This window comes from Pseudomonas sp. MNR3A (assembly GCF_009650575.1).
GTDB lineage: Bacteria > Pseudomonadota > Gammaproteobacteria > Pseudomonadales > Pseudomonadaceae > Aquipseudomonas > Aquipseudomonas machongensis.
Map to the genome: position 1 here is coordinate 1 of NZ_VZZS01000009.1, position 390,047 is coordinate 390,047.

354 protein-coding genes, 3 tRNA genes, 1 other RNA gene and 3 pseudogenes are annotated in these 390,047 nt (G+C 63.3%); 138 read left to right on the top strand and 223 right to left on the bottom strand.

Going from position 1 to position 390,047, the window contains the following annotated elements:
* Positions 1 to 15 precede the first annotated feature (15 nt).
* The 3 genes from F6X62_RS07120 to F6X62_RS07130 all read left to right on the top strand — a co-directional run bounded on the left by F6X62_RS07120 (position 16) and on the right by F6X62_RS07130 (position 4,265).
* Positions 16 to 92 (top strand) — tRNA-Met (locus F6X62_RS07120).
* A gap of 238 nt (positions 93 to 330) precedes the next feature.
* Positions 331 to 2,973, top strand: a complete 2,643-nt coding sequence (mprF, locus tag F6X62_RS07125; protein WP_153773098.1) for a bifunctional lysylphosphatidylglycerol flippase/synthetase MprF — start codon at positions 331 to 333, stop codon at positions 2,971 to 2,973.
* Positions 2,973 to 4,265 carry a virulence factor family protein gene (locus F6X62_RS07130; protein ID WP_153773099.1) on the top strand — a complete coding sequence of 431 codons (1,293 nt, stop codon included), beginning with the start codon at positions 2,973 to 2,975 and terminating at the stop codon, positions 4,263 to 4,265. Before mprF ends, F6X62_RS07130 begins: the two co-directional genes overlap by 1 nt.
* A 37-nt stretch (positions 4,266 to 4,302) precedes the next feature.
* Here the strand turns inward: F6X62_RS07130 and F6X62_RS07135 are convergent, their stop codons facing one another.
* Complete coding sequence (locus tag F6X62_RS07135; protein ID WP_153773100.1) at positions 4,303 to 6,201, bottom strand: potassium transporter Kup; 1,899 nt, start codon at positions 6,199 to 6,201, stop codon at positions 4,303 to 4,305.
* 268 nt (positions 6,202 to 6,469) lie between these two features.
* Between F6X62_RS07135 and rimO the strand changes: the two genes are divergently transcribed.
* The 5 genes from rimO (at position 6,470) to tsaA (ending at position 10,405) form a co-directional block, all read left to right on the top strand.
* Positions 6,470 to 7,801, top strand: a complete 1,332-nt coding sequence (rimO, locus tag F6X62_RS07140) for a 30S ribosomal protein S12 methylthiotransferase RimO (protein WP_054891015.1) — start codon at positions 6,470 to 6,472, stop codon at positions 7,799 to 7,801.
* Between the two features lie 109 nt (positions 7,802 to 7,910).
* On the top strand, positions 7,911 to 8,369 hold the full coding sequence (locus tag F6X62_RS07145) for a GNAT family N-acetyltransferase (protein ID WP_063545886.1): 459 nt from the start codon (positions 7,911 to 7,913) through the stop codon (positions 8,367 to 8,369).
* Positions 8,370 to 8,480: 111 nt separating this feature from the next.
* The gene (locus tag F6X62_RS07150) at positions 8,481 to 9,191 is read left to right on the top strand and encodes an rRNA pseudouridine synthase (protein ID WP_153773101.1); all 711 of its coding nucleotides are present in this window, start codon (positions 8,481 to 8,483) and stop codon (positions 9,189 to 9,191) included.
* 49 nt (positions 9,192 to 9,240) lie between these two features.
* Positions 9,241 to 9,702 carry a DUF1456 family protein gene (locus F6X62_RS07155; protein WP_054891018.1) on the top strand — a complete coding sequence of 154 codons (462 nt, stop codon included), beginning with the start codon at positions 9,241 to 9,243 and terminating at the stop codon, positions 9,700 to 9,702.
* Positions 9,703 to 9,709: 7 nt separating this feature from the next.
* On the top strand, positions 9,710 to 10,405 hold the full coding sequence (gene tsaA / locus F6X62_RS07160; RefSeq protein WP_153773102.1) for a tRNA (N6-threonylcarbamoyladenosine(37)-N6)-methyltransferase TrmO: 696 nt from the start codon (positions 9,710 to 9,712) through the stop codon (positions 10,403 to 10,405).
* A gap of 66 nt (positions 10,406 to 10,471) precedes the next feature.
* Here the strand turns inward: tsaA and fpr are convergent, their stop codons facing one another.
* Positions 10,472 to 11,251: a ferredoxin-NADP reductase gene (gene fpr / locus F6X62_RS07165; protein ID WP_054891020.1), complete on the bottom strand. Its 780-nt coding sequence runs from the start codon at positions 11,249 to 11,251 to the stop codon at positions 10,472 to 10,474.
* Positions 11,252 to 11,372: 121 nt separating this feature from the next.
* Here fpr and finR point away from each other — a divergent pair, with 121 nt between their 5' ends.
* On the top strand, positions 11,373 to 12,299 hold the full coding sequence (finR, locus tag F6X62_RS07170; protein WP_054891021.1) for a LysR family transcriptional regulator FinR: 927 nt from the start codon (positions 11,373 to 11,375) through the stop codon (positions 12,297 to 12,299).
* Between the two features lie 3 nt (positions 12,300 to 12,302).
* On the opposite strand, the gene F6X62_RS07175 is transcribed toward finR, so the two are convergent.
* The 3 genes from F6X62_RS07175 to F6X62_RS07185 all read right to left on the bottom strand — a co-directional run bounded on the left by F6X62_RS07175 (position 12,303) and on the right by F6X62_RS07185 (position 14,357).
* Positions 12,303 to 12,668, bottom strand: coding sequence for a diacylglycerol kinase (locus F6X62_RS07175; RefSeq protein ID WP_054891022.1), 366 nt, complete (start codon positions 12,666 to 12,668; stop codon positions 12,303 to 12,305).
* Positions 12,669 to 12,740: 72 nt separating this feature from the next.
* Positions 12,741 to 13,391 (bottom strand): response regulator transcription factor ErdR, encoded by a 651-nt coding sequence (erdR, locus tag F6X62_RS07180; protein ID WP_054891023.1) that lies wholly within the window; start codon positions 13,389 to 13,391, stop codon positions 12,741 to 12,743.
* Between the two features lie 255 nt (positions 13,392 to 13,646).
* Positions 13,647 to 14,357, bottom strand: a complete 711-nt coding sequence (locus F6X62_RS07185; protein ID WP_065862255.1) for a tRNA-uridine aminocarboxypropyltransferase — start codon at positions 14,355 to 14,357, stop codon at positions 13,647 to 13,649.
* 222 nt (positions 14,358 to 14,579) lie between these two features.
* Here F6X62_RS07185 and F6X62_RS07190 point away from each other — a divergent pair, with 222 nt between their 5' ends.
* Positions 14,580 to 15,002 (top strand): quorum-sensing-regulated virulence factor family protein, encoded by a 423-nt coding sequence (locus F6X62_RS07190; RefSeq protein WP_054891025.1) that lies wholly within the window; start codon positions 14,580 to 14,582, stop codon positions 15,000 to 15,002.
* Position 15,003: 1 nt separating this feature from the next.
* On the opposite strand, the gene F6X62_RS07195 is transcribed toward F6X62_RS07190, so the two are convergent.
* Complete coding sequence (locus F6X62_RS07195; protein ID WP_112899004.1) at positions 15,004 to 15,207, bottom strand: hypothetical protein; 204 nt, start codon at positions 15,205 to 15,207, stop codon at positions 15,004 to 15,006.
* 357 nt (positions 15,208 to 15,564) lie between these two features.
* Here F6X62_RS07195 and F6X62_RS07200 point away from each other — a divergent pair, with 357 nt between their 5' ends.
* A complete protein-coding gene (locus tag F6X62_RS07200; RefSeq protein WP_153773103.1) occupies positions 15,565 to 16,683 on the top strand; it encodes an LOG family protein in 1,119 nt (372 codons plus the stop codon).
* Between the two features lie 59 nt (positions 16,684 to 16,742).
* On the opposite strand, the gene recX is transcribed toward F6X62_RS07200, so the two are convergent.
* The 24 genes and pseudogenes from recX to F6X62_RS07325 form a co-directional block, all read right to left on the bottom strand.
* On the bottom strand, positions 16,743 to 17,213 hold the full coding sequence (gene recX / locus F6X62_RS07205) for a recombination regulator RecX (protein ID WP_153773104.1): 471 nt from the start codon (positions 17,211 to 17,213) through the stop codon (positions 16,743 to 16,745).
* Positions 17,214 to 17,232: 19 nt separating this feature from the next.
* Positions 17,233 to 18,300 (bottom strand): recombinase RecA, encoded by a 1,068-nt coding sequence (recA, locus tag F6X62_RS07210; protein ID WP_054891029.1) that lies wholly within the window; start codon positions 18,298 to 18,300, stop codon positions 17,233 to 17,235.
* A gap of 104 nt (positions 18,301 to 18,404) precedes the next feature.
* Positions 18,405 to 18,887: a CinA family protein gene (locus F6X62_RS07215; protein WP_153773105.1), complete on the bottom strand. Its 483-nt coding sequence runs from the start codon at positions 18,885 to 18,887 to the stop codon at positions 18,405 to 18,407.
* A 59-nt stretch (positions 18,888 to 18,946) separates the two neighbouring features.
* Positions 18,947 to 19,447, bottom strand: a complete 501-nt coding sequence (locus F6X62_RS07220) for a lysis system i-spanin subunit Rz (protein WP_371926250.1) — start codon at positions 19,445 to 19,447, stop codon at positions 18,947 to 18,949.
* On the bottom strand, positions 19,441 to 19,989 hold the full coding sequence (locus F6X62_RS07225; RefSeq protein WP_153773106.1) for a glycoside hydrolase family 19 protein: 549 nt from the start codon (positions 19,987 to 19,989) through the stop codon (positions 19,441 to 19,443). The genes F6X62_RS07220 and F6X62_RS07225 overlap by 7 nt, the downstream gene beginning before the upstream one ends.
* A gap of 69 nt (positions 19,990 to 20,058) precedes the next feature.
* Positions 20,059 to 20,415 carry a hypothetical protein gene (locus F6X62_RS07230; RefSeq protein WP_063545894.1) on the bottom strand — a complete coding sequence of 119 codons (357 nt, stop codon included), beginning with the start codon at positions 20,413 to 20,415 and terminating at the stop codon, positions 20,059 to 20,061.
* Between the two features lie 52 nt (positions 20,416 to 20,467).
* Positions 20,468 to 20,611, bottom strand: a pseudogene (locus F6X62_RS25370) (Com family DNA-binding transcriptional regulator); the annotation flags it as partial.
* 30 nt (positions 20,612 to 20,641) lie between these two features.
* Positions 20,642 to 21,676 carry a phage late control D family protein gene (locus F6X62_RS07240; protein ID WP_153773108.1) on the bottom strand — a complete coding sequence of 345 codons (1,035 nt, stop codon included), beginning with the start codon at positions 21,674 to 21,676 and terminating at the stop codon, positions 20,642 to 20,644.
* Positions 21,677 to 21,716: 40 nt separating this feature from the next.
* Positions 21,717 to 21,923 carry a tail protein X gene (locus tag F6X62_RS07245; RefSeq protein WP_063545897.1) on the bottom strand — a complete coding sequence of 69 codons (207 nt, stop codon included), beginning with the start codon at positions 21,921 to 21,923 and terminating at the stop codon, positions 21,717 to 21,719.
* Positions 21,898 to 22,743: a phage tail protein gene (locus tag F6X62_RS07250; RefSeq protein WP_153773109.1), complete on the bottom strand. Its 846-nt coding sequence runs from the start codon at positions 22,741 to 22,743 to the stop codon at positions 21,898 to 21,900. The genes F6X62_RS07245 and F6X62_RS07250 overlap by 26 nt, the downstream gene beginning before the upstream one ends.
* Positions 22,744 to 22,758: 15 nt before the next feature.
* Positions 22,759 to 24,789, bottom strand: coding sequence for a hypothetical protein (locus F6X62_RS07255; protein WP_153773110.1), 2,031 nt, complete (start codon positions 24,787 to 24,789; stop codon positions 22,759 to 22,761).
* Between the two features lie 124 nt (positions 24,790 to 24,913).
* Positions 24,914 to 25,216 carry a phage tail assembly protein gene (locus F6X62_RS07260; protein ID WP_054891038.1) on the bottom strand — a complete coding sequence of 101 codons (303 nt, stop codon included), beginning with the start codon at positions 25,214 to 25,216 and terminating at the stop codon, positions 24,914 to 24,916.
* 11 nt (positions 25,217 to 25,227) lie between these two features.
* Complete coding sequence (locus F6X62_RS07265; protein ID WP_151925092.1) at positions 25,228 to 25,737, bottom strand: phage major tail tube protein; 510 nt, start codon at positions 25,735 to 25,737, stop codon at positions 25,228 to 25,230.
* A 13-nt stretch (positions 25,738 to 25,750) separates the two neighbouring features.
* On the bottom strand, positions 25,751 to 26,917 hold the full coding sequence (locus F6X62_RS07270; protein WP_063545901.1) for a phage tail sheath family protein: 1,167 nt from the start codon (positions 26,915 to 26,917) through the stop codon (positions 25,751 to 25,753).
* Between the two features lie 126 nt (positions 26,918 to 27,043).
* On the bottom strand, positions 27,044 to 27,481 hold the full coding sequence (locus F6X62_RS07275; RefSeq protein ID WP_153773111.1) for a phage tail assembly chaperone: 438 nt from the start codon (positions 27,479 to 27,481) through the stop codon (positions 27,044 to 27,046).
* Between the two features lie 11 nt (positions 27,482 to 27,492).
* Entirely contained in the window at positions 27,493 to 30,213 is a 2,721-nt protein-coding gene (locus tag F6X62_RS25270; protein WP_256673983.1) for a phage tail protein, read from the bottom strand.
* Entirely contained in the window at positions 30,206 to 30,817 is a 612-nt protein-coding gene (locus tag F6X62_RS07290) for a phage tail protein I (RefSeq protein ID WP_153773112.1), read from the bottom strand. The genes F6X62_RS25270 and F6X62_RS07290 overlap by 8 nt, the downstream gene beginning before the upstream one ends.
* Before the next feature lies 1 nt (position 30,818).
* Positions 30,819 to 31,700: a baseplate J/gp47 family protein gene (locus F6X62_RS07295; RefSeq protein WP_153773113.1), complete on the bottom strand. Its 882-nt coding sequence runs from the start codon at positions 31,698 to 31,700 to the stop codon at positions 30,819 to 30,821.
* The gene (locus tag F6X62_RS07300; RefSeq protein ID WP_153773114.1) at positions 31,697 to 32,023 is read right to left on the bottom strand and encodes a GPW/gp25 family protein; all 327 of its coding nucleotides are present in this window, start codon (positions 32,021 to 32,023) and stop codon (positions 31,697 to 31,699) included. Before F6X62_RS07300 ends, F6X62_RS07295 begins: the two co-directional genes overlap by 4 nt.
* Positions 32,024 to 32,110: 87 nt before the next feature.
* Entirely contained in the window at positions 32,111 to 32,671 is a 561-nt protein-coding gene (locus tag F6X62_RS07305) for a phage baseplate assembly protein V (RefSeq protein ID WP_112899014.1), read from the bottom strand.
* Positions 32,668 to 33,165, bottom strand: coding sequence for a hypothetical protein (locus F6X62_RS07310; RefSeq protein WP_153773115.1), 498 nt, complete (start codon positions 33,163 to 33,165; stop codon positions 32,668 to 32,670). The genes F6X62_RS07305 and F6X62_RS07310 overlap by 4 nt, the downstream gene beginning before the upstream one ends.
* An 11-nt stretch (positions 33,166 to 33,176) precedes the next feature.
* Positions 33,177 to 33,500: a phage holin family protein gene (locus F6X62_RS07315; RefSeq protein ID WP_054891048.1), complete on the bottom strand. Its 324-nt coding sequence runs from the start codon at positions 33,498 to 33,500 to the stop codon at positions 33,177 to 33,179.
* Between the two features lie 540 nt (positions 33,501 to 34,040).
* Positions 34,041 to 34,775, bottom strand: a complete 735-nt coding sequence (locus F6X62_RS07320) for an XRE family transcriptional regulator (RefSeq protein WP_054891094.1) — start codon at positions 34,773 to 34,775, stop codon at positions 34,041 to 34,043.
* 64 nt (positions 34,776 to 34,839) lie between these two features.
* The gene (locus F6X62_RS07325; protein WP_153773116.1) at positions 34,840 to 35,280 is read right to left on the bottom strand and encodes a hypothetical protein; all 441 of its coding nucleotides are present in this window, start codon (positions 35,278 to 35,280) and stop codon (positions 34,840 to 34,842) included.
* Positions 35,281 to 35,427: 147 nt separating this feature from the next.
* Here F6X62_RS07325 and mutS point away from each other — a divergent pair, with 147 nt between their 5' ends.
* Both mutS and fdxA read left to right on the top strand, forming a co-directional pair.
* Complete coding sequence (gene mutS / locus F6X62_RS07330) at positions 35,428 to 37,998, top strand: DNA mismatch repair protein MutS (protein WP_153773117.1); 2,571 nt, start codon at positions 35,428 to 35,430, stop codon at positions 37,996 to 37,998.
* Positions 37,999 to 38,134: 136 nt separating this feature from the next.
* Positions 38,135 to 38,458, top strand: coding sequence for a ferredoxin FdxA (gene fdxA, locus F6X62_RS07335; protein WP_054891051.1), 324 nt, complete (start codon positions 38,135 to 38,137; stop codon positions 38,456 to 38,458).
* A 503-nt stretch (positions 38,459 to 38,961) separates the two neighbouring features.
* Here the strand turns inward: fdxA and rpoS are convergent.
* The 8 genes from rpoS to F6X62_RS07375 all read right to left on the bottom strand — a co-directional run bounded on the left by rpoS (position 38,962) and on the right by F6X62_RS07375 (position 46,121).
* Positions 38,962 to 39,969 carry an RNA polymerase sigma factor RpoS gene (gene rpoS, locus F6X62_RS07340; protein ID WP_054891052.1) on the bottom strand — a complete coding sequence of 336 codons (1,008 nt, stop codon included), beginning with the start codon at positions 39,967 to 39,969 and terminating at the stop codon, positions 38,962 to 38,964.
* 109 nt (positions 39,970 to 40,078) lie between these two features.
* Complete coding sequence (locus F6X62_RS07345) at positions 40,079 to 40,939, bottom strand: peptidoglycan DD-metalloendopeptidase family protein (protein WP_153773118.1); 861 nt, start codon at positions 40,937 to 40,939, stop codon at positions 40,079 to 40,081.
* Between the two features lie 188 nt (positions 40,940 to 41,127).
* A complete protein-coding gene (locus tag F6X62_RS07350; protein WP_162714454.1) occupies positions 41,128 to 41,766 on the bottom strand; it encodes a protein-L-isoaspartate(D-aspartate) O-methyltransferase in 639 nt (212 codons plus the stop codon).
* A 41-nt stretch (positions 41,767 to 41,807) separates the two neighbouring features.
* On the bottom strand, positions 41,808 to 42,557 hold the full coding sequence (gene surE / locus F6X62_RS07355; RefSeq protein WP_054891055.1) for a 5'/3'-nucleotidase SurE: 750 nt from the start codon (positions 42,555 to 42,557) through the stop codon (positions 41,808 to 41,810).
* On the bottom strand, positions 42,545 to 43,603 hold the full coding sequence (gene truD / locus F6X62_RS07360; protein ID WP_153773119.1) for a tRNA pseudouridine(13) synthase TruD: 1,059 nt from the start codon (positions 43,601 to 43,603) through the stop codon (positions 42,545 to 42,547). The genes surE and truD overlap by 13 nt, the downstream gene beginning before the upstream one ends.
* Entirely contained in the window at positions 43,600 to 44,073 is a 474-nt protein-coding gene (gene ispF / locus F6X62_RS07365; protein ID WP_054891057.1) for a 2-C-methyl-D-erythritol 2,4-cyclodiphosphate synthase, read from the bottom strand. Before ispF ends, truD begins: the two co-directional genes overlap by 4 nt.
* A 72-nt stretch (positions 44,074 to 44,145) precedes the next feature.
* Entirely contained in the window at positions 44,146 to 45,000 is an 855-nt protein-coding gene (gene fghA, locus F6X62_RS07370) for an S-formylglutathione hydrolase (protein ID WP_153773120.1), read from the bottom strand.
* A gap of 8 nt (positions 45,001 to 45,008) precedes the next feature.
* On the bottom strand, positions 45,009 to 46,121 hold the full coding sequence (locus tag F6X62_RS07375; protein WP_153773121.1) for an S-(hydroxymethyl)glutathione dehydrogenase/class III alcohol dehydrogenase: 1,113 nt from the start codon (positions 46,119 to 46,121) through the stop codon (positions 45,009 to 45,011).
* Between the two features lie 106 nt (positions 46,122 to 46,227).
* Here F6X62_RS07375 and F6X62_RS07380 point away from each other — a divergent pair, with 106 nt between their 5' ends.
* Complete coding sequence (locus F6X62_RS07380; RefSeq protein ID WP_054891059.1) at positions 46,228 to 47,124, top strand: LysR substrate-binding domain-containing protein; 897 nt, start codon at positions 46,228 to 46,230, stop codon at positions 47,122 to 47,124.
* Positions 47,125 to 47,155: 31 nt separating this feature from the next.
* On the opposite strand, the gene ispD is transcribed toward F6X62_RS07380, so the two are convergent.
* The 23 genes from ispD to rpsB form a co-directional block, all read right to left on the bottom strand.
* Positions 47,156 to 47,863 carry a 2-C-methyl-D-erythritol 4-phosphate cytidylyltransferase gene (gene ispD, locus F6X62_RS07385; RefSeq protein ID WP_153773122.1) on the bottom strand — a complete coding sequence of 236 codons (708 nt, stop codon included), beginning with the start codon at positions 47,861 to 47,863 and terminating at the stop codon, positions 47,156 to 47,158.
* Positions 47,860 to 48,141 carry a cell division protein FtsB gene (gene ftsB, locus F6X62_RS07390; protein WP_054891061.1) on the bottom strand — a complete coding sequence of 94 codons (282 nt, stop codon included), beginning with the start codon at positions 48,139 to 48,141 and terminating at the stop codon, positions 47,860 to 47,862. Before ftsB ends, ispD begins: the two co-directional genes overlap by 4 nt.
* A gap of 156 nt (positions 48,142 to 48,297) precedes the next feature.
* Positions 48,298 to 49,587 carry a phosphopyruvate hydratase gene (eno, locus tag F6X62_RS07395; RefSeq protein ID WP_054891062.1) on the bottom strand — a complete coding sequence of 430 codons (1,290 nt, stop codon included), beginning with the start codon at positions 49,585 to 49,587 and terminating at the stop codon, positions 48,298 to 48,300.
* A gap of 153 nt (positions 49,588 to 49,740) precedes the next feature.
* Entirely contained in the window at positions 49,741 to 50,586 is an 846-nt protein-coding gene (kdsA, locus tag F6X62_RS07400) for a 3-deoxy-8-phosphooctulonate synthase (protein ID WP_054891063.1), read from the bottom strand.
* Positions 50,587 to 50,589: 3 nt separating this feature from the next.
* Complete coding sequence (locus F6X62_RS07405; protein WP_054891064.1) at positions 50,590 to 52,218, bottom strand: CTP synthase; 1,629 nt, start codon at positions 52,216 to 52,218, stop codon at positions 50,590 to 50,592.
* A 269-nt stretch (positions 52,219 to 52,487) separates the two neighbouring features.
* Entirely contained in the window at positions 52,488 to 53,783 is a 1,296-nt protein-coding gene (tilS, locus tag F6X62_RS07410; RefSeq protein ID WP_153773123.1) for a tRNA lysidine(34) synthetase TilS, read from the bottom strand.
* A gap of 105 nt (positions 53,784 to 53,888) precedes the next feature.
* The gene (accA, locus tag F6X62_RS07415) at positions 53,889 to 54,836 is read right to left on the bottom strand and encodes an acetyl-CoA carboxylase carboxyl transferase subunit alpha (protein WP_054891066.1); all 948 of its coding nucleotides are present in this window, start codon (positions 54,834 to 54,836) and stop codon (positions 53,889 to 53,891) included.
* Positions 54,837 to 54,941: 105 nt separating this feature from the next.
* On the bottom strand, positions 54,942 to 58,466 hold the full coding sequence (gene dnaE, locus F6X62_RS07420) for a DNA polymerase III subunit alpha (protein ID WP_153773124.1): 3,525 nt from the start codon (positions 58,464 to 58,466) through the stop codon (positions 54,942 to 54,944).
* Positions 58,467 to 58,556: 90 nt separating this feature from the next.
* The gene (rnhB, locus tag F6X62_RS07425; RefSeq protein ID WP_054891068.1) at positions 58,557 to 59,180 is read right to left on the bottom strand and encodes a ribonuclease HII; all 624 of its coding nucleotides are present in this window, start codon (positions 59,178 to 59,180) and stop codon (positions 58,557 to 58,559) included.
* Position 59,181: 1 nt separating this feature from the next.
* Positions 59,182 to 60,309, bottom strand: a complete 1,128-nt coding sequence (gene lpxB, locus F6X62_RS07430) for a lipid-A-disaccharide synthase (protein ID WP_153773257.1) — start codon at positions 60,307 to 60,309, stop codon at positions 59,182 to 59,184.
* 1 nt (position 60,310) lies between these two features.
* Entirely contained in the window at positions 60,311 to 61,087 is a 777-nt protein-coding gene (gene lpxA / locus F6X62_RS07435; protein ID WP_054891070.1) for an acyl-ACP--UDP-N-acetylglucosamine O-acyltransferase, read from the bottom strand.
* A complete protein-coding gene (gene fabZ / locus F6X62_RS07440; RefSeq protein WP_054891071.1) occupies positions 61,084 to 61,524 on the bottom strand; it encodes a 3-hydroxyacyl-ACP dehydratase FabZ in 441 nt (146 codons plus the stop codon). Before fabZ ends, lpxA begins: the two co-directional genes overlap by 4 nt.
* Before the next feature lie 113 nt (positions 61,525 to 61,637).
* Complete coding sequence (gene lpxD / locus F6X62_RS07445; RefSeq protein ID WP_153773125.1) at positions 61,638 to 62,693, bottom strand: UDP-3-O-(3-hydroxymyristoyl)glucosamine N-acyltransferase; 1,056 nt, start codon at positions 62,691 to 62,693, stop codon at positions 61,638 to 61,640.
* Between the two features lies 1 nt (position 62,694).
* Positions 62,695 to 63,198 (bottom strand): OmpH family outer membrane protein, encoded by a 504-nt coding sequence (locus tag F6X62_RS07450; protein WP_054891073.1) that lies wholly within the window; start codon positions 63,196 to 63,198, stop codon positions 62,695 to 62,697.
* 44 nt (positions 63,199 to 63,242) lie between these two features.
* On the bottom strand, positions 63,243 to 65,591 hold the full coding sequence (gene bamA / locus F6X62_RS07455; RefSeq protein WP_054891074.1) for an outer membrane protein assembly factor BamA: 2,349 nt from the start codon (positions 65,589 to 65,591) through the stop codon (positions 63,243 to 63,245).
* Between the two features lie 76 nt (positions 65,592 to 65,667).
* On the bottom strand, positions 65,668 to 67,020 hold the full coding sequence (rseP, locus tag F6X62_RS07460; protein WP_153773126.1) for an RIP metalloprotease RseP: 1,353 nt from the start codon (positions 67,018 to 67,020) through the stop codon (positions 65,668 to 65,670).
* Between the two features lie 46 nt (positions 67,021 to 67,066).
* Complete coding sequence (ispC, locus tag F6X62_RS07465) at positions 67,067 to 68,257, bottom strand: 1-deoxy-D-xylulose-5-phosphate reductoisomerase (protein ID WP_054891076.1); 1,191 nt, start codon at positions 68,255 to 68,257, stop codon at positions 67,067 to 67,069.
* Positions 68,254 to 69,069 (bottom strand): phosphatidate cytidylyltransferase, encoded by an 816-nt coding sequence (locus F6X62_RS07470; protein ID WP_054891077.1) that lies wholly within the window; start codon positions 69,067 to 69,069, stop codon positions 68,254 to 68,256. Before F6X62_RS07470 ends, ispC begins: the two co-directional genes overlap by 4 nt.
* Positions 69,069 to 69,824 (bottom strand): polyprenyl diphosphate synthase, encoded by a 756-nt coding sequence (gene uppS, locus F6X62_RS07475; protein WP_054891078.1) that lies wholly within the window; start codon positions 69,822 to 69,824, stop codon positions 69,069 to 69,071. The genes F6X62_RS07470 and uppS overlap by 1 nt, the downstream gene beginning before the upstream one ends.
* Positions 69,825 to 69,839: 15 nt before the next feature.
* Positions 69,840 to 70,397, bottom strand: coding sequence for a ribosome recycling factor (gene frr, locus F6X62_RS07480; protein ID WP_153773127.1), 558 nt, complete (start codon positions 70,395 to 70,397; stop codon positions 69,840 to 69,842).
* Positions 70,394 to 71,137 (bottom strand): UMP kinase, encoded by a 744-nt coding sequence (gene pyrH, locus F6X62_RS07485; protein WP_023381972.1) that lies wholly within the window; start codon positions 71,135 to 71,137, stop codon positions 70,394 to 70,396. Before pyrH ends, frr begins: the two co-directional genes overlap by 4 nt.
* 180 nt (positions 71,138 to 71,317) lie before the next feature.
* Complete coding sequence (gene tsf, locus F6X62_RS07490) at positions 71,318 to 72,181, bottom strand: translation elongation factor Ts (protein ID WP_063545921.1); 864 nt, start codon at positions 72,179 to 72,181, stop codon at positions 71,318 to 71,320.
* A gap of 186 nt (positions 72,182 to 72,367) precedes the next feature.
* Positions 72,368 to 73,105 (bottom strand): 30S ribosomal protein S2, encoded by a 738-nt coding sequence (gene rpsB / locus F6X62_RS07495; RefSeq protein WP_054891081.1) that lies wholly within the window; start codon positions 73,103 to 73,105, stop codon positions 72,368 to 72,370.
* A 344-nt stretch (positions 73,106 to 73,449) separates the two neighbouring features.
* Between rpsB and map the strand changes: the two genes are divergently transcribed.
* The 3 genes from map to dapC are packed head-to-tail and all read left to right on the top strand — an operon-like array spanning position 73,450 to position 78,172.
* Complete coding sequence (gene map, locus F6X62_RS07500) at positions 73,450 to 74,232, top strand: type I methionyl aminopeptidase (protein WP_054891082.1); 783 nt, start codon at positions 73,450 to 73,452, stop codon at positions 74,230 to 74,232.
* A 22-nt stretch (positions 74,233 to 74,254) separates the two neighbouring features.
* Positions 74,255 to 76,954 (top strand): [protein-PII] uridylyltransferase, encoded by a 2,700-nt coding sequence (locus tag F6X62_RS07505; protein WP_153773128.1) that lies wholly within the window; start codon positions 74,255 to 74,257, stop codon positions 76,952 to 76,954.
* Positions 76,955 to 76,975: 21 nt separating this feature from the next.
* Positions 76,976 to 78,172 (top strand): succinyldiaminopimelate transaminase, encoded by a 1,197-nt coding sequence (gene dapC, locus F6X62_RS07510; protein WP_153773129.1) that lies wholly within the window; start codon positions 76,976 to 76,978, stop codon positions 78,170 to 78,172.
* A gap of 43 nt (positions 78,173 to 78,215) precedes the next feature.
* Here dapC and F6X62_RS07515 read toward each other — a convergent pair whose 3' ends face one another.
* Positions 78,216 to 79,862 (bottom strand): Na+/H+ antiporter, encoded by a 1,647-nt coding sequence (locus tag F6X62_RS07515; protein ID WP_054891085.1) that lies wholly within the window; start codon positions 79,860 to 79,862, stop codon positions 78,216 to 78,218.
* 281 nt (positions 79,863 to 80,143) lie between these two features.
* Here F6X62_RS07515 and F6X62_RS07520 point away from each other — a divergent pair, with 281 nt between their 5' ends.
* From F6X62_RS07520 to F6X62_RS07535, 4 genes are all read left to right on the top strand, one after another.
* Positions 80,144 to 80,491, top strand: coding sequence for an ArsC family reductase (locus tag F6X62_RS07520; RefSeq protein WP_054891086.1), 348 nt, complete (start codon positions 80,144 to 80,146; stop codon positions 80,489 to 80,491).
* A 36-nt stretch (positions 80,492 to 80,527) separates the two neighbouring features.
* A complete protein-coding gene (gene dapD / locus F6X62_RS07525; RefSeq protein WP_153773130.1) occupies positions 80,528 to 81,562 on the top strand; it encodes a 2,3,4,5-tetrahydropyridine-2,6-dicarboxylate N-succinyltransferase in 1,035 nt (344 codons plus the stop codon).
* Positions 81,563 to 81,683: 121 nt separating this feature from the next.
* Positions 81,684 to 82,889, top strand: coding sequence for a cysteine desulfurase (locus tag F6X62_RS07530; protein WP_153773131.1), 1,206 nt, complete (start codon positions 81,684 to 81,686; stop codon positions 82,887 to 82,889).
* Positions 82,886 to 83,296, top strand: coding sequence for a SufE family protein (locus F6X62_RS07535; protein ID WP_153773132.1), 411 nt, complete (start codon positions 82,886 to 82,888; stop codon positions 83,294 to 83,296). Before F6X62_RS07530 ends, F6X62_RS07535 begins: the two co-directional genes overlap by 4 nt.
* Positions 83,297 to 83,359: 63 nt before the next feature.
* On the opposite strand, the gene tcdA is transcribed toward F6X62_RS07535, so the two are convergent.
* Entirely contained in the window at positions 83,360 to 84,169 is an 810-nt protein-coding gene (gene tcdA, locus F6X62_RS07540) for a tRNA cyclic N6-threonylcarbamoyladenosine(37) synthase TcdA (RefSeq protein WP_065862293.1), read from the bottom strand.
* A gap of 217 nt (positions 84,170 to 84,386) precedes the next feature.
* Here tcdA and F6X62_RS07545 point away from each other — a divergent pair, with 217 nt between their 5' ends.
* The 4 genes from F6X62_RS07545 to F6X62_RS07560 all read left to right on the top strand — a co-directional run bounded on the left by F6X62_RS07545 (position 84,387) and on the right by F6X62_RS07560 (position 89,539).
* Entirely contained in the window at positions 84,387 to 86,978 is a 2,592-nt protein-coding gene (locus tag F6X62_RS07545) for a glycosyltransferase (protein ID WP_153773133.1), read from the top strand.
* 200 nt (positions 86,979 to 87,178) lie between these two features.
* Positions 87,179 to 88,330, top strand: a complete 1,152-nt coding sequence (dapE, locus tag F6X62_RS07550) for a succinyl-diaminopimelate desuccinylase (RefSeq protein ID WP_153773134.1) — start codon at positions 87,179 to 87,181, stop codon at positions 88,328 to 88,330.
* Positions 88,330 to 89,142 carry a putative RNA methyltransferase gene (locus F6X62_RS07555; protein WP_065862296.1) on the top strand — a complete coding sequence of 271 codons (813 nt, stop codon included), beginning with the start codon at positions 88,330 to 88,332 and terminating at the stop codon, positions 89,140 to 89,142. Before dapE ends, F6X62_RS07555 begins: the two co-directional genes overlap by 1 nt.
* A gap of 19 nt (positions 89,143 to 89,161) precedes the next feature.
* Positions 89,162 to 89,539 carry a hypothetical protein gene (locus F6X62_RS07560; protein WP_054894467.1) on the top strand — a complete coding sequence of 126 codons (378 nt, stop codon included), beginning with the start codon at positions 89,162 to 89,164 and terminating at the stop codon, positions 89,537 to 89,539.
* A gap of 64 nt (positions 89,540 to 89,603) precedes the next feature.
* Here F6X62_RS07560 and F6X62_RS07565 read toward each other — a convergent pair whose 3' ends face one another.
* A complete protein-coding gene (locus tag F6X62_RS07565) occupies positions 89,604 to 89,813 on the bottom strand; it encodes a cold-shock protein (RefSeq protein ID WP_065862298.1) in 210 nt (69 codons plus the stop codon).
* 231 nt (positions 89,814 to 90,044) lie between these two features.
* On the opposite strand from F6X62_RS07565, the gene plsB reads away from it, so the two are divergent.
* From plsB to F6X62_RS07595, 6 genes are all read left to right on the top strand, one after another.
* A complete protein-coding gene (plsB, locus tag F6X62_RS07570; RefSeq protein WP_153773135.1) occupies positions 90,045 to 92,531 on the top strand; it encodes a glycerol-3-phosphate 1-O-acyltransferase PlsB in 2,487 nt (828 codons plus the stop codon).
* A gap of 194 nt (positions 92,532 to 92,725) precedes the next feature.
* Positions 92,726 to 93,124 carry a YbaY family lipoprotein gene (locus tag F6X62_RS07575; protein ID WP_054894469.1) on the top strand — a complete coding sequence of 133 codons (399 nt, stop codon included), beginning with the start codon at positions 92,726 to 92,728 and terminating at the stop codon, positions 93,122 to 93,124.
* 33 nt (positions 93,125 to 93,157) lie between these two features.
* On the top strand, positions 93,158 to 93,844 hold the full coding sequence (locus F6X62_RS07580) for a DUF4197 domain-containing protein (protein WP_054894470.1): 687 nt from the start codon (positions 93,158 to 93,160) through the stop codon (positions 93,842 to 93,844).
* Positions 93,845 to 94,296: 452 nt separating this feature from the next.
* Positions 94,297 to 95,178, top strand: a complete 882-nt coding sequence (locus F6X62_RS07585) for an alpha/beta fold hydrolase (protein WP_153773136.1) — start codon at positions 94,297 to 94,299, stop codon at positions 95,176 to 95,178.
* A gap of 111 nt (positions 95,179 to 95,289) precedes the next feature.
* Positions 95,290 to 95,363 (top strand) — tRNA-Gly (locus F6X62_RS07590).
* Positions 95,364 to 95,566: 203 nt separating this feature from the next.
* A complete protein-coding gene (locus F6X62_RS07595; protein WP_153773137.1) occupies positions 95,567 to 97,267 on the top strand; it encodes a SulP family inorganic anion transporter in 1,701 nt (566 codons plus the stop codon).
* Here F6X62_RS07595 and F6X62_RS07600 read toward each other — a convergent pair whose 3' ends face one another.
* Positions 97,268 to 98,338: a glycerophosphodiester phosphodiesterase family protein gene (locus F6X62_RS07600; RefSeq protein WP_153773138.1), complete on the bottom strand. Its 1,071-nt coding sequence runs from the start codon at positions 98,336 to 98,338 to the stop codon at positions 97,268 to 97,270. It lies immediately after the preceding gene.
* Between the two features lie 128 nt (positions 98,339 to 98,466).
* Between F6X62_RS07600 and F6X62_RS07605 the strand changes: the two genes are divergently transcribed.
* The 4 genes from F6X62_RS07605 (at position 98,467) to F6X62_RS07620 (ending at position 103,719) form a co-directional block, all read left to right on the top strand.
* Complete coding sequence (locus tag F6X62_RS07605) at positions 98,467 to 99,486, top strand: DUF4917 family protein (protein WP_153773139.1); 1,020 nt, start codon at positions 98,467 to 98,469, stop codon at positions 99,484 to 99,486.
* An 87-nt stretch (positions 99,487 to 99,573) separates the two neighbouring features.
* Positions 99,574 to 100,101, top strand: coding sequence for an RNA polymerase sigma factor (locus tag F6X62_RS07610; protein WP_063545935.1), 528 nt, complete (start codon positions 99,574 to 99,576; stop codon positions 100,099 to 100,101).
* The gene (locus F6X62_RS07615) at positions 100,098 to 101,051 is read left to right on the top strand and encodes a FecR domain-containing protein (protein ID WP_153773140.1); all 954 of its coding nucleotides are present in this window, start codon (positions 100,098 to 100,100) and stop codon (positions 101,049 to 101,051) included. Before F6X62_RS07610 ends, F6X62_RS07615 begins: the two co-directional genes overlap by 4 nt.
* A gap of 115 nt (positions 101,052 to 101,166) precedes the next feature.
* On the top strand, positions 101,167 to 103,719 hold the full coding sequence (locus tag F6X62_RS07620; RefSeq protein ID WP_153773141.1) for a TonB-dependent receptor: 2,553 nt from the start codon (positions 101,167 to 101,169) through the stop codon (positions 103,717 to 103,719).
* A gap of 107 nt (positions 103,720 to 103,826) precedes the next feature.
* Here F6X62_RS07620 and F6X62_RS07625 read toward each other — a convergent pair whose 3' ends face one another.
* The gene (locus tag F6X62_RS07625) at positions 103,827 to 105,035 is read right to left on the bottom strand and encodes an SAM-dependent methyltransferase (RefSeq protein WP_153773142.1); all 1,209 of its coding nucleotides are present in this window, start codon (positions 105,033 to 105,035) and stop codon (positions 103,827 to 103,829) included.
* A gap of 103 nt (positions 105,036 to 105,138) precedes the next feature.
* Positions 105,139 to 105,756: a TPM domain-containing protein gene (locus tag F6X62_RS25185; protein WP_178117531.1), complete on the bottom strand. Its 618-nt coding sequence runs from the start codon at positions 105,754 to 105,756 to the stop codon at positions 105,139 to 105,141.
* 201 nt (positions 105,757 to 105,957) lie between these two features.
* Here F6X62_RS25185 and bglX point away from each other — a divergent pair, with 201 nt between their 5' ends.
* The 4 genes from bglX to F6X62_RS07650 all read left to right on the top strand — a co-directional run bounded on the left by bglX (position 105,958) and on the right by F6X62_RS07650 (position 113,053).
* Positions 105,958 to 108,249, top strand: coding sequence for a beta-glucosidase BglX (gene bglX, locus F6X62_RS07635; RefSeq protein ID WP_153773143.1), 2,292 nt, complete (start codon positions 105,958 to 105,960; stop codon positions 108,247 to 108,249).
* Between the two features lie 116 nt (positions 108,250 to 108,365).
* The gene (locus F6X62_RS07640) at positions 108,366 to 110,123 is read left to right on the top strand and encodes an ATP-binding protein (RefSeq protein WP_112899039.1); all 1,758 of its coding nucleotides are present in this window, start codon (positions 108,366 to 108,368) and stop codon (positions 110,121 to 110,123) included.
* Positions 110,117 to 111,454 carry a sigma-54 dependent transcriptional regulator gene (locus tag F6X62_RS07645; protein ID WP_153773144.1) on the top strand — a complete coding sequence of 446 codons (1,338 nt, stop codon included), beginning with the start codon at positions 110,117 to 110,119 and terminating at the stop codon, positions 111,452 to 111,454. Before F6X62_RS07640 ends, F6X62_RS07645 begins: the two co-directional genes overlap by 7 nt.
* A gap of 279 nt (positions 111,455 to 111,733) precedes the next feature.
* On the top strand, positions 111,734 to 113,053 hold the full coding sequence (locus tag F6X62_RS07650) for an MFS transporter (protein ID WP_153773145.1): 1,320 nt from the start codon (positions 111,734 to 111,736) through the stop codon (positions 113,051 to 113,053).
* A gap of 117 nt (positions 113,054 to 113,170) precedes the next feature.
* On the opposite strand, the gene F6X62_RS07655 is transcribed toward F6X62_RS07650, so the two are convergent.
* Complete coding sequence (locus tag F6X62_RS07655; protein WP_153773146.1) at positions 113,171 to 113,923, bottom strand: hypothetical protein; 753 nt, start codon at positions 113,921 to 113,923, stop codon at positions 113,171 to 113,173.
* A 355-nt stretch (positions 113,924 to 114,278) separates the two neighbouring features.
* On the opposite strand from F6X62_RS07655, the pseudogene F6X62_RS07660 reads away from it, so the two are divergent.
* Both F6X62_RS07660 and F6X62_RS07665 read left to right on the top strand, forming a co-directional pair.
* Positions 114,279 to 114,641, top strand: a pseudogene (locus F6X62_RS07660) (heme utilization protein); the annotation flags it as partial.
* Between the two features lie 238 nt (positions 114,642 to 114,879).
* Positions 114,880 to 115,485, top strand: a complete 606-nt coding sequence (locus tag F6X62_RS07665; RefSeq protein WP_063545944.1) for a flavin reductase family protein — start codon at positions 114,880 to 114,882, stop codon at positions 115,483 to 115,485.
* On the opposite strand, the gene F6X62_RS07670 is transcribed toward F6X62_RS07665, so the two are convergent.
* The gene (locus tag F6X62_RS07670) at positions 115,486 to 115,719 is read right to left on the bottom strand and encodes a hypothetical protein (RefSeq protein ID WP_065862393.1); all 234 of its coding nucleotides are present in this window, start codon (positions 115,717 to 115,719) and stop codon (positions 115,486 to 115,488) included.
* A gap of 111 nt (positions 115,720 to 115,830) precedes the next feature.
* Entirely contained in the window at positions 115,831 to 116,124 is a 294-nt protein-coding gene (locus F6X62_RS07675) for a putative quinol monooxygenase (protein ID WP_054894488.1), read from the bottom strand.
* A gap of 202 nt (positions 116,125 to 116,326) precedes the next feature.
* Here F6X62_RS07675 and F6X62_RS07680 point away from each other — a divergent pair, with 202 nt between their 5' ends.
* Positions 116,327 to 117,250 carry an AraC family transcriptional regulator gene (locus F6X62_RS07680; RefSeq protein WP_065862394.1) on the top strand — a complete coding sequence of 308 codons (924 nt, stop codon included), beginning with the start codon at positions 116,327 to 116,329 and terminating at the stop codon, positions 117,248 to 117,250.
* Between the two features lie 21 nt (positions 117,251 to 117,271).
* On the opposite strand, the gene F6X62_RS07685 is transcribed toward F6X62_RS07680, so the two are convergent.
* Complete coding sequence (locus tag F6X62_RS07685) at positions 117,272 to 118,906, bottom strand: 5-guanidino-2-oxopentanoate decarboxylase (protein ID WP_153773148.1); 1,635 nt, start codon at positions 118,904 to 118,906, stop codon at positions 117,272 to 117,274.
* 112 nt (positions 118,907 to 119,018) lie between these two features.
* Between F6X62_RS07685 and F6X62_RS07690 the strand changes: the two genes are divergently transcribed.
* Positions 119,019 to 119,894, top strand: a complete 876-nt coding sequence (locus F6X62_RS07690; protein WP_065862396.1) for a LysR substrate-binding domain-containing protein — start codon at positions 119,019 to 119,021, stop codon at positions 119,892 to 119,894.
* Positions 119,895 to 119,968: 74 nt separating this feature from the next.
* Here F6X62_RS07690 and F6X62_RS07695 read toward each other — a convergent pair whose 3' ends face one another.
* Entirely contained in the window at positions 119,969 to 120,583 is a 615-nt protein-coding gene (locus F6X62_RS07695; protein WP_153773149.1) for an NAD(P)-dependent oxidoreductase, read from the bottom strand.
* A 29-nt stretch (positions 120,584 to 120,612) separates the two neighbouring features.
* Positions 120,613 to 121,488: an MBL fold metallo-hydrolase gene (locus F6X62_RS07700; protein WP_153773150.1), complete on the bottom strand. Its 876-nt coding sequence runs from the start codon at positions 121,486 to 121,488 to the stop codon at positions 120,613 to 120,615.
* Positions 121,489 to 121,592: 104 nt separating this feature from the next.
* Here F6X62_RS07700 and F6X62_RS07705 point away from each other — a divergent pair, with 104 nt between their 5' ends.
* Both F6X62_RS07705 and F6X62_RS25190 read left to right on the top strand, forming a co-directional pair.
* A complete protein-coding gene (locus tag F6X62_RS07705; protein ID WP_153773151.1) occupies positions 121,593 to 122,501 on the top strand; it encodes a LysR family transcriptional regulator in 909 nt (302 codons plus the stop codon).
* 126 nt (positions 122,502 to 122,627) lie between these two features.
* Positions 122,628 to 122,801: a hypothetical protein gene (locus F6X62_RS25190; protein WP_172964814.1), complete on the top strand. Its 174-nt coding sequence runs from the start codon at positions 122,628 to 122,630 to the stop codon at positions 122,799 to 122,801.
* 18 nt (positions 122,802 to 122,819) lie between these two features.
* On the opposite strand, the gene F6X62_RS07710 is transcribed toward F6X62_RS25190, so the two are convergent.
* Positions 122,820 to 123,689, bottom strand: a complete 870-nt coding sequence (locus F6X62_RS07710) for an oxaloacetate decarboxylase (RefSeq protein WP_054894495.1) — start codon at positions 123,687 to 123,689, stop codon at positions 122,820 to 122,822.
* Positions 123,690 to 124,066: 377 nt separating this feature from the next.
* Between F6X62_RS07710 and F6X62_RS07715 the strand changes: the two genes are divergently transcribed.
* A complete protein-coding gene (locus F6X62_RS07715; protein WP_153773152.1) occupies positions 124,067 to 125,518 on the top strand; it encodes an MDR family MFS transporter in 1,452 nt (483 codons plus the stop codon).
* A gap of 82 nt (positions 125,519 to 125,600) precedes the next feature.
* Here the strand turns inward: F6X62_RS07715 and F6X62_RS07720 are convergent, their stop codons facing one another.
* Positions 125,601 to 126,233, bottom strand: coding sequence for a TetR family transcriptional regulator (locus F6X62_RS07720; RefSeq protein ID WP_065862401.1), 633 nt, complete (start codon positions 126,231 to 126,233; stop codon positions 125,601 to 125,603).
* Between the two features lie 254 nt (positions 126,234 to 126,487).
* On the opposite strand from F6X62_RS07720, the gene F6X62_RS07725 reads away from it, so the two are divergent.
* The 5 genes from F6X62_RS07725 (at position 126,488) to F6X62_RS07745 (ending at position 134,867) form a co-directional block, all read left to right on the top strand.
* Positions 126,488 to 127,642, top strand: coding sequence for an efflux RND transporter periplasmic adaptor subunit (locus F6X62_RS07725; protein WP_054894498.1), 1,155 nt, complete (start codon positions 126,488 to 126,490; stop codon positions 127,640 to 127,642).
* 3 nt (positions 127,643 to 127,645) lie between these two features.
* Complete coding sequence (gene ttgB / locus F6X62_RS07730) at positions 127,646 to 130,798, top strand: multidrug efflux RND transporter permease subunit TtgB (RefSeq protein ID WP_054894499.1); 3,153 nt, start codon at positions 127,646 to 127,648, stop codon at positions 130,796 to 130,798.
* Positions 130,795 to 132,249 (top strand): AdeC/AdeK/OprM family multidrug efflux complex outer membrane factor, encoded by a 1,455-nt coding sequence (locus tag F6X62_RS07735; protein ID WP_063545955.1) that lies wholly within the window; start codon positions 130,795 to 130,797, stop codon positions 132,247 to 132,249. Before ttgB ends, F6X62_RS07735 begins: the two co-directional genes overlap by 4 nt.
* A 291-nt stretch (positions 132,250 to 132,540) precedes the next feature.
* Positions 132,541 to 133,746, top strand: coding sequence for an OprD family porin (locus F6X62_RS07740; protein WP_371926266.1), 1,206 nt, complete (start codon positions 132,541 to 132,543; stop codon positions 133,744 to 133,746).
* Between the two features lie 137 nt (positions 133,747 to 133,883).
* The gene (locus tag F6X62_RS07745) at positions 133,884 to 134,867 is read left to right on the top strand and encodes a LysR family transcriptional regulator (RefSeq protein WP_112899049.1); all 984 of its coding nucleotides are present in this window, start codon (positions 133,884 to 133,886) and stop codon (positions 134,865 to 134,867) included.
* Here F6X62_RS07745 and F6X62_RS07750 read toward each other — a convergent pair.
* On the bottom strand, positions 134,767 to 135,462 hold the full coding sequence (locus F6X62_RS07750; protein WP_054894503.1) for a Crp/Fnr family transcriptional regulator: 696 nt from the start codon (positions 135,460 to 135,462) through the stop codon (positions 134,767 to 134,769). The two genes, F6X62_RS07745 and F6X62_RS07750, sit on opposite strands and share 101 nt — an antisense overlap.
* A gap of 92 nt (positions 135,463 to 135,554) precedes the next feature.
* On the opposite strand from F6X62_RS07750, the gene F6X62_RS07755 reads away from it, so the two are divergent.
* The gene (locus F6X62_RS07755) at positions 135,555 to 136,079 is read left to right on the top strand and encodes a DUF962 domain-containing protein (protein WP_153773154.1); all 525 of its coding nucleotides are present in this window, start codon (positions 135,555 to 135,557) and stop codon (positions 136,077 to 136,079) included.
* Positions 136,080 to 136,205: 126 nt separating this feature from the next.
* Here the strand turns inward: F6X62_RS07755 and pcaC are convergent, their stop codons facing one another.
* From pcaC to pcaR, 9 genes are all read right to left on the bottom strand, one after another.
* Positions 136,206 to 136,598, bottom strand: a complete 393-nt coding sequence (gene pcaC / locus F6X62_RS07760) for a 4-carboxymuconolactone decarboxylase (RefSeq protein WP_112899050.1) — start codon at positions 136,596 to 136,598, stop codon at positions 136,206 to 136,208.
* A 10-nt stretch (positions 136,599 to 136,608) separates the two neighbouring features.
* Complete coding sequence (gene pcaD / locus F6X62_RS07765; RefSeq protein WP_153773155.1) at positions 136,609 to 137,400, bottom strand: 3-oxoadipate enol-lactonase; 792 nt, start codon at positions 137,398 to 137,400, stop codon at positions 136,609 to 136,611.
* 11 nt (positions 137,401 to 137,411) lie between these two features.
* Positions 137,412 to 138,764, bottom strand: coding sequence for a 3-carboxy-cis,cis-muconate cycloisomerase (locus F6X62_RS07770; RefSeq protein ID WP_065864245.1), 1,353 nt, complete (start codon positions 138,762 to 138,764; stop codon positions 137,412 to 137,414).
* Between the two features lie 9 nt (positions 138,765 to 138,773).
* Entirely contained in the window at positions 138,774 to 140,063 is a 1,290-nt protein-coding gene (locus F6X62_RS07775) for an MFS family transporter (RefSeq protein WP_054893781.1), read from the bottom strand.
* Between the two features lie 185 nt (positions 140,064 to 140,248).
* Positions 140,249 to 141,454, bottom strand: coding sequence for a 3-oxoadipyl-CoA thiolase (gene pcaF, locus F6X62_RS07780; protein ID WP_178117532.1), 1,206 nt, complete (start codon positions 141,452 to 141,454; stop codon positions 140,249 to 140,251).
* Positions 141,451 to 142,230 carry a CoA-transferase subunit beta gene (locus F6X62_RS07785; protein ID WP_054893783.1) on the bottom strand — a complete coding sequence of 260 codons (780 nt, stop codon included), beginning with the start codon at positions 142,228 to 142,230 and terminating at the stop codon, positions 141,451 to 141,453. The genes pcaF and F6X62_RS07785 overlap by 4 nt, the downstream gene beginning before the upstream one ends.
* Positions 142,227 to 143,075: a CoA transferase subunit A gene (locus F6X62_RS07790; protein WP_054893784.1), complete on the bottom strand. Its 849-nt coding sequence runs from the start codon at positions 143,073 to 143,075 to the stop codon at positions 142,227 to 142,229. Before F6X62_RS07790 ends, F6X62_RS07785 begins: the two co-directional genes overlap by 4 nt.
* 327 nt (positions 143,076 to 143,402) lie before the next feature.
* Complete coding sequence (locus F6X62_RS07795; RefSeq protein ID WP_063545964.1) at positions 143,403 to 144,749, bottom strand: MFS transporter; 1,347 nt, start codon at positions 144,747 to 144,749, stop codon at positions 143,403 to 143,405.
* Positions 144,750 to 145,052: 303 nt separating this feature from the next.
* Positions 145,053 to 145,922, bottom strand: coding sequence for a pca regulon transcriptional regulator PcaR (pcaR, locus tag F6X62_RS07800; protein ID WP_153773157.1), 870 nt, complete (start codon positions 145,920 to 145,922; stop codon positions 145,053 to 145,055).
* A 414-nt stretch (positions 145,923 to 146,336) separates the two neighbouring features.
* Between pcaR and F6X62_RS07805 the strand changes: the two genes are divergently transcribed.
* Both F6X62_RS07805 and F6X62_RS07810 read left to right on the top strand, forming a co-directional pair.
* The gene (locus F6X62_RS07805; RefSeq protein WP_081255307.1) at positions 146,337 to 146,537 is read left to right on the top strand and encodes a hypothetical protein; all 201 of its coding nucleotides are present in this window, start codon (positions 146,337 to 146,339) and stop codon (positions 146,535 to 146,537) included.
* A 315-nt stretch (positions 146,538 to 146,852) separates the two neighbouring features.
* Positions 146,853 to 148,325, top strand: coding sequence for an inorganic phosphate transporter (locus F6X62_RS07810; protein ID WP_153773158.1), 1,473 nt, complete (start codon positions 146,853 to 146,855; stop codon positions 148,323 to 148,325).
* A gap of 58 nt (positions 148,326 to 148,383) precedes the next feature.
* Here the strand turns inward: F6X62_RS07810 and F6X62_RS07815 are convergent, their stop codons facing one another.
* Complete coding sequence (locus tag F6X62_RS07815) at positions 148,384 to 149,859, bottom strand: helicase HerA-like domain-containing protein (RefSeq protein WP_153773159.1); 1,476 nt, start codon at positions 149,857 to 149,859, stop codon at positions 148,384 to 148,386.
* 168 nt (positions 149,860 to 150,027) lie between these two features.
* On the opposite strand from F6X62_RS07815, the gene F6X62_RS07820 reads away from it, so the two are divergent.
* From F6X62_RS07820 to F6X62_RS07835, 4 genes are all read left to right on the top strand, one after another.
* A complete protein-coding gene (locus F6X62_RS07820) occupies positions 150,028 to 151,911 on the top strand; it encodes a methyl-accepting chemotaxis protein (protein WP_153773160.1) in 1,884 nt (627 codons plus the stop codon).
* 192 nt (positions 151,912 to 152,103) lie between these two features.
* Entirely contained in the window at positions 152,104 to 153,225 is a 1,122-nt protein-coding gene (locus F6X62_RS07825; protein ID WP_125931518.1) for a glycosyltransferase family 1 protein, read from the top strand.
* Entirely contained in the window at positions 153,218 to 153,982 is a 765-nt protein-coding gene (locus tag F6X62_RS07830; protein ID WP_153773161.1) for a DUF2334 domain-containing protein, read from the top strand. The genes F6X62_RS07825 and F6X62_RS07830 overlap by 8 nt, the downstream gene beginning before the upstream one ends.
* The gene (locus tag F6X62_RS07835; RefSeq protein ID WP_153773162.1) at positions 153,979 to 154,971 is read left to right on the top strand and encodes a lysylphosphatidylglycerol synthase transmembrane domain-containing protein; all 993 of its coding nucleotides are present in this window, start codon (positions 153,979 to 153,981) and stop codon (positions 154,969 to 154,971) included. Before F6X62_RS07830 ends, F6X62_RS07835 begins: the two co-directional genes overlap by 4 nt.
* Here the strand turns inward: F6X62_RS07835 and F6X62_RS25375 are convergent.
* Together F6X62_RS25375 and purU are read right to left on the bottom strand one after the other, a co-directional pair.
* Positions 154,877 to 155,110: a hypothetical protein gene (locus F6X62_RS25375; RefSeq protein ID WP_232233497.1), complete on the bottom strand. Its 234-nt coding sequence runs from the start codon at positions 155,108 to 155,110 to the stop codon at positions 154,877 to 154,879. The genes F6X62_RS07835 and F6X62_RS25375 overlap by 95 nt on opposite strands.
* A 15-nt stretch (positions 155,111 to 155,125) precedes the next feature.
* Complete coding sequence (gene purU, locus F6X62_RS07840; RefSeq protein WP_054893794.1) at positions 155,126 to 155,977, bottom strand: formyltetrahydrofolate deformylase; 852 nt, start codon at positions 155,975 to 155,977, stop codon at positions 155,126 to 155,128.
* A 293-nt stretch (positions 155,978 to 156,270) separates the two neighbouring features.
* On the opposite strand from purU, the gene mvaT reads away from it, so the two are divergent.
* Complete coding sequence (gene mvaT, locus F6X62_RS07845; RefSeq protein WP_063545971.1) at positions 156,271 to 156,648, top strand: histone-like nucleoid-structuring protein MvaT; 378 nt, start codon at positions 156,271 to 156,273, stop codon at positions 156,646 to 156,648.
* A gap of 56 nt (positions 156,649 to 156,704) precedes the next feature.
* Here the strand turns inward: mvaT and sbcB are convergent, their stop codons facing one another.
* The 3 genes from sbcB to F6X62_RS07860 all read right to left on the bottom strand — a co-directional run bounded on the left by sbcB (position 156,705) and on the right by F6X62_RS07860 (position 159,048).
* Complete coding sequence (sbcB, locus tag F6X62_RS07850; RefSeq protein WP_153773163.1) at positions 156,705 to 158,141, bottom strand: exodeoxyribonuclease I; 1,437 nt, start codon at positions 158,139 to 158,141, stop codon at positions 156,705 to 156,707.
* 49 nt (positions 158,142 to 158,190) lie between these two features.
* The gene (locus tag F6X62_RS07855; protein ID WP_054893797.1) at positions 158,191 to 158,550 is read right to left on the bottom strand and encodes a PilZ domain-containing protein; all 360 of its coding nucleotides are present in this window, start codon (positions 158,548 to 158,550) and stop codon (positions 158,191 to 158,193) included.
* 114 nt (positions 158,551 to 158,664) lie between these two features.
* Entirely contained in the window at positions 158,665 to 159,048 is a 384-nt protein-coding gene (locus F6X62_RS07860) for a hypothetical protein (RefSeq protein ID WP_054893798.1), read from the bottom strand.
* A gap of 238 nt (positions 159,049 to 159,286) precedes the next feature.
* Between F6X62_RS07860 and pyk the strand changes: the two genes are divergently transcribed.
* On the top strand, positions 159,287 to 160,741 hold the full coding sequence (gene pyk, locus F6X62_RS07865; protein WP_054893799.1) for a pyruvate kinase: 1,455 nt from the start codon (positions 159,287 to 159,289) through the stop codon (positions 160,739 to 160,741).
* 101 nt (positions 160,742 to 160,842) lie between these two features.
* On the opposite strand, the gene F6X62_RS07870 is transcribed toward pyk, so the two are convergent.
* Positions 160,843 to 161,763: an iron-sulfur-binding ferredoxin reductase gene (locus tag F6X62_RS07870; RefSeq protein ID WP_153773164.1), complete on the bottom strand. Its 921-nt coding sequence runs from the start codon at positions 161,761 to 161,763 to the stop codon at positions 160,843 to 160,845.
* Between the two features lie 241 nt (positions 161,764 to 162,004).
* On the opposite strand from F6X62_RS07870, the gene F6X62_RS07875 reads away from it, so the two are divergent.
* Complete coding sequence (locus tag F6X62_RS07875) at positions 162,005 to 163,528, top strand: fumarate hydratase (protein ID WP_054893801.1); 1,524 nt, start codon at positions 162,005 to 162,007, stop codon at positions 163,526 to 163,528.
* Positions 163,529 to 163,636: 108 nt separating this feature from the next.
* Here F6X62_RS07875 and F6X62_RS07880 read toward each other — a convergent pair whose 3' ends face one another.
* The 7 genes from F6X62_RS07880 to F6X62_RS07910 all read right to left on the bottom strand — a co-directional run bounded on the left by F6X62_RS07880 (position 163,637) and on the right by F6X62_RS07910 (position 169,125).
* Positions 163,637 to 164,227 carry a GNAT family N-acetyltransferase gene (locus F6X62_RS07880; RefSeq protein WP_054893802.1) on the bottom strand — a complete coding sequence of 197 codons (591 nt, stop codon included), beginning with the start codon at positions 164,225 to 164,227 and terminating at the stop codon, positions 163,637 to 163,639.
* Between the two features lie 142 nt (positions 164,228 to 164,369).
* On the bottom strand, positions 164,370 to 164,948 hold the full coding sequence (locus tag F6X62_RS07885; RefSeq protein ID WP_054893803.1) for a DJ-1/PfpI family protein: 579 nt from the start codon (positions 164,946 to 164,948) through the stop codon (positions 164,370 to 164,372).
* 79 nt (positions 164,949 to 165,027) lie between these two features.
* Positions 165,028 to 166,185, bottom strand: coding sequence for a phosphatidylserine/phosphatidylglycerophosphate/cardiolipin synthase family protein (locus F6X62_RS07890; RefSeq protein WP_153773165.1), 1,158 nt, complete (start codon positions 166,183 to 166,185; stop codon positions 165,028 to 165,030).
* 1 nt (position 166,186) lies between these two features.
* A complete protein-coding gene (locus F6X62_RS07895; protein ID WP_065864225.1) occupies positions 166,187 to 166,768 on the bottom strand; it encodes a YceI family protein in 582 nt (193 codons plus the stop codon).
* A gap of 45 nt (positions 166,769 to 166,813) precedes the next feature.
* The gene (locus F6X62_RS07900) at positions 166,814 to 167,110 is read right to left on the bottom strand and encodes an amidase (protein WP_153773166.1); all 297 of its coding nucleotides are present in this window, start codon (positions 167,108 to 167,110) and stop codon (positions 166,814 to 166,816) included.
* Entirely contained in the window at positions 167,107 to 168,186 is a 1,080-nt protein-coding gene (locus tag F6X62_RS07905) for a serine hydrolase (protein WP_153773258.1), read from the bottom strand. Before F6X62_RS07905 ends, F6X62_RS07900 begins: the two co-directional genes overlap by 4 nt.
* A gap of 51 nt (positions 168,187 to 168,237) precedes the next feature.
* Entirely contained in the window at positions 168,238 to 169,125 is an 888-nt protein-coding gene (locus F6X62_RS07910; protein ID WP_153773167.1) for an acyl-CoA dehydrogenase, read from the bottom strand.
* A 136-nt stretch (positions 169,126 to 169,261) separates the two neighbouring features.
* Here F6X62_RS07910 and olsB point away from each other — a divergent pair, with 136 nt between their 5' ends.
* Together olsB and F6X62_RS07920 are read left to right on the top strand one after the other, a co-directional pair.
* Entirely contained in the window at positions 169,262 to 170,017 is a 756-nt protein-coding gene (olsB, locus tag F6X62_RS07915) for an L-ornithine N(alpha)-acyltransferase (protein WP_063545976.1), read from the top strand.
* Entirely contained in the window at positions 170,017 to 170,808 is a 792-nt protein-coding gene (locus tag F6X62_RS07920; RefSeq protein ID WP_153773168.1) for a 1-acyl-sn-glycerol-3-phosphate acyltransferase, read from the top strand. The genes olsB and F6X62_RS07920 overlap by 1 nt, the downstream gene beginning before the upstream one ends.
* A 133-nt stretch (positions 170,809 to 170,941) precedes the next feature.
* Here F6X62_RS07920 and F6X62_RS07925 read toward each other — a convergent pair whose 3' ends face one another.
* Positions 170,942 to 171,514 (bottom strand): ACP phosphodiesterase, encoded by a 573-nt coding sequence (locus F6X62_RS07925; RefSeq protein ID WP_153773169.1) that lies wholly within the window; start codon positions 171,512 to 171,514, stop codon positions 170,942 to 170,944.
* Between the two features lie 152 nt (positions 171,515 to 171,666).
* Here F6X62_RS07925 and F6X62_RS07930 point away from each other — a divergent pair, with 152 nt between their 5' ends.
* From F6X62_RS07930 to F6X62_RS07940, 3 genes are read left to right on the top strand one after another with little or no spacing between them, the layout of a single operon-like run.
* Entirely contained in the window at positions 171,667 to 171,969 is a 303-nt protein-coding gene (locus F6X62_RS07930) for a helix-turn-helix transcriptional regulator (RefSeq protein ID WP_054893811.1), read from the top strand.
* A gap of 13 nt (positions 171,970 to 171,982) precedes the next feature.
* Entirely contained in the window at positions 171,983 to 173,155 is a 1,173-nt protein-coding gene (locus F6X62_RS07935) for an MFS transporter (RefSeq protein ID WP_054893812.1), read from the top strand.
* A gap of 19 nt (positions 173,156 to 173,174) precedes the next feature.
* The gene (locus tag F6X62_RS07940) at positions 173,175 to 174,224 is read left to right on the top strand and encodes an alkene reductase (RefSeq protein WP_054893813.1); all 1,050 of its coding nucleotides are present in this window, start codon (positions 173,175 to 173,177) and stop codon (positions 174,222 to 174,224) included.
* A gap of 73 nt (positions 174,225 to 174,297) precedes the next feature.
* Here F6X62_RS07940 and F6X62_RS07945 read toward each other — a convergent pair whose 3' ends face one another.
* The 3 genes from F6X62_RS07945 to F6X62_RS07955 all read right to left on the bottom strand — a co-directional run bounded on the left by F6X62_RS07945 (position 174,298) and on the right by F6X62_RS07955 (position 177,138).
* Positions 174,298 to 175,116, bottom strand: a complete 819-nt coding sequence (locus F6X62_RS07945; protein ID WP_153773170.1) for an ATPase — start codon at positions 175,114 to 175,116, stop codon at positions 174,298 to 174,300.
* Between the two features lie 86 nt (positions 175,117 to 175,202).
* A complete protein-coding gene (locus tag F6X62_RS07950; RefSeq protein ID WP_153773171.1) occupies positions 175,203 to 176,198 on the bottom strand; it encodes an NAD(P)-dependent oxidoreductase in 996 nt (331 codons plus the stop codon).
* A 49-nt stretch (positions 176,199 to 176,247) separates the two neighbouring features.
* Positions 176,248 to 177,138 carry a LysR family transcriptional regulator ArgP gene (locus F6X62_RS07955; protein ID WP_063545988.1) on the bottom strand — a complete coding sequence of 297 codons (891 nt, stop codon included), beginning with the start codon at positions 177,136 to 177,138 and terminating at the stop codon, positions 176,248 to 176,250.
* Positions 177,139 to 177,264: 126 nt separating this feature from the next.
* Between F6X62_RS07955 and F6X62_RS07960 the strand changes: the two genes are divergently transcribed.
* From F6X62_RS07960 to F6X62_RS08000, 9 genes are all read left to right on the top strand, one after another.
* Positions 177,265 to 177,864: a LysE/ArgO family amino acid transporter gene (locus tag F6X62_RS07960; protein ID WP_153773172.1), complete on the top strand. Its 600-nt coding sequence runs from the start codon at positions 177,265 to 177,267 to the stop codon at positions 177,862 to 177,864.
* Between the two features lie 191 nt (positions 177,865 to 178,055).
* Positions 178,056 to 178,652: a superoxide dismutase gene (locus F6X62_RS07965; RefSeq protein WP_054893818.1), complete on the top strand. Its 597-nt coding sequence runs from the start codon at positions 178,056 to 178,058 to the stop codon at positions 178,650 to 178,652.
* Between the two features lie 307 nt (positions 178,653 to 178,959).
* Positions 178,960 to 181,011: a bifunctional diguanylate cyclase/phosphodiesterase gene (locus F6X62_RS07970; RefSeq protein ID WP_063545989.1), complete on the top strand. Its 2,052-nt coding sequence runs from the start codon at positions 178,960 to 178,962 to the stop codon at positions 181,009 to 181,011.
* A gap of 160 nt (positions 181,012 to 181,171) precedes the next feature.
* Positions 181,172 to 182,503, top strand: coding sequence for an imelysin family protein (locus F6X62_RS07975; protein ID WP_153773173.1), 1,332 nt, complete (start codon positions 181,172 to 181,174; stop codon positions 182,501 to 182,503).
* 238 nt (positions 182,504 to 182,741) lie between these two features.
* Positions 182,742 to 184,169 carry a di-heme oxidoredictase family protein gene (locus F6X62_RS07980; RefSeq protein WP_153773174.1) on the top strand — a complete coding sequence of 476 codons (1,428 nt, stop codon included), beginning with the start codon at positions 182,742 to 182,744 and terminating at the stop codon, positions 184,167 to 184,169.
* Positions 184,170 to 184,187: 18 nt separating this feature from the next.
* A complete protein-coding gene (locus F6X62_RS07985; protein ID WP_054893822.1) occupies positions 184,188 to 185,252 on the top strand; it encodes an imelysin family protein in 1,065 nt (354 codons plus the stop codon).
* A gap of 2 nt (positions 185,253 to 185,254) precedes the next feature.
* Positions 185,255 to 186,352 carry a DUF1513 domain-containing protein gene (locus tag F6X62_RS07990; protein WP_153773175.1) on the top strand — a complete coding sequence of 366 codons (1,098 nt, stop codon included), beginning with the start codon at positions 185,255 to 185,257 and terminating at the stop codon, positions 186,350 to 186,352.
* Between the two features lie 218 nt (positions 186,353 to 186,570).
* A complete protein-coding gene (locus tag F6X62_RS07995; protein WP_153773176.1) occupies positions 186,571 to 187,701 on the top strand; it encodes an efflux RND transporter periplasmic adaptor subunit in 1,131 nt (376 codons plus the stop codon).
* A gap of 13 nt (positions 187,702 to 187,714) precedes the next feature.
* Positions 187,715 to 190,798, top strand: a complete 3,084-nt coding sequence (locus F6X62_RS08000; RefSeq protein WP_153773177.1) for a multidrug efflux RND transporter permease subunit — start codon at positions 187,715 to 187,717, stop codon at positions 190,796 to 190,798.
* A gap of 46 nt (positions 190,799 to 190,844) precedes the next feature.
* On the opposite strand, the gene F6X62_RS08005 is transcribed toward F6X62_RS08000, so the two are convergent.
* The 5 genes from F6X62_RS08005 to colR form a co-directional block, all read right to left on the bottom strand.
* Positions 190,845 to 191,081 carry a hypothetical protein gene (locus F6X62_RS08005; RefSeq protein WP_151925149.1) on the bottom strand — a complete coding sequence of 79 codons (237 nt, stop codon included), beginning with the start codon at positions 191,079 to 191,081 and terminating at the stop codon, positions 190,845 to 190,847.
* Complete coding sequence (locus F6X62_RS08010) at positions 191,081 to 191,779, bottom strand: lipopolysaccharide kinase InaA family protein (protein ID WP_054893827.1); 699 nt, start codon at positions 191,777 to 191,779, stop codon at positions 191,081 to 191,083. Before F6X62_RS08010 ends, F6X62_RS08005 begins: the two co-directional genes overlap by 1 nt.
* 7 nt (positions 191,780 to 191,786) lie before the next feature.
* Positions 191,787 to 192,467 (bottom strand): class I SAM-dependent methyltransferase, encoded by a 681-nt coding sequence (locus F6X62_RS08015; protein WP_112899077.1) that lies wholly within the window; start codon positions 192,465 to 192,467, stop codon positions 191,787 to 191,789.
* A 151-nt stretch (positions 192,468 to 192,618) separates the two neighbouring features.
* Complete coding sequence (locus F6X62_RS08020) at positions 192,619 to 193,938, bottom strand: HAMP domain-containing sensor histidine kinase (RefSeq protein ID WP_112899078.1); 1,320 nt, start codon at positions 193,936 to 193,938, stop codon at positions 192,619 to 192,621.
* Complete coding sequence (colR, locus tag F6X62_RS08025) at positions 193,928 to 194,611, bottom strand: two-component system response regulator ColR (RefSeq protein WP_054893830.1); 684 nt, start codon at positions 194,609 to 194,611, stop codon at positions 193,928 to 193,930. The genes F6X62_RS08020 and colR overlap by 11 nt, the downstream gene beginning before the upstream one ends.
* Positions 194,612 to 194,800: 189 nt before the next feature.
* Here colR and F6X62_RS08030 point away from each other — a divergent pair, with 189 nt between their 5' ends.
* Entirely contained in the window at positions 194,801 to 195,526 is a 726-nt protein-coding gene (locus tag F6X62_RS08030; RefSeq protein WP_054893831.1) for a phosphatase PAP2 family protein, read from the top strand.
* Between the two features lie 81 nt (positions 195,527 to 195,607).
* On the opposite strand, the gene groL is transcribed toward F6X62_RS08030, so the two are convergent.
* The 5 genes from groL to F6X62_RS08055 form a co-directional block, all read right to left on the bottom strand.
* Positions 195,608 to 197,251 carry a chaperonin GroEL gene (gene groL, locus F6X62_RS08035; RefSeq protein WP_054893832.1) on the bottom strand — a complete coding sequence of 548 codons (1,644 nt, stop codon included), beginning with the start codon at positions 197,249 to 197,251 and terminating at the stop codon, positions 195,608 to 195,610.
* A gap of 45 nt (positions 197,252 to 197,296) precedes the next feature.
* Positions 197,297 to 197,590 (bottom strand): co-chaperone GroES, encoded by a 294-nt coding sequence (locus F6X62_RS08040; protein ID WP_029614823.1) that lies wholly within the window; start codon positions 197,588 to 197,590, stop codon positions 197,297 to 197,299.
* Between the two features lie 260 nt (positions 197,591 to 197,850).
* A complete protein-coding gene (locus tag F6X62_RS08045) occupies positions 197,851 to 198,312 on the bottom strand; it encodes an FxsA family protein (protein WP_153773178.1) in 462 nt (153 codons plus the stop codon).
* Positions 198,313 to 198,377: 65 nt separating this feature from the next.
* The gene (locus F6X62_RS08050; protein WP_153773179.1) at positions 198,378 to 199,109 is read right to left on the bottom strand and encodes a HugZ family protein; all 732 of its coding nucleotides are present in this window, start codon (positions 199,107 to 199,109) and stop codon (positions 198,378 to 198,380) included.
* Positions 199,110 to 199,205: 96 nt separating this feature from the next.
* Positions 199,206 to 200,213 (bottom strand): DUF481 domain-containing protein, encoded by a 1,008-nt coding sequence (locus F6X62_RS08055; protein ID WP_065864193.1) that lies wholly within the window; start codon positions 200,211 to 200,213, stop codon positions 199,206 to 199,208.
* Between the two features lie 153 nt (positions 200,214 to 200,366).
* Here F6X62_RS08055 and F6X62_RS08060 point away from each other — a divergent pair, with 153 nt between their 5' ends.
* Both F6X62_RS08060 and F6X62_RS08065 read left to right on the top strand, forming a co-directional pair.
* A complete protein-coding gene (locus F6X62_RS08060) occupies positions 200,367 to 200,720 on the top strand; it encodes an MGMT family protein (protein WP_153773180.1) in 354 nt (117 codons plus the stop codon).
* A 43-nt stretch (positions 200,721 to 200,763) separates the two neighbouring features.
* Entirely contained in the window at positions 200,764 to 202,311 is a 1,548-nt protein-coding gene (locus F6X62_RS08065) for an AmpG family muropeptide MFS transporter (RefSeq protein ID WP_054893837.1), read from the top strand.
* Positions 202,312 to 202,369: 58 nt separating this feature from the next.
* On the opposite strand, the gene F6X62_RS08070 is transcribed toward F6X62_RS08065, so the two are convergent.
* From F6X62_RS08070 to F6X62_RS08080, 3 genes are all read right to left on the bottom strand, one after another.
* Entirely contained in the window at positions 202,370 to 203,614 is a 1,245-nt protein-coding gene (locus tag F6X62_RS08070; RefSeq protein ID WP_063546000.1) for an MFS transporter, read from the bottom strand.
* Positions 203,615 to 203,739: 125 nt separating this feature from the next.
* Positions 203,740 to 204,582, bottom strand: a complete 843-nt coding sequence (locus tag F6X62_RS08075; RefSeq protein ID WP_054894024.1) for a mechanosensitive ion channel family protein — start codon at positions 204,580 to 204,582, stop codon at positions 203,740 to 203,742.
* A gap of 113 nt (positions 204,583 to 204,695) precedes the next feature.
* Positions 204,696 to 205,181: a YajQ family cyclic di-GMP-binding protein gene (locus F6X62_RS08080; protein WP_054894023.1), complete on the bottom strand. Its 486-nt coding sequence runs from the start codon at positions 205,179 to 205,181 to the stop codon at positions 204,696 to 204,698.
* Between the two features lie 101 nt (positions 205,182 to 205,282).
* Between F6X62_RS08080 and F6X62_RS08085 the strand changes: the two genes are divergently transcribed.
* Genes F6X62_RS08085 through F6X62_RS08095 form a run of 3 tightly spaced genes read left to right on the top strand, consistent with a single transcriptional unit; the run spans position 205,283 to position 208,835 of the window.
* A complete protein-coding gene (locus tag F6X62_RS08085; protein ID WP_153773181.1) occupies positions 205,283 to 206,200 on the top strand; it encodes a putative 2-dehydropantoate 2-reductase in 918 nt (305 codons plus the stop codon).
* 36 nt (positions 206,201 to 206,236) lie between these two features.
* The gene (locus F6X62_RS08090; protein ID WP_153773182.1) at positions 206,237 to 208,267 is read left to right on the top strand and encodes an ATP-binding protein; all 2,031 of its coding nucleotides are present in this window, start codon (positions 206,237 to 206,239) and stop codon (positions 208,265 to 208,267) included.
* A gap of 1 nt (position 208,268) precedes the next feature.
* Positions 208,269 to 208,835, top strand: a complete 567-nt coding sequence (locus F6X62_RS08095) for a cob(I)yrinic acid a,c-diamide adenosyltransferase (protein WP_054894020.1) — start codon at positions 208,269 to 208,271, stop codon at positions 208,833 to 208,835.
* 35 nt (positions 208,836 to 208,870) lie between these two features.
* Here F6X62_RS08095 and F6X62_RS08100 read toward each other — a convergent pair whose 3' ends face one another.
* The 4 genes from F6X62_RS08100 to secA form a co-directional block, all read right to left on the bottom strand.
* Positions 208,871 to 209,815, bottom strand: a complete 945-nt coding sequence (locus F6X62_RS08100) for a Nudix family hydrolase (protein ID WP_153773183.1) — start codon at positions 209,813 to 209,815, stop codon at positions 208,871 to 208,873.
* A complete protein-coding gene (locus tag F6X62_RS08105; RefSeq protein WP_153773184.1) occupies positions 209,812 to 210,444 on the bottom strand; it encodes a glutathione S-transferase family protein in 633 nt (210 codons plus the stop codon). Before F6X62_RS08105 ends, F6X62_RS08100 begins: the two co-directional genes overlap by 4 nt.
* 106 nt (positions 210,445 to 210,550) lie before the next feature.
* Complete coding sequence (gene argJ, locus F6X62_RS08110; RefSeq protein ID WP_054894017.1) at positions 210,551 to 211,768, bottom strand: bifunctional glutamate N-acetyltransferase/amino-acid acetyltransferase ArgJ; 1,218 nt, start codon at positions 211,766 to 211,768, stop codon at positions 210,551 to 210,553.
* Between the two features lie 161 nt (positions 211,769 to 211,929).
* Complete coding sequence (gene secA, locus F6X62_RS08115; protein ID WP_054894016.1) at positions 211,930 to 214,665, bottom strand: preprotein translocase subunit SecA; 2,736 nt, start codon at positions 214,663 to 214,665, stop codon at positions 211,930 to 211,932.
* A 350-nt stretch (positions 214,666 to 215,015) separates the two neighbouring features.
* On the opposite strand from secA, the gene F6X62_RS08120 reads away from it, so the two are divergent.
* Positions 215,016 to 215,471, top strand: coding sequence for a DUF721 domain-containing protein (locus tag F6X62_RS08120; RefSeq protein ID WP_153773185.1), 456 nt, complete (start codon positions 215,016 to 215,018; stop codon positions 215,469 to 215,471).
* A 106-nt stretch (positions 215,472 to 215,577) separates the two neighbouring features.
* Here the strand turns inward: F6X62_RS08120 and lpxC are convergent, their stop codons facing one another.
* The 18 genes from lpxC to rsmI all read right to left on the bottom strand — a co-directional run bounded on the left by lpxC (position 215,578) and on the right by rsmI (position 234,993).
* Positions 215,578 to 216,489, bottom strand: coding sequence for a UDP-3-O-acyl-N-acetylglucosamine deacetylase (gene lpxC, locus F6X62_RS08125; protein ID WP_054894014.1), 912 nt, complete (start codon positions 216,487 to 216,489; stop codon positions 215,578 to 215,580).
* Positions 216,490 to 216,601: 112 nt separating this feature from the next.
* Entirely contained in the window at positions 216,602 to 217,798 is a 1,197-nt protein-coding gene (gene ftsZ / locus F6X62_RS08130) for a cell division protein FtsZ (protein WP_054894013.1), read from the bottom strand.
* Between the two features lie 55 nt (positions 217,799 to 217,853).
* Positions 217,854 to 219,110 carry a cell division protein FtsA gene (ftsA, locus tag F6X62_RS08135; RefSeq protein ID WP_054894012.1) on the bottom strand — a complete coding sequence of 419 codons (1,257 nt, stop codon included), beginning with the start codon at positions 219,108 to 219,110 and terminating at the stop codon, positions 217,854 to 217,856.
* 14 nt (positions 219,111 to 219,124) lie between these two features.
* Entirely contained in the window at positions 219,125 to 219,994 is an 870-nt protein-coding gene (locus tag F6X62_RS08140; RefSeq protein WP_054894011.1) for a cell division protein FtsQ/DivIB, read from the bottom strand.
* A 5-nt stretch (positions 219,995 to 219,999) separates the two neighbouring features.
* Complete coding sequence (locus F6X62_RS08145) at positions 220,000 to 220,956, bottom strand: D-alanine--D-alanine ligase (protein WP_153773186.1); 957 nt, start codon at positions 220,954 to 220,956, stop codon at positions 220,000 to 220,002.
* Positions 220,953 to 222,407: a UDP-N-acetylmuramate--L-alanine ligase gene (murC, locus tag F6X62_RS08150; protein ID WP_054894009.1), complete on the bottom strand. Its 1,455-nt coding sequence runs from the start codon at positions 222,405 to 222,407 to the stop codon at positions 220,953 to 220,955. Before murC ends, F6X62_RS08145 begins: the two co-directional genes overlap by 4 nt.
* Positions 222,400 to 223,479 (bottom strand): undecaprenyldiphospho-muramoylpentapeptide beta-N-acetylglucosaminyltransferase, encoded by a 1,080-nt coding sequence (gene murG / locus F6X62_RS08155; protein WP_112899083.1) that lies wholly within the window; start codon positions 223,477 to 223,479, stop codon positions 222,400 to 222,402. Before murG ends, murC begins: the two co-directional genes overlap by 8 nt.
* Positions 223,469 to 224,683 (bottom strand): putative lipid II flippase FtsW, encoded by a 1,215-nt coding sequence (ftsW, locus tag F6X62_RS08160; RefSeq protein WP_054894007.1) that lies wholly within the window; start codon positions 224,681 to 224,683, stop codon positions 223,469 to 223,471. Before ftsW ends, murG begins: the two co-directional genes overlap by 11 nt.
* Entirely contained in the window at positions 224,680 to 226,026 is a 1,347-nt protein-coding gene (gene murD / locus F6X62_RS08165; RefSeq protein WP_153773187.1) for a UDP-N-acetylmuramoyl-L-alanine--D-glutamate ligase, read from the bottom strand. Before murD ends, ftsW begins: the two co-directional genes overlap by 4 nt.
* A 6-nt stretch (positions 226,027 to 226,032) precedes the next feature.
* Positions 226,033 to 227,115 (bottom strand): phospho-N-acetylmuramoyl-pentapeptide-transferase, encoded by a 1,083-nt coding sequence (gene mraY / locus F6X62_RS08170; RefSeq protein WP_054894005.1) that lies wholly within the window; start codon positions 227,113 to 227,115, stop codon positions 226,033 to 226,035.
* Positions 227,115 to 228,482: a UDP-N-acetylmuramoyl-tripeptide--D-alanyl-D-alanine ligase gene (gene murF, locus F6X62_RS08175; RefSeq protein ID WP_153773188.1), complete on the bottom strand. Its 1,368-nt coding sequence runs from the start codon at positions 228,480 to 228,482 to the stop codon at positions 227,115 to 227,117. The genes mraY and murF overlap by 1 nt, the downstream gene beginning before the upstream one ends.
* Positions 228,475 to 229,962, bottom strand: coding sequence for a UDP-N-acetylmuramoyl-L-alanyl-D-glutamate--2,6-diaminopimelate ligase (locus tag F6X62_RS08180; RefSeq protein WP_153773189.1), 1,488 nt, complete (start codon positions 229,960 to 229,962; stop codon positions 228,475 to 228,477). The genes murF and F6X62_RS08180 overlap by 8 nt, the downstream gene beginning before the upstream one ends.
* Positions 229,962 to 231,692 carry a penicillin-binding protein 2 gene (locus F6X62_RS08185; protein ID WP_162714455.1) on the bottom strand — a complete coding sequence of 577 codons (1,731 nt, stop codon included), beginning with the start codon at positions 231,690 to 231,692 and terminating at the stop codon, positions 229,962 to 229,964. Before F6X62_RS08185 ends, F6X62_RS08180 begins: the two co-directional genes overlap by 1 nt.
* Positions 231,692 to 231,985, bottom strand: a complete 294-nt coding sequence (gene ftsL, locus F6X62_RS08190) for a cell division protein FtsL (RefSeq protein WP_063546012.1) — start codon at positions 231,983 to 231,985, stop codon at positions 231,692 to 231,694. Before ftsL ends, F6X62_RS08185 begins: the two co-directional genes overlap by 1 nt.
* Entirely contained in the window at positions 231,982 to 232,929 is a 948-nt protein-coding gene (gene rsmH, locus F6X62_RS08195) for a 16S rRNA (cytosine(1402)-N(4))-methyltransferase RsmH (RefSeq protein WP_153773190.1), read from the bottom strand. Before rsmH ends, ftsL begins: the two co-directional genes overlap by 4 nt.
* Positions 232,926 to 233,381 carry a division/cell wall cluster transcriptional repressor MraZ gene (mraZ, locus tag F6X62_RS08200; protein ID WP_153773191.1) on the bottom strand — a complete coding sequence of 152 codons (456 nt, stop codon included), beginning with the start codon at positions 233,379 to 233,381 and terminating at the stop codon, positions 232,926 to 232,928. The genes rsmH and mraZ overlap by 4 nt, the downstream gene beginning before the upstream one ends.
* Before the next feature lie 309 nt (positions 233,382 to 233,690).
* Positions 233,691 to 234,050: RNase P RNA component class A (gene rnpB, locus F6X62_RS08205), an RNA gene on the bottom strand.
* Positions 234,051 to 234,117: 67 nt separating this feature from the next.
* Positions 234,118 to 234,993 (bottom strand): 16S rRNA (cytidine(1402)-2'-O)-methyltransferase, encoded by an 876-nt coding sequence (rsmI, locus tag F6X62_RS08210; protein ID WP_153773192.1) that lies wholly within the window; start codon positions 234,991 to 234,993, stop codon positions 234,118 to 234,120.
* A gap of 187 nt (positions 234,994 to 235,180) precedes the next feature.
* Here rsmI and F6X62_RS08215 point away from each other — a divergent pair, with 187 nt between their 5' ends.
* From F6X62_RS08215 to F6X62_RS08235, 5 genes are all read left to right on the top strand, one after another.
* On the top strand, positions 235,181 to 236,998 hold the full coding sequence (locus tag F6X62_RS08215) for a penicillin-binding protein activator (protein ID WP_153773193.1): 1,818 nt from the start codon (positions 235,181 to 235,183) through the stop codon (positions 236,996 to 236,998).
* Positions 236,998 to 237,369, top strand: a complete 372-nt coding sequence (locus F6X62_RS08220) for a YraN family protein (protein WP_054893998.1) — start codon at positions 236,998 to 237,000, stop codon at positions 237,367 to 237,369. Before F6X62_RS08215 ends, F6X62_RS08220 begins: the two co-directional genes overlap by 1 nt.
* Positions 237,370 to 237,457: 88 nt before the next feature.
* Positions 237,458 to 238,051: a phosphoheptose isomerase gene (locus F6X62_RS08225; RefSeq protein WP_054893997.1), complete on the top strand. Its 594-nt coding sequence runs from the start codon at positions 237,458 to 237,460 to the stop codon at positions 238,049 to 238,051.
* Entirely contained in the window at positions 238,048 to 238,626 is a 579-nt protein-coding gene (locus tag F6X62_RS08230; protein WP_063546017.1) for a BON domain-containing protein, read from the top strand. The genes F6X62_RS08225 and F6X62_RS08230 overlap by 4 nt, the downstream gene beginning before the upstream one ends.
* Positions 238,627 to 238,706: 80 nt before the next feature.
* On the top strand, positions 238,707 to 238,925 hold the full coding sequence (locus tag F6X62_RS08235) for a YgdI/YgdR family lipoprotein (RefSeq protein WP_063546018.1): 219 nt from the start codon (positions 238,707 to 238,709) through the stop codon (positions 238,923 to 238,925).
* A 46-nt stretch (positions 238,926 to 238,971) separates the two neighbouring features.
* Here F6X62_RS08235 and F6X62_RS08240 read toward each other — a convergent pair whose 3' ends face one another.
* The 7 genes from F6X62_RS08240 to rplM form a co-directional block, all read right to left on the bottom strand.
* A complete protein-coding gene (locus tag F6X62_RS08240; protein ID WP_153773194.1) occupies positions 238,972 to 239,403 on the bottom strand; it encodes a ClpXP protease specificity-enhancing factor in 432 nt (143 codons plus the stop codon).
* A gap of 10 nt (positions 239,404 to 239,413) precedes the next feature.
* Complete coding sequence (locus F6X62_RS08245; RefSeq protein WP_153773195.1) at positions 239,414 to 240,037, bottom strand: glutathione S-transferase N-terminal domain-containing protein; 624 nt, start codon at positions 240,035 to 240,037, stop codon at positions 239,414 to 239,416.
* Between the two features lie 121 nt (positions 240,038 to 240,158).
* On the bottom strand, positions 240,159 to 240,938 hold the full coding sequence (locus F6X62_RS08250; protein WP_054893992.1) for a cytochrome c1: 780 nt from the start codon (positions 240,936 to 240,938) through the stop codon (positions 240,159 to 240,161).
* On the bottom strand, positions 240,938 to 242,149 hold the full coding sequence (locus tag F6X62_RS08255; protein ID WP_054893991.1) for a cytochrome bc complex cytochrome b subunit: 1,212 nt from the start codon (positions 242,147 to 242,149) through the stop codon (positions 240,938 to 240,940). Before F6X62_RS08255 ends, F6X62_RS08250 begins: the two co-directional genes overlap by 1 nt.
* Positions 242,149 to 242,742, bottom strand: coding sequence for a ubiquinol-cytochrome c reductase iron-sulfur subunit (petA, locus tag F6X62_RS08260; RefSeq protein WP_054893990.1), 594 nt, complete (start codon positions 242,740 to 242,742; stop codon positions 242,149 to 242,151). Before petA ends, F6X62_RS08255 begins: the two co-directional genes overlap by 1 nt.
* A gap of 262 nt (positions 242,743 to 243,004) precedes the next feature.
* Positions 243,005 to 243,397 (bottom strand): 30S ribosomal protein S9, encoded by a 393-nt coding sequence (rpsI, locus tag F6X62_RS08265; protein WP_054893989.1) that lies wholly within the window; start codon positions 243,395 to 243,397, stop codon positions 243,005 to 243,007.
* A 14-nt stretch (positions 243,398 to 243,411) separates the two neighbouring features.
* A complete protein-coding gene (gene rplM / locus F6X62_RS08270) occupies positions 243,412 to 243,840 on the bottom strand; it encodes a 50S ribosomal protein L13 (protein WP_054893988.1) in 429 nt (142 codons plus the stop codon).
* 257 nt (positions 243,841 to 244,097) lie between these two features.
* On the opposite strand from rplM, the gene F6X62_RS08275 reads away from it, so the two are divergent.
* Positions 244,098 to 245,138, top strand: a complete 1,041-nt coding sequence (locus tag F6X62_RS08275; protein ID WP_112899090.1) for an NADP(H)-dependent aldo-keto reductase — start codon at positions 244,098 to 244,100, stop codon at positions 245,136 to 245,138.
* Between the two features lie 237 nt (positions 245,139 to 245,375).
* Positions 245,376 to 246,272, top strand: a complete 897-nt coding sequence (locus F6X62_RS08280; protein WP_172964850.1) for a GlxA family transcriptional regulator — start codon at positions 245,376 to 245,378, stop codon at positions 246,270 to 246,272.
* Positions 246,273 to 246,333: 61 nt separating this feature from the next.
* Here the strand turns inward: F6X62_RS08280 and zapE are convergent, their stop codons facing one another.
* The 3 genes from zapE to F6X62_RS08295 all read right to left on the bottom strand — a co-directional run bounded on the left by zapE (position 246,334) and on the right by F6X62_RS08295 (position 249,523).
* The gene (zapE, locus tag F6X62_RS08285) at positions 246,334 to 247,428 is read right to left on the bottom strand and encodes a cell division protein ZapE (protein WP_054893986.1); all 1,095 of its coding nucleotides are present in this window, start codon (positions 247,426 to 247,428) and stop codon (positions 246,334 to 246,336) included.
* Positions 247,429 to 247,512: 84 nt separating this feature from the next.
* On the bottom strand, positions 247,513 to 248,862 hold the full coding sequence (locus F6X62_RS08290) for a tryptophan--tRNA ligase (protein WP_153773196.1): 1,350 nt from the start codon (positions 248,860 to 248,862) through the stop codon (positions 247,513 to 247,515).
* 25 nt (positions 248,863 to 248,887) lie between these two features.
* Positions 248,888 to 249,523, bottom strand: coding sequence for an alpha/beta hydrolase (locus F6X62_RS08295; RefSeq protein ID WP_153773197.1), 636 nt, complete (start codon positions 249,521 to 249,523; stop codon positions 248,888 to 248,890).
* A 135-nt stretch (positions 249,524 to 249,658) separates the two neighbouring features.
* Here F6X62_RS08295 and F6X62_RS08300 point away from each other — a divergent pair, with 135 nt between their 5' ends.
* Complete coding sequence (locus F6X62_RS08300; protein ID WP_054893983.1) at positions 249,659 to 250,096, top strand: YhcB family protein; 438 nt, start codon at positions 249,659 to 249,661, stop codon at positions 250,094 to 250,096.
* 61 nt (positions 250,097 to 250,157) lie between these two features.
* Here the strand turns inward: F6X62_RS08300 and F6X62_RS08305 are convergent, their stop codons facing one another.
* Positions 250,158 to 251,363 (bottom strand): methionine gamma-lyase, encoded by a 1,206-nt coding sequence (locus tag F6X62_RS08305; RefSeq protein WP_153773198.1) that lies wholly within the window; start codon positions 251,361 to 251,363, stop codon positions 250,158 to 250,160.
* A 127-nt stretch (positions 251,364 to 251,490) separates the two neighbouring features.
* Here F6X62_RS08305 and F6X62_RS08310 point away from each other — a divergent pair, with 127 nt between their 5' ends.
* The 3 genes from F6X62_RS08310 (at position 251,491) to F6X62_RS08320 (ending at position 252,700) form a co-directional block, all read left to right on the top strand.
* Positions 251,491 to 251,970 carry an Lrp/AsnC family transcriptional regulator gene (locus F6X62_RS08310; RefSeq protein WP_153773199.1) on the top strand — a complete coding sequence of 160 codons (480 nt, stop codon included), beginning with the start codon at positions 251,491 to 251,493 and terminating at the stop codon, positions 251,968 to 251,970.
* A gap of 167 nt (positions 251,971 to 252,137) precedes the next feature.
* On the top strand, positions 252,138 to 252,458 hold the full coding sequence (locus F6X62_RS08315) for an S-type pyocin (RefSeq protein WP_153773200.1): 321 nt from the start codon (positions 252,138 to 252,140) through the stop codon (positions 252,456 to 252,458).
* Positions 252,455 to 252,700 (top strand): bacteriocin immunity protein, encoded by a 246-nt coding sequence (locus tag F6X62_RS08320; protein ID WP_153773201.1) that lies wholly within the window; start codon positions 252,455 to 252,457, stop codon positions 252,698 to 252,700. The genes F6X62_RS08315 and F6X62_RS08320 overlap by 4 nt, the downstream gene beginning before the upstream one ends.
* A gap of 61 nt (positions 252,701 to 252,761) precedes the next feature.
* Here the strand turns inward: F6X62_RS08320 and cysN are convergent, their stop codons facing one another.
* The 3 genes from cysN to F6X62_RS08335 form a co-directional block, all read right to left on the bottom strand.
* Positions 252,762 to 254,663, bottom strand: a complete 1,902-nt coding sequence (cysN, locus tag F6X62_RS08325; protein WP_054893978.1) for a sulfate adenylyltransferase subunit CysN — start codon at positions 254,661 to 254,663, stop codon at positions 252,762 to 252,764.
* A 15-nt stretch (positions 254,664 to 254,678) separates the two neighbouring features.
* Entirely contained in the window at positions 254,679 to 255,596 is a 918-nt protein-coding gene (gene cysD, locus F6X62_RS08330) for a sulfate adenylyltransferase subunit CysD (protein WP_009408193.1), read from the bottom strand.
* 145 nt (positions 255,597 to 255,741) lie between these two features.
* Positions 255,742 to 256,500: a Nif3-like dinuclear metal center hexameric protein gene (locus F6X62_RS08335; RefSeq protein WP_112899096.1), complete on the bottom strand. Its 759-nt coding sequence runs from the start codon at positions 256,498 to 256,500 to the stop codon at positions 255,742 to 255,744.
* A gap of 200 nt (positions 256,501 to 256,700) precedes the next feature.
* Between F6X62_RS08335 and algW the strand changes: the two genes are divergently transcribed.
* Positions 256,701 to 257,861 (top strand): Do family serine endopeptidase AlgW, encoded by a 1,161-nt coding sequence (algW, locus tag F6X62_RS08340; protein ID WP_063546025.1) that lies wholly within the window; start codon positions 256,701 to 256,703, stop codon positions 257,859 to 257,861.
* A gap of 35 nt (positions 257,862 to 257,896) precedes the next feature.
* Here algW and F6X62_RS08345 read toward each other — a convergent pair whose 3' ends face one another.
* The 4 genes from F6X62_RS08345 to F6X62_RS08360 all read right to left on the bottom strand — a co-directional run bounded on the left by F6X62_RS08345 (position 257,897) and on the right by F6X62_RS08360 (position 262,054).
* Positions 257,897 to 258,661, bottom strand: coding sequence for an amino acid ABC transporter ATP-binding protein (locus F6X62_RS08345; RefSeq protein ID WP_054893975.1), 765 nt, complete (start codon positions 258,659 to 258,661; stop codon positions 257,897 to 257,899).
* A gap of 10 nt (positions 258,662 to 258,671) precedes the next feature.
* Positions 258,672 to 259,769, bottom strand: coding sequence for an amino acid ABC transporter permease (locus F6X62_RS08350; protein ID WP_063546026.1), 1,098 nt, complete (start codon positions 259,767 to 259,769; stop codon positions 258,672 to 258,674).
* A gap of 10 nt (positions 259,770 to 259,779) precedes the next feature.
* Positions 259,780 to 260,958 carry an amino acid ABC transporter permease gene (locus F6X62_RS08355; RefSeq protein ID WP_153773202.1) on the bottom strand — a complete coding sequence of 393 codons (1,179 nt, stop codon included), beginning with the start codon at positions 260,956 to 260,958 and terminating at the stop codon, positions 259,780 to 259,782.
* Positions 260,959 to 261,025: 67 nt separating this feature from the next.
* On the bottom strand, positions 261,026 to 262,054 hold the full coding sequence (locus tag F6X62_RS08360) for an amino acid ABC transporter substrate-binding protein (RefSeq protein WP_065864159.1): 1,029 nt from the start codon (positions 262,052 to 262,054) through the stop codon (positions 261,026 to 261,028).
* A 336-nt stretch (positions 262,055 to 262,390) separates the two neighbouring features.
* Between F6X62_RS08360 and F6X62_RS08365 the strand changes: the two genes are divergently transcribed.
* Both F6X62_RS08365 and rhlB read left to right on the top strand, forming a co-directional pair.
* Complete coding sequence (locus tag F6X62_RS08365; RefSeq protein WP_153773203.1) at positions 262,391 to 263,047, top strand: alpha/beta hydrolase; 657 nt, start codon at positions 262,391 to 262,393, stop codon at positions 263,045 to 263,047.
* 114 nt (positions 263,048 to 263,161) lie between these two features.
* Complete coding sequence (gene rhlB / locus F6X62_RS08370; RefSeq protein WP_125931478.1) at positions 263,162 to 264,619, top strand: ATP-dependent RNA helicase RhlB; 1,458 nt, start codon at positions 263,162 to 263,164, stop codon at positions 264,617 to 264,619.
* A 143-nt stretch (positions 264,620 to 264,762) separates the two neighbouring features.
* On the opposite strand, the gene moaE is transcribed toward rhlB, so the two are convergent.
* The 5 genes from moaE to F6X62_RS08395 all read right to left on the bottom strand — a co-directional run bounded on the left by moaE (position 264,763) and on the right by F6X62_RS08395 (position 268,893).
* Positions 264,763 to 265,209: a molybdopterin synthase catalytic subunit MoaE gene (gene moaE, locus F6X62_RS08375; RefSeq protein ID WP_153773204.1), complete on the bottom strand. Its 447-nt coding sequence runs from the start codon at positions 265,207 to 265,209 to the stop codon at positions 264,763 to 264,765.
* Positions 265,210 to 265,211: 2 nt separating this feature from the next.
* Complete coding sequence (locus F6X62_RS08380) at positions 265,212 to 265,457, bottom strand: MoaD/ThiS family protein (RefSeq protein WP_153773205.1); 246 nt, start codon at positions 265,455 to 265,457, stop codon at positions 265,212 to 265,214.
* On the bottom strand, positions 265,457 to 265,927 hold the full coding sequence (gene moaC / locus F6X62_RS08385) for a cyclic pyranopterin monophosphate synthase MoaC (RefSeq protein ID WP_054894923.1): 471 nt from the start codon (positions 265,925 to 265,927) through the stop codon (positions 265,457 to 265,459). The genes F6X62_RS08380 and moaC overlap by 1 nt, the downstream gene beginning before the upstream one ends.
* Before the next feature lie 150 nt (positions 265,928 to 266,077).
* The gene (locus F6X62_RS08390) at positions 266,078 to 267,472 is read right to left on the bottom strand and encodes a PhoH family protein (RefSeq protein WP_153773206.1); all 1,395 of its coding nucleotides are present in this window, start codon (positions 267,470 to 267,472) and stop codon (positions 266,078 to 266,080) included.
* 293 nt (positions 267,473 to 267,765) lie between these two features.
* A complete protein-coding gene (locus F6X62_RS08395; RefSeq protein WP_153773207.1) occupies positions 267,766 to 268,893 on the bottom strand; it encodes a polysaccharide deacetylase family protein in 1,128 nt (375 codons plus the stop codon).
* A gap of 134 nt (positions 268,894 to 269,027) precedes the next feature.
* Between F6X62_RS08395 and yaaA the strand changes: the two genes are divergently transcribed.
* The 15 genes from yaaA to F6X62_RS08470 all read left to right on the top strand — a co-directional run bounded on the left by yaaA (position 269,028) and on the right by F6X62_RS08470 (position 288,294).
* Positions 269,028 to 269,807, top strand: a complete 780-nt coding sequence (gene yaaA / locus F6X62_RS08400; RefSeq protein WP_063546032.1) for a peroxide stress protein YaaA — start codon at positions 269,028 to 269,030, stop codon at positions 269,805 to 269,807.
* A gap of 766 nt (positions 269,808 to 270,573) precedes the next feature.
* Positions 270,574 to 271,890 carry a nucleotide sugar dehydrogenase gene (locus F6X62_RS08405; protein WP_065864153.1) on the top strand — a complete coding sequence of 439 codons (1,317 nt, stop codon included), beginning with the start codon at positions 270,574 to 270,576 and terminating at the stop codon, positions 271,888 to 271,890.
* A gap of 62 nt (positions 271,891 to 271,952) precedes the next feature.
* Positions 271,953 to 273,434 carry a glycosyltransferase family 2 protein gene (locus F6X62_RS08410; RefSeq protein ID WP_172964813.1) on the top strand — a complete coding sequence of 494 codons (1,482 nt, stop codon included), beginning with the start codon at positions 271,953 to 271,955 and terminating at the stop codon, positions 273,432 to 273,434.
* A 36-nt stretch (positions 273,435 to 273,470) separates the two neighbouring features.
* Complete coding sequence (locus tag F6X62_RS08415) at positions 273,471 to 274,637, top strand: alginate biosynthesis protein Alg44 (protein ID WP_054894917.1); 1,167 nt, start codon at positions 273,471 to 273,473, stop codon at positions 274,635 to 274,637.
* A gap of 13 nt (positions 274,638 to 274,650) precedes the next feature.
* Positions 274,651 to 276,162, top strand: a complete 1,512-nt coding sequence (gene algK, locus F6X62_RS08420; protein WP_256674014.1) for an alginate biosynthesis TPR repeat lipoprotein AlgK — start codon at positions 274,651 to 274,653, stop codon at positions 276,160 to 276,162.
* Positions 276,159 to 277,637: an alginate export family protein gene (locus F6X62_RS08425; RefSeq protein WP_153773208.1), complete on the top strand. Its 1,479-nt coding sequence runs from the start codon at positions 276,159 to 276,161 to the stop codon at positions 277,635 to 277,637. Before algK ends, F6X62_RS08425 begins: the two co-directional genes overlap by 4 nt.
* 18 nt (positions 277,638 to 277,655) lie before the next feature.
* On the top strand, positions 277,656 to 279,215 hold the full coding sequence (gene algG / locus F6X62_RS08430) for a mannuronan 5-epimerase AlgG (protein ID WP_054894914.1): 1,560 nt from the start codon (positions 277,656 to 277,658) through the stop codon (positions 279,213 to 279,215).
* 13 nt (positions 279,216 to 279,228) lie between these two features.
* Positions 279,229 to 280,674 (top strand): alginate O-acetyltransferase, encoded by a 1,446-nt coding sequence (locus F6X62_RS08435; RefSeq protein WP_065864150.1) that lies wholly within the window; start codon positions 279,229 to 279,231, stop codon positions 280,672 to 280,674.
* A gap of 7 nt (positions 280,675 to 280,681) precedes the next feature.
* On the top strand, positions 280,682 to 281,785 hold the full coding sequence (locus F6X62_RS08440) for a mannuronate-specific alginate lyase (RefSeq protein ID WP_153773209.1): 1,104 nt from the start codon (positions 280,682 to 280,684) through the stop codon (positions 281,783 to 281,785).
* 176 nt (positions 281,786 to 281,961) lie between these two features.
* Entirely contained in the window at positions 281,962 to 283,422 is a 1,461-nt protein-coding gene (locus F6X62_RS08445) for an MBOAT family protein (protein WP_063546038.1), read from the top strand.
* Positions 283,423 to 283,432: 10 nt separating this feature from the next.
* Entirely contained in the window at positions 283,433 to 284,590 is a 1,158-nt protein-coding gene (locus F6X62_RS08450; RefSeq protein ID WP_063546039.1) for an alginate O-acetyltransferase, read from the top strand.
* Between the two features lie 17 nt (positions 284,591 to 284,607).
* Positions 284,608 to 285,255 carry an alginate O-acetyltransferase AlgF gene (locus F6X62_RS08455; RefSeq protein WP_054894909.1) on the top strand — a complete coding sequence of 216 codons (648 nt, stop codon included), beginning with the start codon at positions 284,608 to 284,610 and terminating at the stop codon, positions 285,253 to 285,255.
* Positions 285,256 to 285,290: 35 nt separating this feature from the next.
* Positions 285,291 to 286,745: a mannose-1-phosphate guanylyltransferase/mannose-6-phosphate isomerase gene (locus tag F6X62_RS08460; RefSeq protein ID WP_054894908.1), complete on the top strand. Its 1,455-nt coding sequence runs from the start codon at positions 285,291 to 285,293 to the stop codon at positions 286,743 to 286,745.
* A 132-nt stretch (positions 286,746 to 286,877) separates the two neighbouring features.
* Positions 286,878 to 287,342, top strand: a complete 465-nt coding sequence (locus F6X62_RS08465) for a multidrug transporter (RefSeq protein WP_153773210.1) — start codon at positions 286,878 to 286,880, stop codon at positions 287,340 to 287,342.
* Positions 287,343 to 287,481: 139 nt separating this feature from the next.
* On the top strand, positions 287,482 to 288,294 hold the full coding sequence (locus F6X62_RS08470; RefSeq protein WP_153773211.1) for an SDR family oxidoreductase: 813 nt from the start codon (positions 287,482 to 287,484) through the stop codon (positions 288,292 to 288,294).
* A 104-nt stretch (positions 288,295 to 288,398) separates the two neighbouring features.
* Here F6X62_RS08470 and F6X62_RS08475 read toward each other — a convergent pair whose 3' ends face one another.
* The 4 genes from F6X62_RS08475 to F6X62_RS08490 all read right to left on the bottom strand — a co-directional run bounded on the left by F6X62_RS08475 (position 288,399) and on the right by F6X62_RS08490 (position 293,498).
* Complete coding sequence (locus F6X62_RS08475) at positions 288,399 to 289,847, bottom strand: efflux transporter outer membrane subunit (protein WP_153773212.1); 1,449 nt, start codon at positions 289,845 to 289,847, stop codon at positions 288,399 to 288,401.
* Complete coding sequence (locus F6X62_RS08480) at positions 289,844 to 290,905, bottom strand: HlyD family secretion protein (RefSeq protein WP_063546044.1); 1,062 nt, start codon at positions 290,903 to 290,905, stop codon at positions 289,844 to 289,846. The genes F6X62_RS08475 and F6X62_RS08480 overlap by 4 nt, the downstream gene beginning before the upstream one ends.
* 23 nt (positions 290,906 to 290,928) lie before the next feature.
* Entirely contained in the window at positions 290,929 to 292,470 is a 1,542-nt protein-coding gene (locus F6X62_RS08485; protein WP_054894903.1) for an MFS transporter, read from the bottom strand.
* A 122-nt stretch (positions 292,471 to 292,592) separates the two neighbouring features.
* A complete protein-coding gene (locus tag F6X62_RS08490; protein WP_153773213.1) occupies positions 292,593 to 293,498 on the bottom strand; it encodes a LysR family transcriptional regulator in 906 nt (301 codons plus the stop codon).
* Positions 293,499 to 293,772: 274 nt separating this feature from the next.
* Here F6X62_RS08490 and F6X62_RS08495 point away from each other — a divergent pair, with 274 nt between their 5' ends.
* Positions 293,773 to 294,219 carry a universal stress protein gene (locus tag F6X62_RS08495; protein WP_153773214.1) on the top strand — a complete coding sequence of 149 codons (447 nt, stop codon included), beginning with the start codon at positions 293,773 to 293,775 and terminating at the stop codon, positions 294,217 to 294,219.
* A 3-nt stretch (positions 294,220 to 294,222) separates the two neighbouring features.
* On the opposite strand, the gene F6X62_RS08500 is transcribed toward F6X62_RS08495, so the two are convergent.
* Genes F6X62_RS08500 through F6X62_RS08515 form a run of 4 tightly spaced genes read right to left on the bottom strand, consistent with a single transcriptional unit; the run spans position 294,223 to position 298,954 of the window.
* Positions 294,223 to 295,083, bottom strand: coding sequence for an HlyD family secretion protein (locus F6X62_RS08500; RefSeq protein WP_153773215.1), 861 nt, complete (start codon positions 295,081 to 295,083; stop codon positions 294,223 to 294,225).
* 10 nt (positions 295,084 to 295,093) lie between these two features.
* Entirely contained in the window at positions 295,094 to 295,294 is a 201-nt protein-coding gene (locus tag F6X62_RS08505; protein WP_153773216.1) for a DUF1656 domain-containing protein, read from the bottom strand.
* On the bottom strand, positions 295,284 to 297,440 hold the full coding sequence (locus F6X62_RS08510; protein WP_153773260.1) for an FUSC family protein: 2,157 nt from the start codon (positions 297,438 to 297,440) through the stop codon (positions 295,284 to 295,286). The genes F6X62_RS08505 and F6X62_RS08510 overlap by 11 nt, the downstream gene beginning before the upstream one ends.
* The gene (locus F6X62_RS08515; RefSeq protein WP_153773217.1) at positions 297,440 to 298,954 is read right to left on the bottom strand and encodes an efflux transporter outer membrane subunit; all 1,515 of its coding nucleotides are present in this window, start codon (positions 298,952 to 298,954) and stop codon (positions 297,440 to 297,442) included. Before F6X62_RS08515 ends, F6X62_RS08510 begins: the two co-directional genes overlap by 1 nt.
* A gap of 180 nt (positions 298,955 to 299,134) precedes the next feature.
* On the opposite strand from F6X62_RS08515, the gene F6X62_RS08520 reads away from it, so the two are divergent.
* Positions 299,135 to 300,082 carry a LysR family transcriptional regulator gene (locus F6X62_RS08520; protein ID WP_054894897.1) on the top strand — a complete coding sequence of 316 codons (948 nt, stop codon included), beginning with the start codon at positions 299,135 to 299,137 and terminating at the stop codon, positions 300,080 to 300,082.
* A gap of 114 nt (positions 300,083 to 300,196) precedes the next feature.
* Complete coding sequence (locus F6X62_RS08525; RefSeq protein WP_054894896.1) at positions 300,197 to 301,171, top strand: D-glycerate dehydrogenase; 975 nt, start codon at positions 300,197 to 300,199, stop codon at positions 301,169 to 301,171.
* 134 nt (positions 301,172 to 301,305) lie between these two features.
* Here F6X62_RS08525 and F6X62_RS08530 read toward each other — a convergent pair whose 3' ends face one another.
* The 4 genes from F6X62_RS08530 to F6X62_RS08545 form a co-directional block, all read right to left on the bottom strand.
* Entirely contained in the window at positions 301,306 to 302,244 is a 939-nt protein-coding gene (locus F6X62_RS08530; protein WP_153773218.1) for a glycosyltransferase family 2 protein, read from the bottom strand.
* On the bottom strand, positions 302,241 to 302,627 hold the full coding sequence (locus tag F6X62_RS08535) for a GtrA family protein (RefSeq protein ID WP_306109877.1): 387 nt from the start codon (positions 302,625 to 302,627) through the stop codon (positions 302,241 to 302,243). The genes F6X62_RS08530 and F6X62_RS08535 overlap by 4 nt, the downstream gene beginning before the upstream one ends.
* Positions 302,624 to 304,135 carry a glucosyltransferase domain-containing protein gene (locus tag F6X62_RS08540; RefSeq protein ID WP_153773219.1) on the bottom strand — a complete coding sequence of 504 codons (1,512 nt, stop codon included), beginning with the start codon at positions 304,133 to 304,135 and terminating at the stop codon, positions 302,624 to 302,626. Before F6X62_RS08540 ends, F6X62_RS08535 begins: the two co-directional genes overlap by 4 nt.
* An 84-nt stretch (positions 304,136 to 304,219) precedes the next feature.
* Positions 304,220 to 305,125 carry a DMT family transporter gene (locus F6X62_RS08545; RefSeq protein WP_153773220.1) on the bottom strand — a complete coding sequence of 302 codons (906 nt, stop codon included), beginning with the start codon at positions 305,123 to 305,125 and terminating at the stop codon, positions 304,220 to 304,222.
* Between the two features lie 258 nt (positions 305,126 to 305,383).
* Here F6X62_RS08545 and F6X62_RS08550 point away from each other — a divergent pair, with 258 nt between their 5' ends.
* A complete protein-coding gene (locus F6X62_RS08550; RefSeq protein ID WP_153773221.1) occupies positions 305,384 to 306,256 on the top strand; it encodes a helix-turn-helix domain-containing protein in 873 nt (290 codons plus the stop codon).
* Positions 306,257 to 306,298: 42 nt separating this feature from the next.
* Here the strand turns inward: F6X62_RS08550 and F6X62_RS08555 are convergent, their stop codons facing one another.
* On the bottom strand, positions 306,299 to 308,692 hold the full coding sequence (locus F6X62_RS08555) for a TonB-dependent receptor (protein WP_153773222.1): 2,394 nt from the start codon (positions 308,690 to 308,692) through the stop codon (positions 306,299 to 306,301).
* 205 nt (positions 308,693 to 308,897) lie between these two features.
* A complete protein-coding gene (locus tag F6X62_RS08560; RefSeq protein WP_153773223.1) occupies positions 308,898 to 310,487 on the bottom strand; it encodes a peptide chain release factor 3 in 1,590 nt (529 codons plus the stop codon).
* 340 nt (positions 310,488 to 310,827) lie between these two features.
* Between F6X62_RS08560 and F6X62_RS08565 the strand changes: the two genes are divergently transcribed.
* The 3 genes from F6X62_RS08565 (at position 310,828) to F6X62_RS08575 (ending at position 313,005) form a co-directional block, all read left to right on the top strand.
* The gene (locus F6X62_RS08565) at positions 310,828 to 311,385 is read left to right on the top strand and encodes a hypothetical protein (protein ID WP_218572548.1); all 558 of its coding nucleotides are present in this window, start codon (positions 310,828 to 310,830) and stop codon (positions 311,383 to 311,385) included.
* A gap of 120 nt (positions 311,386 to 311,505) precedes the next feature.
* Positions 311,506 to 312,348 carry an abortive infection family protein gene (locus F6X62_RS08570; protein WP_153773224.1) on the top strand — a complete coding sequence of 281 codons (843 nt, stop codon included), beginning with the start codon at positions 311,506 to 311,508 and terminating at the stop codon, positions 312,346 to 312,348.
* 72 nt (positions 312,349 to 312,420) lie between these two features.
* Positions 312,421 to 313,005 (top strand): hypothetical protein, encoded by a 585-nt coding sequence (locus F6X62_RS08575; RefSeq protein WP_153773225.1) that lies wholly within the window; start codon positions 312,421 to 312,423, stop codon positions 313,003 to 313,005.
* Between the two features lie 382 nt (positions 313,006 to 313,387).
* Here F6X62_RS08575 and F6X62_RS25380 read toward each other — a convergent pair whose 3' ends face one another.
* From F6X62_RS25380 to F6X62_RS08590, 3 genes are read right to left on the bottom strand one after another with little or no spacing between them, the layout of a single operon-like run.
* A complete protein-coding gene (locus tag F6X62_RS25380; RefSeq protein WP_371926269.1) occupies positions 313,388 to 314,608 on the bottom strand; it encodes a relaxase/mobilization nuclease domain-containing protein in 1,221 nt (406 codons plus the stop codon).
* Positions 314,511 to 314,873: a helix-turn-helix domain-containing protein gene (locus tag F6X62_RS08585; protein WP_306109878.1), complete on the bottom strand. Its 363-nt coding sequence runs from the start codon at positions 314,871 to 314,873 to the stop codon at positions 314,511 to 314,513. Before F6X62_RS08585 ends, F6X62_RS25380 begins: the two co-directional genes overlap by 98 nt.
* Positions 314,839 to 315,168, bottom strand: a complete 330-nt coding sequence (locus F6X62_RS08590; protein ID WP_153773226.1) for a type II toxin-antitoxin system RelE/ParE family toxin — start codon at positions 315,166 to 315,168, stop codon at positions 314,839 to 314,841. Before F6X62_RS08590 ends, F6X62_RS08585 begins: the two co-directional genes overlap by 35 nt.
* 286 nt (positions 315,169 to 315,454) lie before the next feature.
* On the opposite strand from F6X62_RS08590, the pseudogene F6X62_RS08595 reads away from it, so the two are divergent.
* The 7 genes and pseudogenes from F6X62_RS08595 to F6X62_RS08625 all read left to right on the top strand — a co-directional run bounded on the left by F6X62_RS08595 (position 315,455) and on the right by F6X62_RS08625 (position 323,111).
* Positions 315,455 to 315,971 (top strand): annotated as a pseudogene (locus F6X62_RS08595) (RNA polymerase sigma factor).
* A complete protein-coding gene (locus F6X62_RS08600; RefSeq protein WP_153773227.1) occupies positions 315,968 to 316,807 on the top strand; it encodes a FecR family protein in 840 nt (279 codons plus the stop codon). Before F6X62_RS08595 ends, F6X62_RS08600 begins: the two are co-directional and overlap by 4 nt.
* A gap of 121 nt (positions 316,808 to 316,928) precedes the next feature.
* Complete coding sequence (locus F6X62_RS08605; protein ID WP_153773228.1) at positions 316,929 to 319,274, top strand: TonB-dependent receptor; 2,346 nt, start codon at positions 316,929 to 316,931, stop codon at positions 319,272 to 319,274.
* A gap of 394 nt (positions 319,275 to 319,668) precedes the next feature.
* A complete protein-coding gene (locus tag F6X62_RS08610) occupies positions 319,669 to 320,382 on the top strand; it encodes an ABC transporter permease (protein WP_153773229.1) in 714 nt (237 codons plus the stop codon).
* A 13-nt stretch (positions 320,383 to 320,395) separates the two neighbouring features.
* Entirely contained in the window at positions 320,396 to 321,307 is a 912-nt protein-coding gene (locus F6X62_RS08615; protein ID WP_153773230.1) for a glycine betaine ABC transporter substrate-binding protein, read from the top strand.
* Positions 321,304 to 321,957, top strand: coding sequence for an ABC transporter permease (locus F6X62_RS08620; protein WP_054892569.1), 654 nt, complete (start codon positions 321,304 to 321,306; stop codon positions 321,955 to 321,957). The genes F6X62_RS08615 and F6X62_RS08620 overlap by 4 nt, the downstream gene beginning before the upstream one ends.
* A complete protein-coding gene (locus F6X62_RS08625) occupies positions 321,954 to 323,111 on the top strand; it encodes a betaine/proline/choline family ABC transporter ATP-binding protein (protein ID WP_112899114.1) in 1,158 nt (385 codons plus the stop codon). Before F6X62_RS08620 ends, F6X62_RS08625 begins: the two co-directional genes overlap by 4 nt.
* Positions 323,112 to 323,277: 166 nt before the next feature.
* On the opposite strand, the gene F6X62_RS08630 is transcribed toward F6X62_RS08625, so the two are convergent.
* The 3 genes from F6X62_RS08630 to F6X62_RS08640 all read right to left on the bottom strand — a co-directional run bounded on the left by F6X62_RS08630 (position 323,278) and on the right by F6X62_RS08640 (position 327,284).
* A complete protein-coding gene (locus F6X62_RS08630; RefSeq protein ID WP_153773231.1) occupies positions 323,278 to 325,707 on the bottom strand; it encodes a TonB-dependent receptor in 2,430 nt (809 codons plus the stop codon).
* A gap of 108 nt (positions 325,708 to 325,815) precedes the next feature.
* Positions 325,816 to 326,778: a FecR family protein gene (locus tag F6X62_RS08635; RefSeq protein WP_153773232.1), complete on the bottom strand. Its 963-nt coding sequence runs from the start codon at positions 326,776 to 326,778 to the stop codon at positions 325,816 to 325,818.
* 17 nt (positions 326,779 to 326,795) lie between these two features.
* Positions 326,796 to 327,284: a sigma-70 family RNA polymerase sigma factor gene (locus F6X62_RS08640; protein WP_063546058.1), complete on the bottom strand. Its 489-nt coding sequence runs from the start codon at positions 327,282 to 327,284 to the stop codon at positions 326,796 to 326,798.
* 605 nt (positions 327,285 to 327,889) lie between these two features.
* On the opposite strand from F6X62_RS08640, the gene F6X62_RS08645 reads away from it, so the two are divergent.
* The gene (locus F6X62_RS08645) at positions 327,890 to 329,053 is read left to right on the top strand and encodes a type III PLP-dependent enzyme (RefSeq protein WP_054892564.1); all 1,164 of its coding nucleotides are present in this window, start codon (positions 327,890 to 327,892) and stop codon (positions 329,051 to 329,053) included.
* A 157-nt stretch (positions 329,054 to 329,210) separates the two neighbouring features.
* Here the strand turns inward: F6X62_RS08645 and F6X62_RS08650 are convergent, their stop codons facing one another.
* Both F6X62_RS08650 and F6X62_RS08655 read right to left on the bottom strand, forming a co-directional pair.
* Positions 329,211 to 329,960: a tetratricopeptide repeat protein gene (locus tag F6X62_RS08650; protein WP_153773233.1), complete on the bottom strand. Its 750-nt coding sequence runs from the start codon at positions 329,958 to 329,960 to the stop codon at positions 329,211 to 329,213.
* A gap of 2 nt (positions 329,961 to 329,962) precedes the next feature.
* Complete coding sequence (locus F6X62_RS08655) at positions 329,963 to 330,643, bottom strand: Fe2+-dependent dioxygenase (RefSeq protein WP_153773234.1); 681 nt, start codon at positions 330,641 to 330,643, stop codon at positions 329,963 to 329,965.
* Positions 330,644 to 330,889: 246 nt separating this feature from the next.
* On the opposite strand from F6X62_RS08655, the gene F6X62_RS08660 reads away from it, so the two are divergent.
* Together F6X62_RS08660 and F6X62_RS08665 are read left to right on the top strand one after the other, a co-directional pair.
* Positions 330,890 to 333,178, top strand: a complete 2,289-nt coding sequence (locus F6X62_RS08660; protein WP_153773235.1) for a TonB-dependent siderophore receptor — start codon at positions 330,890 to 330,892, stop codon at positions 333,176 to 333,178.
* 240 nt (positions 333,179 to 333,418) lie between these two features.
* Positions 333,419 to 335,974, top strand: coding sequence for a sulfite reductase flavoprotein subunit alpha (locus F6X62_RS08665; RefSeq protein ID WP_153773264.1), 2,556 nt, complete (start codon positions 333,419 to 333,421; stop codon positions 335,972 to 335,974).
* Between the two features lie 112 nt (positions 335,975 to 336,086).
* Here F6X62_RS08665 and F6X62_RS08670 read toward each other — a convergent pair whose 3' ends face one another.
* The 21 genes from F6X62_RS08670 to trmJ form a co-directional block, all read right to left on the bottom strand.
* Positions 336,087 to 336,878 (bottom strand): amidohydrolase, encoded by a 792-nt coding sequence (locus F6X62_RS08670; protein ID WP_054892560.1) that lies wholly within the window; start codon positions 336,876 to 336,878, stop codon positions 336,087 to 336,089.
* Complete coding sequence (locus F6X62_RS08675) at positions 336,866 to 338,014, bottom strand: pyridoxal phosphate-dependent aminotransferase (RefSeq protein WP_151925204.1); 1,149 nt, start codon at positions 338,012 to 338,014, stop codon at positions 336,866 to 336,868. Before F6X62_RS08675 ends, F6X62_RS08670 begins: the two co-directional genes overlap by 13 nt.
* 194 nt (positions 338,015 to 338,208) lie before the next feature.
* The gene (gene der / locus F6X62_RS08680; RefSeq protein WP_054892576.1) at positions 338,209 to 339,672 is read right to left on the bottom strand and encodes a ribosome biogenesis GTPase Der; all 1,464 of its coding nucleotides are present in this window, start codon (positions 339,670 to 339,672) and stop codon (positions 338,209 to 338,211) included.
* Positions 339,673 to 339,789: 117 nt separating this feature from the next.
* The gene (gene bamB / locus F6X62_RS08685) at positions 339,790 to 340,932 is read right to left on the bottom strand and encodes an outer membrane protein assembly factor BamB (protein ID WP_054892575.1); all 1,143 of its coding nucleotides are present in this window, start codon (positions 340,930 to 340,932) and stop codon (positions 339,790 to 339,792) included.
* A gap of 1 nt (position 340,933) precedes the next feature.
* Entirely contained in the window at positions 340,934 to 341,575 is a 642-nt protein-coding gene (locus F6X62_RS08690) for a tetratricopeptide repeat protein (RefSeq protein WP_153773236.1), read from the bottom strand.
* Between the two features lie 39 nt (positions 341,576 to 341,614).
* Positions 341,615 to 342,901, bottom strand: coding sequence for a histidine--tRNA ligase (hisS, locus tag F6X62_RS08695; RefSeq protein ID WP_054892557.1), 1,287 nt, complete (start codon positions 342,899 to 342,901; stop codon positions 341,615 to 341,617).
* A gap of 24 nt (positions 342,902 to 342,925) precedes the next feature.
* Positions 342,926 to 344,035, bottom strand: coding sequence for a flavodoxin-dependent (E)-4-hydroxy-3-methylbut-2-enyl-diphosphate synthase (gene ispG, locus F6X62_RS08700; protein ID WP_054892556.1), 1,110 nt, complete (start codon positions 344,033 to 344,035; stop codon positions 342,926 to 342,928).
* 3 nt (positions 344,036 to 344,038) lie between these two features.
* Positions 344,039 to 345,046 (bottom strand): RodZ family helix-turn-helix domain-containing protein, encoded by a 1,008-nt coding sequence (locus tag F6X62_RS08705; RefSeq protein ID WP_153773237.1) that lies wholly within the window; start codon positions 345,044 to 345,046, stop codon positions 344,039 to 344,041.
* Positions 345,043 to 345,804 carry a type IV pilus biogenesis/stability protein PilW gene (pilW, locus tag F6X62_RS08710; protein ID WP_153773238.1) on the bottom strand — a complete coding sequence of 254 codons (762 nt, stop codon included), beginning with the start codon at positions 345,802 to 345,804 and terminating at the stop codon, positions 345,043 to 345,045. The genes F6X62_RS08705 and pilW overlap by 4 nt, the downstream gene beginning before the upstream one ends.
* A 12-nt stretch (positions 345,805 to 345,816) precedes the next feature.
* The gene (rlmN, locus tag F6X62_RS08715) at positions 345,817 to 346,965 is read right to left on the bottom strand and encodes a 23S rRNA (adenine(2503)-C(2))-methyltransferase RlmN (protein WP_054892553.1); all 1,149 of its coding nucleotides are present in this window, start codon (positions 346,963 to 346,965) and stop codon (positions 345,817 to 345,819) included.
* A gap of 28 nt (positions 346,966 to 346,993) precedes the next feature.
* Positions 346,994 to 347,419 (bottom strand): nucleoside-diphosphate kinase, encoded by a 426-nt coding sequence (gene ndk, locus F6X62_RS08720; protein ID WP_011532343.1) that lies wholly within the window; start codon positions 347,417 to 347,419, stop codon positions 346,994 to 346,996.
* Positions 347,420 to 347,506: 87 nt separating this feature from the next.
* Positions 347,507 to 347,707 carry a Fe-S cluster assembly protein IscX gene (iscX, locus tag F6X62_RS08725; RefSeq protein ID WP_027920277.1) on the bottom strand — a complete coding sequence of 67 codons (201 nt, stop codon included), beginning with the start codon at positions 347,705 to 347,707 and terminating at the stop codon, positions 347,507 to 347,509.
* A 10-nt stretch (positions 347,708 to 347,717) separates the two neighbouring features.
* Entirely contained in the window at positions 347,718 to 348,059 is a 342-nt protein-coding gene (fdx, locus tag F6X62_RS08730) for an ISC system 2Fe-2S type ferredoxin (protein WP_063546067.1), read from the bottom strand.
* A gap of 3 nt (positions 348,060 to 348,062) precedes the next feature.
* A complete protein-coding gene (gene hscA, locus F6X62_RS08735) occupies positions 348,063 to 349,925 on the bottom strand; it encodes a Fe-S protein assembly chaperone HscA (protein ID WP_054892552.1) in 1,863 nt (620 codons plus the stop codon).
* A gap of 43 nt (positions 349,926 to 349,968) precedes the next feature.
* A complete protein-coding gene (gene hscB, locus F6X62_RS08740) occupies positions 349,969 to 350,490 on the bottom strand; it encodes a co-chaperone HscB (RefSeq protein WP_153773239.1) in 522 nt (173 codons plus the stop codon).
* Between the two features lie 8 nt (positions 350,491 to 350,498).
* Positions 350,499 to 350,822: an iron-sulfur cluster assembly protein IscA gene (gene iscA / locus F6X62_RS08745; RefSeq protein ID WP_003248536.1), complete on the bottom strand. Its 324-nt coding sequence runs from the start codon at positions 350,820 to 350,822 to the stop codon at positions 350,499 to 350,501.
* A 24-nt stretch (positions 350,823 to 350,846) separates the two neighbouring features.
* Entirely contained in the window at positions 350,847 to 351,233 is a 387-nt protein-coding gene (iscU, locus tag F6X62_RS08750; protein WP_003443374.1) for a Fe-S cluster assembly scaffold IscU, read from the bottom strand.
* A 46-nt stretch (positions 351,234 to 351,279) separates the two neighbouring features.
* A complete protein-coding gene (locus F6X62_RS08755; RefSeq protein ID WP_054925565.1) occupies positions 351,280 to 352,494 on the bottom strand; it encodes an IscS subfamily cysteine desulfurase in 1,215 nt (404 codons plus the stop codon).
* Between the two features lie 41 nt (positions 352,495 to 352,535).
* A complete protein-coding gene (iscR, locus tag F6X62_RS08760) occupies positions 352,536 to 353,027 on the bottom strand; it encodes a Fe-S cluster assembly transcriptional regulator IscR (RefSeq protein WP_054892549.1) in 492 nt (163 codons plus the stop codon).
* 167 nt (positions 353,028 to 353,194) lie between these two features.
* The gene (gene cysE, locus F6X62_RS08765; protein ID WP_054892548.1) at positions 353,195 to 353,980 is read right to left on the bottom strand and encodes a serine O-acetyltransferase; all 786 of its coding nucleotides are present in this window, start codon (positions 353,978 to 353,980) and stop codon (positions 353,195 to 353,197) included.
* Between the two features lie 5 nt (positions 353,981 to 353,985).
* Entirely contained in the window at positions 353,986 to 354,744 is a 759-nt protein-coding gene (trmJ, locus tag F6X62_RS08770; RefSeq protein WP_153773240.1) for a tRNA (cytosine(32)/uridine(32)-2'-O)-methyltransferase TrmJ, read from the bottom strand.
* A gap of 151 nt (positions 354,745 to 354,895) precedes the next feature.
* Here trmJ and suhB point away from each other — a divergent pair, with 151 nt between their 5' ends.
* Complete coding sequence (gene suhB / locus F6X62_RS08775) at positions 354,896 to 355,714, top strand: inositol-phosphate phosphatase (RefSeq protein WP_054892546.1); 819 nt, start codon at positions 354,896 to 354,898, stop codon at positions 355,712 to 355,714.
* Between the two features lie 97 nt (positions 355,715 to 355,811).
* Here the strand turns inward: suhB and F6X62_RS08780 are convergent, their stop codons facing one another.
* From F6X62_RS08780 to queA, 6 genes are all read right to left on the bottom strand, one after another.
* Positions 355,812 to 356,360: a glycine zipper 2TM domain-containing protein gene (locus tag F6X62_RS08780; protein WP_054892545.1), complete on the bottom strand. Its 549-nt coding sequence runs from the start codon at positions 356,358 to 356,360 to the stop codon at positions 355,812 to 355,814.
* A gap of 121 nt (positions 356,361 to 356,481) precedes the next feature.
* Positions 356,482 to 357,390, bottom strand: a complete 909-nt coding sequence (gene secF / locus F6X62_RS08785; RefSeq protein ID WP_054892544.1) for a protein translocase subunit SecF — start codon at positions 357,388 to 357,390, stop codon at positions 356,482 to 356,484.
* Positions 357,391 to 357,400: 10 nt separating this feature from the next.
* The gene (gene secD / locus F6X62_RS08790) at positions 357,401 to 359,263 is read right to left on the bottom strand and encodes a protein translocase subunit SecD (protein ID WP_054925563.1); all 1,863 of its coding nucleotides are present in this window, start codon (positions 359,261 to 359,263) and stop codon (positions 357,401 to 357,403) included.
* 65 nt (positions 359,264 to 359,328) lie between these two features.
* A complete protein-coding gene (gene yajC, locus F6X62_RS08795) occupies positions 359,329 to 359,664 on the bottom strand; it encodes a preprotein translocase subunit YajC (RefSeq protein ID WP_054892542.1) in 336 nt (111 codons plus the stop codon).
* Between the two features lie 41 nt (positions 359,665 to 359,705).
* Positions 359,706 to 360,821, bottom strand: coding sequence for a tRNA guanosine(34) transglycosylase Tgt (gene tgt, locus F6X62_RS08800; protein ID WP_162144435.1), 1,116 nt, complete (start codon positions 360,819 to 360,821; stop codon positions 359,706 to 359,708).
* A gap of 14 nt (positions 360,822 to 360,835) precedes the next feature.
* Positions 360,836 to 361,885: a tRNA preQ1(34) S-adenosylmethionine ribosyltransferase-isomerase QueA gene (gene queA, locus F6X62_RS08805; protein WP_063546071.1), complete on the bottom strand. Its 1,050-nt coding sequence runs from the start codon at positions 361,883 to 361,885 to the stop codon at positions 360,836 to 360,838.
* Between the two features lie 108 nt (positions 361,886 to 361,993).
* Here queA and F6X62_RS08810 point away from each other — a divergent pair.
* The 3 genes from F6X62_RS08810 (at position 361,994) to F6X62_RS08820 (ending at position 362,891) form a co-directional block, all read left to right on the top strand.
* A tRNA-Leu gene (locus F6X62_RS08810) sits at positions 361,994 to 362,078 on the top strand.
* A 157-nt stretch (positions 362,079 to 362,235) separates the two neighbouring features.
* On the top strand, positions 362,236 to 362,592 hold the full coding sequence (locus F6X62_RS08815; RefSeq protein ID WP_153773241.1) for a type II toxin-antitoxin system RelE/ParE family toxin: 357 nt from the start codon (positions 362,236 to 362,238) through the stop codon (positions 362,590 to 362,592).
* Positions 362,589 to 362,891: an XRE family transcriptional regulator gene (locus F6X62_RS08820; RefSeq protein WP_153773242.1), complete on the top strand. Its 303-nt coding sequence runs from the start codon at positions 362,589 to 362,591 to the stop codon at positions 362,889 to 362,891. Before F6X62_RS08815 ends, F6X62_RS08820 begins: the two co-directional genes overlap by 4 nt.
* Positions 362,892 to 363,017: 126 nt before the next feature.
* Here the strand turns inward: F6X62_RS08820 and F6X62_RS08825 are convergent, their stop codons facing one another.
* Positions 363,018 to 363,638: a LysE family translocator gene (locus tag F6X62_RS08825; protein ID WP_153773243.1), complete on the bottom strand. Its 621-nt coding sequence runs from the start codon at positions 363,636 to 363,638 to the stop codon at positions 363,018 to 363,020.
* A 371-nt stretch (positions 363,639 to 364,009) separates the two neighbouring features.
* Here F6X62_RS08825 and F6X62_RS08830 point away from each other — a divergent pair, with 371 nt between their 5' ends.
* Both F6X62_RS08830 and F6X62_RS08835 read left to right on the top strand, forming a co-directional pair.
* A complete protein-coding gene (locus F6X62_RS08830; protein ID WP_153773244.1) occupies positions 364,010 to 364,243 on the top strand; it encodes a hypothetical protein in 234 nt (77 codons plus the stop codon).
* Between the two features lie 13 nt (positions 364,244 to 364,256).
* Positions 364,257 to 364,514: a DUF3077 domain-containing protein gene (locus tag F6X62_RS08835; RefSeq protein WP_054892538.1), complete on the top strand. Its 258-nt coding sequence runs from the start codon at positions 364,257 to 364,259 to the stop codon at positions 364,512 to 364,514.
* Positions 364,515 to 364,577: 63 nt separating this feature from the next.
* On the opposite strand, the gene F6X62_RS08840 is transcribed toward F6X62_RS08835, so the two are convergent.
* The 3 genes from F6X62_RS08840 to F6X62_RS25610 all read right to left on the bottom strand — a co-directional run bounded on the left by F6X62_RS08840 (position 364,578) and on the right by F6X62_RS25610 (position 368,228).
* A complete protein-coding gene (locus F6X62_RS08840; protein WP_153773245.1) occupies positions 364,578 to 366,296 on the bottom strand; it encodes a type II toxin-antitoxin system HipA family toxin in 1,719 nt (572 codons plus the stop codon).
* A gap of 533 nt (positions 366,297 to 366,829) precedes the next feature.
* Positions 366,830 to 367,885, bottom strand: coding sequence for a diguanylate cyclase (locus tag F6X62_RS08845; RefSeq protein ID WP_153773246.1), 1,056 nt, complete (start codon positions 367,883 to 367,885; stop codon positions 366,830 to 366,832).
* Positions 367,886 to 368,033: 148 nt separating this feature from the next.
* Positions 368,034 to 368,228, bottom strand: coding sequence for a hypothetical protein (locus tag F6X62_RS25610; protein ID WP_332261749.1), 195 nt, complete (start codon positions 368,226 to 368,228; stop codon positions 368,034 to 368,036).
* Between the two features lie 204 nt (positions 368,229 to 368,432).
* Here F6X62_RS25610 and F6X62_RS08850 point away from each other — a divergent pair, with 204 nt between their 5' ends.
* The gene (locus F6X62_RS08850) at positions 368,433 to 369,323 is read left to right on the top strand and encodes a bestrophin family protein (protein WP_054892532.1); all 891 of its coding nucleotides are present in this window, start codon (positions 368,433 to 368,435) and stop codon (positions 369,321 to 369,323) included.
* Between the two features lie 15 nt (positions 369,324 to 369,338).
* On the opposite strand, the gene phnE is transcribed toward F6X62_RS08850, so the two are convergent.
* From phnE to F6X62_RS08870, 4 genes are read right to left on the bottom strand one after another with little or no spacing between them, the layout of a single operon-like run.
* Positions 369,339 to 370,106 (bottom strand): phosphonate ABC transporter, permease protein PhnE, encoded by a 768-nt coding sequence (gene phnE, locus F6X62_RS08855; RefSeq protein WP_153773247.1) that lies wholly within the window; start codon positions 370,104 to 370,106, stop codon positions 369,339 to 369,341.
* Positions 370,103 to 370,930 (bottom strand): ABC transporter permease, encoded by an 828-nt coding sequence (locus F6X62_RS08860; protein ID WP_153773248.1) that lies wholly within the window; start codon positions 370,928 to 370,930, stop codon positions 370,103 to 370,105. Before F6X62_RS08860 ends, phnE begins: the two co-directional genes overlap by 4 nt.
* Positions 370,924 to 371,718 carry a phosphonate ABC transporter ATP-binding protein gene (locus F6X62_RS08865; protein WP_153773249.1) on the bottom strand — a complete coding sequence of 265 codons (795 nt, stop codon included), beginning with the start codon at positions 371,716 to 371,718 and terminating at the stop codon, positions 370,924 to 370,926. Before F6X62_RS08865 ends, F6X62_RS08860 begins: the two co-directional genes overlap by 7 nt.
* A complete protein-coding gene (locus F6X62_RS08870) occupies positions 371,715 to 372,569 on the bottom strand; it encodes a putative selenate ABC transporter substrate-binding protein (RefSeq protein ID WP_153773250.1) in 855 nt (284 codons plus the stop codon). Before F6X62_RS08870 ends, F6X62_RS08865 begins: the two co-directional genes overlap by 4 nt.
* A 124-nt stretch (positions 372,570 to 372,693) precedes the next feature.
* Here F6X62_RS08870 and selD point away from each other — a divergent pair, with 124 nt between their 5' ends.
* Positions 372,694 to 373,728, top strand: a complete 1,035-nt coding sequence (gene selD, locus F6X62_RS08875) for a selenide, water dikinase SelD (RefSeq protein WP_153773251.1) — start codon at positions 372,694 to 372,696, stop codon at positions 373,726 to 373,728.
* Complete coding sequence (gene mnmH / locus F6X62_RS08880) at positions 373,728 to 374,831, top strand: tRNA 2-selenouridine(34) synthase MnmH (protein ID WP_153773252.1); 1,104 nt, start codon at positions 373,728 to 373,730, stop codon at positions 374,829 to 374,831. The genes selD and mnmH overlap by 1 nt, the downstream gene beginning before the upstream one ends.
* 157 nt (positions 374,832 to 374,988) lie before the next feature.
* On the opposite strand, the gene F6X62_RS08885 is transcribed toward mnmH, so the two are convergent.
* Positions 374,989 to 375,378 carry a lysozyme inhibitor LprI family protein gene (locus tag F6X62_RS08885; protein ID WP_054892525.1) on the bottom strand — a complete coding sequence of 130 codons (390 nt, stop codon included), beginning with the start codon at positions 375,376 to 375,378 and terminating at the stop codon, positions 374,989 to 374,991.
* 87 nt (positions 375,379 to 375,465) lie between these two features.
* Positions 375,466 to 376,383: a LysR family transcriptional regulator gene (locus F6X62_RS08890; protein WP_112899144.1), complete on the bottom strand. Its 918-nt coding sequence runs from the start codon at positions 376,381 to 376,383 to the stop codon at positions 375,466 to 375,468.
* A 91-nt stretch (positions 376,384 to 376,474) separates the two neighbouring features.
* Between F6X62_RS08890 and F6X62_RS08895 the strand changes: the two genes are divergently transcribed.
* On the top strand, positions 376,475 to 376,954 hold the full coding sequence (locus F6X62_RS08895) for a DMT family transporter (protein ID WP_151924415.1): 480 nt from the start codon (positions 376,475 to 376,477) through the stop codon (positions 376,952 to 376,954).
* 10 nt (positions 376,955 to 376,964) lie between these two features.
* Here the strand turns inward: F6X62_RS08895 and F6X62_RS08900 are convergent, their stop codons facing one another.
* From F6X62_RS08900 to F6X62_RS08910, 3 genes are all read right to left on the bottom strand, one after another.
* Positions 376,965 to 377,504: a hypothetical protein gene (locus F6X62_RS08900; protein WP_054892522.1), complete on the bottom strand. Its 540-nt coding sequence runs from the start codon at positions 377,502 to 377,504 to the stop codon at positions 376,965 to 376,967.
* Positions 377,505 to 377,554: 50 nt separating this feature from the next.
* Positions 377,555 to 378,118 carry a GNAT family N-acetyltransferase gene (locus F6X62_RS08905; RefSeq protein WP_153773253.1) on the bottom strand — a complete coding sequence of 188 codons (564 nt, stop codon included), beginning with the start codon at positions 378,116 to 378,118 and terminating at the stop codon, positions 377,555 to 377,557.
* A 175-nt stretch (positions 378,119 to 378,293) separates the two neighbouring features.
* Positions 378,294 to 390,047 (bottom strand): autotransporter-associated beta strand repeat-containing protein (locus F6X62_RS08910; RefSeq protein WP_153773254.1); only part of this gene is annotated, 11,754 nt, incomplete at its 5' end.

Consider the following 390,047-nt stretch of genomic DNA (forward strand, 5'->3'; position numbering starts at 1 on the left):
AATGCGCACCACTGACGCGGGATGGAGCAGCCTGGTAGCTCGTCGGGCTCATAACCCGAAGGTCGTCGGTTCAAATCCGGCTCCCGCAACCATATTCGTCAGAACAGGCCCCGCCTATCCCAGGATAGTGCGGGGCTTGTTGCGTTTGCCCTTTAAAAAATCCTGTCGTACGCGCTTTGCCCTTTGTCTGGCACCTCAATGAACTAACTTTAACTAACCTGAAACGGATAAACCTACTCCACCCGGAGTACTATCTGGACACGTTTTCCAAAGGGACTTTCACTTGGCCGCACGTCTCCTCCCCCTCGCGCTCGCCGCACGAGGTATTTCATGACCTCCCGCTCTCCAGACTCCCAGGCCCCGATCACCGCAGCCCTGCCTGCGGCAGCACAGCGTCTGCCGTGGCTCGAACGCCTCAGCAAATACCGCCAGCCCATCGGCCTGGGGATAACCCTGCTGTTGTTTGCCATGGCGCTGATCGCCTGCCGCCACCTGCTGAGCGAGCTGGACATCTATGCCTTGCATGACGCCATGCTCAGCGTGCCCAAGCAGGCGCTGCTCGGTGCTTTGCTGGCCACGGTGGCAGGTTTCGTGACCCTGCTGGGATACGAGTGGTCCGCGGCCCGCTATGCAGGTGTCAAGCTTCCACCCCGCACGCTTGTGCTGGGTGGTTTCAGTGCGTTCGCCATCGGCAATGCCATCGGCCTGTCGATGCTTTCCGGTGGTTCGGTGCGCTATCGCCTTTATGCGCGCAAGGGGCTGGGGGCTGCAGAAGTCGCGCGGATGACCGTGTTCGCCAGCCTCTCGCTGGGCTGCGCACTGCCTCCGCTGGCAGCAGTGGCCACCTTGAGCGACCTCACCGCGGCCTCCACCGCATTGCGCATGTCCCCGACACTGCTGGGCAGCATCGCCGTTGCGGTATTACTGGCCTGCGCCGTCCTGGCCATGGGGCTCTATCGCCGCCGCGCCGCCGAGCAACCTCTGGCCGACAATCTGCTGGTGCAGGTCGGACGTCGCACCCTGCGCCTGCCCGGTGCACGCCTGACCGCCCTGCAACTGCTCATCACCGCGCTGGACGTCGCAGCCGCCGCCACGGTGCTCTACCTGCTGTTGCCCGAAGCCCCGCCATTCGGCGCTTTCGTGCTGGTCTACCTGCTGGCCCTCGCCGCTGGCGTACTCAGCCACGTGCCCGGCGGTGTCGGCGTGTTCGAAGCGATCCTGCTCGCCGCCTTCGCCAACGAGCTTGGCGCGGCGCCCCTGGCCGCGGCACTGCTGCTGTATCGCCTGATCTACGTGGTGCTGCCGTTGCTGGTGGCCTGCGTTCTGCTACTGGTAAACGAAGCCCGCCGCCTGCTGTTCGCCCAACAGGCGATCAAGGCTGCATCCGGGCTCGCCGCTCCCGTGCTGGCGATCCTGGTGTTTCTGTCCGGCGTGGTGCTGTTGTTCTCCGGCGTTACCCCAGAGATCGATAGCCGCCTGGAGCACATGGGCTTTCTCATCCCGCATCGACTGATCGACGCCTCGCACTTCGGCGCAAGCCTGATCGGCGTCCTCTGCCTGTTGCTGGCACAGGGCCTGCGTCGCCGCCTGTCGGCGGCCTGGCTGTTGACCACGGTGTTGCTGCTGACCGGCGCACTGTTGTCGCTGCTCAAGGGCTTCGACTGGGAAGAGGCGTCGATGATGATCTTCACCACCGCCCTGCTCGCCCTGTTCCGGCGCTCGTTCTATCGCCCCAGCCGCCTGCTGGAGCTGCCGTTCTCGCCGATCTACCTGGTAGCCAGCGCTTGCGTGGTCGGTGCCTCGGTATGGCTGCTGCTGTTCGCCTATCAGGACGTCCCCTACAGCCACAAACTGTGGTGGCAATTCACCCTCGACGCCGATGCTCCGCGCGGCCTGCGCGCTGCACTTGGCAGTGCAGTACTGCTGGTGATCGTCGCCCTGACCTGGCTGCTGCGCACCGCGCGCCCGGTGATTCACCTGCCGAGCGAAGACGAACTGCAGCGCGCCAACCGCATTCTGCTGGCGTCCGATCAGCCCGACGGTGGCCTGGCCCTGACCGGTGACAAGGCGCTGCTGTTCCACCCCAACGACAACGCCTTCCTCATGTATGCCCGTCGCGGCCGCAGCCTGGTCGCCTTGTACGACCCGATCGGCCCGGCCCAGGAGCGTGCCGAAATGATCTGGCAGTTCCGCGACCTCTGCGACCTGCACCACGCCCGCCCGGTGTTCTACCAGGTGCGTGCGGAAAATCTGCCGTTCTACATGGACATCGGCCTGACCGCGATCAAGCTTGGCGAAGAGGCACGGGTCGACCTGCGCCGCTTCGACCTCGAAGCCAAGGGCAAGGAGATGAAGGACCTGCGCTACACCTGGAACCGTGGCGGCCGCGACGGCCTGACCCTGGAAGTCCACGAACCCGGGCATGCGCCCCTGCAGGAGCTCAGGGAAATCTCCGACGCCTGGCTGGCTGGCAAGAACGTGCGCGAGAAAGGCTTCTCGCTGGGCCGCTTCAGCCCGGAGTACCTGCAACATTTCCGAATTGCACTGATCCGCTTCCAGGGCCGTCCGGTGGCCTTCGCCAACCTGCTGGAAACCCACAGCAACGAGTTGGCCAGCCTGGACCTGATGCGCGCGCATCCCGAGGCACCGAAGCTGACCATGGAATTCATGATGCTTGGCCTCATCCTGCATTACAAAAGCCACGACTACGCCCGCTTCAGCCTGGGCATGGTCCCGCTTTCCGGCCTGCAACCGCGTCGCGGCGCACCGCTGACCCAACGCTTGGGTTCGATGGTGTTCCAGCGCGGCGAGCAGCTCTACAACTTCCAGGGCCTGCGGCGCTTCAAGGACAAGTTCCAGCCGGACTGGGAACCCCGTTACATGGCTGTGCCAGCCGGGCTGGACCCCCTGGTTGCACTGGCTGATACCGCCGCCCTGATTGCTGGCGGCCTGACTGGATTGGTGAAACGCTGATGACCCGACGTTACTGGTTGTACCTGCTGATCCCCCTGCTGCTCGCCGTGCTGGCTGGCGGTGGGGCCTTCTGGCTATGGACCCGCCCTGCCCCCGAAGCCCGTATCGAGCACTTCACCCTGGACGATGGCAGTAATCTGACCCGGGTCACTCCCGGCGTGCGCACCAAGACCCTGGTCGCGGTTGGCGTACCCCATGACCAGGCACTGACCGACAAGCAACTGCTGGATCTCAGCCAGGCCGGTGAAGCGCAACTGGTGCAGGTGATCCTGCCGACCGGCGACTGCAGCAAGCAGCAAGTGGCATTGGACCAGGCCATGGGCAAGCTCTCCGGCAAGCCGACCCTGGTTGCCGGCATCGGGCCAGGCGCCTCGCAGGCCTGGCGCTGGCTGGCCGGGCAGAACGACGACAAGGCCCGAGCCATCTCGGTCGACTTCAACCTCGAACAACCAGACTGCAAGCTTGAGCTGCCTAAAACCGCTGCCCACGGTCACTGGAACGTGGCCTGGAACGATAACCCCGACGACGCCAGCGCTGCCTTCGTGCGCGACCAGGCCAACGCCGAGACCAGCATCAGCGACTATGACATTCACCTGCCGCAGGTACTCAAGGCCCAGCTGACCCAGGCCCTGGTGGGGCGCGATGGCAACGCCCTGGCCATTCCCGTGGTGGAAGTGCCGGCCGGCCAGACCACCGATACCGTCACCCTGTTCCTCTCCGGTGACGGCGGCTGGCGCGACCTGGACCGCGACGTGGCGGGCGAGATGGCCAAGCTCGGCTACCCGGTGGTCGGCATCGATACCCTGCGCTACTACTGGCAGCACAAGACGCCTGAACAGAGCGCTGCCGATCTGTCGGAACTGATGCAGCACTATCGGCAGAAATGGGGTACCAAGCGCTTCGTGCTGACCGGCTATTCGTTCGGTGCCGATGTACTGCCGGCGATCTACAATCGCCTGCCGGAGGCCGACCAGAAGCGCATCGACGCGGTGATCCTGCTGGCCTTCGCCCGCAGTGGCAGCTTCGAGATCGAAGTGGAGGGCTGGCTGGGCAAGGAAGGCCAGGAGGCCCCGACCGGACCAGAGATGGCCAAGCTGCCTGCCGCCAAGGTGGTGTGCATCTATGGTGTGGAAGAAACCGACGAGAGCGGCTGCACCGACAAGACGGCCGTGGGCGAGCGCATGAAGCTGCCAGGCGGTCATCACTTCGACGAGAACTACCCGGCGCTGGCCAAGCGCCTGATCGGCGAGATCGAGACCCGCCAGGGCAAGTCGAACGTCGCCGAGCAGTAAAACGACAAGGGCCGCATCGCGGCCCTTGTCGTTTCAATCAGATCTCGACCTGGGTTCCCAGCTCGATCACCCGGTTCAGCGGCAGGTTGAAGAAGCGCAAGTTGCCGTTGGCATTCTTCAGCAGGAACGCGAACAGGTTCCCGCGCCAGCGCGACATGCCTTCCAGGCGCGAGGCGATCACCGTCTCGCGGCTGAGGAAGTAGGTGGTGCGCATGGGGCTGAAATCCAGCTCTTCCAGATGGCACAGGCGCAGTGCCGCCGGTACGTCCGGTTCATCCATGAAGCCAAAGTGCAGCAATACGCGGAAGAACCCGTCGCCATAGGCCTCGACCTCGAAGCGCTCAGACTCCGGTACCCGCGGCCGATCCTCGCTGACCACCGTCAACAGTACGACCTGGCTGTGCAGCACCTGGTTGTGCAGCATGTTGTGCAACAACGCATGGGGCACCGCATCGGCACGCGCCGTGAGGAACACCGCCGTTCCCTCGACGCGATGCGGTGGCTGCACACGAATGCTGCTGATGAATACCGGCAACGGCAGGCCACCCTCATCGATACGCTCGACGAGAATCTGCTTGCCACGCTTCCAGGTGCTCATCAGCACGAACAGCACGATCCCCGCCAGTACCGGGAAAGCACCACCCTGCACGATCTTCGGCACGTTGGCGGCGAAGAACAGCCCATCCACCAACAGGAACCCCACCAGCAGCGGCACTGCCAGCACCGGTGGCCATTTCCACAGCAGCAGCATCACCGCAGAAACCAGGATAGTCGTCATGAGCATGGTGCCGGTCACCGCGACCCCGTAGGCCGCAGCCAGGGCGCCGGAAGACTCGAAGCCGATCACCAGCAGCACCACGCCGACCATCAGGGTCCAGTTCACGGCGCCAATGTAGATCTGCCCCTGCTCGTCACTGGAGGTGTGCTGGATCTGCATGCGCGGCACGTAGCCCAGCTGAATGGCCTGGCGGGTCAGGGAGAAGGCGCCGGAAATCACCGCCTGGGAGGCAATCACCGTAGCCATCGTCGCCAGCCCGACCAGCGGCAGCAGCGCCCAGCTTGGCGCCAGCAGGTAGAAGGGGTTGCGCGCCGCCTCGGGGTTTTGCAGCAGCATCGCGCCCTGGCCGAAGTAGTTGAGCACCAGCGCTGGCAGCACCAGGGCAAACCAGGCACGGGCGATCGGCTTGCGCCCGAAGTGGCCCATGTCGGCGTACAGCGCCTCGGCACCGGTCAGTGCCAGCACCACCGCACCGAGAATCGCCACGCCCATCCCTGGATGGACGATGAAGAAGTTCAACGCCCACCCGGGATTGAACGCCTTGAGCACTTCCGGGCTTTGCTGGATGCCATGCACGCCGAGCGCAGCCAGCACGAGGAACCAGGCAACCATGATCGGCCCAAAGGCCTTGCCGATCTTCTCGGTACCATGCTTCTGTACCAGGAACAGTGCCACCAGCACCACCAGCGAGATCGGCACCACCCAGTGGTCGATGCCGTCGAACGCCAGCCCCATGCCCTCGACCGCCGACAACACCGAGACTGCCGGGGTGATCATGCTGTCGCCATAGAACAGCGAGGCACCGACCAGCCCGCAGCCGACCATCAGCATGCGCAGCCGCGGATGCGCGGCCGTGGCACGCCGCGCCAGTGCAGTGAGCGCCATGGTGCCGCCCTCGCCCTGGTTGTCGGCACGCAGGATGAACATCACGTACTTGAACGACACGACCCACAGCAGCGACCAGAGAATCAGCGACAGGATGCCCAGCACCCCGTCGTGGTCGACCTGTACGCCATAAGCGCCGGTAAAGACTTCCTTGAGGGTATACAACGGGCTGGTACCGATATCGCCATAGACCACCCCAACAGCTGCCACCAGCAGGCCCAAAGGGCGTGCCGCCCCATGCCCACCCTCGGCGTGACTGCTTGCCTGAACCATCGACCACTCCCGCAGACGGCCCCTCGGGGCCGGTAGTATTCGCACCGGACGCCATGCTCGCAGCGCCCGGACCGCTGTCGTCATCCGGCTATCATTGCTACCCGGACACAACGGCGCGAAGCATAGCGCAGCGCTCGTCGCTTTTCTGCTGGTCAAGCGACCTTGCGCTCGCTAGAATTGCGCACTTTTTGATCAGAGGCGCCAAAAACGCCCGCCCGGATCGCGCCGCCACTGGCAGGCGCGACCTGTTTCAATACCGAGGTTAGTCATGTCCACCACTCCCGCCACGCCGAAGGTCGGCTTTGTCTCCCTGGGCTGCCCCAAGGCCCTGGTCGACTCCGAGCGCATCCTCACCCAACTGCGCATGGAAGGCTATGAAGTCGTTCCGACCTACGAAGACGCCGACGTGGTGGTGGTCAACACCTGCGGCTTCATCGACAGCGCCAAGGCCGAGTCGCTGGAAGTGATCGGCGAAGCGATCAAGGAAAACGGCAAGGTCATCGTCACCGGCTGCATGGGTGTCGAGGAAGGCACCATTCGCGACGTGCACCCCAGCGTGCTGTCGGTCACCGGCCCACAGCAATACGAGCAGGTGGTCAATGCCGTACACGAGGTGGTGCCACCGCGCCAGGACCACAACCCGCTGATCGACCTGGTGCCGCCGCAGGGTGTCAAGCTGACCCCGCGCCACTACGCCTACCTGAAGATTTCCGAAGGCTGTAACCACAGCTGCAGCTTCTGCATCATCCCGTCGATGCGCGGCAAGCTGGTCAGCCGCCCGGTCGGCGAAGTGCTGAGCGAGGCCGAGCGCCTGGTGAAGGCTGGCGTCAAGGAGATCCTGGTGATTTCCCAGGACACCAGCGCCTATGGCGTCGACGTCAAGTACAAGACCGACTTCTGGAACGGTCGCCCGGTCAAGACCCGCATGCTCGAGCTGTGCGAAGCGCTGAGCAGCCTGGGCGCCTGGGTGCGCCTGCACTATGTCTACCCCTACCCCAACGTCGATGACGTGATCCCGCTGATGGCCGCCGGCAAGATCCTGCCGTACCTGGACATCCCGTTCCAGCACGCCAGCCCCAAGGTGCTCAAGGCCATGAAACGCCCGGCCTTCGAGGACCGTACCCTAGCGCGCATCAAGAACTGGCGCGAGCAGTGCCCGGAGCTGGTGATCCGCTCGACCTTCATCGTCGGCTTCCCCGGCGAAACCGAAGAGGACTTCCAGTACCTGCTCGACTGGCTGACCGAAGCCCAGCTCGACCGCGTCGGCTGCTTCCAGTATTCGCCGGTCGAAGGCGCCCCAGCCAACGACCTGGGCCTGGAAGAAGTCCCGGATGAGATCAAGCAGGATCGCTGGGACCGTTTCATGGCCCACCAGCAGGCGATCAGCACTGCACGCCTGCAACTGCGTATCGGCAAGGAGATCGAGGTACTGATCGACGAGGTCGAGGAACAGGGCTCGGTAGGTCGCAGCTTCTTCGACGCACCGGAAATCGACGGTAGCGTGTTCATCGACGGTGACCACGGCTTCAAGCCGGGCGACAAGGTCCGTTGCCGTATTGTCGATGCCGACGAATACGACATGTGGGCCGAGCCCATCTGATCGTCACGCCCTTTCGCGCATAACACCGCGAAAGGGCCTGCCAGACAGAAAAAATCCGCACACCTGTGCTGCAGCATCTATGTTTTCCTCACTACCCGAGGAATACAGAATGTCCTTGCACCTGACGCTACATACCCCCCACTACAGCGACTACCCCGAACTGGTCCGTATCTGGGAAGCATCGGTGCGCGCCACTCATGACTTTCTCCCCGACGCCTACATCGTGCTGCTGCGCGACCATGTACTGCGCCGCTATCTGGACGCCGTGATGCTGGTCTGCTGCCGGGACACTCGACGCAGGATCCTCGGCTTCACCGGCGTCGCCAATGGCCGTGTCGACATGCTCTTCGTCGCCCCTGAGCACCGCGGCCAAGGCGTTGGCAAGCGCCTGCTGCACCACGCCATTTCCGAGCTCAACGCCGATCGCCTGGACGTCAACGAACAGAACCCCCAGGCGCTGGGTTTCTACCTGCATGAGGGCTTCGAGATAGCGGGCCGCTCGGAAACCGATGGCTTGGGTCAGCCGTATCCGCTGCTGCATATGCGACTGATCCGCCCACAGGGCTAGCAACTGCGCCGCCACCGCTGTGCAAATGGCCGAAATGGCACAGATTCCCAGCCGCAGCACGGCTCGGACGGGTACAATGGACACCTTTCCCTGCCCTGCGAATGTCTGCTCATGTCCGAACCCGTCCGCCTGTCCAAACGCCTCATCGAACAGCTCGGCTGCTCCCGCCGCGAGGCCGAACTGTACATCGAGGGCGGCTGGGTCACGGTCGATGGAGTCGTGGTCGAGCAACCGCAGTTCAAGGTTGAAACTCAGCGTGTCGAACTGCTCCCGGGTGCCCGTGCCGAAACACTGGAGCCGGTTACCCTGCTGCTCAACCAGCCCAAGGGCCAGGACAGTGAAGCTGCCCGCGCCAGCATGAACCTGGCAAGCCTCAGCGAAGCCCACCGCGAAGGCGTGCGCCCCCTGCACGGGCACTTCGCCAGATTGACTTGCCTCGCCCCGCTCGAACGCGGCGCCAGCGGCCTGCAGGTATTCACCCAGGACTGGCGGGTGACCCGCAAGATCGACGCCGACCTGCGTCGCCTGGAGCAGGAATACATCATCGAGGTACGCGGTGAAACCACACCGCAGGCGCTCGAGCGCCTGGCCCGTGGTGCCATGCGCAATGACCGGGAACTGCCGCGGGCCAAGGCCAGCTGGCAGAACGAAACCCACCTGCGCCTGGTGTTGAAAAACCCGCAGCCTGGGCAGATTTCCGAACTGTGCGCCTACCTTCGCCTGGAAATGCTCGGTATGCGTCGCATTCGCCTGGGTGGTGTGTCGATGGGCAAGCTGCCCCTGGGTCAGTGGCGCTACCTGGCCGCCAGCGAACGTTTCTAAGCGATACCGCCGCGCCGCCAGGTGCGGCCCTGAAAAGGATTCGAGTCACATGAACCACAACGATGTCCTGCGCAGCCTGCGCTACATGCTCAAGGTGAACGACGCCAAGATGGCCGAAATCATCGCCCTGTCCGGCCTTGAAGTGAACCCGGTGGTGCTTGCCGGCTACATCAAGAAGGAAGACGAAGCCGGCTACGTGCGCTGCCCGGAACGCGTCATGGCCCATTTTCTCGATGGCCTGGTGATCCACCGCCGTGGCAAGGACGACAGCCGTGCGCCCCAGCCCGTCGAGCTGCCGGTGACCAACAACACCGTGCTTAAGAAACTGCGGGTGGCGTTCGAGCTGAAGGAAGATGACCTGCACGCGATTCTCAAGTCGGTCAATTTCGCGGTGTCCAAGCCCGAACTCAGCGCGCTGTTTCGCAAGGTCGGGCATGACAACTACCGGCCCTGCCAGGACCAGTTGCTGCGCAACTTCCTCAAGGGCCTGACCCTTCGCGTACGTGGCTGAGCCGATCATGCAGCACAGCGTCACACCGGTGGGCATTGTCCGTTCCTGCTTCAAGGAGAAGTTCGCCATCCCCCGCCAGCCGCGCCTGGCGCCTGCCGCACGTGGCGTGCTGGAGCTGCTGCCGCCGTTCGACCAGGGTGACGCGGTACAGGGCCTGGAGCAGGTCAGCCACGTGTGGCTGCTGTTCCTGTTCCATCAAGCACTGGAAGAAAAGCCCCGGCTGAAGGTGCGCCCACCGCGCCTGGGCGGCAACAAGAGCATGGGCGTGTTCGCCACGCGCGCCACCCACCGCCCCAATGGTATTGGTCAGTCGGTGGTGCGCCTCGAGGGCGTGGAGCCGGGGCGTCTGCTGTTGTCCGGCATCGACCTGCTGGACGGTACGCCAGTGCTGGATATCAAACCCTACGTGCCCTACGCCGACAGCATCGACAATGCCGTCAACCAGATGGCCAGCGATGCGCCACTGCCGATCAACGTGCAGTGGAGCGATAGTGCCCTGCACCAGGCCCTCGAGCATGCTCTGCGCCTGGCAGAACCACTGGTGGAGCTCATCGAGCAGTGCCTGGCCCAGGACCCGCGCCCGGCCTACCAGGTGCCGCCTGCGCAACGCGTCTACGGGGTAAAGTTCTGGGATGTGCAGGTGCGCTGGCATTATCCGCAGCCGGAAGTGATCCGGGTGCTGGAGGTCGCACGCGAAGCCTGAATTCACATTCTCCAGGCATAAAAAAACGCAGACCCTGGTCTGCGTTTTTTTATGCCGCAATTCGCCTTACTTCTCGACGAATGCGCGCTCGATCAGGTAATCACCTGGCTCGCGCATACGCGCCGAGATCTTCAGGCCAAAGCTGTCGAGCACTTCGCTGGTCTCGTCGAGCATGCTCGGGCTGCCGCAGATCATCGCACGGTCGTCCTGCGGGTTGATCGGAGGCAGGCCGATGTCGCTGAACAGCTTGCCGCTGCGCATCAGGTCGGTCAGACGGCCCTGGTTCTCGAACGGCTCGCGGGTCACGGTCGGGTAGTAGATCAGCTTCTCACGCACCGCTTCACCGAAGAATTCATTCTGTGGCAAGTGCTCGGTGATGAACTCGCGGTAGGCGACTTCGTTCACGTAGCGCACGCCATGCACCAGGATGACCTTTTCGAAACGCTCGTAGGTTTCCGGGTCCTGGATCACGCTCATGAACGGTGCCAGGCCGGTGCCGGTGCTCAGCAGGTACAGGTGCTTGCCCGGGTTCAGGTCGTCCAGCACCAGGGTGCCGGTCGGTTTCTTGCTGATGATGATCTCGTCGCCTTCCTTCAGGTGCTGCAGCTGGGAGGTCAGCGGACCGTCCGGCACCTTGATGCTGAAGAACTCCAGATGCTCTTCCCAGTTCGGCGAAGCGATCGAATAGGCACGCATGAGCGGACGGCCGCTTTCCTGCTGCAGGCCGATCATCACGAACTGACCGTTCTCGAAGCGCAGGCCCGGGTCGCGGGTGCACTTGAAGCTGAACAGAGTGTCGTTCCAGTGATGCACACTGAGGACACGTTCGTGGTTCATGTTGCTCATCTAGTGGGGCTCCTGAAGAAAAACGCGGCGCGCGCAAGACGCGCAGTTGCGCGATAGTTTAGGGGCAGCGAGAATATCTGTTAACTGAATTATCAAGATATGACTTATCGGTTATATAGATATGCGATTCACTCTCCGCCAGCTTCAAGTCTTCGTCGCCGTCGCCCAGCATCAAAGCGTATCGCGAGCGGCCAATGTACTGGCCCTGTCGCAGTCGGCGGCCAGTACCTCCATCACCGAACTGGAGCGCCAGTCCAGCTGCCAGCTGTTCGATCGCGCCGGCAAGCGCCTGAGCCTCAACGCCCTGGGCCATCAGTTGCTGCCCCAAGCAGTAGCCCTGCTCGACCAGGCCAAGGAAATCGAAGACCTGCTCAATGGCAAGTCCGGCTTCGGCTCACTCGCCGTCGGCGCCACCCTGACCATCGGCAACTACCTGGCAACGCTGCTGATCGGCAGCTTCATGCAGGTGCACCCGGAAAGCCAGGTCAAGCTGCACGTGCAGAATACAGCGCACATTGTGCAACAGGTGGCGCACTACGAAATTGACCTGGGTCTTATCGAGGGTGACTGCAACCACCCTGACCTGGAGGTGCAACCCTGGGTCGAGGACGAACTGGTGGTGTTTTGCGCTCCGCAACATCCGCTGGCCAAGGTCGGCCGCGCCAATATCGAGGCCTTGTCCCAGGAGGCGTGGATCTTGCGCGAACAAGGCTCAGGCACCCGCCTGACCTTTGACCAGGCCATGCGCCACCACCGCGCCAATCTGAACATCCGCCTGGAGCTTGAACATACGGAAGCGATCAAGCGCGCCGTGGAGTCGGGTCTGGGGATCGGCTGCATTTCACGCCTCGCGCTGCGCGACGCTTTCAGGCGCGGCAGCCTGGTGGCAGTGGAAACCCCGGAGCTGGATCTGCTGCGCCAGTTCTACTTCATCTGGCACAAGCAGAAGTACCAGACCTCAGCCATGCGTGAGTTTCTCGAGCTGTGCCGCAGCTTCACTGCGGGGGTACAGCGCAGCGACGAGATCGTGCTGCCGACTATCGCCTGAGCGTCAGCCGAGCAGAATTACGCCCCAGACCAGCGCCACCATGCTCATTGCCACCAACTGCGCAGCACTGCCCATGTCCTTGGCGTTCTTCGACAAGGGGTGACGGTCCAGCGAAATGCGGTCGATGGCAGCCTCGACCGCCGAGTTGAGCAGCTCGACGATCAGCCCCAGCAGACACACCGCGATCAGGATCGCACGCTCGCCGCGACTGACCGGCAACCAGAAGGCAGTCGGGATCAGCAGCACATTGAGCAGCACCAGTTGGCGAAAGGCAGCCTCGCCCTTGAAGGCGGCGCGCAGGCCGTCGAGCGAATAGCCGGCGGCATTGAAGATGCGTTTCAGGCCGGTCTGGCCCTTGAATGGCGACATGTGAGTCAATTCACCTGAAAAAGACCTGCAGGCTAGTCCAGCCTGGGTCAAAAAAGCGTGAAGCCGGAAGGCTCAGTTGGCTGAAACCGATTCAAGTTGTTGCAGCAGCAAGGCGGCCTGGGTCCGGGTGCGCACGCCCAGCTTGCGGAAGATCGCGGTGACGTGGGCCTTGATGGTCGCCTCCGAAACGCTCAGCTCGTAGGCGATCTGCTTGTTCAACAAACCTTCGCAGACCATGGTCAGCACCCGGAACTGCTGCGGCGTCAGGCTTGCGAGCCCTTCGCTGGCGGCTTTGGCCTCGGCCGACACATCAACCTTTTCGAACGCCTGCGGCGGCCACCACACTTCGCCGTCGAGCACCTTGCGCACGGCGTCCTGGATGGTTTCCAGCGGGCTGGACTTGGGAATGAAACCGCTGGCCCCGAACTCACGGGACTTGACCACCACGGCCGCCTCTTCCTGCGCCGACACCATCACCACCGGAATCTGCGGGTATTGCCCACGGAGCAGGACCAGCCCGGAGAAGCCATAGGCACCTGGCATGTTCAAGTCGAGCAGGACCAGGTCCCAGTCGGATTTCTCGGTCAGGCGGGTTTCCAGTTCGGCGATGCTTGCCACCTCCACCAGACGTACGTCCTGCCCGAGGCCAAGGGTCACGGCCTGGCGCAAGGCACTACGGAACAGCGGATGGTCATCGGCAATCAGGATTTCATATGTAGCCATCGATCCAGGGGTCCTGTTCTGTGCCAGGCGCTGCGGGGTATGGGGCCTGTGCCTGGCGGGCAACTCAAGGCGCGGGCGACGGCGCCGCCAGCGGCAAGGGCACGAGGCAGACCAGGGGTGGCGGCTGCGTCGTGGCCGAATCGGCGCCAAGGATGCCGAGCACCGTCCGGGTGGTCAAGCCAATTGCCCGGCGGCCTCGCCCCCCTGGCGACCTGCTCGACAGTATGAACCAATCCGGCTCGCTTGCCCCTTGGACTATAGGAAGGTATGCAAGCGTTGATGCGGCTCATCCTGATCGTCCAGTGCCAGGTGTCGCTTGCCGCTCAAGTAGTGCAGGCTGAACACGTCAAGGTAGGCATCCAGCGCCTGGGAGGCACGGTTGTCGCCGGCCAGGTCCAGACACATGGCCGCCACTTCCGCGGTGCAGAAATGATCGTCACGCTTGGAGCGGCGCAGGCGGTAGCGCGACATCTGCTCGGCCTCCAGGCTCAGCACCGGGAAGCGATCCAGGTACGGGCTCTTGCGAAACATCTTGCGCGCTTCGGTCCAGGTGGCGTCGAGCAGGATGAACAGCGGCCGCTTGCCGGGCTCGCACACCACTTCGTTGACCACCCGCTCCTGTGCGACGAACTCACCAGGGAAGACGATATAGGGCTGCCACTGGGGTTGTTCGAGCAGCGCCAGCAAGCGCGCATCGACATCCGTGCGCTGCCAGCCGAAGGCCCAGGTGTCTTCGATCAGGTCGGCGATCAGCCAGCCGGTGTTGGTCGGCTTCAATGGCTCGGTGTCGTGCATCACCAGACACATGCCGGCCTGGGCGTCGACCCGAGGCTTCCAGGCGCACAGGCAATGGCTGGCGATAACCCGGCAGTCCGGGCAGCGATCGGCTCGCGAACCGCGGGCGACGAAGGGTTTGTTGCTGCGCGCCAGACGCTCGGCGCGCAGACGCGCTACCGCATGGCTCATGGCTGCAAGCCTGGCGACGGGAATAGGATGGACACTGCGACGACTCGGCGGGAAACAAAGGTGCAAGTCTACCAGAGCGGGCGCAGGTTTGCCGTGCAGGCCACTGCCAGGCTCCCTTATAATCGAGCCTTTGGCGGCGGCTGCGCCTTGAGCGCGACCTGTTCATGGAACGCCGCCTGCCGGCGCGGGTCAAAGCGCCAGTCACCGAACCAGGAGAGATTCATGCTGCGTCTTATCGTCCCGACCCTGAGCCTGATGCTCGCCCTGCCGCTTGCCGCCAACGCAGCGTCCAAGCAGGACTACGAGCTGAACCAGATGCTGCAGAAGGTTGCCAAGGAGAGCAGCGTCGGCACGCCACGCGCCGTCAACGAAGACATCCTCGATCAGGGCTACACCGTCGAGAAGGGCAAGGCGCTGGTCAACCACCTGAGCGTGCGTGAAGAACATGCCCAGCGCATGCTGGAAAACCCGGCGCTGGTGCGCAGCCAGCTGGGCGACAGCGTCTGCCGCAACACCGGCTACCGCCAACTGATGACCAAGGGCGCGGTGATGGTCTACCGCTTCACCGTCTACAAGACCAACCAGCCGGTCATGGACCAGGCGTTCGACGCTGCCAGCTGCACCGCTGGCAACAAGAAGAAGTGATTCAGGCGACCTGATCGTCGCTGGCGCGCCGCTGCTCCTCATCGGCGCGCAGATCCGCCAGCAGGGCCTGAAGGTAACGTGATTGCCTGTCGGCGCCTTGCAACCTGCGCAGGCACTCGCCCTCCAGGCTCAAGTGATGGTCCTGGGCCGCACGCCTGAGCAGTTCATACAACTGCAGGTCCACCTCGATGACCAACCGATGCATGCTTCTTCCTCCCTGCATCGCCCTCTGCCCCTCAGTTAAACAAAGCTCGGCAAGGATTGGATCCGATCAGACGAACGGTTGACATTCAGCGAACCGGCACGATCGCGCGCCAGCGTCTAGATTGAAAGCAAACGACAGGCATTTTCGGCAAGCACAGGAGATTGCCGACGCCACGACGTTGCCGGATCCGCAACGAAAACAGACAAGATGGACACATGCCACTGCATCACGGCCTTGAAGGCCTACTGCAATGCTCGGGATGCACACTCGAGCCACAGCAGCCAGCGACACACGCAGTGTCGTGGCCGGTACTCACCATCGACCGGTCAGAGGTTTTGCTGCAGAAGGAGACGTTGAATGCCTTACCTACCGAATGAACTGCTGTCCAAGCACTTCAGCGACCAGGGAATCGACCTGGGCAGGATTGACGAACAACTGCAACTGGTGGCACCGAACAGCCCCAACCTGCCCCTCTACCGCGACATGATGTTGACCGTACTGCGCATGGCCAGCGACGACGCCAACCGCTGGAACGCCAAGATCACCTTGCAGGCCCTGCGCGAACTGGATCACGCCTTCCGTACTCTCGAACGCTACAAGGGCCGACGCAAAGTCACGGTGTTCGGCTCGGCGCGCACACCCCAAGAACACCCGATGTATGCCCTGGCCCGGGAACTGGGCGCCACACTGGCACGCTCCGAGCTGATGGTCATCACCGGTGCCGGCGGCGGCATCATGGCCGCAGCCCACGAAGGCGCCGGTGCCGAGAACAGCCTGGGTTTCAATATCACCCTGCCTTTCGAGCAACATGCCAATGCCACGGTGGACGGCACCGACAAGCTGCTGCCCTTCCACTTCTTCTTTATCCGCAAGCTGTTCTTCGTCAAGGAAGCCGACGGACTGGTCCTTTGCCCGGGTGGCTTCGGCACCCTTGATGAAGCGCTGGAAGTGCTGACCCTGATCCAGACCGGTAAAAGCCCACTGGTACCGGTGGTACTGCTGGACTCGCCTGGCGGCAGCTTCTGGCAGGATGCCCTGAACTTCATCAGCCGTCAGTTGGAAGAGAACCGCTATATCCTGCCCAGCGACCTGAAGCTGGTACGCCTGGTGCACAGTGCCGACGAGGCCGTTGAAGAGATCAAACAGTTCTATAGCAACTACCACTCGAGCCGCTGGCTGAAGAACCAGTTCGTGATCCGCATGCTGCACCCCTTGAGCGAGGCTGCGTTATGCGATATCCAGGAGGGTTTTGCCGACCTGCGCCTGAGCGGCAAGTATCATCAACAGCCCGACAGTAGCGCAGAACATGAAGTCGGCGACTTCAACCACCTGACCCGCCTGACCTTCGCCTTCAGCGGCCGTGATCAGGGGCGCCTTCGTGAACTGGTGGACTTCATCAACCTGCCGGAAAACTGGGCAAAACCTCAGCCCATGCACACGACCCAGCATGCGCGAGAAGCGCTGAAAGTCAGTTGAACGAAAAAGGCCAGTACGGCTGACCAGGTAGATATCTGCCTGGTCAGCCGTACTGGCCGTCAATCATCGAGGTCGCGCCCGCTGAGCAGCCGGCCGATCATGTCCATGGAAAAACCACGGTAGGCGAGAAAGCGCGTTTGCTGCGCGCGACTGCGGGGATCCTGAGGACGTTGCCCGGCGAACTTGCGCTGCCAGACGTCCCGTAGGCGGGCCGACCAGTCCACACCGCTCTCGCGCAGTGCCTGATCGATATCGCTACGGTTCAGCCCTCGCTGACTCAGGTCCTCACGAATACGTGCGGGGCCATAGCCGGAGTTGGAGCGATAGGAAATGAAGCTTTCCAGGTAGCGCGCCTCGCTGAGCAGCCCTTCCTCCGCAAGCCGATCGAGCGCAGGCTCGATCAGCTCATCGGTGGCACCGCGCTGACGCAACTTGCGCGTCAGCTCGACACGACCGTGCTCGCGGCGCGCGAGCAGGTCCATGGCTGTCCGCCGAACGGCGACGGGGGTGTCGAGTACGACGGACGACATGCGCGATCAACCAGCGATATCAATAACCGGCTTCAGCATCAGCCATATCGTCGGCATCAGCTTCAGCGGCGGCGGCCTTGCCAGCAGCGGCGACAGCGCCGGAGGTCAGCAGCTTCTCACGAATCTGCTTCTCGATTTCCGAACCGATGGCCGGGTTCTCTTGCAAGTACTTGGCAGCGTTGGCCTTGCCTTGGCCGATCTTGTTGCCCTGATAGCTGTACCAGGCGCCGGATTTCTCGACCAGGCCTTGAGAGACGCCCAAGTCGATGATCTCGCCGTTACGGTAGATACCCTTGCCGTAGAGAATCTGGAACTCGGCCTGACGGAAAGGTGGCGAAACCTTGTTCTTGACGATCTTGACGCGGGTTTCGCTGCCCACCACTTCGTCGCCTTCCTTCACAGCGCCAGTACGACGGATGTCCAAACGGACCGAGGCGTAGAACTTCAGGGCGTTACCGCCGGTGGTGGTTTCCGGGCTACCGAACATCACGCCAATCTTCATACGGATCTGGTTGATGAAGATGACCAGGCAGTTGGCGTTCTTGATGTTACCGGTGATCTTGCGCAGCGCCTGGGACATCAGGCGGGCCTGCAGGCCGACGTGCATGTCACCCATTTCGCCTTCGATCTCAGCCTTGGGTACCAGGGCCGCCACGGAGTCGACGATGATCACGTCGACAGCGTTGGAACGCACCAGCATATCGGTGATTTCCAGGGCCTGTTCGCCGGTGTCTGGCTGCGAGACCAGCAGGTCATCGACGTTGACGCCGAGCTTGCCAGCGTACTCAGGGTCGAGAGCATGCTCGGCGTCGACGAAGGCGCAGGTGGCGCCGTTCTTCTGGGCCTCGGCGATGACCGACAGGGTCAGCGTGGTCTTGCCCGAGGATTCCGGGCCGTAGATCTCGACGATACGGCCCTTTGGCAGACCGCCGATGCCGAGGGCGATGTCCAGGCCCAGCGAGCCGGTGGAGATGGCCGGGATGGCCTGGCGTTCGTGATCGCCCATGCGCATGACTGCGCCCTTGCCGAATTGGCGTTCGATCTGACCCAGGGCCGCAGCCAAGGCGCGCTTCTTGTTGTCGTCCATTGAAATCCTCACGTGTTCGACTTGGCCCTGATGGCCGGAATACCTGTATAAGTAGCCAGTATTATTCCACAGGGATTCGTTTCCGCAAACCCCCGTCGAGCGATTTACTCGGCACCAAGCTGTAACAAGCCGTCTAACGCAGCGATCACCGTCTGTCGGCGCACCGCCTCGCGATCGCCCTCGAAGTGGCGACGCTCGCTGCTCACGTCGGCTCCATCGCCCCACGCCAGCCACACGGTGCCTACCGGTTTGGCCGGCGAGCCGCCATCCGGCCCGGCGACACCGCTGACCGCTACGGCAAACCGCGCGCCGCTGGCGGCCTGGGCACCACGGACCATGGCCTCGACAACCTCCTGGCTGACGGCGCCAACCTGGGTGAACAGTGCCTCGGGGACGCCAAGCTGGCGGGTCTTCTGGGCGTTGGAATAGGTGACGTAACCCGCCTCGAACCAGGCCGAACTGCCGGGAATACGGGTGATCGCTTCGGCGATGCCACCACCAGTGCAGGACTCGGCGGTGCTCACCTGCGCATTGAAGCGGCGCAGGTGTTCGCCCAGGCGGGTAGAAAGTACGGTGATCGGGTCCATGGCAGGCTCCTTGCGTGACTGCGCACTACCCTACCACCCTCATCCCCCCAGGCAAGGATTCACGGCGCCAGCGCGCGGATGTAGGCCTGACAGGCGCGCAGGGCGATCAGCCCCCGGTCGCCGTCGTCGGTGATGGCGATAATTCGTCGAGCATGCGCCGGGTCAAGTCGGGCGCGTACGGCGCCATGATCCACGCCGCTGGCGCCGGTGGCGGCAGGCATTGTGGAACAGGTGGCGTCGCGCTCGACCAGGACCGACAGGCGCAGATCGGCAGTAGCAAGGCGATCACGCAGCCGAGCCTGATTCTGTTGCGCATCGGTAAGCTCCTGGAAATGAATCGACTCGCTGTCGTGCAGCCGTCGCTCGAGCGCCTGGCGCTGCTCGCGCTCACTACGCAGCTGTTCGTTGAGCACCTCGGCCTGCTCCACCCGCTGGCGCGCCTGCAACTCGTCCGACTCGGCGAGCAGACGCTCGTAGCGCCAGGCCTGAACCTGCCAGGCCAACGCGGCGGACAACAGTACCGAGGCAACGTACGCAGCAAACTGCAGGCGGCTCAGCACAATACCTCCCGAGCCCTGGCCCAGAGCTTGAGGCGCTCATCCAGGCCATTGAGCCCACCATTGATATGTCGGGTGATGCGGTTGAACTCACCACGATCGGCCAGGGCATTGAGCCCGCGCGACTGCCAGAACCAGGCCGCCGACTCGCAGGCCCAGCGTGGCTGCTCGAGTAGCTGGGGTTGCGCCAGCAACCGCTCATCACCAAACAGCGCACGGCTGCAGGCCTGGTAGTTGTTGCGCCCGGTGACCTGGATCAGGCCGCGACCGCAATACAGCTGGCCATCACCGTCGGCCTCGGGCGTGTTGCCCAGGCGCAGGGCCAGTGGGCCGGTGTCGTAACGTGAAAGATAGCGATCGCTGCCCAGCTCCTTCACATAGCGTAACTGGTCGGACTCATGACCGACCTGGGCGAGAAAGGCGGCGATGCGCTTGGGATGGTCGATTTCCCAACGGGCCATGGCCTCGTTGAGAGGTGTGAGAAACGTGCCGACACGCTGGCCAGCCAGAGGGTAGATCTGAATGAGTTGCCGCTCGGTGAGCATGCAGCACCTCCTTGGCGCAAGAAAAAAGCCCAGGCAATGCCTGGGCTCGGGAACATCGACGCGTTGCTATCAGATGCCCAGCGACGCCATCTCCAACGGCGAGCGATAGGTCGCTGCGGCCTGGGCGATGCAGGCACGGGCCTGCAGGTTGGCGTCCTTGAGATTCTGGATCTCATCGGCGATCCGCTTGGCGCCCTTGACCAGCCACATCCGCGAATACACCGCGGCCGCGACGCCACCCACGACGATGACCAATGCCGAGAAGAAATCGGCCAATCGTTGCGAGCAGATGCTGATCTGCTCGACCGTGATGCGCACCACTTCCACCACCTCCTCGTTGTAGTCGAGGTTAGCGGCCACGCTGGCACCCCAGATGCTGGTGACCAGTGCCTTGCAGTCCTGAATTTCCTGTGCGGTAAGCGACATGATTACATTCTCCATTGCTATCAGTTTGATCGGCGGACGATTCCGCCAGGTGATCGCTCGCAGGCGATGGCTCGAAGCGCGTGGCTTTCACATGATTCAGCGTGCGGCACCGGCCGCACTTGATCTGGAGCTCGGAAGCGGGGGTGATGCGGGCCAGCAGCTTCCTGCACTGGCCGCAGCGAAACTCGACGAACATGGGCACGTCCTCTGCTGAGTGGGTAGACCGTCACGCCTTGAGTGAAGCGACCTTGCCCGGTGCGCTGCCCTTGTTCCCGGCCTTGCCCGCCTTGCCACCGTTGCACTGCACGGTGGTGCGCCAGCCAGAGCCGGTGAACACCTGCTCGACCGAGTCGATCAGGTACTGGCCGTCGAGCCCGTCGACAAAACCACTGACCTCTATGCTGCGCTCGACGAACAGGTCGGTGCGCCCAGGCATGTCCAGGCGCACGCTGGCAGTCTCGCGATTGAAGCTGGCCAGGCGTGCGCGGGCAGCCTGTTCGGCGGCGGCGCGATTGGGGTACAGGTGGCGGTCGGTATGAACAGGACGCTGGCTGCCCGAGCTTTCGGCGTTGCCCAGTTCGACCACCTTGAGTTCGCCGCTGGCACTGTCCTGGTGACGGGTGCGCACGGCCTTGCGAGTGGCCTTGTCGTCCAGGCGAAATTGCCACTGGCTGACGTCGCTGCGCCGCAGCGTCACCAGCCCCAGCGTCTTGCCGCTGGCGCTCTGCCCGCCTTGGCGCGGCAGCACCAGCAGCTGGCCGTTGGCGAGCTTGGCGGTGCAGTCGTACTGGCGGGCCAGACGGGTGATGAAGTTGAAGTCCGACTCGCTGTACTGGTCGATACGCGGCACGTTCAGGGCGACCGGGCAGATCGCCTGCCAACCGTTGCGCGCACCGATCTCGGCGATGATGCGTTGCAGCGGAACATTCTCCCAACTGCTGCTGCGGATGGTTCTGCCACTGCCGCACAGGTCGCTGGCCTTGCCGCGGATCACCAGGGTGTCCGGCGGCCCGGACAGCTCGACCTCATCGACGGTGAAGCGCCCCAGCAGCGTCAGCGGCTGCCCGGCGTAGCCGAGGTGCACCTCCAGCACCGCGCCGCGAGGCGGCAGGGCCAGGGCACCGTCGCGGGCATCGATGCGCAGCTCGAACGTATCCGACTCCATGCCGGGTTTGTCGGTGGTGCGCAGCAGTAGCAGGCGGTCGTTGATCAGGGCGGTGATGTCCTTGCCATCGGCCTTGATGCTGAAGACGGGTTGCATGACTCATGCCTCCGTTGTCGGTGTGGATACGGGCCTGCGCTCAGTCCCAGAGCTGCACGCTGCTGACCGTGGCAGTGGGCAGGTCCGGTAGCAGGATCATCACGCCGGCGCGCAGGGGCTGGTCTTCGTCGGCCAGCCCCTGATTGGCCTCCAGCACGGCTTCGACCGTGCGGTTGAGGTGGCCGTAATAGTGTTGACAGAGGGTGTCGAGCAGATCGCCGTCAGACGTTTTGCAGGTCTTCGCCATAGTGGGTGAACTCCAGTGAAAAACCCTGTTTGCGTGGAATGCCCCCGGCCAGCAGGTTGCTCTGGTCTTCGTCGATGCTGGTCAGGCACCAGTTGCCGAGCACCTCGCCGTACCCTGTGGTCAGGCTCAGGGGCAGCAACTGGCGACCGATGCTGCGCAGGGTCTGCAGTTGGTCCAGACCGCCCTTGAAGGAGGGAAAGATCGCACCACGGATGCTGATCGTCTCCTCGCCCTGGCCGACGGCCTGCTGCGCGCTGTCGCGGCTCAGGCGTTCCTGAGCGGCCCAGCGAAAGCGGGTCTGGCGACGCAACTGGTCGAACGCGGCGGTATCGAGGTTGAAGTAGTACGGTGTGGCATTGGCCTTCAGCGGTTGCAGCACCAGCAGGTGCGGGAATGGCTTGATCGCTTCGGCGGTCGGCGTTGTCAGCGGTGCGAAGCCGAAGGTGACGAGCACCCCGCTTGCCACCGCGCGGGCATCGCCCACCACCTTGCGGATCGCCGCGCCAGCCTTGCTCAGGTGTTCGGAGAACGCATCGACACGCTCCTGCACCTTGCGCACCTCGTCGACGCTCTTGTCGTAGCGGGCAATCACTTTGTTGACACGCCCTTGTGCCGAGTCGATGGCACGCAGGGTACGTTGCAGGCGCTGGCCGATGGCCGGACCGATCCAAGGCAATGCTTCGAGTTCAGCCGCGGCTTCCTTGACGTGGTCCACGGCCTGGTTCATCGGGTCGAGCATGGCGCCGGCACGCCGACGCCCCTCCTCGCCCGCCTTGACCAGTGCATGCAGTGCGGCCTGCAACTGCTCCAGGTAGGTCATGAATGTCCCTCCGGTTCAAAATTGTCGTAGAGGGTCTGCCAGACGCGCTTCATCAGCTCTTTGCCGTTCTTCCAATACCCGGCGCACAGCCAGTTCCAGGTCGGTGGCGAGTTGGTCGTGTGCAACAGCGGCGCCTTGCAGCGTGATGGGGATGTTGGTGGTGAAGTTGAAGGGCTGGCCTGCCCCGCCGGTAATGACCGGTTGGGCCGGGTCTTGCGGCGGAGCATCTGGCAGGACGCTGGCTTGCGGCGGCACCGACAACTGCGCGGCTGGTACCTGCACCTCTACTGCGGGCTTGTCCATTAGAGCTGAACGTCCAGACGCTGAGGCCTGCACCGCAACCTTCGGCAACCCCAGTACAGCAGCCGGCCTTGACGGCTTCTGAGGCGATCGAGGGAGCTCGACCTTTACGGCAGCGGGCGCAACGCTGGCGCCATGACTTTCGAATCTGGGAGAAGGCACGATACCGGGGACCAACGAAAGACCAGGAATCGCCGGAGGCCATGCACGAGGCTCAGCGATGGCGCCTGCAACCCGTTGCTTGGCCGCCGCACTTGGCGACCTCCCCTCATCCACAGGAGGCCTCAACAGATCCCTGACGAGAGCCTTGTCCATGCCGGCAGTGTCAGCAGTCGAACCCGGCTTCGGCATAGTCAACATCGAAGGCCGCCGTTGCGATGAACCGCTTGCGGCGGTTGCAAACTGCGCCATAAGTCCCGGCAGTCGAAGAGGAGACGGCGGTCCCGACGACCTGGCACGCTCCGGGTTCTGCTGCTGTGCAGTACCGCTTACCTTGGCCGACAACCCGCGCCGTACCGGCTGTGCTGTGGAGGCAGGCTCCGGGTACTGGGTGGCCAAATATTTGCCAACCGCCGACCCAACCTGATCGCCCACAAAGTTGCCAACCGACATCCCTATCGTGGTACCGATCGGACCAAGCAACGATCCGGCGGCACCCAGGGCGCCACCAAGGATCAGACCCCCTGCCGCGCCGCCATAACCGCTCCACTTTTCTTCACGGGTTTGCGCCGTGCCATAGGTATAGGCCGCCTTTGCACCCGCCTCGATGAACATTGAAGCAAGGGGTATTTTCAATGCCTTGAGGTTCTCTGCGACGCCCTTGGCGGTCCCAGCAACAGCACCTGGGTTGGTGTAACGCCGCTTGAGTACCTCCCAGCTGGCATAACCCCCGCCCACCACCGCAGCAGTCGTAAGCGCGTCCTTGACTGAGCCAGACAGCGTCGAATAAGGATCCGCGTCAGGTTTCGACTGAGTCGATACCGGCGTTGATGGCGGTTTGTCCTTGGCTGTCTCCGATGCAGGGTTCGTGACCCGCTCGCCAGCCCAGGCGCCCAGCTTGTCGCCGGCCATACCGAAGGCAACGCCGCCCACCTCCGAGACCATCGTGCCCCAGCGCGGCACCGCCGCTCCCAAGGCCTTGCCGCCTAAGGTGCCGACTGCCGACCCAACCGCACTGAGATAGCCCACTGCCTGCTCCTTCGCCGTGGTGGCGGTGGAAGCGGTGTGGAAGAGCTTCAACCCCAAATCCAACTTGGTTGCAGAGGCAGCCTCCTTGGCCGCAGCCCCTGCTCGAGTACGGGCAGTGGCTCGGCTCGGCGTGGGATCAGCAGAGGCTGACGAAACTGCTTCGCCCTCCCCCGACACCACCCCTTGGCGGGCTTCAGGTGCATCGGCGTTGATCCGGGGAGTTGAATCTGCGCGCGGCCGAGGCTGGGGGTACGCATGTACGATCTGAGCGGGCAACTCGAACGGGGGTGAGTTGGATGCGCGCCATCCCTGTTCAGCCAAGGGTAACGGCTGGTGCTCCAGTGCCGGAGTGAGTCCTTGCCAGTTCGACAGCTGTGGCACGACCGATGGATACGGGCCTGGTCGCCAGATATCCAGCGGTGATGAAAACGATTGCAGCGCCTTGCCGTAAGGCGCCCAATGATCGGTAAACCTGGCGCGATAGTCATCGAGCGCGCCAGGGAAAGCCGAGCCAGATGCGACGGCTTCCCCCAGGGCAATCCCTGATTTGTTCGCCATCCGTTAATCCTCTCAATCCGAAAGCCACCAGACCATGTCGCTGAACGACATGGTCATGATTTCGCTCGCGGAAAAGTTCAGCTCCTTGGCCAGCCGCCTTGCGGCGGCCTTCTGCCGGGTCGGGTCAAACCTCGTCGTCCTGCACCAGGCGAAAATACCCGGCCTGCAAGCGGCCGTAGTCCTTCAGGGTGAGGCCTTCGAGGTCCTTGATGCCGACTTCGGCCAGCGAGGCGAACAAGTTCAGCTCGCGCTGCTCGTCGTCGCTGGCGCCGCCGGCCTGGGCGTTGCGCATGTCACGCACCGTCGGGGCCCGCAACGTCAGGCTGTCGACCTGAACGCCATTGGCCTCGCTCGGACGCGACAAACGCACCGTGACGCGGTCGGCTGCAAGGTTCAGCCACTGGGGCTGGCGGTTTTCCTGAGCCATGAACACCTCCCTTACAGGCCCAGCGCAGTACGCTGCGCCGCCAGTTGGTCGACACCGTCGATCACCCGCTTCATGCCCAGGGCATCGATCTCGTAGACCAGGCGACCATCAACCTCCAGCTTGTAGTAGCTGAGCGCGACGCTGTGCTTGATCTCGGCCTTGTCACCGGATTTCCAGTCGCCCATGTCGATTTCCTTGAGCGAGCCGCGCAGGGTGACGACGACCGGATTGATCTGGCCCTTGAGGCCTTTGAAGGCGCCGCGGAACGTGCCGTTGAAGGCCGTGCCATCGGCCAGGCCGAAGAACTTCAGCGACTCGCGGCGCACGCCGGTGGTGGTGAAGGCCGCTTCCTGTTTCTCCATGCCCAGGTCCATCTCGACCGGCATGTCCATGCCACCGGGACGGTGTTCTTCCATTTTCAGGGTCAGTTTGGGCAGGGTCAGGCTGGGTACATCGCCCTGGAAGCTCACACCGTCGACGAACAGGTTCAGGTTGGCCAGGGTTTCGGGAATCATTGCCATGTAGATGCGCTCCTTAAGCGGCGGAATCGAGGACTTCGGTCAGCCACTGGTTGGTGACTTCGACGCGGAAATTGGGGTTTTCGGCAGGCGGTACGTCGGTGAAGCGGATGTTCCAGTACACCTTGCCCTGCTCCAGTTGGCTGGCGGTGTTCAGCTCCGGATCGGCGAAGACCTCGAAGTTGATGATCGCGCCCTGGTTCTTCAGGTCGCGCATGAAGGCCTGCAAGCCCTCGGTGACGTCCTTGACGTAGGTGGCGGTGATGGAGCGGTCGACGGCCCACTTGTGGCCGTAGAGGATCGCGTCCATGACGATGTCCATGGTCCGCACGCGGGTGACGAAGGCCCACTTCGGATCGCTGGACAGGGTGCGGTTGCCCCACAGTCGGAAGCCGTCATCGCGGATGATGGTGGCGATGTTGGCGTTGTTCAGCAGGTTGGCGCGGCAGCTGTCGTCGCCATCGAGGAACTCCACAGGGCGGCTGGTGCCGGTGATGCCGACGAACTCCTTGTTCGATGGCGAGGCCCAGAAACCGTACTCGCGGTCGGTGAAGGCGAACAGGCCGGCGACCCAGGCCGAACCTGGCGCATCGACGGTGGCCTCGGCGACGGTGTCGAAGTAGCGCACGCCCGGATCGACCAGGAAGGCGCGCTTGGCACCGAAGTTCTTGGCGTAGGCGAGCGCGGCTTCATCGGTGGTGCCAGGGCCGTCGATGATGGCGATGCCGCGCAGCTTGTCGGCCAGTGCCACCAGCGCGGTGCCTACCGCCTGGGTGGCGCTGTGCTTGGGCGCGACCAGCAGGCGCGGCTGGGCGTTGAAACGGCTCTTGCCGTCGAGCAGCGCCTGCAGGCCAGTGCGCTTGCCGTCGGCGAGCACGTTGCCGATGATCGCTGCGGTCTGCTCGGCCGCCTCTTCGAGCTTGGCCACGCCGCAAGCGACGATGACCGCCTTGGCGCGACTGTAGATGGCGCGGCAGGCCTTGGTGATCGCCGCATCGGCGCCGAAGGCAGCCACGGCTTCACGCTCGCTGGTGATGAGGACCAGGTCGTTGGCCTTGGCCGTGACGCCAGCACCTTCGGTGAAGGTGTCGACCAGGCCGATGATCGACGACGACGGCAGTGCGATGTTGCGGGCGCCGGTGTCTACGTTGGTTACGGTGACGCCGTGGAAGAATCCACTCATGTAGGGTTACTCCAGGTTTGCGGATTAAATGAAAAGGCCCCGCGGGTGCGGGGCCTTGGGGTATCTGGTTCGAGGTGGACATTCCCCGTGCAAGGGGAAGCTACGAATCCCGATGATTTTTGCGAATCAGCTTGCTGCGGATTCGGACTCGACGAACGAAGGTGTCAGCGGACGCAGGGAGTCATCGGGGAAGCCTTCAGACTCAGGCCACTCTCTCAACGCCTGCCGGTAGCGCAGAAGCTCAGCGAACTGAGAAGGCGTCAGTGTTGGGGCGAGGTTCAACTCCTGCTGCTCGACATGCCTGGCCACAAGCCATTGACTCGTTTGCAGTTGCAGGTTTCGCCATAGACGCTCGGCATTCGAAGACTGCTCAAGCGTGGGCGCGGGAGGGTCGACGAGAACGGGTAGGCCGTGCTGGTCATGGGCACGGAGCTTGTCTGGCGGAGGATTGCAAATTATCGCCCGAAACATGTCTTCGGAAATCGTTACGGCATCCATTGGGATGTCAGCGTGGATACCTTCCAAATAGGTAGTGCCTGTGGTTTTGCTGTAGTAGCGCTTCATGCAGTATTGCCTCAGTAACCAATAGCAAAATAGGGGCAGGCGGAAAGTGTGGGGTTGCCCCAGCCCACCGAACCCTTGGTGTAGGAGCCAATGTTCAGCACGTTCATTCCCGTGTTACTGAGCCCTCGGAACTGCCAGAAGGTACGCGTGCTACCACCAGGCTGGGTATTGTCATAGGCGCCTACCCAAAAACAGCGATTTGGAAAAGCCAACGGAAAGCTGACATCCGCGTTTTCGGTGGTGTTAACGCTTGAACCGTACTGGAGGATCAAACCTCCGAGCCATGTGGGCAGCATCAAGTAGCCGTTGGCGCCGAACTGCATGGAAAAGCCCCAGCGCATTTTCCGGGGGGACACTGCGGCGTTGTCTACAACGCCAGCATTGGCCTCGGCCTGCGATGCGACACGCAAGGTGCCGGAGGTGGTTTCACTTCCTTCTCTCGCTAGCGCAGCCAACGCGGCGACGTCGATCTGCCCTTGATTGATCGGCGCATTCCATGCCTTGATGCACCACATCACCGCAAGGTTACGAGGACGGGTTTCTGCTGCTGTCCTTGCCACTTTGGAGGCATCGAAGCGAGCCACATCACTGGCAGCGGCAGAGTTTGGATCACGGGTGATGGTATTTGCTGGCGACGACTCGGCGTAGGAGCCGGTAAATACGCCTGAGGTACCTCCCAGCACGCCAAGCCCGGTGCCTGTACCACCACGCAGGCCAAGCGATCCAACAAGGTTCTGCAAGGCATCGTCCTGATAGGAACCCATTCCCCTGCCAGCATCCACACCACGGCCATGGTCCCAGCCACGCAGAAACTCACCGCGGTAGTCCGGAAGGCGGAAGTAACCGGCCGGATCACCAACCTTGTTGTAGGCTGCGCCCAGATAGGCGGCAAGATCCGGATAACCGGCACTGCTTTGTAAACTTCCGTCCAGCTCCAGATACCCCGCAGGTGGCGTGGCTATCGGGAATGGCACGATGGCACCGACCGGCATCGCGGATCGCAACTTGGCCAACTCTTCAACAAGCGCCGCTACGTCAATCTGCCCTTGGTTGACCGGCGCATTCCAGGCCTTGATGCACCAAATGACAGCCAGATTTCGAGGTCGTGTTTCAGCTCCGCCAGTGCTGCCAGAAATCAAACCGGCAATCGATCCATTCAGCGAACCTGGGGTTGTTTCCTTGTAGGCTTTCGCCGTGGAGGAGGCGCTGCTGCCGTACCCTTTGCCGAATATTGTGGTTACAGGGCCGGTGGCGCCCGAAACGCCGCTGGCACCAGACCCGGCCCCGACGTTATCAATAAAGCCAACGTCTTTGTGCTCGTGAGACTTGAACGACTCGTCCTGGAAGCTGCCAAGGCCACGCCCGACATCTACCCCCCGCCCATGGTCCCAACCCCGCAAGAACTCACCCCGAGAATCCGGCAACCGGAAGAATCCGCTCTGCTCGTTCCCTTTGTTGAACGCACCGCCCAAATAAGCAGCAAGATCCGGATAGACCGCGGCGCTCTGGGTACTGCCATCGACTTCAAGGAAGCCTGCAGGCACCGTACCGCGTGGAAATGGCAGCATGGTGCCAACCGGCAATGCCGAAGCTGTCTTCAACAGTGCCTGGATCTCGGCCTTGGTGTAGGTGTTGGCAGACTGGAACGCGCTGAATGCGAGAATTTCCACCGACTCCCCGAGCGTGCAGGGCGCCATGAAGGTGATGCGCTGCCCGTCGGACAAGTAATCAGTGACCTCGCGTCCGTTGCGCAGGACGATGGTACTTCCAACGGTGTGTGCGACCTCGAATACCGTCTGCCCGACCGAGGCCTCGAAGGAGTATCGCTCGAACGCCTTGCCCGCGCCGACGCCACCGCCGAGCTGGAAGTACGTACCGTCATGGTTCAGGTCGTACAAGGCGCCAGCGCGAATATCGCCCCCTACCAGGTCGACCAGCCCACCTGTGCCGGCCTTCTTGACGGGCACGGCGGCGAGTCCGTTGACGCGCACAGTAACCGCTCCCGTGTTGGTCGCTGTGGCCTTGAACTGGAAGCGCTGACCTGCGGCATAAGCTGTCAGCACGGTCTCGCGGCTCTTCAGTTCGAGCACCAGGGCATCAGCGGTGCCCTTGGCGTCGCCCAGCCAGGCCAACGGGCCTGAATCCTTCGCAGCGTCGGCCCGACGCAGGTACTGGGGATGCGGGTCAGCGGCTTCCACATGGGCCTTGAGTTGATTGCGTGCATACAGCTCGGCGGCTTCGCGCGCCTTGTCCACATAGTCCCGGGTGGCCAGTACGATGCTCGGATCAATCTTCAGATTAACGTTGGCGACGTTACCGAACACCACGTGCATGCGAATGGTCTGGGTTCGTCCCGACCCCTGCGCCAGCAGGGGCTTGTAGCTCGGTGCAGGTTTGGCGATGGCGATCAGGTTGCCACTGGCATCCTCCAGCGCCAGCTCGCGAATCCACCAGCCGCCAATCTCGGGTGGCAACACCAGCTCTGCCACCAGCACACCCGGATCGGCAGGTGATGGATAGAGCGCATTGAGTTGCGCCCGATAGACTTGGCGTACCAGAGCGGTCTGGGTCGGCTTGGGTGTCGGATCGGGGGTTTGCGAGGGCTCACCGCCGGCATCGCCGATGAGCATGTGGGTGATGTTCCAGGGCAGACCCAGCGCAGCCGTGTTGGCCTGCTGGGCGATACCGATGTTGGTCAGGAACCCACCGAATTGAGTGGTCGAGTTAGCCATTTAGGTAGATGTCCAATAAGTCCAGGGTGTGGTCGTTCACCAGGTTGAAAGCGCCCAGACGCACTTCGATATCCGCAGCCTCCCAGGGATAAACCTCCAGCAGTTCGCCCTCGTTCAAGGCGACGGCCTGATAGGCGGGGATGAAGGTCTCCAGACTGATATCCAGTCCGATCAGGTGTCGACTGATCGGCTTTGCGTCCTCGATCAGCCGAGTCAGCTCCTGGTAGGTCTGTTCGTCGATGCCGCTGTCCTCTACGCCCACCTTCAGCGCAAAGGTCCCCGGCACCCCGGCAGGCTGGGCCTGCCACCACTCCTGCACCTCGATGAGGTAACCGAACGGCTCGACCACCCGCCTGAGGGCGCCGAGGGTGCCCTTGTGGGCATGGACGAAGAATGCCGAGCGGATCACCGAACGCTTGACGGTGTCGCTCCAGCTGTCGTCCCAGCGATCCACCGACCAGGCCCAGGCCAGCTGGTAGAGCAGGTGCGCGGGGCAGGTGTCGGGGTTGTAGAGCTGGCGCAGGGTGACCTTGAGGTCTTCGTCGCCAGCCGTTTCGATGGCCCGCTCCAGCGGGGTGCGGTTGAGCGGCAGAAGGCTTCGCATGTCAGCCTCCGCGCTTGAGGTCGAAGCCTGTGCACCAGGCAGCCTGGGCCTTGCTCGGGCGGATGTCGGTCCAGTCGATCAACTCGACCCGGCTGACGCCGTCGATGTGCAACTGGGCGTCGATGCCAGAGCGGGCGACCTCGACCCCCAGGCGACGCCGCGGGTTGATCCAGGCCTGCAGACGACGCCGACACTCGCTGAGGATGGCCTCGTACTCGGGGCCGTTGTCGGCCATGTGCAGCACGGCGTCGATCCGGTATGGCAGCACCTGGGCGCTGCGCACATTGACCCGGTCGGCAACCGGGCGGATGTCCTCGTCGTTGAGGTAGGCGTTGACTTCGTCGAGCAGCGCCTGGGGCGCGACACCGTCGTCATCGATGCTCAGTACCGTGACATCGACCACCGCCGGCGACGGGCTTTCGGCGGTCGCGTCGGCGACCCGTCCCGAGGCGTTGCGGGCGTGGAGGATGTAACTGTTGCGCGGGCCGGCGGTGGTCAGGCCTTCATAGACCAGTTGCACACGTTCGCGCAGGGCGTCGTCGGATTCAAGAATCGCCTCGGTGGGTGGAACGGTGGTGGGGTCGGCGGCCTGGATCACCAGGCGCTGCAACGAAACGTTGGCCGCCAGTTGGTCAAGGTCGCGGCCCTGGGCATAGGCGAGCAGCAAGGCCTTCGCAGCATCATTGATGCGTGCCCGGTTGAGCAGTTTTCGGTAGGCGCCGACCTCGAGCAGCTTGGTGACCGGATCGCTTTCCAGATGTGCCGTCCAGCCATCGCCCATATGTGCACGAAAGGTTTCAAGGTCAGCCTCGTACAGCGCCTCGAAATCAAGGTCCTCGAGCAGTTGCGGGGCGGGCAGTTTCGACAGGTCTACCTGGCTCATACGCTCACCTCCACCAGGGCGTCATCGCCCAGGTAACGACCGCTCAGGGCCAGGCTGACCTGGCCGTCGAGCACGGCCACGACCTTGACTCGCTCCAGTTGCAGGCGCGGCTCCCAGCGCCCAAGGGCGCGGGCGACCTCAGCCTGTACCGCGCTCTTCCAGCCTTCGTTGACCGGCAGGTCGACATAGCGGCGCAACCGGCTGCCGTAGTCCGGGCGCATTCGGCGACTGCCCAGAGGGGTGGTGAGAATGTCCTCGATGGACTGGCGCAGGTGAGCGATCCCGGCCAGTGGCAAGCCGGTGCGACGGTCCAGGCCGATCATGGCGCGCCTCCCGGAAAAGCCCGGGCGCGTTGATGGGTATCCATTGCGTTCTCCTGGCATGAAAAAGCCCGCGATGGCGGGCTGGGTTCAGTGTTTGTGGTTGGGCGTGTTGCCGGCGGTATCGATGATCCGCCCGCCGCCGTTGATGTCGCCGCTGACAGTCAGCGGGCCGTTGACCGTGACCTTGCCGGTCAGGGTGATGCTCGAGGCCTCAAGGGTGATCGCGCCGTCACTGACCACCAGGGTGCTGGCACCGACCTTGATGCGTGCGTTGCCGCTGGGCAGTTCGATGTCATAACGCCGGGCCTGCCAGTCGTAGGTCAGCGAACCGCCGTCATCGAAGCGCCAGACCTCGGCGTGCTCGCGATTGTCTGGCGGGAAGCCGGCATTGCCATACAGCCCGGCAAAAAAAGTACCTTGCGCCGGTTCACCGCTGGGGCTGAGCAACACGCCCTGCTCACCCAGGCTCGGCGCCCGCCAGTGCCGAGCCTTGCCCGCCGCCTGGGCATGCCAGCGCACCCAGGCGCTGGTCCAGCCGCCACCATCGGACACCCGGACCCGGGCAGCGGCCAAATCCACCGCCACCACGCGGCAGGGAATCACCAGGGTGGCGAGCATGCGGTCATGCGTGGCGCTGACGTAGCTCATGCCAGGTCCTCCGGGGCGATGTACAGGCTTTCATTGCCGGGCCCCGTTTCTGGACTGAAGCCCAGCCGGAGGCTGCCCGGCGGCTGGTCGGGCCAGTGCCATTGCAGTTCGCCCAGCAGCACCGGCTGGTCCCAGCGCACGCGCCAGCCAGCACCGGCGAAGAACGCCCGTACATTGCGGCTCGGCTCGACGAAGTCCAGCCCCCATAGCTGCTGGCGCAACAGGTCCATCAGTTGCGCGGCCAGCACACTGCCCTGCAGGCGTGCCTCGGGGTTGGCGGCATCGGGGGTGATGTCCGCCTCGAAGGTGGTGACCAGCACCGAGCGTCCATCCCTGGGCGCAGCATCGGCAGTCATGCGCACGATGCCATGGCGCAACGCAGGCAATGCCGGGGCATTTCCTACTTCCGTATAGGCATCGACCGATGCCAGCTCCGGAATCGCCTCTCGAATCGTTGCGGTCAAGGCCGCATGCAAGGTGGCCAGTTCGCTCATGTGACGCACTCCTATCGTTCGTCCTTCAAACCAAGGCGCCTGGCTGCCCAGCGTTCATAGAGGCCGATGGCGACATCGGCCCCCGCCATCGCGGTCAGGCACCCGAAGGCGCTGGCGCTCCAGATCGACATGCCGCTGGCATACAGCAGCATCACCGTCGACACCCCGCAGACCATGCAAGCCCCCGAGCGCAGCGCCAGCCGCCGCAGCAGCGACCAGCCTCGGGCACCGGCCTTGTCGGCCCGCCACATCTCGCCGGAAAGCCCTCCCAGCAATGCCAGGACGATCACCAGCCAGAGCGGCATCTCCAGCAACGCCTGTTGCTCGTTCGTCACTGTCCTGTCTCCTGTGTCATGGCCACCGGCGAGTGCCGGTGGATCCCTTGCCGTATAACGCGGCATTCCAAAAGGCCCGTCCGTGCAGGCCCTTCAGTAATGCGTTGTCGAACCGCCGGTCACATCTGGTGACACCGACCGTTCCGCTTCAAATTAGTGACTCCGACCGCGGCCACCTGCCCGCCGGATAACTGATCGTGGTGCTTTACGCTGCACACCCGGGCCAGTTGCCAACCCTCTGAACAGTCAAGGCCTGTTCATCGCTGCCTGTGTAACAACCGGTTGCTGTCCGGCTTGAGATACAGGCTATGCACTTATGCATATGCAGTCAATGCATTTTTGAAAATATTTATGCATGAGGAGTTGCTTAAATGCATGAAGGCCTTATCGGGTATGGCCTGTAGGGCTTTTCAGAGAGCCTAAAAATTTTGTAGGTCGGGTAGGGTTTGTGGTGACGGGGGATGAAAGGCGGGAGGCGGGGATATTTCGTATGCATGAAAAAACCCGCCGAAGCGGGTTTTTATCCAGCGGATTTGCGGGTCAGCGTGCGTACATGCCCCACCAGAAGACATGCCCGAGCAGGCTGATCTGCTCTTCCTGCATCTGCTGGAAACTGTAGTCTTCGTCGGGATGTTCATCGCGGTTGAAGCTGCGCAGGCGTATGCCGGTGGGCAGGCGATAGACCTGCTTCACCCGCAGCTGGCCATTGTGGTTGATAGCGTAGAGATCGCCATCGATGATATCGCCAATGGCACATTTGCCGGTGTTGACGCCGACCGTCGCACCATCGCGCAGCACTGGCAGCATGCTGTTGCCGCGCACCGTGACGCACTTGGCCTGGTCGAACTGCACACCATTGTGGCGCAGGCTGCGCTTGCCGAAACGCAGGCGCGCGCGCTCGCTTTCCTCGATGACGAATCTTCCTGATCCTGCTGCCAATTCGACCTCTCGAAGAAATGGAACGGACACCTCGTCATCCTCGACGGGGGTTTCGTCGTCCCACAGGCTGATGTCGCTCAGGTCCACATGACCATGCATGGGCTGCGCCTCGCGGGACTCACCCAGCTCTATGCGGCCACGCAACTGATCGGTGCTCACGCCGAAGTAATCGGCGATCCTGGAGACATGCTTGTCTGACGGATCGACAATTTTCTCGCTGAGAATCCGAGACAGGGTGGATTGCGGTACGCCCGTGCGCCGGTGCAGCTCCGTCGGGGACAGGCCGTGGCGATCGAGCAGTTCTCTGAGTACAGTGGCTACGTTGCGCTTTTGCATAAAATGCATATTGCTGCAGATCGATGGGAAATGCAAATGCATACAGCGCGCCCTGAACACGCGATCATTCTGGGATCCCCGTCACCGCATGCACCGCCCGCATCGCGCAAGGCGGACGCGCGCCCTGGGGTTCGATCTGCTCGCACTTGCGCAGCAACGGCAATGCGTCGCTGAACTTGATTGCAGCGACAGTCTCGGCATGCTGCTGAGACAGGAAACAGTGCTCGAAGCGATAGGCCGCATACACATCGGCCTGCACCGGCTCATTGTCATAGACTTCGCTCACGATCTCGCGCAGCAACTGGCGGGTCGGCTCGTCCAGCTTGGCCGGTATCCCCTGCAGCAACTGCTCCCGCGGTGTCCCGTCAGCCCGTGCCTGGACGACATGCCGCGAAGCCTCTATCGACGCCTGCATACCCTGCGGGAAAGGGCACTGTGCAGCCGCCATGACCGGTAACGGCAGGCTCAAGCCTGCGACCATCAGATAAAACGCCACCCTTGGCATGGAATTCCTCGCGCTGTATTCGGGCCTGTCCGGAAAATCGACAAATCATAGCGGTGCCCTGCCCTTTGTGTCCTGCAGCAGGCGAAAAAAGCCTGTACCATTGCGGGTTTCGAAATTGCCACCAGACCACCTGTTTCAAGGCCCTGAATGTCTGATCTCTCCGCACACACCCCGATGATGCAACAGTACTGGAAGCTGAAGAACCAGCATCCAGACCAGCTGATGTTCTACCGCATGGGCGACTTTTACGAAATCTTCTACGAAGATGCGAAGAAAGCCGCGAAACTGCTGGACATCACCCTGACCGCACGCGGTCAGTCGGCGGGCCAGTCGATCCCCATGTGCGGGATTCCGTTCCACTCGCTGGAAGGCTACCTGGCCAAACTGGTCAAGCTCGGCGAATCGGTGGTGATCTGCGAGCAGATCGGCGACCCGGCCACCAGCAAGGGCCCGGTTGAGCGCCAGGTGGTGCGTATCATCACGCCGGGTACGGTCAGCGACGAGGCGCTGCTCGATGAGCGCCGCGACAACCTGATCGCCGCCCTGCTGGGTGACGAACGCTTGTTCGGCCTCGCTGTGCTGGACATCACCAGCGGCAGCTTCACCGTGCAGGAGATCAAGGGCTGGGAAAACCTGCTTGCCGAACTCGAGCGCATCAACCCGGTGGAGCTGTTGATTCCCGACGACTGGCCCCAGGGCCTGCCGGCAGAGAAGCGCCCGGGAGCGCGCCGTCGGGCTCCGTGGGACTTCGATCGTGACTCGGCGCGCAAGAGTCTGTGCCAGCAGTTCGCAACTCAGGACCTCAAGGGCTTCGGCTGCGACAAGCTGACTCTGGCCATCGGCGCCGCCGGCTGCCTGCTGACCTACGCCAAGGAAACCCAGCGCACCAGCCTGCCGCACCTGCGCAGCCTGCGCCATGAGCGCATGGATGACACGGTGATTCTCGACGGCGCCAGCCGCCGCAACCTCGAGCTGGACATCAACCTGGCAGGTGGCCGCGACAACACGCTGCAGTCGGTCATCGACCGCTGCCAGACGGCCATGGCCAGCCGCCTGCTGAGCCGCTGGCTGAACCGCCCGCTGCGCGACCTGAAGGTGCTGCAGGCACGCCAGGATTCGATTCGCTGCTTCCTCGACGGCTACCGCTTCGAGAAGCTGCAGCCGCAACTCAAGGAAATCGGTGATATCGAGCGGATTCTCGCCCGTATCGGCCTGCGCAACGCCCGCCCACGTGATCTGGCACGCCTGCGCGACGCCCTTGGCGCCCTGCCCGAACTGCAGAACGCCATGGCCGAGCTCGAAGCCCCCCACCTGGCCCGCCTGGCGGCGATCACCGGCACCTACCCGGAGCTGGCCAGCCTGCTGGAGCGGGCGATCATCGACAACCCGCCTGCGGTGATCCGCGACGGCGGCGTACTCAAGACCGGCTACGACAGCGAACTCGACGAACTGCTGGCCATGAGCGAGAACGCCGGTCAGTTCCTGATCGACCTCGAAGCCCGAGAGAAAGCCCGCACCGGGCTTGCCAATCTCAAGGTCGGCTACAACCGTGTGCATGGCTATTTCATCGAGCTGCCCACCAAACAAGCCGAACAAGCGCCGGGCGACTATATCCGCCGCCAGACGCTCAAGGGCGCCGAGCGCTTCATCACACCTGAGCTCAAGGCGTTCGAAGACAAGGCGTTGTCGGCCAAGAGCCGCGCCCTGGCCCGCGAGAAGATGCTCTACGATGCACTGCTCGAGACCTTGATCAGCCACCTCGCACCGTTGCAGGACAGCGCTGCGGCGCTGGCCGAGCTGGACGTGCTGAGCAACCTCGCCGAGCGCGCACTGACCCTGGACCTGAACTGCCCGGCCTTTGTCGACGAGCCGTGCCTGCGCATCGAGCAGGGGCGTCATCCAGTGGTCGAGCAGGTACTGACCACGCCGTTCGTGGCCAACGACCTGGGCCTGGACAACAACACCCGCATGCTGATCATCACCGGCCCGAACATGGGTGGTAAATCCACCTACATGCGCCAGACCGCATTGATCGTGCTGATGGCGCATATCGGCAGCTTCGTGCCGGCAGCGCGCTGCGAGCTGTCGCTGGTGGACCGCATCTTCACCCGCATCGGTTCCAGCGACGACCTGGCCGGCGGCCGCTCGACCTTCATGGTAGAGATGAGCGAGACCGCCAACATCCTGCACAATGCCACCGACCGCAGCCTAGTACTGATGGACGAGGTCGGCCGCGGAACCAGTACCTTCGACGGCCTGTCGCTGGCCTGGGCCGCTGCCGAACGTCTGGCGCAGTTGCGCGCCTACACCCTGTTCGCCACCCACTACTTCGAGCTGACCGTACTGCCGGACAGCGAGCCGCTGGTGGCCAACGTGCACCTGAACGCCACCGAGCACAACGAGCGTATCGTGTTCCTGCACCATGTGCTGCCAGGCCCCGCCAGCCAGAGCTATGGCCTGGCAGTGGCGCAACTGGCGGGCGTGCCTTCGCAAGTCATCCTGCGCGCCCGTGAACACCTTCGCCGTCTGGAAACCGCCAGCCTGCCCCACGAGGCGCCGGTGACCAAGGCCAAGGGCGAACCGCACGTGCCACACCAGAGCGACCTGTTCGCCAGCCTGCCACACCCGGCCATCGAGAAGCTGGGCAAGCTGGCACTGGACGACATGACGCCTCGCCAAGCTATCGAAATGCTATATCAACTGAAAAACCTGTTATAACGGCCAGCCGCGCAAGCTGGTAGAATCCGCCGCGGTTTGCCGGAGCTGCAGGCTATTAGCCTGGCCTGCAGCCAACGTGAACCGCGCTGCCCTGGAAGGAAGGGCACGCTGCCGTCGCCTGAGGAGAAAATTAGAAATGACCTTCGTCGTCACCGACAACTGCATCAAATGCAAGTACACCGACTGCGTGGAAGTCTGTCCGGTGGACTGCTTCTACGAAGGCCCGAATTTCCTGGTCATTCACCCGGACGAGTGCATCGACTGTGCGCTGTGCGAGCCTGAGTGCCCGGCACAGGCCATTTTCTCGGAGGACGAAGTGCCTGCCGGGATGGAGAACTTCCTCGAGCTCAACGCCGAGCTGGCTGAGATATGGCCGAACATCACCGAGCGTAAGGATCCCCTGCCGGACGCTGAAGAATGGGATGGCAAGCCAGGCAAGATCGCTGATCTGGAGCGCTGATCGCTGCAGTGACAAAAAAAGGCCCGCAAGGGCCTTTTTTGTGCCTGGCATTCGAGCTCATGCAAGCCCGAGCGAGGAGAAATCGCAGGCAAAAAAAAGGGGCGGTTTGACCCGCCCACATTTTTTCCGTAGTCCCTGCTTGTCCCATTCATCATCCTGATGAATCGCATCCTGCGATGTCCTTGGCAATCATCCTTGAAAGCCTGTGCCAGTCCGTCGGCACACTTCAGATACTAGCGATTTCCCCAGCGCGAGCAACCCGCGCACCTAACAAGATGCTACAGCTGACACATTTGCAAACACCGAAAAAATTCATTATTTTCAGATAGTTAAGAAAATATCGTTGCTGAAAAAGGCAATTATTTACTCTTGTTGGTAGCGAAGGCTTACACCACGAGTAAGCGATCTCTTACACGCCAAGCAACAGCGCTAGTAGGTTGAACAATTTCCCAGACAAAAAAATGCCCCGAGGTCATCGGGGCATTCTGTTTGCGCGCAGCAGCTTATTGGAACAGCGACTCGCTGGACAGGCCGTTCTTTTCCAGGATCTCACGCAGACGCTTGAGCCCCTCCACCTGGATCTGCCGTACACGCTCACGGGTGAGGCCAATCTCCAGGCCAACATCCTCGAGCGTACTGCTTTCATGGCCACGCAGGCCGAAGCGGCGAATCACCACCTCCCGCTGCTTGTCGGTCAGCTCACCCAGCCACTGGTCGATGCTCTGCGACAGGTCGTCGTCCTGCAGCAATTCACACGGATCGGTGGGGCGGTCATCGGTAAGGGTGTCGAGTAGCGTCTTGTCCGAATCCGGGCCCAAGGACACGTCGACCGAGGAGACACGCTCATTGAGCCCAAGCATGCGCTTGACCTCAGCCACTGGTTTCTCCAGCAGCCCGGCAATTTCTTCGGGGGACGGCTCATGGTCGAGCTTCTGGGTGAGCTCGCGCGCAGCGCGCAGGTAGACGTTGAGCTCCTTGACCACGTGGATCGGCAGGCGAATGGTGCGGGTCTGGTTCATGATCGCCCGTTCGATGGTCTGGCGGATCCACCAGGTCGCGTAGGTCGAGAAACGGAAGCCGCGCTCCGGATCGAACTTCTCCACGGCGCGGATCAGCCCCAGGTTGCCCTCCTCGATCAAGTCGAGCAGCGACAGGCCACGATTGACGTAGCGGCGGGCGATCTTCACGACCAAACGCAGGTTGCTCTCGATCATGCGTTTGCGGCCGGCCGGGTCGCCCTTCTGAGACAGGCGCGCGAAGTGCACCTCCTCTTCCGGGGAGAGCAGTGGCGAGAAACCGATTTCGTTGAGGTACAGCTGCGTGGCGTCGAGCGCACGGCTGTAATCGATGTACTTGTGCTGCTTGAGCGATGAGCCCGTTTTGGCCCTGGTCCGAACCGAAGGTACAGCAGGTTCGTCTGACACCACATCCGTTTCCAAAACGATACCTGTCTCCATCAGGAGGAGGTCATCGTCGATGTCAAACTCCGGCACTTCTTTGCTGAGAGCCATTGTTATAGTCCTTTGCTGAGTTCGAACCTCAGACTCTAGCGTCGCCTGATTCCCTGGCAGCGCTAAAGCCTGTCCCCTTTACGTCTTCAGGAACAGGCTGGTGCAACAATCAACGGCGTGGCAGGAACTGGAGTGGGTCGACGGGTTTGCCCTGGCGGCGAATCTCGAAATGCAGCTTCACCCGATCAGTGCCCGTAGACCCCATTTCTGCGATCGTCTGCCCTGCCTTGACCTGCTGCCCCTCCCGAACCATGAGCCTGCGGTTGTGGCCGTAGGCACTGACGTAGGTATCATTGTGCTTGATGATGATGAGTTCGCCGTAGCCCCGCAAGCCACTCCCGGCGTAAACCACCGCACCATCAGATGCAGCAAAAACAGGCTGTCCCAAATCTCCGGCGATATCAATGCCTTTATTCAAACTACCGTTTGAAGCGAATTTTCCAATCAGTACGCCGTTCGCCGGCCAAGTCCAGCCCCCCACCGCACGCTCTGCGGCCGGCACCTGGGTGACGGTCGGAGCGGTCGTGGCAGGGGAAGCTGTTGCCGGCTTGTCGCTATTTGTTACTGGCGGGGTCTGCGTACCAACCGGACGGCGAATGACCGTGGTCCTGCTCGACGACGAGGGGCCGGACGATACGACGGTGGTGGAGCCTCCAGCGCCGCTGCTGAAACGAATCGGCTGGCCAGGACGGATGGTGTAGGGCGCCGAGATGCCATTGCGCGCGGCCAGCTCCTTGTAGTCCCAGCCGTAGCGGAAGGCGATAGAGAACAGGGTATCGCCAGGTTTGACCACATACTGCCCCGAGGTCACGGTCGGACGCTTGGGTGCCGCGTTGTTGCGATCGACCACCCGAGCGCCACTGGAGCCGGTGCTGGAGCATCCCGCCAGCAAGGTTCCCATGGCCAGCGCAATCACCAGAAGCTTGAAACCCGACCGATCCTTGCGCTGCCGAATGATTGTGTGACCCACCCGCGCTCCCCTCATGGTGCCGAAATCTGGATATGACGATATGCAATATTGTTTCAATTATAACCGAGCCCGACCCGCTTGGGTGGCCCGTACGGGCGCTGTCATTCTGGCGGGGTTTGCCTCACCCCGCCAGATAGACAAGCCCGCGGCGCAAGAATTCGTTACAACCGCACATATTCCGTCGGCCGTCAGGCCAGTGGTCCGTTGAGCAGCGGCACGAAGCGTACGGCGCCCAGCACCCGGCGCGAGAAGCCCTGTTCCTCACGAACGATCAGCAACAGTTGCTGTGCTTCGCCCGCCGCCCCCACCGGAATCACCATACGTCCGCCGGGTGCCAACTGATCGAGCAAGGCCTGGGGGACTTCCGGCGCCACCGCGGTGACGATGATGGCGTTGTAAGGCGCCAGCGCCGGCCAGCCTTCGCAACCGTCGCCCCAACGAAACACCACGTTACGCAGGTTCAGCTCGACCAGACGCTCCTTGGCACGATCCTGCAGCACCTTGATCCGCTCGACCGAAAACACACGCTCGACCAACTGCGCCAGGATGGCGGTCTGGTAACCAGAACCGGTGCCGATCTCCAGCACCTTGTCCAGCGGGCCGGCCTCCAGCAGCAGTTCGCTCATGTGCGCAACCATGAATGGCTGGGAAATCGTCTGGTTATGGCCGATCGGCAGCGCAGTATCTTCATACGCCCGATGGGCCAAGGCTTCATCGACGAACAGGTGGCGAGGGGTGCGGCGAATGGTCTCGAGCACCTTGGTGTTCGACACGCCCTCTTCATACAAGCGTTGGATCAGGCGCTCCCGGGTACGCTGGGAGGTCATGCCAATGCCGCCACGGCGCTGAAGATCATCCTGTTCGCGCATCAAAGCAGCCCCTCCAGCCAGCCATCGAGGCGCTCGAAGGCATCGTTGAAGGTGCGATCCAGTTGCAGCGGCGTGATCGATACATAGCCTTGCATCACTGCATGGAAGTCAGTCCCCGGGCCGCCGTCCTCGGCGTCACCGGCCACGGCGATCCAGTACCCTTCCTTGCCGCGCGGATTGACGACCTTGGTCGGTGCGGCCGCACGTGCCCTGTGCCCCAGACGGGTGAGGCGTATACCGCGGATATGCTCCAGCGGGAGGTTGGGGATGTTGACGTTGAGCACGGTGCGCGCCGGCAGTTCCAGACGCGACTGCGCCTCGACAAGGCGCCGGGCGATATGGGCGGCGGTCGGCAGGTTGTCCGGCAGGCGCGACAGCAGCGAGAACGCCAGCGAAGTGCCGCCGAGAAAGCGGCCCTCCAATGCAGCGGCAACCGTGCCGGAGTACAGCACGTCGTCGCCCAGGTTGGCGCCCAGGTTGATTCCGGAGACGACCATGTCGGGCGTTTCCGGCAACAGGCCGTTGAGCCCCAGGTGCACGCAATCGGTGGGCGTGCCGTTGAGGCTGATGAAACCGTTGGCCAACACCTGTGGGTGCAGTGGCCGGTCGAGCGTCAGCGAACTGCTGGCGCCGCTTTTGTCTTGATCCGGGGCGATCACCACGCACTCGGCGTAGTCCTGCAGCGCACCGTGAAGCGCAGCGAGGCCGGGGGCGGTAACACCGTCGTCGTTGGAAATCAGAATACGCATGGGCTTTCCGTCTGCCCTGCCGGCACCAGATCCACAAGTTCGCGCACCACCACGGTGGCGAAGCATCCGGCCGGAAGGACGAATTCCAGTTGCAGGATATCAGGCTCGGGATAATGCCACGTCAGCCGCCCAATAGGGAGCCGCAGGATGCGCCGTTCGTGATCCAGTCCTGCCCTGCCCAGCCATTTGCAGAGTGCCGGATGGCGCTCACCGACCGCCGTTTCCAGCGCCGCGGTCCCGCCCGCGCTTGACGGAAGACCCGCGCCCCACAGGGGTCCGGTGGGATGAAGGTCGAGAATTGCCAGCCGAGGATCGGAGCATTCCTGCTCGCCAGCCGGAAAAAAGCTACGGCTATCCGTGAAGGCCAGAAGATCGCCAACCTGCGCCTGGTTCCAGCTTCCGTGCGCCACTCGCGCCGCCAGAACCTGATTGAACAGGTAGCTGCGTCCCGCAGACAGCAGCCGCGAACGCACGTTGCGCTGCTCCGGCAGCGCCTCTCGAGACGCCCAGTCGAGTGCATCGTGGACGTTTCCGCCGGCATGACCGAAGCGCTGGGTACCGAAATAGTTCGGTACGCCTTGCACCTTGAGCTGTTCCAGACGTGCATCCAGCGCCTGGTGATCGGCGCTCAGTGCCGTCAGTCGCAGAGTGAAACCATTGGCCGAGTGCGCGCCGCGCTGCAGTTTGCGCTGGTGACGCACCTGTTTGAGCACGCGCAGGCTGTCGTCTTCGGCACGGGACAGGTCAGGATCGGCCTTGCCCGGCAGATGCAGACTGAACCACTGCCGGGTCAACGCCTGACGGTCCTTCAGGCCGGCATAACTGATGGCACGAACCGGCACACCGGCCGCGCGCGCCAGGCGTCGGGCCGCTTCCTCGGTGTTCAGGTCGCGCTTCTCGACCCACAGCCACAGGTGCTCGCCTTGACCGGACAGTGGGATGTCGAGCACTTCATCGACCTGAAAATCATCGGCGACCGCCTTGAGCACGGCGCGGCCAAGGGCCTCGCCGCTGGCGCGCGGGCCCAGCAGTTCCAGTTCGGTCATGCTGGCAGCAACAGGGCGACCGCATGCACGGCGATGCCCTCCTCACGGCCAGTAAAGCCGAGCTTTTCCTCGGTGGTCGCCTTGACGTTGACCTGGTCGAGCTCGACCTGCAGGTCTTCGGCGATGAAGCGGCGCATGGTGTCGATGTGCGGCGCCATCTTCGGCGCCTGGGCGACGATGGTGGCGTCGACGTTGCCCACCTTCCAGCCCTTGGCCTGCACGACGGCCACCACATGACGCAGCAGCACGCGGCTGTCAGCGCCCTTGAACTGCGGGTCGGTGTCGGGAAAATGCTTGCCGATGTCACCCAGCGCAGCAGCGCCAAGCAAGGCATCGCTCAGGGCGTGCAGCAGCACATCACCATCGGAATGGGCCAGCAGGCCGTATTTGTGGGGAATACGCACCCCGCCCAAGGTAATGAAATCACCGTCAGCAAAACGGTGCACATCGTAGCCGTGGCCAATACGCATAGAAAAACGCCCTGATTGAGTCAGGGCGTGATTCTACCTGCTTTGGCCGCTATTGGGGCCGCTGCTGCATCACTACACCCGCCCAAGTGCGACGGCGTGATGACGCAGGTGCTCATCAATGAAGCTGGCGATGAAGTAGTAGCTATGGTCATACCCCGGCTGCAGCCTCAGGGTCAGTTCATGCCCTCCTTTGCGCGCCGCCTGCTCCAACGCTGCTGGCTTGAGCTGCTTGTCGAGGAAGTCATCGCGATCGCCCTGGTCGACCAACAGCGGTGGGCACTGGCCAGCCGGGGTGTCGGCCAGCAGCACGCTGGCATCCCATTCACGCCAGCGCGCGCGGTCATCACCCAGGTAGCGGGAAAAGGCTTTCTCGCCCCACGGGCAATCCATCGGGTTGCTGATCGGCGAGAACGCCGACACCGATCGGTAGCGCCCCGGGTTGCGCAGGGCACAGACCAGCGCCCCATGCCCGCCCATCGAATGACCACTGATACTGCGCTGATCGGACGCAGGGAAATGCGCCTCGATCAACGCCGGCAGCTCCTGCACCACGTAATCGTGCATGCGGTAATGCTGGGCCCAGGGCTGCTGGGTGGCATTGAGGTAGAAGCCGGCGCCGAGCCCGAAATCCCAGGCTCCCTCCGGATCGCCGGGCACCTGCTCGCCACGCGGGCTGGTGTCGGGCGCAACGATGATCAGGCCTAGCTCGGCAGCCAGGCGCTGGGCGCCGGCCTTCTGCATGAAATTCTCGTCGGTGCAGGTAAGGCCACTGAGCCAGTACAGCACCGGCAGTTTCTCGCCCTGCTCGGCCTGCGGTGGCAGGTAGACGGCGAACACCATGTCGCAGCCCAGCACCTTGGAGTGATGCTTGTAGCGCTTGTGCCAGCCGCCGAAGCTCTTCTGGCAGGAGATGTTGTCCAGGCTCATGGCTGACCTCAGAAGTGGATCACGCTACGGATGCTTTTGCCTTCATGCATCAGGTCGAAGGCCTTGTTGATGTCCTCCAGCCCCATGGTGTGGGTGATGAAGGTGTCCAGCGGAATCTCGCCCTTCTCGGACATTTCCACGTAGCTTGGCAACTCGCTGCGGCCACGCACGCCGCCGAATGCCGAACCACGCCATACCCGGCCGGTAACCAACTGGAATGGACGGGTGGCGATTTCCTGGCCAGCGCCGGCCACCCCGATGATCACCGACTCGCCCCAGCCCTTGTGGCAGCACTCGAGCGCCGCACGCATCAGTTGGACATTGCCGATGCATTCGAAGGAGAAGTCCACGCCGCCATCGGTGAGGTCTACGATCACTTCCTGGATCGGACGATCGTACTCCTTCGGATTGATGCAGTCGGTGGCGCCCAGCTGGCGGGCGATCTCGAACTTGGCCGGGTTGATGTCGATGGCGATGATGCGCGAGGCCTTGGCCTTCACCGCACCGATCACCGCCGACAGGCCAATGCCGCCCAGGCCGAAAATGGCCACGGTGTCACCCGGCTTGACCTTGGCGGTGTTGAGTACCGCACCGATACCGGTGGTCACGCCGCAACCGAGCAGGCAGACCTTCTCCAGCGGCGCTTCCTTCTGGATCTTGGCCACGGAGATCTCCGGCAGAACGGTGTACTCGGAGAAGGTCGAGGTGCCCATGTAGTGGAACAACTGCTGCCCTTTGTAGCTGAAGCGTGTGGTGCCATCAGGCATCAGGCCCTTGCCCTGGGTGGCGCGGATGGCCTGGCACAGGTTGGTCTTGCCCGACAGGCAGAATTTGCACTTGCCGCATTCCGGGGTGTACAGCGGGATCACGTGGTCACCAACAGCCAGCGAAGTGACGCCCTCACCCACCGCTTCGACGATCGCGCCGCCCTCGTGCCCGAGGATCGACGGGAAGATACCTTCCGGGTCCGCGCCGGAGAGTGTGTAGGCATCGGTATGGCAGACACCGCTGGCGACCACGCGCAGCAGCACCTCGCCCGCCTTGGGCATGGCCACGTCCACTTCGACGATTTCCAGGGGTTTCTTGGCCTCGAAGGCAACAGCGGCGCGGGACTTGATCATGAAGGGCTCCAAGCTAGGTATCGGTTCAGGTCATCAGTGTAATTCATGCTTTTTTGATGAATAATCCGGGCAAATGCAAAACATTATTGCCACACAGGGATAATCAATGAGCAGTCGCTGGGAAGGAATCGACGAGTTCGTCGCGGTCGCCGAGTCGGGCCAGTTCACCGCGGCCGCCGAACGACTGGGGGTTTCCTCATCGCATATCAGCCGACAGATCGCTCGCTTGGAGGAACGCCTGCAAACTCGGCTGCTGTACCGCAGCACCCGGCGCGTGACCCTGAGTGAGGCCGGGCAGACCTTCCTGCAACACTGCCAGCGTTTGCAGGATGGCCGCGAAGAAGCGCTGCGCGCGATGGGGGACCTGGCCAGCGAACCCAAAGGTCTGCTGCGCATGACCTGCGCGGTGGCCTACGGCGAGCGTTTCATCGTGCCACTGGTGACTCGTTTCATGGCGCTGTATCCCCAGTTGCGCGTCGAGGTGGAGCTGAGCAACCGCACCCTGGACCTGCTGCACGAGGGCATGGACCTGGCTATTCGCCTGGGACGCCTACAGGATTCACGCCTGGTGGCCACGCGCCTCGCACCGCGGCGCATGTACCTGTGTGCATCGCCAGCGTATCTGGAGCGTTACGGCCGACCGCACAGCCTGTCGGAACTGGCGCGGCACAATTGCTTGGTGGGCAGTTCGGATCTGTGGGTGCTGCAGCAGGATGGCCGTGAAATCAGCCAACGGGTTCAAGGCAACTGGCGCTGCAACAGCGGCCAGGCGGTACTCGACGCGGCGCTGCAGGGAATGGGGTTGTGTCAGTTACCGGATTACTACGTGCTCGAGCATCTGCATGCCGGGGCACTGGTGTCACTGCTGGAGGCGCACCAGCCGCCGAACACCGCGGTGTGGGCGCTGTATCCGCAACAGCGGCACCTGTCACCCAAGGTACGGCGGTTGGTCGACTATCTGAAGGACGGGTTGGCAGGATTGCCGGAGTATCAGCCAGGCTGAGCCCGCAAAGAAGCGGGCACAGGCTAAAGCCTCAGCGCCGCCCAGCCCAGCGCTGACGCAACCACTCCAAATCTTCGGGCCGGGTCACCTTGATGTTGTCACTACGCCCTTCGATCAATCGCGGCGCATGCCCGGCCCACTCAATGGCGGAGGATTCATCGGTCACTGCCACATCCGCCACCAGGCACTCGGCCAGTGCCCGGTGCAGCATGCCAAGCCGGAACATCTGCGGCGTGTAGGCCTGCCATACGGTGGTGCGGTCCACCGTGGCGCTGACCCGGCCAGTCGCGTCGGCACGCTTGAGAGTATCGCGCGCAGGCACCGCCAGCAGCCCGCCCACCGGATCGTCGCCCAGCTCCGACAGCAGCTTGTCCAGATCGCTGCGCGCCAGGTTCGGCCGCGCAGCATCGTGCACCAGCACCCAGTCATCGTCGGCCGCCCCGTGGGCATGCAGCAGCAGCAAGGCATTCAATACCGAATCGGCACGCTCGCGCCCGCCCGCTGCGCGCTGGATGCGAGGATCATTCGCACAGCGCAAACCAGGCCAGTAAGGATCTTCTTCGGCAACGCTGACCACCACCCCCTTGAGCGTGGGATGGTCGAGAAAACAGTCGAGGCTATGCTCGAGGATGGTCTGCCGGCCCAGTTGCAGATACTGCTTGGGGCGGTCGGCAGCCATGCGGGCACCAATGCCCGCGGCAGGAATCACGGCCCAGAAGGCCGGCAGTTCATGGATCATTTCTGTGGCAACTGGTAGAGGGTTTCGCCCTCCTTGACCATCCCCAGTTCATGACGAGCCCGTTCTTCCACGGTCTCCATACCTTTCTTCAACTCCAGCACTTCAGCGTCGAGCACGCGATTGCGTTCCAGCAGCCGTTCGTTTTCGGCATGCTGGTCGGCGATCTGCTGTTGCAGCTCGGCCACTTGCGCCAGGCTGCCATTACCGACCCAGAGGCGATATTGCAGGCCTCCGAGCAACAACAGCAGGACGAGGAACAACCAATAGGGACTGCGCATGAAGATATCCAGGGTAAAAGGCCGCCGCAGCGAGCTTCCGATAGCACGAAGCCTGGCCGAGGCCAGGCTTCGTCGACAGAAACCCGTTTGAAGGCGCTGAACGCTCAGTGAGAACGCTCAGACAGCCCCGGCTGCTGCCTTTTTACCATCTCTTGCTCAGCCGCGAAACTCGGCACGGCCACGGTAGACGGCCTTGGCGCCCAGTTGCTCTTCGATACGCAGCAATTGGTTGTACTTCGAGACGCGGTCGGAGCGGCACAGCGAACCGGTCTTGATCTGGCCTGCAGCAGTACCGACAGCCAGGTCGGCGATGGTCGAGTCTTCGGTTTCACCGGAACGGTGCGAGATCACCGCGGTGTAGCCAGCGGCCTTGGCCATCTGGATGGCTTCCAGGGTTTCGGTCAGCGAGCCGATCTGGTTGAACTTGATCAGGATCGAGTTACCGATGCCCTTCTCGATGCCTTCTTTCAGGATCTTGGTGTTGGTCACGAACAGGTCATCGCCGACCAGTTGCACCTTGGCACCGATCTTGTCGGTCAGGATCTTCCAGCCAGCCCAGTCGGACTCGTCCAGGCCGTCTTCGATCGAGATGATCGGGAAGCGCTCGGTCAGGCCTTTCAGGTAGTCGGCGAAACCTTCGGCGTCGAACGACTTGCCTTCACCAGACAGGTTGTACTTGCCGTCTTCGTAGAACTCCGAAGCGGCGCAGTCCAGGGCCAGGGTGACGTCGGTGCCCAGCTTGTAGCCGGCCTTCTCGACTGCTTCGGCGATGGCCGCCAGGGCGTCTTCGTTGGAGGCCAGGTTCGGGGCGAAGCCGCCTTCGTCACCCACGGCAGTGTTCAGGCCACGGGCCTTGAGGACAGCCTTGAGGTGGTGGAAGATCTCGGTGCCCATGCGCAGGCCGTCGGAGAAGGTCTTGGCGCCGACCGGCTGAACCATGAACTCCTGGATGTCGACGTTGTTGTCGGCGTGCTCGCCGCCGTTGATGATGTTCATCATCGGCACCGGCATCGAGTACTGGCCAGGGGTACCGTTGAGGTTGGCGATGTGTGCGTACAGCGGCAGGTCCTGGTCCTGTGCAGCAGCCTTGGCAGCGGCCAGGGACACGGCGAGGATGGCGTTGGCGCCCAGCTTGGCCTTGTTCTCGGTACCGTCCAGTTCGATCATGGCGCGGTCGAGTGCTTTCTGGTCGGAAGGATCCTTGCCCAGCAGCAGGTCACGGATCGGACCATTGATGTTGCCGACAGCCTTCAGCACGCCCTTGCCCAGGTAACGGCTCTTGTCGCCATCACGCAGCTCCAGCGCTTCGCGCGAGCCAGTGGAAGCACCAGACGGCGCGCAAGCGCTGCCGATGATGCCGTTGTCGAGCAGCACATCGGCTTCCACGGTGGGGTTGCCACGCGAATCGAGAACTTCACGACCTTTGATGTCGACGATCTTTGCCATTGTTGTAAGCACTCCAGAATTGACGAAAACAACGCAGCTTTGGGAATTCTTGCCGTTCACCAGGCGACATGGCACGGGCAGGCCTGGCGAAGGGAGCCCCTGACCGGCAGGCCAGGGGGTGGAACGGGCGGTACTTTACCCGAGAAACGAGCTTTACGCGGTCTCTACCGTCGGAAAACTTTTCACCAGGTCGTCCAGTTGCTTGAGCTGCGCCAGGAATGGCTCCAGCTTGTCCAGGCGCAGGGCGCATGGACCATCACACTTGGCGTTGTCCGGATCCGGGTGGGCCTCAAGGAACAGGCCGGCCAGGCCCTGGCTCATGCCCGCCTTGGCCAGGTCGGTGACCTGGGCACGGCGACCGCCGGCGGAGTCGGCACGACCACCCGGCGTCTGCAGCGAGTGGGTGACATCGAAGAACACCGGGTACTCGAACTGCTTCATGATGCCGAAGCCGAGCATGTCGACCACCAGGTTGTTGTAGCCGAAGCTCGAACCGCGCTCGCAGAGGATGAGCTGGTCGTTACCGGCCTCGACGCACTTGGCGAGGATGTGCTTCATCTCGTGCGGTGCGAGGAACTGGGCCTTCTTGATGTTGATCACCGCGCCGGTCTTGGCCATGGCCACTACCAGGTCGGTCTGGCGCGAGAGAAACGCCGGCAGTTGGATGATGTCGCAGACCTTGGCCACCGGTTCGCACTGGTAGGGTTCGTGCACATCGGTGATCACCGGCACGTTGAAGGTGCGCTTGATCTCCTCGAAGATCTTCAGCCCCTCTTCCATGCCCGGACCACGGTACGAGGCCACCGACGAACGGTTGGCCTTGTCGAAGCTGGCCTTGAACACGTACGGGATGCCGAGCTTTTCGGTCACCCGCACGTACTCTTCGCAGACCTTCAGGGCCAGATCACGGGACTCCAGGACGTTCATGCCGCCGAACAGGACGAACGGCTTGTCGTTGGCGATCTCGATGTTGCCGACGCGAATGATCTTCTGGGTCATGGATCAGGCCTTGTTCTTCTGTGCCAGGGCTGCCTTGACGAAACCGCTGAACAGCGGGTGACCGTCACGAGGCGTGGAGGTGAACTCCGGGTGGAACTGGCAGGCGACGAACCATGGGTGATCCTTCGACTCGACCACTTCGACCAGCGCGCCATCTTCGGAACGACCGGAAACCACCAGGCCGGCGTCGATCAGTTGCGGCAGCAGGTTGTTGTTCACTTCGTAGCGGTGACGGTGACGCTCGGTGATCACGTCGCTGCCATAGCAGTCGTGGACCTTGGAACCGGCGATCAGCTGGCAATCCTGCGCGCCCAGGCGCATGGTGCCACCCAGGTCAGAGGCTTCGGTACGGGTTTCGACGGCGCCGGTGGCATCGGCCCACTCGGTGATCAGGCCGACGACCGGGTGCGCGCCGTTGCGATCGAACTCGGTGGAGTTGGCGTCTTTCCAGCCCACCACGTTACGGGCGAACTCGATGACCGCGACCTGCATGCCCAGGCAGATGCCCAGGTACGGAACCTTGTTCTCACGGGCGAACTGCACGGCCTTGATCTTGCCTTCCACGCCACGCAGACCGAAGCCGCCCGGTACCAGGATGGCGTCGGCGCCTTCGAGCAGGCCGGTACCCTGGTTCTCGATGTCTTCGGAATCGATGTAACGCAGGTTGACCTTGGTGCGGTTGGTGATGCCGGCGTGGCTCATCGCTTCGATCAGCGACTTGTACGCATCCAGCAGCTCCATGTACTTGCCGACCATGGCGATGGTGACTTCATGCTCGGGATTGAGCTTGGCGTCGACGACCTTGTCCCACTCGGACAGGTCGGCGCCATTGCACTGCAGGCCGAAGCGCTCGACGACGAAGTCGTCCAGGCCCTGTGCGTGCAGCACGCCCGGGATCTTGTAGATGGTGTCGACGTCTTCCAGCGAAATCACCGCACGCTCTTCGACGTTGGTGAACAGGGCGATCTTGCGGCGCGAAGAGGCATCGACCGGGTGGTCGGAGCGGCAGATCAGCACGTCAGGCTGCAGGCCGATGGAGCGCAGCTCCTTGACCGAGTGCTGAGTAGGCTTGGTCTTGGTTTCGCCGGCGGTGGCGATGTACGGCACCAGCGTCAGGTGCATCAGCATGGCGCGCTTGGAGCCCACTTCGACACGCAACTGACGGATGGCTTCGAGGAATGGCTGCGACTCGATGTCGCCCACGGTGCCGCCGATCTCGACCAGGGCCACGTCGGCATCGCCGGCGCCCTTGATGATGCGACGCTTGATTTCGTCGGTGATGTGCGGGATGACCTGGATGGTCGCGCCCAGGTAGTCACCACGGCGTTCCTTGCGCAGCACGTGCTCGTAGATGCGGCCGGTGGTGAAGTTGTTGTTCTGGGTCATCGTGGTGCGGATGAACCGCTCGTAGTGGCCCAGGTCGAGGTCGGTCTCGGCACCGTCGTGGGTGACGAACACTTCACCGTGCTGGAACGGGCTCATGGTGCCCGGATCGACGTTGATGTACGGGTCCAGCTTGAGCATGGTGACCTTGAGCCCCCGCGCTTCCAGGATGGCCGCCAGGGAAGCCGAGGCAATGCCTTTCCCCAATGAAGAAACAACACCGCCCGTGACGAATATGTAGCGCGTCATGAAAAACCCTAGAAGTCTGCGTTAAGGCGGCCAGCGCCGCCGGAGAAAGCGAAGGAAGGCCGAAGCCCCCGATCACCTGCGTCAATCACAGTGCATCTCGAACAACTGCCGCGTCTGTACAGACCGGGGGTATCCCCAGTGTGGAGCTCGCTCGTCATTTTAAGAATCAGCCCAGCAAAAAACTGCTTGGTAATCGGCAACTCCTGTGTTTTCGCGGAACCCACAGAAGCTGTATCAAGAAGGGAGGGTAGTCTACCGGAATGTACCCTTCAGCTCAAACCTTGCACGTTCGTCGGCGGCTGCCACTGCAGTTGCCAGTCGGTCTGCCCCAGCTCCGGCAGGTTGGCCACCGCCAGCAGGCGCTCGCCCTGCCAAAGCAGTGGCAGGCGATGACGCACGAAGTGCGGCACGCGGTGCTCGTTGAGCAGGCGCTTCAGGTCGCGGTGGCCGCGCCCTGGAATATCGAGGACTTCGCCGCCCTGGCGATAGGTGACATGCAGGCCAGGCCCAGGAATGACACCCACCAGCCGCAAGCTGCCATTGCCAGGTAACGAGAGCGGCTGGCTCGGATCCGGCCAAGGCGCCCCGCCCTGCGGCGCTTGCAGCCAATCACCGCTCAACCACCACAGCCGTCCATGGCTGCGCTGCAGCTCGCCATCGGTCAAGCGCCAGAGCGGCTGGGCATCGGCTGCCGCATCACGCAGGTTGTCCCAGCCGGCCCAATGGCGGCTATCAGGTAGACGTGTACGACTGCTCAGCCAGTACTGCAAGGCGTTACGCTGGCGCGCCGGCGAGAGCGCCGCCAGCACTCCCATGTCCAGCGAGTCCAGGCATTGCCAGGGCGCCACTGCTCCGGCGCTTGCGGCAGCGATGTCGGAGGCGGCGAGTTCGTCCAGCAGCGCCAGGGCCTCGCCCAAGTGCGCGGAACTGCGTGCCAGGCTCTGGCTCGCTTGCGGCCAGCGCTGGCGTAGCAGCGGGAACACTTCGGCGCGCAGGAAATTGCGGGCGAAGCGGGTATCGGTGTTGGACGGGTCTTCGATCCATCTCAGCCCCGCTGCCTGGGCATACCGCTGCAACTGACCCCGCGCCAGATCAAGCAACGGCCTGACCAACTGCCCCTGTCCCAGCGGACGGGAAGCAGGCATCGCCGCCAGGCCGCGCAGGCCGGCACCACGCAACAGGCGAAACAGCAGGGTCTCTGCCTGGTCTTCGCGGTGCTGGCCGGTGAACAGCACTTCGTCGGGGCCCAGAAGCGCTGTGAACGCGTCGTATCGCGCGGTGCGGGCGGCTTGCTCGAGGCTGGCGACAGGCTCGACCTGGACATGGATCACGCGCAGTTCGATACCCAGCGCATCACAGACCTGCTGACAATGTGCAGGCCAAGCGTCGGCGGCCGCTTGCAGACCGTGATGAATATGCACGGCACGCAATGGCGGTGCTTCATGATCGCGAGCGTAATCGAAGAGCAGGTTTAGCAGGACGGTGGAGTCGAGGCCGCCGGAGAAGGCGACGTGCCAGGCGGGGGCTTTGAGCCAGGGGGAGAGGGATTGGGTGAGGTCGAGCATGGTTGCCTCACTGAGGACCGCATCGCGGGGCAAGCCCGCTCCCACAGAAGACGCACGAGTGGGAGGCGGCTTGCCTGCGAATGGGGCGCCAGGCGCCCCTGCCAATCAGAGACCGTAGCTCATCAGGCGATCGTAGCGACGCTTGAGCAGGGTATCGTTGTCGAGCTTGCCCAGCATGTCGAGCTGCTCGAGCAGGTCGGCACGGATGCTGGCCGACATCTTGGCCGGATCGCGATGAGCGCCGCCCAGTGGCTCGCCAATCACCTTGTCGACGATGTTCAGGCTCTTCAAGCGCTCAGCGGTGATGCCCATTGCTTCGGCAGCGTCCGGCGCCTTGTCGGAGGTCTTCCACAGGATCGAGGCGCAACCTTCCGGCGAGATCACCGAGTAGGTGGAGTATTGCAGCATGTTCAGCTGGTCGCACACGCCAATAGCCAGTGCGCCGCCCGAACCGCCTTCACCGATCACGGTGGCGATGATCGGAGTTTTCAGGCGCGCCATGACGCGCAGGTTCCAGGCGATGGCCTCGCTCTGGTTGCGCTCTTCGGCGTCGATACCCGGATAGGCACCTGGGGTGTCGATGAAGGTCAGGATCGGCATCTTGAAGCGCTCGGCCATCTCCATCAGGCGGCAGGCCTTGCGGTAGCCTTCAGGACGCGGCATGCCGAAGTTGCGGCGGACCTTCTCGCGCACCTCGCGGCCCTTCTGGTGACCGATGACCATCACCGGCTTGCCGTCCAGGCGCGCGGTACCGCCAACGATCGCGGCGTCGTCGGAGAAGTGACGGTCGCCGTGCAGCTCTTCGAACTCGGTGAAGATGTGATCGATGTAGTCCAGGGTGTACGGACGACGCGGGTGGCGTGCCAGGCGGGCAATCTGCCAGCTGGTCAGGTTGCCGAAGATGCTTTCGGTCAGGGTGCTGCTCTTGTCTTGCAGACGGGCAATTTCATCGCTGATGTTCAGCGAGTTGTCGTTACCGACCAGGCGCAGCTCTTCGATCTTGGCTTGCAGGTCGGCAATCGGCTGTTCGAAATCGAGAAAATTCGGGTTCATAGGCATCCGTCTTGGGTCTACGGCCAGGCGGCCGGCCGGTTGATCCGTTTGGCGCCATACCTTACGGGATCTGGCGCATTCAGGTCGAGATTAAAATTCGTCGTTTCAACGGTATTGCAGGAAGACGTTCTCACGTCCGAACTGGTCACGCAGCGCCTGAATCAGGCCATCGGCGGGGTCGATCGACCACTCGTCGCCGAACTGCAGCATGGCCTTGGCATCGCTGCCGGTGTACTCGAGCGTGATCGGGCAACCGCCGCGATGACGGGTGATCAGCTCGCCCAGCCAGGCCAGGCGATCGCCCTTGAGCGCTTCGTGGGCGATCTTCAGGCGCAGGCTTTCGGCCAGTTTGGTGCGGGCATCCTCCATGGTCATCACCTGCTTGACGCGCAGGCGCAGGCCGCCGGAGAAGTCGTCGTTGCTGACCTCGCCTTCGACCACCACCATGGCGTCAGTCTGCAGCAGCGCCTGGGCCGCCATGAAGGCATCGGCGAACAACGAAGCCTCGATGCGACCGGAGCGGTCGTCGAGGGTGACGAAGCCCATCTTGTCACCCTTCTTGTTCTTCATCACCCGTAGGGCAATGATCATCCCCGCGATGGTCTGGGTCTCGCGCGAAGGCTTGAGGTCGACGATGCGCTGACGAGCGAAACGGCGGATCTCGGTTTCGTACTCATCGATCGGATGACCGGTGAGATACAACCCGAGGGTGTCCTTTTCGCCTTTCAGCCGCTCCTTGAGCGTGAGCTCGCGGACCTTGCGGTGGTTGGCATAGACATCGGAGTCTTCCTCGACGAACAGCCCACCGAACAGGTCGATATGCCCGCTGTCAGCGGTGCGGGCGGTCTGCTCGGCCGACTTGATCGCCTCCTCGAGCGCCGACAGCAGCACCGCGCGGTTGCGGTCGATGTTGGCCTGATAGGCCTTGATCTCGTCATGGAAGTGCGGGCCCAGGCGATCGAGCGCACCGCTGCGAATCAGCGCATCGAGGGTACGCTTGTTGATGCGCTTGAGGTCGACGCGCTCGCAGAAGTCGAACAGGTCCTTGAACGGTCCACCTTCGGCGCGTGCCTCGACGATCGCCTCCACCGGGCCTTCACCCACCCCCTTGATCGCACCCAGGCCGTAGACGATACGACCGTCGTTGTTGACGGTGAACTTGAAGTCGGAGAAGTTCACGTCCGGCGCGTCGAGGCGCAACTTCATGCTGCGCACTTCCTCGACCAGCACCACCACCTTGTCGGTGTTGTGCATATCCGCCGACAACACCGCAGCCATGAACGGCGCCGGGTAGTGGGTCTTGAGCCAAGCGGTCTGGTACGACACCAGGCCATAGGCCGCGGAGTGAGACTTGTTGAAGCCGTAACCTGCGAATTTCTCTACCAGATCAAAGATGTTACCGGCCAGGTCCGCGTCGATGTTGTTGGCCACGCAGCCTTCGATGAAACCGCCGCGTTGCTTGGCCATTTCCTCGGGCTTCTTCTTGCCCATCGCCCGGCGGAGCATGTCGGCGCCACCCAGGGTGTAGCCGGCCATCACCTGGGCGATCTGCATCACCTGTTCCTGGTACAGGATGATGCCGTAGGTGGGGGCCAGTACCGGCTTGAGGCCTTCATACTGGTAATCGGAGTGCGGGTAGGCCAGCTCCGCGCGGCCGTGCTTGCGGTTGATGAAGTCATCCACCATGCCCGACTGCAGCGGACCGGGGCGGAACAAGGCCACCAGTGCGATGAGGTCTTCCAGGCAGTCGGGCTTGAGCTTCTTGATCAGCTCTTTCATGCCGCGCGATTCAAGCTGGAACACCGCCGTGGTTTCGGCCTTCTGCAACAGCTCGTAGGTCTTGCGGTCGTCCAGCGGGATGAAGTCGATGTTGACGTCGGGCAGGTTTTTCTTTTTCTGCTCGCGGTTGATGATCTCCATCGCCCACTTGATGATCGTCAGTGTCCGCAGGCCGAGGAAGTCGAACTTCACCAGGCCGGCAGCCTCGACGTCGTCCTTGTCGAACTGGGTCACCAGGCCGCCGCCCTCTTCGTCACAGGCGATCGGCGAGAAATCGGTGAGTTTGGTCGGCGCGATCACCACGCCACCGGCGTGCTTGCCGGTACCGCGAGTGACCCCCTCGAGCTTGAGGGCCATGTCCCAGATCTCGCGAGCGTCTTCGTCGCCCTTGAGGAAGTCGCGCAGGATCTCTTCCTGCTCGTAGGCCTTCTCCAGGGTCATGCCCACTTCGAACGGGATCATCTTCGACAGGCGATCGGCCAGGCCGTAGGACTTGCCCTGCACACGCGCCACGTCACGCACCACCGCCTTCGCGGCCATGGTGCCGAAGGTGATGATCTGGCTCACCGCATTGCGCCCGTAGGCCTCGGCCACGTAGTCGATCACCCGGTCGCGACCATCCATGCAGAAGTCGACGTCGAAGTCGGGCATGGAAATACGTTCAGGGTTGAGGAAGCGCTCGAACAGCAGGTCGTAGGCCAGCGGGTCGAGGTCGGTGATCTTCAGTACGTAGGCCACCAGCGAGCCAGCACCCGAACCCCGCCCCGGGCCCACCGGCACGTCGTTGTTCTTGGCCCACTTGATGAAGTCCATAACGATCAGGAAGTAACCGGGGAAGCCCATCTGGATGATGATATCCAGCTCGAACTTCAGGCGGTCCAAGTAGACCTGGCGCTTCTCTTCGTAATTGGGGGTGGTCTCTTTCGGCCAGAGCACGGCCAGACGCTCTTCCAGGCCCTCGTAGGAGACGTGGCGCAGGTAGTCGTCGATGCCCATGCCGTTGGGCGTCGGAAAGTCGGGGAGGAAGTACTTGCCCAACTGCACCGTGATGTTGCAGCGCTTGGCGATCTCGACGGTGTTGGCGATGGCGTCCGGCAGGTCGCTGAACAGCTCGGCCATCTCCTCGGGCGACTTGAGGTACTGCTGGTCGCTGTAGGCGCGTGGGCGCCGCGGGTCGTCCAGGGTCCAGCCCTCGCCGATGCAGACGCGGGTCTCGTGGGCATCGAAGTCGGACTGTTTGATGAAGCGCACATCGTTGGTCGCCACCAGCGGCGCGCCGACCTTGTCGGCGAGGGCAACGGCAGCATGCAGGTATTCTTCGTCGCCCGCCCGGTTGGTGCGCTGCACTTCCACATAGAAGCGCTCCGGCAGCATCTGCATCCAGTCGCGCAACAGGGCCTCGGCCTCGTCGGTACGACCGGAGAGCAGCGCCATGCCGATATCGCCCTCACGCGCCGCGGACAGGCCGATCAAGCCCTCGCTGGCGGGCGCGATCCATTCGCGCTGGATGATCACCAGGCCGTTGCGCTGGCCGTCGGTCCAGCCCTTGGAGATCAGCTCGGTCAGGTTGCGATAGCCCTGGGGATTCATCGCCAGGAAGCAGATGCGCGACAGCGGTGCCTCCGGATCGGCACCGGCCAGCCACAGGTCGGCGCCGCAGATCGGTTTGATCCCTGCGCCCATGGCGGTCTTGTAGAACTTCACCAGCGAGCACATGTTGCTCTGGTCGGTGATCGCCACCGCCGGCATGTTCATTCCAGCCAGGGCCTTGGCCAGCGGCTTGATCCGCACCAGGCCGTCGACGAGGGAGAACTCGGAGTGCACGCGGAGGTGAACGAAGGAGACCGACATTGAAGATCCTGTGGCAATGCTGAACGACAAGGGCGGGATTGTAGCGTAATTAGCCAGAATGTTTTGGGGCCGCATAGCGGCCCCGACAGATCAGATCAGCGTACTGGAAAGCCCTTCACGGACCTCCCACGCAGCCCTCACTGGTGCGAACGAACGCCGATGGATGGGCGTAGGCCCCAGTCGCGCCAGGGCTTCGAGGTGCAACGGTGTCGGGTAGCCCTTGTGCCCGCCGATGCCGTAGCCCGGATAGATCAGCTCGAAGGCGCTCATCTCGCGGTCACGCGTGACCTTCGCCAGGATCGAAGCGGCAGCGATGGCCGGCACCTGGGAATCGCCCTTGACCACCGGCGCTGCTGGCACCGACAGTTTCGGGCAGCGGTTGCCATCGATCAACGCCAGTTTCGGCGTGACGCTCAACCCTTCCACCGCACGCTGCATCGCCAGCATGGTGGCCTGCAGGATATTCAGCTGGTCGATCTCGACGACCGTGGCACGAGCGACACAGAAGGCCAGGGCCTTTTCGCAGATTTCGTCGAACAGCAGCTCGCGACGCGCCTCGGTAAGCTTCTTCGAGTCGTTCAGACCCAGGATCGGCCGCTGCGGATCAAGGATCACCGCTGCAGTGACCACGTCACCGCACAGTGGGCCACGCCCGACTTCGTCGACACCCGCGACCAGGTCTTCGACCAGGTTGAAATCAAGTCCCATCTGCATGTCATCGATCCTTCAACAATGCCAGCACCGCGTCGGCAGCCTGGTTCGAGGCGTCGCGGCGCAGGGTGCGGTGAATCTGATCGAAGCTATCGGTCTGCTCGCTACCGCCCACCACCAAGGGCGCGAGCGTGGTTGCCAGCGCTTCGGGCGTTGCGGCGTCCTGCAGCAACTCGGGGACCAGCAAACGCCGGGCCAGCAGGTTGGGCAGCGACACGTAGGGGCTCTTGACCATGCGCTTGAGAATCCAGAAGGTCAGCGGCGCAAGACGATAGGCGACAACCATCGGGCGCTTGTACAACAACGCTTCGAGAGTTGCGGTGCCCGAAGCGATCAGCACCGCGTCGCAGGCGGCCAGTGCCTGGTGCGACTGACCGTCGAGCAGGGTCAACGGCAGTTCGCGCCCCTGCAGCATCTGCTCGAGCTGCGCACGACGCGCCGGACTGGCACAGGGTGAAACGAAACGCACACCGGGCACCAACGCCTGCAAGCGCTTGGCAGTATCGAGGAACAACTCGCCAAGGCGCCCCACTTCGCCGCCGCGACTGCCCGGCATCAAGGCTACCAGCGGTCCATCGCCCAATCCCAGCGAAGCACGTGCCCCAGCACGATCGGCCTCCAGCGGGATAGTGTCAGCCAACGGGTGGCCGACGAAGCGTACCGGTACACCCTTTTCTTCGTAGAATTTCGCTTCGAAGGGCAACAGCGTCAGCATCAGGTCGCAGCCTTCGCGGATCTTCAGCACCCGCTTCTGCCGCCAGGCCCAGACCGACGGGCTGACGTAATGCACGGTCTTGATCCCGGCCTGACGCAACTTCAATTCGATGTTGAGGGTGAAATCCGGGGCGTCGATGCCGATGAACACGTCGGGCTTCTCGGCGATCAGTGTCTGGATCAGGTCCTTGCGCCGCTTGAGCAGTTCACGCAGGCGCCCAAGCACCTCGACCAGCCCCATCACCGCCAGGCGCTCCATGGGGAAGTACGACTGCATGCCCTCGGCTTCCATCAACGGACCACCGACGCCAATGAAGCGGACATCGGGATGGCGCGCCTTGAGCGCGCGCATCAGGCCGGAACCGAGGATATCGCCGCTGGCCTCACCGGCGACCAGCGCTACGCAAAGCGACGCCATGTCAGCGGGTGATGCCACGGGCAGAATTGAGGATCGACTGGCGGAACAATTCGACCTCCGGGTGCTGCCCGGCCAGTTCGTCCAGTTCCTTGATCGCCTCTTCCACGGTCAACCCCTGGCGATAGACGATCTTGTAGGCACGGCGCAAGTCATGAATGACCTCATCGCTGAAACCGCGACGGCGCATACCTTCAAAGTTCATGCTGCGCGCCTCGGCCGGACTGCCGAACACCGTGACGAACGCCGGAACATCTTTGCCGATCGCCGTGCCCATGCCAGAGAACGCGTGAGCGCCGATATGGCAGTACTGGTGCACCAGGGTATAGCCGGACAGGATCGCCCAGTCGCCCACATGCACATGACCGGCCAGCGCAGTATTGTTGACCAGGATGCAATGGTTGCCGATCACGCTGTCATGACCGATATGGGCATAGGCCATGATCAGGTTGTGATCGCCAAGCGTGGTTTCCGAACGGTCCTGCACAGTGCCGCGGTGAATGGTGACACCTTCGCGGATCACGTTGTGATCGCCGATCACCAGGCGCGTCGGCTCACCCTTGTACTTGAGGTCAGGTGTGTCTTCGCCGATGGAACTGAACTGATAAATGCGGTTGTGCCTGCCAATCCGGGTAGGCCCCTTGAGCACTACATGCGGACCGATGACGGTGCCCTCCCCGATTTCGACATCGGGGCCTACGATCGACCAAGGGCCGACCTCGACGCCGTCAGCCAGCCTGGCCGACGGATCGATGATCGCCCGCGGATCAATCGAACTCATAGGGAGCGTTCCGCGCAGGTGATCTCGGCCGAGCAGACGGCCTTGCCGTCGACCAGAGCACGGCACTCGAACTTCCAGATCATGCTCTTGCGGCTGAGGAACTTGGCCTCCAGCACGAGCTGGTCACCCGGCAGCACTGGCTGGCGGAAACGCAGCTTGTCGGAGCCGACGAAGTAGTAAAGAGTGCCATCGGCAGGCTTCGCATCGAGCATCTTGAAGCCGAGAATCCCGGCCGCCTGGGCCATCGCCTCGATGATCAGCACGCCCGGCATGATAGGGTGCGCCGGGAAATGGCCATTGAAGAACGGCTCGTTGATGCTGACATTCTTGTAGGCACGAATGCTCTGGGCCTCGAAGTCCAGCTCCGTGACCCGGTCCACCAGCAGGAACGGGTAACGGTGAGGCAGGTATTCGCGAATCTCGTTGATGTCCATCATTTCGGGGGGAAGCCTGTAATAAGAATAGGGAGCGCAGGTGCTGACCACACGCTCCTTTTGCAGTCCAAAGAGGAGCCAGCTAGCGACTGTTCACTCTTGCTCAGGAAATGGTATCAGCCTTCTGATGCCGGCTGGCCACCTGAGGTCACGGTCTCGACGCGTTTTTCCAGTTGCTGCAGACGCTTGGACATCTCGTCGAGCTGACGTATACGTGCTGCGCTCTTGCGCCAATCGGCCAACGGCTGCATGGCAGTACCGGAAGAATAGCCGCCCGGCTCGGTGATCGAGCGGGTGACCATGGTCATGCCGGAGACGAAGACGTTGTCGCAAACATCAATATGACCGACCATGCCGACGCCACCCGCGATCATGCAGTGCTTGCCGATGCGCGTGCTGCCGGAAATCCCGACGCAAGCCGCCATCGCGGTATGGTCGCCGATCTGCACGTTGTGGGCGATCTGAATCTGGTTGTCGAGCTTGACGCCATTGCCGATTCGCGTGTCCGAGAGCGCGCCACGGTCCACAGCCGTGTTGACACCGATTTCCACATCGTCACCGAGCGTCACGCCGCCGATCTGGGCAATCTTCTGCCACACACCTTTCTCGTTGGCGAAACCGAAGCCTTCACCACCGATCACCGCACCCGACTGAATGACGACACGCTTGCCGATCGTGACATCGTGGTACAGCGTCACACGCGGGGCAAGCCAGCCACCTTCACCGATGATGCAGCGGGCACCGACAAAGCAATGCGCGCCAACGGTCACGTTCGCACCGATGCACGCACCGCTTTCGATGACCGCGAACGGCCCGATGCTGGCGCTGGCATCCACCTGGGCGTCGTCGGCTACCACGGCGCTGGGATGAACTCCCGCCACAGCCTTGGGCTTTGGATCGAACAGGTGAGAAATACGGGCGTAGGCCAGGTAGGGATCGGGAACGATCAGCGCATTGCCGGTGAAGCCTTCGGCATCCTCGGCCTTGATCAGTACCGCTGCCGCCTGGCTGTCATCCAGGAATTTGCGGTACTGACGATTGGCGAGGAAGCTCAACTGCCCCGGACCGGCTTCCTGCAAGGTGGCCAGTCCGGTGATTTCAAGCGACTCGGGGCCACTGAGCGTGGCCCCGAGGGTCTCGGCCAACTGACCGAGCGTCATGGTTACGGTCATATCAACGCGCTTGGTTCATGCGCTCGATGACCTGGCGGGTGATGTCATACTGAGGCTTGACATCGATTACCGCACCACGCTCGAGCACCAGGTCGAAACCACCTTTCTTGATGACTTCCTCGACGGCACCGTCGAGCTTGGGCTTGAGCTGCTTGAGCATATCGCGGTCAGCAACGGCCTTGGCTTCGTTCAGTTCCTTGGACTGGAACTGGAAGTCACGGGCTTTTTGCTTGAACTCGAGCTCCAGGCGCTCACGCTCCTGCTGCTGCATCTTGTCGCCACCCTTGATCAGTCGATCCTGGATGCCCTTGGCGCTGCTTTCGAGAGTTTTCAGCTGGTTCAGTTGAGGACCGAACTTCTTCTCGGCATCGACAGCGTACTTTTTGGCGGCGTCGGATTCGAGCAGCGCCATCTGGTAGTTCAGAACGGCAATCTTCATTTCGGCGAAAGCCGGGGTGGCGACCAGCGCCGCGGCCACTACGGCCAGTTGAGTCAACTTACGCACGATGCACTCCTGGATAAACCGTTGTCGTTAAGCAAGGGCCAAGCTTAGAAAGTCTGGCCCAGAGAGAATTGGAACACCTGGGTGTCGGCGTCGTCCGGTTTCTTGATCGGCATCGCCAGGCTGAAGCTCAACGGGCCCAGCGCGGTAATCCAGGTCACGCCCAGGCCGACGGAGCTGGCCATGTCGGAGAAACCGACCTTCGCGCAGTCAGGCTTGGAGCCGCAGTTGGTGTCGAACACGTTACCCACATCCCAGAAGACCGAGGTACGCAGCGAACGCTGGTCCTTGACGAACGGCAGCGGGAACAACAGCTCGACACCGCCCTGTACGAGAACGTTACCACCGAACGGCAGCGGGTCCTGGTCCGGGTCACGAATGGTACCCGGATTGGTGCCCTGGCTCGGCGTACTGCGTGGGCCGAGGCTGCTGTCCTTGAAGCCGCGCACAGAGTTGAAGCCACCCGCATAATAGTTCTCGTAGAACGGCAGGCCCGAGGTGCCGCCGAAACCATCACCATAGCCCAGCTCAGTGTGCAGGCGCAGGGTGTAGTCGTTGCTCAGTGGCTTGAACAGCTGGCCGCGGTAGTCGAGCTTGTAGAACGACAGGTCGCTGCCCGGTACGGTGGTTTCCAGGGTCAGGCTTTGCGAGTGACCACGGGTTGCCAGCACGCCCTTGTTCAGGGTCGATTCGGACCAGCCGATCGACGCCTTGAAGTTCAGGAAGTTGTCGCCTTCCTGGTCGAGGAACTTGAAGATCTCGTCGACGGTGTAGCGACCGGTCTTGATCTTGTCCTGCTGGACGGTCAGGCCGTAGGTCAGGCGCGAGGTCTCGCTGATCGGGTAGCCCAGGCTGACGCCGGCACCGAGGCTGTCTACCGCATAGCTCGCCACGTCGACGTCGAGGTCGTCGTAGTTGGTGCTGCGGTAGAAGGCGTTGTAGCCCAGGCTCACGCCGTCGGCAGTGAAGTAGGGGTCAACGAAGCCGAAGTTGTATCGGGTCTGGTATTCGCTTCGGGTCAGGCCGATGGACACCTTGTTACCGGTACCCAGGAAGTTGCTCTGGCTGATCGAACCACCCAGGATCAGGCCCGCACTCTGGGCGAAGCCGACGCTGGCGGTGATCGAACCGGAAGCCTGCTCCTCGACCGCATAGTTGACGTCGACCTGGTCGTCGGTGCCTGGCACCGGCGGCGTCTCGACGTTGACTTCCTTGAAAAAGCCCAGGCGCTCGAGGCGGGTCTTGGACTGGTCGATGAGATAAGTGGATGCCCACCCACCTTCCATCTGACGCATCTCGCGACGCAGCACCTCGTCTTCGGTCTTGGTGTTGCCGCGATAGTTGATGCGGTTGACGTAGGCACGCTTGCCCGGATCGACGACGAACATGATGTCGACGGTGTGATCCTGGTCGTTCGGTTGCGGCACGCCGTTGACGTTGGCGAAGGTGTAGCCTTCGTTACCCAGTCGACGGGTGATCAGGTCGGAGGTGGTAGTCATCACCTTGCGCGAGAAGACCTGGCCAGGTTGTACCAGCAGCAGCGACTTGACCTGATCTTCCGGCACTTTCAGGTCACCGGAAAGCTTCACGTCACGGACGGTGTACTTCTCGCCCTCGTTGACGTTGACGGTGATGTAGACGTGCTTCTTGTCCGGGGTGATCGATACCTGGGTGGACGCGATGTCCATGTTGATGTAGCCACGGTCCAGGTAGTAGGAACGCAGACGCTCCAGGTCACCGGAGAGCTTTTCACGGGCGTACTTGTCGTCGTTCTTGAAGAACGACAGCCAGTTGGTGGTTTTCAGTTCGAAGAGCTGGGAGAGGTCTTCATCGCTGAACACGGTGTTGCCCACCACGTTGATGTGCTGGATCGCCGCGACGGTACCTTCGTTGATCTTGATCTTCAGGCCGACACGGTTGCGTGGCTGCGGCACGACCTCGGCATCGACCTCGGCCGAATAGCGGCCCTGGGCCACGTACTGGCGCTGCAGTTCGTTACGCACGCCCTCGAGCGTGGCACGCTGGAAGATCTCGCCCTCGGCCAGGCCGGACTGCTTCAGGCCTTTCATCAGGTCTTCGGTACTGATCGCCTTGTTGCCCTCGATCTCGATGCTCGACACCGATGGGCGCTCGACCACGTTGATGATCAGGACATTGCCGTCGCGATCCAGCTGGATGTCCTGGAAGAAACCGGTCTTGAACAGCGAGCGAGTCGACTCCACCAGGCGGCGGTCATCGACCTGGTCGCCTACGTTCAACGGCAACGCGCCGAACACGCTGCCGGCGGAAACCCGCTGCAGGCCGTTGACACGAATATCAGAGATGGTGAAGGACTCGGCGTGAACTTCAGCGATCATCAGTGCGGAGAGGACCGCAGTTAGCAGCAGACGTTTCATGAAGTCCTTTTATTCCAACTGGCAATAAACAACCCGCCACCGCAGCACGGCGGCAGGTTCGCAATAGAGCGAAGCGTTAAAGTCGACCCAGATCGTTGATCAGGGCGAGCAACATCACCCCAATGACCAAACTGATACCGATCTGGACCCCCCAACCTTGCACCCGATCAGAGAGCGGACGACCGCGCGCCCACTCGATCAGGTAGAACAGCAAATGCCCCCCATCCAGTACCGGGATGGGCAGCAGGTTCAGAACCCCCAGGCTTATGCTCAGGTAGGCCAGGAAATTCAGGAAATCCCCAACGCCCGACTGGGCTGAAGCGCCCGCCACTTTAGCAATGGTTATCGGTCCGCTCAAGTTTTTTACCGAGAGCTCCCCGAACAGCATTTTCTTCAGCGATTCAAGGGTCAGGACGCTCATGTTCCAAGTACGCGAGAGCCCCTCACCGACTGCTTCCAGCGGCCCATAGCTGACCTCTCGGAGCATGTTCGCAGGCCACTCGGCGCCTTTCACCCCAGCGCCCAGATAGCCTCCGGAGGCCTGCCCTTCCCCTTTGCGGGCCAGCGTCACAGGCAACTCCAGCTGTGCGCCATCACGCTCGATACGCAACTGCACCTTCGCGTCGGGGCGAGCCCTGACAGCGTCTACCACCTGCTGCCAGTCGCCCAGTGCAACGCCATCGAGCGCCAGGAGTTTATCGCCGCTCTTCAGCCCGGCTGCAGCGGCCGGTCCCTTGGGGTCGATTTCGGCGAGCACCGGGCTCACCGCCGGCCGCCAGGGACGCAGCCCCAGGGACTGGATCGGGTCGGGCTCATCGGCGCCCTTGAGCCATTGGTTCAGGCGGATCTCGTGCTGGCGCTCCAGCGTGCCGCCATCATCGCGCACACCTACCCGCAGGCTGCCGCTCTCGCCGAGGCGGCGCACCAGCTGCAGATTGACTGCAGACCAGCCACTGGTCGGCTTGCCATCGATAGAAACAATTTCCTGGCCTGCCACAAGACCTGCAGATGCCGCCAGGCTGCCAGACTCGACCGCTCCGATGACCGGACGCACCTGCTGACTGCCAAGCATGGCGACCACCCAGAAGAACAGGATGGCGAGGAGGAAATTGGCAATAGGGCCTGCGGCAACGATAGCGATGCGCTGCCCAACCGATTTGCGATTGAAGGATTGATCGACAAGCGCCGGCGGTACCTCGCCTTCGCGCTCGTCGAGCATCTTGACGTAGCCGCCCAGCGGAATCGCCGCGACGACGAACTCGGTGCCATGGCGATCGTGCCAGCGCACCAGCGGCGTGCCGAACCCCACAGAGAAGCGCAGGACTTTCACCCCGCACTTGCGTGCCACCCAGAAGTGGCCGAATTCGTGAAACGTGACCAATACACCCAGAGCCACCAGGGTGCCGATAATCATGTAGAGCGCAGTCATATCCATCTCCGAATGACGTTCAGCCAAGCCTGGGGCCGATGGGAAATCAGCGGCCGTGGCGCCTCAACCACTCCCGGGACAGCTCCCGGGCCCGCTGGTCGGCGGCGAACACCGAATCCAGCGAAGGCAACGGCACTACCGGCTCCTGCTCGAGCACCTGTTCGATCATACCCGCGATTTCCGGGAAGCGGATACGCCGCTGGAGAAATGCCTCGACCGCCACCTCGTTGGCGGCATTGAGCACCGCCGGCGCGCTATTGCCCGCTTCCGCAGCTTCTCGCGCCAGGCGCAGGCAGGGGAACCGCTGCTCGTCGGGCGCCTGGAAATCCAGACGGGCGACCGCGAACAGGTCCAGCGGCGCAACCCCGGAATCGATCCGCTCAGGCCATGCCAGGGCATTGGCGATCGGCGTGCGCATGTCCGGGTTGCCCAACTGCGCCAACACCGAACCATCCACATAGTCGACCAGCGAATGGATCACGCTTTGCGGATGCACCACCACCTCGACCTTGGCTGGCGCAGCATCAAACAGCCAGCAGGCCTCGATCAGCTCGAGCCCTTTGTTCATCATGCTTGCCGAGTCGACCGAAATCTTGCGCCCCATCGACCAGTTCGGATGAGCGCAGGCCTGCTCCGGCGTGACATCCATCAACGCCTTCGCCGAGGTTTCACGGAAGGGCCCGCCAGACGCCGTCAGCAGGATACGACGTACCCCCACTTGCGCCAGGCCGCGAGCATAGTCGCCGGGCAAGCACTGGAAGATGGCATTGTGCTCGCTGTCGATCGGCAGCAGCACTGCACCACTGGTGCGCACCGCCTCCATGAACAGCGCGCCGGACATCACCAGCGCCTCCTTGTTGGCCAGCAGCACCTTCTTGCCGGCCTGCACCGCCGCCAAGGTCGGACGCAGACCGGCAGCGCCGACGATGGCAGCCATCACGGTGTCCACTTCGCTGGCAGACGCAACCTGGCAGAGCCCTGCTTCGCCTTCCAGCACCTCGGTGGTGCTGCCCGCCGCCGCCAGCCCTTCACGCAGGCGGGCGACCGAATCGACGTCCGGCACCACCGCATACGCCGGCCGATGACGCAGGCACAGGGCCAGCAATTCATCCAGACGCGAATAGCCGCTCAGGGCAAACACCTGGTAGCGCTCGGGGTGGCGGGCGATCACATCCAGCGTGCTCAGGCCGATCGACCCGGTCGCACCGAGTACGGTAATCCGCTGCGGATGACTCACATCACACCCCATTCGGCCGCCCAGAGCAGCACGGCGAACATCGGGATCGCCGCGGTCAGGCTGTCAATGCGATCAAGCACGCCGCCGTGGCCGGGCAGCAGGTTACTGCTGTCCTTGATGCCTTCACGACGCTTGAACATGCTTTCGGTCAGGTCGCCAACCACCGACGACATGACCACGATCACCGCGCCGACCAGGCCAAGCAGCAACTGCCCCAGCCCCCAGTCGCGCACGAGCCCGACCACCAAGGTGATCAACAGGCTCACGGCCATGCCGCCATACACGCCCTCCCAGCTCTTGCCGGGGCTGACGTGCGGCGCCAGCTTGCGCTTGCCAAAGGCACGGCCAGAGAAATATGCACCGATGTCGGCAGCCCAGACCAGTACCATCACCGCCAGGATCAAGCCATTGCCCAACGGCCAGTGCTTGAGCAGCAACAAACCTTGCCAGGCGGGCAACAACACCAGCAGACCGATCAGCAGACGGCAAGCGGCACTGCTCCACAACTCAGCGCTGCGTGGGTAGGTGAGCACCAGCCAGGTGGCCAATCCCCACCAGATCACCGACGCCCCCAGCACCCAGGGTGCAAGGTCCGGCATGAGGTAGAGCACCATCAGCGCTCCAGCGACCACGGCGGCATAGGCGATGCGCAATGGCTGGGCCATCAACCCGGCCAGACGCGCCCACTCCCAGGCACCAAGGGTCACCACGAAACCGATGAACAGGGCGAAATCCGCTCCGTTGAGCAGGAAGAAACCGCCCAGCGCGATCGGCAACAGGATCAGCGCAGTAATGATGCGTTGTTTAAGCATTAAGCACGAGCTCCAGCCTCGACCTGCTCGCTGGTCTTACCGAAGCGGCGCTGGCGCGAAGCGAAATCGGCCAGTGCACTACGCATGGCCTCGTGTTTGAAGTCCGGCCAGTACAGGTCGGAGAAATACAACTCGGCGTAGGCCAACTGCCACAACAGGAAGTTGCTGATGCGGTGTTCGCCACCGGTGCGGATGCACAGGTCGGGCAACGGCAGGTCACCCGTGGCAAGGCAGGTCTGCAGCAGACCGGGCGTGATGTCGTCCGGGCGCAGATGGCCGGCCTGGACTTCGCGCGCCAGGCGCTGGGCGGCCTGGGCGATATCCCACTGACCGCCGTAATTGGCAGCGATCTGCAGGATGAAGCGATCGTTGCCGGCAGTCAGCGCCTCGGCCTCTCGCATCGCCGCCTGCAGCTCCGGATGGAAGCGCGAACGGTCACCGATGATGCGCAGGCAGATGTTGTTGTCGTTCAGGCGCTTGGCCTCGCGGCGCAAGGCCGAGAAGAACAGCTCCATCAACGCACCCACCTCATCGGCCGGACGCTGCCAGTTCTCGCTGGAGAAGGCGAAGAGCGTGAGCACTTCGACCTTGGCCTCGGCGCAGACCTCGATCACCGCACGCACCGCATCGACGCCGGCCTTGTGCCCGGCAACGCCAGGCAGCAGGCGCTTTTTCGCCCAGCGGTTGTTGCCGTCCATGATGATAGCGACGTGACGCGGCACCGACGAGGGTGCCGCCTGCTTGGTCTTTTCCATGAAAAAGTCCTGGCCTCAGACGGCCATCAGGTCCTTTTCCTTGGCTTTGAACGCAGCATCGACTTCCGCCACGAACTTGTCGGTCAGCTTCTGGATCTCGTCAGCTGCACGACGTTCTTCGTCTTCGCTGATTTCCTTGTCCTTGGTCAGCTTCTTCAGATCAGCCAATGCATCGCGACGCACGTTGCGCACGGCAACCTTGGCGTCCTCGGCAACGCCGCTGGCCTGCTTGGTGTAGCCCTTGCGGGTTTCCTCGGTCAGGGCCGGCATCGGCACGCGAATGGTGGTACCGGCGCTCGATGGGTTCAGGCCCAGGTCGGAGATCAGGATGGCCTTCTCGATCGCGGCGCTGAGGTTCTTGTCGTGGGCGACGATCTTCAGGGTACGGGCATCCTCGACGGTGATCGCGGCCACCTGGTTCAGCGGCATCTCGCTACCCCAGGCAGGGACCTTGACGCCGTCCAGGATGCTTGGGTGGGCGCGACCGGTGCGGATCGCTGCCAGGTTGCGGGCCAGCGCCTCGAGGGACTTGCCCATGCGCTCCTGCGCGTCTTTCTTGATGTCGTTGATCATGCTTCGCCTTCCTCGATCAAAGTACCTTCAGCGCCACCCACCACGATGTTCAGCAGGGCGCCAGGCTTGTTCATGTTGAATACCCGCAATGGCATCTTGTGGTCGCGGCACAGGCAGATTGCGGTCAGGTCCATGACACCGAGCTTGCGATCCAGCACCTCGTCGTAGGTGAGGTGGTCGAACTTCTCGGCATGCGGATCCTTGAATGGGTCGGCAGTGTACACACCATCGACCTTGGTCGCCTTCAGCACCACGTCGGCATCGATTTCGATGGCACGCAGGCAGGCTGCGGAGTCGGTGGTGAAGAACGGATTGCCGGTACCGGCGGAGAAAATTACCACATCCCCGGAGTTGAGGTGGCGAATAGCTTTGCGACGATCGTAATGATCGGTGACGCCAACCATGGAGATGGCGGACATGACCAGTGCCGGGATGTTCGAGCGCTCCAGCGCATCGCGCATGGCCAGTGCGTTCATCACGGTGGCCAGCATGCCCATATGGTCGCCCGTGACGCGGTCCATGCCGGCTGCACTGAGCGCGGCGCCGCGGAACAGGTTACCACCACCGATCACCAGGCCGACCTGGACACCGATACCGACCAGCTGGCCGACTTCCAGGGCCATGCGGTCCAGCACCTTCGGGTCGATCCCGAAGTCTTCCGAGCCCATCAGGGCCTCGCCGCTAAGTTTGAGCAAAATGCGTTTATAGCGAGGTTGGCGACCACTCACCTGCTGAGCCATTGCGAGTCTCTCCTGCGGCGTACTTTTAGAAAATTCCGTGCGGGCTGTGTGCAGCCTGCTAACTGTAGCGTGGCACTGCTTCAGTGCCAGCGCACAGGGCCAGATAAACCCTTGCGCGCTTTGACAAAGAGGCTGCGCGCGTGAGCGGGCAGCCTCTTTGGGGCGACAGACGAGTCCGTCTTACTGCTTGGCGGCAGCGACCTGGGCGGCAACTTCGGCAGCGAAGTCGTCAACAGGTTTCTCGATGCCTTCGCCAACCTTGAAGTAGGTGAAGGAGACGATTTCAGCACCGGCTTTCTTGGCCAGATCGCCGACCTTGACTTCCGGGTTCATGACGAAGGCCTGCTCTTTCAGCGAGGCTTCTGCCTTGAACTTGGTGATACGGCCGTTGATCATGTTCTCGACGATGTTTTCCGGCTTACCAGCGATCTTGTCGGCGTTCAGCTGCAGGAAGACACCCTTCTCGCGCTCGATGGCCTCGGCGGAGATTTCCGACGAATCCAGGAACTCAGGGTTCGAAGCTGCAACGTGCATGGCGATGTTCTTGGCCAGCTCTACGTCACCGCCTTTCAGAACGACGGCAGCGCCGATCTTGTTGCCGTGCAGGTAGGCACCGACCACGTCGCCTTCGACGCGAGCCAGACGACGGATGTTGACGTTCTCGCCGCACTTGGCGACCAGGGCTTCACGAGCAGCTTCACGCGAGGCGATCAGCGGAGCGGCATCGGTCAGCTTCTGGGCGAAGGCTTCTTCCAGGCTTTCGGCGACGAAGTTCTTGAAGTCGTCTTGCAGGGCCAGGAAGTCGGTCTGCGAGTTCACTTCCAGCAGAACGGCGACCTTACCGTCGGTCTTGACGGCGATAGCGCCTTCAGCGGCAACGTTGCCAGCCTTCTTGGCGGCCTTGATGGCGCCCGAGGCACGCATGTCGTCAATGGCTTTCTCGATGTCGCCGCCGGCCTTTTCCAGGGCCTTTTTGCAATCCATCATGCCTTCGCCGGTACGCTCGCGCAGTTCTTTGACCAGCGCTGCAGTAATTGCTGCCATTTCAAAATCCTCTTGGAAAGTTTTTCAACCATTCCACCCGTTCATCACGGGCGTTCAATTCTGGAAATCCACTGTCTTCACACCAGCGTCACACATGATGCGGCGTGCTTGCTGACAAGAGGATTTCAGGTGGCAAAAAGGGGGCCAAGCCCCCTTTTCGCGTGCCAAGTAGACGCCAGGCGTCAATTACTCAGCAGCTGGTGCCGCCGCTTCTTCAGCGTAGACTTCGGTACCGCCGGCAACGTTGTTGCGACCGCGGATGACGGCGTCAGCCATCGAAGTCATGTACAGCTCGATGGCGCGGATTGCGTCGTCGTTGCCTGGGATCACGAAGTCAACGCCTTCCGGGCTGCTGTTGGTATCAACAACGCCGATGACCGGGATGCCCAGCTTGTTGGCTTCGGTGATTGCAATGCGCTCGTGATCGACGTCGATGACGAACAGAGCATCAGGCAGACCGCCCATGTCCTTGATACCACCCAGGCTGCGATCCAGTTTTTCCAGGTCGCGCGAGCGCATCAGGGCTTCTTTCTTGGTCAGCTTGGCGAAGGTGCCATCTTCGGCCTGGGTTTCCAGGTCGCGCAGACGCTTGATCGAAGCACGGATGGTCTTGTAGTTGGTCAGCATGCCGCCCAACCAGCGGTGATCAACGTATGGCGAACCGCAACGAGCAGCTTGCTCGGCGACCAGTTTGCCAGCGGAACGCTTGGTGCCGACGAACAGGATCTTGTTCTTGCCCTGGGCCAGGCGCTCTACGAACGACAGAGCGTCGTTGAACATCGGCAGGGTTTTTTCCAGGTTGATGATGTGGATCTTGTTGCGCGCGCCGAAAATGTACTTGCCCATTTTCGGGTTCCAGTAACGGGTCTGGTGGCCGAAGTGCACACCGGCCTTCAGCATATCGCGCATGTTGACTTGGGACATGATAGTTCCTTGATAAGTCGGGTTGGGCCTCCACGTATCCCAATGACCAACCCATGGATCCTAAGATCCCGGGCACCCAGGCCATCGTGTCGACACGTGTGTGGGTTTGAGCTGACGGGGACCTCCCCGAAAGCGGCGCATTTTATACCACAGACAGAAGACGAACGGAACCCGCAAGGTGTTTCATCCGTCAGCGGCTTTTGCAGCGGTTCGACAATCGCGCCAGAATGCCTTCCATAGACCACCGGATCCGCGGTTTTCTCCCCACAGAACGCCGCCCTGCTCTGTTAGAATCCGGCCTTTCCCGTTTGTTGCGCGCCGCCCGGCGCCGTAGAGAGCCTGTAATGACCGTCACCATCAAGACCGCAGAAGACATCGAGAAGATGCGCATCGCCGGCCGCCTGGCCGCCGAAGTCCTCGAAATGATCGAAGAGCACGTCAAGCCTGGCGTGACCACCGAGGAACTCGACCGCCTGTGCCACGACTACATCGTCAACGTCCAGCAGGCGATCCCGGCACCGCTCAACTACAAGGGCTTCCCCAAGTCGATCTGCACCTCGATCAACCATGTGGTCTGCCACGGCATTCCCAACGAGAAGCCGCTCAAGGATGGCGACACCATCAACATCGACGTGACCGTGATCAAGGATGGCTACCACGGCGACACCAGCCGCATGTTCCATGTCGGCACCGTCGCGCCCTGGGCCGAACGCCTGTCCAAAGTCACGCAAGAGTGCCTGTACAAGGCCATCGAGCTCATCAAGCCTGGCTGCCGCCTGGGCGACATTGGCGAAGTGATCCAGAAACACGCTGAAAAGAACGGCTTCTCGGTGGTTCGCGAGTTCTGCGGCCATGGCATCGGCAAGGTCTTCCATGAAGAACCGCAGATCCTGCACTACGGCAAGGCCGGCACCGGCATGGAGCTGAAAGAAGGCATGACCTTCACCATCGAGCCCATGATCAACCAGGGCAAGGCCGACACCAAGGTGTTGGGCGATGGCTGGACCGCCATCACCAAGGATCGCAAGCTCTCGGCACAGTGGGAACATACGCTGGTGGTCACCGCCACGGGTTATGAAATCTTCACCCTGCGCAAAGACGACACCATTCCCCGTACCTCGGCGTAATTCAACTCAGGAAGGCGACTCGATGCCCCAGGTGGATCCAGAGCTGTTCGACCGTGGCCAGTTCCAGGCGGAACTGGCGCTCAAGGCAAGCCCCATCCCCGCCTTCAAGAAGGCTCTGCGCCAGGCAGCAGACGTCTTCGACAGACGCTTTCGCGAGGGTGTCGAGATCCGCAGCCTGATCGAGGACCGCGCCTGGTTCGTCGACAATATCCTGCAGCAGGCCTGGAACCAGTTCGACTGGGGCAATCCGGACGGCATTGCCCTGGTCGCGGTCGGCGGTTATGGCCGCGGCGAGCTGCACCCCTGGTCGGACATCGACCTGCTGATCCTGCTCGACCAGGCGGAACACGAGCAGTATCGCGACGCCATCGAGCGCTTCCTGACACTGCTGTGGGACATCGGCCTGGAGGTCGGTCAAAGCGTGCGCACGGTCGAGGAATGCGCCGAACAGGCGCGCGCCGACCTGACAGTGATCACCAACCTGATGGAAAGCCGCACCGTCGCCGGCCCCGAGACGCTGCGCGAGCGCATGCTGGAAGTCACCAGCACTGCGCACATGTGGCCGAGCAAGGAGTTCTTCCTGGCCAAGCGCGCCGAGCTCAAGGCACGGCACCACAAGTACAACGACACCGAGTACAACCTGGAGCCCAACGTCAAAGGTTCGCCAGGCGGCCTGCGCGACATCCAGACCGTACTCTGGGTTGCCCGCCGCCAGTACGGCACCCTCAACCTGCACGCGCTGGCGGGCGAAGGTTTTCTGCTGGAAAGCGAGAACGACCTGCTGGCCTCCTCGCAGGCCTTCCTCTGGCGCGTGCGCTACGCCCTGCACATGCTTGCCGGACGCGCCGAAGACCGCTTGCTGTTCGATCACCAGCGCAGTATCGCGGCGCTGCTCGGCTACAGCGATGAGAACCCCAAGCGCGCCATCGAGCAGTTCATGCAGCAGTACTACCGGGTGGTGATGAGCATCAGCCAGTTGTGCGACCTGATCATCCAGCACTTCGAGGAAGTGATCCTCGCTGACGACAACGGCAGCACCCAACCGCTGAACACGCGCTTTCGCCTGCATGATGGCTATATAGAGGCGGTCAATCCGAATGTCTTCAAGCGCACCCCGTTCGCCATGCTGGAGATCTTCGTGCTGATGGCCCAGCATCCGGAGATCAAGGGCGTACGCGCCGATACCGTGCGCCTTCTGCGCGAACATCGGCACCTGATCGACGACAAATTCCGCAACGATATCCGCAATACCAGCCTGTTCATCGAGCTGTTCAAGTGCGAGATCGGCATCCACCGCAACCTGCGGCGCATGAACCGCTATGGCATCCTCGGTCGCTACCTGCCGGAATTCGGCCTGATCGTCGGACAGATGCAGCATGACCTGTTCCACATCTATACGGTCGATGCGCACACGCTCAACCTCATCAAGCACCTGCGCAAACTGCAGTACACCCCGGTGTCGGAGAAATTCCCGCTGGCCAGCAAGCTCATGGGACGCCTGCCCAAGCCTGAGCTGATCTATCTCGCCGGCCTCTATCACGACATCGGCAAGGGTCGCCAGGGCGATCACTCCGAGCTCGGCGCGGTGGACGCGCAAGCCTTCTGCGAACGCCACCAGTTGCCGGCCTGGGACTCGCGCCTGATTGCCTGGCTGGTGCAGAGCCACCTGGTGATGTCCACCACGGCCCAGCGAAAGGACCTCTCCGACCCGCAGGTGATCAACGATTTCGCCCTGTTCGTCGGCGACGAAACCCGCCTGGACTACCTCTACGTGCTGACCGTGGCCGACATCAACGCCACCAACCCCAGCCTGTGGAACTCCTGGCGCGCCAGCCTGCTGCGCCAGCTCTACACCGAAACCAAGCGCGCGCTGCGCCGGGGCCTCGAAAACCCGCTGGACCGTGAAGAACAGATCCGCCAGACCCAGAGCGCGGCGCTGGACATTCTCGTGCGCGAAGGCACCGACCCGGACGATGTAGAGCAACTCTGGTCGCAGCTGGGCGACGACTATTTCCTCAAGCACACCGCAGCGGACGTGGCCTGGCACAGCGATGCAATACTTCAGCAGCCGGCCGATGGCGGTCCGCTGGTGCTGATCAAGGAAACCACCCAGCGCGAGTTCGAAGGCGGCACGCAGATCTTCATCTACGCGCCCGACCAGCACGATTTCTTCGCCGTGACCGTGGCGGCGATGTCGCAGCTCAACCTGAACATCCATGACGCCCGCATCATTACCTCCAGCAGCCAGTTCACCCTCGACACCTACATCGTGCTCGACAACGACGGCGGCTCGATCGGTGACAACCCGCAGCGGGTCAAGCAGATACGCGAAGGGCTGACCGAGGCACTGCGCAATCCCGAGGATTACCCGACCATCATCCAGCGACGCGTGCCGCGCCAGCTCAAGCACTTCAACTTCGCGCCGCAGGTGACCATCCTCAACGACGCCCAGCGCCCGGTGACCATCCTCGAGATCACGGCCCCCGACCGGCCCGGCCTGCTGGCGCGCCTGGGACGGATCTTCCTGGAGTTCGACCTGTCGCTGCAGAACGCCAAGATCGCCACCCTCGGCGAGCGCGTGGAAGACGTGTTCTTCATCACCGATGCCGACAACCAGCCGCTCTCCGACCCGCAACTGTGCAGCCGCCTGCAGGAAGCCATCGTCGAACAGTTGCAGGCCGGCCAGTCCAGCGATACCAGCCCCACCCGCGTGACCTTCTGACGATTACGAGACCTTGCGCCGATGAACCATGCCTTGACCCAGCTTCAGCCCTACCCCTTCGAAAAGCTCCGCGCCCTGCTCGGCAGCGTGAAGCCTGCCGCGGACAAACGCGCCATTGCCCTGTCGATCGGTGAGCCGAAGCACGAATCCCCGGCGTTCGTCGCCAAGGCCCTGGCCGACAACCTCGACAAATTGGCGGTCTACCCCAGCACACTCGGCCTGCCGGCCCTGCGCCAGGCCATCGGTCAGTGGTGCGAGCGCCGCTTCGGCGTCCCCGCCTGCTGGCTCGATGCCGACCAGCACATCCTGCCGGTCAACGGCACCCGCGAAGCGCTGTTCGCCTTCACTCAAACAGTGGTCAACCGCGCCGATGACGGCCTGGTCGTCAGCCCCAACCCGTTCTACCAGATCTACGAGGGCGCGGCGCTGCTGGCCGGCGCTACCCCGCACTACCTGCCATGCCTGGAAAGCAACGGTTTCAATCCGGACTTCGACGCGGTACCTGCCGAGATCTGGAAACGTTGCCAGATCCTGTTCCTGTGCTCCCCAGGCAACCCCACTGGCGCGCTGGTGCCGATGGACACCCTGAAGAAACTGATCGCCCTGGCCGACGAGCACGATTTCGTGATCGCCGCCGACGAGTGCTACAGCGAGCTGTACTTCGACGAAGACGCCCCGCCGCCTGGCCTGCTGAGCGCCTGCGCCGAACTCGGCCGCAGCGATTTTGCGCGCTGCGTGGTGTTCCACAGCCTGTCCAAGCGCTCCAACCTGCCGGGCCTGCGTTCGGGCTTCGTCGCGGGCGACGCCAAGATCATCAAGCCATTCCTGCTGTACCGCACCTACCACGGTTGCGCCATGCCGGTGCAGACGCAACTGGCCAGCGTGGCCGCCTGGCAGGACGAGGCCCATGTGCGGGCGAACCGCGATCAGTACCGCGCCAAATATGACGCCGTGCTCGAGATCCTGCAGCCAGTGATGGATGTACAGCGCCCGGATGGCAGCTTCTACCTGTGGGCCAAGGTGCCGGGTAGCGACGCCGACTTTACCCGCGACCTGTTCGAGGCCGAGCACGTGACCGTGGTGCCTGGCTCGTACCTGTCGCGTGAAGTGGATGGCGTCAATCCAGGAGCAGGACGCGTGCGCATGGCGCTGGTTGCGCCGCTGGCCGAGTGCATCGAGGCGGCCGAAAGGATTCGCGGGTTCCTGCAACGTCGTTGATCGGATCGTTCGCGGGTAAACCGGCGAACGCTCCAGGGCGACGCTACCTGACCTGCCCCAGGTTCGCCTCGCTCATGTCCAACTCCCCCAGCACCTGGCGCACGACTTCATCCCCCACAAGGTGCTGGCGGTGCAGGCTGTAGAGCTCCAACCGCTGCGCGCGCAACGCGCGCAGGCGCAGGCGGCGCTCCAGAAGATCCATCTGCTCGGCCAATGCACGCGCTTCGGCGCTGTCGTTGTAGCTGTCCAGCTCGTCCCGGTACTCTGCCATCAGGCGCGCCTTCAGCTCGGTCGCCAGCGTCGCCTGGGCGGCATCCTGCGGGGCATTGGCATCGACGACCTCCTCGGCCTCCAAGGCATGGATGGCCGCTTCTGCAGTACGCCTCCAGGCTTCCTGCACCTCCTGGTGCAGGCGCTCGTCCGGGCTCTTGGTCACCCCGCGCAACAGGATCGGCAGGGCGATGCAGGCACTGATCAGCGACAGCAGGATCACCCCGGCGGCAATGAAGATCAGCAGATCACGCTCCGGGAACGCCTGGCCGGCCCCGATCAGCAAGGGTACCGACATCACACCCGCCAAGGTCACAGCCCCACGCACACCCCCCAGGGTCAACAGCCAGCACGAACGTGCGCTGGGCATCAGCACCAACGCCGACTTACCGCGCCAGCGGCGCACCACGCCGATAGCGCGCCACACGCTCTGTACCCAGACGAACCGCAGCAGCACCAACGCCACGAAGATCGCCACCACATCGAGGCAACGCCAGGCCAGGGTCGGCCACAACGACGTTTCGTGGCTGACAACTGCCTTGATGATGTCGGGTAATTGCAAGCCCAGCAGCAGGAAGATCAGACCATTGAAGGCGAACTCCAGCAGCGACCAGACGCTGCGGTTGAGCAGGCGCGTGCTGGTCTGGCGCGGCAACAGGTCGAGCCAGCTCTGCATCATCCCTGCCGCCACCGCAGAGAGAATGCCCGAGACACCTAGTCGTTCGGCCAGTACGTAGGCGGCAAACGGCAACAGCAGCATGAACACCACATGTGTCGCCGGATCGTCCCAGCCCCGGGCGATCATCCAGGCACGCAGGCGCCCCACCAGCCAGCTGAGGCCCACGCCAACCGCAAGCCCGCCGATGGCTACCAGCACGAACGTCAGGCTGGCATCGGTCAACGAAAATACCCCGGTAATGGCAGCTGCCAACGCGAACTTGAACGTCACCAGGCCCGAAGCATCGTTCATCAGTGCTTCGCCCTGGAGCATATGCATCAAGGGGGTTGGCAGGCGATCCTGGGTAATCGCCGAAACCGCCACCGCATCAGTGGGCGAGAGCACCGCGGCCAGGGCGAACGCTACCGGCAGTGGAATGCTTGGCAGGATCCAGTGAATGAAGTACCCCGCTCCCACCACGGTGAACAGCACCAACCCCACGGCCAAGGCCACCACCGGGCCACGAATGCGCCAGAGCTCACGCTTGGGGATGCGCCAGCCATCGGCGAACAGCAGCGGTGGCAGGAACAGAAACAGGAACAGCTCGGGATCGAGGGCCACATGCAGCCCAAGCGTGGGCCAGGCCAGCAGCGCGCCGGCCGCGATCTGCACCAGCGGCAAGGGCAGCGGCACCATGCGTCCGACCAGCTTGGAAAGGCTCACCAGCATCAGCAGGATAAGAACGGTATAGGCTGACTGCATTGGCAAGACTTCCTGTATGAAAGCAGACACGAAAAAAAGGCCAGACTTCGCCCTTGAAACAATATGTTAGCGGCGGGCGGTGATAATGCACCGCTGAACCATGGTCGAACGCTACCCGGGAATATGTAACACAATGCTACCTGAGAGGTCGTGATACAGATCGATCGCCCAGCCGGACAGCAAGCCGTGGCGCCAGGCCCATCGATACCGCATAATCGCCCCACCCATTCTTCAAGGAGTATCGGGGACGCCAGGTCCGGCCCGGCAGCCCCAGGCATTCAATGGCTTACACTCTCTACGGCATCAAAGCCTGCGACACCATGAAAAAGGCCCGCACCTGGCTTGAAGAACAGGCCATCGGTTACGCGTTCCACGACTACAAGACCCAAGGCATCGACCGTGACAGCCTCGAGCGCTGGTGCGACGAGCACGGCTGGGAAGTCGTGCTGAACCGCGCCGGCACCACCTTCCGCAAGCTCGACGAGGCCAGCAAGGCCGACCTGAACCAGGCAAAGGCCATCGAGCTGATGCTGGCTCAACCGTCGATGATCAAGCGCCCGGTGCTCGATCTGGGTGACCGCACCCTGGTGGGCTTCAAGCCCGACCTGTACGCCGCGGCACTGGCCTGATTCCGCTCCACACCCTATTTCGCACGAGGTAATTGCATGTCCACCACTCTGTTCAGCCTGGCCTTCGGTGTCGGCACCCAGAACCGCCAGGGCACCTGGCTGGAAGTCTTCTACGCTCAGCCCCTGCTCAACCCGTCCACCGAGCTGGTCGCGGCCGTCGCTCCGATCCTCGGTTACGAAGGCGGCAACCAGGCGATCGCCTTCAGCCCGGCCCAGGCCGCCCAGCTCGCCGACGCGGTCAAGGGCGTGGATGCCGTCCAGCACGCATTGCTGACCCGCCTGGCCGAAAGCCACAAGCCGCTGGTCGCCACCCTGCTCGCCGAAGACGGCGCGCTGACCTCAACCCCCGAGGCCTACCTCAAGCTGCACCTGTTGTCGCACCGTCTGGTCAAGCCGCACGGCGTTTCCCTGGCCGGCATCTTCCCGCTGCTGCCGAACGTGGCCTGGACCAACCAGGGTGCCATCGACCTGGCCGAACTGGCCGAGCAGCAACTGGAAGCACGCCTGAAGGGCGAACTGCTGGAAGTGTTCTCGGTGGACAAGTTCCCGAAGATGACCGACTACGTGGTCCCGAGCGGCGTGCGTATCGCCGACACCGCCCGCGTGCGCCTGGGCGCCTATATCGGCGAGGGCACCACCATCATGCACGAAGGCTTCGTCAACTTTAACGCTGGCACCGAAGGCCCGGGCATGATCGAAGGCCGTGTCTCGGCAGGCGTGTTCGTCGGCAAGGGCTCGGACCTGGGCGGTGGTTGCTCGACCATGGGCACCCTGTCCGGTGGCGGCAACATCGTCATCAAGGTTGGCGAAGGCTGCCTGATCGGCGCCAACGCTGGTATCGGTATCCCGCTGGGCGACCGCAACACTGTCGAAGCCGGCCTGTACATCACCGCTGGCACCAAGGTGAACCTGCTCGACGAGCACAATGAGCTGGTCAAGGTGGTCAAGGCCCGTGACCTGGCCGGCCAGACCGACCTGCTGTTCCGTCGCAACTCGCTCAACGGCGCAGTCGAGTGCAAGACCCACAAGTCGGCCATCGAGCTGAACGAGGCGCTGCACGCACACAACTGAGAACCTTGCAGGCCTCTGTAGAAGCGGGCTTGCCCGCGATCAGCGGACTCTCGGCGTCTGAGATGTTAAGATCGGGTCTGGCACCACGCCAGACCCGATTTTCATTCCAGGCCCCGCAATCATGTTCCAGCCCTCCCCCTGGCGTGCCGACTTTCCCGCCATCACCGCCCTGCAACGGCAGCACCAGACCTACCTGGACAGTGCCGCCACAACGCAGAAACCCCAGGCCTTGCTTGACGCCCTGAGCCACTACTACAGCCATGGTGCAGCCAATGTGCATCGCGCCCAGCACCTGCCTGGCGCGCTGGCGACCCAGGCATTCGAGACCAGTCGCGACAAGGTTGCCACCTGGCTCAACGCCAGTGACTCCCGGCAGGTCATCTTCACCCACGGCGCCACCTCGGCGCTCAACCTGCTGGCCTACGGTCTGGAGCATGGCTTCGAAGCCGGCGACGAAATCGCCGTCAGCGCGCTGGAGCACCACGCCAACCTGCTGCCCTGGCAACAATTGGCGCGGCGCCGCAATCTGCGCCTGGTAGTGCTGCCGCTGGACGAACATGGCCGGATCGACCTCGACCAGGCCCTGCAACTGATCGGGCCGCGCACACGCCTGGTGGCGCTGAGCCAACTGTCCAACGTGCTCGGCACCTGGCAGCCATTGCCTGCGCTGCTCGCTCATGCCCGCGCCCAAGGCGCTCTGAGCGTGGTCGATGGCGCCCAGGGCGTGGTTCATGGCCGCCACGACGTGCAGCAGCTGGGCTGCGATTTCTACGTATTTTCCAGCCACAAGCTATATGGCCCGGATGGGGTTGGCGCGCTCTATGGCCGCACGGAGGCCCTGGCACGGCTGCGCCACTGGCAGTTCGGCGGCGAGATGGTGCAACTGGCCGACTACCATGAGGCAAGCTTTCGTCCCGCGCCACTGGGCTTCGAGGCGGGCACGCCGCCGATCGCCAGTGTCATCGGCCTGGGCGCGACCCTCGATTACCTTGCCAGCCTCGATCCTGCGGCCGTGGCAGCCCACGAAGCCAGCCTGCACCAGCACCTGGTGCGCGGCCTGGCCGACCGCGAAGGCGTGCGCATGCTCGGCACCCCACAGAGCGCACTGGCCAGTTTCGTCATCGATGGCGTGCACAACGCCGATATCGCCCACCTGCTGACCGAACAAGGGATCGCAGTGCGCGCCGGCCACCATTGCGCGATGCCATTGCTCAAGGGACTGGGGCTGGAAGGCGCGATCCGCGTTTCGCTGGGGCTGTACAACGACAGCGACGACCTGCAGCGCTTCTTCGATGCGCTCGACCAGGGCCTGGAGCTGCTGCGGTGAGCCTGCCTGCCGACGCCCAGCAGGCACTGGACACCTTCACCCAGGCAAAAGGCTGGGAACAGCGCGCACGGCTGTTGATGCAGATAGGCGATCGCCTGGAGCCACTGCACGAGTCTGACAAGACCGACGCCAACCGCGTGCATGGCTGCGAAAGCCTGGTCTGGTTGGTGGCTGGCCAGGTCGACGGACAGTGGCGCTTCAAGGCCACCAGTGATGCCCGGCTGCTGCGCGGTCTACTGGCGCTGCTGCTGGTGCGGGTACAGGGGCTGGACAGCGAAGCGTTGGCCGCGTTGGACCTGCGTGCGTGGTTCACACAACTGGGGCTGGAGCGGCAGCTCTCGCCTTCACGCAGCAATGGGCTGCATGCGGTGTTGTTGCGGATGACGGAGTTGGTGTCCAGCCCCTGAGTCGGCGGCACCTGCTTCGCCGGTCCCCCCCCTGCTGCGGCACCCGCGAAGAAGCCCCCGCGCTTATTGCGCCTTCACCCGCTCCGAGGGCCGCCGCGCCCCCGCCACCAGCTTCTCCACCGCCTTGCTCACGGCCACCATGCCGAAGGTCGCGGTGACCATCATCACCGCGCCGAAGCCCCCCGAGCAATCCAGGCGCACGCCTTCCCCCACGAAGCTCTTCTGCAGGCAAACACTGCCATCGCCCTTGGGGTAGCGCAGTTGCTCGCTGGAGAACACACAGGGCACCCCGTAATTACGGCTGACATTGCGCGAGAAGTTGTAGTCCCGGCGCAAGGTGGAACGTACCCGCGACGCCAGTGGGTCGTTGAAGGTCTTGTTGAGGTCGCCAATCTGGATCTGGGTCGGATCGATCTGTCCGCCCGCACCACCTGTGGTGACAATCGCAATCTTGCGTCGGCGGCACCAGGCGATCAGCGCAGCCTTGGCCTGCACGCTGTCGATGCAGTCGATCACGCAATCCAGCGACTCGGTGATGTATTCGAGCATGGTGTCACGGGTGACGAAGTCAGCGACCGCATGCACGGTGCAGGCCGGGTTGATCGCACGCAGGCGCTCGGCCATGACCTCGACCTTCGAGCGCCCCACCTGCCCCTCCAGTGCATGAGCCTGGCGATTGGTGTTGCTGACGCAGACATCGTCCAGATCGAACAGGCTGATTTCACCCACGCCGCTGCGCGCCAGGGCTTCCGCCGCCCAGGAACCCACACCGCCGATGCCGACGACTGCCACGTGGGCCTGACGCAGACGTTGCAGGCCGTCATCGCCGTACAGCCGGGCGACACCGGCAAAGCGTGGATCTTCTGTGCTCATGTTCATACCCCGAAAAAACCGGCGCGCATTATATGCCATGCGGACACGCCGGTGCGGGCTTGTCGACATGAGGGGTGTCTTGGCGCGGCGCGCGTTCATTAGGAAACAGCCTACCAATCCTGCTTTAATGTCTTATCAAACAAGCAGATCTGGACGACAACAGAGCGGGATCCACGACGCGAGCTTCCCGCTCCCTGCCTCGGAAACTGAATCACCTATGTCATCACGCAAATTCGGTCTCAACCTGGTAGTGGTGCTGGCCATTGCCGCGCTGTTCACCGGCTTCTGGGCGCTGGTCAACCGCCCGGTGTCGGCCCCTGCCTGGCCAGAGCAGATCTCCGGCTTCTCCTACTCGCCCTTCCGTCTCGGTGAAAGCCCGCAAAAGGGCCAGTATCCCAGCGAAGACGAGATGCGCCAGGATCTGGAGCAACTCAGCAAGCTCACCGACAGCATCCGTATCTACACCGTCGAAGGCACCCAGGCGGAAATTCCGCACCTGGCCGAGGAGTTGGGCCTGCGTGTGACCCTGGGCATCTGGATCAGTACGGACCTGGAGCGCAACGAGCGCGAGATCGAAAAAGCCATCGGTCTGGCCAATAGCTCGCGCAGCGTGGTGCGAGTAGTGGTGGGCAACGAGGCGCTGTTCCGCGAGGAGATCACTCCAGAGGCGCTGATCAAGTACCTGGACCGTGTGCGGGCTGCGGTCAAGGTGCCGGTGACCACCAGTGAGCAATGGCACATCTGGAAAGAGCACCCGGAACTGGCCAAGCACGTCGACCTGATCGCCGCGCACATCCTGCCTTACTGGGAGTTCGTGCCGGTGGGCGACTCGATCCAGTTCGTGCTCGACCGCGCCCGCGACCTCAAGCGCCAGTTCCCGCGCAAACCCTTGCTGCTGTCGGAAGTGGGCTGGCCGAGCAATGGCCGCATGCGCGGCGGTGCCGATGCGACCCAGGCTGACCAGGCAATCTACCTGCGCACCCTGGTCAACACCTTGAACCGCCGCGGCTTCAACTACTTCGTGATCGAAGCCTACGACCAACCCTGGAAAGCCAGCGACGAAGGCTCGGTGGGCGCCTACTGGGGCGTGTTCAACGCCGAACGCCAGCAGAAATTCAACTTCGAAGGGCCGGTGGTTGCCATTCCACAATGGCGAGCCCTGGCCGTGGCTTCGGTGGTGCTGGCGATGATCGCCCTGACCGTGCTGCTGATCGACGGCTCGGCCCTGCGCCAACGCGGACGCACCTTCCTGACCTTCATCACCTTCCTCTGCGGGTCGGTGCTGGTGTGGATCGCCTACGACTACAGCCAGCAGTACAGCACCTGGTTCAGCCTGACCGTAGGCTTGCTTCTGGCCCTCGGCGCCATCGGCGTGTTCATCGTCTTGCTCACCGAGGCCCACGAGCTGGCCGAGGCCGTATGGATTCACAAGCGACGACGCGAGTTCCTGCCGGTGCAGGGCGACGCTGCGTACCGGCCCAAGGTCTCGGTGCACGTGCCGTGCTACAACGAGCCACCGGAGATGGTGAAACAGACCCTCGACGCCCTCGCCGCCCTGGACTATCCAGACTACGAAGTATTGGTGATCGACAACAACACCAAGGACCCGGCCGTGTGGGAGCCGCTCAAGGCCCACTGCGAGAAACTCGGCGAGCGCTTTCGCTTCTTCCACGTGGCACCGCTGGCCGGCTTCAAGGGCGGCGCACTGAATTACCTGATCCCGCACACCGCCAAGGACGCCGAGGTGATCGCGGTGATCGACTCGGACTACTGCGTCGACCGCAACTGGCTCAAGCACATGGTGCCGCACTTCGCCGACCCGAAGATCGCCGTGGTGCAGTCGCCGCAGGACTACCGCGACCAGCACGAGAGCGCCTTCAAGAAGCTCTGCTACAGCGAGTACAAGGGCTTCTTCCACATCGGCATGGTCACCCGCAACGACCGTGACGCGATCATCCAGCATGGCACCATGACCATGACCCGCCGCAGCGTGCTCGAAGAGCTGGGCTGGGCCGAATGGTGCATTTGCGAGGATGCCGAGCTGGGCCTGCGAGTGTTCGAGAAGGGGCTGTCGGCTGCCTACGCCCACAACAGCTATGGCAAGGGCCTGATGCCCGACACCTTCATCGACTTCAAGAAACAGCGCTTCCGCTGGGCCTATGGTGCGATCCAAATCATCAAGCACCACGCCAGCGCTCTTCTGCGCGGTAAAAACAGCGAGCTGACCCGTGGCCAGCGCTACCATTTCCTGGCCGGCTGGCTGCCATGGATCGCCGACGGCATGAACATTTTCTTCACCGTCGGCGCATTGTTGTGGTCGGCGGCAATGATCATCGTGCCGCATCGCGTCGATCCACCGCTGATGATCTTTGCCATCCCGCCGCTGGCGCTGTTCTTCTTCAAGGTCGGCAAGATCGTCTTCCTCTACCGCCGTGCGGTGGGGGTCAACATGAAGGATGCCTTCGCCGCCGCCCTGGCGGGCCTGGCGTTGTCGCACACTATCGCCAAGGCGGTGCTGTACGGCTTCTTCACCAGCAGCATGCCGTTCTTCCGCACCCCGAAGAACGCCGACAGCCATGGCGTGCTGGTGGCGATCTCCGAGGCACGCGAAGAACTGTTCATCATGTTGCTGTTGTGGAGCGCAGCGGCTGGGATCTACCTGGTGCAAGGGCTGCCCAGTTCCGACATGCGTTTCTGGGTAGCGATGCTGCTGGTGCAGTCGCTGCCATATCTGGCGGCATTGGTGATGGCGTTGCTGTCGTCGCTGCCCAAGCCTGGAGAAAAGGCCGCCGAACCGCAGCAGGCCTGATGTAGCGGGGGCTGCTTGGCAGCCCATTCGCGGGCAAGCCCGCTCCTGCAGGTACCGCACCGGTGCTGTGGACCGTGCATGGGCTGGCAGGGGCGAACCACTGCTGCGACTTGCTGGCGAATGGGCCGTGAAGCCTGAAATCATTTGATATAAGATAACGCCCCCAAGATTTCCCGCCTTGCCTTGCCCCGGAGTCCCCCATGACGGCCCCAGCCGAGCTCTCGCCCACCCTTCAACTGGCCTGCGACCTGATCCGTCGCCCCTCGGTGACGCCGGTCGATGCCGACTGCCAGACCCAGATGATGAACCGCCTGGGTGCCGTCGGCTTCCAGCTCGAGCCGATGCGCTTCGAGGACGTCGACAACTTCTGGGCCACCCATGGCAACCAGGACGGCCCGGTGCTGTGCTTCGCCGGTCACACCGACGTGGTGCCCACCGGCCCCGTGCAGCAATGGCAGCATGAGCCTTTCGACGCGCTGATCGACGCCGACGGCATGCTCTGCGGCCGCGGTGCTGCCGACATGAAAGGCAGCCTGGCCTCGATGGTGATCGCCAGTGAGCGCTTCGTGAACGATTACCCCAATCACCGCGGCAAGGTGGCCTTCCTCATCACCAGCGACGAGGAAGGCCCGGCGCATCACGGCACCAAGGCCGTGGTCGAGTTGCTCAAGGCCCGCAACGAGCGCCTGGACTGGTGCATCGTCGGCGAGCCGTCGAGCACCACCCTGCTCGGGGACGTGGTCAAGAACGGCCGTCGCGGCTCGCTCGGCGCCAAGCTGACCGTGCGCGGCAAGCAGGGTCACGTGGCCTACCCGCACCTGGCCCGCAACCCGATCCACCTGGCCGCACCGGCCCTGGCAGAACTTGCCGCCGAGCACTGGGACGAGGGCAATGCCTTCTTCCCGCCGACCAGCTTCCAGATCTCCAACCTCAACTCCGGCACCGGCGCCACCAACGTGGTCCCGGGCGACCTGATCGCGCTGTTCAACTTCCGCTTCTCCACCGAGTCGACCGTCGAAGGCCTGCAGCAGCGGGTCGCGACGATTCTCGACAAGCACCAGTTGGACTGGTCGATCGACTGGGCGCTGTCGGGCCTGCCGTTCCTCACCGAACCGGGTGAGCTGCTCGATGCGGTGTCATCGAGCATCAAGGCCGTCACCGGTCGCGCCACCCAGCCGTCCACCAGCGGCGGCACCTCCGATGGCCGCTTCATCGCCACCATGGGCACCCAGGTGGTCGAACTGGGTCCGGTCAACGCCACCATCCACCAGGTGGACGAGCGCATCCTGGCCAGCGACCTGGACCTGCTGACCGAAATCTACTACCAAACCCTGGTGCGGTTGCTCGCCTGATGCTTGCCTGCCCCCTCTGCCAGGCGCCCCTGGCGCAGCTCGACAACGGCGTGGCCTGCCCTGCCGGCCACCGCTTCGACCGCGCCCGCCAAGGCTACCTGAACCTGCTGCCAGTACAGCACAAGAACAGCCGCGACCCGGGCGACAATCAAGCGATGGTCGAGGCTCGCCGCGACTTCCTCGACGCCGGTCACTACGCTCCGGTAGCCGCGCGCCTGGCGCAACTGGCCGCCGAGCGCCAGCCTGCAACGTGGCTCGACATCGGCTGCGGCGAGGGCTATTACACCGCGCAGATCGCCCAGGCGCTGCCAACGGCAGACGGCTATGCGCTGGACATCTCCCGCGAGGCAGTCAAGCGCGCCTGCCGCCGCGCGCCACAGTTGACCTGGATGGTCGCCAGCATGGCTCGAGTGCCGATGGCGGACGCCAGCTGCAACTTCATCGCCAGTGTCTTCAGCCCGCTGGACTGGGCCGAAGCCAAGCGCCTGCTCGCCCCAGGTGGCGGCCTGATGCGGGTCGGACCGACCAGCGGCCACCTGATGGAGTTGCGCCAGATGCTCTACGATGAAGTGCGCCCCTACGCCGACGACAAGCACCTGGCCTTGGTCCCGGACGGCATGCAGCACGCCCACGGCGAGGTGCTCGAGTTCACCCTGACACTGGGCGAAGGCAAGGCCCGCGCGGACCTGCTGGCGATGACCCCGCACGGCTGGCGCGCCAGCGCCGAGAAACGTGCCAGCGTGATCGAGCAGCCTGAGCCGTTCGACGTCACGGTTTCCATGCGTTATGACTATTTCGTGCGCCAAGACTGAGCACACCCGGAGCCCTGAAATGCGCCAACCCGATATCGAGATCTACCTCAAGGACGCCGACGTCGATCACAAGCAGATCGCCGACTGGCTGACCCAGGCCTTGGGCCCATGCAGCGAATGGAAACAGAAAGGCCAGACCTTCAAGTGCACAGCCGGTAACATTCCGGTCACCTGGTTACCCAAGGCTGTAGGGAAATGGAACAGCCTGTACCTGGAAAGCGATCAGACGCCGTGGGCCGATGATGTCGCTTGCGCCCGCGCCGCCTTCGCTGCGCTCAATGTCGAAGTGCGCTGCGCGCCGGGCAGTTGGGTCGAGGAAGATGGTGAAGAGGATGCCGATCGCTGGATCCGCATCAGCGCCGACGGTGAAGAGGAAATCACCTGGCGCACCAGCTGAAAAAGCTCGCATCAGGCTGCAAGTTCCACGGACAACCTGCAGCTTGAAGCGTGCCGACTACTTGTCAGAGACCGACCACGTCCTCTGCCTGCAGGCCTTTCTGGCCCTGCACCAGGGAGTATTCGACCTGCTGTCCCTCGACCAGGGTACGATGCCCCTCACCGCGGATCGCACGATAGTGGACGAACACATCCGCTCCCCCGTCGCGCTGAATGAAGCCAAAACCCTTGGCATCGTTGAACCACTTCACATTCCCAGTCTCACGAGACGACATCTGAAACACTCCGGATTTTTATTTTGAAGATCGCCTTGCAGGCACAGGGTCTCCTCCCTGTGCCGACACTGCTTGAGGAAATTTCCTGCAAGGTGCGGACCGAGTATATGACAGAGAACAAAAAAATTTGATGACTGGCCCGTGGATGGCCGATTTTTGCTGAACTTATGCAGATACAGCAGCCTAACTTGCTGGTATATCACCTGATACATTTTCCAGGGCAGACACCCCATGACCCGTTCCCCCCTGCGCCGCCTGATCTTCGGCGCCCTGCGTCGCGTGCTCTATCTGTGGGTGCGATCCGAAACCATCAATCAGTCTTCGCTGACGCTCAAGCTCGACCGCAGCCGCCCGGTGTTCTATGCCTTGCCCTCGCCGTCGCTCACTGACCTGGCGGTGGTCGACCGCGAATGCACCAAAGCGGGGCTGCCACGCCCCGTGTTGCCCGTTGCCGTTGGGCCGCTGCACGAACCTGCGGCGTTCTTCTACCTCACCCCAGACCCGGACTGGCTAGGCCGCCAGGACAAACGCGGCGCGCCCCCCACCCTGGAGCGCCTGATCGCGGCCATTGGCGAGCATGCCGAAGAGGATGCGCAAATCATTCCGGTCAGCGTGTTCTGGGGGCAGACCCCGGCCAGCGAATCCAGCCCGTGGAAACTGTTGTTCGCCGACAGCTGGGCAGTCACCGGCCGTCTGCGCCGGCTGCTCAGTGTGTTGATCCTCGGCCGCAAGACCCGCGTGCAGTTCTCCGCGCCGATCCACCTGCGTGAACTGGTGCAGCACAACAAGGGCCAGGAGCGTACCGTGCGCATGGCCCAGCGCCTGCTGCGCGTGCATTTTCGCAACCTCAAGACCGCAGTGATCGGGCCGGACATCTCGCACCGACGCAACCTGGTCAAAGGCCTGGTCCATGACCCGCTGGTACGCCAGGCGATCAGCGATGAAGCCGAGCGCGAGAAGATCCCTTACGCCAAGGCCGAGGCCAAGGCGTTGCACTACGGCAACGAGATCGCCTCTGACTACACCTACACCGCGATCCGTTTCCTGGAAGTGGTGCTGAGCTGGTTCTGGAACAAGATCTACGACGGCATCAAGGTCAACCACATCGAACAGGTGCAAGGCATCGCACCGGGCCACGAAGTGATCTACGTGCCGTGCCATCGCAGCCACATCGACTACCTGCTGCTGTCGTACCTGTTGTTCCGCAATGGCCTGACGCCGCCGCACATCGCCGCCGGCATCAACCTCAACATGCCGGTGATCGGCGGCCTGTTGCGCCGCGGTGGTGCGTTCTTCATGCGCCGGACGTTCAAGGGTAACCCGTTGTACACCGCAGTGTTCAACGAGTACCTGCACACCTTGTTCACCAAGGGTTTCCCGGTGGAGTACTTCGTCGAGGGCGGACGCTCGCGCACCGGGCGCATGCTGCAGCCACGCCCGGGCATGCTGGCGATCACCCTGCGCAGCTTCCTGCGTTCCTCGCGCACGCCGATCGTCTTCGTGCCGGTCTATATCGGCTATGAACGCGTACTCGAAGGCCGCACCTACCTGGGAGAGCTGCGTGGTGCGAGCAAGAAGAAAGAGTCGATTTTCGACATCTTCAAGGTCATCGGCGCCCTCAAGCAACGCTTCGGCCAGGTCTATGTCAACTTCGGCGAACCGATCCGCCTGGGCGCGTTCCTGGACCAGCAGCAACCTGGCTGGCGCGAGCAAGACCTTGCCCCGCAGTTCCGCCCGGCTTGGCTCAACGACACCACTACACGCCTGGGCCAGACGGTGGCCCAACACCTGAACGGTGCGGCAGCCATCAACCCGGTCAACCTGGTAGCCCTCGCGCTGCTCTCGACCAGCCGCCTGGCGCTCGACGAGCGCGCCCTGATTCGTGTGCTCGACCTCTACCTGGCCCTGCTGCGCCAGGTGCCCTACTCAAGCCACGTGACCCTGCCCGAAGGCGACGGCAAGGCGCTGATCGAACATGTCAGGGGCATGGAGTTGCTGGCCGAACAGAAGGACGCCCTGGGGCGTATCCTCTACCTGGACGAAGCCAATGCGGTGCTGATGACCTATTACCGCAACAACGTCCTGCACATCTTCGCCCTGCCGGCGCTGCTCGCCAGTTTCTTCCTCAGCAGCTCGCGGATGAGTCGCGAACTGGTGGGGCAATATGTACAGGCGCTTTACCCGTACCTGCAGGCCGAATTGTTCCTGCGCTGGACACCGGAGCAACTCGACGAGGCCATCGACCAATGGCTGAGCGCACTGGTCGAGCAAGGCCTGCTGCGCTTCGAGAACGGCGTGTACCTGCGTCCGGCGCCCAGCTCGCGCCAGTTCGTGCTGCTCACCCTGTTGGCCCGCGCCATCACCCAGACGCTACAGCGTTTCTACATGGCCACTTCGCTGCTGCTCAACAGTGGCCAGCACAGCCTGAACGCCGAAGAACTGGAAGACCTGTGCGTGATGATGGCCCAGCGCCTGTCGATCCTGCATGGGCTCAATGCCCCGGAGTTCTTCGACAAGACCCTGTTCCGCCACTTCATCCAGACCCTGGTGCGTGAAGGCGTGCTGCTGCCCGATGGCAATGGCAAGCTTGGCTACCACGACAAACTCGCCGAGCTGGCCGAAGGCGTCGCCAAGCGCGTGCTGTCGGCGGAGCTGCGCTTGTCGATCCGGCAGGTGGCGCTGCATAGGGACGACACCGGAGAACAGGCTATCGCCTGATCCAGGGTTGGCCTTTTCGCAGGCAAGCCCACCCCTGCAAGATTTTGTAGGAGCGGGCTTGCCAGCGAAAAGACCAACGCGGCAAATGTTCCGGGCATGGCGCTGAGCACCGGACAGATTTCCTTCCCCACCCGCCATTGCGCTAAAGTCCCAGTGGTCGGCCACAAGCCCACGCCAAGGACTGCGGAGATTCCATGAAAAAACTTCTCACGCTGTGCTGTGCCACCCTGCTCACAGCCTGCTCCAGCCATACCCCGTCCCACCAGGCCAGCCTGGAAGGCGAAGTCTTCTACCTGCAGCGCATTGCCCTGCCGCCTGCCGCTACGCTCAGCGTGAGCCTGCAGGATGTCTCGCTGATGGACGCCCCGGCCGTCACCCTGGCCAGCCAGTCAGGTCCGGTCAAAGGCAACGTGCCACTGCCGTTCCAGCTCAGCTACGACCCGGCCAAGGTCCAACCGGGTCATCGCTACGCCGTCAGCGCGCGTATCGAGCTCGATGGCAAGTTGCTGTTCATCAACACCGAACACCACGGCGTCCGACTCGACGGCAGCGACCCGCAACCTGTGCGGATCAAAGTCGATCAGGTGCGCTGATCCCGCTTCATTTCTGCCCATAAGGAAGTCTCCATGATTCGCTCCTCCTTGCGCTTCACCACCCTGTGCGCCGGCTTGCTGTTGTCGGCCAGCGCCCTGGCCCTGTCGCTTGGCGACCTGTCCCAGAGCGACGCCTCCGGCGGCCTCAAGGACGCCCTGACTCAGGGCGCGCAGATTGCCGTCAAGCAGTTGAGCACCCCAGGGGGCTTCAACAATAACCCTGACGTACGCATCGAACTGCCCGGCAACCTGGGCAAGGCCGCCAAAGCGATGAAGATGTTTGGCAAGGGCGATCAGGTCGATGCCCTGGAAAACAGCATGAACAAGGCTGCTGAGGCTGCCGTGCCACAAGCCCAGGCGATTCTCGTGGATGCGGTGAAAAAGATGACCGTCACCGATGCCAAGGGCATCCTCAGCGGTGGTGAGGATTCGGCCACCCAGTACCTGAACAAGAGCAGCCGCGAGCAGATTCGCGCCAAGTTCCTGCCGATCGTCAAGCAGGCTACCGACAAGGTCGGTCTGGCCCAGCAGTACAACAGCTTCGCCGGCCAGGCCAAGGGGCTGGGCCTGATCAAGGACGACGCCAATATCGAGAACTATGTGACCGAAAAGGCCCTGGATGGGCTGTTCGAAATGATTGCCAAGCAAGAACAGAGCATCCGCCAGAACCCGGCACAGGCCGCGACCAGCCTGGCCAAGAAAGTGTTCGGCGCACTCTGATTCGCCCAACGTCACTGCCTGAACATGCATCGCGGGCAAACGCCCGCGATGCCACCCCAGCCCACGCCCATGGGCGCCGCCAGAACGACCATCCGGCGGTTTTGCGCAAAAGATCCCCCAGGCGGCACTTGCACGATCCGCGCACGGCTGCTTGAATCCAATTCGTCAGTCTTCATGTGACTCATCGGTCACTCATGGAGTCCAAGACGCCTTTTGCTGGCCACCCAGGGTCTCGATGCCTTGGGGCACGGCAGATCGCCCGCCTACAACAATACCCGTCGACCCGCGCAACCGGGATCGGCACTGGGCCCCCGGTTTCACTTCAAGGCGAATGCCTACCTGTCATATGGAACGTGCACCCTAGGGTTCTGCGCAGCCTTCTCGAGCGATCGATACGACTGAGCAGGCCACTAGATGACGCGAGTGCCCTTTTTGCGCCAGGAGTCGATGACATGAGGCCAGAAATCGCTGTACTTGATATCCAAGGTCAGTACCGGGTTTACACGGAGTTCTATCGCGCGGAAACGGCAGAGAAGTCGATCGTCCTGATCAACGGCTCGCTGGCCACCACGGCATCTTTTGCCCAGACGGTGCGCAATCTGTATCCGCAATTCAACGTGGTGCTGTACGACCAGCCCTATGCCGGCAAGTCCAAGCCACACAACCGCCAGGAACGTCTGCTCACGAAAGAGACCGAGGCGCATATCCTGCTGGAGCTGATCGAGCACTTCCGTGCCGATCACGTGATGTCGTTCTCCTGGGGCGGCGCGTGCACCCTGCTGGCACTGGCGCACCAGCCACGCCTGGTGAAGAAGGCGATCGTCAGTTCGTTCTCGCCGGTGATCAACGATCCGATGCGCGACTACCTCGAGCGCGGCTGCCAGTACCTGTCGGCCTGCGATCGCTATCAGGTCGGCAACCTGGTCAACGACACCATCGGCAAACACCTGCCATCGCTGTTCAAGCGCTTCAACTACCGCCACGTAAGCAGCCTGGACAGCCACGAGTACGCACAGATGCACTTTCACATCAACCAGGTGCTGGATCATGATCTGGAGCGGGCATTGAAGGGCGCGCGCAACATCGATATTCCGGTGCTGTTCATCAACGGCGAACGTGACGAGTACACCACCGTCGAGGATGCCCGGCAGTTCAGCCGCCATGTGGGCAAGAGCCAGTTCAGCGTGATTCGCGATGCCGGCCACTTCCTCGACATGGAACACAAGACCGCCTGCGAGGATACCCGCAATGCCATGCTGGGTTTCCTCAAGCCAGCACGCGAGCCGCGCCAACGTTACACCTACGTGCAGGGGCAGCATGCGTTGGCCATCTGAGCGGCCCGGCGACCTGTGGCCGTTACCCGCCGGTTCAGGTCGTCGACAGGCTTTTTTACAACCCTGGGCTTCTCATGAGGCTTGGGTTCTGGTAAAAAGTCGCGCTGCGAAGCGGGTATAGTTTAGTGGCAAAACGAAAGCTTCCCAAGCTTTAGTTGAGGGTTCGATTCCCTCTACCCGCTCCAGATTCCTCGCCTGAAACCCCTGGTTTCAGCGCCCGTAAAAAGAGCCGTCGGCTCTTTTTTCGTTTCTGCATCTTCCATTGATCTGGCCCATGGCCGCCCCCTTGCCGATCCGCTTGAATGCGCGGCCGGATTTCGCTTGCAAGCGAGACGGCTTCGGGTGCATATCGCCTACTCTACCCAGAGACATTTCCAAGGGACTGCCCATGTTTCTCTCCCGCTGGTTGCCCGGCCTGGCCAACCTCCTGCACTACCGTCGCGAGTGGTTCCACGCCGACCTGCAGGCGGGCCTGTCGGTGGCCGCGATCCAGATCCCGATCGCCATCGCCTACGCGCAGATTGTTGGCCTGCCGCCGCAGTACGGCCTGTATGCCTGCGTACTGCCGATGATGGTCTACGCCCTGATCGGCAGCTCGCGGCAATTGATGGTCGGCCCCGATGCCGCCACTTGCGCAATGATCGCCGGGGCTGTGGCGCCCTTGGCAATGGGCGATCCGCAGCGCATCGCCGAATTGTCGGTGATCGTCACGGTACTGGTCGGGGTGATGCTGATCGCGGCGGGCCTGGCCCGCGCCGGGTTCATCGCCAGCTTCTTTTCGCGGCCGATCCTGATCGGCTACCTCAACGGTATCGGCCTGAGCCTGATTGCCGGACAACTGTCGAAAGTGGTCGGGTTCCGCATCGAGGGCGATGGCTTCGTGCTGAGTCTGATCAATTTCCTCGAGCGCCTGGGTGAGATCCACTGGCTGACCCTGGTCATCGGCCTCGGTGGCCTGGCCCTGCTGATCTGGCTGCCCAGGCGCTATCCGAGGTTGCCTGCGGCACTGGTGACTGTGGCAGTGTTCACCGTGCTCGCAGCCCTGTTCGGTCTCGACCGATTCGGCGTAGCGATCCTGGGCCCAGTGCCTGCGGGCATCCCGGAGCTGGCCTGGCCCCAGAGCAACCTGGCCGAAACCAAGAGCCTGCTGCGCGACGCGCTGGGTATCGCCACGGTCAGCTTCTGCAGCGCCATGCTCACCGCGCGCAGTTTCGCCGCGCGGCATGGCTACGCGATCAATGCCAACCACGAGTTCGTCGCCCTGGGTGTGAGCAACCTGGCCGCAGGCATCTCCCAGGGCTTCGCCATCAGCGGCGCGGACTCGCGCACCGCGGTCAACGACATGGTCGGTGGCAAGAGCCAGTTGGTGGGCATCATTGCCGCGCTGGTGATCGCGCTGATCCTGCTGTTCTTCACCGCTCCCATGGCCTGGATCCCCCAGGCCGCACTGGGCGCCGTGCTGTTGATGGCCGGTTGGGGTCTGATTGACGTGAAGTCCCTGGGCAAGATCCGGCGCCTGAGCCGCTTCGAGTTCTGGCTGTGCCTGCTGACGACCATCGGCGTGCTTGGCCTGGGCGTGCTGCCAGGCATCGTCTTCGCCGTGACCCTGGCCATCCTGCGTCTGCTCTACACCATCTACCAACCCACCGATGCCGTGCTCGGCTGGGTACCGGGTATCGAAGGCCAGGTCGACGTACGCCAGCACCAGGACGCGCGCACGGTACCTGGCCTGGTGGTGTACCGCTTCGATGACGCGATCCTGTTCTTCAACGCCGACTACTTCAAGATGCGCCTGCTCGAAGCCCTGCAGCGCGAGCCCGAGCCCAAGGCTGTGCTGTTCGATGCCGAGGCCGTGACCAGCATCGACGTCAGCGGCATCGCCGCCCTGCGCGAAGTGCGCGACACCTTGCAAGCGCAAGGCGTGCACTTCGCCATCGCCCGCGCCCGCGGCACCTTCCTGCGCATGCTGGTGCGTTCGGGGATGGCGCGGGAGATGGAAGACAAGCTGCTGTTCGGCTCGGTCCGCGCCGGTATCCGCGCCTATCGGGTGTGGCGTAACAGGGAGCGCAGCACAGCGCAAAAAGCCTGATCAGTAACCCAGCTTCTTCAACAACTGCGCCTCGTCCGGCACCTCCGGGCGCCCGTAGAAACGCAGCAACTCTGCGGCCCGGTTGGTGAAGATGCCATCCACCCCCGCCTTCATCGCCTTGTCGAAGTCCACGCGCTCATCGAGGGTGTAGACATGCACCAGCAAGCCGCGCTCATGGCTGGCCTGGTTCATCCATGGCTTGATCAGATCGGCATAGCTCTGCTCGCCCAGGTTGCTGCGCACCGCCGAGGGCCCCGTACCGATGGCGCCACCGGCCTTGGCCGCATCCAGCCAACGGAGGAATTCCTCACGGTCCTTCGGTTCCTGGCGGGCATAGAACGCGGCCTTGTCCTGTTCAGCGGAATCGGCAAAATCCTTGCCCGACTTCGGCTCGATGCTGTCCTTGCCGATCCACAGCAGCAGGATCTTCGGCACCTGTGGCATCTGCTGGTGCAGCAGCGCCAGGCTGTTGCGATCGAACGTCTGCAGGATCACCCGGCCCGGCTTGTCGAGCCAGCCGCGAGCCTCGAGTTTTTCCTTGAGCTGCTTCTCGATGCCCGGAAATTGCTTGGGCACCTTGGTCTCGATGTACAGCCCCGGATGGCGCTCGGGGTTGCCTTCGGCGATATCGATCACTTCGTCCAGCGTCAGGATCTGCAGCTTGCCGAACGACTCACGGGCACGATCCGGGTAGGCCTTGTTGAACCAACTGCCGGCATCGAGCGACTTCAACTCGGCGAGGGTGAAATCGCTGACCGGGCTCTTCGCCCGCTCGGGGAAGCGCTCGGCCACATCGCTGGTACGCGCCAGCACATCGTCATGCACCACCACCAGCACGTTGTCACGGGTGCGCTGCAGGTCGAGCTCCAGGTAGTCGGCGCCCAGTTCACGGGCCAGCAGATAGGCCGCTCGCGTCGATTCGGGGGCATCGAAGGAGGCGCCGCGGTGGGCGATCACCGCCGGATGTGGAACATGCTGGGCCTTGGCCAGGGAGGGGCCATCGCTGGCGCCAGCGTTCATCGCGCAAAGGAGCAGGGCCAGGCCAATTGCCGGAAGAGCAGGTATACGCATTCATCGATCCTCTTGGGCTGCGCGTTCAGAACGGAAGCTGCGCAGCTGATTCCTTGGAGACGCAAGCCTCTCACAGCTTGGATGACATGCTAAAGTCCCCGCGTTCACCCTTGCCCCACGGATGCGCGATGCCCTCTCTCGATTCCCAGCTGGCCAACTGGCCCGATCTCAACGCCCGCCACTCCTGCACCGCCCTGCTGGTGGGCAACGGCGCCAGTCGGGTGCTGTGGAAGCCGTTCGGCTACTTCTCGCTGTTCGAACAGGCGCAGCGCGCGGGACGCAAGAGCGGCCTGGCGATCAGCGACCAGGCGCTGTTCAAGGCCTTGGGCACCGAGCTGTTCGAACCGGTGCTGAGCACCCTGAACACCACGGTACGGGCCAACGCGGCCCTGGCGATCAACTCCACCGCGCCGCTGAACCGCTACTACTCGATCAAGGAAGCGTTGATCCACGCCACCCGCACGGTGCATCCGCCGCACACGCTGTTGTCGAGCGCCACCCTGGCGTCGATCAACGCCGCACTGCGCCAGTACCGCAGCGTCTACACCAGCAACTACGACCTGATCCTGCCCTGGGCCATCGAACATGCGCCACAAGGTTTCGCGCAGCTGTTCGATGACGAAGGTTTCTTCGATGTACGCCGCACCGCCAGCACCGGCACCCGGGTCATGCACCTGCACGGTGGCATGCACCTGCTCAAGCTGCCCGACGGCAGCACGCGCCAGCGCAGCGCTGTCGGCAGCGAACTGCTCGACGGCTTCGCCGTGAACATCCCTGGCGAGGTGCCGCTGTTCGTCAATGAAGACCGCAGCGAGCAGAAGCTGCGGGCGATCCGCAACTCGGACTATCTGGCCTGGAGCCTCGCGCAGTTGGCCACCGAACACGACGGTCTATGCCTGTTCGGCCACCACCTGGACAGCAGCGACGAACACCTGCTGCAAGCCATTCACCAAGCCCGCCCCAAGCACTTGAGCATCGCCATCCGGCCTCTGAACGAAGCCTCGATCATCAACCAGAAGCAGCACTTTTCCAAGCGCTTCGCCGATCTTGCTGGCGTTTCCCTGCACTTCTTCGACGCCACCAGCCACCCGCTCGGCGCCGCGGAACTGGCACTGCCGGTGCCGTTGGCGCAAGCGCGACGTCACTGACAATTCATCCGCGGCGATCTGGTAAATGTAAATAATTCTCGATAAGATCCGCACCCTTTCCTTCCCAGGCCAGCCCGGAAAGCGTGCATGCAGCGCCTCAAGCCCGACCCAGCCACCCAGGACACCTGCCGCGGCTTCTATGCCGAGATCCTGCATTTCCTGCGCAAGCGCATGGACAATGCCAGTGACGCCGCCGACATGACCCAGGATGTCTTCACCCAATGGCTGGGCTACCGCGACCGGGCCAAGGTCGAGCAACCCCGCGCCTTTCTGTTCCAGGTGGCGCGCAACTTGCTGAGCGATCACTGGCGTCGGCAGAAGGTGCGCCATGCCGTGCTCGACGACCAGGCCCAGGACGAAACAGCGGCCGACAACGACCCGCTCGACCACGCCCAGCACGCGCAACGCCTGGATCAATTGCGTGAAGTGCTCGGCGAACTCTCGCCGCGGCGACGAGAAGCCCTTATGCTGCACCGCTTCGAAGGCCTGACCCAGGCACAGATCGCTGAACGCATGGACATTTCCGTAAGCATGGTCGAGAAGCACATCGCCGCCGCCCTGCTGCAATGCAAGCAACGGCTGGACAGTGACAATGGCAGGGAGCAGCCGCAATGAGCCTTATCGACGACATCGACCAGCGTCCGATCGACGCCCAGGCGGCCAGTTGGTTCACGCGCAACCGCAATACCCCGTCGCGTGATGAACGCAAGGCTTTCGCCCTGTGGATCCAGCACCCGGAGCATGCGCGCGCCTATCGCCAGTTCGAACAGCTGTGGGACGACCTGGCGGCGCTCAAGCAGGCCAGCCAGCCTGTCGCCCTGCCCATACGCCAGGCACCGCGCTGGCGTCCGGCTCTGGCGGTGGCCGCGGCGCTGCTGTGCGCGGTGCTGGCCAGCAACCTGGGCAGCACCGCTGCACCGATGCATCAGAACCTGGCGGCCAGCAACAGCATGCGCACCCTGCGCCTGCCCGATGGCAGCCAGTTGTTCGTCAACGCCCAGACCCGCCTGCGCCTGGACTTCACCGCCGAACAACGATTGATCAGCCTCGAACACGGCCAGCTGTACATCGAGGTGGCACCCGACAAGGAGCGCCCGCTGTTCGTCGATGCCGGCAGTGCCCGCGTGCGCGTGGTCGGCACCGGCTTCGACCTGCGCCGCGGCGACCGCGAGCTGGCCCTGAGCGTGGCCCACGGCCAGGTCGTCTTCGAGACCTCGGGCGAACATCAGCCTGCGCTGCTGCTCGGTGCCGGACAACGCGTCACCTACGACCCGGCGCGCGGCACGCTGGTGCGCCAGGAGCTCGGAGAGCAGCCGGTGGCCGATTGGCGCGATGGCCACGTGAGCTTTCGCAACCGTGAGCTGGCGAGCCTGATCGACGAACTGAGCCTGTACCGCCAGCAACCGGTGCTGCTCGCCGATCCGAGCCTGGGCCGCTACAAGGTGTCGGGCAATCTCGATGTGCACGATCCGGATGCACTGCTCACCGCCCTGCCCGCGTTGCTCCCGGTAAAAACCACCCTGCTCGGCGACGGCCGCCTGCGCATCGAGCACCGGCCGAAATAAATTTGAGAATTTTAATCATTCGCAGGTGAGGGTTTTTCCCAACACCGCGTCTTCCTCCCCGCCTGCCGCGTGAACGGCGGGCTTTTTTCCGGCCATTTGCCGTTTGGGGGAATCCATGTTGCCTGCGTTGCGTCCGTTGAAAACCTTGCCCACTCGTCCCACCCTGCTCGCCCTGTGCCTGGCCATCAGCCTGGCCGCCGAAGCCGCGCCGCAGCAGTTCGACCTGCCCGCCCAACCGCTGGCGCGCTCGCTGAGCCAACTGGCGCAGCAGGCCAAGGTCCAGCTGCTGTTCGACGAAGCCCTGCTGCACAACGCCCAGGCCCCGGCCCTGCAAGGTGCCTTCGAGGCGCAGGATGCGATCGCCCGCCTGCTTGCCGGCAGCCGCTTCAGCATGGTGCGCATGGGCAACACCTACGTGGTGCGGCTCAACGAAGAGCAACCGCAGGCCGACAACAGCATCCAGCTCGGCGCCATGAGCATCGTCGGCGACGGCCAGCAGATCGGACCGCAGAACGTCGGACGCTCGACCCTCAACCAGGAACAGATCGACCGCTACCAGCCCAGCAATATCCCCAGCGTGCTCGCCACTCTGCCAGGCGTGAACATGGGCGGCTCGGCCAAGCCGGGCGGGCAGACCATCAACATCTGGGGCCTGGGCGACGCCGAAGACGTGCCGATGACCGTCGACGGCGCCACCAAGAGCGGCTTCGAACGCTACCAGCAAGGCACGGTGTTCATCGAGCCGGAGCTGATCAAGCACATCGAGGTGGAAAAAGGCCCGCACTCGGTCAAGACCGGCAATGGCGGTTTCGGCGGCAGCGTCAACATGACCACCAAGGACGCCGGCGACCTGCTCCAGGAAGGGCGCAACAGCGGCGCGATGGTCAAGTACGGCTACGCCAGCAACGACCACCAGCAGGTGTACAGCTCGGCGCTGTTCGGTCGCACCGAGGATGGCCGCTTCGATGGCTTGGCCTACCTGACCAAGCGCGACGGCGGCGACATGAAGCTGGCCAGCAACATCCCCGACCCGGACGGCCGCTACCCGATCAACCCGACGCGCCTGCCCAACAGCGCCCTGGACCTGGACGGCGCACTGTTCAAGGGCAACGTGCACTTCAACGAAGAGCACAGCCTGGGCTTCTCCTGGTCACAGTCGCAGAGCGAACGCTGGGCACCGTTCTCGTCCACGGCCTACCCCACGCCGCCCACCGCCGCCGACATCAAGAAGTACGGCTACGAAGCGGCGCTCAAACGCTTCCTGGCCAACCGCACCACCACCGACACCACCTGGTCGACCACCTACACCTACCAGCCGATCGACAACCGCTGGGTCGACCTGGAAGTGAAGTACTCCGACTCCGACACCAAGCAGACCGACGAGCGCCTGGCCACGGCGTTTTTCCAGCCTGCCACCGGCGGGCGCAAGATGGACACCGAGTACCGCGACCGTATGCTCGCCGTGACCAACACCAGCCTGTTCGAGACCGGCGTGCTGGAGCACGCACTGACGGCGGGCGTGCAAGTGCGCCGCCACGACCGCGACACGCAGATGTGGATGCCGGGCGGCATCTACGACACGCCGCGCTACAACTACGGCCACTACCAGCCGTACTTCATGCCCAGCGGCAAGGTACGGAGCCAGGGCTACTACCTGCAGGACGCCGTCACCCTGGGTGATGTGACCATCACCCCGTCGCTGCGCTACGACCAGGTGACCAACGAGGGCAAGCCCAACAATGCCCCGCTGTACAACAACCCGGCCGCGGGCCACGACTACAGCGACAAGACCTACAGCGGCTGGTCGCCACGTCTGTCGGTGTTCTGGAAGGTCACGCCCAACACCGCCCTGTTCGCCGACTACAGCAAGACCTGGCGGGCGCCGGTGCTGGACGAGCAGTACGAAGTCCAGGGCAGCGGTAGCCGCACCGCCACCAGCCGCAACCTGGACCCGGAGCGCATCACCGCCCTGCGCGTGGGCAGCGTGTTCGACTTCGACAACCTCCTGCTGGCCAACGACAGCGCCCAGGTGCGCACCACGCTGTTTCGCAACCACATCGAGGACGAGATCTTCAAGGCCACCGGCATCGGCTGCCCACAGCAACTGGTCACCGGTGGCAGCATCGCCAACACCTGTGGCGGCGGGCTGATCTCCAACTACCGCAACATTGGCGATGTGGTGATCAAGGGCTTCGAGGTCGAGAGCTTCTACGATTCGACCTACCTGTTCGGCTCGGCGTCGTTCTCCTGGATCACCGGCCGTCACCAGGGCGCCTACACCAACCCCTGGGGCCCGGATGTGTGGGCCAAGGATATTCCCGCGCCGAAATGGATCACCACGCTGGGGGTGAAGATTCCGGCCTGGGATGCGCGGATCGGCTGGACCGCGCAGTTCGTGCGCAAGACCGACCGCCTGCCAAGCGACAAATACTACGAGGGGCCGGCCAGCGTACTGGGTGACCGTTACTACGATCAGTTCGCCAACAGCAGCTACCAGATCCACGGCCTGTTCGCCAACTGGAAGCCGCAGCAGGCCTACCTGAAAGGTACCGAGGTCAACCTGACGGTGGACAACCTGTTCAACGAGTCGGCCCGACCAGAGCTGTCGGGGGAGAATGCGCTGATGCAAGGGCGCAATGCCAAGATCAGCGTGACGCGGTTCTTCTGATTGTCGCCAGTCGCGGTGGGGGCGAGCTTGTCGGGGCGCCGAACCACCGCGAACATTGGCGGTGTGCTGTTCGCGGGTAAACCCGCTCCCACAGGGCCTGGCAGTACTCAGCCGGCAATGAGCCCATCGGCCCGCAACAGGCTCTCCAGGCAATGCTCCTGTACCCCATAGAACGCCTTGAGCTGGGCGATCTTCTCCAGCAGTGCGCTGTTATCCCCCGCCTGTCTGCGCTTGACCGCCAGGATCATCTTGTTCTTGTTGGTGTGCTCCAACGAAATGAACTCGAACACCTTGGTCTCGTAGCCACAAGCTTCCAGATACAACGCGCGCAGGCTGTCGGTGAGCATCTCGGCCTGCTGGCCCAGGTGCAGCCCGTACTGCAGCATGGGCTGCAACAGCCCTGGGCTGTGCAGTTGCGGACGGATCTGCTTGTGGCAGCACGGTGAGCACATGATGATCGACGCGCCGCAGCGGATCCCGGTATGGATGGCGTAGTCGGTGGCGGTATCGCAGGCGTGCAGCGCGATCATCACCTCGATGGCATCGGGCACCACGCTACGCACATCGCCGCACTGGAACTCCAGGCCAGAATGCTCCAGCCGCGCCGCGGCAGCGTTGCACAGCTCGACCATGTCGGGGCGCAATTCCACGCCGGTCACTTGCGCTTCGCGAGCCAGGGTGTTGCGCAGGTAGTCATGCATGGCGAAGGTCAGGTAGCCCTTGCCCGAACCGAAGTCGGCGACTCGCAGCACCTGGTCGGCAGTCAGCGGCGCACTGCCCAGGGCATGCGCGAAGACCTCGATGAACTTGTTGATCTGCTTCCACTTGCGCGACATCGACGGAATCAGCGCACCTTGAGTGTCGGTCACGCCCAGATCGCGCAGAAATGGCCGCGACAGTTCCAGATAGCGTTTCTTCTCACGATCGTGCCCCCCCGCCGCAGCCTCGCGCGGCACCTGGGTGCCGTGGCGTTGCAACAGCGGCTTGCCCTTCTTGCTGAACCCCAGTTGCACCTCGCCTTCGGCGGTGAACAGATGGGCATTGCGAAAGCTCTCCGGCAACAACTCGGCGACAAGGGCCTGGGCCTGATCCAGCGGCAGGTTGCGGGTGATGTCGCGGGTCTGGTGACGGTAGACCAGCGACAGGCAGGGCTGGCCCTTGATCTGCACAGGCTTTGCAATGATCCGTTGCAGGCTCTGGTCGGCACCGACATGGCGCGCCAGCACCAGCTTGGTCAGGGTTTCGCTGTGCAGGGCATCGCCCAGCAAGGTCAGGAACTGGGCGCGGGCGTCCGCAGCGGGGGTGGAGGAAGACATGGGAAGGGGGTGCCTCAAAATGCGCAATGGCCGGCATTCTACAGGTTTGCAGGCTTGAGTGGCTGTGCAGGCCCGATCGTCGGCCCGCACCGCCACACACTGTTCAATCCAGGATCACCAGCTGGTTGGGCAACTGGTTGCGCCGCCGCGTCGGCGGCAGGTGCTGGCCGAGCAACTCGCCGCAGGCATCGATGCATTCGACGAACCCCTGCAAGGTGCGCCCCGCGCAGACCTGCGCGGTAAAACGTGCCACCAGTTCGGCACGTGCTCGTTCGTCCAGGTGCTGGGCGATGCCCTCGTCCGCCAGGATGGCCACATAGCGCTCCGCCTCGCTGACGAAGATCAACACCCCGGTAGCTCCCTCGGTGCGCTGCAGGTTTTGCTCACGAAATTGCCGCCGCGCAAGATCGGCGGCACGGCGGTGGCGCAGCACCCGTGGGACCAGCCAGCCGGCCAGGCGCGGGTTACGCAGCAACAGGCTGAAGGCGATGAAGGTCAGTACCTGGGCCACCAGCAGCCCACGCAGCCCTGGCCACCCCAGCAGCACCTGCACCAATCCGGGGAGCGCCAGCGCCAGCAGCACGGCCCACAGCAACGGCAGGTAGGCATAGTCATCGGCGTGGCGCGCCAGCACCGTCACCAGCTCCGCGTCGGTGCGCTGTTCGGCACGAGCGATGGCTTCGGCAACCTGGCGTTGTTCGTATTCATTGAGAAGGGTCATGCCTTCGGTCTCTCGATCGTTCTTATAGTTGTTAGCCCGGCACGCGGTCGCGAGAGTGTATCTCATCGAGCCCCACTTATAAGGCATAATCCGCGGCGACCGCGGGAGGATGGGGGAGCGACCTGTTACACCGCCAGCGGGCCAGACAACAACAGCCGTCCGAAAAATCGGCCGCGAGCGAACCACTCGACAACGGAATTGATGATGAAACTGTCCTTGCTGGGCCTGGCCATGGGCCTTGCCAGTCAGGCGGCCGTGGCCGCCACCTCTGCCCCGCCCCTGGAAGACAAGCGGGCCTTCATCGACCATCTGATCAGCCAGATGACCGTCGACGAGAAGATCGGTCAGTTGCGCCTGATCAGTATCAGCCCGGAAATGCCGCGCGAAAAGATCCGCGAGGAGATCGCCGCCGGTCGCATCGGCGGTACCTTCAACTCGCGCACAGCGCCCGAGAACCGGCCGATGCAGGACGCCGCCATGCGCAGCCGCCTGAAGATTCCGATGTTCTTTGCGTACGACACCATCCATGGTGAGCGTACGATCTTCCCGATAAGCCTGGGCCTGGCAGCGACCTGGGACATGGACGCCATCGCCAAGGTCGGCCGCACCTCGGCCATCGAAGCTTCGGCCGATGCCCTGGACATGACCTTCGCGCCGATGGTCGACATCGCCCGCGACCCACGCTGGGGTCGCACCAGCGAGGGCTTCGGCGAAGACACCTACCTCACCTCGAAGATCGGCCAGGTGATGGTCCGCTCGTTCCAGGGCAAGAGCCCGGCCGAGCCCGACAGCATCATGGCCATCGTCAAGCACTTCGCCCTGTATGGCGCAGTGGAAGGCGGGCGCGACTACAACACGGTCGATATGAGCCTGCCGAAAATGTACAACGACTACCTGCCACCCTACCGCGCCAGCCTCGACGCCGGTGCGGGCGGGGTGATGGTAGCGCTGAACTCGATCAACGGCGTACCGGCCACCTCCAATACCTGGCTGATGAACGATCTGCTGCGCAAGGAGTGGGGCTTCAAGGGCGTGACCATCAGCGACCACGGCGCCATCCAGGAGCTGATCCGCCACGGCGTGGCCCGCGACGGCCGCGAGGCGGCGAAGCTGGCGATCAAGGCCGGCATCGACATGAGCATGAACGACACCCTCTACGGCCAGGAGCTGCCGGGGTTGCTCAAGTCCGGTGAAGTGACCCAGGCCGAGCTCGACCAGGCGGTACGCGAAGTGCTGGGCGCCAAGTACGAGATGGGCCTGTTCAAGAACCCCTACGTGCGCATCGGCAAGCCCGAGACCGATCTCAAGGACTACTACGGCGACGACCGCCTGCACCGTGAAGCCGCCCGCGACGTGGCACGGCGCAGCCTGGTGCTGCTGGAGAACAAGAAGCAGGCCCTGCCGCTGAAGAAGGCCGGCACCATCGCCCTGGTCGGCCCACTGGCCGATGCCCCGATCGACATGATGGGCAGTTGGGCTGCCGACGGCCGCCCCGAACATTCGGTGACGGTTCGCGAAGGCCTGCGTCGCGCCACCGAAGGCAAGGCCAAGGTCATCTATGCCAAGGGTTCGAACATCACCGGCGACAAGGCGATCTTCGACTACCTGAACTTCCTCAACTTCGCGGCGCCAGAAATCATCGACGATCCGCGCCCGGCCGCCGTGCTGATCGATGAAGCGGTCAAGGCCGCCAAGCAATCGGACGTGGTAGTGGCGGTGGTGGGTGAGTCGCGCGGCATGTCCCACGAGTCGTCCAGCCGCACCACCCTGGAGATTCCGGCGGTACAGCGCGAGCTGATCAAGGCGCTCAAAGCCACCGGCAAACCCCTGGTGCTGGTGCTGATGAACGGCCGTCCGCTGTCGATCGCCTGGGAGCGCGAGCAGGCCGATGCCATCCTCGAAACCTGGTTCAGCGGCACCGAAGGCGGCAACGCCATCGCCGATGTGCTGTTCGGCGACTACAACCCGTCCGGCAAGCTGGCCATCACCTTCCCGCGGTCGGTCGGGCAGATCCCGATGTACTACAACCACCTGAGCATCGGCCGCCCGTTCACCCCGGGCAAGCCGGGCAACTACACCTCGCAGTACTTCGAGGAGCCCAATGGCCCGCTGTATCCGTTCGGTTACGGCCTGAGCTACAGCACCTTCGAGCTCTCGGATCTTGCGCTGTCGAAGACCGCGCTCAAGCGCGGTGACAACCTGCAGGCCGAAGTGACGGTGAAGAACACCGGCAAGGTCGATGGCGAAACCGTGGTGCAGCTGTACATCCAGGATGTCAGCGCTTCGATGAGCCGTCCGGTGAAAGAGCTGAAGAACTTCCAGAAGGTGCTGCTCAAGGCGGGTGAGTCCCGAACCTTGACCTTCCGCATCAGCGAGGATGACCTGAAGTTCTACAATGGCCAGTTGCAGCATGTGGCCGAGCCTGGGCAGTTCAACGTCCAGATCGGACTGGACTCGCAGGCCGTGCAGCAGCAGAGCTTCGAGTTGCTGTAGACCGCTGCGGCCACTGCGCGGGCACGCCCGCTCCCACAGGGTCGGATGTGCTCTTGTGGGAGCGGGTTTACCCGCGAAGGGGCCGGCACTTTAAACAGAACGCCCGGACCCGCACCATGCCCTCACCCTTCCGCGCACTGCGCCTGGCCCTGATCATTCTGCTGATCCTGGTCGGCACTGCCCTCAGCGCCAGTTGGGCGATGCACCACGCCAAGCGCCAGGCGATGCAGACCGACGCACGCCGGGCCAGCGAGCAGTTGACCCTCTACGCCAACGGCCTGCATACGCTCATCGAACGCTACCGCGCCCTGCCCGCCGTCCTGGCGCTGGACCCGGAGCTGATCGATGCCCTGCGCGGGCCGGTCGGCGAATCGCTGCAGGATGCGCTGAACCGCAAGCTCGAACGCATCAACGGCGCCGCCAACTCCTCCACCCTCGAACTGCTCGACCGCACCGGTCTCGCCGTGGCAGCCAGCAACTGGCGCCTGCCGACCACGTATGTCGGCTCCAACTATGGCTTTCGCCCCTATTTCAAACAGACCCGCAGCCAGGGCACCGGCAGCTTCTACGCCGTCGGCGTGACCAGCGGCGTGCCGGGCTATTTCCTGTCCAGCGCAGTGAACGACGAGCACGGACGCTTCCTCGGTGCCATGGTGGTCAAGCTTGAGTTCCCCGAGCTCGAACGCGAATGGCGCCAGGGCAGCGACATCCTGCTGGTCAGCGATGCGCGCGGGATCATCTTCATCGCCAACCAGAACGGCTGGCGCTATCGCGAGCTGCAGCCCTTGACTGCCGCAGACCGCGCTGAGCTGGCCGAAACCCGCCAGTACGACAAACAGCCCCTGGTCCCTCTGCAGCACCAGTTGCTGACCCGCTTCGACGAACGCAGCACGTTCAGCCGCGTGCAGGGGCCGGACGGCAGCGCCGACTATCTGTGGGAGAGCTTGCCGCTGGCCACCGAAGGCTGGACCCTGCATCTGCTGCGCAAGCCGCAGGTCAGCGAGGATGCCCGCAATGCGGCGCTGTCTGGCGCCGCGGTGTGGTTGAGCCTGGTGTTCGCCGTGCTGTTCGTCAGCCAGCGCCTGCGCATCGCCCGCCTGCGCCAACGCAGCCGCGAAGAGCTGACGCGCCTGGTCGAGGAGCGCACACGCGAGTTGCGCACTGCCCAGGAAGGCCTGGTGCAGTCGGCCAAGTTGGCGGCGCTGGGGCAGATGTCGGCGGCGCTGGCCCATGAGATCAACCAGCCGTTGACCACCCAGCGCATGCAACTGGAAACCCTGCGCCTACTGCTCGACCATGGCCGCCATGAACAGGCGCGTCAGGCGCTGGAGCCGCTGGAGCAGATGCTCACGCGCATGGCCGCCCTCACCGGCCACCTCAAGACCTTCGCACGCAATAGCCCAGGCGGGCTGCGCGAGCGTCTCGACCTGGCCACCGTGGTCGACCAGGCCCTGCACCTGCTCGACACCCGCATTCGCGGCGAGCAGGTCGAGGTGGCGCTGTACCTGGCGCGTCCTGCGTGGGTGCGCGGCGACGCGATCCGCCTCGAACAGGTGCTGATCAACCTGCTGCACAACGCCCTCGACGCCATGGCCGACAAGCGCTACAAACGTCTGGAGATCCGCATCGAAGCCGAGGACGAACGCTGGCACCTGAGCGTGCTCGACTCCGGTGGCGGCATCAAGGATGCCGACCTGGCCCGCGTCTTCGACCCCTTCTTCACCACCAAGCCGGTGGGCGAAGGCCTGGGCCTGGGCCTGGCGATTTCCTATGGCATCGTTCATGAAGCCGGCGGCCAGTTGCAGGTCGAAAACCTGCCTGGCGGTGCCCGCTTCAGCCTTACCCTGCCCCGCGACCTGGAGCCTGCATGTTGAATTCAGTGATCGTCGTCGACGACGAAGCCAGCATCCGCACCGCGGTGGAGCAATGGCTGAGCCTGTCCGGCTTCAGCGTGCAGTTGTTCGCCCGCGCAGAGGAATGTCTCGCGCAACTGCCACAGCACTTCCCCGGCGTGGTCATCAGCGATGTGCGCATGCCGGGCATGGATGGCCTGCAGCTGCTCGAACGCCTGCAGGCACAGGACCCTGACCTGCCGGTGATCCTGCTCACCGGCCACGGCGATGTGCCGATGGCAGTGGAGGCCATGCGCAACGGCGCCTACGACTTCCTGGAAAAACCCTTCACCCCGCAGCACTTGCTGGGCAGCCTGCGCCGCGCCCTGGACAAGCGCCAACTGGTGCTGGAAAACCGCGCGCTGCACCAGCAGGCCGACCTCAAGGAACGGCTGCAAGCGACCCTGCTGGGGATGTCCCAGGGCCTGCAACAGTTGCGTCGGCAGGTACTGGAACTGGCGGGGTTGCCAGTCAATGTGCTGATCCGCGGCGAAACCGGCAGCGGCAAGGAGCGCGTGGCGCGATGCCTGCACGACTTCGGCCCACGCGCCGACAAACCCTTCGTCGCCCTCAATTGCGCGGCAATCCCCGAAACCCTGTTCGAGGCCGAGCTGTTCGGCCATGAGAGCGGCGCCTTCACCGGCGCCCAGGGCAAACGCATCGGCAAGCTGGAATATGCCAATGGCGGCACGGTATTTCTCGACGAGATCGAGAGCATGCCGCTGGCCCAGCAGGCCAAGTTGCTGCGGGTGATTCAGGAGCAGAAACTCGAACGCCTGGGTGCCAACCAGAGCATCAGCGTCGACTTGCGCATCATCGCCGCGACCAAACCCGATCTGCTCGACGAGGCTCGCGCCGGGCGGTTTCGCGAAGACCTGGCGTACCGCCTGAACGTTGCCGAACTGCGTCTGGCGCCACTGCGCGAGCGGCGCGAGGACATCCCGTTGCTGTTCGAGCATTTCGTCCGTACCGCCGCCGAGCGCCTGGGGCGCAGCAGCACACCGCCGCTTTCAGGCGCGCAACTGGCGCAACTGCTAGCCCATGACTGGCCGGGCAATGTGCGCGAGCTGGCCAATGCCGCCGAGCGCCATGCGCTGGGGCTGGGTTCATCGAGCATCGAGGTGGCGCCGGGAGGTCAGTCGCTGAGCGAACAGATGGAGGCGTTCGAGCTGCAGTGCCTGCGCGCGGCGCTGCGTCAGCACAAGGGCGAGATCAAAGGCGTCATGGAGACGTTGCAACTGCCGCGGCGGACGCTGAACGAGAAGATGCAGCGCCATGGCCTGATGCGCGAGGATTTTATCGAGCGCGAATGAGCGGAATCTTGCCGATCAAAAGCTTCCAATAGGCGGGTTACCGCTCATATGGCCTGTGTCTGGCCGGTGCAAGCAGCGCGGCTGTTCGCGGGCAAGCCCGCTCCTACGGATACAGTGCAGGCCTTGATCCATCGCGTTTCCGGGGCGCTGGCATGCCCAAGGATGGGGCGGCCGACACCTCATTCGGATCGTTACGCCCTCATTTGGCACAGCTTCTGCAAAACCCTTCTCAAGCCGCGGTCCCGCGCGCCTCACAAAAACAACGAGAAGGTATCCCTGATGGATAACGCCACCACCCTGCCCGCCGGGGCGGCCACTGCGCCCGCCGCGGAAAAAACCACCGCCAGTCGTCTCAAGTCGATCTTCAGCGGTTCGATCGGCAACATGGTCGAATGGTACGACTGGTACGTCTACGCCGCATTCTCGCTGTACTTCGCCAAAGCCTTCTTCCCCGCTGGCGACACCACCGCACAACTGCTCAACACCGCCGCGATCTTCGCCGTGGGCTTCCTGATGCGCCCGATCGGTGGCTGGCTGATGGGGCTGTACGCCGACCGCAAGGGCCGCAAGGCTGCGCTGATGGCTTCGGTACTGCTGATGTGCGCAGGCTCGCTGGTCATCGCCCTGACGCCGGGCTATGAAACCATCGGCGTCGCCGCGCCTATCCTGCTGGTGATCGCACGCCTGATGCAGGGTCTGTCGGTCGGCGGTGAATATGGCACCTCGGCCACCTACCTCAGCGAGATGGCCAGCAAGGAACGCCGTGGCTTCTTCTCCAGTTTCCAGTACGTCACCCTGATTTCCGGCCAGCTCATCGCCCTGGCGGTGCTGATCATCCTGCAGAACGTGCTGACCACCGAAGAGCTGTATGCCTGGGGCTGGCGCGTGCCCTTCGTGATCGGCGCGCTGTGCGCGGTGGTTGCGCTGTACCTGCGCCGTGGGATGGAAGAGACCGCTTCCTTCACCAGGAAGGAGAAGTCCAAGGAAAGCCTGATGCGCACCCTGATGCGCCACCCCAAGGAGCTGATGACCGTCGTCGGCCTGACCATGGGCGGCACCCTGGCCTTCTACACCTACACCACCTACATGCAGAAGTACCTGGTCAACACCGTCGGCATGAGCATCAGCGACTCGACCACCATCTCGGCGGCCACGCTGTTCCTGTTCATGTGCCTGCAGCCGGTGATCGGCGGGCTATCCGACAAGATCGGCCGGCGCCCGATCCTCATCGCCTTCGGCGTGCTGGGCACCCTGTTCACCGTACCGATCCTCAGCACCCTGCACACCATCCAGAGCTGGTGGGGCGCCTTCTTCCTGATCATGGCGGCGCTGATCATCGTCAGTGGCTACACCTCGATCAACGCCGTGGTGAAGGCCGAGCTGTTCCCCACCGAGATCCGCGCCCTGGGCGTTGGCCTGCCCTACGCACTGACCGTGTCGATCTTCGGCGGCACCGCCGAGTACGTGGCCCTGTGGTTCAAGAGCGCTGGCATGGAAACCGGCTTCTACTGGTACGTCACCGGCTGCATCGCCTGCTCGCTGCTGGTCTACGCGACCATGAAGGACACCAAGCAGCACTCGCGCATCACCACTGATTGATTCTGCGTTCGCTGTAATTGAAAAGGGTCGTTCCGGTGGAGCGACCCTTTTTTGCGGCCGCAAAAAAGCTCTGCTGCGGGCATTTGTACCGTTCGCGTCAGTCCTTTTTTCTTGAGGTCAGGATACTTCCAGCACTTGCTGCGGCTGACGACGCTGGTAGTAGGTGGCCAGTAGCACCAGCGCCAGCAGGATCGCGCCCAACACCATGGACGAGCCGATCGTGCCAAAGTCCAGACCGCCTTTTTCGTATGGCTTGGTGAGAAAATCGCCCAGAGTTGCACCGAATGGCCGAGTCAGCACGAAGGCTACCCAGAACAGCACCACACCAGGGATTCGGGTCCAATAACGCGCCATAGCCACCAACACGATGGCACTGCCGATCAGCAGGGCGCCACCCGCGAAGCCCAGGCCTGAATCATCTGCAAGGTAGTCGCCCAGTGCGGTGCCAAGAGTGTTGGAGAACAGGATCGCAACCCAGTAGAACAACTCGCCCGCACGACTGCGGATGCGCGTGACATCCAGTGGATTACCACTCAGCCGCCACAGGGCGAAGGTCAACAGCAGGATGCCGATCAGCAGCGCTGAACCTGCGGCGTAACCCAACCCGAGCGTGCGATCCATGAAATCGGACAGGGTGGTGCCAGCGGTGCTGGTGGACAGTATCACCAGCCAGTAGAGCACTGGGTGATAGCGGCGGGAATAAAGCTGGGTGAGCAACGTCAGCAAGAACACGCTGATCAGCAACAGCGAACTCATGGCGTAGCCGATGTCGAGCGTCATCGATAGCAGGTCGCCAGCCGTCTCGCCCAGCGTGGTGGCGCAGATCTTCATGACCCAGAAGGCCAAGGTGATTTGCGGAAGTTTATTCATCGTGTGCCGCTCCGGTTTCTGGAATGCGGCGATGTTGAAGACGAACGTCTGAAAAATCGGTTGGAAAGGAATGAAAAAACCGTTAGGCGTCGAGAGCGACGAAGGGTTGAGTCCTTAACTCGCCATTAATTGAGGTGGAGCAACCTACAAGCGCTGACAGAACGCTTTCGGATATTTGATATGCCGCATGCTGCGGGGTAGAGCCGACAGCTACTTATTTGGACATCTCGCGCGCAAACACATCGATTAAATTGATTATTTTACGTAATTTTTTGCGCTTTTTAATCAAATTAATCGGCGTAGCATGAGATCCATAGCAAGAACAAACCCCCTCGAATCTACTGGAGCAACGACCATGAAAAACCAACTGATCCTGACCCTGGCCCTTTCGGTCTTCGCCGCAGGTGCCTTCGCCGAAGACGGCTTTGACCGCACCAACGCCCACACCTCCGCCGCGGCACAAAGCCAATCGGCCAGCTACGCAGAAGACGGTTTCGACCGCACCGGCGGCCAACGCTTCGCCGAAGACGGCTTCGACCGCACTGGTGGCCAACGCTTCGCTGAAGACGGCTTCGACCGCACTGGCGGCCAACGCTTCGCTGAAGACGGCTTCGACCGCACTGGTGGCCAACGCTTCGCTGAAGACGGCTTCGACCGCACTGGTGGCCAACGCTTTGCAGAAGACGGTTTCGACCGCACTGGCGGCCAACGTTTCGCCGAAGACGGCTTCGACCGCACTGGCGGCCAACGCTTCGCCGAAGATGGCTTCGACCGCACTGGCGGCCAGCGCTTCGCTGAAGATGGCTTCAGCCGCACCAACGCCCACCGCATCAGCTGATCACTGATGCGTGTCACCCAGCCCGGCTTTGGCCGGGCTTGATCATTCCCAGCCAGCTCAAGGCTTGGCACACTAGGCGCCTCGTCCGTCCCAGAGGAAGGGCCAAGGCCCTGCGCAGATGCACTACTACGAACCCGCCAAAGGCCACGGCCTGCCCCACGACCCGTTCAACGCCATCGTCGGCCCCCGGCCCATCGGCTGGATATCCTCCCATGATCGCGAAGGTCGCCTGAACCTGGCGCCCTACAGCTTCTTCAACGCCTTCAACTACATTCCACCGATCATCGGTTTCTGCAGCGTCGGGCGCAAAGACAGCCTGAACAACATCGAACAGACCGGCGAGTTCGTCTGGAACCTGGCCACGCGCCCGCTGGCCGAGCAGATGAACCAGAGCTGCGCGGCAGTGGCTGCAGATATCAACGAATTCGAGCTGAGCGGCCTGACACCGGCGCCCTCGAACGTGGTCGGCGTGCCGCGGGTGGGTGAGAGCCCGGTGAACTTCGAGTGCAAGGTGAGCCAGATCATCCAGCTCAAGCGCGCCGATCAGGAGCTGGTGCCCAGCTGGCTGATCCTGGGTGAAGTGGTGGCCGTGCACATCGCCGAGCACCTGCTCAAAGAGGGTATCTACGACACTGCTGCCGCCGAGCCGATCCTGCGTGGCGGTGGCCCGGCGGATTACTTCGAGCTGGGCAACCTGTTCAAGATGCGTCGCCCGCAGGCCTGATCACCAGGCCAGCTCGCCCTCTTCACCGACGCCCTGCAGGCGTTCGAGTTCGGCACAGGCCGCCTCGTCAGCGGCCAGTGCCGACTTGAACACCTGGCCCTCCAGGACTTTGTGAAAGCGCGGTGCCCCACCCATGTGCAGGGCCTTGACCGCGATTGCCGCGTGGTAGCCGCCACCTTCGACCGGGACCATCGCCGAAACGGCCTCGAAGCCCGGGAATTCTCTACGTGCCATTGCTGTGCTCCAGCTGTTGAACGAGGGGCGGGATTCTACTGCAGCAGGCGTTACGGTAGTGGCCTTTTCATAGGCAAGCTTGCCCGCGAGAAGGTTACCCGCGACCAACCCTCAATCGAAGGTCTGCAGGTCCATGCTCGCCACCACCCGCTCCTGCAGCAGGTCGCCGAAGACCTCGAGCGTCGGTGAAGCGAAGTAACCGCGCATGGCCTGCTGGTCCTGCCAGCTGCCGCTGAGCAGCCAGAGGTCAGCGTCAACCTGGGAGCGCTGGACGGTGAACGCCAGACAGCCTGGGCTGCGCAGCGAAGGCTCGAGCAGGTCGCGCAGGCGCATGCCGAGTTCCGCCGAACGACCGCTGCTGGCACGGATGAAAGCCAAGTGTGTGACCGGTTGATGCAAGGTCATGAACGATCTCCTTGAAGCAGGCGGGACGGAAAAGCCAGGCTGCCAAGATTAGGTCCTCGCCCGCACACTGCGTTAGGCCATTTCTGTCTGCCGATTGCCTGATCCTGTCGCAATGCAGGATCAGGCAATCGGTCGGCAGCATTTGGCTAGCGCCGGATGTTGCCCAAATCTATGCTGGCCCGGTCCCTGGAGGAATTCGATCATGACCACTGCCCTTGCCGCTCTCGACCCGACCCTGGAAAACCAGCGTCTGGAACTCGCTGACCTGATCCTGAGGCACGCAGGCGATCCCCACGGACCACCGACGGCCATCGAGCAGCTGTACCTGTCGCGCTATGAAGACAACATCCGTTCGAAGCCGGGCCTGGCCCTGCCGGCTCTCTGCGTCATGGCCCAGGGCAGCAAGAGTCTGTTCCTGGGCGATCAGCAGTATGCCTACGACCCGCTGCACTACATGGTGGTGTCGGTGACCATGCCGATCAGCCGGGTGAGGCTCGACGCCAGCCCGGAAAACCCTGTGCTTGGGCTGCGGATCGATCTGGACGCAGCAGAGATCAGCCAGTTGATTGCCGAAAGCGGCCCGATGCTGGTGCCCAGCGTGCAGTCCGGGCTTGGGCTGTATGTGGAGAAGACCGATGCGCACCTGCTCGATGCCTTGCTGCGCCTGGTCCGCTTGCTCGATAGCCCGCGCGACATCCCGATGCTGGCCCCGCTGTTTCGCCGCGAAATCCTCTACCGCCTGCTGCGCGGGCCGCAGGGGCATCGCCTGTACGAGATTGCCCTGGCCAACAGCCAGACCCACCGCGTGAGCCAGGCGATCACCTGGCTCAACAAGCATTTCCACCTGCCGCTGCGCATCGAGGAGCTGGCCCGGGAAGTGAACCTGAGCACCTCGACCCTGCACCACAGGTTCAAGGCCGTGACGTCCATGAGCCCGTTGCAGTACCAGAAGCAACTGCGACTGCAGGAAGCCCGGCGCCTGATGCTCAACGATGGGTTGGAGGCCGCGGTGGCGGGGTATCGGGTGGGCTATGAAAGCCCGTCGCAGTTCAGCCGGGAGTACAGCCGGCTGTATGGCGCGCCGCCGATTCGCGACATGGCGCGCCTGCGCTCGAGCGCGGGTTGAATCTGCAAGCCCGCGCGCGCCTCAGCCGGCCACCGCTGCCTGCCACTGTGCCTGGTCCACCTGGATCAGGGTCGGCCCCTTGCGCTCGACCGCCAGCACCAGCGCGGCCTGCAACTGCGCCACATCGCCGACATGTTCGGCCGCAGCCCCCAGCCCCTGCGCCACGGTGATGAAGTCGGGGGTGTGGATGTCCACGCCCACAGGCTCGATGGCGCGATTGACCATGTACTTCTTGATCTCTTCGTAACCCTGGTTATTCCATAGCAGCACGATCAGCGGTACCTGTGCCTCGACTGCACTGGCCAGCTCCGGCAGGGTGAACTGCAGGCCGCCGTCACCGATCAGGCACACCGACGGGGCGCGTTCAGCCATGACTTCGGCACTGCCAAGCCAGGCGCCCATCGCCGCTGGCAAGGCATAGCCGAGCGTGCCGTAGCCGGTCGAAGCATTGAACCAGCGACGCGGACGCGCAAGGTCGAGGGTGAGGTTGCCGGTGTAGACCGGCTGGGTCGAGTCGCCCACCAGCACGGCATCGGGCAAGGTTTCCAGTATCGCGGTAAGCAGACGGGTCTGGCTCAGGGTCGGTTGGTCCCAGCCGGCAGCCAGGTCGTTGCGCAGGCGCTCGGCACGGGCAGCGCCCCAGCGTTCGTCACGCACTGCAGGCTGCTCGGCCAACGCCTCAACCAGGGCTTCGGCAGCCAGCTTGGCATCGGCGACCAACGCCAGCTCCGGCAGGTAGTTGCGTACGGTCTGGTCCGGATCGATGTCGATGCGCAGCAGGCTGCCGGGGATCTCGAATCCGCCCTTGAAGGTCACGTCGTAATCGGTTTCGGCAAGCTCGGTACCAATGGCCAGTACCACGTCGGCCTCGGCAACCAGGGCACGGGTTGCCGGCAGCGATTGGGTCGAGCCGATCTGCAACGGATGAGCAACCGGCAGCAGGCCCTTGGCATTGATGGTCAGGGCCACCGGCGCCTGGAGCTGCTCGGCCAGTTGCGCCAGGGCCTCGCCTGCCGCCAGCGCACCGCCACCGGCGAGGATCAACGGGCGCTGGGCCTTGGCCAGACGCTCGGCCATCTGCGCCACCACCTGCGGCGCGGCGCCCGCACGGCTGGTGCGCACCGGGCGAGCCTGCAGCAGGTGGTCGGCTGGCTCGACCAGCACATCCAGCGGGATCTCGATATGCACAGGGCGTGGCCGGGCACCGTCGAACACGGCGAAGGCGCGGGCCAGCACCTGCGGCAGGTCATCGGCACTCATCAGGGTCTGGGAAAACGCGCAAACGCCCGCCACCAGCCCAGACTGGTTCGGCAGCTCATGCAGCTTGCCGCGCCCACCGCCCAGTGCATTGCGCGATTGCACGCTGGAGATCACCAGCATGGGGATCGAGTCGGCATAGGCCTGGCCCATGGCCGTGGTGATGTTGGTCATGCCGGGGCCGGTGATGATGAAGCACACTCCCGGCTTGCCGCGCGTACGCGCGTAGCCGTCGGCCATGAAGCCGGCGCCCTGCTCGTGGCGCGGCGTGACATGACGGATCGACGAGCGCGCAAGCCCGCGATAGAGCTCCACGGTATGCACGCCGGGAATCCCGAACACATGGTCTACGCCATAGCCTTCGAGGAGTTTGACCAGTACTTCGCCACAGGTTGCCATCGTCTTTACCCTGATTCTTGTTGAAATCAGTGCTCATGGAAGCAAGCTGCGGCTACCGCGACAATGCAAAAAAACACATACTAGCCATGTCTCCAGATCATGGCTCGCCACGATGAAACGACTCCCTCCCCTGCCCGCCCTGCACACCTTCCTGGTCACCGCCCAGCACTGCAATTTCACCCGTGCCGCCCAGCATCTGCACATCACCCAGGGCGCTGTCAGCCGTCAGATCGCCGGGCTCGAGGAGCAACTCGGCTACCCCTTGTTTCAGCGCCAGGCCCGTGGCCTGAGCCTGACCCGTGAAGGCCAGGACTGGCTGCCGCGGGTGCAGCAAGTGTTCGCCCTGATCGAACAGGGCGTGCGCGAGGTTGGCGCGCGCACCGCTACCTTGCAGCTCAAAGCCCCGACCTGCGTGATGCGTTGGCTACTGCCGAGGCTGATGGAATGGCAGGCGCTGCGCCCGGATGTGCCGGTGGAACTGACCACGACGGTGCAGCACGGCGTGGACTTTCGTCATGAAGGCTTCGATGCGGCAGTGGTGTATGGCAGCCCGCCCGCCCAGGGATCGCTGGTGCGCAAGCTGTTCGACGAGCAACTGACACCGGTGTGCGCCCCCTCGTTGCTGCAAGGCGGCATGCCTCTGGAGCGAGTGGAGGACCTGGCGCGGCACATGCTGCTGCACCCCTCGCGCGACGAGCGTGACTGGCGCCTGTGGCTGCAAGCGGCCGGCGCTGCGTTCGAGCCACAGGGCCGACGCCAGCATTTCGAGACACTGGACATGGCGATGGCCATGGCCTCCCAGGGGACCGGGGTGGCCATCGGCGACTGGGCGCTGATCGGCGATGACCTGCGCAGTGGGCGGTTATGCATGCCCTTTGCGCTGAAGGTGATGACGGGCAAAGGCTATTACCTGGTCTGCCCGTCGAAAAGCCTGCCGCCGGGGCTGGGCGAGTTGCTGGAGTGGCTGCAGGCACGCGCCAGTCTTTAGCGGCCCTGCGCGCCCATCAGTTCGGCAGCATGTACTGCGCCGCGATTCACCTGCGAAAAACTGGCAGCGACACCTCAGTAGCCGACAGTGAAGCGCTGGCGCGTATGGGCAGGCTTTTCCAGTTCGTCGATCAAGGCAATGGCGTAGTCGGCGAAGGTGATCCAGCTCTTGCCATCGGCGCCGATCAGCAGGTGATCCTTGCCCAGCGTATAGCGCCCGCTGCGCTCACCCTCTACGAACTCGGCCGAAGGCGAAAGGAAGGTCCAGTCGAGGGTCGGTTCCTGGCGCAAGGTATCGAGAAAGCCCACGCCGGCGCTGGCCTCGGCCTTGTACGCCTCGGGGAAGTCCGGGCTGTCGATCACCCGCTGCCCCGACGGCAGCAGCAGGCTGCCGGCACCACCGACCACCAGCAGTCGCTTGACCCCGGCGCGTTTGACCGGCTCGATGATCGCCTGCGGCGCAAGGGTGGAGAAGTGCGCAGCGCTCAGCACAGCGTCCACGCCTGTGACTGCCGCCTGTAGCGCGGCACTGTCCTGGGCATCCAGCGCCTTGACCGTGACACCTTCACGGCCCTGCAGCGAAGACGGATCGCGTGCGATGGCGACCACGCTGTGGCCACGGCGCAGAGCCTCTTCCAGCAACTGGCTGCCGGCGCGGCCGGTGGCACCGATGATTGCGATCTTGCTCATGGGAAACACTCCATCTGGGTTGTAAGGGGTTACCACTTCATTTCGCCTTTTGCGACCTTGGCCCCGAGCTCCAGAGAACTTTCATCGGCCAGGTTCGGATAGCGCTTGCTCATTGCAGCAATCAGCGCCGCCGCATCACGAGCCTTGGCCGCTTCGCTGTCGAAGGCGCGGATGTAGCCTGCGGTGAAGCGCACGGCATCCAACGAACGGCTGCTCTGTCCCAGGTAGTGGCCTGGGATCACCGTGCGCGGGGCGAGTTTTTCGATGTGTGCAAGCGTTGCCAGCCAGTCGGTATGGGATTGGGCAGACTGGGTGTCAGCCATCCATACGTGAATGTTCTCGGAAACCACCACACCACCGACCACCGCCTTGATCGAGGGAATCCAGACGAAGCTGCGCTCGGGCTGCGGGCCGTCCAGGCCAACGACTTCGAGCGTCTGCCCTTCCAGCTCAAGACGGTTACCGGCCAACACCTGGGGTAGGACCAGTTTCGCGGGCTTGTCGGCGCCCATCTGCGGCCCCCAGTAGGCCAGCTTGGCGTCCATGGTCTGGCGGATGTGCGCCACAGTGGCAGCGGAGGCGACCACCTTGGCGTCTGGAAACGCCTGGGTCAGGGTGTCGAGGCCGAAGTAATAGTCCGGATCGCCATGGCTGATGTAGATGGTGGTCAGCCGCTTGCCACTGGCACGCAGGCGCTCAGCCACCTGCTCGGCCTGGGCCTTGCCGAACTGCGCATCCACCAGCACAGCCTCCCGCTCGCCACTGACGATCACCGAACTGACCGGGAACAGTGCGTCATGGCCTGGGTTGTAGACATCCAGGTGAAGCGGATCGGCCGCCATTGCCTGGCCCGTCAGGGCGATACAGGCCAGCATCAGACTGCGCAGTGGAGTGAAAATCGACATGGTGAGGTTCCTGAAAGCGGGACGATGGAGCACAGCTTAGTTGCCCGATCCATCACAAAAAATGCGATGCTTGAACATAGTTTGTTTCTGAAATCGGGCAAATCATGGACCGTCTGAACGCCATGCGTGTGTTCGTCACCGTCGTCGACCTGGGTAGCCAGTCGGCTGCGGCAGATCACCTGGAGCTTTCCAGGCCTGTAGTGTCGCGCTATCTCGCGGAGCTTGAGGAGTGGGTCGGCGCACGCTTGATGCAGCGCACCACGCGCAAGCTGAGCCTGACCGCCGCGGGCGTGGACACCCTGCCACGCTGCCGGCAGATGCTGGAACTGGCCTGCGACCTGCAGACAGCGGTACGTGCGCCCGAAGATGCGCCGCGCGGCGAGTTGCGCATCAGCGTGAGCACCTCGTTCGGTCAGGCGCAGTTGGTGGATGCGGTGGCGGAGTACGTGAAGCGCTATCCGGGGGTGAAGGTGGAATTGCAGATGCTCGATCGCACGGTCAACCTGGTTGACGAGCGCATCGACCTGGCGATCCGCACCAGCAACGACCTGGACCCGAACCTGATTGCCCGACGCCTGAGCGTCTGCCGTTCGGTGGTCTGCGCCAGCCCCGCCTACTTGCGCGAGTACGGCACGCCGCAGCGAGTCGAGGACCTGACCCAGCACAACTGCCTGACCCACGCCTACTTCGGCCACAGCCTGTGGCATTTCGAGGTGGCCGGTGAACAGGTCGCGGTGCCCGTGCAGGGCAATATCAGCGCCAACGAAGCCCTGACCTTGCAGAAGGCCGCCCTGGCCGGTGCCGGGATAGCCATGCTGCCGACCTACCAGGCCGCCTGCGCAGTGCGTCGCGGCGAGTTGGTGAAACTACTGCCCCTGGCGCGACCACGGGAGCTGAACCTCAATGCGGTCTACACCTCACGCAAACACATGCCCGCGACCTTGCGCAGCATGCTGGACTTTCTTGCCCAACGCTTCAGCGAAGAACCGGAGTGGGATCGTGAGCTGGATTAGTGCGTGGAGCGGCCTTGCGCCGCTGCGACGCAAATCACACCGATCTCGATATTCGCCCCAGGCAATTGCTGCGCCCTGACCTATGCTTGCAAGTATCACCTGTGGTCACAGCAGGAGGTAGGCAACATGGGCATCAAATCCAGACGCTGCGTGATCGTCCTGGCCCTGGTCGCCGTGGCCGGGCTCTATGGTTCGGCCTGCTGGCGCGTCGAGCTGTTGCGCAGCCAGCCCAGTACCGCAGCCAGTTGCGCACACGAGCACTGCGTCCCGCACACCGCAACGCTGAGCGCCCTCAGGTAGCCCGACAACGCCTGTCGGTCACTCCTCGACGCTCATGTACTCCTTGGCCCAGCGGATGTAATCCTCAGGCTGGGTGTAGGTGTGCGACAGCTCGGTGGCGCTGAGGTTCTCGGACTTGTTCTGCTGCCCGCGCTGCAAACGCAGGCAGTCGTAGGTGGCCTTGATCGCAGCGAAGTAAGCCGCATGGCCATCGACCACGATGCGCACGCCCAGGCGCGCCAGGCGCTCGTCGTCACGCAGGTTCGGGTTGCCGTAGCTGACCAGCATCAGCGGCACGTTCAGGTGCTCGGTGATCTGCTCCAGTTGCTCGAAATCCTTCACCCCGACCATGCAGATACCGTCGGCACCGGCCTTCTGGTAGCTCTGGGTGCGGACGATGATCTCCTCGGTGGTCAGTACGCCAGCGTTGGTCCGGGCAATGATCGACAGCGACGAGTCGACTCGCGCTTCCAGCGCTGCACGGATCTTGCCGACGCCCTCTTCCACCGAGATCAGGTCGGTGGACTTGCGACCGAACTGGGCCGGCAGCAGGGTGTCTTCGATGGTCAGCGCCGCCACGCCGGCGCGCTCCAGCTCGATTACCGTACGCATGACGTTCAGCGCGTTGCCATAACCATGGTCGGCATCGGCGATGAAGGGCAACTGGGCGACGCGGCCAATGCGTGTGGCCTGCTCGACGAATTCGCTCAGGGTGATCAGGGCGAAGTCCGGGGCGGCGAGCACCTGCAGGGAAGCGACCGAGCCGCCGAGGATACCGACTTCAAAGCCCAGGTCTGCGGCAATGCGCGCCGACATCGGGTCGAAGACTGAAGCTGTGTGATAGCACGAACCCGACGCGAGCAGTTCGCGGAAGGCAAAACGCAGATCTTGGTGGGAAGCCTTGGGCATGATCACTCCGCATAAACGTGAAAAGTCGAACTGGCTGACTACCGCCCCTGAACCGGGACCCTCCGCCCTGCCATAGGCATGACATGCAGAGAGTGGAAGAGAAGTGCGGGATTACAGCGATGCGGAAACCTGGGTCACAATGCACCAAATGGGTGCAAACCAGTGTATTTCGGCTGCTATGAACCTGCACGATATCACGCGGCCATGCGCGTTCGTGTGAAAGCGCTTATGCCGATCGTGCATAGGCGATGCAGACAGTACATAGGAAGCTACCTAACTCAGGTTACAATCCCTGTCACGTTCGCAGCCATTTCACTCGCCACGGGCCGCCGACGAACAGCACAATTTCACTACCTCCGACCACAAGGTGTGACCCCGTGACCGCCGCCCTGCCCCCCGCCGACTTGCGTAGCGTGCTCAGCGCGCTGATGCTAGCGATTCTTCTTGGTGCCCTCGACCAGACCATCGTCGCCGTCTCCATGCCGGCCATTTCTGCCCAGTTCAACGATGTCGGCCTGCTGGCCTGGGTCATCTCCGGCTATATGGTTGCCATGACCGTGGCCGTGCCGATCTACGGCAAGCTGGGCGACCTGTATGGCCGTCGGCGCATGATCCTCACCGGCACCGCACTGTTCACCCTGGCCTCGATCTTCTGCGCCCTGGCACAGAACATGGAACAACTGGTGCTGGCGCGCGTGCTGCAGGGCATCGGCGCGGGCGGCATGGTCTCGGTCAGCCAGGCGATCATCGGCGACTTCGTCCCGCCTCGCGAGCGCGGGCGCTACCAGGGTTATTTCAGCAGCATGTACGCCCTGGCCAGCGTGGCTGGCCCGGTGCTCGGCGGCTGGCTGACCGAATATCTGTCGTGGCGCTGGGTGTTCTGGATCAACCTGCCGCTGGGGCTTTGCGCCTGGTGGGTGATCCGCCGCGCGCTGATGGGCATGCCGGTTCAACGCCGGGAAGCACAGGTCGACTATATCGGTGCACTGCTGCTGATCCTGGGCCTGGGCAGTTTGTTGCTGGGCATCACCCTGGTGGGTCAAGGGCATGCCTGGACCGCGGCGCCGGTGCTGGCCCTGTTTGCCTGCGCGGTATTGGGCCTGGTGCTGTTCGTCGCCCACGAACGCCGCTGCCAGGAGCCGCTGTTGCCACTGAAACTGTTCGGCAACCGGGTCGCCGTGCTGTGCTGGTGCGTGATCTTCTTCGCCAGCTTCCAGTCGATCTCGCTGACCATGCTCATGCCGCTGCGCTTCCAGAGCATCACCGGTGCCGGCGCCGACAGTGCCGCGCTGCACCTGCTGCCGTTGGCGATGGGGTTGCCACTGGGAGCCTTCAGCGCAGGCCGCCTGACGACATTCACCGGACGCTACAAGCCGCAGATCCTGGCGGGCGCACTGCTGATGCCGCTGGCGATCCTCGGCATGGCCTTCACACCGCCGCAGTCAGCCTGGCTGGGCGGGTTGTTCATGCTGTTGACCGGTATCGCCTGCGGGCTGCAGTTCCCGACCTCGCTGGTGGGGACGCAGAGCGCGGTGGACATGAAGGATATCGGTGTGGCCACCAGCACCACCAACCTGTTCCGCTCGTTGGGTGGGGCGATGGGCGTGGCCTGCATGTCCAGCCTGCTGCTGGCGCTGCTGCATCTCGGAGGGCTTGAGGTGCTGGGCAACCCGCTGCTGGGCAGCCTGAAGGGCGGCGAGACGGATCCGGCGACCCAGGCGCATCTGCTGGTGACGTTCCGGTACCTGCTGCTGGCCAGTGCCGCCGCGGCAGTGCTGGGGCTGCTGGCGGCACTGGCGTTGCCAGACCGGCAGTTACGGGGGCATTGAAAAGGCCAGGGCCGCAAAGCGGCCCTTTTAACCCCGGCTTAATCCTGCCGGGAAAAACTTCATCACAATCCTTAACAAAGTGTCATTTGCGCAGGGCCGGGCTCAAGCGCAGCATATCCAACCCTGTGTCGACCCATTTTTGCGCATCGCGCAACAGGTCGAAGCTGTCCGGGAGCAGCAACCAGCGCCCGATCAGGCCGTCGACATAGGCGAACATGGCGATGGCCGCCCGCTCGACATCCAGGTCGGCGGGCAACTGGCCACGGCGTACCGCATTGGCCAAGGCGCGGGAAATGCCTTCGTGGCATTCGACGATGGCGCCTTGTCGCTGCTGGCGGATTTCACACATCTCATCGGTGAACTCGCACTTGTGATGCAGGATTTCATTGATACGCCGGGTCCTGGCGTCCAGTACCAGCTCGTTGAGCACTTGCAACAGCAGCTTGCGCATGCAGCCGAGCGGATCGAGCTCGTCCTCGCTTTCGCTGGCACGCGCGAGATGGTCATGGGTCTCATGCAAACTGTCGAGCAGCGCCTGGACCAGCTCGGCCTTGTTACTAAAATGCCAGTAGATCGCACCACGGGTGACGCCCGCGATCTCGGCGATATCGGCCAAGGTGGTTCGCGCAACTCCGCGCTTGTAGAAAGCCTTTTCCGCCGCCTCGATGATCTGGGCGCGGGTTTCCTGGGCTTCCTCTTTGGTTCGACGGACCATGGCAGCTCAACCTCATCTGAGCCCGGCACAAGAATCGCCTGGGCTTTGGGCCGGGTTCGCCTCTGCAGGGCGACTCCCGGATGCATTAATCACGTTTTGCGGTAGTAGCCTGGTACCACCACGCGGTATTTACAAACAACCATGAATGTAAGTATATTCGTTAGTAAGCTACTAATCCACTCGATAGCGATTTTTCTGACAAGACTCTTCCACTATTCTTGAGCTCCCCCTGCTCCTGCGACCCGAGGATCCTCATGCAATTCAAGCCAGCCGTTACCGCCCTGGTTTCCGCCGTCGCCCTTGCAACCCTGCTCAGTGGCTGCAAGAAAGAAGAAGCCGCGCCTGCAGCGCAGGCTCCTCAGGTCGGCGTCGTCACCCTGCAGCCGCAGGCCTTCACCCTGACCTCGGAACTGCCAGGGCGCACCAGCGCCTATCGCGTCGCCGAAGTCCGTCCACAGGTCAATGGCATCATTCTCAAGCGCCTGTTCAAGGAAGGCAGCGACGTCAAGGAAGGGCAGCAGCTCTACCAGATCGATCCCGCCGTCTATGAAGCCAACCTGGGTAATGCCCAGGCCAACCTTCAGGCTACCCGCTCGCTGGCCGAGCGCTACAAGCAGCTGATCGACGAGCAGGCCGTCTCCAAACAGGAATATGACGACGCCAATGCCAAACGATTGCAGGCCGAAGCCTCGCTCAAGAGCGCGCAGATCGACCTGCGCTACACCAAGGTGCTGGCGCCGATCAGCGGTCGCATCGGACGCTCGTCGGTCACCGAAGGCGCGCTGGTGAGCAATGGCCAGACCAACGCCATGGCCACCATCCAGCAGCTCGACCCGATCTACGTCGACGTTACTCAGTCCACCGCCGAACTGCTCAAGTTGCGCCGTGATCTGGAAAGCGGCCGGCTGCAGAAGGCTGGCGACAATGCCGCGAAGGTGCAACTGGTGCTTGAAGACGGCAGCACGTTCGCCGGTGAAGGTCGCCTGGAGTTCTCCGAAGTCTCGGTCGATGAAACCACAGGCTCGGTGACCCTGCGTGCGGTGTTCGCCAACCCGGACCACACCCTCCTGCCTGGCATGTTCGTGCATGCCCGCCTGCAAGCTGGTGTCAATGCCAACGCGATCCTCGCTCCACAGCAAGGTGTGACCCGCGATCTCAAGGGCTCGCCCACGGCACTGGTGGTGAACAAGGATAACAAGGTGGAACTGCGTCAACTCAAGGCCAGCCGCACGCTGGGCAACGAGTGGCTGATCGAGGAAGGCCTCAATCCGGGCGACCGCCTGATCACCGAGGGGCTGCAGTTCGTGCGTCCAGGTGTCGAGGTCAAGGTCAGCGAAGCCACCAACGTCAAGAAGCCGGGCAGCCCTGAACAGGCCAGCGCCGCGAAAGCAGACGCCAAAGCGGAGTAAACCATGTCGAAGTTCTTTATCGATCGCCCGATCTTCGCCTGGGTGATCGCCTTGGTGATCATGCTGGTCGGGGCCTTGTCGATCCTGAAACTGCCGATCAACCAGTACCCCAGCATCGCGCCGCCGGCCATCGCCATCGCCGTGACCTACCCGGGTGCCTCGGCGCAGACCGTGCAGGACACCGTGGTACAGGTCATCGAGCAGCAGCTCAACGGTATCGACAACCTGCGCTACGTGTCTTCGGAAAGTAACTCCGACGGCAGCATGACCATCACCGCTACCTTCGAGCAGGGCACCAACGCCGACACCGCGCAGGTGCAGGTGCAGAACAAGCTCAACCTGGCCACCCCGCTGCTGCCGCAGGAAGTGCAGCAGCAAGGTATCCGTGTCACCAAGGCAGTGAAGAACTTCCTGCTGGTGATCGGCCTGGTGTCCGAAGATGGCAGCATGACCAAGGACGACTTGGCCAACTACATCGTCTCCAACATGCAGGACCCGATCTCGCGGACTGCCGGCGTGGGTGACTTCCAGGTGTTCGGTGCCCAGTACGCCATGCGTATCTGGCTCGATCCGGCCAAGCTCAACAAGTTCCAGTTGACCCCGGTCGATGTACGTACCGCCGTCACTGCGCAGAACGTGCAGGTTTCTTCCGGCCAGCTCGGTGGCCTGCCAGCGATGCCAGGTACCCAGCTCAACGCAACCATCATCGGCAAGACTCGCCTGCAGACCGCCGAGCAGTTCGAGAAGATCCTGCTCAAGGTCAACAGCGATGGCTCGCAGGTGCGCCTGCGTGACGTCGCCAAGGTCGGGCTGGGCGGCGAGAACTACGCGGTCAGCGCGCAGTTCAACGGCAAGCCGGCATCGGGCCTGGCGGTCAAGCTGGCAACCGGCGCCAACGCCCTGGATACCGCCAAGGCCTTGCGCAAGACCATCAGCGACCTCGAGCCGTTCTTCCCGCCCGGGGTCAAGGCAGTGTTCCCGTATGACACCACGCCAGTGGTCACCGAATCGATCAGCGGGGTAATCCACACCCTGATCGAAGCCGTGGTCCTGGTGTTCCTGGTGATGTACCTGTTCCTGCAGAACTTCCGCGCCACCATCATCACCACCATGACCGTTCCGGTGGTGTTGCTGGGCACCTTCGGCATCCTTGCCGCCGCAGGCTTCAGCATCAACACCCTGACCATGTTCGCAATGGTCCTGGCCATCGGCCTGCTGGTGGACGATGCCATCGTCGTCGTGGAAAACGTCGAGCGGGTGATGTCCGAAGAAGGGCTGCCGCCCAAGGAAGCGACCAAGCGCTCGATGCAGCAGATTCAGGGCGCACTGGTCGGTATTGCCCTGGTGCTTTCGGCGGTACTGCTGCCGATGGCCTTCTTCGGCGGCTCCACCGGCGTGATCTACCGCCAGTTCTCGATCACCATCGTATCGGCCATGGGCCTGTCGGTGCTGGTGGCACTGATCTTCACCCCGGCGCTGTGCGCGACCATGCTCAAGCCGTTGAAGAAGGGTGAGCACCACACGGCCAAGGGCGGCTTCTTCGGCTGGTTCAACCGTAACTTCGACCGCAGCGTAAAGGGCTACGAGCGCAGTGTCGGTACCATCCTGCGCAACAAGATCCCGTTCCTGCTGGCCTATGCGCTGATCGTGGTGGGCATGATCTGGCTGTTCACTCGCATCCCCACCGCGTTCCTGCCTGAAGAAGACCAGGGCGTGCTCTTCGCCCAGGTGCAGACCCCGGCCGGTTCCAGTGCCGAACGCACCCAGGTGGTCGTCGACAAGATGCGCGAATACCTTCTCAAGGACGAAGCCGACACCGTGTCGTCGGTGTTCACCGTGACCGGTTTCAACTTCGCCGGTCGTGGCCAGAGCTCGGGCATGGCGTTCATTATGCTCAAACCTTGGGGCGAGCGTTCGGCCGAGAACAGCGTGTTCAATCTCTCGACCCGCGCCCAGCAGCACTTCTTCAGCTTCCGCGATGCGATGGTGTTCGCCTTCGCCCCGCCGGCAGTGCTCGAACTGGGTAACGCCACCGGCTTCGACGTGTTCCTCCAGGACCGTGCCGGCGTCGGCCACGAGAAGCTCATGGAAGCGCGCAACCAGTTCCTGGCCAAGGCCTCGCAGAGCAAGATCCTCTCCGCAGTGCGTCCCAACGGCCTGAACGACGAGCCGCAGTACCAGCTGATCGTCGACGATGAGCGCGCCAGTGCCCTGGGCGTCACCATTGCCGACATCAACAACACCCTGTCGATCGCGCTGGGTGGCAGCTACGTCAACGACTTCATCGATCGTGGCCGGGTCAAGAAGGTGTACATCCAGGGCGACTCCAGTGCCCGCATGAGCCCCGAAGACCTGCAGAAGTGGTACGTGCGCAACGGTCAGGGCGAGATGGTGCCGTTCTCCTCCTTCGCCTCCGGTGAATGGACCTACGGCTCGCCGAAGCTGTCGCGTTACAACGGCGTGGAAGCAGTCGAGATCCTCGGTGCCCCGGCGCCTGGCTACAGTACCGGTGAGGCCATGGCCGAGGTCGAACGCATCGTCGGCGAACTGCCGTCGGGCATCGGCTACTCCTGGACCGGCATGTCCTACGAGGAGAAGCTCTCCGGTTCGCAGATGCCGGCGCTGTTCGCCCTTTCGCTGCTGTTCGTGTTCCTCTGCCTGGCAGCGCTGTACGAAAGCTGGTCGATCCCGATCGCCGTCGTGCTGGTGGTGCCGCTGGGTATCATCGGTGCACTGATCGCCACCAGCATGCGCGGGCTGTCGAATGACGTGTACTTCCTCGTCGGCCTGCTGACGACCATCGGCCTGGCGGCGAAAAACGCCATCCTGATCGTCGAGTTCGCCAAAGAGCTGCACGAACAGGGCAAGAGCCTGTTCGATGCGACGATCGAGGCGTGCCGCATGCGTCTGCGCCCGATCATCATGACCTCGCTGGCATTCATCCTCGGCGTGGTACCGTTGACCATCGCCAGCGGCGCAGGCTCTGGCAGCCAGCACGCGATCGGCACCGGGGTGATCGGCGGCATGATCAGTGCGACTGTGCTGGCGATCTTCTGGGTACCGCTGTTCTTCGTAGCAGTGTCGTCGCTGTTCGGCAGCAAAGAGCCGCACACCGACGCCACCCCTGAAACTCCACGTAATGAGGCTGGGCAATGACCAAGTCTTTGTTGTCCCTGGCGGTAACCGCTTTCATTCTCGGCGGCTGCTCGCTTATTCCTGACTACCAGACCCCGGAAGCGCCGGTGGCCGCGCAGTGGCCGCAAGGCCCTGCGTACTCGCCGACCCAGTCGGCAGACGTGGCCGCCGCCGAACAGGGCTGGCGCCAGTTCTTCCACGACCCGGCGCTGCAGAAGCTGATCCAGACCTCGCTGGTCAACAACCGCGACCTGCGTGTGGCCGCGTTGAACATCGATGCCTACCGTGCGCAGTACCGCATCCAGCGCGCCGACCTGTTCCCGGCGGTCTCGGCCACCGGCAGCGGCAGCCGTCAGCGGGTTCCGGGCAACCTGTCACAGACCGGCGAAGCGAACATCACCAGCCAGTACTCGGCAACGTTGGGCGTCAGCGCCTATGAGCTGGACCTGTTCGGCCGCGTCCGCAGCCTGAGCGAACAGGCACTGGAGACCTACCTGTCCAGCGAGCAGGCACGTCGCTCCACGCAGATCAGCCTGGTGGCCAGCGTGGCCAACGCCTACTACACCTGGCAGGCCGACCAGGCGCTGCTGAAGCTGACCGAAGAAACGCTCAAGACCTACGAAGAAAGCTACAACCTGACCCGCCGCAGCAACGAGGTCGGCGTGGCCTCCGCACTTGACCTGAGCCAAGCGCGCACCGCTGTCGAAGGCGCGCGGGTCAAGCTGTCGCAGTACCAGCGCCTGGTGGCGCAGGACCTGAACAGCCTGACCGTGCTGCTGGGCACCGGTGTACCGGCGGACCTGCCGGCCTCGTTGAAGCTCGACGCCGACCAACTGGCCGACGTGCCAGCGGGCCTGCCGTCCGACCTGCTGCAGCGGCGTCCGGACATCCAGGAAGCCGAACACCTGCTCAAAGCTGCCAACGCCAACATCGGCGCAGCCCGCGCGGCGTTCTTCCCGAGCATCAGCCTGACCGCCAACGCCGGCACCCTGAGCCCGGACATGGGCGGTCTGTTCAAGGGTGGTTCGGGGACCTGGCTGTTCCAACCGCAGATCAACCTGCCGATCTTCAACGCCGGCAGCCTGCGCGCCAGCCTGGACTACTCGAAGATCCAGAAGGACATCAACGTCGCCAAGTACGAAAAGACCATCCAGACCGCCTTCCAGGAAGTCTCCGATGGCCTGGCGGCGCGCAAGACCTTCGAAGAGCAGTTGCAGGCCCAGCGTGACCTGGTTGCCGCCAACCAGGATTACTACCGTCTGGCTGAGCGTCGCTACCGCATCGGTATCGACAGCAACCTGACCTTCCTCGACGCCCAGCGCAACCTGTTCAGTGCCCAGCAGGCGCTGATCAGCGATCGCCTGTCGCAGCTGACCAGCGAGGTCAACCTGTACAAGGCGCTCGGCGGTGGCTGGTACGAGCAGACCGGACAGGCCAACCAGCAGGCTTCGGTGGACTCGCCCAAAGGCTGAGTGATCCGGCAAAAGCATCAAGCCCACCCTCGCGGTGGGCTTTTTGTTTTCCGGCAACAACACCCCGCCTCACACAATTCGTTCGATTATCGCCCCGTTCCACTTCCGACGAATTGCTCGCCGCAGCTCCGATCACGCACCATCCTTCACGCAACGTTGCACAAGTTCATCAATAAAGCGTCGACCTGCAGCCTCCGGCCGCAGCGCTCCGACTCGCCCATAAAAACAAGAGATCCACGACAGATGAGCATTTTGCAACCCGCACGCCCCCTGCTGCCGGGCCTTCTGGCCATGTCCTGCGCCCTCCCCGCCCTCGCCGCCGACGGCGGCTTCCTGGAAGACGCCAAGGCCACCCTCAACCTGCGAAACTTCTACATCAACCGCAACTTCGTCGACCCTGCCAAGGCCCAGGGCAAGGCCGAGGAATGGACGCAAAGCTTCATCCTCGACGCGCGTTCCGGGTTCACCCAGGGCACCGTCGGCTTTGGCGTCGATGTGCTGGGGCTGTATTCGGTCAAGCTCGATGGCGGCAAGGGGACGGCCGGCACGCAGCTGCTGCCGGTGCACGACGATGGTCGCCCCGCCGACGACTTCGGCCGCCTGGGTGTCGCGCTCAAGGCCAGGATTTCACAGACCGAGCTCAAGGTCGGCGAATGGATGCCGGTACTGCCGATCCTGCGCTCTGACGATGGTCGTTCGCTGCCGCAGACCTTCCGCGGCGGCCAGATCACCTCCAGGGAGATCGCCGGGCTGACCCTGTACGCCGGCCAGTTCCGTGGCAACAGCCCGCGCAACGACGCCAGCATGGAGGACATGGCGCTGTTCAGCCGCCCGGGCTTCACCTCCGACCGCTTCAACTTTGCAGGGGGTGAGTACAGCTTCAACGACAAGCGCACCCTGGTCGGGGTGTGGGACGCCCAGCTCAAGGATATCTACCGCCAGCAGTACTTCAACCTGGTGCACAGCCAGCCCTTGGGCGACTGGACCCTGGGGGCGAACCTGGGTTACTTCATCGGCAAGGAAGACGGCGCCGAGCGTGCCGGCAAGCTGGACAACCGCACCGCCTCGGCCATGCTTTCGGCGCGCTATCAGGGTCATACGTTCTATGTCGGCCTGCAGAAGGTCGGCGGCGATGACGAGTGGATGCGAGTCAACGGCACCAGCGGCGGCACCTTGGCCAACGACAGCTACAACGCCAGCTTCGAGAATGCCAAGGAGCGCTCCTGGCAACTGCGCCACGATTTCAACTTCGCCACCGTCGGCATCCCCGGGCTGACCCTGATGAACCGCTACATCAAGGGGGACAACGTGCATGTCGGCAGCATCACCGATGGCAAGGAGTGGGCGCGCGAGAGCGAACTGGCGTACGTGATCCAGTCCGGTACGTTCAAGGACCTGTCGGTGAAATGGCGAAACTCCACCATGCGCAGGGACTTCAGCACCAACGCCTTCGACGAGAACAGGCTGATCGTGAGTTATCCGTTCAGCCTGTTGTGAAAGTCGCGCCGCGCTTGGGGGGCGGGCTTACCCGCCCCTATAAATAACAAAAACAGCTAAACAACTAACTAAACCATCGTTGACGGAATAAGTAACAAGGTCTAAAACGAGCCCTCTCTACTCCGCAGAATCTCGATATGGACCTTCGCCAACTGCGCTATTTCATCGCCCTCACCGAGTACCGCAGCTTCGTCCGCGCTGCCGAAGCCATGGGCATTACCCAGCCCGCGTTCAGTCGCGCCATCCAGGGCCTGGAGCAGGAGTTCGGCTGCGCCCTGGTCGATCGCGGCAACAAGGCGCTGCAACCGACCCCCGAAGGCCAGGTGGTGCTGCAACATGCCCGGCGCCTGGTTCAGGGGGCCGCACAACTGAGCAACGACGTGCTGCAGATGACCAAGCTCGACGCCGGCGAACTGCATTTCGGCAGCGGCCCAGCCCTGGCTGCACGACTGGTACCCGACGCCCTGCAGCAGTTCATCACCCAGCATCCGGGGATTCGCACCGAGCTGCTGGTGGACAATGCCGAACGTCTGGGCCAGGCCCTGCGCCGCGAGCAGATCGAGTTTTTCGTCGACGATATCCGCCCCTTCGAGGCCGACCCCAACTTCCACACCGAGCCCCTCAACCCGCGCCCGGGCCTGTTCTTCTGCCGCCCCGGCCATCCGCTGCTGGCCAAGGACAGCCTGTCGACCAACGATCTGTTCGCCTACCCCCTGGCCAGCGCCCTGCTCACCCCCGGTGTACGCAAGCGCCTGGCCAATCTCAGCGGACGCAGCGACTTCATCCCACACCTGCAGACCGAACACCTGGCAGTGCTGCGCAGCGTGGTGCTGGCCAGCGATACCCTCGGTAGCGCCAGCGAAGAAGCCGTGGCCGAGGACCTGGCCGCGGGGCGCCTGGTACGCCTGCACTGGCGCAACCTGCCGCCGGGGCTGGAAGTGCTGAGCGTGCGTTGCGGGGTGATCAGCCGCAGCGGCTATCGCCTGTCACCGGCAGCACGGGCGATGATCGATACCTTGGTCAGCCTGGATGCGCGGCCATCTCCCGCAGCCTCGGCGCATCGAGGATCAGCACTTCGCCATAGCCCAGTTGCACCACCCCCGCCTGCTCCAGCGCCTTGAGGATCTGGTTGATGGTCTGGCGCGACAGGGACAGCATCAGCGCCAGTTGCTCCTGCGACAATTGCAGGCGCCATTGGGCAACATCGCGCTCGCCATAGCCTTCGGCGATCTGCAACAGCCGATGGGCCACACGCGGCCCCGCGGCCAGCAAGTGCTGCTGCTCAAGCGCGACGAACACCCAGCGCAGCTTGTGGCTCATCAGCAAAGCCAGGTCGCGCCAGTGCTGCGGATGCTGCGCCAACCAGTCGAGCAGCGCTGCCTGAGGGATCCACAACAGCTGCGTGACACCTTCGGCAAAGGCATCGTGGGTGCGTGGCTGGCCGTCGAACAAGCTGATCTCGCCGAACCAGTAAGGCGGCTCGACCAACGTCAACAGCGCTTCCTTGCCCTCACGGCTGACCGCGCCGACGCGCATGGCACCCTCCAGCACCGCATACAAACCGCAGGGCGGATCACCACGCTGGAACAGGCACTGTCCGGCCGCCAGCTCACGTGAACGCGCCAATGCCAGCAGGCTATCCTGAACCTGAGCGGGCAACTGCCGAAACCACTGGCCGTGGCTCAACTGCGCACGCCAGGCTTGGGGGTTGTCCATGACACCTCTTCTGAACGGACTCTGTCGGCCAGGCGACAGACGACGGCGGATGAACGGGGCAAGCTGTCGCTACCCCTGATGGAGGAACAACAATGAAAAACCTCGTTGAACACCTGAGTCAATACGCGGCCTATCATCGCGACCCGCGCAACATCGCCACGCACTTCGTCGGCATTCCGTTGATCGTGCTGGCGGTCAGCATCCTGCTGTCACGACCCGGCTGGCCTGTCGCCGGCATCTGGATGTCGCCAGCGCTGCTGGTGGCGGCAGCGTCGGTGTGGTTCTACCTGCGCCTGGACCTGCGCTTCGGGCTGGTGATGGGCGTGTTGCTGGGGCTGTGCCTGTGGGCAGGCGAATGGCTGGCGCTGCAAAGCACCGGGCTGTGGCTGAGTGCCGGGCTCGGGGCCTTCGTGCTGGGCTGGATCATCCAGTTCGTCGGGCATGCCTACGAGGGCAGGAAACCCGCCTTCGTCGACGATGTCAGCGGCTTGATCATCGGTCCACTGTTCGTGGTTGCGGAACTGGCGTTCATGCTTGGGCTGTGTGCCGGGCTGAGGCAGCAGGTGGAAGCCAACGCCGGGCCGGTAGCGGTGCGCGGGAAGAAGGCGGCGGTGTAGAAGCTGGAACAGTGCTGAATTCTTCGCGGGCAAGCCCGCTCCCACAGATACACCACTGTGTTCGAATTCAGTGGTGTATCTGTGGGAGCGGGCTTGCCCGCGAAGAATTCAGTGGGGATCTATGGCCTAGGCCCGCGACTCGACCCCAAGCTCATCCCACACCGACTCGGCCAGGTGGAAGGTCGCATTGGCCGCCGGGATCCCGCAATAGATCGCGCTCTGCATGATCACTTCCTTGATCTCCTCGCGGGTCACGCCATTGTTGGCCGCCGCGCGCAGGTGCAACTTGAGTTCCTCGTTGCGGTTCATGCCAATCAACATGGCGATGGTAATCAGGCTGCGGGTGTGGCGTGGCAACCCCGGGCGGGTCCAGATATCGCCCCAGGCGTGGCGCGTGATCATCTCCTGGAACTCGCCATTGAAGTCGTTGAGCTTCTCCAGGCTGCGGTCCACATGGGCATCGCCCAGCACCGCACGACGCACCTGCATGCCAGCGTCGTAACGTTGTTTCTCATCCATGGCGTACTCCTCAGCGGGCCAACAGGAAATCGAGCACGCGACGGCTGAACGCCTCGCCGACCTCGACATTGGACAGGTGCGCAGCCAGGAAGCCGGTGTACTCGGCGCCTGCCACATGCTCTTGGATGTACAGGCCACCCGAGGGCGGCGTCACCGCATCGGCCTCCCCGGAAATCACCAGCAGCGGCGCGCTGATCGCTCCCAACTGATCGCGGAAATCGGCATCGCGCACCGCACCGCAGTTGGCGGCATAGCCCTGTGGCGAAGTGGTTGCGAGCATGTCGGTGATGCGCTTGACCTGATCCGCGTGCTCGCTCGACCACGCCGGGGTGAACCAGCGCTCGATGGACGCATCACGCAACCCACGCATGGCCTCGGCGCCGTCGCGCAAGACCATTTCGATGCGCGGATTCCAGGTTTCAGGCGATCCGATCTTCGCCGCCGTGTTGCACACCACCAGACGCTGCAAACGCTCACCTGCATTGATGCCGAGCCACTGACCGATCAGGCCGCCCATCGACAACCCACAGAAATGCGCGCGCTCGATCTGCAGAGCATCCAGCAGCGCCAGCACATCACGCCCCAGTTGTTCGATGCTGTACGGCCCTTCGGTGACCAGCGAATCGCCATGACCGCGCGTGTCGTAGCGCAGTACTCGAAAGTGTTCGGTCCACAGCGGCATCTGGGTATCCCACATGTGCAGGTTGGTGCCCAGCGAGTTGGACAGCACCAGCACGGGGGCGTGCTCGGGGCCTTCGAGTTGGTAGTTCAATACGCCATCGGCCAGTTGCAAATGCGCCACAGCGGTCTCCTTCAAGCAGTGAAACGTTGATGTTCAGCCACAGCACGCGCCACCCAGACGCGGGCCTGGCCGAGGTAATGGGCAGGGTCGAGCAACTGGTCGAGCGCTTCGCCAGACAGCTGTTCGGTGACCTGTGGCTCGTCGCCGAGCACGGCACGCAGGTGGCGCTGTTCGGCCACCGCGCGCTGGCAGCATTGCTCAAGCAGGTGATGGGCCTTGTCGCGCCCCAGACGCTGGGCCAGCACGATGCTCACCGCTTCGGCCAGCACCAGGCCTTGAGTCAGTTCAAGGTTGCGGCGCATGCGCTCGGCGTCCACCTCCATGCCCTCGGCGATCAGTTGTGCCTGGCGCAGGGCGCCGGAGACCAGGCAGCAGATGTCTGGCAGGGTCTCCCATTCGGCATGCCACAGGCCCAGGCTACGCTCGTGCTCCTGGGGCATGGCGGCGAACAGCGTCGACAGCAGCCCCGGCACGCGGGTCGCGGCGCCGATCAGCACCGCTGCACCCACAGGGTTGCGCTTGTGCGGCATGGTCGAAGAGCCGCCCTTGCCCGGCGCAGCAGGCTCGAACACCTCGCCAGCCTCGGTCTGCATCAACAGGCTGATATCGCGACCGAATTTGCCCAGGCTGCCGGCAATCAGGCCCAGCACCGAGGCGAACTCCACCAGGCGGTCGCGCTGGGTGTGCCAGGGCTGCTCGGGCAAGGCGAGGCCAAGTTGTGCCGCCAGCGCCTCGGCCACCGGCAATGCCTTGCTGCCCAGCGCCGCAAGGCTGCCAGAGGCCCCCCCGAATTGCAGGCACAACAGGCGCGGACGCAGCTCCTGCAAGCGCTGGCGGTGACGGGTCAACGCCCCGAGCATACCGGCCAGCTTCATGCCCAGCGTCACAGGCGTGGCGTGCTGCAGCCAGGTGCGCCCCACCAGCGGCGTGTCGGCATGCAGCAAAGCCTGGCGTGCGAGGGTGTCGGCGAGCTTTTCCAGATCTGCCTCGATCAACCCCAGGGCATCACGCAGTTGCAGAACCAGGCCAGTGTCCATCGCATCCTGGCTGGTAGCCCCCAGGTGCACATAACGCTCGGCCTCCGGCACGCCACTGGCAACCACCTTGCCCAGTGCCTTGACCAGCGGGATCGCCGAGTTGCCAGCCACCGCAATGGCCTGCGCCAGCGCTTGCACGTCATAGCGCTCGGCCTTGCATGCCGCCTCGATGGCTGCCACCGCGGTGTGCGGCACCAGCCCTGCGTCAGCCTCGGCGCGCGCCAGGGCAGCCTCGAAGTCGAGCATGCCCTGCAGGCGGCCATGGTCGCTGAACACCTCGCGCATGGCCGGGGCGGTGAAGTAGGCATCGAACAGTTGGTTGCTCATGCAACGTCCTTAGTGATCATGGTGCAAATACGCCGCCTGCTTGGGCAGGCGCAGGCTGAACAGGAAGGCCACCGCCATCATGGCGGTCACGTACCAGTAGAAAGTGTTCTCCATCCCCAGCGTCTTCAAGCCCAGGGCGACGTATTCGGCCGAACCGCCGAAGACCGCGTTGGCCACGGCATAGGCCAGGCCCACACCCAAGGCACGCACCTGAGGTGGGAACATCTCGGCCTTCACCAGGCCGCTGATGGAGGTATAGAAACTGACGATGCACAGCGCGAGGGTCACCAGCACGAAGGCCATGAACGGGCTGGTCACGGTCTTGAGCGCCATCAGCAACGGCACGGTGAACAGAGTGCCCAGCGCGCCGAACAACAGCATCGAGTTACGTCGGCCGATACGGTCGGACAACATGCCGAACAGTGGCTGCAGGATCATGAACAGGAACAACGCGCCAGTCATCACGAAGCTGGCGCTCTTGGCGTTCATGCCGGCCGTGTTGACCAGGTACTTCTGCATGTAGGTGGTGAAGGTGTAGAAGATCAACGAACCGCCAGCGGTATAGCCCAGCACCGTGATGAAGGCTGCGGCGTGGTTGCGGAACAGGCCACTGACGCTGCCGGCATCTTTATCCTGGCGAGTCTCGGCACTGCTGGTCTCTTTCAGCGATCGGCGCAGCATCAGCGAAATCAGCGCGGCGACGGCGCCGACCACGAACGGAATGCGCCAGCCCCAGGCGCGCAGTTCTTCTTCAGTGAGCAATTGCTGCAGGATCACCACCACCAGCACCGCCAGCAACTGGCCGCCGATCAGGGTGACGTACTGGAACGAGGCGAAGAATCCACGCTGGCCGCGCAGGGCCACCTCACTCATGTAGGTCGCGGTGGTGCCGTACTCACCGCCGACCGACAGGCCCTGGACCAGTCGCGCAAACAGCAGCAGCGCCGGAGCCCAGGTACCGATGCTCGAATAGGTCGGCAGGCAGGCGATCAGCAACGAGCCTGCGCACATCATCAACACCGAGATCATCAACGAGTTCTTGCGCCCATGACGGTCGGCCAGGCGGCCGAAAATCCAGCCACCGATGGGGCGCATCAGAAAGCCTGCGGCGAACACCCCGGCCGTGTTGAGCAACTGCACGGTGGGGTCGTCGGAGGGAAAGAACGCCGGAGCGAAGTAAATGGCGCAGAAGGCATAGACATAGAAGTCGAACCACTCCACCAGGTTGCCGGAAGAAGCCCCGACGATGGCGAAGATACGGCTTTTACGCTCCTCGCCCGTGTAATGGATTGCGGTCATGGCGTGCTTACTCCTCGAGGGTTACCATCAATTCTAGACATACCCGGTAACACTCTCGTTCCGCTTGGGGGCTGACCATTAGCCTTATGTCTTGCAGGTCCGGCCTCTTCGCGGGCAAGCCCGCTCCTACAGGATGGCGTAGATCCTCGTGAGAGCGGGCTTGCCAGCGAAGAGGACGGCACAGGTCAAACCCGCTCGATGGCCAGCGCCAACCCCTGCCCCACGCCGACACACATGGTTGCCAGGCCCTTGCGCCCGCCGCTCTTTTCCAGTTGGTGCAGCGCCGTCAGCACCAGCCGCGCGCCGCTCATGCCCAGCGGATGCCCCAGGGCGATCGCTCCGCCATTGGGGTTGACCTGTGGCGCATCGTCCGCCACGCCCAGCTCGCGCAGCACCGCCAGGCCCTGGCTGGCAAAGGCTTCGTTGAGTTCGATCACATCGAAATCAGCCACGGCGATACCCAGGCGCTCGGTGAGCTTGCGCACCGCAGGCACCGGGCCTATGCCCATCACCCGCGGCGCCACGCCGGCACTGGCCATGCCCAGGACACGGGCACGTGGGGTCAGGCCATGTTTCTTCACCGCATCGGCCGATGCCAGGATCAGCGCCGCGGCGCCATCGTTCACACCCGACGCATTGCCAGCAGTGACGGTCTTGTCCGCGCCATTGACCGGCTTGAGCCTGGCCAGCGCTTCCAGGGTGGTGTCCGGGCGCAGGTGTTCATCCTGCTCGACCAGGGTTTCGCCCTTCTTGTGGACGATACGCACCGGCACGATCTCTTCGGCGAAGAAACCTGCTGCCTGGGCGGCGGCGGCCTTCTGCTGGCTGCGCAGGGCGAAGGCATCCTGGTCGGCACGCGAGACCCGGTAATCGTCGGCAACGTTGTCGGCAGTCTCAGGCATGGCATCGACACCGTACTGAGCCTTCATCAACGGGTTGATGAAGCGCCAGCCGATGGTGGTGTCTTCAAGCTTCATGTTGCGCGAGTAGCCACTCTCGGCCTTGCCCATCACGAACGGCGCGCGCGACATCGACTCGACGCCACCGGCGATGGCCAGCTCCATCTCGCCACTGGCGATGGCGCGAAACGCCGTGCCGACCGCATCCATGCCCGAGGCGCAGAGGCGGTTGAGGGTCACGCCGGGAATGCTCTCGGGCAGGCCAGCCAGCAGCAGCGCCATGCGCGCGACGTTGCGGTTATCCTCGCCGGCCTGGTTGGCGCAGCCGAGAAACACTTCGTCGAGCTGATCCCAGCGAACCTGCGGGTTGCGCTCGACCAGCGCCTTGAGCGGCACCGCCGCCAGGTCGTCGGCGCGTACACCAGCCAAGGCGCCGCCGAAACGGCCAATCGGGGTACGGATCGCGTCGCAGATGAATACGTCACGCATCAGGCTTCTCCTGCGCTCTGGCCATGGGCTGCTGCAGTACGGGCTTCAAGATCACGCAGGGCGGTCAATTCTGTCTCGCTCGGCTCGGCGGTGGCCTGCACGTCATCGGCAAAGCGAATCGCCCAGCCGGTGGCGGCGACGATCTGTTCGCGGGTCACGCCCGGATGGATCGAGGTAACGACGAATTCGTGGGTGCCGACTTCCGGCTCCATGATGCACAGGTCGGTGATGATGCCCACCGGCCCCTCGCCGGGCAGGCCCAGGCGCTTGCGCGAATCGCCGCCCTCGCCGTGCCCGACCGAGGTGATGAAGTCGAGCTTGTCGACGAAAGCGCGCGGCGACTGCTTCAGAATGATCAGCACCTGCTTGGCGGAGCCTGCGATCTCTGGCGCACCGCCCGCGCCCGGCAGGCGAGTCTTGGGCGCGTGGTAGTCACCGACCACGGTGGTGTTGATGTTGCCGAAGCGGTCGACCTGGGCGGCGCCGAGGAAGCCCACATCGATACGACCGCCCTGCAGCCAGTAGCGGAAGATCTCGCCGGTCGGCACCACGGTGTCAGCGGTCTCGGCCAACTCGCCATCGCCGATCGACAGCGGCAGCACACTCGGTTTGGCACCGATCGGGCCAGACTCATAGATCAGCACCACGTCGGGCGACGAGGTCAGGCGCGCCAGGTTGGCGGCCTTGGACGGCAGGCCGATCCCCACAAAGCAGACGGCGCCGTTACGCAGGCGACGGGCCGCGGCCACGGTCATCATTTCGGAGGTGGAGTAGCTCATTGTTCAGCCTCCAGCTTGCGCTTGAATTCGGTGAAGTCGGTGGTGCCGCGGATGTAGGTGTCGATCCAGGCCGTGAAGGATTCGCGGTTGCGCGCGATCGGGTCCCAGGCCTGGTAGAAGCGGTTGTCGCGCTCGTAGTAGCCATGGGCGTAGGACGGGTGCGCGCCGCCCGGTACCAGGCACACTGCGCTGAGCGCCCAGGTCGGCAGTACGCAGGCGTTCATCGGCGCTTGCAGGTCGTCGACGATTTCCTCTACGGTGACGATGCAGCGCTTGGCGGCCAGGGCCGCTTCCTTCTGCACCCCGAGGATGCCCCACAGCAACACGTTGCCCTTGCGGTCGGCTTTCTGCGCGTGGATCACGGTGACATCCGGGCGAACCGAAGGCACGGCAGCCAGCACTTCGCCCGTGAAAGGGCAAGTGACCGACTTGATCAGCGGGTTGACCTTGGGCAGGTCGGAGCCGGCGTAGGCACGCAATACCGCGAACGGCAGGCCGGAGGCGCCGGCAACGTAGGCGTTGGCCAGGTCGGCATGGCTGTGCTCTTCGATCTCGATCGCGTGCGGCCATTGTTTCTCCACGGCGTCGCGCAGGCGATGCAGCGAGCCGACCCCAGGGTTGCCACCCCACGAGAAGATCAGTTTGCGCGCACAACCGGCACCGATCAGTTGGTCGTAGATCAGGTCCGGCGTCATGCGCACCAGCGTGAGGTCGCGTTTGCCCTGGCGGATGATTTCGTGACCGGCGGCGGTCGGAATCAGGTGGGTGAAACCTTCGAGGGCAACGCTGTCGCCGTCGTGGACGAACTGCTTCACGGCATCATGAAGCGAGAGGATTGCTGCCATTGGAGACTCCTGGTCAGGCTGAGTCGGGTTTGAGTGCAGCGTCGCTGCGATGGGCTCAGATTAAGGAGACCGGGGGTGGGGAAACAATCCGATAATCGACCTTTTGTGCGGTTATCGAACGGTTTGAATGCGTTACCGATGATGACGGGTGGCGACCTTTTCGCAGGCAAGCCCGCTCCCACGAGGGAGTAACTGTCTTGCTCAAAATCTAAAGGCCAGCCCAATCCCTCGACTGCCCCAAGGGTTGGATTTGTGTCCAACTTCTTGGGGGCAGTCCATCCCTGTGGAAGCGGGCTTGCCCGCGAAAAGGCCCCCCCCAAGGCCTGATCAGGTGGCGTCAGCGTGACTCACCAAGCCTTTGACGATAACCCCGACGGTCGCCAGCGCGGCCGGCACCAGGAGCGCGGTCAGCACCTGCTCGAAAGTCCAGCCCAGCCCCAGCAGCGTCGCCCCGCTCCAGGCTCCGAGAATCGCGCCGAAACGGCCAATGCCCAGCATCCACGACACCCCCGTGGCACGCCCCTGGGTCGGATAGAAGCGCGCTGCCAGCGAAGGCATCGCCGACTGTGCTCCGTTCACGCACATCCCCGCGACCAGCACCAGAATAGCCAGCAACGTGATGTTGCCCAGGCTTTGACCCACCGCGTAGGCAAACACCCCGGCCAGCAGGTAGAAGATGCCGATGACCTTGTGCGGATTGAAGCGGTCCATCGCCCAGCCCACCGCCACGGCGCTGAGTACGCCGCCGAACTGGAACAGCGCACCGATGAAGGCTGCCGTTTCAAGGCTGGCGCCACTGTCGCGCATCAGCGTCGGCAGCCAACTGGTCAGCAGGTAGACGATCACCAGGCCCATGAAGTAGGTCAGCCATAGCAGCACGGTGCCCAGGCCATATGTGCCAGAGAAGATGACCGCGAAAACGTTGCGCGCAGCCACGGCCTTCTGCTCCGGTACGCTGAAGCTCGCAGCCTGGGCAACCACGGCCGGAGCGATCGGGGCAAGCGTCTTGCGCACCTTGTCGGTGCCGCGATTGCGCACCACCAGAAAACGCGCCGACTCCGGCAACCACACCAGCAGCACCACCGCCAGCAGCAACGGCAGCACACCGCCCAGCACCAGCAGACTGTGCCAGCCGTAGGCTGGGATCAGCTTGGCAGAGATGAAGCCACCACCGGCCATGCCCAGGTTGAAGCCGCAGAACATGCTGGTCACCAGCAGCGACTTCAAGCGCTCCGGGGTGTATTCGGACAGCAGGGTCGTGGCATTGGGCATGCCAGCACCCAGGCCGAGGCCTGTCAGGAAACGCAGCACCAGCAGTTGATCGACATTGCTGGCGTACGCCGAGGCCAGGCTGAAACCGCCGAACACCAGTACCGCGCCGACCAGCACGCCCTTGCGACCGAAGCGGTCGGCCAGCGGCCCGGAACCCAGGGCACCGAAGACCATGCCAATCAGTGCGGCGCTCATTACCGGGCCCAGGCTGGCACGGTCGATCCCCCACTCCTGGGACAGCGCCGGAGCGATGAACCCCATCGCTGCGGTGTCCAGGCCATCGAGGAAGACAATCAGGAAGCACAGGATCACCACCCGCCATTGATAGCGGGACAGCGGCTGGTCGTTGATGAACGACTGTACATCGAGGCAGTTGCCGACAGCAGTTTGCGGTTTGTTCATTGTTGTTATCCAGAAGATGGGCGCGGGTACACCGCTGCGACCAATAAGGCGCAGGGCTAAAGAAACCGGTACGGGCGTTGAAATCAGCTGGGTAACGATGCAACTGCGCAAGGCAGCGAGGGGACAGTGGTCATGGGCTTGTCTCGTGTTGTTATTGTCCGGTCGGCAGCGCCGACCGTTGCGAGAAACATTAATCAGCACCTGCGGCGGGCGCAATTCACGAGGAACGACATTGTGCGTTTATCGCACAAGAATAGTTCTACCGCTTGTCCACCTATTGCGGCGGCGCGCCATCCCAGACGCTCAACCGAACAACTGATGGCAAAGATCGCGGCTGGCCGACAACAGTATGGGCAAGAAGCGCTGTTCCAGTTCGTTGCGCGTCACCCGTCCGACGTGGGTGCTGACGTTCAGTGCTGCCAGCACTTGCCCTGAAGCGTCATAGATCGGCACGGCGATCGAGCGCAACCCCTGCTCCAGCTCCTGGTCGACCACACACCAGCCCTGGGCGCGCACCTGCTGGATGCAGGCGAACAGCGACTCGGGCTCATGCAAGGTGCGGCTGGTTCGAGCCTTGAGATCGGCGCGCTCGAAGTACTCGCGCAGGCTGGTGTCGTCCAGTGCCGCCAGGAGGATTCGGCCCATGGAGGTGCAATAGGCCGGTAGGCGGCCACCCACCGACAGGTCGACCGAAATCAGACGCTCCACCGTCGCCGAGCGGGCGATGTAGAGAATGTCGTCGCCTTCGAGGGTCGCCATGTTCGCCGCTTCGTGCAGTTGCTCGCTGATACGGTCCAGGTAGGGCTGGGCCGAGACGGCCAGCGGCGTCGAGGAAAGGTAGGCATGTCCCAGCGTCAGCACCTTGGGCAGCAACGAATAGGTACGTCCGTCGGACGTGGCGTAACCGAGTTTGATCAAGGTGTGCAGACAACGACGCACTGCGGCGCGGGGGATTTCCGTGCGGTGACTGATCTGGGCAATGGTCAGATGGCGCTTGCGCTCCTGGAAGGCCTGGATCACCGCCAGCCCCCGGGCCAGAGACGTCATGAAGTCGGGGTCGCCGGTGAACGCCTGAATGCGCTTGGCCGGCGATGCGACGATCGGCGGTGCCAGGGAAGGCGAGACGGCACGCTGCGGATCGCTGGGCGTGGAAGCGTTGGTTTCATCGTTCATCGGCAGACCTCAAAAAAAACGGCGCTTCGTGCGATTATCGAACAAGCGGCCGATAATCGCAATTGACCGCCGACACGTTTGCTTATACCTTTCTCATGCCCTTGTGGCTTCTTTGGAGAGACTGGTCAGGTACCCACCGTAGAAGACTAAAGGCAGCGGCCTCGCTTACCAGCGAGGCCGTTTTCATTTCTGCACTGTTTATCCGAACTTTACTCGGTACGTCGCCTCCAACTTCCCAAGTACAACGGGTCAACTTCCCACTGCACAATCAGGCTTGAGTAAAGGCCGTGGCCATTGGTGATTCGACGGTTATAATTCGGCGCCCGGGTCTGTATGCACGCTGGGAAATGGATCCACGCGCACCGCGTGTTACAGCCCGTACCGAGAACCTCTTCAATTTATCAGGTCGATACTGTGACGAAAGATGAACTGCGCGCCGAACTCGAGCGCCAGGCAGAACGTTACAAGGATGTTTATGGTGGTGAAGTCACCACTTATGCTGCCCAACCGGAACCGGAACGCAAACCCTGGCGCAAACGTGCCAGCCTCCTTGACCAAGCCTTCTCCGAGGAACTGGAGAAGATGGAAAAGGAACGGCGCCCCGAAGAGCCTTGAGCTCAGGGCGTGATCGCAATGCGCCATGGTGCTGAACGCCATGGCGCCGTGCGCTTTTTCTGCAATCGACGATGATGAAATGGAATTACACAAATTTCATACAATCGTTTGAATCCCATGAAACCCTTCGATTGATCGCGTATTCGCTGCATTTCAACGAAATTAACGGTTTTTTATTCGTCGATTTCGCTTTGCTTCCTACCGCCGAACCGGCATGGCGGCATTAGAAAAGCTGCCATCTGTCTGTCACGGGTGCATCGATTGCCATGGTTTTCTGGCATAATCCGGCCCCCCTACGACCGCCAGAAAACCTTCATGATCGATTTATTCAGCGGACTGGATGCCTGGGTAGCCGTGAGCCTGGTGCTCGCCCTCACCTTCGTGCTCGCATTCGAGTTCATCAATGGCTTTCATGACACCGCCAACGCGGTAGCCACCGTCATCTATACCAAAGCCATGCCGCCGCACCTGGCCGTGTTCTTCTCGGGTGTGTTCAACTTCCTCGGGGTTCTGCTCGGCGGTGTCGGGGTGGCCTATGCCATCGTGCACCTGCTGCCGGTCGAGCTGCTGATCAACGTGAACACCGGGCATGGCCTGGCCATGGTCTTCTCCCTGCTCGCCGCCGCCATCACCTGGAACCTGGGAACCTGGTATTTCGGTATCCCGGCGTCCAGCTCGCACACCCTGATCGGCTCGATTCTCGGGGTTGGCCTGGCCAACGCACTGCTCAGCGACATCCCGCTGGGTGACGGCGTGAACTGGCAGAAAGCGATCGACATCGCCATGTCGCTGGTGGTCTCGCCCATGGCCGGCTTCGCCGTTGCCGCACTGGTGCTGATTGGCCTGAAATGGTGGCGCCCGCTGTCGAAGATGCACAAGACCCCGGACCAGCGCCGCAAGCTCGACGACAAGAAGCACCCACCCTTCTGGAACCGCCTGGTGCTGGTGATCTCGGCCATGGGGGTGAGCTTCGTGCACGGCTCCAACGACGGCCAGAAAGGCATTGGCCTGATCATGCTGGTGCTGATCGGTATCGTCCCGGCCAAGTTCGTTCTCGACCTGAACAGCACCACCTACCAGATCGAGCGCACCCGCGACGCCACCCTGCACATGAGCCAGTTCTACCAGCGCAATGCCGCCACGCTTGGGGAGTTCCTGGCGTTGGGCAAGGCCAAGTCGAACGACCTGCCGGAGCAGTTCAGTTGCAACCCGCAACAGACCGAGCCAACCATTGCCGCGCTGCAGAGCTCGCTCCAGGGCGTGACCGACTACCGTGACCTGAACGCCGAACAGCGTGTGGAAGTACGCCGTTACCTGCTGTGCCTGGACGACACCGCGAAAAAGGTCGGAAAACTGCCAGGGCTGGATAGCCGCGAGAAGGCCGACCTGGAAAAACTGCGCAAGGACCTCACCGCAACCACCGAATACGCCCCGTTCTGGGTGATCGTCGCCGTCGCACTGGCCTTGGGCCTGGGCACCATGGTCGGCTGGAAGCGTGTGGTACTGACCGTTGGCGAGAAGATCGGCAAGCAGGGCATGACCTACGCCCAGGGCATGTCGGCACAGATCACCGCAGCTTGCGCCATCGGTATGGCCAACGTGTTCAGCCTGCCGGTCTCGACCACCCACGTACTGTCGTCGGGTGTTGCCGGGACCATGGTCGCCAACAAGAGCGGCCTGCAAGGCGGCACGGTGAAGACCATCCTGCTGGCCTGGGTACTGACCCTGCCAGCCTCGATGGGCCTGGCGGCTGGCCTGTTCTGGCTCGCCTCCAAAGCGATCGGCTGACACCTGCAGCATTGAAAAAGGCGCCCGCGACGGCGCCTTTTTCATGCCTTGGGGAAACTCAGCGCTTCTTGCCTCCCAGCAAAGATCCCATCAAGCCTCGCACCAGTTGCCTGCCCAACTGGTTGGCGGCCTGACGCACCGCCGACTTGATCGCCTGCCCTGCCGCACTCTGCAAGAATTCACCCGCCTTGTCGGCCAGACTGTCTGCGTCAGCCTTGGGCTGAGGCGCCGGCTCCACCGGCTCGCCCTTGCGCTGGGTCAGCAGTTCATAGGCCGACTCACGGTCGATCGGTTTGTCATAACGTCCTGCCAGAGGCGACTGCGCGATCAGTGCACTGCGCTCCGCCGTGGTGAGCGGGCCGATCCGCGATTGCGGCGGCGCCACCAGCACGCGCTGGACGACCTCTGGTGTCCCCTTGTCCTGCAAGGTGCCCACCAACGCCTCGCCGATCCCCAGTTCGGTGAGCACCGTCAGGGTATCGAAGGCAGGATTGGGACGAAAACCGTCGGCCACGGCCCTGAGCGACTTCTGCTCCTTGGCAGTGAAGGCCCGCAGCCCATGCTGGATGCGCAAGCCCAACTGTGCCAGCACGGCATCGGGCAGGTCGCCCGGGGACTGGGTAACGAAGTACACCCCCACACCCTTCGAACGGATAAGCCTCACCACCTGCTCCAGACGATCCTGCAGGGCCTTGGGTGTCCCGTTGAACAGCAGGTGCGCTTCGTCGAAGAACAGCGCAAGCACCGGCTTGTCGGCGTCGCCGCGCTCCGGCAGTTGCTCGAACAGCTCGGCCAGCAGCCACAGGAGGAAGGTCGCATAGACCTTTGGCGCCTCGTGCACCAGGCGGCTGGCGTCAAGCAGGTGGATGCGCCCGCGGCCATCGCTATCGACCCGCAGCAGATCCTCCAGTTGCAGCGCCGGCTCACCGAACAACGCCTCGGCCCCCTGCTGTTCCAGCGTGGCCAGGCGCCGCTGCAAGGCTTGGGTCGAAGCGGTGGTCATCAGTGCGCTGTCCTCGCCCAGCAGCTGCGGGTTGTCCTTCAGATGCCCGAGCAGCGCCTTGAGGTCTTTCAGGTCCAGCAGCAACAGCCCCTCGCGGTCGGCAACCTTGAACGCCGCATAGAGCGCCGCCTGCTGGCTGTCGGTCAGTTCAAGCAGGTTGCCCAGCAGCAACGGGCCCATTTCGCTTAGGGTAGTGCGCAACGGATGACCACTCTGCCCGGCGATGTCCCACAGGCTCACCGGGTAGGCCTTGGGCTGGTGGGCGAGCCACGGCATCCCGGCAATGCGTTCGGCCACCTTGCCCTGGGGCGAACCCGCCGCCCCCAGGCCACACAGGTCTCCTTTCACGTCTGCCGCGAACACCGCCACACCCGCGTCGCTGAACACCTCGGCCAGACGCTGCAGGGTCACGGTCTTGCCGGTGCCGGTCGCTCCGGCGACCAGTCCATGGCGGTTGGCCAAGCGCATGGCCTGGCTGACCGGCATGCCGTCTAGACCGGCACCTACAACGATTTGCGAAGAATCCGACATCTTATTTCATCCTCTTCTCAAGCTTTGCCTAAAAGCGGCCGATATGCAGAGGCGATATTGAACCGAAATACAGGACACAACCCACCAAGGCTCACCGGATTGTTGCACTGTTTTCTGCTGTGCTTCGTGCGAGCGACCCGATAAAACCTTAGCGGACCCGACGACGTCATGAACAAAAGCCTTCGTTTCAGCCACAAGATTCTCTTGGCGGCCTCTCTGATCGTGATACTGGCCTTTGCGCTGTTCACGTTGTACAACGACTATCTCCAGCGTAATGCCATTCGCGCCAATCTGGAGAGTTACCTGGCAGAAATGGGCCAGTCCACGTCCACCACGATCCGCAACCTGTTCGAAGGGCGGATCCGGTTGGTGGAAAACCTTGCGCAGAATATCGCCCAGCATCCGGCCGATGCCGAAACCCTGATGGGGCAACAGGCGCTGATCTCCAGTTTCCTCACGGTCTACCTGGGCAAGGTCGACGGCAGCTTCAGCGTGCGCCCCGACAGCAAGATGCCCGACGGCTACGACCCGCGCGTACGCCCCTGGTACAAGGATGGCATGGCCGCCAGCGGCCCGCTCCTCACCGAACCCTACATCGACATGACCACCAACAAGATGGTCATGGGCATCCTCGACAAGGTTTCCAGCGATGTCGGCGTGGTCGGCGTGGTCGGCGGCGACCTGGCGCTGGACGGCCTGGTACAGATCATCAACTCGTTGAACTTCGGCGGCATGGGCTACGCGTTCCTGGTCAACGACCAGGGCAAGATCCTGGTGCACCCGGACAATGCCCTGGTGATGAAATCGCTGTCGGAGGCCTTCCCACAGAACACCCCGAAACTGTCCCGCGAGTTGACCGAAGTGCAGGTCGACGGCCAGGCGCGCCTGCTCACCTTCACGCCCATCCAGGGCCTGCCTTCGGCCAACTGGTACATCGGCCTGTCGGTGGACAAGGACAAAGCCTTCAGCATGCTCAGCACCTTCCGTAACTCGGCAGTGATAGCCACGCTGGTGGCGGTGGTCATCATCATCGCCCTGCTCGGCCTGCTGATCCGCGTGCTGATGCAACCGCTGCACACCATGACCCGAGCCATGGAGGACATCGCCGAAGGTGAAGGCGACCTGACCAAGCGCCTGAACATCCATAACCATGACGAGTTCGGTGTGCTCGGCAGCGCATTCAACCGCTTCGTCGAACGGGTGCACAGCTCGATTCGCGAAGTCTCCTCGGCCACCGAGCAGGTCAACGAAGTGGCGCTGCGGGTGGTCAGCGCCTCCAACTCCTCGATGCTCAACTCGGACGAGCAGGCCAACCGCACCAACAGCGTCGCCGCCGCCATCAACGAGCTGGGCGCCGCGGCCCAGGAAATCGCCGGCAATGCCGCACAAGCCTCGCAGCATGCCAGCTCTGCCCGATTGCTCGCCGAAGAAGGGCAGCAGGTGGTCGAGCACAATATCCAGGCGATGAACCGCCTGTCGGCGCTGATCGTCAGTTCCAGTGCGCATATCGAGGCCCTCAACGACAAGACCGTCAACATCGGCCAGATCCTCGAGGTCATCACCAGCATCTCCCAACAGACCAACCTGCTGGCGCTGAACGCGGCCATCGAGGCCGCCCGCGCCGGTGAGGCCGGCCGCGGCTTCGCGGTGGTGGCCGACGAGGTGCGCAACCTCGCCCACCGTACCCAGGAATCGGCGCAGCAGGTCCAGGGGATGATCGAGGAGTTGCAGGTCGGCGCCCGCACCTCGGTCGAGACCATGGACCAGAGTCAACGCCACAGCCAGGACGGCGTGCAGATCGCCAACCAGGCCGGCGAGCGCTTGGGCAGTGTGACCCAGCGCATTGGCGAGATCGACGGCATGAACCAGTCGGTGGCCACCGCCACCGAGGAACAGACCTCGGTGGTGGAGTCGATCAACATGGACATCAACGAGATCAACACGCTCAACCAGGAGGGCGTGGAAAACCTGCAGGCCACCCTGCGCGCCTGCTCCGATCTGGAACAGCAGGCCGCACGCCTCAAGCAACTGGTGGGCAGTTTCCGCATCTGACGCCTGAGCGCTGTGCAGCACCTGTGGGAGCGGCGGGGTATCCCGACTCGCCCGCTCCCGCAGCGGGCAAGCCAGGACGCCCCGCCGCCCAATCCCGATCGAACAAACTATCCTTCATAAAGGTCAATCTTTAGGCGCGTCACCGTCGGTCTGTTACCGCCGGATGACAGACCCGAAGACGATCCCGGAGGGATGCTGATCGTGCACATCGCTGACATCACCATGTTCTACGCCCCGGCCAGCGGCGGTGTACGGACCTATCTTGATGCCAAACACCATCGCCTCGACGCCATGCCCGGCGTACGCCACAGTCTGCTGATCCCCGGCCCCAGCGCCCGTGATGCCAATGGCATCTACCAGGTGCCCGCGCCGCCCCTGCCGTTCGGCAAGGGCTACCGTTTTCCGGTACGCCTGACGCCCTGGTGCAACGAGCTACGCCGCCTCAAGCCTGACCTGATCGAGGTCGGCGATCCCTACCTCACCGCCTGGGCCGCCCTTGAAGCGCGACGCAAGCTGGACGTGCCGGTGATCGGCTTCTATCACTCCGACCTGCCATTGCTGGTCAGCAACCGCATGGGCAACTGGTTCACCCCCAATGTCGAAGCCTATGTCAGCAAGCTCTACGGCAATTTCGACCGGGTGCTGGCGCCGAGCCAGGTGATGGCCGACAAACTGCGCCGTCTTGGCGTGCGGGATGTGCATGTACAGCCCCTGGGGGTCGACCTGAATACCTTCCACCCCGACAGGCGCGATCCGCACCTGCGGGCCCAGCTCGGCCTTCCCGACACCACTCGTCTGCTCGTCTTCGCCGGTCGCGGCTCGCGGGAGAAGAACTTGCCAGTGCTGCTCGAGTGCATGGGCCACCTGGGTCGCCATTACCACCTGTTGCTGGTCGGCTCGAACATGCCGGCCAACGTGCCGGACAACGTCAGCGTGATCGACCACTTCTGCCCCGCCGATGAAGTGGCCCGCCTGCTCGCCAGTGCCGACCTGTTGCTGCACGCCGGCGACCAGGAAACCTTTGGCCTGGTGATACTCGAGGCCATGGCCAGCGCCACACCGGTGGTCGCCGTGCGCGCCGGGGCTTTCGGCGAGATCGTCAACGACCAGTGCGGGCGCCTATGCCAGGCCAACGACAGCCAGGCAATGGCCGGGGCAGTGCGCGAAATCTTCGAAGCCGGCGTGCGCCCCCTCGGCGCCCAGGCCCGTCGCCATGTGGAGCAGCATTACTCATGGGACAGCGTGGTCGATGGCCTGCTGCTGCACTACCAGGCCGTGCTTGGCCTGTCGCCACAGGTACGCGCCCATGCGTGAAGCGCCCGCCGATTCGCGTAGCCTGATGCTGGTGCTGCACGATGTCGCGCCCGAAACCTGGCCCGACTACCGCCCCTTCGTCGAAGCCGTCGATGCAATGGGCGACGTGCCCATGACCTGGCTGGTGGTCCCGGACTTCCACCACCGCAACGCATTGGCCCGTTCCCCCGACTTCTGCCGCCTGCTCGATCGGCGCCTGGCGCGCGGCGACGAATTGGCGCTGCACGGTTTCTACCACGCCGACGATGGCCCTGCCCCACGCGGGCCTGCCGAGTACTTCATGCGCCGGATCTACACCCATGAGGGCGAGTTCTATGCGCTGGAGCAGCGCGAAGCCCTGCAACGTCTGGAGGCGGGCCTGGCCCTGTTCGCCAGCCAGGGCTGGCCGGTCGCAGGCTTCGTCGCGCCCGCCTGGCTGATGAGCGAAGGCACCCGCCAAGCCCTGCGCCGCCTGCCGCTGCGCTACACCAGCACACCGCAGCACCTTTATCGGCTGCCGGACTTCACCGCGATCGAAGCTCCCGGACTGGTCTGGAGCGCCCGCAGTGCATGGCGCCGCGGTATGTCACGGGTGCTCTGTGACTGGCAGGCCCGACGCTGGCGCCAGGCCGAAACCCTGCGCCTGGGCCTGCATCCGGTGGATATGCGCCATGCCAGCGCACGCAACTATTGGTTGCGCACCCTGCGTGAATTGATCGAGCAAGGGCGTGAGCCTCTGACCAAATCCGCCTGGCTGGAGCGCAGGATCTGCCCATGAACCGCCTCGCCTGGCTGGGGCTGGCACTGGTGCTCGCCGTGCTGGTGCCGGGTTTGCTCGGCGGCAGCCAACTGTTGCCGCGCCTGCAGACGTTCGACCCTGGGCTGATGGCAACGCTGCTAGGCATGATTCTGCTGTGCTGGATCATCAACGCCGTGCGCCTGCGCTTGCTGCTCGGCCAGCAGGGCGCGCAACTGGGCAGAGTACGCAGCCTGGGTGTGGTGATGGCGACCGAATTCGCCATCTGCACTACGCCCGGCGGTAGCGGAGGCCCTTTGACCCTGATGACACTGCTGGCCCGCGAACGCATTGGCCCCGCCCGCAGCGGCGCAGTGTTCGCCATGGATCAGTTGAACGACCTGCTGTTCTTCTTCTGCGCCATGCTGGCCATCGCCGGCTACGCCCTGTTCCACAGCCTGGGCCGCAGCCAGGAAAGCATGTTGCTGGGCAGTGCCGCCTTGCTGTGTGGCGTGCTGGCGGCAATCGTCGTGCTGCTGCGCTGCCGTCGTGGCGTGATGCGCTGGAACGGCCGTCTGCTGCAACGCCTGGGTTTGTCGACAAGCCGTCGTCGGCGCTGGGCACGTAGGCTGCTGCGCTTCATCCGGGCACTGGCCGAAACCTGGCGCCTGCCCAAGCGCACGCTGGCGCTGGTATTCGCCCTCACCTGCGCGCACTGGAGCTTGCGCTACAGCGTGCTGTATCTGGTATTGAGGGGGCTGGGGGTGGAGCTGTCGTGGATACCGAGCTTCCTGGTGCAGATGCTCTCGCTCAGTGCCGGCCAATTCAGCCTGCTGCCGGGCGGTGCAGGGGCCGCCGAGCTGACGTCGGCGACCCTGCTGTCGCCACTGGTGGGCAGCTCGACAGCGGCGGCGGCGATCCTGATCTGGCGCGCCGTCACTTATTACTTCTATCTGCTCGCCGGGGGGCCGGTATTCGTCTGCCTGCTGGCGCGCCCGTTGCTGGAGCGCTGGCGGCGTCAGGCGGGTTGAGTTGCTCCCAGAGCTCGGCGGCACCTTCGAACTCGGTACCGTCTTCGTCGCTCAACGCCTCGGGATCGTAGCGCGCCAGGCAGCCTTCACCGAGTGTCGGCGGAGGCTGGGCGCCAGCCTTGTCACGCGGATCGGCCATCTGGGCGGGCTCCGGTCAGTCGAAGACCACGGTCTTGTTGCCGTGAACCAGCACGCGGTCTTCCAGGTGGTAGCGCAAACCCCGCGCCAGCACCATTTTCTCCACATCACGACCGAAGCGAACCATATCCTCGATGCTGTCGGCATGGTTCACACGCACCACGTCCTGCTCGATGATGGGACCTGCGTCCAGCTCTTCGGTGACATAGTGGCAAGTGGCACCGATCAGCTTCACACCACGCAGTGCAGCCTGGTGGTAGGGCTTGGCGCCGACGAACGATGGCAGGAAGCTGTGGTGGATGTTGATCACACGCCCCGCGTAGTCCTGGCACAACTGTGGCGGCAGGATCTGCATGTAGCGCGCCAGTACCACCACATCAGCACCATGCTCGGCAACCAGGCGCGAAACTTCGGCGAAGGCCGGGGCCTTGTCCTTGGGATCGACCGGCACGTGGAAAAACGGAATACCGTGCCACTCGACCATGCTGCGCAGGTCGTTGTGGTTGGAGATCACGCACGGGATATCGCAGTCCAGTTCATCGGTGTGCCAGCGGTGCAGCAGGTCGGCCAGGCAGTGCGACTCGCGACTGGCCATCAGCACCACGCGCTTCTTCTGCGCCGAGTCGGTGATATTCCAGCTCATCGAGAACTCTTCGGCGATCGGCGCAAAGGCCTCGCGGAAGGCCTCGATACCGAATGGCAGCGATTCGGCGCGGATTTCATGGCGCATGAAGAACCACCCGCTCTGCTCGTCGGAATGGTGGCTGGCTTCGTTGATCCAGCCGTTGTACAAGGCCAGGAAGTTACTGACTTTTGCCACGATGCCGACACGGTCGGGGCAGGCAATCGTCAGACGATAGGTGCGCATGGATCAGACTCCGGAAAACTTCGCAAAGGCGCACATTCTAGCCATCTGCCGTGAAAAAGGCAGTAACCATTGGCCTGTGTGGCGGCTCAATGCCGCCCTGGACCCTCCGCGGGCTGGCGGATGAGGTGAGAAGATAGGCATAAGGCAATATGTAAATTTTTCTTTACCGACGCATTCTTATTGTTGCGTCACAATGATTCGACATTTCACACCCTTATTAATTGTTTACTTGCGAGTATCGCCTGTCTATTATTGGCCCACTGTCTCTCTGTACATTCACCAAGGAACACTCCATGTCCCTGATCAACGAATACCGCGCCACCGAAGAAGCTATCAAGGAACTTCAAGCTCGCCTCGCCAACCTGTCGCAAGATGACAAGCTGAAGAAAGAGCTGGAATTCGAAGGCAAACTGCGCGCACTGATGGGCGAATACTCCAAGTCGCTGCGTGACGTGATTGCCCTGCTCGACCCGGAATCCAAACTGAGCAAGGCCCCGCGTGGCGCTGCCAAGACCACCAGCACCAAACGTGCTCGCAAGGTCAAGCAATACAAAAACCCGCACAACGGTGAAGTGATTGAAACCAAAGGCGGCAACCACAAGACCCTGAAAGAATGGAAAGCCAAGTGGGGTGGTGACGTGGTTGAAAGCTGGGCAACCCTGCTGGACTGATCCAGACAATTGCGTATGGCTTCAACAAAACGCCGGCTGATCGCCGGCGTTTTTATTTATTCTGCCAACCCATAGTGCATTCGCAGTTTCCCGGCATGCGCCAGCCAGGCCTCCAGCACCTGCCGCCCGGCATCGTCCGCATTGGCCAGACTCGCCTGCGCCGCCTGCTCGAAATCGCTCAGGGTGTTGGGCGCGCCCAGCTGCGGATCGCTCAGGCGCTGCTGGCAGAAGCGATGCCAGCGTTGTTGCTCCTGTTCGTTCAGCGTGTCGATAAAGTTGCGCGCTCGATAACGAAACAATAGCTCGGGCATGCGCGCATCATCGAACATCCAGTGCCCCTGCCCCAACTGTCGCGGCTCGCTCAAACGAACTTGCTCGCACAGGCGCCGATCACGATCCCCGAGAAATCCCTCGTACAACTGTTGCTCAGGATCTTCGCTGGGTGCGAATTCATCAGCGCTGTAAACGTTCTCCAGCTTGTCCCGCCACACGGCATGCTGCTGAATCAATTGTTCGGCGCGAGACTGAACAAGCGACATATCCAGACCCAGTCGCTGTTGATCGACCGGGCGCAATACGTTCAATGGCGCCACCACCGGGCACTTGTTGATGTGCACCAACTTCAGCGGAACCGGCAATTCGCCGTCAGCCAACTCCTCGCGCCGCGTGTACAAGCGCGAACGCAATACCTCGGCACTTTCCCTTATTAAAGGCAAGGTTTCCATGTGCAGGTCGCACACAATCAGTGCATTGCGATTACGCGGGTGCCAGGCCAAGGGTAATACCACCCCCAGGTAACTACGTTCGCTGGAGAAGCGCCCGGAGATATGCACCAGCGGCTGGAGCAGGCGAATCTGCTCCATGACTTTGTGCTTGCTACGCAATTGGAACAACCAGTCATAAAGTTTGGGCTGGCGTTGGCGAATCAGACGAGCCAAGGCGATGGTGGCCCGCACATCGGACAGGGCCTCGTGGGCATGACCGTGGTCGATGCCGTTGGCCTTGCTCAGCAACTCCAGGCGCAGGCTGGTGCGCCCCTCCTGCTGCGGCCAGACGATACCTTCCGGGCGCAGGGCATAGGCGGTACGCACTACATCGATCAAGTCCCAGCGGCTGTTGCCACCCTGCCACTCACGGGCGTAGGGGTCGAAGAAATTGCGGTAGAGGCTGTAGCGAGTGACTTCATCATCGAAGCGCAAGGTGTTGTACCCTGCGCCACAGGTGCCGGGGCGCGACAACTGTTCATGCACCCTGGTCATGAACTCCGCTTCCCCCAGGCCTTTGGCGATCAATTGTTCAGGGGTGATACCGGTTACCAGGCAGGCAGCGGGGTGCGGCAGGATGTCGTCGGAGGGGCGGCAATACAGGTTGACCGGTTCGTCGATCTCGTTGAGTTCGAAATCGGTGCGTACGCCTGCAACCTGCAACGGCCGATCGCAGCGCGGATTGATACCGGTAGTTTCGTAGTCGTGCCAGAAGATGCTGGAGCTCACGGTGTCGTCCTGTACAAAGTTCGCGGACGAGTCTACCGGAGGAACGCCTTCAGGCCGACTCGTTCATCGGCCTGAAACTGAAGAAGTCGCGCAGCGAGCGCACGAACTCCTCGTACTCGCGCGGCGCCTGTAACAGCATGAAACCGGCATCGTAATGCCCCGGGGTCTGGTCCTCGCGGCTCCACAGGCAACTGGCGGTGAGATTGATGAACTGATGGCCACCGCCTGCAAGCGGCACACGCAATTGCAGCTCGAAATCCGGGCCGACCATGATCGGGAGCTGGCTGATCACCATGACCCCATCCTCGGAGGCATTCCCCAGGTAGCCAATCTCCTGATCGGTCAACCGGTTGAAGACCTTGAGCACGTAAGGCAGTTGATGACGATCGATCTGACGTTCGATGAACATGATTCTCCGTACCCTATGCCAGGAAGACCAGGTACTGGCGGTGAGCGTTACACCTACTTTACAGCCTAGCTTAGCCTGAGCGGCGGCCCGGATGAAATCATTGTCACCTTGGTATTAACGCAAAGGGGTAGTCGGCGCAGGGCGGGTCACCGCAGGCTCACCACGCAGATGGCCAAGCTGCTCCAGGGTCTGCAGGCGCGCTTGAGCACGGTAGGCATACTCGTTCTGCGGGTAGCGCTGGATCAGGAACTGGTAGGTCTGCGCTGCATCGACATAGAGTTTCTGCCGCTCCAGGCACTGGCCACGCAGCATCGCCACTTCCGGATGGATGAACGGGCGGGCACGGCTGGTGCGATCGACCTGCGACAGCTCCAGCATCACGCGCTGGCAATCGCCACGGTCGTAAGCGCGATAGGCGTTGTTCAGGTGATGGTCCATGGACCAACGGGTGCAGCCGACGACACTGGCCGCCATGGTTAACACGATCAGGGCTCGCATGGGAATTCTCCTTTGATGGGCAGTATATCGGCCTGCGCCCCGATTTCTTCAGCGCGCCGATGCACCCTTCATCCCGCAGACGCCCGGCGGCAAGCGTCTACCTGTAACCTGCTGCTTGTAGGGTGCTGCCGACGGTGCAACCGCCCTCTCGCCAACCTGCAAGGTAGTGCAACGGAACAATGACTACAGCTCAATTGAGGAGTAGCCTTTCGCTGCGCTTCACTATAGGAGTCTGTGCATGACCATCCGCCGTACCAAAATCGTCGCCACCCTGGGCCCCGCCAGCAACTCGCCGGAAGTGATCGAACAACTGATCCTCGCCGGCCTGGACGTGGCACGTCTGAACTTTTCCCACGGCACTCCGGACGAGCACAAGGCCCGCGCTCGCCTGATCCGCGACATCGCCGCCAAGAACGGCCGCCACGTCGCACTGCTGGGCGACCTGCAAGGTCCGAAGATCCGTATCGCCAAGTTCAGCAACAAGCGCATCGAACTGAAGATCGGTGACAAGTTCACCTTCTCCACCGCCCACCCGCTCACCGAAGGCAACCAGGATATCGTCGGCATCGACTACCCCGACCTGGTCAAGGACTGCGGTGTAGGTGACGAGCTGCTGCTCGACGACGGTCGCGTGGTCATGCGCGTCGAAACCGCTACTGCCGACGCGCTGCATTGCGTGGTGATCGTCGGTGGCCCACTGTCCGACCACAAGGGCATCAACCGCAAGGGTGGCGGCCTGACTGCACCGGCCCTGACCGAAAAAGACAAGGCTGACATCAAACTGGCCGCGGAAATGGACCTGGACTACCTGGCCGTCTCCTTCCCGCGTGACGCCAAGGACATGGAATACGCACGCAAGCTGCGTGACGAAGCCGGCGGCAGCGCCTGGCTGGTGGCCAAGATCGAGCGTGCCGAAGCCGTTGCCGACGACGAAACCCTCGACGGCCTGATCGCTGCTTCCGACGCGGTGATGGTTGCCCGTGGCGACCTCGGCGTGGAAATCGGCGACGCCGAGCTGATCGGCATCCAGAAGAAGATCATCCAGCACGCGCGCCGCAACAACAAAGCGGTGATCGTAGCGACCCAGATGATGGAGTCGATGATCCAGAACCCGATGCCGACCCGCGCCGAAGTATCCGACGTGGCCAACGCCGTGCTGGACAACACCGATGCGGTGATGCTGTCGGCCGAAAGCGCCGCCGGCTCGTACCCGATCGAAGCGGTGCAGGCCATGGCACGTATCTGCCTGGGCGCCGAAAAGCACCCGACCAACCAGAAGTCCAGCCACCGCCTGCACACCACCTTCGAGCGCTGCGACGAGAGCATCGCCCTGGCGGCGATGTACACCGCCAACCACTTCCCTGGCGTGAAGGCGATCATCGCCCTGACCGAAAGCGGCTACACCCCGCTGATCATGTCGCGCCTGCGCTCGCATGTGCCGGTCTTCGCCATGTCGCCGCACCGCGCGACCCAGGCCCGCGTTTCGATGTTCCGCGGCGTCTACCCGATCGCCTTCGATCCGGCTTCGCTGCCGGCCGACAAGGTCAGCCAGGCGGCTGTCGACGAGCTGCTCAAGCGTGGGCTGGTCGAACAGGGTGACTGGGTGATCCTGACCAAGGGCGACAGCTACCACACCATCGGTGGCACCAACGGCATGAAGATCCTGCACGTCGGTGATCCGCTGGTTGGTTGATGCCCAAGCCGTGGCAACGGCCTCAGGCGCCCCCAAAAAAGACCGCTCTTCGGAGCGGTCTTTTTTTTGGTAGCCCGCGATAGGCCGCGGCTGCAAGAACGTCAGGCATGCTCGACGAACACGTCAGCCAACACCTGATTTCTCGGCACACCGGCGATGAACAGTCTGCGCGCGAAGCGCTCGACACTTGCGGGCGATCCACAGAGCAAAGCGATGGTCTGGCGAGAGGTCGGACGCAAGCTGGCAAGCGCCTCCTCGAGATGTTCCTGCAGCACGCATTCGGCATCGATGCCATGCATCTGGTGCAGCGCGGGTTGCAGGTAATGCCCGGCAGCGTCGCGTGCCACATGCATCACCTTGATTTCTGCCCGATGGCCTTGACGCAAAGCCTCTCGCACAACGCCCCACAGCGGGGCTAGTCCGGTACCTGCCGCCAGCAACCACAGCGGCCGCTCCTGCCAGTCGGGGTCGTAGTGCAGCGCGCCCCCTCTGAGCTCCCCCAGAACCATCGGGTCGCCAATTTTCAAGCCCCGCGCCTGGTCGCAGAAGGCGCCTGGACGTCGGCAGTCGATATGAAATTCGAGAAATTCATCCTCGCCCGGCAGGCTTGCCAGCGAATAAGGTCGCGCCACCGCCCCCAGCCATAGCACCAGATGCTGGCCGGCCCGATAGCGCAGGCCACGCTCGGGTCGCAGCCGCAGACGCAACACATCGCCCAGCCAATCGACCTCAATCACCTTCGCAGGCAGGCCGTCGGTCAAGGGATCGAACACGGCAACCCGCATATCGCCGGCCACCCGGCATTGGCATGCCAATCGCCAGCCCTGCTCACGCTTGTCGTCCGGCAAGGCTTCGGGCCGGGCGTCCTGCGGCTCGCCATCGACGCAACGCACCAGGCAGGCGTGGCAACTGCCGGCCCGGCAACTGTAGGGCACGTTCAGGCCGGCGCCATTGAGGGCATCGAGCAGGTTGCTGCCGGTTGGAACGCTGATGCAGCGCTCGCCCACACGAAGATCGGGCATGTACGAAGGGTCTCCTGAAGTCTGTTGCCATTGTACAGAGCGCCAGCAAGAACGATGCCTGGCAGCGGCCGACCATGGTCCAGACCACTCGCAGGTGTTTCCCACGGGCAGCCGCGCTATACTGCCGCGCCCTTTTTGTGCCGGCCTGACCTGCCGGTGCGCCTTGCAAGGCCTTTCGACGCGCTGGTCGGCTGTGTCGATGCCTTTACGAATGTTCCCGTCTTTAAGAGGAGCGCGCTGCATGACCGTGATCAAGCAAGACGACCTGATTCAGAGCGTTGCCGACGCCCTGCAATTCATCTCGTACTACCACCCCGTCGATTTCATCCAGGCGATGCACGAAGCCTATCTGCGTGAAGAATCGCCCGCTGCCCGCGACTCCATCGCCCAGATCCTGATCAACTCGCGCATGTGCGCCACCGGCCACCGCCCGATCTGCCAGGACACCGGTATCGTCACCGTGTTCGTGCGCGTTGGCATGGACGTGCGCTGGGACGGCGCGACCATGAGCCTGGACGACATGATCAACGAGGGCGTGCGCCGCGCCTACAATCTGCCGGAAAACGTCCTGCGCGCCTCCATCCTGGCCGACCCGGCCGGTGCCCGCAAGAACACGAAGGACAACACCCCTGCGGTGATCCACTACTCCATCGTGCCCGGCGACAAGGTCGAAGTCGACGTCGCAGCCAAGGGCGGCGGTTCGGAGAACAAGTCGAAGATGGCCATGCTCAACCCGTCCGACTCGATCGTCGACTGGGTGCTCAAGACCGTCCCGACCATGGGCGCTGGCTGGTGCCCGCCTGGCATGCTGGGCATCGGCATCGGCGGTACAGCAGAGAAAGCCGCAGTCATGGCCAAGGAAGTACTCATGGAGTCGATCGATATCCATGAACTGAAAGCCCGTGGCCCGCAGAACCGCATCGAAGAGATCCGCCTGGAGCTGTTCGAGAAGGTCAACCAGCTGGGCATCGGCGCTCAGGGCCTGGGCGGCCTGACCACCGTGCTCGACGTCAAGATCATGGACTACCCGACCCACGCCGCTTCGCTGCCGGTGTGCATGATCCCCAACTGCGCCGCCACCCGTCACGCCCACTTCGTGCTCGATGGCTCCGGCCCGGCAGAGCTGGAAGCGCCGTCGCTGGATGCCTACCCGGAAATCGTCTGGGAAGCCGGCCCGAGCGCACGTCGCGTCAACCTCGACGAGATCACCCCGGAAGAAGTTGCCAGCTGGAAACCGGGCGAGACCATCCTGCTCAACGGCAAGATGCTCACCGGCCGTGACGCTGCACACAAGCGCATGGTCGAAATGCTCAACCGTGGCGAAGAGCTGCCGGTGGATCTGAAAGGCCGCTTCATCTACTACGTCGGCCCGGTCGATCCGGTCGGTGACGAAGTGGTCGGCCCTGCCGGCCCAACCACTGCCACGCGCATGGACAAGTTCACTCGGCAGATCCTGGAACAGACTGGCCTGCTGGGCATGATCGGCAAATCCGAGCGCGGCCCGACCGCCATCGAGGCGATCAAGGACAACAAGGCCGTTTACCTGATGGCCGTTGGCGGCGCCGCATACCTGGTGGCACAGGCGATTCGCAAGTCCAAGGTCCTGGCGTTCGCCGAACTGGGCATGGAAGCGATCTACGAGTTCGACGTCAAGGACATGCCGGTCACCGTCGCGGTGGACAGCAATGGCGAATCGGTGCACATCACCGGCCCTGCGCTGTGGCAGAACAAGATTGCCCAGAGCCTGGCTGTTGAAGTGAAGTAAGACTGCTTTAATCCCAGGCTGAAACAGCAGCGCCCCGTTCGCGGGCAAGCCCGCTCCTACAAGGAACGGGCTTGCCCGCGAACGGGGCGCTGCTGTTTCAGCACAGGATCACAGCAACAGATCCTTGAGCCAGAACGACAGCGTCTTGTCCGACTCATCCGCTTCATCAAGATCGCGCCAGGCATACGATGCACGCATGGACGGCTGATGCAGAAAGCCACGATTACGCCAGAAACCGTGTAGCGGCTTGTAGTCGTCGGGTCGTCGCGGATGGCCATTGGGCCGTTCGACGGCGCTGAACGCACAGTAATGAAAGCCGCCCAACTTGTGCGCATAGGACTCACGCTCGATGAAAAAACGCACACCCAATCCCCGCCCGCGATAAGCCGGCAGCAACACCGACTTGCCGAAATAATAGACTGTACGCGGATCGCGCCCCTGCTCGAGAAACGGCTGGCGCAACGCCTCGCTCTTGTCACTCAGCGGCAGACCGGTCGAGGCACCGACCACCCGTCCTTCGTCCACCGCCAGGATCGCCAGGCTGCACTCGCAGTCGATGTAGCGGCGAAGCGCATCGGCCTCGCACTCCGGCGTACCCTCGTAGAGGTAGGGAAACTCGCGTAGCAATGTCAGGCGCAGGCGAGCGATGTCATCGATGTAAGGCGCGATGGCAGCGCCGTGGAGCAGGCGGATTTCCATGCGGGGCGATCGCTCTGTCGATGTGGGTGAAGCGCCCGGCCAAGCCGGGCCTGAGGGGAAACCCTAACATCGGCTGCGCCATGCGCCCTTTCCCCTGCGCGACGGGTATTTCTCCAGAACCGCTACCCGGCGCTATCGCGAATCAGCCGATACGCGTGCCCAGCACCTTGAGAAAAGCCGCCAGCCACGCCGGATGCGCCGGCCATGCCGGTGCCGTCACCAGATTGCCATCCACATGCGCCTGGTCGATGGCGATATCCACGAACCGTCCCCCGGCCAACCGCACCTCCGGTGCGCACGCAGGATAAGCGCTGCACTCACGCCCTTCGAGCACCCCGGCCGCCGCCAGCAACTGTGCGCCATGGCACACCGCCGCGATCGGCTTGCCCGCCTGGTCGAATTCCTTGACCAGTTTCAGCACCCGTTCGTCCAGGCGCAGGTACTCCGGCGCCCGCCCACCGGGGATCAGCAGCGCGTCATACCCTTCGGCACGCACCTGGACGAAATCGAAGTTGAGGGCGAAGTTGTGCCCAGGTTTCTCGCTGTAGGTCTGGTCGCCCTCGAAGTCGTGGATGGCCGTGCGCACGGTCTGCCCGGCGATCTTCTCGGGGCAGACCGCGTGCACTGTGTGGCCGACCATCTGCAAAGCCTGGAACGGCACCATCACCTCGTAGTCCTCGACGTAATCGCCTACCAGCATGAGAATCTTCTTCGCCGTCATCGCATTCACTCCTTCGTTTGCAGGGAACAATCACTGCACGATAGTCCGCTTTGTCCATGACCGATATACGGCGCAGGTCTCAGTTGCGGCGATCCAGCAGATTGACTACCAGCCGATCCAGCCAGCCCCAGATCCGCTGCTGCACCCGCCGCCACAGCGGTCGGGCCTTCCAGTGATCCAGATCGACCTCCTCGCTCACGGCGAAGTCCCGCGTGAAGCTGGCCAGCACCGCTGCAGTCAGCGGCGGGTCGAGGGCTTCGACGTTGGCTTCGAGGTTGAAACGCAGGTTCCAGTGGTCGAAGTTGCACGAGCCGATGCTGACCCAGTCGTCGACCACGGCCATCTTCAGGTGCAGGAAGCATGGCTGGTATTCGAAGATCCGTACCCCGGCGCGCAGCAAGCGAGGGTAGTAACGATGGCCGGCGTAGCGCACCGAAGGGTGGTCGGTACGTGGGCCCGTGAGCAGCAAGCGTACGTCGATGCCCTTTTGCGCCGCCCGGCGCAGCGAGCGGCGCACGCTCCAGGTTGGCAGAAAATACGGCGTCGCCAGCCAGATGCGACGCTGCCCACTGTTCAGCGCACGGACCAGCGAATGCAGGATGTCGCGGTGCTGGCGCGCATCGGCATAGGCCACGCGGCCCAAGCCCTGCCCCTGCGCCGGCATCTTCGGCAGGCGCGACAGGCCGAAGTTCTCGGGCGGGCGCCAGGCTGTACGACGGTGGTTGGCGTGCCACTGGCGGTCGAACAGCACCTGCCAGTCACTCACCACCGGCCCCTCCATGCGCACCATCACTTCATGCCACTCGCTCGCCTGCTGCCCCGGTGTCCAGAATTCGTCGGTCACCCCGGTACCACCCACCACCCCCCAGTGCTCATCCACCAGCAGCAGCTTGCGGTGATCGCGGTACAGGTTGCGCAGGCCCCGGCGCCAGCGCAGGCGGTTGTACAGACGCAGCTCGACACCGGCGGCCTGCAAGCGTTGGCGAAGTGCCGAAGGGAAGGCCAGGGCGCCGTAGTCGTCGAACAGGCAACGCACCCGCACACCACGCAAGGCGGCCGACTCCAGGGCCTCGACCACCGCATCGGCACAGGCCCCCGCCTCCACCAGGTACAGTTCCAGATCGACCTGGCGCTCGGCGCGCACGATCGCCGTAAGCATGCGCGGAAAGAATTCCGGGCCGTCGATCAGCAGTTCGAACTGGTTGCCATCCCGCCAGGGGAAGACTGGCCCTGGCATGTCAACGTGCGGTGAAGATCAGCACCGCATTCACCGGCACCGACGGGTTGATGGACTTGAGCTTGGCGAACTTGCGCAGGCTTTCCAGCCCTGGCAGCAAGCCGTAATCGTCGGCCCGCAACAGTAGCGGTTCGAGGGTCACCACCTGGAAGCGCCGCTCATCGAGGCGGGTGGCCAGCAGCAGCGCGTTGTAGTTGTGAGACTGGCCGTGCAGGGTCACGGTCAGTGGCAGGCGCAACTCCAGCTGGGCACCGTTGGCCAGGTCGTTGATCGGCCGCAGGTCGAGCTGGGCCTTGACCGTCGCTTCGGGGAAGCGCTCGACTTCGAACAGGCCGTCACGCATGCGCTCGTCACGCAGCGGGATACCGCTGCTCACCGAATCCATCTCGATGCTCAAGCCAGCCACACCCTTGCGGTCGATGGTGCCGTGCAACACCAGGAAGCGGTGCACCTCGGCAGTATCGCCGTTCTTGCCGGTGATGAACGACAGGCGCGAGGACTCGCCGTCCAGGTGCCAGTTGGCATGGGCGGGCAGACACAGGGCCAGTAACAGGGCGGGTAGCAGGCGGAGCAAAGTGGACATGTGAAACCTCGTGAAGCAAGGCCAGCCACCTTACCCTGCGGGCCTTCACGGCAGCAAGCGACAACCCTCGCGAGGCCCCTGCCAGGCAGCCTCGCTAAGCCGTCCCAGGCCTTCGGCGCGCACGCTGCGTGCGCGGCTGTCCTCTTCCAGGCGTCCCAATGGCAGGTACTGCTTCACATAAGCCCGGCAATAGGCCTCGTCAAACCCCATGACGAAGCGGCACGAGCAGTACTCCTTTGCCGAATACGCCGGGAGAATGCTCGGAAAATCCGACAGGGCCTGACGTTCGCTCCATCCCCAGGCCAGCAGGACCAGCAGCAACACCAGCAAGACTCGCTTCATGCGCCCTCCTTCGCCAGCACGGCCAGCACGCGCTTGAGCAGTTCGTTGTGGCTATAGCTGCCGTCGCGGTCATCGCCGTAGCGTACGATCACCAGCTTATGCGTGGGCAGCACGTACAGCGCCTGGCCCCAGTGACCGAGGGCGGCGAAGGTATCGGTGGGTGCGTCCGGCCAGGGCGTCGGGTTGCCCGGCAGCGGCTGGTTCAGCCACCAGTGCCCACCAGGGTTGGCATCGCCCGGCACCGGCTCGGCATGGGTGAACAGGGTGCGGTTGAAGGCCACCCAGTCGGCAGGGAGCAGTTGCCGCTCACGCCAACGCCCGTCGCGCTGCATCAGCAGCCCGATGCGCGCAAGATCGCGAGCACTGAGGTAGAGGTAGGAGGAGCCGACGTAGGTACCCGCAGCGTCGCGCTCCCACACCGCATGCGTGATGCCAAGCGGGGTGAACAGCGCCTGCCAGGGATAGTCGGCGTATTGATCCGGCGCGAGCATGCCGCGCAAGGCCGCCGCCAGCAGGTTGCTGTCGCCGCTGGAATAGGCGAAATGCTCACCCGGTTTCTCGGCTTGCGCCATGCCTGCGGTGTAGGCCGCCATGTCGTTGCGTCCGCGGGTATAGAGCATCGCCACTACCGAGGATTTCAGCGGCGCATATTCATAATCTTCCTGCCAGGCCAGGCCGCTGGCCCAGTGCAGCAGGTCGACCAGGCGCAGTTGCGGATGCTCACGCAGGGCGGGGTAATAGCGGGCGGCCGGGTCATCGAGCTGGAAACGCCCTTCGCCGCGGGCAACACCCAACAGCGTGGCCAGCACGCTCTTGCTGATCGACCAGGTCAGGTGCGGGGTATCGGCACTTGTGGGGGCGGCGTAGCGCTCGTACAGGATGCGACCGTCACGAATGATCAACAGTGCATCGCTGCGCACACCGCTGCGAACGGCATCGTCGCGCAGCGGGAAGGCATAGGCGTCGACAGCCTGCCAGTCGTACTGCGTCGGATCCTGCTGCCAGTGGCTGCCCGGCCACTCCTCGGCGAACACCGGCAGGGCGATCAGCCCGAGAATACCCAGCACCACCTTCAGTCTGCCCATCGATACCTCACGCGCGGTCAATCGGCGGAGGATGCCTGGGCTTCATGACAATCCTGCAGCAGCCCAGGCTTTGGCCAGGCGCTTTTCCCGGGTCGCAGCCGCCAGCGCCAGCAGCCCCTGGTCGCGTTGCCAGAGCTGCATCCAGTGTTCGGGTCCTTCGACCAGGGCCTTGTCGATATCGACCCGCAGTGCCTGGAACTGGGCGAACAGACCGGCCAGCAACAGATGACAGCCCACGCTGTCGGCGCACTGCCGACTGGCCTCGGCACAGGCGGCGAGCAAGCCGATCAGGCGCAGGCGCAACGCCTGCGGCCAGGCGCACTCCTGGCCAACGCCATGCAGCCATCCGAGCAGCGCAGTGAGTACATAGAGGTCTTCGAGGGAGCGGAACGGTTTGACATAGGCATCCCAGCCATCACCGGCCAGCAGTTCGCAGGCTGCGTGCTTCAGTTCGACACGGGCATGGCCGACCTCGGGCATCAACGGCAGGGTCGGCAACGCTTCGAGGGTCACGCCGGGCTCACCGGGGTAGACCACCGCCAGGCTCAGCCGCGCGCCCTCGCCCTGCGCTTCGCTGCGGGCCGCCACCAACAGCCATTCGGCGTCGAGGCCGGCGGTGACGAAATCCTTGCGACCACTCAGCCGCAAGCCGTCGAGGCGGGTGTGCATGTCGGCCGGACGCACACTGCGCCGCTCGGTGGCGCACAAGGCCCCCAATCCAGCAGGCGCGCTGGGCCAGAGCACACGCAAGGCCGCCTGGTAACCGATCAGAAAGGCCAATCCTGGCGTGTCCATTGCGCGCCCACCCAGCGCCGCCAGCTCGAACGGCGTGACAGCGCCCAGGCGCTCCAGCGTGGCCGCGTAGGTCTCGCCCAGGGTGGCCGCCAGCGCCTGGCGCAGCGGGTCGTTGAGTCGTTGCAACCAGGTCATCGAATGCTCCTCGTGAGGGGTGTCACGCAAGCATCACCAAAGATTCATGGAGGTGACACCGCGCCTACCTAGGCTGACTTTGCACAACAAAGCCGACCGGCCGCAACCCTATTTGGCTGGCTTATGGAGACTCGCAATGACTCGGATCGCTCGCTCTGGCGACAACAGCACTGAACGCCGTCTGCAAGCCGAACGCCTGGTCGGCGCTGCGGCCCTGCAGGAAGCACAGGCCCTGCGTTTCAAGGTGTTCAGTGCCGAATTCAAGGCCAAGCTCAAGGGCGCCGAACTGGGCCTGGACATGGATGACTACGATATCCACTGCCGCCACATCGGTGTGCGCGACCTGGCCACCGGCCAGTTGGTCGCCACCACCCGCCTGCTCGACCACCAGGCCGCCAGCAGCCTGGGCCGCTTCTACAGCGAAGAAGAATTCAGCCTGCATGGTCTGCTGCAACTGCAAGGTCCGATCCTGGAGCTGGGCCGCACCTGCGTCGACCCCGACTACCGCAACGGCGGCACCATCGCCGTGCTCTGGGGCGAGCTTGCCGAAGTGCTCAACGAAGGTCGCTACAGCTACCTGATGGGCTGCGCCAGCATCCCCATGCAGGACGGCGGCATCCAGGCCCACGCAATCATGCAGCGCCTGCGCGAACGCTACCTGTGCAACGAGCACCTGCGCGCCGAGCCGAAAAAGCCGCTCCCCAGCCTGGCCCTGCCGAACAACGTGATCACCGAGATGCCACCGCTGCTCAAGGCGTACATGCGCCTGGGAGCGAAGATCTGTGGCGAGCCTTGCTGGGACGAAGACTTCCAGGTCGCCGATGTGTTCATCCTGCTCAAGCGCGATGACCTCTGCCCGCGCTACGCCCGCCACTTCAAGGCGGCAGTCTGATGCCGGGCCTGCGGGCCTGTGCCCGCCTCCTGCGCCTGGTGCTGGTGCTGTTGCTGGGAATGGCCATGGCCAGCGTCATCGCCCTGGGCGAACGCTTGGGCCTGCACGCCTCCCTCGAGCGACGGCAACGTTGGACCTGCCTGTTCATGAAACGCCTGATCGGCGCCCTGCCCTTCGAGGTGCGGGTCGTCGGTGAACTGCCGCAGCGCTCGATGCTGTGGATCAGCAACCACGTGTCTTGGACCGACATCCCGGTACTGGGCATGCTCACCCCGCTGTCGTTCCTGTCCAAGGCCGAGGTACGCCAATGGCCGCTGGCCGGCTGGCTGGCGGAGAAGGCCGGCACCTTGTTCATTCGCCGTGGCGGGGGTGATGCCCAGCGTCTGCGTGAACAGATCAGCGAGCAATTGGGCCAGGCCAGACCGTTGCTGATCTTCCCTGAAGGCACCACCACTGATGGCCGCGCCCTGCGCACCTTCCACGGACGCCTGCTGGCCGGCGCCATCGACCAGGGCACGCCCGTGCAGCCAGTGGCGATCCAATACCTGCGCAACGGTGAACCGGACCCGATCGCACCGTTCATTGGCGATGATGACCTGGTTTCGCACTTGATGCGCCTGTTTGGCCGGGAGCGGGGGGAGGTGGTGATTCACCTGCTGGCGCCGGTGGAGAGTCAGGGCAAGGAACGTGCGGCGCTGGCGTTCATGGCGCAGCAGGCGATTCAGGTGGCGTTGTTCGGTGTCGAGGACGTCGAGGTGGCGGTGCCGCGTCGGCAGGCCAGGGCGGCCTGATTGCTGGGGTGGGTCGACCGGCCCTATCGCGGGGCAAGCCCGCTCCCACAGGTACCCCACTGTATCCAAAAACAATGGGGTACCTGTGGGAGCGGGCTTGCCCCGCGATAGGGCCCTGACAGCCCTCAAACCCTCAACGCCCCGTAGCCGCAAACACCTGCAACTGCGGGTAGAACTCGCGAAAATCCGCCAGCAACGGCTCATACAGCCGCTCCAGCTCATCCATCACCCCAGCCATCCCTTCCGGCCGCGACAAGCGCCGGGCAATGCCATTGAATACCTGCTCCAGCGTGGCGAAATCACCATAGGCTCCCAGCCAGTCATCCGCTGCCATGAACGGCGCAATGCGTGCCAAGCGCCCCGGCAACTGCGGCTCGGCCAGCAGCACTCGATAAAAGCTATCGGTAAACTGCGCCAGCGGCTGATCGGCGTAATCCGCCCAGTGCCGTGCCAGGCAGTGATCGAAGAACACGTCGAGCACAATCCCGGCAAACCGTCGACGCTGCCGCGGGAAACGCGCCAGCGCCGCCAGCACCAGCGGGTGGCTGTCGGTGTAGCGATCGATCTGTCGATGCAACCGGATTGCCGCCTCCAGCTCAGGCGCAAAGCGCCCTTCGAGCGGGCCTTTGACGAAATCGCCGTACAGGCTGCCGAGCAGTTGCTGCGGCGCGGAGCCGCCAAGGTGCAGGTGTGCGAGGTAGTTCATGGCGGCATTCTATCACCGTGGACATTTATATCGTTATAACGCGATATAGCGATTTCGGCTGAGCTCAGAACCTCTTCATATTTGTATATCGCGAAGTACCGATTTATATTTCGCCCTATCGCGATATACCGCTACACACCACGAGCCCAACCATGCCTCTCGACCTCGACGAAATAATAAAAGCCCTGGCCCATCCGGTCCGCCGAGACATCCTCAACTGGCTGAAGAACCCAGCGGCGCAATTCCCCGACCAGCACCACAGCACCGAATTCGGCGTCTGTGCCGGGCAGATCGATCAACGCTGCGGCCTGTCGCAGTCGACCGTCTCCGCCCACCTGGCCACCTTGCAGCGCGCAGGTCTGATCAGCAGCCAGAAGGTCGGGCAGTGGCATTTCTTCAAGCGCAACGAGGAAACCATCCAGGCCTTCCTCGAGCAGATGAGCCAAGAGCTCTGACAAGGACCTTGCAATGCCCCTTTCACTGTTGATCCTGGCGCTGAGCGCCTTTGCCATCGGCACCACCGAGTTCGTCATCATGGGCCTGCTGCCCGATGTGGCGCGCGACCTGGGGGTGAGCATTCCCGGCGCCGGCTGGCTGGTGACCGGCTACGCCCTGGGCGTGGCGATCGGAGCGCCATTCATGGCCCTGGCCACGGCCCGTCTGCCACGCAAGGCGGCATTGGTAGTGCTGATGGGCGTGTTCATCGTCGGCAATCTGCTGTGTGCCGTGGCCAGCGACTACAACCTGCTGATGTTCGCCCGCGTGGTCACCGCCCTGTGCCACGGTGCCTTCTTCGGTATCGGCTCGGTGGTCGCGGCCAGCCTGGTGCCGGCCAACCGCCGCGCCTCGGCCGTGGCCCTGATGTTCACCGGTCTGACCCTGGCCAACGTGCTCGGCGTGCCACTGGGCACCGCCCTGGGCCAGGTCGCCGGCTGGCGCTCGACCTTCTGGGCCGTGACCGGCATCGGCGTGATCGCATTGATCGGCCTGATCCGCTTCCTGCCCCTGCAACAGGATGCCGAAAAGGTCGACATGCGTGCTGAACTCGCCTCCCTCAAGGGTGCCCGGATCTGGTTGTCGCTGAGCATGACCGTACTGTTCTCGGCCTCGGTGTTCGCCCTGTTCACCTACGTCGCGCCACTGCTCGGTGATGTTACCGGCGTATCGCCACGCGGCGTGACCTGGACCCTGGTGCTGATCGGCCTGGGCCTGACCCTGGGTAACATCCTCGGAGGCAAGCTTGCCGATCGCCGCCTCGCCGCCACGCTGGTGGGCGTGTTCGCCACCATGGCGGTGGTCTCCACCCTGTTCAGCTGGACCAGCAACGCGCTGGTGCCTGCCGAAATCACCCTGTTCCTCTGGGCCACCGCTGCCTTCGCCGCCGTTCCGGCGCTGCAGGTCAACGTGGTCACCTACGGCAAGGATGCGCCGAACCTGGTCTCGACCCTGAATATTGGCGCTTTCAACCTGGGCAACGCCCTGGGTGCCTGGGTCGGCGGCAGCGTCATCGCCCATGGCCTGGGCCTGACCAGCGTACCGCTGGCTGCAGGTGCCCTGGCTGTCCTGGCGCTGATCGTCACCCTGATCACTTTCAACCAGCGCGGCGACAACGACGCCGAACTGGCCGCTGCATCCAACTGACCTACGCGAGGCTTGCGATATGACCACGCTTTTCGATCCGATCACCCTGGGCGACCTCGAGCTGCCCAACCGCATCATCATGGCCCCGCTGACCCGCTGCCGCGCCGACGAGGGCCGCGTGCCCAACGCACTGATGGCCGAGTACTACGTGCAGCGCGCCAGCGCCGGCCTGATCCTCAGCGAAGCCACTTCGGTCACGCCGATGGGCGTCGGCTATCCCGACACCCCCGGCATCTGGTCCAACGACCAGGTCCGTGGCTGGCTCAACGTGACCCAGGCCGTGCATGGCGCCGGCGGGCGCATCTTCCTGCAACTGTGGCACGTCGGGCGCATCTCCCACCCGTCGTACCTGAACGGTGAGCTACCGGTGGCGCCAAGCGCGATCCAGCCCAAAGGCCACGTCAGCCTGGTGCGTCCGCTGAGCGACTACCCGACTCCACGTGCGCTGGAAACCGAAGAAATCGCTGACATCGTCGAGGCTTACCGGACCGGTGCCGAGAACGCCAAGGCTGCTGGTTTCGACGGCGTGGAAATCCATGGCGCCAATGGTTACCTGCTCGATCAGTTCCTGCAGAGCAGCACCAACCAGCGCACCGACCAATACGGCGGCTCGCTGGAAAACCGTGCCCGCCTGCTGCTGGAAGTGACCGACGCGGTGGTCGGTGTCTGGGGCGCCAAGCGCGTTGGTGTGCATCTCGCACCACGGGCCGATGCCCATGACATGGGCGACGCCGACCGCGCCGAGACCTTCACCTACGTTGCCCGTGAACTGGGCAAGCGCGGCATCGCCTTCATCTGCTCGCGGGAAAAGGAAGCCGACGACAGCATCGGCCCGCTGATCAAAGAGGCGTTCGGCGGCCCCTACATCGTCAACGAACGCTTCACCAAGGCCACCGCCAACGCAGCACTGGCCAGCGGCAAGGCCGATGCCGTCGCCTTCGGCATCCCGTTCATCGCCAACCCTGACCTGCCAGCACGCCTGGCAGCCGATGCGCCGCTGAACGAGCCGCACCCTGAGACGTTCTACGGCAAAGGACCAGTGGGCTACATCGACTATCCGCGGATGTAACGCACAGGCTGAAAAAAAGCCCGCCCCCACACCTGGTCGTGGGGGCGGGCTTTCTTTTAACGCGCGCAGGCGATCAGGGCCGCGCGTTGATCTGCTGCTGCAGGTTCTGGATCTGGCTCTGCAAGGTGTTGAGGCTGCGGGTGGTCTGACCACGGAAGGCATCGAACTCCTGCACCGACGCGCCACCGGCAGCCGCGCTGGCCGGACGGTTGTCCGCCTGGCTCTTGAGCACCAGCACATCCTGCTCCAGGCTCTCGATCGCAGCGCCTTGCTTCTTCATCGCGGCCACGTCGCTGCTCAGGCTCTTGAGCTGGCCATCGAGCTTGCCGCCATCGACCTGGCCCGACTTGAGCGCCGCCAATTCCGTATTCACGGCCTTGAGCTGCGCCTGTAACTGGGTCTGCAGTTCGGTCACCGCCTTCTGCTGCTCGCGGGTATCGGCCAGCACCTGCTCCAGGCGCTTGCCCAGATCGCCGGCCTGACCAGCGACGCCTTCCTGCTGCTTGCCCTGCTCGGCAAGACTGGCCTGCAACTGGCGAATCTGCAGTTTCAGGGCTTCGCTGCCAGTGCTGCTGTTCGACTCGCTGGCATCGACCTTGCCGCTGATCGCCTGCAGGCGGCCGGCAGCTTCCTCGCTGATGCGGGCAAAGCTCTCCTGAGTGGCCACCAATTGCTGCTCCATCAGCGAGATCTGCTGGAAGCTCCACCAGCCGAGCCCGGCCAGGGCGATGAACGAGGCCAGCAGCAGCGCCCACAGGGGGCCGTTGCTGGCCGGGCGCGCGGCTTTCTGGCGGCCGCGGGCCACATGAGCTGGAAGCAGTTCATCATCGTCAGGCGTACCCGCCCTCAGGACCGGCACATCATCGAAATCATCGTGGGCATCGTTGCGCATGGGTAGGTTCGACCGCACTAATAGCAAAAAGACATATTATAAACCGCCCGGGCGGCGCACTGATGACCATCGTCCGCCCGACAGGTTCACTGCTGCCCCGGAAGGTGCTTCCACCAGCCGCAGAATTCATCCAGCGCGGTCCACAGGCTGACCTTGGGGCGGTAGTCGAGATTATGCCGGGCGCGGCTGATGTCGAGGGTGAAATCCTTGCTCATCACCTGCATCGCGGTACGTGTCAGGGTGGGTTGCGGCCGGCCGGGCCAGAGCATGCAGGCGGCCTCATTGACAGCTGCGAGGCTGTAGGCCAGGCGATAGGAGCGGTAACGGGTGACTTGCGGCAACTGCATCTGGCGCATTACATAATTCACCACGTCCCACAGTGGCAGTGGCTGGCCGTTGCTGATGTTGTAGGCCTGGCCCAGCGCCTGCTCTTCGGCGAACAGGGCGCTGAGCAGCGCCTCGTTGAGGTTGTGCACACTGGTGAAGTCAACCTTGTTCAGGCCGTTGCCGATGATCGCCAGACGTCCCTTGCCCTGCATCCGCATCAACCGCGGGAAGATGCTCGCATCCCCTGCGCCGGTGACGAAGCGCGGACGCAGGGCGAGCACTTCGAGGCCGAACTCCTGGGCACCGAAGACTTTCTGCTCGGCCAGGTGCTTGGTCAGCGCATAGTGATCGTGAAAACGCCGCGGCACCTGGTCCTCGCGAATGTCCAGGCGCGAGCGGCCAGTGAAGTAGATCGACGGCGACGACAGGTGCACCAGGCGCCGCACATGTTCTTTCAGGCAACCTTCGACCACGTTCTCGGTGAGCACCACGTTGCCATGATGAAAATCCTGATAACGCCCCCAGTTGCCCACCGCCCCCGCGCAATGCACCACGGCGTCGACGCCCTGGCACAGACGGCGCGCCACCTCGGCGTCGCCCAGGTCGCCTGGAATGAACTGCGCCCCGCGCTTGACCAGGTGCTCGGCGCCTTCGGCACGGCGGCCGTTGACCCGCACCTGCAGGCCCTGCTCCAGGGCAAAACGCGCAAAGCGCCCGCCAATGAAGCCGCTCGCGCCGGTGACCAGAATTCGCATGTAAGACTCCGCCTTGCCAGATTACAGATGCAGTTGACGCCGCCCGTGCCTACAACGGCACCAGCCAACCTGGCGCCGCCTGGCGCAGGTGTTCTGTCAGTTGTGCGAGCAGTTGCCCGCCGTTGCGCCAATGATGCCAGTACAACGGCACATCGATGGGAGTATCGCTGCAGATTTCCACCAACTGCCCACTGGCCAGTTGTTCGCGGGCCTGCAGTTCAGGCACCAGGCCCCAACCGAGCCCGGCTTCGGTCAGACGCAAAAAACCCTCGGACGACGGGCACAGGTGATGCAGGAAACCGTCCTCGATCCCCAATGACGCCAGGTAGCGGTGCTGCAGGAAATCGTCAGGCCCGAAGACAACCGCCGGTGTACGGGCCAGCCGCGCCACCTCGAACCCCTGCGGAAAATACCGCGCCATGAACGCCGGGCTTGCCAGCGCGCGATAGCGCATCGCCCCCAACGGCTGGCTGCGCGCCCCCGCCACCGGGCGCTCGCTACCGCACAGGCAGGCCGCCACCTCGCCGGCACGCATGCGCCGCAGGCCGACTTCCTGGTCTTCGACCACGAGGTCCAGCAGCAAGCGTTGCCCGGCACAAAAATCCCCCACTGCCCCGGCCCACCAGGTCGCCAGGCTGTCAGCGTTGAGAGCGATACGCAGACGTTCGGGCATGCCCTCTTCATCCAGCGCCGGGACCTGGCGCTGCAGGTCACGCTCGAGCAGGCGCACCTGCTGCACGTGGTTGAGCAACTGGCGACCGACATCGGTCGGGCTCGGTGGCGTGGCACGCACCAGCACTGGCTGACCGACACGCGCCTCCAGCAGTTTGATGCGTTGCGAGATGGCCGACTGCGAAAGCCCCAGTACCTGGGCGGCGCGCTCGAACCCGCCTTGTTCGATCACGGCGGCGAGGGCAGCGAGCAACTTGTAGTCGAACATCGATTTTCCTAATGCCGGATGAGTACTATTTGTTTTTCTTATACAGCGCTCTTGCCGACAATGGCCAGCATCTTCTTGTGAATCCGCGTCGCCCTTCAAAGGTGGCGCCCGTGGAGTGCTCCCGTTATGTGGCAGAGTTACCTGAACGGCATGCTGGTGGCCTTCGGCCTGATCATGGCCATCGGCACCCAGAACGCCTTTGTCCTGGCCCAGAGCCTGCGCCGCGAACATCACCTGCCGGTGGCACTGTTGTGCGTGCTGTGCGACGCGATCCTGGTCGCGGCCGGAGTGTTCGGCCTGGCGACGGTGCTGGCGCACAACCCGACCCTGCTTGCCGCCGCACGCTGGGGAGGTGCGCTGTTCCTGATCTGGTATGGCGCCAAGGCCCTGCAACGGGCCTGCTCCAGGCAGAGCCTGGAACAGCAGCAAGGCCAAGGCCTGCGTTCACGCCGGGCAGTGCTGCTCAGTGCCCTGGCGGTGACCCTGCTCAACCCCCACGTCTACCTGGACACCGTGCTGCTGATCGGCTCGCTCGGCGCCCAGCAGACGGTGCCCGGTGCCTACGTCGCCGGAGCGGCGAGCGCATCGCTGGTATGGTTCTTCACCCTGGCCCTAGGTGCCGCCTGGCTCGCCCCCTGGCTCGCGCGTCCCGGGACCTGGCGGCTGCTGGACCTGATGGTGGCGGTGATGATGTTCGCCGTGGCCACGCAGTTGATCATCGGCTGATTCCCACTGGTCGTCAGGGCCCAACCGCTCTGGAACCTCTATTCCCTATAGTTGTTGCGTGGTTATGCGCGGGGGCTGGTGCTATGATCCAGCCCTTGCGTCGCAAAGAGTACAAACTCGCCGACGCTCATCGGGCCGCCCGTGATCGGCCTTGCGCAAACCGCAAACAGACCTGAATCAGGAGATCCACCATGGCTTTTGAATTGCCGCCGCTGCCCTACGCCCACGATGCCCTGCAGCCGCACATCTCCAAGGAAACCCTGGAGTTTCACCACGACAAGCACCACAACACCTATGTCGTGAACCTGAACAACCTGGTCCCAGGCACCGAATTCGAAGGCAAGTCGCTGGAAGAAATCGTCAAGACCTCCTCGGGCGGTATCTTCAACAACGCAGCTCAAGTCTGGAACCACACCTTCTACTGGAACTGCCTGGCACCGAACGCCGGCGGCCAGCCGACTGGCGCCCTGGCTGAAGCCATCAACGCTGCCTTCGGTTCCTTCGACAAGTTCAAGGAAGAGTTCACCAAGACTTCGGTCGGCACCTTCGGTTCCGGTTGGGGCTGGCTGGTGAAGAAGGCTGACGGTTCCCTGGCCCTGGCCAGCACCATCGGCGCCGGCAACCCGCTGACCAGCGGCGACACCCCGTTGCTGACCTGCGACGTCTGGGAGCACGCCTACTACATCGACTACCGCAACCTGCGTCCGAAGTACGTCGAGGCGTTCTGGAACCTGGTCAACTGGAAGTTCGTTGCCGAGCAGTTCGAAGGCAAGACCTTCAAGGCCTGATTCGTTCAGCGCTCTGAAAAACCCGGCCCTGGCCGGGTTTTTTTGTTTCCCGGGTCCAGGAAATGGAAAAACCACGGCTAATTTTCAAGCCTCCCGCGCGCCCTCTCTTGCTCCCCCTCAATAGCGCGCTAACATCAACCTTCTGGAAAGTTGATGCAGGACATTCAAGTCGCAAGGCCGCATAACCGATACAGTACTCAGGGTGCATCCAGCGACGGGCCCCTCGCCTGCCGCGGCAATCGGTCGATAGTGTATTGCCAAGGTTGATGGCAAAATAATGGCATGCGCATGGATTAAGGAAACCCCATTGAAGCTGGAATTTCGGAACAGCTTGTCGGTCAAGTTGCTCAGGGTCGTGCTGCTGTCGGCGCTCGCGGTGGGCGTCGTTCTCAGTTGTGCGCAGATCGTCTATGACACCTACAAGACCCGCCAGGCCGTCAACAACGATGCCCAGCGCATCCTCGACATGTTCCGCGACCCCTCCACCCAAGCGGTCTACAGCCTCGACCGAGAGATGGGCATGCAAGTCATGGAGGGTCTGTTCCAGGACGAATCGGTCCGCATGGCCTCCATCGGCCACCCCAATGAAACCATGCTCGCGCAGAAGTCCCGCCCCCTGCAGGACATGCCCCTGCGCTGGTTGACCGACCTGATCCTCGGCCAGGAGCGCACCTACACCACCCAGCTGGTCGGCCGCGGCCCCTACAGCGAATACTACGGCGACCTGAGCATCACCCTCGATACCGCCAGCTATGGCGAGGGCTTTCTGGTCAACGCGGTCATCATCTTCATTTCCGGCGTGCTGCGCGCCCTGGCCATGGGCCTGGTGCTCTACCTCGTGTACCACTGGCTGCTGACCAAACCGTTATCGAAAATCATCGAGCATCTCACCCAGATCAACCCCGACCGCCCCAGCCAGCACCAGATTCCCCAACTCAAGGGCCACGAACGCAACGAACTGGGCCTGTGGGTCGACACTGCCAACCAGTTGCTGGCCTCCATCGAACGCAACACCCATTTGCGCCACGAGGCGGAAAACAGCCTGCAGCGCATGGCCCAGTACGACTTCCTCACCGGCCTGCCCAACCGCCAGCAGTTGCAACAGCAACTGGACAAGATCCTCGTCGATGGCGGGCGCCTGCAGCACCGTGTGGCCGTACTGTGCGTGGGCCTGGACGACTTCAAGGGCATCAACGAGCAGTTCAGCTACCAGGTCGGCGACCAGTTGCTGCTGGCCCTGGCCGACCGCCTGCGCGCCCACAGCGGCCGCCTCGGCTCCCTCGCCCGCCTGGGTGGCGACCAGTTCGCCCTGGTGCAAGCCAACATCGAGCAGCCCTACGAGGCCGCCGAGCTGGCCCAGAGCATTCTCGACGACCTGGAAGTGCCCTTCGCCCTCGATCATCAGGAAATCCGACTACGTGCCACCATCGGCATCACCCTGTTCCCCGAAGACGGCGACAGCACCGAGAAGCTGCTGCAAAAGGCCGAACAGACCATGACCCTGGCCAAGGCCCGCTCGCGCAACCGCTATCAGTTCTACATCGCCAGCGTCGACAGCGAGATGCGTCGGCGCCGAGAGCTGGAAAAAGACCTGCGCGAGGCGTTGCCGCGCAACCAGCTCTACCTGGTGTATCAACCGCAGATCAGCTACCGCGACCACCGCGTGGTCGGCGTCGAAGCGCTGCTGCGCTGGCAGCATCCGGAGCTGGGCATGGTACCGCCAGACCAGTTCATCCCGCTGGCCGAACAGAACGGCAACATCATCGCCATCGGCGAATGGGTGCTCGACCAGGCCTGCCGCCAGTTGCGCGAGTGGCACGACCTGGGTTTCAGCGAGCTGCGCATGGCGGTCAACCTGTCGACCGTGCAACTGCACCACAACGAGCTGCCGCGGGTGGTCAACAACCTGCTGCAGGCCTATCGCCTGCCGCCGCGCAGCCTGGAGCTGGAGGTGACCGAGACCGGCCTGATGGAAGACATCAGCACCGCCGCCCAACACCTGCTGAGCCTGCGCCGTTCAGGGGCGCTGATCGCCATCGACGACTTCGGCACCGGCTACTCCTCGCTCAGTTACCTGAAGTCGCTGCCGCTGGACAAGATCAAGATCGACAAGAGCTTCGTCCAGGACCTGCTGGACGACGATGACGACGCCACCATCGTTCGCGCCATCATCCAGCTGGGCAAGAGCCTCGGGATGCAGGTCATCGCCGAGGGCGTGGAAACCGCCGAGCAGGAAACCTACATCATCGCCCAGGGCTGTCACGAGGGTCAGGGCTACCACTACAGCAAGCCGCTGCCCTCGCGCGAGCTGACCGCCTTCCTCAAGCACGCCCAACGCAACCAGGTCTCGGCACTCTGAGCGTGGTCGTCATTGACGACCCTGGAAACGACATTTGCACGAAAAGCACGGCCAACCCTTTACACCAAATGCAAATCTTTCGCATTATGTTGCGGTTTCGCGTGCCACGGTGCAGCGCTTCCAACACATGGTCCAACCAAACGACGCAGGGAAACCAACAATGATTCGAATGCCTCTGGCCTCCGCCAGTCTGCTGGCCATCGCCATCGCTCTCGCCGGCTGCGGCGAAGGCAAGGACGACAAGGCCGCCGCTCCGCAAGCCCAGGCACCTGCCGCCAGCACTGCTGCCGCACCTGGGGCTGTCGATGAAGCTGCTGCCCAGGCCGTGGTCAAGCACTACGCCGAAATGGTCCATGCCGTGTACAGCGACTCGCTGAGCACCGCCAAGCAACTGCAGACCGCCATCGACGCGTTCCTAGCCAAGCCCAACGATGAGACCCTGAAAGCCGCCAAGGACGCCTGGGTCGCTTCCCGCGTTCCTTACCTGCAGAGCGAAGCCTTCCGCTTCGGCAACACCATCATCGACGACTGGGAAGGTCAGGTGAACGCCTGGCCCCTGGACGAAGGCCTGATCGACTACGTCGACAAGAGCTACGAGCACGCCCTGGGCAACCCGGCTGCCAACGCCAACATCATCGCCAACCCTGAGATCCAGGTCGGCGAAGACAAGATCGACGTCAAGGAAATCACGCCCGAGAAACTGGCCAGCCTGAACGAGCTGGGCGGTTCCGAAGCCAACGTCGCCACCGGCTACCATGCCATCGAATTCCTGCTCTGGGGCCAGGACCTCAACGGCACGGGCCCAGGCGCAGGCAACCGTCCGGCTTCGGACTACCTCGAAGGCCAGGGTGCCACCGGTGGTCACAACGACCGTCGCCGCGCCTACCTCAAAGCCGTCACCGACCTGCTGGTCAGCGACCTCGAAGAGATGGTCGGCAACTGGGCACCGAACGTCGCCGACAACTACCGCGCTTCGCTGGAAGCCGAGCCGGTCAAGGATGGCCTGCGCAAGATGCTGTTCGGCATGGGCAGCCTGTCGCTGGGCGAACTGGCGGGCGAGCGCATGAAGGTCTCGCTGGAAGCCAACTCGCCTGAAGACGAGCACGACTGCTTCAGCGACAACACCCACTGGTCGCACTTCTACGACGCCAAGGGCATCCGCAACATCTACCTGGGCGAGTACACCCGTCCGGACGGCTCCAAGGTCAGCGGCCCGAGCCTGTCGTCGCTGGTGGCCAAGGTCGACCCGGCCACCGACGCCACCCTGAAGGCCGACCTGCAGGACACCGAAGCGAAGATCCAGGTGATCGTCGACCACGCCCTCAAGGGCGAGCACTACGACCAGCTGATCGCTGCCGATAACGCTGCAGGCAACCAGGTGGTGCGCGACGCCATCGCCGCGCTGGTCAAGCAGACCGGTGCCATCGAGCAGGCCGCTGGCAAGCTGGGCATCGACAACCTGAACCCGGACACCGCAGACCACGAGTTCTGATGCCAGGGTGAAGGTTTGAAAGGGGCGGCCTTCGGGTCGCCTTTTTCATATCCGGGTTTGCGCTGACCAAACCCGCCCCTTCGCGAGCAAGCCCGCTTCCACTGGTGCCGGTGGGAGCGGGCTTGCCCGCGAAAGGGCCGCCAGCGGATTCAGCAGGCAATTGCAAATTGCTCTTATTCAAACATCCCCATTTTGCTAAGCTTGCACGCCGGTTTTTCGCTCACGCCCAGGATTCTCGATGTCCTCGTCGCTGTCCCGACTCCCACTTCTGCTGATGGTCACCGTCCTGGCCGCCTGTGACGACGCTCCGCGTTTCACCCAGGCCGAGCCCGGCGAAGCGCTGTCCGGCGGCAAGGCGACGATCCTGCGCAGCGACCGCAACGCCTTCTCGATGCCCTCGGCCAACCTCACGCCCGAGCGCCGCCTGGATTTCAGCGTCGGCAACAGCTTCTTCCGCAGTCCCTGGGTGATCGCACCTTCGACCACCACTGCACGCGATGGCCTGGGCCCGCTGTTCAACACCAATGCCTGCCAGAACTGCCACATCCGCGACGGCCGAGGTCATCCGCCAGAGGCCGATGCCCGCAATGCCGTGTCCATGCTGGTGCGCCTGTCGATCCCCGACCAGCCGCAGTTCATCAAGGAAATCGAACGCCTCGGCGTGGTTCCCGAACCGGTCTACGGTACGCAGCTGCAGGACATGTCGATCCCCGGCGTAGCTCCGGAAGGCAAGGTGCGGTTCAGCTACGACAGCGAGACCGTCACCTTCAAGGATGGCCACCAGGTCGAACTGCGCCGCCCGACCGTGGAGATCACCCAGCTCGGCTACGGCCCGATGCACCCGGACACACGCATGTCCGCCCGCGTCGCCCCGCCCATGATCGGCCTCGGACTGCTCGAGGCCATCCCGGAGGCTGCGCTTTTGGCCAACGAAGACCCGGATGATCGCAACAACGACGGCATCCGCGGCCGCGCCAACCGGGTCTGGGACGATGCCCAAGGCAAGACCGTGGTCGGCCGCTTCGGATGGAAAGCCGGGCAACCCAACGTCAACCAGCAGAACGTCCACGCCTTCGCTGGCGACATGGGCCTGACCAGCACCCTCAAGCCCGAGGACGATTGCACGCCGGCGCAGGTCGAATGCCGCGCCGCGCCCAACGGCGACGGTGACGACGGCGAAAAGGAAGTCAGCGACAACATCCTGCGCCTGGTGACGTTCTACACCCGCAATCTGGCGGTGCCTGCACGCCGCGAGGTGAATTCGCCGCAGGTGCTGGCCGGCAAGAACCTGTTCTTCCAGGCGGGTTGCCAGGGCTGTCACACACCGCAGTTCACCACGGGTAGTGACAACGTCGAGCCAGAGCTGGCCAACCAGGTGATCCGCCCCTACAGCGACCTGCTGCTGCACGACATGGGCCCAGGCCTTGCCGACAACCGTAGCGAGTTCGCCGCCGGTGGCCAGGATTGGCGCACGCCGCCGCTGTGGGGCATCGGCCTGACCGAAACCGTCAGCGGCCACACCCAGTTCCTCCATGACGGTCGCGCCCGCAATCTGCTCGAGGCCGTGCTCTGGCACGGCGGCGAAGCCGAGGCTGCACGCCGTCACGTACTGACCTTCAATGCCGAGCAACGCGCCGCGCTGCTGGCTTTCCTGAACTCACTTTAAACGCGCAAGGAGCCGGGCATGTTCCGACCCAAACTGTTGTTCACCAGCCTCGCCGCCATCGCCCTGGGCGCCTGCTCGCCGCAGGACCAGCAAGCCGTGACCTCCGCCGCCATCGCCCAGCAGGTGATCCTGCCGACCTACAGCCGTTGGGTCGAGGCCGACCGCCAACTGGCCGCCAGCGCCCTGGCCTATTGCGAAGGCAAGCAGAGCCTGGACACCGCCCGCGCAGACTTCCTCAACGCGCAGAAGGCCTGGGCCGAACTGCAGCCGCTGCTGGTCGGCCCATTGGCCGAAGGCAACCGCGCCTGGCAGGTGCAGTTCTGGCCTGACAAGAAGAACCTGGTCGGCCGCCAGGTCGAGCAACTGGTCAGCGGCGACAAGCCGGTCGACGCAGACAGCCTCGGCAAGGCCAGCGTCGTGGTCCGTGGCCTGTCGGCCTATGAGTACATCCTCTTCGACAGCAAGCCGGACATCGCCACCGCCGAGCAGAAAGCCCGCTACTGCCCGCTGCTGGTGGCCATCGCCGAGCACCAGAAAGCCCTGGCCGAAGACATTCTCAAGAGCTGGAACAGCACCGATGGCATGCTGTCGCAGATGACCAAATTCCCCAACCAGCGCTACGCCGACTCGCATGAAGCGATCGCCGACCTGCTGCGCGCGCAGGTCACCGCCCTGGACACGCTGAAGAAGAAACTCGGCGCCCCCATGGGCCGTCAGAGCAAGGGTATCCCTCAGCCACTGCAAGCCGAAGCCTGGCGCAGCCACTCCTCGCTCAAGAGCCTGGAGGCTTCGCTCAAGGCCGCCGAAACCGTCTGGACCGGGGTCGACAACAAAGGCCTGCGCGGTCTGCTGGGTAAAGATCAGAGCGCGCTGGCGCAAAAGATCGACGATGCCTACGCCAGCGCTGCCAAACTGCTGGCTGACAACCAGAAGACCCTGGGCGAACTGCTCGCCGACGATGCCGGCAAGCAGACCCTCAACCAGATCTACGACAGCCTCAACGTCGTCCACCGCCTGCACGAAGGCGAGCTGGCCAAGGCGTTGAATATCCAGCTGGGCTTCAATGCCAACGACGGTGACTGATCATGCTGCGACGCCAGGCCCTCAAACTCGGTAGCGTGCTGCTCAGCGCCCTGACGCTCGGCGGCTGGACCCTGCTGCGCAACAAGGGCAGCGAGCCGCTGCTGCTGTCGGCGCGTGACGATGCTGATGGCGGCCACCATGCCGTAGGCTACCGCCTCGACGGCACCCAGGTGTTCGCCACCCAGGTGGCCCAGCGTTGCCATGCAATCATTCATCACCCCGAACAGCCGGTCGCCCTGTTCGTCGCCCGTCGACCAGGTACCGAAAGCTACCTGATCGACCTGCGCGACGGGCGTCTGCTGCAGACGATCACCTCGCAACCGAACCGGCACTTCTATGGCCACGCCGTCATCCACAAGGATGGCGAGTGGCTGTACGCCACCGAGAACGACACCACCGACCCCGGGCGCGGCGTGCTCGGGGTCTACCGTTTCGAGGGCCAGCGCCTGGTACACAGCGGCGAGATCCCCACCCATGGCGTCGGCCCCCATGAAGTGGCCTGGATGCCCGACGGCGAGACCCTGGTGGTGGCCAACGGAGGCATCCGCACCGAGGCCGAAAGCCGGGTAGAGATGAACCTGGACGCCATGGAGCCGAGCCTGGTGCTGATGCAGCGTGATGGCACGCTGCTTAGCAAGGAGACGCTGGCCCAGCAGATGAACAGCGTGCGCCATCTCGCGGTGGGCAACGACGGCACCGTCCTTGCCTGCCAGCAGTTCATGGGAGGTGCTGAAGAAACTGCCGAACTGCTGGCGATCAAGCGTCCGGGCGAGGCGTTCAAAGCCTTCCCGGTGCCGGAGCGGCAACTGCAGTCGATGGCCCAGTACACCGCCAGTGTCGCCGTGCACAGTGACCTGCGCCTGGTGGCACTGACCGCGCCGCGGGCCAACCGCCTGTTCATCTGGGACCTGGACAGCGGCGCGGTGAAGCTCGATGCGCCGATGCCCGACTGCGCCGGGGTCGGCGCGGTGAAGGACGGCTTCGTCGTCACCTCGGGGCAGGGGCGCTGCCGCTATTACGACTGCCGCAAGGCCGAGCTGGTCGGGCAGCCCATGAATCTGCCATCCGGGCTTTGGGACAATCACCTGCATCTGGTCTGATTCAGCACTGGCCCACCGCCCCTACCGCGGGGCGAGCCCGCTCCCACAGGTCCGGCATCCACGGGTAGTGGGAGCAGGCTCGCCCTGCGATAGGGCCTGCCCAGTCGATACATCTCCCACTTCCCGAAAAACAGTCAATACTTGCCTTCATCCGCACGTGGGCAGGATCGCCCGTGGTCGTGCCATACCCATAACAATCACATCCAAGGAACCGGACCATGCTACGCCGCCGCATGCTGATCATGTTGGCCGTGGTGCTGCTGATCGTGCTCGCCCTGGGGGGCATCAAGGCCTTTTCGATCTACCGCCAGATCCAGGTCTTTTCCGCTCCCAAACCCGCGATCAGCGTCGCTGCCGCCAAGGCCGAGCAACGCCAGTGGCAGGAACGCCTGCCGGCGGTCGGCAGCCTCAAGGCGCTGCAGGGCGTCGAACTCAGCCTGGAAGTGGCCGGGACGGTAAAGCACCTGCATTTCGATTCCGGACAACAGGTCAAGGTCGGGCAACTGCTGCTGGAACTCGACAGCGAACAGGAGGCCGCGCTGCTGGGCACCGCGCAGGCCGACCTGGGCCTGGCCAAGGTCGATTTCGGCCGCGGCAGCCAACTGGTAGGCGACTCGGCCATCTCCCGCGGTGAATTCGACCGCCTCACCGCCCAGTACCGGCGCAACCAGGCCGTGGTCGAACAACTCAAGGCCTCGCTGGCCAAGAAAAGCATGAAGGCGCCCTTCAGCGGCACCATCGGCATCCGCCAGGTGGATGTCGGCGACTATCTGGCCAGCGGCACGGTGATTGCCACGCTGCAGGACCTCTCCAGCCTCTACGTCGACTTCAACGTACCCGAACAGGCGCTACCGCAGTTGTCCCTCGGCCAGCAGGTGCTGTTGCAGGTGGCGGCTTTCCCCGGCCAGACCTTCCCTGCCCGCCTCAGCGCAATCAACCCCAAGGTCGAGGAAAGCACGCGCAACCTGCTGCTGCGCGCCACCCTGGCCAACCCTGATGGCAAGCTGCTACCGGGCATGTTCGCCAGCCTGCTGGTATTGCTGCCCGATCCGCAATTGCAGGTGGTGGTGCCGGAGAGCGCGATCACCTACACCCTCTACGGCAACTCGGTGTATGTGGTCGGCGAGAAGAAGGCCGACGACGGCCAGGCCCATCTGGTCGCCGAGCAGCGCACCGTACAGACCGGCGAGCGCCGCGATGGCGTGGTGGTGGTGCGCAAGGGGCTGCAGGCCGGCGAACAGGTGGTCACCGCCGGACAGCTCAAGCTCAGCCCGGGCGCTGCGATACGTATCAGCCAGGACCCGCCCTTGTCGCCCGCCGACGCCCAAGGCGCGGCGGCCCCCCACTGACGCGGAGGCTGGCATGGCATTCACCGACCCATTCATCCGCCGCCCCGTACTCGCCAGCGTTGTCAGCCTGCTGATCCTGCTGCTCGGCTTCCAGGCCTGGAGCAAGCTGCAGATCCGCCAGTACCCGCAGATGGAAAACGCTCTGATCACGGTGACCACCGCCTATCCCGGCGCCAACGCCGAGACCATCCAGGGCTACATCACCCAACCGCTGCAGCAGAGCCTGGCCAGTGCCGACGGCATCGACTACATGACCTCCGTGAGCCGCCAGAACTTTTCGGTGATCTCGGTCTACGCGCGCATCGGTGCCGATACGGATCGCCTGTTCACCCAACTGCTGGCCAAGGCCAACGAGGTGCGCAACAAACTGCCGCAGGACTCCGAAGACCCGGTCCTGAGCAAGGAGGCGGCCGATGCCTCGGCGCTGATGTACATCAGCTTCTACAGCAGCGAAATGAGCAATCCGCAGATCACCGACTACCTGTCACGGGTCATCCAGCCCAAGCTTGCGACCCTGCCAGGCATGGCCGAAGCCGAAATCCTCGGCAACCAGGTGTTCGCCATGCGCATCTGGGTCGATCCGGTGAAGCTGGCCGGATTCGGCCTTTCGGCCACCGATGTGACCAGCGCGGTGCGCCGCTACAACTTCCTGGCTGCCGCCGGCGAGGTGAAGGGCGAATACGTGGTCACCAGCGTCAATGCCACCACCGAACTGAAGTCCGCCGAAGCCTTCGCCGCCCTGCCGGTCAAGACCGTCGGCGACAGTCGCGTGCTGCTCGGCGATGTGGCGCGCATCGAGATGGGCGCAGAGAACTACGACACGGTCAGCTCCTTCGACGGTATCCCGTCGGTGTACATCGGCATCAAGGCCACGCCATCGGCCAACCCGCTGGAGGTGATCAAGGAGGTGCGGCGAATCATGCCGGACCTGGAAAGCCAGCTGCCCTCGGCACTGAAAGTCTCTATCGCCTACGACGCCACGCTGTTCATCCAGGCCTCCATCGATGAAGTGATCAAGACCCTCGGCGAAGCGGTGCTGATCGTCATCGTCGTGGTGTTCCTGTTCCTCGGTGCGCTGCGCTCGGTGCTGATCCCGGTGATCACCATCCCGCTGTCGATGATCGGCGTGCTGTTCTTCATGCAGATGATGGGGTATTCGCTGAACCTGCTGACCTTGCTGGCCATGGTCCTGGCCATCGGCCTGGTGGTGGATGACGCGATCGTCGTGGTGGAGAACATCCACCGCCATATCGAAGAGGGCAAGACGCCGTTCGACGCTGCCCTCGAAGGCGCGCGGGAAATCGCCATGCCGGTGGTGTCGATGACCATCACCCTGGCGGCGGTGTACGCACCGATCGGCTTCCTCACCGGGCTGACCGGCGCGCTGTTCAAGGAGTTCGCCCTGACCCTGGCGGGCGCGGTGGTGATCTCCGGCATCGTGGCCCTGACCCTGTCACCGATGATGTGCGCCCTGCTGCTGCGCCCCGAGCAGAGCGAGAAAGGCCTGGCCCATCGCCTGGACCAGATCTTCGAGCGTCTGAAAGTGCGTTACCAGCGCCTGCTGCACGGCACCCTCGACAGCCGCCCGGTGGTCATCGTCTTCGCCGTGATCATCCTGTGCCTGGTCCCGGTACTGCTCAAGTTCACCCAGAACGAGCTGGCGCCCAACGAAGACCAGGGGGTGATCTTCATGATGAGCAGCTCGCCGCAGCCGGCCAACCTGGATTACCTCAACGCCTATACCGACCGTTTCACACCGCTGTTCAAGACCTTCCCCGAGTATTACTCCTCGTTCCAGATCAACGGTTTCAATGGTGTGCAAAGCGGTATCGGCGGCTTTCTGCTCAAGCCCTGGAACGAGCGCGAACGTACTCAGATGCAACTGCTGCCGCTGGTGCAGGCCAAGCTCGAGGACATCGGCGGACTGCAGATCTTCGGCTTCAACCTGCCATCGTTGCCGGGCACTGGCGAAGGCCTGCCGTTCCAGTTCGTGCTCAACACCGCAGGCGACTACCCAGCCCTGCTGGAAGTGGCACAGCGCGTCAAGGAGCGCGCCCAGGCCTCGGGCAAGTTCGCCTTCCTCGACATCGACCTGGCCTTCGACAAGCCCGAAGTGGTGGTCGATATCGACCGGGCCAAGGCGGCGCAGATGGGGGTGTCGATGGATACCCTCGGCGCAACGCTGGCCACCCTGCTGGGCGAGGCGGAAATCAACCGTTTCACCCTCGAAGGGCGCAGCTACAAGGTGATCGCCCAGGTCGAGCGGGCCTACCGCGACAACGCCGGCTGGCTGAACAACTATTACGTGAAGAACGATCAGGACCAGTTGCTGCCCCTGTCGACCCTGATCACCCTCAGCGAGCGGGCCCGACCGCGCCAGCTCAACCAGTTCCAGCAGTTGAACTCGGCGATCATCCAGGGCGTACCGATGGTCAGCATGGGCGAGGCGCTGGATACCATCCGCGGCATCGCCCGCGAGGAGGCGCCGGAGGGCTTCGCCTTCGACTATGCTGGCACCGCGCGGCAGTTCGTCCAGGAAGGCAGCGCCCTGTGGGTGACCTTCGGTCTGGCCCTGGCGATCATTTTCCTGGTGCTGGCAGCACAGTTCGAAAGCTTCCGCGACCCGCTGGTGATTCTGGTGACCGTGCCGCTGTCGATCTGTGGCGCACTGCTGCCGCTGTTTCTTGGCGTCTCGAGCATGAACATCTACACCCAGGTCGGGCTGGTCACGCTGATCGGGCTGATCAGCAAGCACGGCATCCTGATCGTCGAGTTCGCCAACCAGTTGCGCGAGGAAAAGGGCCTGGGGGTGCGCGAGGCGATCGAGGAAGCCGCGGCGATCCGTCTGCGGCCGGTGCTGATGACCACCGCAGCAATGGTATTCGGCATGGTGCCACTGATCCTGGCGACGGGTGCCGGCGCCGTGAGCCGGTTCGACATCGGTATCGTGATTGCCACCGGCATGTCGATCGGCACGCTGTTCACCTTGTTCGTGCTGCCCTGCGTATACACCTTGCTGGCGCATCGGACGGTGGCGGATGAGCGCCAGGGGAGCGGCGGCACAACCTCAAGCCTGGAAAAAAGACAAACCCATTAGCCAGAAACAACAAGGCCCCGCGTCTGCGGGGCCTCGTGCCTGGGGCTCAACCAAACGGCCGCAGCCCCTGGCGCATCCCGAACAGGAACAACAGCAGATCATGATCCGGCTGGGCCGGGGCCTGCGCCTGCTCTGGCTTTGTCACCCGCGGCGTGGCGCACTGCCCCGCCGCATCGCTCTTGCTGAACACGGTCGGCCGTGGCACCTCCCAGGCCGCCACGGCTACGCTGGTCACGCCAAGCGCGGCCACCAGGAACAAAGCTCGAGCTATTTCTAGTTTCATCAACCTAACCCTTTGACAGCGCTGCCAAACGCCCTCTCATAAAAGTAGAGCAGGGTTTGCCACTCCGCTTCATTGAACGACGAATGGCGGCGCAGCTGGCGCAGGTCGTTGTAAGCCGCGCGCTGGCAACTGATGCGGCGGCGGCACTTCTCCAGGTCCAGCAGGGCCACTTCGGCCCGCGCCTGCTCACCTTCACCGCTCACCTTGACGAACACATGCTTGCCGTACAGGCAGCCGTGCTGCCAGTGGCCCAGATGCATCCGCGCCAGGTTGTCAGCCAGGTCCTTGAGCATGCGCTCATGCAGCACCTGCGGGTAATGCTCGCGAGCGCCCTGGGCGTGCCAGGTGTCGAGATCGACGAATCCATCCAGCGCTTCACTGACCAACAGTGCCCGCCACTGGTGCTCGGCATCGCGTTCTGCACCAGCAAAGACGATGCGCGGCACCCGCACTCCTAACTGCTCGAAGCTGTTCAGGGCGTCCAGCTCGCGTAATACCGTGGGGCGGCCGAAGGGGTGCAGCAGGCTGCGGTAGATATGCCCGACCTGGCGCTTGGCATAGAGCAGATGGCCGTTGCCATCATCCAGGCGCTGCACGCCACTTTCACCGCCACGTCGCTGATTGGGCTCCTCGACCCATTCCCCCTGCTGTTGCCAGTAGTAGTCGAATTGCGACACCTGCCCCTGAGTTGCTGCCATGAATCCCTCACCCCTTTCGCAATACATAGACTCGCCACATGGCATAGAACGGCAGGAAGTCGAGACGTTCCTGAATCCTGAAGCCTGCTGTCACAAATTCTTCTTCAACCGTAGCAGCAGGTAACACAAAGCGATTCTGGTAACTGTCCTGCTCCGCCTTGGCGCTGCGTCGTTGTTCGAGCTTCTTGCGCCGCCATGCCTTGAAATTGCCATCCACCCACAGCGACAGGATCACGCTATCGCGGCTAACTCTTTGAAATTCAGAAAGAATTGTCTTGCGATGGGCCGGATCACCGATGTGGTGGAACAATCGCATGCAGAAAATGCTGTCTACCGAATTGTCCGGCAGGTCGATGGCAAAGGCTGAGGTCTGCAAAGGACGTACCCGCTCGACCACCGCTGGCGGTTGCGACGCACAGGCTGTCTCGATCATCGCAGCGGAATTGTCTGCACCGATGATCACGCGGTTGGGTTTTTCTGCCAGCAGCGGCCAGAAACGGCCGGCGCCGCATGGCAGGTCGAGCACCAGGCCCGGCTCGCCGGCCAGTGTCAGGGCGCGGCGAGCAAGTTGCTCGTCACGCGTGTGGGAAAGGCGACGGGCCAGGCCATCCTGATGCTTGATGAAGTACTCACGGGCGTGCTGCTGATCGTACTTTTCGGAAAATTCGAGTTTGATAGGGCTACGCATGGGACATCTCCTGACTCAATGCCGACCACATTAGGTGGGCAAGCGTTGGCATCAGGTCATCGCCATGTGAAAAAACTGTCACCCGAAAGGGTTAAATCTTACGAATCATTACACAACATTCTGCGTCGGGGCCGCCGTACGGCCCCGGTTTCTACTGCAGTGTCGTGTCGATTTCCTGCTCATGCGCCAGCGTGGTGCCCTGGCTCAGGTCTACCTGGAAGCGGCAGCCGTGGGGCGCGGTGGCGGTCAGGGTCACGCGCCAGCCCTGGTCGTCGCAGATCCGCTGCACCAGCGAAAGCCCCAGGCCGAGCCCCTCGCCACGCCGCTCGTCGCCACGCACGAAGGGCTTGAACATAGCCTCGCGCTGCTCCTCGGGAATGCCCACGCCGCTGTCCTCGACACTGAAACCGCGGGCCTCGAGGCTCAGGCGGATATAACCGGTATCGGTGTAATGCGCTGCGTTGCGCAGCAGGTTGCCCATCACCGATTGCAGGAAGGTGGCGTTGTACAAGGTCGGGCTGGCACTGACACGGCCATCGTAGTAGAGCGTCAGGCCCTTCTGCTCGATGGTGTCGCGCCACACGCCGATCAGATCGTCAGCGACCTCGCGCAGGCTGGCCCGCGAGGCCACCGCTCCTTCATCACGCTGGGCCCGGGCCAGCATGAGAAAGGTCTTGACCAGCTCACGCATCTCCTCGGTGGCACGGGCGATCCGTTCCACCTGGGCGCGTGACCGACTGTCCAGGCCGGTGTTCTCCATCAGCAGTTCGCAGGAAGTCGCGAGCACCATCAATGGGGTGCGCAGTTCGTGGCTGACATCGCTGGTGAACAGTCGCTCGCGGGTCAACGCATCGCGCAAGCGACCAAGGGTATCGTCGAACGCCACCGCCAACTGCCCGACTTCGTCGGCGGCATAGTCCGGCGCAAGCGGCGGCGCCAAACCGAGCAACTGGTCACGATGGCGAACCTGACGCGCCAGACGAATCACCGGCGCCATGACCCGACGCGCCAGCAGCCAGCCAAGGAATGCCGCCAGCACCAGGCTGAGCAGGAAGCCCACCACCACCACGGCGAACAGCACCCGCTCACGCTCCTCGAAATCGCTCTGGTCCTGCAACAGTACATAGCGACGACCGTCCACGACCTCGACCATGGCGTGGTAGGAGAGCTGGTCGCGGAACACTTCATGGAAGCCGGCATCGAGGTGACGCAGGTCCTTGGGCAACTCGAAATCATCGCGACCGCCGCTGAAGTAGAACAACTGGTCAGGGCGCGGGCGGTGGCTCCAGTCACTGACGCTGTCCATGCGCAGCAGACGCTGCAGATCCCCCCCCAGCACCGAGGAAATCAGGCGTTCTTCGACCAGGTGAACAGTGGCGACGATGCCGAAGGCAAACGCGCCAGCGACCAGCGCGCTCATCAGTGCAAAGGCAATGATGATGCGCTGGGCAAGGCTCTGCTTAAACTCCATCGCGACCCTCGGCGAGGCGATAGCCGACGCCATGGACGGTATGCAGCAGGGGCTTTTCGAACGGCTTGTCGATCACCTGGCGCAGTTGGTGGACATGGCTGCGCAAGCTGTCGCTGTCGGGGCAGTCGTCGCCCCACAGGGCTTCTTCGAGGACTTCGCGGCGCAACACGTGCGGGCTCTTCTGCATCAGCACCGCCAGCAACTTCAGGCCGACCGGGTTGAGTTTGAGCAGCTTGCCCTGACGGGTGACTTCCAGCGTGTCGAGGTCGTAGCTCAGGTCTGCCACCTGCAGCGTACGCCGACCACCGCCCTGGGCGCGACGCAGCACCGCCTCGATGCGCGCGGCCAATTCGGACAGGGCGAAAGGCTTGAGCAGGTAATCGTCGGCCCCGGAACGGAAGCCCTGCAGGCGATCGTCCAGCTGGTCGCGGGCAGTCAGCATGATCACCGGGGTGTCGCGGCGGGCGTCTTCGCGCAGGCGCTTGCACAGGGTGTAGCCATCGATGCCGGGCAGCATGATATCGAGCACGATCAGGTCATAGTGTTCGGTCGCGGCCAGGTGCAGGCCCGACAGGCCGTCCTGGGCGCAGTCGACGGTGTAGCCTTTCATGCCCAGGTAATCAGCCAGGTTGGCGAGGATATCGCGGTTGTCTTCAACCAGTAGAATGCGCATCGGGGTCTCCTGTGCGGCGCTTCGCTGTGCGCGGCAGGCGCAGCTTACGGCCATTGGCCAGGCATCGCCAGCCTTGGAGGAAAAACAGCGTAACTGACGCTTTTTTCACTGATCCTTCACACACAGAGCATAGCCGCGGACCGAAAATGCCCGATCTTTCGTGCCTTCCCCCTTGCCTGTGGAGCCTTCATGCACACCGCCCGACCCCGCCCGATCAACCTCTGGCTGTACCTTGGCATCCCCCTGGCTACCGCACTGGTTCTGCTGCTGCTCGAGGCCACATCGCTGGACATGGACGTGGCCAACCTGATGTTCGATCCGTCCGTGGGTCAATTCATCGGGCGCCATAGCTACTTCCTGGAGACCATCCTGCATGACCGGGTCAAGCAGGCGGTGATCGGTGTCGGGCTGCTGGCGGTAGTGGCGTTCATCGCCAGTTTCTTCTGGTCACGCCTGGGCAGTTGGCGTCGCGAACTGGGTTGCCTGGTGCTGGCCCTGGGGCTGTCCACCGGTTTTGTCACGCCGCTCAAGCAACTGACGGCGGTGCAGTGCCCGTGGAGCCTGACCCAGTTTGGCGGCAAGGAAACCTACAGCAAACTGCTCGAAGCGCGGCCAGCGACCGACAAACCAGGGCTGTGCTGGCCCGGCGGCCATGCAGCGACCGGCTTCAGCCTGTTCGCATTGTTCTTCGTGCTGCGTGACCGCAAGCCACGTCTGGCACGTGGTGCCTTCGCCCTCGCGGCAGGTGTCGGGGTGGTGCTATCGGTAGGCCGGATGATGCAGGGCGCACACTTTCTCTCGCACAACGTCTGGACCGCCGTGTTCTGCTGGTTGATCGGATTGGGCTGCTATTACCTGGTGCTCTATCGCAGGGGGATGGCAAGGGTGACCGTGGCTGAACGCGGCATTGCCTGAGTCGACGTAGGTCTGGCACACGCGCATGAAAAAGCCCCGCACAAGGCGGGGCTTTTTCATGCAGCTAGGGCCAGGGCTGGCTTACATCATGCCGCCCATGCCACCCATGCCGCCCATGTCTGGCATGCCGCCAGCAGCTGGCTTGTCTTCCGGCAGGTCAGCAACCATGGCCTCGGTGGTGATCATCAGACCACCGATCGAAGCAGCGGCTTGCAGCGCCGAACGGGTGACCTTGGCTGGGTCCAGGATGCCCATCTCGATCATGTCGCCGTATTCGCCGGTAGCGGCGTTGTAGCCGTAGTTGCCCGAACCCTGCTTGACCTTGTCGGCCACAACGCTTGGCTCGTCGCCGGCGTTGGCAGTGATCTGACGCAGCGGCGCTTCGACAGCGCGACGCAGCAGGGAGATACCGACGTTCTGGTCTTCGTTGTCGCCTTTGAGCTCGGTAATGGCTGCCAGGGCGCGAACCAGGGCAACACCACCGCCAGGCACCACGCCTTCTTCAACGGCTGCACGGGTAGCATGCAGGGCGTCTTCAACGCGGGCTTTCTTCTCTTTCATCTCGACTTCGGTGCCAGCACCGACCTTGATCACGGCAACACCGCCAGCCAGCTTGGCCAGACGCTCTTGCAGCTTCTCACGGTCGTAGTCCGAGGAAGTCTCTTCGATCTGGGCACGGATCTGCTTGACGCGTGCTTCGATGTCGGCGTCAACGCCAGCACCGTCGATGATGGTGGTGTTTTCCTTGGACAGGATGACGCGCTTGGCGTTGCCCAGGTGCTCCAGGGTGGTGGTTTCCAGGGTCAGGCCGATTTCTTCGGAGATGACCTGGCCGCCGGTCAGGACGGCGATGTCCTGCAGCATGGCCTTGCGGCGGTCGCCAAAGCCTGGGGCCTTGACCGCAGCAACCTTGACGATGCCGCGCATGTTGTTGACCACCAGAGTAGCCAGGGCTTCGCCTTCGACGTCTTCGGCAACGATCAGCAGCGGACGGCCCGACTTGGCAACAGCTTCCAGAACCGGCAGCAGTTCGCGGATGTTCGAGATCTTCTTGTCGACCAGCAGCAGCAGCGGGCCTTCGAGCTCGGCAACCATGGTGTCAGGCTTGTTGATGAAGTACGGCGACAGGTAGCCACGGTCGAACTGCATGCCTTCTACGACGGACAGTTCGTTTTCCAGGCCCGAGCCTTCTTCAACGGTGATCACGCCTTCTTTACCGACTTTTTCCATGGCTTCGGCGATGATTTCACCGATGGAGCTGTCGGAGTTGGCGGAGATGGTGCCGACCTGAGCGATGGCCTTGGAGTCGGCGCATGGCTTGGACAGGTTCTTCAGCTCGGCGACGACGGCAGCGGTGGCCTTGTCGATACCGCGCTTGAGGTCCATCGGGTTCATGCCGGCAGCGACGGCCTTCAGGCCTTCGTTGACAATGGCCTGAGCCAGAACGGTAGCAGTGGTGGTGCCGTCACCGGCAGCGTCGTTGGCCTTGGAAGCAACTTCCTTGACCAGCTGGGCGCCCATGTTCTCGAAGGCGTCCTTCAGTTCGATTTCCTTGGCAACCGAAACACCGTCTTTGGTGATGGTTGGAGCGCCGAAGCTCTTGGCCAGGACAACGTTACGGCCTTTCGGGCCCAGGGTGGCTTTGACAGCGTCAGCCAGAACGTTGACACCAACGAGCATTTTCTTGCGGGCGGAATCGCCGAATTTTACGTCTTTAGCAGCCATGATCGTTTAATCCTTGGAATTCTTTAGCAGGGAAATCGGGGGAAATCAGCCTTCGATGACGGCGAGGATTTCGTTCTCGGCCATCACCAGCAGGTCTTCGCCATCGACTTTCACGGTGTTGCTGCCCGAGTAAGGGCCGAAAACCACTTTGTCACCCACTTTCACGGCCAGCGCGCGAACTTCGCCGTTGTCCAGGACGCGACCGGTGCCAACGGCGACAACTTCGCCGCGGTTTGGTTTTTCAGCGGCCGAACCCGGCAGGACGATACCGCCAGCGGTTTTCGATTCTTCTTCGCTGCGACGGATGACGACGCGGTCATGCAGAGGACGAAGCTTCATTGTCGATCTCTCCCAAATTGTGGTTTTCATCGGCCGGTGTCGACACCGGCGGGTTGAGGCTATCCGGCGTTGCCGGAGGGGGCTCGCGGCCTGCGAACCCCGCGTGTCATGTCTGGTGTCGCCACCAGAAACCTTGCGGTGACACATACATGAGGCCGCTCGATTCGATTACAAGGCTTGCCATGGAATTTTTTTAATCGGCGTGCAAAGGCCGAAAAAAGCAGGGGCCGCATAGCGGCCCCCTTGGGTTCATTTGTCGATCACTGATCGCGGCGCTCGTATTCGCCCTCGATCACATTCGGACGGTGACCGCCATCGCGCGGCTGCCCGTTTAACGGATCATCCTGGAACGCCCGCTGGCGCGTGGCCTGGGCCTCGGCCCGTTGACGCAACTTGCGCGCAACCAGATGGCGGGTAAAGGGCAGCAGGCACAGCAGGCCCAGCACATCGCTGATGAAGCCCGGCAGCAGCAGCAAACCACCACCCACAGCCAGCATCAGCCCCTGGAACATGTCCTCAGCGGGCAGTTCGCCGCGCTGCAGGCTTTCACGGGCGCGCAGCGCCGTCGCCAGACCGGCCAGGCGCATGACCAGCAGGCCGAGGGCGGAACCGGCGATGATCAGCAGCAGCGCCGGGAAGAAACCAATGGCGGCGCTGACTTTGACGAAGACGAACAACTCCAGCACCGGAAAAATCAGGAACAGCAGTAGAAAAGCACGCATCAAGGATTCCTCGACGGAAGAGAACCTTCCAATAAGACCTCAGATGGATGCAACTGCTCGCGATTTCAACCCTCGGCCTTCGCCGGAGTGGGCCACTGGTCGGCGCGTGCCAGCAATACCAAGGCTTCGCGCACTTGTGTCGGCGTATTGCAAGTGTTCGGGAACGCCAGCCAGTGAATCGCCTGGCCGATGCGCAGGTGCATCCCCTCGCTGTCGATGCCGACCATCTCGGCCGGTGCACTGCGCGGCAGACCGGTGAGCTCGACGTAATGGGCGATGGCGTTGGCATGATCGCTGTTCATGTGCTCGATCATGCTGGCTTCTGCCGCCCCGGCGAAAGGGTTGGCCATGGTGACGTCGTCCAGCCAGTGGATTGCGCCGAAACCGCCGATGTAGCGATGCCGCACAGGTTCCAGCACCCAGAAATCGAAATCGTGGGCCTTGTGGTAGTTGCTGGCATCGGGGAAGTACCGGTAGTAGCGCGCAGCAGCCGCGTCGATGGCGGCTTCGTCGGCCAGCTTGCGCGCCTCGGCCATCACTGTCAGGCGGCCGACCGCCTGCACGTCTTCAGCGTCACGCTCGCCCACCAACAGCGAGCACTTGGCATCCTTCTGCAGGTTATGGGTGTGCTGGGCGATACGGCTGATGAGGATCAGCGGGTGCCCTTGGGCGTCCAGGCAGTAGGGCACCACCGAACCGAAGGGGAAGCCGGGCATGGACTTGGACAGGGTCGAGAGAACGCCGCGGTACTCTTCGAGCAGCAGTTCCCGGGCGGGGCGGATGGCGTTGGTACTCACGGGGAACTCCTGGGGCAGCGGGCTGGATGGGTGACAAGATAATCATTATCACCGCCGCCTGCCACAGGAGCGCTGTACAGCCCCGTGGGAACGGTCTTACCAGGCCACACCGAAACCTGCGGTGTAGCGGGTCTTGTCCAGGTCGCTGTCGCTGGTGCCCTTGATCAGGTCCTTCTCGGCCTTGAGGTTGAGCGAGGCCCACTCGGTCACCTTGTAGCGCAGGCCCATCTCGGCATCCAGCGAGTAATCGGCGACCGAACCGAATGGCTTGCCCAGCTCGCCGGTGGTGAAGAACTCGACCTTCTTGCCGATCAGGTAGCGGTTGTAGTCCCACTTCACCGCTGCCGAATAGAAGTTATCCTTGCCGCCATCGCGGTATTCGTAGTCGGTGCGGTTGATCAGCGAACCAAGCGAGAACGCGCCCAGCTCGTCGTCCCAGAACTGATAGCCCGGGCCAGTACCGATGGTACGCTGGCGCGCCAGATTCTCGATCTGGTCACGCTTGTATTCCAGGCGCCCCTGCCAGAACCATTTTTCGGTGAGGAAACGGTCCAGCGCGTACTCGGCGCTCCAGTTGTTGGTGGTGGTGACATCGTCCTTGGTTTCGCGGTTGTACTCGCCTTCGGCGTTGTGCCGCCAGCGGCCATGGCGCGCGGTGGTCTTGAAGCTGACGTCGTAGTCGTCGGTGTCGTTTTCGGCACGCTTGTAGTCCAGCGCCAGGTCGACATTACCTTTCCACAGGAAGTCCTCGACCAGCGGGCGCGGCTTCATGATCTGCTCGATACTGGCGAGCTCCACGGTCTTGGGCGCATCGCCGTTGGCCAGGGTCACCTTGCCGGCTTCGGCGGCCTTGAGCGACTTGGCCTTCTCGCCGGAGTAGGCGTCCTGCTTGACCAACAGTTCCTGGTCGCTTTCGAGGGTCTGAACCTGCTTCCAGTCCAGGGCGATACTGCCGCCATAGGGTGTTTCGAGCAGCAGCTTGCCGCCGTCGAAGACCTTGATCTTGCCGCTCAGGCGGTCACCGTTCTTCATCCATACGGTGTCGGCCAGCACGGGCGCAGAGAGGGTGGCGGCGAAAAGGCACAGCAAAGCTCTAGAAGACATAGGCAGAATTTGCGTTCGGTTGGACGAAAAAAGTCGGGCATTATCCAGATACCCACGACCAGAGCAAGGACAGACCGGGCCTATGCCTACGAGTTCAATTCTCATTTCCGTCAACTTTTCATCTTGTTTCACCTTCAGGTCAGGAATTGACTGATGTCTGATCAATCGATTCCGCATCCGGACGATCCCGAAGCCCGACGAATGGCACTGTATTCGGTCCTCGGCCAAGTGCCGGCTGGCAAGGTGATCAGTTACGGCCAATTGGCGGAACTGGCCGGCCTTGGCCGCGCTGCACGCTGGGTCGGGCGCACCCTCGGGCAACTGCCGTCTGACACACGCCTGCCGTGGCACCGGGTGCTCGGGGCCGGTGGCCGCCTGAGCCTCGCGTTGGGTACGCCGTCGGGCGACGAACAACGCGCCAGGCTGCGCGCAGAGGGCGTGAATGTGACCAATAATCGAGTGGATATGTCGCGCCATGGCTGGCGCCCAATGGAGCACAGCGGTTAGAGTGCGCGCTTTGTTTTCGCAAACTTGAGGCAGATGTTGGCCCATGCCCCGTAAAACCTGGCGCGCTGCGCTCGCTGCCTATGCCAGCCCGTCGACCTTGGTGCTGTTGTTGCTCGGTTTCGCCGCCGGCCTGCCCTACATGCTGGTGTTTTCAACGCTTTCGGTGTGGCTGCGCGAAGCCGGTGTCGCCCGCGAGACCATCGGCTATGCCAGCCTGATCGGTCTGGCCTACGCGTTCAAATGGGTCTGGTCGCCGCTGCTCGACCAATGGCGCCTGCCGCTGCTCGGCGGCATGGGACGGCGTCGCTCGTGGCTGCTGCTGTCGCAGGTGCTGGTCGTCGTAGGGCTCATGGGCATGGGCCTGTGCGATCCGCAGAAACACCTGTCCTGGCTGATCGCCCTGGCGGTGCTGGTGGCCTTCGCCTCGGCCACCCAGGACATCGCGGTCGACGCCTACCGCCTGGAAATCGCCGATGACCAGCGCCAGGCTGCCCTAGCCGCCAGCTACATGGCTGGCTATCGGGTCGCGGCACTACTGGCCACCGCTGGCGCGCTGTTCTTCGCCGAATGGTTCGGCTCCACCGGTTTCAGCTACCTGCACAAAGCCTGGACCGGCACTTACGTGCTGTTCGGCATCCTCATGCTGCCGGCGCTGTTCACCACACTGGTGATGCGTGAACCTCCCGTGCCGTTGCGCACGCAGCTGTCGGCGGCGCGCTACGGGTTGATGCATCAGCTGGTGTCGGTGTTCGTGCTGATCATCCTGCTGGTATCGGTGCCCGCCAGCTTCACCCAGATGTTCAACACCGACTGGGCCAGCGTGGTGTTCGGCGACTCGACCATGCTCGACCTGCTGCTCGAGGACCGCGCCTTCCTGCGCCTGATCCTCTATGCACTCCTGACCTGGGCCTGCCTGTCCTCCATGGGCCGCCGCGGCCTGGCGCCGGTACTCACGCCGGTCAACGACTTCATCGTCCGCTACCGCTGGCAGGCCTTGCTGTTGCTGGGGCTGATCGCCACGTACCGGATGTCGGACACCGTGATGGGCGTCATGGCCAACGTGTTCTACATCGACATGGGCTTCACCAAGGACCAGATCGCCAGCGTCAGCAAGATCTTCGGCCTGATCATGACCCTGGTCGGTGCCGGTGTCGGCGGGCTGCTGATCGTGCGCTTCGGCATCCTGCCGATCCTGTTCATCGGCGGCGTGGCGTCGGCAGGTACCAACATCCTGTTCGTGATGCTGGCCGACATGGGGCCGAACCTGGAAATGCTGGTGGTGACCATCTCGCTGGACAACTTCAGCTCCGGCATGGCGACCTCGGCGTTCGTTGCCTACCTGTCGAGCCTGACCAACCTGAAGTTCTCGGCCACCCAGTACGCACTGCTGAGCTCGATCATGCTCTTGCTGCCGCGGCTGATCGGCGGCTATTCGGGGGTGATGGTGGAGAAATTCGGCTATCACAACTTCTTCATGATCACCGCCCTGCTGGGCGTGCCCACGCTGATCCTGATCGCGCTGCACTGGCGCCAGGAAGTGGGACGCGGCAAGCAGGCGCAGGCAGAGAACTCGGTGACCGAGCAGCCCTGACAGTCACCTGATCCTTTTCGCGGGCAAGCCCGCGAAAAGGGCGACGCCGTTTTCAAGCCTACTGAACGACAGCCCCTTCCCCAGGCCGACCGCCCACCACGAACCACAACGGCCACAGCGCCAGCGCCCCGGCAATCCCTGCACCCAAGGCAAAGTGCAACAAGCTCGCCCCTGCACCCAGCATCGCCAACACCGCGCCCCCCAGCCCCAGCAAGGCGATGGTGATCATCCCCAGCATCGCCGACACCAGCCCCTTGCTCTGCTCGCTGGAGAACAGCGTCATGCGGTACAGCACTGCGTTGGCCACACCCAACCCCAGTGCATAGAGCGACATGCCAGCGACCACACTGGTCACCGTCGGCCACAACCAGGTCGCCAGCACCATCAGGCACAACCCGGCCAGGTACGGCCACAGGGCACCGCGCACCAGCGCAGGCAGCGGATAACGATCCGCAATACGATTGATGATGAGGTTGCCGAGGATCAGTCCACCAAACACCGGTAACTGCCACAGCGCGTATTCCAGGGTGCTCAGCCCCTCGTCATGAATCAGCAGGACCGGCGACAGGCCGATCCAGCCGATCAGCGGCAAGCCCACCAAACCCAATGCCGCGCTGCCAGCCACAAAACGACGGTTGCCCAGCAACTGCGCGTAACCGGCCAGCAAGGGCAACAGGTGGATGGGCGTGAAGGCCAGGCGCGAGCCATCACGGCGCTCGACCCCGAGCGTTTCAGGCATCAGGCGATACAGCAGCCCCCAGCACAGCACCGCGCCCACCGCGAAGGCGACGAACAGCCAGCGCCAGTCGAGCCACTGCAGCATCAACGTCCCCACCAGCGGCCCGAGCAACGGCGAGAGCAGCGCAATGTTGGCCAGCAGCGCCATCATCCGCACCGCGTCAGCCTCGCTGAACGCCTCGTTGAGCGCCGGATAGCTCACCGTCACCACGAAGCCCAGGCCAATGCCCTGCAGCAGGCGCAGCAGATTGAACAGGCCGATATCGTGCACCCAGAAGGTCGCAAGGCATGCCGCACCAAAGAAGGCGCAGCCGGTCAGCAGCAGTGGACGGCGGCCATAGCGGTCGGCCAGCGGGCCGATCAGCCACTGCAGTACTACGCCGCCAAGCAGGTAGAGGTTCAGGGCGTGGGGAATGAATTCAGGGCTGGCCTTGAGATCGTCGACCACCACCGGCATGGCAGGCATGACGGCATCGCTGGCCAGGTAGGTCAGCAGTTCGAACAGGGCAAGGGTCAGGCCGAACAACAGGGCCCGCAGAGGAGTGATATACAACAATGGTTTCATGATGGCGTTTCGGGTGCAGACAGAAGGGGTCAGGCTATATGCCAGAAATCACCGGCTTTGGCTGTGAACAAGTGTAAGGCGCAAAAAACAAGGGCCCCTACAGGGGCCCCGTTGTACAGCGTGGGTTACTGCGCGGCAGTCTCCTGCACCACGCGAATCACCCGCTGCGGGAAGGGAATGTCGATCCCCTCGGCCTTCAGGCGATCGCGCGCCTGCTCATTGAGCATGAACATCACGTCCCAGTAGTCGGCAGTCTTGGTCCACAGGCGCAGCGACACGGTGATCGAACTGTCACCAAGCGTGGCAACCACCGCCTGAGGCGCTGGGTCGGGCAGCACCCGAGGGTCCTGCGCCAGCTCCAGCAGAACGTTGCGCGCCTTCTGCAGGTCGGCCTCGTAGTCCACACCCACGTCGAACACGACCTTGCGCGTCGGCTGGCGGTTGGTGTTGACGATGATGCCGTTGGACAAGGTGCCGTTAGGCAGAATGACCGTCTTGTTATCACCGCTACGCAGCACGGTGTGGAAGATCTGGATGCTGTCGACGGTCCCGCTCACACCCTGGGCCTCGATCCAGTCACCGATGCGGAACGGGCGGAACAGCAGGATCAGCACGCCACCGGCAAAGTTTGCCAGGCTGCCCTGCAAGGCCAGGCCGATGGCCAGCACGGCACCACCCATGGCAGCGACGAACGAGGTGGTTTCGATGCCGATCATCGACGCCACGCTGATCGCCAGCATCACCTTGAGCACGATGTTGGACAGCGTGCGGATGAAACCCTGCAACGCCGGGTCAGCTACCCGCAGGCCGACGAGCCTGGCCAATCGATCACTGATCTTGTTGGTGATCCACCAGCCGATCGCCAGGGTCAGCAGCGCCAGCAACAAACGACTACCATACGCCATGATCAAGGGAATCCAAGTCTCGGACTGGCGTACCAGTTGATCGACTTCAGCGTTCAAATCCATGTTCATCTCCTGATGTCGAACGACACGTGCACAGTAAAGCAGACCGCCGGACATTCAGCGGTCGCAGGAAGCGATGGACATTGGTGTGCCATCAAGGTTCCTGCCCCGCAGAATCAGTCGCGGAAGTTGTTGAACTGCAGCGGCATGTCGAATTCCTTGGCGCGCAGGGCAGCGATGGCTTCCTGCAGGTCGTCGCGCTTCTTGCCGGTGACCCGTACCTGCTCGCCCTGGATGGCGGCCTGGACCTTGAGCTTGGCATCCTTGATATGGGCGACGATCTTCTTCGCCAGCTCCTTGTCGATGCCCTCGCGGAACTTGGCTTCCTGTTTCATTTCCTTGCCGGAAGCATAGGGATCCTTGGTTTCCAGGCACTTGACGTCGATCTTGCGCTTGACCAGCGCCAGGCGCAGGATTTCGATCATCGCCTCGAGCTGGAATTCGGCTTCGGCAGTGAGCATCACGGTCTGCTCCTTGTCCTTGAACTCGAAGCTGCCCTTGCCCTTGAGGTCGTAGCGGCGATCGAGCTCCTTGATGGCGTTTTCGACCGCGTTCTGCACTTCGTGCTTGTCCAGTTCCGATACCACGTCGAACGAAGGCATGGTTGTTCTCCATAAAATAAAAGCGCGCTCGGCTTGAAGATGGAGCGCGTCGGGTTTGATGGTTAAAATGCGGGCTCATTATAACGGGTTGCGAAACGCAGATGAGCAGCACCTGGCATATTCTCGGCGCCGGAAGCCTCGGCAGCCTCTGGGCCTGCCGCCTGGCACGGGCGGGCAAGGCCGTGCGCCTGGTGCTGCGCGACGAACAGCGCCTGGCAGCTTATGAAGCCGAAGGCGGCCTGACCCTGATCGAACAGCACCAGACAACACAATTCGCCATTCCGGCACAGACCTGCGAGGGCGAAGGCCCTATCCACCGCCTGCTGCTGGCGTGCAAGGCCTACGACGCCGCGCCTGCCATCGCGCGCCTGGCGCCGCGGCTGGCCGAAGGTGCTGAGCTGGTCCTGCTGCAGAACGGCCTCGGCAGCCAGGATGAAGTGGCCGAGCAGGCTCCCCACGCCCGCTGTATCTTCGCCTCCAGCACCGAAGGTGCGTTCCGCGAGCGCGACTGGCAGGTGCGGTTCGCTGGCCAGGGCTTCAACTGGCTGGGCGATCCGGGCAACCCTGGCGTCCCCGAATGGTTCGGCGATCTGAGCGAGGCCGGCATCCCGGCCGAGTGGTCGCTGGACATACTCACCCGCCTGTGGCGCAAGCTTGCACTTAATTGCGCGATCAACCCGCTGACGGTGCTTTACGACTGCCAGAATGGCGGGCTGCTTGGTCACCTGCCTGAAGTCGACGAACTGTGCGTGGAACTGAGCACCCTCCTGCGCAGTGCCGGGCAAGCGCAAGCGGCGGAAAACCTGGCCGAAGACGTCCAGCGGGTGATCGTGGCGACCGCGGCCAACTACTCTTCGATGTACCAGGACGTGCGCGCAGGCCGACGTACCGAGCTGCACTACCTGCTTGGTCATGCCTGCAACGTTGCCGCCCGGCATGGCCAAGCGACACCCGGCCTGGAACACCTGCGCCAACGCCTGGTCGATAACCTGCAGGCACGCAACCTGCCCAGCGACTGACGCTGCCCACCCACCGACACGGACATCACCTCGCCCATGACCCTGCGCCAACGCCTGGAAAACCTCCCGGTCGGGCAAAAACTGCTGGCCGCCCTGCTGGTGCTGCTGGTCACCATCCTGCTGGTGGCCAACCTGGCCTTCATCAGCGCCGCCTACTGGATCACCCAGGAAAGCATGGCTCCCCAGGCGCTACAGACCATCGGCCGGTTGGTCGCCAACCCACAGCTTTCCGCGCGCGCCAGCGACAGTCCAGAAGCCGCCAGCGCCTTGCTCAAGGAGCTCGACAGCTATTCACCGCTGCGCGCCGCCGCCGTGTATGCCAGCGACGGGCGCCTGCTGGCCCAACTGCAACATGGCCAGCCACTGAGCATGCCCAAGCGCTACCGCAACATCGACGGCTGGCGCCTCACCGAGTTTCGCAGCACCCAGCTGATCGCCCTGCCCCGTCCAGGCAGCCCGCCCGCGCACCTGCTGCTGGTGGCCAGCAGCGAATTGCCGGTTGCGTTCTATACCGGCACCCTGTCTGCCAGCCTGGCGATCCTGGTGTTCAGCATTCTGCTGTGGCTAATCATCGCCCGGCAGATCAAGCGCCTGATCACCCAGCCGATCAACAGCCTTGAGGAGCTCTCGCGCCAGGTGACTCGAGAGGAGAGCTACGCCCTGCGTGCGCAACGGGGCAACGACGACGAAATCGGCAGCCTTGCCGAAGCGTTCAACACCATGCTGTCGCGTATCGAAGCGCGCGAAGACCAGCTCAAGCGTGCCCGCGACGAATTCCAGTCGGCTTTCGACCAGGCCCAGGGCCTGGCCGAGGAAACCCGCCACACCAACCGCAAGCTGGAACTGGAAGTTCAGGTGCGCAGCAAGATCGAGAAAAAGCTGACAGGCTTCCAGAACTATCTGAACAGCATCATCGACTCCATGCCTTCGGCACTGATCGCCCTCGACGAGCAGCTCTACGTCACGCAATGGAACCAGGAAGCCACTGCGCTTTCCGGGACGCCGTTGGACGAGGCGCTGAACCAGCCGATCTTCATCGCTTTCGAGCCACTCAAACCATTCCTGCCACAGCTCAAGGAGACGGTGGAAAAACACCGGGTAGCGAAGGTCGAGCGGGTGACCTGGCCCAAGGACGACGAGCCACGCCACTACGCGCTCACGTTCTATCCGCTGACCGGCGGCGGCGGGCGTGGGGTGGTGATCCGCATCGACGACATCACCCAGCGCCTGTCGCTGGAAGAAATGATGGTGCAATCGGAAAAGATGCTCTCGGTCGGCGGCCTGGCCGCAGGCATGGCCCACGAGATCAACAACCCGCTGGGCGCAATCCTGCACAACGTGCAGAACATTCGTCGACGCCTGTCGCCGGAACTGCCGCGCAATCAGGAGCAGGCCGACGAGCTGGGCATCGACCTGGCCAGCATCAACCGCTACCTGAACGGCCGCGAGGTGCCGCAATTGCTCGACGGCATCCAGCAGGCCGGCGCGCGGGCCGCGAAGATCGTCACCCACATGCTCAGCTTCAGCCGCCGCAGCAACCGCCAACTGGCGCCTTGCAACCTGCCCGCCTTGATCGACCAGGCGGTGGAGATCGCCGGCAACGACTTCGACCTGACGGAGGGCTTCGACTTCAAGGGCCAGGCCATCGTCCGTCAGTTCGACCCCGAGCTCGGCCCCGTGCCCTGCACCGCCAACGAACTGGAACAAGTGCTGCTCAACCTGCTGAAGAACGCCGCTCAGGCCATCCATCAGCGCCCGGCGCCCAGCGAACCCGGGCGCATCACCCTGCGCACCCGCCTCAACCCGCCATGGGCCGAAATCCAGGTGGAAGATAACGGCATCGGCATGCCCGAGTCGGTGCGCAAGCGCACCTTCGAGCCGTTCTTCACCACCAAGGAGATCGGCCAGGGCACCGGCCTGGGCCTTTCGGTCTCGTACTTCATCATCACCAACAACCACAAAGGGCAGATGGAGGTGCACTCCACCCCAGGCCAAGGCACCTGCTTCACCCTGCGCCTGCCCTTGAGCCAGCTGGGGGCCATGCCCCCGGCCAAGACGGAGGCATGACATGGGCTATCGCCTGTCGAAGATCTACACCCGCACCGGCGACAAGGGCGAGACCGGCCTTGGCGACGGTCGCCGCGTCCCCAAGGACCATCCGCGCATCGAGGCCATCGGCGAGGTGGACATGCTCAACAGCCAGCTGGGTGTGCTGCTCGCCGGGCTGGCCGAACAAGGCCTGGATGAGCTGAGCGAGGTGTTGGCGCCTTGTCAGCATCGCCTGTTCGACCTCGGCGGCGAGCTGGCGATGCCCAGTTACCAGGCGCTGGACCAGGCCGAAGTGCAGCGCCTGGAAGCGGTCATCGATAGGTGGAACGAGGAGCTGGGGCCATTGAAGAACTTCATTCTGCCCAGCGGCTCGGCGCTGGTGGCCCAGGCCCACGTGTGTCGCGCCCAGGCACGGGCGGCGGAGCGGCGCTGCCAGCAGTTGAATGCCGTCGAGCCGCTTGAGGGGGTGGGGTTGGCCTATATCAACCGGTTGTCGGACCTGCTGTTTGTCGCAGCACGGATCATCGGCCGACGCCAGGGGGTGGCCGAGGTGCTGTGGCAGCCTGCCGAGAAGCCGCAAGGCTGAGACCATCGGGGCCGCAAAGCGGCCCCGGATACGACTCAGGCTTGAGGCCAGAACGCCCGAATCCCGGCAACACCTTGAGCCCCCGCCTCCCGGGCCCGCTCACGCTCACCCGGCCCGACCCCGCCCAGCAGGAACACTGGCTGGTTGAAGCCTGCAATCAAGCGCTGTGCCTCCTCCCAACCAATCGGCGTGGCCTCGGGGTGGGTCTGGGTAGGCTGTACTGGCGACAAGGTGACAAAGTCCACCCCCATCTGCCGTGCCAGTTCCAGCTCCTCGGCGCTATGGCAGGACGCCGCCAGCCAGCGATTCTGCGGGAACGGTCGCCCCTTGGCAGCGTACTTGCGCAATTGCGCCGCCGTCAGGTGCCAACCTGCGGATGGGAAATCACCCAGCCACTCCAGTGGCCCCTTGAGCATCAGCAGGGCCTTGCCTGCACAGAGCCCCACCGCATCGACCGCCACATCGCGGTACTTGGGGTCGTACATGTCTGGCGCGCGCAACTGGATCAACCTGATGCCAGAGGCCACTGCCTTCTGGATACCGCGCAGCAACGCCGGGGTATCGAGCCCATCCGGGGTGATCAGGTACTGGTCCGGCAGGCGCGTGGCCGCCACGATCGGTTTATTGGCCTCGGGAAATGCATACTGGTCCAGGTCTCGCGGAGCAACCCACGCCAATGGCTGGCCCTCGGCGCCATGGGGCTCGCCGGTGAAAGCCGACACCTCGCGCACGTCCAGCAGCACCTGCTTGTCCGAGTAGTCATGGCTGACCTTGATCAGCGGCCGAGAGGCGCTGACGACGATACCCAGCTCCTCGTGGAGCTCACGGGCCAGTGCGGCCTCGACGCCCTCGCCCTCTTCCACCTTGCCGCCGGGAAATTCCCACAGGCCGCCCTGGTGCTGAGTATCGGCGCGGCGCGCGATGAGGATGCGCCCGTCGACACCGCGAATGACGGCTGCAACTACATGGATCCGTTTCACCCGTTACACTCCATCAAGCCCGCCTTCTGCCAGGCCTGGAAGGCCTGCCAGTTGTAGATCGTTTCGATGTACGCCGCAGCCTGCGCGGGCACTTGCACACGGTAGGTACGCAAACGTACCGCCACCGGGGCGAAGAAAGCATCGGCCAGCGTAGGCCGTCCGAACAGGAACGGGCCGCCGTCCTTGACCATCAGGCGGCACTCGCCCCACAAGGCGACGATGCGGTCGATATCGACCTGCACTTCGAGCGGCACGCTATCCAACGCCTGATCGCGCGAAAGATCGAACGGCATCGCACCGCGCAAGGCGAAGAAACCACTGTGCATCTGCGCACACGCCGAGCGCGCCTGGGCACGCGCAGCGACATCAACCGGCCAGAGCTGCGCCTCGGGGTGCTGTTCGTTGAGGTATTCGGCGATGGCCAGGGAGTCGGCGATCACGCCGTGCTCGGTCTTGAGCAACGGCACCTTGCCGGTGGCCGAGAATTCGAGAATGCGCTTGCGGGTATCAGGCTGGTTGAGTTTGATCAGTGTCTCGTCATAACCGACGCCAGCCAGCTCCAGGGCCAGGGCGCCGCGCAGCGACCAGGAAGAATACAGCTTGTCGCCGATGATCAGGTGATAGCTCATGGTTCGGCTCCATTGCTCTTTGGATTCAGGGCTGCTGCGCAGCCCATCGCGACACAAGGCCGCTACACAGGTCCCCTTCGAGCCTGTGGCAGCGGCCTTGGGTGGATCAGGTACGGTATTCGGCGTTGATCTTCACGTACTCGTGGGACAGATCAGTAGTCCAGATGGTTTCGCTGCACTGGCCGCGACCCAGTTCGATACGAATGGTGATCTCTTCCTGGGCCATCACCGCCGAACCTTGCTCTTCGGTGTAGCTCGGGCTGCGACCGCCCTTGCTGGCGATGCACACGCTGTCCAGGTACACATCGATCAGGCTGACGTCCAGTTCCGGCACGCCTGCACGGCCGACGGCAGCCAGAATGCGGCCCCAGTTGGGGTCGGAGGCGAACAGTGCAGTCTTGATCAGCGGCGAATGAGCGACGGCATAGCCGACATCCAGGCACTCCTGATGATTCCCCCCGCCATTGACCTGCACGGTCACGAACTTGGTCGCACCTTCGCCATCACGGACGATGGCCTGCGCCACTTCCATGCACACGTCGAACACGGCCTTCTTCAGCGCTTCGAACAGCGCGCCACTCGCCTCGGTCACCTCCGGCAAGTTGGCCTTGCCGGTGGCGATCAGCATGCAGCAATCGTTGGTCGAGGTGTCGCCATCGATGGTGATGCGGTTGAACGACTTGTTGGCACCGTCGAGCATCAGGTCCTTGAGCACAGCCGGGGCGACCTTGGCGTCGGTGGCGATGTAGCCGAGCATGGTGGCCATGTTCGGGCGGATCATGCCTGCACCTTTGCTGATCCCGGTGACCGTGACGGTGACGCCGTCGTGCTGGAACTGACGGCTGGCACCCTTGGGCAGGGTGTCGGTGGTCATGATGCCAGTAGCGGCTTCGGCCCAGTTGTTTTCCGAAAGGTTGTCCAGCGCAGCCTGCAGCGCGCCTTCGATCTTCTCGACCGGCAGCGGCTCGCCGATCACCCCGGTGGAGAATGGCAGCACGGACTCGGCAGGCACGCCGGTCAGCTCGGCCAGCTTGGCGCAGGTGCGCTCGGCGGCGGCCAGGCCCGGCGCGCCGGTACCGGCGTTGGCGTTACCGGTGTTGGTCAGCAGGTAGCGCACGGTGCCCTGCACGCGCTGCTTGGAGAGGATCACGGGAGCGGCGCAGAAGGCGTTGAGGGTGAACACACCGGCAACGCTGGAGCCTTCGGCGCAGCGCATCACCACCACGTCCTTGCGCCCAGGGCGCTTGATGCCCGCCGAAGCGATGCCGAGTTCGAAACCGGGAACCGGGTGCAGGGTAGGCAGGGGACCGAGACCGACAGCCATTGGAGCGCTCCTAGAAAATGAATGAGTTGCGAAAAGCAGGGCCGCTTTGCGCCCCATCGCGGCACAAGGCCGCTCCTACAGGTTCTGTGCGATGCCTGTGGGAGCGGCCTTGTGCCGCGATGGGCCGCCAAGCGGCCCTAGATGTCAGGTGACGGATCGAATCACTCGATCTGACCATGGCAATGCTTGAACTTCTTGCCCGAACCACACCAGCACGGCTCGTTGCGGCCCAGCTTCTGTTCGTTGCGAACGGGCGCAGAGGCTACAGCCACTTCGGCGCCCTCCTCGCTCAGTTGCTCGCTTTCCAGACCTGGGGCTGCGGCGTGCTGGAACTGCATGCGGCTGGCCAGTGCCTCGGCCTCGCGGCGCAGGCGGGCTTCTTCTTCGGCAGGGTCTTCGCGGCGAACCTGGACGTGCGAGAGCACACGGATGGTGTCGCGCTTGATCGACTCGAGCAGCTCCTGGAACAGGGTGAACGACTCGCGCTTGTACTCCTGCTTCGGGTTCTTCTGGGCGTAGCCGCGCAGGTGGATACCGTGACGCAGGTGATCCATGGTCGACAGGTGGTCTTTCCACAGGTCGTCCACCACGCGCAGCAGAATCTGCTTCTCGAAGGTGCGCAGGGCGTCGATGCCGGCCTGGTCTTCCTTCTCGGTGTAGGCGGTGGTGATCTCGTTCAGCAGCTTCTCGCGCAGGGTCTCCTCGTAGAGGTGATCGTCCTCGTCGAGCCACTGCTGGATCGGCAGCTTCATGGCGAAGTCGCTGGACAGCGCGGCCTCAAGGCCCGCCACGTCCCACTGCTCGGGCAGCGACTGCGGCGGAATGTGCTGGCTGATGGTGGCGTCGAGCACTTCCTTGCGGAACTCGGCGATGGTGTCGCCGATGTTCTCGGCAGCCAGCAGGCTGTTGCGCATGTGGTAGATCACCTTGCGCTGCTCGTTGGCCACGTCGTCGTATTCGAGCAGCTGCTTGCGGATGTCGAAGTTGCGACCTTCGACCTTGCGCTGCGCTTTTTCGATGGCGTTGGTGACCATGCGGTGCTCGATGGCTTCGCCGGATTGCATGCCCAGCGCCTTCATGAAGTTCTTCACCCGGTCGGAGGCGAAGATACGCATCAGGCTGTCTTCCAGCGACAGGTAGAAGCGGCTCGAACCGGCATCGCCCTGACGGCCGGCACGGCCACGCAGCTGGTTGTCGATACGACGCGACTCGTGACGCTCGGAGGCGATCACGTGCAGGCCACCGGCTTCCAGCACCTGCTGGTGGCGCTTCTGCCAGTCGGCCTTGATCTGCGCGATCTGCTCGCTGGTCGGATTCTCCAGGGCAGCGACTTCGGCTTCCCAGTTACCGCCCAGCAGGATGTCGGTACCACGACCGGCCATGTTGGTGGCGATGGTCAGGGCGCCCGGCGCACCGGCCTGGGCGATGATCTCGGCTTCCTTCTCGTGGTACTTGGCGTTCAGGACCTTGTGGTCGATGCCTTCCTTCTGCAGAAGGTTGGACATGTGCTCGGAGGTCTCGATGGTCGCGGTACCCACCAGAACAGGACGGCCCTTGGCCATACTTTCCTTGATGTCGGCGATGATCGCCGCGTACTTCTCGTCGGCGGTGAGGTAGACCAGGTCGTTGAAGTCCTTCCGTGCCAGCGGCTTGTTCGGCGGAATGACCATCACGTTGAGGTTGTAGATCTGGGCGAACTCGAACGCTTCGGTGTCGGCAGTACCGGTCATGCCGGACAGCTTGGTGTAGAGACGGAAGTAGTTCTGGAAGGTGGTCGAAGCCAGGGTCTGGCTCTCGGCCTGGATGTTCAGGTTTTCCTTCGCCTCGATGGCCTGGTGCAGGCCTTCGGACAGGCGACGGCCCGGCATGGTACGGCCGGTATGCTCGTCGATCAGCAGGATCTGGCCGTCCTGGACGATGTACTCGACGTTGCGGTGGAACAGCTTGTGCGCACGCAACCCCGCGTAGACATGGGTGAGCAGGCCCAGGTTGTGGGCCGAGTAGAGGCTCTCGCCTTCGGCCAGCAGGCCGGACTGGGTGAGCATCTCCTCGATGAACTGGTGACCGGCCTCGTTGAGCTCGACCTGGCGGCTCTTCTCGTCGATGGTGAAGTGACCCTCTTGAGTCACCTGGCCTTCGACTTCTTCGATGTGCTGCTTCAGGCGCGGGATCAGGCGGTTGATCTCGATGTACAGCTTGGAGCTGTCTTCGGCCTGACCGGAGATGATCAGCGGGGTACGCGCTTCGTCGATGAGGATGGAGTCGACTTCGTCGATCACGGCGAAGTTCAGCTCACGCTGGAACTTCTCGTCCTGGCTGAACGCCATGTTGTCGCGCAGGTAGTCGAAACCGAATTCGTTGTTGGTGCCGTAGGTGATGTCGGCAGCATAGGCGGCGCGCTTTTCTTCCGGCGGCTGGAAGGCCGAGACGATGCCCACCTTGAGGCCGAGGAATTCATACAGCGGACGCATCCAGTTGGCGTCACGGCGAGCCAGGTAGTCGTTGACCGTGACCACATGCACGCCCTTGCCGGACAGCGCATTCAGGTAGACCGCCAGGGTACCGACCAAGGTCTTGCCTTCACCGGTACGCATTTCTGCGATCATGCCCTCATGCAGGGTCATGCCACCGATCAGCTGGACATCGAAGTGGCGCATGCCCATGACACGCTTGCCGGCCTCACGGGCCACAGCGAAGGCTTCGGGCAACAACTGGTCGAGGGTTTCGCCTTTGGCCAGGCGCTCTTTGAACTCTGCGGTCTTGCCACGCAGTTGCTCGTCGGAAAGGGCCACCATCTTCTCTTCGAAGGCATTGACGGTGCTGACCGTCTTGAGCATGCGCTTGATTTCACGCTCGTTCTTGCTTCCAAAAAGTTTTTTTAACAAAGGCGCAAACATATCGGCAGGATCTTCCACACTTAGGGATGGAGGGCGGCCCCGTGAGTCGCCCGTGCAGCCCTTGGGCCGCATGCGAACGAGCATTCTACCCGGAAACGTTGGTGAGGAAAGTGGTGGATTTCCACGATGCTGGCACAGCGCTTTAAACGGGGCCTCTCTAACATAGGGACATTTTCCTCAAGTTCAAGGCGGCCAGAGATGAAACGTGTTTGGCGTCCTCGCGGGCGGGCCTGCGCCTGCACCCTCTGCACCGCCCCCAGGATCGGTGCTGCCGGCAAAGCGTCCGGCACAGGCAACGGCCCTGGCGGCATCTGTTAGACTGCCAATCTTGTAACCTCATGCGTACTCCGATGGCCTACAAACCCCCTTCTGCCCAGCCACCCGCCGCCTTGCTGCGCCAGGCCAGGCCGCTGCGCCTGCTGCTCAACCAGGCCGAGCGCCTCGAGCACCTGCAGCGTTTGCTGGAAAGCCAGTTGCAGCCCGCTGCCAGGGCACACTGTCATGTGGCCTCCTGGCGCGATGGCTGTCTGCTCCTGGTGGTGACGGACGGCCATTGGGCAACTCGTCTGCGCTACCAGCAGAAGCGCCTGCTGACAACGCTGCGAGCCATGGAAGCCTTCGCCAACCTGCAGCGCATCAAGTTCCAGGTGCAACCACCAGTTGGCGCACCCGCGCGCCCGACACACACCACCGAGTTATCGCAACAAGCGGCACAAAGCCTGCGCGAGACGGCGCAAGGCATTGATGACGAAAAACTGCGGGCCGCGCTGGAACGGCTTGCAGCACACGCCCGCGACAAGACCTGAAGTTCCAGGCGTTATCTGCGAAGGCGTCAAACACCGCTCGGCCATGGGCGCGCCAATAAAAAAGGCCACCCGAAGGTGGCCTCAATGAACTAGAGAGTGTTCGAACTTACACGGCCGCAACAGGGCGCATGTAGGAGATCGGTGCCGTACTGGCATCTTCGAAAGTCACCACTTCCCAGGCGTCCGTTTCTGCGATCAGCTTGCGCAGCAACTGGTTGTTCAGCGCGTGTCCGGACTTGTAGCCCTTGAACTCGCCGATCAGGCTGTTGCCCAGCAGATAGAGGTCGCCAATGGCGTCGAGGATCTTGTGCTTGACGAATTCGTCATCGGAGCGAAGTCCGTCTTCGTTGAGCACACCGGTCTCGTCGACCACGATGGCGTTCTCGACACTGCCACCCAACGCAAGGTTGTGCTTGCGCAGGTACTCGATGTCACGCATGAAACCGAAGGTGCGTGCTCGGCTGACTTCCTTCACGAACGACGTGCTGGAGAAATCAACCACTGCACTCTGGGTCTGGCCCTTGAGGACCGGGTGATCGAAGTCAATCTCGAAGCTCACCTTGAACCCGTCGAAAGGCAGGAAGGTGGCGCGCTTGTCGCCCTCCTCCACGCTGACTTCGCGCAGGATACGGATGAACTTTTTAGCGGCGTCCTGTTCTTCCAGGCCGGCGGACTGAATCAGGAATACAAAGGGACCGGCGCTGCCATCCATGATCGGCACTTCCGAGGCGGAGAGCTCGACGTAGGCGTTATCGATGCCCAGGCCCGCCATGGCGGAGAGCAGGTGCTCGACCGTATCGACCTTGACGTCACCGTTGACCAGCGTCGTCGACATGGTTGTCTCGCCGACGTTGGCCGCACGCGCCGGGATTTCGACCACAGGGTCGAGGTCAGCGCGGCGGAAAACGATGCCGGTATCCACGGGTGCTGGCTTGAGAGTCAGGTAGACCTTCTCTCCGGAATGCAGGCCGACACCTGTGGCACGAATGGTATTCTTCAGGGTGCGTTGTCTAATCATGGCATTGGCCGCTTTAGCGCTAATTGCGAATTGGTATCAACAAAGGCTGAGAATGATAGCAGACCCGGCCTTTGCTGAACACCAATCACCCTTATACCCCTGATAAATTCCATCAATCGGCCTGGCGACGCAGGAAGGCCGGGATGTCAAGATAGTCCAGATCGTCCTGTGGGTTGAGTTTAGCCGCAGCCGCAGCGCCTGCGTGTGCCTGGTTGCGCATCACGGTCGGACGCTCCAGGTCACGGTAGTTCACCGCCGACTGCTCCTGGCGAACCGGAGCCGGGTTGGAGGACTCGTACACCTGCTGTGCGGTCTGCAGCGTGTTGTCGACGACCTTGACCGGCTTCTCGATGCGCGCACCCAGGCCAGTAGCGACCACGGTGACGTGCAGCTCGTCGCGCATGTCAGGATCGATCACGGTGCCGACCTTGACCATCGCGTGGTCGGAGGCGAAGGCCTCGATGATGCTCCCCACGTCGGAGTACTCACCCAGCGACAGGTCAGGACCTGCGGTGATGTTCACCAGGATACCGCGGGCACCCTGCAGGTTGACGTCCTCGAGCAGCGGGTTGCGAATCGCCGCCTCGGTGGCCTCACGAGCACGGTTAGGACCGCTGGCGCAGCCGGTGCCCATCATGGCCATGCCCATCTCGCCCATCACGGTGCGCACGTCGGCGAAGTCGACGTTGATCATGCCCGGACGCTTGATGATGTCGGAGATGCCGCGCACGGCGCCAGCCAGCACGTCGTCGGCCTTGGCGAAGGCAGACAGCAGGCTTGCATCCTTGCCCAGGATGGTCAGCAGCTTCTCGTTGGGGATGGTGATCAGCGAGTCAACGCTTTCAGCCAGCATGCGGATGCCTTCATCGGCGATCTGCATGCGCTTGCGACCCTCGAACGGGAACGGACGGGTCACCACCGCAACGGTGAGGATGCCCATTTCCTTCGCCACTTCGGCGATGATCGGCGCAGCACCGGTACCGGTACCGCCGCCCATGCCAGTGGTGATGAACACCATGTTGGTGCCTTGCAGCACTTCGGCGATGCGCTCACGGTCTTCCAGCGCGGCCTGACGACCGACTTCCGGATTGGCACCGGCACCCAGGCCCTTGGTCACACCGGTCCCCAGTTGCAGGATGGTGCGTGCGCCAATGTTCTTCAGCGCCTGGGCATCGGTGTTGGCGCAGATGAATTCCACACCCTCGATGCTGCTTTTGACCATGTGGTTGACGGCGTTGCCACCACCACCACCGACACCGATCACTTTGATGACCGGGCTTTGCGGGACGTTGTCTACGAGCTCGAACATTTTCCCTCTCCTTACAGTTCTCTAGTTTTTGCGCCTACCACTACTGCTTTGAAACTTAGAAGTTGCCTTGGACCCAGCGCTTGAAGCGCTCAAGCACCGGGGCCTTAGGTTCATCGCCATAGCTGTTGCTGCTGCTGTTGCCGGTCAGGGGCAGGTCCTCGGTCTGCTTTTGCAGGCCGTAGGTGAGCAGTCCCACGCCGGTTGAATAGATCGGGTTGCGCACCACGTCGCTCAGCCCCCGAACGCTGTGCGGCACGCCGAGGCGTACCGGCATGTGGAAGATTTCCTCGGCCAGTTCCACGGCGCCTTCCATCTTCGATGTACCGCCGGTCAGGACGATGCCGGCCGGCACCAGATCCTCGTAGCCGCTGCGACGCAACTCGGCCTGGATCAGTGTGAAGAGCTCGTCGTAACGAGGCTCGACCACTTCTGCCAGGGCCTGGCGCGACAGTTCGCGCGGCGGACGATCGCCGACGCTCGGCACCTTGATGGTCTCGCCGGCGCCGGCCAGCTTGGCCAGGGCGCAGGCGTAGCGGATCTTGATTTCCTCGGCGTACTGCGTAGGTGTACGCAGGGCCATGGCGATGTCGTTGGTGACCTGGTCGCCGGCAATCGGGATCACCGCGGTGTGGCGGATCGCACCTTCGGTGAAGATGGCGATGTCGGTGGTGCCGCCGCCGATGTCCACCAGGCACACGCCCAGTTCTTTCTCGTCATCGGTCAGCACCGAATAAGCCGAGGCCAGTTGTTCGAGAATGATGTCGTCAATCTCGAGGCCGCAGCGGCGTACGCACTTCTCGATGTTCTGGGCGGCGTTGACCGCGCAGGTGACCACATGGACTTTCGCTTCCAGACGCACGCCAGACATGCCCAGTGGCTCGCGCACACCTTCCTGGTTGTCGATCACGTAGTCCTGGGGCAGGGTGTGCAGCACGCGCTGGTCGGCCGGGATGGCCACGGCCTGGGCAGCATCGAGCACGCGCTCGAGGTCGGCGACGCTGACCTCACGGTCGCGGATGGCGACGATGCCATGGGAGTTCAGGCTGCGGATGTGGTTGCCGGCAACACCGACGAACGCCGAGTGGATGCGGCAGCCGGCCATCAGCTGCGCTTCTTCCACCGCGCGCTGGATCGACTGCACGGTCGACTCGATGTTCACCACCACGCCTTTCTTCAAGCCGCGGGACGGATGCGTACCGATCCCGACGATCTCGAGGGTGCCGTCCGCCGCCACTTCGCCAACCAGCGCCACCACCTTGGAGGTGCCAATGTCCAGCCCGACGATCATTTTGCCGCTATGCGCGTTTGCCATGGTCCTGCCTCTCTCTAATTCTTCGCAACGGCGGGTTGGGCCGTCGTCGGTGCATTCGGTTCCCGCCAGCCAACCGCTAATCCGTTGGCGTATCGCAGATCGATGCGGGCGATGTTGGTGATCTGCTCTTTGAGTGTCTTGTCGTATATGGCAATGAACCGGCGCATCTTCTCCACCAGATGATCGCGCCCCAACAGCAGCTCGATGCCAGGGCCGGCGCTACCCGCACCGGTGGTCAGGAACCAGCTGCCTCGCTCGCGCAGCTCCAGGCGAGCGATGGAGAATCCCATGGGGCGCAGCATCTGGCTCAATACCTGATACTGCTGCATGACTTGTTGCTGAGCGCGCTGCGGCCCGAACAGCTGCGGCAAATGCTCATAATTGGCCAGCTCGCGCGGGGTGAACGCCTGGCCCTGGTTGTTGAGCAAGGCCTCATCGCCCCAGCGCGCGACCGGCAGTTGTTCCTCGAGGCGGATCACCACCTCGTCCGGCCATACCCGACGCACTTCGGCGTGGGCGATCCATGGCATCTGCTCGAGTTCCGTACGCATCGCCGGCAGATCGACACTGAAGAAGCTCGCCGCGACATAAGGCGCGATACGCTGCTGCACCGCCTGCTGGCTGATGTAGCTCAGGTCGCCTTGCACGGCGATCTTGGTGATCGGGCGGTCGGCGTAAGGCATCAACCGGATCGCGCCTTCGTAGGCGCCGAAGCCGGCAGCGACCAGCAGCACCGGCCACAGCAGGCGTTTCAGCCCACCGAAGCTGGGCCGTGGCAGGCGCGCCGATACGGGCTCGTCGGCCACCAGTCGGCTGGCACCGCGCGGCACCGGCTTGCTGCGGCCGGTGACGGGTTGCTGCTGACGTATCATTGCGCCTTGCATGGCTCTTAACCTCGCGTCGCTACGCTTTCGGCCAGGATCGCCAGCACCAGCTGCTGGAGGTCCAGACCGGCCGCGCGGGCCGCCATGGGCACCAGGCTATGATCGGTCATGCCGGGTGCGGTGTTGACTTCGAGCAGCCAGAACCGGCCCTGCTCGTCCTGCATTACATCCAGACGGCCCCAGCCCTCGATGCCGATGGCATCGCAAGCGCGGGCAGTCAGGTCCATCAGTTCCTGTTCCTTGCCAGCGTCCAGGCCGCATGGAATGCGGTACTGGGTGTCGTTGGCGATGTACTTGGCGTCGTAGTCGTAGAACACGTGCGGCGTACCCAGTGCGATCGGTGGCAGCACCTGCCCGCGCAGCACCGCAATGGTGAACTCCGGACCGTGGATCCACTGCTCGACCAGTACCTGGGAGTCGTACTTGGCAGCGTCCTTCCAGGCGGCAACCAGCTCTTCGACGCTGTTCACCTTGGCCATGCCGATGCTGGAACCTTCATGGGCCGGTTTGACGATCAGCGGGAAGCCCAGTTCCTTGCCGGCCTCGACACAGTCGCTTTCGCTGGCCAGCACGGCGTGACGCGGGGTCGGAATGCCCAGGCTCTGCCACACCTGCTTGGTGCGCAGTTTGTCCATGGCCAGCGCCGAGGCGAGGATGCCGCTGCCGGTGTAGGGAATGCCCAGGCACTCGAGCAGGCCTTGCATGCTGCCGTCTTCACCACCACGGCCGTGAAGAATGATGAAAGCGCGGTCGATCTTCTCGCTTTGCAAGCGGGCGAGCAGATCGTCACCCACATCGATGGCAACCACATCCACGCCGGCCGAGGTCAGCGCCTCGATCACCGCGGCGCCCGACTTGAGCGAAACCTCGCGCTCGGCGCTCTTGCCGCCATACAGCACGGCGACGCGGCCGAAGGCCTTGACGTCGAGCGTGGAGTGCAGTTTGTCGTAGGCGGTACTCACAGCGGTTTCTCCTGCTTGGCGACAGCGCCAGCGAACAGCGGGCTTTTCATCAGTTGCGGGGCCAGGCCACCCACATCGCCGGCACCCTGGCAGATCAGGATGTCGCCAGCGCGCAGCAGTGGCTTGACCAGTGGCGCGAGCTCGGCACCACGTTCGATGTAGATCGGGTCCAGCTTGCCGCGCTGGCGGATGCTGTGGCACAGCTGGCGGCTGTCGGCGCCGGGGATCGGCTCCTCGCCGGCCGGATAGACTTCCATCAGCAGCAGCACGTTGGCATCACCCAGCACCTGCACGAAGTCGTCGTAAAGATCGCGGGTGCGGCTGTAGCGGTGCGGCTGGTAAACGATCACCAGGCGCCGGCTCGGCCAACCGCCGCGCACGGCCTTGATCACCGCCGCCACTTCGGTGGGGTGATGGCCATAGTCGTCGACCAGCATCACGCTACCGCCCTCGACTGGCAGCTCGCCGTACACCTGGAAGCGTCGCCCCACACCCTGGAAGCCCGACAGACCCTGGATGATGGCGTCGTCACTGATGCCCTCGTCGGTGGCAATGGCGATGGTGGCCAGGGCGTTGAGCACATTGTGGTTGCCCGGCATGTTCACCGACACCTCCAGCGGCTCGCAGTCGCGACGCAGTACGGTGAAATGCGTCTGCATGCCCTGCTGGCGCACATTGATGGCCCGGATGTCGGCTTCTTCGCTGAAGCCGTAGGTGACGGTCGGACGTTTGACCTGAGGCAGAATCTCGCGCACGACCGGATCGTCCAAACACATCACGGCCAGACCGTAGAACGGCAGGTTGTGCAGGAACTCGACGAAGGTCTTCTTCAGTTTGTTGAAGTCACCCTCGTAGGTCGCCATGTGGTCGGCGTCGATGTTGGTGACGACAGCGACCATCGGCTGCAGGTGCAGGAAGCTCGCATCGCTTTCATCGGCTTCGGCGATCAGGTAGCGGCTGGTGCCGAGCTGGGCGTTGGTGCCAGCCGCAGTCAGACGGCCACCGATGACGAAGGTCGGATCCAGGCCACCGGCAGCGAACACCGAGGCCAGCAGGCTGGTGGTAGTGGTCTTGCCGTGGGTACCGGCGACAGCGATGCCGTGGCGGTAGCGCATCAGCTCGGCCAGCATCTCGGCACGCGGCACCACCGGAATACGGCGTTCGAGCGCGGTGGCAACTTCAGGGTTGGCCGGATTGATTGCGCTGGAGACCACCAGTACATCGGCGGTGGCAGCGTTCTCGGCACGGTGGCCCACGAAAATTTCGGCGCCGAACGACTCCAGGCGCTGGGTGACCGGCGAGGCCTTGAGGTCGGAACCGGACACTTCGTATCCCAGGTTCAGCAGCACTTCGGCGATACCGCACATGCCCACGCCGCCGATACCGACGAAGTGAATGCGGCGAATGCGGCCCATCTTGGGCTGCGGCATGGCTTTCTGGCTTTCAACCATGGGCCACCTCCAGGCAGATATCGACCACGGTGCTGGTTGCAGCAGGCTTGGCCAGGCGGCGCGCAGTGCCGGCCATTGTGTTGAGTTTCTCGGGTTGCATCAGCACCTCGTTCAGGCGTTCAGCGAGCTGCGCTGCGCCAGTTGTCGCTTGTGGCATCAGGAAGGCGGCACCTTCGCGAGCCAGATATTGGGCGTTGTGAGTCTGGTGATCGTCGATCGCGTGGGGCAAGGGCACCAGCATCGAGGGCAGGCCTGCCGCCGCGAGTTCGCTGACGGTCAGGGCGCCGGCCCGGCACACCACCATGTCGGCCCAGCCATAAGCGTGGGCCATGTCTTTGATGAAAGGCTCTACCTGAGCCTCGATACCGGCCTCGCGATAACGCTCGGCGGTGATCGACGCATGTTGCTTGCCAGCCTGGTGGAACACCTCTGGCCGCAGGTCTGCAGTCACTTCGGACAGGGCCTTAGGCAGCAATTTGTTCAATGGTTCCGCACCGAGGCTGCCACCGAGCACCAGAAGACGCGCACGACGCTCGGCAAGGGCCGCACGAGGCGTTTCCAGGAACAGTTCGGGGCGCACCGGGTTACCGGTGGTCCGACGCTTCTCGCTGGCAGCGAAAGTGTCGGGGAAAGCTTCGCAGACTCGCGCAGCCAGTGGCACCAGCAGGCGATTGGCGGTACCTGCACGGGCGTTCTGTTCGTGAATCACCAGCGGCACACCGCACAGCCGCGCGGCAACACCGCCTGGGCCTGTGACATAGCCGCCAAAGCCCAACACGCACACCGGCTTGAGCTCACGAATGATGCGCCGCGCCTGCAGCACGGCCTTGACCAGGGTGAACGGCGCCTTGAGCAGCGACAGCTTGCCCTTGCCACGCAGCCCGCTGACCTGGATCAGGTGCAGCGGCAAGCCAGCCTGGGGCACCAGTTCGTTCTCGATACCCCGTGGCGTACCGAGCCAGTGCACGCTGTAGCCGCGCGCCTGGAATTCGCGGGCGCAGGCCAGGGCCGGGAACACATGCCCCCCGGTGCCACCGGCCATGATCAGTACGTTCTTGCCATCAGCGGCCATGACTGGTCTCCTCGGCAAAATCGCTCTCCTTGAACTCGTGCTCCTCGCTGCCCAGGTGCGTTCGACTCTCCCACTCGATACGCAGCAACAGCCCCACGCAGGCGCAGCAGATCACCAGCGAGCTGCCCCCGTAGCTGAGGAATGGCAGCGTCAGCCCCTTGGTCGGCAGCAGGCCAACGTTCACACCAATGTTGATCAGGAACTGGCCGATCCACAGGAAGGCCAGGCCGAAGGCCATGTAGGCGGCGAAGAACTGCTTGGCCTTCTCGGCCCACAGGCCGATGTACAAGGCGCGGATGGTGACGAACACGAACAGCGCGACGGTGCACAGCGAGCCGACTACACCAAGCTCTTCGGCCAGCACCGAGAACACGAAGTCGGTGTGCGCCTCAGGCAGGTAGAACTGTTTCTGTACGCTGTTGCCCAGGCCGACGCCCAGCCACTCGCCACGACCGAAGGCGATCAGTGCCTGGGTCAGCTGGTAGCCCGAACCGAACTGATCGGACCAGGGGTCGGTGAAGGTGATCAGACGCGCCATCCGGTAGGGTTGCGCCTGGACCAGGATGAACACCGCGACCACCGCCAGCACCACCATCAGCGAGAAGCGGAACAGCCCCACCCCTCCCAGGAACAGCATGGCCGCCGCAGCGCCCATCATCACCACGGTGGCGCCGAAGTCCGGCTCCATCAGCAGCAGGCCGGCCATGGGCAGCAGGACGATGAACGGTTTGAAGAAGCCCATCCAGCTCTCGCGCACCTCGGTCTGGCGGCGTACCAGGTAACCCGCCAGATAGATGACCACGAAGACCTTGGCGATCTCCGAAGGCTGGACGTTGAAGAAGCTGAAGCCGATCCAGCGCATCGAACCGTTCACTTCCCGACCGATCCCCGGCACCAGTACCAGCACCAGCAGGCCGAAGGCGCCGATCAGCATCATGAAGCCCATGCGCTGCCAGGTGGCGATCGGCACCATCATGGTCACACCGCAGGCAACAAGGCCGATCGCGACATACACCAGGTGGCGGATCATGTGATAGAGCGGATTGCCGGACTGCACGGCGGCCACTTCCGAGGACGCCGAGGTGATCATTACCAGGCCCAACCCCAGCAAGGCCAGGCAGCCAGCAAGGAAGGCGAAGTCGATGTCGATGCCACGACCGCTGATCAGCGGCGACGGATACGGCTTGATGATGCCGAAGATCATGCCAGCCCCTCCGCTGCCTGGGCGAACAAGCGCCCGCGTTCTTCGAAGTTCTTGAACATGTCGAGGCTGGCGCAGGCCGGCGACAGCAGCACCGCGTCACCTGGCTGGGCGAGCTCGGCGCAGCGCTGCACGGCTTCGTCCAGGGTCTTGACCCGGACCAGCGGCACGCTGTCGCCGAACGTCTCGGCCAGGCGCTCGGCGTCACGCCCCAGCAACACCACGGCGCGGCAATAGGCGGCGACCGGCTGACGCAAGGCGGCGAAATCAGCGCCCTTGCCGTCGCCACCGGCGATCAGCACCAGCTTGCCTTCGATGTCGGCACCCAGTCCTTCGATGGCCGCCAGGGCAGCACCGACGTTGGTAGCCTTGGAGTCGTCGTACCAGTTCACGCCATTGCGCTCGCGGATCCACTGGCAGCGATGGACAAGCCCCTTGAACTCGCGCAGAGCCTCGAGCATCGGCTCGAACGGCAGACCGGCGGCATGGCCCAGAGCCAGGGCTGCCAGGGCATTGCTCTGGTTATGGGCACCGCGGATCTTCAGCTCACGCACCGGCATCAGGGTCTGGAACTCGAAGGTCAGATACTTCTCGCCCTCCACTTCACGCAGGCCAAAAGCCTTGAAGTCCGGGGCGTTGAGGCCGAATGTCCAGCATGGACGACCTTCGACGGGCAGGGGCCGGCTGAGGGCGTCCTGACGGTTGACTACCACCTGGCGCGCACCGCGGAAGATGCGGTGCTTGGCCAGGTGATAAGCCGGCAGGCCATTGTAGCGATCCATGTGGTCTTCGCTGATGTTCAGCACGGTGGCCACTTCGGCGTTGAGCTGATCGGTAGTCTCGAGCTGGAAGCTCGACAGCTCCATGACGTACAACTCGACCGAATCGTCGAGCAGGTCAAGCGCCGGGGTGCCGAGGTTGCCGCCGACAGCGACACGCTTGCCGGCCTTGGCAGCCATCTCACCGACCAGGGTGGTCACCGTGCTCTTGGCGTTGGAGCCGCTGATGGCAACGATTGGCGCCTTGGCATGGCGTGCGAACAGCTCGATGTCACCGGAGAGTTTCACGCCGCGCGCGGCAGCCTGCTGCAACGCCGGGGTAGCCAGTGCCAGGCCTGGGCTTACGTAGAGCTCGTTGGCGCGGCACAGGAAGTCCACATCCAGTTCACCACAGCGCACTTCCACCTGCGGGTATTCACGGCGCAGGGTGTCCAGTTCCGGCGGTTGCTCGCGGGTATCGGCGACCGCAAAGGCAATACCCCGGTTCGCCAGGAAGCGAACCAGGGACATGCCGCTCTTGCCGAGGCCGACAACGATGCGGAATTGGTCGGAAGCGATCAGTGACACGCTCGTTTACCTCAGTTTCAGGGTGGCAAGGCCGATCAGCACCAGAATCACGGTGATGATCCAGAATCGGACGATCACCCGCGGCTCGGGCCAACCCTTGAGTTCGAAATGGTGATGGATCGGCGCCATGCGGAACACACGCTTGCCGGTCAACTTGAACGATGCGACCTGGATCACCACCGACAGGGTTTCCACCACGAAGATGCCACCCATGATGAACAGCACGATTTCCTGGCGGACGATCACGGCGATGGTGCCCAGCGCCGCCCCCAGCGCCAGGGCGCCGACGTCACCCATGAAGACCTGTGCCGGGTAGGTGTTGAACCAGAGGAAGCCCAGGCCTGCACCGATCAGCGCACCGCAGAACACGATCAGCTCACCCGAGCCCGGCACATAAGGGATCAGCAGGTACTCGGCGAACTTCACGTTGCCCGACAGGTAGCAGAAGATGCCCAGCGCACCGCCGACCATCACCGTCGGCATGATCGCCAGACCATCGAGGCCGTCGGTCAGGTTGACCGCATTGCTCGAACCGACGATGACGAAGTAGGTCAGCACCACGAAGCCAACGCCCAGGGGGATGGTGAAGTCCTTGAGGAACGGCACGATCAGCGTGGTTTCGACGCTGGTCGGGGCGGTCATGTAGAGGAAGACCGCAGCCCCGAGGCCGAACACCGACTGCCAGAAGTACTTCCAGCGGCTCGGCAGGCCACGCGAGTTCTTCTCGATCACCTTGCGGTAGTCGTCGACCCAGCCGATGGCGCCGAACAGCAGGGTGACGATCAACACCACCCATACATAGCGATTGGTCAGGTCGGCCCAGAGCAGGGTGCTGATGGCGATGGCAGACAGGATCAGCGCACCGCCCATGGTCGGGGTGCCAGACTTGGACAGGTGCGATTGCGGGCCGTCGTTACGCACAGCCTGGCCGATCTGGCGAATCTGCAGGGTACGAATCATCCAGGGCCCCAGCCACAGTGCCAGGGACAACGCCGTCAACACACCCAGGATCCCGCGCAGGGACAGGTACTGGAAGACCGCGAAGCCCTTGTAGAACTGTTGCAGATACTCAGCCAACAGCAGCAGCATTAATGTTTCTCCCCGCTGGCACCACACAATGCAGCCACGACGTTTTCCATCGCAGCGCTGCGCGAGCCCTTGATCAAGATAGTGGTATCGCTGACGCTCTCGGCACGAACGGCGTCGATCAGCTCAGCTTGAGTAGCGAAATGGCGGCCATTGGCGCCGAAGGCCTGGACCGCATGAACCATGTTGGTGCCAGTCGCGTACAAGGCATCGACCTTGCCACGTGCGTAGTCGCCCACCTGCCGGTGGCCTTCCTCGGCCCATTGCCCCAGTTCGCCGATATCCCCGAGCACCAGGACGGTGCGTCCGGAAAAGCCGGCGAGTATATCAATGGCGGCACACATAGAGGTGGGGTTTGCGTTGTAGGTGTCGTCGATCACCCGCGCACCGCTGGGCGCAATCTGTGCCACGGAACGGCCCTTGACTGGCTGCACTGCGGCAAGGCCGGCAGCGATGCCCGGCAGGCTCACACCTACGGCATGGGCGCCAGCCGCAGCGGCCAGCGCATTGGCGACGTTATGCGTACCAAGCAGGTTCAACTGCACCGACGCACTACCGCTCGGACCGTGCAGGGTGAACGAGGGGCAGCCGCGCGCATCGCGACCGATGTCGCTGGCATGGAAGTCGGCCTTCTCGTTGTTCAGGGCAAAGCTCAACACCTGGTGCGCGCCAGCGCGCTTGTGCCAGATGTCAAAGGCCTTGTCGTCCAGGTTGAGCACGGCGATACCGCCCTCCCCCAAACCTTCGAGAATCTCGCCCTTGGCCTCGACGATCTTCTCCGGGCCGCCGAATTCACCCACGTGGGCGGTGCCGGCGTTGTTAAGGATGACGACTTGTGGCTGGGTCAGGCCAACGGTGTAGCGAATCTCGCCGATGCGCGAGGCACCCAGCTCGATCACCGCAGCACTGTGATCGGGCGCGATCTCCAGCAACGTCAGTGGCGCGCCGAGGTCGTTGTTCAGGTTGCCACGGGTGGCATGTACCAGGCCGCGGGTGCGCAGAATGGAGGCCAGCATCTCCTTGACCGTGGTCTTGCCGCTGGAGCCGGTGATGGCGACCACCGGTTTGTCAAAGGCGGCGCGATTGAGCGCGCCCAGCAGGCCAAGCGCCACGCGGCAATCGGCGACCAGCAACTGCGGCAAGTCGACATCGGCGATTTCGCGCTCGACCAACGCAGCCACGGCGCCCTTGGCCTTCACATCGGCAAGGTAGTCGTGGCCATCGAAACGCGGGCCGGTCAGTGCAATGAACAGTTGCCCCGCAGCCACGCTGCGGCTGTCGATGCTGACACCGGTGAAGGTGGCGTCGGCCCCGACCAGACGAGCACTCAGTGCTGCGGTCAGCTGGCTGAGTGTCATGGGCTTAAGCATGTGGAGCCTCCCAGGCTGAAAGCGCCTTCTCGGCTTCGACCAGATCGGAGAAAACAAGGCGCTCGCCATTGATCTCCTGGTAATCCTCGTGCCCCTTGCCGGCCAGCACGATCACATCGTCGGCGGCAGCGGTGGCGATCAGGTGTGCGATGGCTTCGCCGCGACCGGCGACGAACTCGGCGTCGGCAGGCTTGGCGAAACCAGGGCGAATGTCATCGAAGATCCGCAGCGGATCCTCGGTACGCGGGTTGTCGTCGGTGACCAGCACGCGGTCGGCAAGACGCTCGGCCACTTCGGCCATCAGCGGACGCTTGCCGCGATCGCGATCCCCGCCGCAACCGAACAGGCACAGCAGCTTGCCGTGGGCGTGCGGACGCAGGGCTTCGAGCACCTTTTCCAGCGCATCGGGGGTGTGAGCGTAATCGACCACCACCAGCGGTTTGGCTCCCCCGCCCAGGCGCTGCATGCGACCGACAGGCCCTTGCAACTGCGGGATGACTTTCAGGATTTCGTCCAGCGAGTAATCCAGCGCCAGCAGCGTGGCCACGGCAGCGAGCATGTTGCTCAGGTTGAAACGCCCGAGCAGTTGGCTGCGCAGTGTGCGTTCGCCTTGAGCGGTGACCAGGATGGCGCACACGCCATCGTCGTCGAAAAGGGCTTCGCGGCAGAACAGCGAGGCGTCCGGGTTTTCCAGGCTATAGCTGAGCAGCCGGGTCTCGATATGATCGGCACTCGGGCGGCGGGCAAAGTCCTCGGCCAGACGACGACCAAAGGCGTCGTCCAGGTTGACCACCTGCCAGCGCAGGTCCGGCCAGGCGAACAGCTTGGCCTTGGCGGCCTCGTAGGCCTGCATGCTGCCGTGGTAGTCAAGGTGATCGCGCGACAGGTTGGTCATCACCGCGATATCGAAGGCCAGTGCTGCCACGCGCCCCTGCTCCAGGGCATGGGAAGACACTTCCATCGCCACGGCCTCAGCGCCACCCTTCTTCAGGTCGTTGAGCGTGGCTTGCACGGCGATCGGATCTGGCGTGGTCAGGCGGCCGCTCTGCAAGTCCCCGTAGAAACCGGTGCCCAAGGTGCCGATCAGACCGCAGCGCTGGCCCAACTGATCAAGGGCCTGGGCGAGCAGTTGCGTCACGCTGGTCTTGCCGTTGGTGCCGGTCACACCGACCAGATTGAGTTGGCGGCTCGGCTCGCCATAGAAGCGGCCGGCGATGGCCGACAGTTGCGCGATCAGGCCCTTGACCGGAATCAGCGGCACGTCGGTCAGCGGCAACACCGTGGCGCCCTGCTCTTCATAGGCAATGGCGGCGGCACCGCGGGCAAGCGCATCGACGATGTGATCACGACCATCGACCTTGGCACCTGGCACCGCCAGGAACAGATCACCCGGCCGCACCTGGCGGCTGTCGAGCGTCAGCTCGCGAATCAACGGATCGCGGCTGGCATGGGCGAAAAGCTTGCTCAATGGCATCGTCATCAACCACGCCCTCCCTTGGCGGGTACTGCACTGGCCTGCTGCGCGTTCGCGGGCGGCAGGTTATCCGGCGGCACGTTCATCAGCCGCAGGGTGCCGGACATGACCTTGCTGAACACCGGCGCCGAGACCAGGCCACCGAAGTAGCCGCCCTTGCCCGGCTCGTCGATGACCACAACGATGGCGTAGCGCGGGTCGCTCATCGGGCCGAAGCCTGCGAACAGCGAGCGGTAGGCGTTTTCGGTGTAGCCCTTGGAGCCGACCGTGGCCTTGCGCGCCGTACCCGACTTGCCAGCGACGTGGTAGAACGGTACCTGGGCGCGGAACACACCACGCGGCGCTTCGATCACCTGCTGCAACATGCCCTGCACGGTCTTGGCGGTTTCTTGCGGAATGGCTTGCACGGCTTCCGGCGCCTTGTCGACCTTGAGAATCGACAGCGGCACCATCTTGCCGTCGTTGGCCAGCGCGGCGTAGGCGTGAACCAACTGCAGGGCGGTGACCGATACGCCGTATCCATAGGAGAGCGTGGCTGTCTCGGCCTTGCGCCACTCACGATGATTGGGCAGGTTGCCAACACGCTCGCCCGGGAAGCCCAGGCCGGTGTACTGCCCCAGGCCGACCTGCGACATCACCCGATAGATGGCTTCGCCGCCGATATCGAAGGCGATCTTGCTCATGCCGACGTTACTGGAGTTGATCAGGATGCCGGTCAGGTCGAGGATCGGGCCCTCGCTCCTGGACACGTCCTTGATCGTGTAGCGACCGATCTGCAGGCTGCCCGGATACACCTCGACCTTGTCGGTCGGTTTCCAGCGCCCGCTCTGCAGGGCCGCACTCATGGAGATCGGCTTGACCGTGGAGCCGGGCTCGAAGACATCGATGATGGCCCGGTTACGCATGGCTGCCGGGAACATGCTGCGGCGGTTGTTGGGGTTGTACGTTGGCTGGTTGACCATCGCCAGGACCTCGCCGGTCTTGACGTCCATGATCACCAGGCTGCCGGCCTTGGCGTCCTGTTCGGCGATGGCGTTGCGCAGCTCGCGAGTCGCCAGGTACTGCAGGCGCAGATCTATCGACAACGCCAAGGTCTTACCGGCCTTGGCGTTCTTCGTGACTTGAATATCCTTGATCAGGCGACCGCGCCGGTCCTTGATCACTTGTCGCTTGCCAGGCACCCCGGCCAGCCACTCGTCGTAGGCGAGCTCGACACCTTCACGGCCATGGTCATCCAGGTCGGTGAAACCCACCATGTGCGCGGTGACATCACCCGCCGGATAGAAGCGGCGGAACTCTTCGAGGCCGTAGACACCGGGCACTTTAAGGTCGAGCACCTGCTGGCCCTGCTCGGGCGTGAGGCCACGAACCAGGTAGATGAACTCCTTGTTGGCCTGCTGGGTGAGGCGCTCGATCAATTGCTGCGGGTTCTGCCCCAGCACAGCGGCCAGTTGCGGCCAGCGATCCTTGGACGCCTGCATCTCCTTGGGGTTTGCCCACAGCGTGGTGACCGGCGTACTGACAGCCAGAGGCTCACCATTGCGATCGGTGATCAGGCCACGGTGTGCAGGAATCGGAATATGGCGCAGGCTGCGAGCATCACCCTGGCCCTTGAGGAAGTCGCGGTCGACCACCTGCAGGTCGATGATCCGCCAGCTGATGGCGCCGACCATCAACGCCAGCAGGCCAACGACGACCCGGAAGCGCCAGGGGTAGAGTGCACCCTCGAGCTTCATCATGGCGTCACCATCCGCACTTCGTCAGCGTTGGGCACGCGCATCTTCAACTGGCCGGCGGCCAGGCTTTCGATGCGGCTGTGGGCAGTCCAGGTGCTCTGCTCGAGAATCAGGCGCCCCCACTCAGCCTGGGCCTTGTCGCGTTCGCTCAGCTCGTTGTAGAGCGTGTTGAGCAACTGGCGGTTCCAGTGCGCGCTGTAGGAGACAGCGATGGCCGACACCAGCACGCCAACGAACAGCAGAAGCATCAGGAAGCTTCCGCCTGGCAATGGCTTGGCGAACAGGCGACTCACCGCAGCTTCTCCGCCACGCGCATGACGGCGCTGCGCGCACGCGGGTTGGCCTTGAGTTCCGCATCGGAGGCGAACTGCGCCTTGCCGATCAGCTTGATACGAGGTTCGAAGACCTTGTGCTGCACCGGCAGGTTGCGTGGCAGGTTATCCGCCTCGCCCTTGACCAGCTTGCGCATGAACAGTTTGACGATACGGTCTTCCAGCGAGTGGAAGCTGATCACCGCCAAGCGGCCGCCGACTTCCAGCGCCTCGAGCGCGGCGTCGAGGCCGGTTTCCAGGTCACCCAGCTCGTTATTGACGTGAATGCGCAGCCCCTGGAAGGCCCGAGTTGCCGGGTTCTTGCCCTTTTCCCAAGCAGGGTTGGCGACCTTGAGCACTTCGGCCAGGTCGGCAGTACGGGTGAAGGGCTGCTTCTCGCGACGCTCGACCACCGCACGCGCCATGCGGCCGGCAAAACGCTCCTCGCCGTACTCCTTGAACACGCGGGCTATTTCTTCGACGGGGGCGGTCGCGATGAACTCGGCCGCGCTGATGCCCTGGCCCGGATTCATGCGCATGTCCAGCGGGCCATCGTTGAGGAAACTGAAGCCGCGCTCGGGATCGTCCAGCTGCGGCGAGGAGACACCCAGGTCGAGCAGGATACCGCTGACCTTGCCGTCCAGCGCGCGCGCGCGCACTTCATCACCGAGCTCGGCGAAGCTCCGCTGCACAATGACAAAGCGGCCGTCTTCGGCCGCCAGCGCTTGCCCCGTGGCAATCGCCTGTGGATCCTTGTCGAAGCCCAGCAGCCGCCCTTGCGGCCCGAGCTTGCTGAGAATGAGACGACTGTGCCCACCGCGACCGAAGGTCCCGTCCAGATAGCAACCGTCGGCGCGCAGGGCCAATGCCTCGACAGCTTCGTCGAGCAATACGGTGATGTGGTTGAAGCCGCTATCTATCGTCACAGGATCAGGTCACGCAGTTCATCGGGCATGGCGCCCGGTTGTTGAATAGCTGCGAGGTCGGCTGCCGAAACCGCGTTCCAGGCATCCTCATCCCACAGCTGGAATTTGTTCAGTTGCCCCACCAGCATCGCCTTCTTGTCGAGCTTGGCGTACTCACGCAAACGGGGCGGCACCAGGAAACGACCACTGCCATCGAGCTCCAGGTCCACCGCATTACCGATCAGCAAACGCTGCAGGCGACGGTTTTCCTCACGCAGCGACGGCAAGGCACGCAACTTGGCTTCTATCTGCTCCCACTCATTGAGGGGATAAACACACAAGCAGGGATCAACAGCGTCGATGGTCACGATAAGTTGACCATTGCAACGCGAATCGAGCTCGTCACGGTACCGGCTCGGCATGGCGAGACGGCCCTTTGCATCGAGGCTGACGGCGTTAGCTCCGCGGAACACGGCTGCGATTCCCCACAATGTTAACTTTTTTGTGCCAGAAAACCCACTTCATCCCACTTTCTGCCACTTGCGCACACTATAGGAATCCGTCCGCCACACCGTCAAGGCGCGTTCATAAGGAAAACCCTTACAGGACCGAGATTTAGCGCAACAAAGGAAGGCGGAAGGACTACCGGGAGAAAAAACTGGCGGGAAAAATCAAGCGCACTCAAACGGATAGAGTGTGAAGTTAAAGTGAATTATCAAGAGTAAGAACTTTTCGGCATTACCAGGAGGGATCTGCTATCGATTCAAGCAGGGAAAGAAGAGGTGGAGAGTCGATCTGTAAGCCGGGTTTTGTCGAGGACAGTCATTCCTCTACGACGGCCATCACTGGACGCCTCTAGCAACCTACCCGGTTCCGACGCGGGCCACGCCATAAGGAACCCTATTTGGTCTTGCTCCGAGTGGGGTTTACCTAGCCACGAACTGTTGCCAGTCGCGCGGTGCGCTCTTACCGCACCTTTTCACCCTTACCGGCACCGAAGTGCTTAGGCGGTTGTTTTCTGTGGCACTTTCCGTAGGCTCGCGCCTCCCAGGCGTTACCTGGCACTCTGCCCTGCGGAGCCCGGACTTTCCTCCCCCTGCTTTTGCGGAACAAATGCAGGCAGCGACTGTCCGATCGACTCTCCGCCGGTAAGGGTAACGGCAGGCGCGAGCAAGAACAAGCAATACCGCAAATAATATCATTACGCCGCTAGTGGTTTTTCTGTTTATCCAGCGCCGCTTGATAAAGAAGATTCTTACGCACGCCAGTAATTTCCGCCGCCAATGCCGCCGCCCGCTTGAGCGGCAATTCTGCCAGCAACAGGTCCAGCACACGCATGGCGTCGCTGCTGATCGCCTGATCGTCTTGCGGCGCACTCCAGCCCGCGACCAGCACCACGCATTCCCCACGCTGCTGATTGGTATCCGCTGCGACAAAGGCGCGCAACTCGGCCAACGGCAACCCCTTGAGCGTCTCGAACGTCTTGGTCAGCTCTCGCGCCAGAACGGCCGGGCGCTCACCCCCGAATACCGCCTCCATGTCCTCCAGGCATTCGAGGATGCGATGCGGCGCCTCATAGAAGATCAAGGTCCGGGGCTCCTCCTTGACCTGCTCCAGTCGCGCATGGCGCCCGACAGCCTTTGCCGGCAGGAATCCCTCGAAGATGAAGCGATCAGAGGGCAGCCCTGCTGCCGACAGCGCAGCGATCAGCGCACACGCCCCTGGCACCGGCACCACCCTCACCCCGGCAGCCCGCGCCTGGCGCACCAGGTGATAGCCCGGATCGGAAATCAGCGGTGTGCCGGCGTCGGACACCAGCGCCACATCGTCCCCCGCCAGCAAGCGCGTGATGAAGCGACTGCCTTCGTCGCGCTCGTTGTGCTCATGACAGGCCGCCAGCGGCGTCTCGATGCCGAAGTGCTGAAGCAGGCGCACAGAATGGCGGGTATCCTCGGCCGCGATCAGCGCCACGCCGGCCAGCACCTTGAGTGCCCGGGCGCTCATGTCGTCGAGGTTGCCGATGGGCGTCGCAACGACGTAAAGCGTACCCGCTATGGATTTTGGAACCCCTGCAACATCAGTCACTGCACACACCTGCCTTGCCGATCAAAGGCGCCATTGTAGCCCGAGCGCCCGCAACAAGGCGCAAAGAACTTGGCCGCCATCCCCTGACATGCGACCTATAGTGAAGGATCAGCGTCAGCAAGATCGCGCCCCGGCCAGCGCTTGGGTACAATTGCCGGCCAACTTGATCGAGTAACAGGACCCTTACATGATCGCTTGCCTGCGGCTGCTCACAGCCCTCTGTCTCGCTGCCCTGCTGGCAGCCTGCGCCAGCTCGCCCTCATCCAGCCTGGGCGAACTGCCACGCACCCCGGACGCCAGCATCGAGCAACTGCTCGAGAAGGCGGCTTCCAGCAAGTCCGTCGAAGACGCCGCGCTGCTGCGCCTGAGCGCCGCCGACATGGCCTACCGGCAGAAGGACTTCCCACGCGCCGCACGCATCCTCGAGCAGGTTCCACTGGACACGCTCAAACCCGCGCAACAGGTGTTCGCCAGCACCCTGGCCGCCGAACTGGCGATGAGCCGCAACCAGCCCAAAGCCGCCCTCGGCGCACTGTCGCACCCAAGCCTGCAACGTGTCGGCGAGCTGCCCGAAGAGCTGCAGGTACGCACCTATAGCGTGCATGCTGCAGCCCTCGAAGCCGACGGCCAGGCACTCCCTGCTGCCCAGCAGCGCGTCTTGCTCGCCCCACTGCTCAGCGGCCCGGCCGCAGCCAAGAACAACGATGCCATCTGGTCGCTGGTAGCCTCGCTGCCCGCCGACCAATTGCAGCAACCGACCAGCAATCCGACCCTCGCCGGCTGGACCAGCCTGGCCCTGGCGGTCAAGAGCGCCGGCACCCTGGAACAGCAGCAGGCCGCCATCGATAACTGGCGCCAGCAACATGCCGATCATCCGGCCGCCAAGCAGTTGCCTGACGCACTGGTCAAACTCAAGCAACTGGCCAGCCAGCCACTGACCAAGATCGCCCTGCTGCTGCCACAGGAAGGCCCGCTGGCCGGTGTAGCCCGTGCACTGCGCGACGGCTTCATGGCAGCCCACTTCCAGGCCCAGCAATCCGGCCAGCCAGCGCCGGCGGTTCAGGTTTTCGACAGCTCGCGCCTCACCTCGCTGGATGACTTCTATCGCCAGGCCCAGGCGGCCGGCGTACAGCTGGTGATCGGTCCGCTCGAAAAACCACTGGTGAAAAAACTCGCCGACTACCCGCAACTGCCCATCACCACCCTGGCGCTGAACTACGCCGAGGCCGGGCAGAAATCGCCACCACAACTGTTCCAGTTCGGCCTCGCCGCCGAGGACGAAGCCCGCGAAGTCTCTCGCCGTGCCCGCGCAGACGGCCTGGTCCGCGCCGTGGCCCTGGTGCCGAGCGGCGAATGGGGCGACCGCGTGCTCGCAGCTTTCCGTCAGGACTGGGAAGGCAACGGCGGCACCCTGCTCGCTGCCGAGCGCATCGCCCAGCCGGTGGCCCTGGCTCAACAGATCGCCGATCTGTTCCAGCTGCGCCAGAGCGAAGGTCGCGCCAAGAGCCTGCAGAGTGCCGTGAGTGGCAATGTCGCCGCACAACCGTCGCGTCGCCAGGACATCGATTTCATCTTCCTCGCTGCCACCCCGCAGCAGGCCCAACAGATCAAGCCGACCCTCAACTTCCAGTACGCGGGTGACGTGCCGGTCTATGCGACCTCCAACCTCTACAGCGCCAGTGGAGACGTGAACCAGTACAACGACATGAACGGCATTCGCTTCTGCGAAACCCCATGGCTGCTGGACAACACCAACAGCCTGCGCCAGCAGGTGGTCCAGCAGTGGCCGCAGGCTGCCGGCAGCCTGGGTCGCCTGTACGCCATGGGGGTCGATGCCTATAGCCTGGCGCCACGCCTCGGCCAGCTCAAGGCGCTGCCTGACAACCGCGTCGAGGGCCTGTCCGGCAGCCTGAGCATCAACGCCAACCAGCGTATCGAGCGCCAACTGCCCTGGGCCGAGTTCTCCGGCGGCCAGGTCAAGCGCCTGCCGGACACGGCTCGCTGATGCCCGACGCCTCGCCTACCAGCGCCGGGCTCGCGGCAGAAAACCAAGCCCTCGATTATCTTCGAGGGCAAGGCCTGCAGCTGCTGACGCGCAATTGGCGATGCAAGGGAGGCGAGCTTGATCTGGTCATGCTCGACGCCGATACAGTAGTATTCGTCGAAGTCCGCTACCGCTTGCACGTGGACTTCGGCGGCGCCGTCGGAAGTATCGACGGGCGCAAGCAGAAACGTCTGGCGCTTGCCGCCAACATGTTCCTGCTGAAGGAGCCCCGCTGGGCCGATCACCCCTGCCGCTTCGACGTAGTCGCCCTGCAGGGCAGCCACCATGCAGGTCGGCCGCTTCAATGGCTGAAAAACGCCTTCGAATGCTGAACCCATTCCGATTTCTTTGCTCTATGTTTCGCGGGCTGGCCCCTGTCGCGCGTCGCGCAGGCCTCCGCCGCACTTAAGGTCACACCAGATGGACATGCAATCCCGAATTCGCCGGCTGTTCCAGGCCAGCATCGATACCAAGCAACAGGCAATGGACATCCTGGCACCGCACATCGAGCAGGCCAGCCTGGTCATGGTCAACGCGCTGCTCAACGAGGGCAAGATGCTCGCCTGCGGCAACGGCGGCTCGGCGGGTGACGCCCAGCATTTTTCCTCGGAACTGCTCAACCGCTTCGAGCGCGAGCGTCCGAGCCTGCCGGCCATCGCCCTGACCACCGACAGCTCGACCATCACCTCGATCGCCAACGACTACAGCTACAACGAAGTCTTCTCCAAGCAGATCCGCGCCCTGGGCCAACCAGGCGATGTACTGCTGGCGATCTCCACCAGCGGCAACTCGGCCAATGTGATTCAGGCGATCCAGGCCGCACATGATCGTGAAATGATTGTCGTAGCATTGACCGGACGTGACGGCGGCGGTATGGCTTCGCTGCTACTGCCCGAGGATGTGGAGATCCGCGTCCCCTCCACGGTCACTGCGCGCATCCAGGAAGTCCACCTGCTGGCGATCCATTGCCTGTGCGATCTGATCGACAGCCAACTGTTCGGGAGTGAAGAATGATCCCCAAGCGCCTCGGCCTCATGGCCCTGACCCTGTGCCTCGGTATTTCCGGCTGCAGCTCGGTATTGACCTCGACCCGCAACTCGCCGATCGAGGATGACCGCGGTACACGCACCATTGGTAGCAAGATCGACGATTCGCTGATCGAAACCAAGGTTTCGGTCAACGTGGCCAAGGCAAGCCCAGACCTGGACAAGGGCTCGCACATCGTCGTCAGCAGCTACAACGGCATCGTCCTGCTCGCCGGCCAGACCCCGCGCGCCGACCTGAAGAGCCTCGCCGAGCAGACCGCCGGCCAGGTACAACGGGTCAAGAAGGTGCATAACGAACTGCAGGTGATGCAGCCCTCGTCGATCCTGGCACGCAACAACGACACCTGGCTGACCACCAAGATCAAGACCCAGATGATCGGTGACGCCAACGTGCCCAGCTCGCGCATCAAGGTGATCACCGAGAACGGCATCGTCTACTTGCTCGGCCTGGTCACCCAGCAGGAAGCCAACGCCGCCACCAACGTGGTTCAAGGTGTGTCTGGCGTACAGAAGATCGTCAAGCTGTTCGAGTACATCGATTGATATCCAGGGCCACGGCGCGCGATGAATGCGCGCTGTGGCCCATCGCACCAGGTATTGCCGCAAACAACCCAGGAAAGCCCATGAAGAAGTCCCTGCTGTCCCTTCTCGCCATCACAGCCTTCGCCACCTTGGCCGGCTGCTCCACCCCGAGCACGATCACCCTCAACGACGGCCGCGAGCTGCAGACGCTCGACACGCCAAAGTTCGACAAAGATTCGGGCTTCTACGAATTCAAGCAGCTGGACGGCAAGCCGACCCGCATCAACAAGGACCAGGTCCGCACGATCAAGGACCTGTAATCCGAACTTGAATAAAAAAGGCGATCCGGATGGATCGCCTTTTTTATTACTTGACCACTTTCAAGCTCGGCCGCCCAGTGGGTCGCGGCGGCTGGCCACCCCCCTCCGGCGGGCCATCATCATCAGGCTCAACGCCTTCGTCACCGAGCTCTTCGCCATCCATCAACGGCGGCTCCAGCTCGAACACCATGCCCTGGCCATTCTCTCGAGCATAGAGACCCAGGATCGCGCCTGCCGGCACATAGAGCGAATGGGCCACGCCACTGAACCGCCCCTCGAAGCTCACCGCGTCGTTGTCCATGTGCAGGTTACGCACGGCGCTGGGCGAGATGTTCAAGACGATCTGGCCATCGCTGGCAAATCCCTGGGGCACCTGGACCGCCGGATACTCGGCATTGACCAGCATATGGGGGGTGCAATCGTTGTCGACGATCCACTCGTACAGTGCTCTAACCAGATAGGGGCGACTGGAGTTCATCAACGGCTCCTTAAAGCTTGCGCATTTCACGTTCAGCAGCGGACAGGCTCGCCTGGAAAGGCTCGCGGGCGAACTGTCGCTCCATATAATCCAGCAGCGGCTTGGCTTGCCGCGGCAGTTCGATACCCAGGACCGGCAATCGCCAGAGTATGGGCAGTAGACAACAATCGACCAGGCTTTGCTCCTCGCTCATGAAGCAGGGAAACTCGCCGAACAGCGCCGAGACACCCGTCAGACTCTCGCGCAGCGTCTTGCGCGCCTCGCCACGCGCAGCCTCGGCGGCACGCGGATCGAGAATGACATCAGCCAGTGCACACCAGTCACGCTGGATACGGTGCATCAGCAGGCGGCTGTTGCCGCGCGCCACCGGGTATACCGGCATCAGCGGCGGATGAGGATAACGCTCCTCGAGGTATTCCATCACCACGGTCGATTCGTACAACGCCAGGTCGCGGTCGACCAGGGTTGGCACGCTGCCATAGGGGTTCACTTCGATCAGTTTGGGCGGCAGACGATCGGCGATGACGTCGATGATCTGCACACTGACGCCCTTCTCGGCGAGAACAAGGCGTACCCGATGAGAATAATGGTCAGCGGGGTCGGAATAGCAGGCTAACCTGTTGGTCGCGCCCATGTAGCTCCTCCTCGCATGGGGATGCTTGTGAAACTGCAAATGCAAACGCGCCCTGGGAGGCTCCTCGCGATTGCGCAGGAGCGCCCCAGGGCGCGTTCAACTACCAGAAACTACTGCGTGATCAGTGCACGTCCTTCCAGTATTCGCGCTTGAGCAAGTAGGCGAACACGAAGAAGAAAGCCAGGTACAGCAGGACATAGGTGCCGATGCGCTGACTTTCCAGTTTGACCGGGTTGGCCGAATAGGCCAGGAAGGTCACCAGGTTCTTGACCTTCTCGTCGAACTGCTCGGGCGTCAGGGTACCGGATTTCGGCTCGATGGTCAGCTGGTCACAGGCTTCATGGGTCAAAGGACTGCCAGTCAGCGGGTCGAATTGCTTCTTGCCGTCGACCACTGTCTGGATCTGCTTGCACCCAATCACCTGGTTGCCCTGCAGCCCGACCAGCACGTTGGGCATGCCCACGTTCGGGAAGACCTTGTTGTTCACCCCATAAGGGCGCGACTTGTCTTCGTAGAAGCTGTGCAGGTAGCTGTACAGCCAATCGTTACCCCGCACTCGGGCGACCAACGTGAGATCGGGCGGCGCCGCACCGAACCAGGTCTTGGCATCGCTGGGCTGCATGCCGATCTTCATGTGATCGCCAATCTTGGCCCCCGTGAACACCAGCTTTTCAAGCATCAGCTCGTGGGGGATGCCGAGGTCATCGGCAACCCGCTCGTAACGCTGGAACTTGGCGCTGTGGCAACCCATGCAATAGTTGGCGAAGGTTCGCGCCCCATCCTGCAACGCGGCCTTGTCGGTCAGGTCGATATCGACCTTCTGCAGCTCCACACCCTGCTCGGCAGCAAAGGATAAGGCAGGCATCAACGCCAGGAACATTACTGCAATAAACTTTTTCATCAGCCAGTCACCCTTTCCGGAACCGGTTTTGTCTTCTCGAGCCTTGTGTAGAACGGCATCAGCAGGAAGTAGGCGAAATACAGCACGGTGCAGACCTGGGACAGCAGGGTCCGTCCGGGCGTAGGCGCCAGCACACCGAGCACGCCGAGAATGATGAAGGCCACGCAGAACACCAGCAGGAAGATCTTGCTCAACCAGCCCTTGTAGCGCATGGAGCGCACCGGACTGCGATCGAGCCAGGGCAACACGAACAGCACCGCGATCGCCGCGCCCATGGCGATGACACCGAACAGCTTGTCAGGCACCGCCCGCAGGATCGCGTAGAAGGGCGTGAAGTACCACACCGGCGCAATGTGCTCGGGCGTCTTGAAGGCGTTGGCCTGCTCGAAGTTCGGTTTTTCCAGGAAGTAGCCACCCATTTCCGGGAAGAAGAACACCACAGCACAGAACACGAAGAGGAATACCACGACCCCGACGATATCTTTCACCGTGTAGTACGGGTGGAAGGGGATGCCATCCAGCGGTACGCCGTTTTCGTCCTTGTGCTTCTTGATGTCGACACCGTCCGGGTTGTTCGAACCCACCTCGTGCAGCGCCAGGATATGCAGTACCACAAGCCCGAGAATGACGATCGGCAGCGCTACCACATGCAGGGCGAAGAAGCGGTTCAGGGTGATGCCGGAGATCAGGTAGTCACCACGGATCCATTGAGTGAGGTCATCACCGATCACCGGAATGGCACCGAACAGCGAGATGATCACCTGGGCGCCCCAGTAGGACATCTGCCCCCACGGCAGCAGGTAACCCATGAAGGCCTCGGCCATCAGCGCCAGGTAGATCAGCATGCCGAACAGCCACACCAGTTCACGGGGCTTCTGGTAGGAGCCGTAGAGCAACCCGCGGAACATGTGCAGATAGACCACGATGAAGAACGCCGAGGCGCCGGTGGAGTGCAGGTAGCGCAGGATCCAGCCGTACTCGACATCGCGCATGATGTACTCGACCGAGGCGAAGGCCTCTTCTGCCGAGGGCGTGAAACTCATGGTCAGCCAGACTCCCGTGACGATCTGGTTGACCAGCACCAGCAGCGCGAGAGAGCCAAAGAAGTACAGGAAGTTGAAGTTCTTGGGCGCGTAATACTTGCTCAGGTGGTCTTCCCACATTTTCGTGGCGGGGAAGCGAGCGTCAATCCAGTCCATGAACTTGCTCATCATGCGTTCTCCTGATCGACGCCGATGACGATGATGTCGTCCGACTCGTACGAGTGCGGCGGCACTGGCAGATTGAGCGGGGCTGGCTGCGACTTGTAGACGCGACCTGCCAAATCGTAGTGCGAGCCATGGCAAGGGCAGAAATAGCCACCGACCCACTTAGGACCGAGGTCGGCGGGGGCGACTTCCGGACGGAAAGTCGGCGAGCACCCCAGGTGGGTGCACAAGCCAACGAGAATGAGGATTTCAGGCTTGATCGAGCGGACCTCGGGATCGACGTAGGTCGGCTGCACCGAAGCCTTGGACTCGGGGTCGGACAGGTCTGCGGTGATCTTTTTCAGATTGCCGAGGATCTCTTGCGTTCGTCGCACGATGAACACCGGTTGACCACGCCATTCGGCAACCATCTGCTGCCCGGGCTCTACCTTGGCGATGTTGACCTTCACCGGTGCCCCAGCGGCTTTCGCCTTGGCACTGGGGAACCATGACCCCACGAACGGTACCGCAGCCCCCACTGCCCCCGCAGCCCCCACCACGGATGTGGCAGCTACGAGGAAGCGGCGCCGGCCTGCGTTGACGCCGTCATTGCTCATTCAGTCCTCTCCCATCAGCTTTCTTCTCGCCCGCTGGATCAGGCGTCTATTAGTAATGTCTGTGGCGCTAAAAATTGGCCGCCATGGTAAGAAACAAATCCACACACTGACAAGGTGATTACCCCTGGTTCGGGCTACAACCCTCGCTTTGCTTGATCTGCGTCTATGTGGCAACTCGGCCCGGACATGCTGACAGGTTAGTTCAAGACATAAAAAAAGCCCGGTTCCAAGGAACCGGGCTTTTTCGACTGCCGAAGCGGTATTAACGCTTGGAGTACTGAGGACGCTTACGCGCTTTACGCAGACCCACTTTCTTACGCTCGACTTCACGAGCGTCGCGGGTGACGTAGCCAGCACGACGCAGAGCGCCACGCAGGGTTTCGTCGTATTCCATCAGGGCGCGGGTGATACCGTGGCGGATAGCACCGGCCTGACCGCTGACACCACCACCGGCGACGGTGACGTAGATGTCGAACTTCTCAACGGTCTCGGTCAGTTCCAGCGGCTGGCGAACAACCATGCGAGCGGTTTCGCGACCGAAGAAAGTGTCCAGAGGACGGTTGTTGATGGAGATGTTACCAGTACCCGGACGCAGGAAAACGCGAGCGGTTGCGGTCTTGCGACGGCCAGTGCCGTAATTTTGAGTCGCCGACATAATGAACTATCCCGTTAGATCTTCAGTTCTTGAGGCTGCTGAGCAGTGTGAGGGTGGGTAGCACCCGCGTACACTTTCAGCTTGCGGTACATGTCGCGACCCAGCGGGTTCTTCGGCAGCATGCCTTTGACCGCGGTCTCGATGACGCGCTCAGGGGCCTTGTCGATCAGCTTCTCGAAGCTGATTTCCTTGATGCCACCTGGGAAGCCGGAGTGGGAGTAGTACATCTTGTCCGAAGACTTGGCACCAGTTACACGAACCTGCTCGGCGTTGATGACGACGATGTAGTCGCCGGTGTCAACGTGAGGAGTGTACTCAGGCTTGTGTTTGCCGCGCAGACGGGTAGCGATTTCGGTAGCCAGACGACCCAGGGTCTGACCAGCGGCATCGATTACGAACCACTCGCGCTTTACTGTTTCCGGTTTAGCAGTAAAAGTTTTCATTCTCTAAAGCCTCAGAGGCCGCCCAGCGAAAAATAGACGGCGAATCTTACTGGATAGTGCACAACTTGCCAAGGGCAAGCGCGCAGCCGAGCACGGACGCTTTTGGGGGCTCGGGTCGGGCACGCCCATGATCGACGGGGTTCTTCCTGCGTGGTGGTGCATCACTTCCGCCACACGGAGAGGCCCAGCATTATCCAGATTGCGCAAAGATTTTCAACCTGCTTTGATGGTTTCTTTGTCCAGCAGAGAGCCTTCCGATGGAATACCGCAAGCTCGGCCGTACCGACCTCAACGTCAGCGCACTGTGCCTGGGCACCATGACCTGGGGTGAGCAGAACGTCCAGGATGAGGCCTTCGAGCAGATCGCCCTGGCCAAGACCGCCGGCATCAACTTCATCGATACCGCCGAAATGTACCCGGTGCCGCCGCGCCCGGAGACCTACGCGGCCACCGAACGCATCATCGGCAACTGGTTCGCCGCCAATGGCGACCGTGACGACTGGATCCTCGCCAGCAAAGTCGCCGGCCCCGGCAACGGCATCAGCCATATCCGCGACGGCCAGCTCAAGCACAACCGCCAGCACATCGTCGCCGCGCTGGACGAAAGCCTCAAGCGCCTGCAGACCGACCGCATCGACCTCTACCAACTGCACTGGCCGGAACGTTCGACCAACTTCTTCGGCAAGCTGGGCTACCAGCACCTGCCCAACGACCTGTTCACGCCGCTGGAGGAAACGCTGGAGGTGCTCGACGAGCAAGTGCGCGCCGGCAAGATCCGCCACATCGGCCTGTCCAACGAAACGCCGTGGGGCACCATGAAGTTCCTGCACCTGGCCGAAAGCCGGGGCTGGCCACGTGCAGTTTCGATCCAGAACCCTTACAACCTGCTCAATCGCAGCTTCGAGGTGGGCCTGGCGGAAGTAGCGATCCGCGAGCAGTGCGGCCTGCTGGCTTATTCGCCGCTGGCCTTCGGCATGCTGTCGGGCAAGTACGAAAACGGCGCGCGCCCTGAAAATGCACGCCTGACCCTGTTCAGCCGCTTCGCCCGCTACTCCAACCCGCAGACCGTGGCCGCCTGCAGCCGCTACGTGCAATTGGCCCGCGAACATGGCCTGGATCCGGCGCAGATGGCCCTGGCGTTCGTCACCCGCCAGCCGTTCGTGACCAGCAACATCATCGGGGCGACCAGCCTCGAGCAGTTGCGCAGCAACCTGGCAAGCATCGAACTGAAACTTGGCGACGAACTGCTGGCGGCGATCGAGGCGATTCACCAAGGGCAGCCGAATCCGGCGCCTTGAGGCGATAGCATTGCTGCCTTCTTCGCAGGTAGGCCCGCGAAGAAGGCAGCGCATTTCTTCGGGGTAGACACAATCGCCAAAAAATAAGACGATCCAGCCGGTGATTGACCACTCTACCCTATAAGAACAATGACAATGATGTTTACCCAACCCTCCGCGTCGTTGCGGCGCGTCAGCATCCTGGCCATTGATAAGGTGTTCGCTTCGACACTGATGCAGGCCAAGGACTTCTTCCACTTGGCCAGCCTGCGTTACAGCAAGCAACTGGGCCTGGGGCTGCAATCGATGTTCGAAATTCACCTGGTGAGCCCTGACGGCCAGCCGGTGGACAGCTTCAGCGACGTACAACTCCCCGTGGACAGTGGCCTGGGTGACGCCGATGTGATCATCCTCCCGGCGTTCTGGGACGACTTCGACAACCTGCTCGCCCGCTACCCGCAAGTCCTACCCTGGCTGCGTGAGCAGCACGCCCGTGGCGCCGTGCTGTGCGGTGAAGCCAGCGGCGTGTTCTGGCTCGCAGAGTCAGGCCTGCTCGATGGCAAGGAGGCGACCACCTACTGGCGTTTCTTCAACAGCTTCGCCGAACGCTTCCCCACTATCCGCCTGAATCAGGACAAGCACCTGACCGACGCCGACAACCTGTACTGCGCCGGCGGCACCACCTCGGCCTGCGACCTGTACATCTACCTGATCGAGCGCTTCTGCGGCGCCAACGTCGCGCGGGCGGTGGCTCGCGACATCCTCTACGAAGTGCAGCGCAACTACACGCCGGGGCGCATGGGCTTTGGCGGCCAGAAGCTGCACCAGGACCTGATCATCCTGCAGATCCAGCACTGGCTGGAGGAGCACTTCGCCGACAAGTTCCGTTTCGAGGACGTGGCGCGCAACCATGGCATGAGCATCCGCAACTTCATGCGCCGCTTCCAGAGCGCGACCGGGGACAAGCCACTGCACTACCTGCAGCGCCTGCGCATCGAGACAGCCAAGGGCCTGCTCTCGAGCACCCGCAAGAGCATCAAGACCATCAGTTATGAGGTGGGATACGACGACGCGAGCTTCTTCGCCCGACTCTTCCGCCAGCACACTGAACTGTCGCCGAACCAGTATCGGCAGCAGTTCATGCAGGAAGCCTGAGAACACCAACCTCCCCTAGCGCGTGCGCCAAGCCCGCGCCTGCCAGGGGTCAGGCATGGCTTCAGGGTTTGTGCGCGCGAGCCAGGAACTCGTGGGACTGCATTTCCAGCAGTCGGCTGAGGGTACGCTGGAACTCGAAGCTCAGGCGCCCGCCGGTGTAGAGGTCCTTGAGCTCGACTTCGGCCGAAATGATCAGCTTGACGTTGCGATCATAGAACTCGTCGACCATGTTGATGAAGCGGCGGGCGATGTCGTCGGTGGTGACGCCCATCTGCTCGACATTGCTCAGCAGCACGGCATGGAAGATCTTGCCCAACTCGATGTAGTCGTTCTGGCTACGCGGACCGTCGCACAGGGCGCGGAAGTCGAACCAGGCGACGTCGTCACAGGTGCGCAACGCGTGGATCTCGCGATTCTCGATCATCAGCACGTCGTTCTCGACCGCCTGGGTGCAATCGGGGGTCAGTGCCTTGAAACTGGCGCGCAGACTCTCGTGGGCAGCTTCGTTGAGCGGGAAGTGGAACAGCTCGGCCTGCTCCAGGTGGCGCAAGCGATAGTCGACGCCACTGTCGACGTTCACCACATCGGTGTACTGCTTGATCATGGCGATGGCCGGGAGGAAGCGCGCACGCTGCAGGCCGTCCTTGTACAGGCCGTCCGGCACGATGTTGGAGGTCGCCACCAACGAGACGCCGTTCTTGAACAGCTCTTCCATCAAAGTGCCGAGGATCATCGCATCGGTGATGTCGGACACGAAGAACTCATCGAAGCAGATCACCTTGGCTTCCTGGGAGAAGCGCTTGGCGATGATGGTCAGCGGGTTCTTCTCACCCTTGAGGGTTTTCATTTCCTCGTGCACACGCTTCATGAAGCGGTGGAAGTGGGTGCGCATCTTCTCCTTGAACGGCAGCGCCTCGAAGAAGGTGTCGACCAGGTAGGTCTTGCCACGCCCCACCCCGCCCCAGAAATACAGGCCTTTGACCGGCGTCTGCTCCTTCTTGCCGAACAGCTTGCCGAACACGCCCGGCTTGTTGTTCTGCGCGGCGACCAGGTCGTCGTACAGGCGCTGCAAGTGACGCACAGCCGTTTCCTGCGCCGCGTCATGGAAGAAATCGGGGCGTTTCAGATCTGCTTGATATCGTTCTAGGGGCGTCATGATTCGTTAGCGAGGCAACAAAAAACGGGCCGTCACTGTAGCGACCGGCCCGCTTAATGGCAATCAGACTTGTGTCAATATGCCTCAGTCCTGCTGGGGCGACAACGCCTCACGCAGGCTCAGCACCGCCGCATCACGGGCGCTTGCATCGGCGAACTGCGGCCCGTCGGCCACCTGCTCGCCATCGAGCCACAGGCTGAAGCCGAGGCCATCTACGCGCACATCCGCCTCGCCACCCTGCTGCAGTTGCTTGCTCACCGCGCCTGCACTCTTGCCGTCGGCGAAGCTGCGCGACAGCAACAATTGCTCGCCATCGGCGGCCAGCAGGCGGAAGCGGAAGCTGCCGTCTTCATCGCGGAAGCTGACGAAGCGCGCGCTCTTGGCGGCCTTCTTCTTCACTTCGGCGTTGACCTGGACGCTGCTGCGGAAGGAGCGCAGGCCCACCGATTCGCGCAACTGCTCGAGGAACGGCGTGGCAATCTTGCGGGCCTTGGCGGCGCCGGCCAGGAGGATGTCTTCCAGGTCCGACGGCCGCGAGATCAGTTGATGGTAGTGCTCGCGCTTCTCGGCCAACTGGCCGTCGAGCAACTGGAACAGGCGGTTTTTCGCCTCGCCCCAGCCCAGGCCCTGCAGCAGCTCTTCGCGGAACTCGCCGGCTTGTGCGGCGCTGGCGAAGGCCTGGTACAGGGTGAACAGGTGGGAGTTGTCCGGATCCTTCGCCTCGCCTGGGGCACGCGAATCGGTGACGATGCGCGAGATGGCGTCCTTCATGTCCTTGGCGCTGGTGAACAGCGGAATGGTGTTGTCGTAGCTCTTGGACATCTTGCGACCGTCCAGGCCCGGAAGCGTGGCCACGCTCTCCTCGATCACCGCCTCGGGCAGGACGAAGAACTCCTTGCCCTGGCCGAACAGGTGGTTGAAGCGCTGGCCGATGTCACGCGCCATTTCAACGTGCTGGATCTGGTCACGACCGACCGGGACCTTGTGCGCATTGAACATCAGGATGTCGGCAGCCATCAGCACCGGATAGCTGTACAGGCCCATGGACACACCGGCATCCGGGTCTTCGCCGTTTTCCAGGTTCTTGTCGACCGAGGCCTTGTAGGCGTGGGCACGATTGAGCAGGCCCTTGGCAGCCACGCAGGTCAGCAGCCAGGTCAGCTCGGGGATCTCGGGAATGTCGGACTGACGGTAGAACGTGACCTTGTCCGGATCCAGGCCACCGGCCAGCCAGGTGGCGGCGATTTCCAGGCGCGAGCGCTGGATGCGCAACGGGTCATCGCACTTGATCAGGGCGTGATAGTCGGCCAGGAAGTAGAACGAGTCGGCACCGGGCTGCTGGCTGGCGAGGATCGCCGGACGGATGGCACCGGCGTAGTTGCCCAGGTGCGGAGTGCCGGTGGTGGTGATACCGGTGAGAATGCGCGTGGTCATGGGTGATCGCTTATTCAGGCTTGGCTCAGTTCGAAAGACGTGGCAGCACCAGATCCTTCAGATCGGTCAGCTTGCCATGGAAGAAGTGTCCGCATTCTGCCACTTTCAGCAGCTCATGGGGGCGCGTCAGTGTGTCGGACCATTCATAGACCAGCTCAGGGTCGACCACCTCGTCGGTGTCAGGCTGGACCACGGTGATCGGGCACTGCTGCGCCAGCGGGAACTGCTCGGTCAGGCGCATCACCGCCGGGGCAATCATGAACAGATGTTGCAGCGTCACCCCGTCGGCCTCGAGGCGTCCGGCCAGGCTGGCGGCGACGAAGCCCCCGAACGAGAAGCCCATCAGTACCAGCGCCAGCTCAGGGTGTTTGTCGCGCAGCCAGACCGCGGCGGCCTCGGCATCGGCCACTTCGCCAGCCCCCATGTCGTGGCTGCCGGCACTCTGGCCAACGCCACGGTAGTTGAAGCGCAGGGTGCTGTAGCCGGCATCGCGAGCCGTGCGTTGCAGCGTCGAGACCACCTTGTTGAGCATGGTGCCGCCCTGGACCGGGTTGGGGTGGCAGATCAGCACCACGCCGCGGGCATCTTCCACGTCCAGGTACAAGGCTTCCAGCTGGCCACTGGGGCCGTCGATGAACAAGGGGGTTTCGCGGACAAGCAAGGCACTACTCCGTGACCTCGAGGGGGGTCGATTCGTCTAGAGGGGGAATTCTGTTCTGATTTGCGATTGCTCGCGGTATACAGCGCAGGTCTGAGCCGTTAACGTAAAGCAAAGCCGTTTATAGAGGAAGGACTCGTGGAACACTCGCTCCTTGTTTGGTTGCTGCCGACCCTGGCACTGGTCGTTGGTGTCGTCGTCGGTTTCGCCCTGGCCCGCCTTCTCCCCAACGCGGCTCCCAGCAGTACGCAACGCCAGCTGGATGACATCCAGCAGCGTTTCGACAATTACCAGAACGAAGTGGTCACCCACTTCAACAGCACTGCTTCGCTGGTCAAGAAACTGACCCAGAGCTACCAGGATGTGCAGGATCACCTGGCCGACGGGGCCAATCGCCTGGCCCTGGACGAACTGACCCGTCAGCGCCTGCTCGCTTCGTTGCACTCCGAAGCCGCGCAAGGTCCGCGCGATCGCCTGACACCGCCGAAGGATACCGCCGAAGTCCCACGTGACTACGCGCCCAAGGCGCCGAACTCGCCGGGCATGCTCGACGAGAGCTACGGCCTCAAGCGCTGACCCAGCAAGCATGACAAAGGCCGCGTAAAGCGGCCTTTTTTGTGCCCGTGAGAAGTGGCCATCACTCAACTCGAACACGGCTCCCGAGGGCCTGCCCAAGATCTGCCAGCAGGTCGTCGATATCCTCCAGGCCCACCGACAACCGCACCAACCCTTCGGAAATCCCATGCCGCGCCCGTTCCTCGGGCGTGTAGCTCGAATGGGTCATGCTCGCCGGGTGTTGCGCCAGCGACTCGGCATCCCCCAGGCTCACTGCGCGGCTGAACAACTGCAACGCGTTCATGAAGCGTCGCCCCGCCTGGATGCCGCCCTTGAGCTCGAAGGCAATCATCCCGCCCGGCAAACGCATCTGCCGCTGCGCCAGGCCGAACTGCGCAAAGCTAGGCAGGCCCGGGTAATGAATCAGCTCGACCTGCGGATGACGCTCCAGGAACTGCGCCACGCGCAAGGCATTGCTGCAATGGCGCCCCATGCGCAGGGCCAGGGTTTTCATACCGCGCATCAGCAGCGATGCGTCGTGCGGCGACAGCACGGCGCCGGTCATGTCCTTCAAGCCTTCCAGGCGAATGCGGTCGATCAGCGCCTTGCGCCCCACCACCAATCCCGCGGTGATATCGCCATGGCCACTGAGGTACTTGGTCGCCGAATGCACCACCAGGTCCGCGCCCAGCTCCAGCGGGCGTTGCAGATAGGGGGTGCAGTAGGTGTTGTCGATCACCACCAGCAGCTCATGCTGGCGCGCCACGCCCACCACTGCGGCGATGTCCACCAGGTGCATGTTGGGGTTGGCCGGGGTTTCGAAATAGATCATCCGTGTATTGGAGGTGATCGCCGCCTCGAGCGCAGCGGGATCGTTCAGATCGACATGTTTCACCTTGACGCCGAATTCGCCGATGCCATGGTGCAGGAAAGCGAAGGTGCAGCCATACAGGGTATCGCCGACGATAAGCTCATCACCGGGACGCAGCAGCGTCCACAGCGTTGAAGTGATGGCGCCCATCCCCGAGGCCAGCGCCAGGCCCGCCTCGCCACCTTCAAGCGAAGCCATGCGCTGCTCGAGCAGGGACAGGGTCGGGTTGGAGATACGGCTGTAGAAATGCCCGGCCTGCTCGCCGGCAAAACAGGCCGCACCATACTCGACGCTTTCGAACGCGTAGGTCGCGGTCTGGTAGACCGGCGGCACCAGCGCACCACCGTGGGACTGCGGGTCGTAGCCATGGTGAATGGCCCGCGTGGAAAAACCGGTCTTGTCGACAGTGGCGCGCATGACAACAGCCTCCTTGTTGTTTGTTCTAAGCTTATGCCTTGGCACACCGGATTTTTTTCCAAATTGCCCCGTGAACATCGGCAGTTCTGGAACAAAAACAACAATCAGACCGAAAAAAGGGCACACCATGCCAGCCTCTCTCGACCGAACCGACCGCGCCCTGCTCGGCGCCCTGCAAGACAACGCCCGCCTCACCGTCGCCGACCTCGCCGACCAGGTCGCCCTGACCACCTCACCTTGCTGGCGTCGGGTAAAGCTGCTGGAGGAAGGCGGCTACATTACCGGCTACCAGGCCATCCTTTCGCCCAAGTCTCTGGGCTTTGGCGTCACTGCATTCGTCAGCATCATGATGGAATCGCACAACAAGGACGCTGCACGCGCCTTCGAGAAGCGCCTGATGGAAATCCCGGAAATCGTCGCCTGCCATAACATCTCGGGGCGCTATGACTTTCTCCTGGAGGTCCTTGCGCGGGACCTGGAGTCTTTCGGCGAATTCGCCCGCGAAGTGCTGCAGACACTGCCCGGGGTGAAGGAAATCTATTCGAGCTTTTCGTACAAGGCCGTGAAGGAAAGGCGAGTGATTCCGGTGGGGGAGAAGCATATCTAGGCGTCTTGCACAGGGTGCCAGCCCTGGACGACACCAGTAGCGGAGTTTTCTGACTCGCCACACGAAAACAACCCGCGCAGAACTCGGCAATCGGAATCTATTCCCTGGCTGACCAAGCGTTGATCATGGGGCACCTCACCCTGTCGTGCACAAGGAGCCCGAACGACATGGCCACACCCATCCCCACTCACATCGCCCAAAAGCTCGCCGGGCAACATTTCACAAGCTTCGACCAGTTCTCCAGCACCTTCTGGATGACCATCGCCGAAGACCCGGTACTCTCGAAGCAATTTGTCGAATCGCAATTGAACCGAATCAAGAAAGGCTGGGCGCCTCGCGCGCCGTTCGGTGAAACGGCCAGAGGCTTGCGCTCCTACCAGATCTGCCACCTCTTGCCACCGGAGCTCAGCGCAGTGGTGTACGACATGGACAACATGCGGATCATGAGCGCCCTGCAATATGCGCTGTCCTCGGAGGTCGAGGAATGATCACCTTCAGGCAGCAGTTGAGCGACTACTCACCTGACGAGTTCGAATCACTGGTCGAAATGCTGATCACTGCACAAGGGTCCACAAGCTTCCAGGATGGGTTGCTGGAGCACTTCATCGACATCACCGCTCACCCGCAGGGGTCAGACCTCATCTATCACCCTGAATCAGGCACAAGCGAGTCGGCGCTCAGCATTGTTCAAGAGGTGATGAAGTGGCGGCAGGACAATGGGCTGGCCTGAATGGGTCTGGCCAACAACAGAAAACCCCGCCGAAGCGGGGTTTCTGGTGCAGCAGCGAACGTCAGATCGCGCCGCGCTGGCGCAGCACATCCAGCACTTGCTTCACGCCGTCCTCGACGCTGGTGCTCTGGGTGTCGATCACCAGGTCCGCATCCAGCGGCACATCGAACGGGAAGCTTTCACCCGGGATGTTGTCGCCACCGGCGGCATACAGGCCCTGTGGGTCGCGCTCGCGGCACGCCAGCGGCGAAGCCTGGACGTAGACGGTCACCAGGCGTTCCTTGCCGATCAGCGCCTTGGCCTGCTCGCGGCCTTCGGCATCCGGGGCGACGAAGGCGGCCAGGGTCAGCAGGCCGGCTTCGTTGAACTGGCGCGCTACGTGAGCGGCACGACGCCAGTTCTCGGTGCGACCGGCGCGATCCTGCGGCAAGCCCTTGTTCAGGTCATGGCGCAGGTTCTGGCCATCGAGCACGTAGACCGCACGGCCCATGTCGAACAGCTTGCGCTCCACGGCGTAGGCCAGGGTGCTCTTGCCGGCGCCCGACAGGCCGCTGAACAGCACGGTGGCTGGTTGCTGGCCGAAGCGCAAGGCACGCTCCTCGGTGGAGACGTGGGCGAGCTTGCCGTGCTGGCCAGTACCGCCGTGCGGCAGCACCGGCGGGGCGATGATCATGCCGGCGCCGACAGTGCCGTTGGTCAGGCGATCGATGACGATGAACGCACCGGTGGTGCGGTTGCTGTCGTAGCCGTCCAGTGCGATGGCGGCGTCCAGGGCGACCTTGACGCGACCGATCTCGTTCAGTTGCAGCGCACTGGCGGCGCCCTGCTCCAGGGTGTTCACATCGACCTTGTGGGTGATGCTGGCAATCGAGCCTGGCACATAGCTGGTGGCGCGCTTGATGTCGTACTTCTTGCCCGGAAGCATCGGCTCCTCGGCCATCCACACCAGCATGGCCTCGAACTGGTCGGCCACCTGCGGGACGTTGTCGGCATGCACCAGCAGGTCGCCGCGGGAGATGTCGATCTCGTCTTCCATGGTCAGGGTCACGGCCTGACCTGGGCCTGCGTTCTCCAGCTCGCCCTCGTAGGTGACGATGGACTTGACGCGGCTGCTCTTGCCCGACGGCAGCACCACGATATCGTCGCCCTTGTGCACCACGCCACTGGCGATGGTGCCGGCGAAGCCGCGGAAGTTCAGGTTCGGGCGGTTGACGTACTGCACCGGGAAACGCAGATCGGTGACGTTGCGGTCAGCCGAAACCTCGACGGTCTCGAGGATCTCCATCAGCGCCGGGCCCGTGTACCACGGCGAACGCTCGCTGCGGTTGACCACGTTGTCGCCCTTGAGCGCCGACATCGGCACGAAGTGCAGGCTCGACGGCTTCAGGTCGATGGCGTCGGCGAACTTCAGGTAGTCGGCCTTGATCGACTCGAAGACCTGCTCGTCAAAGCCTTTGAGGTCCATCTTGTTGATCGCCACGACGATGTGCTTGATGCCCAGCAACGAGGCGATATAGCTGTGGCGGCGGGTCTGGGTCTGCACGCCATAGCGGGCATCGACCAGGATGATCGCCAGGTCGCAGGTCGAGGCGCCGGTGGCCATGTTGCGGGTGTACTGCTCGTGGCCCGGGGTATCGGCGATGATGAACTTGCGCTTGGCGGTGGAGAAGTAGCGGTAAGCGACATCGATGGTGATGCCCTGCTCGCGCTCGGCCTGCAGGCCATCGACCAGCAGCGCCAGGTCGACTTCCTCGCCCGTGGTACCGGACTTCTTCGAGTCACGGGTGATGGCCTCGAGGTGGTCCTCGTAGATCATCTTGGAGTCGTGCAGCAGGCGCCCGATCAGGGTGCTCTTGCCGTCATCCACGTTGCCGCAGGTGAGGAAACGCAGCAGTTCTTTGCGCTCGTGCTGAGCCAGATAAGCGAGGATGTCTTCGCTGATCAAATCGGATTGGTGCGACATGGAGTAACCCTGAAGTTAGAAGTAGCCCTGACGTTTCTTGTCTTCCATGGAGCCGGCGCCATCGTGGTCGATGACTCGGCCCTGACGCTCGGAAGTACGCGTCAGAAGCATTTCCTGAATGATGTCGGTCAGCGTTTCGGCTTCGGACTCGACAGCGCCCGTCAACGGGTAGCAGCCCAGGGTACGGAAACGCACCTTCTTCTTGACGATGCGCGCCTTCTCCTCGTCGCTCAGGTGCTCGAGGATGCGATCGTCGTCGATCATGATCAGGGTGCCGTTCTTCTCGATGACTTCACGCTCGGCGGCGAAGTACAGCGGCACGATCGGGATGCCTTCGAGGTAGATGTACTGCCAGATGTCCAGCTCGGTCCAGTTCGACAGCGGGAAGACGCGGATCGACTCGCCCTTGTTGACCTTGCCGTTGTAGACGTTCCACAGCTCCGGACGCTGGTTCTTCGGGTCCCAGCGGTGCTTGCTGTCGCGGAACGAGTAGACACGCTCCTTGGCCCGCGACTTCTCTTCATCGCGGCGCGCGCCACCGAAGGCGGCGTCGAAACCATGCTTGTCCAGCGCCTGCTTCAGGCCTTGGGTCTTCATGATGTCGGTGTGCTTGGAGCTGCCGTGGGTGAAGGGGTTGATCCCCTGCGCCACACCCTCGGGGTTGACGTGGGTGATCAGCTCCAGCCCCATTTCCTCGACCATCTTGTCGCGGAAGCGGTACATCTCCTGGAATTTCCACTGGGTGTCGACGTGCATCACCGGGAACGGCAGCTTGCCCGGGAAGAAAGCCTTGCGCGCCAGGTGCAGCATCACGGCGGAGTCCTTGCCGATCGAGTACAGCATCACCGGGTTGTCGAACTCGGCGGCCACCTCGCGGATGATGTGGATGCTCTCCGCCTCCAGCTGTTTCAAGTGCGTCAGTTTGTCGACCATGGCTACTCACGAAAAACGATCTTATGGACGGCCAGCGGGCCGTGTTCGAGCGAGCCACTTTATCACAGCGCTTGATTCTATTTAGGAGGCCCGCTAGATCGAAACGGTCTAATGATATGACTGGGGGTTTGAGGACCGCACCTGCCTAAATTGGATTCGGGCAATCGATGAACAGGTGCTCCAGGGCAAAGCGCTTGGCCAGGTAGTCGCCCAGCGCCTGCACCCCATAGCGTTCGGTGGCGTGGTGCCCTGCTGCGATGAAGCTGATGCCGTTCTCGCGCGCGCTGTGGTACGTCTGCTCGGAGGCCTCGCCGCTGATGAACAGGTCGACACCCGCGGCGATGGCGTTGTCGATATAGCCCTGGCCGCCACCGGTACACCAGCCGACCCGGCGGATCATCCCCTCCCCCTCGACCAACAGCGGCTCGCGGCCCATGGCTTCGCGCACGCGGCGGGCGAAATCGCCGGCCGACATGGGCTCGGCGAGCGAGCCGATCAGGCCGACCACCCGCGGGTTTTCGGGGTCGAGAGGTCCTTCGACGGTGATGTCGAGCTGGCGGGCCAACTGCACGTTGTTGCCCACCTCAGGGTGCACGTCCAGCGGCAGATGGAAGGCCAGCAGGCTGATGTCGTGCTTGAGCAGGGTCTTGATGCGTCGCTGCTTGATACCGGTGATGCACGGGCTCTCGCCCTTCCAGAAGTAGCCATGGTGCACCAGCACCAGGTCGGCCTCGGCTTCGACTGCAGCATCGAGCAAGGCCTGGCTGGCCGTGACGCCCGTGACGATGCGGCTGACCTGCGGACGCCCCTCGACCTGCAGGCCGTTGGGGCAGTAATCCTGGATCTTGGCGCTGGACAGGTAGCGCTCGGCTTCCTCGACCAGGGTGCTAAGGGCGACGGCCATGGAAAATCTCCTCGTAATTCGCTGCTTCAACGGGCGCCAGGCCTCGTATACTGGGCGTCATTATGGGCCGTCGCCGGGTTCGGGGAAACCGGCGTACATCAGCGTCAGTTGCTTCGCGATCCATACCCTCACTCATCACCGAGGTGTATGATCGCGCGCGTTCGCGCCCCGGCCCTCGTCCCATTTCCAGGATTCATTCGATGCTCAAGGCTTTGCGTTACTTTGGCTGGCCCCTGCTCACCGGCGTACTGATCGCCGCACTGATCATCCAGCGTTTCCCGGAGTGGGTCGGCCTGCCCAGCCAGGACGTCAACCTGCAACAGGCACCGCAGACTTCGCGGATCATGCAGGGCCCGGTCAGCTATGCCGACGCCGTCACCCTGGCGGCGCCCGCGGTCGCCAACCTGTACACCACCAAAGTGGTCAACAAGAGCGCCCACCCGCTGTTCGAAGACCCTCAGTTCCGGCGCTTCTTCGGCGACAACCTGCCCAAGCAGCGGCGCTGGGAATCGAGCCTGGGCTCGGCGGTGATCATGAGCCCCGAAGGCTACCTGCTGACCAACAACCACGTGACCAGCGGTGCCGACCAGATCGTGGTGGCGCTCAAGGATGGCCGCGAGACCCTGGCCCGGGTCATCGGCAGCGACCCGGAAACCGACCTGGCGGTGCTGAAGATCGACCTGAAGAACCTGCCAGCCATCACCATCGGCCGCTCCGACAACATCCACATCGGCGATGTCTGCCTGGCCATCGGCAACCCCTTCGGAGTCGGTCAGACCGTGACCATGGGCATCATCAGCGCCACCGGCCGCAACCAATTGGGGCTGAACAACTACGAAGACTTCATCCAGACCGACGCGGCCATCAACCCGGGCAACTCCGGCGGTGCACTGGTCGACGCCAACGGCAATCTGATCGGCATCAACACCGCGATCTTCTCCAAATCCGGTGGTTCGCAGGGTATCGGTTTCGCCATCCCCGCCAAGCTTGCGCTGGAGGTGATGAAGTCGATCGTCGAGCATGGCCAGGTGATTCGCGGCTGGCTGGGCATCGAGGTGCAGCCATTGAGCGAGGAGCTGGCCGAGTCGTTCGGCATGCAGGGGCGCCCAGGTATCGTGGTCGCCGGTATTTTCCGCGACGGCCCGGCCCAGCGTGCGGGGCTGCAACTGGGTGACGTGATCATGAGCATCAATGGCGAGCCGGCCGGCGATGGTCGCAGGTCGATGAACCAGGTGGCACGAATCAAACCCAGCGAGAAGATCAGCATCGAGGTGATGCGCAATGGCAAGCAGTTGAAGCTGATTGCCGAGGTCGGGCTGCGTCCGCCACCGGCGCCGGTGGCGACCAAGGAAGAAAAGTAACAACAAGATGGGGCCGCTTTGCGGCCCCAGTCACATCAGTGCAGGATCTGGCTCAGGAACAACTTGGTCCGGTCACTGCGCGGCCGGTCGAAGAAGTCATCCGGCGAGGCCTGCTCGACGATCTCGCCCTTGTCCATGAAGATCACCCGGTTCGCCACGGTGCGGGCGAAGCCCATCTCGTGGGTGACGCAGAGCATGGTCATGCCGTCTTCGGCCAGGCCGACCATGGTGTCGAGCACTTCCTTGACCATTTCCGGATCGAGTGCCGAAGTCGGCTCGTCGAACAGCATGATCTTGGGCTTCATGCACAGCGCGCGGGCAATGGCCACACGTTGCTGCTGACCGCCCGACAACTGCCCCGGAAACTTGTGCGCCTGCTCTGGAATACGCACACGCTCCAGGTAATGCATGGCAATTTCCTCGGCCTTGCGCTTGGGCATCTTGCGAACCCACATCGGTGCCAGGGTGCAGTTCTCGAGGATGGTCAGGTGCGGGAACAGGTTGAAGTGCTGGAACACCATGCCGACTTCACGACGGATCGCCTCGATCTGCTTGAGGTCGTTGGTCAGTTCCACACCATCGACGACGATGCGCCCCTGCTGGTGCTCTTCCAACCGGTTCAGGCAGCGGATGGTGGTGGACTTGCCCGAGCCGGACGGCCCGCACAGGACGATGCGCTCGCCCTGGCGTACGTTCAGATTGATATCCTTGAGCACATGGAACTGGCCATACCACTTGTTCACACCCTGCATCTGGATGATGCCTTCGGGGCCGGCAGGCTGCTTGATCGCTTCACTCATTTCGAAACTCCTAACGCTTGTGGCCAGTGTCCAGCTTGCGCTCCAGGTGCATGGAGTAGCGGGACATACCGAAACAGAAAATCCAGTAGACCAGGGCCGCGAACACGTAGCCCTCGGTCGCCATGCCGAGCCAGGCAGGATCTGCCGTGGCTTGGCGGGTGCTGTTGAGCAGGTCGAACAGGCCGATGATGATCACCAGGCTGGTGTCCTTGAACAGCGCGATGAAGGTGTTGACGATGCCGGGGATCACCAGCTTCAGGGCCTGCGGCAAGATCACCAGGCCCATGGCACGCCAATAACCCAGCCCCATCGCCGCGGCCGCCTCGTACTGCCCCTTGGGAATCGCCTGCAGGCCGCCGCGAACCACCTCGGCAATGTAGGCCGACTCGAACAGGATCACGAAAATCATCGCCCGCAGCAGCTTGTCGAAGCTCGTGCCCTCGGGCATGAACAGCGGCAGCATCACCGACGACATGAACAGCACGGTGATCAGCGGAATGCCACGCCAGAACTCGATGAAAGTCACCGACACGGCCTTGACCACCGGCATCTTCGAGCGCCGTCCCAGCGCCAGCAGGATGCCCAGCGGCAAGGCTGCGGCGATACCTACGGTCGCGATGACCAGGGTCAGCATCAGGCCGCCCCATTGCGAGGTCGGCACCAGCGTCAGGCCGAAGCTGCCACCGTGCAGCAGCAGGTAGGCGAGGATCGGATACAGCACCAGGTAACCAATACCGTAGGGCACCTTGCGCGGGAACCGGCGGATGAACAGCGGTGCGGCGGCGATCACGCCCAGCCACACGGTCAGGTCGACCCGCCAGCGCAACTGGCTCGGGTAATAGCCGTACATGAACTGGCCGATGCGTTGCTGGATGAACACCCAGCATGCGCCGTCCTTGGTGCAGTCCGCGCGGGTCGTGCCCGTCCAGTTGGCGTCCAGGAACGCCCACTGCAGCAGTGCCGGCACGATCAGCCAGATCAGGTAGATCGCGAACAGGGTCAACAGCGTGTTGATCCAGCTGGAGAACAGGTTGGCGCGCATCCACGCCAGCACGCCGACGGTCTTCACCGGTGGCGGCATATCGGGTTTGAAAACATGGGAAGTCATGCGCCTGTCCTCACCGCTCGATCAGCGCAATGCGCTTGTTGTACCAGTTCATCAGCAACGAGATGCTGATGCTGATCGTCAGATACACAGCCATGGTGATCGCCATGACCTCGACCGACTGGCCGGTCTGGTTCAGCACCGTGCCGGCAAACAGCGACACCAATTCCGGGTAGCCGATGACCGCCGCGAGCGACGAGTTCTTCGTCAGGTTCAGGTATTGGCTGGTCAGCGGCGGAATGATCACCCGCATCGCCTGCGGAATGATGACCTTGCGCAAGGTCGGCCCTTCGCGCAGCCCCAGCGAACGGGCCGCTTCGGTCTGGCCATGGCTGACCGAACGGATACCCGCGCGCACGATTTCGGCAATGAAGGCGGCGGTGTAGATCGACAGTGCCAGGGTCAGCGCGAGGAATTCGGGAATCAGCACCCAGCCGCCGACGAAGTTGAAACCTTTGAGCTGCGGCACTTCCCACTGCAATGGGTTGCCAAACAGCAGCGCGCTGATACCGGGAATGCCAACGAGCAGCGCCAGCCCTACCCAGAACTTGTGGAACGGCTGACCGGTTTCATCGAAGCGTTTGTTGGCGTAGCGCACCATCAGGACAATGGCCACGACCGCCAGCAGCACCGCCACGACGAACGGCCAGAAACCTCCGCCGATGGAGGCTCCGGGCATGTTCACGCCACGGCTGCTGATGAAGAACAGGTCATCGATGTTGATGCTGCCGCGTGGCCCCGGCAGGGCGGTGAATACCGCGAAGTACCAGAACAGGATCTGCAGCAGCGGTGGAATGTTACGGAAGGTCTCGACGTAAACGGCCGCCAGCTTGCTGATCACCCAGTTCGAGGATAACCGGGCAACGCCGACGACGAAGCCAAGCACGGTGGCGATGATGATGCCGATGACGCTTGCCAGCAGGGTATTGAGCAGGCCAACCAGCAACACCCGTGCATAGGTGTCGGCTTCGGTGTAGTCGATCAGGTGCTGGGCGATGCCGAAACCGGCACTGCGCTCGAGAAAGTCGAAGCCCGAGGTGATCCCTCGGTGCTGCATGTTGGTCTGGGTGTTGTGGATGAGGTACCAGCCCAGGCCGATCACGGCCACGACCGTGATGATCTGGAACAGCCACGCGCGCACACGTGGATCGCTCAGGGATAACCCTTTCCGTGCGCCGATATGATTTTGCATGAAATGCCCCGAAAAGAAGGGAGTCGAACGACCCGCGACGGCCGGATGCCGTCGCGGGGGGCAGCCATCAGCGCACAGGCGGTGCGTACTGGATGCCGCCGTTGTTCCACAGGGCATTCAAGCCGCGGTCGATTTCCAGCGGGGTGCTCTTGCCCAGGTTCTTCTCGAACACTTCACCGTAGTTGCCGACTTGCTTGACGATCTTCACCACCCAGTCCTTGGGCAGCTTCAGGTCCTTGCCGTACTCGCCGTCGGCACCCAGCAGGCGGGCGACGTCAGGGTTCTTGGTGGATTTGGCTTCGGCCTCGACGTTCTTCGAAGTCACGCCTGCTTCTTCGGCGTTGAGCATGGCGTAGAGGGTCCACTTGACGATGCTGAACCACTCCTCGTCGCCTTTACGCACGACCGGGCCCAGGGGCTCCTTGGAGATGGTTTCCGGCAGCACCACGTACTCGGTGGGAGCCGCCAGCTTGGAGCGCTGTGCGTAGAGCTGCGACTTGTCGGACGTCAGCACGTCGCAACGGCCGGACTCCAGCGACTTGGCGCTCTCGTCGGAGGTGTCGAAGGTGATCGGGGTGTATTTCAGGCCATTGGCGCGGAAGTAGTCGGAGACGTTCAGCTCGGTGGTGGTACCGGCCTGGATGCAGATGGTCGCGCCATCGAGCTCCTTGGCGCTGGAAACGCCCAGCTTCTTGTTCACCAGGAAGCCCACGCCGTCATAGTAGGTGACACCGGCGAACACCAGGCCCATGCCAGCGTCACGCGAGCTGGTCCAGGTGGTGTTGCGCGACAGTACGTCGACTTCGCCGGACTGCAGCGCGGTGAAGCGCTCCTTGGCGTTGAGCTGGCTGAACTTGACCTTGGTGGCGTCGCCGAACACGGCGGCAGCCACGGCGCGGCAGACGTCGGCGTCGATGCCGACGATCTTGCCCTGGGCGTCAGGGACGGAGAAGCCCGGGAGGCCGTCGCTCACGCCACACTGGACGAAGCCCTTCTTCTGTACCGCATCGAGCGTGGCGCCAGCCTGGGCGGCGCCCACGGTGCCCAGGGTGGCGGCAGCGGTCAGGACTGCCAGCGTGGTTTTCAACATCTTCATCAACAACCTCCAAATGCTCTTGTTGTACCGAGCCGGAATTGCACCGCACCCTTATGAGGCGCATCCGACCCTTGTTGGCTTGTTTTTGGGTCAATTGGCGCAATGGGCTGTTCTGTGACAGCCTTCCATCCACGTGGGCGGGTGTTACCGTTCAGGTCCCCGTCCATCGCATCGGTACGAACGTAGCAAAGCGCGTACCATAGTTGCCGCCTTAAGCGTTTAAGCATGCGTCAAGGGGGTAAAGTTGTAGAGTTGCGACATCTTTTTATGGCACTAACCACCAGCGCCTTCTTTTTACGCACTCAATAAGTTCTTACGCACTTTTTCGGAGCAGTCATGACCAACCCGCTGATTCTCGAACCCCAGAAGACCGCCGACGCCTGTGTGATCTGGTTGCACGGCCTGGGGGCCGACCGTTACGACTTCCTACCGGTGGCCGAATTCATGCAGGAACGTCTGCAGAGCACCCGTTTCATCATGCCCCAGGCGCCAACCCGCCCGGTCAGCATCAACGGCGGCTATGCCATGCCGAGCTGGTACGACATCAAGGCCATGACCCCGGCCCGGGCCATCGACGAGGCGCAACTGGAAGAATCGGCCGACCAAGTCATCGAGCTGATCAAGGCCGAGCAGGCCAAGGGCATCAACCTGTCGAGGATCATCCTCGCTGGATTTTCCCAGGGCGGCGCCGTAGTGCTGCATACCGCCTATATAAAGTGGCAGGAAGCGCTCGGAGGGGTGATCGCCCTGTCCACCTACGCCCCGACCTTCAACGAAAGCCACCAGCTCAGCGCTTGCCAGCAACGCACCCCGGCCCTGTGCCTGCACGGTGTGCATGACCCGGTGGTGATCCCGTCGATGGGCCGCACGGCCTTCGAGTACCTGAACACCTGGGGCGTGGCCGCGCGCTGGCATGAATACCCCATGGAACACGAGGTGGTGGTCGAGGAGCTGAGCGATATCCACGACTGGCTGGCCAAGCACCTGGTGTAAATCGACGTGCGCCTGTAGCCGTCGGCGCATTGGACTACACCCGGTACTACGCCGAGCCTGGATCTTGCATTACACTGCCCGGCGTACATTCCTTAACCAGTTGACGAGACGACCGTGCTCAAGGCACTCAAGAAAATATTCGGCAAGGGAGACGCCGCCCCACAGGCCGTCGCGCCCGCTGCCCCCGTGATTGCACCCACGCCTCAGCCTGCACCGGCCCGGCCCCCGAAACCGCCAAGAGCGAAGTCTGCGCCGCGCAGCCAGCCCGAACCTGTGGCCAAGGCTGAAGCCGCGCCTGTCGAGCCGCCCCGGGAAAAACCCCGCCGTGAGCGCAAACCCAAGCCCCAGGCCAGCCTGTGGAAACCCGAGGACTTCGTGGTCGAGCCTCAGGAAGGCAAGACCCGCTTCCACGACTTCAAGCTCTCCAACGAGCTGATGCATGCCATCCACGACCTGGGCTTCCCCTACTGCACGCCGATCCAGGCCCAGGTCCTGGGTTACACCCTGCGTGGCCAGGATGCCATCGGCCGGGCCCAGACCGGCACCGGCAAGACGGCGGCGTTCCTGATCTCGATCATCTCGCAGCTGCAGCAGACCCCGCCGCCCAAGGAACGCTACATGGGCGAGCCGCGAGCCCTGATCATCGCCCCGACCCGCGAACTGGTGGTGCAGATCGCCAAGGACGCCGAGGCCCTGACCAAGTACAGCGGGCTGAACGTGATGAGCTTCGTCGGCGGCATGGAGTACGACAAGCAGCTCAAGGCCCTGGAAAAGCGCTACTGCGACATCCTGGTCGCCACCCCGGGCCGCCTGCTGGACTTCCAGCAACGCGGCGAAGTGCACCTGGACATGGTCGAGGTGATGGTGCTGGACGAAGCCGACCGCATGCTCGACATGGGCTTCATCCCACAGGTACGCCAGATCATCCGCCAGACCCCGCCCAAGAGCGAACGCCAGACCCTGCTGTTCTCCGCCACCTTCACCGACGACGTCATGAACCTGGCCAAGCAGTGGACTACTGATCCGGCCATCGTCGAGATCGAGCCGGAGAACGTCGCCAGCGAGACGGTCGAGCAGCACGTCTATGCCGTGGCGGGCAGCGACAAGTACAAGCTGCTGTACAACCTGGTCACGCAGAACAAGTGGGAACGGGTGATGGTCTTCGCCAATCGCAAGGACGAGGTGCGGCGCATCGAGGAGAAGCTGGTGCGCGACGGCATCAATGCCGCCCAACTGTCGGGCGATGTGCCGCAGCACAAGCGCATCCGTACCCTAGAAAACTTCCGCGAAGGGCGCATCACCGTGCTGGTGGCCACCGACGTGGCCGGGCGCGGGATCCATATCGACGGTATCAGCCACGTGATCAACTTCACCCTGCCGGAAGACCCGGACGACTACGTGCACCGCATCGGCCGTACCGGCCGTGCAGGCACCAGTGGTGTGTCGATCAGTTTTGCCGGCGAGGATGACTCCTACCAGTTGCCGGCGATCGAGGAACTGCTGGGGCGCAAGATCAAGTGCGAGATGCCGCCGGATGAATTGCTCACGCCAGTGCCGCGCAAGCATCACTGATCGGTACTGGATTCTTCACGGGCAAGTCGGGTCGCCGCACCTCCGCTCCCACAGGTAATGTGCTGGACCTGAGGGCAGCGGGTACCTGTAGGCGCCGACTTGCCCGCGAACCGGGGCAACGCCCCGGCCATCAGGCAGAGGTTCTACCAGCGCCCGGCAGCATCCTGGTCACTCTGCCTACCTTCGACCCACCTCGGACCGTCCTGAGTGTTCTCCTTCTTCCAGAACGGCGCCCGGGTCTTGAGATAGTCCATGATGAAGTTGCAGGCATCGAACGCGGCCTGCCGATGGGCACTGGCGACACCCACGAACACGATCGGCTCGCCCGGCTCCAGCGCACCGATGCGGTGCAGCACCTCGACCTTGAGCAACGGCCAGCGCTGCTCGGCCTCGACCACGATCTTGGCCAGGGCCTTCTCGGTCATGCCTGGGTAGTGCTCGAGAAACATCCCCGCCACCTCGCGACCGTCGTTGAAGTCGCGCACATAACCGACGAACCCCACCACCGCGCCCACGCCAACATTGGCAGCGTGCATGGCATTGACCTCGGCACCGGGGTCGAACGCCGCCTGCTGTACCCGTACGCCCATGCTCAACCTCCGGTCACCGGCGGGAAGAAGGCAAGCTCATCGCCGTCCTCGACCGGCTCATCGAGCCTGCACAGCTCCTCGTTACGCGCGCACATCAGGTTCTGCTCGGCCAGCACGGCGTAAACGCCGCCTCTGGCAACCAGCGCCTGGCGCACGTCGTCGAGCACCTTGAAATCCCCTTCCAGACGCTCGGCATCAACGCCAAGCAGCTCACGGTAACGGGCGAAATAGAGGGCCTTGATCTCCATCACCCCTCCACCTTGTAGTGGCCGCTCTTGCCGCCAAGCTTCTCCAGCAGGCGCACCTGCTCGATGACCATGCCCTTGTCCACGGCCTTGCACATGTCGTAGATCGTCAGCGCCGCTACGCTGGCGGCGGTCAGGGCCTCCATCTCGACACCGGTCTGCCCGGCCAGCTTGCAACGGGCAACGATATGCACCACATCTTCGCCTTCGGCAGCCAGCTCGACCTTGACGCTGGTGAGCATCAGCGGATGGCACAGCGGGATCAGGTCGCTGGTCTTCTTCGCCGCCTGGATGCCGGCGATGCGCGCCACGGCGAACACATCGCCCTTGGGGTGCTCGCCGTCGACGATCATCCGCAAGGTCTGCGGCAACATGCGCACCCGCGCCTCGGCGATCGCCTCGCGCGCAGTCACGGCTTTTTCAGTGACGTCGACCATGTTGGCACGCCCCTGGGAATCGAGATGAGTCAGCACTGCTCTGCTCCTGTGAAGGGAAAGCAGAGTGTAAACCTGTGGGTCAGCTTTGCGCAGGGGAATGTGTCGGCAGGCTCGGCCTCATCACAGGGCTTGCCCGCCCCCACAACCGTGTGGGAGCGGGCAAGCCTGCGAATGAGCCATCCGGGTCTACAGGTGCGACTCGGCGTACTCGGCCAGTACCGAACGCGGCACACCCTGCAGGGTGATGTGCACGCCATGGGGGAAGTCCTTGAAGCGCTCGGTCAGGTAGGTCAGGCCCGAGCTGGTCGCGGACAGGTAGGGGGTGTCGATCTGCGCCAGGTTGCCCAGGCAGACCACCTTGGAGCCAGAGCCTGCACGGGTGATGATGGTCTTCATCTGGTGCGGGGTGAGGTTCTGGCATTCATCGATCAGGATCAGGCTCTGCTGGAAGCTGCGGCCACGGATGTAGTTCAGCGACTTGAACTGCAGCGGCACCCGTTCGAGGATGTACTCGACACTGCCGTGGGTGCTTTCGTCATCCATGTGCAACGCCTCGAGGTTGTCGGTGATGGCGCCCAGCCAGGGCTCCATTTTTTCCGCCTCGGTGCCCGGCAGGAAGCCGATCTCCTGGTCCAGCCCCTGCACGCTGCGGGTGGCGATGATACGCCGGTAGCGCTTGCTGACCATGGTCTGCTCGATGGCTGCAGCCAATGCCAGGATGGTCTTGCCCGAGCCGGCCGCGCCAGTGAGATTGACCAGGTGGATGTCCGGATCGAGCAGGGCGAACAGCGCCAGGCTCTGATGGATGTCGCGGGGCTTGAGGCCCCAGGCTTCCTGATGCAGCAGCGGCTCCTGGTGCAGGTCGAGCAATAGCAGTTCGTTCTCGCGAATGCCCTTGATCCAGCCGACGAAGCCCTGCTCGTCGATGATGAACTCATTGACGTGCACGGCCGGCAAGTTGTCGATCAGTTGTACGCGATGCCAGGTGCGGCCCCGTTCCTGGCGGGTGTCGACCTTGCTGACCCGGTCCCAGAAGGAGCCGGTGACCGAGTGGTAGCCCTTCGAGAGCAAAGACACATCGTCGACCAGTTGGTCGGTGCTGTAGTCCTCTGCGGCGATGCCACAAGCGCGCGCCTTCAGGCGCATGTTGATGTCTTTGGTGACCAGCACCACGTCCAGGTCAGCCCGCCTGGCACGCAGCTCCAGCAGTTGGTTGATGATGATGTTGTCGTTGAGGTTTTCCGGCAGCAACCGGTTCGGTTCGTTGCGCGGGCTCATCAGGATCGACAGGAAGCCCTTCGGCCCGCTCTTGCCACGCTGGATCGGTACCCCTTGTTCGACATCGCTGGGTGATGCATCGCCCAGGGTCTGGTCGATCAGGCGAATGGCCTGGCGGCATTCGGCGGCGATGGTCTGTTTACCGGTCTTGAGCTTGTCGAGTTCCTCCAGCACCGTCATCGGTATGGCGACGTGGTGCTCCTCGAAGTTGAGCAAAGCGTTGGGATCGTGAATCAGGACGTTGGTATCGAGCACATACAGGATTGGCTGGTTGGAGGAAGGGTTGCGTCCTTGGTCATCCATACTCGGTCACCTTATGTGAAAGCAGGACGGCACAGCTTCGCTGCACCGCAGAGTGACCGCCGTTCTCCCCGTATCCGCGTCGTTACGGGCGGGGAGCGCACCTGGCAAAGGAGGGCCTGGATGACGCCACCTGTGCTGCAGGAATCGGCTGTCTGATTCCTTCATACCGCAAAAGGCGTGACGGAAAAAAGACTTTTTACGCTCCGGTGAAGTTTATTTTGCCGAATGACGAACCGCGCTTGGCGATAAGGTGACGGGGGACTACAGTCAATGTTGGACCCTGGATTTCATGCCTAGCGCAGATGCGCGTATTCCATGCAATCCTGCCACCCGATCCCGCTCTGCGCCGTGTGCTGCAACAGCCATTCCAGCGCCGGCTGTGCCTTGGGCAAGGTATCGTGGAACTGGATCACACCCTTGCGCCATAGCAGCATCAAGGTCATCACCCGCTGGGCCGACTGCTCGGCATCCAGCGCGCCGTCGTCCTGGGCGTCGATGTCCCACAGTGACACCTGCAGCCCTTGCGCCGCCATGAACGCCTCGCCGTCGGCACGGCGCTGCCCATAGGGTGGGCGGAACAGCGGCACGTACTGCTCGGGCATCAGCCCCTGCACCTGCGCCTGGCTGCGCCGCAGGGAATCCTGCCAGCCCTGCCACTGGGCGTGGGAGCGATACTCCCAGCCCTGAATCCCCACGCACTGTCCAGCGTAGAGCGCCGCGACATTGGCCCCCTGGGCCATGTCGCGGCGCTGCTGCACGCGGTTCCCCAGCACGAAGAACACTGCGCCCAGCTTTTGCCGGCGCAGGTAATCGTTGAGCAGGTCCGTGTTGCCGCCGACCGGGCCAGGGCCGCCGACGAACGTCAGCAGGAACATCCGGTCGTTGAGTTCATCGCCACTGCGCTCGCCATTCGACAGCCGCTCGATCTCGCTGCTGGTCTGTGGAAACAAGGCCGCCTTGCGCAATTGCTCGTCAAGGTAACGGACGTTGAACTGATGGCTGGGCTCGACCCATTCTTTGTAGAATTCGCCGACATCTGTAGCGAACGTAGCCGAACGCGTACGCAAATCCGCCATCGAATCCAGCGGATAGCAAAACGATGCATCCTGCTCGCAACTGAGCTGGGCCTGCTGGAAGTTTTCCCACAACCGCTGCCACATGCGCGCACGCACCGAACGGATCACCGCCAGGTTGATCTGCCGCAGCCCCAGGCGCGCCGCCAGAGCGCGCTCATCGAGCATCTCGCTTTCATGCAGCACCTGGGCGAAGGAGAGGATCTGCGCGCGCGATGCCACGTCGAACAGCACCGGGCTGTCGAGCTGCTCGGGCCAATGGCTGCGGTCGAAGCTGACGGAATTGGCTGGAGCGGCCTGCACAGCCAGGCTGAACAACCCGGCCAGCACGGCGAAGGCAATGCGCACGATCGGTTCTCCCTAAACGGATGATGCGCACTATAGCGCCTGCCCGGGCGATGGTCTGTGACTATCGTCACCATAGTTTGGCGTTGCCCTGCTGGCCCCGTAGAATCGTCGGCGACGATTTCAGGAGCCGACCCATGCTGACGGTGATTTCCCCCGCCAAGACCCTCGACTACGACACCCCACCGGTAACCCAGCGCCATACCCTGCCGCAGTACCTGGACGATTCGCAGACGTTGATCACCCAACTGCGCGAGCTATCGCCGGCGCAGATCGCCGAGCTGATGCACCTGTCCGACAAGCTTGCCGGCCTCAATGCCGCGCGTTTCGGCAGCTGGACCCCAGACTTCACCCCCGCCAACGCCAAGCAGGCGCTGCTGGCGTTCAAGGGCGACGTATACACAGGCCTGGATGCCGAAACCCTTGGCGAGGACGACTTCAGCTATGCCCAGCAACACCTGCGCATGCTCTCGGGCCTCTATGGCCTGCTGCGACCGCTGGACCTGATGCAGCCCTACCGCCTGGAAATGGGCACCAAGCTCGCGAACGCACGCGGCAAGGACCTCTACGCCTTCTGGGGCACGCGCATCAGCGAATGGCTGAACCAGGCCCTGGCCGAACAAGGCGATGACCTGCTGCTGAACCTGGCCAGCAACGAGTACTTCAGCGCCGTGAAGAAGAATGCGCTGAATGCCCGCGTGATCAACGTCGACTTCAAGGACTTGAAGAACGGCCAGTACAAGATCATCAGCTTCTACGCCAAGAAGGCGCGTGGGCTGATGAGCCGCTTCGTGATCCAGGAGCGCATCAACGATCCCGAGCAGCTCAAGCGCTTCGACGTGCAAGGCTACTACTACAGCGCCGAACAATCGAAGCCCGACCACCTGGTGTTCCTGCGCGATCATCCAGCGGACTAGCCCTGCTTCCCAGTCTTGCAGGAGCCCCCCAACCAGCGCGCTCCTGCAATCCCCGCCTCAAAAAAGCCAAATTACCGGCGCCAAAAAACAGGCAAGGCTGAGCTTATCGCCAAACGCCATAAGACCGTTCGTAGTTTTTTGACGAATTTTGAAAAAATTTTTCCGATACTGGCATATAACCATCTCATCTTGATTCCGCCCTTTATATATAGGGGCGAAACCCATCCGTGCTATCAGAATGAAAGTATTTCTCACTGAAAAAATATTTAGAAATCTTTCATCTGCCCTGAACGCACCTCGGAACTTCTCCCTTCGCAGATCGCTCATAGCACCCGTAACGAATCACGAGCGTGCAACGTGAGAGATGACTTACAGATGACAAGTGGCAGGTACTCACTACCTGCACTGATAACTTCGACTACCGCTTCGGTATAACCAAGCGGTCTGTTAAAGCAGGAGAGCCGCGCCCCTTACTAATCGTCCTAGTGGTTGATTTCAAAGGATTTATTCACTTGAAAGAACAAGCACAGCAGCGCACCCGATAACGCGTTGCAATAAAGACGGCTGCATCTCAGGGCACGCCTTTTTATAACTGGCCTTTTACTGCCAATTTTGAGCGCATCACTGTTTGCGCTCCGGATTCATTCATGCCTGCGTTCGGTGAAGTGTCAATTCGCCATGGATCCGTGCGCCCGTAAAAGCAGGTCAATCAACCCGGTCCGGTTCTTCGAAAGAGCCGGCGTGATAAACACACGAGGTGAATACGATGCGTATCAGCATCTTTGGTTTGGGTTACGTGGGTGCCGTCTGTGCAGGTTGCCTGTCGGCAAGGGGCCATGAAGTGATTGGTGTGGATGTGTCCACCACCAAGATCGACCTCATCAACCAGGGCAAGTCGCCGATCGTCGAGCCGGGTCTGGAGCAACTCCTGCAGCAAGGCATCGCCAATGGTCGCCTGCGTGGCACCACCGACTTCGCCGAGGCGATCCGCGCCAGCGACGTGTCGATGATCTGTGTCGGCACCCCGAGCAAGAAGAACGGCGACCTGGGCCTGGAATACATCGAATCGGTGTGCCGCGAGATCGGCTACGTGCTGCGCGACACCACCCGCCGCCACACCATCGTGGTACGCAGCACCGTGCTGCCAGGCACGGTGAAGAACGTGGTGATCCCGATCCTCGAAGACTGCTCCGGAAAGAAGGCCGGCGTCGATTTCGGCGTGGCGGTCAACCCCGAGTTCCTGCGTGAAAGTACCGCGATCAAGGACTACGACCAGCCTCCGATGACCGTCATCGGCGAACTGGACAGCGCCAGCGGCGACGTGCTGCAGGCGATCTACGAAGAGCTCGACGCGCCGATCATCCGCAAGCCGATCGAAGTGGCCGAGATGATCAAGTACACCTGCAACGTCTGGCACGCCACCAAGGTGACCTTCGCCAACGAGATCGGCAACATCGCCAAGGCGGTCGGCGTCGATGGTCGCGAAGTGATGGACGTGGTCTGCCAGGACAAGGCCCTGAACCTGTCGCAGTACTACATGCGCCCGGGCTTCGCCTTCGGCGGTTCGTGCCTGCCCAAGGACGTGCGCGCCCTCACCTACCGTGCTGCCAGCCTCGATGTGAAGGCGCCGCTGCTCGACTCGCTGATGCGCAGCAACGAGTCGCAGGTGCAGAACGCCTTCGACATCATCGAAAGCCACGACAAGCGCAAGATCGCCCTGCTCGGCCTGAGCTTCAAGGCCGGCACCGACGACCTGCGCGAAAGCCCGCTGGTGGAACTGGCCGAGCGCCTGATCGGCAAGGGCTACGAGCTGAACATCTACGACCAGAACGTCGAGTACGCCCGTGTCCACGGCGCCAACAAGGACTACATCGAGTCGAAGATCCCGCATGTCTCGTCGCTGCTCAACGCCGACTTCCAGCAGGTGGTCGATGGCGCCGACATCATCATCCTCGGCAACCGCGACGAGCAGTTCCGCGCCCTTGCCCAGCAGGCACCGGAAGGCAAGCAGGTGATTGATCTGGTCGGCTTCATGAGCAAGCCCACCAGCACCCTCACCCGCACCGAAGGCATCTGCTGGTAAGCCAGCCCGACGCGGGGCCGGTCGGCCCCGCATTCTCCTGATTCTCGCGACGGATGCTGAACATGCAAAGGCTCCAGACAGTGCTGTTGCAGTGCGCCGGATGGCTGCTCTACATGAGCCTGCTCATGCTGATCGCCCTGGCCCTGCCCAGCGATATCTTCGATTCGCAGTCGAAGCACTTCATCTTCCTGGTCGGCGCAGTCGGCATCTGGCGCTACTCCATGGGCGCCACCCATTTCATCCGCGGCATGATCTTCCTGTACCTGGTCTACCCCTACCTGCGCCGCAAGGTGCAGAAGCTGGGCAAGGCAGCCGAACCGTCGCATGTGTACCTGATGGTCACCAGCTTTCGCATCGATGCGCTGACCACCGCCCAGGTGTACAGCTCGGTGATCCGCGAAGCGATCGAATGCGGCTATCCGACCACCGTGGTCTGCTCGCTGGTGGAGAAGTCCGACGAGCTGCTGGTCAAGAGCCTGTGGGCCAAGTACAACCCGCCCGAACACGTCGCCCTGGACTTCGTGCGCATCGCCGGTACCGGCAAGCGCGACGGCCTGGCCTACGGTTTTCGGGCCATCTCGCGGATGCTGCCGGACGAAAACGCCGTGGTTGCGGTGATCGACGGCGACACCGTGCTGGCCGAGGGCGTAGTTCGCAAGACCGTGCCCTGGTTCAAGCTCTACCCCAATGTCGGTGGCCTGACCACCAACGAATTCTGCGAAGTGCGCGGCGGCTACATCATGAGCGAGTGGCACAAGCTGCGCTTCGCCCAGCGCCACATCAACATGTGTTCGATGGCGCTCTCCAAGCGCGTGCTGACCATGACCGGGCGCATGTCGATGTTCCGCGCAAGCGTGGTCACCAACCCCGAGTTCATCGCCGACGTCGAAAGCGACTCGCTGATGCACTGGCGCCTGGGCCGCTTCAAGTTCCTCACCGGCGACGACAAGTCGAGCTGGTTCAGCCTGATGCGCCTGGGCTACGACACCTTCTACGTGCCGGACGCGGCGATCAACACGGTCGAGCATCCGCCGGAGAAGAGCTTCGTCAAGGCCAGCCGCAAGCTGATGTACCGCTGGTATGGCAACAACCTGCGGCAGAACTCCCGCGCCCTGGGCCTGGGCCTCAAGCGCCTGGGGCTGTTCACCAGCATCGTGCTGCTCGACCAGCGTGTGTCGATGTGGACCAGCCTGCTGGGCCTGACCGTGGCGGTGATCGCCAGCTTCAAGTTCGGCCTGCAGTTCCTGCTGGTGTACCTGCTGTGGATCGGCATCACCCGCCTGATCCTCACCATCATGCTGCTGTGCTCGGGCCACAGTGTCGGCCCGGCCTATCCGCTGATCCTCTATTACAACCAGATCGTCGGCGCGCTGATGAAGATCTACGTGTTCTTCCGCCTCGACAAGCAGTCCTGGACCCGCCAGCCGACTGCCCTGAAACGTGACCTCGCCAGCTTTCAACAATGGTTCAACACCTGGTCCTCTCGGACCATGACCTTCTCGGCCGCCAGCATCTTCGTCGCTGTGCTGTTCATGGTCGTGTGAGCCCAACCCGGATCGATCCAACAGGAACAAATCGCCATGAATACCGCCGTGAACGTCAACGTCGTGCATGAGTCCGAAGCCCAGCGCCAGCACGCCCGGGTGCGCATCCCGGCCAAGCTGCGCTACCTGGACAGCGAGCGCCAGCCGCAGGATGTGAAGGTCGACGACCTCTCCGCCGGTGGTCTGTCGTTCCATGCCAAAAAAGCCCTTCCGGTCGGAGATGTCGTACGTGGTCGCCTGCAGTTCGTGGTCGACAACCTGGGGCTGTCGATGGACATCGAGTTCCTGGTGCGCTCGAGCGATCCGCAGAGCGGCCGCACCGGTGTCGAATTCCAGAACCTGGAACCGCGCGATATCGCCACCCTGCGCCACATCATCACCTCCCACCTGTCCGGCGAGCTGATCAGCGTCGGTGATGTGCTCAGTACCCTGCAGCGCGACAACTTCACCAAGGCGCGCAAGCAGAAGGACGCAGGCTCCGGCCTTTCGGCCTTCGGTCGCCTGCGTGCCGTCACCGTCACCCTGGGCGTGTTCGTGGTCGGCATCGCCGCCTTCGGTTTCGTCGCCAAATCGCTGTACGGCCTGTACTTCGTCAGCCACGCCGAGGCCGGTGTGGTCGCAGTACCGACCACCAACGTCACCATGCCCCGCGACGGCAGCATGCAGAGCCTGGTGGAAAACGGTGCGCAGGTGGTCAAGGGCGCGCCGCTGGCGACCTTCAACACCAGCATGCTCGACCTGCTCAAGGGCCATCTGGACGACTCGCAACTGGAGCCAGCCAAGGTCGAGGAACTGTTTGGCAAGCAGCTTTCCGGCACCCTCACCAGCCCTTGCGACTGCGTGGTCGCCCGCCAGCTGGTGGATGACGGCCAGTACGCCAGCAAGGGCCAGGTGGTCTACCAGTTGATCCCGCGCACCACCAACCCGATGGTCGAGGCGCGCTTCAGCTATCGCCAGTTCGACGAGGTCAAGCCCGGCACCCGGGTCAACTTCCAGATCGCCGGCGAAGACGAGGTGCGCACCGGTGTGATCGTCGGCAGCGCCAGCCTGGACAACGACAACCTGGCTTCGGACATTCGCGTGCAGATCAAGCCAGACGAGTCGCTGCCTGCAGAGCTGGCCGGCCGCCCGGCTTCGGTGAACAGCGACCGCGGTCCCTCGCTGAACTGGCTGATCGACAAGGCCGTGGCCCGCGGGCTCTGAGGGGGACAGGACGATGACGCCGAACAATTATCCCTGCGTCCCCGTGGGAGCGGGCTTGCCCGCGAAGGGGCCAGCAGGTACACCTTCATCGCAGGTCCCAGCCATTCGCGGGCAAGCCCGCTCCCACAGGGCTCTCGGGCTCTGCGTCCTGGCCATCACCCTGGCCGGCTGCGTCGGCCTGCCTGACCAGCGCCTGGCCAACGAGGCCCTGAAGCGCGGCGACACCGCCACCGCCGAGGCCAACTACAAGGCACTTGCCGACCTGGGCTACAGCGACGCACAGGTCGGCCTGGCCGACATTCAGGTTGGCACCCGCGACCCGGCCCAGCTCAAGCAGGCCGAAGCCACCTACCGCGCCGCAGCCGCTACCTCACCACGTGCCCAGGCACGCCTGGGCCGCCTGCTGGTGGCCAAGCCCGACAGCACCCAGGCCGAACGCGAAGAGGCCGAAACCCTGCTCAAGCTCGCGGCCAGGCAAGGTGAGGGCAACACCCTGATCCCGCTGGCGATGCTCTACCTGCAATACCCGCAGAGCTTCCCGAACATCAACGCCCAGCAGCAGATCGACCAGTGGCGCGCCGCCGGCAACCCCGAGGCGGGCCTGGCCCAGGTGCTGCTGTACCGCACCCAAGGCACCTACGACCAGCACCTGGCCGAGGTGGAGCAGATCTGCAAGGCCGCGCTGAGCAGCACCGACATCTGCTACGTGGAGTTGGCCACCGTCTACCAGAAACGCGCCCAACCCGACCAGCAGGCCGCCCTGCTCGACCAGCTCAAGGCCGCCTATGCCCGCAATGCGGTGCCTGCCACACGGGTCGACAGCGTCGCCCGCGTGCTCGCCGACCGGAGCCTCGGCCAGACCGACGAGAAGACCGCCAAGGACCTGCTCGAACACGTCGCCCCGGCCAACCCGGCATCCTGGGTCAGCCTTGCGCAACTGCTCTACGACTTCCCTGAACTGGGCGACACCGACCAGCTGATGGCCTACATCGACAAGGGCCGCGAAGCCGAGCAGCCCCGCGCCGAACTGCTGCTGGGCCGCCTCTACTACGAAGGCAAGACCGTCCCGGCCGATGCCGTGAAGGCCGAGCAACACCTGCAGGCCGCCGCCGACGCCGGCGAAATCAGCGCCCACTATTACCTCGGCCAGCTCTACCGCCGCGGCTACCTGGGCCATGTCGAGCCGCAGAAAGCGGTGGACCACCTGCTCAGTGCCGCCCGTGGCGGCCAGCTCAGTGCCGACTACGCCCTGGCCCAGCTCTACAGCGAAGGCCACGGCATCCGCCAGAACACCGGCAACGCCTGGGTATTCGCCCAGCTTGCCCAGGCCAACCCGACGCCGCAGTCCAGCGAACTGCTGCAGCAACTCGACCAGCAACTCACGCCCGACCAGCGCAGCCAGGCCCAGCGCCTGCTGGAGCAGGAGAAGAAGGCGCGTGCCGGGATGCTCCAGGCCAGCAACAGCCCGCTGGCCCTGGACGCCCTGCAAGACGAGAAAGACGTAGACGCCGAGGACTCGCTATGACGCTCAATCCCTTCGTGAAAGCCGGCATCGGCCTGAGCTTCGCCCTGCTGTGGTCGCTGCCGACCCTGGCCGCGGAAACCGCAGTGAAGAACTTCGGCCTGGACGTGAAGATCACCGGCCAGTCCGAGGACGACCGCGACCTGGGCACCCGCTCCGGCGGCGACGTCAACGGCCTGGGCCTGGACCTGCGTCCCTGGGTGTATGGCGAGCGCGGCAACTGGAGCGCCTTCGCCATGGGCCAGGCGGTGACTGCCACCGACATCATCGAGACCGACACCCTGCGCCAGAACGACGACGGCACCGCCGTCGACACCGGCGACGACAGCCGCAAGCCGGACAAGAGCTACCTGGCCCTGCGCGAATTCTGGATCGGCTACAGCGGTTTCACGCCCTACCCCGGCGAGCAACTGCGCTTCGGCCGCCAGCGCCTGCGCAGCGACGACGGCATGTGGCGCGACACCAACATCGAGGCGCTGAACTGGAGCTTCGACACCACCCTGCTCAAGGCCGACCTCGGTGTCGCCCAACGCTTCAGCGAATACCGCACCGACCTCACCGAGCTGGCCCCAGAAGACAAGGACCGCACGCACATCTACGGCAACATCGCCACGCAGTGGACACCCGGCCACTGGGTCGGCCTGCGCGCCCACCATACCCATGACAGCGGCAGCCTGAAGAACCCCGGCGAGACCGTCGATGCCCTCGACAAGACCCGCACCGGCGACCTCACCTGGCTGGGCCTTGAGGCCAACAGCGACGCCTACAACTGGCGCAACGACCACACCGTCAACTACTGGGGCAGCGTCACCTGGCTGACCGGCAATCGCGACAGCCTCAGCAGCCAGCTGGTCGGCGAAGACCAGGTCGCCACCGGCAAACAGAGCGGCGACGTCAATGCTTGGGCCACCGACCTCGGTATCCGTCTGCGCCTCGACCCGCAGTGGCAGGTCGGCGCGGCCTACGCCCGTGGCAGCGGTGGTGGCGGCAGCGATGGCTCGAACAACTTCGAGCAGACCGGCCTTGAGAGCAACCGCTCCAACTTCACCGGCACCCGCTCGCGCGTGCACCGCTTCGGCGAGGCCTTCCGCGGCGAGCTGGGCAACCTGCAGGCCGCGACCCTGTTCGCCTCCTGGCAACTGCGCGACGACTACGACGCAAGCTTCATCTACCACAAGTTCTGGCGCGTCGATGGCAACCAGAACATCGGCTCCAGCGGCATCAACGCGGTGGTCAACGACGATGGCATCAACCGTCCGCTGATCAACGGCGAGAAGGACCTGGGCCAGGAGATGGACGTGGTGGTCACCAAGTACTTCAAGCAGGGCCTGCTGCCCGCCTCGCTGAGCCAGTCGATCGACGAGCCGTCGGCCCTGGTACGCCTGCGCGCCGGTGTGTTCAAGCCCGGCGATGCCTATGGCAAGGAAGCGGACTCGTACATGCACCGCGCCTTCGTCGACGTGATCTGGCGCTTCTGAGGCCGGGAGAGGACCGTTATGAACCTGCACCCGAACCTCCGCCACAGCCTGCTCGCCAGCGCCCTGCTGCTGGCCAGCGGCATGGCCGCCGCGGCCCAGCCGGCGGTGATCGCCAAGGAGCTGCAACAGGCCAAGACCTACACCGTCGCCAGCGCGCCGATCGAGCCGCTGCAGATGGATCCGCCCAAGCTGCCCGACCTCTCCGGCTACACCGCGCAGGCCGTGCAACAGAAGATAGACCGCCGCCACAAGGGCAAGGTCAGCGTGCGCCGCATGCTCCAGGAAGAGTCGCTCAAGGAATTCATCGGCGGCGACAACAAGGCCGCCGAGTGGGTCCAGCGCCAGCACGGCATCCCCCAGGCGATCTTCGTCGATGACGGGCATGTCGACCTGGTCGAACTGAGCAAGAAGGTGCCCGCCCAGTACCTGCGCGAAACCGCGCCGGGCGTGTATCTGGCGCGCCTGCCGATCGTGGTCGGGCGCAAGGGCGTGCTGGAGATCGACGGCAAGGTCAAGGAGCTGCGCCTGTCCCAGGAGGGCGGCTCGTTCATCGTCAATGACGGCAAGCTGTTCGTCAGCGATACCCAGGTCACCGGCTGGCGCGAGCAGGCCAACGGCCCGGCGACTTTCCGCTCGCCCAAGGAATTCCGCCCGTTCCTGCTCAGCTGGGGCGGCACCGAGACGTACATCGTCAACAGCAAGATGGCCAGCTTCGGCTATGCCAAGTCCAAGTCGTATGGCGTGAGCATCTCGCAGTACACCCCGAACATGGCCAAGCAGATGGGCCGCCCTGAACCGACCGGCTGGATCATCGGCTCGGAGTTCAGCGACATGTGGTACGGCTTCTACTGCTACGAGACCAGCGACTTCGTGGTCAAGGACTCGACCTACCGCGACAACATCGTCTACGGCATCGACCCGCACGACCGCTCGCACCGCCTGATCATTGCCGGCAATACCGTGTACGGCACCAAGAAGAAGCACGGGATCATCGTCTCGCGTGAGGTCAACGACAGCTGGATCATCAACAACAAGAGCTACGACAACAAGCTCTCGGGCGTGGTGATCGACCGTAACAGCGTCAACAACCTGATCGCCTACAACGAGATCTACCGCAACCACACCGACGGCATCACCCTCTACGAGAGCGGCGACAACCTGATCTGGGGCAACAAGCTGATCAACAACCGTCGCCACGGCATCCGCGTACGCAACAGCGTGAACATCCGCCTGTACGAAAACATCGCCATGGCCAACGGCCTGGTCGGGGTGTACGGGCATATCAAGGACCTCTCCGACACCGACCGCGACATCGCCCTCGACCCGTTCGACACCAAGGTGTCGCTGATCGTGGTTGGCGGCGAGCTGGCGGCCAACGGTTCCGGGCCCTTGTCGATCGACTCGCCGCTGTCGGTGGAGCTGTACAAGGTGTCCATGCTCGCGCCGCGCAAATCCAGCGGCATCAGCCTCAACGGCGTGCTCGGCGAGCGCCAGGACGAAATCCTCGACCTGCTGGTGCGCCAGCAGAAGGCCGTGCTGATCGACCCGGTCGAACGCCAGACCGAAATGATCGATTAAGGAAGCCCAGACCATGACCCCACACCTGATGAAACTGCTCGGCCTGTCCGCCGCCCTCCTGGCCATCAGCCAGGGCGTGCGCGCCGACGACGTGCAGCCACCGAGCTTCAGCGCCGAGCCGTGCTGCCAGCTGTGCCCCGAGGCCCACGACGCCAGCCGCTACACCACCCGCTACCAGCAGAACTTCACCACCCTGGTACAGGCCCAGGGCGACTGGCTGTTCCGTACCCGCGAAGACCTGCGCACCGAATTCGACACCACGCCCGGCGGCTACAAGCGTCTGCAGCAGGTGCACGATGCGTTCAAGAAACGCGGCGTGGAGCTGGTGGTGGTCTACCAGCCGACCCGTGGCCTGGTAAACCGCAACATGCTCAAGCCCGAAGAGAAGGCTGCCTTCGACTACCAGAAAGCCCTGCACAACTACCAGGCGATGCTGCAGCGCTTCGCCCGGATGGGCTACAACGTGCCCGACCTCTCGCCCCTGACCAACGAGCAGCTCGCCGCCGCCGACCAGGGCAAGGACTTCTACTTCCGCGGCGACCAGCACTGGACGCCCTACGGCGCCGAGCGCGCAGCGAAGATCGTGGCCGACACCGTGCACAAAATGCCGGCTTTCGAGGGTATTCCACGCAAGGAATTCGAAACCCAGAAATCCGGACGCATGGGCAAGACCGGCACCCTGCACAACGTCGCCGGACAACTGTGCGGCACCAGCTACGCGGTGCAGTACATGGACCAGTTCGCCACCGAACCCAAGGGGGGCGCCAGCGGCGGCGACGACCTGTTCGGCGATTCAGGCAACGCGCAGATCACCCTGGTCGGCACCAGCCACAGTGGCAAGAACTACAACTTCTCGGGCTTTCTGGAACAGTACATCGGCGCCGACGTACTCAACGTCGCCTTCCCCGGCGGCGGCCTGGAAGGCTCGATGATCCAGTACCTGGGCAGCGAGGAGTTCCACAAGAACCCGCCGAAGATCCTGATCTGGGAATTCTCGCCGCTGTACCGCCTGGACCAGGAAACCATCTGGCGGCAGATCCTCGGCCTGCTCGACGATGGCTGCGACGGCCGCCCGGCGCAAATGAGCGCCAGCACCACACTCAAGCCGGGCAAGAACGAGCTGATGGTCAACGGCAAGGGTGGCGTGATCAAGGACCTGGTCAACCGCAATCACCAACTCGACATCCGTTTCGAGGACACCTCGGTCAAGGTGCTGCAGGCCACCCTCTGGTACCTGAACGGGCGCCACGAGGACATCAAGATCGAAAAACCCGAGACCTCCGACACCGACGGACGCTTCGTCTTCCAGATGCGCGAGGACGAAGACTGGGCCAGCCAGAACCTGCTGGCCCTGGAAGTCCAGGGCCCGGAAAACGGCACCCAGAAAGTCGAGGCCAAGCTCTGCAAACGCAACAACTTCGCCGGCAGCGCGCGCAACACCGCGCAAGCCGGCCAGTGAGGCGAACATGACGACATTGAAGCGAACCTTCAGCCCCGCCCTGCTCGCGCTGGCCCTGTTCGGCGGTGCCGCGCAGGCTGCGCTGGTGCCCCCGCAGGGTTACTACGAGGGCATCGAGAAACTCAAGACCAGCGACGGCAACTTCACCTGCGAAGCCGCGCCCAAGCCCTACACCGGCGCGCTGCAGTTTCGCAGCAAGTACGAGGGCTCGGACAAGGCTCGGGCAACGCTCAACGTCGCCTCTGAAAAAGCCTTCCGCGACTCCACCGCCGACATCACCACCCTGGAGAAGGGCGTCAGCAAGATGGTCGGCCAGTACATGCGCGACGGTCGCCCGGCCCAGCTCGATTGCGTGCTGACCTGGCTCGGCACCTGGGCGCGCGCCGATGCGCTGGAGTCCACCGATTTCAACCACACCGGCAAGTCCATGCGCAAATGGGCGCTGGGCAGCATGAGCGGCTCGTGGCTGCGCTTGAAGTTCTCCAAGTCCCAGCCACTGGCCGCGCACCAGGCCGAAGCCGAGCTGATCGAGAAGTGGCTCGCCAAGCTGGCGACACAGACCGTGCGCGACTGGAGCGACCTGCCGCTGGAGAAGATCAACAACCATAGCTACTGGGCGGCCTGGTCGGTGATGGCCACGGCAGTGGCCACGGATCGGCGCGACTTGTTCGACTGGGCAGTGAAGGAGTTCAAGGTCGGCGCCAACCAGATCGACGACCAAGGCTTCCTGCCCAACGAGATCAAACGTCGCCAGCGCGCGCTGGCCTACCACAACTACGCCCTGCCGCCGCTGGCGATGATCGCCAGCTTCGCCCAGGTCAATGGCGTGGACCTGCGCAAGGAAAACAACTTCGCCCTGCAGCGTCTGGGCGAAGGCGTGCTGGCCGGTGCCCGCGATCCGGTGCACTTCGCCGAGCGCGCCGGGGTCAAGCAGGACCTCAAGGACCTCAAGGTCGACAGCAAGTACGCCTGGCTCGAACCCTGGTGCGCGCTGTACCAGTGCGTCGGCGACACCCTCAAGCGCAAGCACGACATGCAGCCGTTCAACAGCTTCCGCATGGGCGGCGACATGACCCGGGTCTACGACCCGAGCGCGGAACAGAAGAAATAGTAGATCCCTGTGGGAGCGGGTTTACCCGCGAACAAGGGCGAAGCCCTTGCCAGGCACCGCGGTGTCTGCTTCGCGGGTAAACCCGCTCCCACAGGAACTAGGTTGCTCCCCAGCTACGCGTGGGGGGTTTGGGGGGCGCTGTGCCCCGGATGCTGTGAACAAAAAGGAGAACCGGGATGGTCTTCTCGTCCAACGTGTTCCTGTTCCTGTTCTTGCCGGTTTTCCTCGGCTTGTACTACCTGAGCGGGAACCGCTATCGCAACCTGCTGTTGCTGGTGGCCAGCTACATCTTCTACGCCTGGTGGCGGGTAGACTTCCTGGCGCTGTTCGCAGGCGTCACCCTGTGGAATTACTGGATCGGTCTGAAAGTCGGCGCTGCCGGCGTGCGCACCAAGCCGGCCCAGCGCTGGCTGCTGCTGGGCGTGGGCGTGGACCTGGCGATCCTCGGCTACTTCAAGTACGCCAACTTCGGCGTCGACAGCCTCAACGCGATCATCAGCTCGTTCGGCCTTGAGCCGTTCATCCTCACCCACGTGCTGCTGCCGATCGGTATCTCGTTCTACATCTTCGAGTCGATCAGCTACATCATCGACGTGTACCGCGGCGACACCCCGGCAACGCGCAACCTGATCGACTTCGCCGCATTCGTGGCGATCTTCCCGCACTTGATCGCCGGCCCCGTGCTGCGCTTCAAGGACCTGGTCGATCAGTTCAACAACCGCACCCACACCCTGGACAAGTTCTCCGAAGGCTGCACGCGCTTCATGCAGGGCTTCATCAAGAAAGTGTTCATCGCCGACACCCTGGCGGTGGTCGCCGACCACTGCTTCGCCCTGCAGAACCCCACCACCGGCGATGCCTGGCTGGGCGCGCTGGCCTACACCGCGCAGCTGTACTTCGACTTCTCCGGCTACAGCGACATGGCCATCGGCCTGGGCCTGATGATGGGCTTTCGCTTCATGGAGAACTTCAAGCAGCCCTACATCAGCCAGTCGATCACCGAGTTCTGGCGGCGCTGGCACATCAGCCTGTCGACCTGGCTGCGCGACTACCTGTACATCACCCTGGGCGGCAACCGCGGCGGCACCTTCGCCACCTACCGCAACCTGTTCCTGACCATGCTGCTGGGCGGCCTGTGGCACGGCGCCAACTTCACCTACATCATCTGGGGCGCCTGGCACGGCATGTGGCTGGCGATCGAACGCGCGCTGGGCATCGACACCAACCCGCAGCGCTTCAACCCGATCAAATGGGCCTTCACCTTCCTGCTGGTGGTCGTCGGCTGGGTGATCTTCCGCGCCGAAAACCTCGAAGTGGCCGGCCGCATGTACGGCGCCATGTTCAGCTTCGGCCAGTGGCAGCTGTCGGAACTCAACCGCGCCCAACTCACCGGCCTGCAGGTGGCCACGCTGATCGTCGCCTACCTGACCCTGGCGTTCTTCGGCCTGCGCGACTTCTACCGCAACGCAACGCCACCGGCCGCCCCGCGCATTCCGGCGCAAGTACATGGCGACGGCACGCTCAGCCTGGACTGGACCCGGGTCATGACCCGCGCCCTGGTGCTGCTGCTGTTCGTGGCCTCGATCCTCAAGCTTTCGGCGCAGAGCTACTCGCCGTTCCTGTACTTCCAGTTCTGAGGTGGATGACATGAACCGCACACTTCGCATCACCTATTCGCTGTCGTTCCTCGGTCTGCTGGTGGGCCTGGGCGCCTGGTCGGTCGGGGGCCTGGAGAGCTTCAACCGCACCGGGCAGATGACCCTGCTCGACGGCAAGCTGGCCAAGGCCGCCGAAACCCACTACGACGAACAGTTCCCGATCAAGCGCCTGGGCACCAACCTCTGGGCCGCACTGGACTTCAAGCTGTTCAACGAAGGCCGCCCCGGTGTGGTGCTGGGCCGCGACCAGTGGCTGTTCAGCGATGAGGAATTCAACCCCACCGCCAACGCCGACCAACTGATGCAGGACAACCTGGCGCTGATCCGCGGCGTGCGCGACACCCTGCAGCGCCAGAACATCGAGCTGGTGCTGGCGATCGTGCCGGCCAAGGCACGGGTCTATGCCGAGTACCTGGGCAAGGAGACGCCCGCCAGCCTGCACGGCGAGTTGTTCAACCAGTTCCACGCCCAGGCGCGCCAGGCCAACGTGTTCGCCCCCGACCTGCTCGCCCCACTGGAGCAGGCCAAGGCCCGTGGCCAGGTATTCCTGCGCACCGACACGCACTGGACGCCAATGGGCGCCGAAGTGGTTGCCCAGTCCATCGCCGAAGGCGTCAAGCGCCAGCAACTGCTCGACGGCCAACCCCAGGCCTACATCACCGAGGCGGGCAAGACTGCGCCATACAAAGGCGACCTGACCAACTTCCTGCCGCTCGACCCGCTGTTCAGCAACCTGCTGCCAACCCCGGACAACCTGCAGCAGCGCACCACCCGCCCGGCGCAAGCCGAGGGCGACGACGGCGATGCGCTGTTCGCCGACAGCGCCATCCCGGTGGCACTGGTGGGTACCAGCTACAGCGCCAACCCGCACTGGAACTTCCTCGGCGCCCTGCAACAGGCGCTGCACAGCGACGTCGCCAACTATGCCGAGGACGGCCACGGCCCGCTGCTGCCGATGCTCAAGTACCTGCAGAGCGACGCCTTCAAGAATGCCCCGCCACAAGTCGTGGTGTGGGAGTTCCCCGAGCGCTATCTGCCAATGAAGAACGACCTCAGCAGCTTCGATCCGCAGTGGATCGCGCAACTGAAGAACACCCGTAAATCCGAAGAAAACCTGGCCCTTTCGTCCAACCGGACGGACCACTGAAAGAGAGGAACACGCACATGACTCACAAGCCATCCATCGCCAAAGCCCTCACCCTCGCGGCCGGCCTTTCCCTGGCATCGCTGCAGGCCTTCGCCGGCGCCGACGCCGCACTCTATGGCCCTAGCGCCCCGAAAGGCTCGACCTTCGTGCGCCTGTACAACGCAAGCTCCGCGCCCACCGCGGCCTCGGTCGGCAATACCCAGATCAAGCAGGTCGGTGCCCAGGCCAGCAGCGACTTCAGCTTCCTGCCTGGCGGCGACTACACCGCCCAGGTCGGCGGCAAGAGCGTGCCGGTCAAGCTGGCCTCGGACAAGTACTACACCCTGGTCAACAACAACGGCGGCAACCCGCAACTGATCGAGGAGCCGCCGTTCAAGAACAAGCAGAAAGCGCTGGTGCGCGTGCAGAACCTCAGCGACCAGTCGCTGACCCTCAAGACCGCCGACGGCAAGACCGAAGTGGTCAAGCCGGTGGCCGCCAAGGGTCGCGGCGAGCGCGAAATCAATCCGGTCAAGGTCAACCTGGCCCTGTTCGACGGCAACAAGAAAGTCAGCGACGTCAAACCCGTCGCCCTGGAGCGCGGCGAAGCGGCCGTGCTGTATGTCACCGGTTCCGGCAACAGCTTGTCGCCGGTGTGGGTAACTCGCCCCGTGGCTAGCAACTGATCCCCCTGCCTCTAAACGACTATTGGAGAAACATGATGATCCCGGTAATTCTTTCTGGTGGTAGCGGTTCGCGTCTGTGGCCTCTGTCGCGCAAGCAGTTCCCCAAGCAGTTCCTGGCGTTGACCGGCGAACATACCCTGTTCCAGCAGACCCTCCAGCGCCTGGTGTTCGAGGGCATGGATACCCCCATCGTGGTCTGCAACAAGGACCACAAGTTCATCGTCCAGGAGCAGTTGGCGGGCCTGAAGCTCGAAACCCAGGCCATCCTCATGGAGCCCTTCGGGCGCAACACCGCGCCAGCGGTGGCGATGGCCGCCATGAAACTGGTCAACGAGGGCCGCGACGAGCTGATGCTGGTGCTGCCCGCCGACCACGTGATCGAGGACCAGAAAGCCCTGCAACGCGCCCTGGCCCTGGCCACGGTGGCGGCCGAGCGCGGCGAGATGGTGCTGTTCGGCGTGCCGGCGACCAAGCCCGAGACCGGCTACGGCTACATCCGCTCCAGCCAGGACGCCCTGCTGCCAGAGGGTGTGGCGCGGGTCGCGCAGTTCGTCGAAAAGCCCGATGAGAAACGCGCCAACGAGTTCGTCCGCGCTGGCGGTTACTTCTGGAACAGCGGCATGTTCCTGTTCCGCGCCAGCCGCTTCCTCGAAGAGCTGAAAAAGCACGACCCGGACATCTACGACACCTGCCTGCTGGCCCTGGAGCGCAGCGACGAAGAAGCCGACGTGCTGAGCATCGACGAAGCCACCTTCGCCTGCTGCCCGGACAACTCCATCGACTACGCGGTGATGGAAAAGACCCAGCGCGCCTGCGTGGTGCCGCTGTCGGCCGGCTGGAGCGACGTGGGCTGCTGGTCGTCGCTGTGGGATGTGCACGAGAAGGACGACAACGGCAACGTCACCAAGGGTGATGTGGTGGTGCAGGACAGCCACAACTGCATGATCCACGGCAACGGCAAGCTGGTGTCGGTGATCGGCCTTGAGAACATCGTCGTGGTCGAGACCAAGGACGCGATGATGATTGCCCACAAGGACAAGGTCCAGGGCGTCAAGCAACTGGTCAACACCCTCGACCAGCAAGGCCGCAGCGAGACCCAGAACCACCTCGAGGTGTACCGTCCGTGGGGCTCCTACGATTCGGTGGACATGGGTGGACGCTTCCAGGTCAAGCACATCACCGTCAAGCCAGGCGCCAGCCTGTCGCTGCAGATGCACCACCACCGCGCCGAGCACTGGATCGTGGTCAGCGGCACCGCCGAGGTGACCTGCGACGAGAACGTGTTCCTGCTCACCGAGAACCAGTCGACCTACATCCCGATTGCCTCGGTGCACCGTCTGCGCAATCCGGGCAAGATCCCGCTGGAGATCATCGAAGTGCAGTCCGGGAGCTACCTGGGCGAGGATGATATCGAGCGCTTCGAGGATGTGTACGGGCGCACCTCTACGCCGGTGGAGCGTGGGGTTTCGGTGAAGACCATCGCGCAGTAACGGCAGCGCTTTCATCGCGGAACAAGTCGCAGCGGCGGTTCGCCGCTGCGACTTGTCCCGCGATGGCGTTTTTGAGCCATGCGTCATTTCCCGCTACGATGATCGAACCGCCCAACCAAGGCCTGCACCCTCATGATCATCGGCGCCTTTCTCATCCTCACCTGGCTGGTCCTGCTACTGCGCTACCCGGCCAAGGCCCTGCCGATTTCCATGGCCGCCGTGTGCGGCCTGGGCCTGGTCGCACTGTTCGTGGTCTGGCAGGACAGCCGCGAAGCCTCGCAACTGGCCCGTCTCGATCTGCGCCTGAGCTATGCGCCCGATCAATGCCCCGCCGACCGGGCGCTGCAAGTACGAATGAAAAACGGCAACAAGGCGCCGCTCACCGAGCTGCGCTGGCGGGTTGCCGCCTACACCCCGGGCGATACGGTCAACCTTGCCGAAAACACCTATGCCGCGCCGCGCTATCGCGGGCCCGGTGAGCTGCAGCCGGGTGCCGAATGGACAGACTGCCTGCCATTGCCACCGCTGCGCTCTGGCTACCGTGCGCAGACCCTGGAGTTTCGTGCCGAGCACCTGCAAGGTACATTTGCCAATTGACCGGGCGCCTGCACCGGCCTTTTCGCGGGCAAGCCCGCTCCCACAGCCTGAGGAATTGTGCAGTACCTGTGGGAGCGGGCTTGCCCGCGAAGAGGCCGGCGCAGACGCTGTACGTCCCACCTGACAGCAGACCCTGACCATGCCCACCGTTCTTATCACCGGTTGTTCCAGCGGCATCGGCCGCGCCCTGGCCGATACCTTCCGCGATGCCGGCCACCAGGTCTGGGCCACCGCCCGCAAAGCTGAAGATGTCGAGCGCCTTGCCGGCGCTGGCTTCGTCGCCCGGCGACTGGACGTCAACGACCCTCAGGCCCTGGCACGACTGGCCGAGGAATTGCCGGAACTCGACATCCTGATCAACAACGCCGGCTACGGCGCCATGGGCCCGCTGCTCGACGGCGGCGTCGAAGCCCTGCAGCGCCAGTTCGAAACCAATGTCTTCTCGCTGGTCGGCGTGACCCGCGCCCTGTTCCCGCTGCTGCGCCGCTCCAAAGGCCTGGTGGTGAACATCGGCAGCGTGTCCGGGGTCCTGGTCACGCCCTTCGCCGGGGCCTACTGTGCCTCGAAGGCCGCCGTGCATGCGCTGAGCGACGCCCTGCGCCTGGAGCTGGCACCATTCGGGATCCGGGTGATGGAAGTGCAGCCCGGAGCGATCGCTTCGCAGTTCGCCAGCAATGCACAGCACGAAGCCGAGCAGGTACTGGCAGCGGATTCGCCGTGGTGGCCGTTGCGCGAGCAGGTGCAGGCCAGGGCTCGCGCCTCGCAGGACAGGCCGACCCCAGCGGCGACCTTTGCCCAGGGATTGCTGGCAGCCACACGCAAGACGCCGACACCGGCGCTGGTGAGGCTGGGCAATGGCAGCACCGCCTTGCCGTTGATGGCACGGCTGCTGCCGCAGCGGTTGCTGGACAAGGTGTTGCGCAAGCGCTTCGGGTTGTTGCGCCCGCTTTGAAGCAGTAGTGGATTCTTCGCGGGCAAGCCCGCTCCCACAAGTACAGAATCGGTGCTGTCCGTCCTGTGGGAGCGGGCTTGCCCGCGAAGAATCCACCACCCATCTCAAACCTTGTCGAACGCCTGCCAGCCGCCCCCAAGCGCCTTGTACAGCCCCACCAGCGCCTGCGAAACCGCCGCCGAGCTGTCGATCCACTGCTCTTCGCTGGCCAACAGTGCCGACTGCACGGTCAGCACGTTGAGAAAGTCCACCGCCCCTTCCACGTACTGACGCTGCGCCGTTTCCAGGGCAATGCGGTTCTGCCGCACCGCCTCGGCCAGGTGGTCACGGCGCAGTTGGCTGGCGTTGTACAAGCGCAGCACATCGTCGATCTCATGCCAGGCACCCAGAACCACCTTGCGGTAGTTCAGCGCCGCCTCCTGCTGCTGCGCTTCACGCAACTGGAGCGTGCCTTTCAGGCGGCCGCCTTCGAAGATCGGCAACGACAACTGCGGCCCGAAGGCGAAGCGCCGCGAATCCCAGTTGCCGAAATCAGCCAGCTGCATCGATTGGAAGCCGGCACTCCCGGACAAGCGGATGCTGGGGTAGAAATCCGCCTTGGCCACGCCGATGCTCGCGGTGGCGGCATGCAGGCGGGCTTCGGCCTGGCGAATATCCGGGCGTCGCTCGGCCAGTTGCGAAGGCACGCCGATGGCGAACTTCTGCTCCGGCGCCGGCAACGCGCCAGCGTCCAGCAACGTGGTCTGCAAACTGCGCGGCGGCTCGGCAGCCAGCAGGCTCAGGGCATTGATCAGGTCATCGCGGCGCGCCTGCAAGGTCGGCAGGCGCGCTTCGATGGACGCCACCTGGGCATTGGCCTGAGCCACGTCGAGGCGAGTGGCGACACCCTCGGCCTGGCGGTCCTCGGACAACTTCAGGCTGTGCCGGGCAACCTTCAGATTATCCTCGGTGACCTTGAGGGTGTGCTGCACCGCGCGCAACTGGATGTAGTCACCCGCAGTCTCGGCGAGCAGCGCCAGCAGCACGCCATTGCGGTCATTCTCGGCCACCTCGACACTGGCATCGGCCGCCTCGACCTGACGCCGTACCCGCCCCCAGAAGTCCAGCTCCCAACCCGCTACTAGATCGCCCTGCCACAGATTGAACGCCGACTTGCCCGCCTTGCCGGACGGGTCGCTCAGCCCTTCGGCGCTATTGCGCGCACGGCTATAGCCGGCGTTGACATCCACCGACGGCAGCTCGTCGGCAGCGACGGTACTGCGTAGCGCCCGGCTCTGCAGCAGGCGTGCGCTGGCGATCTGAAGATCGAGGTTGCGCGCTGCGACCTGCTCGATCAGCGCACTCAGCCGCGGATCATGAAAGCTGTCCCACCAGCGCAGTTGCAGCGGCTCTGCCACAGGCTGGCTCGCCGCCTGCTCGCCCTGCAGGGCGTTCCACTGCTGCGGGGCCTGGCTGTCGGGGCGCTGGAAATCCGGGCCGAGGGTGCAGCCGGCCAACAGCGCGGCGAGCAGCACTGTGGAAGCGGATGCCGCAATGGCTGGACGGGCTTTCATCGCGCAGTCACCTCTTTGCCGGCCAGGGTGTCGCCCTGGGTATCGATGGTCGCCTCCACCGACATGCCTACGCGAAGACGCTCGAGCAAAGGCTGCCCATCATCGAAGACGATCCTTACCGGAATACGCTGCACCACCTTGGTGAAATTACCGGTCGCGTTGTCCGGCTTCACCGCAGCGAAGGTGACGCCGGTGGCCGGCGCGATGCTCTCGACATGCCCGTGCAGGGTCTCGCCGGAGAAGGTATCGACACTGATGCGCACCGGCTGGCCGGGCTGCACATGGGTCAGTTGGGTTTCCTGGAAGTTGCCGACCACATAGGCCTGTTGCAGTGGCACCACCGACAGCAGCCGTGCGCCTGGATTGACGTAGGCGCCCACACGCAGCGCGCGTTCGCCGACCATGCCGTCCACCGGCGCGGTGATGCGGGTGTAGGAGAGGTCCAGCTCGGCTTTTTCCACGCCGGCTTCGGCGCGCTTGAGTTGGCCATCGGCGCTGGCGACCTGGGCCTGGAGGATGTCCACCTGCTTGCGCGTGGCCACCAGTGCCGCCTGGGTGTTGGCGAGTCGCGCGCGGGCCTGGTCGACCCGGCTGCGCGCCTGCTGGGCGTTCTGCACGGTGCCGGCGCCCTGCTCGGCCAGGCGGCTGTAGCGCGTCACTTCATGGTCGGCGAAACCGGCCTCGGCCTGCGCCGCCTTGACCGCGGCCTCGGCCTGGGCGATCAGCGCCGCCTGGCGCTCGAGGGTGGCGCGGGCATCGATGGCCTGCGCCTTGGCCACCAGCAATTGGGCCTGGGCGGCATCGAGCGCGGCCTGGTAGTCACGGGCGTCGATGGTCGCCAGCAACTGGCCGGCCTTGACCTGCTGGTTGTCCTCGACCAGCACCTGCTTGATGAAGCCTGCCACCTTCGGCGCGACCACGGTGTAGTCGGCGGTGACGTAGGCGTCGTTGGTGCTCTGGCGGTGGTCGCTGCCGAACATCCAGGGGCCGACGATGGCGGCGAGGACGGCCACGGCGAGTACTGAGCCGATGAAAACTGTCTTGCGTGCTTGGGTCATGTCATTTGTCTCGAACTACAGGGTCAGGCCACCGCACGGGGCGGATAGACCCGGGTAGGCACAAAGGGAATCAGGCAGATCAGGGCCACGGCGATGCAGGCCATCACCAGGTAAAGGTCTGCCGAGGTCAGTACCAGGGCCTGTTCGTGAAGGCGCCTGGCCAGGTTCGCCGCGCCGTCGTCGAGCAGTGGCGCATTGCCCAGGCTGTCGACCAGATGGTTGGAATGAAAATGCCTGCGCAGGGTGCCCAGGGCATCGAGCAGCCCGGTGGCGATCACTGCCGCCAGGCCCTTCACGGTGTTGAACCAGGCGGACGCGAACGGGCCTTCCTGCGGGGTCATGCCGTTGGTCGAGAGCATCAGCAGCGGCAGCACCGCCATCGGCTGGCCGAACACCTGCAACAGGTAGTACGGGTAGAAATCACCGCGGATCCATTCGCTGGTGAGCAGGCTGCTGCCCACGCACGAGGCCGCCAGCATCGCCAGCCCGCTCGCCAGTACCCAGCGGCAGTCCACCGCGCGGATATTGCACAGCGCTGCGGTGAGCGGCAGCGCGATCAGTTGCGGCATGGCCACCAGCATCATCAGCGGGCTGGTCTGCGCCGGGCGATAGCCCTGGATCTGCGCCAGGTACGCCGAAGGAATGCTACCTACGCCGGAAAGCACGACCAGCACGCCGGCCAAGGTCACCAGGGCGAAGCTCAGGTTGCGCCGCGACAGCATGCGCAACTGGAAGAACGGCAAGGGCTCGGACCATTCGTTGTACATGAACAGCACCAGCAGCAGCAGGCCACCGCCCAGCAGCCAGCAGATCAGCGGCGAATCGAACCAGCCCCAGCGATCACCCAGCGACAGACCCAGCACGATGCTGCTGATGGCCGGCAACCCCAGCAGCACGCCACGCCAGTCGAACTGCCTGAAGCGCTCCAGGCGCAGCGGGTCCTGCGGCAGGCCCCAACCGACGCAGAAGATCGCCAGTGCCGAGGGCAGGATGATCTGCCAGAACGCCCACTGCCAGCCGACATATTCGGTCCACAGGCCCGCCAGTGGCGTGCCGAGGTTGGGACCGAACGTGGCGGTCAGGGCATAGCAGGCCAGGCCATAGACCTTGATGTTCGGCGGCAGGAAGCGCAGCGCCACGCTCATCAGCATCGGCGGCAATGCCCCCGAGGCAAAGCCCTGGAGCACCCGCAGCAGCATCAGGCTATGCAGGTTGGGGGCCAAGGGCTGGACCAGGCCCAGCACGGCGAACAGGCCAATGGCTGTCATGGTGAAGCGACGCAGCGAGAAGGTGGTGGCCAGCCAAGGTGCGAAGGCCATGGCCGAAACCGATGCAGCGGCATACACCGCCACCAGCCAGGCCCCCTCGTCGGCACCGATGCCCATGGCGCCGCGGATATCGGCCAGGGAAATCTTCGTCACCGCCTCGTTGAGCCCGGCGCAAAGCACCGCAAGCAACACACCGAACAACCCCACCACCACGCGCAGGCCGAATGGCGTCTGCGCGGGCGCAGCAGCCACCGGGGCGGCAGCGAGTGCAGCGGCGGGTGCGCTCAGGGAACTCATTTCTAGACATCTCCAGCAACATTTTTCAGCTGTGGGAAGTCTAGGGGCGGGCAATGCTTACGAAAACTGACTTGTTGGCAGTTTTATATTGCGCCAGACGCAATCCGCTTTCGGTGGTGGCCTCAAGGCTCGGTCCCGCAACACGCCTTCAGCGTGCGCCGCAGCCACCGATGCGCCGGGTCATTGTCGAAGCGTGGATGCCAGGCCTGCATCACCCGCACCTTCTCCAACTCCACCGGAATCTCGAACGAGCGCAGCGGCAGCCCGAACTTCAGCACATTGCCGAGGATATTCGCTGGCATCGGCAGGATCAGGTCCGAATCCGGCAGGGAGAACATCGCCGAGTGGAAACTCGGGGTGATCAGCGACACCCGCCGGTGCAATTTGTAGTTGCCCAGCTCCACGTCGATCGGCCCGTTGGCCCGCCCGCGCCGCGACACGCTGATCTGTGGATAGCGAGCGAAGCGCTCGGGGGTGATCGGCGCGTCGAAGATCGGATGGTCGTCCCGCGCCAGGCCCACGAAGTGCGTATCGAACAGATGCTGCACCTTGATCTCCGGCCCCAGTTCGATGCTCGAACTCACCACCAGGTCGATCTGCCCGTGGCGCAGCACGAGGTCGTCATCGCCATGGGCTTCCGGCACGAAACGCAGCACCGTGCGCGGTGCCTCGGCCAGCATCATGTGCAGCAGGCGCGCGCCATACAGGGCGACGAACAGGTCGTTGGTGCGAATGTTGAAAGCGCGCTCCAGGTTCGGCAGGTCGACGTCCTCGCCGCTGTTGAACACCAGCCCGGCCTGCTCGACCAGCGCCCGCACCTGGTCACGCAGGGCCAGCGCGCGGGGTGTCGGCACCAGGCCGCGCCCGGCCCGCACCAGGATCGGGTCGCCCAGCGCGTCGCGGATGCGCCCCAGTGTGCGGCTCATCGCCGCCGGGCTCAGGTTCATGCGCTGCGCAGCGCCCACCACACTGCCCTCGTCGAGCAGGGCGTCGAGGGCGACAAGCAGGTTCATGTCCGGGAGTTGCATGGCCGATTTCCGTGGCGAGTGTGGGAAACGCGATGGTAGCAGGTCGCACGATTGCGTCTGGTGCAATGACGCCGTGCATGGGGGGCCATTTATCCGGGTTGGGGGAAGGTTCGAGAATGGTGGGGTTCTTTTCGCGGGCAAGCCCGCTCCCACAAGGATTTAGCTGGCTGTCAAATTTGAACATGACAGTTGCTCTCACATGGCAACCAGTGGGAGCGGGCTTGCCCGTGAAAAGATCGACACCGCTCACCCGCCCTGACACAAGGCCCCGCCAATGCCCATCCTCATCGCCATCGACGCCTCCCCCGCCAGCGCCCCCCTGATCGACCTCGCCCGCCGCTACTGCCGCCCCGGCGAACATCCATTGCAGATACTGCTGGCCATCGACCCGACCTTCGCCGTGCACGAGCGCCCCGCGTCCTATACCGAGCAGGAACTGGAGGAATACCCCGCGGCCTGCGAGGAGCAGCAACTGGCCGAACGCGCCCTGCAGCAAGCCGTGAGCACGCTGCGCGAAGCGGGTTTCGAATGTCAGGGCTGCATGGTCGCCGCGCAACCGGTCGAGGCCATCGTCGACAAGACCCGGGAACTCGGCTGCGAGCTGATCATCATGGGCCACCGACACCTGTCGCGCCTCGGCAGGCTGCTGGACCCGTCGATCAGCAGCAAGGTGATCGACCGGGTACAAGTGCCGGTGCTGGTCTGCCCGGCAGGCGAGTGACCCTCACGCCCCGCCCGGCTTGACCACCACCGTGCAGGTCGTGCCCGCCGCCAGCAGGTAGCCCTCGGGCACTTCATCGATATGAATCCGCACCGGCACCCGCTGCGCCAGGCGCACCCAGTTGAAGGTCGGGTTCACATCGGCGACCAGCTCGCGGCTCTGCGGGTTGTCACGGTCGTAGATGCCGCGGGCGATGCTCTCGACATGCCCCTTGAGCAACTCGCCGCTCATCATCTGCAGCTCGGCCTGGTCCCCCACCTTCACATGCGGCAGCTTGGTCTCCTCGAAGAAGCCGTACACCCAGAACGAATGCTCGTCCACCACCGCCATCACCGCCTCGCCGGTGCGGGCGTAATCGCCCTTGTGGATGTTCAGGTTGGTGACGTAGCCGTCGACCGTGGCAACGATCTCGGTGCGCTTGAGGTTCAGCTCGGCCGCTGCCAGTTGTGCCTGGGCCTGCTGATAGTCGGCCAGGGCGGCGTTGGCGATATTGCTGGCGTCGTCGCGGTTCTCCTTGGAGATGACCAGGTTGTCCAGGTCGGCACGGCGCCGTGCGTTGACCTTGCGCATCTCCCAGGTGGACTTGCGCGAAGCGACCAGCGCCCGGGCCTGCTCCACTGCCAGGCGATAGTGCTCGGGGTCGATGCGGATCAGCACATCGCCCTTCTTCACCTGCTGGTTGTCACGCACCGGCACGTCCACCACATAACCCGGCACATCGGCCGCGACGTTGATGATGTCGGCGCGCACGCGACCGTCGCGGGTCCAGGGCGTGGTCATGTAGTGCAGCCACAACTGGCGGCCGATCACCACGGCAGCGGTCAGCACCAGCAGGGTGGCGAGGAAGCTGAAGAATTTTTTCATCGAAGGTTTCTCACCAGTAGACAGACAGCGCCAGTGCGCCGAACAGGCAGACGAACAGGGACAGGCGCAACAGCGCCGGGTGCCAGAAGAAGCGATAGCCGTCGTGGCTGGCGATGAAGCGGTCCACGCCCCAGGCCAGGCCTGCAGCGAACAGGAACATCAGGGTCATGGTGGGCATGTACACGCCATGGAAGGCGATCTCACGGGGCATGATGCAATCCTTTGGCCGGGGCCAGGGGTGACTGGGGGTCGAGCAGCGAGGTGCGGATGAAGTGCAGGTAGCTCTGCGCGCGGCGCAGCACCGACGTGTCGAAGTGCCGGGCAAAAGGTTCGTCGGTGGCCTGCACGCGGCTGATGGCGTGGTCGACCGCCACCAGCGCGCGCTCGTGGTTGCTGGCGTTGGGCTGCAGGAACAGCCGCGCCAGGGCGCGCCCCATCACCCGGATTGCCTGGCGCCAGGGCTGCGATTCGGCATAGGCCGGGTGCACCGGGGCATTGGCCTGCTCCTTGCGCAGTTCGATCACGGCGTGGCCGACTTCCGATACCACGAACATCCAGCCCATCAGCTCGGCCTGCACCTGTGGCTTGCCGGCCGCCAGGCCATAGGCCTGGTGCAGCAGGTCGCGGGTGCGACTCTCGAAAGCCGAGCCCAGGCCACGCAGGCGGCCACCGATGGCGAACAGCACCTGTTCGCGCAGGTCCTGCTCCAGGCGGCTCCATAGCCAACGACTGTTCGGCGGCAGGATGATCGCCCCGGCCGCAGCGCAGACCAGCATGCCGATGATCATGCCGATGTAATCGTTGATGAAGGCATACGGGTCGTAGACCGTGAGGTTGTTGGGCACCGAACCGATGGCGAAGAACACCAGCAAGCCCACGCCATAACCGGCATAGGCCGGACGCGACGAGAGAAACGCACCGAGCACGAACACTGGCGCCAGCACCATGCACAGCAGAGCGAAACCGTCGATCCAGGGGAACACGAAGAAGGTCTCGAAGAAGCCGATGAACGCCCCGAGCAAGGTGCCGCACGCCATCTGGAACGACATGCGCCTGGGGTTGGGCGAGGCCGCCGAAAGGCCGGCGGTGACCGTGGCGATCAGCGTCATCATGGCGCCGCTGGGCCAGTCGCTGAGCAGCCAGTAGCTGCCCAGTAGCAACAGCACCGCGGCGCCACGCACGCCGGCGGCAAGCGACACCAGCCAGCTGGTCTGTGCCACATAAGGCTCGTCCCACTGCTCGCGTTCGTGGTTGTGCGCGGCCAGTGAGGCGTGGGTCTGGGCGTAGCTGTAGAGGTCGTCGACCAGGCGGTAGAGCAGCTCGTAGGTGGTGTGGAAATCGAGCAGGTCGGCGTCGCTGGGGCCGGTCTCCAGGTACGCCGCACGCAGCCCGCGCACCTGGGCCTGGAGGCCATCCTTGTAGGCCGCCAGCTCCAGGGTCAGGCGTAGCGCATCGGCATCGGTCAGGGCTCGCCCGACGTAGGGCTCGAGCAATTGCGCCAGGGTATGCAGGCCCGGCTCGATGGCACCGACGATCTGCGCCGGGCCGCGTGCACGCAGGCGTTCGAGCAAACGGTGCAAGGCGTTGAAACGGGTGGTGATGGCCATGAATTCGCTGTTCATGCGCACCAGGCGACCGGAGCGCCTGCGCATGTGCGGGTCTTCGAAGGCGGTGACGTTGCGCAGGCTTTCCAGCCCCACCGCCTCGGCGATGAAACGCACGTTGCACGACTCGAACAGCGCACGCTGGCTGTTGCCGCGCAGGGCCTCGACCACCACCCCGGCAAACACGCCGAAGCGCTGGTACAAGGCATTGCGCATGGCGGCGCTGGCCGATTGCGGCAGGATCGCGGCACTGACCAGGGTCGAGACGAGAATCCCCAGAGAGATCTCCAGCACCCGCCATACCGCGGCCATGAATGCCTGGTCAGGGTGCTGGAGCACCGGCAGGCCGATCATCGCAGCGGTATAACCGGCCAGCACGAAGCCATAGGCGCGGAAGGTGCGATAGCGCATGGCCCCTGCCGAGCACAGGCCGACCCACAGCGCCAGGCTGGGCAGAAACAGTTCGGTGTTCTGCGGGAAGATCGCGATCAGCGCGACCATCATCGCCGAACCGGCCAGGGTGCCGAGCATGCGATAGAAACTCTTGGCGAACACATGCCCGCTCTGCGGCTGCATGACGATGAACACGGTGATCATCGCCGTGCGCGGCTGCGGCAGCTCCAGGCGCATGGCCAGCCAGAGGGTGAGGAACGCCGCAGCGAGCACCTTGAAGATGTAGACCCAGGTCACCCCGTCGGTGCGCGCCCAGGCAAAGAAGCCCCGGCGCCATTCCAGGTTGGACATCCAGCGCATCATTGCTCGCGTCCCGAGGCAATCAGGGCCGGCGCTTTCGGCACCGCCTGATGCGCCTCATCCGGCACGTCGCTGCCCGCGCCAAGACCACCGCCCAACGCCGTGACCAGCTCGGCATGCACACTCAAGCGCGCAGCCTGGACCTGCTGCTGGATCTGCTGCTGGCGAAACAGCAGAGTCTGCGCATTGAGCACGTTCAGGTAGTCGGTCAGCCCGCGCTGGAAGGCAACCGTGGCGATGTCGTAGGTCTTCTGCGCGGCGGCGACCGATTCGGCCGCGAAGTGTGCCTGCTGCGCCATCGACTCGCGACGGATCAACTGGTCGGAAATCCCCTTCAACGCCCCGACCACTGTTTCGTTGTAATGGGCAACAGCCATGTCGTAGCCGGCCGAAGCTTCACCCAACTGCGCGCGCAGACGCCCGCCATCGAAGATCGGCAAGCTGATGGCAGGCCCGACGTTGTAGTTGAACTTGCGGCCGGTGAGAAACTCCAGCGGCCCGCCACCGGTGGCCATGAAACCAAGGCCGCCGACCAGGTCGACGTTGGGGAAGAAGCCTGCGTGGGCGACCTCGATGCCGCGGGCCTGGGCTGCCACCTGCCAGCGGCTGGCGACCACGTCGGGGCGCTGGCCGACCAGCTCGGCGGGCAATGCCGAGGGCAAGGACAGCGGTGCCGCGAGCGTCAGTGTCGGGCGCTGCAGGCTGGCCCCCTCGCCCGGTCCCTTGCCGGCCAGTGCCGCCAATTGATTGCGCGTCAGGGCGATTTCTTCGTCGAGGCTGTCGAGCTGCCGATGGGTTTCCGGCAACGGCGCTTCGGCCTGACTGACGTCCAGATGGGTACCGATCCCGGCTTCGAGGCGCCGCTTGGCCAGCGCGAGGATCTGCTCCTGCTGTTCCAGCTCGGCCTGGACGATGTCGCGCTGGGCGAAATGCAGGCTCAGCTGGATGTAGGTGCGCACCACGTTGTCGTGCAATTCGAGCTGGGCCTGGCGGGCTTCGGCGGCGCGCATGTGCGCCTGGTCCAGCGCCTGCTCAGTGGCGTTGCGTTCACGGCCCCACAGGTCGAGGGCGTAGCTCAGGCCAATGGCGGCGTTGTTGTCCCAGGTATTGGCGCCGGACAGGGCGCCGGGGCCGTAGAACTGGTCCTCCGGCCAGTTGTGGCGCTTGAGGGTCGCCTCGCCATTGGCCTGGAGGCGTTCCGCCGACTCGACCACACCAGCCAGGGCCCTGGCCTGGCGCACCCGCGCCGCGGCCATGGCCAGGCTCGGGCTACCGGCAACCGCGAGGTCCATCCAGCGATCGAGCTGGGGATCACCATAGGCGCGCCACCATTGCTGCACGGGCCAATGGGCGTCGCGGTCGGCTTCGCGGATGGCAGTGTCGGTGGCGAGTTGGTTGGCTTGCAGCGTCTTGCTTTGCGGGGCGATGCCCCAGGTTCCGATACAGCCGCTCAAGGACAGGCTAAGGGCACAGGCACTGAGCGCTCGAAGCGCTCCGATGTTGCGACGCGGCACAGCTGCGATTTCCCGAGGAAGAGGTGAAGGGGCCGGGCAATTCTAGGGGCGGGTTTCATTGGCGATAAGCGCATATTCCTGCGAATCTTTGTTACCAAAACAGCGATAATCCGGCTTTGGTCGGACGTTCTTTTTCGTCACTTCATGTCACAATTTTGTCCTCTAGATCGAGAGTGACCCATGGACACCCTGCAAAACATGCGTGCTTTCAGTTGTGTAGCCCAGCTCGGCAGCTTCACCGCCGCCGCTGCGCAGCTGGATACGACCACCGCCAACGTGTCGCGAGCGGTCTCCAACCTGGAAGCCCATCTGCAAACCCGCTTGCTCAATCGCACCACACGGCGCATCGCCCTGACCGAAGCGGGCAAGCGCTACCTGATGCGCTGCGAACAGATCCTGACCTTCGTCGAGGAGGCCGAAGCCGAGGCCAGCGATGCCCACGCCCGCCCGGCCGGGCAGCTCAAAGTGCATTCGATGACCGGCGTCGGCCAGCATTTCGTGGTCGATGCCATCGCCCGCTACCGCGAAACGCACCCAGACGTCACATTCGACCTGACCATGGCCAACCGCGTGCCCGACCTGCTCGACGAGGGCTATGACGTGTCCATCGTGCTGGCCAGCGAGCTACCGGATTCGGGGTTCGTCTCCCAGCGCCTGGGCATCACCTACAGCATCGTCTGCGCCTCGCCCGACTACATTGCTCGCCACGGCATCGCACACAAGCCTGCCGACCTGCTCAAGCACCAGTGCCTGCGCATGGTCAGCCCGGTGATTCCGCTGGAAAAATGGTTGTTCGACGGCCCGGAAGGTCAGGAGATGGTCAACATCACCAGCTCGCCGTTCCAGGTGAACTCTGCCGACGCGATGAAGACCGCGATTCGCAGTGGCATGGGGGTGGGCGTGCTGCCGATCTACTCTGCCATCGACGGCCTGCGCGACGGCAGCCTGGTGCGGGTGATGCCCGACTATCGCCTGCAGGAGCTGAACCTGTACGCGATCTACCCGTCGCGCCAGTACCTGGATGCCAAGATCAAGACCTGGGTCGAGTACCTGCGCAACTCGCTGCCGGAAATCCTGGCGGCGCATGAAGCGGACCTGAAGACCCATGAATTGCTGATCGCCACCTGAAAAAGCTGCTGCACTGAAGGTGGGGACAATGGTAGGTTGCTAACCAATCGTTGATTCGCGGCGGCCTTTTCGCAAGGCCGCCATCGTCCCACCGCCTTGCAGAGAAGTAGCCCGATGAAAAAGACCGTCCTGGCCTTCAGCCGTATCACCCCGGCCATGGCCGAGCGCCTGCAGCACGACTTCAACGTGATCCTGCCCAATCCCAAGCTGGGCGACATCAATGCCCAGTTCAACGAAGCGCTGCCTGAGGCCCACGGCCTGATCGGCGTCGGCCGCAAGCTCGGCCGCGCGCAGCTCGAAGGTGCCGGCAAACTGGAGGTGGTGTCGAGCGTGTCGGTCGGCTACGACAACTACGACCTGGACTACTTCAACGAACGCGGCATCGCCCTGACCAACACTCCCGACGTGCTCACCGAAAGCACCGCCGACCTGGGCTTTTCGCTGATCATGGGCTGTGCCCGCCGTACCGCCGAGCTGGACGCCTGGACCAAGGCCGGCAATTGGCAGGCAACCGTAGGCCCGGCACATTTCGGTAGCGACGTGCACGGCAAGACCCTGGGCATCGTCGGCATGGGCAACATCGGCGCCGCCGTGGCACGCCGTGGTCGCCTGGGCTTCAACATGTCGATCCTGTATGCCGGCAACAGCCGCAAGAGCGCGCTGGAGCAGGAACTGGGCGCGCAGTTCCGCAGCCTGGAGCAGTTGCTGGCCGAGTCCGATTTCGTCTGCATCGTGGTGCCGTTGTCCGATGCCACCCGCAAGCTGATCGGCGCCCGTGAGCTGAAGCTGATGAAGCCGAGCGCCTTCCTGATCAACATCGCCCGCGGGCCGGTGGTGGACGAGGCGGCGCTGGTCGAGGCGCTGCAAGCTGGCACCATCCGTGGTGCAGGGCTGGATGTGTACGAGAAGGAGCCGCTGGCCGATTCTCCGCTGTTCAAGCTGCCCAACGCGCTAACCCTGCCGCACATCGGCTCGGCGACTGCCGAGACCCGCGATGCCATGGCCAACCGGGCAATGGAGAACCTGCGCGCAGCGTTGCTGGGCGAGCGACCGCGAGATCTGGTGAATCCGCAGGTGTGGAAGGGCTGAGCCTGGCCGCTGACTGTACCGGCCTCTTCGCGGGCAAGCCCGCTCCCACAGGTAACACCACCGTATTCAGAAGCTATGTGGGCTGTTGTGGGAGCGGGCTTGCCCGCGAAGAGGCCAGCACCCATCCAACAGGCTCACCGCGGCTGGCGCCGCCTGCCCAGCACCTTGCGCACCACATACCGCGGCCGGTGCTTGGTCTCCTGGTAGATCCGCCCGACATACTCGCCCAGTATCCCGATCCCGATCAGCTGCACCCCGCCCAGGAACAGGATCGCCGACAGCAACGACGGATACCCTGGCAGGTCGATCCCCCACAGTACCTTCTGCACGATCAGGTACACCGCAAATACCAACGCGAACAGCGACACCCCCGCGCCGATGTAGGTCCACAACCGCAACGGCACGGTACTGAACGAGGTGATGCCGTCCAGCGCCAGGTTCCACAGTCGCCACAGGCCGAACTTGCTCTCCCCCGCCACCCGCGGCGGGCGGTCGTACTCGATGATCTCGGTGCGAAATCCTACCCACGACAACACGCCCTTCATGAACAACTGCTGCTCCGGCAACTGGCGGATCGCGGCGACCACCTTGCGGTCGAGCAGCCGAAAGTCACCGACGTTCTCTTCGATATGAGTGGAGGCGATACGGTTGTGCAGCCGGTAATAAAGGCGTGCGCTCCAGCGCTTGAGCGGGGTGTCGGCATCGCGGCTGCGACGCTTGGCCAGGACCACGTCGGCGCCCTGCTGCCAACGCTCGACCATCTGCGCGATCAGTTCGATGGGGTCCTGCAAGTCGACATCGATCGGCACCATGGCATCGCCATCGGCATATTCGAGCCCGGCGAACAGCGCCGACTCCTTGCCGAAGTTGCGCGAGAAGTTGATCACCGTGACCCATTCATCGCGTAGAGCAAGCTCGGCGCAGATAGCCTCGGTCTCGTCGCTGCTGCCGTCATTGACGAACAGGATCTCCACCGTCACGCCCTGCAGCGACGGCTCGGCACGCACGGTGCGGTAGAAGTGTTCGAGGGTGTCCTGCTCGTTGTACACCGGCACGATGAGGGTGATGTTCATGGCGTCCTCCGTCTGAAGACCACACTGCGCGAGTAGCTGTAACCCACTACCAGGCTGACCGTGGAAAAGGTCACGAGGGTGAGCCAGGGTGACAGGCGTGCCCAGTCGGAAAGCGCCCCCAGTGCCACACTCACTATCCCCATGCCCAGCAGGAACAGCAAGTAGCGCCGCTTGCTGGGCCTGGCCGCGAAGGTGTAGCGGGCGTTGACGTAGTACGACAGGCTCGCCGCAACGGCAAACGCCAGCAGGTTGCTTGGCGCCTGGCGCAACCCCAGCAGCAGGTGCAGCAGGAAGAACACCGACCCGTGCGCCAGGGTGTTGCCCAACCCGACCAGCACATAGCGCCGCATCTGGCCCAACACCCCGCCCGCACCGGCGTTCAAGGCAACGTCCAGGGTTTGGGCTGCGGCTTGGTCACCACATACCCCTGGTCGCCGATGAGGTAGATGCTGTACAGGCGGTTGTCCACTAGCGGTGTGCCGCCGCGGGCCAGCAGGTCATCGGCGCGCCAGGTCGGTGCCGGGCTCTGGTTGGCGGTGCTGTTGATATAGAACTGGCCGATACCGACGCGCGCCATCATCTCCGGCAAGAGTACGAAGTCCGAACTGCGGATGAACTTGAGCAACGGCGCCCGGGCCTGCGCGCCAGCGGCCGCAGGCAACCAACCGTCGGCCTGGTTGCGTTCGAGCAGGTAGAAGGCGCGTGCCTTGTCCAGCGCGGGGTGGCTGAGGATGTCCTGACCGATGTACTGACCGATCGCCGCGAACTGCGCCTTCTGCGCCTCCAGCAGGCGGCCATGGGCGTAGGCCAGCGACAGCATCGACAACAGCGGCAGGCAGAGAAATAGCGCACGATCGGGCGCGCCGTCACCCAGCCCGCGCCTGGCCAGGTAGAGCAGTAGCACCAGCACGCAGGCAAAGCCCATCAGGGTGCGTGCGCCATGAATGAAATAGTCGAATGCCAGCATCACGCCGCTGGTCATCACCACCAGCACCAGCACCGCCAGCAGCAGGCCAGCGACGCGCACGAGCAGGCCTGGCAGGCCGTGCTGCCGATGGATACCTCGAGCATCGCGCCACAGCCCAGCGGCGGCCAGCAGCGCCAGCCCCACCGCCAGGACCAGGTTGCCGGGCGTCAGCAGCAGGGCGACATGCTCGAACGCCGTGCCCAGGCGCGTCATCACTTCGCCCGGCAGGGCAGCATCCACTGCCAGCATGGTCAAACGCTGCGCGGACATCCACGGCATCGCCACCAACAGATACACCAGCGCGCCCAACAGCATCTGCACCACACGCAAGGTCACCACCTTGCCCAGCCGGGCCAGCGGATCGCCGCGCAACAGGCCACGCACCGCGTCGATGCAACACAAGCCGATGAATACGTTCAGCGTCACCTGGTAGAAACCCAGGCCGCAGGCAATCAAGACGGTGCCGGCGAACAACCGGCGTGGATCGAGGCTCACCGCCAGGATCATCGCCGCCAAACCCAGTGCCATGGCGGGCCCGTCGTACTGGTATGACAGGTTCTGCAGGAAGAACGGGCTGTACCACAGCGGCAACACCACCAGCAGGTCGGTCGGGCGCGGCTGGCCGAAGTAGTGAATGGCCAGGCGCGCCAGGGCATAGGCCGCCAATGGCAGGCTCAACAGCAGCGGCAAGGGGAACAGGTTGATCGCCCCGCCGGCGAAGCTCAGCCCTGCATGCAGCCACTGGGTGAGCAGGCGCCCTTCGGCGGTCCAGTTCCCCGTGGCGGTCTGCGCGCGCCAGACATCGTCGAGGTACATCGAGTCGGCGAGAATCAGCGGCAGCACATGCAGGGCAAGCGCGAGCAGGCAGAGCAGGTGCGCCTGGCGCGGTGTCAGGGGGCGGTTCCACGGCTGGGCTGTCGGCATGGCCTACCTTGCAGGATCAAGGGGTTTGGCCAAGTGTAGACAGCGCAGCGCCAGCGTCTTCTGCATCTGTGTCGGGCACAGGCCTCACTTCATGGCCAACGCTGCCTGGGTGGCCTTGGCAACCCGGGGCTTGCGAAACACCAGCACGTTACCGGCCATCACGGCGACCAGCCCCAGCAATGCCGGTGCCGTCCACTGATAGCCTTCGGCGAATGCCGACACGTTCAGCGCTACCAGCGGGAACAGCACCGTGCAATACGCCGCCCGCTCCGGGCCCATGCGCCCGACGAGGGTAAGGTAGGCGGTAAAGCCAATCACTGAACCTGGAATCACCAGGTACAGCAGCGAACCGATATAGCGGGTGTTCCACTCCATGGCGAAGGGCACGCCATTGACCAGGCAATACACCCCCAGCAGGGTCGCCCCGTACACCATCCCCCAAGCGTTGGTGGTCATCGGCTTGAGGCCAGCCTTCTGTTGCAGGCTGGAAAGCATGTTGCCGGCCGAGAAGCACAGGGTGCCCAGCAACGCCAGGCCCAGGCCGACCAGGGTTTCACGGCTGGCGGCGTGGCCGGACAGTTCGGGCCAGAACAGCAGGCCCAACCCCAGCAAGCCCATGGCGCCACCGCCCAGCACGTTGGCGGCGATCTTCTGGCCGAAGAAGATCCTCGCGTTGAGCGCGTTCCACAGGGTCGCGGTGGAGAACACCACGGCGATCAGGCCGCTGGCGATCCACTGGCTGGCGGTGAGGAAGCACATGAAATTGACACAGAACAGGCAAAGCCCCTGGGCCAGGCAGATCAGGTGCCCACGCCGATTTATCGGTTGCAGGCGACGGGTCAGCAGCAGGATCGCGAACAGGATCAGGCCTGCCAGGGCAAAGCGGTAGACGATCGATACCGGGATCTCGACCACACCCAATTGCAGCTTCAGGGCGATCCAGGTGGTGCCCCAGATCAGGACGGTGAGCAAATAGAGCGACAGATTCATGGGCGGGGTCCTTGGGGCTGGCGGTGGTCTGCGGGAGCGGCGGTGGATTCTTCGCGGGCAAGTCGCAGCGGCGAACCGCCGCTCCCACAGCCACCCGCAGGTCTGTAGGAGCGGGCTTGCCCGCGAAGAATCCACCGCCGCTCACGAAGTCTGTCCCCCTCGCCCCGCCCCGCGCTTGCACAAACTTGCGCTTTTCCGTCGGCAACCACTCCCATTGCGCTCGCGCCGCAGTACGATAGCCCTCCAGAGGAATCGCCCATGCCGCCACTTCATCAGCTGCAAGTCTTCAACGCCATGCACAGCTCGCCCAACGCCCGCCTGGAAGCCAGCGCGCAAATGGGCGAGGGCCTGGCCGCAGCCCTGTGGCGCAACCGTGACGATGCGCGTGACTACCTCGCCCCCAGCCACCATACCCTGTCGTGCTACATCGCCGACGGCACCGGCACCTTCCGCCGCCAGCGCCCGGGCGACAAGGGCGCGCCGAACAAACTGTGCATCATGCCGGCAGGCCACGAGTCCAACTGGGTGGTCAACGGCACCATCCGCCTGGCGCACCTGTACATCAGCGAAGAACAGTTCGCCCTCGGCTGCATTCGCCTGCTCGACCGCGAGCCACGGGAAATGCAGCTGCACGAAGCCACCTTCCTCGACGACCCACAACAGGCCCTGCGCTTTCACCAACTGATCGGGCTTGACTGGAACGAACCTGCCGAGCGCCTGCTGGCCAGCAGCCTGGCCCACGCCATCATCGACCATGCCGTGCTGGGCCAGGCCGGCCTGCGCCAGGGTCTGCGGCTCAAGGGCGGGCTGGCGCCGCACCAGCGTCGGCATCTGGTGGACTACATCGAGGCCAATCTCGACCAGCCGCTTTCACTGAACGAACTGGCGCTGCGCTGCAATCTGTCCGAATACCACTTCGCCCGGATGTTCCGCGCAAGCTTCGGCCTGCCGCCGCACCAGTACCTGCTGGCGCGCCGGCTGCACCAGGCGTGCCGGTTGCTGCGCCAGGGCGACCTGCCGCTGGGGCAGGTGGCATTGCTGTGCGGGTTTGCCAGTGCCAGCCATTTCAGCAATCGCTTCAGGCAGGCGATGGGCGCAACGCCCGGGGAATATCGCGCGGCATTCGGTTGACGCCCCCGAGGCAGGAGCAGACTTGTCGGGGGTGCCAGCGCCTCAGAACTCCAACGTACTCGACACACTCACCTGCCGTGCATCGCCTATGGCCACGAAGTACCGGTTCACCGCCGAGCTGTAGTACACCTTGTCGAACAGGTTCTTCACGTTCAACTGCAAACGCACCTTGTGCGCATCCAGCTTGGTCTCATAGCTGGCGAAGGCATCAGCCACGGTGTAGGCCGGCAGGTCGAAGTCGTTGGTCGGGTTACCTGCCCGCTCACCGACATAACGCGCACCGGCTCCCAGGCGTAGACGATCACCACCGAACAGGCTGCCGTAGTCGTACACCGCCGACAGCGAGCCGGTATGGCGCGCCACGTTCTGCAGGCGATTACCCTTGAGGGCCGGGTCCTTGGTCACTTCGGCGTCGGTGAAGGCATAGCTGCCGATCAGGCTCCAGCGTTCGCTGAGCTGGCCGCTCAGGTCCAGTTCGACGCCACGCGAGCTGACTTCGCCGGCATTGCTGTACAGGGTTTCGCCGGTGCGGGTGTCGAAGTTGGCCACCAGGACATTGCGCTTGGTGATGTCGAACAGCGCCAGGGTGCCGGTGATCTGCCCGGGAATGTCGAGCTTGGCCCCCAGTTCCCAGGCCTTGCCCTCCTCCGGGGCAATGGAGGAATCGAGCACCAGCCCGCCGCTCAGCGGGGCGATGCTGGAGTTGGGCTTGAACGACTCGCTGTAGCTGCCATAGAACGACAGTTGCTCGTCGACCTTGTACACCAGCCCGGCATGCGGGGTCCAGGCGCGGTCGCTGGTGTCGGTGTTGGTGGTGAACGGTCGGCCGCGACCGGCGAGCTGGTCGTACTGTTGCAGGCGCACACCGGCCACGGCGATCCAGTGCTCGTCCAGGTGCACGGCGTCCTGGAAGAACAGCGAGTCGGTGCGCAGCTTGTCGGTCTGGTCGCTGTCGCTGGCACGCACGGTGCTGCCTTCAGGCTCCTGGCCGTAGACCGGGTTGAGGTAGCTGAAGGTCGAACGGCTAACCTGGCGGATCAGGTCGGCGCGGTAGACCTTGCGGTCTTCATGGTCGAAGCCCAGCAGCAGGTCATGTTGCATCCCGCCCAGTTGCACATTGCCGTTCAGGCTCAGGGTGGCGAACTGGTCGCGGCTCATGGCGCCGTGGGTGCCGTCGATGCTGCGGGTCAGGATGCCACGGGCGTCGTTGACGCCTGTGACCCGCACCTGGCTGGCGTCGTAGGTTTCACGGTTGAAGCTGTAGCCGAAGTGCAGTTTCCAGTTGTCCGCCAACTGGTGATCGACTTCAAGGCGATACAGGTCCGAGCGGCCTTCCATGTCGTTGAACGGCTCGTCCAGGCGGCGAGTGGCCGGGATATCCAGCGGGTGATTGGTGCGGTTGCTGATCGCCGTGCCACGGTCGAACGGATACAGGAACTCGCGGTGCTCATAGGCCAGCAGCACCTGGGTGTCCTCGCCAAACCAGGCCAGCGACGGCGCCACCAGCGACTCGCGGTGCACGCCGTAGTTGCGCCAGTAGTCTTCATCTTCATGATCGACGATCAAGCGATACGCCAGGTTGCTGTCGCCCAGTGCACCGGTGCTGTCGAAACTGCCACCGCTGCCATTCTTGCCGCTGCCGTAGGTCGAGCCGCGCAGGGTCAGGGCGTTGTATTGCTCGAGCTGCGGACGCTTGCTGACCACGTTGATGACCCCGCCTGGATCCTGGATACCGTACAGCAGCGACGCCGGCCCCTTGAGCACTTCAACGCGCTCGGTGGTGGCGTTGAGGCTGCGCCCCTGCACGATCGGCATGCCGTCGCGCATGATCGAACCGTCGCGGTTGTCGCCAAAGCCGCGCTTCATCACCGTGTCGGAGGTGCCGCCAAAGTTGTTGCCCTGGGTGATACCGCTGACGTTGGCCAGGGCATCGTCGAGGTTGCGCGGCGCCTGGTCGCGCAGCACCTGGGCCGGAACCAAGTTGATGGCGTGGGGCGTTTCCAGGTTCGTCCCCTGGCCGCGCATGATCGAGGGGCTGGCCGGTGGCTGGTAGCTGAAGCTGTCCATCTGCGAGGTCACGGTGGTGGCCTGCAGGTTCAAGGCGCCGGACGTGTCGAGAGGTTCCAGGGTCAGGGTGCGCGCATCGACGCGGCGCCAGGCCAGCCCGGATTGGCCAAGCAGTTGCTGCAAGGCCTGCTCGGCGCTGAACGAGCCGTTGAGCGCTGGCGCCTGCTGGCTGGGGAGCTCGAAGGTGTACACCACGCTTTGCCCGGTAGTGCGGCTGAAGGCGTTGAGGGCCTGGGCCAGTGGTTGGCCCGGCTGGGCGAAGGTATACACCTGAACCTGCTCGGCGGCGCGAGCCAGGGGTGTCAGCGCCACTGCGGACAGGGCGCAGAGACCGAACCAGAGAGGGACGCAACGCGGAGTGAACTTCATGGACGCTGACCTGTGAGAGAACGGATTTATTGCGAATGAATCGCACTTTCACTCACTACACGGATGCCGCGCCGGGTTACCTCACCCCCCCGTGAAAAAAAATTGCGCACACCACCCCCGATAACGGCAAAAGGCCGCTTCCGGGTATCACGCGCCCATCGGCGCATTACCCGGAAGCGGCCTTGTGCCGCAATCTTGCAGGGGATCAGTGGTGTTCGCGGGTCGCGCGGAACTGCACGTCAGGCCAGCGCTCTTCCATCAACGACAGGTTGACCCGGGTCGGTGCCAGGTAGGTCAGGTGGCCACCGCCATCGATGGCGAGGTTCTCCATGGCCTTGTTCTGGAATTCCTCGAGTTTCTTCTTGTCGTCGCAGGCAATCCAGCGTGCCGACCAGACGGTGATCGGCTCGTAGGCACACTCGACCTTGTACTCTTCCTTCAAGCGGCTGGCGACCACATCGAACTGCAGCACACCGACCGCACCGAGGATGATGTCGTTGCTGCGCTCGGGGAAGAACACCTGGGTCGCGCCCTCCTCGGCCAACTGCTGCAGACCCTGGCGCAGCTGCTTGGATTTCAGCGGGTCTTTCAGGCGCACACGGCGGAACAGTTCCGGGGCGAAGTGCGGGATACCGGTGAAGCCCAGCGCTTCGCCTTCGCTGAAGGTGTCGCCGATCTGGATGGTGCCGTGGTTGTGCAGGCCGATGATGTCGCCGGCATATGCCTCTTCGAGCTGTTCACGCTCGGAAGAGAAGAAGGTCAGCGCATCGCCGATGCGCAGGTCCTTGCCCAGGCGCACATGGCGCATCTTCATGCCCTTCTCGTACTTGCCCGAGCAGATACGCATGAAGGCGATACGGTCGCGGTGCTTGGGGTCCATGTTCGCCTGGATCTTGAACACGAAACCGGTGAACTTCTCTTCCACCGGCTCCACGGTGCGCTCGTGCGCCACCCGTGCCAGCGGGCGCGGTGCCCAGTCGACGACGGCATCGAGCACATGGTCGACACCGAAGTTGCCCAGGGCGGTCCCGAAGAACACAGGCGTGAGCTGGCCGTTGATGAACTCGTCCTGGTTGAACTCGTGGCAGGCGCCCTGCACCAGCTCCAGTTGCTCGACGAAGCCATCGTACTGGTCGCCCAGGTGAGCGCGGGCCTCATCGGAATCCAGCTTCTGGATGATCTTGGCTTCGGTGCGCTCGTGGCCGTGGCCCGGGGTGTAGACGATGATGTAGTCACCGGTGAGGTGGTACACGCCCTTGAAGTCGCGGTAGCAACCGATCGGCCAGGTGATCGGCGCGGCCTTGATCTTCAGTACCGCTTCGATTTCGTCGAGCAGTTCGATCGGGTCGCGGATGTCACGGTCGAGTTTGTTGATAAAGCTGACGATGGGCGTGTCGCGCAGGCGGCACACGTCCATCAGGGCGATGGTACGCGGTTCTACACCCTTACCGCCGTCCAGCACCATCAGCGCCGAGTCCACGGCGGTCAGGGTACGGTAGGTATCTTCGGAGAAGTCTTCGTGGCCGGGGGTGTCGAGCAGGTTGATCATGTGCTCGCGGTACGGGAACTGCATCACCGAGGTGGTGATGGAGATGCCGCGCTGCTTCTCCATTTCCATCCAGTCGGAAGTGGCATGGCGGTCGGACTTGCGCGACTTCACGGTCCCCGCGACGGAGATTGCCTTGCCCATCAGCAGGAGCTTCTCGGTGATGGTGGTCTTACCGGCGTCGGGGTGGGAAATAATGGCAAACGTGCGTCGGCTGTTGACTTCGTTGACAATTTTGCTGTCGGACATCGTTCTGGATCTCGATTGTGTACGCGGTTATGTACACAGCTGAAAAGGTGCCCTTGGCCGCTTGCTACAGGCCAGCGCAGGAAATCACGCATTGTAACAAATGCTGGGCCGGAGTGCCCGGTTCCCCACCCTGCAAACCCCGCCCTCTCTCCCCATGGATTGCACCTGAAGCCCTTACTGGACGGGCTGATAGCAAATTGGTAGCGTCAGATTTGTACAGCCATTCCATGTCGCATTTTTAAGGGCTCGACTAGGCCGCTGCATCGTCCAGGCTTGATAGGCGCTTCAGGGTGACAAGGACAGTTGTACGACATCATTAACGCTGGGCTCGGGAAGAAGCATGAGCGAGAGTTCTTTCACATCAATTCGTAATGCAACAATTGCTTCTATTATTGCTGGCATTGTCTTGTTGGCACTACCGGTTGCAAGGGAGTACTTAGGAACGTTTCTCTCTTGGGTATGGTCTGGCTTGACCTGGTGCTGGACCGCCCTGATGACCTCATATGCGTTGCCAGGCTGGGTATGGATTATCGTTTTCTTATTCACTCTCATAGGCGCGGTCAGCATTTTTTTCAGGCTCAAGGGCGAACCAGCCAAACCCGAGTATCACTCGTATATCGAAGACTCCATGTACGGGGCAAAATGGCGCTGGCAATGGATTTCTAATCGGATACTTGATCTCTGGTGCTATTGTCCGCGATGCGAAGCCACGCTTGTTTATGATGACAGCTCTTGCCATAGGTTTTCATACGAAGAAAAGAAAACAAATTTCATATGTGAAAACTGTGGCCACTCAGTCGTAGCCTCGGTTCCTGGCGGCAATAAAGCTTATGCAATTGGAGCAGTAGAGCGCGAGATTGACAGGCGAATTCGGACAGGCGCATACAAAAGAAACTGACGAGTCGCATAAACCATAAGAAAATTCATGCTACTCGCCGACCGAGTGTGGTTCGGATCGTTATGCTCCCGACACACCGCCCGCTGTTAAGAGACTAAGGAACCCCATATAGGATTGTCCATGGAAAATTACAACATACCTTCTTATTTGATCTCAGCAATTGCAGACACGGTTGCGGAGTCTGAGACTCATGCAAGCCTTGACAGCTTATTCATGTACGCAGATGCGCCTGGAGAGCCGCCCGATGGAAGCAAAGCGGTTAAGGCACTAGAGTGGTTGCGACGGATAAACAAAGAAAACGGCATAGATCGTCTGCTTGTTTTGGGACGCATCATTGAAAAATACATGGACGACATAACTGAGGAAACCCCCTTTTGGGTAAATCAGGAACAAATCGACGCCAAGAAGAAACGAGTATCTAGTATAAAGAAGGCTCTGGAACGTGCTGGACTCGCATACTCTCCGGGCGGCGTGCTTACTAAAGGTGAAGGCCTTGCAACAAAAACACTCTCTGAACTCATAAAAAACCGAAACATCCAAGCGTTGGATTTTGAATTCGAAAGAGCTATTAGAAATGTCGAGTCCAGCCCTCGCGAGGCGATTTCAGCCGCCTGTAACATTCTGGAGTCAGTTTTTAAAGTCTATATTGAAGAGCACTCTCACCTGACTCTGCCTTCCAAGCAGGATCTACAATCTGTCTGGAAGATCGTCAGAGCCGACTTGGGGCTAGATGCGTCTATTTTGGAAGAGCGCGACCTGCAAGAAATTGTCAGCGGGATAATGGCAACGGTCAACGGTATCGGTGCATTGCGGACACATGCCAGCTCTGCACATGGAGCAGGAAAAAAACCGTACAACATCAAGCCGCGCCATGCAAAATTGGCAATTCACTCGGCACACACGATTGCCGCATTTGTCCTAGAAGCATGGGATGAGAGAAGCCGGAAAGCACCGCACAAGTGACCTTCACTAAACTTTAGCTACGAATTAAACCGACCAGTTGTTTGCGGGCAATATCACGAAAGGGAGCGCACAATGACGAAAATTGAACTCTATATAGCCCTTAGAGATGAAATACTGAAGAGTATTTCCGGCGTTGAAAACTCCAACGGATACTATAGCTGGGACGACACCAACCCAAACTGGTTAACCAAAAGCCGCCTAGACTCACTGCTGGAGAAATACGTCTTACTCGCCAAAGACCTAGGGGTCTATATTGTCACCAGATACGCAAGCTGCGATAACCCAAAGCATGAATGGTATCCCACCACAAACCGGTATGGGATTTCAATTCCTTATCAGGATGAGCGTTTTGAATGGGCCGGCGAGCAGCTTTATCAAGGTGAAAGATTTTCCACATGCCCTTGCTCACCCAAAAATAAACCTCACAACAACTGGGTAATCGACGACATAGGCTACGACAGAAAATTTAATGCAAAGGACTGTGAAAATATCGCCCTTATTCTTCAAGACGTAAAAATGGCTGTTGAGAAGTCTGGAGATAAAAAAGTTCGCTCGGGAATACGGGAATATCTATTGAGAGCGGTATTAAGAATTAATGACGCAATACTGCCGAAATCAGTTGATGAATATATTGCAGAGATCCGCGCAACGCTTTAACAAATTACGCCGCGATTACCGTTCCCGGTCAGGCTCATGGCCCTTGCGGTGACGCGATGGCATCAGCGGTCGGGATTTCCTCCGGCCCCTCGCCTTCGCGCTGTTCATTCCTCTCCTTGCGGGATACAGCGGTGGCCCGCTCAAACGCTGCCATTGCATCCGGGAACGGGCTGCGCGGCGCGTGGCGCGCCTGCTCGAAGGCAGCCATGACATCGGGCACGGTGCCCCTGCCCGGTGCGCGCCTGCGCCCTGGGAGAATCTGTACCAGTGACGGCGTGGCACCGTCTTTCCCGCGCGCCCGGATGCGCAGTGCGCATTGCTGGTCACGCATGAGGGCGGCCATCTCTCGCTTATCGACCTTTTCGAGCGACCTATACTGGCGCTAGATGTTCGCGCCCTGAAGCTTGAGCCGTAATGCCAGTGTTGCAGCCGCCTGGTATTGCCGCACTTTCAACTGAGCACGGTCATCTAGATAGACCCGCAGGCGCTTCGTGTCCTGATAATGCTGGAGCTTGTGGCGCAGGAAATTAATGCCGCTGACCCGCCCCAGGAATTCAGCCAGGCCGGTGGGACGGTGGTCATAGCGCTCCTGGCGCACCTGTTTCATCAGAGCGAGATGGACCGCGCGCAGCCGGTCCCGCTCGGCCCGGTGCTTTGATTCCTGCGTCAGACGCAAGGCATGTTGCCGGTATCTCAAGGATTCGCGCTGCTGCTCCAGCACATGCCGTCGCTCTTCTTGAGCGTGCTTGAGTTCAGCAAGCTTGTCGGCGTACTCCTCCTCCCGCACCGACCGCTCGACCTGTTTGCGGTGATCGGTCACGAGTTTCTGCGCTTCCTCCACCGATGGCAGCGCATCAGGAGGGAATTCCTTCTCTAGGAAAGCCCGGATGTCCTTGGTGCAGACGGACTTATCATCTATCAGCCGGGGCAGCGCGTTCACATTGCCGTAGAGATCGGCCAGCACATAGGGCCGGTTGCCGGTCGCGAGCATGTAGCCACGCTCGCTCAGGGCATGAACGAACATGCGGGCATTATCGCTTTGCTGCCAGGCCTCGGTGACCTGCCGTCTGTGGTCGCCCAGGGAGAGTCCTGTGTGTTGCAGCTGCGCCCGCTCGTAGAGCGAGAGCTGTCCAACATTACGGGATTTCTCATAACCGGGCGGAAGCATCAGCCCGTGATCGCGGGCAAAGCCCCTGGTCACCCGCATCAGCTTGTCGCGGTCGAAGGCGAGGTGAACGGCCTTCTCATGGTCCGCGTCGATCCGCGACCAGACGACATGGCAATGCTCACGGCCATCCTTGATGTGGAAGACGATAGCGCGCGGCTGGTCGCCCAAGCCCAATGTATCTTCAGCACGGTGGATGTAATCCATATACTGGTCGCGGGTGAGCGAACCCTGACCAGGATCGGGGTTGATCGAGAGGCTGTAGAGTGGGCCTGTCCCGTGACATCGGGCGCCAGGCCAAAGTGCCTGGTGGCGAGCCAGCGCGGCACCAGCCCGTGGCTCAGTGCCCGATGTCCTCTGCCAGCCCCTTGATCGTGATGGGTGGCCGCCCCGGCAGATGGGCGACGAGCTCCAGCCTGCCGCCCATGGCTTGCAGATAGGTGCGCAAGGTTGAAATCAGCATATCGCTACGGTTTTCCATCTTGGAAACATTGCCCTGGCGAACGTCAAGACGCTCCGCCAAGCCTTCCTGAGTGATTTCAAGCTGCTTGCGCAATGCCCGAAGGGTCATTTCCTCATCGAGCAACTCACCTGCACGCGTTGCGACTTTGTCCCTGCGTTGGGGAGAAAGACCCGCCATTACGTCATCAAGTGTCTTGTACATACCTTCACCCTCTGCACAGATGTCGATCAAACCGCTCATCAGCCCGATCAATCAGCGTTCGGTAGAACCTGCGCTCACTCACACCTGCCTTGTCGCCGGCCACCAGCAGTAGGCCGCAGCGGGCAGGGTCAAACGCGAATGCCACCCGCCATACACCATCATTGGCATTGAATCGAAGCTCTTTCATGTTCGAATACCTTGAGCCACTCAGGGTATCCACGCGAGGACGCCCTAGCGCAGGGCCGTAGCAAGCGAGGAGGTGAAGCTGCGCCAGAAGCTCATCCTGAACTTCCTGGGCCAATGCCTCGAACTCCACGACGAACTCCGGGCACATGCGTATGGGCCACACCAAAAATACCTCTCAAGGAATATTCCTTCAAGCGATTATTACAATCTTCCAGGGAGCAAATGCTGCGCCCTCCAGTGTCCGTTCGATAGAAGATGCATCTGCGTCAAGAGGTAGGATTTCTCCGTACGGTCCGTACGCAGAAGCGCAGAATTGGACACCACAGGCCCAAGACCTTTACGCACTACCGCATCAAGCATCGATACCGGGACACCTATGAATAGAAAGAATTCTCATTTATATTCTCGATCGCCCCAGCATCCTTCGGTGCACCATGTCCTGCGACCCGACCAAACCTTCGCTGCTCAGCACGTCATTACGACGAGCTGGTCGACCATGTGCGTCGGCGTTTCGGCGATCGCGGTTTCGCCCGCGAGGTGGTACACGATGTCTGCGTGCAGTTGCTGGAGAAACGCGACAAACCCGAGGCCCACAGCCCGTTGGCGTTGCTGCGCAAGATTTCCCATGACCAGGCGGTAACCCGCTATCGCAGCGACCGTCGACGCCAGGCTTGGCTGGTCGAGCGGCCCGCCCTGCCGGACGCTGTCAGCCTGGCACCTGCGCCTGCGCAGCAATACGAAGCCGCACGTGAACTGGACCTGCTGGTCGAGGCCATCGGACAATTGCCCGAGCGTTGCCAGATGGCCTTCGTGATGCACAAGATCCACGATATCCCCCAGGCTGAGGTGGCGCTGCGCATGGGCATTTCACTGAAGACCGTGGAAAAGCACCTGCGCCTGGGCCTTGCGGCCTGCCGCGCACACCTCGACTACCCGCAGGACGGTCAATGACCTCGAAAGGCCCCACCGAACGCCCGCAGTCGGCTGAAGACGACGCCCTTGCCCGCCATCGCGAAGCGCTGCGTGCCCATTTCCCGCTGCCCGAACCCAAGCCACGCAAGGCGTCGAAAACACGGGTCGGCAGCGCCCTTGCAGTCATCCTCGCCGCTGGCGTGATCTGGCTCGACCCGGCGTACCGGCACGAACAACATATCAGTGCCGTCGGTGAGCGACAGATGGTCGAGCTGGCCGACGGCAGCCGGGTGCAGCTGGACAGTGACACCCGTCTCGATGTGAGCTGGCACCTGCGTTCGCGACGGGTCGAGCTGAGCACGGGGCAGGCGTTGTTCGATGTCAGCAAGGCGTGGGTCCGGCCGTTCCGGGTCGAGGCCGGCGACGCCCGGATCAGCGTGCTGGGCACCCAGTTCAATGTGTTGCGCCAGGATGGCGGCGCCCGTGTTGCACTGCTGCGTGGCAGCGTCGACATCTACTCCAGCCAACTGCCTGCACAGCAGGTGCGCCTGAAACCAGGTGAACAGGTCGACGTGCGCCAGGGTCGCTTGCAACCGGTAGCGCGCGCCGACGTCGATAGCGTCCTGGCCTGGCGCGAGCGACGCCTGGTGTTTGCCCGTACGCCGCTGGGCGAGGTGCTGGCGCACGTGCAGCGCTACCGCCAGGGCCACATCCAGCTCCAGGATCCGAGCCTGGCCGACCTGCCGATCACCGGAGTGTTCGATGCCGACAAGGCCGACGAACTGCTCGATCTGCTGCCCAGGATTCTGCCTCTGAACCTGGCACGGGCTGCCGATGGCAGCGTGAGCATCACGCGCAGGGCGACAAAACGCTGAACCGGTCCGGACTGCTGTTAAGCGGCCCGCCAGTCGCAAAAAAAAATCACTGCCAAGGTAGGGTTCCAGCGCACTGGCGGCGGCTATCAGACAAGCCCTTATCGTCCAAGAGTCCACCGCCATGACACACCCGCTGAAAAACGCCCTGCGCCTGCCGCTCTCGGCCTTGGCCACCGGCCTGCTCCTGTCCTTCGCGGCCCAGGCGCAAGAGGCCGTCGACCTCGACCTGCCGGGCGGCAGCCTGGAACTGGCACTCAATGCCCTGGCCCGGCAAACCGGTGTCCAGATCCTGTTCGCCAGCGACCAGGTGGGCAACCGCACCACGCCAGCGCTCAAGGGTCGCTACAGTGCCGAACAAGCCATGCATCGCCTGCTCGACAGCCGCGGACTGCATGTACAGGTCCAGGATGAACGCACCTTCGTGGTCGTTGCCCAGGATACCTCCGCCGCTCCCCCGCCAGCGCCTGCCGAACCGCTGGCCGTGGACGCCACGGTGATCCAGGGCGATGTGCTCGGCAGCGCCAGCGACGCGGGCGTACGCAGCTACGCCGGCAGTCGCACGGTGATCGGCAGCCAGCAATTGCACAAAGCCAGTGTGCGTGGGGTCGACGAGGCCCTGCAGCGGGTACCAGGTGTAAAGATCTTCGATGAGACCGGCACCGGAGCCCTGCCGCAGATTGCCGTGCGCGGGCTGTACGAGAGCCGCAGTGGCCGGGTGCAGGCGTTGTCCGATGGCATTCCCATCGCCCTGGCGCCCTATGGCCAGACTGGCCTGTCGCTGTTTCCGGTGACCCAGGCCAGCGTCGATCGCATCGACATCGTGCGCGGCGGCGCGGCCGTGCAGTACGGCCCGAACAACGTCGGCGGCGTGGTCAACTTCATCAGCAAGCCAATCCCGCGCGAATGGCGCACCACCCTTCAGGAACGCACCACCTTCAACGCCGGCGGGCGCCAACTGTGGGATACCTACGTCGGCACCGGCGGCTACCTGACCGACAATTTCGGCCTGCAACTGGACCTCAATACCCTCAGCGGCCAGGCCGGCCGCGAGCGCTCCGACACCGATATCCAGAACTACCGCCTGCGCGGACAATGGAATATCGACGAGGACCGAGACCTGAGCTTCGGCATCCAGCACTACAAGGCCGACATGGATCTGGCTGGCGCGCTGAGCGTACGCGACTACAAGGACGACTCGCGCCAGTCGACCCGCCCGCTGGATCGCTTCGAAGGCGATACCGACCGCATCTGGGGCACCTACACCCAGCAGCTCGGCGCCATCGGCCCGTTCGATGCAGTGGCCTTCAGCTGGACCCACTTCGCCCACCAGAGCTACCGCAACTTCGTCGTCGGCCTGCCCTTCACCCCCGACGGCCAGGCCGCTACCAAGCAGGACGGCCCCCGCGACTTCAAGGTGTGGGGCAGCGAGCCACGGCTGAGCATGAGCATCGATGGCGATCAACTCAGCCAGACCTGGTTGCTGGGTGCGCGCTACGTCAAGGAGGACATCGACTACAAGGTCAACCGACAGAGCCTGACCAGTGGTGCCACCGTGCCGTTCCGCGACTGGCAGTTCGACGACACGGCCAAGGCGTTCGACCTGAGCAACGCCATCGGCCTGCTCGACAACCGCCTGACCATCACCCCCGGTGTGCGGTACGAAAATGCGCAGATGCAGTACGACGACGGCATCACCGGCTTTCGCAACGAAAACAAATCGATGGAATGGCTGCCTGGCCTGACTGTTGGCTTCCAGGCCAGCGACGCCTGGTATGTCTATGCCAATGCACAGAAATCGCTGCGTCCGCCGCAAGTCACGCAAATCGTCAAGGAAGGACAGGTCGGTGCGGAGCTGGCCTGGAACTACGAAACTGGCGTGCGCTACACCCCATGGGAGGGCCTGCGCATCGACGCCGGGCTGTACCGCATCGATTTCGATGACCAGATTATCTACAACGCCACCACCGACCGTTTCGACAACATCGGCAGCACCCGCCACCAAGGCATCGAAAGCGAAGTGTTCTGGACCCCGGACAGCCTGCCCGACCTCGACCTGCACGCAAGCTACGCCTACCTCGACGCCAAGCAGCGCAATGGCGCGTTCAAGGGCAACGAGGTGCCGTTCGCCTCGCGCAACCAGTTCAGCGTCGACGGCCGCTACCGCTTCGCCGAGCACTGGACCTACAGCCTCGACGGCCTCTACGTCAGCAGTGCCTACACCGATGCTGCCAACTCCCGCGACGAGGATGCCAGCGCCTCGGTCGGCAAGCTGCCGGCCTATTGGCTGTGGAACACGGCCATCGAGCGGCAGTTCAAGCTGCAGGACGACAGCGTACTGACCGCTTCGGCAGGGATCAGCAACCTGTTCGACCGCGAGTATTACTTCCGCGGAATCGACACCAGCCCATGGGGACGCCAGCCTGCGCCACGGCGGTCGCTGACCTTGGGGGTCAACTACCAGTTCTGACACTGGACTCTTCGCGGGCAAGCCCGCGAAGACGCCCGGCCATTCACGACAAATTCACACCCTTGCAAAAAAAACCGTCAGCGCAGTGTTTTCAACGCCTGCAGCGCGACAAATCGCATTTTTCACGCGCCTTTATCCTGCTTGGCCAGTGATTAACACTGGCCAAATGCCGCATCAGATGGGAACCTTTACGCCCTCGGAGACGTCCACTCCCCTGCAACCCGCTTCGGTTGGGGACTGATTTCATCAGCATTCTCGGGCCCGACGGGGTTCGGCTCATGGCCTGATCGCAGCCTACGGTTGCCTCACGCTGCTACTCGCGAACACACCACCCGCCTCCCGCACGGGCCGGCTACGAAGAAGTGTGTCCGCCGACGACATAAGGAGTCCACCTGTGGCGAAACGCTACGGAAAAGGGCTGATGGGATGGGCCTGCGTGCTCGTCATCCTGGCCCTGCTGATCCACTGGATCGGCACTGACACGATCGCGCGTTACCGCGACGATCTTGGGTTCTACCTGCAAGCGCACCTGATACTGGTGCTGGCTTCGATGGCGGCGGCGCTGGCCGTGGGCATCCCCGCCGGCATTGCGCTCAGTCGACCGCACCGGGTCGACAAAGCCGAGCGCTTCATGCAGTTCTTCAACGTTGGCAACACCATTCCCCCCCTGGCCGTTCTGGCCATTGCCCTGAGCATTCTGGGCATCGGCGCAGGCCCTGCGATCTTCGCGTTGTTCCTCGCCTCCCTGCTGCCCATCGTGCGCAACACCTACGAGGGCCTGAAAAACGTCCCCGCCTCGCTCAAGGAAGCCGCCACCGGCATCGGCATGACCCCGCGCCAGCAACTCTGGCAGGTGGAGCTGCCCAACGCCGTGCCCATCATCGTCGGCGGCGTGCGCGTGGCCCTGGCGTTGAATGTGGGCACCGCACCACTGGCGTTTCTGATCGGCGCCAACAGCCTTGGCAGCCTGATCTTCCCCGGCATCGCCCTGAACAACCAGCCACAGCTGCTGCTGGGCGCCGCCTGCACGGCGCTCCTGGCCCTGGTACTGGATGCCCTGGTGAGCTTCTCCAGCAAGCGCTGGCTGGAACGCGGCCTGGCCGGATAACAAGAGGGAACCCATGAAAAAGACAATCGCCTTGCTGCTGGGCGCGGCGCTGCTATGCGCAGGTTTTGCCCAAGCCGCAGAAAAACCCCTGGTGCGCATCGGCGCGCGGGTGTTCACCGAGCAGACCGTGCTCGCCGAAATCACTGCCCAGTACCTGCGTGCCAACGGCTTCCAGGTCCGAGTCATCGGCGGGTTGGGCAGCAGCCTGGCGCGCCAGGCCCACGAAACCGGGCAGCTCGACCTGATGTGGGAGTACACCGGGGTATCGCTGGTTTCCTACAACCACATCGAGGAACGCATGCCCAGCGCCGAAGCGACCTACAACAAGGTCAAGGCCCTCGATGCGAAGAAGGACCTGATCTGGCTGACCCCCTCCAAGTTCAGCAACACCTATGCCCTGGCCCTGCCACGCAAGGTCGCCGAAGCCTACCCGCAGGTCACCACCATCAGCCAGCTGAACCAGGTGCTGCAGGACGAACAGGCGCGCAAGCACCTGATGGCGCTGGACACCGAGTTCGCCAATCGTCCCGACGGTCTCGATGGCCTGCAGGCGATGTACGGCATGCAACTGGGGCGCGCCAACATCCGCCAGATGGATGCGGGCCTGGTCTACACCGCCCTGCGCAACAACCAAGTGTTCGCCGGCCTGGTCTACACCACCGACGGTCGCCTCAGCGCCTTCGACCTCAAGCTCCTGGACGACGACAAGCACTACTTCCCCGACTACACCGCAGCACCGGTGGTGCGCAAGGCCGTGCTCGACGCCCATCCACAACTGGCCGACCTGCTCAAGCCTCTGGCCGAGACGCTCGACGACGAGACCATGCGCCAGCTCAACGCCAAGGTCGATGTCGAGCACCAGAGCCCGTCCAGCGTGGCGGCCGCTTTCCTGCGTGAACATGCCTTCAGCGAGGTCGCGCGATGAACCTGATCGATACCTTCGCCCATCTCGACTGGGCCCTGGTCCTGCAACTGACCGGGCAACACATCATGCTGGTCGGCATCGCCGTCAGCCTGGCCATCGTCATCGGCGTGCCGCTGGGCATCCTGATGACCCGCTTCCCGGTACTGGCCGGCCCGCTGCAAGCCAGCGCCACGGTACTGCTGACCATCCCGTCGATTGCCCTGTTCGGCCTGCTGCTGCCGTTCTACAGCAAGTTCGGCCAGGGCCTCGGCCCGCTGCCGGCGATCACGGCGGTGTTCCTTTATTCGCTGCTGCCGATCCTGCGCAACACCTACCTGGCCCTGACCAACGTCGAGCCTGGCATCCGCGAAGCGGCACGCGGCATCGGCATGACCTTCGGCCAGCGCCTGCGCATGGTCGAGCTGCCCATCGCGGTCCCGGTGATCCTCGCCGGCGTGCGCACCGCCGTGGTGATGAACATCGGCGTGATGACCATCGCCGCGACCATCGGTGCCGGTGGCCTGGGTGTGCTCATCCTCACCTCCATCAGCCGCAGCGACATGTCGATGCTGCTGGTCGGCGCCGTGCTGGTCAGCCTGCTGGCGATCATCGCCGACCTGCTCCTGCAAACCCTGCAACGTGCCCTGACTCCAGAAGGACTGCGCTCATGATCGAACTCAAGAACCTCAGCAAGACCTTCAACGTCAACGGCAAGGACGTCAAAGCCGTCGACTCGGTCAGCCTCACCGTCAACGAAGGCGAAATCTGCGTGTTCCTCGGCCCTTCCGGCTGCGGCAAGAGCACCACGCTGAAGATGATCAATCGCCTGATCACCCCGACCTCCGGCCAGGTGTTCATCAATGGCGAGGACACCACCGGCCTCGACGAAGTGACCCTGCGCCGACACATCGGCTACGTGATCCAGCAGATCGGTCTGTTCCCCAACATGACCATCGAGGAAAACATCACCGTGGTGCCGCGCCTGCTCGGCTGGGACAAGCAGCGCTGCCATGACCGCGCCCGCGAGCTGATGAGCATGATCAAGCTCGAACCCAAGCAGTATCTCCAGCGCTACCCGCGCGAACTGTCGGGTGGCCAGCAGCAGCGTATCGGCGTGATCCGCGCGCTGGCGGCCGAAGCCCCGGTGCTGCTGATGGACGAGCCGTTCGGTGCGGTCGACCCGATCAACCGCGAGATGATCCAGAACGAGTTCTTCGAGATGCAGCGGGCGCTGAACAAGACCGTGATCATGGTCAGCCACGACATCGACGAGGCCATCAAGCTGGGCGACAAGATCGCCATCTTCCGCGCAGGCAAGCTGCTGCAACTGGACCACCCGGACACGCTGCTGGCGCATCCGGTGGACGACTTCGTCAGCAACTTCGTCGGCCAGGACAGCACCCTCAAGCGCCTGCTGCTGGTGCGCGCAGAGGATGCCGCGGACAACGCGCCGTCGGTCAGCCCCGAGACCCCGGTGAGCGAGGCACTGGAGTTGCTCGACGAGCACGACCGCCGCTACGTGGTGGTCACCGATGCGGCGAACAAGGCGATGGGGTATGTGCGCCGGCGCGATATGCACCGCCAGCAAGGCACCTGTGGGGACTTCCTGCGATCGTTCAATGCCACCGCATCCCATGACGAGCACCTGCGCATCCTGTTGTCGCGCATGTACGAGTTCAATCGGGCCTGGTTGCCGGTGCTGGATGCCGAGCAGGTGTTTCTCGGTGAGGTGACCCAGGAGTCCATTGCGGCCTACCTGAGTTCCGGGCGCTCGCGCGGGGCCAAGACCAGCATCGTGTCGCCTGCCGAGGCGGTGGCCCTTTAAATTGCCGGGGGCGCTTTGCGCCCCGGCAATGTCGAATCAAATCCTGGATAGGTAGTGCTTGTACGGGCCTATTCGCGGGCAAGCCCGCTCCTACAGGGATTGCGCTGGACCCTGTGGGAGCGGCGGTGCGGCGATCCGACTTGCCCGCGAATGGGGCGACTCGGTATCAGAACCCTACACTGGCCTGCACATAGAAAGTGCGCGGCTCACCCACGTACAACCCGGCGTTGTTGTCGCTGGAACGGGTGTAGTACTGCTTGTCGAAAATGTTCTTCACCCCCGCCGCCAGCTTCAGGTTCGACAGCTGCGGGCCGAAGTCATAACCACCACGCGCATGCCAGGTCACGTAGCCCGGAATGTTGCCGTACTGTCCATCGGCGCTCGGCTGGGTGATGTAGTTGCCGGTGAAGCTGCCGTCGGCATTGACCCCGGTGCCCGGTGCGCGCTGCTTGGATTGGGCATAGGCATCCAGGTTCCAGGTCCAGCGGTTGATCTGGTAACGCAGCCCGGCCGTGGCCACCTGGCGCGAGTAGAACGGCAGGTCGCGGCCCTTGAAGCCAGGGATCTCACCTTCATAGGTGGCACGGGTGTAGGTGAAGCCGGCATTGGCCGACAGGCCGTCCAGTCGCGGATCCAGCCCGGCCAGGTCATAGCGCACCGATGCCTCGATACCCTGGTGCTTGGTCGCCCCCAGGTTGGTCCAGCCCACGTCGTTGCTGATGTACTGCAGTTCGTCGTCGAAGTCGATGTAGAACGCAGTCAGCTCGCCAGCGAAGTGGCCGTCGTCATAGCGGGTACCGATCTCGTAGGTCTTGGCTTTCTCCGGCTCCAGACCGTTGGCGGTGTTGTCACCCGAGCCGCCCTGGCCCAGCTGGAAGTACTGCAGGCTACCGAACGACGTCTCGTAGTTGGCGAACAATTTCCACGCCTCGGACATGTGGTACATCACGCTCAGGGCCGGCAGCGGCTCGTTGCTGGTGATGCTGCGGTTCTTCTCCGGGACCGGGCGGTTGTTGGTGTCCAGCACCGGACGGTCGCGCCAGTCGGTGTTGATGTGCTCGAAGCGGATGCCCGGGGTGATGGTCCAGTTGCCGACGTCGATCTTGTCATCGATGTAGTAGGCACTGGCCTCGGTACCGCCAGTACGGTCCTGGTAGACGTGGCCATCGGAGGTCGGGGTGACGGTCGGCACGTTGTCGATCAGCGCCAGGCGCGATGCCTGCTCGCGCATGGTTTCCTTCAGGTAGCGATAACCGACGCTGACTTCCTGAGTCACAGGCCCGGTGAAGAAGACCCGCGACACGCGTGGCTCGATACCGAAGGTGGTGTAGTTACGCGGGAACGACGACAGGGTGCGCTGGTCGCGGGCGGCAATGGCGCTGCCGCGGAAGCTGTCGGTGTAGTAGGTCAGCACTTCGAATTGAGTGGCTTCGTCGAGCTGGCGCTGCCACTTGAACGAGACGTCCTTGCGACGGCCGCTGAAGTAGTCGTAGTCGCGCACAGACTGGTACGGATCGCGGTCGAACTGCGCCTGGGTCAGGCCACCGGGCATGTCGGCGCGGCCGTCATAGTAGTGGAAGTTGAGCCAGAACTCGTCGCTGTCGGTGGGTGCCCAGTGGGTCTTGAGCAGCACGTCATCGATGTCGTTGTCGTTGTTGCTGCGGCGGTAGCCGTTACCGTTGACGCCGGAGTACAGCAACGCGACGCCGATGCCGTTGTCGGCAGTACCGCCGACGAAGGCCGACTCTGTGTGTTTCCAGCCACCGTACCTGGAGGTTTCCAGGGTGGTGCCCAGCTCGGCCGTGGCTTTCTCCGGGATCGCCCGGGTGACGAAGTTGATGACCCCGCCGACGTTCTGCGGGCCATAACGCACCGAGCCTGCACCGCGGACCACGTCGATGCTGTCGAGGTTGCCCGAGGAGATCGGCGCCATCGACAACTGCGGCTGGCCATAAGGAGCAAAGGCCGCCGGCACGCCGTCGATCAGCACGGTCGAGCGTGGCGACAGGCGCGAGGTCAGGCCGCGCACCCCGACGTTGAGCGACAGATCACTGCCGCCGGTGCCGTTGGAATCCTGTACCTGCACACCCGGGATACCACGCAGCGCGTCGCGCACGTTCATGGTGCCCTGCTCGATCATTTCCTGGCGGCGCACCACGGTACGCGCGCCGGGGTGGTTCTGCACCACGGTCTGGTCGGCGTCGCCCAACCAGTCACCCACTACCTTCACATCCGTAGGCGCCAGTTCCAGGCTACCGGTGGTCAAGGTGCCAGCGCTCTGCACCGGCTTGACCACCACGGTGTCCTGGGACATCTCGTAGGTCAGCCCGCTGCCTTGCAGCAACTGTTGCAGCGCCTGCTCGGGGGCCAGGTTACCGGACACCGCCGGCGCCTGTTTGCCGGCCACCAGGTCCGGGCTGAAGAACAGCTGCAGGTTGGTCTGCTGGCCGAGCTGGGCCAAAGCCTGGGCCAGCGGTTGGGCCTGGATCTGGATGGCGGCCGGGGCCTGGGCGGCATAACCGTGGGTGGCAGCGGCGCTGACCGCCAGGGCCAGCGCCAGGCGGCGCAGATGAAGCAGGGGCTTGTTGTTGTTCACGTCTTCGATCAGTCCTGAAAGTCGGGATGAATGCCAACCGCATGCAAATGTAAATGCTTGGCAGTTGCAGCTGGCGGGGAAGACGAACGAGGCGAAAAAAACCTGAATTTATTTCGCGATTATTTCGCTGGAGCCGTCGGAGTGGGTTTTCACGGCCACCGGCAAGATGTTCGGCAGAGCCCGCAGCAGCGCATCCGGATCGTCGGTGCTGAAGGTGCTGGAAAGGCGCAGGTTGGCCACCTTGCCCGGTGCGACATACAGCGGATGGCGGCGGTAGCGCGAGACTTCACTGACCACTTCGGCGAGGGTGGCGTTGTCGAACACCAGCTTGCCCTGGCGCCAGGCGGTGAGCGTGGCGGCGTTGATCGTGTAGGGCGCGGCGACCTTGCCCTGGTGGTCGATATGCGCGCCCTGCCCTGCCCCCAACTGCGCCAGCGAGCCCGCCGCGCCCTCGACCTTCACCGACCCCTGCTCGACGGCAACCCGGGTCAGGCCGTTGTCCTGACGCACGTCGAAACGGGTGCCGGTGACGGTGACGCTGCCTTGCGCGGTATCGACCACGAACGGTCGGCTGCTGTCGTGGGCGACGCTGAACATCGCTTCGCCGGCCAGCAGCCGCAGTTGCCGGCGCCCGGCGCTGAACGCAACGTCGATGCGCGTGGCACTGTTGAGCTCCAGGCGCGAGCCGTCCGGGAGCTCGAACATGCGCCGCTCGCCCGCCTGCGTGGCGAGCACGTCGTGGTGGTTCATTTGCTGGTACTGCCAGCCGCCCCAACCCAGGCCAAGCGCGGCCAGCGCCACCCCCGCGGCCAGGGCCTGGCGCAGCAGGCGCCTGCGCGGCAGTTGGCGCACCGGCTCTGGTTCGCACAAGGCTTCGAGGCGCTCGGGAGGGATGAAATCGGCTGCACACCACAACCTGCCGAGCAGTTCGTATTCCTGCCGATGCTCGGGGCGCTCGTCCAGCCAATGCTGCAGACGCTCGCGCAGGGCGCTGTCATCGGGCGCGTCCTGCATGCGAACAAACCAGGCGGCGGCCTGTTCGCGCGGGTTGTCGGCGCCTTGCTGGTTCATCGAAAGGGTCTCCTGACTCATCTGGTGGTCACGTCCAGGTGCTCACGCAGATGTCGGAGCGTGCGAATCATATACTTTTCGACCATGTTCTTGGTCAAACCCATGCGCTCGGCGATCTCGGCCTGGGTCAAGCCTTCGAGCTTCTGCCAGATGAACACCCGCCGACAGTTGACCGGCAGTTGCGCCAGCGCCCGCTCGACCGTGTCGGCCAACTCCAGCGCGTGCATATAGGCTTCCGGGTCGCCGCCATGGCCGGTGCCTTCATCGAACAGTTCAATCTCAAGGGCCTGACGGCGGTCTTCGCGACGGAAACCATCCACCGCAATATTGCGTGCGGTCTGGTGCAGATAGGCGCGCGGCTGCTCGACCTGCTCGCGCGGATTTTCCAGCACGCGGACGAAGGCATCGTGGGCGAGATCCTCGGCCTGCTGACGACTGCGCAACTTGCGCGTCCAGGTGCCGATCAGCTCGTGATAGTGGTCGAGAAAGCCTTTGTGTCCGGACACGGTCTGGCTCGTCAGGGAGGCGGGGACAAGAAGTCGCAAATAGTAATACTTCTTATTAAAAGCGGCAAATCGGCGTGTGCCTGTTCGACCGAGGGCATTTTTTGCCTCGGTAACAAAAAATTTATCGATGGATTCCGGCACGGATGTACCCGCTCTGCGTGGCCATAAATATGAACACCCAAGTGCTTTTCTCGAACGCGTACGGCGCCGCCAAAACACCGTGACGCCTATGAAAACGGGTTCGCTGGCGAACGGGCCGACATGCTCCATTCCACAATTCTTTACGCTGGAATTGGCCTGGGGAACATCTGCCGGTCACACGAGTCGGTTATTCAAATGGCTGCTCGTCGATTGCACCGGAACACGCCGGGATTGCGGGTTGATTCTGCATTCCTCACGCCCTAAAGTGCGCGCCGAACGTCCATGCTGGAAACGATCCATCCGGCTCAAGTACTGACGACGAGACAGCAAGGCCGCCGCTTTTTACAGCGACCTTTTTGCTTTCGGCGACATGCCTTGGGAAGTAGGCGAACCAAAGTGGGGATACGGAGGACGTTCAGTTTGCAGCCACTTATCTTTTCAGTTTGCCCATGGAGTCCCTAAGCATGTCGATCCAGGTCGAAGACTATTTCGCGCGCGATACCTTCCAGAAAATGAAGGCGTTCGCCGACAAGCAGGAAACCCCGTTCGTACTCATCGACACCCAGATGATCAGCCAGGCCTACGACGACCTGCGCGCGGGCTTCGAATTCGCCAAGGTCTACTACGCAGTCAAGGCCAACCCGGCGGTCGAGATCATCGACCTGCTCAAGGATAAAGGCTCGAGCTTCGACATCGCCTCGATCTATGAGCTGGACAAGGTGCTGGGCCGTGGTGTCAGCGCCGACCGCATCAGCTACGGCAACACCATCAAGAAGTCCAAGGACATTCGCTACTTCTACGAGAAGGGCGTGCGTCTCTATGCCACCGACTCCGAAGCCGACCTGCGCAACATCGCCAAGGCCGCGCCGGGCTCGAAAGTGTACGTGCGTATCCTCACCGAAGGCTCGACCACTGCCGACTGGCCGCTGTCGCGTAAATTCGGTTGCCAGACCGACATGGCCATGGACCTGCTGATCCTGGCCCGTGACCTGGGCCTGGTGCCCTACGGCATCTCCTTCCACGTCGGTTCCCAGCAGCGCGACATCAGCGTCTGGGACGCGGCCATCGCCAAGGTCAAGGTGATCTTCGAGCGCCTGAAGGAAGAAGACGGCATCGAACTGAAGCTGATCAACATGGGCGGTGGCTTCCCGGCCAACTACATCACCCGCACCAACAGCCTGGAAACCTACGCCGAGGAAATCATCCGCTTCCTCAAGGAAGACTTCGGTGACGATCTCCCGGAAATCATCCTGGAGCCGGGCCGTTCGCTGATCGCCAACGCCGGTATCCTGGTCAGCGAAGTGGTGTTGGTGGCGCGCAAGTCGCGCACCGCGGTCGAGCGTTGGATCTACACCGACGTGGGCAAGTTCTCCGGCCTGATCGAAACCATGGACGAAGCCATCAAGTTCCCGATCTGGACCGAGAAGAAAGGTGAAGCCGAAGAAGTGGTGATCGCCGGCCCGACCTGCGACAGCGCCGATATCATGTACGAGAACTACAAGTACGGCCTGCCGCTGAACCTGGCCATCGGCGACCGCCTGTACTGGCTGTCGACCGGCGCCTACACCACCAGCTACAGCGCGGTGGAGTTCAACGGTTTCCCGCCGCTGAAGGCGTTCTACCTGTAATGCGAAACGGGGCCGAAAGGCCCCGTTTTCGTTTGTGGGCGGCCTGTACTGGCCCCTTCGCGGGTAAACCCGCTCCCACAGGGACCGCGCCACATTGAAATCTGGCGCTGTACCTGTGGGAGCGGGTTCACCCGCGAAGAGGCCCTCACAGGCGACATCAGGCTTCTCGCCGCTCCAGTTCCTCGGCATAGCGCGCGGCAAAGCTCATCAGCACCGGCCCTGCGTTCTGCAACGTCACCAACGCACTGCGCAGAAAGCTCAGGTTGCCCTCCCCTCGCGCCCGCTCGAACCATGGCGCAGCCTCGGCGATCTCACCCCGCTCCACCAGCACCAGCGCCAAACTGAACATTCCGCGAAAATCCCCCGCCTCGGCCGAACGCCGATACCAGCGCACCGCCCGCGCCGGGCTCGCGGTCGTTGCGATGCCCTGCTCCAGGTAACGTCCGTACAGGTTCATCGACTTGGCATGTCCCATGTGCGCCGCCTTCTCGTAGCAGAACAGCGCCTGCGCCTGGTTCACCGGCACTCCACGTCCGGTAGCCAGCAGGTTGCCCAGATTGTAGAGGCCCCACTCGGAGTCGGCATCGGCGGCCTGTGCGTAATGGATGGCCGCCTGGGTCAGGTCGATCTCACCACCCCAGCCGTGCTCCAGGCAACGCCCCAGCATGTTGAAGGCCATGGCATTGCCAGCCTGCGCGGCAATGGCGAACCAATGCCGCGCCAGGCGCTCATCCTGTTCGATACCGTGCCCGTCGAGCAGGATCTGCCCAAGCAATGCCTGCGCCTCGACCACACCCTGCCCCGCTGCGGCAAGAATCGCCTGGGCGGCCTTGCCAGGGCTGTGCTCGAGCATGGTCTTGAGCCCGGCGACATTGACCACGTCCTCACGGCGCAACTGATACGACATGCTCAAACCTCCGCCCAGCGACGCAACAGGTTGTGGTAGGTGCCGGTCAGTTGCAGCAGCGACGGATGATCGGGCACATCGGCACCGAGCTGGCGTATGGCGTTGTCCATCTCGAACAGCAGCGTGCGCTGGCCATCGTCGCGCACCAGGCTCTGGGTCCAGAAGAACGCCGCGTAACGCTCGCCACGGGTCACCGAGTTGACCTTGTGCAGGCTGGTGCCCGGATACAGCACCATGTCGCCTGCAGCCAGCTTGACCTGCTGCACACCGTAGGTGTCCTGGATCACCAGTTCGCCGCCGTCGTAGCTGTCCGGCTCACTGAGAAACAGCGTGGACGAAAGGTCGGTGCGCACCCGCTCGGGGCTGCCCTTGGGCTGGCGCAATGCATTGTCGATGTGGAAGCCGAAGTTGCCACCCTCGCGGTAGCAATTGACCAGCGGCGGGAACACCTTGTGCGGCAACGCCGCCGACATGAACAGAGGATTGCGCCATAGCCGGTCGATCAGCGCGCTGCCGATCTCCTTGGCCAGGGCGTGGCCTTCGGGCAGTTGCAGGTTGTGCTTGGCCTTGGCCGACTGGTAGCCGGCAGTGACCTTGCCATCGGCCCAGTCGGCCTGCTCCAGCGCCTGGCGGATGCGGGAAATCTCGTCGGCGTCGAACAGGCCGGGGATGTGCAGAAGCATGCGCGGGTTACCTGGCAGAGGGCAAAGGCCCCAATGATATTGATTCCCTTTTGCGACAGGCAAGTGCCGTTTGGGCAATCCCTTTGGTACAGATGGCGGGCGCAGACGCATGAACCCGGAAAAACCGTAAGGGCAAAATGTAAAGATTGTAAGTTTCTTGCGAATGGTAACGAGTCTCAATTGTTACTTACAATTGCTTACATTAACATCCGCGGCCTTCACACCTTGGGGAAGGTCAAAAACAACATGCGCCACGTACCATCCGCTGTCAGCTCTCCACGCCTGCTCACCTGCGCCATCGGCGTCGCCATCAGCGCGACCTCGGCCTATGCCGCCGACCCCGCAGCCCAGCCAGTGACGCTCGACGCCACCAGCGTCAACGGTAAGGCCGAACAGGCGAGCACCGAGTACAAGGTCGAGAAAGCCTCCTCGCAGAAATACACTGCGCCGCTGGTGGACACCCCGCGCTCGGTCACGGTGATCCCGCAGCAGGTGATCAAGGACACCAACGCCCTGAGCCTGCAGGATGCACTGCGTACCGTACCAGGTATCACCTTCGGGGCCGGCGAAGGCGGCAACCCGCAAGGCGACCGCCCCTTCATCCGCGGCTTTGACGCCCAGGGCGATACCTACCTGGACGGCGTGCGCGACACGGGTGCACAGACACGCGAGATCTTCGCCATCGAATCGGTGGAAGTGGCCAAGGGCCCGAACTCTGCGATTGGCGGGCGCGGCGCGGCAGGCGGCACCATCAACCTGGTGAGCAAGCGCGCACACCTGGGCAACTCGCTCGACGGTGCCTGGACCTGGGGCAGCGACCAGACCCAGCGCTACACCTTCGATGGCAACTACCAGTTCAGCGACAGCGTGGCCGGGCGCCTCAACCTGATGACCCACGAGAGCAACGTCGCCGGGCGCGACAAAGTCAATTACGACCGTTGGGGCATCGCCCCGTCGCTGGCCTTCGGCCTGGGCACCCCGACCCGCGTCAACCTCGACTACTACCACCTGGAAAGCGACGACCTGCCGGATTCGGGCATCCCCTACACCGTCCCGGCCGGCGGCACCGGCACCCGTACCTCGGCACACCCGAGCAAGCCCTACGCCGGTGGCGACCACGACAACTTCTACGGCCTGACCGGCCGCGACTTCCGCAAGTCGCGGGTGGACATCGCCACCATCGCCGTCGAACACGACCTGTCGGACTCGCTGACCATCAAGAACACCCTGCGCCACGGCAACAGCATGCAGGACTACATCCTCACCCAGCCGGACGACAGCAAGGGCAACGTCAACAACGGCAGTGTCTGGCGCCGCGCCAACACCCGCGTGGGCAATACCGCCACGACCACCAACCAGACCGACCTGTTCGGCGAGTTCTACCTGGGCGGCCTGAAGAACAGCTTCTCCACCGGCATCGAGCTGAGCCGCGAAGAAAGCGAACGGTCCTCCTACAACGTCAACACCGACACCACGCCAGCCTCGTCCGGCAACGCCAGCACCAACTGCACCCCGGGCATGATCGTCTCCAGCGGTTACAACTGCACCTCGCTGAGCAACCCCAACCCGGACGACCCGTGGAACGGCGCGATCTCGCGCAACTACGCCGGCACCACCACCAACAGCAAGACCCGCGCGCTGTACGTCTTCGACACCCTCGAACTGACCCCGCAGTGGCTGCTGAACATGGGCCTGCGCTACGACCACTTCGACACCGACTACAAGACCTATACCGCAGCCGGCGCCACCACTGCCAAAGGCCGCGACAAGAGCGAGTTCATCACCGGCCAGTTGGGCCTGGTGTGGAAACCGGCCGACAACGGCAGCATCTACGTGTCCTACGCCACCTCCGCCACGCCACCGGGCGCGATGCTCGGCGAAGGCCAGGAAGGCAACCCGCTGCCGGGCACCCCGGACCGCTCGGGCAACCTGCTGTCCAGCGACCTGGAGCCTGAAGAAACCACCAACTACGAGATCGGTACCAAGTGGGACCTGCTTGACCAGCGCCTGTCCCTGGCCGCTGCGCTGTTCCGCACCGAAAAGGAAAACGCCCGCGTCCAGGTGGACACCACCACCTACGAGAACGTCGGCGAAACCCGCGTGCAGGGCATCGAGCTGTCGGCCAGCGGCAAGCTCACCGACAAGTGGCAGGTGTTCGCCGGCTACACCTACCTGCAGGCACGCCAGATCGACGGCGGCCCGTTGGGCAAGGCCAACGATGGCAACCAACTGCCAAATACGCCGAACAACAGCGCCAGCCTCTGGACCACCTACGCCATCACACCGAAGCTGACCGTCGGCGGCGGCGCCTTCTATGTGGATGACGTGTATGGCAGCGTGGCCAACACCACCATGGTCGACAGCTACGTGCGCTACGACGCCATGGCAGCGTACAAGCTGACCAAGAACGTCGATCTGCAACTGAACGTGCAGAACCTGACCAACGAGGTGTACTACGACAAGGCCTTCTCCACCCACTTCGCCAACCAGGCGGCCGGGCGCACGGCGCTGCTGACCACCAGCGTCCACTTCTGATGATGGGACTGGGCTAGTCTGCACCGGCCTCTTCGCGGGCAAGCCCGCTCCCACAGGGACACCACAATCCTCAAATCCTGTGGAACACCTGTGGGAGCGGGCTTGCCCGCGAAGAGGCCACTGCAGTCGAGCACTAAACAGCACGCCCCCCCGCCCCGATCATTCCTGTGAGCGGGGCTTTTACATATCAAGGCATAATGCACGCCGCGCGGTCTGTGGCAGCAACACAAGGTGATCGATGTGGTGAAGAAGTCGCTGTTCCAATTGCACTGGTTCTTTGGCATCACCGCCGGCCTGGTGCTGGCGCTGATGGGCATCACCGGCGCAATCTGGTCGTTCCAGGAAGAACTGCTGCGCCTGTTCAACGCCGATGTGCTCAAGGTCGAGGTGCGCCAGGAGGGTGTGCTGCCGCTGCCGGAACTGGTGCGCCGCGCGGAACTTGCCCAGGGCGACAAGGTGGCGATGCTCTGGGTCGATACCCACGCCGACACCGCCGCACGCATCTTCTTCACCCCACCGCCCGGCGAGCGTCGCGGCGAGCTGCGTTATGCCGACCCTTACACTGGCGAGCTCAAGGGTGAAGTGACGGGCCTGGGCTTCTTCAACCTCATGCTGCAGTTGCACCGTTTCCTGGCCATGGGCGATACCGGCCGGCAGATCACCGGTGCCTGCACCCTGATGCTGATCTTCTTCTGCCTCTCCGGCCTTTACCTGCGCTGGCCGCGCCGGGCCCTGAACTGGCGGGTCTGGCTGAGCTTCGACTGGGCCAAGAAAGGCCGCGCCTTCAACTGGGACCTGCACGCCGTCGCCGGGACCTGGTGCCTGCTGTTCTACCTGCTGTTTGCCCTGACTGGCCTGTTCTGGTCCTACGACTGGTACCGCGAGGGCCTGAACAAACTGCTCGCCGACAAACCCGCAGCCGGCGAGCAGCATCAGCGCGGCGCAGGTCGCGGCCGGCCCGGGCCACAAGCAGCGGATGCCAAGGCGGCGCCGCTGGTGGTCGACTACGACGCCATCTGGAGCAATCTGAAGGATGCCGCAGGCCCACGCCTTGCCAGCTACAACCTGCGCCTGCCACCTGGCGGCGGGCAGCCGGCGACGCTGTTCTACCTGCTCGATGATTCGGCCCACGAACGCGCCTTCAACACCGTGACACTTGACCCCGCCACCGGCCAGATCAAACGTCACGAGCGCTACACCGACAAGTCGTTCAAAGCCCAACTGCTACAGAGCGTCTACGCCCTGCACGTGGGCAGCTATTTCGGTTTACCGGGCAGGATCATCCTCACCATCGCCAGCCTGACCATGCCGCTGTTCTTCGTCACCGGCTGGCTGCTGTATCTCGATCGCCGCCGCAAGAAGCGCCAGGTCCGTGCCGCCCGTGGCTCGGTCGACACCGCCCACGCCAGCGGCGACAGCTGGCTGATCGGCTTCGCCAGCCAGAGTGGCCTGGCCGAGCAACTGGCCTGGCAGAGCGCAGGGCAGTTGCAGGCGGCGGGCTTGCCGGTGCAGGTACGCTCGCTCGCCGAGCTGGGCGAGGACGAGCTGCGCCAGGCCCGTCGCGCGCTGTTCGTGGTCAGCACCTTCGGTGACGGCGAGGCGCCTGACGGCGCCCGCGGCTTCGAGCGCAAGGTGCTGGGCCAGCCCTGGGCCCTGCAACACCTGAACTACGCCCTGCTCGCCCTGGGCGATCGACAGTATCCGCATTTCTGCGGTTTCGCCCGGCGTCTGCAGGCCTGGCTGGCCGAGCGTGGCGCGACCACCGCGTTCAGCCCGATCGAAGTCGACAGTGCCGACCAGAACGCCCTGCAGCAATGGCAGCAGGCCCTGGGGCAACTGACCGGCGCACGTCCGCTCGCCGCCTGGCAACCGCCCAGTTACGGCAACTGGCGCCTGGTACGACGCGAGCGCCTCAACCCCGGAAGCCAGGGCGCACCGGTGTACTTGCTGGGCCTGAGTGCCGAACACCCAAGCGTCTGGGACGCTGGCGACCTGGTCGAGGTGCTGCCCCGCCACAGCCAGGCGCGGATCGATGCCTTCCTGCAAGGGTTGGGGCTCGATGCGAATCTGCCGGTGCAACTTGAGGGTCTTGTCGAACCGCTTGGGCAGGCGCTGGCCAGCCGCCAGTTGCCAACCAGCCGCGAGCATCTGGTCGGCCTGCACGCCCAGGCCCTGGTCGATTCGCTGATTCCACTCGGTGCCCGCGAATACTCCATCGCCTCGATCGCGAGCGACGGCGTGCTGGAGCTGATCGTGCGCCAGGAGCGTCATGCCGATGGCAGCCTCGGGCTGGGCTCCGGCTGGCTGACCGAATACCTGCCCATGGACGGCCATGCCAGCCTGCGTCTGCGCCGCAACAGCAGCTTCCACCTGCCGGCCGCCTCGGTACCGATGGTGCTGATCGGCAACGGTACTGGCCTGGCAGGCCTGCGCAGCCTGCTCAAGGCCCGGATCGCGAGTGGTGAGCAGCGCAACTGGCTGCTGTTCGGCGAACGCAACCGCGCCCACGACCTGCTCTGCGGCCGCGAGCTGCAAGGCTGGCTGGACAGCGGCGATCTGACACGATTGGACCTGGCGTTCTCGCGAGACCAGGCGGAAAAGGTGTATGTGCAGGATGTGCTGTTGCAGCAAGGCGAAGAGCTGCGCCGCTGGATCGACGAGGGTGCCTGTGTGTATGTCTGCGGCAGCCTGCAGGGGATGGCAGGCGGCGTGGATGCAGCGCTGAAGGGGCTTCTGGGTGAAGAGCTCGTCGAGCGGCTGATCGAGGATGGGCGCTATCGGCGGGATGTGTACTGACCAGCGCCTGATGTATCGGTCTTTTCGCGGGCAAGCCCGCTCCCACAGGTAAAGCATTGAGTAACGCTTTACCTGTGGGAGCGGGCTTGCCCGCGAAAAGAGCACTGCAGTTTCAATGCAGCTCGAAGGTGTCGGCATCCAGGTTCGCCGGGAACTTGGCCCGATACGCCGCCAGGTCAGCGGCGCTCAACACCGCGCTGAACACCCCGTCGGCTTCCCCCGCACTCAGCAGGCTCTCGCCCTGGAAGTCCAGCACCTGGCTGTCCCCCGAATAGGCAAAGCCTTTGCCGTCGGTCCCCACCCGATTCACCGCAGCCACGTAGCACAGGTTCTCGATCCCCCGCGCCGGCAGCAGCCGGTTCCAGTGCTGGCGCCGCGCGGCCGGCCAGTTCGCCGTGTACAGCAGCAAGTCGGTGTCCTGCGCGTCGCGGCTCCACACCGGGAAGCGCAGGTCGTAGCAGATCAGCGGGCGAACTCGCCAGCCCTTGAGCTCGAACTGCACCTGGCGCTCGCCAGGCGTGTAGTGCTTGTGCTCACCCGCCATGCGGAACAGGTGGCGCTTGTCGTAATGCAGCACCTCGCCGTCCGGTCGCGCCCACAGCAGGCGATTGCGATGGCTGCCGTCGGCGGCCTGGATGATCACACTGCCGGTGATCACCGCATCGATCTTCTTTGCCTGTGCCTTGAGCCACTTGTAGGTCGGACCATGCTCGGGCTCGGCAAGGCGTTCGGACTCCATCGAGAAGCCAGTGGTGAACATCTCCGGCAGGATCACCAGGTCAGCGCCACGGGCCTGCTCCAGCAATACCTCGAAATGCGCATGGTTGCCCTCGCGGTCATGCCAGGCCAGGGTGGTCTGCACCAGGGCGAGCTTCAGGTTCGGCAGTTGACTCAGATCGCGCATAGTTTTTCCGCCGCCTGACGCAGCGTCTCCTCACGTTTGGCAAAGCACAGGCGCACCAGGCGTTGCTCGGGGATGGGGCGCTGGTAGAACACCGACACCGGGATGGTCGCCACGCCGTGTTCGCGGGTCAGCCACAGGGCCATCTCCACATCATTGAGGTCGGGACGGATCGCCGAGTAGTCCACCAACTGGAAATAGGTGCCCGCGGTGCGGGTGAAGGCAAATCGCGATGTTTGCAGCAGGTCGCAGAACAGGTCGCGCTTGGCCTGGTAGAAGCCTGGCAGTTCGTCGATATGCTCCGGGTGTTCGGCCATGAAGTCGGCCAGCGCCCATTGCAGCGGCGTCACGCCGCAGAAGTTGACGTACTGGTGGACCTTGCGCAGCTCGGCGCTCAGCGCAGGCGGTGCAATCACATAGCCTGTCTTCCAGCCGGTGACGTGGTAGGTCTTGCCGAACGAGCTGACCACAAAGGCCCTCGCATACAGCTGCGGGTGGGCCAGCACGCTGGCATGGCGTACGCCGTCGTAGACCAGGTGCTCGTAGACCTCGTCGCTCACCAGGTAGATGTCGCGCTCGGCAATCAAGGCCGCAAGCTGGTCGAGGTCTTCACGGGTGATCAGGGCGCCGCTGGGGTTGTGCGGCGAGTTGAGGATGACCATGCGCGTGCGCGGGGTCAGGGCATCGCTGAACTTCTGCCAGTCGATGCGAAAATCGCCATCGCTCAGTTGCACATGCACGCAGCGACCACCGGCCAGCTCTACCGACGGCTCGTAGCTGTCGTACGACGGGTCGAAGACGATCACCTCGTCGCCAGCCTGGATCACCGCCTGGATCGCACAGAAGATCGCCTCGGTGGCGCCAGGCGTGATGGTCACTTCCTGATCGGCGTCCACCTGGGCGCCATAAAGCCGGGCGATCTTCGCCGCGACCTGCTGCCGTAACACCGGTAACCCGGTCATCGGCGCGTACTGGTTGTTGCCAGCGGCCACGTGTCGGCCGACCGCATCGAGCAGCGGCTGCGGGCCATTGAAATCGGGGAAACCCTGGGACAGGTTGAGCGCGCCGGTTTGCGCGGCGAGCTGGGACATGGTGGTGAAGATGGTCGTGCCGACGTTCGGCAGTTTGCTGCGGATCATGAAGCCCTCTTTCCTGCGGGGTGGTCCGGCACGGGGTGGAGTCCGAGCATAGCGGATCGGGCAGGCAGGAAAAAGGTTGAAACATTTAAAGGCTCATTCGTGGGCAAGCCCGCTCCACAGGTCGTTCACAGATCTCAATGCCTGTGCCTTACCCAGTGGGAGCGGGCTTGCCCGCGAAGAAGCAGACGCGAGAATCAGCGCTTGTCTTTGCGCTTCTTCTCAGCCTTCTTGTGGTGCGACATCAAGCGACGCTTCTTGTTGACCTGGCGATCGGTGAGGGTGTTCTTGTTGCCCTCGTACGGGTTCTCGCCGCCCTTGTACTCGATGCGGATCGGAGTACCGACCAGCTTCAGCACACGGCGGTAGGTGTTTTCCAGGTAGCGCGAGTAGGAACGCGGGATCTTGTCGGTCTGGTTACCGTGAATCACGATCAGCGGCGGGTTGGCACCACCGAGGTGGGCATAGCGCAGCTTGATCCGACGACCATTGACCAGCGGCGGCTGGTGCTCGCTGATCGCATCTTCGAGGATCTGCGTCAGGCGGCTGGTCGGCCAGCGGGTGACCGCCGACTTGAACGCGGCCTGCACCGACTTGTACAGGTGGCCAACGCCAGTGCCGTGCAGGGCGGAGATGAAGTGGATATCGGCAAAGTCGACGAAGAACAGCCGGCGCTCCAGCTCGGTCTTCACGTAGTCGCGCTCGCCCGGCTCCATGCCGTCCCACTTGTTCAGGGCAATGACGATGGCACGGCCGGCGTCCAGGGCGAAGCCCAGCAGGTTCAGGTCATGGTCGACCACACCCTCGCGCGCGTCCATGACGAAGATCACCACGTTGGCGTCCTTGATCGCCTGCAGCGTCTTGACCACCGAGAACTTCTCGACTTCCTCGTGGATCTTGCCGCGTTTGCGCACCCCGGCAGTGTCGATGAAGGTGTACTTCTCGCCATCACGCTCGAACGGGATGTAGATACTGTCGCGGGTGGTGCCCGGCTGATCGTAGACCACCACGCGCTCTTCACCGAGCATGCGGTTGACCAGCGTGGACTTGCCGACGTTGGGGCGACCAATGATGGCGATCTTGATGCCATCCTTCTCGCTCGGGCCGGGGATACGCACCGCTTCCTCGCCTTCGGCGACCTCGGCATCCAGCGCTTCCTCGACCTGGTCGCGCGGGATGTGGCCAAGCACGGCTTCCATCAGCGCATTGATACCACGGCCTTGCGAGCCAGCGACTGGAATGGCGTTGCCCATACCCAGCGGCGAGAACTCGGCGCGGGCGACATCGGCATCGATGTTGTCGATCTTGTTGGCGACCAGGATCGCCTCTTTGTTCCGCTTGCGCAGGTGCTCGGCGATCATCTGGTCAGCGGCGGTCATGCCGGCGCGGGCATCGACCAGGAACAGCACATAGTCCGCTTCTTCGATGGCCATCAGCGACTGCTCGGCCATCTTCTCGTCCATGCCCACTTCGTCGCCGGTGATACCGCCGGTGTCGATGAGGATGAACGAACGACCCTGCCAACTGGCATCGCCGTACTGGCGGTCACGGGTCAGGCCCGACAGGTCGCCGACGATGGCATCGCGGGTCTTGGTCAGGCGGTTGAACATGGTGGATTTGCCGACGTTCGGCCGTCCCACCAGGGCGATTACGGGAACCATGCGGCTCTCCATTCGTGAATTCTTGAAAATGCAAAGGCCGCTGCAAGGCAGCGGCCGGAGTTCGGGCGGCGCTTCCTGCGCCGCAGCCTGAAACCGATGACGGTCTCAAGCATAGCTTCAGCGGATGGTCAGTGCCTCGAGCTTGCCGCTGTTGCCATAGACATAAATGGTGTCGCCGACCACCAGGGGACGGGCGCGCAGGCCATCGCTGTCGATACGCTCACGGCCGACGAAGCGACCATCGACCTGGCTGAGCAGGTGCAGGTAACCCTCGAAGTCACCCACCGCGACATAGCTGGAGAACACTTCCGGTGCCGACAGTTGGCGACGGGCCATGGAGTCGTTGGTCCACAGCGCCGAAGACGAACGCTCATCGACGCTCTCGACGGTGCCCGAAGCCTCGCTCACGTAGACGTTGCCAAAGCCCTGGGCGACACCGACGTAGCTGGAGGCATCGCGCTGCCACAGTACACGGCCGCTTTCCAGGTCCAGGCCCGCGACGCGACCCTGGTAGCTGGTGACGTACAGGGTACCACCGGACAGCAGCAAGCCACCGTCGATGTCCACCACGCGGTCCAGCTCGGAACGGCCTTGCGGCACGGCCACGCGGGCTTCCCACACCGGCACGCCGTTCTGCGTGTCGACCGCAATCACCTTGCCGGTGGACAGGCCAGCCACCGCCAGGCGATTGGTGACGATCGGCGCGCCGGTACCACGAAGAGTGAGTACCGCAGGCGAGCTCTCGTAGATCCAGCGGCGATCACCGGTGCTGAAGTCCAGGCCGATCAGACGGTCGTCCTGGGTTTGCACCACCACCACATCACCGTTGGTCGCCGGCGGAGCCAGCACTTCGCTGGTGACGCGCGAGCGCCAGCGCTCTTCACCGGTGCTGGAGTCCAGGGCGATGACTTCACCCTTGAGGGTACCCATCATCAACAGGCCGTAACCCACGCCGACAGCGCCGGAAACCGGCACCTCCAGGTCCTTCTTCCACACCACGTCACCGTTGCTGCGGTTCAGGGCGAAGACCTTGCCGTTGACGTCGGCGGCGTAGATGCGGTCGTTCTCGATGGCCGGCACCAGGGTGTTGTACTTGTCACCCTGGCCGTCACCGATCGAACGGCTCCACTGCTTCTTGAGCACCACCTCTTCGGTGAACTTGGTCAGTTCGGCCGGGGGCAGTTCCTTCTTGCTGTTGCTGCTGCAACCCGCGGCCAGCACGGCCAGGGCGAGCACTGCTGCTTGTTTCCAACCGGTCACTTCACGCGTCCCCTTTGGCCAGGTCATCCAGCTTCAGTTGCAGGCCACCGATCGCGGCGTCGTCGGACAGCGCGGCCTTGGCTTTTTCATACGCACCGTGGGCATCGTCGGCACGGCCCAACTGGACCAGCAAGTCCCCCTTGAGCTCCTCGCGGCTGGCCAGGAACGCCTTGTCGGCATCACCGTCGAGCAGCTTGAGGGCCTCCTCGGCCTTGTCCTGGGCAGCGAGCACACGGGCCAGACGCTGGCGCGCGATCTCGCCGAGGGTGGCATCGGCCGGCTTGTCCATCACGTTCTTGAGCTCGGCGGCGGCATCGTCCAGCTTGCCGCTGTCGACCGCGACCTTGGCCACGAACAGGCTGCCGTACTGGGCATAGGCCGAACCGCCAAATTCGCTCTTGAGCTTGCCGGACAATTCGGCGACCTTGGTCGCATCCGGCTTGCCGTCAGGCGTCAGGGTAGTTTCCAGCAACGCCTGGTACAGCGCCGAAGCGCCTTGCGACTGGTTGCTCTGGTACTTGTGCCAGGCCTGCCAGCCCATCACCACCGCGGCGGCGAGCAGGGCACCGGTCAGCAGCGGCTTGCCGTTGCGGTTCCACCAGTCCTTGGCTGCGGCCAGGCCATCATCATCGGTACTCGACACCCCAATACTCCTTTTCAGCAATTCGGCTGTTTGACCGCTTCACGCCTGCGCGAGAGCAGCTTGCAGGTGCTCGGCCAGAGCATCCCAGGCAATGTTCTGTTGTTCGCCCTGGCCACGCAGGGGCTTGAAACCTACCACTTGTTGCGCCAACTCGTCGTCCCCCAGGATCAGGGCGAACAGCGCCCCGCTCTTGTCGGCCTTCTTGAACTGGTTCTTGAAGTTGCCACCACCGGCGTTGACCGCCAGGCGCAGGCCCGGCAAGCGATCGCGCAGTTGCTCGCTGATCTTCAGGCCCGCCAGCTCCGCCTGCTCGCCGAAGGCGCACAGATAGACATCCAGCGTGCGGCTGATCGACTCGGGCACCTTGCCCAGCGTCTCGATCAGCAACAGCAGGCGCTCGATACCCATGGCGAAGCCCACGCCAGCCGTCGGCTTGCCGCCCATCTGCTCGACCAGGCCATCGTAGCGGCCGCCAGCGCAGACAGTGCCCTGGGCACCGAGCTTGTCGGTCACCCACTCGAACACGGTCTTGCTGTAGTAGTCCAGGCCACGCACCAGTTTGGTGTTGATCACGAACGGGATTCCGGCAGCGTCCAGGCGGGCCTTCACGCCCTCGAAGTGCACGCGGGACTCTTCGTCCAGGTACTCTTCGAGCTTCGGAGCGCCCACCAGGGCGGCCTGGGTGCCTTCGTTCTTGCTGTCCAGGATGCGCAGCGGGTTGCTCTGCAAACGACGCTTGCTGTCGTCGTCCAGCTGATCGATACGTTCGCTGAGGAACTCGACCAGCGCGTCGCGATAGCGCGCACGGGCTTCGCTGGTGCCCAGGCTGTTGAGCTCGAGCGTGACCGCGTCTTGGATACCCAGGCGCGCCCAGAGGCGCCAGGTGAGCATGATCAGTTCGGCGTCGATGTCCGGACCGGCCAGGTTGAATACCTCTACGCCGATCTGGTGGAACTGGCGATAGCGCCCCAGTTGCGGGCGCTCGTGGCGGAACATCGGGCCGACATACCAGAGTTTCTGGACCTGGCCGTTGCCGATGATGCCGTGCTCGAGCACAGCACGCACACAGGCGGCAGTGCCTTCGGGACGCAAGGTCAGCGAGTCCTTGTTGTCCTGGAAGGTGTACATCTCTTTTTCGACGATATCGGTGACTTCACCGATCGAGCGCTTGAACAGCTCGGTGAACTCGACGATCGGCGTGCGGATCTGGCTGTAGCCGTAGCCGTCCAGCAGGCCGGCCACGGTGCCTTCGAAGTAGCGCCACAGGGGCGACTGCTCGGGCAGGATGTCGTTCATGCCACGGATGGCTTGCAGCGATTTGCTCACGAAAAGTCCTTACGAATCTGTCTATCAGCCGCGGGCGATAAGCGCCGCGTCGGCCTCGACCTTCTCGGCCGCTTTCTGGCGGATGAGCTTTTCCAGCTCATCGACCAGGTTGTCATTGGTCAGCTTCTGCGCCGGCTTGCCATCGATGTACACCAGGTTGGGGGTGCCACCGGTCAGGCCGACGTGGGATTCCTTGGCTTCGCCCGGGCCGTTGACCACGCAGCCGATCACCGCGACGTCCAGCGGCACCAGCAGGTCTTCCAGGCGCCCTTCAAGCTCGTTCATGGTCTTGACCACATCGAAATTCTGCCGCGAACAGCTCGGGCAGGCGATGAAGTTGATGCCACGCGAGCGCAGGTGCAGCGACTTGAGGATGTCGTAGCCGACCTTCACTTCCTCGACCGGATCGGCAGCAAGCGAGATGCGAATGGTATCGCCAATGCCTTCGGCAAGCAGCATACCGAGGCCGACGGCGGATTTCACCGTCCCCGAGCGCAGACCACCGGCTTCGGTGATGCCCAGGTGCAGCGGCTGCACGATCTGCCTGGCCAGCAGGCGGTAGGCTTCGACGGCCATGAACACGTCGGAGGCCTTGACGCTGACCTTGAAGTCCTGGAAGTCGAGGCGGTCAAGGTGCTCGACATGGCGCAGCGCCGACTCGACCAGCGCAGCCGGGGTCGGTTCGCCGTACTTTTTCTGCAGGTCCTTTTCCAGCGAGCCGGCATTGACGCCGATGCGAATCGGGATACCGCGGTCGCGAGCGGCATCGACCACCGCGCGTACGCGGTCTTCACGGCCGATGTTGCCCGGGTTGATGCGCAGGCAGTCAACACCAAGCTCGGCGACGCGCAGGGCAATCTTGTAGTCGAAATGGATGTCGGCGACCAATGGCACGCTGACCAGTTGCTTGATCTTGCCGAAGGCTTCGGCCGCGTCCATGTCTGGCACCGAGACGCGGACGATGTCGACACCGGCGTCGACCAGGCGCTGGATCTGCCCAACGGTGGCGGCGACATCATTGGTGTCGGTGTTGGTCATGCTCTGTACCGCGATGGGTGCATCACCACCCACCGGCACATTGCCGACCCAGATTTTGCGGGATTCGCGACGTTTGATCGGAGATTCGCCGTGCATGACTTACTGTCCCAACTTCAGGCGAGCGGTCTCGCCACTGGTGAACGGGGCGACATCGACGGCCTGACCGTTGTAGCTGACCTGAGCGCCGCGGGCAAAGCCCAGGCGGACCGCGAACGGCGGCTTGCCGGTCAGTTCCAGGCTGTCACCCTTGCGCTTGATCGCGCTGAACAGCACCTTGCCGTTGCCGTCGGTGACCTGGGTCCAGCAATCGGCGGTGAATTGAATGGCGACCTTGCCATCGCCAGCAGCCACCACGGCAGGCTCGGCAGCAGCGGGAGCGGTCGGTGCGGCGTGGGTGGCAGGCGCGGTCGGTGCGGGCGTGGTGGCCGGCGTGTGGGTCTGGGCAGGAGCCTGGGCAACCGGAGCGGCTGGAGCGGCGGCTGATGCCGAGGTGGCCGGGTCGCTCTGCACAGGCGCCTCGGCGGCGGGTTCGGTCGGAGCCTGCTCAAGCGGCAGTGGCGCGCTTTCAGGCTGCTGGCCAGCAGTCACGGCCTGATCTTCCGGCTCGTCAAGCGGGTGGATCTGGGTGGTACCGTCGGCGCTTTCGACCTCGACATGCTCCAGGGCGATCTTGGCCAGGTCCTTGCCACGCAGGCTGCTCTGGTCCTGCCACCAGAAGAAGCCGCCACCGACCACAGCTACCAGCAGCAACAGGCTGACGACACGCAGGATGTTGTGCGAAAGGCGCACCGGCTCCTCGATACGACCAAGGGCGTGCACTTCGCTGCCCTTGGCGTGAGTCCCGGTGATCTGGTCGAAAGCCTCGACGAGCGGCGCCTGGTCCATGTCCATGAGCTTGGCGTAGGCGCGGATATAGCCGCGCGCGAACGTGTGTCCGGGAAGCTTGTCGAAGGCGCCGGTTTCCAGGTTGTTCAGCGAAGTGACCGTGAGATTCAGCTTACGGGCGACCTCGGCCTGCGACCAGTTCCGGTTCTCGCGGGCCTGGCGCAAGACATCACCGGGATTCTGCTGAATCGCTGCTGCTGCTTCGGGGTGCGCGGCTTTCATCGTTGCTCCGACAGGTATTGCTGATATTCCGGCGTACCGGGATAAAGTCGTTGTAATTTCTTGCCCAGCTCGGCCGCGGTGCCGTGCTCTTCGAAGACTCGGGCGAGGCGGCTGCCCAACAACAGACTGCGGGCGTCATGATCGCCTTGCTGGCTGAAACGTTCGTAGTAGTCCCGGGCCGGCACATAATGCCTGTTTTCGTAGGACAACTCAGCCATTTCCAGCAGCGCTCGTGGTTGCCGTTGATTGAGCCGCAGGGCCTTGTCCAGGTATTCGTGCGCCTGCTCGCGGCGCCCCTGCTTGAGTGCGGTCAGGCCAAGATTCTCGTACACCCGGGAGCGCTCAGGATACAGGGTATCGGCGGCGGCTTGGCGAAACATCTGCTCTGCCTGGCGAAAATGCCCTTGAGCATATAGGAAACTGCCGTAGTTGTTGCGAATCCGCGTGTCATCCGGGCGTTGCGACAAGGCTTCGCGGAAATGGCCATCGGCCAGATCGGGCTCGCCCTGGGCCTGAAAGACCAGGGCCAGGGCGGCGTGTGCATCGGCATCACGGCTGTTCAACGCAAGCGCCCTTGCCAGCGGGGCCTTGGCTTGCTCAGTCATGCCTTGTTGCAAATACCCCAGGCCCAACTGCACGTAGGCACGCCCTGCCTCCGCCCTGCCCTGTCGGCTGGAAAGCGGATCACCTGCACCGCCGGACACGCAGCCGGCCAGCAGCAAAAGCGACAGGATCGACAGCGCGGCGCGCAGGGTCATCGGCGGAGTCCGTCAGTGGCGCGCAGCGCTGTCTTGCAGCTCGCTGCCATCGGCGTTGATCTGGCGCACGGCGATGTAGCGTTCGCTGCGGCGGGTGCGGTCCATTACCTGCCCCACCAACTGGCCGCAGGCCGCGTCGATATCTTCGCCGCGGGTGGTGCGGGTGGTGACGTTGAAGCCGCCGTGGTGCAGCAGATCCTGGAAGCGACGGATAGCATTGTTGCTGGGGCGCTCGTAACCGGAGTGCGGGAACGGGTTGAACGGAATCAGGTTGATCTTGCACGGCACGTCACGCAGCAATTCGATCATCTGCGCGGCATGCTCAGGCTGATCGTTGACGTCCTTGAGCAAGGTGTACTCGATGGTAAGCACCCGCTTGCCACCGAGCGTGGACATGTAGCCCATGCAGGACTCGAGCAGCATCTTGAGCGGGTACTTCTTGTTGATCGGGACCAACTGGTTGCGCAGCGCGTCGTTGGGCGCATGCAGCGACAACGCCAGCGACACGTCGATGTGCTTGGCCAGCTCGTTGATCATCGGCACGACACCCGAGGTGGACAGGGTGACGCGACGCTTGGAAATGCCATAGCCCAGATCGTCCATCATGATCTTCATCGCGGCGATGACATTGTCGAAGTTCAGCAAGGGCTCGCCCATACCCATCATGACCACGTTGGTGATAGCGCGGTCGATCTTGGCCGGGACGGTCCCGAAAGATTTGTTGGCAAGCCACACCTGGCCAATCACTTCGGCGGCGGTGAGGTTACTGTTGAAGCCTTGCTTGCCGGTGGAGCAGAAACTGCAGTCCAGGGCACAGCCGGCTTGCGACGAAACGCAGAGGGTACCGCGGTCGTCGGTGGGAATGTAGACGGTCTCGACGCAGCTGCCGGAGGCAACGCGGACTACCCATTTACGGGTACCGTCGGCGGAAATGTCCTCGCTGACCACTTCCGGGGGGCGAATCTCGGCAACGGCCTCGAGCTTTTCGCGCAAGACCTTGCCAACGTTGGTCATATCCGCAAAGTCGGACACGCCAAAATGGTGAATCCATTTCATCACCTGACCGGCACGGAAGCGCTTCTCCCCGATCGAGTCGAAGAACTGTTCCATTTCCGGCAGGGTCAGCCCCAACAGGTTGATTTTGCCAGTAGATGTCGTCATGGATTCACCCTCACTCGTAAGCTTTCGCTTAGCGAGTGGTTACCTCGGTAGCAGCGAAGAAGTAAGCGATTTCGCGAGCTGCAGCGGCTTCGGAGTCCGAACCGTGAACGGCGTTGGCGTCGATCGACTCGGCGAAGTCGGCACGGATGGTGCCTGGAGCGGCTTCTTTAGGGTTGGTGGCGCCCATCAGCTCACGGTTCAGAGCGATGGCGTTCTCGCCTTCCAGCACCTGGACAACGACCGGGCCGGAAGTCATGAAGGCAACCAGATCACCGAAGAAGCCACGAGCGCTGTGCTCGGCGTAGAAGCCTTCGGCTTCGGCCTTGGACAGCTGCTTGATTTTCGAAGCGACGATTTTCAGGCCGGCTTCTTCGAAGCGAGTGGTGATCTTGCCGATGACGTTCTTGGCAACTGCGTCAGGCTTGATGATGGAGAAAGTACGTTGAACAGCCATGGAAAACTCCAGAATTTGAGTGTTGCGAAAAATTAAACCCGCGAATTATACGCGGGTTCCAGGGGATTGCCTAACCTGCAGAGACGCTCAGTCGGCTTCTTCGATCCAGGCCGCCTGGATGGCCTCGAGCACTTTCTCACCGCCGCGTGACGGATCGTCGCTGAACTCTGGCAAAGCCAGCACCCAACGGTGCAGATCGACGAAATTCACATATTTAGGATCGACGTCCGGCTTGCTTTCCGCAAGCTGGATGGCGATCTCAAGTACATCAATCCATTTCAGGCTCATGCTGAAAACCTCAGTGCGGCGCTTCGGCAGCGTGGTTGAGCGAGTATTTCGGAATCTCGATGGTGATGTCTTCATCACCCACGATCACCTGGCACGCCAGGCGAGACTGCGCTTCCAGGCCCCAGGCCTTGTCCAGCATGTCTTCTTCCAGCTCGTCGGCTTCTTCCAGCGAGTCGAAACCTTCACGCACGATGCAGTGGCAGGTGGTGCAGGCACACACGCCACCGCAGGCGCTTTCCATCTCGATATGGTGCTCGTGGGCCAACTCCAGGATGTTGGTCCCTGGCTCCACTTCGACCACCAGCCCATCCGGGCAGAACTTCTCATGCGGCAGGAAAATCACCTGGGGCATCGGTTACTCCTCGATCTCATTCAGGTTGCGCCCGGCCAGTGCGGCTTTGACCGTCGAATCAAGGCGACGGGCGGCAAAGGCATCGGTCACCTGCGACAAACGCTTGGTCTGTTGCTCGATGGCAGCGCCATCGGTGCCGCTAAGCAAATCACGCAATTCTTGCATCTGGAAGGCGATGGCCTCGCGCTCGTCAGCACTGAGCAGACGCTCGCCATCGGCATCCAGGGCGCCCTGCACCGCTTCGAGCAACCGCTCGGCATCGACCTGGTGCTCGCGCAACTGGCGCGCCTGCTTGTCGGAGCCTGCGTGCTCGAAGGAGTCCTTGAGCATACGAGCGATCTCGCCATCGGTCAGGCCGTACGACGGCTTGACCTGGATGCTCGACTCCACGCCCGAGCCCAGCTCGCGGGCCGCGACGCTGAGCAGGCCGTCGGCATCAACTTGGAAGGTCACGCGGATCTTCGCTGCACCGGCCACCATCGCCGGGATGCCGCGCAGCTCGAAGCGGGCCAGCGAACGACAGTCGCTGATCAGCTCGCGCTCGCCCTGCAGGACGTGAATCATCATGGCCGACTGGCCATCCTTGTAGGTGGTGAACTCCTGGGCGCGAGCCACGGGAATCGTGGTATTGCGTGGAATCACCTTCTCCATCAACCCGCCCATGGTCTCAAGACCCAACGACAGCGGGATGACGTCCAGAAGTAACAATTCGCCACCCTCGCGGCGATTCCCGGCCAGGGTGTCCGCCTGGATCGCGGCACCAATGGCGACGACCTGGTCCGGATCGATCGAGGTCAGCGGAGCGCGGCCGAACAGCGTGCCGACGGCTTCACGCACACGCGGCACGCGCGTCGAGCCGCCGACCATCACCACAGCACCGACCTCTTCCAGCTCGACACCGCTGTCGCGCACGGCGCGGCGGCAGGCCTTGAGGCTGCGGGCGATCAGAGGTTCGATCATGGCTTCGAAGGCGGCACGGCTGAGCTCGCCCTGCCAGGCGCCATGAGCGACGCTGACGGTATCGGCGTCGGTCAAGGCCTCTTTGGCGGCACAGGCCGTCTGCAGCAGTTGACGCTGGGTCGCCGGGTCGAGATCGGCGGACAGACCGGCCTGCTCGATGATCCAGCCGGCAATGGCGTGGTCGAAGTCATCGCCGCCCAGGGCAGTGTCGCCCCCCGTGGCCAGCACTTCGAAGACGCCCGCGGTCAGGCGCAGGATCGAAATATCGAAAGTGCCGCCCCCCAGGTCGAAGATCGCCACCACGCCTTCGGCGTTCTGGTCCAGGCCATAGGCCACGGCGGCAGCGGTCGGCTCGTTGAGCAGGCGCAACACGTTCAGGCCAGCCAGACGCGCAGCGTCCTTGGTGGCCTGGCGCTGGGCGTCGTCGAAATAGGCCGGCACGGTGATGACCGCGCCCACCAGTTCGCCACCGAGGGTTTGCTCGGCGCGCAGACGCAGGACCTTGAGAATGTCGGCCGACACCTCCACCGGACTCTTCGGCCCCTGGACGGTGTCGATGAACGGCATGTGCGACTCGCCGCCAACGAAGCGATAGGGCAGTTGCTCGCCCAGCTGCTTGACGTCGGCAAGACCGCGCCCCATCAGGCGCTTGACCGAAAGCACGGTGTTCAGCGGGTCGCTGGCGGCTGCATCACGAGCCGCCTGGCCAACGTCGCTGTGCCCGGGCAAATAGCGCACTGCGGACGGCAGGATGACGTTGCCCTGGGCGTCGGGCAGGGGCTCGCTGCGACCGCTGCGCACCGCAGCGACGAGAGAGTTGGTGGTACCCAGGTCGATACCCACCGCCAGGCGACGCTGGTGCGGCTGGGGGCTCTGACCGGGTTCGGCGATCTGCAGTAGGGCCATGCTTATCTGAATACCTTAGGCGTCATCACGGGCAACGCCGGGGTTAATCGTCGAGGCGCTCTTCGAGTTGGCGCACTTCTTGGGCGAGCTTGTCGAGAAACTGCATGCGGCGCATCAGGCGCTCGGCCCTGTCGCGCTCGGCAGCTTGATCCCAGCAGGCGGCGAAATCCTCGTTGAGCGTGTCCTGGGCGACCTTCAGGCGCTTCTTGAACACGGCAACACCGTCGAGGTCGGCTTCGTCCTGCAGCTCTTCGAGTTCTTCGCGCCACTGCATCTGCTGCAGCAGGAAGTCGGGGTCGTGAACCGTGACTTCCTGGGGCACGTCATGACCGCTGACAGCCAGCAGATAACGCGCGCGACGCGGCGCGCTGCGCAGCGTCTGGTAGGCGTCGTTGAGGGCAGCGGACTTTTCCAGGGCGACACGCTGCTCACGCTCGGAGGCGTCAGCGAAGCGGTCCGGATGGACCTCGCGGGCCAGCTCACGATAACGGGTGGCCAGCTTGTCGAGGTCCAGGCGAAAGCCCGGCTGCAGGTCGAACAGGGCGAAATGGCAAGGAGTACCCACGTCAAGCCTCAGACATTGAAGCTTTCGCCGCAGCCACACTCACCGCGCACGTTGGGGTTGTTGAACTTGAAGCCTTCGTTCAACCCCTCCTTGACGAAATCCAGCTCGGTGCCATCGAGATACACCAGGCTCTTCGGGTCGATGATGACCTTCACGCCATGGTTCTCGAACACCTGGTCCTCGTCGGCCAGCTCGTCGACGAACTCCAGCACGTAGGCCAGGCCCGAGCAGCCGGTGGTGCGCACGCCCAGGCGGATGCCTTCACCCTTGCCGCGCCCGTCGAGGGAGCGGCGAATGTGGTTGGCGGCGGCTTCTGTCATGCTGATAGCCATCGGAACTCCTTACCTCGCGGCGACTTAGATCAAGCCTTTCTTCTGCTTGTAATCGCGAACGGCTGCCTTGATGGCATCTTCGGCGAGTACCGAGCAGTGGATCTTGACCGGCGGCAACGCCAGTTCTTCGGCCAGCTGGGTGTTCTTGATGGTTTCGGCTTCGTCCAGGGTCTTGCCCTTCATCCACTCGGTGGCCAGGGAGCTGGAGGCGATGGCCGAACCGCAGCCGTAGGTCTTGAACTTGGCATCTTCGATGATGCCTTGCTCGTTGACCTTGATCTGCAGACGCATCACGTCACCGCAAGCCGGGGCGCCGACCATGCCGGTACCGACGTCCGGATCTTCGGCGTCCATCTTGCCGACGTTGCGCGGGTTTTCGTAGTGGTCGATGACCTTTTCACTGTATGCCATGGTGCAATTCCTTCCTCATCAGGGAGCCGCTCTTGCTGGCGACTGCTTAGTGGGCGGCCCACTCGATCTTGGAGATGTCGACGCCGTCTTTGTACATGTCCCACAGCGGCGACAGTTCACGCAGTTTGTTCACGGCCTTGCAGACTTCCTGCGCGGCGTAGTCGACTTCTTCTTCAGTGGTGAAGCGACCGAAGGAGAAGCGGATCGAGCTGTGCGCCAGCTCGTCGTTGCGGCCCAGGGCGCGCAGTACATAAGACGGCTCGAGCGACGCGGAGGTGCAGGCCGAACCGGAAGATACGGCGATGTCCTTGAGCGACATCAGCAGCGACTCGCCTTCGACGTAGTTGAAGCTCAGGTTCAGGTTGTGCGGAACGCGCTGGGTCTGGCTGCCGTTGACGTACAGCTCTTCAAGGTCGGAGACCTGCTTGAAGAAGCGGTCGCTCAACGCCTTGATGCGCACGTTTTCAGCGGCCATTTCCTGCTTGGCGATGGCGAAGGCCTCGCCCATGCCCACGATCTGGTGGGTCGGCAGGGTGCCCGAACGCATGCCGCGCTCATGGCCACCGCCGTGAATGATGGCCTCCAGGCGCACACGCGGCTTGCGGCTGACGTACAGCGCGCCGATGCCCTTCGGGCCGTAGACCTTGTGCGCCGAGAACGACATCAGGTCGACCTTGGTCTTCTGCACGTCGATTTCGACCTTGCCGGCCGACTGAGCGGCATCGACGTGGAACAGCACGCCGCGCGAGCGGGTCAGTTCACCGATGGCGGCGATATCGTTGATCGAGCCGACTTCGTTGTTCACATGCATCAGCGAGACGAGGATGGTGTCGTCGCGCAGCACTGCCTCGACCATCGCCGGGGTGACGATGCCGTCTTCACCGGGTTCGAGGTAGGTGACTTCGAAACCTTCGCGCTCGAGCTGGCGAGCGGTGTCGAGGACCGCCTTGTGCTCGATCTTGGAGGTGATGATGTGCTTGCCCTTGGTCTGATAGAAGTGCGCGACACCCTTGAGCGCGAGGTTGTCGGACTCGGTGGCACCGCTGGTCCAGACGATTTCGCGCGGGTCGGCATTGATCAGCTCGGCGACCTGGCGGCGGCCATTCTCAACCGCCTCTTCAGCGCGCCAGCCGAACACGTGGGAACGCGAGGCCGGGTTACCGAAGTTTCCGTCGACCAGCAGGCAGTCGGCCATCTTCTGGGCGACGCGGGGATCGACCGGGGTGGTCGCGGAGTAATCGAGGTAGATCGGCAACTTCATTGAGTATCTCCTATCAGGCGTTGGCGTCGCTCGTCGCTGCATCAGTCGACGGCGGACGTCTCAATCTTGTCCAGCTGGGCAACGCGACCGGCGACTCGACGCAGGTCCTGGCGCTGGGCGACTTCCTGCACCTCACGGCGCATGACGAGGTCGGACAGGCTGATGCCGCTGAGGAATTCGTGGATCTGCTGGCTGAGGTCGCACCACAGGTGGTGGGTCAGGCAGGTATCACCGGCGTGGCAATCCCCGAGGCCTTGGCAGCGAGTGGCGTCTACCGACTCGTTGACCGCGTCGATTACCTGCGCCACCTGGATGGTTTCCATGCCCCGCGACAGCTGGTAGCCGCCACCCGGACCGCGCACGCTGGATACCAGGCTGCTGCGGCGCAGCTTGGCGAACAGCTGTTCCAGATAGGAGAGGGAGATGCCCTGGCGCTCGGAAATGTCGGCCAAGGATACCGGCCCATGCTGCGCGTGCAACGCCAGGTCGAGCATGGCGGTGACGGCGTAACGGCCTTTGGTAGTCAATCGCATGGCTATGGGTACCACGGGAGTTACAGGATGTGTGCGAGTATGCGATTCCCGAGCATTTAAGTCAACTATAAGACCTAGTGCTTTAGTCGGGTTTGCATGCGGGAAGCGGGCGCGATGATAGCAGACAAGGGGCGCGAGCACACGCCCCGTGTATCAGCCGGGCGTAATCAATGCGACGGAGTGTCGCTCTGCGCAGCCTGCTTGACCTCGGCGAAGTCTTCTTCCGGCAGCGCCGGCAGGGCCTTGGCACAGTAGTCACTGCCCAGGTTGGTCAGCGCCCCGCACATGCCCTCCAAGCGCTCGTCGACCGCCTGCAGGTGGTCGAGCATCTGGCCGATGGCGCGCGCCACCGGGTCGGGCATGTCGCCACTGACGCCGTAGGCATCGAAGCCGATCTTCTCGGCCATGGCCTTGCGCTTGGCCTCGACCTCGCTGTCCTCGGTCTTGACGATGATCCGCCCCGGGATCCCGACTGCCGTGGCGCCGGCCGGCACGGCCTTGGTCACCACCGCATTGGAGCCGATCTTGGCCCCGGCGCCAACCGTGAACGGGCCGAGCACCTTGGCGCCCGCCCCCACCACTACGCCGTTTTCCAGGGTCGGGTGACGCTTGCCCTTGTTCCAGCTGGTGCCGCCGAGGGTAACGCCCTGGTAGAGCGTCACGTCATCGCCGATCTCGGCGGTCTCACCGATGACGATGCCCATGCCATGATCGATGAAGAAGCGCCGGCCAATGGTGGCGCCCGGGTGGATCTCGATGCCGGTCATCCAGCGCCCGAAGTTCGACACCAGGCGCGCCAGCCATTTGAAGTCGCGTTTCCACAGGGCATTGCCCAGGCGATGCAACCAGATGGCATGCATCCCCGGGTAGCAGGTCAGCACCTCGAAGGCATTGCGCGCCGCCGGGTCACGATGAAACACACTCTGGATATCTTCACGCAGACGCTCGAACATTGTTTCTAGTCCTTCCGCTTGTGCGCATCACCCCGTGCGACCTTCTGGGTCTCGGTGAGGATGCCGCGCAAAATGCTCATTTCCGAACGGTTGACCGAGCTGCGCCCATACAACCGGCGCAGGCGCGCCATCAGGTGCTTGGGCTTCTCAGGGTCAAGGAAGCTGATGTCCACCAGGGTCTTTTCCAGGTGTTCGTAGAACAGCTCCATTTCGTCCAGGGTGGCCAGCTCATCGCTGGCATCGACCTTCTCGACCTTCGCCGGCGCACCTTGCGCCGCCAGCCATGCGGTGCGCACCTCGTAGGTGAGCACCTGGACCGCGGCGGCAAGATTCAGCGAGCTGAAATCGGGGTTCGATGGAATGTGCACGTGGAAGTGACATCGCTGCAGTTCGTCATTGGTCAGGCCTGCATGTTCACGACCGAACACCAGGGCGATCTCCTCGCCAGCGGCCGCACGCGCGACGCTCTGCACCCCGCATTCGCGCGGGTCGAGCATCGGCCACGGCATGCTGCGATCACGGGCGCTGGTACCAATCGCCAGGCTGCAACCGGCCAGCGCCTGCTCGAGCGTATCGACCACAATGGCGCCGTCCAGCACATCGTCGGCACCAGAGGCACGGGCACTGGCGTCGGCCGCGGGGAAATCCAGTGGCTGGACCAGCACCAGGCGCGACAAGCCCATGTTTTTCATGGCACGAGCAGCGCCGCCGATGTTGCCGGGGTGGCTGGTATTGACCAGAACAACACGAATATTCTGCAGCAAGGTGTCGAGCTCACGGATGCCTATAAAGGGGGGAACGATCTTACCTAAGCGACGGGCGTAACGCCACGAATGCGAATGTCACCCTTCTGCCGGAACAGTTTTCTGATAGACTAGGCGGCTTTCTTCTTTAACATCTCCAGGTGAAACGCCCATGCAGCCTATGCTGAATATCGCCCTGCGCGCCGCTCGCAGCGCCAGTGAACTGATTTTCCGCTCCATCGAACGCCTGGACAGCATCAAGGTCGACGAGAAAGAGGCCAAGGATTACGTCTCCGAGGTCGATCGCGCCGCCGAGCAGACCATCGTCAACGCCCTGCGCAAGGCTTACCCGAACCACTCGATCCAGGGTGAAGAGACTGGCCTGCACGCCGGCTCCGGCGAGGAAGGCAAGGACTACCTGTGGATCATCGATCCACTGGATGGCACCACCAACTTCCTGCGTGGCGTTCCGCACTTCGCGGTCAGCATCGCCTGCAAATACCGCGGCCGCCTTGAGCACGCGGTCATCGTCGATCCGGTCCGCCAGGAAGAATTCACCGCCAGCCGCGGTCGTGGCGCCCAGCTCAACGGTCGTCGCCTGCGCGTCAGCTCGCGCACCAGCCTGGAAGGCGCCCTGCTGGGTACCGGCTTCCCGTTCCGCGACAGCCAGATGGCTGACCTGGACAACTACCTCGGCATGTTCCGCGCCCTCACCGGCCAGACCGCCGGCATCCGCCGCGCAGGTTCCGCCGCCCTGGACCTGGCCTACGTTGCCGCTGGTCGTTTCGACGCCTTCTGGGAGTCGGGCCTGTCCGAGTGGGACATGGCCGCAGGCGTACTGCTGATCCAGGAAGCGGGCGGCCTGGTGAGCGACTTCAACGGTGGCCACGACTTCCTCGACAAAGGCCACATCGTTGCCGGCAACATCAAGTGCTTCAAGGCGGTACTGACCGCCATCCAGCCGCACCTGCCGGAAAACCTCAAGCGCTGAGCCAGGGCTTAGGATGCAAAAAAAGCACCCCGTGGGGTGCTTTTTTTGTGCCTGTTTTCCCTGGTTCTGCTGGCCCGCGACGAAGCCAGCATCCAGATCACTGGCCGGGCTGCGCCTGGCTCAGCACCAGCTTGCCGTTCTTGTCCAGCGGAATGGTCGAACCTGGCTCGTGGTCCATCTTCACCACACCAGCCTGGTCACCGATGGTGTACTTCACGGTGTAGCCCACCACCTTGTCGCTGATGTCGTTGACCGTGTTGCAGCGCGTTTGCGTGGTGGTGTAGGTGTCACGCTCCTGCATGCCTTCCTGCACCTTGTTGCCGGCATAACCACCACCCACCGCACCTGCGACCGTGGCGATCTTCTTGCCGGTGCCGCCACCGATCTGGTTACCCAGCAGGCCACCGGCCAGGGCGCCCACCACGGTACCGGCGATCTGGTGCTGGTCCTGCACCGGACGCTGGCGCGTCACGGTCACGTCCTTGCACACTTCGCGCGGCGTCTTCACCTGCTGCTTGATCGGTTGTACGTCAGTGACCTGGGCGTATTCCGGCCCTTTGTTCACCAAGCTGTAGGTCGCCACAGCACCTCCGGCTGTAACACCGACAGCACCCAGAACCGCACCCACCAGCATTGATTTGTTCACGTGGAATCTCCTGATCATACCCGCGGGACATTGCCCGCCTTCTCCCTGCCTTGGAGCAAAAAAAAAGGCGCGAGTTCAACACTCGCGCCTCTCTTTACGCCAAACGGCGTAGGACAAGCCCTTACGGACGGTCGTCCACACCCTCGGCCTTGACCGGCGGGATCAGGTCTTCACTGTTCAGGTTCAGCCAGATCAGCACCACGTTGGCGATGTAGATCGACGAGTAGGTACCCGCCATGACGCCCAGGAACAGCGCCAGCGAGAAGCCGAACAGGTTGTCGCCACCGAAGAACAGCAGCGCTGCGATCGCCAGCAAGGTCGACACCGAGGTGGCGATGGTGCGCAGCAGGGTCTGGGTGGTCGAGACGTTGATGTTCTCGATCAGCGACGCCTTGCGCATGACGCGGAAGTTCTCACGCACGCGGTCGAACACGACGATGGTGTCGTTGAGCGAGTAGCCGATGATCGCCAGCACTGCCGCCAGTACCGTCAGGTCGAAGGTGATCTGGAAGAACGAGAGGATGCCCACGGTCACGATCACGTCGTGAATCAGCGAGACGATCGCCCCCACCGCGAACTTCCACTGGAAGCGGAACGCCAGGTAGATCAGTACCCCGCCCAGCGCCAGCAGCATGCCCAGGCCGCCCTGGTCACGCAGTTCTTCACCGACCTGCGGGCCGACGAACTCGACACGCTTGACGGTGGCCGGGTTGTCGCCGCCCACTTTCTGCAGCGCCTGGGCAACCTGATTGCCCAGTTGCGGGTCATCGCCAGGCATGCGCACCAGCAGGTCGGTGGTGGCACCGAAGCTCTGCACGATGGCCTCGTGGAAGCCGGACTCGACCAGCTCGGCACGCACCGCCTTGAGGTCGGCCGGACGCTCGTAGGTCAGCTCGATGAGCGTACCGCCGGTGAAGTCCAGGCCGAAGTTCAAGCCCTTGTGCCACCAGCTGAACAGCGCCAGTACGGTCAGCAGGACAGTGACGGCGAACGCAACGTTGCGCACGCCCATGAAGTTGATGGTTTTCATCGCAGCTCCCTCAAACCCACAGCTTCTTGATGTCACGCCCGCCACAGGTCAGGTTGACCATTGCGCGGGTCACCATGACGGCGGTGAACATCGAGGTGAAAATCCCGAGGGACATGGTGACCGCGAAGCCCTTGACCGGGCCGGTACCCATGGCGAACAGGATGCCGCCGACCAGCAGGCTGGTCAGGTTGGCGTCGATGATCGCGGTGTAGGCACGGTTGAAGCCTTCGTGGATGGCGCGCTGCACCGACATGCCGTTTTTCAGCTCCTCGCGAATCCGCGAGAAGATCAGCACGTTGGCGTCGACCGCCATACCCATGGTCAACACGATACCGGCGATACCCGGCAGCGTCAGGGTCGCGCCCAACAGCGACATCAGCGCCAGCAGCAGCACCATGTTGCCCGCCAGGGCGATGGTGGCGATCACGCCGAAGCCACGGTAGATGGCGATGATGAACAGCGAGACGAACAACATGCCCCACAGCGATGCATCGACACCCTTGGTGATGTTGTCGGCACCCAGGCTTGGGCCGATGGTACGTTCTTCGGCGAAGTACATCGGTGCGGCCAGACCACCGGCACGCAGCAGCAGGGCCAGTTCGGACGACTCACCCTGGCCGTTCAGGCCGGTAATACGGAACTGGCTGCCCAGCGGCGACTGGATGGTCGCCAGGCTGATGATCTTCTTCTCTTCCTGGAAGCTCTGTACCGCCACTTCCTTCTCGACGCCGTCGACGGTCTGCTTGACGTAGCGGGTCACCGGCTTCTGCTCGATGAAGATCACCGCCATGCTGCGACCGACGTTGCTGCGCGTGGCGCGGCTCATCAACTCGCCACCGTGGCCATCCAGGCGGATGTTCACCTGCGGACGACCGTGCTCGTCGAAGCTCGCCTGGGCATCGGTAACCTGGTCACCGGTGATGATCAAGCCACGCTCGACCGCAGCCGAACGGTTGCCGTCACGGAACTCGAAGACCTCGGTGGTCGCTTTCGAAGCACCTGGCTCAGCGCCGAAGCGGAACTCCAGGTTGGCCGTCTTGCCGAGGATACGCTTGGCTTCGGCAGTGTCCTGCACGCCCGGCAGCTCGACCACGATACGGTTGGCGCCCTGGCGCTGAACCAGCGGCTCGGCCACGCCCAGCTCGTTCACACGGTTGCGGACGGTGGTCAGGTTCTGCTTGATGGAGTATTCGCGGATTTCGGCGACCTTGGCCTGAGTCAGCGCCAGACGCAGCACGGAGAGCTCGTTGCGCTCGGTGGTGGTGATGTCGAAATCATTGAAATTCTTGCGGACCAGGGCACGTGCCTGTTCGCGAGTAGCATCGTCGGCGAAGCCCAGCATGATGCTGCCGTCCTGCTGGGGCAGGCTACGGTAGCGCACGCGCTCTTTGCGCAGCAGGGTCTTCACTTCGCCATCGTAGACCTTCAGGCGGGCGCTCATGGCCTTGTCCATGTCCACTTCCAGCAGGAAGTGCACACCACCGGACAGGTCCAGGCCCAGCTTCATCGGGCTGGCACCCAGGTTGCGCAGCCACTGCGGGGTCGTCTGGGCCAGGTTCAGTGCGACGACGTAGTCGTCACCCAAGGTCTTGCGCACCACATCCTTGGCCGGCAGTTGGTCTTCCTGGTTGGTCAGGCGCACCAGCGCACTGCCCTTCTCGCCCAGGCTGCCACCCTTGACGGTGATACCGGCATCGGCCAGCGCCTTGGTGGCGCGGTCGAGGTCGGCCTGGCTCACGTGCAGCGCGGAACTTGCACCGCTGATCTGCACCGCCGGGTCATCCGGGTAGAGGTTGGGAGCGGAATAAATAAAGCCGACCGCCAGTACCACCAGGATCAGCAGGTATTTCCACAGAGGGTATTTGTTCAGCATCACGCCGCCCGTTCAAGACGCGGGGCGCTTTGCGCGCCCCGACTGGAAAAAATGAAACCGGTAACTCAGATAGCCTTGAGCGTACCTTTTGGCAGGGTCGCGGCGATGGCGCCCTTCTGGAACTTCAGCTCGACGTTGTCGGACACTTCCAGCACCACGAAGTCGTCGGAAACTTTGACGATCTTGCCGGCGATACCGCCGTTGGTGACCACTTCGTCACCCTTCTGCAGGGCGCCGAGCAGGTTCTTCTGCTCTTTGGCACGCTTGGCCTGCGGGCGCCAGATCATCAGGTAGAAGATGACCAGGAAACCGACCAGGAAGATCCACTCGAAGCCGGTACCGGCTGGGCCGGCGGCAGGGGCTGCAGCGTCCGCGTAAGCGGCGGGAATCAGAAAGCTCATGTAGCACTCCAGTTGCTGAATTTAGTTATGTGTGCGAACAGTCAGTCCAAAGGCGGAACGGGAAGTCCGCGCTTGGCATAGAAGGCGTCGACAAAGGCGGCCAATTTACCCTGTTGAATAGCCTCGCGTAAACCGGCCATCAAGCGCTGGTAATGGCGCAAGTTGTGGATGGTATTCAGCATGCTGCTCAACATTTCGCCGCACTTGTCCAGGTGATGCAGATAAGCGCGGGAGAAGTTGGTGCAGGTATAGCAGTCACAGGTCGGATCCAGCGGCGAATCATCGTGGCGATGGAACGCATTGCGGATCTTGATCACCCCTGTATCGACGAACAGATGGCCGTTGCGCGCGTTGCGCGTGGGCATCACGCAGTCGAACATGTCGACGCCGCGGCGCACACCCTCAACCAGATCTTCCGGTTTGCCTACCCCCATAAGGTAACGAGGTTTGTCAGCAGGCATTTGTGCCGGCAGGTAATCCAGCACCTTGATCATCTCGTGCTTGGGTTCGCCCACCGACAGACCGCCGATGGCCAGGCCGTCGAAGTCGATATTGACCAGCGCCTCCAGCGAGCGCATGCGCAGGTCCTGGTACATGCCCCCCTGAACGATGCCGAACAGTGCCGCGGTGTTGTCGCCGTGGGCGTTCTTCGAGCGCTGGGCCCAACGCAGCGACAGCTCCATGGAGGTGCGCGCCACATCGTGCTCGGCCGGGTACGGCGTGCACTCGTCGAAGATCATCACGATGTCCGAGCCCAGGTCACGCTGCACCTGCATCGACTCTTCCGGGCCCATGAACACCTTGGAGCCGTCGACCGGCGAGGCGAAGGTCACGCCCTCTTCCTTGATCTTGCGCATCGCGCCCAGGCTGAACACCTGGAAACCGCCGGAGTCGGTGAGGATCGGGCCTTTCCACTGCATGAAGTCGTGCAGGCCGTTGTGCTTCTTGATCACCTCGGTGCCCGGGCGCAGCCACAGGTGGAAGGTGTTGCCCAGGATGATCTCGGCGCCGATGGCCTCGATGTCCCGCGGCAACATGCCCTTGACCGTGCCATAGGTGCCCACCGGCATGAACGCTGGGGTTTCCACGGTGCCACGGGGGAAGGTCAGCCGACCGCGACGGGCCTTGCCGTCGGTGGCCAGCAGTTCGAAGGACATTCGACAGGTGCGACTCATGCTTGATCCTCGGGGCCGCGCGGCGCCGGATTGCGGGTGATGAACATGGCATCACCGTAACTGAAGAAGCGGTATCCCTGCTCGACAGCCGCGGCGTATGCGGCCATGGTCTCGGGATACCCCGCAAAGGCCGAGACCAGCATCAGCAGCGTGGACTCGGGCAAATGGAAGTTGGTCACCAGCGCATCGACCACGTGGAACGGCCGACCGGGGTAGATGAAGATGTCGGTGTCGCCACTGAACGCCTTGAGCACACCATCGCGCGCCGCACTCTCCAGCGAGCGCACGCTGGTGGTACCGACCGCGATCACCCGCCCACCACGGGCGCGGCAGGCCTCGATGGCATCGACAACGTCCTGGCTCACTTCGAGCCACTCTTTATGCATGTGGTGGTCTTCGATCTTGTCGACCCGCACCGGCTGGAAGGTGCCGGCACCCACGTGCAGGGTGACGAAGGCACGCTCGACGCCCTTGGCGGCGATCTGCTCCAGCAGCGCCTCGTCGAAATGCAGGCCCGCCGTAGGTGCAGCAACCGCACCGGCACGCTCGGCGTACACGGTCTGGTAGCGCTCACGGTCGGCGCCTTCATCCGGGCGGTCGATATACGGCGGCAGCGGCATGTGACCGACGCGATCGAGCAGTGGCAGCACCTCTTCGGTGAAGCGCAGCTCGAACAGCGTCTCATGGCGCGCGACCATCTCGGCCTCGCCACCGCCATCGATCAGCACCGTGGCGCCGACCTTCAGTGCCTTGCTGGCACGCACATGGGCCAGTACCCGATGGCTGTCGAGCACCCGCTCGATCAGCACTTCCAGCTTGCCGCCGGAAGCTTTCTGACCGAACAGCCGCGCCGGAATCACCCGAGTGTTGTTGAACACCATCAGGTCGCCCGGGCGCAGGTACTCGAGCAAATCGGTGAAGCGCCGGTGCGCCAGCTCCCCGCTCGGCCCGTCAAGGACCAGCAGACGGCTGCCATGGCGCTCGGCCAGGGGATGGCGGGCGATGAGGGAATCGGGGAGTTCGAAGGAAAAATCGGCGACGCGCATGATCGTGTTCGGCTTGGCAGGGCCGGGAAGTTTAGCCCAATGCATGAAAATTGACCATGAAAGCCGATTGACCGACTGCAGGAGCCTCTCTATACTGCGGCGCCACAAGCCCTGATGGCGGAATTGGTAGACGCGGCGGATTCAAAATCCGTTTTCGAAAGGAGTGGGAGTTCGAGTCTCCCTCGGGGCACCATCACATAGTTCCAAGCGGTCCCTACCAGACCTGGAACAACAAGAAACCGGCCAACGAGCCGGTTTTTTTGTGCCTGTTGTCAGTGCAGCCCTACCATCATTGTCGTCCAGTTACCTGATCAGTTGATTGATGCACCTTTTTTGGTACAATCCCATTCATGGACGAACCCCTTATCAAGCTGAACGTCAGATTTTTCCGCACGGAGGCAGGAAATGAACCCGTGCGTGAATGGCTGACAGAGCTGGACCGTGAAAGTCGCCGACTCATTGGAGTCGACATCAAGACCGTGCAGCTTGGGTGGCCGATCGGGATGCCTGTCGTACGCAAGATGGAGCCAGGACTCTGGGAAGTAAGGACGAGCTTGGTCGATACCATCGCCAGGGTTTTGTTTGCGGTAGAAGGTCAGACCATGGTCCTGCTTCACGGCTTCATCAAAAAAAGTGAGAAAACACCGGCGTCTGACCTGGCCACTGCCAGAAAGCGCAAAGCAACACTCAAGAGGAACAAGCAATGAACCAGCACATCGGCTCCGACTTCGATGATTTCCTTGCAGAGCAAGGGCTCGCAGAAGAAGTGTCTGCTGCTGCCCTCAAGCGAGTCATCTCTTGGCAGATCGCTGAAGCCATGAAGCGCCAGAAGATGACGAAGAAAGCACTGGCCATGCGCATGCATACCAGCCGTACCGCAGTAGATCGCGCGCTCGATCAGGACGATCCAGGAATGACCTTGGCGACCCTGGCTAGCGCCGCCCGCGCGCTCGGTCAGCGCGTCGAGGTGCGGCTGGTTCCAGAAAAAGAAACAGCCCCCGCCTGACCCGTAGTCGATAAAGCTTTGAGTTTGTTTTTCTCAAGCTCAAATCGAATGGTCTATGCCAATACTGCGACGCCATGAAGAACCGACCAAAAGGTCGGTTCTTTTTTTAACTAGGTTTTGGCGATCTCAGCGCCGACTCAACGCCAGACGCGCCGCAAACAACACAAACACCAGTCCCGTCGCCCGATCCATCCACTGAATCACTTTCCCTTTGCGCAGCACACCCGCCATGGATTGTGTCGCACTGATCAACCCCACCGCCCAGATCAACCCCAGCAGCACGTGAATGCCCACAAGCCCGAAGGTCCATGCAATCAATGGCTGGCCTTGCGGAATGAATTGCGGCAGAAACGACACGTAGAAAATCCCGACCTTGGGATTGAGCAGATTGCCCATCATGCCCTTGAGGAACCAGTTCGCTGCCGGTCGCCTCTCGGCCTCGGCAGGCGCCAGCGACTGGCGTGGGCGCAGGAGCATGTTCACGCCCAACCATGCCAGATAGGCCGCGCCGCAGTACTTGAGGATGTCGTACGCCAGCTCGGAGACGGCGATCAATGCACCAAGGCCGAAGGCGACCGCCGCGCCCCAGAGCAGGCAGCCGGCGTTGATGCCCAGGGCCGCGCGCAGCCCCTGCTTGCGTCCTTCGACGGCGGAGGTTCTGAGGATCAAGGCGGTGTCGAGGCCGGGGGTTACCGTCAGCAGGGTAGCCGCGAGTGTGAAGGCAATCAGATTGTCGGCGATGGACATGGGGGCTCTACCTGGGCAGGAAGTTGCCCTAGATTAGCTTGGGCGACGCTTTTTTCGTTGTGGATAAGTGGCTCGATTTTCAGTTTTTCCCCATTCCCTGTAGTCCGTTTCCCAAACATACTCTCGGCCGCCTAAAGCCGTTGCGGTGCCATGGGGCGCGTTCTAGTCTCGCCCGGTCGTTGCTCATCAACGACCGGCTTTGACAGGCCGCATGCTCAAGTCCAAACGGCTGACCTCAATGGCAGCTGTACGTGGGGCACATTCGTGTGCGCCGGGTTCTTGAGCCTCCGGTCTGTCAACCCACGTACGGTTGCCTCCATTCGTTTGACAGCGATGGTTCGCAACTCCTGAAAACGGCTCAAGGAGTTACCATGTTAAAGATCGTCCCCGATCCCCCCTTCGCCCCCGAAAATCCCCACGCCCTCGAAGACCTCGTCCTCCAAATCATCGAACACCTCACCTGCGCCCTCGCCATCACCCACCACAGCACCGCCCTCACCCTCGGCTCCCCCGCCCAGCCCCTGACCATCACCACCGCCCACGAAGTCGATGCCGCCCTGACGCTGGCAGAAACCGCACTGAGCAGGATCCAGGTCCGTCACTGAAGGAGCATCGAACATGAGCGATACCACTGCAGGCGTCACCGGGTTCGGATATGGAGATGGCGACAAACCGCTGTTCCGGGTCGAGCCCGGACATGATTCGAAACTGGCAATGGAACAGGCGTCGGCGATGATGGCCTGCGCCAAGCGCATGACCTTGCTCGCCTCCACCGATGGCGAGGCCGACCTGGGCTGGGCCGCGCACTTGCTGTGCGACATGGTCAAGGCGGTGATGGACGACGTGGAGATAGGACGCGGGCGGGAAAGCCGCTAGGTCAGAGCCGCATTGTCGATAGGCTGGGGCTGCACGTGGCCCCGGCCTATTGAATCGAATCGGCTACACAGGCTGTGATTCAGTCGCTTGGGCGAACCGCTGGCTTCGCACCAGCAGCACCAAACTCCACACTTTGACGGCTTCCGCACCAACTCCCAGTAGAAAAAGCAGCCAGGGTGCTGGCGTAACAAGCACGTTGGGCCATAGGAAGGCGATAGGTATCGAGGGAAGCAGGATCATTCGAAATGGCGCCTGGGCCAGGCCGACATAGGCCGCAGCACGCACGCCTTTGATAAACAGCAAACCACTGGCGACTACCGAGAGATGCACCGCTACGCCTGTAAGGCCGATAAACAATGCCAACTCACCATGCTCACGTGACAAGGCAACAATGCTTTGCAGATCATCCCAAAATGGAATCCGACCACGGCGAATACTGGCGACTGCGTAGAGCACAATGATGAGCGCATCCATCGCACCCCAGCATAATTGGATGAATCGCTGAAGCCGATCATTCATCAGGGCCAAAAACTTCTCCTTTTTTCCATACCCACCATCAAGACTCAGCCCAGAATCCTTTGTGCGCTGGTCGCATTGCGCGCCAGCTCTAAAACCTTGCCCTTGCAGATACTCCGCGTAGTGCTCCTTCAACTCGTCGGCCCAACCACCAACCAGGTCAAGGATACCTTCCGCCTCATCCTGCGCGAGCCCGAAGTGCTGCCGTTGGCTAAGCAGATTCGCGCGCGACACCCGCGCCCCATCCAGCCCGACGCTCATGGACATATATTTTGCAGGCCCCTCGTCCAGGATCGGCAGCACGTCGTACATGGGCGAGAGTCGCCATCCATCGTCGATGAAAATGACGGCGTGGTTGCGGGGATGGTCGTCCGCGTTGCCGACCAGGGCGTTATAGGCCATGCGCATGTACAGCTCACGCAGATCCTGATCCGGCACGCCACGACGATGCATTTCGTTGGCCAGGCGAGCGTACGAACGGGCCTGGAGATCCAGCAGCGTCCAATCCGTCTTCAGCAAGGTCAGGCCACTGAGCATCGGGACTCGCCGGAAGACGCCGTCCATGTACCGACGATCAAAGCGCTCTACCAGCAAGGTCGGCCCCTTCCCATCCAGGTACAGCGAGGTGTTGGCGACGCGCATGCCTTTCATGGCGGCGAAAGTCATGCAGGCATGCTCTACCGGCGCCAGCTCATATTGGTCATAGCGATCATGCGGCTTGGCCAGAATGAGTTTTCCGTCACCCTGGAACGTGCGCTTTGGACGGGCGCCTCCAGCAGATGAGCGCTGGTCTCGCACGCCCAGGATTCTTGCGGTCTCTTCATCGATGTCCTGGTCGTAGACGACATCGCAGGCTTCGATGAACTTGTCCAACCCCGACAGCCGTGGCAGTGGCTTTTGGCCGACACCGACAGGTGGGTTTTTGTCGCGCCCGGTCATCAGGTTTCCCGCGCGATCGCTGTTGGGCGAATCGATCAGCAGGTCATAACGTGTGATCGGGTCACGCTTGAGGCGCTGGAGCAACCTCTCGCCCCAACCGTCTGGCAGGGCGTCGTCGATAAAGCCCGGAACCCCGTGATTACTGGCGACGCTGAAGACTTGATCCGACAAAGGGTAGTGGAAAGGGTCGGGCACCCATACCTTCGAGTCCAGCACGGCGGGAGAATAGACGAACTCGCCAGGGCGGTTGCCATTCAAGGTCAGGCGCCCAAGCGTCAGAACCTCACCGGTCTGGGGGTGCTCCATGTAGATGTAGGCACTGGGCATCAGAAGTCCTCCGGTTTGGCGCGGCGTCTACGCGCTCGGCGGCCACTGGTCTCGTCCTTCAACTCAACGAAGGAGACTGAAGCATCCTCCAGAGGACGGAAAACCTTGTCTGTAAGACCAAGGTTCCACAACACGAGCATCAACGATCTGACACTGACGGATGGATCACCACGTTCGATGCGACGCAGCATCTTCTCGGTAACGCCGAGTCTACTGACGACATCCAGTTGCCGTACACCCTGCTCCAGGCGCGCCGTTTTGACCAGAAGCCCTATACGCTGGAGGCTTGCTTCACAATCTACCGGAAAAAATCTTTCCATAAGCGGCCAAATATGTCCGACTAATTGAAATAAACGGACGATTAAATCCGTTTATATATAAGGTTGAGTATGCCTAAGCATAGCTGAAGAGCCTGCTTATCGAAAACAATCGGATGATTGGCGTCCGTTTATTTTTGAGCTGCGCGGGTCAAAAGAGGTCGACCTGCTGAGCAAACTCAAAACCAACACATAGCAGCTATGCAATTGCGGGTGTCACACCATCACCCCATACCGCCCCGCCACCACAATCCGATTCCGCCCCGCACTCTTGGCCTGGTACAGCGCCATATCCGCCTCATGCAACCAGGCCTCGGCGCTCTGCAGATGCCCACCAAAAGGCGCGATGCCGATGCTCAGGCTCAACCCCTGCTCCGGCAATTCAGGATGGCGATAACACTCCACCGCCTCGCGCAGCCGCTCGAGCACTTCCTCGGCCTGGGCCACGCTGACGCCGGGCAGCATCACGCAGAACTCGTCACCGCCATAGCGCGCCACCGGGTCGCTCTTGCGCAGGTGGGTCGGCAGGAAGGCGCTGAGGGTGCGCAGGATGTCGTCGCCCATCAGGTGGCCGTGACGGTCGTTGATCTGCTTGAAATGGTCGATGTCGATCAGTGCCAGCACATTGGCCTGATTGTCGCGGCGGCAACGCTGGAATTCGCGCAGCAGCAGGTCTTTCCAGGCGCCGTGGTTGATCAGGCCGGTGAGGCTGTCGGTCTGGCTCAGGCGCGAGAGAGTGCGTTTATGCTGGGCGAGCTGGACGGTGACCTGATAGCAGATCAGGCCAATGGCCATGGGATAGATCAGCAGGATCGGCAGGCATGCAAGCATCTGTGCCTGACTGGTAGGCGGGAATAGCGGTGGTGCGTACAACCAGAGCCCCAGGCCAATGCCCAGCGCCTGGGCGAGGAGGGTCTTGCCGAGCATGTGCCAGCCGCCTGCGGCGATCTTGTCCATGGCGATCATCGACAGGATGATCACGCTCGGCAGCGGGTTGAGCCCCATGACACCAGCCCAGCAGCCTCCGGCGAAGCCATCGAACACCAGGTTGCGCTGCTCGGCGCGAAAGGGCTGCTTCGACAACCGGGCCAGCTGATAAGCGACGTGCGGCCAGACGAAGCCGTGCAGCGCGAGCAAGGCCCAGGTCCACCAGGCCGGCTGCAGCGGCCAGATGCCGATCAGCACACAGAAGAACCCAAGCCCGGTGCCGATGGCGCGGGGTGGGTACATGCGTTTGGCGAAGGAAAGACCCTTACCCGTTCGCTCGATCATCGAGGGCTCACCGAAAAAATGGACTGTCCTTGAATGCACCGGACAGGCAGCCAGGCGGGAAAGTGCCCTGGGGTTCGGCGTTCGAGCATTGTGCCACTATCGAAAACAGGACTTCAAACGTGCTGGACGAAATACACTAACCGTCGGGTTAATTCCGTCTCGACTCAGCAGATACGGTAGACGCTTCACTAGACATGCGGAGCCGGGCGACGCAAATGTGATCGAGCGCTCGGGCTATTTCGCCCGCATCTCCGTCTACCAAAACCTGTCTCCAGTATTCGGCGATTGCAATCTCGCTGTCCAGCAGCTCAGGCAAGCTGAAAGTGGATAATTCGAGCATCATCGCCAAGATCTCCGTTTCGTCGGATTGTCCAAGGTCGCCGATATTCTAATGGGGCTCACCTAACGAACCGTCTGATAAATATGCGGCCTGTTTCCGACGCAACCACAACAAAACACGTCCAGTAACATCCAACCAGCCTGCCCACCGAACCTTGCCCCGCCCCCGACGTCGGATCCTTCATCCGCTCCACGAAGAGATCCCTGCGTGAAAAACTACCTCGTGCGCAAGTACCGCCTGGTCCTCAAGACCTTCAACTACATCGGCTGGTCGCTGCTGTGGCTGCTGGTGTGGGACATCCTGGTCACCATCGATTTCATGCTGTTCTTCAACAGCAAGTTCAGCCTGCCGCTGATCCCACTGACGCTGCTGGGTTCAGCGCTGGTGGTGCTGGTGAGCTTTCGCAACAGCAGTGCCTACAACCGCTGGTGGGAAGCGCGCACGCTGTGGGGGGCGATGGTGAACAGTTCACGCAGCTTCGCGCGGCAGGTGCTGACGCTGGTGGACGATCCGGATGACGGGCTCAATCCGGTCAAGGCGACCTTGCTGCGTCGGCATGTGGCCTATGTGAACTGCCTGGCAGCGCACCTGAAGAACGAGCCGTGCCCGCCGGAACTGATGGCGTTCATCCCCCATCACGAGTTCGAGCGGCGCAATGGTTCGAACAACTTCGCCAATGACATTCTGGCCGGCTCCGCCGCCTTGCTGGCAGGCGAATACAAGGCTGGGCGGCTGGACAGCATTCGCCTGGCGCGGCTGGAGTCGACGCTGGTAGACCTGTCCAACGCCCAGGGCGGGATGGAGCGGATCGCCAATACACCGCTGCCCTACCCCTACGTGTATTTTCCGCGGTTGTTCATCACGCTGTTCTGCGTGATCGTGCCGATCGGGCTGGTGGAGTCGCTGGAGTGGTTCACGCCGCTGGCTTCGACAGTGGTGGGGTTCATGCTGCTGGCGATCGAGCGGATCGGCACCGACCTGCAGAGCCCATTCCGACGCAGCGAGCACCAGATTCCGATGGACACGATCTGCGAGACCATCGAACGGAATCTGGAATCGATGCAGCGCGAAGCGCAGTGTGGGGAGTGGGTGGACTGAGGCCGACCCGTTCACCTACGCCCGCACATACCGTTGGCGCAGTACATCGCTGAAGGCATCCACCAGCAACACCAGCACCAGCATGCCGATGATCACCGTGCTGGCCTGGGCTTCCTGGAACAGGCTGAGGGTGGTGTAAAGCATCTGCCCCAGCCCGCCCGCGCCGACGAAGCCCAGCACACTGGCCATGCGGATGTTGTTCTCCCAACGATACAGGCTGTAGGCCAGCAACTGCGGCCACAGATTGGGCAAGGTGCCAAAGCAGAACGCGGCGACCTGGCTCCCGCCCTGTAAACGAATCGCCGCCGCCGGCTCTGCCGGGGCATTCTCCAGCGCCTCGGCGAACAGGCGCCCCAGCACACCTGCGGTGTGCAGCGCCAGGGCCAGGGTGCCGGCGTTGGGCCCGAGCCCGGCTGCCAGCACGGTCAAGGCCGCCCACACCAGCTCAGGGATAGCCCGCAGGGCATTGAGCAGCAAGCGCGCCGCACCCTGTAGCGGCCAGCCGAAGCGCCCGGCCGCAGGCAATGCCAAGAGCAGGCCGAGCAGCATCGCCAGCAAGGTGCCCAGCCCGGACATGGCGAGGGTCTCCAGCGCACCGCGCGCCACTGCACGCAGGTGCTCGGAAGAAAGATCGGGGCTCAGGAAACGCGAGGCGTACTCGCCCATCTGCGCCAGGCCACCATTGCCGATGACCGACGCAATATCGAGTTCCAGGTAGGCGAACGACGACACCACCGCCGCAACGATGGCGACGATCACCAGCAGGTTGATCGCCCGGTTCATGTCAGCCTCCCACGCAACACGCGGCTCAACACATCGGCCAGGGTGACCAGTACGAGAAACGCCAGCAGCATGCTCGCCACCTCGGCGCCGGCGAACATGCGCATCGACAGGTCGATCTGCTGCCCCAGCCCACCGGCACCGACAAAGCCCATCACCACCGAAGCTCGCACCGCGCATTCCCAGCGGTAGACCGTGTAAGACACCACCTCCGCCGCCGCCACCGGCAGGATGCCATAGCAGAACGCACTCAACCGTCCGCTGCCGGCCTGCATCAAGGCATGGGCCGGGCGCTGGTCCACCGACTCGAAGATCTCGGCATAGACCTTGCCAAGCATGCCGCTGTAGGTGATGGCGATGGCCAGTACCCCCGCCGTCGGCCCAAGCCCCACGGCGCGCACGAACAACAGCGCCCAGACGATCTCCGGCACGCTGCGCAGGAACACCAGCAGGCCGCGCACCGGCATGCGCACCAGCCGCGACCAAGGCCCCGGGCGGCCGGCGCGTGATGCCGCCCTTAACGACAATGCCCGGCTGCCCACCAGGCTGGCCGGGATGGCCAGCAGCAATGCCAGGGTCATGCCGGCAGTGGCCACGGCAAGCGTCTGCAGGGTGGCTTCGAACAGCAACGCCAGAAACTCCCGATCATGGGCAGGTGGCCAGAAGGCGCCAACGAAGCTTGCCATCTGTCGACGGTTCTCGGCCTGCAACAGCACCCCGGGGTCGAGTTCGCTCAACTGCAACCCCGGCCACAACAGGGCCAGGCATAACAGGGTCAGCAACAGGCGTGGCAGCGCCGCGGGGTCGCGGGCATCGGTCTTCAGCATCGCGGAATCTGCACCGTCAGCGTCGGCCCCACGGTCGTCGGCGAGGCCAGTTGCTCATTGGCGTAGAGGGCGTCGAGCAAGGCATCGGTCACCGCCCCTGCCGGACAATCGAACACCACGCGCCCTTCGCGGATACCAATCACCCGGGGAAAATGCGCGAGCGCCAGCTCCACCGCATGCAGGCTGGCGACCAGTGTCACGCCACGGGTTTGCGCGTGGCGATTGAGCAGGGCCAGGCTGTGATCAGCCAGCACCGGGTCCATCGCCGAGACCGGTTCGTCGGCCAGCAGTACTTCAGGTTGCTGGTACAGCGCCCGTGCGATACCCACACGTTGCAACTGGCCACCGGACAACTGCCCGCACTGCACGAACAGCTTGTCGGCCAGCCCCAGCTCCGCCAGCACCTGTCGCGCGCCCGGCACATCGCTGGGGTGCAGCAGATTGAGCAGGCCACGCAAGGTGCCCCACTGGCCAAGACGCCCGGCCAATACGGCGGTGACCACCCGCTGGCGCGGCGGCAACGGCGGTGCCTGATGCACCAGCGCGACCCGCGCCCGCAGGCGTTGTCGCGCACCCGCCGACAGAGCCCAGGGCTGTTCGCCCAGCAATTCCAGGTGCCCGGCGCCGGGCTGCACGGCCGTGGCCATCAGGTGCAGCAAGCTGGACTTGCCCGCCCCCGACGGCCCGATCACCGCCACCCGCTCGCCCTTGTCGATGCGCAGGCTCACGTCTTCGAGGGCGCGTACCTGGCCGTGCCGAAGCCCTGCCGCGTGCAGTTGGATACTCACTTGAGCAAGCCGGCCTCACGGGCAGCCTGTTCGGTGCCGGCGTAGTTTTCGGGTTTGGTCTCGATGAAGCGGCTGGCCGCCTGCAGGTCGAGGATCGCCTTGTGCTCAGCCTTGGCCGGGTCGAGGGCGAGGAAGGCTTGCTTGATCTTGTCTTTCAGGGCCGGGTCCATGTTGCCGCGCACCGTCCAGTTGTAGTCGTAGTAGGTCGGCGTGGTGGCGAACACTTTCACCTTGCTGGTGTCGACCTTGCCCGCATCGACCAGCTTCTGCCAGACACTGGCGTTGAGTACGCCGGCATCGACCTTGCCCGCCTGAACCCAGGCCACGGTGGCGTCGTGCGCGCCGGAATAGGCAACCCGACTGAAGTAGCTCTCAGGCTTGATGTTGTCTTGCTTGAGCATGAAATAGCGCGGCATCAGGCTGCCGGAGGTCGAGGAAATCGAACCGAAGGCGAAAGTCTTGCCCTTGAGGTCGGCCAGGCTCTTCACGTCCGGGTTGGCGGTGATGAACTTGCTGGTGAACTGCGCGTCCTGCTCGCGCTGCACCAGCGGTGTGGCGGTCGGGTCCTTCAGGTGCACCTGGACGAAGGTGAAGCCACCCAGCCAGGCAAGGTCCAGGCGATTGCTGGCCAGCGACTCGACGACCGCCGGGTAGTCAGCGACCGGTACGAACTGCACCTTCATGCCCAGTTGCTGCTCGAGGTATTCACCCAGCGGCTTGAACTTGCGCAGCAGCTCGGTCGGCGCTTCGTCGGGAATAGCGCTGACCCGCAAAGTGTCGGCGGCCTGTGCGATGACGGCGCAGCAGGACAGCACGAGGCCGGCGGCGAGCGCCAAGGGGCGTTTGAGCATGGGAGTTCTCCGGTTCAATAGCGGGGAAAGTGCCGGCGACGCACCGACTGCGGGAATTATAAGAGCCGATGGCGCAAAGGCCAGCTTTGCTACAATCGCGCAACAATTGGACCCCGAGGTACCTATGAGCGAGCCGATTCGCCTGACCCAGTACAGCCACGGCGCAGGCTGTGGCTGCAAGATCTCCCCCAAGGTGCTGGATGTGATCCTCGCCGATAGCGGCAGCCAGGCGCTGGACCCCAAGCTCTGGGTCGGCAACGCCTCGCGTGACGACGCTGCCGTGTACGCCCTGGACGACGAACGTGGGGTGGTCTCGACCACCGACTTCTTCATGCCCATCGTCGACGATCCGTACGACTTCGGCCGTATCGCCGCGACCAACGCCATCAGCGACATCTACGCCATGGGCGGCGACCCGCTGATGGCCATCGCCATCCTTGGCTGGCCAGTCAACGTATTGCCGCCTGAGGTTGCCCGCGAGGTGATCCGTGGCGGCCGTGCGGTCTGCGCCGAAGCGGGCATTCCACTGGCCGGCGGCCACTCCATCGATGCGCCCGAGCCGATCTTCGGCCTTGCGGTGACCGGCGTGGTCGGCAAGCGCAATCTCAAGCGCAACGACACCGCGACCGTCGGCTGCACGTTGTACCTGACCAAGCCTCTGGGTATCGGCATCCTTACCACTGCCGAAAAAAAATCCAAGCTGCGTGAACAGGACCAAGGCCTGGCGCGCGACTGGATGTGCACCCTGAACACACCCGGCAGCCGCTTCGGCAAGCTCGACGGGGTCAAGGCCATGACCGACGTGACTGGCTTCGGCCTGCTCGGCCATCTGGTCGAAGTCGCCGAAGGCAGCGCTCTCACCGCGCGCCTGCAGTTCGATGCAGTACCGCGCCTGCCGGGTGTCGAGCACTACCTGGCCGAGGGCTGCATCCCCGGCGGTACCCTGCGCAACCACGAAAGCTATGGCCACAAGATCGGCGCCCTGAGCGATGAACAGAAGCACCTGCTGTGCGATCCGCAGACCAGCGGTGGCTTGCTGGTGGCGGTGAGCCCCGAGGGTCAGGCGGAGTTTCTGGCGGTCGCCGCTGAACTGGGCCTGGATCTGGCGCCGATCGGCACGCTGGTCGAGCGACAGACCTACGCAGTCGAGGTGATTTGATGCGCCCCGACTGCACCGACTTCAAACAGCTGTTCCTCGACGATGCGCCGATGATGGACATGCGCGCACCGGTCGAGTTTGCCAAGGGCGCCTTCCCCAACGCCATCAACCTGCCGCTGATGAACGACCAGGAGCGGCAGAAGGTTGGCACCTGCTACAAGCACCAGGGCCAAAGCGCAGCCATCGCCCTGGGGCACCAACTGGTCAGCGGCGCGGTCAAGCAGGCGCGCCTGGAGGCCTGGGCCGCATTCGCCCAGGCCCATCCCCAGGGGTATCTTTACTGTTTTCGTGGCGGCCTGCGCTCGCAGATCGTCCAGGGCTGGCTGAAAGAGGTGGGCATTGACTATCCGCGGGTCAAAGGCGGTTACAAGGCCCTGCGGACCTTCCTGATGGACACCACCCAACAGGCAGTCGAGCAATGTGACTTCGTGCTGCTGGGCGGCCTGACCGGCACCGGCAAGACCGACGTGCTGCTGCAACTGGACAACGTGCTCGACCTCGAAGGCCACGCCAACCACCGCGGTTCGAGCTTCGGCAAGCGCGCCACCGTGCAACCGGCACCGATCGATTTCGAGAACCGTCTGGCCATCGACGTGCTGAAAAAACGCGCGCGGGGCGTGCAGCAGTTCGTGCTGGAGGACGAGGGGCGGATGGTCGGCAGCTGCTCGGTGCCGCTGGCGCTGTACCAAGGCATGCAGCAGTATCCGCTGGTGTGGTTGGAGGACAGTTTTGCCAATCGCGTCGAGCGCATCCTGCGTGACTACGTGATCAACCTGTGTGCCGAATTCGTTGCCCTGCATGGCGAAGAGGATGGGCGCCGCCTGTTTGCCGAGCGCCTGCGTCAGAGCATGGGCAATATCCACAAGCGTCTGGGGGGCGAACGCTTCCAGCGGCTGTATGCGCTGCTGGAGCAGGCGCTGCAGGTGCAGTTGCACAGCGGTGAGGTGGATCTGCACCGAGGCTGGATCGAGGGTTTGCTCAACGAGTACTACGACCCGATGTATGCGTACCAGCGTGAGGCGAAGTCGGGCAGGATCGAGTTTGCCGGTGATGCACTCGAGGTGCGGGAGTACTTGAAAGCACGGGCGCTGCGCCGGCGCTGATTGCCCCGCGGGGCATGGCACCGGCTTTGCCGGTGCGGTACCTCTAGGAGCAGCGGTTCGCCGCTGCGACTTGTCCCGCGAACACGGGCGTAGCCCGTGCCAGGCAGCGCGGTGTATTTTTCGCGGGCAAGCCCGCTCCTACAGGGTTCGAGACCGTTCACTGTCCGGGGCTGAGAATCCGCTCCAGCTCCGCGGCGCGCTCGCGGGTCATGTCCAGTACGCACATGCCGCCTTCGAGTTGCGCCATGGTCCCGCCGCTGGCCTGGACATGGAACTTGCAGTTCTTGTCACGAAAGCTGATCCAGTCGCGCTGCACTTCCCGCAGGCTTTTCTGCTGCGGCGCATCGAGCTTGCCGAGCAACTGCTTGTAGACACGGTTGAGGCGGTCGTCCTGCAGCTTGGTTTCATCCTTGATGCAGGCGCTCATCGCAACGGTGCTGGAGGCCTTGTCCATGCATTTGGTATAGGTGGGGGAGTTCTCGTCGGCCTGGGCCTGAGAGGCGAACACCAGCGCGGCAACGACGGCTGCCAGGGAATGCTTGAACATCGAAGAGAACCCTCTGATCAGAAAGATTGCCAGCCTAGCAGCAAGTGCGCCGCAAGGCCCCTGTGACCCTGTGAAATCGGACCTGTCCTACGCGCGCGAATGCCAGCCCCGACAATGGGCAAGGATCAGCTCGCGCAACCACTGATGCCCAGCATCGCCCTCGCGCCGGGCATGCCAGGCCTGGGCAAAGCTGAACGCGCTGATCGGCAGCGGCGGCTCGAATACGCGCAGGGCCTTGTCTGGCGGGCTTGCTGCCAGGCTACGCCGGGCCACGGTCAACACCAGGTCGGTCCCGGCCAGCACGGTCTGGGCCACACCCCAGTGCGGGAGCGTGAGGGCAATGCGCCGACGGACGCCGAGGGCCTTGAGTGCCTGGTCAATCTCGTTGTCGATACCGGGGCGTACCGCCACCAGCACATGCGGACGCGCCAGCCAGGCGTCGAGGGTCAGGTTGCCGCGCACCGGCAAGGTGCCACGATCGGCCACGCAGACGAACGACTCATCGAACAAACCCTGCTCATGGATCTCCGACGGCAACTCGGGGAACACCCCAAGCGCCAGGTCGACCTCCCCGTCGATCAACTGCCCGAGCATCGCTTCGCGACTGCCCTGGGAGACGACCAGATCGATCTGCGGTGCCAGGGTGCGCAGCTCGCGCATCAGCGCAGGCAGAACCACCTGGGCGCCGTAGTCGGACATCGCCAGGCGAAAGGTGCGGCGAGCCCTGCCCGGCTCGAACCCCGGGCTGCCCAACAGCCCGTCGAGCTGCGCCAGTGCCTGCTGCAATGGGTCGCGCAGGGCCTGGGCGCGGGGGCTGAGTACCAGGCGCGCGCCACGACGCACCAGCAGCGGGTCGGCGAAGATATCGCGCAGTTGCGCCAAGGCATGGCTCACCGCCGGCTGGCTGCGGTGCAGGCGAATTGCTGCCCGGGATACGTGCTGCTCGCTGAGCAGGGCATGCAGGGTCAGCAGCAGGTTGAGGTCGATGCGGCGCAAATCATCCATATGACGAATAAAGCCTGTGCAGAATTCGAATTTCCATTATTTAAGCGCATACAAGAGACTGGGGCCAAGGTTATCCACAGGAGCTCACGCCATGCCCAAGGTCATTGCCTTGTCCGCCATCCTTCCCTTGCTCATCGCCCTGCTCGCCGGGGCGGCGGTGCCTTTTCAGGCTGGCAGCAATGCTGCATTGGGGCGCTTGCTCGGGCACCCGTTGTGGGCGGCGGGGGTTTCGCTGCTGGTCAGCCTGATGATGCTGGTGCCAGCACTGTTGCTGATGCGCGCGCCCATGCCACAGCTGCAGAACCTGGCCCAGGCACCCTGGTGGGCCTGGCTGGGGGGCGTCGCCGGGGTGATCTACATCACCGCCGCGTTGGTGCTGACGCCACGCCTGGGCGCGGCGGGGTTCATCGTCTGCGTGATCGCCGGACAGGTGCTGTCATCGTTGCTGATCGACCAGTTCGGCTTGATGGGCCTGCCGGAGAAACCCGTGAACCTGCCACGGCTGTTGGGGGTGGCGATGATCGTTGGGGGCATGCTGGTGGTGCAGTGGGGCACGGCACGCAGCGCCTGAGCCCAGGCCGCTACAGGCTGTGTGCAGGCTCGGGGGGCATCAGCACCTGATCCACCTCGAAGCGTAGCGAGGGCATCTGCGTGGCGGCATACAGCATCACGCCGAGCGCTGCGATCAGGGCCACGTCCAGCCAGTTCCAACCCGGCATGTCGTCGGCCTTGCGGGCCTTCCAGCACCACCAGGCCTGACCTGCGCAGAAAGTGAGGATCGACAGCGACCACAGGTAGAACCCGGCCCCGAAACCTGTGACATCGTGGAATGCGTAGCTGCGGTTGTCGGGCAGCCGCTCAACGCCGAGGCTGCTTGCCGCCAGATATAGCGCCAGCAGACCGAACAGCAGCGACAGCCGCCGCAAGCGCCGATGGCTCAGGATCGCCAGCGCCAGCAGGGGATTGGCGAACCACTGATACAGCTCGAATGCCACGCCCCAGGGGCCGTAGAGCAGCATCTGCAAAGCAGGCATATGCTGCTCGGCGCCCATCAGGGCGCCATCGAAAAACAGGCCAAGCAGGTAAAGCAGCAGGCTGATGCTGATGTAGTAGGCTGGCAACCGGAGCTCCATCGGATCGGGCGAAACCTCGACCTTACCGCACCCGCGCCTCAGGCGACAGGCGGTTCCAGCAACAACCCGTAGATCCCCGAGTCGGACAACTCGCCCGCCACGCACCAACGGGCGCGCAAGGTGCCTTCGAGGACGAAGCCCTGGCGCTCCAGGGTGCGCGCCGAGCCTTGGTTGCGCGGGTCGATCTCCGCCTCCAGGCGGCGCATGTGCAGGGTGTGGGCCAGGTAGTCGATGAAGCAGGTCAGCGCCTCGTCCATGTAACCCCGGCCTTGCACGGCCTTGGCCAGGCAGTAGCCGATCTCGCCGCGACGCGAATCGTCATCGAGATTGAACAACTGGACCATGCCGATCAGTTCGCCATTGTCGCGACGGTACATGCCGAGCTTGAGCAGATTGCCGGCAGCATAGGCTTCGCGGTCGGCGGCCAGGGCGCTTTCGGCCTCGGCCAGTTCCTGCCAAGGGGCGTGGTGCCAGAAACGCATGACCTCAGGATCAGCCATGATCGCCAGCCACTGCGCCGCATCGCCATGACGCATGGGGCGCAATTGCAGGCGCGGGCTGTCCAGGCACAGGTCGCTGGGGAAACTGCGGGGGTGGGTCACGCCGGGACTCCTGTCCGACTTTTGGGAAGATGACAGTCTAGCGTCAGCGGCGTGATGAAAGTAAGCCGGGCGTCAGTGAGGGGCCTATCACGCAACAAGCCCGCGTCCACCAGATGCGTGGAAGCGGGCTTGTTCCGTGATAGGGCTGCAGAACAGCCCACCGCGGTTCAGCCGATCAGAAGCCCATGCTGAAGCTCAGCACCACGCCATGGTCGCGGTTCTCGCTGGACAGTTGCCCGGAGTACCCCACACCCAGCTTGCCGCTCTGGCCGACAGCCAGGTCGACACCGGCCTCGACCACCGCAGCATCGCGGGCGATCGGTACGCCTTCGGTGCTGAAGCCAGCGCCACCGGCAATGAAGCGAGCGTCGGCATCGGGCTTGGTGTCGCCGAAGGCATGCCGCCAGCCAACCGACAGCCGTGGTGTGATCTCGCTGCCGTTGTCCAGCTTGATACGCTTGCCGGCGCGCACCCCGACGGTAGAGAAGGTCACGTCCTGATCGACGCTGGCCTTCAGGCGGCCATCGCCACCCTTCTCACGGGCACTGTCGCTGTCATAGTTGACGTAGGCCAGGCCTGCGAACGGCTCCAGGGCGATACCGCCAGCGTCGATGGCGTAACCCACCTCGCCGAACACCTGGGCGCTGCGCGCCTTGTACTTGGCTTTCAGGCGATCGTCGTAGCTGCCCACCTGGACATCGCGCTTGGTGTCGATGTCATGCCAGGTGTAGCTGGCACCCAGGCGTGCGGCGAAGGCATCCATCTGGTAACCCAGGTAGGTGGCCAGGTGGTAGCTGTCGACGCTGGCGTCCGACTGACGACGGTGAGCATCGATGCTGCTGCGGGTGTATCCGGCAGCGATACCGACTTTCCACTGATCGTCCAAGGCGCGGTCGACACCGAGCATGAAGCCCGACAGGTCACGGTCGACGCTGGCATGGCTGCTGCTGCCGTCGTAGTCACCCCAGCCGCCAATGGCGCGGATCCAGCCCACGGCCTGGCCCTGGCAACCTTCGCTGGTCAGCTGCTGGTTGGCGGTCGGCGCCAGGGTGCGGCGTGGATCGTCCTCGCGGCTGCAATCCGGTTGACGCATACGGTCGTTGACCGCGTCGCGGATGTAGCGCGAATCCTCGATCAGCACGGTCGCGGTGCTGGCGTGGATTTCCCCGGACAGGCTGTCGAACGCCGACTGCGCGGCCTGACGGTCCAGCGGCAGGATGTTGTCGCGCAGGCTGGTCGGCGCACCGGCGCTTTCCAGTGCCGTGGCGACACCACGCTGGTTGCTGGAGGCCGCGACATCGGCGAACGCGTTGCCGTTGCGGCTGACCGACAGGGTCACCTGGTTGGCGCCGTAGTCGAGCGAGCTGTTGAGGAATGCCGAGTTCATCAGGTTGTTGCTGGCGAAGGTGCCGTTGATGCCGCCAGCTGCACTGACCACGGTGTACTGCCCGTTACCACCGGCGAGGTTGGCCACCGTCAGGCTGCCGCCCAGGTTGGCCGTGCCGCCGACATTCAGGTAGTTCACCGGCGCGGTGCCCAGGTCGATGACCAGGTTGCCGTCGCTGGCGTTGGTGAAGTTGCCGCTGACATTGAGGTTGCCCGCAGGCCCTGGCAGCACGGTGCCGTGGTTGGTCAGGCTGGCGACGGTACCGTTGCCGGTGAGCGCCGCGCCGTTGGCCACGGTGACCTGGGCGCCAAGGTTGGTGCCCGGGTTGTCGGCATTGCCGACTTGAAGCGTGCCCTGGTTGACGTTGAAGGCCCCGCTGAACGGCTGGTTGCCAGTCAGCAACAGGCTGCCCGCCCCTTGCTTGGTGGTGGTGCCGGTACCGCTGAGGGTGCCGTTGAAGGTGCCGTTGGTGCCCTGCGCGAACACCAGGTTGGCGTTGTTGGTGATGTTGCCCTGCAGGCTGGTGGTGTTACCGGCCAAGGTACCGCCGCTGACAATGGTGCCACCGGTGTAGGTGTTGGCTCCGGTCAACAGCAGGGTGCCAGCATCGAGTTTCTCGATACCGCCAGTGCCAACCAGTGGCGCGCTGATCACGGCGCTGGCACCTGCGTTGACCCGTACCGGGGCCAGGCTGCCATCGGCACCGTTGACCGGGGTCAGGCTGCCGCCTGTGCCCGGCACCACCTGGTAGCCGTCGCTGAGGAACTGCATGCCGCTGAACGACTGGTTGCCGACCACGGTGACGGTGCCAGGTTGGCCACCGAACACAGCGAAGGCATCGCTCCAGGTTTCGCCAGTGGTGCCGTTGGAGTTGGTCCAGTTGGTACCAGGGCCCCAGGTGCCGCTGCCGCCGCCGATGCTGCCATCCGGGTTGGTCTTGCCACCGTTCCAGAACTGCAACTGGTCGCCCGCCCCTTGCACCACCAGGTTGATCTGGTTGGCGATGGCGGTCTGCAGGCTCAGGTCACCCAGTGCCACGCTGCCGGGGATGGCGCCGAAGACCAGACCGTTGTTGGTCAGTGCGCCGCCATAGTTGAACAGTTGGTAGACGCCGGTGCCGAAGCCGCCGGCATTGGTGATGTTCAGCGTACCGTCGAGCACCAGGTTGCCGTCGACCTTGACTACCGTAGTGGACGCCGCTGGCGCCCCGAGCGAGAAGTCCAGGGCGCTGCCGGAGCTCAGGTTCAGGCTGCCTACCGTCAACGGTGTGCTGCTCTGGCCCGCGGCCAGGGTGGCGCCGTCGGCGATCTGCACAGCCCCGGCATAGGTGCCGCTGCCGCCCAGGCGAGCGCCGGTAGCGACCTGTACCGTGGCGCTGTCCAGGCGTCCGTTGACCAGCAAGCTGCCGGCATTGACGGTGGTGGCACCGGTCAAGCCGTTGACACCGGTCAGCAGCAGTTCACCACTGCCGTTCTTGGACAACGTACCGCTGCCAGTGAGGTTGCCGGTGTAGCTGCCGTTGGCGTTCTGCTCGAAGGTCAGCGCCGCATTGTTGAGGATCGCACCCTGCAGGCTGGTGGTGTTGCCGACCACGCTGCCCGCGTTGATCTGGGTGCCGCCGCTGTAGCTGTTGCTGCCGCCCAGGGTCAGCAGGCCTGCGCCATTCTTGACCAGCCCGCCAGCACCGCTGATATCGCCGTTGAGGGTCAGCGCGTTGCTGCCGCCGATGGCCAGTGCGCCGTTGAGGACTGCGGCGTTGGCCAGGGTGACAGCGGTGTTGCTGTCCAGGGTGGTGCCCGCTGCGGCGGTCAGCGTGCCGCTGCCCAGCGCACTGTCGTTGCCGACCACCAGGGTGCCGCCGTTGAGCGCGGTGCCGCCGCTGTAGCCGTTGGCAGCATTGAGCACCAGCGTGCCGGCATCGTACTTGGCGACGTTGCCGTTGCCGTTGAGGGCAACGTTGAGGGTTGCCGTGACGCCGCTATCGACCCGCAGGTTGGTAGTGCCGCTGGTGCTGGTGAGCAGTTCGCCGCCTGCACCTGCGTTGAGCACGTAGCCATCGGTGATGAATTGCAGGCCAGTGATGCTGTGGCTGCCGTTGACGGTGACGGTCCCGGCAGTGCCTTGGAAGACTGCGAAGGTGTCGTTCCAGGTGCTGTTGAGTACGCCGTTGGCATCGGTCCAGTTGCTGTTGGTGGCATCCCAGACACCGCTGCCACCCTCGATCACACCGTTTGCGACGGTGTTGCTACCGTCCCAGAACAGCACGTTGCTGGCGCCACCAACCACCAGGTTGACCTGATTGGCCACGGCGGTCTGCACGGTGAGGTCGGTCACTGGAACGGGCGTGGTGCCAAAGGCCAGGCCGTTGTTGATCAGACTGCCGCCGTAGGCGAACAGGCGGTAGACGCCTGCACCGAAGCCGCCGATGTCGGTGACGTTGAGCGTGCCACCGAGGGTCAGGTTGTTGGCGACGTTGACCAGCGGCGAATTGCCGCCGGTCGGCGTGCCAAGCGCGGCGTTGAAGTTCGAACCGGCATCCAGCGCCAGATTGCTCGCGTTCAGGGTCGCGCCGCTGGCAGCAGCGAGGCTACCGCCGCTGGCGACCGTCACCGCCCCACCGAGGTTGCCCGCGCCCGACAGCGTCGCACCACTGGCAACGTTGACCGCGCTGCTGGCGAGCGAACCATCCACCTTCAAGCCACCGGCCTGCACGTTGGTATTGCCGGTATGGCTGTTGCTGCTGCTCAGGGCCAGGGTGCCGGTGCCGAGTTTGTTGAGCGTGCCGGTGCCGCTGATGTTGCCATCGAACACGCCGCCTTCGACGTTGAGGCTGTTGCCTGCAGCAATCTGGATCGCGCCGGTGCCACCGATCTCGCCCAGGGTGGTGTTGCCATCGAGGTTGAGGCTCGCGCCGGTACTGACGTTCAACTCGCTCTGGGTGCCCAGCGCGGTGGTGCCGATGGTGCTCAGGCTGCCGGAGAGGATGTTGAGGATACCGCTGAAGGTGTTGTTGCCCGACAGGGTGAGGTCGGCCAGGCCGTTCTTGTTCAGCACGCCGTTGCCACTGAGCACACCGGCCAGTTGCAGGTCGTTGCTGCCCAGCACGTTGAGGACGCCGGTGACATTGACCGGATTGGCCAGCGTCACCGCAGTGCTGCTGTCGAGGTTGGCGTTGCCGGTCACGTCGAGGCCACCAGTGCCGAGCGCGCCGTTGTTGCCGACCACAAGGGTGCCGGCCTGCAGCTCGGTGCCGCCGCTGAAGGTATTGGCACCCAGCAGGCTGAACCGCGCGATGCCGGACTTGATCAGACGGCCAGCGCCGGCGACGGTGCCGCCAAGACTCAAGTCATTGCTGCCGAGCACGTTGAGATTGCCGGCGACGTTGACGTTGTTGGCCAGCGTCACGGCCTGGCTGCTGTCCAGACTGGTGCCTGCCGCCGCACTGAGCACGCCGGTACCCAGGGCAGTGTTGGAACCTACCACCAGCGTGCCGCCGTTCAGCGCCGTGCCGCCGCTGTAGCTGTTGTTGCCGGACAACGCCAGTTGCGCATTACCAGCCTTGACCAGGCTGCCAGCGCCGCCGATGTTGCCAGTGAGCGCCAGGTCGTTGTTGCCGGTCAGGTTCAGCGGGCCGGCGAGGGTGATCGCATTGGCCAGGCTCACGCTCTTGTTGGTGTCCAGGGTGGTGCCACTGGCAGTGTCCAGCAGGCCGGTGCCGATCGCGGTGTTGCTACCCAGGACCAGAGTGCCGCCACTGAGCTGGGTGCCGCCGCTGTAGCTGTTGTTGCCGTTGAGCACCAGGGTGCCGGTGTCGAGCTTGTTCAGTTTGCCGACACCACCCAAGCCAACATCCAGGGTCGCGATCACGCCGGGATCGACCCGCACGCTGGTATCGCCACCGCTGCCGTTGACCAGGTCGAGCAGGCCGGCGGTCCCGGCCAGCAGGCGATAGCCGTTGCTGACGAACTGCATGCCATTGACGCTCTGGCTGCCGTCGACGGTGACGTCACCTGCCGTGCCCTGGAAGACCGCGAAGGTGCTGCCCCAGGTGGTGTTGACGGTGCCGTTGAGGTCGGTCCAGTTGGTGTTGCCGGCGTTCCACACGCCGGTGCCACCATCGACCTGGCCGTTCGGGGCAGTCTGGCTGCCGTCCCAGAACTGGATGTTCAGGCCGCTGGAGCTGACCAGCAGGTTGATCTGGTTGGCCAGCGCGGTCTGCAGCGACACATCGCCAAGGCTCACGCCCAGCGGCAGGGTGCCGAAGTCCAGGCCGTTGTCGGTCAGCGCACCGGCATAGTCGAACAAGCGGTACACGCCGTTGCCGAAGCCACCGATATTGCTGACGTTGAGGGTGCCGTCGAGGGTCAGGTTGCCGCCGACATTGAACAGCGCTGTGCCGCCAGTGCCTGGCGAAGCCAGGCCGACATCGACGATCGATCCGCTGTTGAGCACCAGCGAACCGAGGCCCAGGGTGGCACCGCTCTGGCCTGCCAGGTGGCCGCCGTTGTCGATCACCACCGAGGCATTGGCAGAGCCGCTGCCGGTGAGGGTTGCGCCGCTGGCGACGGTCAGCAGGTTACTGCCCAGGCTGCCATCGACTTTCAGGGTGCCAGCGTTGACCTGCGTGTTGTCAGCCAGATTGCTGGTACCGGTGAGGGTCAGGGTACCGGTGCCATCTTTGGCCAGGCCGCCGGAGCCATTGAGGGCACCCGCGAAGGTCGTACTGACGTTGTTGCTGCCCAGGCTCAGGGTGCTGCCAACGCCGACATCGACGTTGCCGCTGCCGGTGAGGGCACCGAGGCTGGTGTTGCCATTGAGGTTGAGCTGGCCACTGGCGCCGACGTTGAGGGTGTCGACGTTGGCCAGCACGCCGCTGCCGAGCGCAGTGAGCGAGCCGGCCTGGATATCGACGTTGCCCGTGAAGGTCTTGACGCCGACCAGGGTCAGGTCGTCGGCACCGGCCTTGACCAGGTTACCTGTGCCGCCCAGGTCGCCACTGAGGATCAGGGCATTGGCAGCGTCGACGGTCAGGTTGGCGCCGTTGCTCAGGGCGATGGTGTTGCCCAGTGCCATCGGCGCGCTGTTGGCCAGGGTGGCGTCGCCGGTCACGTCGAGGGTGCCGGTGCCCAGGGCGCCGCTGCTGCCGAGGGTCAGGCGCCCGGCATTGAGCTGGGTGCCGCCTTGGTAGCCGTTGTTACCGTTGAGCGTGAGGTTGCCGCTGCCGTTCTTGGTCAACCCGGCGGTCCCGTTGATCACTCCGTTGAGGGTCAGGTCGTTGGTGCCGGCGACGGTGAGGCCAGCGTTGAGGGTGACGTTATTGGCCAATGTGGTACTGGCGACCCCGCTGCTCAGGGTCGAGGCCCCCGCGACGGTAAGGGCGCCCTGCCCCAGCGCGTTGTCGTTACCCACCACCAGTTGGCCGGCGCCCAGGGTGGTGCCGCCCAGGTAGCTGTTGGCGCCATTGAGGGTCAGGGTACTGGCGCCAGCCTTGTTCAGGCCACCGACACCGTCGACCACGCCGTTGAGGGTCAGGTCGGCGGTGCCTGGCAGGTTGAGCGCGCCGCCCAGGTGCACATTGTTGGCCAATGCGACGTTCACGCTGGCATCGAGGGAGGTGTTGGCAGCAGTGCTCAGATCCCCGGTACCCAGCGCGGTATTGCTGCCGACGGTCAGCGTGCCGGCGTTAAGGGTGGTGCCGCCGCTGTAGGTGTTGTTGCCATTGAGGGTCAGGCCGGCGGCGCCGTTCTTCACCAGTGCGTTGGCGCCGGAAACCACACCGTTGAGGGTGAGGGCCTGGCTGCCACCGAGGGTAAGATTGCCACCGGTCAGGTTGACCGCGTTGACCAGAGCCAGGGCCTGGCTGGCGTCGAGGGCTGCGGCGCCGGTGACGTTCAGGGCACCACTGCCCAGGGCACTGGCGTTACCCAGCAGCAGGCTGCCGGCCTGCAGCGAGGTGCCGCCGGTGTAGTTGTTGGCGCCGTTGAGCACCAGTTGACCGGTGCTGGCCTTGTTCAGGCTGCCGCCGCCGCTGATGACCCCGTCGAGGGTCAGCGTCTGGGCGTTGTTGACACCCAAGGTGGCGCCCGTGCCCAGGCCGATGGCGTTGGCCACTTGCAGGGCGCCGGTGGTGGCCAGGGCGCTGTTGCCGGTCACCGAGAGGTTGCCAGCGCCCAGCGCGCTGCCGTTGCCCAGGGTCAGGGTGCCTGCGGCGAGCGTGGTGGTGCCTTGGTAGGTGTTGGCGGCACCGAGGGTCAGGTTGCCGGTGCCGGTCTTGGTCAGCCCACCGGTACCGCTGATCACGCCGCTCAGGGCCAGGTCGTTGTTACCAGGCAGGGTCAGGGTGTCGTTGAGCGTGACCTGATTGGCCACGATCAGGGCGCCGGTGGTGGCCAGGTTGCTGGCGCCGCCGACGGTCAGGTTGCCAAGGCCCAGTGCCGAGTTATTGCCCAGGGTCAGGGTGCCGGCGTTGAGGGTCACGCCACCGGACAGGGTGTTGGGGCCACTCAAGGTGAGGTTGCCGGCGCCATTCTTGGTCAGGCTGCCAGCGCCCGTGACCAGCCCACCCAGGCCCAGGTCGTTGCTGCCGGCGATGGTGAGGTTGCCGCCCAGATTGACGGTGTTGCCGATAGTGAGCGCCGCATTGCTATCCAGCGTGGTGCCCGCAGCCGCGTTGAGCTGGCCGAGGCCGAGCGCGCTTGCGCTGCCGAGCACCAAGGTGCCCGCGTTGAGGTTGGTGTTGCCCAGGTTGCCATTGGTGCCATTGAGGGTGAGTGTGCCGCTGCCGGTCTTGGTCAGGCCGCCGACGCCAATGATGTTGCCGCCTAGCACCAGGTCCTGCGCGCCGGCGATGGTGAGGTTGCCCGCCAGGTTGAGCGCATTGGCCAGGGTCACGTTGGCGCCTGCGCTCAGGGTAGTGCCACCTGTGGCATTCAGCGCGCCAGTGCCCAGGGCGGTGTTGCTGCCGACCACCAGGGTTCCGCCATTGAGGCTGGTAACACCCTGCTGGCTGTTGCTGCCGTTCAGGGTGAGCACGCCGGTGCCGGTCTTGATCAGCCCACCGGTGCCGCTGAGTGCGCCGTTGAGCGTGAGGTTGCCAGTGCCTGGCACGGTCAGGTTGGCGTTCAGCGCAACCGTGTTGGCCAACACCGCGTTACCCGTGGTGGCGAGGCTGGAGGCGCCAGTGACGTTCAGGCCGCCCGTGCCGAGGGCCAGGTCGTTACCCAGGGTCAGGGTGCCAGCGGCAAGGGTGGTGCCGCCGCTGTAGGTGTTGGCGTTGCCCAGCGTCAGGTTGGCAACGCCGTTCTTGACCAGGCTGCCGGCGCCCGAAACCACACCAGACAGGCCGAGGTCGGCACTGCCAGCGATGGTCAGGGCGCCGCTCAGGGCCAGGGCGTTGCCAAGGGTAACTGCAGTGTTGCTGTCCAGCGTGGTGCCCGTTGCGGCGCTGACCGCGCCAGTACCCAGGGCGGTGTTGTTGCCTACCACCAGGGTGCCGCCGTTGAGCAAGGTACCTCCGGTGTAGCTGTTGGCACCGTTCAGCACCAGGGTTCCGGTGTCGAGCTTGGCCAGTTGGCCGCTGCCGGAGAGGCCGACGTTGATCGTCGCAGTAGCGCCCGGATCGACACGCACGGCGAATGCACCGTTGCTGCCATTGACCAGGTTCAGGCCACCGGTACCGATCAGGCGATAGCCGTTGGTGACGAATTGCAGACCGGTGGCAGCCTGGGTGCCCACCACGTTGACATCGCCAGCGGTGCCCTGGAACACGGCGAAATCGCTGGCCCAGCTGCCGTTGAGCACACCGTTGATGTCGGTCCAGTTGGTATTGCTGCCGTCCCAGGTGCCGGCGCCACCGTCGATGACGCCGTTCGGCACGCTTTGCGCACCGTCCCAGAACTGCACGGTGCCGGTGGCACCGCCCACCAGCAGGTTGATCTGCGCGCCGATGGCGGTCTGCACCTGGACATCGCCCGGCAGTACGCTACCCGGCAACGCGCCAACAAGCAGGCCGTTGTCGACCAGCGCGCCGGTGTAGTCGAACAGCCGATAGATACCGGTGCCGAAACCACCCAGATCGGTGACGTTGAGGGTGCCGTCGAGGGTCAGGTTGCCGTTGACGTTGACCAAGGCAGTGCCGCCCGTGGAGGGCGAGCCGAGGCCGAAGTCGAGGATCGAGCCGCTGTGCAGGGTCAGCGCACCGGTGTTGAGGGTCGCGCCGCTGTTGGCCACCAGGTGTGCGCCGTTGGCGATGTCCACAGGGCCGATCACGCTGCCGGTGCCGCCCAGGCTGGCGCCGACATTGACCTGTACGCCGGAGCTGGCGAGCGAACCGCTGACATTGAGCAGGCCGCCATTGACCGTGGTGGCGCCGCCAAGCACGTTCACACCGGACAGTTCCAGAGCACCGGTGCCAGCCTTGATCAGGCCTCCGCTACCGGCCAGGGCGCCGCTGAACACGCTGTTGAGGTTGTTGCCGCCGACCGTCAGGTCACTGCCCCCCGCCACGCTCACCGCGCCGGCACCGCTCAACCCGCCGACCGTGGTGCTGGCCCCAAGGTTGAGGTTGGCGCCAGCGCCGACATTGACCGCCGAGGCGTTGCCCAGCGCACCGGTACCAACGGTGGTCAGGGTGCCGCCGAGCAAGTCGACGGCGCCGCTGAAGGTGTTGTTGCCGGTCAGCGTGAGGTCGGCCAGGCCATTCTTGATCAAGCCTCCGGTACCGCTGATGATGCCGCCAAGGGTCAGGTTGTTGCTGCCGCCGAGGGTCAGGTTGGCGTTCAGTGCGATGTCGTTGCCCAGGGTAGCGACCGCGCTGTTGTCCAGGCTGGCGGCGCCGGCCACGGTCAGGGCGCCGGTCCCCAGGGCGTTGCCGTTGCCTATCACCAGGCCACCCGCGTTGAGCGTGGTGCCACCGGCATAGGTGTTGGCCCCGTTCAAGGTCACAGTGGCGCTGCCGTTCTTGACCAACTGCCCTGCCCCGCTGACCACACCGCCGAGGGTCAAAGCATTGCTGCCGGTGAGGGTAAGGTCGGCGTTCAAACCAATGTTATTGCCCAGGCTCAGTGCAGCGCTGGTGTCCAGGCTCGCGGCGCCACCGACGGTAAGATCGCCGGTGCCGATTGCACTGCCATTGCCCAGAACCAGGGCGCCACCATTGAGCAGCGTGCCACCGGCATAGGTGTTCAGCCCGCCGAGGGTGAGCGTGCTGGTGCCGTTCTTGATCAGCCGGCCGGTGCCGTCGACCAGGCCGGCGAGGTTGAGGTTGTTGCTGCCGGCCAGGGTGAGGTCGGCATCCAGGGTGACGGCGTTGCCAACGGTCAGCGCAGCCGAGGTATCCAGGCTACCGGCCCCCGCCACGGTCAGCTTGCCGACGCCCAGTGCGGCGCCATTGCCCAGCACCAGGCCACCGGCATTGAGGGTCGTGCCGCCCAGGTAGGTGTTGGGACCGGAAAGCGTCAGCGTGGCGGCACCGTTCTTGACCAGACTACCGGCACCGGCGATCACGCCACCAAGGCCGAGGTTGGCGGTACCGTCGAGAGTCAGGGCACCGGCCAGGTTCACGGCGTTGCCGAGGTTGACTGCGGCGTTGGCGTCCAGGTGGGTACCGGCAGCGGCATTCAGCGCGCCAGAGCCCAAGGCCGTGTTGCTGCCGACCACAAGGGTACCGGCGTTGAGGTTGGTGGCGCCGAACTGCGTGTTGGCGCCATTGAGGGTCAGGGTAGCGCTGCCGTTCTTGGTCAGGCCACCGACACCGGCGATCACGCCTCCCAGGGTCAGATCGTTGCTACCGGCGAGGTTGAGGTTGCCGGCCAGGTTAAGCGCGTTGCCCAGGGTCAGCCCGGCCACCGACGAATCCAGCGTGGTGTTGGCGGCAGCGTTGAGTGCGCCGGTGCCCAGGGCAGTGGCGCTGCCGACCACCAGGGTGCCGGCGTTGAGCGCGGTGGCACCGCTCTGGGTGTTGTTGCCGCTCAGGGTCAGGGTGCTCGCCCCGTTCTTGATCAGGCCACCGGTACCGCTCAGGTTGCCTGCAAGGCTCAGGTTGTTGGCGCCGGCCAGGGTCAGGTTGGCGCCGAGGTTGACGCCATTGTTCAGGGTCATCGCCGCGCTGTTGGCGAGTGTGGATGCACCGCCCACGGTGAGCGCGCCGGTGCCCAGCGCCGCGGCACTGGCCAGCGTCAAGGTGCCAGCGTTGAGGGTCAGGCCACCTGTGAAGGTATTGGTGCCACCGAGGGTGAGGTTGCTGGCGCCATTCTTGACCAATGCACCGGTGCCGCTGATCACACCGCCCAGGGTGGTGGCGTTGCTACCCACCACGCTCAGGGTGTTGCCCGCCAGGTTGATGGCGTTGCCCAGGTTGACCGCCACGCCCGCGTCGAGGCTGGCATTGCCGCCCAGGCTGAGGGCACCGGTGCCCAGGGCGTTGTTGTTACCGACGGTGAGCACCCCGGCGTTGAGGGTGGTGCCACCGCTGAAGGTGTTGGCGCCGTTGAGGGTCAGGCCGGCGGCGCCGTTCTTGACCAGCGCGCCAGTGCCGCTGATCAC

What these genes read in the sequence shown, in the direction of transcription:
- mprF (WP_153773098.1), top strand. Translation starts at nt 331, where the DNA reads ATGACCTCCCGCTCTCCAGACTCCCAGGCCCCGATCACCGCAGCCCTG.
- F6X62_RS07130 (WP_153773099.1), top strand. Translation starts at nt 2,973, where the DNA reads ATGACCCGACGTTACTGGTTGTACCTGCTGATCCCCCTGCTGCTCGCC.
- F6X62_RS07135 (WP_153773100.1), bottom strand. Translation starts at nt 6,201, where the DNA reads ATGGTTCAGGCAAGCAGTCACGCCGAGGGTGGGCATGGGGCGGCACGC.
- rimO (WP_054891015.1), top strand. Translation starts at nt 6,470, where the DNA reads ATGTCCACCACTCCCGCCACGCCGAAGGTCGGCTTTGTCTCCCTGGGC.
- F6X62_RS07145 (WP_063545886.1), top strand. Translation starts at nt 7,911, where the DNA reads ATGTCCTTGCACCTGACGCTACATACCCCCCACTACAGCGACTACCCC.
- F6X62_RS07150 (WP_153773101.1), top strand. Translation starts at nt 8,481, where the DNA reads ATGTCCGAACCCGTCCGCCTGTCCAAACGCCTCATCGAACAGCTCGGC.
- F6X62_RS07155 (WP_054891018.1), top strand. Translation starts at nt 9,241, where the DNA reads ATGAACCACAACGATGTCCTGCGCAGCCTGCGCTACATGCTCAAGGTG.
- tsaA (WP_153773102.1), top strand. Translation starts at nt 9,710, where the DNA reads ATGCAGCACAGCGTCACACCGGTGGGCATTGTCCGTTCCTGCTTCAAG.
- fpr (WP_054891020.1), bottom strand. Translation starts at nt 11,251, where the DNA reads ATGAGCAACATGAACCACGAACGTGTCCTCAGTGTGCATCACTGGAAC.
- finR (WP_054891021.1), top strand. Translation starts at nt 11,373, where the DNA reads ATGCGATTCACTCTCCGCCAGCTTCAAGTCTTCGTCGCCGTCGCCCAG.
- F6X62_RS07175 (WP_054891022.1), bottom strand. Translation starts at nt 12,668, where the DNA reads ATGTCGCCATTCAAGGGCCAGACCGGCCTGAAACGCATCTTCAATGCC.
- erdR (WP_054891023.1), bottom strand. Translation starts at nt 13,391, where the DNA reads ATGGCTACATATGAAATCCTGATTGCCGATGACCATCCGCTGTTCCGT.
- F6X62_RS07185 (WP_065862255.1), bottom strand. Translation starts at nt 14,357, where the DNA reads ATGAGCCATGCGGTAGCGCGTCTGCGCGCCGAGCGTCTGGCGCGCAGC.
- F6X62_RS07190 (WP_054891025.1), top strand. Translation starts at nt 14,580, where the DNA reads ATGCTGCGTCTTATCGTCCCGACCCTGAGCCTGATGCTCGCCCTGCCG.
- F6X62_RS07195 (WP_112899004.1), bottom strand. Translation starts at nt 15,207, where the DNA reads ATGCATCGGTTGGTCATCGAGGTGGACCTGCAGTTGTATGAACTGCTC.
- F6X62_RS07200 (WP_153773103.1), top strand. Translation starts at nt 15,565, where the DNA reads ATGCCTTACCTACCGAATGAACTGCTGTCCAAGCACTTCAGCGACCAG.
- recX (WP_153773104.1), bottom strand. Translation starts at nt 17,213, where the DNA reads ATGTCGTCCGTCGTACTCGACACCCCCGTCGCCGTTCGGCGGACAGCC.
- recA (WP_054891029.1), bottom strand. Translation starts at nt 18,300, where the DNA reads ATGGACGACAACAAGAAGCGCGCCTTGGCTGCGGCCCTGGGTCAGATC.
- F6X62_RS07215 (WP_153773105.1), bottom strand. Translation starts at nt 18,887, where the DNA reads ATGGACCCGATCACCGTACTTTCTACCCGCCTGGGCGAACACCTGCGC.
- F6X62_RS07225 (WP_153773106.1), bottom strand. Translation starts at nt 19,989, where the DNA reads ATGCTCACCGAGCGGCAACTCATTCAGATCTACCCTCTGGCTGGCCAG.
- F6X62_RS07230 (WP_063545894.1), bottom strand. Translation starts at nt 20,415, where the DNA reads ATGTCGCTTACCGCACAGGAAATTCAGGACTGCAAGGCACTGGTCACC.
- F6X62_RS07240 (WP_153773108.1), bottom strand. Translation starts at nt 21,676, where the DNA reads ATGCAACCCGTCTTCAGCATCAAGGCCGATGGCAAGGACATCACCGCC.
- F6X62_RS07245 (WP_063545897.1), bottom strand. Translation starts at nt 21,923, where the DNA reads ATGGCGAAGACCTGCAAAACGTCTGACGGCGATCTGCTCGACACCCTC.
- F6X62_RS07250 (WP_153773109.1), bottom strand. Translation starts at nt 22,743, where the DNA reads ATGACCTACCTGGAGCAGTTGCAGGCCGCACTGCATGCACTGGTCAAG.
- F6X62_RS07255 (WP_153773110.1), bottom strand. Translation starts at nt 24,789, where the DNA reads ATGGCGAACAAATCAGGGATTGCCCTGGGGGAAGCCGTCGCATCTGGC.
- F6X62_RS07260 (WP_054891038.1), bottom strand. Translation starts at nt 25,216, where the DNA reads ATGGCTCAGGAAAACCGCCAGCCCCAGTGGCTGAACCTTGCAGCCGAC.
- F6X62_RS07265 (WP_151925092.1), bottom strand. Translation starts at nt 25,737, where the DNA reads ATGGCAATGATTCCCGAAACCCTGGCCAACCTGAACCTGTTCGTCGAC.
- F6X62_RS07270 (WP_063545901.1), bottom strand. Translation starts at nt 26,917, where the DNA reads ATGAGTGGATTCTTCCACGGCGTCACCGTAACCAACGTAGACACCGGC.
- F6X62_RS07275 (WP_153773111.1), bottom strand. Translation starts at nt 27,481, where the DNA reads ATGAAGCGCTACTACAGCAAAACCACAGGCACTACCTATTTGGAAGGT.
- F6X62_RS25270 (WP_256673983.1), bottom strand. Translation starts at nt 30,213, where the DNA reads ATGGCTAACTCGACCACTCAATTCGGTGGGTTCCTGACCAACATCGGT.
- F6X62_RS07290 (WP_153773112.1), bottom strand. Translation starts at nt 30,817, where the DNA reads ATGCGAAGCCTTCTGCCGCTCAACCGCACCCCGCTGGAGCGGGCCATC.
- F6X62_RS07295 (WP_153773113.1), bottom strand. Translation starts at nt 31,700, where the DNA reads ATGAGCCAGGTAGACCTGTCGAAACTGCCCGCCCCGCAACTGCTCGAG.
- F6X62_RS07300 (WP_153773114.1), bottom strand. Translation starts at nt 32,023, where the DNA reads ATGATCGGCCTGGACCGTCGCACCGGCTTGCCACTGGCCGGGATCGCT.
- F6X62_RS07305 (WP_112899014.1), bottom strand. Translation starts at nt 32,671, where the DNA reads ATGAGCTACGTCAGCGCCACGCATGACCGCATGCTCGCCACCCTGGTG.
- F6X62_RS07310 (WP_153773115.1), bottom strand. Translation starts at nt 33,165, where the DNA reads ATGAGCGAACTGGCCACCTTGCATGCGGCCTTGACCGCAACGATTCGA.
- F6X62_RS07320 (WP_054891094.1), bottom strand. Translation starts at nt 34,775, where the DNA reads ATGCAAAAGCGCAACGTAGCCACTGTACTCAGAGAACTGCTCGATCGC.
- F6X62_RS07325 (WP_153773116.1), bottom strand. Translation starts at nt 35,280, where the DNA reads ATGCCAAGGGTGGCGTTTTATCTGATGGTCGCAGGCTTGAGCCTGCCG.
- mutS (WP_153773117.1), top strand. Translation starts at nt 35,428, where the DNA reads ATGTCTGATCTCTCCGCACACACCCCGATGATGCAACAGTACTGGAAG.
- fdxA (WP_054891051.1), top strand. Translation starts at nt 38,135, where the DNA reads ATGACCTTCGTCGTCACCGACAACTGCATCAAATGCAAGTACACCGAC.
- rpoS (WP_054891052.1), bottom strand. Translation starts at nt 39,969, where the DNA reads ATGGCTCTCAGCAAAGAAGTGCCGGAGTTTGACATCGACGATGACCTC.
- F6X62_RS07350 (WP_162714454.1), bottom strand. Translation starts at nt 41,766, where the DNA reads ATGACCTCCCAGCGTACCCGGGAGCGCCTGATCCAACGCTTGTATGAA.
- surE (WP_054891055.1), bottom strand. Translation starts at nt 42,557, where the DNA reads ATGCGTATTCTGATTTCCAACGACGACGGTGTTACCGCCCCCGGCCTC.
- truD (WP_153773119.1), bottom strand. Translation starts at nt 43,603, where the DNA reads ATGACCGAACTGGAACTGCTGGGCCCGCGCGCCAGCGGCGAGGCCCTT.
- ispF (WP_054891057.1), bottom strand. Translation starts at nt 44,073, where the DNA reads ATGCGTATTGGCCACGGCTACGATGTGCACCGTTTTGCTGACGGTGAT.
- fghA (WP_153773120.1), bottom strand. Translation starts at nt 45,000, where the DNA reads ATGAGCCTGGACAACATCTCCTGCCAGAAGAGCTTCGGCGGCTGGCAC.
- F6X62_RS07375 (WP_153773121.1), bottom strand. Translation starts at nt 46,121, where the DNA reads ATGATCAAGTCCCGCGCCGCTGTTGCCTTCGAGGCCAAGAAACCCCTG.
- F6X62_RS07380 (WP_054891059.1), top strand. Translation starts at nt 46,228, where the DNA reads ATGAGCAGTCGCTGGGAAGGAATCGACGAGTTCGTCGCGGTCGCCGAG.
- ispD (WP_153773122.1), bottom strand. Translation starts at nt 47,863, where the DNA reads ATGATCCATGAACTGCCGGCCTTCTGGGCCGTGATTCCTGCCGCGGGC.
- ftsB (WP_054891061.1), bottom strand. Translation starts at nt 48,141, where the DNA reads ATGCGCAGTCCCTATTGGTTGTTCCTCGTCCTGCTGTTGTTGCTCGGA.
- eno (WP_054891062.1), bottom strand. Translation starts at nt 49,587, where the DNA reads ATGGCAAAGATCGTCGACATCAAAGGTCGTGAAGTTCTCGATTCGCGT.
- kdsA (WP_054891063.1), bottom strand. Translation starts at nt 50,586, where the DNA reads ATGACCCAGAAGATCATTCGCGTCGGCAACATCGAGATCGCCAACGAC.
- F6X62_RS07405 (WP_054891064.1), bottom strand. Translation starts at nt 52,218, where the DNA reads ATGACGCGCTACATATTCGTCACGGGCGGTGTTGTTTCTTCATTGGGG.
- tilS (WP_153773123.1), bottom strand. Translation starts at nt 53,783, where the DNA reads ATGCTCGACCTCACCCAATCCCTCTCCCCCTGGCTCAAAGCCCCCGCC.
- accA (WP_054891066.1), bottom strand. Translation starts at nt 54,836, where the DNA reads ATGAACCCGAATTTTCTCGATTTCGAACAGCCGATTGCCGACCTGCAA.
- dnaE (WP_153773124.1), bottom strand. Translation starts at nt 58,466, where the DNA reads ATGTCGGTCTCCTTCGTTCACCTCCGCGTGCACTCCGAGTTCTCCCTC.
- rnhB (WP_054891068.1), bottom strand. Translation starts at nt 59,180, where the DNA reads ATGCAGATGGGACTTGATTTCAACCTGGTCGAAGACCTGGTCGCGGGT.
- lpxB (WP_153773257.1), bottom strand. Translation starts at nt 60,309, where the DNA reads ATGGCGTCGCTTTGCGTAGCGCTGGTCGCCGGTGAGGCCAGCGGCGAT.
- lpxA (WP_054891070.1), bottom strand. Translation starts at nt 61,087, where the DNA reads ATGAGTTCGATTGATCCGCGGGCGATCATCGATCCGTCGGCCAGGCTG.
- fabZ (WP_054891071.1), bottom strand. Translation starts at nt 61,524, where the DNA reads ATGATGGACATCAACGAGATTCGCGAATACCTGCCTCACCGTTACCCG.
- lpxD (WP_153773125.1), bottom strand. Translation starts at nt 62,693, where the DNA reads ATGACCGTAACCATGACGCTCGGTCAGTTGGCCGAGACCCTCGGGGCC.
- bamA (WP_054891074.1), bottom strand. Translation starts at nt 65,591, where the DNA reads ATGAAACGTCTGCTGCTAACTGCGGTCCTCTCCGCACTGATGATCGCT.
- rseP (WP_153773126.1), bottom strand. Translation starts at nt 67,020, where the DNA reads ATGACTGCGCTCTACATGATTATCGGCACCCTGGTGGCTCTGGGTGTA.
- F6X62_RS07470 (WP_054891077.1), bottom strand. Translation starts at nt 69,069, where the DNA reads ATGCTTAAACAACGCATCATTACTGCGCTGATCCTGTTGCCGATCGCG.
- uppS (WP_054891078.1), bottom strand. Translation starts at nt 69,824, where the DNA reads ATGGAAAAGACCAAGCAGGCGGCACCCTCGTCGGTGCCGCGTCACGTC.
- frr (WP_153773127.1), bottom strand. Translation starts at nt 70,397, where the DNA reads ATGATCAACGACATCAAGAAAGACGCGCAGGAGCGCATGGGCAAGTCC.
- pyrH (WP_023381972.1), bottom strand. Translation starts at nt 71,137, where the DNA reads ATGGCTCAGCAGGTGAGTGGTCGCCAACCTCGCTATAAACGCATTTTG.
- tsf (WP_063545921.1), bottom strand. Translation starts at nt 72,181, where the DNA reads ATGGCAGCAATTACTGCAGCGCTGGTCAAAGAACTGCGCGAGCGTACC.
- rpsB (WP_054891081.1), bottom strand. Translation starts at nt 73,105, where the DNA reads ATGTCCCAAGTCAACATGCGCGATATGCTGAAGGCCGGTGTGCACTTC.
- map (WP_054891082.1), top strand. Translation starts at nt 73,450, where the DNA reads ATGACCGTCACCATCAAGACCGCAGAAGACATCGAGAAGATGCGCATC.
- F6X62_RS07505 (WP_153773128.1), top strand. Translation starts at nt 74,255, where the DNA reads ATGCCCCAGGTGGATCCAGAGCTGTTCGACCGTGGCCAGTTCCAGGCG.
- dapC (WP_153773129.1), top strand. Translation starts at nt 76,976, where the DNA reads ATGAACCATGCCTTGACCCAGCTTCAGCCCTACCCCTTCGAAAAGCTC.
- F6X62_RS07515 (WP_054891085.1), bottom strand. Translation starts at nt 79,862, where the DNA reads ATGCAGTCAGCCTATACCGTTCTTATCCTGCTGATGCTGGTGAGCCTT.
- F6X62_RS07520 (WP_054891086.1), top strand. Translation starts at nt 80,144, where the DNA reads ATGGCTTACACTCTCTACGGCATCAAAGCCTGCGACACCATGAAAAAG.
- dapD (WP_153773130.1), top strand. Translation starts at nt 80,528, where the DNA reads ATGTCCACCACTCTGTTCAGCCTGGCCTTCGGTGTCGGCACCCAGAAC.
- F6X62_RS07530 (WP_153773131.1), top strand. Translation starts at nt 81,684, where the DNA reads ATGTTCCAGCCCTCCCCCTGGCGTGCCGACTTTCCCGCCATCACCGCC.
- tcdA (WP_065862293.1), bottom strand. Translation starts at nt 84,169, where the DNA reads ATGAGCACAGAAGATCCACGCTTTGCCGGTGTCGCCCGGCTGTACGGC.
- F6X62_RS07545 (WP_153773133.1), top strand. Translation starts at nt 84,387, where the DNA reads ATGTCATCACGCAAATTCGGTCTCAACCTGGTAGTGGTGCTGGCCATT.
- dapE (WP_153773134.1), top strand. Translation starts at nt 87,179, where the DNA reads ATGACGGCCCCAGCCGAGCTCTCGCCCACCCTTCAACTGGCCTGCGAC.
- F6X62_RS07555 (WP_065862296.1), top strand. Translation starts at nt 88,330, where the DNA reads ATGCTTGCCTGCCCCCTCTGCCAGGCGCCCCTGGCGCAGCTCGACAAC.
- F6X62_RS07560 (WP_054894467.1), top strand. Translation starts at nt 89,162, where the DNA reads ATGCGCCAACCCGATATCGAGATCTACCTCAAGGACGCCGACGTCGAT.
- F6X62_RS07565 (WP_065862298.1), bottom strand. Translation starts at nt 89,813, where the DNA reads ATGTCGTCTCGTGAGACTGGGAATGTGAAGTGGTTCAACGATGCCAAG.
- plsB (WP_153773135.1), top strand. Translation starts at nt 90,045, where the DNA reads ATGACCCGTTCCCCCCTGCGCCGCCTGATCTTCGGCGCCCTGCGTCGC.
- F6X62_RS07575 (WP_054894469.1), top strand. Translation starts at nt 92,726, where the DNA reads ATGAAAAAACTTCTCACGCTGTGCTGTGCCACCCTGCTCACAGCCTGC.
- F6X62_RS07580 (WP_054894470.1), top strand. Translation starts at nt 93,158, where the DNA reads ATGATTCGCTCCTCCTTGCGCTTCACCACCCTGTGCGCCGGCTTGCTG.
- F6X62_RS07585 (WP_153773136.1), top strand. Translation starts at nt 94,297, where the DNA reads ATGAGGCCAGAAATCGCTGTACTTGATATCCAAGGTCAGTACCGGGTT.
- F6X62_RS07595 (WP_153773137.1), top strand. Translation starts at nt 95,567, where the DNA reads ATGTTTCTCTCCCGCTGGTTGCCCGGCCTGGCCAACCTCCTGCACTAC.
- F6X62_RS07600 (WP_153773138.1), bottom strand. Translation starts at nt 98,338, where the DNA reads ATGCGTATACCTGCTCTTCCGGCAATTGGCCTGGCCCTGCTCCTTTGC.
- F6X62_RS07605 (WP_153773139.1), top strand. Translation starts at nt 98,467, where the DNA reads ATGCCCTCTCTCGATTCCCAGCTGGCCAACTGGCCCGATCTCAACGCC.
- F6X62_RS07610 (WP_063545935.1), top strand. Translation starts at nt 99,574, where the DNA reads ATGCAGCGCCTCAAGCCCGACCCAGCCACCCAGGACACCTGCCGCGGC.
- F6X62_RS07615 (WP_153773140.1), top strand. Translation starts at nt 100,098, where the DNA reads ATGAGCCTTATCGACGACATCGACCAGCGTCCGATCGACGCCCAGGCG.
- F6X62_RS07620 (WP_153773141.1), top strand. Translation starts at nt 101,167, where the DNA reads ATGTTGCCTGCGTTGCGTCCGTTGAAAACCTTGCCCACTCGTCCCACC.
- F6X62_RS07625 (WP_153773142.1), bottom strand. Translation starts at nt 105,035, where the DNA reads ATGTCTTCCTCCACCCCCGCTGCGGACGCCCGCGCCCAGTTCCTGACC.
- F6X62_RS25185 (WP_178117531.1), bottom strand. Translation starts at nt 105,756, where the DNA reads ATGACCCTTCTCAATGAATACGAACAACGCCAGGTTGCCGAAGCCATC.
- bglX (WP_153773143.1), top strand. Translation starts at nt 105,958, where the DNA reads ATGATGAAACTGTCCTTGCTGGGCCTGGCCATGGGCCTTGCCAGTCAG.
- F6X62_RS07640 (WP_112899039.1), top strand. Translation starts at nt 108,366, where the DNA reads ATGCCCTCACCCTTCCGCGCACTGCGCCTGGCCCTGATCATTCTGCTG.
- F6X62_RS07645 (WP_153773144.1), top strand. Translation starts at nt 110,117, where the DNA reads ATGTTGAATTCAGTGATCGTCGTCGACGACGAAGCCAGCATCCGCACC.
- F6X62_RS07650 (WP_153773145.1), top strand. Translation starts at nt 111,734, where the DNA reads ATGGATAACGCCACCACCCTGCCCGCCGGGGCGGCCACTGCGCCCGCC.
- F6X62_RS07655 (WP_153773146.1), bottom strand. Translation starts at nt 113,923, where the DNA reads ATGAATAAACTTCCGCAAATCACCTTGGCCTTCTGGGTCATGAAGATC.
- F6X62_RS07665 (WP_063545944.1), top strand. Translation starts at nt 114,880, where the DNA reads ATGCACTACTACGAACCCGCCAAAGGCCACGGCCTGCCCCACGACCCG.
- F6X62_RS07670 (WP_065862393.1), bottom strand. Translation starts at nt 115,719, where the DNA reads ATGGCACGTAGAGAATTCCCGGGCTTCGAGGCCGTTTCGGCGATGGTC.
- F6X62_RS07675 (WP_054894488.1), bottom strand. Translation starts at nt 116,124, where the DNA reads ATGACCTTGCATCAACCGGTCACACACTTGGCTTTCATCCGTGCCAGC.
- F6X62_RS07680 (WP_065862394.1), top strand. Translation starts at nt 116,327, where the DNA reads ATGACCACTGCCCTTGCCGCTCTCGACCCGACCCTGGAAAACCAGCGT.
- F6X62_RS07685 (WP_153773148.1), bottom strand. Translation starts at nt 118,906, where the DNA reads ATGGCAACCTGTGGCGAAGTACTGGTCAAACTCCTCGAAGGCTATGGC.
- F6X62_RS07690 (WP_065862396.1), top strand. Translation starts at nt 119,019, where the DNA reads ATGAAACGACTCCCTCCCCTGCCCGCCCTGCACACCTTCCTGGTCACC.
- F6X62_RS07695 (WP_153773149.1), bottom strand. Translation starts at nt 120,583, where the DNA reads ATGAGCAAGATCGCAATCATCGGTGCCACCGGCCGCGCCGGCAGCCAG.
- F6X62_RS07700 (WP_153773150.1), bottom strand. Translation starts at nt 121,488, where the DNA reads ATGTCGATTTTCACTCCACTGCGCAGTCTGATGCTGGCCTGTATCGCC.
- F6X62_RS07705 (WP_153773151.1), top strand. Translation starts at nt 121,593, where the DNA reads ATGGACCGTCTGAACGCCATGCGTGTGTTCGTCACCGTCGTCGACCTG.
- F6X62_RS25190 (WP_172964814.1), top strand. Translation starts at nt 122,628, where the DNA reads ATGGGCATCAAATCCAGACGCTGCGTGATCGTCCTGGCCCTGGTCGCC.
- F6X62_RS07710 (WP_054894495.1), bottom strand. Translation starts at nt 123,689, where the DNA reads ATGCCCAAGGCTTCCCACCAAGATCTGCGTTTTGCCTTCCGCGAACTG.
- F6X62_RS07720 (WP_065862401.1), bottom strand. Translation starts at nt 126,233, where the DNA reads ATGGTCCGTCGAACCAAAGAGGAAGCCCAGGAAACCCGCGCCCAGATC.
- F6X62_RS07725 (WP_054894498.1), top strand. Translation starts at nt 126,488, where the DNA reads ATGCAATTCAAGCCAGCCGTTACCGCCCTGGTTTCCGCCGTCGCCCTT.
- ttgB (WP_054894499.1), top strand. Translation starts at nt 127,646, where the DNA reads ATGTCGAAGTTCTTTATCGATCGCCCGATCTTCGCCTGGGTGATCGCC.
- F6X62_RS07735 (WP_063545955.1), top strand. Translation starts at nt 130,795, where the DNA reads ATGACCAAGTCTTTGTTGTCCCTGGCGGTAACCGCTTTCATTCTCGGC.
- F6X62_RS07740 (WP_371926266.1), top strand. Translation starts at nt 132,541, where the DNA reads ATGTCCTGCGCCCTCCCCGCCCTCGCCGCCGACGGCGGCTTCCTGGAA.
- F6X62_RS07745 (WP_112899049.1), top strand. Translation starts at nt 133,884, where the DNA reads ATGGACCTTCGCCAACTGCGCTATTTCATCGCCCTCACCGAGTACCGC.
- F6X62_RS07750 (WP_054894503.1), bottom strand. Translation starts at nt 135,462, where the DNA reads ATGGACAACCCCCAAGCCTGGCGTGCGCAGTTGAGCCACGGCCAGTGG.
- F6X62_RS07755 (WP_153773154.1), top strand. Translation starts at nt 135,555, where the DNA reads ATGAAAAACCTCGTTGAACACCTGAGTCAATACGCGGCCTATCATCGC.
- pcaC (WP_112899050.1), bottom strand. Translation starts at nt 136,598, where the DNA reads ATGGATGAGAAACAACGTTACGACGCTGGCATGCAGGTGCGTCGTGCG.
- F6X62_RS07770 (WP_065864245.1), bottom strand. Translation starts at nt 138,764, where the DNA reads ATGAGCAACCAACTGTTCGATGCCTACTTCACCGCCCCGGCCATGCGC.
- F6X62_RS07775 (WP_054893781.1), bottom strand. Translation starts at nt 140,063, where the DNA reads ATGACCGCAATCCATTACACGGGCGAGGAGCGTAAAAGCCGTATCTTC.
- F6X62_RS07785 (WP_054893783.1), bottom strand. Translation starts at nt 142,230, where the DNA reads ATGAGCTACTCCACCTCCGAAATGATGACCGTGGCCGCGGCCCGTCGC.
- F6X62_RS07790 (WP_054893784.1), bottom strand. Translation starts at nt 143,075, where the DNA reads ATGGCAGCAATCCTCTCGCTTCATGATGCCGTGAAGCAGTTCGTCCAC.
- F6X62_RS07795 (WP_063545964.1), bottom strand. Translation starts at nt 144,749, where the DNA reads ATGAACAAACCGCAAACTGCTGTCGGCAACTGCCTCGATGTACAGTCG.
- pcaR (WP_153773157.1), bottom strand. Translation starts at nt 145,922, where the DNA reads ATGAACGATGAAACCAACGCTTCCACGCCCAGCGATCCGCAGCGTGCC.
- F6X62_RS07810 (WP_153773158.1), top strand. Translation starts at nt 146,853, where the DNA reads ATGATCGATTTATTCAGCGGACTGGATGCCTGGGTAGCCGTGAGCCTG.
- F6X62_RS07815 (WP_153773159.1), bottom strand. Translation starts at nt 149,859, where the DNA reads ATGTCGGATTCTTCGCAAATCGTTGTAGGTGCCGGTCTAGACGGCATG.
- F6X62_RS07820 (WP_153773160.1), top strand. Translation starts at nt 150,028, where the DNA reads ATGAACAAAAGCCTTCGTTTCAGCCACAAGATTCTCTTGGCGGCCTCT.
- F6X62_RS07825 (WP_125931518.1), top strand. Translation starts at nt 152,104, where the DNA reads ATGCTGATCGTGCACATCGCTGACATCACCATGTTCTACGCCCCGGCC.
- F6X62_RS07830 (WP_153773161.1), top strand. Translation starts at nt 153,218, where the DNA reads ATGCGTGAAGCGCCCGCCGATTCGCGTAGCCTGATGCTGGTGCTGCAC.
- F6X62_RS07835 (WP_153773162.1), top strand. Translation starts at nt 153,979, where the DNA reads ATGAACCGCCTCGCCTGGCTGGGGCTGGCACTGGTGCTCGCCGTGCTG.
- F6X62_RS25375 (WP_232233497.1), bottom strand. Translation starts at nt 155,110, where the DNA reads ATGGCCGATCCGCGTGACAAGGCTGGCGCCCAGCCTCCGCCGACACTC.
- purU (WP_054893794.1), bottom strand. Translation starts at nt 155,977, where the DNA reads ATGCGCACCTATCGTCTGACGATTGCCTGCCCCGACCGTGTCGGCATC.
- mvaT (WP_063545971.1), top strand. Translation starts at nt 156,271, where the DNA reads ATGTCCCTGATCAACGAATACCGCGCCACCGAAGAAGCTATCAAGGAA.
- F6X62_RS07855 (WP_054893797.1), bottom strand. Translation starts at nt 158,550, where the DNA reads ATGTTCATCGAACGTCAGATCGATCGTCATCAACTGCCTTACGTGCTC.
- F6X62_RS07860 (WP_054893798.1), bottom strand. Translation starts at nt 159,048, where the DNA reads ATGCGAGCCCTGATCGTGTTAACCATGGCGGCCAGTGTCGTCGGCTGC.
- pyk (WP_054893799.1), top strand. Translation starts at nt 159,287, where the DNA reads ATGACCATCCGCCGTACCAAAATCGTCGCCACCCTGGGCCCCGCCAGC.
- F6X62_RS07870 (WP_153773164.1), bottom strand. Translation starts at nt 161,763, where the DNA reads ATGCCCGATCTTCGTGTGGGCGAGCGCTGCATCAGCGTTCCAACCGGC.
- F6X62_RS07875 (WP_054893801.1), top strand. Translation starts at nt 162,005, where the DNA reads ATGACCGTGATCAAGCAAGACGACCTGATTCAGAGCGTTGCCGACGCC.
- F6X62_RS07880 (WP_054893802.1), bottom strand. Translation starts at nt 164,227, where the DNA reads ATGGAAATCCGCCTGCTCCACGGCGCTGCCATCGCGCCTTACATCGAT.
- F6X62_RS07885 (WP_054893803.1), bottom strand. Translation starts at nt 164,948, where the DNA reads ATGACGGCGAAGAAGATTCTCATGCTGGTAGGCGATTACGTCGAGGAC.
- F6X62_RS07890 (WP_153773165.1), bottom strand. Translation starts at nt 166,185, where the DNA reads ATGCCAGGGCCAGTCTTCCCCTGGCGGGATGGCAACCAGTTCGAACTG.
- F6X62_RS07895 (WP_065864225.1), bottom strand. Translation starts at nt 166,768, where the DNA reads ATGTCCACTTTGCTCCGCCTGCTACCCGCCCTGTTACTGGCCCTGTGT.
- F6X62_RS07900 (WP_153773166.1), bottom strand. Translation starts at nt 167,110, where the DNA reads ATGAAGCGAGTCTTGCTGGTGTTGCTGCTGGTCCTGCTGGCCTGGGGA.
- F6X62_RS07910 (WP_153773167.1), bottom strand. Translation starts at nt 169,125, where the DNA reads ATGACCTGGTTGCAACGACTCAACGACCCGCTGCGCCAGGCGCTGGCG.
- olsB (WP_063545976.1), top strand. Translation starts at nt 169,262, where the DNA reads ATGACTCGGATCGCTCGCTCTGGCGACAACAGCACTGAACGCCGTCTG.
- F6X62_RS07920 (WP_153773168.1), top strand. Translation starts at nt 170,017, where the DNA reads ATGCCGGGCCTGCGGGCCTGTGCCCGCCTCCTGCGCCTGGTGCTGGTG.
- F6X62_RS07925 (WP_153773169.1), bottom strand. Translation starts at nt 171,514, where the DNA reads ATGAACTACCTCGCACACCTGCACCTTGGCGGCTCCGCGCCGCAGCAA.
- F6X62_RS07930 (WP_054893811.1), top strand. Translation starts at nt 171,667, where the DNA reads ATGCCTCTCGACCTCGACGAAATAATAAAAGCCCTGGCCCATCCGGTC.
- F6X62_RS07935 (WP_054893812.1), top strand. Translation starts at nt 171,983, where the DNA reads ATGCCCCTTTCACTGTTGATCCTGGCGCTGAGCGCCTTTGCCATCGGC.
- F6X62_RS07940 (WP_054893813.1), top strand. Translation starts at nt 173,175, where the DNA reads ATGACCACGCTTTTCGATCCGATCACCCTGGGCGACCTCGAGCTGCCC.
- F6X62_RS07945 (WP_153773170.1), bottom strand. Translation starts at nt 175,116, where the DNA reads ATGCGCAACGATGCCCACGATGATTTCGATGATGTGCCGGTCCTGAGG.
- F6X62_RS07950 (WP_153773171.1), bottom strand. Translation starts at nt 176,198, where the DNA reads ATGCGAATTCTGGTCACCGGCGCGAGCGGCTTCATTGGCGGGCGCTTT.
- F6X62_RS07955 (WP_063545988.1), bottom strand. Translation starts at nt 177,138, where the DNA reads ATGTTCGACTACAAGTTGCTCGCTGCCCTCGCCGCCGTGATCGAACAA.
- F6X62_RS07960 (WP_153773172.1), top strand. Translation starts at nt 177,265, where the DNA reads ATGTGGCAGAGTTACCTGAACGGCATGCTGGTGGCCTTCGGCCTGATC.
- F6X62_RS07965 (WP_054893818.1), top strand. Translation starts at nt 178,056, where the DNA reads ATGGCTTTTGAATTGCCGCCGCTGCCCTACGCCCACGATGCCCTGCAG.
- F6X62_RS07975 (WP_153773173.1), top strand. Translation starts at nt 181,172, where the DNA reads ATGATTCGAATGCCTCTGGCCTCCGCCAGTCTGCTGGCCATCGCCATC.
- F6X62_RS07980 (WP_153773174.1), top strand. Translation starts at nt 182,742, where the DNA reads ATGTCCTCGTCGCTGTCCCGACTCCCACTTCTGCTGATGGTCACCGTC.
- F6X62_RS07985 (WP_054893822.1), top strand. Translation starts at nt 184,188, where the DNA reads ATGTTCCGACCCAAACTGTTGTTCACCAGCCTCGCCGCCATCGCCCTG.
- F6X62_RS07990 (WP_153773175.1), top strand. Translation starts at nt 185,255, where the DNA reads ATGCTGCGACGCCAGGCCCTCAAACTCGGTAGCGTGCTGCTCAGCGCC.
- F6X62_RS07995 (WP_153773176.1), top strand. Translation starts at nt 186,571, where the DNA reads ATGCTACGCCGCCGCATGCTGATCATGTTGGCCGTGGTGCTGCTGATC.
- F6X62_RS08000 (WP_153773177.1), top strand. Translation starts at nt 187,715, where the DNA reads ATGGCATTCACCGACCCATTCATCCGCCGCCCCGTACTCGCCAGCGTT.
- F6X62_RS08005 (WP_151925149.1), bottom strand. Translation starts at nt 191,081, where the DNA reads ATGAAACTAGAAATAGCTCGAGCTTTGTTCCTGGTGGCCGCGCTTGGC.
- F6X62_RS08010 (WP_054893827.1), bottom strand. Translation starts at nt 191,779, where the DNA reads ATGGCAGCAACTCAGGGGCAGGTGTCGCAATTCGACTACTACTGGCAA.
- F6X62_RS08015 (WP_112899077.1), bottom strand. Translation starts at nt 192,467, where the DNA reads ATGCGTAGCCCTATCAAACTCGAATTTTCCGAAAAGTACGATCAGCAG.
- F6X62_RS08020 (WP_112899078.1), bottom strand. Translation starts at nt 193,938, where the DNA reads ATGGAGTTTAAGCAGAGCCTTGCCCAGCGCATCATCATTGCCTTTGCA.
- colR (WP_054893830.1), bottom strand. Translation starts at nt 194,611, where the DNA reads ATGCGCATTCTACTGGTTGAAGACAACCGCGATATCCTCGCCAACCTG.
- F6X62_RS08030 (WP_054893831.1), top strand. Translation starts at nt 194,801, where the DNA reads ATGCACACCGCCCGACCCCGCCCGATCAACCTCTGGCTGTACCTTGGC.
- groL (WP_054893832.1), bottom strand. Translation starts at nt 197,251, where the DNA reads ATGGCTGCTAAAGACGTAAAATTCGGCGATTCCGCCCGCAAGAAAATG.
- F6X62_RS08040 (WP_029614823.1), bottom strand. Translation starts at nt 197,590, where the DNA reads ATGAAGCTTCGTCCTCTGCATGACCGCGTCGTCATCCGTCGCAGCGAA.
- F6X62_RS08045 (WP_153773178.1), bottom strand. Translation starts at nt 198,312, where the DNA reads ATGCGTGCTTTTCTACTGCTGTTCCTGATTTTTCCGGTGCTGGAGTTG.
- F6X62_RS08055 (WP_065864193.1), bottom strand. Translation starts at nt 200,213, where the DNA reads ATGTCTTCTAGAGCTTTGCTGTGCCTTTTCGCCGCCACCCTCTCTGCG.
- F6X62_RS08060 (WP_153773180.1), top strand. Translation starts at nt 200,367, where the DNA reads ATGTCTGATCAATCGATTCCGCATCCGGACGATCCCGAAGCCCGACGA.
- F6X62_RS08065 (WP_054893837.1), top strand. Translation starts at nt 200,764, where the DNA reads ATGCCCCGTAAAACCTGGCGCGCTGCGCTCGCTGCCTATGCCAGCCCG.
- F6X62_RS08070 (WP_063546000.1), bottom strand. Translation starts at nt 203,614, where the DNA reads ATGAAACCATTGTTGTATATCACTCCTCTGCGGGCCCTGTTGTTCGGC.
- F6X62_RS08075 (WP_054894024.1), bottom strand. Translation starts at nt 204,582, where the DNA reads ATGGATTTGAACGCTGAAGTCGATCAACTGGTACGCCAGTCCGAGACT.
- F6X62_RS08080 (WP_054894023.1), bottom strand. Translation starts at nt 205,181, where the DNA reads ATGCCTTCGTTCGACGTGGTATCGGAACTGGACAAGCACGAAGTGCAG.
- F6X62_RS08085 (WP_153773181.1), top strand. Translation starts at nt 205,283, where the DNA reads ATGAGCAGCACCTGGCATATTCTCGGCGCCGGAAGCCTCGGCAGCCTC.
- F6X62_RS08090 (WP_153773182.1), top strand. Translation starts at nt 206,237, where the DNA reads ATGACCCTGCGCCAACGCCTGGAAAACCTCCCGGTCGGGCAAAAACTG.
- F6X62_RS08095 (WP_054894020.1), top strand. Translation starts at nt 208,269, where the DNA reads ATGGGCTATCGCCTGTCGAAGATCTACACCCGCACCGGCGACAAGGGC.
- F6X62_RS08105 (WP_153773184.1), bottom strand. Translation starts at nt 210,444, where the DNA reads ATGAGCTATCACCTGATCATCGGCGACAAGCTGTATTCTTCCTGGTCG.
- argJ (WP_054894017.1), bottom strand. Translation starts at nt 211,768, where the DNA reads ATGGCTGTCGGTCTCGGTCCCCTGCCTACCCTGCACCCGGTTCCCGGT.
- secA (WP_054894016.1), bottom strand. Translation starts at nt 214,665, where the DNA reads ATGTTTGCGCCTTTGTTAAAAAAACTTTTTGGAAGCAAGAACGAGCGT.
- F6X62_RS08120 (WP_153773185.1), top strand. Translation starts at nt 215,016, where the DNA reads ATGGCCTACAAACCCCCTTCTGCCCAGCCACCCGCCGCCTTGCTGCGC.
- lpxC (WP_054894014.1), bottom strand. Translation starts at nt 216,489, where the DNA reads ATGATTAGACAACGCACCCTGAAGAATACCATTCGTGCCACAGGTGTC.
- ftsZ (WP_054894013.1), bottom strand. Translation starts at nt 217,798, where the DNA reads ATGTTCGAGCTCGTAGACAACGTCCCGCAAAGCCCGGTCATCAAAGTG.
- ftsA (WP_054894012.1), bottom strand. Translation starts at nt 219,110, where the DNA reads ATGGCAAACGCGCATAGCGGCAAAATGATCGTCGGGCTGGACATTGGC.
- F6X62_RS08140 (WP_054894011.1), bottom strand. Translation starts at nt 219,994, where the DNA reads ATGCAAGGCGCAATGATACGTCAGCAGCAACCCGTCACCGGCCGCAGC.
- murC (WP_054894009.1), bottom strand. Translation starts at nt 222,407, where the DNA reads ATGGTTGAAAGCCAGAAAGCCATGCCGCAGCCCAAGATGGGCCGCATT.
- murG (WP_112899083.1), bottom strand. Translation starts at nt 223,479, where the DNA reads ATGGCCGCTGATGGCAAGAACGTACTGATCATGGCCGGTGGCACCGGG.
- ftsW (WP_054894007.1), bottom strand. Translation starts at nt 224,683, where the DNA reads ATGATCTTCGGCATCATCAAGCCGTATCCGTCGCCGCTGATCAGCGGT.
- mraY (WP_054894005.1), bottom strand. Translation starts at nt 227,115, where the DNA reads ATGCTGCTGCTGTTGGCTGAGTATCTGCAACAGTTCTACAAGGGCTTC.
- murF (WP_153773188.1), bottom strand. Translation starts at nt 228,482, where the DNA reads ATGCTTAAGCCCATGACACTCAGCCAGCTGACCGCAGCACTGAGTGCT.
- F6X62_RS08180 (WP_153773189.1), bottom strand. Translation starts at nt 229,962, where the DNA reads ATGACGATGCCATTGAGCAAGCTTTTCGCCCATGCCAGCCGCGATCCG.
- F6X62_RS08185 (WP_162714455.1), bottom strand. Translation starts at nt 231,692, where the DNA reads ATGAAGCTCGAGGGTGCACTCTACCCCTGGCGCTTCCGGGTCGTCGTT.
- F6X62_RS08215 (WP_153773193.1), top strand. Translation starts at nt 235,181, where the DNA reads ATGATCGCTTGCCTGCGGCTGCTCACAGCCCTCTGTCTCGCTGCCCTG.
- F6X62_RS08220 (WP_054893998.1), top strand. Translation starts at nt 236,998, where the DNA reads ATGCCCGACGCCTCGCCTACCAGCGCCGGGCTCGCGGCAGAAAACCAA.
- F6X62_RS08225 (WP_054893997.1), top strand. Translation starts at nt 237,458, where the DNA reads ATGGACATGCAATCCCGAATTCGCCGGCTGTTCCAGGCCAGCATCGAT.
- F6X62_RS08230 (WP_063546017.1), top strand. Translation starts at nt 238,048, where the DNA reads ATGATCCCCAAGCGCCTCGGCCTCATGGCCCTGACCCTGTGCCTCGGT.
- F6X62_RS08235 (WP_063546018.1), top strand. Translation starts at nt 238,707, where the DNA reads ATGAAGAAGTCCCTGCTGTCCCTTCTCGCCATCACAGCCTTCGCCACC.
- F6X62_RS08240 (WP_153773194.1), bottom strand. Translation starts at nt 239,403, where the DNA reads ATGAACTCCAGTCGCCCCTATCTGGTTAGAGCACTGTACGAGTGGATC.
- F6X62_RS08245 (WP_153773195.1), bottom strand. Translation starts at nt 240,037, where the DNA reads ATGGGCGCGACCAACAGGTTAGCCTGCTATTCCGACCCCGCTGACCAT.
- F6X62_RS08250 (WP_054893992.1), bottom strand. Translation starts at nt 240,938, where the DNA reads ATGAAAAAGTTTATTGCAGTAATGTTCCTGGCGTTGATGCCTGCCTTA.
- F6X62_RS08255 (WP_054893991.1), bottom strand. Translation starts at nt 242,149, where the DNA reads ATGAGCAAGTTCATGGACTGGATTGACGCTCGCTTCCCCGCCACGAAA.
- petA (WP_054893990.1), bottom strand. Translation starts at nt 242,742, where the DNA reads ATGAGCAATGACGGCGTCAACGCAGGCCGGCGCCGCTTCCTCGTAGCT.
- rpsI (WP_054893989.1), bottom strand. Translation starts at nt 243,397, where the DNA reads ATGTCGGCGACTCAAAATTACGGCACTGGCCGTCGCAAGACCGCAACC.
- rplM (WP_054893988.1), bottom strand. Translation starts at nt 243,840, where the DNA reads ATGAAAACTTTTACTGCTAAACCGGAAACAGTAAAGCGCGAGTGGTTC.
- F6X62_RS08275 (WP_112899090.1), top strand. Translation starts at nt 244,098, where the DNA reads ATGGAATACCGCAAGCTCGGCCGTACCGACCTCAACGTCAGCGCACTG.
- zapE (WP_054893986.1), bottom strand. Translation starts at nt 247,428, where the DNA reads ATGACGCCCCTAGAACGATATCAAGCAGATCTGAAACGCCCCGATTTC.
- F6X62_RS08290 (WP_153773196.1), bottom strand. Translation starts at nt 248,862, where the DNA reads ATGACCACGCGCATTCTCACCGGTATCACCACCACCGGCACTCCGCAC.
- F6X62_RS08305 (WP_153773198.1), bottom strand. Translation starts at nt 251,363, where the DNA reads ATGCGCGCCACTGTCGACAAGACCGGTTTTTCCACGCGGGCCATTCAC.
- F6X62_RS08310 (WP_153773199.1), top strand. Translation starts at nt 251,491, where the DNA reads ATGCCAGCCTCTCTCGACCGAACCGACCGCGCCCTGCTCGGCGCCCTG.
- F6X62_RS08315 (WP_153773200.1), top strand. Translation starts at nt 252,138, where the DNA reads ATGGCCACACCCATCCCCACTCACATCGCCCAAAAGCTCGCCGGGCAA.
- F6X62_RS08320 (WP_153773201.1), top strand. Translation starts at nt 252,455, where the DNA reads ATGATCACCTTCAGGCAGCAGTTGAGCGACTACTCACCTGACGAGTTC.
- cysN (WP_054893978.1), bottom strand. Translation starts at nt 254,663, where the DNA reads ATGTCGCACCAATCCGATTTGATCAGCGAAGACATCCTCGCTTATCTG.
- cysD (WP_009408193.1), bottom strand. Translation starts at nt 255,596, where the DNA reads ATGGTCGACAAACTGACGCACTTGAAACAGCTGGAGGCGGAGAGCATC.
- F6X62_RS08335 (WP_112899096.1), bottom strand. Translation starts at nt 256,500, where the DNA reads ATGGCCGTCGCCCTTAGCACCCTGGTCGAGGAAGCCGAGCGCTACCTG.
- algW (WP_063546025.1), top strand. Translation starts at nt 256,701, where the DNA reads ATGCTCAAGGCTTTGCGTTACTTTGGCTGGCCCCTGCTCACCGGCGTA.
- F6X62_RS08345 (WP_054893975.1), bottom strand. Translation starts at nt 258,661, where the DNA reads ATGAGTGAAGCGATCAAGCAGCCTGCCGGCCCCGAAGGCATCATCCAG.
- F6X62_RS08350 (WP_063546026.1), bottom strand. Translation starts at nt 259,769, where the DNA reads ATGACTTCCCATGTTTTCAAACCCGATATGCCGCCACCGGTGAAGACC.
- F6X62_RS08355 (WP_153773202.1), bottom strand. Translation starts at nt 260,958, where the DNA reads ATGCAAAATCATATCGGCGCACGGAAAGGGTTATCCCTGAGCGATCCA.
- F6X62_RS08360 (WP_065864159.1), bottom strand. Translation starts at nt 262,054, where the DNA reads ATGAAGATGTTGAAAACCACGCTGGCAGTCCTGACCGCTGCCGCCACC.
- F6X62_RS08365 (WP_153773203.1), top strand. Translation starts at nt 262,391, where the DNA reads ATGACCAACCCGCTGATTCTCGAACCCCAGAAGACCGCCGACGCCTGT.
- moaE (WP_153773204.1), bottom strand. Translation starts at nt 265,209, where the DNA reads ATGGGCGTACGGGTACAGCAGGCGGCGTTCGACCCCGGTGCCGAGGTC.
- F6X62_RS08380 (WP_153773205.1), bottom strand. Translation starts at nt 265,457, where the DNA reads ATGGAGATCAAGGCCCTCTATTTCGCCCGTTACCGTGAGCTGCTTGGC.
- F6X62_RS08390 (WP_153773206.1), bottom strand. Translation starts at nt 267,472, where the DNA reads ATGGATGACCAAGGACGCAACCCTTCCTCCAACCAGCCAATCCTGTAT.
- yaaA (WP_063546032.1), top strand. Translation starts at nt 269,028, where the DNA reads ATGCTGACGGTGATTTCCCCCGCCAAGACCCTCGACTACGACACCCCA.
- F6X62_RS08405 (WP_065864153.1), top strand. Translation starts at nt 270,574, where the DNA reads ATGCGTATCAGCATCTTTGGTTTGGGTTACGTGGGTGCCGTCTGTGCA.
- F6X62_RS08410 (WP_172964813.1), top strand. Translation starts at nt 271,953, where the DNA reads ATGCAAAGGCTCCAGACAGTGCTGTTGCAGTGCGCCGGATGGCTGCTC.
- F6X62_RS08415 (WP_054894917.1), top strand. Translation starts at nt 273,471, where the DNA reads ATGAATACCGCCGTGAACGTCAACGTCGTGCATGAGTCCGAAGCCCAG.
- algK (WP_256674014.1), top strand. Translation starts at nt 274,651, where the DNA reads ATGACGCCGAACAATTATCCCTGCGTCCCCGTGGGAGCGGGCTTGCCC.
- F6X62_RS08425 (WP_153773208.1), top strand. Translation starts at nt 276,159, where the DNA reads ATGACGCTCAATCCCTTCGTGAAAGCCGGCATCGGCCTGAGCTTCGCC.
- algG (WP_054894914.1), top strand. Translation starts at nt 277,656, where the DNA reads ATGAACCTGCACCCGAACCTCCGCCACAGCCTGCTCGCCAGCGCCCTG.
- F6X62_RS08435 (WP_065864150.1), top strand. Translation starts at nt 279,229, where the DNA reads ATGACCCCACACCTGATGAAACTGCTCGGCCTGTCCGCCGCCCTCCTG.
- F6X62_RS08440 (WP_153773209.1), top strand. Translation starts at nt 280,682, where the DNA reads ATGACGACATTGAAGCGAACCTTCAGCCCCGCCCTGCTCGCGCTGGCC.
- F6X62_RS08445 (WP_063546038.1), top strand. Translation starts at nt 281,962, where the DNA reads ATGGTCTTCTCGTCCAACGTGTTCCTGTTCCTGTTCTTGCCGGTTTTC.
- F6X62_RS08450 (WP_063546039.1), top strand. Translation starts at nt 283,433, where the DNA reads ATGAACCGCACACTTCGCATCACCTATTCGCTGTCGTTCCTCGGTCTG.
- F6X62_RS08455 (WP_054894909.1), top strand. Translation starts at nt 284,608, where the DNA reads ATGACTCACAAGCCATCCATCGCCAAAGCCCTCACCCTCGCGGCCGGC.
- F6X62_RS08460 (WP_054894908.1), top strand. Translation starts at nt 285,291, where the DNA reads ATGATCCCGGTAATTCTTTCTGGTGGTAGCGGTTCGCGTCTGTGGCCT.
- F6X62_RS08465 (WP_153773210.1), top strand. Translation starts at nt 286,878, where the DNA reads ATGATCATCGGCGCCTTTCTCATCCTCACCTGGCTGGTCCTGCTACTG.
- F6X62_RS08470 (WP_153773211.1), top strand. Translation starts at nt 287,482, where the DNA reads ATGCCCACCGTTCTTATCACCGGTTGTTCCAGCGGCATCGGCCGCGCC.
- F6X62_RS08475 (WP_153773212.1), bottom strand. Translation starts at nt 289,847, where the DNA reads ATGAAAGCCCGTCCAGCCATTGCGGCATCCGCTTCCACAGTGCTGCTC.
- F6X62_RS08480 (WP_063546044.1), bottom strand. Translation starts at nt 290,905, where the DNA reads ATGACCCAAGCACGCAAGACAGTTTTCATCGGCTCAGTACTCGCCGTG.
- F6X62_RS08485 (WP_054894903.1), bottom strand. Translation starts at nt 292,470, where the DNA reads ATGAGTTCCCTGAGCGCACCCGCCGCTGCACTCGCTGCCGCCCCGGTG.
- F6X62_RS08490 (WP_153773213.1), bottom strand. Translation starts at nt 293,498, where the DNA reads ATGCAACTCCCGGACATGAACCTGCTTGTCGCCCTCGACGCCCTGCTC.
- F6X62_RS08495 (WP_153773214.1), top strand. Translation starts at nt 293,773, where the DNA reads ATGCCCATCCTCATCGCCATCGACGCCTCCCCCGCCAGCGCCCCCCTG.
- F6X62_RS08500 (WP_153773215.1), bottom strand. Translation starts at nt 295,083, where the DNA reads ATGAAAAAATTCTTCAGCTTCCTCGCCACCCTGCTGGTGCTGACCGCT.
- F6X62_RS08505 (WP_153773216.1), bottom strand. Translation starts at nt 295,294, where the DNA reads ATGCCCCGTGAGATCGCCTTCCATGGCGTGTACATGCCCACCATGACC.
- F6X62_RS08510 (WP_153773260.1), bottom strand. Translation starts at nt 297,440, where the DNA reads ATGCGCTGGATGTCCAACCTGGAATGGCGCCGGGGCTTCTTTGCCTGG.
- F6X62_RS08520 (WP_054894897.1), top strand. Translation starts at nt 299,135, where the DNA reads ATGGACACCCTGCAAAACATGCGTGCTTTCAGTTGTGTAGCCCAGCTC.
- F6X62_RS08525 (WP_054894896.1), top strand. Translation starts at nt 300,197, where the DNA reads ATGAAAAAGACCGTCCTGGCCTTCAGCCGTATCACCCCGGCCATGGCC.
- F6X62_RS08530 (WP_153773218.1), bottom strand. Translation starts at nt 302,244, where the DNA reads ATGAACATCACCCTCATCGTGCCGGTGTACAACGAGCAGGACACCCTC.
- F6X62_RS08540 (WP_153773219.1), bottom strand. Translation starts at nt 304,135, where the DNA reads ATGCCGACAGCCCAGCCGTGGAACCGCCCCCTGACACCGCGCCAGGCG.
- F6X62_RS08545 (WP_153773220.1), bottom strand. Translation starts at nt 305,125, where the DNA reads ATGAATCTGTCGCTCTATTTGCTCACCGTCCTGATCTGGGGCACCACC.
- F6X62_RS08550 (WP_153773221.1), top strand. Translation starts at nt 305,384, where the DNA reads ATGCCGCCACTTCATCAGCTGCAAGTCTTCAACGCCATGCACAGCTCG.
- F6X62_RS08555 (WP_153773222.1), bottom strand. Translation starts at nt 308,692, where the DNA reads ATGAAGTTCACTCCGCGTTGCGTCCCTCTCTGGTTCGGTCTCTGCGCC.
- F6X62_RS08560 (WP_153773223.1), bottom strand. Translation starts at nt 310,487, where the DNA reads ATGTCCGACAGCAAAATTGTCAACGAAGTCAACAGCCGACGCACGTTT.
- F6X62_RS08565 (WP_218572548.1), top strand. Translation starts at nt 310,828, where the DNA reads ATGAGCGAGAGTTCTTTCACATCAATTCGTAATGCAACAATTGCTTCT.
- F6X62_RS08570 (WP_153773224.1), top strand. Translation starts at nt 311,506, where the DNA reads ATGGAAAATTACAACATACCTTCTTATTTGATCTCAGCAATTGCAGAC.
- F6X62_RS08575 (WP_153773225.1), top strand. Translation starts at nt 312,421, where the DNA reads ATGACGAAAATTGAACTCTATATAGCCCTTAGAGATGAAATACTGAAG.
- F6X62_RS08585 (WP_306109878.1), bottom strand. Translation starts at nt 314,873, where the DNA reads ATGAGCGGTTTGATCGACATCTGTGCAGAGGGTGAAGGTATGTACAAG.
- F6X62_RS08590 (WP_153773226.1), bottom strand. Translation starts at nt 315,168, where the DNA reads ATGTGCCCGGAGTTCGTCGTGGAGTTCGAGGCATTGGCCCAGGAAGTT.
- F6X62_RS08600 (WP_153773227.1), top strand. Translation starts at nt 315,968, where the DNA reads ATGACCTCGAAAGGCCCCACCGAACGCCCGCAGTCGGCTGAAGACGAC.
- F6X62_RS08605 (WP_153773228.1), top strand. Translation starts at nt 316,929, where the DNA reads ATGACACACCCGCTGAAAAACGCCCTGCGCCTGCCGCTCTCGGCCTTG.
- F6X62_RS08615 (WP_153773230.1), top strand. Translation starts at nt 320,396, where the DNA reads ATGAAAAAGACAATCGCCTTGCTGCTGGGCGCGGCGCTGCTATGCGCA.
- F6X62_RS08620 (WP_054892569.1), top strand. Translation starts at nt 321,304, where the DNA reads ATGAACCTGATCGATACCTTCGCCCATCTCGACTGGGCCCTGGTCCTG.
- F6X62_RS08625 (WP_112899114.1), top strand. Translation starts at nt 321,954, where the DNA reads ATGATCGAACTCAAGAACCTCAGCAAGACCTTCAACGTCAACGGCAAG.
- F6X62_RS08635 (WP_153773232.1), bottom strand. Translation starts at nt 326,778, where the DNA reads ATGAACCAGCAAGGCGCCGACAACCCGCGCGAACAGGCCGCCGCCTGG.
- F6X62_RS08645 (WP_054892564.1), top strand. Translation starts at nt 327,890, where the DNA reads ATGTCGATCCAGGTCGAAGACTATTTCGCGCGCGATACCTTCCAGAAA.
- F6X62_RS08650 (WP_153773233.1), bottom strand. Translation starts at nt 329,960, where the DNA reads ATGTCGTATCAGTTGCGCCGTGAGGACGTGGTCAATGTCGCCGGGCTC.
- F6X62_RS08655 (WP_153773234.1), bottom strand. Translation starts at nt 330,643, where the DNA reads ATGCTTCTGCACATCCCCGGCCTGTTCGACGCCGACGAGATTTCCCGC.
- F6X62_RS08660 (WP_153773235.1), top strand. Translation starts at nt 330,890, where the DNA reads ATGCGCCACGTACCATCCGCTGTCAGCTCTCCACGCCTGCTCACCTGC.
- F6X62_RS08670 (WP_054892560.1), bottom strand. Translation starts at nt 336,878, where the DNA reads ATGCGCGATCTGAGTCAACTGCCGAACCTGAAGCTCGCCCTGGTGCAG.
- F6X62_RS08675 (WP_151925204.1), bottom strand. Translation starts at nt 338,014, where the DNA reads ATGATCCGCAGCAAACTGCCGAACGTCGGCACGACCATCTTCACCACC.
- der (WP_054892576.1), bottom strand. Translation starts at nt 339,672, where the DNA reads ATGGTTCCCGTAATCGCCCTGGTGGGACGGCCGAACGTCGGCAAATCC.
- ispG (WP_054892556.1), bottom strand. Translation starts at nt 344,035, where the DNA reads ATGCACGGCGAATCTCCGATCAAACGTCGCGAATCCCGCAAAATCTGG.
- F6X62_RS08705 (WP_153773237.1), bottom strand. Translation starts at nt 345,046, where the DNA reads ATGAAAGCCGCGCACCCCGAAGCAGCAGCAGCGATTCAGCAGAATCCC.
- pilW (WP_153773238.1), bottom strand. Translation starts at nt 345,804, where the DNA reads ATGACCCTGCGCGCCGCGCTGTCGATCCTGTCGCTTTTGCTGCTGGCC.
- rlmN (WP_054892553.1), bottom strand. Translation starts at nt 346,965, where the DNA reads ATGACGACATCTACTGGCAAAATCAACCTGTTGGGGCTGACCCTGCCG.
- ndk (WP_011532343.1), bottom strand. Translation starts at nt 347,419, where the DNA reads ATGGCTGTTCAACGTACTTTCTCCATCATCAAGCCTGACGCAGTTGCC.
- iscX (WP_027920277.1), bottom strand. Translation starts at nt 347,707, where the DNA reads ATGAGCCTGAAATGGATTGATGTACTTGAGATCGCCATCCAGCTTGCG.
- fdx (WP_063546067.1), bottom strand. Translation starts at nt 348,059, where the DNA reads ATGCCCCAGGTGATTTTCCTGCCGCATGAGAAGTTCTGCCCGGATGGG.
- hscA (WP_054892552.1), bottom strand. Translation starts at nt 349,925, where the DNA reads ATGGCCCTACTGCAGATCGCCGAACCCGGTCAGAGCCCCCAGCCGCAC.
- iscA (WP_003248536.1), bottom strand. Translation starts at nt 350,822, where the DNA reads ATGGCTATCAGCATGACAGAAGCCGCCGCCAACCACATTCGCCGCTCC.
- iscU (WP_003443374.1), bottom strand. Translation starts at nt 351,233, where the DNA reads ATGGCATACAGTGAAAAGGTCATCGACCACTACGAAAACCCGCGCAAC.
- F6X62_RS08755 (WP_054925565.1), bottom strand. Translation starts at nt 352,494, where the DNA reads ATGAAGTTGCCGATCTACCTCGATTACTCCGCGACCACCCCGGTCGAT.
- iscR (WP_054892549.1), bottom strand. Translation starts at nt 353,027, where the DNA reads ATGCGATTGACTACCAAAGGCCGTTACGCCGTCACCGCCATGCTCGAC.
- cysE (WP_054892548.1), bottom strand. Translation starts at nt 353,980, where the DNA reads ATGTTCGAGCGTCTGCGTGAAGATATCCAGAGTGTGTTTCATCGTGAC.
- suhB (WP_054892546.1), top strand. Translation starts at nt 354,896, where the DNA reads ATGCAGCCTATGCTGAATATCGCCCTGCGCGCCGCTCGCAGCGCCAGT.
- secF (WP_054892544.1), bottom strand. Translation starts at nt 357,390, where the DNA reads ATGAAAACCATCAACTTCATGGGCGTGCGCAACGTTGCGTTCGCCGTC.
- secD (WP_054925563.1), bottom strand. Translation starts at nt 359,263, where the DNA reads ATGCTGAACAAATACCCTCTGTGGAAATACCTGCTGATCCTGGTGGTA.
- yajC (WP_054892542.1), bottom strand. Translation starts at nt 359,664, where the DNA reads ATGAGCTTTCTGATTCCCGCCGCTTACGCGGACGCTGCAGCCCCTGCC.
- tgt (WP_162144435.1), bottom strand. Translation starts at nt 360,821, where the DNA reads ATGTCCTTCGAACTGCTGGCCACCGACGGCAAGGCCCGTCGCGGTCGG.
- queA (WP_063546071.1), bottom strand. Translation starts at nt 361,885, where the DNA reads ATGCGCGTCGCCGATTTTTCCTTCGAACTCCCCGATTCCCTCATCGCC.
- F6X62_RS08815 (WP_153773241.1), top strand. Translation starts at nt 362,236, where the DNA reads ATGGACGAACCCCTTATCAAGCTGAACGTCAGATTTTTCCGCACGGAG.
- F6X62_RS08820 (WP_153773242.1), top strand. Translation starts at nt 362,589, where the DNA reads ATGAACCAGCACATCGGCTCCGACTTCGATGATTTCCTTGCAGAGCAA.
- F6X62_RS08825 (WP_153773243.1), bottom strand. Translation starts at nt 363,638, where the DNA reads ATGTCCATCGCCGACAATCTGATTGCCTTCACACTCGCGGCTACCCTG.
- F6X62_RS08830 (WP_153773244.1), top strand. Translation starts at nt 364,010, where the DNA reads ATGTTAAAGATCGTCCCCGATCCCCCCTTCGCCCCCGAAAATCCCCAC.
- F6X62_RS08835 (WP_054892538.1), top strand. Translation starts at nt 364,257, where the DNA reads ATGAGCGATACCACTGCAGGCGTCACCGGGTTCGGATATGGAGATGGC.
- F6X62_RS08840 (WP_153773245.1), bottom strand. Translation starts at nt 366,296, where the DNA reads ATGCCCAGTGCCTACATCTACATGGAGCACCCCCAGACCGGTGAGGTT.
- F6X62_RS08845 (WP_153773246.1), bottom strand. Translation starts at nt 367,885, where the DNA reads ATGATCGAGCGAACGGGTAAGGGTCTTTCCTTCGCCAAACGCATGTAC.
- F6X62_RS25610 (WP_332261749.1), bottom strand. Translation starts at nt 368,228, where the DNA reads ATGATGCTCGAATTATCCACTTTCAGCTTGCCTGAGCTGCTGGACAGC.
- phnE (WP_153773247.1), bottom strand. Translation starts at nt 370,106, where the DNA reads ATGAACCGGGCGATCAACCTGCTGGTGATCGTCGCCATCGTTGCGGCG.
- F6X62_RS08860 (WP_153773248.1), bottom strand. Translation starts at nt 370,930, where the DNA reads ATGCTGAAGACCGATGCCCGCGACCCCGCGGCGCTGCCACGCCTGTTG.
- F6X62_RS08870 (WP_153773250.1), bottom strand. Translation starts at nt 372,569, where the DNA reads ATGCTCAAACGCCCCTTGGCGCTCGCCGCCGGCCTCGTGCTGTCCTGC.
- selD (WP_153773251.1), top strand. Translation starts at nt 372,694, where the DNA reads ATGAGCGAGCCGATTCGCCTGACCCAGTACAGCCACGGCGCAGGCTGT.
- mnmH (WP_153773252.1), top strand. Translation starts at nt 373,728, where the DNA reads ATGCGCCCCGACTGCACCGACTTCAAACAGCTGTTCCTCGACGATGCG.
- F6X62_RS08885 (WP_054892525.1), bottom strand. Translation starts at nt 375,378, where the DNA reads ATGTTCAAGCATTCCCTGGCAGCCGTCGTTGCCGCGCTGGTGTTCGCC.
- F6X62_RS08890 (WP_112899144.1), bottom strand. Translation starts at nt 376,383, where the DNA reads ATGGATGATTTGCGCCGCATCGACCTCAACCTGCTGCTGACCCTGCAT.
- F6X62_RS08895 (WP_151924415.1), top strand. Translation starts at nt 376,475, where the DNA reads ATGCCCAAGGTCATTGCCTTGTCCGCCATCCTTCCCTTGCTCATCGCC.